The sequence below is a fragment of the Rhizobium sp. SRDI943 genome (genome assembly GCF_057653695.1).
The window spans coordinates 2,283,052-2,730,232 of record NZ_CM172787.1; the positions used below are offsets into that span (position 1 = coordinate 2,283,052).

Genomic DNA, 447,181 nt, shown 5'->3' on the forward strand with positions numbered 1-447,181 from the left:
CCGTGCCGATGAAGGCGGTGACGAAGACGACGCTGGTCAGCCCTGAGAACGGCAGCTCCGAAAAGGTGCGGCCGGACACGAGGATCGCTTCGCCGAGGCAGATGATCACGAAGAGTGCACAGCGCTCCGCCATGTGCGCGCCGGAAACGTCCCAGTCCCGCGCTGTCGAACGCCCAAGCCCCGGCACGGCAAAGCCCGCGGCGGGCCCGGCATATTCGATCGCAAGCGCTATCACCCAGGCGATCAGCCGGGCTTCATGCTCGAGCAGCCCGCCGGCGATCCAGAAGACGCCTGCTGCCACGAGCCAGGCGGTGATGCGGACGAAATTCAGCGTATTGGCGCGGTCGACGCGCGTCATCGCATAGGTCGTAAACAGCGAGCGCCCGACCTGCATCGCCACATAGGCGCCGGCAAACAGCAGGCCCTTGTCGCCGAAAGCCTCGGGGATGGAGGCAGACAGCAGCAGGCCGAGCATCATCAGCGCCACCAACATCCCGCGCACCGGCATCTTGTCAGGATCGAGCCAGTTCGTCACCCAGGCGGTGAAGATCCACACCCACCAGACGGCGAAGGTCATCAGCGCTGCTTCGGCTGCACCGAGCGGCGTGTAGTGGGCGGCGAGCGCATGCGAGAGCTGCGAGATCGAAAAGACGAAGACCAGGTCGAAGAACAGTTCGAGGAAGGTCACCTTGTTGCTGCTGGCGCTGCCCTTGGCGCGCAGCCAGTTCTTTCCGTTCGTTTTCGCCATATGGCCCCCCGATGGCTGGATTATGCATGGATTGAAAGTGATAGCGGCTCAGGTGAGCGTCAGCGCGGCTTCTCCGCCGTGTCGCGGTTCATGCCCTTTTCGCTCAGCTCGGCTTCGTAGGCCGAAAACAGCTCAGGTCCCTGTTCGCCGAGCTCGCGTAGATAGGTCCAGGTGTAGATGCCGGTATCGTGCATGTCGTCGAAGCCGATCCGGACCGCGTAATTGCCGGTCGGCATCATCGAGATGATCGCGACATTGCGTTTGCCCGGCACCGTCACCTTCTGCCCCGGCCCATGGCCCTGCACCTCGGCCGAGGGCGACAGCACGCGCAAGAGCTCGGCCGACAGGTCGAAGCTCTGGCCGTCGTTGAAGGTTACCACCAGCCGCTGCCTGTCTTTCGATACGCGAAGTTCGCTCGGCCAGATATCGCTCATCATTTTGTCCTCTTCTCATGCGAGGAGTAGGCGTTGATCTTTTTCGGCGCAAGCTGAAATTGGCATGCTCGCGCGGGCAGTTTCCCTTGACGCGACAACAGCATATGCCCACATTGACGAGAGTACGGAGATGCAGGTGAATACTAGAGTTGGAACGATAGGCAATGCATCGCCGCTGGCGGCAGGTGCGGACCCGATGATCGACCCCTTCGGGCGGGCGGTCACCTATCTCCGCGTCTCCGTCACCGACCGCTGCGATTTCCGCTGCACCTATTGCATGGCGGAGAATATGACCTTCCTGCCGAAGAAGGATCTGCTGACGCTGGAAGAGCTCGACCGGCTCTGTTCCGCCTTCATCGCCAAGGGTGTCAGCAAGATCAGGCTGACCGGCGGCGAGCCTTTGGTGCGCAAGAACATCATGTATCTGGTTCGCCAACTCGGCCGGAAGATCGGCGCCGGCCTCGACGAATTGACGCTGACCACCAACGGCTCACAGCTTTCTCGCCACGCCGAGGAGCTTTATGATTGCGGCGTGCGCCGGATCAACGTTTCGCTGGATACGCTCGACCCCGACAAGTTCCGCAAGATCACCCGCTGGGGCGATTTCGCCAAGGTCATGGAAGGCATCGACGCAGCTCAAAAGGCAGGGTTGAAGATCAAGCTCAACGCCGTGGCGCTGAAGGATTTCAACGATGCCGAGATGCCGGAGCTGCTGCGCTTCGCCCACGGCCGCGGCATGGATTTGACCGTCATCGAAACCATGCCGATGGGCGAGATCGAAGAAGACCGCACCGATCAGTACCTGCCGCTGTCGAAACTGCGCGCCGATCTCGAGGACCAGTTCACCCTTGCTGACATCGATTACCAGACCGGCGGCCCGGCGCGTTACGTCAGGGTCGAAGAAACCGGCGGCCGCCTCGGCTTCATCACGCCGATGACGCATAATTTCTGCGAGAGCTGCAACCGCGTGCGCCTCACCTGCACCGGCACGCTCTACATGTGCCTCGGCCAGAACGACGCCGCCGATCTGCGCGCCGCACTCCGCGCCACCGACGACGACGCCCTCCTCCACGCCGCCATCGACGAGGCCATCACCCGCAAACCCAAAGGCCACGACTTCATCATCGACCGCACGCATAACCGTCCAGCGGTAGCGCGGCATATGAGTGTTACTGGTGGGTGAAAAATAGGGCCGTACGCCTACCCGCACCACCCTCATTCCTGTGCACGTCACAGGAATGAGGGAGGCTGGGTTGATCCTCGCGCTAGATTTTCTGCCGTAGGTAGATGGAACGTCGCCTGCTGCAGGGCCGACCGTCCCCAAGCGCCAACCCATCACTCAGGCTTACGCGCACAAATCGCAAACCGGTCCTGCACCATGCGCTCGAGCCCGCGCAGAAACGGCATCTTGCGCGCCTGCGCCCAATGGATATCGGCGAGTTTGCGGTCGACGACAATATCCGTAAAGCCGGCTTGGCGCAGAAGATCGACGACTGCTTCAGCAGGCATCTGGCTGGAGAAATGCACGCGTGAGCGGATCTTCTGGTGCCGCGCCATCATCTCCGGCGACATGTGGCTCGCCGGCGGCTTGCCGGTCACCTTCGTCCAGAGCTTCTGCAGGCCCTTGACCCAGGTTTCCTTGCCCATATTGCCGTCGAGGATCAGCACCTTGCCGCCCGGCTTCAATACCGAGAACCATTCCTTGAAGGCCGAAGCCGGGTCCACCAGCGTCCAGACGAGATGGCGGTTGGTGATGACGTCGTAGCTGTCCTTGGGCTCCATCGTGTTCTCGGCATCGCCGGACACGAAGCGGATATCGGTGCCGCGCTTCTTCGCCTTGGCACGTGCCTGCGCCAGCATCGCATCCGACCAGTCGAGGCCGGTGACCGCAAAGCCGACATCATGCATCAGATGCGAGATGACGGCGGTGCCGCAGGCGAGATCGAGCGCCGCGCGCGCCTGCCCCTCGCCCAGATGTTTTCTGATCAGCCGCTGCCAGCCTTTCCGCTCCGCTTCCGAAAAGATTTCATGGCCGACGCTCTGGTCGAAGGTCGCCGCCCGTTCCGACCAGAAGTCGCGGATTTCGTCGCGGATCGAGTAGTTCGTATTCATGGAATTCATTTGAGGCACCCCGGCATCGGATCAGTTTGGAAACGCTCTAAAACATAGAACTTGATTCAGAAAGTCATATTTCTTATGCCTGCGGACATTATTCAGACCTCGGGGGAATTTCCAGATGAATTTCGTGAAAATACTCGCAGTCTCTGCGGCTGCGATGGCGAGCCTGATGCCGCTTTCGGCCTGGGCGCAATCCTTCACCGTCAAGGATGTGGCCGGCCGTGAAGTGACCTTCGACAAGCCGGTCGAGCGTGTGATCCTTGGGGAAGGCCGCATGCTCTACGCCGTCGCGCCGATCGAGAAGGAAGATCCCTTCGCCAAGATCGTCGGCTGGCGCAACGATCTCTGGACCACCGACAAGGACGGCTTCAACGCCTATGTCGAGAAGTTTCCGAAGGGCAAGGACCTGCCCTTCCTCGGCAACCTGACCGACGGCACGCTGCAGACCGAAACGGTTGTCAAGCTTCATCCCGATGTGCTGCTGCTGCCGATCGGCAACAAGGCGGCCGCTGACGAGGTGAAGCTTGAGGACATGCTGAACGGCATCGGCGTAAAGATCGTCTATATCGATTTCCGCGAGCACATCCTTGCCAACACCGAGCCGAGCCTGAAGATCCTCGGCCAGATTTTCGGCCATGAAGACCGCGCCGAAGCCGTCGCCGCCTTCTGGAAAGAGCAGCTGGCCCGCGTGACCGACAAGCTCAAGGCCGCCAATCCGCCGAAGCCGAATGTCTTCATGTACCGCGCCGCCGGCTTGGTGGAGTGCTGCGGCACCTTCGGTCCTGACAATTTCGGCCTGATGGTCGATTGGGCCGGCGGCCACAATCTCGGCTCCGATTTCCTGCCTGGCTATACCGGCTCGATTAATGCCGAACAGGTTGTCGCCTCCAATCCTGACGTCATCGTCGTCACCGGCTCCAACTGGAGCCAGACCAAGAATGCCAAGGACTTTGTGAATGTCGGCCCGAATGCAGCAGCCACCTTCGACGACGGCCGCAAGGCGCTGAACACGCTGATGGAAAACCCTGCCTTCACCGGCTCCCGGGCGGTTGCCGGCGGCAATGTCCACGCGATCTGGCACCAGTTCTATACCAGCCCCTACCAGTTCGTCGCCGTGCAGCAGCTGGCCAAGTGGTTCCATCCGAACCTCTTTGCCGATCTCGATCCCGATGCCACCTTCAAGGAATTCCACGAAAAATTCCTGCCGGTCGCCTACCAGCCGGGTTACTGGGTCGACGCCAAGGCGGGTCAGTAATCCGACATGGCCGAGATCGCCGCCATATCGATCGAAGCCGAAGCCGGGAGGGAGCGCTACCGCGCCCTCGCCCGGCGCAAGCTGCTGATCCTTGCCGCCATGACGGCTGCGCTTTGCCTGTCCTTTGCGGTCGATCTCGCCTGGGGCCCGGCCCGCTACAACCTCAGTGAGGTCGTCGCCGCCCTTCTCGACCCCTCCTCCGTTTCGGATCAGGTGCGGGCCGTCGTCTGGGACATCCGCATGCCGGTTGCCGTGATGGCGATCGTCGTCGGCGCGTCGCTTTCCGTCGCCGGCGCGCAGATGCAGACGATCCTCGCCAATCCGCTCGCCAGCCCCTTCACGCTCGGCATATCGGCCGCGGCAAGTTTCGGTGCCGCCCTTGCGATCGTCACCAGCGTTCCGCTTCTGCCTGTTGCAGCCGGCCTGCTGGTGCCGGTCAATGCCTTCATCATGGCGTTGATCGCCACGCTCTTCATCCATTTCGTCTCGCAGGCCCGCGGCGTCTCGGTGCAGACCGTTGTGCTGCTCGGCATCGCGCTGGTCTTCACCTTCAATGCGTTGCTCGCCTTCCTGCAATATCTCGCCTCAGAACAGGCGCTGTCGGCTGTCGTCTTCTGGACGATGGGCAGCCTCACCAAGGCGACCTGGCCGAAGATCTGGGTAACGCTTGCCGTTCTGCTGATCGCCCTGCCGCTCTTTGCCCGCAATGCCTGGGCGTTGACGGCGATCCGCCTTGGCGAGGACAAGGCTGCAAGCTTTGGCGTTAATGTCCGCCGCATCCGGCTGGAAACTATGCTTGTGGTCTCGCTGCTCGCCGCAGTCCCCGTCAGCTTCGTCGGCACGATCGGTTTCGTCGGACTCGTCGGGCCGCATATTGCGCGCATGATCCTCGGCGAGGATCAGCGCTTCTTCCTGCCGGGCTCGATCCTGTCAGGCGCACTGCTGCTGTCGCTGACCTCGATCGTCTCGAAGTCGATCATACCAGGTGTCGTCTTTCCGATCGGCATCATCACCGCGCTGGTCGGCGTGCCCTTCTTCTTCTCGCTCATCCTCTCGAACAGGAGCCGGTCGTGGTAGCGCTTCAGTTGCAATCGGTCGGCGCCTATCACGGCCGCAAGCTCTTCGTCGAAGACGTGACGACGCCGGTGATGACATCGGGTGAGGTCGTGGCGGTAATCGGCCCGAACGCCGCCGGCAAGTCGACGCTCTTCAAGCGCATCACCGGCCTGCTCAAGGGGCCGGGCCATGTCGTCGTCGAAGGCTCGAAGGCGAAAAACGCCATCGGCTACATGCCGCAGGATACCTCGGCAAATGCGGTGCTGACGGTCTACGAATCCATCCTGCTTGCCCGCAAGCAGGGCCAGTCCTGGGCCGTCAGCGACAGCGACCTGCGCTTCATCGACGAAATCATGAAAGCGCTCGATATCACCGCCATCGCCTTCCGCGATCTCGGCGCTCTCTCCGGCGGCCAACGCCAGCTCGTCTCGATCGCCCAGGCCCTGGTCCGCGAGCCGGAGATCATGCTGATGGACGAGCCGACCAGCGCGCTCGATCTTCACCGCCAGGTCGAGGTCCTCGATTTCATGCGCCGCCAGGCCCGCACCAAAGGCATGATCGTGCTGATCGCCATCCACGACCTCAACCAGGCGCTTCGCTTCGCCGACAAAGTCCTCGTCATCGCCAACGGCCGCATGCACGCCTGCGGCACCCCAAGGGATGTCGTCACCACCGAAATGCTGCGGGAGATCTACCGGGTCGAAGCCCGGGTGGAGAAATGCTCGATGGAGTACGACCACGTGATCGTGGATGGGACAGCGCATTGAGGATGGCAACCGCCAGCCTCATCAGTTGATCAATCGCTGCGCGGTAAACTTGTCCGTAACAAGCATGTCGATGACCCCCACACGGAGCGCGCCTGCAATCGCGTCAGTCTTTTTGGACCCGCCGGCAAGAGCAATGACCCGGTCCACCCGTTCGAGATCCTCGAGTGGAAGCCCTATGACTCGGTCGTCCAGAGGTGTCTTGACCGGCTTGCCGTTTTTATCGAAGAAGCGAAGCGAGATATCGCCGACGGCTCCCGCTTCCGCGAGATCAGAGAGTTCGCGAGACGAAAAGATGTTGCCGGACCGTGCGAGAAGTTCGGACGGTTCGACTGCTCCGATTCCGACGATCGCAAGCGTTATGCTGCCGAACAAGTCCATCGTCTCCCGAACGTATGGATCGGCCTGCATAAGAAATTTTGCCTCTCTGGACGTCGTAACGCCCTGCACAGCGAGCAGTTTTGGCTCAGCGCCAGTCAGCCGAGCAAGCCGCGTCGTAAGCTGCGTCGCATGCGTCTGCACTGAAGGATCGCCCATGCCTCCAAGGGTTTGGACGACGTATTTCGCCTGAGCGCTCTTCAGGGGATGAATGTTCTCGACCATCTTGGAGATGGTCTGGCTCCAACTCGAAACGCCGATGATCTCCCCTGGCGCTAGCGTTACCTCCAAGAGATGAGCCGCTGCCTCTCCGATACGGGCCATGATGGCTCCGTCCCGATCTTCCGTACACTCAACGACGATCGCCTCCGGCAAATCATATTTCTCGCGAAGTGCGCTCTCAAGCTCGCTGTAGGTGCCAACGGGAGGGGTCACGCTGGTTCGCACAATATCTTCGGCCTCGGCACGCTTGAGCATGCGCGACACCGTCGCCTGCGACAGGCGAAGGTGCTCTGCGATCTCCGCCTGTCGCCGTCCCTCTAAGTGGTACATTTGGGCGACCCGTGAGATGAGGCGGAGTTCATTGAGGCGAGTCATCGCTAATCCTAGGGTGAATTTTTATTCATCATTAGCCGTTGTTTCGCGTGCCGTCGAGCGGGCAAGTGCATCATTCCAAGTATCCAGAAGCACCACTCGATCCACGGGTTCCGGGTCAATGATATGTGAGCTGCGGGGCAGCTCTGCGATAACCTGAAGATCGCTCCACAGGCCAAGTGAGAGACCCGCGAGATATGCGGCCCCCAAAGCCGACGCCTCGGGTGCTTCGCATTGGATCACGGGATGTTCGATGAGGTTCGAGACACATTGCATCAGGAAGCGGTTTTGGCTCGGTCCGCCGTCTACATAGAGCGCCCCGAGCTCGCCGCCGCTTTGTGCTCGCATGGCGGCGATCACGTCGTGCACCTGGAGGGCGATCGAGTCGGTGACCGACCGCGCCATTTGTGCACGTGTCGTATTGAAGTTGATCTGGGAAAACAGGGCACGGGCGTCGGAATTCCAATAGGGTGCGCCCAGTCCCACGAATGCTGGCACGAAGCCCGGTCCGCCCGGTTCGGCGCTCGCCGCAAGTTCGACAAGGGCCGCCACGTCCGAAAGGCCGAGAATGCCTGCCATCCAGGGGAGACTGGCGGCGCAAACGAGAATATTGCCTTCGAAAGCGAAAGTCGGCTTTCCATGGAGGCGCCATGCGACGGTCGTTGTGACGCCATTGCGTGGAGGAATAAATCGCGAAAGCGTCGTCATCACAGACGAGCCGGTTCCGAAGGTTACCTTGCCATCACCCGGCTTGAATGCTCCATGACCGAACAGCGCAGCATGACTGTCTCCGATCACGGCCATGATCGGAGTTCCATCCGGCACGCCTGGCAACCCTTGCGTCCTGCCGAAGTCGGCAGAGCTGTCGAGTACCTCGGGGAGGAGCGCGATATCCACGCCGAAAATCTCGCCAAGTTCCTCGCTCCATCTCTGCTCCAGGAGATCGAACAACTGGCTCCTGGCGGCATTCGAAGCGTCGCAAACATGCCGGCGCCCGCCGGTCAGGCAGTGGACGAGCCAACTGTCGACCGTTCCCAGCCGCACCGATCGCCCGGCCGGAATACGGTCGAGCAGCCATCGGAATTTCGAACCCGGGAACATCGGATCCAGCGGCAGGCCCGTGAGCGCCTGCACACGGTCAAGGTGGCCTTCGGCAATGAGACGTTCGCAATCCTGTGCCGTTCGACGGCACTGCCAGCTTACCACCGGCCCAAGTGCTTCTCCCGTTTCGGCGTCCCAAGCAGTGACTGACTCGCGCTGATTGGAAATCGCCACGGCCTCGACAGCCACGTCGGGGGTGGCCTTCAGGCAGGCGTCGATCGCCTCGCAGACGGATGCGTAGAGCCGGTGCGGATCTTGTTCGACCCAGCCGGGTTTCGGATAGGTGATGCCGACTGGAGCCGAACCTCTGCCAACAATTTCTCCCTTTTCGGAAACCAGAACTGCCTTTGAATTGGTGGTTCCCTGGTCAATTGCCAGAATTGCCCGCATTCTATCCTCCCCAGATCAGACGGCAGCCGGGACGACAAAAAGCGTCCGGGCTGATCACGTCATCCCACTTACTTGCGCCTGATCAGCGACTGCGCGGCGTCGGCGATTGCGGACGGCGCCATCCCGAATTCGTCGAGCAGGAACTCTGCCGAACCGGTCGGAGCGTAGACGCCGGGAACGCCGAGACGTTTCATCGGGACCGGAGCATTGTCGACCACCACTTCGGCGACCGCGGAACCGAGCCCGCCAAAAATCGAATGCTCTTCGGCTGTGACGATCGCTCCGGTTTCCTTCGCCGCGGCGATGATGGCCTCCTCGTCGATCGGACGAACCGTTGCAAGGTTGAGCACTCTGGCGTTGATGCCGCGTTCTGCGAGGATCTCGGCGGCCTTTAAGATTCGATGAGTCAAAGTGCCGTTTGCGATAAGGGTGACGTCGGAACCCTGGCGAAGGAGGTTTGCCTTGCCAAGTTCGAACTTGTGACCCTCCGGAAGGAGATCAGGCACACCTACGCGAGACAGACGCAGGAAACAGGGGCCGTTATAGGCCGCGGCCCACTCAACCGCAGCAGCTGTTTCGATGCGGTCACAAGGCGCAATGACCGGAAGATTAGGCAGAACCCGCGTCCAGGCGAAGTCTTCGATCGAGTGATGGGTCGGGCCGAGTTCGCCATACGCCATTCCGGAAGAAATGCCGACCAGCTTGACGTTGGCATTCGAATACGAAATATCGGCCTTGATCTGCTCCAGCGACCGTCCCGTTAGAAACGGAGCGGCGGCGCACACGAACGGAAGGCGTCCGCCATTGGCGAGGCCTGCTGCAACCCCCACCATGTTCTGCTCGGCGATGCCGACATTGACGAGGCGCTCTCCAAATTTCGCCTTGAAGCCGCCGAGCTTGGAGGAGCCCACGGAGTCGTTGCAGACGGCAACGATCGTTTCGTTTTCGGCTGCCAGCCGCTCAAGCGTGGTGGCGAATGCGTCGCGGCAATCGTAGAGCTTGGATGCGTTTATTGACGCGTTCATTACACTGCCTCCGACAATTCTGCCAATGCGATTTCGTATTGTTCCTTGCTCGGTACCTTGTGGTGCCAGTCGACTCGGTCTTGCATGAACGAGATTCCATGCCCCTTGTTGGTGTGGGCCACGATGCAATGCGGTCTCGATCCCCGGTGTTCGAGGGCTGAAACGACTTCGCTCATATTGTTCCCATTGATCTCGGTGACTTCCCAATCGAAAGCTTCAAGCTTCGGACGAAGCGGGGCGAGATCGTTGGTTTCCGCCAGGGCGGCGCCCTGCTGGAACCTGTTGTGGTCGATCACCAGCGTCAGGTTATCGAGCTTGAACTGCGCGGCCGCCATGATCGCTTCCCAGTTGGAACCCTCCTGCATCTCACCGTCGCCGGTGACGACATAGGTGTGATATTTCGCGCCTGAGAGCTTGGCGGCTTTTGCCATTCCTATTGCGACTGGAAGACCGTGGCCGAGCGGCCCGGTATTCGTTTCGACGCCAGGAACCTTGTTGCAATTTGGATGCCCGTTCAGCCTCGAATGCGGCTGCAAGAAGGTGGAAATCTCTTCCTCCGGGATGAAGCCGCGTTTTGCGAGCGTCACATACAGAGCGCATGCAGTATGTCCCTTCGAAAGAACGAACCTGTCGCGACCGGGGTGCTTCGGCTGATCGGGCCAGACATTCAGCACACGAAAATAGAGGGCAGTCAAAATGTCGATGACCGACATTTCCCCGCCAATATGGCCGGCGCCCGCTTCAAAGACCGCCTGGAGATCGCGCAATCGGATCTCGCGAGCGACCCGCTCGAGTTCTGTCGTATTCATGGATTCCTCTCATGCATAAATATTCAATTATCAATATTTTTGCACAAGACACCGATTAGTCAAGTCCTTTAAGTGCTACACCAACAGTTGCAAGTCTAGAAATCCTGTTGACAGCCGGAAAGCAACTTGTTAATGAATTTTCCAGCATCAGTGAATATTTATTCGTAGAATGAATTAGCAATCAGCCTAGGCATAGGGAGGAACAATGGTGGCGCTCGATATCAATGAACACGGGCTTTCGTCCGGCGCCTGGTTGAGCAAGCTCAAGGGAGCCACCGGCCCGCTCGTGGGGCTGCTCTTGCTTTGCGTCTTCCTGAGCCTCAGCACCGACACGTTTCTTTCGGTTCGGAACGGTCTCAACATCCTCGATCAGATCACTGTCCTCGGCATCATGGCTGTCGGAATGACCTTTGTCATTCTGATCGGCGGCATCGATCTTTCCGTCGGCTCGGCACTCGCTCTTGCGATGATGGTCATGGGCTGGACTGCGAATGTCGCCAGCCTACCGCTGCCGGTCGGGATCGTTTTTGCTCTGGTCGCATCGGGCATTTCGGGCCTGATCGTCGGACTTCTGGTGACGCAGTTCAGGGTTCCAGCCTTTATTGCCACTCTTGCGATGATGTCCGCGGCTCGCGGCGTCGCAAATATGATCACGGACGGCCAGCAGATCGTCGGATTCCCCGACTGGTTCATGATGCTGGCAATCGATCGCCATTTCGGCGTGTTGACAGCCACTGTGTTTCTCATGCTTGCGGTTGTTCTTGCGGCCTGGCTTTTCCTGCACTTCCGGTCCGAAGGTCGCATGCTCTACGCGGTGGGAGGAAATCCGGAAGTCGCGCGCCTTGCGGGTATCAACGTTCCGCTCGTGACGATTGGCGTCTACGTCGCAAGTTCAGTCCTTGCGGGGCTCGCAGGCATCGTACTCGCCGCCAGGCTGGATTCCGTCCAGCCGTCCAGCGGTCTGGGCTATGAATTGGACACCATCGCAGCAGTCGTCATCGGCGGGACTTCGCTTTCGGGGGGGGCGGGCGGTATCGGAGGAACACTGATCGGCGTTCTTATCATCGGCGTCCTTCGCAACGGGCTCAATCTTCTCAACGTCTCGCCGTTCCTGCAGCAAGTGATCATCGGCATCGTCATCGTGCTCGCGGTCGGCGCGGAGACTATTCGTCGGCGTCGCGCCTGACGAGCGGGGTCCGCCGCGTCGGCGGACCAGGAATTCCGCTCCAAGGGTTTGGGGCGGATCAATACCCCGAGGGGGAGGACATACCCGAGGGTTCCATCAAACAACGGAGGAAATACAATGAAAATAGCGCGCACCATGCTCGCGTCTGCCGCCCTGCTCGGTCTCATGCTCGGCCCAGTACACGCGGCGGAACTGAAGAAGCTCGGCTTGGCGGTTGCCAACCTTCAGGCAAACTTCTTCAACCAGATCAAACAATCCGTCGAAGCCGAAGCCAAGAAGCGCGGCATCGAAGTCATCACGGTCGACGCAAAGGGCGACGGGCCGACGCAGGTCAACCAGATCCAGGACCTCCTGACCCAGAAGATCGACGCGCTGATCTACATTCCGGCAGGTGCGGCGGCTGCGACCGTTCCGGTCAAGCTCGCGAAGAGCGCTGGTATTCCGGTCGTGAACGTTGACCGCAACGCCGAGGGAGCACCGGGCGATACCTTCCTTGCAACGGATTCCGTCGCGTCTGCCAAGGCCGTGTGCGACTACATTCTGAAGGAAGGCGGCGGCAAGGGGAAGATGGTCATCATCCACGGCCAGAAGGGCACAACGCCGGAAGTCGATCGTTCGAAGGGTTGCGCTGAATCTCTCAAGGCATATCCGGACGTCAAGGTTGTCGCCGAGCAGTTCTCGAACATCTGGAGCCAGGACGAAGGTTTCCAGATCATGCAGAATATGCTGCAGGCAAATCCGGACGTTTCGATCGTGTTCGCCCAGGCCGACGGCCTTGCCCTTGGCGCCGCGCAGGCGATCAAGGTCGCCAATCCTTCCCAGAAGATCGTGGTTGGCGGCTTCGATGGTGACACCGCAGCTCTCGAAGCGCTCAGCAAGGGTGTCTTCAACGTAACGGCGACCCAGCAGACGCAGAAGATGGGCCGCGACGCGGTTGAAAACGCCGCCAAGCTTGTCGCCGGAGAAAAGGTGCCGCCGGTCCAGCTCCTGGATGCCACGCTGACAACCAAGGAAAACGTCGCAGGCTTCATCGCCAACCATCCGTAATGAAGTTGATGTCTTGAGGAGGTGTGCCGTGACTGATCCAGTTCTTTCCCTGAGGGGCATATCCAAATGGTATGGGCCGCTCCAGGTTCTGAAGAATGTCAGCTTGGACGTTTATCCCGGCGAAGTGGTTGCACTTCTCGGTGAAAACGGCGCAGGCAAGTCAACGCTATCGGGCATTATCGCCGGGTCACGCACGCCGTCCGAAGGATCAATGACATGGCTGGGGCAGCCTTATGCCCCGGCCACCCCAAGGGAAGCGATCGACAAGGGCGTTGTCCTGATCCATCAGGAGCTGCAGCTTCTGCCGCAGCTGTCGATCGCGGAAAACGTCTTCATCGGACGTTGGCCGATGAAGAACGGCGTCGTCGACCGCGCCCAGATGGTTCGCCGGGCCCAGGACCAGCTCGCTCGCTTGAACCTTCACATCCCTGCAACGCGGACGGTCGCCGGCCTTTCCACGGCAAATCAGCAACTCATCGAGATCGCCAAGGCGCTGGCTCTCAATGCAAAGCTCCTGATCCTCGATGAGCCGACGGCCGCCCTTGGCGGCGCGGAGACGGAAGCTCTTTTCGAACAGGTTCGGAAGCTTCGCTCAGAAGGTGTCGGCATCGTCTACATTTCCCACCGCATGGAAGAGATCAAGCGAATAACCGATCGGATCGTCGTTCTTCGCGATGGCGAGCGCGTGCAGGAATTCTCCGACAGCGCGACACCGGTGCGAACGATCGTCGAGAGCATGGTCGGACGCCCGCTTGACCGCTTGTTCCCTGCCCTGCCGGTTCCGACAGAGCATCCAGTACTCCAGGTGTCGGGGCTGTGCTCGCCGGACAACTCATTCCGCGACGTTACCTTCGATGTGCGCGCCGGGGAAATTCTCGGAATCGCCGGACTGGTCGGCGCCGGCCGCACGGAACTTGTCCGCGCCATTTCGGGCGCGGACCCAATCAGTGCAGGTTCGATCAAGCTGGAAGGCGAAGAACTCAGGCTGCGCGATCCGGCGGACGCGATCGCCAAGGGCATCGTGATGGTTCCGGAAGACCGCAAGGAGCAAGGCCTCGTTGTCGGGCACCGGATCGGCGAGAACATTATCTACGCCAATCTCGACAAGCTGGGCGGGCGTTGGATTACGCCGAGCGTCAAGCGCTCGTTTGCGGAGAAGGCAGTGGCCAAGTTCGGCGTGAAGGGCCGTGCGGAGCAATATGCCTCGGACCTGTCCGGCGGCAACCAGCAGAAGGTGGTCATCGCGAAATGGCTGATGCGCGATCCTAAGGTCGTCGTGCTCGACGAACCGACGAGAGGCATCGACGTCGGCGCCCGAGCCGGTATCTACGACATCATCGTCAATCTTGCCAAACGGGGCGTGGCGGTCATCGTCGTAAGCTCGGACCTCGAGGAAGTTCTCGGAGTCTCCAATCGCATTCTCGTGCTTGCGCAAGGCAAACAGGCAGGCATTCTCAATCGTGACCAGGCAAATGACGTTTCGGTCATGGAGCTAGCCACCATCTAAACAGACAGAAAGGAAGAGCGGTGTCCGACATCACTCTGAACGCCCCGAAGCTTTTCGATCTCAGCGGCCAGGTTGCCATCGTTACAGGAGCCGGGAGCGGCATTGGGCAGCGCATTGCCATCGGCCTTGCGCAATGCGGCGCCGACGTGGCGCTGCTCGACCGCCGAACCGACGACGGGCTGGCCAAGACGGCTGAACATATTCGCGCCGCCGGCCGCCGCTCGATCCAGATCGCGGCGGATGTCACCAGCAAATCTTCCCTTGGAGAGGCAATAGCACGGACCGAAGCCGATCTCGGCACGCTGACGCTTGCAGTCAACGCGGCAGGCATCGCTAACGCGAACGCCGCGGAAGAGATGGCGGAGGACCAATATCAGACGTTGATGGATATCAACCTGAAAGGTGTCTTTCTTTCCTGCCAGGCCGAGGCCCGCGCCATGCTCAAGAATGGACGCGGCTCCATCGTCAACATCGCTTCCATGTCCGGCGTGATCGTAAATCGCGGGCTGAGCCAAGCGCACTATAACGCCTCCAAGGCGGGCGTCATCCATATGTCGAAGTCCATGGCGATGGAATGGGTCGACCGCGGCATTCGCGTCAACACCATCTCCCCCGGATACACGGCAACGCCCATGAACACCCGTCCGGAGATGGTCCACCAGACCAAGCTCTTCGAAGAGCAGACGCCGATGCAGCGCATGGCAGCGGTGGACGAGATGGTAGGCCCGGCGGTGTTTCTGCTGTCGAATGCAGCAAGTTTCGTGACCGGCGTCGATCTTCTCGTCGACGGCGGTTTCTGCTGCTGGTGATGAGAAAGCTCATTGCCGCTGCTGGAAAGTGACCGATCTCGCTTCCTCCCTGGCTGAGATCGAGGCGCTGAAGGGACCAACGGGCAAGACGGCGTGCGATATCGCCGTCTTGCCCGCCCTTCACGCTGATCGAACGGGTTGTCGAACGGACCGAGGGCTCGGATCGTCATCGGCGCTCTAGACTGCCTGAATTCGCGACAACCGTTTGATCTCCAATAATGATCGCATGGTAGGTCGCACCCAGATTTGCTGTTTATCGACGGACAAGGAAAGAGCATGAAACGCTTTGAGCAGAAGACTGTCGTCATTACCGGGGGTAGCCGCGGCATCGGAGCGGCGATCGCCAAACGCTTCGCGAAAGAAGGCGCCAATCTCGTCGTCTCGGCCAATGAGGACCTGGTCCACGGCGTCGCCGAACAGATCCGGGCCGAAGGCGGCAAGGCGATCTCCTTCATCGGCGATGTCACCGACAAGGCAAGCGTCACCGCCCTCTACGATGCCGCCGAGAAGGAATTCGGCTCGGTCGACGTTTCGATCCAGAATGCTGGCGTCATCACCATCGCCCGCGTCGAGGACCTGACCGAAAACGAGTGGGACAAGGTCATGGCCGTCAACACCAAGGGCGTCTTCCTCTGCGCCCAGGAGGCAATATCACGAATGCGCAAGCACAAGCGCGGCGGCCGCATCATCAACACCGCTTCCGGCCAGGCGCGCGACGGCTTCATCTACACCCCGCATTATGCCGCCTCGAAAATGGGGGTCGTCGGCATCACCCAGAGCCTGGCCAAGGAAGTCGCGACCGAGAAGATCACCGTCAACGCCTTCTGCCCCGGCATCATCGAGACCGACATGTGGGCCTATAACGACCAGGCCTGGGGCAAGCTGCTCGGCAACTACGCCCCCGGCGAGCTGATGAAGGAATGGGTCGAGGGCATCCCGATGAAACGGGCCGGCTCTGGGGAAGATGTCGCAGGCCTGGTGACCTTCCTCGCCAGCGATGACGCCGCCTATATCACCGGCCAGACGATCAATGTCGACGGCGGCCTGATCATGTCCTGATGCAGGCGCCCAAAATTGCGTAGCGGTTTTGGGACAACGACATGCATCGAACAAAGAGCAAACCACCAGCGAAGTGCGGAAGGCGACACGGTCGTCGCCTCCGTGTGAACAGTGTGTCCATCGGCGTCAGGGCAGCTTTGCATTTTTGCCTGGTCGAGTGACCTTGCCATCCGCCTGTTTTTGATCCTATCTTTGAAGTGTTCTCAGGGCGGGGTGTAATTCCCCACCGGCGGTATCAGGAGCAATCCTGGAGCCCGCGAGCGCTTCCGGCACCTCCTGTCGGAAGGTCAGCAGATCCGGTGAGATGCCGGAGCCGACGGTATAGTCCGGATGGAAGAGGACAACACGGGCAGTCGCACTCCATCCCGGAGTCGGCCGACGTTTGTTCGCCCAAGGGCAGAAGGCTCGCTCACGGACTGAGCCGAGCAGACCATGTCAGTCAGCTGACATAACCCTTGAAAGGCCAGACAGCATGACTATCGCAACAATCGAAGATGCCATATCAGCCATTGCCAGCGGCAAGATGGTCGTCGTCGTCGACGACCAGAACCGGGAAAATGAAGGTGATATCGTGGTCGCGGCCGATGCCGTCACCCCTGAGGCAATCGCCTTCATGATGACCCACGCCCGTGGACTCGTCTGCATCGCCATGGAAGGCGAGCGTCTCGATGCGCTCGATATTCCGCTCATGGTGCCCAACAACACGGAATCGCACAAAACCGCCTTCACGGTCTCGGTCGATTATCTCAAGGGCACGACGACCGGTATCTCGGCTGCCGACCGCGCCGCCACCGTCCGCGCCCTGGTCGACGATCGCGCAAAGCCCGCCGAATTCGCCCGCCCCGGCCATATCTTCCCGCTGCGCTCCAACCCCCGCGGCGTGCTCGGCCGCCCCGGCCACACCGAAGCCGCCGTCGATCTCGCCCGCCTCGCCGGACGGATCCCCGCCGGCGTCATCTGCGAAGTCGCCAACGACGACGGAACCATGTCCCGCCTGCCCGAACTCACGCTCTTCGCCGAACGCCACAACCTCCCCCTCGTCACCATCGAGGACCTGGTCGCCTATCTCGACCGCCAGGCGGCAAAAGACATACGCGAAGTCGCCTGATCTGCGCAAAGCGGCCAGCCCCGTCCTTCGAGGCCCCTGCGGGGCACCTCAGGATGAGGCTGGAGAGAGGTTGCGACCTGGTTCAACGGGAAGCGCAGCGGCATGGCACACGGACCAGCCCTCATCCTGAGGCACGCAGGCCGCAGGCCGCAGCCTCGAAGGACGAGGGCGGGTGGCTGGGTCCCAGACGCGCACGGCTGGTTGCCACAGCACACCCTATTTCCTGCCCCTATGTTCGGCTGATCGAAACCCCACCATCTGCCAGCATCGCCGTGCCGGTCACGAAGCTCGACATGTCGGAGGCGAGGAAAAGCGCCGCATTGGCGATCTCGTCGGGTTGCGCCATGCGTTTCAGCGCATGCAGCCCCTCCACGAAGGCGAGCACCTCCGGCGTGGCATCAGGCGCGTTGGTGATACTGGCGGGCGTGTCGGTGCCGCCGGGAAGCAGCGCGTTGACGCGGATCTTCTGCGCTCCGAGTTCGGCGGCGAGCACCTGCACGAAGCCGATCAGCCCCGCCTTGCTCGCCGCATAGGCGGCCATGCCAGGCATGCCGACGGTGTGGCCGACAAAGGTCGAGGTGAAGATCAGCGATCCGCCGCCTTTCCCCATCGCCGCCGACTGGTGTTTGGCGCCGAGGAAGGCGGCGGTGAGATTGGTCTCGATCGTCTCGCGCCAGCCCTCCACCGACAGCCCGGCGACCGGCCCCATCTCACCGATGATGCCGGCATTGTTGAAGGCGATGTCGAGCCGGCCGAAACGCGAGACTGCCGTTTCGACAAGCCTTTCCTGGAGCGCCTCGTCCCTGACATCGCCTGATATGGCGACGGCCTGCCCACCCTCCGCCTCAATTTCCGCGATGACGGCGTCGAGCGCGTCTTGTCGCCGGCCGGTGACCACGAGCTTGGCACCTTGCCGTGCAAAGAGTTTCGCCGCTGCGCGGCCGATGCCTGAGCTTGCGCCGGTGATGATGGCGATCTTGTCGTTGAGAAGTGTCATATCGGTCTCTCCTGGTTTGTTGCCAGATTTGACATGCTCAAACATCATGCGATGCAGCCACCCGTTTCCCGCGCAGGACGAGAAAAACGCCTATGGCCGAACCGGCAGCGCGACGGCGCGTCCTCATCGACGCCTTGATCACGGCGTCGGAAACATCGGAATTCGCCTTATAAAACCGAGATTTGCCGAGACCTTCATCCACACGCCTGCATTGAGGTCAGTGCCGTTGTGCACCGCATCATCGATTTATGCCTGGTGTGGCATTCATCCGATTCCCTTCATGCGTCTTCGCGATTAAAAGGAGCGCACAGGTAACGGGAATCTCTTCATGCCGCGGTCACGCAATACTGAGGGCGCCATCTATATGAGCATGGCGATGGCCGGCTTTTCCGCAAGCGACGCTCTATCCAAATCGGTGATCGCCTATATGAACGCCGGCGAGATCATGTTCCTGCGCGGCCTCTTCACCAGCCTGCTCGTCTATCTGATCGCCTGGAAAATGGGCGCGCTGCGCTCCTGGCGCATCATGCTGCAGCCGATGATCATCTTCAGGATCATCTGTGAGACGCTCTCCGCCGTCACCTATATCACCGCGCTCGGCATGATGCCGATCGCCAATGCCTCGGCGATCCTGCAGTCGCTGCCGCTGGTCGTCACCTTCGGCGCTGCCCTCTTCTTCGGCGAGCCGGTCGGCTGGCGGCGCTGGTCGGCGATCCTTGTCGGCCTCGTCGGCGTGATGATCATTATCCGTCCCGGCCCTGAGGGATTCACCGCCGCCGCCCTCCTCTGCGTCGCTGCGGTGCTGACGACGGCCGGCCGCGATCTCGCCACCCGGAGCATCAGTCCGGAAATCCCCTCGCTGATGATCACCGTCATCACCGCCATATCAGCCTCCTTCTTCGGCGCGCTGCTCATCCCGGTGCTCGGCGGCTGGCAGCCGGTCAGCGCCGCTGCCCTTGGGCATCTCGCACTCGCATCGGTGCTGGTGCTCGTCGGCTACCAGTCGGTCATCCTCGCCATGCGCACCGGCGAAATCTCTTTCGTCGCGCCGTTTCGCTATACCAGCCTGATCTTCTCTTCTGTGCTCGGCTTCTTTTTCTTCGCGGAAGTGCCTGACAGCTGGACGCTCGTCGGGGCTGCGATCGTCATCGCCTCCGGCCTCTATACGTTCTATCGTGAGGCCAAGCGCCGTGTGTCGCCGATTGCGCAGGAATCCGCGCCGCGTGCGCCGGTTTGAGGAAGGATGATGGCTCAATTCTCGTTGGATAAATCTCATATAGCGGGCGTCGTATTGGCCGGCGGCCGTTCGCAGCGCATGGGCCGCGACAAGGCAGGCATGATGCTTGGGGCCGAGAGCCTGCTCCGCCATGTGCTGACCCGCCTCTCGCAGCAAACTTTCCACGTTGCCGTCAATGCCGATGCCGCCGCCGAGGGTGTGCCTGTCATTCCCGACCGTTTTCCCGGCAAGGCCGGGCCGATGGCCGGTATCCATGCCGCCATGGTCTATGCCGCCGGTCTGCCCTCGATCACCCATGTCGTCACCGTCTCGGTGGATTGCCCGTTCTTCCCGGCCGATCTCGTCGCCCGGCTGGCGGCCGCGGTCGAGCACGCGTCACAGATCGCAATTGCCACCTCCGAAGGCCGTAGCCATCCGGTCTTCGGGCTCTGGCCGGTGACGCTGGCCGCCGATCTCGAAGCCTGGATCGCCACCGACGAGAAGCGCCGTGTGCGCGACTTCCTGTTGCGGCATGACGTTACGGAAGTGGCGTTTCCGCTGCATCCGACCCGCGCCAGCCTGCTCGATCCCTTCTTCAACATCAACACGCCCGACGATCTCGTCGAGGCGGAACGCTGGCTGGAGGCCCTTCGCGTATGACTGCACCGAAAATCTTCGGCATCGCCGGCTGGAAGAACTCGGGCAAGACGGGTCTCGCCGTCCGGCTAGTGACGGAGTTCACCCGCCGCGGTTACAGGATCTCGACGATCAAACACGCCCATCATGATTTCGACATCGACAAGGTCGGGGCCGACAGCTACCGCCATCGCCAGGCCGGCGCCCACGAGGTCACCATCGTCTCCGGCACCCGCTACGCCATCATGCACGAGCTGCGCGGCGCCCCCGAACCTGAGTTCGAAGAGATCCTCGCCCGCCTCGCCCCCTGCGATCTCGTGCTGATCGAAGGTTACAAGCGCGAGCCGATCCCGAAGATCGAGGCCCGCCGCCTGGAAGCGGCAAATCGCGAACCGTTGGCGCCGAGCGATCCCCATATCTGCGCCATCGCCGCCGATCATGCCGTCACCTATACGGCCCTGCCGGTCTTCGATCTAGACGACACAGGCGCCATCGCCGATTTCATCGCTGACATCGTTGGCCTTGGACAGGCGAGGCTTTGAACCACCTGCGTTGCCGCCGGACCTCAGAAGCGGAACCGTTTCGCTTGCCATCGCCTTGGCGATTTCCTTGGCGAGCTGAGCCTGATCATAGGGCTTTGCTAATCTCGGAAGATCGATATCGGTGCCGGCAGGAAGATCGGCGTAACCTGTCGCCAGCACGATCGGTAACCCCGGATGAATGTCCCGCGCGGCCTGGGCAAGCTGTGCGCCGGTCATGCCAGGCATCGAATAATCGGTGATGACAAGGTCGAAATGCTGGCCGCTGCTGATCAGTTCCAGTGCCTGCGAGCCGGAATTTGCTTCGACGACCTCGTGGCCGAGATCTTCAAGCATGTCGACCGAACTCATGGCGATCAAGGCATCGTCGTCGACCAGAAGTATCTTCAGTCTGGACGCAGCTTGCGGAACGGGCAATTCCGCTTCGATCGCCCGCTCGGGGCGCCGTTCCGTCGCCGGAAGCCACAGCTCGGCGGTCGTTCCCACTCCAAGCTCGCTGGTCAGACGAAGTGCACCATTGAGCTGAACGGCCAGTCCGTGGATCATCGATAAGCCTAGGCCCGTGCCCTTTCCGAGTTCCTTGGTCGAGAAAAACGGATCGATCGCCTTCTTCAGCGTCTCCGCATCCATGCCGGTGCCACTGTCGGCCACCGCCAGCACCAGATAGGCCCCCTCGCCGAGAGCGCCGTCATCGCCGGGCACCTGCTCCTCGCGCAGCGATATGGACAGGGTCCCGCCATCCGGCATCGCATCGCGGGCATTGACCGCGAGGTTGAGCAGCGCCAACTCGAGTTGGTTCGCGTCGATCAGCGCCGGTGGCAGCGTCGCCGGCAGGATGGTTTCGATGCTGATCGAGGATCCGACCGAGCGCCGCAACAGGTCGTTCATGCCGGAGACCAGCTCGGCCAGATCGATGGGCTTGACCTGCAGATCCTGCTGTCTGGCAAAAGCCAGCAGCCGCTGCGTCAGCGCCGCCCCGCGCCGCGCGCCCTGGATCGCCCCGTCGACCAGACGCGTCGCTTTGGCATCTCCGCCAACGTGCTTGCCGAGCAGCTCCAGATTTCCGAGAACGACCATCAGCAGATTGTTGAAATCGTGGGCGACGCCGCCGGTCAGTTGGCCGATCGCCTCCATCTTTTGCGATTGGCGAAGCTGCTCCTCGGCTCTTTCACGCTGGGCGACTTCCTCAAGCAGGGTCTGGTGAGCGGCGTTGACCTCTTTGGTCCGTTCCCTCACGCGCTCTTCGAGGTTTTCATTGAGCCGCCTCAGATTTTCCTCGATGGTCTTGCGGACGGTAGTATCGGAGCAGACGCCGACGAGCTTCCTGGCGGAACCATATCTGTCGGAATAAAGCTGCGCATGGACCTCGGTCCAATGCAGTGATCCATCCGGCCAGATCGTCCTGTGCTCGATCGAATAGTCGCGTCCGGTATCGATCGTCTGGCGCAGGCGTGCCAGCACAAGGTCCCGGTCGTCGGGGTGAATGCTTGCGATCAGATCGTCGCGCGTGACATCATCATCCGGCTTTCGGCCGAAGACCGCTTTGCAGGTCGCCGAGGCCGACAAGGCCATCGAGGACAGCTCCAGCTCCCACGCCCCGAGACGACCGGCGGCAAGCGCCGTCTGCAACCGTCGCTCTCCTTCGCCCAGAGCCTCGAGCCGGGCTCGCGCTTCATATTGGCGCAGGCGCCCCTTCAATGCGGTCCGGGCAACGCTGATGAAGGAGGTCGCATGGAACGGCCTTTCCAGGAAAGTGACGTTGCCAAGAACCTCGGAAAGCCTGGCAGCGGCCGGATTTCGTTCAGGTCCCCCGCCGCGTTGGGTGAGAACGATGAACGGCAGGTCCGACCAGCTCGGCTGTGCTGAAACCCAGGCGGCGATCGGTTTGAGATCGCTCGAGCGAACGGCCTCTTCCGTCAAGACGCCAAGCGCAACGTCGTCGCTGAGCGATGACGCGAACATAGACAGGTCGGTGGCAGCAATCGATGCCAATCCGGCCTCATCGACCAACGATCTCGCCACCCAGGCATCACGACCGGCGGGGGTGTAGATCAATGCTTTCGGTTTTCCGGAATTAGGAATTGCCGCTGTCCCCGCCATCGGTCTTTAGGAGCGGCGTTGAGGTCGCGATAAATTCGGGAACGCCGCGAAGCACGCCCTGGAACCCGACGAGAGGATCTCCAAACCTCAACCCGGAGGCGTCGATACGATACTCGCGGATGGTATCCTCGTGAAAGCCGGTCCTCTTCTTGATCACCGAGACTGCCCGCCGCACCTTTCCCGCAGCCTCGAAGTAACGCAGCAGAATGACGGTATCTGCGAGATAGGTGACGTCGACAGGGGCTTTCATGTCACCGACCAGCCCGTGCTGGGCAACGGTGAGAAAGGTGTTGGCGCCTTGCCTGTTCAAATATTGCAGCAGCTCATGCATATGAAGGATCAGCGAATTCTCATCCGGCATCGAAGCCTGATAACCATTGATACTGTCGATGATAACGGTTTTCGCATCCGACTTGTCGACGCAGCTGCGCACGCGGTGGGCAAATTCGCCCGGCGACAGTTCGGCGGCATCGAGCTGTTCGATGTGGATATGACCGGCGTCCCGCATTGCTTCGAGATCTATTCCGAGCGCCTTCAGCCGCGTGAAGAGCAGGCCCAGCTCCTCGTCAAAAATGAAGGCCGCCACTTTCTCGCCGCGCGCGACCGCAGCCACCAGGAATTGAAACGAGAAAGTGCTTTTGCCGGTGCCGGCAGGACCAAGGATGAGTGTGCTGGAACCTCGCTCGAGGCCACCTCCCAGAAGAAGGTCCAGTTCCGCAATATTGCAGGAAATCTGATCGCGGGTGTAGCTCGACCTGTGTTCGGCGGCGACGAGCCGCGGAAAGACGATAACGCCGCCAGTCTGGATGATGAAATCGTGATAACCGCCTCGGAAGGCCTGACCGCGATATTTTATGACCCTTAGACGTCGGCGTTCGGAGCCGTAGTTCGGCGCCATCTCTTCGAGATGGATCACGCCGTGAACAACGCTGTGCACCGTCTTGTCGAGCACGTCGGAGGTCAGATCATCGAGCAGAAGGACTGTCGCGCCCTGCCGGGCAAAATAGTGCTTGAGCGCGAGGATCTGCCGGCGGTAGCGTAGTGAGCTTTGTGCGAGCAGCCTGATCTCCGACAGACTGTCGAGAACCACGCGACGTGGCTTGACCCGCTCGAAAGCGGCAAAGATTTCCTTTGTCGTCTCTCCGAGTTCAAGATCTGATGAATAAAGCAGGCTTTGCTGCTGGTCGGCATCCAGCAGGCTTTCCGGAGGCACGACCTCGAAGATCTCGATATTGCCATCGATCACCATGCCATGCGATGCGGCCCCGGCTCGGAGTTCGCTCTCGGTCTCTGAAAGGGTTATGTAGAGCCCCTGCTCGCCGAGCCGTGCACCTTCGATCAGAAACTGCAGCGCGATCGTCGTCTTCCCCGCTCCCGGGTTTCCTTCCAGGAGAAACACGTGGCCCGGCGAAAGGCCCCCCGCCAGAACTGTATCCAAACCGGACACGCCGGTCCGAGCTTTCGTGGCAGGTGCCGCAGTATTCATTCACTGTTTCCTTCGATTTCAAGTGTGAATTAGCGGCGAGTGATGGAATGTCAAATCACTGGCAGGCATGATTTCGCTTCCGACAAGAGCCGGTCACTGGTGGCTGCCTGTCCGGGCGACTCGAAACGGTGGGCGTTATGGTCGATAGCGAAGTGCATCGACGAGCAGAGCAAATGCCGGCGACGTATGCCGGCGGCTCGGATAGTAGAGATGGTAACCGGAAAACGGCAGGCACCAATCCTCGAGGACGCGCACCAGCCGTCCATCGGCTAGATGCGCGTCGACCAAGTTCTCCGGCATGTATGCCAGCCCCAGACCTGCCAGTACTGCGTTCAGCCGCAGCGCTATATTGTTGAATACCAATTGCCCTTCGACCCGAACCCTGAGTTCGCGCCCATCCTTCTCGAACTCCCATGCATAAACGCTGCCATAGGTCGGTAGGCGCAGATTGATGCAATTGTGATCCGTAAGCTCCTGTGGCGTCAGTGGTTTCGGCCTGGTGCCGAAATAGGCGGGAGAACCGACCACGGCCATGCGCATGTCGGGGCCAATGCGCACCGCGATCATGTCTTTCGCCACCTGTTCGCCAAGCCGCACCCCAGCATCGTAACGCTCGGCGACGATGTCGGTCAGACCGTAGTCGACAATGATCTCGACATTGATATCGGGATAATCGGGCAAGAGCTTTTGCAAGGCGGGCCAGAGGACGACATCGGCCGCATGCTCGCCGGCATTGATGCGGATGGTGCCTGCCGGCTTCTCCCGGAACGCACTCAAGGCCGCCAGCTCGCTCTCGATCTCGTCGAGCCGCGGTCCGATGGAGACGAGCAGGCGTTCGCCCACCTCTGTCGGCGCGACGCTGCGGGTCGTGCGTGTCAGCAATCGCAGTCCAAGCCGCTCCTCGAGCCCGCGGATGGTGTGGCTGAGCGCCGATTGCGACACACCCAGCTTGCCCGCCGCCTTTGTGAAGCTCTGTGCGCGTGCAACGGCGAGGAAGGCGATGAGGTCGTTGACGGCGGGGCGCGGCATTGATGAAACTTTCTCATGGGTTCTTGCCGTTTATACCATCTAATCGCGACCCGGCGCACGCCCTAAATACCTTGCTACTCGAGTGGACACGTCCACCCCGGCATCGAAAGGAAGAAGATAAAGATGGATATCAAGCGAAGCGGTTCGCAGCCTTCGGCCAAAGGACCAGCCGATTGGTTTACCGGCAGCGTGCGTGTCGACCCGCTGTTTGCCGTGACCAGCCCCGCACGCGCGGCTGGCGCCAGCGTCACCTTCGAGCCCGGCGCCCGCACCGCCTGGCACACCCATCCGCTCGGCCAGACGCTGATCGTCACATCGGGCTTCGGTCGCGTGCAGCGCGAAGGCGGTCCCGTCGAGGAGATCCGCGCCGGCGACGTCGTCTGGTTCGCGCCGGGTGAACGCCATTGGCACGGCGCATCGCCGACGACGGCGGTGACCCATATCGCCATCCAGGAACAGCTCGACGGCAAGGTCGTCGACTGGATGGAGCATGTCACCGACACGCAATACCAAGGTTAGAAAAGGAATTTCTATGCAGAAGCGTGAACTTGGAAAGAGTGGACTTCAAGTCTCGGCCATCGGTCTCGGCTGCATGGGGCTGAGTTACGGCTATGGCCCGGCGACAGATATTCAGGAAGCGACCGTACTGATCCGGCGGGCATTTGAACGCGGCGTGACCTTCTTCGATACGGCCGAGGCCTACGGCCCCTATAAGAACGAAGAGCTTCTGGGAGAGGCCCTCGCCCCCTTCCGCGAGGAGGTGGTGATCGCCACGAAATTCGGTTTCAACTTCGATGCCAATGGCGGCCAGAGCGGCATGAACAGCCGGCCCGAGCAGATACGCGCGGTGGCCGACCAGGCGCTGAAGCGTTTGAAGACCGATGTCATCGATCTCTTCTACCAGCATCGCGTCGATCCCGATGTTCCGATCGAGGATGTCGCCGGCACGGTCAAGGCGCTGATCGCGGAAGGCAAGGTCAGACATTTCGGCCTCTCGGAAGCGGGCGCCCAGACGATCCGCCGCGCCCATGCCGTCCAGCCGGTGGCGGCGTTGCAGAGCGAATATTCGCTGTGGTGGCGCGAGCCCGAACAGGAAATCCTGCCGACGCTGGAAGAACTCGGCATCGGTTTCGTGCCGTTCAGCCCGCTCGGCAAGGGCTTCCTGACTGGCGCGATCAGCGAAACGACCACCTTCGATAGCAAGGATTTCCGCAACGTCGTGCCGCGCTTTTCTCAGGAGGCGCGAAAGGCCAACCAGGCGCTCGTCGATCGTCTCGGAGAAATCGCCGCCCGCAAAAAGGCAACCTCCGCCCAAGTGGCTCTCGCATGGCTGCTGGCGCAGAAGCCCTGGATCGTGCCGATTCCCGGCACCACCAAGCTGCATCGCCTCGAGGAGAACATCCAGTCCTCCGAGATCGAACTGACGGCCGAGGATCTCCGTAGCATCGAAAGCGCGCTCGCCACGATCAAGGTGGAAGGCGATCGTTATCCCGCGCATCTGCAGGCAAGGGTCAACCGCTAAAAGCGACCGACGGGCCATGAAGGTGACGTCTTATCGCCAAGGCTAGAACACCAGAAGAGAATCGGCCGCAGTCACTTGCGGCCGATTCTTCATAGATTGGATCATTGTCTCGGGGCCGGTGCGTTCTCCTGGAAAGCCGGTATCGCCTCCAGTCTGGCGACAATCTTCGCGATATTCGGCCAGCGGGCGAGATCGAAGCCGAGGCGCCGAGCGCTGATCGCCTGCGGGAAGAGAAAGATCTCGGCAATACCAGGCTGATCCGCAACAGCGAAAGCCCCCTGCCTGTGGCCGGCGATCATCGCCTCGACCGCGGCCATTCCTTCACCGACCCAATGACGATTCCAGGCAGTAATGGCATCGGCATCCGCCTGGAAGACCTTGCCGAGATGCAGACCGATCCGCGGCGGCAGCAGCGCGTGGATCTCGGCTGCGATCGCAAGCGCGATCGACCGCGCCTGCGCCCGGCCTTCCGCGGTGTCAGGCAATAGCGGCGGTTCAGGCTTTATCTCATCGAGATATTCGACGATCGCCAGCGACTGGGTAATGAGGACACCACTATCCGTCAGCAAGGCGGGCACGAGCCCCTGCGGATTGATACTGCGATATCCGGCCTGCCGGCTCTCGGAATTTTCGCCGAGGATGGTGACCGGCAGCGCTTCGGCCATCAATCCTTTCAGGGCAAGTGCGATGCGGACTCGAGATGTCGCCGAGGAAATTTCGTTCTGATAGAGTTTCACTGTCTTTCTCCCTGGTGATCTAAAAGAACAGCTGGAGCGGCAGTCGCTCCCCTGAGGATGAAGCTGCGGATGCCGCCGTCACCAGGCCGGCAAGCGGCGACGGCTCCTGTGACGTTACATCGTAGATGCAGGGCGCTGCGAAAATCGTCGCCCCCAGAATGCAGATGATCATCAGTCTCATTGGTTCCTCCATCGACGAGGCCCGACTGGCCTCGTCATGTTTCCTTTTGGCGATCGATCCCATCTGTCAGGCAATGCTCAATTCGACATTGATATTGCCGCGGGTTGCTTTCGAATAGGGGCAGGTCCGGTGCGCTTCATCCACAAGCGCCCTTGCCAGATCCGCTTCGATGCCCGGAAGGCTGACCTTGAGGCGAGCCTGCAGGAAATAGTCGCCGTCGGTCGCCCCGAGATCGACCTCGGCGTTGACGGCGGCATCTGCAGGAAGCTTGACCTTCAGCTTGCCGGCAGCAATGCCGATCGCGCCGATGAAGCAGGCAGACCAGCCGGCGGCGAAAAGCTGTTCGGGATTGGTGCCGGCACGGTTGCTGCCCGGAGGCGAAAGCTTGATATCAAGCTGCCCGTCGTCGCTATGCGACGCGCCGTCGCGCCCGCCCGTCGTGTGGGTCTTGCCGGTATAGAGAACCTTGTCGATCTTTGTCATGGAACACTCCTTTGTTGCGTCGCTAAAGGCGACTGGCCGCGGTGCGCGGCCGGGTTGACGGAGTGTGGTTTGACCGACGGATATATCCGCCATGTTTCCGAAATCGCCCGAAATGTCACAAAACGTAGCATCCGATATCGAAGACATCTTTACATACAAACATCTCGAATTTTGTGGTGACTGCCGATGTCAGCGGATGGTGACTTCCGCAGCCAGCCCGCCGCCGGCGCGATTGTAGAGCCGGAGCGACCCGCCGATCTTGGCCGTCAGTTGCTGGGCGATCGCAAGACCGAGACCGGTGCCGCCGGTCTCCCGGTTGCGGGATTGCTCCAGCCGGAAGAAAGGCTGCATGGCGGCTTCCAGCATATCGTCCGGAATTCCAGGCCCGCGGTCCATGACTGATATGACGATATCGTTCTCGGCGCTACGCTCGACGCTGATCTCGGCAGCACCGGCAAACTTCAGCGCATTGTCGATGAAATTCGACAGGATGCGGCGAAGAGCATGCGGCTTGGTAATGGCGGCGCCCTGAACCAGGCCGACGACCGTGACGGCCTTTCCGGTATCCTGGTAGTCGTAGGCTATGCTGTCGATGAACGAGGCGAGATCGATGCGGGCACTCTTCTCGCCATTGCCATGCGCACTGCGTGCATAGGCAATGCCGTCCTGAACGAGGCGCTGGATCTCGGCGAGATCGTGCACCAGCTTGTTCTTCTCAGGCGAATCCTCCGCCATGTCGGCACGCAGCCGCATGCGGGTGATCGGCGTCTGCAGATCATGCGAGATTGCCGCCAGGATCTGGACACGCTCTTCGAGGTAATGGGCGATCCTCTCCCGCATCGCATTGAAAGCCCGTGCCGCATGCGCGACCTCGCTCGGGCCTGCCTCACTCAAAGCCGGGCCGTCCTTGTTCGGGTCGAGCGCATCGGCGGCGGCAGCAAGCTCGCCGAGCGGCCGGATTGCCTGGCGAACAGCAAACCAGGTACAGAGGATGAGCAGCGCCATCTGGATAACGAAGACGTAGGGCAGCCATGCGGCGATCGGCATGACGCCCTTCGGCGTTACGTCGATCGTCAAGGGGCTTCCGTCGCTCAGCGTCAAATGCGCCTGCAATCGGTTCACATCGCCAGGAATTCGTTCGATACGGATCGGAAAGCGATGCCCGATGGCCTCCTCGATTTTTCCTGAGATTTCTGCCCCTTTGCTTGACGTATCAGGCACGCCGGGAAGACCGGGTCCGAGCACGAAACGGTAATTGCCGCGGCTCAGCCGGTCGAGCAGCTCGCCGCGTTCGCTTGGCGGAAGCCGATCGAGAACAGCAATCGATGTTGCCACGTCATTTTCCAGCGTGCCGAGCATCACCGCCTTGGCCGACATGTACCGCTCCATATAGAGCACACTGAAGGACAGACCGTAGGCGAGGGCCAGTCCGATCAGCAGGATCAGGAAGATCCGCGACCGCAACGTGCTCGGCCACGTCAGCCCCGAACGCAAGGGGATTGCCGCCTTCATCGGCGCGGCTCCGATATTTCGACCGGAACCGAAAACACATAGCCTTCGCTGCGCACCGTCTTGATATAGGTCGGTTCGCGCGCATCGTCGCCCAGCCGTTGACGCAGGCGACTGACCAGAAGATCGATCGAGCGATCGAAGAGATCGGCGTCGCGCCCCTGCGTCAGGCTCAAAAGCTGGTCGCGATTGAGCACTCGCTGCGGATGGTCGATGAAGACGCGAAGCAGACGGTATTCGGCGCCGCTCAGCGCAATCGCGGTCCCCTCCTTGTCGAGAAGGTGCCGGGCCACCGTATCGAGCCGCCAGTCGCCGAAAGTCAGCAATTGCCCGGCTTCGCTGATCTGCAGGTTGGGCGGCAGCATCCGCGTGCGTCGCAGCACCGCCTTGATGCGGGCGAGCAGCTCACGCGCAGCAAAGGGCTTGGGAAGATAGTCGTCGGCGCCCATCTCCAGCCCGAGGATCCTGTCCATTTCGTCGGTGCGGGCCGTCAGCATCAGGATCGGGATCGCCTTGTGCCGGCCGGCGCGCAGTTCGCGGCACAGCACCAGCCCGTCATCGCCGGGCATCATCACATCTAGCACGATCAGGTCGACTGCATTGGCTTCGACAAAACTGCGCATCTGCCGTCCGTCGGCGGCAACGCTCGTGCGCAGGCCGTTCTTCTGCAGATAGCCCGATACCAACTCGCGGATTTCGCGATCGTCATCGACGATCAGGATGTGATCGACATGATCCATATTTCCCTGTTCCTTATCGATAGAAGCGGCCGCGCCGGTCGCTTCGTTCCCGACCGAAGCGACAGACGCGACCTACGCATATTCCGCTGGCCGGAGCAACGAGGCGCTGCAACCGGCATTGTCGACCTAGAAACGATCGACGTCTATGACCGCCTGCGCGAAGGCCTGCGGCGCTTCCTGAGGCAGGTTGTGGCCAATGCCGCCGCCGATCGTGCGATGCTCGTATTTACCGGAGAATTTTCCGGCATAAGCGGAAGGCTGCGGATGCGGCGCACCGTTTGCATCGCCCTCCATGGTGATGGTCGGCACCGAAATGACGGGCGTTGCGGCGAGCGTCGTCTCGTAGGCATCGTACTTGGCCTCGCCTTCGACAAGCCCCAGGCGCCAGCGATAATTGTGAATGACGATCGCGACGTGGTCGGGATTGTCGAAGGCAGCGGCCGACCTGTCGAATGTCGCATCGTCGAAGTTCCACTTCGGCGATGCCATCTGCCAAATTAGCTTTGCGAAATCATGCGTGTTGGTCTCGTATCCCTGACGACCGCGTTCGGTGGCGAAATAGAACTGGTACCACCAGGCGAGTTCGGCTTTGGGCGGAAGCGGCTTCTTGTTGGCCTCCTGGCTACCGATCAGGTAGCCGCTTACAGATACCATCGCCTTACAGCGCTCGGGCCAGAGCGCCGCCATAATGTTGGCGGTCCGCCCGCCCCAGTCGTATCCGGCAATGACGGCCTTCTCGATATCCAGCGCATCGAGCAGCGCGATCATATCGGCGGCGAGCGCTGACGGCTGGCCGTTGCGCGGCGTCTGATCGTCCAGGAAGCGGGTCGTCCCGTAACCGCGTAGATAAGGCACAATCACCCTGTAGCCCGCCGCGGCAAGCAGGGGCGCGACATCGACGAAACTATAGATGTCATAGGGCCAGCCATGCAGCAGCAATACGACAGGGGCATCCGCCTTTCCCGCCTCGGCATAACCGATGTCGAGCACGCCTGCCTTGACCTGCTTCAGCGCTTCGAAGGACGTGTTGGTTCCGGGCTTTACAGCTGGCACCGAAGCGGCCGTCGCAGACGACTGGGCGGCGGCCCTGCCTGCCACGCCGAATTCGACGGCCGCAAGGGCGATTGCCGTCATGCCGAAGAAACGGCGGCGGTGATGGTTGATTTGCTCTGACATCGGTCTCTCCTGTCGAATGGATCACGGTCGCGAAAAGGCGCTCTACTTGTATCCCCGATATGTCGTAAGCAACCGTTTTTTGAATGCGGATGTAGCTTCCGGCCGCCTGGATACATTCCGATACAATCGCGCTGCCTCAGCAAGTGGTCGCATTGGCCGCAGCCGTTTCCTCGCCACCGCGGCAGTTTGTATCGCTTTGTATCGCCGCCCCCTACCCCGACACTTCGGTACATTTTCCCGCAAAGCCGGACACATCGAGGATACTTCACACCGGCCATATCCCCGCCGTTGCTGGTTCAGGCCCCATCGCCGCCCAGAGCCCGATCAATCGGTTTCAAAGGAAACGATGATGACACTTCTGATCATTGCCTATCTCGGAGGCGCGCTGACGATCCTCAGCCCGTGTATCCTCCCCATCCTGCCCTTTGTCTTCGCACGCGCCGGACAGCCCTTCGTCAGAAGCACGCTGCCGATGCTGGCGGGCATGGCCGCCACTTTCGCGCTGGTCGCCACGCTTGCTGCAGTCGGTGGCAGCTGGGCCATTCGCGCCAATGAATATGGCCGCCTTGCCGCCATCGTCCTGCTTGCCCTCTTCGGCGCGAGCCTGCTTTCGCCGCGTTTCGCAAGCACGCTTGCCCGGCCGGTCGTCGACCTTGGCAACAATCTTGTGAACGCCACCGGCGGCGGGCGCGGCACCACGACAGTGAAGAGCGCGCTTCTTCTCGGCGTCGCCACCGGACTGCTCTGGGCGCCTTGCGCCGGTCCGATTCTCGGCCTTGTGCTGACCGGAGCCGCATTGCAGGGCGCTAATCTGCAAACGACCTTCCTGCTGACCGCCTATGCCGCTGGTGCTGCAAGTTCGCTTGCCGTCGCCCTGCTTGTCGGCGGCAAGCTCTTCGCCGCCATGAAGCGCTCCCTCGGCCTTGGCGACCGGATTCGCCAGGTGCTCGGCGCTGCCGTGCTGGCGGGTGTCGCCGTCATCGCGCTCGGCCTCGACACCAGCCTGCTCGCCCGGCTCTCCTATGCCAGCACCGCATCGCTGGAACAGGCCGTGCTCGACAGGCTGCATGCAAAGCCGCTCAGTGGCGCATCTTCCGAGCTGGCGAGCAACGAGGTGATGATCGCCGCAGCCGATGCGAACAAACCCTTCCGTAGCGACTTGCCCGTCGAAGGCCACGCCCCTTCGCTCGACGGCGCGGTCGAATGGCTGAACTCTGAGCCTCTCACCACAGAACGGCTGCGCGGCAAGGTCGTCCTCGTCGACTTCTGGACCTATTCCTGCATCAACTGCATTCGTACCATCCCCTATGTCAGGGCTTGGGCCGAAAAATATGCGGACCAGGGTCTGGTCGTCATCGGCGTCCACGCCCCGGAATTTGCCTTCGAGAAGAAGATCGACAACGTCAAGAAGGCGATCGGCGACTTCCAGATCGGCTATCCCGTTGCGATCGACAATGATTATAGCATCTGGCGCGCCTTCGAAAACAGCTACTGGCCTGCCGCTTATCTGATCGATGCCAAGGGCCAGATCCGCTACCACCATTTCGGCGAAGGCAATTACAGCAGGACCGAAAAAGCCATCCAGGACCTGCTGCGCGAAGCCGGCAGCCAAACGACGGCGAGTGCGCCGGTCGTACCGGATGCCAAGGGTGTGGAAGCAGGTCCTGATCTCGGCAATATCGGCTCGGGCGAAACCTATCTCGGCTACGAACAGGCGGCGAACTTCGCCTCTCCCGAAGGGCTGCAGGCCGATACGGCGAAAAACTATTCGATCGCCGAACCCGGCCTCAATGGCTGGGGCCTGTCCGGAACCTGGATCGTCGGCCGGGATCAGGCGACGCTTGATCAGCCGGGCGGTGGCATCACCTATCGCTTCAGCGCCCGCGACTTGCATCTCGTTCTTGGGCCTGGTGCCGGCGACAAGCCGATCCGCTTCCAGGTGAAGATCGACGGCAAGGCGCCAGGGCCCGACCACGGCTCAGACATCGATGCCGATGGCAATGGCACGGTGACCGCGACGAGGCTTTATCAACTTGTCCGCCAATCCGGCACGGTCGCCGCCCGCAACTTCGAAATCCGCTTCCTCGACCCCGGCGTGCAGGCTTACGCCTTCACATTCGGCTGAACCTGAAACGCGTCAATATCCCGATCATCAACAATGACCAAAGGAGTGATAGTCATGAACAAACGTCTTCTTTTCACTGCAGCGCTTGCATTTGCCACCACCGCCATCGCGTTCGCAGCAGAGGCTGCCGCGGTAAAGAACATCGTGATCGTCCACGGCGCGCTGGCCGATGGCTCGGGATGGCGCAAGGCGACGGACATTCTCGAGAAGCGCGGCTTCAACGTCACCATCGTCCAGCAGCCCATTACCTCGCTCGACGACGATGTGGCGGCGACCAAGCGCGTTCTCGACCTTCAGGACGGACCGGTCCTGCTCGTCGGCCACAGCTATGGCGGCATGGTCATCACCGAAGCCGGCAACGATCCCGCGGTCGCGGGCCTGGTCTATGTCGCGGCATTCCAGCCCGACAAGGGCGAAAGCCTGCTCAGCCTCGCCAGCTCGAAGCCCGCCGGCAGCATGGATATAAAGGAAACGAAGGACGGCAAATATCTCTATCTCGATCCGGGCGCCTTCGCCGCGGATTTCGCAGCCGACCTTCCGCAAGCCGAAGCCGATTTCATGGCAAAGTCACAGGTCTTCGCCGCAAAGCAGGCATTCTCCGCCAAGATCACTCAGCCGGCATGGCGGACGAAGAAAAGCTGGTCGATCGTCGCCACCGAGGATCGCTCCATCAACCCCGAGCTTGAACGCGACATGGCAAAACGTGCCGGAAGCGACGTGACTGAAATAAAGGCAAGCCACGCCGTCTTCGCATCCCAACCGGAAAAGGTTGCCGATGCGATCGAAACGGCAGCAAGGAAAGCCGGCGAGTAGCGCGCGCAGCCAGGAATGTCCTCAGCAGCCGCGAGGATGAAGCCTCTGGTCGGAAGGCCACCCCGTCCAGAGGCGTGACCAACTCGCCCCTGCCGGCCGAGAATGTCGATCTCGTCGTCACCCGCTTCCCCGCAGCCGAGGTGATGCGCCATCTATGCAGTTTTGTGACTATTCCATCACAAAAATGGAAGATTGGTCACAAATTCTCATTTCAAATTGCGGGGTTTCCCTGTAAAATTGTGACGATATGCCATGTTGCGCGCAACTGGCTGGTGCAGAAGCTGTAGCTCGGCGCAAATGCCGAATCGTAGCTCGAGGGACATACAAGATGAGAATGGCAGTCCCTTGTTAAATTTTGATCAGAACACTATTCCAGCTGTAAACGATAAGGGAGAGATGCGATATGGATAGTCGCAAGGGCCGGCGCATCGCAGTCTTATCCGAGGCCCTTTCACAACATCGCATTCTGCACATCAAGAATGCTGCGGAGATCCTGGGCGTCTCAGAGATGACGGTTCGGCGTGATGTCAGCGCCAATACAGACCAATTCGCGTTTCTCGGCGGTCATATCGTTGCAGCTGTCGAAGCGGAAAACGATCCCTATGAAATTTCCAAGGCAGCCGACAGTCATGCCGCTGCAAAACGGCAAGTTTGCACACAAGCCATTGATTACATTCACCATGATGATACGGTGTTTTTCGATTGCGGCACCACCTTACCCTATCTGGTCGATCTCCTCCCAGACCAGATTCATATAACGGCGATCTGTTACGCCATGAATGTCGCTGATCGTCTGACGCGAAAACCCAACGTTCGCCTTGTTATGCTCGGTGGTCTTTACCACCCAGCATCGGCCAGCTTTTCCGGTGCCACGGGGCTGGAAATGCTCGATCAGCTTGTGATCAACGTGGCATTTCTATCAGCAGCCGGTGTCGATGCCCGACGTGGCGCAACCTGCGCGCATTTTCACGAAGCGGAGATCAAGAAAAAGGCGATGTCACGGGCACGAAAGAATATTCTTCTCGCCGACAGCAGCAAAATCGGCAAGCTCAAGCCAGCCTTTTTCAGCGACATGAAGTCGTTCGACGTGGTCATCACCGAAAACGGCATGAACGATTTCGATTGAGAAATCCCGCATTTTTTCCGCCTCTGCCGAAATCTAAACTTGACGCAGCGGCGCGGTGATGCAAACTTCACAATCAGTGAAAAAAAAATCACATTTGTGCCAGTCGTGAAGCTTCCTCTGCGTGCCTCTGCATTGATGGCAACAGGGTCTTCACGTTCGGATCGGGAGGATTCTAGTTGGAAACCGTTGCTGTTCACAATGCGGCAAACGCGGCGCATCATGGAGGCCCTTCGCGATTGCCGGGCGGCACCCATAACCGGCCACGCAATACCGGTATGGAACTCGATTTGTCGTGGGTGCTTGATACCCGGGTCAACCTGTCTGCCACCGAGCGCCGCGTAGCCTCGCTTCCCGGACGCCGCACCGTCAAAAAGGACGCACAGGCTGCTTGGCTCCTGAAGGCGGTGACCTGCATCGACCTGACGACGTTGAACGGCGACGATACCCCCGAACGCGTCAAGCGGTTGTGCGCGAAGGCGATGAATCCGATACGCGCCGACATTCTGGATTCTCTCGGCATGAGCGGCCGTTCGATCACCACCGGCGCCATCTGCGTCTACCATCGTTTTGTTGCAACGGCCGTCGAGGCGCTCGGAGATTCCGGCATTCCGGTCGCCGCGGTTTCGACCGGTTTCCCTGCCGGCCTCAGCCCGCACCACCTCAAGGTCAAGGAAATCGAGGCGTCAGTTGCCGATGGCGCGAAGGAAATTGACATCGTCATCACCCGCGAGCATGTGCTGACCGGCAACTGGACAGCACTCTACGAGGAAATGAAAGAATATCGCGCCGCCTGCGGTGATGCGCATGTCAAAGCCATTCTGGCGACCGGCGACCTGAAGACGCTCCGCAATGTCACCAGGGCCTCGCTGGTCTGCATGATGGCGGGAGCCGATTTCATCAAGACCTCGACCGGCAAAGAAGGCGTCAATGCGACGCTGGCCGTGACATTGACCATGCTGCGGGCGATCCGCGCCTATCAGGAGCGCACCGGTGTCAAGATCGGCTACAAGCCGGCCGGAGGCATTTCCGCGGCGAAGGACGTGTTGAACTACCAGTTCCTGATGAAGGACGAACTGGGGCGCGAGTGGCTGGAGTCCGATCTCTTCCGCATCGGTGCATCAAGCTTGCTTGCGGATATCGAGCGGCAGTTGGAGCATCACGTCACCGGTGCCTATTCGGCCCTCAACAGACACCCGATTGGATGATCCAGATGACTGTTGCAAAGTATTTCGACGAAATGTCATACGGCCCCGCCCCTGAATCCGATATCGAAGCTCGCGACTGGCTGGCGCGCCACGCTTCCGGTTTCGGTCACTTCATCAATGGCGCATTCGTGCCCTCCGCGTCGGGCAAGAACTTCGACACGTTCGAGCCAGCCACCGGCAAGGTCCTGGCGAAGCTCGCGAACGGCGGCGCGGCGGATGTGGACAACGCGGTTGCTGCGGCCCGCAAGGCACAGGCCTCATGGGCGCGACTGCCGGGCCATGCGCGGGCGCGCCATCTCTATGCACTTGCCCGGATGATCCAGCGCCATGCGCGTCTGATTGCTGTGGTCGAGGCAATCGACAACGGCAAGCCGATCCGCGAAACCCGCGATCTCGACGTGCCCCTGGCGGCCCGTCATTTCTATCATCACGCCGGATGGGCGCAAATCCAGGACACGGAATTTGCCGATCATGTGCCGGTCGGCGTCGTCGGCCAGATCATCCCGTGGAATTTCCCATTCCTGATGCTGGCCTGGAAAGTGGCGCCGGCTTTGGCGCTCGGCAACGCCGTCATCCTGAAGCCTGCCGAATTCACGTCGCTGACGGCGCTTCTCTTTGCCGAACTGGCATCCGCGGCGGGCCTTCCGCCGGGCGTACTCAATATCGTGACCGGAGAAGGCGAAACAGGCGCGCTGCTCGTCGGGCATGAGGATATCGACAAAATTGCCTTTACCGGATCGACCGAAGTCGGGCGCGTTATTCGCGAGCGTACCGCGGGCAGCGGCAAATCGCTGACGCTGGAACTCGGCGGCAAGTCCCCTTTCGTCGTTTTTGACGACGCCGATATTGACGGCGCCGTGGAAGGCGTGGTCGACGCGATCTGGTTCAACCAGGGACAGGTCTGCTGCGCCGGTTCGCGGCTTCTGGTCCAGGAAGGCATTGCCGATCTTTTCCACGAGCGGCTGAAGCGCCGGATGGAGACATTGCGGGTCGGTCAGCCCTTGGACAAGTGCATCGATATGGGTGCGATCATAGCGCCCGTGCAATTGACGCGTATTGAAGCGCTGGTGAAAAAGGGAGTTTCAGAAGGCGCGACACTGCATCAGGCCAAGATCGACCTGCCGAAGGGCGGCAGCTTCTACCCGCCGACGCTTCTGAGCGGCGTGCAGCCGACATCGATCGTCGCGACCGAGGAAATCTTCGGGCCGGTTGCGGTCTCCATGACTTTCCGCACACCGGAAGAGGCTATCCAGCTTGCAAATCACACCCGCTACGGCCTCGCCGCCAGCGTCTGGAGCGAGACGATCGGCTTGGCGCTGAACGTTGCGGCAAAGCTTGCAGCCGGCGTGGTCTGGGTGAATGCCACCAATCTTTTCGATGCCGCCGTCGGTTTTGGCGGCAAGCGCGAATCCGGATTCGGCCGCGAAGGCGGACGCGAAGGTTGCTACGAATATCTGAAGCCGAAGGCTTGGGTCGGTCGCAAGGCGCGCGCAGCAATGCCCGCACTTTCGCAAGTAAAGCCGGTTGCCGGCGATTTTACCCTGCCAAGCATCGACCGGACGGCAAAGCTCTTCATCGGCGGCAAGCAGGCACGCCCGGACGGCAATTATTCCCGTGTCATCGCCTCACCCAAGGGCAAGGCGATCGGGGAGGTCGGCGAAGGCAACCGCAAGGACATCCGCAATGCGGTGGTTGCCGCACAGGCCGCCTCCGCCTGGTCGAATGCGACCACGCATAACCGCGCCCAGATTCTCTATTACATCGCCGAAAACCTCAGTGGCCGCGCCGACGAGTTCGCCTCGCGGATAACAGCGATGACCGGAGCTTCCGCAGCCAATGCAAACGCCGAGGTCGACGCCGCGATTTCCCGTCTCTTCACCTACGCAGCCTGGGCGGACAAATATGAAGGCGGCATTCATCAGCCGCCGCTTCGCGGCGTTGCCCTGGCCATGCCGGAAGCCATCGGCGTCGTTGGCGTCATTTGCCCGCCGGAAGCGCCACTGCTCGGCTTTATCAGTCTGATTGCGCCGTTGATTGCCACCGGCAATCGTGTCGTCGCCGTGCCGAGTGAGGCCTTCCCGCTTTCGGCCACGGATTTCTATTCCGTTCTGGAAACGTCGGATCTGCCTGCCGGTGTGGTTAATATCGTCACCGGGTCGGCGATCGAATTGGCAAAGATCCTTGCCGCGCACAATGACGTTGATGCGTTGTGGGCCTTCGGCTCGGCGGAACTTTCGACGACGGTGGAGAAGCTGTCTTCGGGCAATCTCAAGCGAAGCTTCGTGGACAATGGCAAGGCGACGGACTGGATGGACAGAGCCGCTGCCGAAGGCGCGCTATACCTTCGCCGCGCTGTCGATGTGAAGAATATCTGGATCCCCTACGGAGAATAGGGCTCCAACTCTGGTCATCCGGGCGGGAGGAGAACCGCACCGGCGGCGAGAACAACGGAATTTGAGGGAATCGCAGAACTGTAACGGAGCTGCGGTTATTGGGCTCTGTTTTGCGGCACGAGGTGCTGCGAAATGGTGCAACTAAGGGAGGATTTTCATGCTGAAGAATATCGATCGGGCTCTGAATGCGGACGTGCTGCACGCGCTCCGGTCCATGGGGCATGGCGACACGGTCGTCGTTTCCGACACCAATTTTCCTTCGGATTCCATTGCCCGGCAAACGGTGCTCGGCAAGCTGCTGCGCATAGACAATGTGTCTGCTGCCCGCGCCATCGAAGCTATTCTTTCGGTAATGCCGCTGGATACGCCGCTGCAGCCGTCCGCCGGACGAATGGAGATCATGGGCGCGCCGGACGAGATCCCTCCAGTGCAGCAGGAAGTCCAGGCCGCTATCGACGGCGCCGAGGGCAAGCCGGCGCCGATGTACGGCATCGAGCGTTTCGCCTTCTATGAGGAAGCTAAAAAGGCCTATTGCGTCATCACCACGGGAGAAAACCGCTTCTACGGCTGCTTCCTTTTCACCAAAGGCGTGATTCCGCCGGAAGCCGTTTGAGGGGAAACGATAATGAAGGTGGGTGTTTCGATCCTCGGGATTTTCGTCGCCGACACGGCCTATCTGGCCAAGCGCATGCCAAACGTTGGCGAGACCATCACCGGGACCGGTTTTGCAGTAGGCCCGGGCGGCAAGGGATCCAACCAGGCTGTCGCTGCTGCCCGCGCCGGTGGAACAGTCTCCTTCATCTCGAAGATCGGCCGCGACACCTTCGGCGATATGGCGCTGAAGACCTATGCGGAAGCAGGCGTGACGCCGAAGGTTGTACAGATGGACGATATGCCGACCGGCGCTGCCTTCATCTACGTCAATGATGGTAACGGCGACAATGCGATTATCGTCTATCCAGGTGCCGCAGGCACCATCGGCGTTGATGATGTTGAGGCGGCACGCGAAACCATCGAGCAATCGGCTGTTTTCGTGACCCAGCTCGAACAACCGGCCGAAGCGGCGCAGCGCGCCCTCGAAATCGCCCATGCGGCCGGCGTCACCACTGTTTTCAATCCTGCGCCGGCCGAGCCGTTTCCAGACACGATCTATCCGCTCTGCGACTATATCGTGCCGAACGAAACCGAAGCAGCGGCCATCGTCGGTTTTCCGCTCGACACGCTCGACGACGCCAGACGGGCTGGCGACGCCTTTCTCGCCAAGGGCGTGAAAGCCGCGCTGATCACCCTGGGTGGTCGCGGTGTGCTCTATCATACGGCCGGGCAATCGGTTCATGTTCCGGCGGTCTCGTCGGGAGCAGTCATCGATACCACCGGCGCCGGCGACGCATTTGTCGGTGGCTTCTCGGCAGCGCTCTCGCGGGGCGCTAGTCCGGTCGAGGCCGTACGTTTCGGCTGCGCAACCGCCGGTATTGCGGTGACGCGGCGGGGTACCGCGCCCGCAATGCCGACGATCGAGGAAATCCAAGCGCTTCTCCAGAAAGGAGGCGCAGCGTGACCCGCAACGACCCGATCAAACACTTCTTCATCTGGCCGGCGTTGCTGATCGTGCTGGTGATCTCGATCTTCCCGCTGATCTACTCGCTGACCACCAGCTTCATGAGCCTGCGGCTCGTGCCACCGATCCCCGCGCGTTTCGTCGGCTTCGGCAACTATACGGAACTGCTTCAAAATCCGCGCTTCTGGAGTGTCACCTGGACGACGACGATCATCGCTTTTATCGCGGTGACGCTGCAATATGTCATCGGTTTCTCCGTGGCGCTGGCGCTCAGCCGTCGGGTGCCCGGCGAAGGTTTGTTCCGGGTCAGCTTCCTGGTGCCGATGCTGGTGGCGCCCGTTGCCGTTGCACTGATTGCCCGCCAGATCCTCAATCCCACGATGGGCCCGCTCAATGAGCTGATGACCGTCTTCGGTTTTCCCAACCTGCCGTTTCTGACGCAGACCAGATGGGCCATCGGCGCCATCATTTCCGTCGAAGTGTGGCAGTGGACACCCTTCGTCATCCTGATGCTTCTTGCCCGGCTGCAAACCCTGCCGGAGGACGTCTACGAGGCTGCCGCGCTTGAAAATGCCAGCCCCTGGCAGCAGTTCTGGGGGATCACTTTCCCGATGATGCTGCCGATTTCGGTGGCTGTGGTCTTCATCCGCCTCATCGAGAGCTACAAGATCATCGACACGGTGTTCGTCATGACAGGCGGAGGACCCGGCATTTCGACCGAAACGCTCACCTTGTTCGCGTATCAGGAGGGCTTCAAGAAGTTCAACCTCGGCTACACCTCCGCCCTCTCCTTCCTGTTCATGATCGTCATTACCGTGATCGGGCTCGTCTATCTCGCCATCCTGAAGCCCTATCTGGAGAAGCACAAATGAGCGTGCGTGACCTCAAAGGATCCGGCCGCTGGTGGGCACTCGCAGGCTGCCTGCTCTGGCTGGCCTTCACCTTCTTTCCGCTTTACTGGGTGGCGATCACGTCGTTCAAGTCGCCGCTCGGCGTCGTCGGCGGGCCGACCTATATTCCATTTGTCGACTTCGACCCGACGCTGACAGCCTGGAGCGAGCTTCTGTCGGGCGCGCGCGGCCAGTTCTACAACACCTTCATCGCCTCGACGATCATCGGGCTTTCCGCGTCGGTGCTGGCCACCTTCATCGGATCGATGGCAGCCTATGCGCTGGTGCGCTTCACCTTCGAGGTCAAGCTGCTATCCGGGGTGATTTTCGTCGTTGTTGCCTTCGGCGGATATCTGCTTGGCCGTCATGTTCTGGGCTACGGACAGGCTATTTCGCTGATCTACGCCTTTGTCGCCGCGCTTGCGCTCGCCATCGGCTCCAGCCGTATCAGGCTTCCGGGGCCGCTCCTCGGCAATGATGATATCGTCTTCTGGTTTGTCAGCCAGCGCATGTTTCCGCCGATCGTCGCCGCCTTTGCCTTGTTCCTGATGTACACGGAAATGGGCAAGTTGGGGTTCAAGCTGGTGGACACCTATACAGGCCTCACCTTCGCCTATGTCGCCTTCTCGCTGCCGATCGTGATCTGGCTGATGCGCGATTTCTTTGCGGCACTACCGGTTGAAGTCGAAGAGGCGGCGATGGTCGACAATGTGCCATCGTGGAGAATTTTCTTCGGTATCGTCCTGCCCATGTCCAAGCCGGGCCTGATCGCGACATTCATGATCACGCTCGCCTTCGTCTGGAACGAGTTCCTGTTCGCACTCTTCCTGACCAGTTCCAAATGGCAGACCCTTCCCATTCTCGTCGCAGGGCAAAACAGCCAGCGCGGCGACGAGTGGTGGTCGATATCGGCAGCCGCTCTGGTCGCGATCATACCCATGGTCGTCATGGCGGGCATTTTGAGCAGGCTGATGCGGTCTGGCCTGCTTTTAGGAGCAATAAAGTGACCGTTCGACAAGCCTAGTCATTGTTCAATTCCGGGGAGGAAAACATGAGAAGATTGCTATTGAGTTCAACGGCCGCAGGACTACTTGCGGCGGCGGGCGTCACATCCGCGCTCGCGTGCGAACCGGACTACACCGGTGTCACGCTCACCGCCACGACGCAGACAGGCCCCTATATCGCCTCTGCGCTGCAACTCGCGGCCAAGGGCTGGGAAGAAAAGACCTGCGGCAAGGTGAATGTCGTCGAATTTCCGTGGTCGGAACTCTATCCGAAAATCGTAACCTCGTTGACCTCCGGCGAAGACACGTTCGACGTGGTCGCCTTTGCGCCGGCCTGGGCACCGGACTTCACAGATTTTCTCTCGGAAATGCCCAAGGCGATGCAATCAGGTGCCGACTGGGACGACATCGCGCCGGTTTACCGCGAGCAACTGATGGTCTGGAACGGCAAGGTCCTGTCGCAGACCATGGACGGTGATGCCCATACTTATACCTACCGCATTGATCTGTTTGAAAACGCGGAAAACCAGAGCGCCTTCAAGGCGAAGTATGGCTACGATCTGGCCCCGCCGAAGACATGGAAGCAGTATCTCGACATCGCCGAATTCTTCCAGCAGCCGGACAAGGGCCTCTGGGGCACGGCGGAAGCCTTCCGCCGTGGTGGCCAGCAATTCTGGTTCCTGTTCAGTCACGTGGCGGGATACACCAGCCATCCCGACAATCCCGGCGGCATGTTCTTCGATCCGGATACGATGGATGCACAGGTCAACAATCCGGGCTGGGTACGCGGCCTGGAGGAATATATTCGCGCTTCGAAACTGGCGCCGCCAAATGCGCTGAACTTCTCGTTCGGCGAAGTGAACGCGGCCTTTGCCGGTGGCCAGGTCGCGGAATCGATCGGTTGGGGCGATACCGGCGTCATCGCCGCCGACCCGAAGCAGTCGAAGGTTGCTGGTAGCGTCGGCTCGGCATCCCTGCCGGGATCCGACGAGATCTGGAACTACAAGACCAAAAAGTGGGACAAGCAGCCCGAGGTCGTCCAGACTTCCTTCATGGCCTTCGGCGGTTGGCAGGCGGCTGTTCCGTCGTCCTCCAAGAACCAGGAGGCCGCTTGGAACTATATCCAGTTCCTGACGAGCCCGGCGGTTTCCGGCCAGGCGGCCATCACCGGCGGCACAGGCGTCAATCCTTACCGTCTTTCGCACACGACAAATACGGCGTTGTGGTCGAAGATCTTTTCCGAGCGTGAGGCCAAGGAATATCTTGGAAGCCAGAAGGACGCGGTGACCGCCAAGAACACGGCGCTCGACATGCGCCTGCCGGGCTATTTCTCCTATACGGAAATTCTCGAAATCGAGCTTTCCAAGGCATTGGCTGGAGAAGTGACGCCGCAGCAGGCGCTGGATACCGTGGCTGCCGGATGGAACAAGCTGACGGACGAGTTCGGCCGCGACAAGCAACTGGCAGCCTATCGTTCGTCGATGGGCCTGCCTGCGAAGTAAGCCCATCCTCAACATCTCATCCCGGCGGTGCCGGGATGAGATCAGACATCGTGGAAAGAAGAAGCAAACCATCGCCGCTTAGAGTGCCGTGCGTCCTTTCGGACGAAGGACGCTCTAACTCTTTCAATCCTCGCATCGTGCTTTCCGAAAATCGATTCCGATTTTCGGGCCTATGCGCTGGGCCAGGCGCTGGAATTCTCATGAAAAGGTTACAGCATGTCCCAGGTGCGTTTGGATCAGGTCACCAAATCCTTTGGTAGCGTTGAGGTCATTCCTCCGCTCGATTTGGCAATTGCCGACAAGGAATTCGTGGTTCTTGTCGGGCCTTCCGGCTGCGGGAAGACAACCACCCTGCGGATGATCGCGGGGCTGGAACAGACGACATCAGGGGAAATCCGTATCGGCGAGCGGGACGTTACTGCGCTGCGCCCGGGTCTGCGCAATTGCTCGATGGTGTTTCAGAATTACGCGCTCTATCCGCATATGACAGTTGCCGAAAACATCGGCTACGGCATGAAGGTGCGCGGAACGCCGAAGCAGGACATCGATGCCGCCGTTGCAAATGCGGCGCGCATTCTCAATCTCGGTGCCTATTTGACACGCAAGCCGAACGCGCTCTCAGGTGGCCAACGCCAACGCGTGGCGATTGGCCGGGCGATCGTTCGCCAGCCGGATGTGTTCCTGTTCGACGAACCATTGTCCAACCTCGACGCTAAATTGCGCATTGAAATGCGAACCGAAATCAAGCTGTTACACCGCAGGCTCAAAACCACGATCGTGTACGTTACACATGATCAGGTAGAGGCGATGACGATGGCAGATCGGGTCGTGGTTATGAATCAAGGGCGGATCGAACAGGCCGCTGATCCGATCACCCTTTATGAATCTCCCAAGAATCTCTTTGTTGCTGCTTTCATCGGCTCGCCAAGCATGAACTTCATCGAGGGGCAACTTGTGCAAAACGCCGGTGGAATTGCCTTCCAAGCCGAGGGTGGGGTCGACATTCCGGTTCCTACACAAAGAGCCGAGCGGCTTTCGGCGGTAGTGGGACAGTCAGTGGTTCTCGGAATCCGACCGGAACATACTATGGTTGGGGATTCCAACGTTTCGACTGTGAGCCTTCATGTCGCCGATATCGAGCCCCTCGGTCCATACACACTGGCGATCGGCAAGGTCGGGTCAGCGGCCTTTACTGCCCAGATCCACGCGTCATCGCGCGTTGGCCCGGATGACCGGATTAGCGTTCCAATTGATACTCAAAAGATGCACTTTTTCCTTAAAAGCACCGGAGACACGGTGGGCTAAAAAGCACCGGGAACTATACGGCAATCCACCAAGAGGACATCGCGATCTGCGCCGTATGAATTCAAAGATACGGGGCGTCGATAGGCGCTAAAGGAGGGAGTGAGCCGCACGTCTCAATCACCCTTCAAGCAACTTGGAAAGAAGAAGCAAGACCGAAATGCCCCTCCCCGGAAATGGGGAGGGGCAACATCATTACTTGTTGGCAGCGACCGGGCGGACCAGCGCCGTGACACGGCGGATGGTGACGCGGCGGTTTTCCTGCTCAGGGGCCGACGTGTTGACCTTCAGGTAGTTCTCACCATAGCCCTGTGTCGCCAGGTTCTCCGGCGCGATGCCGTAGACGTCGGAGAGCACGTTGGCGACCGATTCCGCCCGCTGGTCGGAGAGGATCAGGTTGCTCTGGTCTGAGCCGACAGCATCGGTATGACCCTCGATCAGGAAGGTTTCGCTCGGATCCTTCTCGAGCACCTGGCTGATTGCGTCGGCGACCTTGCGCAAGGTGCGCGCCTGGGTCATCGGGATATCGGCGCTGCCGGTCGCGAAGGTGATCGTGTCGAGGTCGATGCGACGCACCTTGTCGCGGATACGAGCAGAATACTTCACCTCATCCAGCGAATAGACGCGCTCGACCGGCTCGACCGGCGGCTCGCTCAGGAACTCGTAATAGTCCCGGTTCGGGTCGCTGCGAGTATCGATGATGTAGTCGCTGAGCGGCACGCGCAGCCGCATCGGCGGCAGGTCGGCGCCCGGATCCTCGAAATAGTCGCGGTCCGGATCGTCATAGAGATCCTGCGAATAATAGAGCACGTTCTCGCGTCCGCGGGCATCGACGCGCGACCGCTGGATGATGTCCCCGTAACGGTTGCGGATCGTCACGATGCGATAGCCTTCCGGCCGCGTGATCGTCTCGCGGTAGCGGTCGCCGGAGAGCTCTTCGTAGCTCGGCCGTTCGCCGTCGCGCAGGAAGCGCCTGTCGTCGTCGCCGCGCACGATCGTCCGGTTATCGTACTGGATGATCACACGGCTGTCGTCGCTCCCACGGTCGTCGAAGCGCGCGCCGTCGGGACGGACGAATCGTGGCCGTTCATCGAGCTTCCTGCCCTTCTCGCGGGTCACAGCCTCGAGCTTGACCGGCGCCGGCGCCTTGCCGCCGGTGGCGGCCTGTGCATCGGCATCCGAGGTCGGCACCTTCACCTCCTGGCTGTCGGCGCGCTGCCTGTCGCGGTCGCGGCGGCCTTCCCGGCCCTTGCTGCGGTCGGCATCCTTGTCGCTGTCGAGCACGGCCGCACCGTTCTCCACCGGCAGCACGACGGTCTCGCTGCTCTTGGCCGGATCTGCGGCGATCTTCTTGCGGCGTTCCAGCTCCTCGGGCGAAGCCTTTTCCGGCGCCGGAATAGCCTGCTCCGCCTGCTGGCCGCCGCTGGCATCCGGCAGCGGCTGGGCAGTGTCAGTTGCGGGCGCGGTCGGCTGTGCGCCGGCGGGCTGTTCACCGGCAGGCTTCGCTGCCGTGCCATCCTTGGGCTTTTCGGCGGGTGCGGCTTCCGGTGCCGCCGCCTTGTCCTCGGTCGCCTTGCCTTCGGTTGCCTTGCCTTCGGTTGCCTTGTCTGTGGGTGCCTTGTCTGCGGGGGCTGCAGTCTCGCCCTTTGCCGGCTTTTTCTCGGCCGGCGCCTCGGCGGCGGGTTTTGCCTCAGGCGTGGCTTCGGGTTTGGCCGATTCCGCAGTCGGCTTCACGGCTTCGGGAGCGGTAGGCTGAGCTTCTTTTTCAGCCTTGCCCTTGCCTTTATCCCGGCCCTGGGCCTTGTCCTGTCCTTTATCCCGTTTGCCGCCTTCCGGCTTGGCTTCGGGCTGTGCCTGCTCCGCTTCCGGCTGAGCTTCCTTTGCTGCCGGCTGCTGTTCGGGTTCGGCCTGTTGCGCCTCCGTCTTCTTCGGCTCTTTCGGCTTTTCCTGGGTTACCGGCTGCTCGGCCTCCGGTTTTGCCTCAGGCTGGGCTTCCGATTTGGCTTTCCGCGCGGGCTTGCTTTCCGGCTGCGAAGCAGGCTCCTCTTTCGGCGCCGCTTCGGCCTTGGGCGGTTCCGGCTCTGCCTTGGGTTCGGGCGCCGGAGCCTTGCGCTCAGCCTTCGGCTTCTCCGCGGGCGCCTCCTGCTGCGCCGGCTTTTCGGCCGGGGCTTCCTCCTGCTGCTTGCGCTTCTTCTTCAGCAGTTCCTCCTCGGAAGGTGCATCCTGCGCCACCTCGAAGCTGCCTTGCTCGGCCTGCCGCACGGCCGAGGCCTGCGTCGCGACGTCGCGCACGGCCGCCATCGCCGTTGCCGGCTGCAACGCCAGCGAAAGAGAAAGAGAAAGCAACGGAAAAGCCGCGCTCGCGAACAATCTTGATTTCATGCCCATCGGGTTTCCTCGATCCTGTTTGAGCTTCTTGAGGCCGTCAGGCCCTGGTTCCGCCCCTAGCTTCGCATTGAGGCGAAACGGCGGAATGGCAATCGCCAGGCCGCCGATTTGTTCCGGTTCTAGGAAGTCGGGGATTAACCTCGCGTGAATGTTGCAGTCTGCCGGCGTTCATCTCGCCTGCTATTTGCACCGCACAATTGCGATGGGATTTGTGTTGCAATTCCCTGAAAAAAAGTCTGATTATCGCCGCAAGGCGGTCTCAGCACCGTTGAACTGCGGCCGTCAGCCCAACAGAAAAAGGAGCGACGGCTACCAACAGAGAGGATCCTCATGCTTAATTCTACCCGTATTTTTGCGGCAGCCTCGATCGCGGCGATGTCGCTCTTTGCCGGCTCGGCCATGGCCGATGGCGAGAAATATGTGATCGGCACCGATTCGACCTATCCGCCCTTCGAATTCGTCGATGCCAGCGGCACGATCCAGGGCTTCGACATCGACATCACCAAGGCGCTCTGTGCTGAAATGAAGGCCGAATGCTCCTTCGTCAGCACCGACTGGGACGGCATCATCCCGGCGCTCAACGCCAAGAAGTTCGACATGATCGTCTCCTCCATGTCGATCACACCGGAGCGTCTGAAGCTCGTCGATTTCTCGAACAAGTACTACAACACCCCGCCGGCCATTGCCGTGCCGAAGGATTCGACGATATCAGACGTCGCCGGCCTCAAGGGCAAGGTGATCGGCGCGCAGACCTCCACGACGCACGCCAACTATGCCGAGAAGCATCTCGCAGACACCGAGCTGAAGCTCTATCCTACCGCTGACGAATACAAGCTCGACGTTGCCAGCGGCCGTGTCGACGCCGTCATCGACGACGTCGTCGTTCTCTCCGAATGGGTCAAGTCCGACGCCGGCGCCTGCTGCAAGATCCTGACGACCCTGCCGGTCGACAAGGAAATCAACGGCAACGGCGCAGGCATTGCCATCCGCAAGGGCGACCCATTGAAGGAAAAGCTGAACACGGCGATCGCTGCGATCCGTGCCAGCGGTGAATACAAGAAAATCCAGGACAAGTACTTCGACTTCGACGTTTACGGCGAATAAGAAATTCGTTATCTGGCCGGTGAAGGTAATGGCGGGAGGCTTGCTCTTCCGCCATTTTTGTTTGACAAAGATAGCAAGATTAAAACGGCAAAAGCCGTGAGGGGAATTCTCGCATGGGCGGATTATTTTCCGCGCTGGGCTCCTTCTGGAGCTGGATTGTGCACATTTTCGATCCGCTGTGCGGGCCCGTTGGCATCTTTACCTGGTTAGGTCAGTCGACGATCCTTGCCTGTGGCGATACCGGCTGGGGCGACGAGATTGCGCTTGGCCTGCAGGTCACCGTTTCGGTGGCGATCGTCACCCTGCCGATCGGCCTCGCCATCGGCTTCCTGGTGGCGCTTGGCCAGCAGTCGGAGGAAAAGCCGCTGCGGCTGGCTGCCGGCATCTACACGACGATCTTCCGCGGCCTGCCGGAGCTTTTGACGCTCTTCATCATCTATTACGGCATGCAGATGCTGATCCAGTCTCTGCTGACCTTCGTCGGTTATGACGGGCCGCCGATCGAGATCAACGCCTTCCTCGCCGGCGTCATCGCGCTTTCGGTCGTCTTCTCCGCCTACTGTTCGGAAGTGCTGCTCTCGGCGTTCCACGCCATTCCCAAAGGACAATATGAGGCGGGCGACGCGCTTGGGCTGCATCGCGGCCGCACGCTGCGCCTGATCATCCTGCCGCAACTCGTGCGCATCGCGCTGCCGGGCCTGACGAACCTCTGGATGGTGCTCCTGAAGGACACCTCTTACGTCTCGATCATCAGCCTTGCCGATATCCTGCGCCAGACAAGTGTTGCCGTGCGCGTGACCAAGGAACCCTTCTTCTTTTATGGTGTGGCCTGCTGTCTCTATCTGGTGCTTGCCATCCTCTCCTCCTTTCTGCTCGTCTATGTCGAGCGTTGGGCAAAGCGTTCGGAGGTCCGTCGATGAGCTACGCCGAAACGCTGATCCCGCCGCAGCCAGCACCCCGCGAGGTGATAAAGCCGATGACGCCGGCGCGCATGGCCGGCTATATTCTCGTCGCCATCTGGGCTGTGCTCGCGGCCCTTCTTGTCATTTCCGTCATCAATGGCTGGGATCCGGAAAAATTCATTCGCTACGGGCCACGTTACCTCCATGGTCTCTGGATAACGCTGAGCCTCGTTTTCATTTCCGTTATCTGCGGCGCCATCCTGTCGTTGCCGCTTGCCATGGCGCGCATGTCAAACAATCGCGTGTTGAATGCGCTGGCCTACGGCTACATCTATTTCTTCCGCGGCACGCCGCTGCTTGCCCAGCTGTTCCTGGTCTATTACGGCCTCGGCGTATTCCGGCCGCAGCTTGAGGCCGTCGGCATCTGGTGGTTCTTCCGCGAAGCCTGGTATTGCGGCCTTTTTGCCATGACCATCAATACCGCGGCCTACCAGGCGGAAATCCTGCGCGGCGCGATCGAAAGCGTGCCGCACGGCCAGCGCGAGGCGGCCGCGGCACTTGGCATCCATAACAGCATCGCCTTCCGCAAGATCATCATGCCGCAGGCCTTCATCGTCGCACTTCGCCCTTACGGCAACGAGATCATCCTTCTGATCAAGGGCTCGGCGGTCGTTGCCATCATCACCGTGCTCGACCTGATGGGCGAAACCCGCTACGCCTTCTCCCGCACATTCGACTACCAGACCTATCTCTGGGCGGCGATCTTCTACCTCACCATGGTTGAGGCCTTGCGCCATCTCTGGGCCTGGTTCGAGCGCCGCCTGACCCGGCACCTCAAGCGCTGATGCGCGACGCCCAAAACTGTGTCGCGGCTTTGGGATTAACGGCATTCATCAAACAAAAGCCAGTTTGGCAGCACTCTCAGGACGATGCTGCCAAACCATTGATATTAAAAATAAATTGTCCTTTTACGAAGTATCTGTAAAGCTTCCGTTAACCACTCGCATGCTTCCATATCATGTAGCGCTAATAAGCGCGCGAGTGGGAACAAGAAGAAGCGGAATACGATGCACAAGGACATGGAAAAACAACTGAAGGGCTATGGTCTGACGACCGCCCAGATCCTCTACCGCCTGCCGGACCACCCGGTGATCCTACAGACCTATGTCTGGCAGGATTACGACCTCGCCCCCGACTTTCCCGAAATGCGCGGCTTCCTGAAATTCTGGGAAGAGAAGCTGGACGGGCCACTGCATTCGGTGCGCTACATCCACCGCAAGCTGATCTCGGCAACCGAGTGGCGAGCACTGAAGGGCGAGTTCATCCTGCACTGATCGGCTCCGCAGCATGATGCCGAAAAGTGTGAACGGCTCGGGCGATATGTTCTGACCGCGTCAGACATGCGCCTCGCCATGGCCGAATTCGCCTTCGTCGCGATCCGGGCGAAGCGCGAAACCGAGCATGCCGACATAGAAGGCGATGACGATTGCAATGACCGCAAGGCCGGGAACCGGCCCGAGCACGGCATTGTCGATGACATAGGCCCATGACTGCGCCTGCAGCGCCGGCATGCCCTCCGTCTGCAGTTTTGGCGTCGAGATCTTCAGGCACCAGGCGAGCAACAGAATGAAATACATCCAGCCGTAATTGCGTTTGAGCCGGCGGTGCATCGCCTCTTGATAGCTGAGCAGGAAGCGCGGCCTGCGCAGGCTGCTGGCGACCACCACCGCCCATTCGCTGCCGGCATTGGCGTCAGGCGCCAGGATTTGCGCGAAATAGCAGCGCTCGATCTGGCGAATGCGGGCGCGATAGATATCGAAGAAGCGGTAGCGCCGCGCCTCGATCATCAGAAGCAGCGTCACCAGCATCATCCCGAACAGCAGCACCCCGTGATGCGAGGTCGGCGTCGACAGCGACACCGAGAGGAGTGCGGCGACGACGGTGATCGCCCAGTTGGACGTCCGGTCGATGCGGTCGCGCCAGCTCGTCATCCGCCCGAGTTCACCGCGGTAATAATGGCTGAGCGTGTTGGTGACCTCGTTTGGTGTCGTAGGTAGCAGTAATGCCCGGCCGGCCTCTCCTTCCCTCGCCGATGATGTCGTCTCTGGCTCCGTTTTCATGGCCTTTCCTCCCTTGGTCTTCTTTTCGGCCATTCTGCGCCCGCAATCGCGCCATTGCAAAACATCGAAAGCCGCCTTAGACGCATGCCTGAAACAAAAGGACGATGGACTACGATGGCAAAGAAGATCGACGAAGAAGCCCTTGGCGAGGCCTATAACCGCGCGCTGGCGCTGGAAAAGGCCGGCGATGTCGACGCCGCCGTTGCAGCCTATGAGGAAGTCCTGGCACTCGATCCCGACGATCACGGCGGTGCGGCCGTGCGCATTGCCGCGATGGGCCGCGGCGAAACGCCGGTCAAGGCGCCCGACGCCTATGTCGAGACCTTGTTCGATCAGCATGCTGAAGTTTTCGAGGACGTGCTCGTCGAGCAACTCGGCTATCACGTGCCGATGCTGGTGCGCCAGCGCCTGCAGGCGCTGAAGCTCGGACCGTTCAAGCGGCTGCTCGATCTCGGCTGCGGCACGGGCCTCACCGGCGGCGCGCTGCGCGACCTCTGCGCTGATATGACCGGCATCGATATATCGGAGAAGATGGTCGAGATCGCCCATGAGAAGGATCTCTACGAGACGCTCTTCGTCGCCGAGGTCGAGGATTTCCTCGACGACAACGACGAGGAAGCCTTCGACATCATCGCCGCCACCGATGTGCTGCCCTATCTCGGCGCACTCGAACCGCTGTTCTTCGGCGCCGCCGAGAACCTGACGCCGGGCGGCCTGTTCATCTTCTCCTCGGAAACCCTGCCCGAGGAAATACTCGCCGGCCGCGCCTACATAGTCGGCCCGCACCAGCGTTTCGCTCATGCCGACGCCTATGTCAGAGAACGCCTGACGGCCACCGGTTTCGACCTCCTCGAGATATCGGATATCAACGTGCGCATGGAAAACGGCCAGCCGACACCAGGCCATCTAGTGATCGCACGGTATAATGGCTGACGCCAACACCTGGTAGATCGGCTGACGGAATACTTGCACAGTTGGCGAAGTATCTGTTGCGAAATGTGTCACGACCTGATAGTTAGTCGATCGGTAAAGTTTACCGCAACGATAGGAAAGGTCGCCGCATGTCGCTCGTGCTCTATGGGCATCCGCTCGCCTCTTTCTGCCACAAAGTGCTGATCGCGCTTTATGAAAACGGCACTCCCTTCGAGAATCGCATCGTCGATCTTTCCGACGAAAGCTCGCGCGCCGATCTCTTTCGCTTCTGGCCGATCGGCAAGATGCCGCTGTTGCGGGACGAGGCGCGCGACAGCACCATTCCCGAGACATCGATCATCATCGAATATCTCGAGCAATATTATCCCGGCCCCGTTCGCCTGCTGCCGCTGGAGATCGACCGGGCGCTGCAAGTTCGCCTCTGGGACCGCTTTTTCGACCACTATGTCCAGGCGCCGATGCAGACCATCGTCAGCAATCGCCGGCGCCCCGACGAAACGGCGGACGAGATCGAGGTGGCCGCCGCCAAGGCGACACTCGCCACCGCCTATGCGATGATCGAAAAGCAGCTCGCCGACAAGCAATGGATATCAGGCGACGGCTTCACCATGGCCGATTGCGCCGCCGCCCCCGCCCTTTTCTATGCCGAAACGCTGGTTCCGTTTTCATCGGAACACCCGAACCTTCGCGGCTACTACGATCGGCTGCTGGCGCGCCCGTCCTTTGCAAGGGCGCTGGAAGAGGCCCGCCCCTTCTTCAAGTTCTACCCCTACAAAGAGAGGCTGCCTGCCCGCTTCCGGGATGCGGCGGGATGATCGAAAGCCAGGCGAATCTCGACCGTATGTTCCATGCGCTTTCCGATCGCAGCCGCCGCGGCATGATCGATCGCCTCGGCCGCGGCCCGGCCTCCGTCACCGAGCTGGCCGCGCCGCTCGCGGTTGCCCTGCCGACGGTGATGAAACATCTGCAGGTGCTGGAGGAGAGCGGTCTCGTTCTCTCCGAAAAATCAGGCCGGGTGCGAACCTACCGCCTGCAGCAGGACGCGTTTGCCGCCGTCGAGCGCTGGGTGGAACAGCGGAAGATCCAATGGACGACCACCTTCGACAGGCTGGACCACTTTCTCGCCAATGAAACAGAGATCCTTCCCAAATGACGACACGATCCGCCGAACACGCCACTCTCGTCATCGAACGCCACCTCAAGGCGCCGATTTCTCGCGCTTTCCGCGCCTGGTCAACACCGGAATCCAAACGGCAATGGTTCGCATGCCATGGCGAGTGGGTGCCGCTGGACTACGGGCTCGATTTCCGCCCCGGCGGCACGGAAAGGAACTACGTCGCCGATACTGAAGGCCTCCTGCACGCCTATGACGCCCATTATATCGATATCGTGCCCGATGCCCGCATCATCTATGCCTATGAGATGAAGCTTGGGGAAAGCCGCATCTCCGCGTCTCTCACAACCGTTGCCTTCGAAGCCGCACCCGGCGGCACGAAAATGGTCTTCACCGAACAGGTGGTCTTCCTCGACGGCTACGCCGATAACGGCGCCCGCCTCCAGGGCACCGAGATCGGCCTCGACAATCTGGAACTCTTCCTCGAACGCGAGGAAAGCCCGATCCACTGATACATGTCGCCAAATCAAGTTCGATGCGACGCGTTTCAGGCGATGTTGCCAAGCCTCAAGCGCTGCTTGGTTTCTTCCGCGAGCCGGCAGGACGAGCGGCGGCCCACTTTGAAGTGTTGAGTGCGACTGCACCGCGAATGAGCGCCTTCAACGCCTGCTCGTCGATCTCGTCGCCTTCGTGGAAATCGATGGCGCGCCTGGTATTGCCGTCAAGGCTGGAATTGAAGAGGCCTGAAGGGTCCTCCAGCGAGGCGCCCTTGGCGAAGGTCAGTTTCACAACGCTCTTATAAGTCTCGCCGGTGCAGATGATCCCGGCGTGCTCCCACACCGGAACGCCTCTCCACTTCCATTCCTCGACCACGTCGGGCTCGGCCTGCCTGATGAGAGTTCGGACTCGAGCGAGCATCTCGCCGCGCCAATCGCTCAACTCCTCGATTCTCGCATCGATCAAACGAGAAGGAGAGTCTCCGTCCTTCTCTTCGCTGGAGCCGCTCTTTTTCGCGGTTGCCGTGGCTTTCTTCATCGATATCTCCGCTCCATCCCTTAAGTGCTGATAGCCTGGAGCGCCGTGCGTTCTATCGGACGCACAAAGGCGCTCTGACTCTTTCAATCCTCGCGTCCGCTCACATTCGTTCGCCGGGCAATTGGCTGGCCTGTTCCACCCAGGCGGCGAGCCGAGCCTCGTCGAGTTGGTCTTCCTCATGAATGTGGAAGTAACGCACTTCCTTTTGTTTGGACTCGCCGGGCGGGATGGGGGTGAGCGACGTGCCGCGGAAGAAAGCAACCTTGATATATTTCGCGAAGCAATGCACACCGAGGAACCAGCCCTGCCCTTCGATGCCGTAGAGCGGCGAGTTCCATTTCACGGCCTTATATACCCCGGGCACCGTGCGGGTGATGAGCGCATCGAGGCGATGCCCGGCGTCGCTCTTCCAGCCGGGCATGGCGGCGATGTAGGCTTGCACGGGAGCGTCGCCGTAACCCTTGGCGATCTGAGGGTTGCCGCCCGAGAGAAGGACCGGCTCCGCGGTATCAGGCTTGGCGGCTGTCTTCTTCGTGACCTTTGCCGCGGTCTTGGATGTCTTCCCGGACATTGCCTTCACTCCTACCCTCCGCTGCGTCCCGCGCCACGCCACTTGGTGGCATATGGCAGCGCGAACAAGTAGAGACCGGTGAGCAGCAGCAAGGTCAGCGGCATCAGCGCCATGAGGCCCACCCAGACCGACGATTTCTCCTGCACCATCGCGATGATATTAATTATGACGGCCAGCGTAAAGGCAATGGACAGCCAGCGGTGGATTTGCCGAAGCCAGTTATTCCAATTCAAGGGAACCTCCTGCGAAAACGAGCCGAAGCGGATGGCGTGATCCGTTTGGCCGCGACCTCACTCTATCCGCGTCAGCACCTGCTCCAGCTTTGCGAAGAACTGCTGCCAACCGCTTTTGGCGCCCCCGTAAGCCTGCCGCTGATCCGGCCGGAAGCCCGACTGCTCCATGCGCAGCTGCGTGCCCGCGCCCGTGGGCGTGAGAGTCCAGGTGACGACACTTTCGAGATCATAGGCAGCCCAGGTGTAAGACAGGGTTTTGTTCGGCTCGACTTCCAGGACCTGGCAGTCGACGGAGCCCCAATCCGCGCTCAGCTTGAAACGGTGATCCACCACCGGCACGAAGTCGTTCTTCATTAGCCAGTCCGCAATCAGATGCGGTTGGGTGAGCGCGCGCCAGATCTTTTCCGGCGGAAAAGGGATCTCGCGTTCGACGATGACGGAACGGGTTTCGTTTGAAATTTCGGTCATTGGTCCATCCTTTTCAATAGATCTTCCAGCTGGTCGAACCGATTTTGCCAAAAGCCCGCCATCTCACTTGTCCAGTCGACCAGCGGCGCCAGCGCACCGAGCTGGGCGCTATAGTGGGTCTGGCGACCTTCGTGACGGTCGCGCACCAATCCGGCCTGCTTCAGGATTCCGAGATGTTTCGAGACGACCGGTTGCGAGACCCCGGCCCGAGCCGTCAGAGCCCCGACCGTCTTCTCTCCTTCGCGGCACAGTCGTTCGAAAAGAGCCCTCCGGGTCGGATCGGCGAGCGTTCTGAAGAGCACGTCCTGGGTGTCCGACATCTACAATCCATACCCCGTTGGCTATGGATTTACGTATAGCCATGGAGGTATGAGTGAGTCAAGCTGGACGTAAAACAACTCGAGAAAATATTGCTGCATCTAGTGCGCGTGGCAGCGCGCTGGCAGAGGCAAGTGAATTTCACATACCCAAGCGGCTATACATTTTCGCCATTGGACATGCATGCTCGCGCCGACACGCCTCGCCTATGCCAAGGTCATGCAGCGTCGCGAATAGCCTGGGATCAATGGCCGCCGTCGGTGCCGAGAATCGCGGCCAGCAGCCGGCCTTCCAGCTCGGCGAGACCAGGATGGCCGTGGCGGCGCGGACGCGGATAGGGAATGGGAAGATCGAGTGCGATCCGCCCCTCATCGAGCACGATGACCCGATCGGCGAGATGCACCGCCTCGCTGACATCATGGGTGACGAGCACGGCGGTGAAGCCGAGTTCGCGCCAGACACGGTTGATGAGTTCCTGCATGCTGATCCGCGTCAGCGCATCGAGTGCGCCGAGCGGTTCGTCGAGCGCCAGCACGCCTGGCCGGCTGACCAGCGCCCGCGCCAGCGCCACGCGCTGCCGCTGCCCACCGGAAAGCCGCGCCGGCCATTCCCCGGTCTTTTCGCCAAGCTGGACTTCGGCAAGCACGGCTTCAGCCGCCTTGGCCGCAGCCCGGCTGTCGATGCCGTCTCCAAGCCCGACGACGACATTGTCAGCGACGCTGAGCCAGGGCAGCAGCCGCGGCTCCTGAAAGACAATGCGCGCATTCGGGCTCGCCTGCGCGCCGTCGGCATCTTCGAAATGCAGCTCGCCGGCGCTCGGTTCGTCGAGGCCCATCAGGATGCGCAGCAGCGTGCTCTTGCCGCAGCCGCTCTTGCCGATCACGGCGACGAATTGGCCGGCCGGAATATGCAGGTTGATGCCGCGCAGCACACGGTTGCCCCCAAAACTCTTTTCAAGTCCGGTCAAGCTGATCGCCGCGGGCGCACTGCGGCTCACTGCCGGCGCGTTTTCGCGCGTATAGGCTGGCTCTTTGGCGACGGCGTGAAAACGCTCATGTGCGATCGATGTCATGGCGTTTCTCCTATTTCTGATAGACCGGGTTCCAGGCGAGCAGCCGCCTCTCCAGCACCCGGGCGATGACATCGGCAAGCTTGCCGAGCACGGCATAAATGACGAGGGCGAGCACGACGACGTCAGTCATCATGAATTCGCGGGCATTGTTGGCCATGTGGCCGATGCCAGACGATGCAGCAATCGATTCCGATACGATCAGCGTCAGCCACATGATACCGAGCGCATATCTGAGGCCGACGAAGATCGACGGCAACGCACCTGGAAAGATCACCTTGCGAAAAAGCGTCCAGTTGCCCATGCCATAGACCTTGCCCATCTCGATCAGATCGCGATCGACATTGCGCACCCCGTGATAGGTGTTGAGATAAACCGGGAAGAGCACGCCGAGCGAGGTCAGAAACAGCTTCGATTCCTCGCCGATCCCGAACCACAGGATGACAAGCGGGATCATCGCCAGATGCGGAATGGTGCGCAGCATCTGCAGCGTCGTATCGGTCAGCTGTTCGGAGATGCGCGACACGCCATTGGCGATACCAAGCAGGAAGCCGATCGAACCGCCGACGAGAAGGCCGGCAAAGGCGCGGCCGGCGCTCACCAGCACGTCGTTCGGCAACTGGCCGGAAACCGTCGTCGACCAGAAGGCGAGGCCGACATCGGCCGGCGACGGCATGATGCGCGATGAGATCCAGCCGGCCGAGGAGGCAAGCTGCCACAACGCCACGATCGCCATCGGCACCAGATAGGGGGTCAGCTTCTCCAGGCCGGGCAGCGGCAGGCGCGAACCCACCTTCCCGGCTTTTTCGGAAGCGACCGACCGTACGAATGGAGTATCGAAAGTCGACATGCATTGTCCTCGCGCTTATCGGGAGCAGGATGCCGCAAGCCCTAAGCGACTTGCGGCGGTGCCACGCTCTGCGTCTTCGTTCGAGTTCAGGAGCCGGAGACGACTTTCAGATTGCCGCCATGGCTGCCGCCTGCGAAGACCTGCTTGCGGCCGAACTCGTTGTTGAAGCCCAGGCGCTGCTGCTCGCGGGTGATGCCGAGTTCGGGGAAAAGCAGTTCGGCGACGCGATAGGCCTCTTCGAGATGCGGATAGCCGGAGCCGATCACCGTATCGATGCCGATCTCCTGATACTCGCGAAGGCGCGCGGCCACCGTCTTCGGCGATCCCACAAGCGCCGTGCCCGCACCGGCGCGCACCAGGCCGACGCCGGCCCAGAGGTTCGGCGAGACTTCGAGCCTGTCGCGCCGGCCGCCGTGAAGGGCGGCCATGCGCTTCTGGCCGACCGAGTCGGACTCATGAACGAAGCGCTCCTGCGCCTCGCGGATCGTATCGTCGTCGAGATGGCGGATCAGTCGCTCGGCCGCCTCCCATGCTTCATCATCGGTTTCGCGCACGATGAAGTGCAGACGAATGCCGAAGCTCACCTCGCGGCCGCGTTCGCCGGCAGCCTTGCGCACCTTGGTGACCTTCTCGGCAACCTGTGCCGGCGGCTCGCCCCAGGTCAGGTACTTGTCGACACGGCCGACGGAGAAATCGATGCCGGCATCCGACGAGCCGCCGAAATAGAGCGGCGGGCGCGGGTTCTGCACCGAGGGAAAGCCGAGGCGCGCATTGGTCGCCTTGATGTATTTGCCGTCGAAGCTTGCCGTTCCCTTTTCCAGCAGTTCCTCGAAGATGGTGAAGAACTCTTCGGCATGGGCATAGCGCTCGTCATGCTCGAGATGGATGCCATCGCCGGCTAGCTCCGCCGGGCTACCGCCGACGACGATGTTGAGCAGCAGGCGGCCGTTGGAGATGCGGTCGAGCGTCGTCGCAAGACGCGCGTAATAGGCAGGCGATGCGGTGCCGGGACGGATCGCCACCAGGAACTGCAGCTTCTCGGTTTTGGCGGCAAGGGCTGCCGCCGTCACGAAGGATTCTTCGCAGGCAACCCCGGTCGGCAGCAGCACGCCGGAATAGCCGAGCCGGTCGACGGCCTGAGCGATCTGCGTGAGATAGCCGATCTCGGGCGCGCGGTTGAGATCAGAGGAGCCGAGATAGGTGCCGTCGCCCGATGTCGGGATGAACCAGAGGAAATTGATGGGCTCGGATGTGCCTGTATGGGAGGTGGTCATTGGAAGACGGTCCTTTAGCTGCGGAATTCGAAAATCAACTCGCGTGGTCGAGATAGCTCTCTGTCTGCCTTGCGTAGCGCCGCCGCCGCACAGATGCTTGGGAGGATCGTAGTGGGCGGGGCGGCAAGAAGGCCGGCTGTCTGTCTATGCGCGAGCATCTGAAATATCCCTGTCGATCGGATGGCAGCAGGCAGATGCCTTTCGGTGTCCGCTCGATCGCGAGGATAGTGACATAGACTATCAATTAGATCGACAATATCAATTTGCTATTCTAATCCGTTTTGGAGAATATTTTTCCGGTTCAGCGGCATGGAGGCCCTCTCCATGCCGCCTCGCGGAAATCTTGGCTCGGCCGGAAAATCAGCTTGCCTTGGGACGCCAGACGATATCGCCGGTCGTAAGCTTCTTCGGCAGGATGCCGAGCCCGTGGAACTCGTCGGCGAGCGCCTGCTGATAGGCGGCGGCGGCATCGGTGATGGTCGAGACGCTGCCGAGATCGGCGCCCTTTCGCGTCAAGGTCACGCGCGTCACGTCAACCGGCACGCCGGTGATCTCGGAAAGTTCCTTCACCGTCTCGTCGAGATTGCTCTGGGCCGACGTGCCGACCTTGGCAAGCTCATCGATCACGTCGACGACCACCTGCCCATTGGCATCGGTGAAATCGCGATTGGCGAGGAAGAAACTGTAGGAGTCGACGATGCCTTCGGCGGTCGTCAGGATACGTGTCTCCGGATCGGCTTCGGCAATCGCCAGATAGGGGTCCCAGATCGACCAGGCGTCGATGCTGCCATTCTTGAACGCGGCGGCGGCATCCGGCGGCGAAAGGTCGAGCTGCTCGACATCTTCGGGCTTCAAGCCCGCCTGGCGCAGAACCTTGACGGTTACGTTATGCGCGCTGGAGCCGCGCTTGAAGGCAACCTTTTTGCCCTTGAGGTCTTCAAGCGTCTTGATGGGCGAATCCTTGCGCACGAGAATGGCCGAGGCTGCCGGGCTGCCCTTGTAGAGACCGACATAATAGAGCTGCCCGCCGGCCGCCTGGGCAAAGAGCGGCGGCACATCGCCGGTCGCACCGAAATCGAGAGCGCCGGCGCCCAGCGCTTCGAGAAGCGGTGGACCGGAGGTGAACTCCGACCAGCTGACGGTAATGCCGCGATCGGCAAGCCGCTTCTCAAGCGCGCCGCGCCGCTTGGCGAGCGCCAGCACGCCATTCTTCTGCCAGCCGATGCGGAATTCGCTGGCGGCAGCGCGTGCCGGCCGGACAGCCGGCAGGATTGCCGCGGCCACAGCAGCTCCGAAAAGCCCGAGCGTTTGTCGACGTGAAATCATGACTTTTCCCCTTTTTGATGATGCCAAGCCAGTTTTCGGCTGGTCGACCTGTCAGTGATGAATGTCATGATGATGAAATCTATATTTTAGATCGACAATTTTATTTGCAACATTTGGCCTTTGCTGAAATTTTGCGGCCCGGAAATCGACCTCAAGCGGAATTTTTTTCACGCGTCCCTCACTCCCGACCTTCGGCGGCCAGGCGCTCACGGATGAAGGTGGGGCCGCCGGCAAGACGCTTCGCAAGCAGGCTTGCGGGATCGACCATGCGCCAATAGGGCGTAACCGTCGAAACCGGCTCGCCCTTCTCCAGCGCGCCGAATGACAACTCGGCGATCGCACGCAAATGCCGCTGCACGGTCACCGGACAACAGGCGTCCGCCCCGTATTGAGCGGCGAGGCGGCGGCGGAGAGTGCCGACTTCGGTGAGGACACCTTCCGGTGCCGATCGAATCTGCTCTACGACCATCTGCTGCGATGGAATAAGCATCGCCTGCATTCCGCTACGGCCTTTGCGCCGCGGCTTGATCGTCGGAATTTCGCTCATGTCACCCCCGGAACATAATGCCTTCCCTCCAATCTAGGGCTCGGCCGAACGGTAGCCAGCCTCATATGCGTCAATCGGAAGGAAGTCCGTATTCACGGGCTTTTCTGCTCCCGCCGTTTCGGTTAATCCTCGGCCTGCACTTGAGGAAAAGGATAGGACATATGGCAAAAGTCGCGTTCATCGGTCTCGGCGTCATGGGTTTCCCTATGGCGGGACATCTGAAGACGAAAGGCGGCCACGATGTCACCGTCTATAACCGCACGCCGGCAAAAGCCGCCGCCTGGGCCGCGAAATTTTCAGGCCACGCCGCCCCCACCCCGGCCGAGGCCGCCACTGGGGCCGATTTCGTCTTCGTCTGCGTCGGCAATGACGAAGATCTCCGCTCGGTGACATTAGGCGAGAACGGCGCTTTACACGGCATGAAGCCCGGTTCGGTGCTGATCGACAACACCACAGCCAGCGCTGAAGTCGCCCGCGAACTTTATGCCGCGGCAAAGGAAAAAGGTGTCGATTTCATCGACGCTCCCGTCTCCGGCGGCCAGGCCGGCGCCGAAAACGGTGTCCTGACCGTCATGTGCGGCGGCGACGAGGCCGTCTTCGAACGCGCCAGGCCTGTCATCGACGCCTATGCCCGCATGGTTGGCCTGATGGGGCCGGCAGGCTCGGGCCAGCTGACCAAGATGGTCAACCAGATCTGCATCGCCGGCCTCGTCCAGGGACTTGCCGAAGCGCTGCATTTCGGCAAGCGCGCCGGCCTGGATATTGAAAAGGTCGTCGAGGTGATTTCCAAGGGTGCGGCCGGTTCCTGGCAGATGGAAAACCGCCACAAGACCATGAACGCAGGCAAATATGACTTCGGCTTTGCGGTCGACTGGATGCGCAAGGATCTCGGCATCGTGCTCACCGAAGCCCGCCGCAATGGCGCCAAGCTACCGGTCACCGCCGTCGTCGACCAGTTCTACGGCGACGTGCAGGCAATGGGCGGCAATCGCTGGGACACATCCTCGCTGCTTGCCCGCCTCGAAAAATGATCGACCCCTCCTCCGATGCGGCCGAACTGATCGCGCATCTCGAAACCCTGCGTTCGGAGGAGAATGTCGCCGCCATGGCGCGCTTCGGCATCGTTACCGATCACGCCCTCGGTATCTCCAATCCCGATATCAGGGCGGTCGCCAGACTGGCGAAGAAGGATCACCTCAGGGCAATGCAGCTCTGGCGAAGCGATATCCGCGAAGCCCGCCTGCTTGCCCTCTACACAGCCGAGCCGAAGCGGTTGACGTCTGAAGAAGCCCGAAATTGGGCCGCTGATTTCAACTCCTGGGAGATCGTCGATTGCGCCGCCGATCTCTTCGTTGAAGCCCGGCTGGATGAACTCATCTCAGACTTCGCCGCCGACGAGCGTGAATTTATCAGGCGCACCGCCTTCGCCATGATTGCCGGTGCCGCGGTTCACTTGAAGAAGGAACCTGATGCGACCATCCTCGCTTGGTTGCCGCTGATCGAGGCCCATGCCGACGACCCGCGAAACTTCGTGCGCAAGGCCGTGAATTGGGCCCTGCGCAGTATCGGCAAGCGCAATCTCGCCTGCCATGCGCCGGCCCTGGCACTCGCAAGGATCCTGGCGGAAAGCCCTGATAAAACCGCCCACTGGATCGGCAAGGATGCCGCCAGGGAACTGGCCGACGAAAAGCTGTTGGCACGGTTGAGATGAGGCGGGATGCCGGCTCGAATAACTAGAGCCTTTCCGGGTTAGATTGAAGCATTCTGTTGGCTCAAACGGAGTCGGATGGTTGGCCGGCCGGCGCGCGTCGTAGCCAAGCTCTACGGCCAAGCCGGCCGGTCGATCAGCCGGCCCGTTTCAGCCAACCCGAAGGGCCGGGCATCTTTCCGCCAGGACAAAGGCGATCGGCTCGGACGTACCCTGGGGTATGCCCGTCGCCAATCGCCTTTGCCCTGACGAAAACCTGCTCCGGCAGAATGCTTCAATCTAACCCGGAAAGGCTCTAAATCAATGCTGCCTGGATTTTTCGACCAGGAAATCGATCAGGACCCGCACCGCCGGCGGCATGCCCTTCGCTGTCGTGAAGACGATGTAGAACTGGCTCTCCTCCGACTGCCATTCCGGCAGCACCCGCACCAGCTTGCCGGCCTGGAGATCGGCCTCGCAGGCACTTTCGAGCAAAAGCCCGAAGCCGAGGCCGGCACGGGCTGCGTCGAGGATGGCGGTCATACTGCGGCAGGTGAGCCGCGGCTGATGCCGAATCACCTGCTTGGCGTCATTCGGACCGACCAGTTCCCAGGTGTGGAACGACACCCATGACGTCATCGCCAGCGTCGGCAGGTCCGCGAGTTCGTCCACACAATGCAAGTTGCCGGTACGTTCGACGAGCGACGGACTTGCGACCAGGATACGCCTGATACGGTCGAGCTTACGCATCGTCAGGCTCGTCTGCGTCTCCGGCTCGTTGGTCGCCCTCACCTCGAGGTCGATCCGTTCGTTGATGAGATCGGCGCGCCGCTCGGAGCCGATGATCTGCAGCTTGATCTTCGGATAACGTTCCAGGAATTCGGGCAGGATCCCCCCGACCGATATGTCGACGAGACCGAGCGGGCAGCCCATACGCACCACACCTTGCGGGTCGGACTGAGCCTCGCTGACGATCGATTTGGCGCGATCGGCCTCCTGCAGGATGGTCTGGCATCTTTCGTAGAAAGCCTGGCCGATCTCAGTCACCCGGAAGTGGCGAGTCGAGCGTTCTATGAGCCTTGCGCCAAGCCCTTCCTCAAGCCGGCTGACCCGCCTGCTGAGCTTCGAACGTGGTATTTTTAGATCGCGACTTGCAGAAGCGAAACCGCCGCTGGAGACGACAGCGGCGAAATAATAGTAGTCGTTGAGATCGTCCATAAGAACAAGCTATCCGAGAGTAGGAATGAATGCCGGCCCCCAGCAAGGGTTGTATCCTCTCTCCCAAAAAGCTGTGATCACATTGTCGGCATTGGATTTTCTTTTCGCGACCTATTGCGGCAAAGCCAGCCGACGCCGCATAGGCAGACAGACCAACAGCCGTCCGCACGATAATTCTATCGGTGGATCCAGCTCGTTTGAAAGATTGAAAAACGGAGTGCCTCGAGAGGCGAGGCTGGCAGATGCCGACGTGCGATACGCAACGTACCTGTTGGGTTCACCTCAAAAGGCGATTCTGAAAAACGGCATTGAAGACGGCGCTTCAAAAACGCTGCAAGGACGGTCCGGCAGGGAAGACCGGACCCGTCCCCGTAGCTGATCGGAGGTCACTCGGATCAGAAACTGATTTAAGTGCTCCCGGTCCGAAGACCGGGAGCATCCACTAAGTGGATTAGAACGAACGCTGCAGACGGAAGTAGCCCGTCGTGGAGTCGTCACCATCATCCGGATCGAGGTACTGAACCGAAGCCTTGGCGTAGAAGTTGTCGACGATCTGGTAATCAACCGTCAGACCGACCTTCCAGGCATCGCCGAGACCGTCGAAGTCATCCGGAACGGCCTTGTCGCCGCCGAAGTAGTTGCCGTAGTACTGAACGGCCGGCGTGATCTTCAGCTTGTCAGTTGCCTTGATTGCGTATTCGGCAGCAACAGCCCATTCAGCCGAAGAGTAGTAGGAGTTCGGGCCGGAAGAGTATACGCCGGCGAGGCCGAGCGTACCGGGACCGATGTCAACCGTGCCCATTGCACGGACAGCACCGTCTTCGTTGTCGACGTCATAGCCACCGGTGATCTGGTAGCTGAACGCACCGGCAGTGCCACCAACGCCGAAGGCAACGCCAACGTTGTTGGCTTCTTCGTCGGCCTTGTAGACGCCGTCTTCCAGTTCGTCGACGCTGAGGCCAGCGTAGAAGGTGCCGCTTTCATACTGATAACGGATGGAGTTGTGCAGCGTTACAACCGAGCCGATGTCGTCGGTTTCGCCGGAGAGACCATCGTCCCACCAGCTGTAGAACAGACCGGCGCGGAAGCCCGCGACGTCGAGGTAAGCGGAGTCGAGAATGGCGTCCTGATCGGTGGCGTTGTCAGCATTGAACTGCATGACGATGACGCCGGTCAGCGGACCATACTCGGTGTCGCTCTTGGCCGTGAACTGAACCTGACCGCGGGTGACGGCATCCCAGTCCGAATCGCCGCCGACATCTTCGCCAACGTTAACCTGGAAACGGATGTAGCCTTCGATCTTGAGGCAGGTTTCGGTGCCCGGGATGTAGAAGTAGCCGGTGCCGTAAGCGTCGCAGACGCGAACATATTCAACCGGTTCCGGCTCAGCAGCAACAATAGCGTCAGCTGCAAGAACCGGCGTCGATGCAGCAAATGCTGCTGCTGATGCAAGCAAAACCATTCTGATGTTCATTTACCAATCCATTCCTTTGTCGATCGGGGCTGGCTTCAGATCGGGTAGTCGATTTGAAGCCGGCCCAGTTTGAACAGCCATCTCGGCGTGCGGATCGATCGAACCGCCAAACCGTCATCACATACAAGGACCTATCAAGCAATTCTCGATACACGCCAGGTGGGCTCCTTCGAGCAACTTTCCTCGGTGACGTGATTTTTATACAACAACTTCAAATATTTAGGCGAAAAACACGACAAACGGCTCCGCGACGGAAATCCTCCATCGCAAGCCGCAAAACGCTACACCCCATCTGTCAAATTCTCCACCGCTCGACCCCCGTCGAACATACTGGTGAAGCGCATAAACTCTACCGCCGGCTAACAAGCACAAACAAGGCAGCGGTTTAGAACATGGTGTTCTGAATTCGATACCAATGAGACGAAATTATGACATATCGCCCCGTGGTTTCATCAACCATAACCCCGGAATCCTTACCAGGCTATTCACTTTTCCAGGAATTTGGGTCGATTTGAGCGTTTTTTTGCTATTTTTGAGGCTTTTTTGCAATCGCCGACCGCACTGGCCAAAACTTGGTTTTGCGGAACCGGCATTCCCGCTTGCGGCCAGAACACACCCAATAGGTATATCCCCGGTCAGACTCACGCGTGGTCCCAGTCTTCGGATTTGGCATTATCGCGTGCGGTCATGACCGCACGCTTGACCTCAATCCTCGTTGGATTTGGCATTGTCGAGAATCATGTAGTCGAGCGGCAGCTGCGTCGAATACTTGATCTGCTCCATCGCAAAGGCGGAGGAAACGTCGCGAATCTCAATCTTGGCGATCATCCGCTTATAAAAAGCGTCATAGGCGGCAATATCAGGCACGACGACTCGCAGGAGATAATCGACATCGCCGCTCATCCGGTAGAATTCGACCACTTCGGGGAATTCGGCGACCACCTCGGAAAAGCGGCGCAGCCATTCAATCGAATGGGTGGCGGTGCGAATCGACACGAAGACGGTGACCTTGGTGTTGACCTTCTCCGGATCAAGGATGGCGACTCGGCGCTTGATGACGCCGTCTTCTTCCATTTTCTGGATGCGCCGCCAGCATGGCGTCGTCGAAAGCCCCACTTTCTTGGCGAGATCGGCAACGGCAAGCGTCGAATCTTCTTGCAGAAGACGCAGTATTTTTCGGTCGAGGCGGTCCATGCGCACAACAGTCCTTTCGAATTATTTTCTTTGTATAACTCGATTCCGTGCAACTAAAAGAATTTTGTTTCAGGAAAGCAGCATTTTCGTCCGTTCCTGCAAGACCGGGAGCAATTCTTCCTCGAACCAAGGATTGCGCTTCAGCCAGCCGCTGTTGCGCCAGCTCGGGTGCGGCAGCGGCAGCACCGCCGGCGATCGGTTGGACAGAAAACAGTCACGCCATGCCCGCACCGTCTCGGTCATATTGTCCCGCCTTTCACCGGCCATATGCCAGGCCTGCGCATATTGGCCGATGACCAGCACCAGTTCGATCTGCGGCATGGCCGAGATCACCCTTTGCCGCCAGAACGGCGCGCATTCACGCCGCGGCGGCAGATCCGCGCCCTTGTCGTCGTAGCCGGGAAAGCAGAAGCCCATCGGCACGATAGCGAATCGGTCGCGGTCGTAGAAGCTTGCCCTGTCAACACCGAGCCATGATCGCAGGCGGTCTCCCGATGCATCGTCGAACGGCAGGCCGCTCTCATGCACCCGAAGCCCGGGCGCCTGCCCGGCGATCAGGATGCGCGCGTTCGATGAGATCACCACCACTGGCCGCGGCTCGTGCGGCAGCCGGTGTTCGAGGCCTTTTCCCGGTGCGTCTCGACAGATGCGACAGGAGCCGATCTCCTGCCGCAGCATCTCCAGCATGGCTTCGTCGCTCATGACTTTACTCCCATCCGACAGCCTGCCCGATAAAGCGCAGGACGCCGTCGAAACCGGAACTCTGGCGCGCATGGTCGCGCACATCGCGTGGCCGCTCGAAAGTCCCGGCCCAGAGGCCCGCCTTCTGGCCCTTTGCCTCGGCCTCCTCTTTGCCATAATCGCCATAAGAAATGGCCATGCCCCGGCGCACCATGGCGGCATTGATGTCGCCGCCCGCCCCGCTCCGGCAGACGACGAGCAGCCTGTCGTAGCGGTCGCGCCGGCTGCCCTGACAAACAGTTCCCGATGCCAGCACCATATCCTGCAGCGCCTCGCGCGCCGCGCGCCCGCAGGCCCAGGCCTTCCCCGCCCGCTCGCAGCTTTGGTTGAGCTCCGGCGCATCGATGCCTTCGAGGCGCAACCGTTCGCCTCCCAACGCCAGACTGTCACCGTCGGCAGCATGAAAGGCGCCGGCATGCTCGATTTTTGCTGCATCGTTGAGCTTGGCGGCGATCAGCGCCACGAGCACCAGCAGGGCAAAAGCGGTCACGCCGTCGCGAATCAGGCGCAGACCCCGTGTCACGCTTTCGCCTCCTTAAAAAACAAATCCTTGGCAAAGATGGCAAACATCTTCTTAAGAATTGTCGGTTAAGCTCTTATCCACCCTGGGATGAAGTTTCAACGTGCACATGAGTACCGGCGTAAGCACATCGACCGACAAGATCATCGTCGACAGGTCGCGCAGCCACCGCAACAAGGCCGTTTCCAAGGCCGTGCGGCAGACGCGCGAACGTCTTCAGTCCGGTCATGCGTCAAATTCCTCCTTCGATCGTGACGTGCTCAACATGTATGTGGCATCGGTGCTGCAGAGCGCGTCGCTCATGCCGCTCTTCGTCGTCATCATCACCGCGCTTGGCGTCTATTTCACCCAGAACACCCAATTGCTCTTCTGGGCGCTGCTGACGCTCACCTGTCATACCGGCAATATCCTGCTGGCGCGCCGCGCCCGCCGGCAGGAAATCACCTCCGAGAACGCCCGCAAATGGCGCCGCCTGCTGCTCTCCGGCCAGTTCCTGCTCGGCTGCTGCTGGGCCGTCTTCGCGCTGCAGGGCTGCGACACCTGCGAGCCATCGAGTTTCATTCTCTATAAGGGCGCGACGCTGCTGATCGCGCTCTCCGTCACGGCGATGTCGAACTTCATGCTGACGCCTGCCGTGCTCGCCGCCTTCTCACCGGCGGTCCTGGCGCTCGCCGCCAAGAGCGGCCTGTCGCGCGACCTGCTCGAAATCAGCCTGACGGTGGCCTTCACCACCACTCTTGTCTTCTTCAATTATATCAGCGACCGGCTCTTCAAGTCGAACCTCAGGATTCTCTCATATCAGTCGGAGAAGGACGACCTGATCGCAGAGCTGGAAGTGGCGAAATCGATGTCGGACGAGGCTCGCCGCCGCGCCGAAGAGGCGAACCTCGCCAAGTCGCGCTTCCTTGCCTCCATGTCGCACGAGCTTCGAACGCCTCTCAACGCCATCCTCGGCTTTTCCGAGGTGATGTCGGCCGAAGTCATGGGGCCGCTCGCCAATCCGACCTACAAGGAATATGCCGGCGATATCCACCGCTCCGGCCAGCATCTGCTCGATCTCATCAACGAGATCCTCGACCTGTCGCGCATCGAGGCCGGCAAATACGAGCTGAGCGAGGAGGCGATTTCGCTTCTCGATATCACCGAAGATTGCATCGGCATGGTCCAGCTGCGCGCCCGCGCCAAGAACATTGCCATTTCGGACCAGTTCGAGCGGCAGCTGCCGGCCATCTGGGCCGACGAGAAGTCGATGCGCCAGGTGGTGCTCAACCTTCTCTCCAATGCGGTCAAGTTCACGCCGCAGGGCGGCGAGATCCACGTTAAGGTCGGCTGGACAGCTGGCGGCGGCCAGTACATCTCGATCAAGGACAACGGCCCCGGCATTCCGGAAGAAGAGATTCCCGTCGTCCTGTCGGCCTTTGGCCAGGGCTCGATCGCCATCAAGAGCGCCGAACAGGGTACCGGCCTCGGCCTGCCGATCGTCCAGGCGATCCTTGCCAAACATGACGGACAGTTCCTGCTGAAATCGAAACTGCGCGAGGGCACCGAGGTCATCGCCATCCTGCCCGCCAAGCGTGTGCTCCAGAGCCTGCCGGCCGTCGAGGAGGCTCACGCCGTTGCGCGCAAGCGCAAGAGTTTTGCCTGAATCAGCTAAAGAACAGCTGCTTTCCGAGGACGAAGCCGAGATAGAGGCAGCAGGCGGCAATCATGCAGGTTACCGCGAAGGAGCCGAGATCCTTGGCATGTTTGCCGACAATCGAAATCTCCGGCGAAATCCGGTCGATCACCTCTTCAACGGCCGTATTCATCGCCTCCATCGAAAAGAGCCCGAGAAACAGAAGCACCGCGACGACGATCTCGCCCGCAGTGGCTCCCACCAGCGCCAGCGCCGCGATCGAAGCGATGAAAAAACCGAGTTCCTGACGGAAGGCCGCCTCTTTCAGCACCCGCAGAAAGCCTGCCCAGGAATAGCTGGCGGCGGCGATGAAATGCCGAAGTCCGGTCTCTTTCGTCACCGCAGGCTTCATCAAGATGCCCTTCCTCTTCCTGTTGCATCAAACCGGGGAGCCTCCCCATCAATGAGCGAATACGCAAATACCGAATCCATTTGGGCGGCGCAAGCGAACGCGCGCGGATCGACGGCGCCCACTGCGGCCTTAATGCTTATTCGACACACCCGCCTGGGCGAAGGTCGCCATGCCGGAATGACAGGCGGCGGCCGCCTTGACGATACCGGCGGCAAGTGCGGCACCGGTGCCTTCGCCGAGCCGCATGCCAAGCGCCAGAAGCGGCGTCTTGCCGAGCATCTCGATTGCGCGAAGATGTCCGGGCTCGCCGGAGACATGGCCGATCAGGCAATGATCGAGCGCGGACGGATTGGCGGCCTTCAGGATCGCCGCCGCGGCGGTCGCGACATAACCGTCGATCAGCACCGGGATGCGCTCCATGCGGGCCGCAAGAATGGCGCCGGCCATCGCAGCGATCTCGCGGCCGCCGAGCCGGCGCATGATCTCCAGCGGATCGTCGAGATGGTCGCCATGCAGCGCCACCGCCTTTTCCACTGCCGCGATCTTGCGCTCCAGCATCTCGCCTTCCGAACCGGTGCCGGGTCCCACCCAGTCGCGCGCCGAACCGCCGTAAAGCGCATAGTTGATCGCCGCCGCAATCGTCGTATTGCCGATGCCCATCTCGCCGATGCAGAGCAGGTCGGTGCCGCCGGCGATCGCCTCCATGCCGAAGGCCATGGTCGCGGCGCAATCGCGCTCGGAAAGTGCTGCCTCCTCGGTGATGTCGCCGGTGGGATAATCGAGCGCCAGATCGAAGACTTTCAATCCGAGATCATAGGCGACACAGATCTGGTTGATCGCCGCACCGCCGGCTGCAAAGTTCTCGACCATCTGTTGCGTCACCGTTGGCGGAAAAGGTGTGATCCCCTGCCTGGTGACGCCGTGATTGCCGGCAAAGATCGCCACCAGCGGCCGGTTGACGGCAGGTGTGCGGCCCGTCCAAGCGGCAAGCCAGAAGGCGATCTCTTCGAGCCGTCCGAGCGCACCCGGCGGCTTGGTCAGCTGCGCGTCACGTTCGCGCGCCGCCACCAGCGCGCGGGCGTCCGGCCCCGGCAGGTCGCGGAGCAGGGTACGGAAATCGTCGAACGGCAGGCCTGAAACGCTCATCTGTGCGGTTTTCCTATAAATCCGGGTATTCTTGTTTTTTCCCCGCAAATCAGCTTCTTTGCGGATGGAAACTCTCTTAAAGCGGGCGGACGAGGCGAACAACTCCAAAAGCGCAGCCGAGACCATAAGCCGAGACCTCCGGCAGAACGAAACAGAATGAAGATCAAGGACTATGCGGTCGATACCGCCCGCGCCGTCGCCTTCCTCAGCCGCATTCCCATGCGGCAATCGCTGTTCAAAGGTTATGACGGCAGGCTCGGTCCGCTGGTGCGCTCCTTTCCCTTTGCCGGCATCGTCATCGGCTTCATCCCCGCACTCGCCCTCTTCCTCCTTTTGGGGCTGCGCGCCGATCCGCTGATGGCAGCCCTGATCGCGCTTTCCGTCCAGGTCCTCGTCACCGGCGCGCTGCACGAGGACGGTCTGGCCGATACGGCCGACGGCATCGGCGGCGGCAAGAGCCGCGAACAGAGCCTGCTCATCATGAAGGATAGCCGGATCGGCACCTATGGCGCGATAGCCCTGATCCTCTCCTTCGCGATCCGCGCAGCCGCACTTGCCGCCATCGCCCGCCATTCCTCGCCGCTCACTGCTGCCCTCGCCATTCCCGCCGTCGCGGCTCTCAGCCGTGGCGCCATCGCCTGGCACTGGCAGCGGTTGGCACCGGCAAAGGCCGATGGCGTGGCCGCCTCGACCGGCCAGCCGGACGAGGCGGCGATGCAGTTTGCGCTCGCCTCGGCCGGCCTCGTCGCAGCGCTTCTGATCTGGCCGGCATTCGGCCTGCGGCCGCTGGTCGCAAGCCTGCTCGCCACCGGCATCGCAGGGTTTGCCTTCACCGCCTTCATCCGCCGCAAGCTTGCCGGCCACACCGGCGATACGCTGGGCGCGACGCAGCAAATTTGCGAGATCGCCACTCTTTGCGCCCTTGCCACGGCCCTTTGAAACTCCGATATATCGCTCATGCAAACACCCTGCATTCACGTCTGCTCGCTGGAACCCGCCACCGGATTTTGCGCCGGATGCGGCCGGACTCTTCAGGAAATCGGCAGCTGGATGAGTTATTCCGACACCGAGCGAAGACGGATCATGGCGCTGCTGCCGGCAAGGCTCGCAGGCGCCGCCACGCCGTCGAACCGTATGAAAACGAGCCTCGCCGGTGGGCCGGAGCGGCCTTTATGATCCGTTTGACCGTCTTCCTCGTCGTGATCGGCATCGGCCTTGCCGTGCTGATTGTCAACAATGACAGCAGCCGCATCCTTGGTCTGCAGAGCGATGACTTCGGCCGCGTCGTCTATCTGCTGCCGATCGCGCTGATGTTGTCGGCCGGCATCTGGGCGAGCCGGCGCAGCATCGGCGAAACGATGCGCCAGATGATGATCTGGCTGGTCATCATCCTGGCGCTCGTGACCGTCTACCTCTATCGCCAGGAAGCGCTCGGCGTCGGCAACAGGCTGCTCGCCGGCCTCGTTCCCGGCCGCGCCGTCGTCGTCACCACAAGCGAGGGCGGCCAGGAGATCATCCTGCACAAGCTGCTGAACGGCCATTTCCAAGCCGATGTCGCAGTCAACGGCCAGACGATCGAGATGCTTGTCGATACCGGCGCCAGCATGGTGGCGCTGTCGCGCGAAGATGCCGAACGCATCGGCATCGACCTCTCCCGCCTCACCTATTCCATGACGGTCATGACCGCCAACGGCCGCGGCCGCGCAGCACCCGTCACGCTCGACCAGGTAGCGATCGGCCCGATCGTCCGCAACAATGTCGCAGCCAGCGTCTCCGAGGATGGCCGGCTCGACCAGAGCCTGCTCGGTATGAGCTTCCTGGAAACGCTGGGCTCGCTGCAGATGCAGACCGACGAACTCCGCATGCGCAACTAATTGCGGCTCCACCGCTTTACGGCGACGAGCGGATCTGGCAGCTTGAGCGCAAGAACAACAAGACGACAAAGAACAATAAGAAACTCCTGCCGCATAATTCCTTAAATCGGAATCGATTTAAGGAATTATGCAACAATTCAAAGTGCTACAGCGTCCTTTGCGCGTCTGAAAAGACGCGCGGCGCTGTAGTCTGGTGGCACCGCATGTTCGACCGGCCTTCGCCCGCGGCGAGGCCTTGACCCATGGGTGCGACAGGAGCTTCGCAATGAATTCACTCTGGCCGATCGTCATCGGCGGCGCTCTGCCGGCCCTGTTCTGGGGCATTACCGCCATCTTCCAGAAGCAGAGCGCCACATCAGCCACCGGCTCCGCTGTCTACCTGATCGCCTTCGGCGCCGCCTGTGCGTTGGCTGGGCTAATTGCCGCCCTGATTTGGCGCCCTGCCCCCTGGACCGCCGAAGGTCTCGGCTTTGCCGCCACCGCAGGCGCCTGCTTTGCCGTCGGCACCGGCCTGATCAGCTTTGCGCTTTTCACTTACGGTGTTCCCGTCTCGAAACTCGCGCCGATCTGGAGCTGCAACGTACTGGTGACGCTGGCGATCGGCGCCGTCTTTCTCGGCGAAGCCTCCGAGCTCGACGTAATGAAGCTCGTCGCCGGCACCCTCCTCATCATCTCGGGCGCCCTTCTCGTCAGCAGCGCTTGACGGGGACTGGTGCGCCGCCACATGCTCCTGCGTTGCAGCGCCTTCTGCTTTGTTGATATCCTGCGTCCAGGCGCCTCTGCGCGCCGTACCGGAGCTCGACATGAACCCACGACAATTGAAGACATTCCTTGCGGTGATCCGGCACGAAAATCTCACGCGCGCCGCTGCCGAGGTCAATCTCGCTCAGTCAAGCCTCAGCGACCAGATACAGGCGCTGGAAGAGGAACTGGGCGCAGAACTCTTCCTCCGCTCCCGGCAGGGCGTCGTCCCGACAGCGGCAGGTTCGGTCCTCAAGGCTTACGCCGAAGAGATACTGGCGCTGAACGACGAAGCGAATGCCGCCGTCAGCGCCGCAGCCGGCAGTGCGGAGCAGTCCGTCACCTTGGGCACGCTCGAAACCATCGCCGCCGAAAGACTGGCGCCGTGGCTGTCACTCTTTCGCAAGAAGAACCCAGACGTCGGCCTCAAGCTCAAGGTCGGCGGCAGCGGCGAATTACTTGCGCAATTGCAGCACGGCTCGATCGACGTCGCCTTCACCTTCGATCGCGGGCAGCAGGATGAGCGCTTCCTGACGCGCCGCATCTGCAGCGAACCGCTGGTGCTGATTGGCGGTCGCGATTCGCAAGCTCGGCTACCTGCAAGCCTCGCGGCACTGAGCACCGCCCCCTTCGTCGCCACCGAAACCGGCTGCGTCTACCGTCACCTGTTCGACACTGCCTTTGCCGAAGCGCAGATTGCAGCACCATCAATCGTCACCGAAGCCGGCAGCATCGCGACGATCATCCGGCTCGTCGCATCCGGCACCGGTTATGGCCTCGTACCGCGCCTTGCGGTCGGCCCGGCCGCAACACGGGGCGACGTCGTCGAACTGCCATGGCCGGGCAATCCACCTGCCGCTTCACTGGTGATGATGTGGCGGCGCAGGCGCGTGCAGCCGCCGGCGCTTACCCTCTTGCTGCAATCGGCAAGCGAAGAACTCTCGCCGCTCAGACCAGCCGATGCCCGCCTTCGACATGCAGGATAGTGCCTGTCGTGAAGCCGTTGCCGATCAGGAAGCGGATCGCATCGGCAATATCATCGGGCCGTCCAACGCGTCCGGCCGGCAGGCGCTGTGCCATCGCATCAAGCGTTGCCTGCTTGGCCTCGCCGGCGACGAAGCTCCAGATCGGCGTGTCCACCCATCCGGGCGACACCGCGTTGATCCGGATCGGCGCCAGTTCAACAGCAAGCGCCCTGACCATGCCTTCGAGCGCCGCATTGACGGCTGCGACCACCGATCCACGCGCCGCCGGCCGGTAGGCCGCGACACCTGACGTATAGGTGATCGATCCTGACGGCGGCAAATGGGCGGCACCATATTTTGCCAGCAGCAGCGGCCCGTAGATTTTGCTTTCGACCACCCTTTGCGCCGCCGCAAGCTCGATCGAAGGCAGCAACTGATAGGCGCCTTCGATATCGGCCGCCGTGCTGACGATGTGATCGACCGGCCCACTATTGCGGAACAGCGCCGCGACCTCTTCCTCGCGCGATATATCGACGGCAACCGTCGCCAATCCAGGATGCTCGCCGAGATCGCGGCGAGCCGCCATGAGCTTACCTTCGCTGCGTCCTGCGATCGTCACCGCCGCCCCTTCCCCGAGCAACCGCGCCGCAAGCGCCAGCCCCATTCCGGAACTGCCGCCAACAATAATGATCCTCGCGCCTTCGATCCTGATATCCGTCATCTGCCATCTCCTTCTCGGCTGATGCAGCAGATGCCTCGGATCAGAGCGAAAGAAAAACGGAAGAAACCGATGGCGTCATCGGGTTTTCCGATGGCGCGTGTTCGGGTGATTGATCAGTTCCGCAGCCGGTAGTCGGTCTTGAAGATCCAGGCGAGCGTTCCCAGGCAGATCACCAGGAACACCGTGATCATCGCCAGGCTGATCGCCGGGTTGACGTCGGCGATCCCGTAAAAACTCCAGCGGAAGCCGCTGAAGATAGGGCACCGGGTTGAAGTGGCTGGCGGCACGACTCGGCGAAGCCTCCGAGCTCGACATAATGAAGCTCGTCGCCGGCACCCTCCTCATCATCTCGGGCGCCCTTCTCGTCAGCAGCGCCTGACGGAAAACTGGCGCAATGCGCTCAGTACGAGATGAGGACTTCACCGATCCTCGGGCGTTGCCTTGCAACCAGCAGAGTCGTGACACCAGAGTCAGCCTCACCGGACAAAATATCGACGGTAGCACGCCGACCGAAGAACTCGATCCGTGATCGCAAATTCCGGAAGGAACAAGAATTGGGTGAGCAATAGATGCTCAATTCACCATGCGCCTCTGAGCCCGAAAACACTGTAATTGCAAGATTAATGCCGAGATCGTCATGCTTGGCGAGACTGCATGTGTCGTCGGGAAGGCATGACACCTCGGCAGAGAAAGGCTCCTTTCCCTCGACCACCACAGCAAAGGTAACCTTGACGGGATGGGCGGCCTCCTGCGATGGGCCTTGCTGCGGTGCTAGGTAATAGATGGATGCGATTGCGAGGCATCCAAGCACATTGCTGCTGACCATCAGATTGCCCCATGACCGATGACCTCTTGCTGAGCAATCTTTCATGTTGAAATTGCGGCACTTCCTGAGGGCCGGATCAGTTGCGCAGCCGGTAACCGGTCTTGAAGATCCAGGCGAGTGTTCCCAGGCAGATCACCAGAAACATCGTGATCATCGCCAGGCTGATCGCCGGATTGACATCGGCGATCCCGTAAAAACTCCAGCGGAAGCCGCTGACGAGATAGAGCACCGGGTTGAGGTGGCTGACCGCCTGCCAGAAGGGCGGCAGCATGCTGACCGAATAGAAGCTGCCGCCGAGAAAGGTCAGCGGCGGCACGACCAGCATGGGAATGAGGTTCAGCTGTTCGAAATTGCCGGCCCAGATGCCGATCATGAAGCCGAACAGGCTGAAGGTAATCGCCGTCAGCAGGAAGAACAGGATCATCATGAAGGGATGCTCGATCCTGACGTCGACGAAGAGATTGGCAGTCAGGAGAATGATGAAGCCGATCAGCATCCCCTTGGTCGCCGCCGCCCCGACATAACCGAGCAGGATCTCCGTCATCGCCACCGGCGCGGAAAGTACCTCGTAGATCGTGCCGGTGAATTTCGGGAAATAGATGCCGAAGGAGCCATTGCTGATGCACTGGCCAAGCAGCGTCAGCATGATCAGGCCGGGCGTGATGAAGGCGCCGTAGGACACGCCCTCTACCTCCTGAATGCGTGATCCCACAGCGGCGCCGAAGACGATGAAATAGAGCGAGGTCGAGATCACGGGCGAGATGACGCTCTGCAGCAGCGTGCGGCGCGTGCGCGCCATCTCAAAGAAATAGATCGATTTGACGGCCTCGATGTTCATTTTTCCGCTCCCACCAGCGCCACGAAGATGTCCTCGAGCGAGCTTTGCCGCGTCGAGAGATCCTTGAAATGGATATTGTTCTCACCGAGCCGGGTCAGCAGGGCCGCGATGCTTTCCTGTTCGTTGCCAGCGTCGAAATCATAAGTCAGCCGGTTGCCGTCTGCTTCCAGCGTCAGCCCATTGCCGGCAAAACAATCCGGCAGGCGGCTGAGCGGTTCGGTGAGATCGAGGATGAGTTGCTTGCGGCCGAGCTTGGCCATCAGCGCCGCCTTGTCCTCGACGAGCAGCAACTTGCCGCCATTGATGACGCCGACACGGTCAGCGATTTCCTCGGCCTCTTCGATATAGTGGGTAGTCAGAATGATGGTGACGCCGGAGGCCCGAAGCTCTTCAACGACATGCCACATGTCCTTGCGCAACGTCACGTCGACGCCGGCGGTCGGCTCGTCGAGGAAAAGAATTTCCGGCTCATGGGAAAGCGCCTTGGCGATCAGCACCCGCCGCTTCATGCCGCCGGAGAGCTGGCGCAGCATATTGTCCTTCTTGTCCCACAACGAGAGCGCGCGCAGCACCTTCTCGATATGGGCAGGATTGGCCTTCTTGCCGTGCAGTCCACGCGAAAAGCTCACCGTATTGAACACCGTCTCGAACTGATCGGTGGTCAGCTCCTGCGGCACCAGCCCGATCATCCCGCGGGTGGCGCGGAAATCCTTCACGACGTCGTGGCCAGCAACCAGCACCCGGCCGCGGCTCGGATTGGCGATGCCGCAGATGATCGAGATCAGCGTCGTCTTGCCCGCACCGTTCGGCCCGAGCAGCGCCAGGATCTCGCCCTTCTCAACGTCGAGATTGATGCCTTTCAGGGCCTCGAACCCATTGCCGTAGGTCTTGGTGAGGTTCTGAACGGAAATGATGGGGGTCATGCAGGACTCTTGTGGATTCTCGAGGTCTTTCGGCCCGCTATATAGTTCCTTCATGACGCTTTGACATCCTTGGGAACGTGAACACTGCATTCGCTCCAGGCCAACACACAGTTGGCCTGCTGGCGCAAGCGGCCCTCTGGCGCAGGCGAAGTAGCCGGCATCGGGTCTTTGCGATACGAAGGCAGCTCGCCGGTGAAAGAAAGGCGGCAGTCGGTTTCAGATGTCATCATCCGGTGATGTTCGTGCCCGATAAGAGGGCCGAGGCCAGCACCGGCATCCGCCCCGCCGCCCACCCTTTGCGGAGCCGTCCGGGTGTTCTCCATGCGCCCATTTTTCGCTGTCTCGGCATGTAGTCAAAGTTATTGTTCAGTCACGAAATGCTTGGAACCGGCCAGTATCCCCTGTCCAGCCGCGTTCCGTCTTAGCCGGCCCTGCGCCGGCTTTCTTTTTATGTGCCTCTTCTCCGCCCCTCGCTCTTTCCATGATCCACTGTGGATGAAAGCGACTAAGGGTGCACCCTTCACAACTCATCGTAATTGAACCAGTCAAAATCCGCGGCCTTCGCCCGGCCCGACGTATCGAAGGCAAACACGCCGGCGAAAGCGCCGGTGAAGGAGCCGTGTTCGCCGCGGCCGCCTTCGTCGGAAATCACGCCGGCGTCGAGGACCGGGCCGATCGGCTGCCAGGCGCCCTTGCCTTCGGTCTGCCAGAAGAATTGCAGGTCGTTCTCGCGGATTTCCATGGCAAGCTGGACGCGGCCATCGGCGGCAATCGAAACCCCGCTGTCGGCGGGAAAGCTCAGCCGGCCGTTCGGGTAGTCGCCGTTGCAGGAGAGGATCGTCACGCAGCGGCCGAGTGTTTCGTGCAACGTCACCGCGACGGCGTGGAATTTGTGGCGGTTGTAGTAATGCGTCAGCCCCGCAACCTGCTGATAGGTGTCGGGCGAGAAGTCGATCACGGTCTCGGCGCGGAAACTGTGATGCTCCTGGCGGCGGGCAACCAGCGACTGTTCGAACCAGGAGCCGATGCTTTCGCGCGCAATCAGGCGCAGATGGCCGGGACGATCCGTCAGGTTGAAGATGCGCGCGGGCTCTGGCGTGCGCAGCCATTGGAAATCGGCGGGCAACGTGCCGCCATCGAAGCTGTATTCGCTGCGCATCGGCTTTTCCACCGGCGCCGCGCCAAAGAGGCCTGGCACATCGACATCGGGCACCGAGGTGCCGTTTTCAAGATAGAGCCAGTCATCGTCGCGCCAGACGCATTTCTGCAAGGATGTCTCGCGCCCCAGCGTGCAACGTCGTTTCGGCGGTAGCGGCCGGCCGCAAAGATGGGTGTGATAGGCCTCGCCCTCCGGCGTTTCGACATATTGGCCATGACCTGCCCGCTGTAATACCGCGCCTGGATGATCCTTGGAGGTGATGAGATGCATGTTCGGATGCATCTCATAGGGCCCGTCGATATTACGCGACCGCGCCATGGTGACGGCATGGTCGTAGCCGGTGCCGCCCTCGGCGGTGGTCAGATAGTACCAGCCATTGCGCTTGAAGAGATGCGGGCCTTCGACGAGGCCGAGCGGGCTGCCGGCGAAGATGTTCTTGATCGGCCCCTTCAGCGCCTTTGCCACCGGATCCCATTCCTGCAGCAGGATGCCGTCGAAGGCCGGCGATTTCGGCGAGCCGCCATAGCTTTCGGTGCGGTGGTTCCACTGCATGTTGACGAACCACTTGCGGCCGTCATCGTCGTGGAAGAGCGAGGGATCGAAGCCGGAGGAATTCACATAGACCGGCTCGGACCAATCGGCCTCGATCGTAGGTGCCGTGACGATGTAGTTCGGCGCATCCTTGAAATTGCCGTCGTAGCGCTTGACGTCGGTATAGACCAGCCAGAACTGCCCGTCGGCATAGGACAGGCACGGCGCCCAGATGCCGCAGCTATCGGGATTGCCGCGCATGTCGAGCTGCGATCTGCGCTCCAGCGGCCGGCGCACCAGCGTCCAGTTCACCAAGTCGCGCGAATGGTGGATCTGCACGCCGGGATACCATTCGAAGGTCGAGGTGGCGATGTAATAATCCGCGCCGACGCGGCAGATCGACGGATCGGGATTGAACCCGGGCAGGATGGGATTGCGGATCATGACAGGGTCTCCTCCGACCGGCGGTGCTTTGCTGTACGTACATCAGATTATAGCAGAAAAAGGCCCGGAAGACTTGCCTCCGGGCCTGAGATGACTATTCGCGTTCGGCGGACTTGGCCCAGAGGTTGATGTCGGCCTCGCGGGCATAGACGTCGATCTCAGCCAGTTCCTCGACGGTGAATTCGAGATTGTCGAGCGCCTTGACGCAATCGACGATCTGCGACGAGCGGCTGGCGCCGATCAGAGCCGAGGTCACACGGCCGCCGCGCAGTACCCAGGCGATCGCCATCTGCGCCAGCGTCTGGCCGCGCCTTTCGGCGATCTCGTTGAGCTTGCGGATATTGTCGATAATTGAAGGGCGGATGTAGTCGCGCTTGAGAAAGTGGTTCTGCGCCGCTCGGCTGTCTTCGGGAATGCCGCCGAGATATTTCGTCGTCAGCATGCCTTGGGCGAGTGGCGAGAAGACGATCGAGCCCATGCCGACCTCATCCAGCGTATCGAGCAGCCTGTCGTCCTCGACCCAGCGGTTGAGCATCGAATAGCTCGGCTGGTGGATCAGGCACGGCGTGCCGAGATCCTTCAGGATCTTTGCAGCTTCGCGCGAGCGCTGCGAATTATAGGAGGAAATGCCGACATAGAGTGCCCGGCCGGAACGGACGATATGGTCGAGCGCGCTACAGGTCTCTTCCAATGGCGTTTCCGGGTCGAAGCGGTGCGAATAGAAGATGTCGACATAGTCGAGGCCCATGCGCTTCAGGCTCTGGTCGCAGGAGGCGATCAGATACTTGCGGCTGCCCCATTCGCCGTAAGGGCCGGGCCACATGTCGTAGCCGGCCTTGGAGGAGATGATCAGCTCGTCGCGAAGCCCGACAAATTCGGTGCGCATGATTTCGCCGAAGGCGGTCTCGGCGCTGCCGGGAGGCGGGCCGTAATTGTTGGCGAGGTCGAAATGGGTGATGCCGAGGTCGAAGGCCGTGCGGCACATGTCGATTTTGCGGTCATGCGGCGTGTCGCCGCCGAAATTGTGCCAAAGGCCGAGCGAGACCGCCGGCAGCTTCAGGCCGGAACGGCCCGTGCGGTTATATTTCATTTTCGAATAGCGGTCTGCGGCTGGTTGCCAGCTCATCTGAATGTCTCCTTGATAAAATAGCTATATGGTCGTCATGCGACATTATCGGCCCAAGAGATTGCCGACACCTGCCTCTCATCCGGCTGCCGCCACCTTTGCCTGGGTCGAGCCACGTGTCCCGACCCGCCCTTCGGACCCCCGTAAACGGGGCGAAGGGACATGCCGCGCCGTCTTCCTCAACCTCGACGCTGCGTTTGGCACGTCCCCTCTCCCCGTTTTTTTTACGGGGAGAGGGTTAGGGTGAGGGGCAGCCATCGGCGCGAACCGCACAGCCGTGGGACAGGCCCGAGGTTGACGAAACTATTGTAACAAGCGCGCCGATACGGCAAGCCCAAGGCGCGCGTGCTCTCTACTTCAGAAGCGCCTGCGCTTCTTCGATGCCGAGAGCCGCCGGCTGCGTGCAGGTCGTGGTCAGGTCGATGAACCGGCCCTCCTCGCCCGATTTCAGGATCGAGGTCATGACGTCGACGCCGTGCAGCGTGCGGTCGAGCGAGCAGCGCGCGTCGCGTCCCTCGATCAGCGACATCGCCATGTCGGCAAGGCCGGCGGTGCGGTAGTTGGCGCGCGATCCGTTCGGGCTTTCCTGGTTGATCTTGCCGAACGGATGCTCCCAGGCATCGAGCGGCTTGATGTCCTTGTCGCGGCCGCTTGCCTCAACGGTGCCGCCGAAGAAGTTCGGGTCCGGCACGTAGAGCGAGCCGTCGGTGCCGTAGAGCTCCATATTGGCATGCCGATGCGACCACACGTCCCAACTCGCCGTCAGCGTCACGGTGGCGCCGTTGACGAATTCGAGCAGCGCCTGGATCGTCGTCGGCGTCTTGACCGGGATGATCTCGCCGTTGCGCGGCTGGCTGGTGATGGTGCGGGTGGGCGACGCCATCGAGGTCATGCCGCCGACACGTTTGACCGGGCCGATCAGGTTGATCAGGTTGGCGATGTAATAAGGGCCGAGATCGAGGATCGGGCCGCCGCCCGGCAGAAAGAAAAAGTCCGGGTTCGGATGCCACATTTCCATACCAGGGCTCATCACGTAACAGGCGCCCGAGGTCACCCGGCCGATGCCGCCGTCATCGATGAACTTGCGGGCGAGCTGATGGGCGCCGCCGAGGAAAGTGTCGGGCGCGCAGCCGACGGCAAGGTTCTTTTCTTTGGCAATGCAGCGAAGCTCCTCGCCCTCTTCCACTGAGAGCACCAGCGGCTTTTCGGAATAGACGTGTTTTCCGGCCTCGAGGATCGCCTTCGATACCCGGAAATGCGCATCCGGGATCGTCAGATTGACGACGACGTCGATCTCGTCATTGACGAGAAGCTCGTCGATCGTCTGCGCTTTGACGCCATATTCCTTGGCGCGCGCCTCGGCCGCCTGCGCGTTGATATCGGCGCAAGCCAGCACCTTAAGCCCCTTGAAGAGCGGTGCCAGCGAGAAGTAGGTGGTGGAGATGTTGCCGCATCCGATGATGCCGACGCCAAGTTCCCTGGTCATGATGAAGCCTCAGTAGGTCTGGAAGGATGCGATCGAGCGGCTGATATTGCGGTCGATGTCATTCGGGTTATCGTGTTCGACGACGTAGTGCTTGGCCTTGGTGGCGCGCAACGCTGTCATCAGCCTGGCCCACTCGACCTTGCCGTGACCGACATCAGCCCATCCGCTCTCATCCGTCGCTTCGCCGGCCGGTGCGATGTCCTTGACATGCACGGCGGTGATGCGCGGTCCGAGCTTCTCGATCCAGGCGAAGGGATCGGCGCCGCCGCGGATGACCCAGGCGATATCGGCTTCCCAGGAAATGTCGGGCGCGCCTTCGAAGATGTGCTCGATCGGCCGCGAGCCGTCCTGCAGCTTGAAGAATTCGAAATCATGATTGTGCCAGCCGAATTCGTAGCCGGCAGCCTTGTAAGGCTTGCTGATTTCCTGCAGGCGCTTGCCGAAGGCGGCCCAGCCGGCAGCGTCGGATGGCCGTTCCTCGGCCGCCAGATGCGGCGCATAGATCGAATCCATGCCGAGGATCTTGGCAATGTTCAGCGACTTCTGAACTTCCTTCTCCAGGAAATCGGGGCTGAAATGGCCGCTCGCCATGACCAGGCCATTCTTGTCGAGTTCAGCACGAAGGCTCTTCAGCCCGGCATCGTCGAGATCGGCATAGATACCGCCGAAGCCCTCGACTTCGGCATAACCTGATTTGCCGAGCTTTTCGAAGATCGCCGAATAGGGCTGGAAGTTGCGGGCGCTATAGAGCTGGTAGCTGAGTTTCGTCATCATGTTCTCCTTGGGCCTCGTGCCCATTCTTGCAAGATCAATCCGCCGACTGGCAGGAATACAGGTCGTAGAACCGGAACTCCGGAAGCGCGCCACGATCAAGCGGCCGTGCCGGGGTAAAGGTGATGCGGCGGCTCTCGCCGGCCGCAAGATCGAAGGCGTTGTCGGAATATTTGCCGTCGGTCTCGGTTTCGATCATCACGAAAAGCGCAAGTCCCCTAGCGGTGACGTTTATGTCGACGGAGCCATTCTCCTCGACATAGTCGTGGGTGACTGTCAGCCCCGCAGGTTCCAGCTCCAGCGCCTTGTAGGTACCGTTGACATGGTGCCCCTCGCCGCCTGTGCCGTTCGACGCGGTGAAACGCCAGGCAAGCAACGTTCCCTCGGGAATATCGGAAACGTTGATGCTCGTGGCAGTGACGGCCGCATCCGGCGAACATATGGCCTGTACGTCTCTCAGGTGTCGGCGCTCGCCCTTCGTCGTCAGCAGCGAGATCGAAAGGTCGACACTGACATCGGCAAGCGTGTCGTTGACGAGCGAGAAGCGGATCGTCTTTCCGTCGTCGGAAGGAATGGCAGCGACCGCGACCGGCTGGAAGAAGCGCTTGACGAGGTAGTGCATCGCCTTCCAGCGGCCGCCATAGTCGAGGCTCGACCAGGAGGCGACCGGCCAGGTGTCGTTGAGCTGCCAGTAGATCGTGCCCATGCAATGGGGTTTGAGCGACCGCCAGTATTCCACCGCCGTCTTGATCGCCAGCCCCTGCTGGATCTGGGAGAGATAGACGAAGTTCGGAAAATCCTTGGGGAAGCGGAAATAACGGAACATCGTGCCGGCGATGCGCTCGTTGCCGCCGGCATTCTTCTGGTGCAGCTCCATGACCGGGGAAGCGATGTTCATGTCTTTCGCCTCGGCATAGGTCTTGATCACAGGCAGCGACGTATAGGACTGGAAGCCGAATTCCGAGCAGAAGCGTGGACGCACCGAGCGGTAGTTGTCGAACGACTTGTTCTCGTGCCAGACCGACCAGTAATGCATGTCGCCGGATCCGTCCGCATGCCAGGCATCGCCGAAATCGAGATAACCGGAAGCCGGGCTCGAAGGCCACCAGAGCGCGCCGGGCAGCGCCTTTTTCACTGCCTGCTCGATCGTGCGGTTGAGGCGATCATAGGAGACGAGATAGCGGTCGCGGTCTTTACGGGATTCCTCGAACCAGGTCAGTGCTCCGACCAGCTCATTGTCGCCGCACCAGAGCACGATCGACGGATGCGAGGAGAGCCGGCGCACCTGGAAATCCACCTCGATCGTCACATTGTCGAGAAAGTCCTCGGTCGAGGGATAAAGGTTGCAGGCGAACATGAAGTCCTGCCAGACCATAAGGCCCAGCCGGTCGCAGAGATCATAGAAATGATCCTGCTCATAGAAGCCGCCGCCCCAGACGCGGATCATGTTCATGTTGGCGGCTTTGGCCGATTGCAGCAGGTCTTCGGTCTTCTCGGGCGAAGACAGCGAAAACAGCGCGTCGGCCGGTATCCAGTTGGCGCCGCGGCAGAAGATCTCGCGGCCATTGACCTCGAAGGCGAAGCGACTGCCTGATGCATCCGGCGTGGTGATCAGCTCGATGGTGCGAAGACCGATCTGCTTGGTCACCTCATCAGTCGGCAATTCGACGGAAAGCCTGTAGAGCGCCTGCTCGCCACTGCCGGAGGGCCACCAGAGGCGCGGATTGTCGATATGGAAGAGGTGGTTGACATGCGTCTCGCCGTTGACGCCGACATCCAGGCGCACCCGCTCGCCGTCGAGGTCGAAATAGACCTGGGCAATGTCTGGCCCCTTTGAAAACAGCGTTGCCGTCACTTTGAGGTCCACCGAGCCGTCGTTATTGTGGGTCTGGCGGGTGACCACATGTTCGATGCGCGCGGTTTCGAGCTTCTTCAGCGCGATCGTCCCGTAGAGGCCGAGCGGGGCAATGGCAATGTTCCAGTCCCAGCCGAAATGGCATTGCGGCTTGCGCAGCATGTTGCCGTCGGGGATCGGCGAGTTGCCCGTGCTGTAGGGGATGTAGAAGGGCTGCTGCTTCTGTCGCGCAGCGCCGACAGCGACGTTGGAGGCGAAGACGATGCGGATGCTGTTGTCGCCTGATTTCAGCATGCTGGAAACGTCAGGACGATAGCGGCGGAAGCTGTTGTCGGCTTCGAGCGCCAGAAAACCGTTGACGTGGACGCTGGCAACCGTGTCGAGATAATCGATATCGAGATACCAGTCGCCTTCGACCTCAGGAAGCGTGAAGCTGCGCTCGACCGCCCATTCGCGCTCGGCGACCCACTGCACCTTTTCCTCGTTGCGGCCGAAATAGGGATCGGGGATCAGGCTTGCGCGGTGGAGCGCGGTGTGCACGTCGCCCGGCAAGATGATCGCAGTTCGGATCTCGCCATCCACGGAGGCAAGCTGCCACGAACCGGAAAGGTCGATGTTGAAACCGTTCTTCGGCAAGGATGTCATAGTCGTATCCCGATCGGGCCGCTCCTGGGATCGCCGGACAAGCCGGACCGCGGCCGAATTTGGCTGGCCTGATGGCCGATTGGAGGTCGGGCGGCGCCATTTCGGCCCCGCCCGCAGAGTTCTCTAGAGACGCAGCTCGCTTTCGGCATCGAAGACCGAGGCGACCGTCATGTCGAAGCTGAGCTTCACCTTGGCTCCGACGTTGAAGCGGCGTGCGCCGTTGACACGTACCGACATCGTGTGACCGGCATGTTTCAGCCACAGCAGATTGTCCGCGCCCATCGGCTCCTCGATATCGACGGTGGCGTCATGTTCTTCGCCGCCGGTATTCTCGTTGACCTTGATGTGTTCTGGACGAACGCCGAGCACCACCTTGCGGCCGGGCTGCAGCGTCTCGCTGGCGTCGTAGTCAGCGAGCGAGAAAATGACGCCATTGGCTGAAAAAGCAATGCCGTCGCCTGATTTGACCAGCTCGCCGTGCAGGAAATTCATCGACGGCGAGCCGATGAAACCGGCAACGAACAGATTGCGCGGCCTGTTGTAAATCGTCGTCGGATCGTCGAGCTGCTGGATGATGCCGCTCTTCATGATGGCGATGCGGTCGGCAAGCGTCAGCGCCTCGATCTGATCATGGGTGACGTAGATCATCGTGTTCTTCAGCGACTGGTGCAGGCGCTTGATCTCGACACGCAGCTCCGAGCGGAGTTTGGCGTCGAGATTGGACAGCGGCTCGTCGAACAGGAAGACGTCGACATCGCGCACCAGTGCCCGGCCGATCGCCACGCGCTGGCGCTGGCCGCCGGATAGCTCAGCCGGCTTGCGCTTCAGCAGCGGCTGAATCTGCAGGATTTCGGAGGCACGCGCCACCCGCTTGTCGATCTCTGCCTGCGGCACCTTGGCGACGCGAAGACCGAAGGACAGGTTCTTCTCGACGGTCATCTGCGGATAGAGCGCATAGGACTGGAACACCATGCCGATGCCGCGGTCCTTCGGCTCTTCCCAGGTAACGTTCTTGCCCTTGATGAAGATCTGCCCTTCCGAGGCATCGAGCAGGCCGGCGATGCAATTCAGCAAGGTCGACTTGCCGCAGCCGGACGAGCCGAGGAGCACGAGGAATTCGCCGTCATTGATGTCGAGGTTGAGGTCCTTCAGTACGCTGACCGCACCGAAGTTCAGGGACAGATCCTTGATGGAGACGCTTGCATTCATATTCATGAGATCAACCCTTCACTGCGCCGGCGGCGATGCCGCGGACGAAAAGCCGCCCCGACACGAAGTAGACGATGAGCGGCACCAGACCCGTCAGGATCGTTGCCGCCATGTTGACGTTGTATTCCTTCACGCCCTGGACGGAATTGACGATGTTGTTGAGCTGTACTGTCATCGGATAGGTATCCGGCCGGGTGAAGACCACGCCGAACAGGAAGTCGTTCCAGATGCCGGTCACCTGCAGGATCATCGCGACCACGAAGATCGGCAGCGACATCGGCAGCATGATCCGCAGGAAGATCTGCCAGAAGCCCGCCCCGTCGACACGCGCCGCCTTGAACAGTTCCTCCGGCAGCGACACGAAATAATTGCGGAAGAGCAGCGTCAGGATCGGCATGCCGAAGATCGAATGCACGATGACGAGGCCGGTCAGCGTGCCGTAGATGCCGATTTCGCGCAGGATGATGACGATCGGATAGATCATTACCTGGTAGGGAATGAACGCGCCGACGATGAGGATCGAGAAGAAAAGCTCGGATCCTCTGAAGCGCCAGTTTGCCAGCGCATAACCGTTCACCGAGGCGATCGCGATCGAGATGATCACCGACGGCACCGTGATGCGCACCGAATTCCAGAAACCGCGCGACAGGCCATCGCAGTTGAGCCCGGTGCAGGCCTGCGCCCAGGCTTTCACCCAGGGTTCGAAGGTGATCTCCATCGGCGGCGAAAAGATGTTGCCGAGCCGGATTTCCGGCATGCCCTTCAGCGAAGTCACGACCATCACATAGAGCGGCAACAGATAGTAGAGCGCTGCGATGATCAGCGTGCCGTAGAGCATGATGTTACGCGCCGACACCGCCGGGCGCGGCCTGGGGCCGCTAGGGCCATCGCCGAGTTTAGGCGCCACGGCGTCGATGCCGGCGGCGGTGGTGTTCAGAGTTCCTACATCAGCCACGCTTGCGCCCTCCGCCGAATTCCAGATAGGCCCACGGAACGATAATGATCGCGACTGTGACGAGCATCATGGTCGAGGCAGCAAAGCCCTGCCCCAGGTTTTGCGCCTGGAACATGTAATCGTAGACATATTTCGCCGGCACTTCCGAGGAAATGCCCGGTCCGCCCGATGTCTGGGCGACCACGAGGTCGTAGACCTTGACGATGCCGGAGGCGATGATGACGATCGTGGTGATGAAGACCGGCCGCATCATCGGGATGACGATGAAGAGGTAGGTCCTCCACATCGGAATCCCGTCCACGCGCGCCGCTTTCCAGATATCCTCGTCGATCCCACGCAGGCCGGCGAGCATCAGGCACATGACGAGACCCGTTCCCTGCCAGAGTGCCGCGATCAGAATGCCGTAGATGACGATTTCAGGCGTATAGAGCGGATTGAAGGTGAAGCTCGTCCACCCGATCGAGCGCACCACCGCCTGAATGCCGAAATCAGGGTTCAGAACCCATTGCCAGACGAGGCCCGTCACGATGAAGGACAGCGCGAAGGGATAAAGAAAGATGGTGCGGAAGGTGTTTTCGAAGCGGATTTTCTGGTCCATCAGCGCGGCGAGCATGAAACCGATGACCAGGCTGAAGATCAGCGAGAGGATGCCGTAGACTGCCAGATTCTCGATCGCCGTCACCCAGCGGGGTGCCGCCCAGAGGCGCTGGTACTGATCGAATCCGACAAAGCTCAACCGCGGAAGGAGCTTGGAATTAGTGAAAGAATAAAAGATCGTCCAAAACGTGCCGCCGACAAAGATCACCAGCGCTGTGAGGATCATCGGGATAGACGCAATCTTGGCATTCAGATTGCGCAGTAACTTGTTTGGCCGGCCTGCTCGCGCTTGACCCGTCATAAACACTTCTCCTCAATCGCCACTGCGACAAGTAACAGAACGGCAAAACGCCGCCTGTCGTCTCCACCTCCGAAACCTGCTGAAGGTACCAGAGAGACGCCGCCGCGCGCCGGACCATCACCGATCGTCCGGAACGATCCGGCCCCCATGGGAGCCGGACCGCAAGGGCAGCAAATCTGCCGATCAGTCAGCAGAAGCGATGATCCCGGCGAAACGCTTCTGAGCGTCTTCCGGCGTCATCGATGGGTTGGCGAAGAATTCGGAGAAGAGGTCTTCCTTCTGCTTCTGGCTGTCGGCCGAAAGCAGCTGGTCGGTACCTTGGATCACGTTGCCCTTGGCCAGGATTTCGAGACCCTTCTTCATGCAATCGTTGGCGGCGGCGAGATCGACGTCGCCGCGAACCGGCAGAGAACCCTTCTTCAGGTTGAAGGCAACCTGGGTCTTGGGATCGAGCAGGGTCTTGGCAAGCACGGCCTGCGCCTTGGACTTTTCCTCGTCCTTCAGCAGCGGGAAGTAGAAGGCGTCGCCGCCAGTCGAGATGATCTCGTTCACGCCGAGGCCCGGCAGGCAGGTATAGTCGGTACCGGCCTTCTGACCGGCGAGCGCGAACTCACCCTGCGCCCAGTCGCCCATGATCTGGCCGCCGGCCTTGCCTGTGATGACAAGGTTGGTGGCTTGGTTCCAATCCTGGACGTTGCTGCCTTTGGCCATGCGCCGAGCGTCGTCGGCCGCCTTGAACACCTTGGCGATTTCGGGACCGGCGGCAACTTCCGCATCCTTGTCCTTGAAGACCTTGTTGAAGGTATCCTTGCCGGCAACCGCAACCATCAGTACGTCGAAGGCGCCAGTCGCCTGCCACGGCTGACCGCCGACGGCGAGCGGAATGATGCCGGCCTTTTCGAGCGCCGGAGCGGCGGCGACGAACTCGTCCCAGTTCTTCGGAACTTCGACGCCGGCCTTCTTGAAGGCGGCGTTCGACAGCCACAACCACTGCCAGGAGTGGATGTTGACGGGAGCGCAATAGATCTTGCCGTCGATGGTGCAGGAATCGAGCAGGCTCGACGGACGAACGATGTCCTTCCAGTGCTCGGCAGTCGCCACATCCGTCAGATCGCGCATCAGCCCGGCCTGAACGAGTTCCTCGGCCTGGCGGCCATGGTTGAACTGGGTGGCGCCCATTGGGTCGCCGCCGGTGATGCGGCTGATCATGATCGGACGGGCAGTGCCGCCGGAACCGGCGATAGCACCGTCGACCCAGTGGTTGCCGGTAGCGTCGAATGCCTTTGCCAGTTCGGCGACGGCAGCTGATTCGCCGCCCGAAGTCCACCAATGCGTGACTTCGAGATCGGTGGCATTTGCGGCGCCGAACGGAAGCGCGACCGAAGCGGCAAGTACGGCCGCCAATATACGGATTTTCATGAGTTCTCCTCCCTCACTGAAACGTTGCCGGAAAAACTTAGATCAATCGATTTCTCCACGCAACTGCCCGCAGGCAAATTTTTCCGTGATAACCGGAATTGCTACTTCTGCCTGTTTACATCAGGAGCACTGCATCCCCTTGAAACTATACAGGGCTGGGCGTTCTCGCACATGCGTTGCCTATTTATCAATTTGAATTTGCGTCATAATTTTACACAAGAAATTTAGTCTTCCAATTCAGTCTCTTCGCAATCGCAATAAAACAGAGCATGGATTGCCGATTCAACCTATACGTACAATGTTGCAATGCACACAACAAAAAGCACTCGACATTTCTACTGTATCGTTACAGATTGCATTCCTCAGGAGGTGCGATTTTGGCATGCGGCGGGCTTACGACGCTGGAAAAAGCCTCTATAAGCGACACCAATTCGCGCAGGACGGCCTAAAGGGATGGAAAACAAGGGAAATTTCGGGAACGCGGCATCGACGCCGGCAGCGCGCGAGCGCCCGACGTTGAAGACGATCGCCTTCATGACGGGCCTTGGCGTGACGACGGTGTCGCGCGCGCTGAAGGATGCGCCGGATATCGGGGCCGAAACCAAGGAGCGCGTGCGCATGGTCGCCCGCCAGCTCGGCTACCAGCCGAACAGGGCGGGTGTGCGCCTCCGTACCGGCAAGACCAACGTCATCGCCCTCGTCCTCAGCATCGACGAGGAAATCATGGGCTTCTCGAGCCAGATGGTCTTCGGCATCTCCGAGGTGCTATCCGGCACGCCCTATCATATCGTCATCACGCCGCATTCGCACAGCAAGGACCCAATGCTGCCGGTGCGCTATATCCTTGATACCGGCTCGGCCGACGGCGTCATCATCTCACGCATCGAGCCGGACGATCCGCGCGTAAGGCTGCTGAGCGAGCGCGGCATGCCCTTTGCCACGCATGGGCGCACCGATGCGGGTCTCACGCATCCCTTCCACGATTTCGACAACGAGGCCTTCGCCCATAAGGCGGTGGAAAAGCTGGTCAAGCGCGGCCGGCGCCGCATCGCCCTGCTGCAGCCGCCGAGCAAGCTCACTTACTACGCCCATATCCGCATCGGCTTCCAGACCGGCCTGCATGATTACGGCGCCGAGGAAGTGCCGCTGCGCATCAACACCGACGCCCCGCTCGCCGATATCCGCGACGTCGTCGAGGTGATGATGCGCTCGGCCAACGCCCCCGACGGCATCGTCTGTTCGGCCGGCAGTGCTGCAATCGCCGTCAATGCCGGCATCGAAGCCGCCGGCAAGGCGCTCGGCCGCGATCTCGACATGGTCTCCAAGCAATCGGTACCGATCCTGAACTGGATCCGCCCCGAGATCATCACCGCCCAGGAAGACGTCCGCCACGCCGGCCGCGAAATGGCCAAAGCCGTCATCGCCCGCATCGACGGCGTCGAACCAGAACTGTTGCAGAGCATTAGTCAGCCGACCTGGCCGGAGAGTGGCAGGTAGGCGGTCGGTTGAAGGAACGGACCGTCGGGCTCAAATCCGACGATCCGCTTTGGATCTTCACAGGTCTTCGACGACGAAATTCACCAGTCGCCCCGGGACCAGAATTTCCTTGACCACCGTTTTGCCGTCGAGCAAGGCCATGACGGAAGGTTCGGATCGCGCCGCTGCAAGCAGCGCCTCGCCGAGGTCGGCAGCGGCTTCGAAGCGGTGGCGAACCTTGCCGTTGACCTGCACGACATATTCGCGGGTCTCCATCTCGATCATTGCAGGATCGAAGGTGGGCCAGGAAACCCATGTCAGTGTTTCCCCGTGACCAAGCTTGCTCCATAACTCCTCCGCGATGTGAGGCGCAAAGGGTGCGAGCAACAGCACGAATGTCTCCACCACTTCGCGCGGACGCACTGCTTCCGCCGTCAGTGCGTTGGCCAGTTCCATCAGCCGGGAAACCGCGGTATTGAACCGAATTGCTTCGATATCCGCCGTCACGGCCTTCACGGTCTGGTGGCGCAAGCGCAGAAGCTGCGGGCTCGAGGCCGCCTCCAGCACCGCTGCGGAGAGTCCGTCGCTCTCGTCGCAGACAATACGCCAGGCACGCTCCAGAAATCGACGCACGCCGATCACGCCAGCGGTCTGCCAGGGTTTTGCCGCGTCCAGAGGCCCCATGAACATCTCGTACAGGCGCAAGGCGTCGGCCCCGAACTGATGGACGACATCGTCGGGATTGACAACGTTCAGCCGCGACTTCGACATCTTCTCGACGGCGCGCTGCATTTCGACCGACCCAGCCAACCATCTGCCCTCCTCTTCGACGACGGAAGACGGCGCGTAATACCGGCCCGCCGCATCGCGGTAGGAATGAGCAAGGATCATGCCTTGGTTGAACAGCCGCTGGAACGGCTCTTCCGTCGAAACGACGCCGATGTCGTAGAGCACCTTATGCCAGAAGCGGGCATAGAGCAGATGCAGGACCGCGTGCTCGGCACCACCGACATAGAGATCGACCGGCATCCAATAGCGCTCGGCCTCGCGCCCGACGGGTTCGCTGGCGTTCTCCGGATCGAGGAATCTGAGATAGTACCAGCAGGAGCCCGCCCATTGCGGCATCGTGTTGGTCTCCCGCCGTGCCGGAATATCGGTGCCCGGCACGATCGTTTCGACCCAGGCCTGCGCACGGGCAAGCGGCGGTTCGCCATCCGGCGCCGGAGCGTAGTCGTCCAGTTCAGGCGGCAGCAGCGGCAGGCATTCTTCAGGCAGCGGCATCACCGAGCCATCCGCCAGATGCAGCACCGGGATCGGCTCACCCCAGTAGCGCTGGCGGGAAAACAGCCAGTCGCGCAGGCGGTACATGACCTTCGGCCAGCCCGCGCCGTTCGCCTGCAGCCAGGCGATGATGGCGGATCTCGCCTCCGGCGAGCCCAGGCCATCCAGGAAGCCGGAGTTGACCATCGCCCCCTCGCCCTCATAAGCCGCCTTTTCGATATCGTCCTCGCTGTCGATCACGCGAACGATCGGCAGCTCGTGCGCATGGGCAAAAGCGTAGTCGCGCGCGTCATGATCCGGTACCGCCATCAGGGCGCCGGTGCCGTAGCCAGCTAGCACGTAATCGGCCACCCAAACCGACAGCCGGGCTCCGTTGGCAGGGTTGATCGCATAGGCGCCGGTGAAGACGCCCGTCTTCTCGCGTCCGGCATCGGCCCGCACCGTCTCTTCCAATCCTTCGGCCTCGGCAATATAGGCGGCCACCGCCTCGCGCATTTCCGGCTCGACGATGGCGGCAACTGCAGGATGCTCCGGCGCGAGCAGGATATAGCTCGCTCCGAACAGGGTCTCGGGGCGCGTCGTGAAGACGGTGATGACCTCTTTGCCATGCTCTAGCGGAAACCGGATTTCGGCGCCCTCGGAGCGTCCGATCCAATTGCGCTGCATGGTTTTCAGGTTTTCGGGCCAGTCGAGGCCGTCCAGTCCCTGCAGCAGCCGATCGGCATAGGCCGTGATGCGCAGCATCCACTGGCGCATCCTGCGGCGAATGACGGGATCACCGGTCTCGACGTAACGCCCGTCCTTGACCTCCTCGTCGGCAAGCACTGCGTTCTGGGCCGGGCACCAGTTGACCGCGATCTCCGCCTGATAGGCAAGGCCCTTCTCGAACAGCTTCAGGAAGATCCACTGCGTCCAGCGCACATAGGCGGGATCGGTGGTGGCCAACTCGCGGCTCCAGTCATAGGAGAAACCCAACCTCTGCACCTGTCCGCGAAACGTCTCGATATTGCGCTTCGTCGTGATATCGGGATGCACACCAGTCCGCATCGCGTGGCGCTCCGCCGGCAGGCCGAAACTGTCCCATCCCATCGGATGCAGGACGTTGAAGCCGCGCATGCGTTTGTAGCGGCACGTTATATCAGTGGCCGTATAGCCGAGGGGATGGCCGACATGCAGGCCCGCACCGGAAGGATATGGGAACATGTCGAGTGCGTAGAATTTCGGTCTGGCCGGATCGATTTCCGCTCGGAAAGTATGGTGGTCGGCCCAATAGGCCTGCCACTTCGGTTCGATCGTCTTGGGATCATAAGGCATGCATCACTCCTGGCGCCGGCCGGCTCTGCGGCGGCGTGTCCTGAAAAATGGAGGCGTTCTTTGGCTCAGGAGCAGCTACGGCTGCCGGTGCTCCGGTGACGTCCGGCAGCCGCGGCTAAGTCGAAGCGCGCGCGGAGTTGCAGCGCAGGACGTCTGCGCGACGCTACGGACGAAAAAAGCGCGATGTGGCTTTGGAAACGATCTGGTGTCCATGGACGGTGGCTCAAGGCAAATAAGGGGAAAGCAAACGACAGTGTTAACCGGCTCCGATCAGGAGGCCGTGGTGGTAAGTCGTGCGTCGCGTGCGCGAACGTCTGCTGCTTGAGTTGCCGTAATCATGAACCAAGAGTGCCCGATATGATCGCTCCTGCCAAGAGTGCATTCGCGCGAAAATCAGGATCTGTTCAAATCCCGCGGCGCGCTCTTTACCAGTTGATCGAGCACCGCCGCGACCTTCGGGTTACGCACCTCGCCGCGCCGGATAATCGCATGGACGCCACGGCAAACGGATGGCACCAAGGGTTTGACGACCAGCGCTCCGCCGAAATCTCTGAGCGCCAGGCCGGGCATCACCGAAATCGAGCACCCGGCCTCCACCAGTGCGAACACCACTTCGAAACTGTCGCTGAAGCCGTTGATGACGGGCTCGAAACCGATGTCGCGGCAGGCCTGGCGGATGGCCATGGAATAGGCGCTGGAGGCGACGTCGAGCGCCCAATGATCATCTCTCAGCTGTGCGAGTTCTATGACGGGCTCGCTCTCCAGCCTGTGGCCAGCGGGCAGAAGCACGAAAAGCTGGTCGCGGCAGAGAAACAGCGTGTCGGCCGTGTCCTCCAGCGTATGCGGATCGAACGATATGTCGTCGGCAATGACGATATCGGCCTGCCAGGCCCGGAGCGCTGCTACGCCTTCGGCAGGCCCCATCGTCGTCATGACGATGTTGAGATGCGGATGGTCGATCGCCAGTTGACGCATCGCGGCGGGGATGAAGGACGACGCCGCCGAGGGTTGGGCGGCGATCCGGAGGTCGCCGGCGACGATGTTCTGTAGCTCGGCAATATCGGTTTTGGCTTCCTCGACGATGCCGAAGATCCGGTCGGCATGCAGGACGAGCCGCTGGCCGGCCGGTGTCAGCATCACCCCTCGCCCGCGCCGCTCGACGAGCGGGATTCCAACTTCGCCCTCCAACTGAGCGATCTGCTGAGAAACCGCCGACGACGAAATGCCGATAGCGTCGGCCACCGCCGCCATCGTCTCGCGGCGCGAGAGTTCGCGAAGCGTGCGCAATCGGAAAAAATCCAAATCGGGTTCCTTCAGCTGATCAATAGGCCATAATTTCTAATCTATATCCCTATTTTAATTAAGTAGACCTACGGAAAAACGCACCCTACCGTCGGATTCGTCAGCGTGCATCGGTTCGAAAAAAGCCAAGATTGCCCGCCATCTCAACAGACGAGTCACGGGGATATCGACAGGATGCAGCAGAGCGGCGTGCCCTATTTCAGCCAATGGGAAACACCCGGCATGACACTGCCGGTGCTTGCCGAGGGATCGCAGGCCTTGCTCGGCGATCCACTCTGGCGCCATTCGGGAGCCGCGACGATCGAGGAATATGCGCGCTGGGCGGTCAATGTCTGCGGCATGGCCTGCCTGAAGATGATCCTTGCCGCGCGCGGCGAGATCCATCCAACCCTCGAGCTTGCCCGCGCCTGCACCGCCTATGGCGGTTATGTCGTCAACGAGATCGACGCCTCGATCAAGGGGCTAATCTACGCACCCTTCGTCCGTTTCGCCGCCGAGCGTTTCGGCCTCGGCGCCGAGACGGCGACGGGCGTCGAGACATCGGCCATTCCCGAGCATCTCGCGAAGCGCCGGTTCTTCATCGCCTCGGTGAACTCGGGCATCCGCTGGCCGGAGCGCGAGCCGCCCTCGAAAGGCGGACACCTGGTGCTGGTGACGGCAGCCTCGCCGGAGATGATTCGATTTCACAACCCGTCCGGTCATGACGAAGCGAGCCAGGCCGATGTGACTCTGCCGCTTGCCGTCTTCGACCGTTTCTTCGCCAATCGCGGCATATCGGTCGACGCCTGACCTTTTTCAACACCAGATCGTTTCGGAGCCTTTCATGACCCCATCCCCAAACAGGCTGCGCATTGCCGTGCTCTTCGGCGGCCGCTCGGCCGAGCATGAGGTTTCCGTGCTCTCGGCAACCAATGTCATGGGTGCACTCAAGCCCGAGAAATACGACGCCGTCCCTGTCTTCATCACGCGCGAGGGGCAATGGCTGCTGAGCAATTTCGAGGACGGTATACTGGCGACGCCTTCATCGGGCACGGAAATCTGCCTGGTGCCGGGTGGGCACGGCCGGATGCTGGCGATGCCGGCTCATGGCGCGCCGCATGAGCTGGCGAGGATCGACATCCTGTTTCCCGTGCTGCACGGCCCGCATGGCGAGGACGGATCGGTGCAGGGCGCTACGGAGGTGGCCCGCGTCCCACTCGCCGGTTGCGGCATCCTCGGTTCGGCCGCAGCGCTCGACAAGGACATCGCCAAACGCCTGCTGAGGGCAGCGGGCCTGCCGGTGGCGCGCGCGGTGACGATCCATGAGGGTGCCGCCCCTTCACTGGCAGCCTTGGAAGGTGAGCTCGGCCTGCCGCTCTTCATCAAGCCTGCGCGCCAGGGATCGTCGGTCGGCGTTGCCAAGGTCCATGCCAGCCAGGAATTCGCGCCGGCCCTTACTGAGGCCTTCCGCCACGATCGCACGCTGCTCGCCGAGGAATTCGTGCGCGGCCGTGAGATCGAATTCAGCGTCTTGGAAGATACGGCAGGAGAACTCTTCGTCTCCCGGCCGGGCGAGATCGTGCCGGCCGAAATCCACGGTTTCTATAGCTACGATGCCAAATATATCGACGAGAAAGGTGCCGCGTTGAAAGTGCCGGCTGAACTGCCGCAGGAGGTGGAGGCTGCCATGCGCCACGTGGCCGCAAGAGCCTTCAGGGCGGTCGGTTGCGACGGCATGGCCCGCATCGACTTCTTCCTGACGGATGACATGCGGTTCCTCGTCAATGAAATCAACACCATCCCCGGCTTTACCGATATCAGCATGTATTCCAAGGCGATGGCGGCAAGCGGCGTCACCTACGCCGAAATCATCGACCGACTGGTGGACCACGGCCTGGCGCGCGCCCGCCGGACCACCTGAGACGGGAGCTTGATCATGAACAGGCTGGTCTTGATTTCCGGATGTTCCGGCGGCGGAAAATCGACACTGATTGCGGAATTTGCCGCCCGCGGTCATGCCACCGTCGAAGAGCCCGGCCGACGGATCGTCAAGCAGGAACTCGAAGGCGACGGTGCAGCCCTGCCCTGGGTCGACATGGCAGCCTTTGCCCGCCGCGCAATCGAGATGGCGATGGCTGACCACAAGGCGGCGCGTGAGCAGGCGGGCTGGACGTTTTTCGACCGTGGGCTGATCGATGAGGCGGCGGCGCACCAACACCTCACCGGAGAACCGATCCTGGAAAAATTGGGCGTCGCCCACCGCTATCACCAGAGAGTTTTTCTCACGCCGCCATGGCCCGAAATCTACACGACCGACCCCGAGCGGCGCCATGGCTTCGACGAGGCGGTCGCCGAATATGATCGACTTGCCGCCGTCTATCCGACGCTCGGCTACGACGTCGTCACGCTGCCGAAAATCGTGGTCGCCGACCGGGCGGATTTCATCCTCGACTGCCTCTCTCCGGAAACGAGGCAGCAGTAGACGAGATCGTTAGGGTCTCTCTCGGCCGCCTTCTCGAAGGGGCTCAGCGCCTCCGAAAAACGCACCACTGGAACGACTGCCGGCCGCCACCCGGTGTCGTGTGTTCCTCCCGCCAGTCATGCTGAAGCGCGAAGGTGGACGAGAATTCGGTCGCAAGCGCCACCGCGTCGTAACGCTGGACCGGCAAGCCGCTGCACCGTTCCGGCCCGTCCGGCGCGAAGGTCGCGATGATCACGACGCTGCCCGGCGCCGTGCCGGTTTCGAGTGCTCGACGATAGGCCAGCCGCTGCTCTGGCTCGGTGAGGAAGTGAAAGACGGCACGGTCGTGCCACACATCGTAATGGCGGTCGGGCTGCCATGACGTGACGTCGGCAACCACCCAGGCGATGCGGGCGGCTTCATCCCGCAGCCGCGCCTTGGCGACTTCGAGCGCCGGCGCGGCGATGTCGAGGACGGTGAGGTCGGACCACCCGCGTTCGACAAGACGGTCGACAAGGCTCGATGCGCCGCCGCCCACATCGATCAGCGAGGCCGTGGCCGGCAGTTGCAGCTCGTCAAGCGCCCGCAAGGAAGGCCCGGGCGTCGGCTGATACCAGCTGACGCTGTCGGCAGATTTCGTCCGATAGACCTCGTCCCAGTGTTCCCGCTTCTCGCCTGTCATCCGATATCCCCATCTCTTGCAGAGCCCGATTCCCTAACCGATCAACATGTAGGGACTGAGACGTCTGCAACCAGTCGCAGTGTACCCAGGACCATGTTCTCCGTTCAGGAAGCGAAGTGACGATAAACCAGATCCTTAGGGTCATCTCTGGGTGCAGCAGGATCGAGGCGTGCGCCCAGCCGTTCGGCAACGGCAGCGGATGCAGCATTGCCGGGAGCAATATAGCTGACCAGCGACGGCAGCTTGAGCGTCGCGAAGGCCCAGTTGCGCAGCGCCAAGGCCGCTTCGGTCGCATAGCCTCTGCCCTCGTATTCCTCGTAGACGAACCAGCCCAATTCCTTTTCGGGAAAGAGCGGTCCGTGATTGATCCCCACCTGACCGACGCATTCGCCGGTTTCGCCAAGCTCGATCGTCAGCGCTCCGTGCCCGAAAAGCTGCCACAGAGCGACGTCGTGACAGAACATCCCCCACGCCGCGCGCAGATCGAACGGACCACCCATTCCGATCGATCGCGGCGACGCCATGATCTGCGCATAGGCGGCGAAATCGCCGATCTCCGGCATGCGGAGCTTGAGACGCTCGGTTCGAATGGCTATCGCGCCCGCTTCGGACATGTCGTCGCCTTCTCTGTCAGGTTGGGTTTGGAGTTTCGGCCGTTGAACGAAATATTCTAGCTTTCAAATGCCGGGGCGAATTGCAACGTCCCGCTTGGCGGGGATCCGCGAAAAACAATCCTCTGCACGAGCCGCGTATCGAGGTCGAGATACTCCAGTTGTCCATCGCTGCTGAAACCGACACGGCTGTAGATCTCGGGATTGCCGATCAGGGCGCATCCGCTGGCGCCCATCTCGTTCAACAATTCGAGACCCCGTGCAATCATCGCCTTGCCGATGCCCTGCCGCTGTCTCTCCGGCTTGACCGATATCGGCCCCAGCCCGAACCAGCCGTCATGCGCGCCGTTGATCGTCACCGGCGAAAACGCCACATGCCCGAGAATCTCGCCGCCCTGCTCGGCCACCAGCGATATCTTGAGATCGCCCGCCGCACGAAGTCTTCGGACAATCTCCGCTTCCGTACCGTCGCTGTAGGGCATCGGCTTGAAGGCGGTCGAGGTCAGATCATTAATCGCATCGATATCATCAGGCGTTTCGTCTCGGATAAGCATCTCTGTCAATTCCTCAAGCGCGTTGTCGTCAGGGCTGCCCGTACAAACAATGTCTTATCCCATTGAAACGAAGTGTCGTAGATCCCACGAAAATCTCGCGGAGATTCCGCTACCCCCTCTTCCGAAGAGGATTCCGAGGCTATAGACCTAAGCTCGTGGGCACCGTCCTGCTGATCGAAACATCGGAGCGTACCATCTCTGTCGGCACCGTCCGGAAGGTGGTTTGCGTCTTCGCAATCAGAGGTTCTGCGATGAATGATATCGCCGATCACGGTGTTCGTTTCGGACGAATTGCCGCCATGCTGCCGGTCAAGGACATGACCAAGGCCTATGATTTTTACGCCAATATCCTCGGCTTCAAGAAAACATTCGAGAACGGCAATCCTATCGGCTTCATGATCCTGAAGCGCGATCAGGGTGAAGTGCATCTCACCTTGCAGCCGAACCACAAGGCTGCGGACTTCAATGTTGCCCACCTGATGGTCGACAATGTCGATGCCCTGCACACGGTTTGCCAGCAATATGGGCTGAGAATCATCAAGAGCCTTCAGGACAAGGACTACGGATTGCGGGCCTTCGTGTTTGAAGACCCCGACGGCAACCGTATTGACGTTGGCCAACCGATCTAAGCCAGCCATGAGAAGTGGATGGGGATACTGTCCCCATCCAAGTTTATTCCCGGATTTCGCAGTGCTCGTCATTTGAGTCGAGCACCTGCATCTTGTCCATCACAGGGAAAGTCGAAGACCAGCAAGCCGGGCTCCTCCAGCGGCAGTTGCGCCACGACCTGCCCTTCCTGGTTCAGCACCGCCGTCGGCCCCCAGGCGATGCGCCCGTCGTGCTCGCCCGTCACGTCGGACGATATCAGCCACAAGCCTGTCTCGCGGCATCTTTCACCTCGAACGGCATTATGCAGCGGCTTGAATATTTCCGCCTTTTCCCGTGGCATCATGTTGTTGGACAGGCATAGGATCAGCGACGCGCCAGACGCGGCGACCTTTGCGGCCGCTTCCGGAAAATTGGTGTCGTAGCAGATGTTGATCCCGTAGCGTAGGGCACCGATCGCAAAGAGCGGACTGTCTTTTCCTGCCTCGAAAGCCCGTTCGCCACGCAACAGGTGGGCCTTCCGGTAGCGGCCGAGGAGAACGCCGCGCTCGACGACGACGGCGGTGTTGAACAATCGCCCGTCATCGATCTCGATCAGCCCCATGACCAGCACCGGTCCCGACTTCGGCAACCGATCCAGGACCGCCGCGAACTCGGCCGATGCGAGATCGAAGGCAACACGCCGCGCCGATCGTTCATCGGTCAGGTAGCCCTGCAGAAAACCTTCTGGAAAGACCAGCAGGACCACGCCATCAGCCTCGGCGAGCGCCGCGACCCTAACCGCATAATCCAAGGCCGCTCCGACATTCTCCCGAAATTCCGGCGTCTGCGCGGCGGCTATCCGAATGCTCGTCACTTAGATCTCCGGGTTCTCGGCCGCGGCATCTCGGCAAAAGGCCCGGCACTGTGGCCGGGCCTCTCCTTGAAAAATCGGAAAACCTCAGAAGGTCGAGGCACCGCTGCCCCAGGGGCCGTGGTGGAAATCCCTACCATCAAGGCGGTCGAAGCCGTGGGCGCCGAAGAAGTCGCGCTGTGCCTGGATGAGGTTTGCCGTTCCCCTGCCCTGGCGATAGGCGTCGAAATAGGTCAGCGCCGAGGTCAGCGCCGGCACCGGCAGGCCGGCGGCAATCGCGGCACCGACGACACGGCGCAGCGCCGGGACCGATTCCTTGACCATGTCGGAGAAGGCTGGCGTGACGATGAGGTTTGCAGCATCAGGCGCCTTGGTAAAGGCCGAGGTGATCTCGTCGAGGAACTGCGAGCGGATGATGCAGCCGGCACGCCAGATCCTGGCAATCGTCGGCATCGGCAGTGACCAGTTGAACTCGCGCGACGCTTCCGCCATCACCGCGAAGCCCTGCGCATAGGCGCCGATCTTGGCGGCAAACAGCGCCAGTTCGAGATCCTTGTTGAGCTCGGGGCCGTAAGCGATCGGGAAGGACACGGCCTGCGTCCCGAAGATCTTTTCGGCGGCTTCGCGCTGCGATTTCATCGAGGAGAGGCTGCGGGCGGCGACCGCGGCTTCGATCGCCGTTGCCGGAATGCCCATGTTCTGCGCCTCGATCGCCGACCACTTGCCGGTACCCTTCTGGCCGGCCTTGTCGAGGATCATATCGACCATCGGCCCGCCGGAAACCGGATCGGTTGCGGCAAGCACCTTCTCGGAGATTTCGATCAGGTAGGAGTTCAGCCGGCCCTTGTTCCATTCGCCGAAGATGCCGGAGATTTCGGAGGCACTCTTGCCGAGGCCGTCGCGCAGGATGCCGTAGATTTCGGCGATCATCTGCATGTCGGCATATTCGATGCCGTTGTGGATGGTCTTGACGAAATGGCCGGCGCCGTCATTGCCGAGCCAGGCGACGCAGGGCTCGTCATTGTAACGGGCGGCAATCGAGGTCAGCACCTTCTCGACGCGCTTCCAGGACTCTTCAGTGCCGCCGACCATGATCGACGGGCCATGGCGCGCACCTTCTTCGCCGCCGGAAACACCCATGCCGATGAAGGTCAGATCGGTATTCTTCAGCCGGTCGAAGCGGGCGACGGTGTCGCGGAAATTGGCGTTGCCGGCATCGATCATGATGTCGCCCTTGGAGAGATGCGGGCGCAGCAGCTCCATCTGCTGGTCGACGGGCTCGCCCGCCTTGATCATGATGATGATCGGACGCGGCGGCCGGATCGCATCGACGAACTCTTCGATCGTCTTGCAGGGAACAATCTGCTTCTTCAGATCGCCGGCGCTTTCGTAGAATTCGTCGGTTTTCTCCGGCGTGCGGTTGAATACCGCGATTTTATTGCCTTTCTCCGCGATGTTGAGCGCCAGGTTGGAGCCCATGACCGCAAGGCCGATCAGTCCGATTTCTGCCTTTTCCACGACAAACCTCCGATGTGTCATTTGGACCGGTGTTGTGGCACTGTCTCGGTCAAACGGCAAGTCTCGCAAGGGTCTAATCGGTTCGCAAAAGCCAATGAAATGAAGCTTGCAATATCGCCGCTTGTCCGACAACCCGCCGGCTGACGCCCAGTCCGGAAGCCCTGAGTTTTTCGTGCGCCCTGCCCGCAATGCCCTATCTCATGTTCTCATCAGGGCATCGGGAGATATCGCATTGGCATCGAGAAGACGAAAAGATACGGCTCTCCTGGCGGCCCGCGCCGGCCAGTACCGCGAGTCTATGCCGCCGCCGGCGCTGCGACGCCATTTCAGCCGCCTCTGGTCGCATGCGCTGCATGACGGACCGCCGGCAATGGTGGCGATCGTGCCGGACGGCTATTGCGACCTACTCTGGATCGACGGCCGGCTGGTCGTCGCCGGCCCTGACCGGACAGCGGCCTTTCCCGTCATCCAGCCGGGCGCGACTGTCATCGGCGCACGTTATGCGCCCGGCACCGCAGCACCCTGGCTGAAGACGCCGCTCTCGGCACTGGTCGGCTGCTCGGTGCCTCTCGCTGACATCGGCCGGAAGGACACCGCCGAATTCGAAGCGCGGCTTGCGGATTGTCCCGACCCCTCGGCCGCCACGGCGCTGTTTAGCCGCCTGCTCGAAGGGACCGCGCGCGATGCGGAGGAACCCGCCCGCGACGCCGCCATGATCTTCGCCGCCGCCGACAATGCTCGCCCGGTGTCCGGCCTGCTCGACCGCCTCGGCATGAGTGAAAGGCAGCTGCGCCGCCGCTGCCACCACCATTTCGGCTACGGCGCAAAGACGCTGGAACGGATTCGCCGGTTCCAGCGTTTCCTCGACCTCTGCCGCAGGTCGGGCGCTATGCCGCTTGCCCGCCTTGCGCTCGAAGCGGGCTTTGCCGACCAGCCCCACATGACACGCGAGGTCGGCGAGCTCTCGACGCTGACACCTGCCGTCATTCTCGGCCAGCTCAGCATACGGCAAAGAGCCGATTGACCGTTTTGTTCAAGACGCTGCTGGCCGGTCTGTTATTCTGACGAAACCAAATGCCAGGGACCTGCAAGCCATGTCGACAATGCCCGCGAAAATCCTACACCTGTCGATAGAGCGCGACTGGCGCGACGTCTATGACTTCGCCGGCAAGCCAGAGAACATGCCGCTCTGGGCCTCCGGCCTTGCGACCGGCTTAGAGGCTCACGGCGCCGACTGGATCGCCCACGGCGCTCTCGGCAGCGTCAAGGTGAGCTTCGTTCCTGCCAATGAATTCGGCGTGATCGACCATACGGTGACGATCGAATCCGGCCTCAGGGTTTATAATGCTCTGCGCATCGTGCCGAACGGCGATGGCTGCGAGGTCATGTTCACGCTGCTGCGCCTACCCGGCATGACCGACACACAGTTTTCCGCCGATGCCGCCCATGTCGAGAAGGATCTCGCCATGCTGAAAGCCCTGATGGAGAGATAGATGGCCGAGAAGACAGAAAACCACGACCGCCGCATCGACTATGTCGAATTCAACGTCGCCGACATCGCCGCCGCCAAAGCCTTTTACGGCTCGGCCTTCGGCTGGCGCTTCACCGATTACGGCCCCAATTATTGCGAATTCGACGATGGCCGGTTGAAGGGCGGCTTTTCCGATTTCGGACCGGTGCGGCCGGGCGGCGGCCCGCTCGTCGTCGTCTATGCCAGTGATCTGGAAGAAGTGCTGACCTCAGTCGAAAGAGCCGGCGGCACGATCTGCCGGCCGATCACCGATTTTCCCGGCGGCCGTCGCTTCCACTTCCTCGACCGCGATGGTTACGAGCTCGCCGTCTGGGCGGCTGCTTGGCCAGACTGCCCGAGGCAGCCGAGTTGGTCAGGCTGCCTAAGGCTGCCGACCTAGATCAGGCAGCCTTAGGCAGCCGATCGAGATCTTCCATGACGAGCAGGGCGCCGATCACCGTACCGCCCGCATCGCGCAGCGGCGACATGCGACAGCGCACCTGCCGCGATTTGCCGCTGCCCGCCGAGCGCTCATAGGAATAGTCGATCTGTTCGCCGGCAAAACAGGCGTCGAGCTTATGCTTGGCGCATTCGGCAAACCGCTCCTCGCCGATGAATTCGGAAAGGTGACGGCCGATGAGCTCCATCGGCTTCCTGTTGAGATGGGCGCTGTTGGCTGGATTGGAATAGAGGTAGCGATAGTCCCTTGTCAGCACCGCCACGCGATCCGGCAGGCTTTCCAGGATTACCGCGTTGAGGAACTGGCCATTGTCGGTATCAGGCACATAGGCTGGCGGCGGCTCGATGCGCACATCCTGCGGCGAAGGCACGCGCCAGTCCGGCCCATGTGCCCCGAAATAGCGGTCGAGCAGGTAGGAAAGCACCGACGTGTGCTCCGTGACGCTGGCGCTGTCGTCGGCATCCTGGCTGATCAGATGGCTCACAAACTGTAGCTGCATGTAGACTTCGAGCAGATTGACTGCCCGGTAGGCGAGGATTGCCTCGACCAGCGGCTCGACATGGCGGTCGAGCGCCGTGACACGTTGATCGTCGCCCAGGCGTATGGCTTCCTCGATTTGCACGCAACGCAAGGAAAAAGCTCGAAAAAGCTCCAGCAAGACGCCTCCACTCCCATTGTCCCAAGAGACGAGTCCGAAACCTCACATGGCTGCATTTCCCAAAAATGCGCCTTCCGGTAGACATTATTCGCGTCTTGGTGGTGACGGGTAACATGAAGTGCCCTCAGATTCAATCCGAGAGCACCTGCCGCTTTTCACCGCTGATAAATGGGGGTGGACCTTTTTTAGAGTATGATGCCGAAAAGTGTCAGCGGTTTTCGGGCGACATCATGCTCCAACTATTATTCTGGAGCATCCTATTCTAAGGCGCGAGCGTCTGCTTGATCTGCCAGCGGTCGTGATACCAGAGCCACTGTTCCGGATATTCCCGCACCCAGCTTTCCACCTTGTCGTTGAGCAGCTGGGCGGCGGCCGGCAGGTCGAGGTTGCCCTTGGCATCGCGCGGCATGTCCAGCCGCGGCTCGATTTCCAGCCGGTAGCGATTTCCCGGCAGCCGGATGCAGCGCGCTGGATAGACTTCGCAGTCGAACTGACGCACCAGCTTCGGCAGCAGCGGATTGGTCTTGACGTCGCGCCCGAAGAAGGTGCCCTTCAGCCCCTTGCGGAATTTCTGATCGACCAGCACGCCCACGCCCTGACCTGCTTCCAACTGACGGGCGAGCGCGAAAGACGAGCCTGCGTGCGAGGGCACCAGCTTGCCCATGCGGGCGCTCCGGAAGTCGAACACCTTCTTGGCGACATAAGGATTATTCGGCGGCCGAAAGAGCACGGTCACGGTGAGCCCGAAGGCGGCTCCCGCCACCGGCAGCAGCTCGAAATTGGCGGTATGTCCGGTAAAGACGATGAAGGGGCGCGGATTGTCACGCAGGTCGAGGAAGATCGGGACGCCCGACACCTCCACCCTGCCCGGCTCCGACTTTTCAGGATCATAGTCGAACAACTGGTCGAGGAAGACGTATTCCGCAGCAAGCCGGCCCATATTGCCCCAGCTGGCGAGCGCGATCTCCTCGATCTCGGCCTCGCGCTTCTCGGGAAAGGCGTTGCGCAGATTGGTCAGCATCAATCTGTGGCGGCCGGTCAGCCGGCCGAGGCGTCGCATCATCCTGTCGGCAAAGCGGATCGCGCCATCGGCCGGAAACAGCTTCAGGAAATTCATGAAGCCGAACATCAGCTGAGCCACCAGCCATTGCTGGAAATTCCTGAGCGCCAGAACGATCCGGGTGATGAAAAGCTTCACGCGGTCAATCCATCTTCAGGATGATCTTGCCGAAGATCTGGCGCGATTCCATCCGCTCCAGCGCCCGGTCGATATCGCTGAAGCTGACCTCGGTATCGATGACGGGATGGACGAGCCCGCGGCCCATCTTCTGCATCGCATTCGCCATGTTCTCCATGCGGCAGCCGAAGGAACCGAAGAGCTTGAGTTGTTGCTGGAACAGCATCATCAGGTTCATCTCAGTGGAAACACCCGAGGTCGAGCCGCAGGTGACGAGGCGCCCGCCGCGCTTCATGCAGAGCATCGAGCCTGCCCAGGTGTCCTTGCCTACATGTTCGAAAACGACGTCGACGCCCTTCTTCTTGGTGAGCTTGCGCACCACGCCTTCGAAACGGTCGGTGCGGTAGTTGATAACGTGATCGGCGCCGAGCGCCTTGGCCTTCTCGATCTTGTCGTCCGAACCGACCGTGGTGATGACGGTGCAGCCGATCTTCTTGGCAAGCTGGATCGCCGCCGTGCCGATGCCGGAGCCGCCGGCATGGACGAGGATCGTCTCGCCCGGCTCAAGCTTGGCATTGTCGAACAGCATGTGCTCGACCGTGCCGAAAGTGACCGGAGCAAGCGCCGCGCCGATCGCGTCGACGCCGGGAGGGGCTGGCACCAGCAGGCGCGCCGGCAGGTTGACCTTCTCCTGGGCGAAGCCGTCGAGATGGAAGCCGTGCACGCCGGAGACATGTTCGCAGAGATTGTCGCGGCCTTCGCGGCAGGGGCGGCAGAGGCCGCAGGTGCGCGCGCCGTAGATGGAGACGAGCTGGCCCGGCAGCACGTTGGCAACGCCCGGCCCGATCGCCTCGACGACGCCAGAAGCTTCGGCACCGATAACCAGCGGCATCTTGCGCTTGGCGAATGCCATGCCGCGCCAGCCCCAGACGTCGATATGGTTGAGCGCCACCGCCTTGACGCGCAGCGTCACCTCGCCGGCACCAGGAGCGTCCGGTTCCGGCAGGTCGGTGATCTCAAGCTTGCGGTCATCGATCAGTTGCAAAGCGCGCATGGCAAAATCCCTCGCCTTCAAGACGGTCTTCTTGTTTTGAAATTGTCGCGAACCGCTTAAGCCGGTTCGAGCGCCATGACAAGGCTGGCATTCTGCCCGCCGAAGCCGAAGGAGTTGGAAAGCACGGCTGAAACCTGGGCTTCCCGCTTCTTGGTCGGCACGACATCGAGAACGATCGACGGATCGGGGTTGTTGTAGTTGATCGTCGGCGGCAGCGTTCCAGTCAACATCGTCTGCAGCGAGAACACCGCCTCGACGGCACCCGCCGCTGTCAGCGTATGGCCGATCATCGACTTGTTCGACGAAACCGGAATGCCGACAAGCCGATCGCCGAACACGGCCGACATCGCGCCATACTCCATCTTGTCGTTCTCCGGCGTCGAGGTGCCGTGCGCATTAATGTAGCCGATGCCGCTCTCGTCGATGCCGGCATCGGCAAGGGCCGCGCGGATCGTCGCGATTGCCGGGCCGCCATCGGGCGACGACCGGGTGCGGTGGAAGCTGTCGGCCTTGTCGCCAGCGCCCTTCATGATGCCGAGCACCTTGGCGCCGCGGGCGACCGCTGATTCCAGCGATTCCAGCACCAGCGTCGCCGCGCCTTCGGCGATGACGAAGCCGTCGCGATCCTTGCTGAACGGCTTGGAAGCCTTGGTCGGCGGATCGTTCTGTGTCGAAAGAGCTGACAGCAACGAGAAGCGGATCAGCGCTTCGGCACTCAGCGATCCATCGGTCGCGACCGTCAGTGCGCGATCGGTGCGGCCTTGGCGGATCGCCTCGATGCCGAGCTGGATCGCCGTGACGCCGGAGGCGCAGGCGGTCGACAGCGTGACGGGAAGGCCGCGGGTGCCGAACCGGTCGGCAAGGCGCTCGGAAATCGCACCGAACAGGGCCGCCTCATGGAAGGCCGGATCCGGACGCTGGCGCAGCGCCGTCAGGAAGCGCTCATAGGCATCCCCCGGATGGTCGGAAGCCGGCGAACGGTCGGCAAGCTCGAAGCGCGCACTCCACTCCGGCTCGATCGGCGGGGCGGCGAGGAATAGCGGGCCGTTGAAATCGCCGGAAAGGCCGGCGTCGGCGAGCGCCTCGATCGTCGTTTCGCGGGCGAAGGCATAGGAGCGCTCGACGGCGTTCGGCACCGGAATGCCGATGAAATCGACGGTGCCGGCGATCCGCGTCGACAGGCCCTCGGTCGGGAAGCGGTTGATCTCGTGGATGCCCGATGTGCCGGAGGTAAGGGCTGCCCAGTTGTCACTGAGGCCCTGGCCGAGCGAAGTGATGATGCCCATGCCGGTTACGGCGACGATCGGACGGCCGAGATGATCCTGGTAAGCGGAAGCTGTCATATCTCTCACTCCTCACGCATCTGCGGAAAGAACGGCAACGCCCTCGCCGCGCTGGTGTCCGACCATGGTCACGACGGCGGCGGTGACCCCTGCCCGCATCGGCGCCTCATGGGCGGCGTCGAATGGCGGAACCTTGGCCTTGCCGTCGACGGCAAGGGCGGCGAGCGCAAGACCCAGCGTAAACTGCGTCTCGATCGTATGGCCGGTGACGCCGCCGAAGCCGCGGATCGCAACGTCCGGCAATTGATGCTCGAGCACCGCCCGCTCGCGGGCGGCAAGATCGTGCATGCCGGTCGATCCGGAAAAGATCGCCGTGCTTTCAGTGGCAAGCCCGGCAGCCGGCGCCAAAAGCCGCTCCAGCCGGACTTCGAGATTGCCGGAATTGCGATTGCCGCGGTCGCCCTCGACTGCATCGATGACGGCATAGATATGGGCGCCGCGGGCTTCGGCGTGTTTGCGCGATTCCAGCACCAGGAAGGCGCCTGCCGAACCGGTGATCATGCCGCCGCCGTCGCTCGGCCTGCGCGACCAGAGCGGCACCCAGTCGCCGCGCGCATGAGCGCCGATCGCCTCGGTGAGCAGGATCATGTCGGGCCGTTCGGCCGCGAAGGCGCCTCCAACAAGTGCATGTGAGGATTCGCCTGATTTGATGCGGTAGAAGGCGGTCTCGACGGCGGATATGCCGGCTGCTTCCTCGCCCATGAAGGTACGCGACGAGCCGGTGACCTTGTGCACGATCGAGATATTGCCGGCGAGCAGGTTGGAAAGCTGGGCGAGGAACAGCGTCGGCCTCAGCTCGGTCGTCAGCTTCTCGTTGAGCAGCAACTCGCGGTCATTGCGCTTCAGCGCCTCGTCGACGATCAGCGTGTCGACATTGATGTCGCGCTCGCCGCCGCCGGCCGCCACGATCATGTCCATCGTGCCGCAGGCCTCGATATCGTCCTTGAAACCGGCATCGTCGAGCGCAAGGCCGGCGGCGAAGACGCCGATGCGCTGCCAGTTCTCCATCTGGCGTTGATCGCCGCGCTTGGCGATCTGCTGCGACCAGTCGATCTCGGGCAGCGGATGCACCGGATAGGGCTTGAACTTTTCGGTCTCGACGATCGCTTTGGGCGCACTGGCGGCCGAAAGCAGCGCGATATGCGCATCCTTGCCAACGCCCTGACAGGTGACGATGCCGATGCCCGAGATGACGACGTCGTTTGCAGCCTTGCTCATCCAATCACTCCCTGCGCCGCGATCGCCTCGAGAAGCCCGATCTCGCCGGCACGTTTCTTCACGATATCGCCGAGCGGCACCTCGGAAAACGGCATGGTGCGCAGTTTCAGCTGCGCATCGCAGACCTTCTTGCCGCCGCTGGTGATTCTAGCCTTGGTGACCGCGAAACCCGAACCGTCATGCTCGAGCACCGCCTCGATGTCGAGCACGGCTTCCGGTTCGACGAAGGTGCGCATCTTGGCGCCGTCGACCGTCATCAGGAAGGGCATGGCGGCAAAATTGGTGACGGCAAGCACCAGCATGCCGGAGGCCTGGGCCATGGTCTCGATCAGCAGCACGCCGGGAACGAGCGGCATGCCGGGAAAATGACCCTCGAAGACGGGGCTCTTCGCCGGCACGACGGATCGCGCCTTAAGCGTGCCCTTCTTCAGGTCCACCGCTTCGACGCGGTCAATCATCTGGAAATATTCCAGCAGCATTCGGATCCTCCGGCCCGACAGGCCAGATCCGCCCGCCGGTGACGCCTAAAGCGCGTCTGGTTCGCACTTTAGGTCTTTGTTTTATGCATGCCGTTGTCCCAAAACCGCTGCGCACTTTTGGCCGGCATGCACTAGTTAGGAACGAAACCGCCCGGCCGCCATATTCACGGCGGCAGGGCGTTCAAAAAAGACTGTTATATCGCTCAGGCCTTGGCTGCTTTGAGCTCGTCGATCTTGGCGCAGAGGTTCTTCAGCACGAAGTATTCTTCGGTGGAAACCTTGCCTTCGTTGACTTCCTGCGTCCACTTTTCGAGCGGGATCTTGATGCCGAATTCCTTGTCGATCGCAAAGACGATGTCGAGGAAATCGAGGCTGTCGATACCGAGGTCGTCGATCGTATGGCTCTCCGGCGTGATCGTCGCGCGGTCGATCTCGCTGGTTTCTGCAATAATGTCGGCAACTTTATCGAATGTAGCGGTCACGCGCTGTACCTCATGAAATGACGATTTAAACCCCCTCATAGGCAAATCCATTTCAAAAGCCAATGCTTTCGTCCCGGCGTTGCGGCAATTTGCCGGCTGGGTGTTGCCTAAACAGCAATGGAATGCCGGCCTTTGCCGTCACCCAGGGCGCGAGGCGACGCTGCTGCAGAAAACCCGTCTCGCCGGCGAGGGCGAAGAAGCCGTCCGAATCAAACCCGCGGACGGCCTCGTCTCGACGCCGCACTTCCAATAACAGCCAGGGCACGCAAACTTTGATCTGGATCAAATCGCGATCCGGCCAAAATTGATAATCATCAAGCCGCGCTGGAAGAAATCGGGATAGCCGAACCCGCAATCGCGGCGTAATCGTCTAGGGTATGCCCGGCATGCGCAGCCACACCCGGCACACGCGGATTTCGAAGGGATCAGGACATGGACGTCGCACGCAGTGAGGTTTCCGACGCCGGCACTCTCGCCGCCTGCCGTTCCTGCCAGGCGCGGCACGGCGTCGTCTGCGGCGCGCTGTCGAGCAGCCAGCTCCGGGAGCTTGGCCGCCACTCGCTGCGCCGCAAGGTCGATGCCGGCAGCGAGATCATCGCTCAAGGCTCGGAAAGCTCCTTCTATTCGAACATCATGCGCGGGGTGGTAAAGCTCTGCAAGGTGATGCCGGACGGGCGCCAGCAGATCGTCGGCCTGCAATTCGCCCCCGATTTCGTCGGCAGGCCATTCGTGCGTGAAAGCACGCTGTCGGCCGAGGCTGCGACCGATTCCGAAATCTGCGTCTTCCCGCGCAACCTGCTCGACCGCATGATATCGGCGACGCCGGAACTACAGCGCAGCCTGCACGATCAGGCGCTGAAGGAGTTGGATGCCGCGCGCGAATGGATGCTGACGCTCGGCCGACGCACCGCCGAAGAGAAGGTCGCAAGCCTGCTCCACCTCATCGCCACCCATGCCGAACCGCAAACGGCCACAAGCACCGCCTTCGACCTGCCGCTATCCCGCGCCGAGATCGCCGATTTCCTCGGTCTGACGATCGAAACCGTCAGCCGCCAGATGACCAGGCTGCGCAAGAGCGGCGTCATTCGCATCGAGAACTTCCGACGTATCATCGTCCCCGACATGGATGAGCTGGAGAGGATGATCAGCGCGTAAACTGGGATCAGCTGCCGATTTCGGGTCAGGCGCTGATCTGAGATCAGCGCATAAAAGGGATCAGCTGTCGATTTGCTGATCCGAGATCAGCGCGTAATGACCACGCGGGTATTGGCAAGGCCGGCCTGCCGCGTCAGCGAGAAGAATTGGGCGGCATTGTCGGGATGCAGGCGAACACAGCCATGCGAGGCCGGCCGGCCCAGGCGCTTCAGGTCGAAAGTGGCGTGAACGGCGTAACCGCCGTTGAAGAACACGGCGTACGGCATCGGCGCATTGTCGTATTTGCGCGAGCGGTGATCGCGTGACAGCCACTTGGCACGCCACGAACCGGTCGGCGTGACATAGCCGTTGCGCGCGGTCGAAACCTTCCAGCGATACTTGACGAAGCCGTTCTCGGAAACAGTCATCGTCTGCTTGCCGATGCTGATATTGGCGACCAGCGTTGCTGCCTGAGCGACAACAGGAGAAAACTGCAGCAATAAACTTGCGGCCGCAGCCGCCAAAATCGTCTTCATCATAGCCCCTCTTCGAACTCGCGCAGCTTAATTGCGCCCTCACGAAAGAGAGACTACGGCAATACTTATTAGATTGCTTTAATCCGAATGGTAATCACAATTTTAACGGCGCATGGCAGCAAGCGGATGCGCCGCAGGCCTATTGGAGCTTGCGCTTCGCCCCAGCCTGATTGAGCCCTTGGTAGGCCTTGTTCATCTTCTCGCGGATCGAGGCCATGGTGCCGAGATTATGGCCGCAGGCGGCACAGGTGATGATGTCGGTCTCCCGGATCTCGGGACGCTCGAACTTCATCTTGGTGCTCTTGCACTTCGGGCACGGTAATTCAACCTGAACTGTCATCACTCTGCTTCCGGTCTGGTGGAGGTAGGAGGCGTTTCGCATAAACGTTTGAGTGGGAGCTGTCTACCGAGGCGTGATCGTACCCTGCCGCCTCTACAGAAAACACAAGAAAAGCCCGAACGTCACACCGGCGAGCACCATGCAGCTGGCATAAAACACCGATACGCCGTCCTCGATGTCGCCCGAGGTCGCCACGTCGCGGCCGGCGTCGTTGATCATCGGTTCACGCACGATGACGCCGCCATAGATGCGCGGGCCGGCGAGCTGGACGTTCAGCGCGCCTGCCATGGCCGCCTCCGGCCTGCCGGAGTTCGGCGAACGGTGCAAGGCCCCGTCGCGCATCGCCACGCGGATCGCCTCACGGCCGGCGCTTGTTCCCCGCCGGATCCAGGCGCCGGCGGCAATCAGCAGGATGGAGAGGCGCGCGGCCGGCCAGTTGGCGACATCGTCGAGCCGAGCGGCCGCCCAGCCGAAGTCGATGTATTTTTCCGACTTATGGCCGATCATCGAATCCGCCGTGTTCAGCATCTTGTAGGCGAAAAGCCCCGGCAGGCCGAAGACTGCATACCAGAGCGCCGGCGCCACGACGCCGTCGGAGAAATTCTCGGCAAGGCTTTCGATCGCCGCGCGGCAGACGGCAGGCTCGTCCAGCGTCTCGGGATCGCGCCCGACGATGCGGGAAACGGCGGTCCGCCCGCCGGCAAGCCCCTCGTCGCGTAGCGCGACGGCGACGGCCGCGACGTGATCGGCAAGGCTTTTCTGCGCCAGGAAGATCGCCACCAGCCCGGTCTCCAGCAAGATGCCGACAAGGCCGAACAGCGCGAAGAACCGGTTGAACACGAAGCCTGCGGCCACCGCCAAAAGAAGCAGCGCCAGGATGGCAGCGACGCCGTTCATCCGGCGTTGCGACCCCGTGAGGCTTGCGGGATTGAGCTGCCGGTCGGCATAGGAGATCGCCGCGCCGAACATGACGACGGGATGCGGCACCCGCAACCACAGCCATTGCGGATCGCCGGCGATCCGGTCGAGCAGCAGCGCCAGAAGCAGCACGAGAAGGTTTTGGTCGATCGTCATCGCTTAAATCTCTGAAGGGCTTCGCCAAGCCGCCTGTCCGCCGCCGGATCGGGAGCAAGCCCGAAACGCAACCAATCCGGCGCATTATCGAACTTGCGGACGAGAATATGATGCTGGCAGAGATATGTGTAAATGTCGCTCGCCCTGGCGTCATTGACAAGGGTAAACAGCGCCGTGCCCCCTGCTATCCGCAACCCGGCACCATCCAGCGCCGTATGCAGGCCGATGCTGCGCTCCTCGATGCGGCTGTGGATCGGAGAAACGTCCGAACGCAGCAGCGAAGCGGCCAGCGAAAGCGCCGGGCCGGAGACGGCCCAGGGGCCGAGCCAATCCTCGAAGCGTTCGAGAATATTCTCCCCCGCAATCGCAAAGCCGAGCCGCAGGCCGGCAAGCCCGAAGAACTTGCCGAAGGAGCGAAAGATCACCAGATTGGAAAGCTGCGGCGCACGGGATGCAAGGCTCAGCGCCGGATTTGTATCACCGAAGGCCTCATCGACGACAAGAAACCCGTTTGCAGCCTTTATCCTGTCGTGCAGGGCGACCAGCGTTTCGGCCGGCCATATCCGCCCATCCGGATTGTTCGGATTGACGACGACGGCCAGCCGATGCGCGGCTCCGATCGCGGCAACATCGTTGACCGCATCGACGGCAAAACCGGCCGAGGTGAAGGCACGCGCATATTCACCGTAAGTCGGCGACACCACGGCGATCCTATCGTCCGTCACGGCGATGCGTTCATCCGCGCCGACCAACCGCGGCAAAAGCTGAATGACCGATTGCGTACCGGGCACGGGCAGCGGCAGAATCTCGCCGCTGCCGTAATGGTCGCGCGCTGCAAACCTTGCCGCGTCGACCAAATGCCTGTCCGGCAGGCGGTGCCAAGCCCGTGCAGGAATCTCCGGCAGGGCGACGGGGCACGGATTGATGCCGGTGGAAAGATCGAGCCAATCTTCCGGCCTGCCGCCGAAAGCGGTGGCAGCGGCGGTGATGCCGCCGCCATGGACGATCGGTGCGCTCATGCAGCCGTTGCTCCGGCCAGATCGATCAGATGCATGTAGGACCCCGCCACCTGCCCGCACCGGAGCCCGGCTGCACCCAGATCGGTCCCGAGCGCATCCTGCACCTGAAAAAGCCGCTTGCCCTCGCCCTCGGAGACTACGCTGGAATAGTGGAATTCATGGGCCGTCATCATCCGCGCGAAGAAGGCGCCGTCGAGCGGCACGACACGGCGATAGCCGAGATGGCGCGTTCGCTCGGCATAGCTGGTAACGACCGGCAGCAGGCCGAGCATCTGATGGCGCTTGCCCTCCGCATCGATCAGCCCGTCGCCGAGCACCATATAGCCGCCGCACTCGCCGTAAATCCTGACGCCGCGCGCCGTCGCGTCGAGCATGCCGGCGCGGAAATTCTGCGCCTCTGCGAGCCGTCCGGCGTGCAACTCAGGATAACCGCCAGGCAGATAGATCGCATCGGCGTCGTTAGCTGGTGCCTCGTCGGCAAGCGGCGAGAAGAAGGAGATCGCAGCACCCCGGCGACGCCAGCCGAGCAGCATATGCTCGTAGGAAAAGGCAAAGGCGACATCGCGCGCCACGGCGATGCGTGCGCCCAGCGGCGGCAACCGGTCGATATTGGCGGCCGACGGCCGGTTGAGCCCTTGCTTCGCAATGCGTAGCAGAAATTCGAAATTGCATTCCTCGGAGACCGCATCCGCTGCATGGTCGATGAAATTGTCGAGCGTCGCATGTTCGCCGGCCTGGACGAGGCCGAGATGGCGTTCCGGCAGGGAAAGCGCCTTGTCGTTGCCGATGACGGCGATGACAGGCATGCGGATAGCCTCCAGCGCCTGTCGCAGCATAGCTTCATGCCGGTCACTGCCGACCTTGTTGAGGATGACACCGGCAACGCGGACATCGGCGCGGAAGCCGGCAAAACCGGCAACCAGCGGCGCCACCGACTGCGACATGCGCGAGGCGTCGACGACGAGCACCACGGAAAGCCCGAGCTGAGCGGCGAGATCGGCCGCCGTTCCCTTTCCGTCGACCGCGCCGTCGAAAAGCCCCATCATTGCCTCGATGACAAGGATACGGTCGCCGGAGCGGTGAAGGGCGCCATTGGCCGAGATTAGCTCCGGGCGCATCGCCCAGGGATCGAAATTCAGGCAGAGCGTGCCGCTTGCGGCCGCATGAAAGGCGGGGTCGATATAGTCGGGGCCAGCCTTGCCGGGCGCGACCGCGACGCCGCGCCGGCGCAGCGCACGGAGCAGCCCGAGCGTCACCGTCGTCTTGCCGGCGCCGGAGGAAGGGGCTGCGATCAGGAGGCCGCTCATGCCCGCACCTTGCCGGACCGGCGGAATGGATCGGGTTGCAGGCGCCGCCCCGCGAGCGCACCAAGCCAGTCGAGTGAAGCTCGGAGCCGGACCACCTCACCGACGACGACCACCGCCGGCGGCTCCAGCCCGGAGACAGCGACGGCCTCAGTCGCCTCCCCGAGCGTCGTTTCCAGCACCTGCTGCCGGCCAGTGGCAGCATTGCAGACGAAGGCAACGGGCTCCGACGGCAGCCGGCCTGCGGCGATCAGCCGGGCGCTGATCTCGCCGATATGCTTCATCGCCATGTACATGACGATGACGGGCGAGCCCTGGCCAATCGCCTCCCAGTTGATCCTGTCGGGCACGATGCCGGACGAATCATGGCCTGTAAGGAAGGTCACGGCATGGTTGATGTCGCGATGCGTCACCGGGATGCCGGCATAGGCGAGTCCGCCGATACCGGCGGTGATGCCGGGCACGATGCGGAAGGGAATGTTGTGTTCGGCCAGCGTCAACGCCTCCTCACCGCCGCGCCCGAACACGAAGGGATCGCCGCCCTTCAGCCGCAGCACCCGCTTGCCGGCGCGCGCCAGCTCCACCAGCCGCAACGAAATGTCGCGCTGTTTCGCCGAAGGCTTACCGCCGCGCTTGCCGGCATATTCCACCAGCGTTTCCGGCCGCGCCAGCGCCAGGCATTCCTCGTTGACCAGCGCGTCGTGGACGATGACGTCGGCCTCGAAAAGCCCCTTGGCGGCGAGCAGCGTCAAAAGCCCGGGATCGCCGGGACCGGCGCCGACGAGCCAGACGCTGCCCGGCTCAAGCACCGGAAGATGGGAGAATGCGGCATCGATCATCCTGCTGATCTAGGCCCCGCAAAGGGCAAGGTCAACGCCGCGCCCATCACCTCACTTGAAGTTGCTAAGACGACCATGACTCACTTTGCAAAGAGGCGGATTCGAATTCTCGAAAAACCGGCACAACAATATGAATATATTATCATATATCGAAAGCCGGCGCGATGCGCCGGCTCACCCATCCCTCAGGCTGCAAGCAGCGTGTTGCGGATGAGGTCGAGGACCTTCTCCGATTCAATACCGGTGCAGACGACCTGGCTCGGCAGGCCATCCCAAGCGCCGTCAGGCGGAAAACGCCGCCCATCCGGCCTGACGATCGTCTGACCATCGGCGATGCCGCCGCAGACGACGCGCACCGCCCCCGATATCGACGAGAACAGCTCCGGCACCACGACATAGACGCAGGCGCAACTGTCATGCACCATCATGCCGTCTTCGACCGCGTGCTTGTAGAAATCGATGTAGGACTGCGAGAGTGCGTCGAGCTGCTTCACCGCCTTGTCACCCCTAGCCGCCATCTCGCCGAGATAGCTGCGGCTCATCGTGGTGATCGCGGTGACGTCGAGGCCGATGACGGCGACCTTCCAGGGCGCGGTCATGACGATGTCGGCAGCTTCGGGATCACCGTGGATATTGGCCTCGGCGACCGGCGAGACATTGCCCGGCACATAGAAATTGCCGCCCATGATGACGACGTCCTTGGCCAGCGTCGCAATCTCGGGATCTTCCTTCAGCGCCAGCGCCAGATTGGTCATTCGGCCAACGGCGACGAGTCGCACTTCGCCCGGATGAGCGCGCACCGTGTCGATGATAAAGCGATGCGCCGGGCGCGGATCGAGCGGCAGGTCGATCGTCTCGGGCACATCGATATCGCCGAGGCCGTTCTCGCCATGCACCATGGCCGGCCACGGCCGCTCCGCGCGCGCGGAATCGATGGTGACGCTGGCGCCTTTGGAAACGGGTGCCGCAATATTCCATTCGCGCTTGAGGAAGAGCGCATTGCGCGTCGTCGTCTCGACCGAGGCGTTGCCGAAGACCGTGGTGATGCCGAGGAGGTCGATTTCGGGATGACGATGCAGAAACAGAAGCGCCATGGCGTCATCGACGCCAGGGTCAGTGTCGTAGATGACCTTGTGCATGAGATATCCTCTAGATGTGAACCGTGAAGCTGCCGAACGGCGCTGCGAATTGGCGCCACCATAACGTCCACTAGGCTTTCTGCAACCCGCTGCGGGCAACTGCCGCCGTCGCATGTGCAGATTTGATCTTGGCGACAGCAAGCTCGGCATCCGGCCCCGCAGCCGCCAGCGCAGCTGCCTCGGAGACCCCATGGCAGCCGACGCGGGCAAAGACGATCGCAGAAGGATTCGCCAGTCGCGGCGTCTCCTCCTCGAGCCGCAGCGCGCCGAAAAACACGGCGGGCACGGAAAAATGCGCGGCAACGGCAAGGATCGCGGGCTCCAGTCTTCGGCTGTCGATCGAGGCAATGGCTGTGAGTTCCGCCGCGCTTATAGCGACTGCGTCGAGCGCCTCGATCGCAAGCGCCAGCATCTCGGCAGGCGGCGTGCCGCGCTCGCAGCCGAGCCCGAGCACGTGGCGCCTCGCCGTATCGAAAGAGATATCGCTCATGGAAACCGTCAAATACGCCCTGCCCATGTCTTTGCAGCCATTGCAGCTTGGGGCGGCAAATGCAACAAGGCCGTTCGAAATCCCTGCCCGGAAAACCACCTTGCCCGATATCGCCTTCCATCTGCTTCTGCTGCTCTGCGCCGTGGCTTTCTTTGCCGGGTTGGTCGATTCCATTGCCGGCGGCGGCGGCCTCATCACCGTCCCCATCATGCTGATCGCGGGCATTCCGCCGCTCCAGACCCTCGGCACCAACAAGGTGCAGTCCCCATTCGGCGCGGCCTCGGCCACGATCACCTATACCCGCAAGGGCCATGTGCAGCTTGCGGAACAACTGCCGATGGCGCTGATGGCTGTCATGGGCGGTTCGACCATCTTCCATTACCTCTGGCGTAATTGATAGGGTGCATCGCCTTCCCGCATGATCGGACTGCCTGGAACTGACGGGCGATCAAAAGGAGATGACCCGATGAACGACGCAAACACCAACGCAGAGCGCTATCTCGCCATCTGGAACGAGACGGATGCCGCTCGCCGTCGCGCTCTCATCGCCGAGAGCTGGAGCAAAGCCGCCACCTATATCGACCCACTGATGCGCGGCGAAGGCCATGAGCAGATCAATTCGCTGGTCGAGGCGGTACAAAGCCGCTTCCCCGGCTTCCGCTTCGCCCTGATCGGCGCGGCCGACGGCTACGGCGACAACCTGCGCTTCTCCTGGGGCCTCGGCCCGGAAAACGGCGATGCGCTAATCAAGGGCACGGATTTCGCCGAACTCGAAGGCGGCAAGCTGAAATCCGTCCGCGGTTTCATAGATTTGCTGCCGGAAGCCGCCTGATGACGCCGACCGCCCGCTCCCTTGGAGACCATCTGCGCGAATGGCGCCAGCGCCGCCGCATGAGCCAGCTCAACCTCGCGCTGGAGGCGGAGATCTCGCAGCGGCATCTGAGCTTCATCGAGAGCGGGCGCTCGACACCGAGCCGCGACATGCTGCTGCATCTTGCCGAACGGCTCGACGTACCCCTTCGCGATCGGAACCCGCTGCTGCTCGCGGCGGGTTTCGCTCCTGTTTTTGCCGAACGCGCACTCGACGATCCCGCATTGGAACCGGCTCGTCGCGCCATCGACATGGTGTTGAAAGGGCACGAGCCCTTCCCAGCAATCGCTGTCGACCGCCATTGGACACTCATCGCGGCCAATGCGGCCATCGCTCCGCTGCTCTCAGCCGTTTCCGACCAGTCTCTGCTCACGCCACCCGTCAACGTACTGCGCCTCAGCCTGCATCCACAAGGATTGGCGCCCCATATCAAAAACCTTTCCGAGTGGCGCGCCCACCTTATCGGCAGGCTGCGCCAGCAGTTCTCGGCTTCGGGCGATCCAATGTTGGACAAGCTTTTAAAGGAGTTGCTGTCCTATCCGGCGCCTAAAACTGCTGGCGAGGTCCACACCGACTACGCCGGCATCGCCGTTCCCCTTCAGCTTTCGAGCAAGGCCGGCTTGCTTTCCCTGATCTCGACGACGACTGTGTTCGGCACGCCCGTCGAAATCACTTTGTCGGAACTCGCGGTCGAATCCTTCTTCCCGGCGGATGAGGAAACGGCTGCCATCCTGCGCAGCCTCGCGCTCAACTGACCGCCTCAGAACTCCACGCCCGGTTGACCCTTGATGCCGGAGCGGAAGGGGTGTTTGACGAGTTCCATCTCGGTCACCAGATCGGCGATTTCGATCAATTCTTCCTTGGCGTTGCGCCCCGTCAGCACGACATGCGTCATATGGGGCTTCTCGCTCTTCAGAAAAGCGACGACTTCGTTGATGTCGAGATAGTCGTAGCGCAACGCTATGTTGATTTCGTCGAGCAACACCATGGAGTTGCTTTCATCGCGGATCAGTTCCTTGGCCTTTTCCCAGGCGGCCGACGCTGCCGCGACATCGCGGGCGCGGTCCTGCGTCTCCCAGGTGAAGCCCTCGCCCATCGTGTGGAACTGGCAGAGATCGGAGAAATGCTTCTCGATCAGGTCGCGCTCGCCGGTCCACATCGCGCCCTTGATGAACTGCACGACAGCCGACGGCTTGCCATGGGCGATGTGGCGGAAGATCATCCCAAAGGCAGACGAGGACTTGCCCTTGCCCTTGCCGGTATGGACGATGATCAAGCCCTTGCCGTCCGTCTTGGTCGCCATGATCTTGTCGCGCGCGGCCTTCTTCTTCGCCATCTTCTCGGCATGGCGCGCGCCGTCCTTGCCAACTCCGCCTTCTGCGATCTCGCTATCAGGGGTCTCGTCGCTCATTGGGTCACCTCATTCTGTTGTGTAGCAGCCAGGTCAAACCGGGCCGAATTGCTGCGCGGCGTCCAGAGGCTGCGATCGATCGCCTCCAGCAGCCGCTCTCTCATCTCGTCGAATGCTGCCGGGTTCTTCTCGATCATGAAGCCGGCGACGGCGGGATCGGCGACGAAGGCCTGATAGACGGCCTCGAAGTGATGTTCGCCGACCGCCCCCGTCGTCGCCGAAAAGGCGAAGAGATAATCGACGGTGGCGGCGATCTCGGCAGCGCCCTTGTAGCCGTGGCGCATGACGCCTGATATCCATTTCGGATTGACGACGCGCCCGCGCACGACGCGGCCGATCTCCTCTTCCAGCGAGCGGATCAACGGCTTTTCCGGCCTGGAATGATCGTTGTGATAGATCGAGGGGCGCGCGCCTGCGAGCTGTTCGGCCGCCGCCGCCATACCGCCCTCGAACTGGTAATAGTCGTCGCTGTCGAGCAGGTCGTGCTCGCGATTGTCCTGGTTCTGAATCACAGCTTGCACCGAGCGCAGCCGCTCCTCGAACAAGCCGCGTTCGGCCTTGCCCTCTTCGCCAGCACCATAGGCATAGCTGCCCCAGACGAGATAGGCCTCGGCGAGATCGGCGCGCCGCTCCCAGCCCTTCTCGTCGATCAGCGCCTGCAGGCCGGCGCCGTAAGCGCCAGGTTTCGAGCCGAACACACGGTAGCCCGCCCGGCGTTTTGCCGAGACTTCGTCCAGGCCGGCGGCACCAAGCCTTGCCGCCTCGCCGCGCATGCGCGTTGCGATCGGATTGTCGGCCTCGTCCTCTTCAAGCGCTCCGACGGCGCGGATCGCCTTGTCGAACAGCGCGATCTGCTCGGGAAAGGCATCGCGGAAGAAGCCGGAAATGCGGAGGGTCACGTCAACACGCGGCCGCCCGAGCATCGCCGGCGGAATGATCTCGTAGCCGGTGACGCGGCGCGAACTCATGTCCCACAGCGGCTTGACGCCGATCAGCGCCAGCGCCTGGGCGATATCGTCGCCGCCGGTCCGCATGTTTGACGTGCCCCAAGCCGTCAGCCCGAAGGAAACAGGCCACTCGCCGTGATCCTGCACATAGCGGCGCACCAGCAGTTCCGCGGATTTCTTGCCGAGTTCGTAGGCCGCCGGCGTCGGCACGGCGCGGCTGTCGACCGAATAGAAATTGCGGCCCGTCGGCAAGACGTCAGGCCGCCCGCGTGTAGGTGCGCCAGAGGGGCCGGGCGCGACGAAGTGGCCGTCGAGCCCGTTGAGTAGACCGTGAATTTCGGCGGGGCCGCAGGCGAGGATGGAGGGCTTGAGGCGGGTTTCGATCTCGGAGAGGACTGGATGCGTCGCCTTCCAGTCTCCGGGGCATTCGATTTCACCGGACACGAATTTCGCCGCCAGCAGTTCGATACGCTCGACGGTGTCTCCGTTGGTTCGCCAGGGGGCATCGAGAATATCTGCGAGAATATCAGAACGCGGGCCGGTCCAGACGGCGGCCATGTCACAATCGAGAGGGTCGAAGATGGAGGCGCCCCCCTCTGTCCTGCCGGACATCTCCCCCACAAGGGAGGAGATCGAGGATGAGAGGCCTCGCTCAATCTCATGCGTCGAATGTACGGCATCTTCAAACGGTTCTTTTTCGGGAAACCCAAGCGACTTGCCGATCTCCCCCCTTGTGGGGGAGATGTCCGGCAGGACAGAGGGGGGTATCCCCCGCACGCCGCCACCCAATCCAGCATCCGCCGCAATCGCCCGCTGCAAACTCGCATCCCCGCCCTCGCCGAGCCCGCGCGGCACCCGCGCCAGAGCCACGGTGAGGTCGGTCAGCAACCGCCCCTCGGGCGAAACGCCGAACACATGCAGTCCATCTCGGATCTGCATTTCCTTAAGGTCGCAGAGGTAGGCGTCGAGCTTCTTCAGCGCCTCGCCCTCGCTTTCGCCCTTCGCAATCCCGGCATCCCGGTCGAGGCCGATATCGGTCACGAGATCGAGGATCTGCCGGCTGAGCAGACGGATACGGCGGGGATCGCTGCCCGAGGCTTCGTAATATTCGTCGACCAGCGCCTCCAGATCCTTGAGCGGTCCGTAGCTCTCGGCCCGCGTCAAGGGCGGCGTCAGGTGGTCGATGATGACGGCGGCAGTGCGGCGCTTGGCCTGCGTGCCCTCGCCCGGATCGTTGACGATAAAGGGATAGAGATGCGGCAGCGGCCCGAGGATCGCCTCGGGATAACAGCTTTCAGACAACGCCAGCGCCTTGCCGGGCAGCCATTCGAGATTGCCGTGTTTGCCCATATGGATGACGGCATGGGCACCGAACTCGCGGCGCAGGAAAGCATAGAAGGCGAGATAACCGTGCGGCGGCACGAGATCCGGCGAATGATAACTTTCCTTCGGATCGATATTATAGCCGCGCGCCGGCTGGATGCCGACAAGCACCTCGTCGAAACGGGCAAAAGGCAGGGCGAAGACGCCCTCGCGAAAATACGGATCGTCTTGCGGATTGCCCCAGCGGGCTCTCACCTCATCTTGAATCTTATCGGGAAGAGATTCCAGGAAGCTGTTGTACAGACTCAGAGAAAGCGTCTCGCGGATGATCTTTCCGTCATGACCGGAATTGGTCGGCCCTTCCATCAGGTGGCGGATCAGCGCGTCGCCGTCGGCGGGAATATCGGCGACCGGGTATCCCGCCAATCGCATGGCGCGAAGCACCTCGATGGTGCCGGCCGGCGTATCCAAGCCGACGCCGTTGCCAAGTCGGCCGTCCCGGTTCGGGTAGTTCGCCATGACGAGCGCGATGCGCCGGTCGCGCGCCGATGTCTTCCGCAGCCGCGCCCAATTGGCGGCAAGCTCCGCCGTATAGCGCACCCGGCCGGCATCGGCCTGGCTGGCGACGATATTCGTCTCGACCAGCGCATCGTAGCGCGCCGCCGTCTTGAAGGAGACCGCCCGCGCCAGCACCCGGCCATCCACCTCGGGAAGCGCCACGTTCATGCCGAGATCGCGCGCCGACAGGCCTTGCGAGGACGCCGCCCATGCCTCCCTCGACGAGGCCGACAGGATCGCCTGCAGCACGATCGCCTCACTCGCCTCCAGCACCGTCGCCTGCCGGTCCGCACCCGGTGCGGAGACGGCAAAACCCGTCGTATTGATGACGACATCAGGTTTCAGTGCCGAAAACACGCTTTCGAGAATGCCTGTCGAGACAGGATCCTTGAGGCTGTAGGCAAAGACCGGCAGCGGCCGGAGGCCGAGTGTCATCAGCGCTTCGATCAGAGCTTCGATCGGCCCGGTCTCGCCGCTTTGGACGAGCGCGCGGTAGAAGCTGATGGCGACGATGGGTTGCGATCCTGCGTCTGCCGCCGAGTTCGGGATACCCCCCTCAGTCCTGCCTGACATCTCCCCCACAAGGGGGGAGATCAGGGATGAGAGGCCTCGCTCCATCCCATGCGCCGAAGGTGTTGCGGCATTTTCAAACGGTTCTTTTGCGGGAAGCCCGTGCGACTTACCGATCTCCGCCCTTGTGGGGGAGATGTCCGGCAGGACAGAGGGGGGTGCCACATCCAAAGACATCTCTAAAGGCGACGCAGCAACCCGCCGCCACTCCTCGACCCCGATCAACCCCCGCCCCGGCCACCAAATACCCGCCTTCATCAAAGGCACTGCCGGCGCCGGCTTCTCGGCTCCCGACAGCATCGCCCCGGCATAGTCGAGAAATGCCCGCGCATTGGCATCGCCACCCTCGATCAGATAGGCCCACAACGCGTTGAGATCATCGAGACCGACATTGGAAAACGGCACCAGCCCCGCATCTGGCCTGGCATCGCCCGGCAGCACCGCGATCAGCGCAGCGGCGCGCGCTGCCGCTGCATGCAGCGCCTCCAGCGCATAGTGGAAATAGCTGGCGCCGCCGAGCGCACGCACGATGATCAGCTTCGCATGCCGCACCGTGCGCTCGACATAGGTATCGACAGACATCGGGTGCTTGAGGCTCATCAGGCTTGCGAGCCGGAGCGAAGGCCCCGCCCCGCGATCGCGATGGGCGGCCGCGATCGCGGCAAGCTCGCTGTCCGCCGCCGACAGGAACAGGATATCGCCCGGCGTCTGCCCGAGGTCGATTGCCTCCTCGCCGTCGCTGATCGTTCCCTGCTGGGCCAGAAGCAGATGCATCGGTCTATGCCAGCGCTGCGATCGCTGCCCTCACCGCACCCTGGTCCATTTCGTGCAGGCCGATAACGACAAGGCGCGTAGCGCGCTTTTCGCTCGCGCCCCAGGCGCGGTCGAAATAATGGTCGATCCGGCTGCCGACGGCCTGGAGCTGCAGGCGCATCGGCTTGCCCGAGACATCGACAAAACCCTTGAGGCGCAGCACGTCATGGGCAGCAATGATGCTCTTCAGCGCTTCGACGAAGCCGGCGGGATCGGCAATGGGTCCGAGATCGACGACGAAGCTGTCGAATTCATCATGGTCGTGCGGCGCACCGTCTTCATGCTCCAGCTCGTGATGCGACTTGCGATTGGCGACATCGTCCTCCGTGCCGACGCCGAGGCCGAGCAGGATGCCGGCCGACACCTCGCCGTTCCTCGCCTCGATCATCACGGGCTTGCGCACCGTGCGGGAGGCGACCTCGTCTCGCACCCTGATAAGCCCTGCAGCATCGATCAGGTCGGTCTTGTTGAGCACGATGAGGTCGGCACAGGTCAGTTGATCCTCGAACAGCTCCTCGATCGGGCTTTCGTGATCGAGCGATTCATCCTCGGCGCGGCGCGCATCGACGGCATCATGGTCGTCGGCGAAGCGGCCGGCGGCAACAGCGGCGCTGTCGACCACCGTGATCACACCGTCGACGGTCACCTGGGTACGAATGTCGGGCCAGTTGAAGGCGGCGACCAGCGGCTGCGGCAGGGCAAGGCCAGAAGTCTCGATGACGATATGGTCGGGCCGCTGTTCGCGCTCGAGCAGCTTGGTCATCGTCGGAATGAAATCGTCCGCAACGGTGCAGCAGATGCAGCCGTTGGTCAGCTCGATGATGTCGTCCTCGGTGCAATTCTCCGCACCGCAGCCCTTCAGCACGTCGCCGTCGACGCCGAGATCGCCGAATTCGTTGATGATCAACGCAATCTTCTTACCGCCGGCATTGGTGAGCAGGTTGCGGATCATCGTGGTCTTGCCGGCGCCGAGAAAGCCGGTGATGACGGTTGCGGGAATCTTCTGCTGGTTCATGGACTTAACCCTTCATTTTCAGCGACAGACCTGCCGCGATGAAATAAACTTCGGCGGCCTTCGCCGCGATCGATTGGTGCAAGCGGCCGGCATGATCGCGAAAATCCCGCGCCATGCGATTGTCGGGCACGATGCCGAGACCGACCTCGTTGGAAACGAAAACGAGCCGCGCCTTCGCGCCGAGCAGAAAATCGGCAAGTGCGGCAAATTCCGCCGCCATGTTCCGCTCCTCCATCATCAGATTGGTGACCCAGAGCGTCAGGCAATCGATCAACACGATGCGCCCTTCGCCATCGATGGCGGCGAGCTTGCCGACGAGGTCGAGCGGCTCTTCATGCGTCGTCCAGGACGGACCGCGATCGGCCTTGTGTTGCGTGATGCGCGCCTGCATCTCCTCGTCCCAGGCACGGCCGGTGGCAAGGTAGTGGCGATCGAGGCCACTTGCCGTCACGAGGTCTTCGGCGAAGCGGGATTTGCCGGAACGTGCGCCGCCGAGGATGAAGGTGGCAGTCATGCTCAAACGCCTCTCAGGGAGAGTGCGTAGCCGTGGCTTGTTCCGAGTGCACCTTTCTCGGCTACTGAGGGTGTGACACCCCCCTCTGTCCTGCCGGACATCTCCCCCACAAGGGGAGAGATTGAATCGCCGAGAGCTTTTCTCCAAACAATTGATGTGGGACGACGGTCGTGCTGCTTGCCGATCTCCCTCCTTGTGGGGGAGATGTCCGGCAGGACAGAGGGGGGGATCCAGCATTCGACATAAACGGCCGAAAGCACACCTCTTGCAGCACTGCTTGGAGGCGTCGCGCGCGCTGCACCAGGCCGCGCCGAATTCAATCGTTCAGCCAAGACAACCTCCGTGCTGGCAACGGGCATAGTGCCCAGGTGTGGGCTTCTCGCCCGGCACGCATGGCAGGTCTCCTGGCTCGCGGTTATCGGCCGCGATCGGGGCAGACCGGAAACCGGTCGCCCTGATCGTGCCAGCGGATCATCCTCGCCTTCCCGGCTGCATCAGTGAAAAGGTGGACGATTCGTAGACTTGAGAGGCGTCCGACCCCGGTTGATCACCATGCATATCCAGTGGCTTTCCCGGCATGTCGCCCATCCCGCCCGCCCGCACGATTGCAGGCTCCGAGCCGGAAGGGCTTGATGCCGGATGGAAGACCCTGACCGCTCTACAGTCGCGGGGTCGGCTGTGATGAAGGCGCCCGGCTTGGGTCCGCCCCGTCACATTCCCTTTTCATCCGGAAGGGCGTAACACCGATCCGGAACCATCCGTTATGTCAGGATGGTCAGTCGACCATCCGTTATCGGGATGGTTAGGCAAGCGCAGGGGTGAAGTCAACCGGCCTTGGCGGCCGCTCGATCACCGGCTACGAGGCGTTGCCACGCCAACACGACTTACTCTACCTAAAATATCGTCTTTTATCAGAGACTTACGTCATAAATATTTATCCCGCGCGCCGGCTTTTCGCCGCAATTGCGTCGCAAGCGGAGTGCCCGACCATCTCCGCCCTTGACCGGGCCTCTCCCCGCCTAGTTGTCTAGCCATGCTTATGAAATTGGATCGGCGCCGTTTCCGCGCGCTGCGTGTTTTCTTCGATCCGGGACGCCTGCGGGCGCTGACCCGGCGTAGCGAGGTCGGCCTGTCGCTAGCGGGCGCCGTTGTCGGCATCATCTCGGGTCTTGCCGTCACCGGCATGAGCTACGTCTCCAATGAGCTGCATCAACTGGTCTTCGGCATCGCCGACAGCGAACGACTGAGCTCGTCCGAGATCGAGAATAAGATGCTGCTGCTCACCGCCCCCGTCATCGGCGGCGCCCTGCTTGGCCTGTTGCTCCTGGTGCTGGCGAAACGGCGCAAGAAACCGATGGTCGACCCGATCGAGGCCAATGCGCTGCATGGCGGCCGCCTGTCCCTGACCGACAGCATCATCGTTGCCGTGCAGAACCTGATCTCCAACGGTTTCGGCGCCTCGGTCGGCCTGGAGGCCGGCTATACCCAGCTTGCCGCCGGCCTCGCCTCGAAATTCGGCCTGAAGCTGCAGCTTCGCCGCTCGGACCTGCGCACCCTCGTTGGCTGCGGCGCGGCGGGTGCCATCGCCGCCGCCTTCAACGCGCCGCTGACCGGTGCTTTCTATGCCTTCGAGCTGATCATCGGCACCTATACGATCGTCTCGCTGACGCCTGTCGTCGTCTCCGCCCTTGTCTCCACCCTGATCGCAAGGCTGCTTGCCGGCAGCGATTTCACCATCGATATCGGCAGCTTCGGCTCGGTCGTGCCGGCCGACTATATCCCGGCGCTGCTGCTCGGTGCTTTCTGCGCTGGCGTCGGCATCCTGATCATGCAGGGCGTCGCCTTTGTCGAAGAACTGGCGCGCAAGAGTTCGATCGCCCCACCCTTCCGCCCGGCACTCGGTGGCATCATCGTCGGGCTCTTGGCGATGATCTCGCCGCAGGTGCTCTCGGCCGGCCACGGCGCGCTGCATCTCAACCTTTCCCGTGAGGTGGCAATCCCGACACTGATCGGCCTCTTCCTGTTGAAATCCTTCGCCTCGGCGATCTCGATCGGCTCCGGCTTCAGGGGCGGCCTGTTTTTCGCCTCTCTGTTCATGGGCGCCCTGCTCGGCAAACTCTTCGCCTATTGCGGCCCCTATTTCGCCGATGCGACGCTGACGCCTGTCATCTACGCCGTGGTCGGCATGAGTTCGCTTGCCGTCGCCGTCATCGGCGGTCCATTGACCATGACGTTCCTGGCGCTCGAAATCACCGGCGATTTCCCGATCACGGCGCTGGTGCTCGCTGCCGTCATCACCTCCTCGCTCGTCGTGCGCTCGACCTTCGGCTACTCCTTCGCCACATGGCGATTCCATCTGCGCGGCGAAAGCATCCGCAGCGCCCATGATGTCGGCTGGATCCGCAACCTGACGGTCGACAAGCTGATGCGCGCCGACGTCAAGACGGCAAGGGCCGGCATCTCGCTGGAGGAATTCAAGCAGGCCTTCCCGATCGGCTCGACCCAGCGCGTCATCCTCGTCGAGGAGAGCGACAAATATGCGGGCCTCGTGCTGGTGCCGGAGATCTATGCCAACCCGACCGACGCCCAGGACGAGGGCAAGACGCTTGCCGATTTCATCCACTACCGCAACGATTTCCTGCAGCCGCAGATGAATGCCAGGCAGGCGGCGGCGATCTTCGACAAGAGCGAAAGCGAAGCGCTCGCCGTCGTCAACAACCTGATCGAACGCAAGGTGATCGGCCAGCTCAGCGAAAGCTATACGCTGCGCCGCTACAGCGAAGAACTCGACCGCCGCCGCCGCGAGGTCTCAGGCGAGATCTGATCCGTCGTCGCGCCATCGGATCGACGCTTCAGGATACGGCGTCGGCGAGCTTGAACACGTTTACCGCTTTCGAAACCCCGCGCAACTCGAAGGATCCCAGACATTCGTTGGCGACGGCGCAGGTGACGGCGAAGCTTTCCGACATCAGAAGGTGATGTCCGAGCGTGCTGCAGAGTTTTTCGAGGCGCGAAGCCTCGTTGACGGCGCTGCCGATCACCGTGAAATCAAGCCTGCCGCGTGCGCCGATATTTCCGTAGAAGACCTCGCCGAGATGCAGCACGACATCGACGCCGATGTCAGGACCTCCATCATTCCTCCGCTGACCATTCAGCACCTTGTTGGCTTCCAGAATATTCTTTGCGGAAGCCAGTGCAGCCATGCAGGCCTTTTGCGGATCTTCAGCATCGGTCGGAAAGATCGCCAGCACGCTATCGCCCATGAACTTGAGTATCTCGCCCGAATTTTCCTCGACATGCCAGCCGATCAGCTCGAAATGTTCATTCAGAAACCCGGCGATTTCGCCCGGCTGATAAACCTCGGTCAGCGCCGTGAAGTTTCTCAGGTCCGCAAGCAGGATCGCAGCATTGATCGCCCCTCCCTTTCCCCTCTGAATATCGCCTGCAAGGATGCGTGCACTTGTCTTGGCGCCTGTATAGACGGCGAGGATATCCGATGCGGTTTTCGTTGCCGCGATACGATAACAAGCCAGCCCCAGCGCCGGGAAGAGCTTCGCGACGATCGCCAGTTGATCATCAGAAAATCCGCCCGGCCTGTCGCTTGTGAGAGACAGACTGACTCCGCGTAGCGCAGCCTCCTTCGAGAACTCCAGCAGGCTGACCAGATGATCCGTGCCGCCGCTATGCGCGAATTCCGCAAGCTGCGGGTAGTCATCGACACCCTCACCCTTGGCGATGTTCCAGCGACCTGACGTTTCGCCACGGCCCAAAAGAAAATAGATCGGGGTCTTCTCGAAATTCAGCACTCCCGCAGTGCCATATTCGGCATTCTCGATCGTGGTCGCACCGCCGCGCACGAAATTGGCCGAGACGCCGCCATACATGGGATGAATTGACGGCATTGAAATGCTTCCCCGCCAAATCGGAAAGCCATCCGCGATCAACCGATCGCACAATCCGGCTATCAGCTCGGCGATATGCTCAGCTGTGATTCCATGTTCTATAAGCCACTGAATATGATTGCTAATTTTTAAACCTCCACATGAGCCGCCACAATCTTATGATGGCAAATCGGGCAAATGGGCGGCAATCCGAACCGGGTCGCCACGACATCCAGTGATAGCCCGGCCAAACCGATGTTTCTAGCCATCGAGCTCGGCCACCACAACCGCGGGGCAGATGGCAGAGAGATTGATACCGTTATCGACGCATTGCGAGGTTTTACGCCCGATGCGGACGCCCACCACGAGACGCTAGCGGAACCTGCTCCAGTCTGCATCCTGGGAGGCGACGAAGGGTATTTCGCCCCTCGACAAGGCAATGTCTTTCAGCATGTGATCTGGCAAGGCGCCAAGCTGATTTGCCGCCGATCGCCTGCGTCGCCAGACGACAAGGGCGCGCAGCGGAGAGGTAAGCAGCGCCATCACTTTGCGCAGTCGCAGCTCGACCGCGCTGGACAAGAGCTTCTCGTTCATTGTGATCCCCATGAATTTGCGCGTGCCGATGGCAAGATCGCAACCCGGAGAACCGGTCGGCGACTCGTTCGCCGGCCGGTTCCGACATCCTAGCGCGCCGAATGTGGGGCGATGAGCGTCGTGATCTCCGTCACCCGGTCCGCCGGAAAGCCACCCTTTTCCGCGTGCCGATAGACCGCTTCCGCGCTCTCGGCCTCATGAACGCAGTACATCTTGTCCCCGGTCACATAGCTGGTGATCCAGGTATAGGGTTCGCCGAGGGACGCTACGACGGCGTTGGATTTCGCCGAGATCTCGCGCAGAGTTTCCTTGTCCATGTCCCCGAGACCTGGAATGTTTCGTTCGACAACGAATTGCGGCATTGTTTTATCCTTTCATGATGTTTTGAGTGAGCTGGAGCTTCATCAACCGTGCGCATGCCGGCAGCTGACGTCAGGGTTCATGTCGGCGAACGGTCCCCTCGGATTGTTCTTCCATGCCCAGACGTGCAGCTCGTAGAAAGCCGGAAGGCCGTAGCGGTTCGGTGCGTTCGTGAAACTGAACAGCTGGCCGCCGAGATTGGCGGGACCTTTCGTCGTGATGTATTCGACAGCGACGAGTTTCATCTTGCCGTGTTCGTCAGGCTCGTACATCACGGCCTCCGGTCTGGAGAGATCAATGGCCTCATCCTTGATGAGGTCGGCACTGACATAGTGGATACCCATCGCACCTCCATCTATGCCGCTGGTGCACGGGATCGGCGAATAGCCTTCCTTGACGGCCTGGTTGACGTCCCGGAAGCGCGCATTGGCCTCCCGGACCTGTTCCGGCAGGCCGCCGCCGCCGAGCGCTGCAGCCGGAAGAGCTGCCATAATGAGAAGCGCCGCGATCGGCGCTTTTGTCGCTTTCATGAAGATTGCCCTCCAATTTCTGGTTGTCCAAGCCGATTGGATTCCGGCCGGCAGTGCGTTGTAAAAAATCCGCGCGATGAAACATCTCCCGCATGGGGGATGAAATCTTCCGCAAATCCCGGAAATGAAGGCGCCGTGGCCGGCGACAATTGACCGGGCTGGCCGGGCTGATGCAGGATTGTGATCATGGAACAGCAGCTGTCGGAAATTATTGGCGCTATTTATGATTGCGTGGCCCGGGAGGATGCCTGGCCAAACGCTCTTCGTCTGATCAATGGTCAGGTGAACGGTTTTCTAACCACGCTTGCCGTCTTCGACACCACCACGCGTTCCGCACGGCTGGCCCAGATCGCCTGCGACGACGGAGAGGCCATCCGCACCCTCGTCGCGCATGCGAAGGACGTCCCGTTCTTCCACCTTCTCCACCGAATGGAGATCGATCAGCCGGATACGCTGGAGCGGATGTTTTCCCTCTATGGACCCGATGGCGAAGCCGTCTGGAAAAGCGGTGCGCTACACCAGAACTTTCATGCCAGGTATGGGGTTCTAAACTCGATCGACATGGCCGTGCTGAAGCGCCCGACCCGTGTCGGGACGATCAACATTTCGGTGCAATACGAACCGAGCGAGCGACGTGTCTTCGACATCATCGGGCTGCTCGGTCCGCATATCCGCCGTGCCGTGACGATCCACGACATGTTCGAGATGGAGCGCGCCGAAGCCGCCGTCCTCAGGGAGGTCATCGACGCCCTCGATCATGCGGTCTTCATCGTTGCAGAAGACATGACAATCCTCTTCGCCAATGAAGCCGCCGAAGCGCGGCTGCGCGAGCAGCACGTGGTCCACTCGCTTTCAGGCCGTCTGGCCGCTCGCTATAGTTATGCAGGCGCCGCCCTTTCCAACGCAGTGGCGCTTGGCGCGCGCGACGAAATCAGTCTCGCAGCCGCTGGGATCGATGTTCCCCTTGCCTCGGCGGAGCGCCCCGCCGTCGCCCACGTTCTGCCGTTGCAGCGGCGCACCGAAAGGGGACGCTTCGAAAGCCGGGCGGCGGCGGCGATCTTTCTCGCCGCGGCTGGAACGGTGGTCCAGTCTGCCGTCGAAGCCGTTGCCGCCCTTTTTGCTCTCACGCCTGCCGAACGGCGCGTGGTCGGCTACGTGTCCGAAGGTATGACGCGATCCGAGATTGCAAATGCGCAGGGCGTTGCCGACGGCACCGTGAAATCGCAACTGGCCGCCATCTACGACAAGACGGGAGCGGAAGACCAGCGCAGCCTGCAGCAGCTCGTACGCGAACTCAGCCCACCTGTCAGGCGCGCCTAAGAAGTCGACATCAAACTTCGGTCGATTGGGCGGATTACGCGAAAAGGCACGCCGGCGCCACGGCAGTTGCGGGCTCCGCTCACATCCTGACCGTCATACCGCCGTCGACCGTCAGCACATGGCCGTTGACGAAGGAAGCGGCGGCGCTTGCCAGAAACAGCGCCGCGCCGGCGATCTCGTCCGGCCGTCCCCAGCGCTGGACCGGGATGCGCTGGCGCACGAAGGGCATGAATTCCTCGTTCGCAGCCATCGCCGCGTTCGTCTCGGTGGCAAACCAGCCGGGCGCAATTGCGTTGCTGGTGATGCCGTGCGGGCCGAATTCGACTGCCATGCCGCGCATCAGTCCGGTCAGGCCCTGCTTGGCTGCCGGATAGACGCAGTCGCCGGGCATGACGACATGGCCGCTGATCGAGGTCACCGCGATCAGGCGGCCGTGATTGCACCGCTTCATCAACACGGCAGCGTCGCGCGAAAGCGTCATCGCCGCCGCCAGGTCGGTGCGCAGCAGCTCGATGATCGCATCATCGTCGAATTCGGCCAGAGGCCGCCTGTCGCGGGCGCCGACATTGTTGATCAAAATATCGAGACGGCCATGGTTCTTGTCGACATCGGCCATCGCAGCACGCTGTGCCTCGCGATCGGCGACGTCGAATGCGGCGACCTCCGCCGTGCCGCCCGCGGCCCGGATGGTCGATACGGCGTTTTCCAGCGTCGCCGCCGTACGTCCGTTGACGATGACATGCGCGCCGGCTTCGGCAAGGGCGCGCGCCATCTCGAAGCCCAGACCACGGCCACCGCCGGTCACCAGCGCCACCTGCCCTGCCAGCGAAAATCTGTCCAATATGCTCATGGTTTTCGTCGCTCTCAACCGGGTCCGCCGCGACAATTAATGGACTCAGTCAACTAATTTGGCAATAGCCGAACGACGAGACCGGATGATGGTGAGGCAGCCCCGTCCGGTACACATCCGACCTAACCAAGCAGCCCGGCCAGCCAGCGTGGATCGAGATGACGTTCCAATTCCCCGGCGACGTCGTCGAGCGCCTGCTCGACGCTCTCGCGGTAATTCCTCCGCTCGCCTGATAGGCCGAAACTTTGGAGCAGTCGAGCGCGGTAAGTGTCGCTGCCGAAGAGCCCATGCAGATAGGTGCCCATGATCCGGCCGTCGGACGAAAGCGCCCCGTCGGGTGCTCCATCGATGATTGCCGAAGGCCGATTGCAATCCGGGCCGCGGGTGATGCCGAGATGGATCTGGTAGCCGTCAAGCGGCGCGTCATATTCGGTCGAGCGGGCATGGCTGTTGCGCACGGTCTTTTCCGGCGCCATCTCGGTCTCGACATCGAGAAGCGCAAGCCCCGGTGTCTCCAGCGTCCCGCCCTCGATGCCGAGCGGATCGTGCACCGTCCGGCCGAGCATCTGGTAACCGCCGCAGATGCCGATCACCCGGCCGCCGCGCCTGACATGCGCCTGGAGATCGCGGTCCCAGCCCTGCGCCCCGAAGTCGGCGAGATCCGATATTGTCGATTTCGAGCCGGGAAGCACAACGAGGCTCGCATCGGCTGGCATCCGCTCGCCGGCGCGAACGAAGACCAACTCAACATCCGGCTCGGTCCTCAGTGGATCAAGATCGTCGAAATTGGCGATACGTGGCAGCACCGGCACGGCGATCTTCAGCGCGCCCGCCCCGCCCCTCGCCAACCGTTCGAGCACGGCCGAATCTTCGGCCGGCAGGCGCGCAGCACCCCTCAGCCAGGGCACGACGCCGAAACACGGCCAGCCGGTAAAGCCTTCGATGGCGCGGATGCCGTCGTCAAACAGCGAGACGTCGCCGCGGAACTTGTTGATGATATAGCCCGCAATCATCGCCCGGTCGCCCTCGTCGAGGATCGCATGCGTGCCGACCAGCGAGGCGATGACACCGCCGCGGTCGATATCGCCGACGAGCACGACAGGCACGCCGGCCCGCGTCGCAAAGCCCATATTGGCGATGTCGCCAGCCCTGAGATTGATCTCGGCCGGCGATCCGGCGCCCTCGACTATAACGAGGTCGGTCCCCGCAGCCACTTTTTCAAAACTCTCGAGCACGGCGCCGAGCAGCTCAGGCTTCAGCCGCTGATAGTCGCGTCCCTTTGCCTGTCCGAACACCCTGCCCTGGACGATGATCTGGCTGCCATTGTCCGATTGCGGCTTGAGCAGCACCGGGTTCATGTGGACCGAGGATGGCGTGCGCGCGGCCAGCGACTGCAGCCACTGCGCCCGGCCGATCTCGCCGCCGTCATCGGCGACCGCCGCATTGTTCGACATGTTCTGTGGCTTGAACGGACGGACCGTCAGCCCGCGATTGGCCGCCAGTCGGCAGAGCCCTGCGACCAGCACCGTCTTGCCGACATCGGAGCCGGTTCCCTGCAGCATGATCGCTCTTGCCATGATGGCCCGCATTCGCCTCTCGTTCAGGCGAGGCCTACAATGGGCGGCAACCTCGGGTCAAGCTTGGCCCGGCGTAAGACTTAGCTTGGGACAAGTACCCACGCAAACGCGAAAACCGCGCATGGCCTTGGCTCTGCGCGGTTTGCCGAAAAACTCAGGCGTCTTCGCCCTTACACGGCGAAGCTCGCTTTCTCCGGTACGCACTACCTGAACCGGAGAAGCGGCGGTCATTGCTGCCACGCCCCAACTGATAACGGCACATTCTTACCGGAGAGTTATTGAAGGCTTACGCAAATGTTAATTTTGATCTTTTTTGACATTCTCGTCGAAATTTCTGCCGAAGATCCGCCGAAAATCACCAAGGGCGTGCATTTCGCGCAAGGGCGCCATTTTGAAGATGCCGACATAAATTCTTCGAATTCAATAATTTAGTCACGCAACCATGAGCAGAAGATAGTTGATTTCTGCGAGCGAACGCGTAGGCTCCGTCATAACACGCCATTGTTGAACATGGCTTGCCTATGAACCGGAAAGCCTGTTGCGGTATCGCCCCGGCATTCGGGTGCTCGGAGAGATTTGTCGGTGAATTTCAGAGCCTGCTGCACGTCCACCTAAGAAGAATTCGGGGAATGACGATGAAGACGTTTCTGATTCCGGCCGTCTTTGCCGCGGCTCTTTCTATCGTCGCGCCGGCTGAAGCCGCCGAATGCGGCAGCGTTTCGATCGCCGAAATGAAATGGGCCTCCGCAGGCATTGCGGCGAGCTTCGATAAGATCATCATGGAAAAGGGATACGGCTGTTCCGTCACCATTGTCGATGGCGACACTCTGCCGACCTTCGCCTCGATGAATGAGAAAGGCACCCCCGACATCGCCTCGGAATACTGGATCAATTCCGTCAGGGCCCTGCTCGATCAAGCCGTCAACAGCGGCCGGTTGGTGCAGGGGGCCGAAATCCTTGCCGACGGCGCCGTCGAGGGTTGGTGGATACCGAAATTCATCGCCGACGCCCACCCCGACATCCGCTCGGTCGAAGGCGCGCTGAAACATCCCGAACTCTTCCCCGCCGAGGACGACCCGTCGAAGGGCGCAGTTTACAACTGTCCCGCCGACTGGAGCTGCCAGATATCAACCGCCAACCTGTTCAAGGCGCTTGCCGCCGACAAGAAGAGCTTCGAGCTTGTCGAGACCGGCAGCCCCGAACGGCTCGATGCCTCGATTGCCCGTGCCTTCGACAACAAGATCGGCTGGCTCGGTTATTACTGGGCGCCGACTGCCATCCTCGGCAAATACGACATGACGCGCCTTAGCTTCGGCGTCGGCCACAACAAGAGCGAATGGGACCGCTGTACCGCGGTTGCCGGCTGTGTCAGGCCCGAGCTCAATTCCTACCCAGTCTCGCGCGCCTTCACACTGATGACCAGATCTTTCGCCAGCCGCGCCGGACCTGTCACGACCTATCTCAAGACCCGCAAATGGGACAATGCGACGATCAACCAGGTGCTCGCCTGGCAGGACGAAAACCGCGCAAGCAACGAGGATGCCGCGATCTATTTCCTTCGCAATTACGAGAGCCTGTGGACGAAATGGGTGCCACTCGATGTAGCCGAGAAGGTTAAGGCGAGCTTATAACGGCCAAAACACGATCAAGCATGGACGATTAGATGACAGGCAATGTTCCCTTTCCCGACCGCGATACCGTTGCGGAAAAGCTCGCCTCGCTGTCGGAGGCCGACAAGTCATACCTGGCGCTGCTCATGGAAAACGCCGCCCAGGACGACAACCTACTCGACGGCCTGCGCCGCCATCTCGATCTCGCCGCCGGATCGCGTTTCCTGAACTCGCTGAAGCTCGAAAATCTGGGAATCTGGCTCGGAAGTCATGCACCGGACCGGCTGCAGATCCGGCTGATGGAAACCGCCCGCTCCAGCCAACATCCCGCCTACCAGGCCTTCCGGACCGGTCTCGACCGATCCGGCGGGCTGGAAAAGCTTTATCCCCCGGTCATCCGTTAGGATGATCCGGACGCGGCCGATAGTTGATCCCCTGGGTCAGCACCTGATCCGGCGATTCTAGCAGCGATCTGAACGGTCGTTACTTCTTCGCGGCGCGGTCGACTGAGCGGCCGGCGTCCTGCGTGGCGTTCACGGTATTTGCCGTATCTTTTCCGATGCCGCGGATCGTATTACCGCAGGAGGAAAGGGCAAGAAGAACCATAAAAGCTGCGGCAATTTTGGCCGTTGTCGTCATCTCGGATATCCTTGTTTGAAATCAACCCCGAACGGCGACAATTGCCGTCCCGCGCCAATAACGCACGACAAACCAAAAGGTTCACTGGCTATAAATATACCCGCTAGAGACACGCGTCCCATAGGACGCGCTATCGCTTTCGATCGGCGCATAATCTGTCCGATACAGCTAGGCAGCGACCGCCTTGGCTCTCTCAGCAAAAGCGCCGCGAATGCTGTCAGCCACCGTCTCGATCGGCCCCGACACCTGCGAGGCGGTCAGCAGGCGGATATCGAAGGCGCCGAGCTCCGGCAGCCCTTCCTGGGGCCCGAGGATCGCCATGTCTTCATTAACATAGGACAGCGGCAGCGGCGCGATGGCGAGATCGGAAAGCACGGCGGCGCGCTGCGCCATCGTGTGGCCACTGAGATAGGCGACGCGATAATGCCGCTTGTTGCGTTCGAGCTGGGAGAGCGCCTCCTGGCGCCAGATGCAGCCATCCTCCCAGATCGAGATCGGCAGCGGATCGCGGCGATGCGCCGAACCGCACTTGGCGCCGGCCCAGACCAGCCGCTCGCGGAACACCACCTCTCCGCCCGTCGGGAACGGCCGTGTCGCACAGTTGATCAAGGCCAGGTCGAGCCGCTGCTCCTCCATGCGCTTCTTCAGCCCAATGCTCATGTCGATCGTCACATCGACCATGATGCCGGGATAGCTTTCGGCAAAACTCTTCAGGATGCTCGGCAGCAGCCGTTCGCCGATATCCTCCGGCGCACCGAGCCGCACGACGCCGCTGAGCTCCGGCATGATGAAGCGCGACACCGCCTCGTTCGATAGCGCCAGGATGTTGCGGGCATAGGACAGCAACATCTCGCCGTGGCGCGTCAGCGATACCGAGCGGGCGTCGCGCAGAAAGAGCGTCGCCCCCAGCTGTTCTTCAAGCTTCTTGATCTGCATCGATACCGCCGACGGCGTGCGGAAGACCGCCTCTGCGGCGGTCGAAAAATTGCCTGTCTCGGCGATCGCCACGAAGGTACGCAGCACTTCGTTGTCAAGCAGCGGAATGGGACGGCGAAATGGAATGCTCATCGTCGCATCTTTCAATTTTTCTGATTTATAACCCCATATCATTTTGTTTGATTGAATGTCAATTGACCACCATATTCCGGGTGTCGGCAGCTAAATGCAGCAAAGGAGGCCCGACATGTCTCAAACAAGCATCTGGAATATCGTACAGGCCCTTTCCGCATTCAAGTCGCAGAGGCGCAGGGATGCGAACCATGAGCATGCGCTCCGGGAGCTAAGGCGTTTTCCGCCACATCTGCTGGCAGATTGTCAGCGCGAGCTAGAGTTGACCGTCCCGGAGCGCCGCGCGTGCGATGGGACGCGGTAGAGACGCTTGATCGCTTTGAATCCGCTCACGATCTGCTCAGATCGATGCCGGGCCACTTGCAACGTCCGCTCGACCTGCGCCGCACCGGCTGACCGACAGCCGAACGGCGATCACGTCCCGCCCAGCAATTTGAAGGCGATGATCCACATCGTGAAAGCGACGAGCGTTTCCAGCACGCGCCAGGATGAGGGTTTCGAGAAGATCGGCCGCAGCCGTGTAGCGCCATATCCGAGCGAAAAGAAGAACAGGAAGGAACCCGTCACCGCCCCTGCCCCAAAAGAAGCCTGCTCTCCCGGATATCGGGTCGATATCGTGCCGAGCAGCACGACCGTGTCGAGATAAACGTGCGGATTGAGCCAGGTGAGCGCGAGGCAAGTCGTGAGCGTCTGCCGGAAGCTCGACGTTTTGGCTTCCCCAGCCGTGAGAGCGGCGGACGACCGCAAGGCGGAATAGAGGCTTTTTGCCCCGTACCAGACCAGAAATACGGCTCCGCCGTAGCGCATGACCGGATCGAGCCAGGGCATGAACCTGGCTATTTGCTGCAGGCTGGTCACGCCAAGCACGATCAGCGCGGCATCCGATACCGCGCATGCGAGGCAGACGGCGAAGACATGTTCGTTGCGCAAGCCCTGGCGGAGGATGAAGGCGTTCTGCGCGCCGATGGCGACAATCAGGCTGAGGCCCATCATCAGGCCGGTTCCATAGATCGAAAAATTCATCGCTTCGGCCAACGCCCCTCATTTCGGTGAGGTTGCGCTATCGTTATTTCAAGAATTAGGCTAATTAATCCAGCTTACCCAGAATAAGTGAAACTAATCCATGCTCGACTATCCCGCTCTTCGCGCAGTTGCAACCATTGTCCAGACAGGCAGCTTCGAAAGAGCTGCGACCGTGCTGAACGTCACGCCTTCGGCCATTTCCCAGCGCGTGAAGCAACTCGAGGAGCGTCTAGGCGTCGTCCTCATCGTCAGAGGCACGCCGTGCACGGCGACCGAAAAGGGAGAATGGCTCTGCCGCCATATGGAAAATGTCGGCATGCTCGAAGCAGAACTCTTCGGGCAGCTGCCGGCCCTCGTCGATCCCAACGAACCACGCCAAAGGGTCACGCTTCAAATCGCGACGAATGCCGATAGCCTCGGGACATGGTTCGTCGAGGCCATGTCGAATTTTGCCAAAAGCTCTTCCTATCTGCTGAATATCGCCGTCGACGATCAGGACCACACCGCCGAATGGCTGCAGCGCGGGCGGGTGATCGCCGCCGTCACCAGCCTGGAAAAGCCGGTCCGCGGATGCAGGCGTTTTGCCCTTGGGGTTCTGCGTTACCACGCCACGGCAACGCCCGATTTCGTCGCGCGCCATTTTCCACAGGGCGTGACATCAGAGGCGATCCGCAACGCTCCGGCGCTCACCTTCAATCAGAAGGACAGGCTGCAGAGCAGTTGGATCAGGCGAACGTTCGGACGCGATCTCGATTATCCCACCCACTGGCTGCCGTCGCCGCAGAGCTTCGTCGAGGCGAGCCTTTCGGGCATGGGATGGGGAATGAACCCGACACAGCTGACCCGCGAGCACCTCGCATCCGGACGGCTAGTCGAGCTGGTGCCCGACACTCCGCTCGATGTCTCGCTCTACTGGCAGATAAATCGCCTCGCCGCCGACCGCCTGGCGGATCTGACGCGCGAAGTCGTCACCGTGGCCCAGCGCCGTCTTTGATGCATCACTCAAAAATGCGGCATCATCCCGGTGACCGGGTCGCTTTTATCAGACGTAAGCCGTGCGGCTGCCGAACTCGCTGGTCTCGTCAAAATTCGTCGTGCCGATACGCTCGCTTTCGCCGGAAAGTTCTTTCGGAACGTCACCGGCAGGCTTCGATGCAGCAGACGCCTGAGTTTGGCTGCTCTCGCTCGCTTCGAGCTTGGCGATCTTCGCCTCCAGCGTATCGATAGATTTTTCGATCGTGGCCTTCTCTTGCTCGTCCTGCGTTTCCGACAGGGCTGCCTGCTTTTCGGCAAGCTGCGCCTCGAGAGAGGCAAGTTGGTCTGACGAACTGGTAGACGAGGTTGAAGCGGCTGAACTCAAAATGGTGGATGCAGAACTGGAAATTGCGCTGACCATGAGCATGACTTTCGATGATGGAATGTCATCGTTCTAGCCACAGATGGTAAATGTTCGATAAATAAAGTACCGTATGGTACCAAAATAATGAGAGGGCTACGCGAATAGCGCTCTCCTACGCGATGGCGATGATCTCCAGTTCCTGGCCGCCTGTCTCCACCATATCGCCGACAGCCTTGCCCATCAAAAGCCGTGCGACTGGCGAGACATAGGAAATCGATCCGGCCTTCGGATCAGCCTCGTCCTCTCCGACGATGCGATAGGTCTGCACCCGCCCGTCGTCACGACGGAAAGTCACCGTGCTGCCGAAGGCGACAGTATCGATTGACGTAGGGGAAGGCATGAGCTGAGCGGTGCGAAGTCTTGCCGTTAAGTAGCGAAGATCACGCAAAGGACTGGCCGCCTGCCGCCGCCTTTCGTTCACGTCTTCGATTGGGCTCGCAGCATCATAGGCCTCGCGAGCCTGCTGGAACTGTAATTCCAGAGCCTTCAACCCCGCTTCCGTGACAAGGTTCGGATGAGCCGAAATCGGACGATCGGGCAGCAGGGTTTCCGAAGCGGTTTCGAAACTCTCTTCCTTGGTAAAAGCGACGGCCAATCTCGAACTCCATTTTAGCGCGATGCGCTCTTCTAGCTGATGGGCAATTGCCTCGAAACGATCGTCGGAACCATACACCGACCGCGGACGAACCGCCAATCTTGCTTCATAGGCAGCCATCGCCGGCGGCAGAGGCAACCGCTTTCAAGGTCACGGCCCCTTAGCTGTTAAGCGCGGGAACGTCCTGTAACGCATGGCGGTGCTCGGCACCCCTATTTCGAGACGTGCTGGGGTTTGCCCTTCCTCTTGGTCGATGCAAATTCCTCAAGCTGTTTCTCGCTCATGGATTCCACCATCTGTTTCGAGGCGCCTTTGAGTTCGCTCTTCGGCGTCTCGCCACGCTTGGCCGAAAGTGCGGCGCCTGCCGCCTTCTGCTGGGCCTTGGACTTGGCTGGCATATCGATCTCCTTTTGCTCGAACAGAACGGCCGCCGGCGTCAAAGCTTCTTGAGTTCCTCAGGCTTGTGTGCCGCGCGCTTTCCCGATTTGTCGCTCTCGATATTGCGGCTCGGCCTTCGATGCCTTCACGCTGTGGCCTTTGATCTTCGTCGGACTGCTCTGCTTTTTGACCACCCTGCCCTCGGTCTTTCCCTGGCTAGTATTCCAGCTTACCTCATCGCCCCTCTTCAATTGCTTCGACATTGGCGGGCTCCTTTTGCCGAAAAGAGTGAGTAGTTTTTGGACGACATCGTGCTCTGATCATCCTGTTCCAAGGAGGCTGCGGCCCGCAAGCCGCAGCCGACCGGCTGTCAGTTGATGGTGGCCCACTGGCTTCGAACATCCCTGGCGTTCTTCGACAGATGGACGTGAGCATCCACGTGATCGACCCAATCGATCGGGATCAAGTGGTGCTTGCCGTCCTCCGAATCGAGCTTCGTCAGCTTGATGCGCGTGGGGCCGTCGAGGTGATCGACTGTGCCGACATGGGTGCCGTCGGCAGCCCGCACTTCCATATGTTCACGGATCTGCTCTGCGGAAATCATCGTTTCCTCCTTTGCAACATTGTCAGGTACGAAGCGGCAACGAGGTGGAGCAGACTTGGTTCCAAACACGCGCACCGTGTTCAATCGGCAGTCACGTCCCAATTGTCACCCGGATTGAAGGTCCTGACGCCAGCAGCTATTTTTTCGGTCTCCCGGCCGAGATCGGCCTGGTAGACCGTGCCGTTCGCGTTCACGACGAAGGTGTGCACGCCGGTTTCGCCATATCGGATCGGCCAGGCGATAAGGGCAAATCCTGCGATCATGTTGCCGTTGATCACATAATCGAACTCTCCGCCCGCGATGTTCGGCCCCTGGCTGTCGATGATCCTGTAGCGATAGCCGTAATAGCCCTCGCCGGCCTTGGCCTTATCAAGCGCCGCATTGTCTTCGAGGGCATTGCCCGCCGGGCTATCACCCTCGCCGAGATCAGGCGACCAATAGAGACCATCGGTTTTGCCGTCGCTGCTGATCAGTTTCTGGGCATACTCCAGGACGCCGTCATCATCGTGGTCGGCGGAAGAATATTCCTTTTGGGCGTCGACATAGGCCTGCATCGTGTCGATAGTCTGCAATTCGTTCTCGCCGACGCGACGATTTATGATCTCCTCGAACCCGGCATAGGTGTCGAAACCCCATTTGCCATCGTCGCCCTTCACGATCGGAAATGGCAGAGGCCATAATTTGTCGCCGATCTCGATGATCTTGCGGTTATCGACGTCCTTGACGACGATCTTCTTGCTTGTGCCGTCCCGGATCTGTGCGTAGGTGTCCATCACCCCTTCGCCTGCTTTCGCTTTCGCTGCATCGATGCCCAGCAGCGCCGTAAACTTATCGAAATCATCAGCCGCCAAGGCCGCCTTGAAAGCGTCGATGGCCTGTTCCGGCGTCTCGAATACGGGCGGATCGCTCTGCGCGGCGAAGCCCGAGATGACGGTCGCATCGGATGGCTCCGCTGCAGATGTGGAAACCGGATTGGTGGCGAGAACCGCAAAAGCGAACACCGAACCCAGAAGCATGTTTCTGACTGATCTGGTCATGACTTTCCTCCTTCTTCCGGTTATCGACGACGGCCGCCGCCACCACCGCCGCGGCGGATTTCTCCACGACCGCCACCGCGATTGCCGCCGGCCATGGCCTGTCTGCCGCGGTTGGACTGCATCTCAGCGCGCCTGCCGCTATCGACCTGGCCGAGTGCCGACGGCTTTCTCGGCCGGCTGTCGACCCGGGCCGCGGGCTTCGGCTTTGCGACCGGGCGTTTGGCGTTGACCCCGGGCCTTGCGTTTTCGGCAGCCCTGTTCGGCGTCCTTGCCTCGGGCCTGCGGGTCTGCGCAGCCTGCGCTCCCTTCCCGCCCCCGGAGACCACTCCCGAATTGCCTGCCTTGTTGCGAGCAGCATTGACCCTGTCCGCATCGATCTTGCTCTTGCGGACATCGTTGACGCTGACTTTGCGTGGCTGGTCGCGGACCGTGTTCGCACGGTCGTTGCCTCTTGCTCCGACCCTGTTGTTGCCGTTCGCCTCGATACTGGTCCGGAAGGAGCTGCGGTCGATCTTGTTGAACTGCGCACTGTCGAACCCGATCTTGCTGCGGTCGACGTTTTTCCAGTCGACGTCGTTGATATTCACTTTGCCGTTGATGTTGTTGAAGCAGTTGTTGCAGTCGATATCAACGTTGCCGTTCCAGCGCCCGCCCCATACACCCCAACGGTTCCAGTCGACGGCAGCCGCCCACACTGCTCCCGTCACCACGCCGGCAAAAAAGGTGGCGGTCGGATAGTAGTAGTTCGGATACGGCTCGGAATAGTAGCCGATCGGCGCGGCCACATAGTTCGGTTCATACAGCATCTCCGGCGCATACTGCGGAACGTAGATCTTGTCGGGACTGGCGGAGACGATCACCACATTGTCGTTCTCCTGGCTGACCTTGATCTTGTCGTCGCTCTTGATGATGCCGTCGGCGACCGCTTTGTCGCGCAGTTGCTGTATGGCGATCAGAACGTCCTTCTGCTGGTAGGAGAGCGCCTCTCCGAGAGACTGCGTCCAGTCCAGATCCTCGCTCATCATCGTGACGATCTGAGGATAGTTCAGCAGCGATACGATGCTGCCGTCCCACGTCGTCTTCGGCTTGAGCTCGGGCTGCTTCTTCAAGGTTTCGAGAAACCGGGCTGCTTCCACGACCTGCAGAGGATAGAGCGACGCCGATGTGACGAGCGCGACCAGTTCGTCCGGATAAAGTGCAATCCGCGCTACCAGGATTTCGAGTTCGTCCTCGCTCAGCGGCGCCGGCGCGTCGTCTTCCGCCGCGACGGGACTGGAAGCGGCAGGCTCCTGCGCGGCGGCGATCGGCATCGGATGTGGCGAAAACGGCAACCCTGCAAAAGGCAGGAACAGGCCCGTGGCGATTAACAATGCATGAGGTCTAGCCATCTCAAATCCTCCTTGCGGTCAGACATGGTGTGTAGGCTGCCGGCTTTAGTATATTCACATATACTTACATTCATTCCAGTGGCGAGGAAATGTCATGCCGATATCCTCTTCGTTTCCCTCGTCCGCGGCCACAGGATGACGGCAAACAGCAGCGCGTAGATCAAGGCCGCTGCGACATAGACGATGCGGGTCGCGAAGGATTCTGCAGCACTCCCCGGCAGAGGCGAGACCCCGAGGCCGAACAGGATCAGGAAGGTTGTCAGGGCGCCGGCAAAAACCGGGGCGTCCTTCGAGCGACCAGCCGCGCGCCCTCCGATGAGGAGGACGACGACGAGAACGATGAGGAAGATCGAGAAAAGATTGGGGCGCAGCGATAGCGCGGCATAGGCAACGGAGGCGAGCACTCCGCCGAACAGGTTGACGACCACGAGCCCGATCGCCACTCGCGCACTCGCGGCAACGTCGAGCTGCCCGAGCAGCGAAGCAACAGTGATCGGAATGACCGCCGCAGCGGTCAGGTTGTCGCTCGTCAGGCAGATCACGACGGAGCCCAAAAGGATGACCGTGTTTGCCAGCGCCCGAAGCAAGGCCGGCGGCCGCTCGTCGATCGCCACCGCCTCAACCTCCGGGGAGAACGGCTCGGGAAAGACCGCATGGGCGAACCACATCAGAGCCGTGCCGGACAACACCCCGGCGACCAGGATGGACAGGATAGAATTGGCGAGCTCCTTGTTCAGGATGCCGAGCAGAGGCACGATGATCGAAACGACGAGCACGAGAAAGACGGCCGGTCCTCCCTTTCCCGTCGACTGTGCGGCGAAGCACGCAAAATAGGTCAGCCCCAGGATCAGCAGAAATGGCGCCGGACGGTCGCCGAGCACCTTGGTCAGAACCATCATCGCCATCCCGGCGATCAGGATGATCATCGCCGCGCCGATGGTCTTGCCGAGCGGCATCGGCCGCGAACTTCCGAGCAGAAACTGGGCGGCAAAGAGCGGACCGAGGAAGGGCACAATGGCCCCCGCATAGACTGCGAGCGTGAAGCCGATCGAGACCGCGAACGCAACCCGCAGCCCCTTGCGTTTCTGCTCCTCGACCGCGAGGCTCCTCTCAGCGGACATAGGTCAGCACCGACATGATGCGGATCCAGAGCGATCCCCAGGCATTGGTGACCGGGTTGTCGCCGGTGTAGATGACGACGGTCGCCTGCGAGCCGTAGCGTACGCCGCCCTTGGGCCGCTGCGCCTCCTCGATGATGAGGCGGACCGGAAACCGCTGCGGCTCCTGGACCCAGCCGCTATCGCTCCGGATCGTCGGCAATCCGGTGTTCGGGTCCGTGCTCCCTTGCGATACACCGAAACCAACGCTCTCGACCTGCGCCGGAAACACCCGACCGGGAAGCGCGTCGAAAAGAACTTCCGCCCGGTTGCCGACGGCTACCTTCTCGAGGCTGTTCTCCTTGAAGGCGGCGGTGATCCAGATCGTGCCGACATCGATAAAGGTCATGGCTGACTGTCCAGCCGACACAACCTTACCCGTTGTAAGTTGGAGGTTGGTCACGACCCCGGCCGAAGGTGCCTGAACGGTGGTCCGCAGCAGATCGAGTCGTGCCTTTTCGAGCGCAGCCAGAGCTGCCCGGAGCTGCGGATTGTCATTTCCGCTCGGCCCGAGCTGCTCCTTGGCCTTGGCCAACTCAGCCTCAGCACCGGTGACGGCCGCCTCTGACTGACCGAAAGCCGATTTGGTTGAATCAGCCCGCGCTTTGGAATACACGCCCCTCTTTTGCAGCTCTGCGGCGCGCGCAGCTTGTTCGCGAAGATTGTCCCGATCGACTTGGGCCGTTACGAGCTTTGCCTGCGCCGCATCGACAGCAGCCGTTGAGGCGCCCATTGACTGGCCGACACTTGCAAGGCTCGCCTCGGCCTCACTGACCGCGAGTTCATAGCGCTCGGGATCGATACGAAAGAGAATCTGATTGGCCTCGACGCGCGAGTTGTCGGCGACGCCGACTTCCACCACCCGGCCGGTAACTTCGGGCGCGATGCCGACGATATAGGCTTGGACCTGAGCCTGCGAGGTCGACGGCGTGCGCCGCTCCATGAAGATGGAGAGGACGAACAGGACGAGCGCAAGGAGGAGGACGATGAGTGCTATCCTGCGGAGTGGATTCCGAGGCGTTGGGGAAATGGCAGGCTCGTCCAAGTTTTCGGAAACCACGGCAATATCCTTCGGAGGCGTTTCGTTTCGTGGAAGCGCAAAGTTTCAGCGCCGGACATTTGTCGCGATGGTCGTTGCCGGGCGATGGAACGCAAGTAGGTAACCGTAACATACGCCTCGCGATGGCTTGCCGCGTGCGTAGTCTCGCCTCGTCAGCGAGCGGTTGGCGGTACCGAGGCGTCAAGCGCGCCCTCTATCTCCTTGGAGAGTTCGGCGATCAGTTCCTGGTATTCGACGACGCGCTCCTCGCGTTTCGGATCGGTTGAGACGTTCCATTTTTGCAGCGCCGATTGGGCGTCGGCAAAGTCCCTGCAGATTTCCCGAAAATCCTCACTGCGGGCAGAGAGATCGTCGATCGCCTTGATCCTGGCTGGAAACTGCCGACGGACTGCGGTCACGTCTTCGTCCATGGTCCACTCCTTACCGGCATTCGAGACGTCGCCACTGCAACGTGTGCCAGATCCCGATCTTCATGGACGACGATCGGTTCGTGGAGTATGTTACCGTAACATACGGTCTGGCAGCGATGTGACTCCACGGGGGATTGGGGACAGACATGCAGACATCGATACCAGCAGAGGGGTCTGCTGCACCCATTTCTTCAAGGCCGGCGCCTCAAGCCGACGATATCAGCGAGCAACTGGAACGTGTCGTCTCCAGCCCTGAATTTCCGGGCGTCGGTCGCGCGGCAGCGTTTCTCCGCTATGTCGTCTCGGAAACCCTCGAGGGTCGGGGCAACCGGATCAAAGCCTATTCGATCGCGATCGAGGTGTTCGGCCGGGATCCCGGCTTCACCCAGGACGATCCGGTGGTCAGGATCGAGGCCGGACGGCTGCGGCGGTCGCTCGAGCGCTATTATCTCGTCGCCGGGCAGCATGACCCTGTCAGGATCGACATCCCCAAAGGCGGATATGTTCCAACCTTCGCCTGGTCCTGTCCGGAGTCAGCCGAAATTGGAGACGAAGACGCTGGCGAAACATCGCCCTCTGAGGTCCGCCCCGGAGGCTGGTGGCGCGCAAGGCGGGTGTTGTTGCCGGGTGCTGCTGCGCTCGCTGCGGTGACTATTTCGCTCTATTGGATCGGGACGCGATCTCCCGCTCCGTCGCTCGAACGCGTTGCAAGCCTGTCGCCCGATCGTCCGGCCCTCGTGGTCGCTCCCTTTGCCAATCTCGGCGAAGGGCCGGAGGCACAGCTCTACACGGCTGGCCTGACCGAGGAACTGATGACCATCCTGCCACGGTTCAAGGAGATCAAGGTCTTCGGCCGCGAAACGTCCAAGTCCCTCCCCGCGGATGTGGACGCATCGGAGATTCGGGCCGAATTCGGCGCACGCTACCTCCTTGCCGGCGGGGTACGCACGTCGGGCAAGCGTCTTCGTGTGACGGCGAGACTGCTCGATACCTCGGACGGCGAGATCCTCTGGTCGGAGAACTATGACAATGATCTCGCATCGGGAGACCTGTTTGCGATCCAGACGGATGTCGCCAGAAAGGTCGCGACCGCCATCGCCCAACCCTACGGGGTCATGGCACAGATCGACTCCGCCGGTCCGCCGCCGGACGACCTCGGCGCGTATGAGTGCACGTTGCGCTTCTATGCCTATCGTTCGGAACTGAGCGCCGAAGCGCATGCGCGCGTCCGGGATTGCCTAGAAGCTGCGGTCGCGCGGTTTCCGAGCTATGCGACCGCCTGGGCAATGCTGTCGATCGTCTATCTCGATGAGGACCGGTACAAGTTCAATCCGACACCAGGCCAGGATTCAGCTATACAGCGTGCACTCGATGCCGCCAGGCGCGCAACCCAGATCGATCCGAACAATACGCGCGGACTTCAAGCACTGATGACGGCGCTGTTCTTCGACAGGCAGCTGGCTGAATCACTTCGTGTGGGCGAGCAGGCGCTCGCCACCAATCCCAATGACACCGAACTGATGGGCGAGTTCGGAACGCGGCTTGCGATCGCTGGCCAGTGGCAACGTGGAGCAAGCCTGCTGGACCAGGCCATCGCGCTCAATCCAGGCAGCGGCGGCTTCTACCACGGAACGCGAGCCCTGGCCGCCTACATGCTCCGCGACAACCACACCGCCGTGCTGGAGATCAGGCAGGCGAACATGCAGAAGTTCCCTCTCTTCCATGTTGTTGCCGCCATCATCTACGCAGAAGCTGGCATGATGGACGACGCCCGCCGGGAAGGACAGGTGTTCGTCGGCATGCGACCAGACTTCCTGCCGAACATTGTAACGGAACTCGCAATGCGCAACATGCAGCCCGAAGATCGCGATCGTCTGATCGAAGGACTTCGCAAAGCGGGGATGACGGTGCCCGATCCCGACGCAATTGCGTCGACTGCCGCCACCTCGGACCTGCAACCTCGCTGATACTGTCTCCCCGACCGTAACATACCCGATCATACGGGCACGCCATCTCGTCTTCGCATAGTCTGACCTCAGTGCCGACTTCGACCGCCGCGGCGTGCGGCGTCGAGGCCCGTACAAACTTGACAGGGCTATGAGGAACGCCAGTGAGCACAGCAAAATGTCGTGACGGCCGAATTCAACCAAGCCCTTCCCTAGCGCAATTCCAGCAAAAGTGCGCAGCGGTTTTGCGTCCGGAATTGCGTGAAAACAAAAAGACAGAGCATTTCCGTGGCTCGGAGAAACTAGGTAATGCTCTGGGTTTGAAATGGATATCGGCTCTGCTGCTGCTCTGCGCATTGGCCGGATGCGGAGGCCACCCGAAGAACGTGCTCATCCCGGTTGCCGATAGCGCGCCGAACGCCACCAAGGTCGCCATGCTCGTGACCACGACGCGCAGCCGCTCCACGATCCAAGGCGAAATGTTCACGGGCGAACGCGCACTCGCCCCGGCCTTTGCCGACATCACCGTATCCATCCCGCCTGCGAACGTCCGCAAGATCGGCGAAGTCGCCTGGCCGAAAAGGCTTCCATCCAATCCGGCAACGGACTTCGCAACCTTGAAAGCCGAGGAGATCACGCGCGACGACGCCAAGAAATGGCTGAGCGCCTCTGTCAGGAAGAGCCGCGACCGCAGCGTGCTGGTGTTCATCCATGGCTTCAACAACCGTTTCGAAGATTCCGTCTATCGCTTCGCTCAGATCGTCAAGGATTCTGGCGTCCACAGTGCGCCCGTGCTGGTGACGTGGCCGTCGCGCGGAAGTCTGCTCGCATATGGCTATGACAGGGAGAGCACCAACTACACGCGCAACGCATTGGAGATGCTCTTCCAGTATCTCGCGAAGGATCCAGAGGTGAAGGAAGTCTCGATCCTGGCGCATTCGATGGGGAACTGGCTGGCGCTGGAAGCGCTTCGGCAGATGGCGATCCGCAACGGCCGCCTCCCTGCCAAATTCGAGAATGTCATGCTGGCCTCGCCCGACGTGGATGTCGATGTCTTCCGCCAGCAGATCGTCGACATGGGCAAGCAGCATCCGAAGTTCACCTTGTTCGTTTCGCGAGACGATCGCGCGCTCGCGGTATCGCGCAGGGTATGGGGCGACGTCGCCAGACTCGGCGCCATCGATCCCGAGCAGGCCCCCTTCAAGAAGGAACTGGCCGACAGCCAGATCACAGTCATCGACCTCACCAAGGTCAAGGCGGGCGACAGGCTGAACCACGGAAAATTTGCGGAATCGCCGGAGGTCGTTCAGCTCATCGGCGCGCGGATTTCCGACGGCCAGACGCTGACCGACAGCAAGGTCGGGCTCGGGGATAAGATCCTCGCCGCGACGACGAGCACGGCGGCGGCGGCGGGCAGTGCAGCCGGCCTGATCCTGGCCGCCCCGGTCGCGGTCGTCGATGCGGATACCAGAGATAATTACGCCGGCCAGGTCAGCGGCCTCACGGGTCCCGTGGGTAGGCAGCCGAAGGCATCCGAGTGCACTGCCGCAGGTCGATCGAAGGAGACATGCAGGCAATAGCGCGTCAGCAACCGGCAGACGGAACAGCTTCATCGAGATCAGGATAGACGATGCTACCACTTTCCAAGATCCGCATGGTTAGACCGCTTCTCGCCGGGGCCATCCTGGCGTCCATTCTCCTTTGTGCCTCCAGTGCCGTGGCGCAGAGCGCCACGCCTGCGAGCCCACAGCCTGAAAGTGTCCAGCGCTTTATCGGCATGTTTTCTGATCCTGACGTCCAGCGCTTCCTGCAGCAGCAATCGGAAGCAGCAAAGGCAGTAACGGAACCACCCGTCGCAACGCCGAACGCCGAGCCCTCATTCTCGGAATTCACGATGCGGTTCCGTGTCCACGCTTCCAACCTTCTCGGGGCTATCCAGTCCTTTCCTTCGGAGATGATGCGTGGTGCGGCCATACTCGACCAGGACGTCCAGGCGAACGGCGGGACGCGGCCGATCTTCCTGGTCGCGGCCTTCGTCGCCGTCGGGCTGGCCGCGCAATGGCTGTTCTGGTGGATCAGCGCCGGCTGGCGCTCATGGATGGCACGTGCACCCTATGCGACGGTTCTGGAAAGAGTGACCGCATTGACTGCGAGGCTTCTGTGGGCGGCATGTTACGTCCTTTCGTTCGGTCTCGGCAGCATTGGCTTCTTCCTGCTGTTCCAATGGCCGCCAGTCATCAGGGAGATCGTCGTCGGGTACCTCTTCGCAATTGTCGTCTTCCGTCTGGCGAGCGCGCTTTTCGACGTGTTCCTGGCGCCGCGGGCGGAGGAAGGGGGTGGATTTCGTGTCGTCCCGATCACAAGCGATACCGCCGGCCACTGGGCAAAACGCCTGGGCTATCTCGTCGGCTGGTATGCCTTTGGCTGGGTGAGCATCCGCCTGCTCGGTACTCTCGGCTTTTCGGTCCCGGCCCGACAGCTCGCCGCCTATTCTCTCGGCCTCGTGCTGCTTTTCATCGGTATCGAAGCCGTCTGGAGACGGCCGTTTCAATTGGCTGCCGGTCAAGCGAGCCGGATCGGCCTGCGGACGCGGAACTGGCTCTGGACAGTCTATTTCGTTGCCGTCTGGCTGTTGTGGGTGGTCGGCGCCATGAGACTGTTCTGGATCGCCGTGGTCTGCGCCGCCCTGCCCGGTGCCATCGCCCTCACCAAGGCGTCGGTCAACAATATTCTGCGCTCTTCCACGGACGAAGAGGACGGCCACAAGAAAGGCACCGTCGTCTCGGTGATCGTCGAGCGCGGCATCAGGGCGGCGCTGATCGTCGGCGCCATCATCCTGCTTGCCGATGCGCTCGATATCAGGCTGACGCAAATGACGATGCAGGATTCGCCGCTTCTACGCCTCGTGCGTGGCCTCCTCAGCGCCGGGATCATTCTTCTGGTCGTCGATCTTGCCTGGAGCGTCGTGAAAGTGCTGATCGATCGCAAGCTCGGCGACACCGAGGCCGTCCTGGAAGTCGGTAGCGAACGAGAGCGGCGGCGCACGCGTCTCAGAACACTCCTACCGATCCTTCGCAATTTCCTGATGATCCTCTTCAGTGCCGTCGCAATCATGATGGCACTGTCATCGCTGGGGGTCGAAATCGGTCCGCTGATCGCAGGCGCCGGCGTGGTTGGCGTCGCGATCGGCTTCGGGGCGCAGACTGTTGTCAAGGACGTGATCAGCGGGATGTTCTACCTGCTCGATGACGCCTTCAGAGTGGGAGAGTATATCCAAAGCGGCAGCTACAAGGGCACCGTCGAGTCCTTCAGCCTGCGATCCATCAAGCTCCGGCACCAGCGCGGCGCGGTCTACATCGTGCCCTTCAGCGAGCTTGGAGCAGTCCAGAACATGAGCCGCGACTGGGCGATCGAGAAGATGACGATCACCATCACTTACGATTCCGACATCGAGAAGGCCCGCAAGATCATCAAGAAGATCGGCCTGGAACTGTTCGAGGATCCGGAGTTCAAACCGACGACGATCGAGCCGTTGAAGATGCAGGGGATAGACAGCCTCGGCGACTCAGGCCTGCTCCTGCGGATGAAGGTCATGACGCTTCCGGGCCAGCAGTTCACGCTGAAGCGGCGGGCCCTGCGGATGATCCATGAGGCGTTCAACGAAAACGGCATTAAGCTCGCCGTGCCGACTGTCCAGGTCTCGGGCGGCAGGGACGACGCTATTGCAGCCGCTGCCCAGCAGACGCTCGCCGCTCACAACGCGGCCACCGCTGCGGGCCCGGCCTGAGGCCGGCGCTTTTAGGCAATGAAACGAAACACGAGAGCAATGGGAGGAAATGAAATGAAGATCCTGGTCATCCTATCGCACATGCTTGCGACACTTGCCGTCATGATGACGGTCAGCGCGCCCGTCCTCGTTCCCGCAACGGCCGAAGCCGCCCGTCGTGGCGTGGCGGCATGTGGTCCGAGAGGCTGCGGCGCTGCAGCCTGCGGACCACGCGGATGCGCTGCGGTCGGACGCCGAACCGCTCCCGTCGTTCGCCCGCCCGTCCGGCGCGGTGTCGTGGTCGTCACCCCTCGCCGCTACTGGCGTCCGGGGACCGCCATCGCCGCAGGTGCTGCCATCGGCTTCGTCGCCGGAGCTGCGGCCGTTTCACTGGCAGGCACGCCGCCGCAATCCGGTCAATGCTGGTATTACACCTCGCCCGCCAAGACGACGGGCTTCTGGGACGTATGCCCGCGCTGAGTGCTCGCAGAAAAACTGGCGAGTTCGTTTGGTTCTCTTCGTCACTATCCTCCCCCGGGCGGGGAGGGTCTCGATTTCCGCGTCACAAATTTAGAGGGCACGTTCCATGGATTTCACAGTCATCGATGCCGCACTCGTCGGAAAACTTCTGCTGCTGCTTCTGATCGGCATGGGGCCGAAGATTGCCCTGGTGCCGTTTCTGGAAAAGACCCACGCCTTCGATACCGAAACCAAAGTGCGCATCGGCCGCCAGATGGTTATGATCGCCGTTGTCACGGCACTGATCCTTTTTGCCACCGGCGCTCTGCTGATGCGGCTTCTCCACATCACGGGCGGCGCCGTCGCCGTCGCCGGCGGTATCATCCTCGCGCTGATCGCCATCAAGATGGCATCAGGACCGACAGAAAAGCCGCATGACGACATTGCGGCGCCAGTCGATCCGGACAAGCTGGCCGTATTTCCGCTTGCGGTCCCATACCTGCTCAATCCTGTCGGCATTACGGTCATCATCATCGCGTCGGGCGAAGTCGTCTCGATCGCCAGCGCGATACTCGTCATCGGCCTGATCCTGATCGTCGGCGCGTTGGACTATCTGGTGTTCACCAACATCGACAAGCTCGCCAAGCGTATGAAGCCAGTTACCATGATCGTCTCGGAGGTCGTCTTCGGCATTCTGCTGACCGCAGTCGCAGTCCAGCTGATCGTCGTCGGGCTTGGCAATCTCGGGATCATCACCCCGGCCGCTGCACACTAGATCCGACAATTTTAGGCCGGACCGGCCTAAAGTTTGAACCGGGATTCTAAATCAAAGAAATAGAGCGTGATGTCGTCCGAAACCTCTCACGCATTTCGGCATCATATTTAGCTGCAGATTTGCGATCCCCCTGCACGGAAAGCCGGGGGATTAAGCTCGATGCCAGGCTGCAAAGGTGCCACAGACGGCCGGCGGGCACGCAACGATCATTCAATATCTCTGATGTTATCCATAAGATCTATTCGTTTGAATGATGAGTTTTCAAGGCCCATATTAGGATCATGGACATGGACGAACCTCCCATTGACGACCATGCCCCAGACCCTAGAAAGGAACCGGAAAATGACCACTCTCACCTATCGCGGTGGTGGTAAGTCCCTCACCTCCAGCGAAAGCCGCTTCGACCTGGCACATTATGCCCGCAAGCTTGTGCTCGCCTGGACGCGCTGGCAGACGGCCCGTGAAATCGAAGCCATGCCCTTCGACATTCGCAAGGACATCGGCTGGCCGAGCACGGACGACAACAAACACCGGACCATGTAATGAATGCGACATTCCTCCCAAGATAAGGGCGGCGCCTGCCTCGTGCAACGCCGCCTTTTTCGTGGCCTGATCGTCCATTCCTAAGCCATTTTCAACATTGAATTTCAGTCGCCTATGAGCCTCTCTTTTGCATTGCCCGCAGCCGTTCCCACGGTTTGATCGGCCAAATCGCCGGCGATGTCGCATATTTGCTCTTCCCGGCCGCATTTTTCCATGCCAGTGTCGCTTTCAGGACATCGGCGCGACGCATTCCGCGCAACGAATGTGTCATCGCCCCTCGAGCATGGATTTCGCTATGAACAGGATGCAGATCAAGAAGCGTTCGGTAGTCTTCTTTATGGTACCGCAATTCACCATGCTGCCCTTTTCGGCGGCCGTGGACACCTTGCGCATCGCCAATCGCATGCTCGGCTATCAGGCCTATACCTGGCGGCTGACCTCCGTCGATGGAGAAAAGGTCTATTCCTCCTGCGGCATCGGCGTCGAGGCAAATTCCTCGCTTGCCGAGGAGCGCCGTCATCTCGGCGGCGAAAACCGGCCGGGCATGGTGCTTGTCTGTTCCGGCATCGATGTCGAGCAGTTCAACAACAAGTCGGTCAATGCCTGGCTGCGTGAATGCTACAATCGCGGCGTCGCCGTCGGCAGCCTCTGTACGGGCGCGCATGTGCTTGCCCAGGCCGGCCTCCTGAACGGCAAGCGCTGCGCCATCCACTGGGAAAACCTGCCGGGCTTTTCGGAAGCCTTCCCGCAGGCGGAAGTCTATGCAGATCTCTACGAGATCGACGGCAATCTCTACACCTGCGCCGGCGGCACCGCCTCGCTCGACATGATGCTGAACCTCGTCGGCGAGGACTTTGGCGAAAGCCTTGTTAACCGCATCTGCGAGCAGCACCTGACCGACCGCGTGCGCAACCCGCACGACCGCCAGCGTCTGCCGCTGCGCGCCCGTCTCGGTGTGCAGAATGCCAAGGTGCTGTCGATCATCGAGCTGATGGAAGGCAATCTCGCCGAGCCGCTCTCGTTGATCGAGATCGCCGACGGCGCCGGCCTCTCGCGCCGCCAGATCGAACGGCTGTTCCGCCAGGAGATGGGCCGTTCGCCGGCCCGCTACTATCTGGAAATCCGCCTCGACCGCGCGCGCCACCTTCTGGTGCAGTCGTCGATGCCCGTCGTCGAGGTCGCCGTCGCCTGCGGCTTCGTCTCGGCCTCGCACTTCTCCAAGTGTTATCGCGAACTCTACCATCGCTCACCGCAGCAGGAGCGCGCCGAGCGCAAGATGACGATGGCGACCGCTCGCCAGGCCGTTGCCGCTTGAGACAATAAGACGGCCCGTCGCCGCTTGAGACATTAAAAGCTGATCTCACCTGATGCGAAAGGATCGTCGCCGCCTGAGATTAAGGGCGGCGGCTTGGCCTCGCCCCAGAGGCGCTATTGCGCCGCCTCTTCCGTCATCTTGGCGTCGGAATAGACCTGGTTGCGGCCCCTGTGTTTGGCCATGTAGAGAAACTGATCGGCGGCGTTGAGGTAGTTCTCGAAGGTTTCGTAACCGGCGATTTCGGCGATGCCGATCGAAATCGTGACGCCGAGTTCCTCGTCGTCGGCCGTGACCTTCAGCCGCGAAATGTCCGAGCGGATCTCGTCGCAGAGCTTGGTTGCGGCTGCAGAATCCATCTGCGGGAAGAGGATGGCGAATTCCTCACCCCCGAGCCGCGAGAGAAGATTGTCGCTTCCCTCGAAGATCGTAAACAGCCTGTTTGCGACAGCCTTCAGCACCTTGTCGCCGATCTCGTGGCCATAGGTATCGTTCAGCCGCTTGAAATGGTCGATATCGAGAATGGCGACCGAGCTCGGCACCTTCAGCCGCAGGCACTCGTTCACCAGCTTCGGGCCGTTGTCGTAGAAATAGCGGCGGTTATAGAGACCGGTCAGATAGTCGCAGGCCGCCGCTGCCCTCAGCTGCCGCATCTGCGCCAGCGTTTCGGCATTGTTGGCGATGCGGCATTGCAGCTCCTCGGCGACGAAGGGCCGGTAGACGAAATCGCTGGCGCCGGCCTTGAGGAAACTCGCCGAAAGCATGCGGTCGTTGGAGGAGGAAACGCCGATGACACGCAGCCTGTCCGAACCGAAACGATGGCGGATGCGCCGCGTCAGCTCGTAGCCGCTCATATCGGGCATGTGATGGTCGGTGACGACGAGCTCGATATCGCTGTAGGCCTCGAGCGCCGCCAGCGCCTCGAGCCCCGAATTTGCCTCGACGACGAGATATTGCTGTGCCTTCAGGAGATCGACGAGCACTTGGCGCGCCGAGACGACATCGTCAACGACGAGCACCCGTGTCTTGCGGTTGGAGATCGCCCGCCGGACGGTGGCGACCAGATTGTCGAGCGCGAATTCATTGTCCTTCAGCACGTAATCGATGACATTGCGCTCCATGATCTTGTTGCGCGTGTTGAGATCGAATGTCGCGGTGAAGACGATCGCCGGGATATCGTGCTCGATCGTGCAGTCGAGCGCTTCGCCATAGGGCGAATCCGGCAGGTTGAGATCGACGACGGCCATGGTGTACCCGTGAGCGTCGTCGGCAAGTTCCTTGCGAAGAGCCTTCAGCGACGGGCAGGATTTGACGGCAAGGCCGAGCTCCGTCTGGAACCGGTGACAGAGCACCGCGGAAAACATCCGGGAATCTTCAACCAGAAGTATTTTGAGCCCGCCGGAGCGTAACCCGATGCCATCCCGCAGAAAATCCGCTTGAAAAGCCACAGCCGCTATTCCCCCATGCGCCTGACGGGCACGACTCGGCCCTCTCCCCGGTGGGGACGATAACCGAGAGACCTGTGCGCGTGAAGGGGACAAATAATGGCGCTGTTACTTGTAATTGCAAAAATTCGACGACTGTCCCCGACCGTCATTTCCGCCCCCCTGGCGACACCGATACTGGAAGGGCCGTCAGGCAACCGCCCGTTCCTTGCGCATCGATTGAATTTGCAGCAACGTATCGAGGTTCTGGTTGACGCGGCAGTAGAACTCCTCGTCGATGAAAGGACGCAGCATGAAATCATTGCCGCCGGCCTTCAGGAATCGCGCCGAAAGCAGCCGGTTCGAGGAGGAGGAAACGCCGATGATGCGCAGCTCGTGCGAGCCGATACTGGCGCGGATGCGCCGCGTCAGTTCGAAGCCATCGATGTCGGGCATGTTGTAGTCGGTGATGACAAGGCCGATATCGCGGTTGGCCTTCAGGATCTCCAGCGCCTTGCCGCCACTCTCGGCGACGCTGACACGGAAATTGTAGCGCTTCAGCCGGCTCGACAGCAGGGCGCGCGCAGTCGCGCTATCGTCGACGATCAGCACGTGGTGGCGATGATTGGTGAGGAAGCGGCATATCGATTCCGCCAGCAGGTCGACGGCGAAGATATTGTCCTTGAGGATATAGTCGACGATATCCTTGGCCATCAGCTTGTCGCGCATGTTTTCATGGAATGTGCCGGTGAAGACGATGGTCGGGATGGAGAGATCGACCAGATATTCGAGCGCTTCGCCGTTTTCGGCGCCGGGCAGGTTGATATTCGAGATCGCCAGCGTGATCGGATCGGAAGACTTGTCGTAGGAAACCTGCAGATCCTCGAAGTTGCGGCAGATCTCGACATCGATGTCGAACAGCTCCTTCAGGCGTTTGCTGATCATCGAGGTGAATACGTTGGAATCTTCCGCGACAATAATGCGCGCACCCGCAAACATTTCCCCGGAATATTGCATCCCCGAAATACCTAGAAACGCCATAGCAAACCTTTGATGTAAAATCTGTCCCCGGATCAAACTGATACATCAATTGATTTGAGTAATTATTAATCGGCGCGCCTGGATATAAATGAAGAGGCGGCCCGATCGAGCCGCCTCCGACTTCTTTGCGGATATGATTAAGAAATCGGGCGCGAAGCGCCGCATTCTCGGCATCGAAAAGGCTTTCGCCGACAACCGTCGCATTATAGGTCGAACCGAGGTTTTGATCTTCAGCTTCGTGCCTTCCTTGGCGTAAGCCGGCCGCCGACGAGCCCACCCGGCTGGCACCGCTCGGCCGAAGCGATTATAAACGAGCCATCGACCCCGACCCGCCGACAGGTTCGCCCATGATCCAATCCGACACGGTGATCGAATGGCTTCTCGACTCCGACCCGTCGATCCGATGGCAGGTGATGCGCGACCTGCTCGATGCTCCGGAGCGGGAGTGGATGACTGAGCGGGCCAAAGTCGAGACCGAGGGCTGGGGCGCCAGGCTGCTCTCCTGCCAGGATGAGGACGGGCAATGGGCAGGCGGCGCCTTCCTGCCCGCCGGTTTCGACCCGCGCGAGTGGAAGCAGCGTGGCCAGCCGTGGACGGCCACGACCTTCTCGCTGTCGCAATTGCGCGAGTTCGGTCTCGATCCCGCCTGCGATTGCGCCAGGCGCGCCGTCAAATTGATCGGCGCCAACGCCCGTTGGGAAGAAGGCGGCCAGCCCTACTGGGAAGGCGAGGTAGAGGAGTGCATCAACGGCCGCACCGTTGCCGATGGCGCCTATTTGGGGATCGACGTCTCGCCCATCGTCGACAGGCTGGCCGGCGAGCGTCTCGACGACGGTGGCTGGAACTGCGAGCGGATCAATGGCTCCGTCCGCTCGTCTTTCGCCAGCACCATCAATGTGCTGGAAGGTTTGCTGGAATACCAGAGATCGACCGGCGGCACGCATCGGTCTCGAGAGGCGCGCAGGACGGGTGAGGAGTTTCTGCTGGCCCGCAACCTCTTCCGCCGCCTTGGCACCGGCGAGCCGGCCGACGAACGCTTCCTGCACTTCCTACATCCGAACCGGTGGCGCTACGACATTTTGCGCGCGCTCGACTATTTCCGCGCCAGCGCAATCCTGACCGGCGCCGACCCCGATCCGCGCCTCGGTGAGGCAATCGACCACCTTCGGTCCAGACGCTTGCAGGACGGCAGCTGGCCGCTCGACAACAGCCCTGCCGGTCGAGTGTGGTTCGAGGTCGATGACGGGCAAGGCAAGCCCTCGCGGTGGATCACGCTCCGGGCGATGCGGGTGCTCAGATGGTGGGATGCCCAGCTCTCAATCAATGCCTGACGGCAATCCCAGCCCACGTAGGAAATGCCCCTCAAGCCCCCGCAGCAATTCGGCGCGGGCCGCGGGCGTCTCACCGATGCCGGGCTGATTGACCACACCGTGCAGGGCGTTGAACAGAAACACCGCCGTAAAGCGGGGATCACTGACCGACCAGGCATTCTCGCCAGCACCAGCGGCAAGCAATTCGTTCAGATGGTCGATCAGGATGTTGCGCGAAAGCCCCTCCCGCGTTGCAGGAGGAGCCGCCACGAAGGCGAGATGATGCAGCCCAGCCGCGTCGAGATAGCCAGTGGCGCATGCCGTCGACCAGGCCGCCAGCTTCCCGCGCCAATCCTCATACCGCAGTCCTTCGACCGCCGCGACGATGCCATCCAGCACGCTCTGCAAGAAGCGGGCGCGCAGCGCCTGGAGAACATCGGCCTTCGAGGAAAAGTGCAGGTAGAAGGTGCCCTTGGCGACCCCCGCCCCGGTCGTGATCTCCTCGATCGTGGTCTGCTCCAGGCCCTTTTCCAGAAACAGCCGCTCAGCCGCGGTCATCAGCTCGTCGCGCCGTTCTTCGGGTGGCTTGGTTCTCGGTTTTGAAACAGGATTGGCCGGCGGCAAGACTGGTCCACTCTCATTGACGGCGCGCGGGATCGGTCCTGTGCAGGTAGCCGGTAAACACGTCGCGCATTGCGGTGCTCTCGATATCAGGCAGCAGGCGACCGACTTCACCGCGATGATAGCCGGCATGCGTCACCACATGGGCCAGCATCTCCTCGCGGGACATGCGCCCGCGTCCGCCATCGGTGAAGGTGAAGTCGACGACCTCCTCCATTTCCTCGGGCGTTATACGCGAGGTATAATCGATATACCAACGATCCGTATCCCGGATATCGGAGGACAACTGTGCCAAGGGCGGCGCTTCGCTGCTCCAGCTCGCCGCATAGGAGTGATCCAGCCGTTGAAGATTGGCGGTGAAGATGCGATCGACGAGATGGGCGTGATTGAACACGCGAAGGGCCGATCGGAACTCATCGGATCGCGCCTCCACGCCGAGCGCGTTCAAGGCATCGAGTAGCTCGTCGTCGACGCTGGCTTTGTATTGGAACAGAGAGTTCAACAGGGTCTGCGCGCTCATGGCAATCTCCGGGCATGAAACGGGTGGCGCCGGCATCAAACCGGCAGCCTCCATCTACATAACTGACTGGTGGTCAGTCAATACGATCCCGATCTCTCTGCCACCTGCCCTGCCGCGCGTTCTTATGTGTCGTTACGCGCAGCAGCCGCTCGCTGCCGCTTGCGGCCCACAGCAGGCCGCCGCCTTGCTGTTCTCCTCTGCCAGCCATCGGTCGCGCGGCTTGCAGCTTGACGGCCGCGGCGAAAGCGCAACATGGACGGCGCCGGCACGGAGAACCGGCATCGCTGCGCAATAAAGCTGCATTGGCCGCACGCCGTCGCTGACTTCGAAGGTCAGCTTCGCCGAACCATCCAGTTGCACATGATCGGAAACCTTGCGGATGATTGCATGGAACTTGCCGGCCGGCATATGCGTGCGGTCGCCTTCCTCGATATCCCAGAGCTGGATGAAGATTTCCGCCCACGCTTCAGGATTGGCGCCGCAATCCAACGCCGAGAATTGGCCCGCCTTGACCTCGGTGACATGATAGCCAGGCTTTACCGCCTTGCCGTCGTAATAGAAAATCAGCGGAGAATCCTTGGCGCCGGTAAGCACACTGAGCAGCAGGCCGAGATCGATTTCGTTCTCTTGAATTTTGCTGTTGTCGATGACGTTCATTTGCGCTAATCCTCGTTTCAATGATTCAAGGATTATTGAAATATGGATCAACGTCAAGCCCTCATCGCATTCGGCGCGCTCTCGCAGGAAACCCGCCTTCACATCGTCCGCATGCTCGTGGTTTCGGGTCCCGACGGCATGGCGGCAGGCGCGATCGCTGAGAAGGCGGAGGTCTCGCCCTCTAATATCTCCTTCCATCTGAAAGAGCTGGAACGGTCGGGGTTGATCGCGCAACAGCGTGAATCCCGATCGATCATTTACACCGCGAACTACGAGGCACTTGGTGGCTTGGTTCGCTTTCTGATGGAAGATTGCTGTTCCGGGCATCCGGAAATCTGCGCACCTGCCGCGGAGGTCGCGGCCTGCTGCGCCCCTAAAATGAAGGAGAAATTGCAATGACCCCTGACCGCATTTACAATGTGCTCTTTCTCTGCACGGGCAATTCTGCCCGCTCGATCTTGGCTGAATCCATCCTTGAGACCGAAGGCAAGGGTCGATTCAAGGCCTATTCGGCCGGCAGCCAGCCGAAGGGTGAAGTCAATCCCTATGCGCTGAAGGAGCTTGCGGCGCAGGGCTACCCAACAGTCGGCCTCCGTTCAAAGAGCTGGGACGAATTCGCCGAGCCGGGCGCTCCGGAGATGGACTTCATCTTTACGGTTTGCGACAGCGCTGCCGGCGAGGCTTGTCCCGTCTGGATCGGTCATCCGATGACCGCCCATTGGGGCGTCGAGGACCCGGCTGTCGTCGAGGGCAGCGAAGTCGACAAAGGCCGCGCTTTCGCGCAGGCCGCCCGCTTCCTCAAGAACCGGATCAGCGCCTTTTTGAGCCTGCCTCTTTCCTCGATCGACAAGCTCGCCCTGGAATCGCACCTGCGCCAGATCGGCACCATGGAAGGCGCCAGCATTAAACAGCCCAAGGCGAGCTGATGGGTTTCGATTTGAACCAGCAGGCCTTGGAAGGGCACGACGACAGACTTCGCGGCGCGCTCGCAGGCGCCGGGCTTCCGGTCGATGACCTCACAGACGCCGGCCGAAGCTTCTATCGGTTTTCACGTGGCGGCGAGACGGTCGGCTTCGGCGGGCTGGAACTCTATGGCGAGACTGTACTCCTGCGTTCCATTGTCGTGCTGTCCGATCAGCAAGGCTTTGGCTTCGGCCATGCGATCACCCTTAGCCTGCTCGATCAGGCACAAAGGAAAGGCGCCACTGCCGCCTACTGTTGACAGAAACAGCCGCCTCCTTCTTTCAATCGCTCGGCTTTCGTCCGATCGCCCGCGATGAAGCGCCGGCCGAGATCCTGACGACGCGGCAGGCCGCAAGCCTGTGCCCGGCATCGGCCGCCCTGATGGTCCGGAGCCTGCCGGCATGAGCGCGCCGATGTTTCCCCCGTCTCGACGACTGGTCGCCGAAGCGCTCGGCACGCTGCTGCTCGTAGCAACCGTCGTCGGCTCGGGCATCATGGCGGATAGCCTGACGGACGATACGGCGCTTGCGCTGCTCGGCAATACGCTGGCAACGGGGGCAATCCTCGTCGTCCTGATTACGATCTTAGGCCCGATTTCCGGGGCTCATTTCAATCCGGTCGTGTCGCTGGTGTTTGCGCTCCGGCGCGAACTGCCTGCCTCCTCCGTTCCCCCCTATATCGCCGCGCAGATCGTCGGCGGCATTGCCGGAACGATGCTCGCTCATGCGATGTTCGCCCTTCCCGTGCTGCAGGCCTCGGAAACCGTGCGCACCGGCGGCGCGCAATGGCTCTCTGAAGTGACGGCAACCTTCGGCCTCGTCTTCGTCATCTTAGCCGGTGTGCGCTTTCGCGCCGATGCCGTGGCATGGCTGGTCGGCCTTTATATCACCGCCGCCTACTGGTTCACCGCCTCCACGTCCTTTGCCAATCCCGCCGTCGCGATTGCTCGATCGCTGACGCACACCTTTTCCGGCATCCGCCCGATCGATCTACCGGGGTTTATCGCCGCTGAAGTCCTCGGCGCCTTGCTGGCGCTGATGCTTGCGGGATGGCTGCTGATGGAAGCCCGCGATCCTGAAACTCTCACCAAGACGGAATCCGCCTCATGACCATAGATGTTACGATCTATCACAACCCCGAATGCGGCACCTCGCGCAACACGCTTGCGATGATCCAGAACGCCGGCATTGAGCCCAACGTTATCGAATATCTGAAAAACTCGCCGTCGCGCGACCAGCTAATCAAGGTGATTGCGGATGCCGGTTTGAGCGTTCGCGAGGCGATCCGCGAAAAGGGCACGCCCTATGCGGAGCTCGGCCTCGACAACCCTGATCTTACCGACGAGCAATTGCTGGACGCGATGCTGAAAAACCCGATCCTGATCAACCGGCCCTTCGTCATCACGCCGCTCGGCACGCGTCTGTCGCGGCCCTCGGAACTTGTTCTCGAAATCCTGCCGGAAACGCATCAGGGCGCCTTCACCAAGGAAGACGGCGAGAAGGTGCTCGATGCCGGAGGCAAGCGCATTGTCTGATTTACCTGCCATATCACCGATGCATCTGCGTCAACCGGATATGGACGCGCTCAGGCCGGCGTTCTCGACGCACAAGCCGCGCATCCTGATCCTTTATGGCTCGTTGCGAGCAGTGTCCTACAGCCGCTTCCTCGCACAGGAGGCCGCGCGGCTGCTCGAATATTTCGGCTGCGAAGTGCGCATCTTCAATCCGGAAGGTCTGCCGCTGCCTGATGCGGCGCCGGCGAGCCACCCGAAAGTTCAGGAGTTGCGCGAATGGTCGGCATGGTCTGAAGGCCAGGTGTGGGTCAGCCCCGAACGTCATGGCGCGATGACCGGCATCATGAAAGCGCAGATCGACTGGATTCCATTGTCGGTCGGCTCTGTTCGGCCGACGCAAGGCAAGACGCTGGCGGTGATGCAGGTCTCTGGCGGCTCCCAGTCCTTCAATGCGGTAAGCCAGCTCCGCATCCTTGGACGATGGATGCGGATGATCGCAATTCCCAATCAGTCCTCGGTTGCAAAAGCTTTCCAAGAATTCGACGCGGACGGCCGTATGAAACCCTCGTCCTATTACGACCGCGTCGTCGACGTCTGCGAGGAACTGGTGAAGTTCACGCTGCTGACCCGTGATGCCTCGAACTATCTGACCGACCGCTACAGCGAGAGGAAGGAAGAAGCCGAAAAGCTCGAACAGCGCGTGAGCCTCAGATCCCTATGACAATCAGCACCGAACGACCACCGGTAGCGGCCATTGCCGCGCTCGGGCTGACGCAGATCATCGGTTATGGATCGCTCTATTACAGCTTCAGCATCCTCGCCCCCGACATGGCCCGTGATTTGGGCTGGTCATCTGAATGGATCTTCGGCGCGCTCTCTGTGGCCCTTCTGATCGGCGGTCTGGCCGCACCTCTCATGGGCACGTGGATTGATCGCTTCGGCGCAGGCAGGATCATGACGTCGGGCTCGGCGATTGCCGCCGCCGCCCTCGTCGCCTGCGCCTTCGCGCCGGGAAAGATCGCTTTCGTCGCGGCATTGATCGGCATCGAGATCGCCTCGAACCTGGTGCAATATGGCGCAGCCTTCGCCCTGCTCGTGCAGATCAGGCCGCAGGTCGCCCAGCGCAGCATCACCTATCTGACCCTAATCGCCGGCTTCGCCTCAACCATTTTCTGGCCGATCACCACGGCGCTGCATGCGCATCTCTCATGGCAGAACGTCTATCTGATTTTCGCCGCGCTCAATCTCGTTGTCTGCCTTCCCATTCATGCCTGGCTCTCCCGTGGCATCAGCCAAACCAGGGGACGGACCGGAGAGGAGGCCGCAAAACGCGCCGAGCCGAGCCTTCCGCCGTCGGTGCGCAGGCTGGCCTTTATCCTGATGGTGACAGGCTTTGCTTTGGAAAGCTTCGTGAACTCGGCGCTTCTGGTTCACATGGTGCCTGTGATGTCGGCCCTCGGCCTCGGCGCCATGGCAGTGGTGGTCGGAACGCTCTTCGGCCCGTCACAGGTGCTGAGCCGCCTCATCAACATGGTCTTTGGCGAGAGCTTGTCGCAAGTGATGCTCGCGATCATCTGCGCCATCTTGCTGCCGACAGCCCTTGTCATCCTCATCGCCACCGCACCCTCGGTGCCTGGTGCGCTGGTCTTCGCCGTCGTCTTCGGCCTCGGCTCGGGGCTTAACAGCATCGTCTACGGAACCTTGCCGCTCGCGCTCTTCGGAAGCGATGGCTACGGCCGGCGGCAAGGACAAATCATGTCGGTTCGTCTCGTCGTCTCCTCGATGGCGCCGTTCGCGCTTGCCTTCCTGATGGGCTATCTCGGCGTATCATGGTCACTATCGATCGCTGCATTGCTCAGCACCGTCGCCGTTGCCGCATTCTTCGCCATCACGCGGCTGACGCGCCCGGTTGTTGCCCGGCCGGAACCTGTTCCCAATCCCGGAGAAGCTTGAGCGGGTTAATCAGGACAGGCGCTACTTGACGACGGCCGAGCCCTTGACGATGTCGATCGTCTCGCCGCCGTCGAGCCCGATGCGGTCGCCGTCGGGCGTCGTCATGAAGCAGCCGGAAGCACAGAGGTTTTCCGAAGCGCCGGCATCGACCACAACCTCGACGCGCTGGCCGCTCTCGGTGATGACGAGCACGACGGCGGCTGGATCGGTGTTGGTGATGGATGCCGCTTCAGCCGCGGGTGCGGCAAGCAGCGGGACAAGCAGAACGGCGGCAAATCTTGCCATCATGTGCGGCGGCGCTGGCGCGCCCTCCCCTCGAACGATCGGTGCTGCCCCCGGCAGCGATCCCGATAGTGGAGATCATGCACATATAGCTGTGAATGATGGCTGAATGACCCGTTCAGCCTTTCCGATTGCCGTCTGCCGTCTTGCTGCGCAATTGCCGCACCGGCTGCTCTTCCTCCTCCATGGGCGTGTCGGCCGAGTTTTCCTGCTCGTTGGGTTGATCCCTGCCCGCATCGGCAAGCGCGGGACGAGCCTCTCGATGGATGGTAAGATCGGTCTGTGGCAGCGGGATCTCGATGCCCTCGGCCTTGAAGCGCTTAAGGATCTCGATCCTGAGATTGTTGCGCACCGCCATGCCGTCACCCATATCGGCGAGGAAGAAACGCAGCTCGAAATCCAGCGAATAGGGCCCAAAGCGCAGGAATTCGACATGCGGCTCCGGATTGCGCATGACGAGCGGTATCTTGGCCGTCAGTTCCAGCAGGATGTCCATCACCTGCTGCGGATCGGCGTTGTAGGCGACGGAAACCGGAATTTCCGAGCGACCGATCTTGTTGCGGTGTGTCCAGTTACCGACGAGGCCGTTGATCAACTCCGAATTCGGCACGATGATCGACTGCTTGCGGAAGGTCTCGATCTCCGTGGCGCGCACCGAAATGCGTTTGACGATGCCTTCGGCCGTGCCGGAAACGACATGGTCGCCGACCTTGAACGGCCGTTCGACGAGCAGGATCAGGCCGGAGACGAAGTTGGAGACGATGTTCTGCAGGCCGAAACCGATACCGACCGAAAGTGCGGAGGCGACGAGCGCGAAGCTCGACAGATCGATGCCGGCCGCCGAAACGCCGATGATCGCCGCGATGCCGACGCCGAGATAGCCGATGCCCGTCTTGACCGAATTGCGCACGCCGAGATCGACATGGCTTCTGGCCATCACATTGCCATCGAGCCAGCGCTGCAGCCAGCGCGTCAGCAGGTAGACGCCGGCAAACAAGAGGATGCCGGTGCAGATGCCGAGCAGCGAGATGCTGATACCGCCGAGCCTGACCTCGGTGAATAGCCTATAGGCAAGAATCTGCAGGTCCTGCACATGGAAGCCCCACATCAGCAGGATCAGCGGGATGCCGACGAGAAGCGCCACCGCATAGATGGCAAGACCGACAAGCAGGCCGGCCTGGTCGATCGCCACCGGCCCGAGCTTGAAACGGCGTGTCAGGAAGCTTGCGAAGAAGGTGTCGCCGAAGCTTTCCTGCCTGGATATCGCCTTGCCGGAGAGCAGGCCGACATACATGGTGACGACGACGGCGCCGGTGATGATGAGCTGTGTGGCGACGAAGCGCGCGAGCCCGACATAACCGGTCAGCGCGGTGAGGATGAGGCCGGCGCCGACCACCCGCAGGATGATCGCCATGCCGCGCGGCCAATGCCTTCCCGGCGCATCGGGATCGCCGTTCCTGGCCAGCATCGGCTTGCCGAAGGAGACCGCGATCAGGATCAGACCGATGATCAGCGCGGCGATCAGGCTTCTGACCACGGTCAGCACCAGCGGCGAGCCCATCGCCTCGCCGATCGTGCCAAACAGATAATCAAGCGCGTTGACGATCGCCATCGCCAGCAGGCAGTAGCCGATCGAGCGCGCGCCGAGATTGGAAAGCCGAACGAGGCGCCAGCGCGGTTCGTGCGGTGCGAAGATGGCATTGACGAAGCGGCCGACGAAATAGACGAGCCCGATCGCCCCGAACAGCGCGCCGATGACAGGTGCGATGTCGGGCCTCAGCACATTGAACCCGTTAAGGAAAAAGAACGAGGTGACGAGCAGCACCGAGAGCGCCAGGGTGCGGATCAACGTCGACCAGAAGGCGATCGACAGCCGGCCGATATAGGACGGGTTCTCGACAGCCTCGTCGCGCTGCAGGTAGGAGCCGAACAGCCGGTAGCTGCCGGAGAGCAGGATCAGCGCCGCGGCAAGCGACAGGAAGATCGCGGCAAACATCGGGAAACGCTTGAATTTCCAGACGAAGGTGGCCCAGCTCGACAGCGCCTGCGAGAATTCGCTGGCCTCGTGCACAAAGGCGCTGCCGGCATCGTCGAGCACCGAGACCGAAATCTCGGTGCGCCTGAGCAGCGTATCGGCAAACAGCCGCCGCCGCATCTCGGTGATCTCGTTGACGAGCTTCGTCACCGTGATCGAGAGGTTTTCGGCATCGCCCGTCAGCGCGTTGATCTGCGCGCGTTCGGCGGCGAGCGCGTTGCGCTCCTGGGTGACGACCTCGGCTTCCGGCGGCTGTCCGTCCTTCGGCGGATCGCCGATCTCGGCAAGCCGGTTCTTGATCTGGTCGAAACGCGGCCTAAGATTGACCGATATGGTGATGACGGCGCGGCTGAGCTCGTCGGCCTTGGTCGCAAGCCCGACCAGGGCATCGTCGTTGTCGGCATTCTGCTTGACGCCGTCCTGAAGCGCCGTCAGTTGGACCTTCGCCTTGTCGATCTCCTTTGTCGCCTGGTCGAACGGCGTATCGGCGAGCGGCGCCTGCACGGCCGTCGGTGCCTGCGGCTCCTGTGCGAAAGCCGCAACACCCTTGAAATGCGCGCCCGCGACCGCCAGCGTCAGCAGAAGAATGGTGCGAAGCAGGATCGGTCTCAGCCGCAAAAGCGCCTCCGGGAAAGGTTGTCGTCGGAATAGAATGCCAGCTTGTCTTAGTAAAGAAAGGCGACAGAAAGGCGGAAGCTCCCTGGAAACCCTTAGAAACCGGCATCGGGCCGGGTGAGATAGTCGCATTCCTCAGCCGTGGACTCCCGCCCGAGCATGACATTGCGGTGCGGAAAACGGCCGTAGGTGGCGATCACGTCGCGGTGGCGGATCGCATAATCGAGATATTCGGCATCGCCGAGCGCGCCGAACAGTTCCACCGATCGCTCCTGCTCGCCAAGGTCCTCGGCATGTTCGAACGGCATGTAGAAAAAGGTCCGGCATGCGGGTTCGACCGCCTGATCGGCGCCCGACGCAAGCGCGACTTTGGCTTCCCGAAGCGCCAGCCCATCGGTCGCAACGGCAAGCGCCGTGCCGCGATAGATGTTGCGGGGAAACTGGTCGAGCACGATGACAGCCGCCAGCCGGCTCTCCGCATCCGCCCGCCATTCGGCGTCAACACCCGCGGCAAGGGCCTGATGGGTATCGCGAAAAACCGTGCTGATCTCCGCGTCGAGGTCAGGCGTCGCGCGGAACCACAGCTCCCGGCCGCATCTGACGAACCAGAAATCATAGACTTCCTTCGGTGTGCGAATCGTCGTCATGTCTCCTCCCCTAGCGTCATGTTCCTTGCTGTGATGTCGGTAAACTATTGTAGAGATGGGACAAACGGCCTGTTGTATAGCGGCGAACGAGAGAAACATCGTCGAGTCCAGCGTCAAACGCTACTTCACCTCGTGCAACGAAAACACCAGCGTCGCCTTGGTTCCGTCGTGGCCGGGGTCATAGGCGAAATCCGATTTCAAGCTGGCGGCCATCGCCGTCAAAATGCGTGTACCAAGGCCGGTTCCCCTGGCCGGGCTCGATGGGTCGAAACCGGCGCCGTCATCCTCGACGATGACACGCAATGCCTCGTCCGTCTGGTCGACGATGACGCGGATCTCGCCCGGCACGCTGTCCGGATAGGCATATTTGAAGGCATTGGTGACGAGCTCGCTGACGATCAGCCCGAGCGTGATCACCTTGTCTGTCGCCAGATTGACCGGCTGCGCGGTGAGCACGATCCGGTGCGGTCGCTTGTCGTCGCGCATCGAGGTTTCGAGTTCGGTGAGCAAGCTGTTCAGATATTCGTCGACCTGCACCGAGCCGACCTGGCGGTTGGTATAGAGCCGGCGGTGCACGCTGGCGATGGCATTGATGCGCATCTGCGTTTCGTGCAGCGCGTCGATCGCCACTTGATCCGTGGTCATCGAGGATTGCATACGGATCAGCGCGCCGACGAGGCCGAGGCTGTTGGCGATGCGGTGATTGACTTCGGTAAGCAGCATTTCGGCAAGGTCGCGCTGCTGGCGGATCACCTCCTGCGCCTGCGCCGTCTCGCGGCGAAAACGCGCCCGCTCCAGCGCCTGTTCGAGGGCGGCGGCGAGCAGGTCGAAATAATCGGCTGAGATCCCCTTCAGCATGTAATCGTCGGCGCCGGCCTTCAGCGCCGCGACCGCGATGCTGGTATCGTCCGAACCCGTCGCATAGATCACCGGCGGATGATCCGGCATCGCCGTGATGCAGGGCAGAATGTCGAGGCCGGTCTCGCCGGCCAGGATATGATCGAGCAAGACGGCGTCGATACCGCCTTCGCCGAGTCTCGCAAGGCCGGCCGCGCCGCTCTCGGCCCGCTCGACCGAAAAGCCACGCCCACGCAGGTTTTTCTGCATCAGTAGGGCAAGCCCCTCGTCGTCGTCGATATAGAGGATGTGGATCAGGGCATCCGCATCGCCGCTAGAATTGCTCATTCGGTCTCCCGGCGTTCTCTCGCAGCGACGACCGCCCGCAAGCGTCCGAGTCGTCCGCATGGCAATGTCGTATTGTATTGGCCGCCCGGGGTAAACAGCGGTTATCCCTCGCTCTTGTTGCAGGCGGCGCGGAAGAAGGATGTCGGGAATCCGGCATTTTCAGAACATGACCCTGGCCTGGGGAGGATCCCATGGAAGCCGTTGAAGGAGATGGGGAAACGAAGAACCTGAAATGAGATGCATAAACGCCGAGCGGCCCGATTGGTTCCGCAGCAAGCTAACTTTTCTGGAATTTCCGATGGCCGGATACTTCGGCCCCCGCCTCCGCCGGCAATTGCAGGAAGCGCAGCGACGAGACGACGCCGATCGCGCCGACCACGACGAAAGCCCAGCGGAAATCGGCAAGAACCGGATTGTCGGCGCCCCTGAGAGCCGAGCCGATGTTGAGCACGGCCGCCGCCACCGCCACGCCGAGCAGCATCGATACCTGCTGCAGCATGCTCGACAGCGTCGAGGCCGAGCTTCGCTGCGCCGGGCCGATATCGGCGAAGGCCAACGTGTTCAAAGCGGTGAATTCCATCGAGCGCGACAGGCCGGCAAGGAAAAGCAGCGCGTGGATGAAAAATGGCGGCGTCTGCGGCGAGAGGAAACCGCAGCCGACGATCGAAAGCGCGGCGATCAGCCCGTTGACCCCAAGCACTGTGCGAAAGCCGAAGAAGCGCAGCAGCGGCGTCGTCACCGCCTTCATGCTGAAATTGCCGAGGAAATAGACGAGCAGATAGGTGCCGGCGGCAATCGAGCTGAGGCCGAAGCCGAGCTGGAACAGCAGAGGCAGCAGGAACGGCGTCGCATTGATGGCCATCCGGCAGGCCGTGCCCGCCGACAGCGTCGACATCGAGAAGGTCTGGATGCGGAAGGCAGAAAGGTCGAGCAGCGGATTGTCGACGGCAAGGAAATGCCGCGTCGCCATGACAGACAGTACGATGCCCGCCGCCAGCATTGATATGACGGGCAAAAGCCCGCCGTCCCATTTGACCGAGAGTTCGAGCGCGGCGAGCAGAAAGGTCAGTCCCGCAGCGCTGAGGACGAAGCCCAGGAGATCCAGCCGGCCCGGATTGGTCTCGCGCTGCTCCGGCACGAAACGCAGCACCAGCGCGATGCCGAGAATGCCGATCGGGATGTTGATGAGGAAGTTCCAGTGCCAGCTGGCATAGGTGGTGATGAAGCCGCCGAGCACCGGGCCGATCACCGGCGCCGTCAGTGCCGGCCAGGTGATCAGCGCGATCGCCTGGACGAGTTCCGACTTGCGGGCATTTTTCAGTACGATGATGCGCCCGACCGGCGTCATCAGCGCACTGCCCGCCCCCTGGACGGCGCGCCACAGCACAAATTCCGCAAGGCTGCCGGACAGCCCGCAAAACAGCGAGGCGCCGGTAAAGACAGCGATCGACATCAGGAAGATGCGGCGTGCGCCGAACCGATCGCCAAGCCAGCCGGACAGCGGAATGAAAGCGGCCATCGTCAGCATGTAAACGGTGATGCCGATGCTCATCGACACCGGCTGCACGCCGAAACTTGCCGCCATCTGCGGCAACGAGGTGGTAACGATCGTGCCGTCGAGGATCTGCATGAAGAAGGAAACGGCAACGACCAGCGCCACGATCTTCGCCTGGCGGCCGCTCGCCGCCTCTTGCCCATTCTCGCTCGTCTCTGCCGTGGTCATCGATCTGCCAATAAAAATTCCGGATGACGCGGCAGGGAAACGGGAAGGAAGCCGATCGAAGATCTGACGCGCGGAGGTGCGCGGACATGGAAAGCCGCGCACTGGCTGAATACGCCCGTTGCATCCGGCCGGAAAGGCTAAATCTCGCACTACGCAGGAATATTCCCGATGCAGCCGGATAGCTGGCCACTATCGATCCCAAGAAAGGATTCAAGAAAAAGGCCCCGCCGAAGCGAGGCCAAGCTTGATCCGCTCCGGGGAAAAACAGGAGCGGCGCGCAGTCCATACCGTGTGATCCATGTCGCAGCGAGGCCAGATGTCGCTGCATCGGTACGCTCGCCAAAGAATTTTTCGCGATCTGCCGAAAAACGATCGGCCCCAAAACTATCCGCCGATGTGGCGCGACACCTGTCGCATTGCAGCAACGATTGGCGCTTGCAATGTTTATAAAAATAGATATCACTAAACATATTGCTAAACATGATGATTGAGGAGTTCATGTGAGCATTCTCTGAAGTGGGTGAACATGCGACGCCGGCGGGGAGCCGGCCCTTGGTTCTGGGAGGAACTTATGCAGAAAACATCGAAAGCCCTTTTCGGGCTGGCCACGGCATTCGTCATGTCGTCGGCATTGCCCAATCTCGCCAAAGCCGATGAACTGACGCTGTGCTGGGCCGCATGGGACCCCGCCAATGCGCTGGTCGAGCTCTCGAAGGATTTCACCGCCAAGACCGGCACGCAGATGAAGTTCGAATTCGTTCCCTGGACGAGTTATGCCGATCGCTTCCTCAACGAGCTGAATTCGCACGGCAAGCTCTGCGACCTGATCATCGGCGACAGCCAGTGGATCGGCGGCTCGGCAGAGAACGGCCATTACGTCAAGCTCAACGACTTCTTCGACAAGGAAGGCATCAAGATGGATGACTTCGTGCCGGCGACGGTCGTCGGCTACTCGGAATGGCCGAAGAACACCCCGAACTACTGGGCGCTGCCCGCCATGGGCGACGTCGTCGGCTGGACCTACCGCAAGGACTGGTTCGAGAAGCCGGAACTGCAGAAGGAATTCAAGGAGAAATACGGCCACGATCTCGCAGCGCCGAAGACCTACGACGAACTGAAGCAGATCGCCGAGTTTTTCCAGAAGCGTGAGATCGACGGCAAGACCGTTTACGGCGCCTCGATCTATACCGAGCGCGGCTCCGAAGGCATCACCATGGGCGTCACCAACGTGCTCTACGACTGGGGCTTCCAGTACGAGAACCCGAAGAAGCCCTATGACATGGAAGGCTTCGTCAACTCGGCCGACGCGGTCAAGGGCCTCGAATTCTACAAGTCGCTCTATGATTGCTGCACCCCGCCCGGCAGCTCCAACGTCTACATGGTCGAATCCGCCGACGCCTTCAAATCCGGCCAGGTCGCCATGCAGATGAACTTCGCCTTCACTTGGCCCGGCCTTTACAAGGACGAGAAGGTCGGCGGCGACAGGATCGGCTTCTTCCCCAATCCGGCTGAAAAGGCGCATTTCGCCCAGCTCGGCGGCCAGGGCATCTCGGTGGTCTCCTATTCCGACAAACGCGATGCCGCCCTGCAATACATCAAGTGGTTCGCACAGCCCGATGTACAGGCCAAATGGTGGGAACTCGGCGGTTTTTCCTGCCTGAACTCCGTCGTCAATGCGCCAGGCTTTGCCAAGAGCCAGCCCTATGCCCAGGCCTTCCTGGACTCGATGGCGATCGTCAAGGATTTCTGGGCCGAGCCGAGCTACGCCTCGCTGCTGCAGGCCATGCAGAAGCGCGTCCATAATTACGTGGTCGCCGGCAACGGCACTGCCAAGGAAGCGCTCGACGGTCTGGTGAAAGACTGGAGCGACGTCTTCAAGGACGACGGCAAGATCTGACGCGTGTCATCCCTGATGCGTGCCATCCTCGTCAGGATGGCGGCCCGGATCGGCAGACGAGCCGGGCCGCCAGATCTCTCATATCCTAATAGACCCCGTACCCCAAAAATACCAGGTGAAGACTTGACCATTTCCCATTCCTCCATCGTCGAGAAGGCAGCCGATGCGACTGCGAGGGCAACGCCCTCCTCGGTCGCCCGGCGCGTCCGCGGCCTCTCCGACAGGGCGATCGCCTGGCTATTCATTGCGCCTGCCATCACTCTGCTGTTAGCGATCAACATCTTTCCGCTGCTTTGGGCGGTCTATCTCTCCTTCACCAATTACCGCGCCAACCGGCCGAATGCGCCGGTCCTGGGTGTCGGCTTCGGAAATTACCAGCGCGTCCTCAACGATCCGGATATCTGGCAGGCGATGCAGACCACCGCGCATTTCGTCTTCTGGACGATCGTGCTGCAGACGGTGATCGGCTTCACGCTCGCCTATCTGATCGACCGCAAGTTTCGCGGCCATGCCTTCTGGACGACAATCATCCTCATCCCGATGATGCTGTCGCCGGCCGTGGTCGGCAATTTCTGGCGCTTTCTTTACGAGCCGCAGATCGGCCTCTTCGCCTACGCCGTGTCGATGGTATCCGGCATTCCGACATCAGATATCCAGATGCTCGGCAACGTGACACTGGCGCCCTGGGCGATCATCATCGTCGATACCTGGATGTGGACGCCCTATGTGATGCTGATCTGCCTGGCAGGCCTGCGCTCGATCCCAGACTATATCTACGAGGCGGCCGAAGTCGACCGCGCCTCGCCATGGCGCCAGTTCTGGTCGATCACCGTGCCGATGGCCCTGCCCTTCATCATGCTCGCCGTGCTTTTCCGCGGCATCGAGAATTTCAAGATGTTCGACATGGTGACGCTGCTGACCGGCGGCGGTCCGGGCTCCGTCACCGAGGTCGCCTCGATCACGTTGAAGCGCGCTGCCTTTGAAAGCTGGGCGACCGGCCGGGCCTCGGCCTTCGCCATCATCCTCTTCGTCGCGGTGTTCGGCCTCGCCAACATCTACGTCAAGGCATTGAACAAGGTGAAGCAACGATGAGCGCCGCCAACTCAGCCCATTCGGTCGTCGAACCGAGCCTGTCCAGCAAGCGCATCGCCGGCACGATCGTCGTCCTCTATGCGCTGATCACCCTCATCCCGCTCGTCTGGATCTTCCTGACCAGCATCAAGTCGCCGCCGGATTCGATCAGCTATCCCCCGAAGATCGTCTTTTCGCCGTCGCTCGAAGGCTATTGTAACCTGTTCACGACGCGCACGCGACAGACCCCTGATTATATCGCCTCGCTGCCGGCGCCGGTCGGCACCTGCGATGAGGTGACGCGCAAGCGCAATATGGTGATCGCCGGCCCGTCGAATTTCCTGCCGCGCTTCGTCAATTCGCTGGTGATCGCCTTCGGCTCCACCTTCCTCGCGGTCTTCCTCGGCACGCTCGCCGCCTACGGTTTTTCCCGCTTCAAGATACCGCTCGCCGACGACCTGATGTTCTTCATCCTGTCGACGCGGATGATGCCGCCGATCGCCGTCGCCATTCCGATCTACCTGATGTACCGCGAGCTCGGCCTGTCGGACACGGCCTTGGGCATGATCCTGCTCTATACCGCCGTCAATGTCTCGCTCGCCGTCTGGCTGCTCAAGGGTTTCATCGACGAAATCCCGCGCGAATATGAAGAAGCGGCGATGATCGACGGCTATACGAGGCTGCAGGCCTTCCGCAAGGTCGTGCTGCCGCAGGCAACGACCGGCATTGCCGCCACCGCGATCTTCTGCCTGATCTTCGCCTGGAATGAATATGCCTTCGCCGCGCTTCTGACCTCGGGCGAGGCCCAGACCGCGCCACCCTTCATCCCGACGATCATCGGCGAAGGCGGCCAGGACTGGCCGGCGGTCGCTGCAGGAACGACGATCTTCCTGATCCCGATCCTCGTCTTCACCATTCTCCTGCGTAAGCAGCTGCTGCGCGGCATCACCTTCGGAGCCGTCCGCAAATGAGCCACCTGATCGAAACACGCACCCCTGCCCGTCCGAAGCGGCCGTTCTTCCTGCGCCGCGGCCCGATGGAGACCATCGCCACCGTGCTGATCGGGCTCGGCTTCCTGATGCTGTTCCAGCCCTTCCTGCTGGTGCTCTACACCTATTCGCTGGTGACCCTGCTCGCAGGCACCGTCATGTTCATCATCGTCTCGAAATTCCCGGAGTGAACCATGGCGGATATCCGGATCGAAAATCTCCGCAAGGAATTCGGCAGCTTCGTCGCCGTCGAGGATTCGAGCTTCACCGTCCATGACGGCGAGTTCCTGGCACTGCTCGGTCCATCAGGCTGCGGCAAGACGACGACGCTTCGCATGATTGCCGGCCTCGAGCTGCCGTCGAGCGGCAAGATCTATCTCGACGGCGAGGATGTCACCTTCAACCGCGCCAGCGCCCGCGACATCGCCTTCGTCTTCCAACTCTTCGCGCTCTACCCGCATATGAACGTGCGTAAGAATATCGGCTTCCCGCTGCTGTCGCAGGGCATGCCCAAAGCCGAAATCCGTCAACGCGTCGAAGAGACCGCCCGCCTGCTGCAGATCGACCATATTCTCAACCGCTCGGTCTCGGGCCTTGCCGGCGGCGACCGGCAGCGCGTGGCGCTCGGCCGCGCCATCGTCCGGCGCCCGAAATGCTTCCTGATGGACGAGCCGCTCGGCACGCTCGATGCCGAGTTCCGCGAGATCATGGTCCACGAGCTGCGAGAACTGCACAACCGCATCCATGCCACCACCGTCTACGTCACCCACGACCAGCACGAGGCGATGGCGATGGCCGACAAGATCGCCGTCATGAACCATGGCGTCATCGAGCAGTTCGGCACGCCGCAGGAGATCTATGCCAAGCCGGCGACCATGTATGTCGCCGATTTCATCGGCTCGCCGCCGATGAACTTCATGCGCTTCACCTCGGGCCTGAAAAGCGGCGACAAGTCGATCCTGCTCGACGGCGTCGATGTCGCCGTTCCTGAGATCCACCAAGACATGGCCGAAAGCCAACTGGCGCTCGGCGTCCGGCCGGAGCATATCCGCTTCAGCGACGCCTCGGCGCTGCGCGGTGCCGTCTATGGCAGCGAATATCTCGGCACTAACCAGGTCGTGGCTGTGGAAACCCAGGGCGGCCTGATCAAGGCCCGCGTTCCCGCCAATCGCAGCTTCCAGATCGGCGAAAGGGTCGGCCTCGAATTCAACCCGGCGAAACTCGCGCTCTTCGACTGCACATCGGGCCGTGCCGTACCGTCCTCGCTCTATCAGGAGACCCGGCATGGCTAATGTCGTCCTCAGGAACCTCGCCAAGCGCTTCGGCGACACCCAGGCTTTGGCCGACCTCGATCTTTCGATCCGCGACGGCGAGTTCGTCGTGCTGCTCGGTCCCACAGGCGCCGGCAAGACCACGACGCTGCGGCTGATCGCCGGCCTCGAAAAGCCCGACAGCGGTGGCATCGAGATCGGCGGCCGCAATGTCGCCGCCGAAGCGCCCGCCGAACGCGACGTCGCCTTCGTCTTCCAGCAATATTCGCTCTATCCGCATATGACGGTTTACGAGAACCTCGCCTTCCCGCTGAAGGCGCCGGTCCGCAAACTCAGCACTGCGGAGATCGACCGGCGCGTGCGCGAAGTCGCGCGCATGGTCCGGATCGACCACAAGCTGGAGAACCGCTCTACCAGGCTTTCCGGCGGCGAGATGCAGCGTGTCGCGATCGGCCGGGCGCTGGTGCGCCGGCCGGCGATCTACCTGATGGACGAGCCGCTGTCCTCGCTCGACGCCAAGCTGCGCGCCGAACTGCGCCTGGAGCTCAAGCGTATCCAGAAGGAACTGGGCTCGACTTTACTCTATGTCACCCACGACCAGGTGGAAGCCATGACCATGGCCGACCGCATCGGCATCGTCGCCGAGGGACGGCTGATGCAAGTGGGAACGCCGCGCGAAATCTACGGCAATCCCGCCAACCTGCATGTCGCCGCCCGCCTCGGCCAGCCGCATATCAACCTTCTGCCGGCGGACCTGCTCCCGGGCGGTCAGCCGCCGGCCGGCACGAAAACCGTCGGCGCCCGCACCGAACATCTTGATATCGTCGTCGGCAAAGATGCCAACGCCGAGATCGACTGGATCGAACATCTGGGCGACCAGAACCATCTGCACATCAGGGTCCGCGATCCCAGGCAGGCCGCGCGGGAACACAAGCTCGTCACACTTGCGGATCCATATCTGGCGATTGCGCCGGGCGACCGGATCAGCCTGACGCTACGTGATCCGCTTTATTTCGATGTGGCTGGACAGCGCCTGTCCTGACCGGCAAACAGACTTGATGATGGCATGAAAAACAAACAGACGGGTCTCAATCGATGAAACACTTCTTCAACCGCAGGGAAAACATCGTCACCGAAGCCTTGGACGGTCTGCTTCTGACGAGCAGCAAGGGTCGTCTTGCCCGCCTCGACAGCTTTCCCGACATCAAGGTGATCCTGCGCGCGGACTGGGACAAGTCGAAGGTGGCGATCATATCCGGCGGCGGCGCCGGCCATGAGCCCTCCCATGCCGGCTTCGTCGGTAAGGGCATGCTGACGGCTGCCGTATCCGGCGAGATTTTCGCCTCGCCGAGCGTCGATGCCGTGCTGACGGCGATCCGCGCCGTGACCGGCGAAAAGGGCGCCCTGCTGATCGTCAAGAACTACACTGGCGACCGGCTGAATTTCGGCCTCGCCGCCGAAAAGGCGCGCACCGAAGGTTTCGACGTTGAAATGGTCATCGTCGCCGACGACATCGCCATCCCCGAGATCAACCAGCCCCGCGGTGTCGCCGGCACGCTCTTCGTCCACAAGATCGCTGGCTATCATGCCGAAAGGGGCGAGGACCTGAAGACGGTCGCAGCCCATGCCGCCGCGGCAGCCGGCGACATCGCCTCGCTCGGTATGTCGCTTTCCACCTGCAGCGTACCCGGTCAGGCGCATGAGGACCGTCTCGGCGAGAACGAGGGCGAACTCGGCCTTGGCATCCATGGCGAGCCCGGCGTCGAACGCATCACTTTGCAGCCGGTCGCCGATATCGTCGCCACCATGGTGGCGCGCCTGTCGCCTGCGCCGCGCGAAGGGGCAAGCCACGCCCTCCTCATCAACAATCTCGGCGCCGTGCCGCCACTTGAAATGACCGTCATTGCCAATGCCGTGCTGTCCTCGCCGCTTGGCCGCCGCGTCCGGCTGATCATTGGCCCGGCGCCGATGATGACCGCGCTCAACATGAACGGCTTCTCGCTGTCGCTGATCCGGCTGGACGCCGTGCGTGAGGCCGCGCTAACGGCAGCGGTCGAACCGCATGCCTGGATGCCGGCCGTCGAACGCCACGAGATCCAGATCATCGCCGCACCGAGAACATCAGCCGGATTGAACGGCGCGAACGGCGCAGCTGGAGATGACGCCCACAACCGGCGCCTGATCACGGCACTCTGCGAACATCTGATCTCGCAGGAAAGCGAACTCAACCGGCTGGATGGCCGCGTCGGCGACGGTGATACCGGCTCGACGGTGGCGACGGGCGCCCGCAGCGTGCTGGCCCGCCTCGACACACTGCCGCTCGACCGGCCGGCCGCAACCCTTGCCTCGCTTGGCGATATCCTCGGCACCAGCATGGGCGGATCGAGTGGCGTGCTGCTATCGATCTTCTTCACCGCCGCAGCAAAGGCGATGGCTGACAAGGCCGATATATCAGCAGCCCTTCTTGCCGGGCTCGACAGGATGACGTTCTATGGCGGAGCCGGAGTCGGCGACCGGACGATGGTCGATGCGTTGTCGCCTGCCCTGCAGGCGCTCGCATCCGGCGATGTCGCCGCCGCGGCAAAGGCTGCGGCAGCGGGGGCGGAGTCGACGAAGGCGATGACGAAGGCGAAAGCCGGACGCGCCTCCTATGTCGGCGAAAGGGATCTGGCGGGCGTTGCCGATCCCGGCGCCGTCGCGGTTGCCGGCGCGTTCGGTGTGGCGGCAAGCCTCGCCTGACCGATGTGACGTTTGAAAGCCCGCGGGAGGCGCGGCGACTAGGAGGATGGCAGTGCAGGCGGAACCGGTGCTTGTGGCAGGATTGATCGAGGTGTGCCGCGCGACGATCGCGGCAAACAGCGATCACCTCTGCGCGCTCGATCGCGCCATCGGCGATGGTGATCACGGAACCAACATGCGGCGCGGCTGTGAGGCAGTGAGCGCCGAAGGCGAAAGCCTGTCCAGCCTGCCCTTCCCCGACGCCATGGAAAAGATCGGCCTGACGCTGGTGATGAATGTCGGCGGTGCCGCCGGGCCACTCTACGGCACGCTGCTGATGGAGATCGGCCGCGAGCTTCGCAAAAGCAACGAGAAAGCCGATTTTTCCCTCGTGCTGAAACAGGCAATCGACGCCGTCGCAAGGCGCGGGCGGGCGCATGCCGGCGACAAGACGCTGCTCGACGTGCTCTATCCCGTGCATGCCGCGCTGGAGAAGCGGTCTCCACTCGGTGACGTCGCCCGCAAGGCCGAACGTTCTGCCAGCCGCACGGCTGACATGAAGGCGATGCGCGGGCGCGCGGCCTATCTCGGCGACCGCTCGATCGGCCATGTCGATCCCGGCGCGTCGAGCTGCGCGCTGCTGACCACGGCGATCTGCCGCTATCTCGGGGAGCATCGTCCGCAATGAATGGAAAGACCGCAAATGTGGGTATCGTGATCGTCTCCCACTCGCCGCTGGTGGCAAGGGGGATCGCCGATATGGTGCGACAGATGGTGGGCGACAGCGTGCCGCTCGCCTGGTCGGGCGGCAATGTCCATGGCGAACTCGGCACCGATGCCGGCGGTATCCTCAGGGCGATCGAGGCCGCTTGGTCCGATGCCGGCGTCGCCGTCTTCGTCGATCTCGGCGGTGCTGAAACGAACAGCGAGATGGCGATCGAAATGCTGGGCCTTCCCCGCGCAGCCCTCGTCTCCATCTGCAACGCGCCTTTGGTTGAAGGCGCCGTCATCGCCGCCGCCGAGGCGTCGGGGGGCGCTTCGCTGGCCAAGGTCGTCGCCACAGCCGAGGAACTGTCCCCCTGATGACAACAGGATTGCGTAGTGAAAAACAGGAGCCCGATCCATTGCATGTGAATTGCCAGACGGAGGTAGAAGTCAAGCACGGCGTCGGGCTGCATGCCCGCCCCTCCGTCACCTTCACGCGGCTTGCCAAGTCCTTCCCCTGTTCGATCGAGATCGCCGTCAACGGCAGCGATGTCTGGCTGAACGGCAAGAGCATCATCAAGATCATGGGCGCGCGAATCCGAAAAGGGTCGATCCTTAGAATACGGGCCGACGGCATTCTCGCCGAAGAGGCGATCCGCGCCCTGAAGGAACTCATCGAGCGCAACTTCGATGAGGAAAAGAAACATGGCCGAACCGCTTAGACTGCAAGCCAAGAGCGCATCCCCGGGCATCGCATCCGGCCCGGCCTTTCTCGCGGAGGAGCCGAAGGCTCCTTCCGCTGCCGAGCAGCCCGACACCGCCCCTGCGTCCCGAGCCGTCGGGGGATACGGTGCGCTGGAGAAGGCGATCGACATCTCGATCAGCGAACTCGAGCACCTTGCCGATGGAGCCGACGCCGAAAGCCGGGATATCATCGATTTCCAGATCGAGGTGCTGCGCGATCCCTCGATCGCGGAAGCGACCGGCGCACGCCTGGAAGCCGACGAGAATGTCGTCTTTGCCTGGGTCGCCACCCTCGACGCCTATATCGGCGAACTCGAAGCGGCCGACGAGGAGCAGATGCGGGCACGCGCCGTCGATATTCTCGACATCAAGAACCGCGTGCTCGGCGCGCTCGCCGGCACCCCGATTGCCGATTTCCCGCCCGGCTCGGTCTTCGTCGGCAAGGACATGGAGCCGAGCCGCTTTCTCGCCCATGACTGGTCGAAAGGCGGCGGCATCGCGCTGTTCGCAGGCAGCACCGCCGGCCATGTCGCCCTGCTCGCCCGGGCGAAATCGGTGCCGATGGTGATCGGCACAGGCCGCTTTTCAGCCGCAGACGGAGATCCTGTCAGCGTGGATGGCAACGCCGGTGCGGTCATCCTGCAGGCGGGCAGCATGCTGATCCCACCGCTCGTGCCTGCACAAGAACCCGCCGGCGACACGCAAACCACCGGCGGCGAGTTGCGCACGGCGGACGGCGTGCCGATCCTGTTCTCGATCAACATCAACGATCCCGCCGAGATCGATGCGCTCGATCCGGCAACGGCAGGCGTCGGCCTGATGCGCTCGGAATTTTCGATAACCTCAGTGGCCGATGCCGCCAATGAGGAACAGCAGTTGGCGATCTATCGCCGCGTGCTGGAGCAGGCAGGCGACAGGCCGGTAACGATCCGCATGCTCGATATCGGCGGCGACAAGCCGCTCCCCGGCCTGGAAGATCTGCCGGCTCTTGCCTCGGGCCTACGCGGCATCCGACTGCTGCTTGCCCGGCCGGAAATCGCCCGCGTCCAAGCCCGCGCCCTGCTGCGCGCCGCCGTCTTCGGTAGGCTGTCCGTAATGCTGCCGATGGTGACCTTTCCCGACGAAATCGACAGGATGCGCGACATCTTCCGGGAGGAAGCCGAAAAGCTCGGCCGCCGCGCCCTGCACCACCGAATGCCGCCGATCGGCATGATGGTGGAGGTACCGGCTGCCGCTTTGATGCTCGACACCTTCGGATCTGCGGCGTTCTTCTCGTTCGGAACCAACGATCTTACCCAGTATCTCGCCGCCTCCGCCCGCGACGATATCGATGCCGATACCGGCAAGGCAGCACCCGCCGTGCTCCGGCTGCTTGCCCAGGCGGTGAAGCTGACCGCCGGCAAGCCAGTCAGCATCTGCGGCGACATGGCCGGCAATCCGCACTATCTGCCCGGCCTGCTCGCCGCCGGTCTTAGGCATTTTTCCGTGGCGCCGGCCCGGCGTCCCGCGATAAGATCGGCGATCATCGGCCTCAACGCCGATGGCACAAGGGCAGCCGGAGAGTAGAATGGCGCGCGAAGACACCGAAGACGCCATTATCGCCTACAAGTCCATTCTGGCGCAGATCATCGACAACAGGCCATCCGGCACGCGCCAGCGCCTGGCGACGGCGCTTGGAAAACATCGCAGCTTCGTCACCCAAATCACCAGCCCGACCTATGCGACGCCGCTGCCGGCGCGCCATCTCGCCACGATCGTCCGCGTCTGCCATTTCAGCGCCGCCGAACAGGAGCGCTTTCTCGAAGCCTATCAGGCCGCCCATCCCGGCAAGCTGCCGGACCTCGGCCATTCCGAGAAATTGCGGCACCTTTCGCTGATGGTGCCCGACTTCGGCGATGACAGGAAAAACCGCCTATTGGAAGAGGCGATCTCCGATCTGGTGCAGAAGATCGTCGCGATTTCAGGGGCGAGTGAGCAGTGAGTAGTGAGCGGGTTGACGTGACGTAATGCTTTTGGCCTTGGGAGGGGCTTGATGAAGAAATTCATGAACACTGCGGAAACCATGGTCGCCGAAAGCGTCGAAGGCTTCGTGCGCGCCCATGAGGCCTTCGTAGTGTTCGGCCCCGAGCGCAGGTTCATCCGCCGTCGCCATCTCACGCCTGAAAAGGTGGCGCTTATATCAGGCGGCGGCGCCGGTCATGAGCCGATGCATATCGGCTTCGTCGGCCACGGCATGTTGGATGCCGCCTGCGTCGGCCATATCTTCACCTCTCCCACACCGAGCCAGATCATCGCCGCCATCGAAGAGGCCGATACCGGCGCCGGCTGCCTGCTCGTGGTCAAGAATTACGACGGCGATCTGATGAATTTCGAAATGGCGATCGAGATGGCCGGCGACCGCCACAACATCGACATGGTCGTCGTCAGCGACGATATCGAGACATCAAGGTCCGGCGAAGGCAATGGCCGGCGCGGCGTTGCCGGAACGCTGATCGTCGAAAAGCTCCTGGGTGCTGCGGCCGAACGCGGCATGTCGCTTGCCGAATTGAAGCAGCTTGGCGAAGGATTGAACACCCGCATCCGCTCGATGGGTGTCGCGCTGAACGGCGTGACGGTGCCGCAGACCGAGCGCACGACATTTTCGCTTGGGCCGGGCGACATGGAAATGGGCGTCGGCATCCATGGCGAGCCCGGCCATGCCAGGCAGCCCTTCGCCGCCTCCGACGCCATCATCGGCCATCTCTGCGAAACCATCGCCGGCGATATCGCGGTGGCGCCGGGTACCCGCGCACTGCTCTTCGTCAACGGCCTCGGCGGCACGCCGCCGGCTGAACTCTACCTCGCCTATAATGGCGCCCGCCGCTTCATCGAGGAAAGAGGCATCCCGATCGAGCGCTCACTTGTGGGAACCTACGTCACCTCGCTCGACATGCAGGGACTGTCGGTCACCCTTGCCTTGCTGACCGACGAGGAGATCGCGCTCTGGGACGCGCCGGTTGCGACGGCGGCTTTGCGTTGGCCGTGACGGCATCCCGAGGGTGTCAGAGGTAAAGCGCTGCCATCTTTCGCCAGGCGCCGGCGCGGTGGGCGCGTCCGTCCCAGACATACAGCTGATGGCCGATATTCTTTTCGCCGAGCAGCCGGCTGAGATAGCGGTTGTTGCCGAGGAAAGGGTCGGCGTCGCCGATGGTGAGAACGATGTCGCGCTCACGCAGCCTGTCGAGCCGCCAGTCGCTGCCGAGCCCTGGAAGAAAATGCGCCGGCGTGTGGAAATAGACGCTGTCATCGTAATAGCCGTCGAACAGGTCGCCGAAGGATTCCACCTTCGTCGTCAGGTCGTAACGGCCGGAAAAGGCGACGAGCTTGCGAAAGAGATGCGGATGGCGAAAGAACAGGCTCGCCGCCTGGAAGGCCCCGAGGCTGCAGCCATGCACGATGGTGCAGTCATGTGGATTTTTCGTCGCCATCAGCGGCAGCACCTCGTTGAGAATGTAATCCTCAAGGGCACCATGCCGGCGGATGCGCTCGGCGGGGTGACGGTGAAAGCCATAGAAGGTCTCTGCCGCCAGGCCCTCGATGCAATAGAGCTGGAGATGGCCAGCTTCCAGCTTGTCGGCGAGACTCGCGACCAGGCCGAGCTGTTCATATTCGAAGAAACGCCCGTCTCGCGTCGGAAAGACCAGCACCTTGGCGCCGGCATGGCCGAACACCAGCATCTCCATGTCTCGATGCAGCCGCTGACTATACCAGCGCAGATATTCGCGGTTCATGGCACCCTGAAAAACTGTCTCACCTTGTCGCGGAGAACCGCCTCTTGCTCAGCGCTGCCAGGATAGTCGAAATGCCCCGCATCCAGGATGAAGATTTCATTAAATTTTGGTATCGCATTCGCGACAGCGAACTGGCAGGGTGGCGCGACGGCAGGATCGAAAAGGGCGACGGCCGTCAACATCGGCACCTTGATCCGGCTGGCGGCGGTCGCCGCATCGTAGAAGCGCAGCGTTTCCAGCACGTTTCCATGTTCAGCCTGATATTCCTGCACCGATTCCGCACTGCCGACGCTCGGCAGCATCAGCCGCAGCGGCTGATGCCCGAAACTCGGCAGCGCCAGATGGCCGCGATCGATGCGCTCGTCGTAGGCGATCGCCATTGCTCCGACACCGCCGCCAAAGCTGATGCCGCTATAGCCGATATACCCTGAAAGCCAGGGATAAAGTGCCGTAAGCGTCGAAACAGCGAGCCAGATATCCTCGACGCAGCCGCCGATAATATAGGCCTCCGGTGTGTCGATGTCGTGCAGCACATGCCAGGACGGGTTCTCGGAGATCGGCGGATGGGCGCTGAGCGACAGCCCGCGGCAGCAGGGAAATATGAGCGCCGTTTCTCTGACCGGTAGATCGAAATCAGGACCATCCCGCCCGCCGTAACCGTGCCCGACGACGAGGCCGCGCCGCACCTGCCCTTCCCGCGGCAGGAGCAGCCAGCCGCCGATCCGGAACTCGCCGGTCGAGAGATAGACGAGGTCGAGCACATGCCAGTCGGGATGGGTGATCCGGCTGCGGGAAAGCACCGGCTGCGGATCGACCGTCAGCGCCTCGAGATAACGCGCCTTCCAGAACACATCGAAACCCTCAGGGGCTTCGGGCGGCTCGACCGCAAGAAGCTCGTCAAGCTTCATGCCGTAGGTTGGATCGAAGGCGAAGGGATGTGTCGTCGGAATAGTCATCCAAGGCTTGTCTCGTGAAAAGGCCGGCGGCGCAAGACTCTGCCTTAGCCAGCCGATAAACCTTACCGACACTCGGACACCTTTACGCGGCGTCAGTCGCCTCGTATCGCCCGGATGTGACGAAGAGCCTGCGGCCAACGGCACGCGCAGCCTCCAGATGAGCGGTCGCATGGTCCGGTCCGGCTTCGAACAGCACCTCTGATGTCACGACCCGGGCGCCGCAATAGTCGAAGATCCCATGATCGATTTGCGTCTTCATCGCGCCGAAATAACCGTGCCGCGCATAGGTCCTGACATCAGCGCCGCCGAGGCCGACCAGATGCACCGGCAGTCGGCCAAGCCGCTTCACCAGCCTAGCATCCGCGCCGTAGTCGTAAGCCCAGCCATTGGTGAAGACCCGGTCGATCCATCCCTTGAGCAGCCCCGGCATCGACCACCAATAGACGGGATAGACGAGCACCAGCGCATCGGCGCGATCGATTCTTGCCTGCTCGGCGGCAACATCGGCGGGCAACACCCCTTCCCTGAGATGCAGGGCGATATCGGCAGCACTGAAGCGAGGATCGAAGGCCTCGGCCGCAAGATCGGCGATCTCGAAGGAATGGCCGGCATCGGAAAGAGTGATGCCCTCGGCGAGATGCGCAGCAACGCCATGGGTAAGCGACCGGGGATCGGGATGCGCGACGACGATGAGCGCGTGCATGCAGAAAACTCCCGTTGAATGATTGCGGACGGAAGTCGCGGGCTGTATACCTTTGGTAAGCTACTTTCAGTAAGTTACTTTTGGTATATAGCGATGTCAAGCGCCGAAACAACAGGTCAGCCGACCAATCCGCAACCGCGCCGCCGCCTGTCGCGGCAGGATCGGCATCGCCAGTTGCTCGACGTCGCTTGGCAGATCGTCCGTGACGAAGGAACGGAAGCGCTGACCCTCGGCCGGCTTTCAGAGCTGGCGGGCGTAACGAAACCCGTGGTCTATGATCATTTCGAAACCCGCCCCGGCCTGCTCGCAGCGCTCTACCGCGAATTCGACGCCCGCCAGACGGCTGTGATGGACGCAGCCCTTGCGGCAAGCCAGCCGTCGCTCGCCGACCGGGCCACAGTCATCGCCACCTCCTATGTCGACTGCGTGCTTCTTCAGGGCCGCGAAATCCCCGGTGTGATCGCAGCACTTGCCGGCTCGCCGGAACTCGAAAGGATCAAGCGCGAATACGAAGCGGCCTTCATCGAGAAATGCCGCATCGCGCTTTCGCCCTTTACCGGTGCCGGCACGATCGCCGCAGCCGGCCTCTGGGCCATGCTCGGCGCCGCCGAAGCCCTCTCTTATGCCGCCGCGTCGGGCGACATCACCGCCGTCGAGGCAAAGAACGAACTCTTCGAAACCATCGTCGCGATGGTGGCGAGAAGTATGGGCGGCGGCACGCATCCCGATCACCTGCGCAATACGGCCGGCCTCGCATCGAGATGATCCGGCGGGGATACCTGTATCGAATCCACCGCCCGCTTCGTCATGGAACTCGGTTATTTCGCGACCCTGGCGAGCGACGCGACGGCCGCCTTCTCGCACCTAATGATGCATGCTGCGCACAAGCCGAACGGCCCGACCTACGCCCATGCTATTCTGACGACGGCCGAACTCATCGAAGTCTTGCCCAAGGCGTCTGCTTCAAAGGACAATGCCATGACCATGCTCTTCAAAATGCTCACAAGTGCCGGCTCGGAATCCCCGAACCGCGACCGGCGCAGGTTCCTGACCACCGCGGCGATCGGGATCGCCGCCGTGGGCGCGACCAGCCTGTTTCCGTCCTATCCGGCATCGGCTGCCACGGGAGATGCGATCCGCCCGTTTCGCGTCGACACTCCCGAGGCGGACCTCCTCGACCTTCGCCGGCGCGTGCTGGCAACACGCTGGCCCGAACGCGAGACGGTCGACGACCAGACGCAGGGCATACAGCTCGAAAAGATCAAGCCGCTCGTCGATTATTGGGGCACCGGCTACGACTGGCGAAAGGCGGAAGCGAAGCTGAACGCGCTGCCGCAATTCATCACCGAGATCGACGGCCTAGACATCCACTTCATTCACGTCCACTCGAAACATCCGAATGCCCTGCCCGTCATCATCACCCATGGCTGGCCGGGATCGGTATTCGAGAACCTCAAGATCATCGGCCCGCTCACCGATCCGACCGCTCATGGCGGACGCGCCGAAGATGCGTTCGACGTGGTCATTCCGTCGATGCCGGGCTACGGCTTCTCCGGCAAGCCGACCGGCACCGGTTGGGGGCCGGACCGCATCGCGCGGGCCTGGGCAGAACTGATGAAGCGCCTCGCTTACAGCAGCTACGTCGCCCAGGGCGGCGACTGGGGCTCGCCGGTCTCCGGCGCGATGGCACGGCTCGCGCCACAAGGTCTGCTCGGCATCCACATCAACCTGCCGGCTGTCGTGCCGCCCGAAGTTGCCGCGGTGCTCGCCGCTGACGGGCCAGCGCCGCAGCGACTCTCCACCGAGGAACGCGCGGCGTTCGATGCCCTCAGCGCCGCAGCCAAGATGGGGAACAGGTCCTATGCCACGATGATGGGCACGAGACCGCAGACGATCGGCTACGCCATATCGGATTCCCCGGCCGGCCTTGCGGCATGGACGCTCGGTCATCCAGGCTTCACGCACTGGACCTACGACAGCAGCGATCCCGAAAAGTCTCCCGACGAGGTGCTCGACGACATCACGCTTTACTGGTTGACCAACAGCGCCGCTTCCTCGGCCCGGATCTACTGGGAATATGGCGGCGGGCGCAGTCCCGTCCTTGCGGCCGGGGAGAAGACCTCCAAGATCGCGCTTCCGGTCGCCATCACCGTCTTTCCTGGGGAGAGCTATCAGGCCCCGGAGACATGGGCCCGTCGCGCCTATCGCAACCTTATCTATTTCCACAAGGTCGACAAGGGCGGCCACTTCGCCGCCTGGGAGCAGCCCGAGCTCTTCTCCGCCGAGCTTCGAGCAGCGTTCAGGCCGCTGCGCCGGTGACCAGCCGGCGAACGGCCCTGCCGCTTTCCGGCCTCGGCATCAGTCCGTATTCTGCCCCGCCGCCGTGAGGATCAGCTTTGTGATCTCGTCCGGGTGGGAGATCAACGACAGATGGCTGGCCTGGATTTCAATGGTCTTCGCCCCCATGCGCTTGGCCATGAAGCGTTCGAGATCGGGATTTATCGTCCGATCCTCGGTCGAAACGGCATACCAGCTCGGCTTCGAACGCCAGGCAGCCTGTGTCGTCTTGCCGGTCAGCAGCGCCTTTTGAAATGGCTGCTGCACGGCATAAAGCACTTTGGCCTTCGCCTCCGGCAGGTCGCCGGCAAAATCACGCAGGAATGCTTCCTCGCCCAGCCGACCTTCGTCGGCGTCGAAGACGATGCCGGCGGACGCCGGCGGCGTCGGGAAGGTTTTGGCGAGAGCGGTATAATCCTCACCTGCATCCGGCGCCCGCGCCGCGACATAGACGAGCGCCGAAACGTCAGGGTGCACGCCGGCCTCGGTGACCATCATGCCGGAAAACGAATGCCCGACCAGAACCGTCGGGCCATCCTGTCGGTCGAGCACCCGCTTCACGGCAGCGACGGCCTCGGGCAACGTCGTCAGCGGGTTCTGCACCGCCGTGGCGTTGAGCCCGGCCGCCTGCAGGCGGGCGATCACCTCGGTCCAGCACGAGCCGTCGGCAAACAGCCCGTGCGCCAGCACGACGTTGCGCGCCTTAACGGCAGAGGGTGTCGCGGCCATGCCGCGGGTGGCAAGCAGAGAAGCGGCGGCGCCGGCAACAAGGGCAGCCGAGAAAGTCCGTCTGTTCATCATCATGATCTGGTTCCTTGTGCGTCCAGGAATTGAAGGATCGAAAGCATGTCGGCTCGGGACCGAAGAACCGAAGCCAAGTCAAAATCGGTTGGTCTGTGATGCCGTGTCGGAACAGTTCGCTTTGCCCGGCGCGATGCGCTGGCCTTCGTCGCGTTGCGGTTCCCGTCGTATTCAAATCGGTATTGGAAGCGGCTTCGTGTATGCAGAAGCCTGCTTGCTGGAGATTTATGTATTCCCATCTGATATAAAGTCAATTATTGAATACGTAACACCTTCGTGATGCTATCAGTGTATACGCCTAGCGGCACGTCAATCGCATTTGCATACACAATCGATCGAGCCGTCGATGCTGAAACAGATCGGAGATAACGGAAATGGCGAGTGGTTTCGAAACCGAGGATGACGGCGATGATCGCGGGTTGCTCTCCGACCGCATTCGCAACGCCCTGACGGACGAGATCGCCACCGGCACGCTGGCGGCGGGCGCAGCGTTGGACGAACAGCAGCTTGCCGATCGCTTCGGCGCCTCCCGCACGCCGGTTCGCGAAGCGCTGCGTCAGCTGGCGGCGGGCGGCCTCGTCGAGCTTCGCGCCCGGCGCGGCGGCGTCGTTGCCCGTATGACACCGGAGCGCATCATGGAGATGTTCGAGACGGTGGCCGAGATCGAGGCCATTTGCGTCAGGCTCGCCACCTACCGCATGACACCGCTGGAACGCAGCCATCTGATCGAACTGCACGACCTCTCAGAGTCGATCGTCGAGACCGGCGATTTCGATGCCTATGACAGCTTCAACCGCCAATTCCATGAAGCCATCTATCACGCCACCCACAATAGCTTCCTTGCCGAACAGGCGATCGCCGTGCGCAACCGCCTGAATGCCTTTCGGCGCACGCAGCTGCGCCAGGGCGAACGGCTCCGCCGATCCCGGGACGAACACGAGGCAATCATGCAGGCGATCGCCGAAGGCGACGGCGAGATGGCATCCCGGCGCATGCGCGCCCACATGCTGAACGCCGCCACCTCGCTCAGCCGTTTCATCGAAACCAACAAGCCGGGGGGAGTTTGACGTTCCTACGGCACGGGGCAGCGGTATTTATAGGCGATCAACGTCGTCATCAGCTCGTCGCCGGTGGCCTCGCGAATGCCGGGATTCTCTTCCAGGAATGTACACAACGTATTGCCGATTGCTTCCGCGGTCGTTCCAACCGGCACACAGACGTTTACCCCAACGGAGTTGGCAAAATACGCCGAGTTCACCATTGCTTTCGGCGCAGGAACGACTTCAGTGAAAATACGGCGGGCCAGATACTCGTCCCGGTTCCACTTGTCCAACCAACCCGCGACATATCCGACGACAAACTGCCGGGAGCCGCCGCAATCAGAATAAAGCAGGTCACCGCTGGAAAATCCGGCAGGAATCTTTGCTGAAACCGTTGCCAACAGGGTGGCGATAAGAATGCCCGACATCACATCTCCAAAGCTCGCGATGGCGGAGCTTTGATCGGGAAAGTGTCGGAAATTAGCTTCAAACGTGTCATCTTTTTTGCTGCAACTAAAAACAAAATGGCCGCTAATCTCACGTCAGCCTCAATCGAACCGACTGACCTCAAGCCCGCTGCCGACCGGCAGCAGCACGCTTGATATCCCTGGCTTGGCACGGACAGCCTCACCATAGCGTTTGAGATCATCGCCTCCCGGGCGCAGCATGTTGTCGGCGACAATGATCGCGCCTGGATTGAGCTTGGGGTAGAAGGCTTCGAGGCAGGGAACGTAGAGATCCTTCCACAGATCCACCAGCACGAAGTCGATGCCGGAGGAAAGCGCGCCGATCATCTGGACGGCATCGCCGACCTTGAATTCCACATGCTCGGCGAGCCCTGCCTTGACGGCCATGTCTCGTGCGTAGCCAGACTTGTAGTCGTGCATTTCCATGGTGATCAGCCGCCCGCCGGAAGCGCGCGCGGCTTCCGCCAGCCATATCCCGGAATAACCGAAGGAGGTGCCGAGTTCGAGAATGGTCGGGCTCTTGAGGCTCTTGGCGAGGATATTGATGAACTGCCCGGTCGCGGGCCCGACCGCGCGCAGCCGCTGATCCTGTCCTCCATCGCGGCCGCCCGGAGGCAGCTCGCGCGGGCTGTTATGCTCCGTCTCGATCATCGCGTGATAGATGTCGAGCACGTCCTGGATTCGGCTGTCCATTGTCTTCTCCATAACCGCTGATCGGCCGATCATTGCCCAACCGGAACGGCACCGGAAAGTTAAACTTTGGCAATCATCGCCATTGCTGGCTCCCTTGCTGTTGCACATGCCGCCGCCGTCGGCTACATCATGCCGTCAATGGTCGGGTCACCCGGCCACGTAAGCGTTAACGTCACTCAACGCGTATGATCGAACGGCTTTGCGGCTTCGATCTGCGCGACTGTGTCCTGCGGATCGAGTTTCAGAAGCCCCGGAAGGACACATGGATAACAATCAATTCAAAGATCAAGCTTCATCGACCCCTGGCATCGAGCGGATTCGCCACGACACGCGGCGGCGCTTACTGACAGTCGAAAGCGTCGTCGATATCACTCCGAGCATGCGCCGGGTCGTATTGGCAGGTGACGATCTCGCCGATTTCATCAGTCTCGGTGCTGACGACCACATCAAGATCTTCATTCCCACTGCCGATGGTGGAGAAGAGCGCCGTGACTACACGCCGCGCCGCTATGACAATGCCGAGCGGAGATTGACCATCGACTTTGCCTTGCATGAGGCAGGTCCGGTGACGAAATGGGCGATCGACGCCAACCCGGGCGACAGGCTCGAGATCGGCGGACCAAGAGGCTCCGCCGTAGTCTCGAAGACCGTAAAACGATGGCTGCTGATCGGCGACGAAACAGCACTGCCGGCGATCGGCCGCCGGATCGAGGAAATCGGCGCCGGAACCGTCGTCACCACAATCGCAGCCGTCACCGGCCCGTTGGAAGAGCAGACCTTCGAGACATCGGCCGAGCTGCACCTCCACTGGGTGCACCGGCCGCTTTCGCAGGCAACCGATGCCGCAGCACTGCTGAAACTGTTGAGTACGGTCGATGTCCAGCCGGAGACCTTCATCTGGGTCGCGGCGGAAGCCTCGGTGACACGCGATATCCGCGCCTACCTGCTGGAACGAGGTTGCCCGCTCGGCTGGATCAAGGCTTCCGGCTACTGGGTCTTCGGCAAGGCCGATACGACCGAGAAATTCGGCTAGGACCAACCTCGCATTCCGGATTCCATTTGGTGATGAGCTCTGACTCCCTTCGTTCCGGATTTTATGATCCGGAACGATCAGATGGATGTGAAGAGGTATGAATTGAGCGAAGTCTCGGCAGCCTCTGCCGGAACGCTGCGGCAGGTGGAAGAGCGTCAGCAACTGTAGGCACCGGGCGCCAGCCACCGACTTATTGAAAGAGGAGATCGACCACGCGGCGGGCAGAGCCCAATGCAAGCGTCCAACCCAGCATGCCGTGACCGGCATTGATGTAGAGACCTTTGATGTGTCGGGAGGCGGCGATAATGGGTTTGGAGGTCGGCGTCATCGGCCTCTCGCCCGACCATCTCATCAGTTCGTCCGAACGCTCGAAAAGGTCGGGCAGCACAACAGACGCGGCCAGCCTCAGCGTCTCGAAACGTCCGGCATCAAAGCCGGCCCCAGAACGCTCGATATCTGCCAGTCCGGCGACACGAAAACGGTCGCCGATGGCTGCAAAGGCAAGCTTTCGCTTGACGTCTGTCAGGCTGATACTTGGTGCAAGGCCAGTTCTTGGAACGGTGAGCGAGTAGCCTCTGATGGGGCGTATGTCTCGGGCCTCGGGCAAATCGGATATGAGGGAACGGATCTGCGGTCCTGCGGCGACGATGGCTGCATCGACGTGAAGCTCATCGCGGTCTTCGAACCTCAGCCCCGTCAGCACGCCTCCCGCTTGGACGAAGCTCGAGACCCTCCTGCCGAAAAGCACCGACACCTGCCGGCGCTCGATCATCCAGGCGGTCAGCTGGCGGCAAAATCCGGCCGCATCGCCGAGGGCATCACCGGGAGTGTAAACGGCCCCGGCAATCTCTCCCTGATACGCGGCGAGCGCAGGCTCGATGTTTTCCGCCTCCACTCGCGTCAGCAGGCGCTGTTCGAAGCCGAGGGCATTCTTGCGCGCGACACTGGAATCGGCGGCAGAAAAACTTTGCCGATCGGCATAGAGGTGCAGTTTTCCGGCGACACGATAGTCGAATTCGATATCGGTTTCCTTAAGCAGGATTGCGAGCTCGTGACGGGATTGCTCGGCAAGGCGCAGGATCTCCTCTGTATTGTTCCACCAACGCCTGAACGGTGTATTGGCAAGGAATTTCAGCCCCCAGCAGAGAAAGTCCCGATCGAGTTGCCAGTGGATCCGGAAGGCTGGATCGCGGCCCATCGCAATGGCTGGCAGATGCTTCAGCAGGGCTGGTGATGCCATTGCGTCACCGTAGGCCCAGGACAGCTGCGCGGCGTTGCCGGCACTCGCCCCCATGCCGGGCTCGCTTGCCGCATCGATAAGTGTCAAATCATGCCCCGCCCGGGCCAGAAGATAGGCCGACGATACGCCGATGACGCCGGCGCCGATCACCGCAACGCGCGCCATCTCAAGCCTCGTCGCCGACGACGGCCGTCAACTCGACTTCAACAGGAACCCCGCGCGGCAGGGATGTTACGCCGATTGCGATGCGGGCATGCGCCCATCGATCCGGGAAGAGCTCTCGGAGCAATTCGGAAGCCCCATCGATGACGGCGCCGTGGCGCTCGAAAGCAGCATCCGCCGCGACATAGCCCGCGAGCCGGACGAAGCCCAGGATGTTGTCAAAGCCGCCCGCAGCCCCTTCCAGCTGCGCAAGCGCATTGAGAAGCGCCCAGCGCGCGCATTCTCGCCCCTCTTCGATGGAGACGGATGCTCCGAGATGTCCCGTCCGCAGCACCACACCATCCTTCAGCGGCACCTGACCGGAAACGGTGATGATGCTGCCGGTCCGCACAGCCCCGGAAAATGCGCCTGGCGGCGAGGATGCTTCCGGCAGAGCAAGCTCGAGCTGTGCCAGCCGTTCGCGTACGCGATTGCTTCCAGCCGATGAAGCATCGTGTGCCTTGCGGACTGCTGCTTCTGCGCTGCGGTCGACGAAGGCCCTCATGATATTCCTGTCGAGTTCGCTCAGCCGGTATTCGGGGTGCCACTGGATGCCCAGGCAAAAGCCGTCCGTGTCCCCTTCGAATGCTTCGATGGTTCCGTCCGGCGCCCGCGCGGCGACACGGAAGCGTCCTCGGCCGGCCAAAGCATGCCGGTGCAGGCTGTTGACGCGTGCCGGCCCCTTCCCCACCCAATCGGTCAGCACGCTGCCTTCCTCGACGATGATCTCGTGCGCCAAAACGTCGGGGATATCTTGCGGGATGTGGGATACGGCCGCGGCCGGCAGCTCGGTTTGAAATTCGCCTCCAAGGCATTCGCCGATCAGTTGCATCCCGTGGCATATGCCGAGAAGCGGCTTGCCCGTTTTCAAGGCCTGCTCGACCAGCTGAGTTTCGAACTGTCTGCGCGCGCCTGTCACCTCAGTCCCCGGCCGCGCACCGGTGAGGACGATGCCATCGGCGAGCGCCAACGCAGATGCCAGGTTCCGGGTGTTATAAGGTAGGATCAACGGAATTCCCCCGGCCTCGGCTATGGCGTCCGCATAGTTGGCACGCACCACATACTCCGTTTCGGTCGGCGCATCGGGCGCCTCGCTAACGTCGGGTGTCATGAGGATCACCGGCCAGCGAGGTTCATGCGATTGCGTTGCATGCCGACGTGCGTTGCCCGTGGCAACGGTCGTTTCAATGGTCATGGTCTTGGCCTTGTGATGACGAGTTAGCGGGCGGCCGAAAGGGCTAGCCGGCGCGAGAGGACCGAGAAAGGCCAGGCTATCGCGAAATAGCAGAGGCCGACGGCAATGTAGATTTGCAAGGGCAGGAAATACTCGGTCGCCATGGACCGCCCGGTGAGGACCAGTTCGTTGACGGTAATCAGCGAAGCGAGAGAAGAATCCTTGAGCAGCGAGACGAAGGTGATGATCATCGGCGCCAGAATGACACGGGCGACCTGCGGCAGGATTATCAGGACGAAGCTCTGGGCCGGGGTAAAGCCCGCGGCCAACGCGGCTTCGCTCTGCCCGGCCGGTATAGCCTTCAGGCCGGCGCGGAAAAGCTCTGCGACCTGGGCCGCGAAACACAACGCCAGGCCCGCAATCGCCGCGCCGAAAGCATCAAGGACAATCCCGACACCCGGCAAGCCGAAATAAATCAGAAACAGAACCGCCAGCAGCGGCACGCCACGCACGATCGTCACATAGAGAGCCGCAAAATACCGCAGCGCTGCGAAACTGGATTTCTGGCAGAGCGAAAGCAGCAGGCCGAAAACGAATGCCAGGGCAAACGCACAAACGGAAAGCAGGGCCGTATTCACCATCGCCCGCAGCAGCAGAGGCAGCCATTCGGCACCATAATCGCCATAGGGCGCCAGGAAAGCACTCATCCTTTCAATCTCCCGTAACGTCTTTCGAGGAACTGCGTTGCCTGCATCAATGGCAGGCTCAGCAACAGGTAGAGTGCCGCCGCCGTCGCATAGATCATTGTTGTCTGGAAGGACGACGTCACCATTGAACGGGCGAAGAACATGATTTCCGGCGCCGCAATGGCCGAGACGACGGATGTATCCTTGAGAAGCTGCACCGCGTAGTTTCCGAGCCCCGGAAGCGCTATCCGCATGGCCTGCGGCGTCAGGATCTCAAAGATGGTCTGGAGTGGGGTCAGCCCTGCAGCAAGCGCCGCCTCCGCCTGCCCGCCAGGCAGCGCGGCGAAACCGGCGCGAAAGATTGCGCAGGTGATCGCCGCCCCGATGAGCCCGAGGCCCAGGATGGCCGCCGTGATCGACGTCAATTTCACGCCGAGGCTGGCAAGCCCGAAGTAGAGGATAAACAGATGCGTCAAGGCCGGCACATTGCAGAGAATCTCGCAGCAGGCATCGATCGCGAGATTGATGAACCTGATCCCGGCAAATTGCCTGAGCAGAGCGAGAAGGAACCCGAAAGCGGCTGCGAACACGAGCGAGGCGATCGTGACGAAAACGGTTACGCCAAGCCCGGCGACGAGCCCCTGGACGACCGAGAAGAATACGGAAAATCCAATCATGACACGCCTAGTGCCGGATCTTGTTGAGAAACGCTTGCGTGCGCGCTTCCCGAGGAGCGGTTATGACCTGGCGTGCCGGGCCGGATTCCACGATCGTGCCGCCGTCGAGAAACAGAACGCGGTCGGCAATCTCGCGTGCAAACGCGATCTCGTGCGTGACGATCAGCATCGTGCGCCCTTCGTCTGCCAGCTCCTCCATCACTTTCAGAACCTCCTGGACCAGTTCGGGATCGAGTGCCGATGTCGGCTCGTCGAACAGCATGAGCTTTGGCTTCTGGGCAAGCGCCCGCGCAATCGCGACGCGCTGTTGCTGGCCGCCGGACAGCTCGAGTGGTGAGGCTTCGGCGCGGTGCGTCATATGGACTTTGGCCAGCATCTCCAAAGCCAGTTCGCGTGCCTCGGCGGCAGGCAGACCGCGCACCTTGCGCGCCGCGATCGCCACGTTTTCCGTCACCGACAGATGCGGCCAGAGATTGAAGAGCTGGAAGACCATGCCCATCTCGGCGCGCTGCGGTGCAAGTTGCCGGTCGCTCATGATACGGCCATTGCGCGTACCGATCCGCTCGCCATCGAGGCGGATCTCGCCGGCACTGGGCTTTTCCAGAAAATTCATGCAGCGCAGACAGGTGGATTTCCCGGAGCCGGAAGGGCCGATCAGGGCAATCTTCTCACCTGGCGCGACGTCGAAATCGATACCTTTGAGAACTTCGATAGGACCATAGCCCTTGCGCAGGCCTGCAACGCTCAGAAGCGCATTCATCGCCGTTTCCTTATGCGATTATATCTACAGCGCCGCGCGTCTTTTCAGACGCGCCAAGGACGCTGTAGCACTTTGAATTGCTGCATAATTTTCTCCTGAAATCGATTCCGATTTAAGGAATTATGCAGTAGGCGAAGAGGGTGGACGAAAGCTGCCGACTGCTGCTTCCGTCCACACGGCCGTTCAGCCGCCAGCTGCGCAGGACGGCAGCTTGTAATCTGCGGGGCGATCGACACCGGCGCGGAAGTTTTGACCCGCAGGCTTGAACCAGACATCCGACGACAATCCGTAGCGGGCGCCGATTTCCTTCATCTCGCAAGTCTTCCACATGTCGGCGATGATGGCGTCCATCTTCTGGCGCAGATCGTCGTTCTTCTGGTTGAGGCCATAAACGACCTGGCCGAGACCGGTCAGCAGCGGAAAATCCGGACTGTTATCGGTGAAGGCGAGGAAGTGCATATTCCAATCGGGGTTCTGCTTGATGGCGTAGGAGATCACCGGCGGATCGCCGATGACAGCGTCGATGCGCCCGGCGATAAGATCGCGCACGGCCGCATCGGAAGTGTCGTAGAGCGAAAGCTGGAGATCTTTGATGCTCTTCAGTTCAGGGACGAACGAAAAGCCGGTGATCGTGCCGATCTTCTTGCCTTCCAGATCGGAAAGCTTGTCCCAGCTCGTCTTCGTCGATTGCATGATGCCGTTCTTGAAGTAGTGGATCGGCTCGGACAGCGTCATGATCTTCGTGCGTTTTTCGGTCCAGCCCATGGTGCCGAGCATGACGTCGACGCGGCCCGACTGAACGGAGGCGATCGTACCCGACCATTCCATGAGGGCAGGCTGAATCTTGAGGCCGAGCTTCTCGGCAATGCGTTGCATGATTTCACCGTCATAGCCTACCAGCTTCCCGTCCTGCCAGCCGGAGCCGGGCATGTCGCCGGTGAAGGCAACCGTCAGCTTGCCCTGCTCGGCAAGTTCGAAAGCATTGGCGATAGATGAAAGGGACATGAAGCTGCCTGCCAGCAGAGCGCACGTCACCATCCTTCTCGAAAGAGAAAGTGCCATTGTTCTGATCCTTGATTTGTTGGTTCCCCGGTCCGGTGGTTTCTGTCCCCGGAAGTCGTGTTCGACGAGAGGAAACTTGACACTGAAGGCTGCGGCTGAATTTTATAAATCGGACATTTTCTTTGAAAAAAGGACATGATGACTCTATCATCGCCACACGCCATGATCACATCCGAGGAACCTTCCGAAATATCTGCCAACGAGCCGGACTATGTGCGCTGGCTCGACGATCTTTGGGCCGAGCGGCTTCTGCTCGCACGCGACCGAAAGGCCGATCTCTCTGTCGGCATTCTCCTCTGGCCGACTTTCCCGATGATGTCGCTGACGGGTATCGTCGAGCCTCTCAGGCATGCGGCGGACTTTGCTGACAATTCCCGTCCATTGCATTGTCGCTGGTCGATCATGGGGGCTCCCGGCCATGCAGCGGTCGCCAGCTGCGGCATCCGGGTTCACGCCGATGCGCCCTACATTAACCCGACCGACTTCGACTACGTCGTCGTTATCGGCGGCCTCCTGCCACATCTGCGCGCCGCACCTAGCAAGCATCGCGACTATCTCAGGGTGGCGGCATCGGCGGGTGTCCCGGTCATTGGCGTTTGTACGGGCGCCTTCATATTGGCGCAGGAGGGACTGCTCGCCGGACGCAAGGCGTGCGTTCATCCCTTTCACGCGGAAGATTTCCGGATTGCCTTCCCGCGTCTTGTCTTCTCCACGCGCGATGACTTCCTGATCGAAAACGGCCGCATTACCGTGCCTGGCGGCGTATCGATCCTGTCGCTGATGACTGAACTCATCCGCACGCATTGCGGACCGGATCGGGCGGCCAAGGCCGTGCACCAGCTTTCGCTCTCGGAGCAGAAGCACATGAGCGCCTTCGATCACGGCCGCGCCACAACATTTCGCCGCACGGAAGATTCGCGCATACAGCGAGCCGTCGTTCTTATCGAGAGTCGGAAAGGCCGCGACGTCTCACCGGAACAGGTGGCCTCTCTGGTCGGCCTGTCACCACGCCAGTTCGCGCGTCTGTTCCAGGACAATATCGGCATGACCCCGAAGCGTTTTATCGTCGAGACGAGATTGCGCTATGGCCGGTTTCTGGTCGAAAATAGCACGCTGCCCATGACGGCGATCGCCTTTGAAATCGGATTCTCCGACTCCGCTCATTTCGCGACCGCTTTTCGCAAGAAGTATGGGAAGCCTCCCAGGAGTTTCCGCTGATCTTTGTCACCACAAACGGCAGGATCGAAAACCGACTTCGACACTATTGCGATTTAATCGGATGCGATTTATATAGATGTCATCGTCAGAAAGCTTGGACAGGATGGACCGATGCCGACATCTAAAGCAGCTAAGGGGCTGGATATGCCTGCGCCCGCCTCCCCGCCAGCAGGCCAGGACGGCAGGAAACTTTCGAATTTCCTGTGCTTCGCGGTCTATTCGGCAAATCTCGCCTTCGGCCGCGCCTATAAGCCGATCCTGGACGAGCTTGGCCTGACCTACACCCAATATATTGCCATGGTGGCTCTCTCCGAAGAGGATGACCAGACCGTCGGCGTGTTGGGGGAAAAGATGTTCCTCGAATCCAACACGCTGACGCCCATCCTCAAGAAGCTGGAGTCGAATGGTTTTATCACCCGTCACCGCGATCCCGCCGACGAACGGCAGGTGCGGGTCAGCCTGACGCCGGCAGGACGCCAACTGGTTGAAACCGATCCCGGCAACGCGCTGCTTGGCGCCATCGGCCTCGGCGACGACTTTCCCGTCGTGCAGAAATCGGTGACGACGCTGCGCGACAACCTGCTGCGGTCAACGCAGGGCGAACCGGGGAAATCGTGATCGCGGCCTCAGTCGCCTGATCCCGCCTGGGTCTACTGCCGCAACGGCCGGAACGCCGTCCTGAGCTCGGCAGTGAAAGCCATCGGCTGTTCCCAGGCGGCGAAGTGACCGCCCTTCGGCAGCCGGTTGTAGTGGATGAGCTTCGGATAGGCCTTCTCCGCCCAGCTCTGCGGCGCCTGGTAGATCTCATCAGGAAAAGCACTGACCGCCACAGGGATCTTGATGCCCCTGGGGTCGAAGAACCCGCCCGACGGATGGTGCGCATTGTCCCAATAGAGGCGTGCCGAGGAGATTGCTGTGTTCGTCAGCCAGTAGAGCGTGACGTTGTCGAGGATATCGTCCTTCGTCAGCCCCTCGGGCTCTCCGTCGAAAACGCGGGCGATCATCCGGTAACTGCGGATGTCGTGATCGAGCATCCACGACGCAAGCCCGACCGGCGAGTCGACGATCCCGTAGAGCGTCTGCGGCCGGTTGTTCATCTCGATGGCATAGCCCAGTCCGTTCTTGTAGAAATCGTCGAGCTGATCGAAGGCGCGCCTTTCGTCCGGCGACAGGTCGGCTGGCGGCATGCCGCCGGCGGCAAGAGCCTTGGCGATGTCAGCAGGAACCGTGGCCGCCATGTTCGTGTGGATGCCGAGCAATCCCGGCGGCTCCTGCACCGCCATCAATTCGGTCACCGCGTTGCCCCAGTCGCCACCCTGCGCCACGAACTTCGTGTAGCCGAGACGTTGCATCAGCGTGACCCAGGCGTGCGCGATGCGCGGCGGGTTCCAGTTCCCCGACCCCGTCGGTTTCCCGGAAAAGCCGTAGCCCGGCAAAGACGGGATCACCACGTCAAATGCGTCCTCTTCGCTCCCGCCATGCGCTGTCGGATCGGTGAGCGGTTCGATGATCTTCAACTGCTCGATGATCGAGCCAGGCCATCCATGTGTGACGATCAACGGCAGCGCATTTTTATGCTGGGAGCGCACGTGAATGAAGTGGATATCCAGCCCGTCGATCTCGGTGATGAACTGCGGCAGCGCATTGAGCCGCGCCTCCATCTTGCGCCAGTCGTAATCCGTCGCCCAATGCTTCGCGAGTTTCTGGATCGTTGCGAGCTGCACGCCCTGCGTATCATCCGCAACTGTCTCCTTGTCAGGCCAACGGGTGGCCGCGACGCGCCGGCGCAGATCGTCAAGCTGATCCTCGGGGAAATTGACGCTGAAGGGGCTAACCCCGTCGCCGTTTGCCTGAGCGCTACGCGTCCCGGCAAGCATGCTCATGGCTCCGGCGGCGACCGTGGCCGCAAGCAGTTCGCGCCGCGTGGGCGTTGATAGGGATGTGGGTGGCATGACGCTCTCCTCTCCGTTTGATCTGTTCGGAAACGCACGAAGATCGACTGACCGACCTCGTTCGCATCAGCAGGTCATTCGCGTCTGTCCGGGGACTATGCTCCCGGGCAACGTCGGGGGTCAACTTACCCTGTCAGGCTATGCCTCGACTGTCTCAATGGACGACTGGTCATTGCAAAGAGCCGTGGCTGCGGGCAGCATCGGCGCGAGTTCGATAAGGACAGGAGAATGCATGCCCGACATCGCGATGGGCGTCTTGAGCCGGAACGGAACCGTTCTTCTGGCCAGGCGCAGTTCCGAGCGCAAGGTGCACCCGGACCGCTGGAGCCTCCCGGGCGGCCATATCGAAGAGGGCGAAGACGCCGAGACGGCAATGTGCCGGGAATTGATGGAAGAAATAGGCGTGACGCCGGAGTTCTGGCAGTTTGCAGGACGGTTCGGATCGGAAGGCCCGCCCGAAGCACCCGTCACCTTCCATGTCTATCACATCGATAGATGGCGCGGCCGGCCGCGACTTATCGGTGATGAACACACCGAGCTCAGATGGTTCACCGCCGCCGCGATAGAAAAAGAAGCCGAATTGGCGTTGCCTCAGTTCACTGAGATGCTAGCAAACCTGGCCATGCGGGAAACAGGCACGCCCGCTTAGGTCTCTTGGCGGTCACGACATCTCGCCGAACGGGTCTTCAGCGCGCATGATGCTGGACGTCGCCATGCGCACCGGCCTCCATCATCTCGGCCGCCCTGGCATAACCGCCGCCCAATCCGTCGAGGAAATGCAGGTGCGAATCCGGCCTGTCCGATGGTACGAGACAAGTCATCAGCGCATGCGACTGGCGGTGCAGTCCGAAGTTGATCTCGCCGCGCGCCCTTGCCGAAACGAGGATCGCTTCGACCTTGTCGATCTGTTCCGGCGTGCAGTCCAGCGTCAGGCGCAAACCGTCGTCGAACTTGCGGAAATCCGAGCTGGCGGCGACCTCCGACCAGCCTTTCGCATCGAGCTGCTTCCCGCCGTCTCCTGACAAGGGAACACCGGCGGGAAGCGGATGAGATTGGCGCGGCGCGGCATCGAAAACCGCAAGCACACGCTTCGTCAGCGCCGCAAAGACCTCGGAACTGATATGGTCACTTGGCTCGACCAGCAGCGACAGGATCTCGCCTCGCTGGCTTGGGAATGGGGTCCAGTCACAGCTCAGTCCAGTCAGATCAGGCTTCGTCGCGTAGCGGCCCGGCTTGACCAGATACCGGCCATTCCTAATCTGCTGCTCCGCCCATTTGAGCCCTCCCCCTGTAAACATCGCATAGGTCGCGTTCTCGGAGGCGGCATAGCGGGCAATTCTGACGTCGCGCCCACCGGCCCGGATTTCACGCACGGTGAGCAGCCCGATCCGAAGGTTGAGGTCGAGATCGGTGCTGGCAAAGCTTGCGACCTGCCGCAATGCCGAGGTCGCGGCCATGATGCCCTGCGGCGGCAAGGCGAATGCCGCCCCATCCCCACGAAACACGAAGGGGAAATCGAACGAACCCCAGGCATTGCCGAGCGCCGCGATAACAGATGCGCCGGCATAGTTGACGTCTTCATAGCGCCCCGACCGGATCGCAGCGGTCGAGCTGACGACGTCGGTGATGCCGATCAGCCAGTCATCGGGCAATGGCTCATAGACATCAGGGTCGAGCACGAGTGAAAACTCGTCATAGGCCTGGTGCGGCTGGGCGTGGCTATTGATCATGGCATATTCTCCAGATCGGCAAGGTTTCCGGTGCCTGCTACCTCAGGAAGGGGTCTGCCAGCCGATCGGCAGGCCCTCCGCATCAAATCCTCCGGCGATGAGGTTTGCCCTCGCCCGCTCAGACAAGCTTGGTCTCGACGTCGATATTGCCGTGTGTCGCCTTGGAATAAGGGCAGATGCCATGGGCTGCCTCGATCAACTCCTCAGCAACGTCGCGATCGATGCCGGGCAGGCTGACATTGAGGCGCGCCCTGAGGAAGAAGGAGCCGTTATCGACGTTGAGATCGATCTCCGCGTCGACCTCGGGACCATCAGGCAGCGTGATCTTCCGCTGCGAGGCGGCGAACTCGATGGCGCCGATATAACAGGCCGACCAGGCGATGCCGAACAGGTTTTCGGCAGCCGGATGCGGTTGCAGCAGCTTGATGTCGATCGTGCCGTCGCTGCTGCGTGCAGAGCCGTTGCGGCCGCCAGAGATGTGGGTCTTGCCGGTAAAGAGAAGCTTCTCGGTCATGGTGATATCCTTTCGGTTTGGGATTTGTACGTATCCGATTAAATCGAATGCGCTCTAATACGCCACACGAAAACTGATGTCAACACCATTCCGATTTAATCGGATACGATTTATTTTTCACAACCAGACTCGTGGCGCCAAGGCAATCCCTCAACGGCAGCTATGCGAACAGGCTCGGCTCGCCCACGAAAGTCAGGTCTTGTCCGGGGGCTGAGCTCTCTATAGTTTTCTATGGACAAGCTCGAGGCGGCGCCTGTGAAGAAGCCCAGAGAGATGCCATGTCCTCCATAACAGCAGACAATGCGGGACAGTATGGCGACGGCCGGAAGCTCGCCGCGCGGGCTCGACTGCATAGCCAATACACCATCGCCGAGACGGCCTGGTTTCCATGGGTTGCAACGCAGTTGTCCCTGAAGCCAGGCGATCGTGTCCTCGACGTCGGCTGCGGACCGGCCTGGTTCTGGGCAGCAACGGTAGGTCTGCTGCCGGAGAATCTTGACCTGACGCTTGCCGACCTTTCACAAGGCATGGTCGACGAGGCGGTGGCGCGTTGCAGCACCCTGCCATTCGGCTCCGTCCGGGGCTGCCAGGCCGACGCAGCCGCGCTCCCCTTCGAAGATGACGCCTTCGATGCCGTGGTCGCGATGCATATGCTCTATCATCTGCCCGACCCGGCCGCAGGCATCGCGGATATGTCAAGAGTGCTGAGGCCGGGCGGCTTGCTCGCGGTCACAACCAACGGCGCCGGCAATATGCGCGAGATCTACGCGCTGACGACCGTATTCGGCAGTGCTCCATCCGACCCGGCTGCCGAAGCCTTTGGATATGACGCTGCCGAACGATCGATGCGGTCGCAGTTTGGAAACGTGAGCATGTCGCAGCATCCGGCAAGCCTGCGGATCACCGAGCCCGAGGATGTATTCCTGGCGCTCACCTCCTATCCGCCCGGCGATGGCGCCGGCGAAACTCAACTCACCAGGTTCCGTCAAGCCATTGCCGATGCGTTCAGCCAACGCAATGGCGTGCTAGAGGTCAGCAAAGAGACTGCGCTGTTCCTGAGCAGAAAGACGGCCTGATCGGTGTCGTGGGGCGGTCAGACCTTCTCTTTCTTCCTGATTTTTTCCTTAGGCTCCACCGGTGCATCGGGCGTCGGCGCTAAAAGCTTGCGCAGTGACGAGATCTTGTCCTTCACCAGCGGCCGGAACCGCGTGGCGCGATAGGGCATGTCGGCCGCGCCATAACCTTCCGGCCCGTCATCATTGCCGCGGTTGATCTCCGCGAGTTTCACCCCGATGAACGTGCCGTCGATATAATGGGTATATTCGCCCACCCAGCGGATCGTATAGATCTCGCCCTTGCGGATCAGTTGGTCGATGCTGACATGCTTGAAGGTATCGTTGATGCAGACGACCTTCTGGCCGACGTGGAAATCATAGCTCATGGATCAAACTCTCGAAACGGCAATCCGTCTGGCCGATCTATAGCGTGCCCTGCGGCGGGGATGAACCGTTTTCTGCCAGCCCGGCCCAATTGCGGCCACAACATCGGCACCCGCCGCATGGTTTTGGAGGACATGCATCAGTCGCAATAGGCCTTGCCGCTCTTGCGGGAGCGAAGATCGAAGTGGAAGTGGTTCCAATGCTCCGGGTTGCTGCCGGGGCCGAGCACGGTGTTGAAATAGCGGCAGCTGTCGCTGCGCACCGCCTTCAGCAGCCGCCCCTCACGCAGCGAGAACAGGCCCTTCTTGCGCACGTCGATCTCGTGGCCGTTCTTCAGCACGAACTTGCCGACGTCGATGGCGTTGCCGCGGGCGTGTTCCGACATCGGATTGTATTTCTGCCGGCTGTTGTTCATGCGCCGGCAGGAATAGCCGCCGAGCGGCTGGATCGTCTTGATGCCGGACCAGTAACGATAGCGGGCGGACGGCGCCAGTTCGTTTTTCACCCATTTGGCGAAGGCAAGCGTCACCTGACAGTTCAGCGTTACGGCCGGGCGGACGCCGATATTGCCGGAAAGCCCCTTCAACGACACGGGATAGGGCACCTGGCAGGCCGGCCCATTCGAGATCGGTGGCTTGTCGTCGAAGAGCACGCCCATGCGCTTCAGCTCGCGCCGGCAGGCAAGCTCGGAGGACGGCATGACGCTGGGATCGACGGGTGCTGCCGGCTCGCTCATCATCGGATTATTCGGCCGCAGCATCGCGACCTCTTCGCTCTCGTCCTCTTCGGGAACACGTGATGGCGCCACCACAGGGCTGCCGTCGTTCCAGGCGGGCGCCCGGCTCATCTGTGCCTCGGCCGCCGGCTGCGGCATCGCCTGCGGTACGGGCTGGCGCATCGGCTGGTTGAGTTGCGTTGGATTGTCGGTGCCGATGCCGTCGACAACAGGCTCGGTGGCATTGCCCTCGGCGATCTGCTGCTGTTGTTCCTGTGCCAGCCCGACGACCGGCTCCGCCCCGAGATCGTCATCCATGTTGACGCCGCCGGACGGGATCGCAAGATCTTGCGTGCCGCCCCAGTTCTGGTTCTGCTGCGCCAGCGCCTCGTTGCTGTCGATCATCGGCAGCTTACGTCCCGGTGCGGTTTGCGGCGGAGCGGCTCGTGCCGCGTGGCCGGTGCCGGCGAGGTTTGGCGTGTCGAGGTAATCGACGGAGCCCTGGCTATTGCCGACGGGCGCGCTGGAAACCGGATAGGAGGCCTGGCTTTCCACCGGCGCCATTCGGACCGAAGGCGCCATGCGCGCCGCTGGTGCCCGCGCGGGCGAGATCGAACTGACCCTGGTGCCGTTGTCGACATTGGCGGGCGGCACCAGTCCGTCGCTGATCGAACAGGTCGTCAGCGCCGCCGAGAGGATAACGGGCAAAAGGGTTCGCCGAGGAAAGGAAACAAACGCCATACTCTTATCGCTTCCGCAGGCTGGCTGGGCAGTGACCGAAAAAACTCACTCCAATTTTAATTAAAAACGGTGAATGAAAACTTACCGGCACAATCTGAACGCGACGGAATTGAAAAAGGCCGGTTTCCCGGCCTTTCATCTCTCCGCTTCCTCACGCTGCCCGTGTGTATCGGGTCACCGCCGACTGCTCGGCGCGCAGGCGGAAATTCGAAAGCAGCGTCTTCAACTGAGTGCTCTCGTCGGCGAGCGTGCGGCTTGCCGCCGTCGTCTCCTCGACCATCGCAGCATTCTGCTGGGTCATCTGGTCCATGTGATTGACGGAGCCGTTGATCTCGTTCAGCCCCGTCGACTGCTCGCGCGCCGCCGTCGCGATTGATGCGACGTGATCGTTGACCTGGTTGACCAGCGCCTCGATCTCCAGCAGTGCCTCACCCGTCGAGCGCACCAGCGCCACCCCACCCTCGACCTCCGTTGCCGACCGGCTGATCAGTTCCTTGATCTCCTTGGCCGCATTGGCGGAACGCTGGGCGAGTTCGCGCACTTCCTGGGCGACGACGGCAAAGCCGCGGCCCGCCTCGCCCGCCCGCGCAGCCTCGACGCCGGCATTCAGCGCCAGAAGGTTCGTCTGGAAGGCGATCTCGTCGATGACCGAGATGATCTGACCGATGCGGTTGGAGGAATCCTCGATCCGGCCCATCGCGGTGACCGCATTGCGGACGATCTCGCCGGATTTTCCGGCGCTTGCCTTGGTCTCGGCCACCATCTCTCGCGCCTCGTTCGCCCGTTCGGATGCCGTCTTGACCGTCGCGGTGATCTCGTCGAGCGCTGCCGCCGTCTCTTCGAGTGCGGCGGCCTGCTGCTCCGTGCGCTTTGACAGGTTGCCGGTTGCCTCGCTGATGTCGGAAGCGCTTTCGTTGACGACATGGCTCGATTCGGCGATCGCATGGATGACGCCGTTCAGCGCGTCGACGGCGGCGTTGAAATCGCCCCTCAGCTTGGCGTAATCCTCGCCGATATCGCCGATCGCAACCGTGAGGTCGCCGCCCGCCAACTTCTCAAGGCCGACGCCGAGCGCCTGCATCGCTTGGGTTTGCCGCTCGGATGCTGAACGCAGGCTTGCCTCGTTGCCGCGGCGCTCTTCCTCGATCTGCTGCTGTCTTTCGTCTTCCCGCCCGCGCAACGCGCTGCGCTCGTCGACGGAATCGCGCAGCACCAGCAGCGCCTTGGCCATCTGGCCGATCTCGTCGCGACGGTCACTGCCTGATATCTCCACCGATGCTTCTTCGGCCGCAATCGCGTTCATCGCCGCCTTCAGCCGGGCGATCGGCACAGTCACGCTGCGCACGATGGCATAGGCGATGGCAATCGTCGCGGCGGCGCCAAGCAGGCAGAGCAGCGCGGCCCACATCGCGTTCTGGCGATAGAGCGCGGCAAGATCATCCGCATAGACACCGGTGCCGACGATCCAGCCCCAGGGCTCGAAACCGGCGACATAGGAATATTTCAGCACTGGCTGGTCGGCGCCCGGCTTCGGCCAGAGATAATCGACGAAGCCCTTGCCGTCCTTCTTCACCTTGTTGACGAACTCGACGAACAGGAACTTGCCCGTCGGATCCTTCATCTGGGAGATATCGGTGCCGTTCAGCTGCGGCTTGATCGGGTGCATCACCATGGTGGGACGCATGTCGTTGATCCAGAAATAACCGTCGGCGCCGTAGCGCATCGCGCCGATCACGTCCTTGGCGGCCACCTGCGCCTGTTCGCGGGTCATCGTGCCCGCCTGCTCCATCTTGTAATATTTGTCAAAGATGCCGAGCGCCGTCGCATCCATCTGCGCCAGCCCCGCCTTCCGTTCCGCTTCCAGCTCGGAATAGGAATAATTCAGAAAGAAGACCATCGTCGCCGCCAGTACGGCAAGCGTGAATCCGACGAGGCAGTAAAGACGGGTGGAAATCTTGACGTTGCGCATGAGGTTCCCGGCGATTCTTGTATTTGAGATCGATCGCATTCTGAATTGTTGGAATTACTGGAGCGTAAAGCTTAATTAGAAGACGATTAAATAACGTAAGGTCAGGTCAAAGCTGTAAAACTCAACCATTTGAAATCGAATGAAATTTCAATCGGCAACGGCGGCAACATTTTTCCCGTCGGCCGTCCGTAGCGCTTGGCCCTGCCGTCTTTTACAGCCCACAGCCTTTGCACTAGGGTGCTCCCCAGTGAATCGCCGGCCCATGGCCCGCACCAGATGGAGAAGACTTGATGACCGATGCCGCCAAGCCGAGAGGCGAACTGACGCTCAGGACGCTTGCCATGCCGGGCGATGCCAATCCAGCTGGCGATATCTTCGGCGGCTGGGTCATGGCGCAGATGGACCTTGCCTCAGGCATCCGCGCCGCAGAGCGTGCCAAGGGCCGCGTCGTCACCGCCGCGGTCAAGGAGATGGCCTTCGAGCTGCCGGTCAAGATCGGTGATACGCTTTCCGTCTATACCGATATCGACCGCGTCGGCCGCACCTCGATCACGCTGATCGTCGAAGCCTGGGCGCATCGTTCGCGCTACAACCAGCAGGAAAAGGTCACCGCCGGCACCTTCATCATGGTGGCACTCGACGAAGAGGGCAAACCGAAGCAAGTCCCCGAGGAGTGATAGACCAAGGATTGAAAGTATGGAAACGGTCAGCTCGCCGGAGGTCTTCCTTCACATCAAGGTGGTGATGGGCATGGTCATCAGCCTTTCGCTCGCCAGGGTGCTGACCGGCCTTGCCGGCATCGTCCAGCATCCAGGCAAGGCCAAGGTCTATCCCATCCATCTCGGCTGGGCACTGTCGATGTTCCTGTTCATCATCCATATCTGGTGGTGGGAATATCGCCTGCAGGCCGTGCCGGCCATCGGCTTTGGCATCTATCTCTTCCTGATCTGCTTCTGCAGCCTGTTCTTCCTGCTCTGCGCCCTGCTCTTCCCTGCTACACTCGACGAATATGGCGGCTACGAGGAATATTTCATTTCCCGGCGCAAATGGTTCTTCGGCATCCTCGGCCTGACCTACGCCGTCGATATTCTCGACACGGCGCTCAAGGGCCATGAACGCATCCTCTCTCTCGGCTGGGAATACCCAGCCCGCAACATCATCTACATCCTCCTCTGCGCCATCGCCGCCTGGACTCCCAACCGCCGCTTCCACGCCGCCTTCGTCATCGCCAACCTGATCTACCAAATCAGCTTCATCTTCCGCCTCTATGATGTGCTGGGGTGAGTTGCGGTCGGGCGCAGCCCGGGCAATCGATCCGGTGAATCGATTGCAGCAACGAACGCCCTGAGCCAAGCGAAGGGCCGGGCAGCCACAAACTCCATCCCTCACAAAAACGCAGCGAACATCACTCGCTGGCTTTTAGGCAGCAACCATCTGAAGATCGTAATTGTAAATTCCGTTTGGATCCTGCCGAGAAAGATAAGATTTAGCGGCAGACATAGCCTCTTCTGGCGTCCTGGCGTTGATGAAATTGAGGTGCCAAGGCGTTGCAAGGTGGTGGTGGTTGGCAACTCTAAAGCTTCGGCCTCCAAGATATCTGCAACTGAAAAGACGTGGGGTCGGAGTGGCGTCTGATCAAGTCCTCACATATTCACAACGCCTGCATACGGGGTACCAAGCTATCGACATTTTCGCGGCACTCGGTAATCTCGCCGTAAAGTGGGGGATGGGCTAATGCGGGTATCGACGGTTGTCTATTGTTGTGCATCTCTTGCGGCCTGCACGCCTGCGACCAATGGTGAATGGCACCGCGCCTCATCAACAGAGCAATCGCAGCTTGAGCGCGCGAAGGCAATTTGTAATGGTCGAGCTTCTCAGACGCAGGTTTCGGCCGGCCGTTTGTGGATCGCTGGGGCGGTTGCGTCGGATAACGTCTTCAAGGCGTGTATGGCCGAGTTGGGATATGTGAAGTAGCCGTCGCCCAAAAGCCATGGATGGCCTGTGGTTCGAGAGTGCCCTTCAGGCCTCGTCACAATGAGGGCTGGTCGGTGTGCCACGCCTCCCCGCCCTCCGTACAGTGCTGTCACAAAAGGCGGTGCGCCGCACGCCCCCATCGAAGCCAGACGGCCGCATAGTGCGCAGCGCACGCACACGTCCCGAGAATCGCGAGGTGATGCAGGAAGAACCCGATGGTGGACTCCTGAAAATCCCAGAAATCGATCGATGGCCGAGCAATCAGCCGGTCTCCGATTCCCATGACGAATAGGCTGTGGATGCCCCACGCCACTATTGCGCCTGCGGCAGCGCGAAGGGATGCAGTCCTGATCGCGTTTGGAGCACCGACCCGTAAAAGCCCGCCTATGACGGCCATGATCATCGACCAGTGAAGGCCGAGATGCACGGCTGCGAGAATGAATGCCCAATATGCCGCAAGGATGTGAATTTCGCGCGCCGTCGGCCCGCCGCTCACGGGAAGGAAAGCAAACACCGAGCGGGAAATCAGCACGCTGGTCACCAGCAAAGCTGATATCGCCAGGGCGATCGAGATATTCGACGCGATTGTCAGAAGGTTTGGCCGGCCGCGCGCCGCCTTTGGAAGCCTCGTCCACCACCGCCGGTTGAAGACGTTGTGGGATAGGAGAAGGATGAACATGCCGGTGCCGATCAGCTCGTGCGAGGTGTTGTCGAGCCACCAGTAGGCGAGCGCGGCCAGAAGCAGCCCGGCCGCGGTGAAGTCGAGTACAAGGCGGATCACGAAAAAAGGACTCACGATGCGACGCCCTCGCCGGAGATTCGATCCGGCCTATTCAACGACGGCTCCGTCGAATTCCTTGAGTTCGTCAAGGGTGTAGAGGAAGCCTTCGTCGGCTCTGGACGAATGACAGGACTGACACCGCACCGTGTTCTCGGCCATGTTGATCGTGCCATCCGACTTGAACCATTGGAACTGCCAATCGCCGGTGCGGCGGTCCTCGTCATAGTCCGCTCCCCAGCCGCGGCCCTTTTCCATGACGAAATAGCGAAAGACTGCGCCTTCGCGGTAATCCACCAGGACGAAGTGCGTGCCGTCGGGAACCGGCTGTCCGGTCTTCACCGCCTGGATGGCTTCGTTTGTCGTCATGATATGCTCAGTCACGTTCCCCCGTCTGACGGTCGTGTAATGAACGAGGCCTGCCAATTCGGGCAGCGTCGTCCGGTTCGGCTCCGCGTCGACTTGCCAGCCGACAAGAACGACGGCGCTGGCCAAGGCGAGAAGGATGGGAACACGTTTGAAGAGATCACGCATGGATATGTTTCCCTTAGTCTGCAGATCGTTTGGGCTCTGAGCAGGATACAAACGGGATCGCTGCCTGCACGACAGCCGAGCAGCGCCGCGCCGCGTCCGAGGCGGATCAGTCGAGCTTCTTCTCGCTAAGGAAAGCCGAGACCAGGTCGGCGATCTCTACGTTGTTCAGGTCGGAGAACGCGAAGTGGGTGTTGCCGCGGATGCCGATCTCGGGAAGGTGCACGACGGTGACATCACCGCCATGCTTGTTCACCGTATCGCGCCACAGGCGGGCCATTGCCAGGCGTACCCGCCAGCTGTCCTGCGCCGGCATCGTCGTCGGCTGGTCTGGGATGTTGTCGCCGTAATAGATGACGATCGGGATCTTCGTCAGTTTGATAAAGTCATCCATCGGTACCGGCACGCCCTTCAGCGTGTCGAAGGCGCTCGGCATATCGGCGGGAACCTCGCCTGCCGGGAACACGAAGCTGCTGCCGGGTTCGAAGGCGACGACGGCTTTGACCTTGTCGCTCTTGATGGCCGTCAGCCAGCCCGGTCCGCCGCCCTGCGAATGGGTGAAAAGAATGCCGGGACCGATTTTCTCGAACAGCTTTGCCACCGCATTCGACACAACGTCCATATCGAACGGCCCGATGTTCGGCGTCATCGCACGGAAGTACTGGTTCAGCGCTTCCGGATCGCGGGAGAATTGCACGCCGTCGAAATAGGTCGGCCAGGTGCCGACGCGAAACTGGTTGAACCAGAGCTGCTCGTCCGCTGTCGGCTTCACCACCGTCTCGGCCATGCTCCGCCCGGCGCCGCCCCGGCGCGGCTGGTCGACGAGATAGGTGGAGAAACCTCGACGCAGGAAGATGTTCTGGAAGCCCTCGCGGCCGTCGGGCGTCGTCTCCCAGGTCTTGGAGAATTGTCCGGCACCGTGCCACATCACGATCGGATACTGACGCGGGTTTGCCGGCACCTGATAGAAGGCAAAGGCATGATCGCCGTGATAGGTCTGCCCTGAGGGATCGAGAGGTTTCAGCGGATCGAAGGTTCCGGGCGCCGTCGTACTGGTTCCCCCGACGGCAAAGCTGCCCTGCTCCTGGATGACCAATGGCTCGGGCTTTGCCGCATCGGCAGCCGTCGCCAATGGCGCGGCAAGCTGCGCTGAGGCAAGCAGCAATGCGGCCAGGGTGTTGGACAATCCATATCGCATGTCGGCTTCTCGCTTCGTTTCAGATGGCGAGAAGGTAACGGCATCGGACCGAAAGGATTAGACGCCTCGGACAGCTAGGGTCTATTAGGTAGACTAATTAATCACAAGCTGTTGATAAGCCGTGATGGAATAAAATCGGCATTACTTTCCTCTATAGCGGAGCGCATCGACGAACAGGGTGAAGGCGGGAGATGCATGCCGCCTGTTCGGATAGTAGAGATGGTATCCTGGAAAGGGCTGGCACCAGTCCTCCAGAATCCGGATCAGCCGCCCGTCTTCAATGTAGGACTGAACCTGGTCCTCAGGCATGTAGGCCAGCCCCAGTCCGTCCAGCACGGCGCCGATCCGCATGGCGATGTTGTTGAACACCGTCTGGCCCTCGACACGGACGCGCAGTTCACGTCCATCCTTCTCGAATTCCCAGGGATATATCGTTCCGTGTGTCGGCAGCCGCATATTGATGCAGTTGTGAGCCGTCAGATCCTGCGGGATATCCGGGCGCGGATGGTGCTCGAAATAGGAGGGCGCTCCAACAACTGCCATGCATATTTCAGGACCGATCCGGACCGCGATCATGTCCTTTGCCAAATGCTCGCCGAGCCTGATGCCGGCGTCGTAGCGCTCGGCGACGATGTCGGTCAGGCCGTAGTCGACGATCACCTCGACATTGATATCCGGATGATCAGGAAGAAACCGCGCCAATGCTGGGGCAAGGACGGAAATCGCAGGATGCTCGCCTGCCGTGATGCGAATCGTGCCAGCCGGCCGCTCACGCATTTCGCTCAAGGCGGCGATCTCGAACTGGATCTCCTCGAATCTGGGTCCGACCCGCTCCAACAGACGTTCTCCTGCCTGTGTCGGCGACACGCTTCTGGTCGTGCGGGTCAAAAGGCGCAGCCCGAGCTTCTCTTCGAGACCGCGTACCGTCTGGCTCAACGCCGACTGCGACACGCCGAGCTTCGCGGCCGCCCGGGTAAAACTCCGTTCCCGGGCGACGGTCAGAAAGGCCACGAGTTCGTTGAAATTGTTGTCCAGGGGCATTCATTAGTCCGTCTTATAGGTCCATGCGCATTACAGCATCTAATCGAAAGCTGACACGAGGACTAAGTTCGCGTCAACCCGACGGCAAGCCCGGCTGCTCCCGCACCGCGGAACGGACTGCCCGAGCCCATGCAAAACCAGGAACGGATACGACCATGAAAAGACGCAATATCGGCGGCCTCGAAGTCTCGGCACTTGGTCTCGGCTGCATGAGCATGAGTGCCGCTTACGGCCCGCCCGCCGACGAGGGCGACATGATCAAATTGACGCACCGCCCATCAGCAGGGCGTCACCTTGTTCGACACGGCCGAAGCCTATGGCCCTTTCGTCAATGAAGAGCTTGTCGGCAAAGCGCTCGCACCGATCCGCGACCAGGTGGTCATCGCCACCAAATTCGGCTTTGATATCGATCAGCAAACAGGTGAACGCCGCGGCGGCACCAACAGCCGCCCCGAACATGTCAAGGCGGTTGCCGATGCCTGCCTGCGCCGTCTGAAGACGGACCACATCGACCTGTTCTACCAGCACCGCGTCGATCCCGACGTGCCGATCGAAGACGTGGCCGGTGCCGTCAAGGACCTGATCGCAGCCGGCAAGGTCAAACATTTCGGTCTTTCCGAAGCCGGCGTCCAGACGATCCGCCGCGCCCATGCCGTTCAAAAAGTCACCGCCGTCCAGAGTGAATATTCGCTCTTCTGGCGCGGCCCCGAGGCGGAACTGCTGCCCACCCTTGAGGAACTCGGCATCGGCTTCGTGCCCTTCAGCCCACTCGGCGCAGGCTTCCTGACCGGCAAGATCGACGAGAACACCAAGTTCGATCCAAGCGATTTCCGCAACAGCGTGCCGCGTTTTTCGCTCGAGGCGCGCAAGGCCAATTTTGCACTCGTCGACCTGATCAGGCGTATCGGCGACCGCAAGGGCGCAACGCCCGCGCAAATCGCCCTCTCCTGGCTGCTGGCCCAAAAGCCATGGATCGTCCCGATCCCGGGTACAACGAAGCAGCACCGGCTGGAAGAAAATCTCGGGGCGATAGACGTCGACCTGCTGCCCGAGGACCTCGCCGAAATCGATGCCGCCCTCTCCGGCATCGAGGTTCACGGCGAGCGGCTTCCCGAGGCAGCGCTCAAGATGACCGGCCGATAGCGCCTGTCGCCGATGCCGCCCGGCCCTTCGCTTGGGCTCAGGGCGTTCGGCCCTGCGATCGATTCACTGGATCGATCGCTCCCGCTTTGCGGGACCGTGCCTCACCCACGCAGAAACTGCGACCCTTTGTCGAACCCCAGCCCCGGAAAGATCTTCCCGGTCAAATCATCGGCGCTTACATCGAACTGCCGGTAGAGCATTGCCGCGGCGAGCTCGCGCACGTCGGCGGTCGGCATCAGGTCGCGGTCGTCGAGCAGTTGGCCGTCGCCGATGCCCGGCCAACGGCCGAGGATGCGGCCGCCGTTGATGGTGCCGCCTGATAGCAGCGCGCAGCCGCCGGTGCCGTGGTCGGTGCCGGCTGAGCCGTTCTGACGCACAGTGCGGCCGAACTCGGTCATGGCAAGCACCACCGTCTTTGCCCAGATCTCAGGCCCGAGCGTGGTCTTCAACGTATTGATCGCCTGCGAAAGGTCCTGCACCGGCCGCTTGAACTGGCCGGCCTGGCCGATATGCGTGTCCCAGCCTGATATCGAGAAGCTGGCGATGCGGTAATCGCCCTTCAGCATGTTGGCCGCGAGCGCCGCCACATCGGCGATCTTTGCGCCGCGCTGGCCCTCCGGCTCGATGATCATCGAGGCGCTATTGGCCCGCGTCGCCTCGGCAAGCGCCTCGGCGAACGGCGGATCGCCGGCATAGAGCCGCGCCAGGAACTGCATCTCGTCACGCGCCGGCGCCAGATTGGAATCCGACGCCCAGACATCGACATTGTTGGGTCCGGAGAGGATCAGCTCCGTCGAAGTGTTGATGTCGATCGCCTTGCGCGCATCCGAGCGCGGAATGACGGCGAGCGCCCGGTTCAGCCAGCCGGTCTTTTCCTCGGCGACATGCTCGCCGCCGGATTCCAGCATGTCCTGCCCGTCGAAATGGCTGCGCTGGTCGCGGTAGGGCGTCGACACCGCGTGCACGAAGGCAAGCTCGCGGCTCTTCCACAGCGGCATCAGCTCTGCGGCAGCCGGATTGAGGCCGAAATGGCCATCTAGATCGAGAAGTCCGGTATCGGGCGTCAGCGCCAGTGTCGGCCTAAGCGCCGCAAAGCCGGCATCGCCATAGGGCTGCACCAGATCCAGCCCGTCCATCGCGCCGCGCAGCACGATGGTGACGAAACGCTTGTCACCCGGCATCGCCGCGAAAGTGACCGGCGTGAAGGCGGGGGCAGCGGCAAGACAGCAGGCAGAGGTCAGAAAGCCGCGGCGGGACAGCGAAATCCGGTTCATGGGCAGCGTCATTGGCGGGCCTCCTAAGCAGGTTCCGGAAAAGTGTCCGACGGTTTTCCAGCCAGAACCTGCGACAAAACAAAGGAGCTAAGCAGACGAAGCGTTGGCTTGCCAACGAAAGTCTGCTCAGCGGCGATTGAATTCGGGCGATGCCAGCACCAGCGTCAACCCGCTGATCTTGTTCGGCGCCTGCGACACCACGCGGATCGTCTCGTCTCGGGCGGCATCGGCAAGCGTCGACTTCAGGAATTCGCGCGGATCCTCATCCCGGCCGAACTGGGCTGCGGCCCGCCTTGCCCAGGCCAGCCGCTCGGCGAGCTGGCTGCCGGTGATCCAGGCGGAGAAGCCTTCCTCGAAACCGGCCGGACTCGGCGGCAGCCAGGTCGGCTGGCCCATGCGCCTGAGTGCCCCCTGCCCCAGCGCCCGCGCCGTCTGGAAGGCTTTGAGGCGCTTCTCCCTTGCCTCGCCGGCGGGATCGGTCGTCACCGGCGATCCAGCCATGCCAGGCGTATTCGCCGCCATGTCGCCCTCGTCCGTGCCCTGCTGGTTGGCCGCCAGGAAACTGCCGACAACGCCGTTGACCGGTCCCGCATTCAACGCCCTCAGGCCGGTGACGACATAGTCGAAAGGCTGGCGCGCCTTGGCGCCCTCGTCGCGCCAGGCGGCGGGATGGTCGAGCATGGCGGTGTAGACGGCGGTCAGGTCGCCATCCGTTTTCTTCCAGGCTTCGGCCATGTCGGACACCATCCCCTCATCGGGCTGGTCGGCGATGAAATGCACCGCCAGCTTGCGGCTGATATGCGCCGCCGTCTTCGGATGGAGGGCGAGATCGTCGAGCATGTCGAGATAATCGTCGCGCGAGCGCCTGCGCCCGCCATAACTGACGCCGAGCACCTCATGTGTCCCGGGCTCCGAAATATTCGGCCGGAACGCGATGTCCATCTCCTTGCGGTCGATGGTGAGCCCCGTCAGCACCATGGCTGCCGCCGTGACGTCCGCTTGACTATAGCCGCTGCCGGCGCCGAGCGTGTGCAGTTCCAGCAGTTCGCGGCCGAGATTTTCATTGAGCCCCTTGTTGCGCTTGATGCCGCCGGCCGAATCCGGCCCGAGCGAATCCGCCTGATCGAGATAGATCAGCATGGCCGGATGGGCGGTGGCATTGCGCAAGAGATCGCCGAACGTGCCTGATATGAACGGCCGGATCGCCTCGGCCTCGTAGAGCGGCACGATGAGGCGCATCGGCAGGCTCTTGTTGGCGCTGGTGGAGAAATGATTGGTCCAGAAGGTCGAAAGCCTCTCGTAGAAGCCGTACGGCGACAACACGGCCTGCATCAGCCGCAGGTTCGCATCGTGCTGGAATTGCTGCTGCGCCTGACGCTGCACCCCTTTGCGCATCTCGCGCTGCGTCGTATCGTCGGTCACCGTCTTGGCGTCTTGTCGGATCTGCTGCAACTGCTCCTGCAGGCTGAGGATCGCCTGGTGGCGCATGTTGGGGCCGCCGAGGGGAAAGTCCGGCGTCGCCGCCGCCCCCTTGCGCAGCTGGTCGATGAGCTCGTCCTTGCTGCTCGGCGGCGCCTCGCCCGGCCGGAAACCATAGCCGAACCGGATCGCCGCCATGGTCGGGAAAGACAGGCTCATGGCCGTTCACCTCATGATCACCGCTAAAGCAATTCCAGCAAAAGCGCGTCGCGGTTTTGCGTCCGGAATTGCGTCAAACAAACGTCAGAGCATTTCCGCGACCCGGAAATGCTTGAACTGACAGGCTGCCAGCCGATTGCGACGCCAATCTGTAGGAAATGTGGCGATATCTAGACATGGACAATTTGTAATCTATTGAAAAGGCTAAAGTTTATGCACGAAAGATGAAAGATGCCCCGATTGCGATCAGGGCGAAGCCGATCGCATGGTTCCAGGTCAGGTTCTCGCCGAGCCAGAAGATCGAGAAGCCGGCAAAGACGATCAGCGTGATCACCTCCTGCATCGTCTTCAGCTGTGCTGTCGTATAGACCGCCGAACCGATACGGTTGGCCGGCACCGCCAGGCAATATTCGAAAAAGGCGATGCCCCAGCTGACGATGATGGCGAGGAAGATGGCGCTGTTCTTGTGCTTGAGATGCCCGTACCAGGCAAATGTCATGAAGATGTTGGAGGCAAACAGCATGACGACGGGCCAGAGGGCGGCGGGAGAAAATGACATGGAAAAACTCGGGGCTGCGGAGGGGAAGGATTCATCCGGCAGCAGGAGATCGATGCCGGCAGCCCTTACCTAGCATGGCGGCGTTCGGCGACAAGCCCCACAACGCTCGAGGACGGTCGGCATATCGTCACGCCATCGAGGCGATGCGGATGGCCGGCAGGTCGCGCGGCGGCTCGCCTTCCAGGCCCAGAAATCGCCCCAGAACTGGACTCGCAAGAGCATGATACCTCTGTGATAAGATCATGCATTTTTGCTACTTCATGTTGAAACGAATCAACGTGTTGGATCAGGTAGCGTGGACATTGGGGGCGACATGGACACTACACCGCAGATGCCGCCTCTGCCTTCCCGCCACTTCTGGCGACGCTTCGCTGCCTATACCGTCGACATCATCATCTTTCAGGCTGCCATCCTCATAGCCGTCTACTACTTTTCAACGATTTCTCCCTTGGACTTCCTTTTGCACGGCCGGACTTCCATGGAATGCAGCGAGGCGGTGCCCGATCAACTTGCACAGCGAATTGACGCGGGATGGCCGTTGAGAGCCATGGAAATTCGCACCAGTGAGATTTGCGAGGTAAGTCAAATCGATTGGCGAAAACAGAAATATTTGCAAATAAATGTTGCAATCGAGCCTTGGGACTACGTGACACCGGCGCAGGTGCTAACCATCCCTATCGACGCAAACAACTATCCACTGACCAAAACCATACCTGCATATTCCAGCTTGATGTCAGGCATAGCCAACACCGCACTGATAGCCTTGGCTTTCGCCTGTTTTTCTGCCAATAGCCGCCGCACATTCGGAAAGGCGGTTTTCTTCCTGAGAGTCCAATCCGTCGATGGAAAAAATCCCGACTTCGGCACCGCGTTTAAACGCGAGATCCTGAAATTCAGCCCGAATCTTCTTTTCAGCGCCGCCGTTTTCGCAATCTCGCTGCTCCCGGTCTATCCCACGGAAGACTTCGACGCGTTGCTTGGAATGTTCCGCAGCGGATACACGCCTGAGGACCATGGCACCGCCAAATCGTACTTTATCTGGACTATAGCGGTCGTGGCTTGGTGGGTATGGCCGTTCATCGTCTGGAAGGGACAGACATTTTACGATCGCATCTGCGCCTGCAAGGTGGTGAGTGCCTGAAAGGCATCCGGGATCGGGCAACAGGGCACAAAGAAAGGCCGGCGACAACTGCCGCCGGCCTTCGTAACCGCAGGCAGCGCTAGATTCGCATCGCGCCATGCGGTTCCTCGGCCTCCTCCGTGCCGAAGCGGACATCCTTCTTCTCGTAGCCGAAGCCGGCAAGGGCCGCGACGATGAGCGCCACCACGGCCGCAACGATCAGGAGCGCATAGGCATAGTCGCCGTCCCAGCGGGCGGCCAGCCCCGCCTGCAGCGTAGCATTGCCAGAGGCCAGCAGGTTGCCGAGCTGGTAGGCGAAGCCAGGAAAGGTGCCGCGCACCTCGTCGGGTGACAGTTCGTTCAGATGCACCGGCACGATGCCCCAAGCGCCCTGGACGAAGAACTGCATCAGGAAAGCGCCGATGGCGAGCAGCACCGGCCCCGGCGCATAGGCCCAGAGCGGCGCGACGGGCACGGCGATCAGTGCGGCGATGACGATGGCCTTCTTCCGGCCGATCCGCTGCGACAGTGCCCCGAAAAACAGCCCGCCGCAGATCGCCCCGATATTGTAGACGATGGCGATCGCGCCGACCGTATAGCTCGAATAGTTGCGCTGGGTCTCGAGGAAGGTCGGGTAGATATCCTGCGTGCCGTGGCTGAAGAAGTTGAAGGCCGTCATCAGGAGCACCGCCCAGATGAACAGCGGAATGTTTTCGCGCAAGACCGTCAGGAACGGCCGGCGCCCCTCGGCCTTCCGCTTCAGGAAGGCTGGGCTCTCCTCGACATTGCGTCTGATGTAGAGCACCAGCAGCGCCGGCACCGCGCCAACAAAAAACATGCCACGCCAGCCGATGACCGGGAAGAGCAGGAAGAACGCGATCGAGGCGATCAGATAGCCCGAGGGATAGCCGGCCTGCAGGATGCCGGAAACGATACCGCGGCTTTCCTCCGGCACCGTCTCCATAACAAGCGAGGCGCCGACGCCCCATTCACCACCCATGGCGATGCCGTAGAGCGCTCGGAGCACGAGAAACATCGTGAGCCCCGTGGAGAAGCCGGTCAGGAATTCGAACAGCGAATAAAGCAGCACGTCGGCCATCAGCGTGATGCGCCGCCCGTAACGGTCGGCCGCCAGCCCGAAGATCAGCGCGCCGAGCGCCCGCATGGCTAGCGTCAGGAAGATCGCAACCGAGACGGCAGGAACGTCGGTGTGGAATTCCTCGGCGATATATTTGAGAACGAAGACGAGAATGAAGAAATCGAAGGCATCGAGCGTCCAGCCGAGATAGCTGGCGATGACGGTGTTGCGCTGCTGCGGCGTCAGCCGGCGCAGGCTTTCCAAAGCGGACATCTGATATTCCTCCGTCCGAAAGCGGCGGCGAGGCGGGCAATTCCGGATGCCGTCGGAAGGGGTGCCCGAAACGGGCGGGTGATGCTGTTGCGGCTGCGTTTGCAGTCGGCGACAGCGGGCAATAACGTCAGCAATGCTGCCCGTGTTCCATCACGATTGCCGTGATCGGGTGACGTCCCACGCGGCTCCTTGTCGCAGGCATACGACCGTGCTGCGCCCTGCCCTTGGGCGCGGCATCCTCCAACATCCCTCATCCTGAGACGCGGAGCCCGTAGGGCGGAGCCTCGAAGGACACGCCGCAACGCTGCTCCGTGTGTCCATTTGACGCCGGCGCGCCCGCGCCGCCCTTCGAGGCCCCTTCGGGGCGCCTCAGGATGAGGCTCTCTTGGACGTGGCGCAAACTCTCTGTCTATCAACCGTCGCCGGCATCACACACCGCTATCCACCGCCCGGCACCCTGCCCCGGCACGCCCACGCCACCGACGCGAACGACCGCGGCCCATTCGGCTCCCCAGCCTCATAAGCGGCCCTGACGGCGGCATCGACGGCCTTTCGCTTCGCCGGGTCCAGACCGGCAACATATTTGCCGAGCGGTCCCTCGCCGGAGGCGATCGGATCCCAGTAATCCTCGAAGGAAAGATATTCCATCCGGATCAACAGCGAGGTCTCCTCGACATCGGCTAGGCCCTGCGCGATGAAGCTCTCCTTCATTTCCCCCCGCCGCATCATCGGCTGGAAACAATATCTGCGGCGCATCGCCAGCGCGTTCTCGTCGAGCATCGCCACCGTATCCCACATCATCCGCATGCCGGACATGCCGCCATAATGGTCCCAGACGGCGGCGGAAACCACGCCGCCCGGGCGCACCACACGGCGCATCTCGGATACCGCCTTTCCCGCCTCCGGCACGAAATGCAGTACAAGCAGCGACATCGCCCTGTCGAAGCGGCCGTCCTCGAACGGCAGCGCGCAGGCATCGGCCTGCTGGATGGATATGCGCGGGTCGGTATTGCGCCGCCTGGCCGCTTCGACGAAGACGGGCGAATAGTCGATAGCGACGATCTCCTCCAGGCCGGGCGTTTCCGCCAAAGTGAACGCCAGGCTGCCGGTGCCGCAGCCGACATCGAGCACGCGATCGCCATCCGCGAGACCGGCGAAATCGACCAGCATCGGCGCCAGCCTCCTGCTCCAGCGCCCCATCAGCCGCTCATAACCATCCGCACTTTCGACATTGAAACTCGACGGCATTGAAGTCTCCCCCTTCAAGGACGATGGTCCGCCGCCGGACAATAGGATTCCCCAGCAACCCTAGCAAGCGGAACAGCCGTTCTCACCCGATCTTCGCGTCCGACCAGTAGCGCTTCGGTGCGCGCCCGAAGACACGCTTGAACGCGTTTCCGAAGGCGCTTTCGGAGGAATATCCGAGTGCCGCGGCAAGGCCGGCGACCGAGACATCCTCTCGGCGCAGGGCTTCGCGGGCGCGATGCATGCGCCAGCGCGTGACATAGTCGAGCGGCGCAACGCCGACCAGTTCCTTGAAGCGTTGCGCAAAGGCGGAGCGCGACATGCCGATCCGGGTCGCCAGCGCCTCGACCGTCCAGCGATGGCCGGGGCTGTTGTGGATCAGGCTGATCGCCGCGCCGATCTGCGGATTTGTCAGCGCGCCGATCCATCCCGTTTCGGCAGCACCCTTCCGGCCGACATAGGCCCGCAGCGCCTGCACGAGCAGGATGTCGCCCATGCGCCGCGTCATCAGCGTCGAGCCCATCTGCCCGGCCTCGAGTTCGTCGTCGAGGGTTGCGAGCGTAGTGCTGAGCAGCGCGGCGGCGCGGTCGCTGGCCGGGATATGAATGAACGGCGGCAGCGCGTCGAGCAGCAGCCGGGCGTTGCCGCCTCCGATGACGAAGGTGCCGCCGATCAGCGCGGTCTCGTCACTGCCGTGCCGGGCGATGTCGGAATGCTCCCAGTCGAAGAAGGCGATCCCGTCCTCCGGCTCCCGATCGAGATCGTTGGCGATCACATAGGCGGGCGCATTGGCAAGCAGAAGGTGTCGCCCGCGACAAGCGAAAATGGCGGCTCACCCGGCAGAACGATCGAACACGCGCCGCGGAGGACAGCAACGAATTTGAGCGCGGGCTTGGCTGGAAAACGAAACGCCCATTGCCCGCCGACCTCGAAACGTGTGCAGCGCGCACTCTCTATGTCGAGCAGCGAAAAGACATCGGACAAGGGATCGATCATGGGTTCTGGACGATCTAGACGAAATCATGGAGCAACTAGCATAGATTCTCCAGGCAGCACCTGCAATCCTCAAAGGCACAAAGGAGAACGAAGATGTCTGATATCAAGGACAAGGTTATTGCAATCACGGGCGCCAGCAGCGGCATCGGCGAAGCCACGGCGCTGCTGCTGGCCGAGCGCGGCGCAAAGCTCGTGCTTGGAGCCCGCCGCGCCGACCGACTGCAGGCCCTGGCACGACGCATCGCCGAAAAAGGCGGCGAGGCCATCTGCCTCGCCATGGACGTGAAAAAGCGCGAGGACCTCACAGCTCTCGTGGCGCTTGCCTGCAACAGGTATGGCAGGATCGACGTAATGATCAACAATGCCGGCATCGGGCCCATCTCCCTTCTTGATGAACTGCGGGTCGAGGATTGGGAGGAGATGATCGACGTCAACATCAAGGGCCCGCTCTATGGCATCGCCGCAGCCTTGCCGGTGTTCCGCCGGCAGGGTTCCGGCCACTTCGTCAACACGCTCTCGACCGCCGGCCTCATCATCAAGCCGACCATGGCCGTCTATGCCGGCACGAAAAACGCCATGCGCACCATCGCCGAGGGCCTGCGGCTGGAGGCCGGCCCGCATCTGCGCGTCACCAACATCTCGCCGGGGTTTATAAGAACCGATTTCGCCGGCTCCATGACCAGCCCAGAGATCAAGGCCGAGATGGCAAAGCGCATGGACGAGATGGCGATTTCACCCGATGCCATCGCCCGCGCCATCGCCTTCGCCATCGAGCAACCCGCCGATGTCGATATCAGCGACATCGTTGTTAGGCCCACCGCTCAGGCGTGAGGTATCGTTGGCAGCGGCGGCTCCTGTCTATCTTGAACAGCAGGACAATCGCCATGCGGCGTGGAAGCGATCGATCTGCCGGTCCAGCGCTCTTCAATTCTGCGATGTAGAGTTCGGACATGCCCCCTGCTCTCCGTCATGCCCGGGCTTGACCCGAGCATCCACGCGGCACCCGTAAGCGGCCGTGGCATGGATCCTCGGCTCAAATGTAGAGCCCGAGGATGATGGAGAGTGTGGCGAAGGCCATCAAGGCATCACCTGTCGGTGACACCGGTCAGATCACCGGTGTCACAGCGAATTCACCCAGCCGCCACACTCCAATCGAACCCCTTCGCCCAGTCGGCGTAGCTGTGCCAGCCGACCTCAGGAAAATCGCGGCGCAGGGCGGCAAGATCGACGTCGTAACCGGTACGGTCGAACCATTCGAACATCAGCGCCGTATCCTCGCTCTGCTGCCGTATCGCCGCGATCGGCAATTCCCGGTAAGTGATTGGGCGGCCGAACACCTCGGACAAGATCTTCGCCTGCTGCTCGCCCGACAATTCGTCGCCCGCGATGTCGAAACGTTTGCCGAACACTTGCTCGCGCCTCTCGGCCAACGTCGCGACGAAAGCGCCGATGTCATCGATGGTGACCTGTTGCAGCACACGGGCGGGCGGCAGCGCTGCGGCATAGACGCCCTGGCGCAGCCCGTCGATCGCCCAGGGCGCCACGGTGTTCTCCATGAAGGCGACGGGTGCGCTGATCGTGTAAGGGATGCCGAGGCCTGCAATGTGCTTCTCGACGAGATACTTGCTGTCGAAATGCGGAATGCCGGTCGTCTTGTGGGCATCGGCGACGGAGGAATAGATCAGGTGGCCGATGCCGGCGGCCTTTGCCGCATCGGCGGCGGCAATGCCCTGACGGGTTTCCGCCTCCGTTCCGGCTTCGTAGCTGTTGCCCATCAGGAACACCGCGTCGACGCCCTCTGCTGCTGCCGCCACGGATGCCGCGTCGTCAAGATCGCCGGCGACGACCTGGACTCCTGCCGCGGTCAGCCGCTTCGCGCCGTCGCTCTCGGGCCGGCGGGTGATCGCCTTGACGCGGTGTCCCCGCGTCATCAACGCGCGTACAACCGCGCCGCCTTGCTGGCCGGTGGCGCCTGTGACCAGTACGCTTCGTGTGTTGCTCATCTGCCTGCTCCTTGTTGTGACTGATGCAGCAAAGTTAGGGCCTGTCGCATTGAACCATAATGGCATATAATTGGAAAACATCGTGCCATTCAAGGATACAATGCTCGATCTCAACGATATCATGATCTTCGCCCGCGTCGTCGAAGCGGGCAGCTTCACCGCCGCCGCGCGCTTGCTCGGCATGCCGAAGACGACGGTCAGCCGCCGCATCGCCGCGCTGGAACGCGAACTCGGCGTGCGGCTGCTGCAGCGCACGACCCGCAGCCTCAACCTGACGGCTTCGGGGCGTCTCTACTACGAAGAAAGCAGCCAGGCGCTGCGCACGATCGAGGGAGCCAACCAGCGGCTTGCGGAAGCGCGTGCGGAGCCTGCCGGCACGATCCGCATATCGGCACCAGTCGGCTTCGGCGGCCACTTCCTCCAGGATGCGATCTTCGAATTTCTTTCGACCTGCCCGAAGGCGAGGGTCGAACTGCGCCTGACCGACGACAGGCTGAACCTCGTCGAAAGCGGTATAGACCTCGCCTTCCGCACCGGCATCCTCGAAGATTCTACCTTGGTCGCCCGCAAACTCGGCTCGTTGCACCGCCTTCTCTGCGCAAGCCCGGATTATCTCGCCCGCCGCGGCCCGCCCGCTGCACCTGAAGATCTGGTCCGCCACGACTGCGTCATCGCCGGCCAGGCTGCCCATGCGCAATGGTTGTTGGAAGGTCCGCACGGTCAGGAAACGGTCGCGGTTTCGGGCCGCTTCGCCGCCAACGAGATGCAGGCGGTGATGGCCGCCGCGATCGCCGGCCATGGCATCGCCCAATTGCCGCACCGATTCGCCGAAGCCTGCATCAAGGACGGGCGGCTGCGCCGTGTTCTCGACGGCTATACGACCCCGGCCGGCGGCTTGCATGTCGTCTATCCCAGCAGCCGACACCTGCCGCCTTTGGTCAAGGCATTCATTGAACTGGCCGTCAGACGGCTGAACGCCACAGGAACCGGCGGGGGCGATGATTTCGCAATCGTCTCGCGCTAGAACAGGAAGATTTTAGGCCGGGTCGGCCCAAAAATTTGAATCCTGTTCTACATTATATAGTCAGAACATGATGTCGTCCGAAAACCGCTCACAATTTTCGGCATCATGCTCGAGGAAATCCGCCCTCGCTCGCGCCGTCACACCTCTTTCAGCACCACCTTGCTGTCGAGGCTCCCGATCAAGGTCGCGCTCGCCTGGTTGAGGCCGACGACCTCCACCGCAATGCCATGCGCCCCGAACCGTTGGACGACCTTGTCGAGTGCGGCAACGGCGGTGATGTCCCAGAAATGCGCTTCGGACACGTCGATCAGCACGGACCTACCGATCGCGTCCTGAACGTCGAAGGCTTCGACGAAGACGTCGGCGGAGGCAAAGAACACCTGGCCAGACACGCGGTAGGTCAGTCGCCCGGTCGTTGTGTCGGGCGCGACGTCCACCCGCAGCAGGCTGGCAACCTTGAAGGTGAAGAACACGCCGCTGAGCAGCACGCCGACCGTCACCCCGAGCGCCAGGTTGGCGGTGAAGACGGTGACGATGACGGTCGCCACCATCACGGCGCTCGACATCCGAGGATGAACCACAACGGATCTAAGCGACGACCAGTCGAACGTGTCGATCGATACCATGACCATGATCGCCACCAGCACGGCGACGGGAACCTCGGACACCCACGGCTTCAGGAGCACCATCAGGATCAGCAGGAACGCGCCGGCAAACAGCGTCGAGAGCCGGCCGCGCCCGCCATATTTCACGTTGCTGACTGTCTGGCCGATCATGCCGCAGCCGGCAATGCCGCCGAACAGGCTCGCGGCCGCGTTGGCGAGACCGAGACCGGTGCATTCGCGGTTCTTCGAACTCGGCGTATCCGTGAGATCGTCGACGACACTCGCCGTCATCATCGATTCCAGCAGCCCGACCATGGCGATGGCAAATGCGGGTCCGGCGATGATCCGAAGCGTTTCCAGCGTCAGCGGCACCGCCGGCCAGCCGAAAAAAGGCAGCGAATCCGGCAGCTTGCCGAGGTCGGCAACGGTGAGGACGGGAAGCCCGAGCGCCAGCGAAGCGACGGTCAGGATCAGGATGCAGATCAGCGGCGACGGGATCGCCGTGGTGATCCGCGGCGTCAGGTAAATGATGACGAGCCCGGCAACCAGCACGGCATATTCCATCCAGCCGGCGCCGACAATATGCGGCATCTGCGCGGCAAAGATCAGAATGGCCAGCGCATTGACGAAGCCGGTGCGGACCGATTTCGACACGAAGCGCATCAGCACGCCTAGCCGCAGCAGGCCGAAGACGATCTGGATTAACCCCGCCAGCAGCCCGGCCGCAAAAAGATAGGGCAAGCCGTGAGCATGCACCAGCGGTGCCGCGACCAGTGCCACCGACCCGGCCGCCGCCGAAATCATCGCCGGGCGTCCACCGGTAAAGGCAATGACGATGCTGATCACGAAAGAGGCGAACAGACCAACCTCGGGATCGACCCCCGCCACGAAGGAAAAGGCGATCACCTCGGGGATGAGGGCGAAGGTCGCCACCGCTCCGGCAAGCATTTCGCGCATGGGATTGGCGGACCAATCACGACGGATGGAGGAAAGCAACATAGGAAGGATTCTCGCAAAGCATAGCCGGCCCCACTCTTTCGAGCGGTCGCGTGATGGCATGCAGGTTTTGCGTTGTCTGGCGGATCGGCGGCCAGAAGAGCCACCCGGGATCTCACCGGGTCCGTGGTGAATGCCTGCGGTATAGACGAGATCTTTACTGCAGCGCAACATTCAATTGCCAAGGACGAAAGCGAAAACGCGAGCCGTCATCCTCTCACCGGACGGCACTCTGCTCACCCCTTCGCTTGGACGCCGAGGAACCGGAAGTCCTCACTGCCAGAGGAAGTCCGGCCCGGTGCTCTGTGAGGTCAGCTTCAGCGTCCCGTCCGGCTGGACGACATAGGTCTCGAACACACGGTAACCGAAATCGCCAAGAAAGGTATTCTTGACCACCGTTCCCGGACGGTAAGGCGAACGGAGAACCTTTCCGCCATAGGTGAGGCTGCCGGGAAGAGGTTGCGGATCCCCGGCGCTGGCGCAGGCCGAGAGAGCGAAGAGAACGGCAATGAGCGCGTATTTCATTCGGACTTCTCCTCGGGCAGGCGCAGCGGCCTGAGCGACGTCGATTTCCTCTTATAACACGCAGCCTTGATGCTGTTCAGAACGCAGCCTTGCTGCTGTCGAAGTTTTTGCGTCGCTCCTCCGCCCGCGAGAGCGCGCTGGCGATCCTCTCATCGGTGAAGGGCTTGGAGATCACATCGAGCGCGCCTTCGATACCGTGGCCGACATTCTCGGGACTGCCGGTCACGAAGATCACGTCAACCCCATGGCGGTCGATCAGCCGCCGCGCGAGCTGGGAGCCGCTCAGCCCATCGGAGAGACTGAGATCGACGAGCGCGACATCGCTTCTTTTTGCGTGGGCGAGAGCCTGCTCCACCGTCGATACCGGCCCGATAGTCTGGTGTCCTGCCTCTTGCGCAATGCGTTCGAGCTCCAGAGCGATAAAATTCTCATCTTCGACGATCATTACCTTCATGAATAAGCCTCCTCCTAGACGGGATGTCGGTCGCACTGCCGGTAGCGGGTAAAACGCAACCGACCCCGGAATGTTTCCACCTTGAGAAGAATATGTTGGCAACCGGCAAAGTATTAATTTGACTTCGGGATGTCAGGTGCTCCATGGCCCTTCGGCCATGCGGACAGCCACTTTTCATACTCTTCGACGGACAAGGCCATCGTCCCCAAAGCGAAGGACCGCCTTTCGAAATCACCCGCGTGGAATGGTTGAGGTTCAAGGGCCATCCTGACCAGCGACATTACTCCGCCCGCGCAAACAACTCCCGGTCCCGGGCGCGGATGGGGTCGGTCCAGTCGCGTTCGAACCAGGGCGTGCCGCCGGGCTGAGGCGGGTGTTTGAGCTCCAGCGGACGGGCCGGGCCGTTGCTCGCTTCGGAGGCGACGCGGAAGATATAGTGGTCGTACATCCTGAGCGCCTCGATCATGTAGCTGGTCGCAACCGTTCGGTCGCGCACGACGACGAGGTTCTCGCCGTTCTCATCATCGGCGGGTTCGGAGAAATTGTAGGAGCCGAGATAGACCCGCGCCGTCGGCTTGTCGAAGTCGAGCACGACGAACTTGTGATGCATCCGCGTGCCGCGCTGTTTGCCGTCGATGCCTGACAGGCCCGAGGGTTCGGTCACGAAGGGCGGCGGCACGTTGCCCGTCAACGCCGCCGACCGTACCACCCGCCGACGGTTGTCAGGAGTGAGCACGGTCAGGCCCAGATTGCCGGCCCGCACCTCGGCATCGGCAATGCCCATCACATGCATATCGGGGCGCTCCAGGGCGCGCCCCAATGCCGGGCCGATCGCCCCCTTGGTCATCTGGCCGAGAAAGGCGAGCGAGAAGAACACGCTGGACCGCGCGGTATCGATATCTGCGCCGATCTCGTCCAGCCGGCCATTGGCGTCGCTGTGCGGAGAGAAAGCGACCTTGGCGTCGACGCCGTCAAGGCCGAGATCGATCCAGCCGGCAGAACTTGGCGAGGCGCGGAAATGGTCGGCGCGCTTGGCGGTAAAATAGCTCTCGAAGGCGGTGAAATAATCCTCGATCGCCTTGTCGCTGTGGACGGCCAGGCTGTTGTTCGACTGTACATAGAGCCCGCGCCAGCTGAGATTGGTCGAACCGTAAAGCACGGTCGAGATGCCGCCGCCGCTGACCGCGATCGATTTCTGATGCTGCAGGTTGGCCATATGCTGGCGCTTGACGTTGGCAGCACCCGCCGAGGCGATCAGCCGCTCCGCCGCCCTTGTCTCCGGCGAATTCGGGCGACCATGGCCCTTGGTGCTGGCGCTGTCGTCGATGATGATCTTGAGCTTCGGCCCCAGCGCTTCCAGCCGGGTGACCACCTCGGGCAGGTTGAGGTCATAGGCGATGGCGCGCACTTCGGCGCCGGCAGCGTGCGCCCTGTCGAGCAGATCGAGCGTTTCGGCCCGCGCCTCGAAGCCCATCCAGGCGAGCGCCCGCTCGGCATCGGCATGGGTCGGCACGAAGTCCAGTCCCTGGTCGCCATCCGGTGGCACCAGCGTGATGATGGGTCCGCCGGCGGCAAAATTGCGCACGAAGGCCTGCGACGAGACGAAGCCACGGGTGAAGGCGACGTTGAGCTTGCCGGGAATGGTCTCTCGCATCAGCGCCAGTTCCGCCTCCTGCGCCTCGCCCGATGTCAGCGCGCCCGCGGCATCCATGAACTTTGGCGTGACGCGGTAGGTGAACTTGCCGGGCAGATCGGCATTGAAGGGAAAATGCACCCATCGGAACTTCTGGATCGGCGCTTCCGTGGTGCGGATGCCATCTTCGGGAACCAGTTGGCCGGGAAAGCCGATGCGGTTATGCACCGTCTTGAAGAAATCAGTATCCGGCTCACGATACTGGATGGCGAAACCAACGAAATCGGCAGGCGGCCGGCCATTCTTCCAGTCCATGCCGATCAGCACCATGCCGTCGCCGCGATGGATGGTCAGCGCAAAAAGCGCAGCCGCATTCCCGCCGGTCACACGAAAATCCGTATCCATGCCCGCCTCCCCTGGAAATCGGGCGAAATCTAGCACGGTTCCGTGACAGTAAGGAGATATGTCGGTGAAATTTTGCGCGCAGAAGGTGCAGGGAAGAGGCGGTATGGCGCAAGCGCGTTCGGGGACGTTGCCCCTGTCGCACAGTCGTCAATCGTTGGCTCGATCGTCGACGACCGGCGCTGCCTTGAAAGGAAATCTGCGGTTCGCCAGACTTTCATGCGGACCGCCGTATCCTCCTGCCGCGAGGACGGAGGATCCGGCCGAACCGACCCTACGGTTTCTCGTTTGCGCTCTCGGCCCGGAACGCCGCCTCGCCGGCATCGGAGACCTCGACCCATTTCTTGTCGGGCTCGGCGTCCGGCACATAGCTGTCGTGCCAGTTCCACCACTTGTAGGTCGGGGTCTGCGGATAGCCCGCGGGCGATTCCTCCCAGATTTCCTGGCGGCCGAGCGGCGTGATGTCGAGGTAGTTCCAGGTGCCGCCCATCTGCTCGTCGCCGCGGTTGTTGATGAAATAGGTGCGGAAGATGCGCTCGCCGTCGCGGTAGAATACGTTGGTGCCGTGCCACTCGTCGACGCCGAAGTCCTTGTCGAAGCTGTCGGTGATCGTGACCCACGGCATCGTCCAGCCCATCCGCGCCTTCAGCCGTGCAATGTCGGCCTGCGGCGCACGCGAGGCAAAGACCAGCGTCGTGTCGCGGGCGTTGAGATGGGCGACATGGGCGACCTGATCGGCCACCATCGAGCAGCCGCGGCAGGCATGGTCGGGCCAGCCGAACACGCCAGGCTCGTAAAACGCGCGGTAGAGGATGAGCTGATGTCTGTTATCGAACAGGTCGAGCAGACTGACTTTGCCCTGAGGCCCCTCAAACGCATAGGCCTTCTCCACCGCCATCCACGGCATGCGTCGGCGCTCGGCGGCGAGTGCGTCGCGGGCGCGGGTCTCAGCCTTTTCCTTGACGAGCAACTGCGCGCGGGCCGCCTCCCAGGTCTGCGGCGACACGACCGGCGGTTTGCGCATGGCTTGTCCGCTTTTCCCATTCTCGGCTGAAGCAGTCATGGCTTTCAATCTCCTCATTGGGGCGATTTCCCAGGCTTGGAAGCCCGGTTCATCGCGCATTGGTCTGAGATAGTTTCGCATCGGAAATCGAACAGGGGGAGTAACAAGTGTGACCGTATTCCCTGGAACCCGCCGGTCGCAGCCTTGGTGCGCGAGTGGTCTTGGCCGGGAGCGCGTCCATTAGCGTAATCTTGTTTACGAATTGCACACGTGCTACAACACCACAAAACGGCGCATACGAACCCTGATCAAACCGAGATCGTGCCCGTGAATGTTTTTATCGCGACTGTTGCTGCGCTTGTCATTGGCGTCATCCCATCGTGGGCAGGTCCTTTGCACGAAGCGGCCAAGGATGGCGATATCGCCCGCGTCACACAGTTGCTGGACCACGGCTCCGATCTGTCTTATCATGCGCGAAAATCCGGAAAGCGAATGGGCGTGGCTGTTGGCGCTGCGGTCATGCTGCTTTCCTTGCTTCAGCCTGCGGGGGCCGAGGAACTCGTCAATACCGGCTATTTCGGCGATGTCGCGATCAAGGGTTACGACCCGGTCGCCTATTTCACTGAAAACCAGGCCGTCGAAGGATCCGAGACATATTCCCACCACTGGCTTGGCGCGACTTGGTATTTCGCCAGCGCTAGAAATCGCGACCTCTTCAAGGGCGATCCGTCCAAATATGCGCCGCAATATGGCGGCTATTGCGCCGACGGCGTGTCTTTCGGGACAGTGACCATCAATATCGATCCGAAAGCCTGGCGGATCATCGATGGCAAACTGTACCTGAGCTATGACCCCGGCGCGGCCGAAGGCATGGAGAAAAATCCGACCAAGGTGACCGACTCGAAGAAGCATTGGTCCGAAGTTCAGCAGACGCTGATTTCGGAGAAGATGCACACCGTCTGGCAGCAGCCGGATACGAAATGAAGCCGCAACGCCCGACCCGTCAGGGTGTGGGTGAAAAGAACGTCAAGGCGCGCGGCGTGACATGGACGTATGGCCTGTCGCGCTGTTCACCTGACGTGTTGCGGTAAACATATCCGCACACCATCCGGTCGAGAAAATAGCCGTCGAATTTTTCGCAGAGACTGTCGCCTCGCACCTCGGCGATACCGGTGATGTTGGTATTGGCACTGCGATAGGCAGTGTTTCCAGCCTTGTCGAAAAACTGGGTGAAATCCGTGCCGTTCTTGTGCTTGCCGGTCCAGCTCTTGCCGTCGACGAGATTGCGCAGGTCTGCCTCGCCGAGCCTGTCGGCTTGATTGCCTGTAAAACCGAAGGGCCATTCGGGAATGCCGGCCTTGCGCAATGCGGCCAGATGGCGCTGCAGATCGCCGTCCCGCCAGTAGTCATAGAGATAGCCGTAATAGGTGAGATTGCTTTCCGGGAAGAGCTCCAGCAGCTTTGCCGTCTCCGCTGCAGCCTTGGTTTCATTGCCCTGGTCGGCATAGGCCGCCGCCAGGTATTCGCGTGCCGGCTCGACCTTCGGCAGGCTGTCGAGCGTCGGCTCTATCAGCGAGATCGCGCGCTGATCATCGCCCGCGGTATAAAACACGATCCCCGCCAGCAGTTGAAAGCTCGACGCCGGCGAAGGGTCGAGCCGCAAAGCCTTTTCCATCTCCGTGATCGCCTGCCCGCTGCTTCCGGTGTGGACCAGAATGAGAGCGAGATTGGCGGCGGCCTCCGCATCGTTCGGCTCCATCGCAACCGCCATGTTGGCGGAATTTTTGGCCTCCGTCTCGCGTCCATCCACCCATTGCAGCAGGGCAAGCACCGTGTGCGCCCTGGCATTGTTGGGATCCAGCTTGAGAGCTTGCCCGGCGGCGTCATAGGCGATCTTGCGGGCGACGGCGGCCGACCAGAGGTAATTATAGTCGTTGCGCCAGACATCGACGGCGACGCGGGCGATTCCCGCATGGGCATTGGCAAAGCCCGGATCGAGATCGATCGCCTTTTGGTAGAAGGACAGCGTCCGGCGATAGGTGTCGACATCCCTCAAGATGAAGCCTTCCTGCTCGGCCCGCATGTAATAATCGTAGGCTTCGAGATTTTCGGTCGGGATCCGGGCCAGTTGGTCGCGCTCGCGCGCGCTGAGCTTGACCGACAGGGCCGAGATGATCTTGCCGATCACATCGTCCTGAACGGCAAAGAGGTCGGCATATTGGCGATCGTAGCGCTCGGCCCAAAGCGACAGGCCGGTGACTGCGTCGATCAGCTTGACATTGATCCGCAGCCGCGGCCCGGCGCGCTGCAAGGTTCCTTCGAGCACATATTTCACGCCGAGTTCGGCGGCCACGTCCTGGATCTTGCCGACGGAGCCCTGGATGGCGAAGACCGAGTGGCGGGCGATGACGAAGAGGCCTGATACTTTGGACAATTCGGTGATCAGATCGTCCGTCAAACCCTCTGCGAGATGGTCGTGCTCGCTGTCGCCGCTGACATTGATGAATGGCAGAACCGCGACAGAGGGCCTGTCCGGCAACGGATAGGCGAAACGTTCGGCAGGCCCCGGCGGTTCTGCCGGCATCCACGGCTGCCACCAGAGTCCTGCGCCCGCAAGAGCAAGGACAACGGCCGCTGCGATGCCTGCAACGAGGCGGCGTCTCGGCAGGCGCCTCCGGCTTGTGAGGGTTTTACCGGCAGAAGTGGGGTCAAGCAGGACGCGATAGACCCGGACCGGTTCGGTGATGCTCTTCAACCGCTGTTCGCCAAGCGAAGCAAAACCGACCGGGACTTTCGATTTCACCTGGTCGTATGTCGTGCCCGATATGGCGATGCCGCCCGGTTCGGCCAGCGCCTGTATTCGATCGGCGACATTGACGCCGTCGCCCTGGATGTCTTCGCCCTCGACGATGATATCGCCGAGATTGATGCCGATCCGGAACTCGAGCCGATGCTCCGGCAGTGCCGCGGCACTCTGCGTCGCTTTCAGTTGCTGAACCTCCACCGCGCAGCGCAAGGCATCGACGACACTCTGAAATTCGACCAGCAGACCATCGCCCATGGTTTTGACCAGCCGGCCATGGTGACGCGCAATCGCCGGCTCGAAGACATCGTTCTGGTCCGCCTGAAAACGCGCACGGGTGCCCTCTTCGTCGATCTGGCTCAATCGACTGTAACCGACGACATCAGCGATCAGGATTGCTGCAAGACGGCGCTCCATCCCCGGTCTTTCCTGGAGAGCGAATGTATTACTAAAAATATTCTACAGTATGTCCTGCCGCGATGCTATCGTCGGCGCTCGCGATATTCAACTTAGCGATGCTGTCGATCACACAGATAAAGCAGACGTCTGCCGCCTGCCACGGCGGTGTGATCGATACTGGCGAATTCATCCGCCTTTTCCCGATCCCGGTCGGTTTCGGGCCCGAGCGGGCACAGAATTACTGCACGCCGAGGCTGTTCAATTCACCCTTCGCGCCGTCATATTCCATGTATGTCGTGGGGCAGGAGGACAAGGCGGCCTCGAAACGTCGGCGCGCCTCCTGGGTGTTGCCGCCCAACAGATACCATTCGCCATTGTAAAATGTGGCCTCGCAACGCTGGTTGCTATCGGCCGCCTTCGCCATCAGTTCATCTGGTTTCAAATCGCCGAGAAAGAGACTGAAAACGGGATAGGGCCATGTTCCCTGGTCGGTTTTACTGGCCGCGATCTTGAGATCGGCGATTGCCTTTGTATCATTGCCCCGGCTTTGAGCCATAAAGCGCCAGAGATGATAATAGGGAGCCGTCGGGGGATTCTCGGTTGTCCTAATGGCGAACCCTGTCGCGGCTTGCTCGTACTTTCCTGCGAAATAGTTCGCCATGGGGTCATTGACGATGAATTGACGTGTATTGCTGATCGGCCAAAGCGATGCCGCCGCTATAATAACGAACAGAGTGCTGAAGGCTGTCGCCGCCGCGCCGAAACGAGGCGTCGGGCGTTCTCTCGGCCAGAAAGCCAACAGCAGCGACGATAGCGCGGCCCCGATCAAGGCGCCGCCGAAATGTCCGGCATAATCGATGTTCTCACCGCCTCTTGCTGCCGAAAGGAATGGCAGCAGGGAGGGAATGAGAATTTGAGCTGCCCCGATCCGCAGGGTATCTGCAATCGGCCCTGAGCGGAAACGGAAGCTGGCAGCGATCACGGCTGCAAAAAGACCGACAATCCCGCCGGAGGCGCCGACCCCGATCGTGTTCGGCGCATTGATCCACACCGATGCGACAGACCCGCCAAGCGCGCTTGCGAAAAAAATCGCTGCAAACCAGCGCCAGCCGATCAGCCGTTCAAAGAGCCCTCCTGCGAACCATAAGGAAACGCAATTGAACGCGAGATGGAGGATACCTCCATGCATGAAGGGTGCGGTAAACAGCCGCCACCATTGACCATGCTCGACAATGCTTTGACGAAACGTCCCACCGAGGACGAAGAGAGTCCAATTGGTGGGAGTGCCGGCGACGGGCGGCTCGAGACCGAAGGTTAGTTCGCCGGCATAGACCGCAATCAGAGTGGCGAGAAGAATGTAGGTGAATATAGGATGCCCGCCGCTGTTGAGAGCGGGTTCCAACGCTTCGTCTTCATCATCCGGGGCGGTCGAGCCATCTTCCTGCATGGTTTGGCGTTCGGCTTCGTAAGCTTCGGACAGCAATTCGACGAACTCATCGAATATCCTGTCCGAATTGCCCCGCAAGAGCTTCAGAGCAACGCCGACCTTGGCGCGTGAACCAACAAACCATTCCGGCAGCCGGCTCGTCAGCCCCCGTCTGACCAAGGTCCTGGCGGCAGTGGGATCAAGGTGAAGAATGATGTTATCCGCATATTTGGTCTGGACTCTGCCAATGCTTTGAATGGCAGACCACGGCAGTATCTGGCCGGGGAAATTCGGCAAACGGATTCCGGCCGTCGACATGACGAGTCCCGGCTCCACGGAGAATAGCTTGGGCAGCAGCAGCAATGCTAGGATGCCAAAAAACGCTGCACCCGGCACCACGAAGAACCAAGCCACACGAGGGTCCTTATCCCCAGGTGGATGGAAGCCTAGCCAAATGATTCCTGCCGTGATGGCAACTATAACCAGGAAGATCAGGAGCAATTTACGTTTGTTGTAGGCATATTCCGATCTGCGCAATTCTTCAGACGTCATCCAAACTTCTCGCTAAAAAAGTATCGACTGCACCTTGTAGACAAGGCGATGACACTGGATCGAATTTATCTACCGGGAATAGCATTTTGCAAGATGGGTTTCGACATCCTCAACAAAATGAACGCATCATAATTCGATATGAAATACTTCAGGTCATCGTCACCCCAGACCATCAGCAGAGTTGCAAAAAGCAGGCGAGTATCGGAAGCTTATTTCTTGGTTATCAGGCGATGGATTGCGCGACATGACGACAGCCTCATCGAGTGAGCCAACCAGGCACGGCAGCGCCAGGATTTGTCGCGGCTGCTGGGACCAGATGCATGTGCCGATCCCGATCGGCGGTCCGCTTGCCCTGCCCTTCCGCGCCCTCGGCATCACGCGCAGCAAGATGAACCCGGATATCTGCACGATCTGCGAACGCTCCTTCCAGTACGTCAAGAAGCAGCGCCAGATCACCGTTGACGCCACCATCCTCTTTGCCGATATCAGGGGCTTCACGGATCTTTCGGAGCGCATCGAGGCGGTGCAGCTGAGCGAGATCGTCAGCCTGTTTCAGGATCGTTGCGCGCAAGCGATCTGGGCGCATGACGGCATCGTCAACAAGCAGATGGGCGACGGCCTGATGGCGATCTTCAATTTTCCGATCGTCAGAAAGGATCACGCCGGCGCCGCGATCCTGGCCGCGCAGGAGATCCAGCGAAACTGCGCCGCCGCGCTAAGCGGTCTGGTGCTCGAGGCATTACCCGGCCGCACCCTCGGCGTCGGCGTCGGCATCCATTCCGGTGAGGTCCAGATCGGCGAATTCTCAAGCTTTCGCAGCGATTTCACCGCCATCGGCGGCGTTGTCAATCAGGCCGCAAGGCTCGAATCCCAGGCCGCCGCCGGCGAGATCCTGATCTCCTCCGAAACAGCCGCGAAGGCCGCCGACCTTGCGGCAGGCGCCGAAACCCGCATGCTTGTGCTCAAGGGGATCGAGCAGCCGGTGCAGGCACGAGTGCTGGCCAAGCGCTGAGCTGCCAACCTCTTCCCAGCGTCTATCTGTCCTCAACGTGGCAGCCGCTGTTTCTCACGCTGTGGTTGCCGAACTCGTCAAATTGCAAGCCAATTAATCTTCCGGAAACGAACATGGCTTATCTCTATGCCATTGCTCCGCCCTGCAGGCTGCGCACCGCAGGATGAAGAAGGCTGGAGGTGCCGCCCCCCAACGCCGCCGTCGCGCCGCCGCTCAACAAAGCCTTGAACGACGACGCGGCCGGAACCTTCGCCCTGCGTCAGGTCTTCATGCCGGTCAGCTCAGGAAACGGGTAGTAGCGCAGCCGCTTGTCGCGGCAGCGATCGTCATTCACCGTCGCCCCTAATATTTTGCCATCCGTGAAGGAGACACCGAGGTAGGCCCAGTCTCCCCAGCCGCGCTTGGCCACCAAACGCACGCAGTAAGCATAGATCTTTTTCTCAGGTTCAAGCACCACCACGCTGGAAATGCGGGCCCATACGACTTCTCCTGCTTCGTGCCTGTAGCTTCTCTTGAACACGATGTTGATGAAATTCTGCCGGACGTCACTCGAGGGAGGACGCTGGGAATCCGCAACGGATTGCGACACCGGCGCATTGCAGCCGGCGAGAGCCAGCAGCGCGACGCAAACAAGGACTTTCATTTTCATTCAGCTGAATCCCTAAAAGAATCGGAGCGCAAATAAACGCTGCGTATTCCTACAAACACAGCGAGAATAATATTTGCAATACTTCATAGGAATATTGTTGCGACTGCAGGATGCCGGCCGCGTGACGTGGATATATCAGTGTCGGCACACCTACACTGAAGGGTTCACAACAGAGCTTCCGGCCCCGTCTTCATCTTCATCATCATTGATCGTAACGCCGGCTTCCAACGCGGCCAGGATGAAAGCCTGCCGCACCGTCTCGGCCGGCATCCGCCCGGCAAGCCAGGCGCGGCAAAAATCGATCGCCCTTTGCTGGTGGACGCCGCCATTGACCGGCCAGTCGGAGACGAGTGCATAAAGCGCATCCTGCGGTGAGCGCAGAACCAGCCGCTCGCCGGTATCAAGGTCGATCGAGATGGGGGTTTCCCAGAAGGCAGAATGGTCGCTAATGGCAGTTGCACCTAGAAGTGAAGTGACTGGGAAACTAACTGCGGGAGACCGATCTCGGTTCCAGTATTGGGCCGAATGATCGCCGCCGGACATCACGGGCGCCGGTAATCCATTCCAGGCTAAAGCAATGGCTGCCAGCAGCCACGCTGCGGCGCGTGCTTCGAGGCTTCGCCCTGGGGGCTGCGCACCTCAGCATGAGGGGCGTTGGAGCATGCCGTAGCCGATAGCCGGCGCTGGAGGATGCCGCGCCAACGCTCAAGAGAGCCTCACCCTGAGGCGCCCCGCAAGGGGCCTCGAAGGGCGGGGCGGGTGCGTCGGCTCGCAGCGCCATAAGTTTGTAAACTATTCCATCTTCCGAACACACAGTTCGTTTCCCTTTGGTACTCTTTCCCTCTTCCCTCCGCGCTGACTCTCCATATTCCCGCCATGGCCAGATCTCCGAAGAAATCCCCCGCCCAGAATGGCTTCGAGGAGGCCCCTCAATCGTCTTTTGAGGGCGCGCCGCTTTCCGGCTCGGTTTGCCGGCTTCGTAAGCGACCGTAACCAAATCGTCCTCAGCCTGTGTCAAGTCAGTCCGACCGGTGGTCCTGAGCTTCGCCACCTTTGCGACTGCGGCAGTGGCGCTAGTGGAGGTCCGCTCTTGACCACGAGCGACGACGGACGCCCGGCGGTCGTCGGAATTCACCTGGGCAATGGCGAACAAGGGAAACGCGCTTTCAGTGGAGATATCATCCGTCAGAGCGCGGCAGTCAAAGCTGCGGTCTTCCCACAATTGATATCCGGAGTTTGCACGATAGCCGGCACGCCTACCGCCCCGTTAGTTTCCGCGCTTGACCTCCGCGCACGGCCTCTACCTAAAAGCCCGACTGCTATGCAAAGGAGGCTCCGGTGTCGGTACCCATTGAGGACTACGCCCTCATCGGCGATTGCGAAACCGCCGCACTCGTCTCGAAGAACGGCTCGATCGACTGGCTCTGTTTTCCGCGCTTCGATTCCCCCGCCTGTTTTGCCGCCCTGCTCGGCGCCGAGGATAACGGCTTCTGGTCGCTGTCACCGTCAGGTGAAAATGTCCGCGTCACGCGCCGCTACCGCAACGACACGCTCATTCTCGAAACCGAGTTTCAGACCGAGACCGGCACCGCCGTTCTCATCGACTTCATGCCGCTTCGCGATGGCACGAGCGATCTGATGCGCATCGTCGAGGGCAAGAGCGGCACTGTCGCCTTCGATATGGAGCTCAACCTTCGCTTCGATTACGGCCGAACCGTTCCCTGGGTCACGCATGGCGAGGATGGCGGCATCACCGCCATTGCCGGCCCGGACAGGCTAACCATGAATTGCGCCGTCCCGCTCGAAGGCCGCGGCCTGAGCACGGTCGGCTCCTTCCAGGTTGCCGCTGGCGAGAGCCAGATCTTCACCCTGACCTGGTCCCCCTCGCATATGCCGCAGCCGGCTCAGCGGCAGGTGGAATATGCGCTGCCGGACACGGAGGAATTCTGGCAATCCTTTGCCGCGAAATGCCCGAAAGTGGGCCGGTGGACGGAACAGGTCAAACGCTCGCTCATCACGCTCAAGGCACTGACCTACATGCCGACGGGCGGCATCGTCGCCGCGGCGACAACCTCCCTGCCGGAAAAGATCGGCGGGCCACGCAACTGGGACTACCGCTATTGCTGGCTGCGCGACGCGACGCTGACCCTGCTCGCCCTGATGAAACTCGGCTATTACGAGGAAGCCAGTGCCTGGCGCAGCTGGCTGCTGCGCGCGGTCGCCGGCGCCCCGGCGCAGATGCAGATCATGTATGGCGTCGCCGGCGAGCGCAATCTGCTGGAATGGCAGGTTCCCTGGCTGAGTGGCTACGAGGGCTCGACACCCGTACGCATCGGCAATGCCGCTGCCGAACAGGTGCAGCTCGATGTCTATGGCGAGGTGGCCGACGCCCTGCTGCAGGCCCGCAAGGGCGGGCTTCCGCCGCATCACCGCGGACGCGAACTGGCGGCGGCCATTCTGCCCTTTCTCGAAAAAATCTGGATGGAGCCCGATGAAGGCATCTGGGAGGTGCGCGGCCAGCGCCAGCATTTCACCTATTCGAAGGTCATGGCCTGGGTGGCCTTCGACCGCGCCGTCCAGATTGCCGAGGCGGACGGCGAGCCCGAGGCCGCCGTACGTTGGCGCACGCTCGCAGATCACATCCATGCCGAGGTTTGCGAGAAGGCTTTCGATCCCGAACTCGGCTGTTTCGTGCAGGCCTACGGCTCCAAGGCGCTTGATGCCAGCCTGCTGCATCTCGGCATGGTCGGCTTCATCCCGCCTGATGATCCGCGCTATGTCGCGACAGTCGAGGCGATCGAGCGCAGGCTGCTGCGCGATGGCCTGCTGCTGCGCTACGAGACGCAGGAGGTGGACGACGGCCTGCCGCCAGGCGAAGGCGCGTTCCTCGCCTGCAGCTTCTGGCTCGTCGACGCCCTCGGCATGATCGGCCGCCGCGACGATGCGCTGCGCCTGTTCGAGCGGCTGCTTTCTATCTGCAACGATGTCGGGCTTCTGGCGGAAGAATATGATCCCGCCGCCCGCCGCATGCTCGGCAACTTCCCGCAGGCCTTCAGCCATGTCGGGTTGATCAACAGTGCGTTGAACCTCGCGCGGCTGGAGGGGCCGGCGGACCAGCGTTCGGCTTGATTATATGCTCGGCTTGGTTATTGGGAGACCGGCGGGAGAACACCCACCGCTGCCCAAGGCGAGGTTAGCGCCCTTAAGCGACACCACCCCACTATTCAAAAATCCGAACGATTCATTCGTTTCCCTTTTGTACTCTTTCCCTCTTCACTTTCGCGCTGACTCTCTCCATATTCCCGCCATGGCCAGATCTCCGAAGAAATCCCCCGCCCCGAATGGCTTCGAGGAAGCCCCTCAATCGTCTTTTGAGGGAGCCCCCCTCTCAGGCTCGGTTGCCGACTGGGTCAAGCAGCTGGAGGCCGATGCCGAAACCTCGGGCGTCGAGACCCAGCGCCAGATTGCCTCCAAGGCCGGCAAGCACCGCAAGAAGGTGGAAATCGCCGCCAGGACGAAAACCAGCGACGGCGGCGTCAGCGCCTCGAAATCGGCGCGCGGCACCTCCATGGGCGGCTCGACCGACCCGAAGACGCGCGCGGCTGCCGGTCTCAATCCCGTCTCCGGCATGGATACGACGCTGGAAGAAGCCTCGTCGCTGCAGGCCGGCACCGCCGTCACCGCCACGGTCGAAGCGCTGTCGGCGCTGATCGAGAGCGGCAATCCGCTGCACAAGAACGGCAAGATCTGGACGCCGCACCGCCCTGCCCGCCCCGACAAATCCGAAGGCGGCATCGCCATCCGCATGCAGTCGGATTACGAGCCGGCCGGCGACCAGCCGACCGCCATCCGCGATCTCGTCGAGGGGCTGGAGAATGGCGACCGCAGCCAGGTGCTGCTCGGGGTCACCGGCTCCGGCAAGACCTTCACCATGGCCAAGGTGATCGAGGCGACGCAGCGCCCGGCCGTCATCCTGGCGCCGAACAAGACGCTGGCCGCCCAGCTCTATTCCGAATTCAAGAACTTCTTCCCCGACAATGCGGTGGAATACTTCGTTTCCTACTATGATTATTACCAGCCGGAAGCCTATGTGCCGCGCTCCGACACCTATATCGAGAAGGAAAGCTCGATCAACGAGCAGATCGACCGCATGCGCCACTCGGCGACGCGTTCTCTGCTCGAACGCGACGACTGCATCATCGTCGCCTCGGTCTCCTGCATCTACGGTATCGGCTCCGTTGAGACCTATACGGCGATGACCTTCCAGATGTCGGTCGGCGACCGGCTGGACCAGCGCCAGTTGCTGGCCGACCTCGTCGCCCAGCAATACAAGCGCCGCGACATGGATTTCACCCGTGGCTCCTTCCGCGTGCGCGGCGACACGATCGAGCTCTTCCCCGCCCACTTGGAAGATGCCGCCTGGCGCATCTCGATGTTCGGCGACGAGATCGACGCCATCACCGAGTTCGACCCGCTCACCGGCCAGAAGGTCGGCGATCTGAAATCGGTGAAGATCTACGCCAATTCGCACTATGTCACCCCGCGCCCGACGCTGAACGGCGCCATCAAGTCGATCAAGGAGGAGCTCAGGCTTCGCCTCGCCGAGTTGGAGAAGGCCGGCCGCCTGCTGGAGGCCCAGCGCCTGGAGCAGCGCACCCGCTACGATATCGAAATGCTCGAGGCGACCGGCTCCTGCCAGGGCATCGAGAACTATTCGCGTTATCTCACCGGCCGCGACCCCGGCGACCCCCCGCCGACGCTGTTCGAATATATCCCCGACAACGCCCTCGTCTTCATCGACGAAAGCCACGTCACCGTGCCGCAGATCGGCGGCATGTACCGGGGCGACTTCAGGCGCAAGGCGACGCTGGCCGAATACGGTTTCCGCCTGCCCTCCTGCATGGACAACCGGCCGCTGCGCTTCGAGGAATGGGACGCCATGCGCCCCGACACCATCGCCGTCTCGGCCACCCCCGGCGGCTGGGAGATGGAGCAATCAGGCGGCGTCTTCGCCGAACAGGTGATCCGCCCGACCGGCCTGATCGACCCGCCGGTTGAGGTCCGCTCGGCGCGCAGCCAGGTGGACGACGTTCTCGGCGAGATCCGCGAGACCGCGGCCAAGGGCTACCGCACCCTCTGCACGGTGCTGACCAAGCGCATGGCCGAGGACCTGACCGAATATTTGCATGAGCAGGGCGTGCGCGTGCGCTACATGCACTCCGACATCGACACGCTGGAGCGCATTGAGATCCTTCGCGATCTTCGCCTCGGCGCCTTCGACGTGCTCGTCGGCATCAACCTTTTGCGCGAGGGCCTCGACATTCCCGAATGCGGTTTCGTCGCCATTCTCGACGCCGACAAGGAAGGCTTCCTGCGCTCGGAGACCTCGCTGATCCAGACGATCGGCCGCGCGGCGCGCAACGTCGACGGCAAGGTCATCCTCTATGCCGACCAGGTCACCGGCTCGATGAAGCGGGCGATGGAGGAAACCAGCCGCCGCCGCGAAAAGCAGATGATCTATAACCAGGAACACGGCATCACGCCGGAATCGGTCAAGGCCAGGATCAACGACATCCTCGACAGCGTCTATGAGCGCGACCACGTCCGCGCCGATATCTCGGGCGCCTCGGGCAAGGGCTTCGCCGATGGCGGCAACCTCGTCGGCAACAACCTGCAGACCCATCTCAACGCGCTCGAAAAGAGCATGCGCGACGCCGCCGCCGACCTAGACTTCGAAAAAGCCGCCCGCCTCCGCGACGAAATCAAACGCCTCAAAGCCGCCGAGCTGGCGGTCATGGACGATCCCATGGCCAGAGAAGAGTCAAAGGCAATGGAAGGCGTCAGACGGAACGCCAAAGCGACCCGCGAGTCCCTTCTCCCAGCCGGCGAGAAGGTGCCCGGCAGGGCGGATGAGGGGCCCACCCCCTCCTACTTCGCCAAACCCTCGATCGACGACATGGGCCCAGGCACCGACACCACCACCCCCCTCTTCCGCAAACCCGCTCTGGATGAGATGGGCCGCGACATTGCCGAGCCCACAAAGAAGACCCTCTTCCGCAAGAACGACCTCGATGAAATGACGGTCGGCCGAACCGAAAAGCCGGTCACCGGCGCACTGCCGGAAAAGCCGGATGCCGCCAAAAGCACGAAGCGGTTTTCACCGCTGCTCGAAGGCCAGCCGGAGCGTGATGACGTGCGGCCGGTCGTGCGTGGGAAGACGGGCGTGGGGAGCTATGAGGACCCGGGCGAGCAGAAGCGCAAGGGGCGGACGAAGGGGAAGACTGGGCGGCCGGGGCGGTAACGACAAACCGGCCAACCAGGCGGCCTGGTTTAAGATGGTTTGTGTGTCGCTGGGTCAGCCGCGCCTTTCGTAATCGGCGCGGTTGACGAATCTCGGATGCTAACACCATGGGTGCGTGTCTAGGCAATCGCTTTGGAGACACCATGGGCGATTTTATGGATCAGCCTTTCTGGCTTGCAGCGTGTCCACAGACGGAATTCCCCATGCCAGAAATTTGCATCGACCCCTTCCCCTCCGCCGCCGAACTGAACGCGCTCTTTTCCGCCGCCTGGGGCAGCCCGCACAACCGCGATTTCACCCCCATCCTCTCCCGCAGCCTCGCCCATATCGGCGCCTATCAGGACGACCGGCTCGTCGGCTTCGTCAATGTCGCCTGGGATGGCGGCATCCATGCCTTCATCCTCGACACCTCGGTTCACCCTGACATGCGCCGGCAGGGGATCGCGACGCGGCTGGTCAGGGAAGCGACGCGGGTTGCGGGGGAGCGCGGCGCCGAGTGGCTGCATGTCGATTTCGAACCGCATCTGACCAGCTTCTACCGCGCCTGTGGATTCAGGCCGACGAAGGCAGGACTCATCAAGCTCGTGTAGTTCTTCCGCGCGGGAAGTCTGAACAAGTCGAAGCCAAACACCAACCTGCGATAGTGACGCGAATGGTCGCGCGGCGCAGCGCTACCGACAAACCCGCTGAAAACACAATTTTCGCGAGAGCATCCCGCCCGAAAATGAAAGATAATACTATTTACGAAACCAAACCATGACTTTGAGTTCTCAAATTAAAATTCGTTTCCCCAGTATTTCATCCTTAGTTTTTCATTAAAAAAGCAATGAAAAGACACAATTTTGCATTGAAAACTTAATCGAGGATCGGCATAGATCCCCGAGGGGTTGTCGTCCGCTGAGCAATAAAACAGTTCTTTCGGGGATGTCTCATATTGCCGAGTACAAAGCATCTTTTGGGGAAAGATATATATGGCCTTGAATATTCTGGACACGAACGGCGCCACAGTTACCAAGACCGGCGCTGAGTTCGAAGCTTACGATGTTATCCGTAACTCTGAAACCAGCCCTTCCGCACCTGTCTCCCTCACTGTTTCCGATTCGTCCGTGGCGGATCTGGCCGACGAGTTGGGCTCCGTCTCTGCAAACGTGACTGGCTCCTACTACGGCAGTGTGATCACGACGGGCGCGGGCAACGATACCATCAATGGCGGTGACGGTGCAGACACGCTGAACGGCGGCGCCGGAGAGGATCTGATCTATGGTGGAGCTGGCAATGACACGCTGAGTGGCGGCAACGGAGAGGATCTGATCCGCGGTGGAGCTGGCAATGACACGCTGAATGGCGGCGACGCCAATGACCGGCTCTACGGCGAAGCCGGAAATGACGTCATCAGGGGCGGCGCGGGCAACGACACGATCTCCGATGGCGAGCAATTCGGCTTTGCCTCTGAGGTCTTCGACCTAAATGCGGGCGACGGCGATGATGCCATAACCGTCGCGACACTCGCTTCATTCAATTCCGGAACGATCGACGGCGGTGCCGGGATTGATAGTCTCGAAGCTCCGTCGCTTCGGGGCCTGACGATCAAGAACATAGAGATCCTTGAAACGGCGGGATGGCCGGTTGCCGGTTCGAGCGCGCAGTTCGAAAGCTTTGACAAGATCGTCTATTCGACCGATCCGACCTTGAATTATAAAGCCGACTTGGTGTTGACGGACAGCGCCCACCTCGATCTTTCTGACGAGCTCGGAAATCGGGGCGCTTTCATTGCCGGCTACGCCTCCGGCATTGACGTCAAGACCGGCAGCGGCAACGACGAGTTTACCGGCACTGACGGCAACGACATTTTCGACGGCAGCGCCGGCAACGACATCATCAATGGCAACGCCGGCAATGACAAATTGACCGGTGGTGCCGGCGACGACACCATCAATGGCGGCGACGGCATCGATACGGCAATCTTCTCCGGCAATTTCGCCAATTATTCCTTCGCAATGAACAACGGCGATCACATCCTGACGAGCGCTGGGGAAGGGACGGATACGCTGACAGACGTCGAGTTCGCCCGCTTTGCCGATGGCGTCTACGATTTCGCCACGGAAAAGTTCACGCTCGACGGCAGCAATAGCGCGCCGACCAATATCCAGCTCTCGAAAACCGCCTTGTCCGAAGATACGCCGATCTGGACCACGGTCGGCCTGCTCAGCGCCAAGGACGCGGATGGCGACGCGCTCACCTATACGCTGATTGACGGGGCGAACGATCACTTCCGGATAAAGGGCAACCGCATCGTCACCTCGAAGGCGCTGGATTACGAGACGGACAAGTCGCACACGATCAAGGTGGCTGTTTCGGACGGCAAGGTCACCGTCCAGAAGGACATCACGATCAACGTCCTCGACGTCAACGAAACCCCTGTCAACCAGGCGCCAACCAAGCTCGCCTTCTCGCGCAGCTCGGTCTCCGAGAATATCGCGATCGGCACCTCGGTCGGCCTGCTGACGGCGGTCGATCCGGAAGGCGGCGCCGTGAAATGGCGGCTGACGGACGATGCCGACGGCATCTTCAAGCTCGTCGGCAACAAGATCCAGACGAAGGCTGCAATCGACTACGAAAGCACACACAGCCTGACCTTCACTGCCGAAGCCTACGACGCGGCCGGAAACGTCACCAGCCACGATTTCAGGCTTGCCGTGAAGGACGTCTTCGAGGCGTCGGTTTCGAGCTTCTCGCATGAGGCGTTGATCTAGCCGCAACACCGCCGCTCGAAGCAGACCTGCCTCCCGCAATGGCTCGTAAAAATTGAGCGCGCCGGCAGAAAGCGTCGGGCGCCCGCTTAAATGAGCGCCACCGGGAATGGAAGAAAAGACACCACCCGTTCTGGCAGAGCGCAATGCATCTTCTGGAAAGTTAAAATATGACTTTGAATATTCTGAACGTGTACGGCGGGCCTGTTACCAAGACTGGCGCTGAATTCGAAGCGTATGACGTCATCCGCTACTCCGCCACTAGTCCCCTCGCAAGGATCACTCTGTCAGTCTCCGACTCCAGCACGGCAGACCTTGCTGACGAGTTGGGTTCGGTCTCGGCGGACGTGTTCGGCTCGGACGATGCCAATACGATCACAACAGGCGGCGGCAACGACGCCATTTCCGGTCGTGCCGGCGCAGACACTCTGAGTGGTGGAGCCGGAGACGATTTGATCGACGGTGGCGATGGAAATGACGACCTTTTTGGTGGCGAGGGTAGCGACCTACTCTTTGGCCGCCTTGGAGATGATATCATCCGTGGTGGCGCAGGCGACGACACGATTGAGGATGGTTTTTATTTTTCGACTTTCGCTGAGAACTTCGACATTGACGCGGGCGTTGGCAATGACACCGTGAGTTTATCAAACAGTATGAACGTCAGCGTATCCGGAATCATTGACGGTGGTGACGGCACCGACATCCTGCAAGCCAGCTTTTTGACTGATCTGACGATCAAGAATTTCGAGATCCTCGAGTCTGGGGACCTCGGTGTTACCGGATCGGCCGCGCAGTTTGAAAGCTTCGACAAGATCATCCAGCAGAATGGCTATTCTGATATCGTCTTGAGGTTATCGGACAGCGCGCACGCCGATCTTTCCGGCAAATTAACCACCGGCGGAGTCCACATCTATGCGGCGGTTCCCAGTATCGACGTGACGACAGGTGGGGGCAATGACCAATTAGAGGGAACCGACGGCAACGATATTTTCGACGCCCGCGCCGGTGACGACGTCCTGAATGGCTATGGTGGAGATGACGCGCTGACCGGCGGTGACGGTAACGACCAAATCAACGGCGGCTTCGGGCAGGATGTCATCAAGGGTGGAGCAGGCGACGATTCGATCTTCGATGGTGAATCTTTCGGCGTTTACCCGGAAGTCTTAGACATCGATGCGGGCGAGGGTAACGACGCCATAATCGTGCAGACATCCGGTGGCGTGCTGTCCGGAGCGATTGATGGCGGTACCGGGATTGATATCCTGCGTGCTCCTACTATAACGGGCCTCGCGATCAGGAACGTTGAAATCTTTGAAACATATGGCTACGTGATCGCCGGTTCGTCCGCCCAGTTCGAAAGCTTCGACAAGATCGTCTTCGCGAACAATTCCACCGACAACTATGCCGTCTTGTTGTCATTAACGGACGGCGCCCACCTCGATCTTTCCGACGAACTGGGGGATCTCGGTGCTGTTATTGTCGGCGATGTCTCTGGCATTGACGTCAAGACCGGCGGCGGAGACGACGAGTTTACGAGCACCCGCGGCAACGACATTTTCGACGGCGGCGCGGGCCTCGACATGGCAGTTTTCTCCGGCGATTTCGCCAGCTATTCCTTCGCGATCGACAATGGCAGCCATGTCCTGACCAGCGCCCTGGAAGGCAAGGATACGTTGATCGACGTCGAATCTGCCCGTTTTGCCGATGGCGTCTATGATTTCGCTACGGAAACCTTCACGCCCGCCAATAAAGCGCCGACCAATATTCAGCTTTCGAAAACTGCGGTCTCCGAAGACACGCCGATCTGGACCACGGTCGGCCTGCTCAGTGCGCGCGACGCCGACGGCGACGCCCTCACCTACACGCTGCTCGACAGTGCCGACGATCATTTCCGGCTGAAGGGCAATCGCATCGTCACCTCGAAGGCCTTGGACTACGAGACGACGACGTCGCACACGATTAGGGTCGCCGTCTCCGACGGCAAGGTCACCGTCCAGAAGGACATCACGATCAACGTCCTCGACGTCAACGAAGCCCCTGTCAACAAGGCGCCGATCAATCTCGCCTTCTCGCGCAGCTCGGTCTCCGAGAATATCGCGATCGGCACCTCGGTCGGCCTGCTGACGGCGGTCGATCCGGAAGGCGGCGCCGTGAAATGGCGGCTGACGGACGATGCTGATGGCATCTTCAAGCTGGTCGGCAACAAGATCCAGACAAAGGCTGCGATCGACTACGAAAGCACCCACAGCCTGACCTTTACCGCCGAAGCCTACGACGCGGCCGGAAACGTCACCAGCCACGATTTCACGCTTGCCGTGAAGGACGTCTTCGAGCCGTCGTTTGCGGTGTCGCATGAGGTATTGATCTAGGCCACGGCTGGATTGCCTGCGACGCAGAGCTGCTCGGAACAAGGCGCCGCCACGAATCTCTTCTCCCCAGTGGGGAGAAGACGGAGTTCGGGCTGACCGTCCGGTCCAAATTGCCGCTCCACCTCCGCACCCAATTCGGCTATAACTCCTGCCGATCCGAGGAGAGCCCGCATGCGCCTGCCCACATTCATCCTCGCCCTCGTCGTCTCGGCGCTCGCAGCCTTGCCTGCATCGGCAGCGACCTACAAGACGCCGAAGGCGCTGCTCAAGGCGCTCTATAGCTACGACACCGACAACAGCGACGCCGAGGCGCCCTCGCCCTATTCCGCCTTCTTCTCCGACCACCTGAACAAGCTCCTCCAGACCGATCTCGACAACACGGCAGAGGGCGATGTCGGTGCGATCGACTTCGATCCCGTCATCGCTGGCCAGGATGGCACCGCCAGCGACGTCAGGATCGGCCAGCCGATCCTGCTGGATGACAAGGCCGAGGTGGAGGTGGAGTTCGAAAACGGCGAAGAGGTGACGCTCTTCTATACGCTGGTACGCGAACACGGCGGCTGGAAGGTCGACGACATCGCCAATCAGAAGGGGGATAATCCCTGGAGCCTGAGCGGGTTGCTGGGGGATGCGCAGTAGGCTGGCAGCCCAGCCACCCGCCCTCCCGGTCGAGGCGACCCTGCGTTTGTCACGGGCAATCAATTCACTGGATCGATTGCTCCGCTCCTCACCCTCACCATGAGACTGATCGGCGTGCCTGCCGCCCCGCCCACGAACAAAAAACCTGCCCGGCTATCGAATCTGCCGCTCATCCCGTTTCGGCACGGAATCCCGATATGGCACAGCCGTGCAAGAATCCGTTAACCCATCGTCAAGTATCTGAATCTTCGGCATTTCCCGACATCGATGCGGGCATGGCACAATAATCCCGCTTGCTTTTTGCCCGAAATGCTGGCACGAATTGACTTACTCGGGCATTTGCATGCCGGTGACTGGACTGATGTGGTAATCCCTTCCGTTTGGAAGGCGGCGCGGGACTACCCGCCTACGTAGACGTTCTTTCCCCGTACGTGACTTCTCCGACTGACCCTTCGTCCCAATCGATCGGGGCGAAAGCTAAAGCCGTCCGCTTCCTCTCGGGGGCGCGGATACTACACAGACTAAGGGAAAAGGACGATCCCAATGGCCACCAAGGGCACCGTAAAATTCTTCAACCAGGACAAGGGTTTTGGTTTCATCACGCCGGACGGCGGCGCAAAGGACGTTTTCGTCCATATCTCTGCGCTGCAGGCTTCTGGCATCCAGTCGCTGCGCGAAGGCCAGCAGGTTACCTTCGACACCGAGCCGGACCGCATGGGCAAGGGCCCGAAGGCTGTCAACATCTCGGCTTCGTAAGTCAGACATCGCTTCGGCGGCATGAACGGCGCTCCGCAAGGGGCGCCGTTTCTGTTTGTGGTGATCGGCGGTCATTTGTCGATCACATTGGCAAGTGTTATATGCGCCCTTTATAGATGCCCGCCCCTGCGGCGGGGGCACCGCACTGCGGCGCGGTAACAAGGAACAGTGGAACGTCGATGACGCAGAAGAGGCCGATATTTGCGGTCGCCCCGATGATCGACTGGACGGATCGGCATTGCCGCTATTTCCACCGCCAGATCAGCCGCGAGGCGCTGCTCTATACCGAGATGGTGGTGGCCGATGCGATCATCCACGGCCCGCGCGATCGGCTGCTTGGTCATGACGCCGCCGAGCACCCGCTGGCGCTGCAGCTCGGCGGATCGGAGCCGGCAAAGCTTGCCGAGGCGGTGAAGATCGCCGAGCCCTACGGTTACGATGAGATCAACCTCAATGTCGGCTGCCCTTCCGACCGCGTGCAGTCGGGCACCTTCGGCGCCTGCCTGATGCTGACGCCGGAGACGGTGGCCGCATGCGTCGCTGCGATGAAGGCAGTCGCGACCGCGCCGGTGACGGTGAAATGCCGGATCGGCGTCGACGAGCAGGACCCGGAACGGGCGCTGCCCGAGTTGATCAGCCGCGTTCTCGATGCCGGCGCCGACGCGATCTGGATCCATGCCCGCAAGGCATGGCTGAAGGGCCTGAGCCCCAAAGAGAACCGCGAGATCCCACCGCTCGACTACGAGATCGTCTACCGGATGAAGCAGCGCTGGCCCGACGTCTTCATCGGCATCAACGGCGGCATCCCCACGCTCGACGAAGCCGCAGCCCACCTCGACCATGTCGACGGCGTCATGCTCGGCCGCGCCGCCTATCAGAATGCCGCGATCCTTGCCGACATCGACCAGCGCTTCTTCGGCGCGCCGGCGAGCGCGCCGGACTGGGAGGCGTTGCGTGACCGGATGATGACCTATGCCGAACGCCACATCGCCAGCGGCGGCCGGCTACAGCACGTGGCCCGCCACATGGTCGGCCTCTTCACCGGCCTGCCGGGCGCCCGCCGCTACCGCCAGATCCTCTCGACCGACGCGGCGAAAAGCGGCGCCGGGCCGGAGGTATTGGCGGCAGCCTTTGCGGCAGTGGATTTTTCGGGGACCGAGCAGGAGGCGGTCAGCGCCTGACGTAAGTGACGTCTTGTCACGGCGCCGAAGCGCGGCGTCAGGACCGCGCCATCGGCAGCAAGATCTTCTTCTCGATCCGGCCCGCCACCGAGAACACCAGGATTTCCGTATCCCTGCCGATCCTGCTGCCATCCATCAATCGGACGATATCATCGACGCCGCCGACCGGGCTGCCATCGATGGCGAGAATATAATCGCCCTCCTGCAGCCCTCCCTTTGCCGCCGGCCCGTCGGCTTCGACGCGCCGGATGCGAACCGAGGTCGTCTGCACCGTGCCTGCGGCAAGCGCCACCCGGCGCGGCAGCACGATCGTATCGCCTGCTATGCCGATGAAGGCGCGCCTGACCTGGCCATAGCGAAGAATCTCCGAAACCACGAAATTGGCCGTATTCGACGCCACGGCAAAGGCGATGCTCTGCGCGCCCTGGATGACGGCGGTGTTGACGCCAATGACCTCCCCGCCCGAAGACACCAGTGGCCCGCCCGAGTTGCCGGGATTGAGCGCCGCATCGGTCTGGATGACATCTTCCATCGGCCGGCCGCTGGCCGCCCGCATCGACCGGCCGAGCGCCGAGACGATACCGGCCGTAACCGTCCATTCGAAGCCGAGCGGGTTTCCGATCGCGATCGCGATATGGCCCCTGCGCAGACGCTGGGAATCTCCGAGCTTCGCCCAGGCGCCGGTGCTTGTATTGGCGCGAATGAGGGCGATATCGGTATCCACATCCCGGCCAAGCACGCGGCCCTCGGTAACGAAACCGTCAGGCGTGGTGATGCGAACGACCTTGGCATCGTCAACGACATGGTTGTTGGTGATGATCAGGCCATCAGGCGAGACCGCGAAGCCGGACCCGTGCCCCTGCCGGCCTCCCACCCTCTCGATCCGGCTGACTGCTGGCCCGACCGTATCGACTGCTGCTGCGATCGATTGCGAATAGGCATCAATCAGCGCCCCATCATTCTGAGGCGCTATGTCCTTATCCATGTAACCCATGATTTGATCCTCAGGCGGCAATAACGGCCGTCCCGCCGCCGGCGAAGCCGTCGCGGTTGCGACGGTCCGCCATGGCGCTGTTGTATGAGGATTAGATGGTTGGGCGATGAACCGCGTTCAAGTGAGCGCCAGCAGCGGCATGCACGCGGCGGCAGAATGGGAACACACCTACCCCGGACAGATATATTGAACTACCCGGACGGATATATTGAACGAATAATAAAAAAATGGCTCATTGCAGACGTTCGTCTCGCCCGTGACGAACTAGCCTGAGGTGGCCGACAGCCGAGATACAGTGGATTAAAACAATGTTCGCAGCGCAAAGCAGCCAGGCGAGGATCACCCGGGCCCCCGCGCGTCATGCGAAATGGGCGGGTGCCATACCCATCTCGCGTAGACATACAAACTTCTGTCATATCAATAGAATAGAAAGATGAACTCAATAAGCACATCAATATATTCGGGTTGATCAGGCGCGACCTTCTTGCCCCTAGCCTCCGGCCCAACGGCGCTCGTGGCCTTGTCAATTCTGCAGGCAACAGCGCAAACTTCTGACCGCATTAATCCAACCAACCCCAACCAACGGAGCCAAAAGATGAGCACGGTTACCACCAAGGACGGCGTCGAAATCTTCTACAAGGATTGGGGGCCGAAGAGCGCTCAGCCGATCATGTTTCATCACGGCTGGCCGCTCTGCTCCGACGACTGGGATGCCCAGATGCTGTTCTTCCTTGAGAAGGGCTACCGGGTCGTCGCCCATGATCGGCGCGGCCACGGCCGCTCGACCCAGGTGGGCGACGGTCACGACATGGATCACTACGCCGCCGATGCCGCAGCCGTCGTCGAGCATCTCGATCTCAGGAACACCGTCCATGTCGGCCACTCCACCGGCGGCGGCGAAGCGACCCATTATGTCGCCCGGCACGGCCAGCCGCAGGGCCGCGTCGCAAAGCTGGTGATCATCGGCGCCGTGCCGCCCCTCATGGTGAAAACGGATGCCAATCCCGGCGGCCTGCCGATCGAAGTCTTCGACGACCTGCGCAAGCAGCTCGCCGCCAACCGCTCGCAATTCTATCGCGATCTGCCGGCCGGCCCGTTCTACAGCTTCAACCGGCCGGGCGCGAAGGTCCTGGAACCGGTCATCAACAATTGGTGGCGCCAGGGCATGATCGGCGGCGCCAAGGCGCATTACGATGGCATCAAGGCCTTTTCGGAAACTGACTTCACCGAAGACCTGAAGATCATCACCGTGCCGACCTTCGTCATGCACGGCGACGACGACCAGATCGTGCCGATCGCCGACTCGGCCCTGCTCTCATCCAAGCTCCTGCAGAACGCCACGCTGAAGGTCTACGAGAAATTCCCGCACGGCATGTGCACCACCCATGCCGACATCATAAACCCCGACATCCTCGCCTTCATCAAAGGCTGATCCGTGATGTTGCCGGGCGCCGATGAGTCGCCCGGTTGCCACGATGGCTTGCCATCCTGCACGCCGGCGTTCTGGCCACGTCGATCGATTGACGGCCAGAGACTCATTTTCCCATGAAACCGTTTTCGTCGATTTGCGTTTAGCGGCCATGAAAAGAGAACGTGAACCCTCATCAAAGGCTTACCGGCAGGATCGTTTCGAAAACACCGAGCGCGCCGCCAAGGAAACCATCGAGGCGGAGCAGCGGGCCCGCCTCGAAAAAACCAAGCGGCTGAAAGAGCTGCGCCTGTCGCAGCAAGACGCCAAAGGCCCCGCAACCAAGTAGATCTCACGCCCACACTATCCGGTCGACAAGCCTATCGGTCTCATATCCATGCCCTGCCGCCCTCACTCGCATCTTCCCGTGCGTGCCCCGAATTGTTTTTGAATTTCGGACCTTCGCCCATCTTGCAGAGCAAAGATCGCGAAATTATCTTTTTTCACGAAAGCGATTCACGGCATCCAAAAAAGGGCAGATTGCGATGTCAGACAAGCTGTTCAGCACGCGTGACGAACCGCTCGCCTCCGAGGACCTCGATGTGTGCAGGCGTGTCCACGAAGCTCTCTGTAGCGGGCTAAAGATCGACAGATCGAGCAAGGAGGCCGACCGTCTGGGCGCCCTCATCATCGAGCTTTACCGCCAGGGTGTGCATGACGAAAGCCAGCTTCGGTTGCTGGCCGGCGGAAGGTGAGCCTGATAGCGCGAGACGTCAAGTTATCTGCAGCTTCTCCATTTCCCTTGGCGTCAAGCCTGCCCTCATCCGCCACCATCGCGGGATTGGGTGCATGCCTTCCGGACAGCTTTGGTGTGATAGATGACGGTGGAGCGCCCAGTGACGACTTGGTCGAAAGGCTCACGAGCCCACGGCTCCCACCTGATCGGGCAGGCCAGTCTCGACGCGGCGGCGTCTGGGGTTGAACCGACTGCGGACGGAAGGACCGGTGGCCTGTCGCCTTGGCCTATTATTACCTACGTTAGTGATCGCGCACATACCTTGCCTCATTCCATCCCAAAATGAAACCTATTCCCTTCCCCCGCGTTACCCCCTCGATACATCCGTTTACCCAAGGTGAGTGAAATGAACAGAATCGCCATCATTGCCCTGTCGATAGCGACGGCCTTCTCCGGAATGCCCGCCTCGGCAGGCCTGGCTTTTGTGCCGAGCCCGGTGCAATCGGCGCAGCCGACGTCTCAAAGCACCGATGCCCGCATCACGACCGTCGGCTGCAATAACTTCACGAACTGCCCGGGTCAGTTCGGCAATAATCGCAGGTGGTATCGCAACCGCAATCACTATCGTGACCGGAATTACGAGCGCGACGACCGTTATGGCTGGGATCGTCGCTATGATCGCCGGTATCGCCGCCATGACAATACCGGTGCCATTATCGGCGGTCTGGCGGCCGGCGCCCTCCTCGGCGGTATCATCGCTTCGCAGCCGCGCACGCGTGCCTACAGTTCTGGTTCGCATGCGGAGTATTGCTATAGCCGTTATCGGTCCTATCGCGCCTATGACAATACCTACCAGCCGAACTACGGCCCACGCCGCCAGTGCCGCTAGCCGGCCCGTTCCATTGGAGCAAGCCTCGCATGAAGATGCGGGGCTTTTTGATACCCGAATGCCCGTTACGCGGCTCTCCCGGGGACACCGTAGACTGTCACGCCGTCCAGCAAATCGCCTTGCCCCCTATCGACCAGCTCTATATGTATGAAAGCACGGTACGTTAGCAGATACGCACATACATAATCCCTCCCGATCCCAAAATGAAACCTATTCCCTTCCCCCGCGTTATCCCCCAATACATCCGTTGACCCAAGGTGAGTGAAATGAACAAATTCGGCATCATTGCCCTGTCGATAGCGACGGCCTTCTCGGGAATGCCGGCCTCGGCGGCCCCGGCCTTCGTGGCGAGCCCGATGCAATCGGCCCAGCCGGCGCCTCAAAGTATCGATGCCCGGATCATGACAGTCGCCTGCAACCCTTACTCCATCGTCTGCTCGGGCAACGGCGATAACCGCAGATCCTACCGCAACCGCGACCGCGACAACGATCGAGACCGCGACCGCCGCAGCTACCGCGATCGCCGCTACGACCGCGACGACCGTTATGGCTGGGATCGCCGTCACGATCGCCGGTATCGCCGATATGATAACCGATATGACAATAACGGCGCCATCATCGGCGGCCTGGCAGCAGGCGCCCTCCTCGGCGGCATCATTGCTTCGCAGCCGCGCGCACGTGCCTATGGTTCTTCGCATGCTGAATACTGCTATAGCCGCTATCGGTCATACCGCGCCTACGACAATACCTATCAGCCGAATTATGGCCCGCGCCGCCAGTGCCGGTAATCCGGCCCACGCATCAGAGCAAGCCTCGCATGAAGATGCGGGGCTTTTTTGATGATCGGAAGCCCGCTACACGGCTTCCGATCGCCGGTCGGCCGTGCTGGTCTGCGCGGTCATGGTCGACTCGCTCAGTTGGGCGACACCAACCTAAAGCATGTCGCGCAATAGTGCGCAGCCGTTTTGCGATAACGACATGCGTTGGATAGAAAGATGCGTCAGGAGCGAATCTAAAAGATCGCGACGTGCTTTAGGTGCGGAATGACATCCGGAGAGACAACAAAGCCCGCCGGGCCCGTCATCCTGCTGCCGCCGGATATGGAAAACCTGTCGGGCTTCGAAGCGGCGCTCGCCGCCGGCTGGTCTCCCGATCCGCGCCGCGCAGGCGACGAAACCTATGTTCGCGGTGAACTTCAGCGGCTGCGCCAGGACCGGGCGAAGTTCCCCGACGATCTCATTCGTGATGGCAAACCGCACGCCGGGTCCGGATCGCCGCCTCTCACCACCCGTCTGTTCTGGATCTGGGACGGCGAATTCTGCGGCAGCATCAGCCTGCGTTTTCAAGCGGGCATAGAGGAGCTGCCGCCCGAGGTGTCGGGTCATGTCGGGTATTCCGTCGTGCCGTGGAAACAGCGCAACGGCCACGCGACCGCTGCGTTGAGACTGCTGTTGGCACTGGCATCGAAGGAAGGCCTCGACCGCCTCGTCATCCTCTGCAACGAGGATAACGATGCCTCGCGGGGCGTGATCGAGCGCAATGGCGGCGAATTGTTCATGCGCGGCCCGCACCTCTCCGACAGGCCCGATCAGATCAAACTGTATTTCTGGCTGAGGCCCGGAATCGCCGGCTGACGTGCAGCCGACGGATTTTCAGACGGACGGAGCACGGGCCTTGCCCGCCCTTGCTCCGTCCGTCCCGTCAGCCTGGGGTGGGGCTGAGTGCTGGTCGCGCAGCAGCTCGCGGCGTCGCTGCGTATTGTCTCTCAATAGGTCGCGGCCGGTTTCGGCTTCTTCTCGGTCCACTGCGGCGGCGCGCCGTATTTGGCGGCCACGGCGCCCATCAGTCCGGGCGGCCGGCCGAAGGCGTCGCAGGCGGCGTATTTCGGTTTGCCGCCGAGCCAGGATTTCATCCGATGCCCTGAGGGCAGCGAGATATCCAATCCCTTAGGCTCCTTGCCCTTGATCAGCATGCGGGAAAACTCGCTGCTGAATTTCGAAGCCAGGCTATAGGCATCGCCGACTTCGGAAACGCGGGGGTTGTTCTGCAGCGAGTTTGCCCCGCGCGACCAGACGATTGCCGCCCGCTGCACACCACCGCTGTCGACGGCCTCCGCCTCGACCGCCAGTCCGCCAAGGCCGGCCGGCAGCCGGGGCACGCTGACGGGCAGTACGAAACCGGTGCCGACGGTCACGACGGTCGAAACGCCCGCCATCGCCTTGTTGGTCGGCACAATGTCGGTGACGACCGAGCGGATAGTCAGATCTGCCGGCTGGCCGGCAGAGACCAGCTGGTATTTGTCACTGAGCGAAATGCAGAGCGCCCGGTCCAGAGCGTTCGCCACCATCACGCGGTCGGCGTTCGATTTGACGCGGGTCGCGGCGTTGAAAGCGAAGGTCGTCGGCACGATGCTGACCGTCTTTGCCGGACTAAGGCGCGTCCCATCGACATAGACGCGCGATTTCGACAGCTTGCCCTTCGGCGCGCCGAGATTGCCGTAGGAGGAGAGCGTGCCGGCCTCCTTTAGCGGCACCGAGCTGCACCCGGCCGCGGCCATGGCGAGCGCCACCGGCAGAGCGAGGGACAAGCCTCTCGACGCCACGGGGAGGGAAAATGGAAATGGATTGCTGCGCACGCTGTCTGGCCTCCGTCGCCGATAGCGCATAACCCCGAAAATCGAGATCGATTTTCGGAAAGGATTATGCGCAGGTTTAAAACGCTAGAGCGTCCTTGGCGCGTCCTGTCGGACGCGCGGCGCTCTAGTGTCGGGCGAAAGTGGCGGTCGACAATTGCCGCAACATTACAGATCCAGAGCCTTTCCTGATCAGAACCAGGAAAGGCTCGGGGGGCGGATACTGCTCAAGCAGGCCCGACCTTTATACGAGTTCGATCGTCACCCGCGTCCCTGCAGCACTGCTCTCGATGCTAACCTCGCCGCCATGATTTGCGACGATCTGCTTGACGAGGCTGAGGCCGAGACCGGCGCCCTTGCTCTTCGGGGTGACGCGATAGAAGGGCTCGAAAACCAACTCCCGGTGTTCAGCCGGAATGCCCGGCCCTTCGTCGGTGACCGTGATCCGCTCGCCGCCGGAAGGTGAACCCGACACAGAAACCGCGATCATACCGCTGTTGCCTCCGTGGTCGATGGCATTGCGTACGAGGTTGCTCACCGCCCTCGGTAGCGCCGACGGGCTGCCTTTGCGTTCGAGCCTCTCGACCTCGCTTTGAAACGAAATTTGGTAGCCGGCGACAATCGCCAGCGGCGCGAGATCGGCAACCGTCATTCGGGCGATCTCGACGAGATCGACCGGTTCGTCGAGGTCAGCCGCCTGATCGTTGCGCTCGAAATCGAGCAGTTGCTCGGCCGCCTGCCCAAGCCGCGCCACGTCATCGAGCAGCCGCTGCCGCTCGCGCCCGTCTGGCATGCCGTCGATCCGCGTCTGCATGATGGCGATCGGGGTCCGGAGCTCATGCGCCGCGTCGAGCAGGAAGCGCTGACGTTTCTTAAACTCGTTCTCAAGCCGCTCAAGCGTTCCGTTAAAAGCAATCACCAATGGTGCGATTTCCGTGGGAATACCATCCACCGGCAATCGGGCTCCTTGCCGGCGGGGTTCGATTTCCGATGCCTTGCTCGCTATATCCTTCACGCCGGCCAAAGCGCGCGCTACGACGCGGGGGATCGTTAGAAAAACCCCGGGCAAAGCGATGGCCAAAAGTGGTGTGTAAATGAGGTAGGTTTTGCCGAGTATTGCCAGAAATGCGGAGCTTCTGCTGGCGTTTCCGCCGTACATCACTCTGTACTCGCCTTCTGCCGTGTCGACACGGTCGATGGAGGCGACCTCGGTCGTACCAGACGCCCCTCGTATGTCGGCGTCTTTGATGAGGTAAACGTACCGGGCTAGGTCCGCATAGGGCGCCGGTATTACGCCATAGGAGGCCGTTTCTCCACTGGGTGTTGCGACGAAAAACCAGAGCCTGTTGTTCTCAGCCTTGAACGACCTGAGACGCGGGCTATCAGCTATGACGATCCTGCCCCGCGAGTCACGCGTAAGAGCTTCCTCGAGGGCTGCAGTCAGCTGAACCTGCATTCCTTCATTGGGTGAGAGGATGCTGGTGGCGTAAATGCAAAGCCCGATGATGACAGTCGCAACAACAGCCACGAAAACGATACTGAGCTGCCAGCTGAGCGTCCACCAGAGTGAAAGGTTCGACTTGGTCGCCTCGCGCATCATTCTTCCTTCATGAGATAGCCGACGCCGCGGATATTATGGATCGCTACGCCGGCGCCGGCATCGATCAGCCGCTTGCGCAACCGCGATATATGCGCGTCGAGCGCATTCGACTGGATTTCCTCCTCGTAATTATAAACCGCCGCCTCCAGCGTCGAACGCAGCACGGTCTTCTCGTTGCGCCTAGCCAGTGCGGCCAGCACCAAAAGTTCGCGTCGGGGCAGGTCCAGCGGCACGGCATCGACGGTGACGCTCAGATGCAGCGGGTCGATCACCATTCGTCCGGCCGTGATCTTGAGTTCCGCCAGTTCAGGCGATCGCCGCAGCACGGCCCTGAGCCGCGCCATCAGCTCCTCCACCAGGAACGGCTTACCGAGATAGTCGTCGGCCCCGAGGTCGAGGCCTTCGATCCGCTCCTTCGGTTCGTTCAGCGCCGTCAGCACGATGATCGGCGTATCTTTCCCCGTCCGCCTGAGCTCCGGAATGAAGCTCAGCCCCTCGCCGTCGGGCAGGCGCCGGTCGAGCAGGATCGCATCGTAGAGGTTCTGCCGCGTCAGCTCGACGGCGTCTGCCAGATGCATCGTGTGGTCGGTGACGATCCCATGTTTGCCGAGTGCGGCCGACAGCGCCTCGGCCAGCTCCCTCTCATCCTCTATCAGCAGTATCCGCATCGCCCGTCCATTGTCTCGCTCACCCCTTCTGTCTGCCACAAGGGTTGCGGCAGCATTGCGGAGCTTGCAAGGCAGCCGGTCATGCTGCTGCAATTGTTGAGGTCCAGCACAAAGACTATCCGCAGCAGCTGGAGATCAAGATGAACCGACCTATCCTCCGTCTCCTGACGAGACACTTTCTCTCCGCCTTCATCCTTGCCGCGCTGCTCGCAGCCCCACTCGTCATTCTGCACACGCTTCACGAAAAGACGGCATTCGAGAACGGCCTGCTGATGGACGTCCGATGATGCAGCGAGCGAACCCTCAGGCGGTCTTACTGTCTGCCATGCAATAGGCCGAGAATGCCTGAAGATAGGCCTGCACCTTGAAACGGTTCTCCGCTGCCTCAATGGTGTTGAACACCTCGGCCGGCTCCAGCTTCATCAAAGGAAGCCTGAGGAAAATATCGCCCGCGAACCGGTCGGTAATGGTCGCAAGAACGGTGCGAAGACCCGCCAGCATGTCGTCGCCGCGATGTGATGCGTGCAGCAGGGCGATCGGCTTATGGACGATCTGCTCTCCTGACACGAGCCAATCGATCGCGTTCTTGAGGCCGCCCGGGATGGATCGGACATATTCCGGGCTGGCAATGATCACCCCGTCACTCTGAGCGATCACATCGATGAGATCCCGCACCGCCTCCGGCAGATGCTCTCCCTCGAGATCGGGCGAGAATACCGGCAACCGCCCCACACCGTCGAAGATCGAAATCTCGATCTCATTTGGCGCAACGGCGCGAACAGCCTGCAGCATGGCGGTATTGGTGGAATTGCGCCGGGCGCTGCCGGATATTGCGAGAATCTTCATGACCCTAACAGGAATCGATTGATCATGGCTGTCAACGCAAAAGGCTAGGCTAGGCGCGATTGAGTAGCGCCCCAAAAGCGACTTTAGCTTGAACTGACCGAGCCCCGCGTTAGCTTGGGTGCTGCTGCCGAATCGGCTGGAATTACCCCTTGAGGAAATACACATGTCGGCTTTGATCGAGGCGCGGGGCGTCAGCAAACGCTTCCGGCAGCACAAGAGATTTCCGGGCCTGATGGGCGCGCTGAAGACGTTGGTGACCAACGAATATACGGAAGTCCTGGCCGTTTCCGACATCGGTTTCGACATCGCGGCAGGCGAAGCCGTTGGCTATCTCGGCCCGAATGGCGCCGGCAAATCGACGATGATCAAGATGATGACCGGCATCCTGGTGCCGAGCGACGGCACGCTCTCGGTGCTCGGCCGGACGCCACATCTGAAGCGGATGGACAATGCCCGCGAGATCGGCGTCGTTTTTGGCCAACGCAGCCAGCTGTGGTGGGACCTGCCGCTGGTCGACAGTTTTACCTTGCACCAGCGTATCTACGACATCCCCGCCGCCCGCTATGCGGATAATCTCCGACGCTTCAGCGAGTTGCTCGACTTGACGCCCTTTCTCGACCGCGCAGTGCGCCAACTCAGCCTCGGCCAGCGCATGCGCGCCGAGATCGTGATGTCGCTGCTGCACGATCCCAAGATCCTCTTTCTGGACGAACCGACCATCGGTCTTGATGTGGTCGCCAAGGATGCCGTGCGGCGTTTTCTCGCCGAGATCAACCGTGAGCGCGGCGTCACCATCATTCTCACCACCCATGATCTGCAAGACATCGAGACCATCTGCCCGCGGCTGATCATGGTCGATCATAGCAGGCTCATCTTCGACGGTGAGTTGAAAAGCCTGCGCGCGGCATTGGGCTCGGCTCGGCGACTGACACTCGAATTTGCCAGCGACCCTGGACCGCTGCCGTTGCGTACCGCTGCACTCGTCAGCGACGAGGGCTTGCGCAAGAACTATCTCATCGAGCGTGAAGACATCTCGCTGGTCGCAATCCTGTCGGAGGTGGGCAACGGGCGCGGCCTCAAGGATGTGGCGCTGCACGAGCCCGACATCGAAGAGGTCATCCGTACCTTCTACCAGCGGCGCAATGCCAAGGCTCTGGCATCATGAGCGCCTATTTCGCCTTCGCGCGCAGTTCCTTCCATTCGCAGCTCGCCTACCGCAACGAAGTATGGGCCAATATCTTCGGCAAACTCGTGCAGGTCTTCGCGCGTGTCGCCATCTGGCAGGCGGCCTATGCCGGCATCGGCGGCATCGTGGTCGACGGCGTTTCCCTGCAGCAGATGGTGACCTATGCCCTGCTCGGCGGCGCGGTGATGGGCGCAACCCGCCCTGAAAGGATCATCGGCGAAATCGGCCGGTCGCTCAAGACAGGCGATATCGCGGTATGGCTGCTCAAGCCCTTGTCCTATCCGCTCTATCTCTTCGCCAACGAATGCGGCAGCTTCGGTTATCGCCTGATGACCCAGGTCATTCCGACCATCGCCTTTACTGCGTTGTTTTACGGCATGCTGCCGCCGGCAAGCCTGTTCGATGGCCTGATGTTCATCGCCTTCTGGGCGCTGTCCTTTACGCTGCTGTTCCTGATGTCGGCGCTCTTCGGCCTCGTCGCCTTCTGGCTGATGACGAGCTTCTCGCTGGACTGGATCCTGGGCGCCCTGCTGCAATTGTTCTCGGGCCTGCTGATACCGTTCTGGTTCTTCCCCGAACCGCTGGCCACGATTGCCCGCCACCTGCCCTTCGCCTGGGTGGTCTATTATCCCAATGCCGTCTATCTCGGCAGGCTTTCCACTGCCGATGTCTGGCTCCATTTCGGCCTGGGCCTTGCCTGGGCCGCGTTGTTCCTGGCCGGCGTCCTTTGGCTGTGGCGCTGCGCCTCCGGCCGCATCACGGTGCAGGGAGGTTGATCATGCTCATGCACCACCTGCGCGTCCTTCCGCTGCTGGTGCGGATGCACGTCCGCTCCAAGATGGAATATCGCGGCGCTTTCTGGCTCGACCGCCTTGCGCAGATCCTTTCCTATGGCAGCGTCTTCGCCACCATCGGAATCCTGCTTGCCCGCTTCGACACGCTCGGCGGCTGGACCTGGCCGGAGCTTGCGCTGCTGTTCAGCTTCCAGCTGCTGGCTTATTCGCTCGGCGCTGCGATGAGCTTCGTGCAGCTGCGCGAGCTCGAAGAACTGGTGCGGCTCGGCACTTACGACACGCTGTTGGTCAAGCCTTTCAGCCCCTGGGCCTATCTGGTCTTTTCCGGCCTTAATATCGGCTATGCCGGCCACGTCATCCTCGCAGTGGCGCTGATGGCTTGGGCAGTTCTGTCCGTCGACTTCACCTGGTCGGTCTGGTCCGCGTCATTCTTAATTGCTGCGCTTATCAGCGCGACGCTGCTGACGGGGGCACTCATCACCATGATCGGCGCCACAGCGCTGATCTGGGTGCGGTCCAACCACCTGTTCTCGATCTTCTTCGGCTTTTGGGAATTGACGCGCTACCCGCTCAATATTTTTCCGGGCGGCATCCAGACCATCCTCATCACCGCGGTTCCGCTGGCCCTCACCAGCTCGGTCCCTGTCGGCGCCCTGCTAGGCAAACCCATCCCGATCCTCGGGGACTGGGCCGGGCCGGCGTCTCTTGTGGCCGGGCCGATCTGGGTCTTGATATCAATCGCCTACTGGCGGTACGCCACCGGCAAATACCAGGGTGCCGGCGGCTGATCGAGCCGACCGACCTTCCTCGATATCAGGATGCCTGCGACAACGATCTCGCGCGAACCTCGAGGAATGCCGCAGTCAGCTTCACCAGCACCGGTGAGGTGCATGTACCGTTGGCGCCGCCGATCGGGTCGGCGATGTGGATCTGCCGGAGATCCTCCATAAACTCGTCCCAAAGCGGCGGTCCGCCTTCTTCGAGAAGCTGTGCGCGGATGCTCAGCTCCTCGCTCACAGGCAGATGCCGCCGTCCCCAGGCGCCGATCATGGCAAAGACCGGCACGAGCTGAATCGCTGGCTCCAGGAGGCTGTAGATCGCTTTCTGACTGTGGCTCGGATCGTCCCGCCTGCTGATGAATCCGAGCGAGAGCAGACGCTTCAGCCTGGCGGCCAGAATATTGGAGGCAATCCCCTCCTCCGAATGGGTCAGAAGATCGCGGAAATGGCGGCGGTTGCCAAACATGATGTCCCGGATGATGATGAGGCTCCACCGGTCGCCCAGCACTTCCATCGTCAGGTTGATCGGGCAGCCCGACCGCAGTTCAATATCCACCAATTCTCTCCTCGAAAAACTGGTTGCAATATAGGATCACTTATGCAACAACGCAACTAGTTTCAAATCGCAATCAGATGGAGGAGAGTAGCATGTCCAAGGTGCGTGTCGCAGCATTTTCCCTTTCCGTGGATGGTTTCGGCGCCGGGCCGGAGCAAAGCATGACCGATCCGCTGGGCAAGCGGGGGACGGAGATGTTCGAATGGTTTTTCCGTACCCGCACCTTCCGCGCGATGATCGGAAAGGACGGCGGTTCTGAAGGCGTCGACGAGGGTTATGCGGCCCGCGGCATGGCCAATTTCGGCGCCTTCATTCTCGGACGCAACATGTTCGGCCCCATGCGCGGCGATTGGCCGGATGATGCCTGGAAGGGCTGGTGGGGACCGAACCCGCCCTATCACGCGCCGACCTATATCCTGACGCATTATCCCCGCGAACCGATCGTCATGGAGGGCGGCACGACGTTTCACTTCGTCACCGGCGGCGTCGCGGAAGCGCTTGACAAGGCGAAGACTGCGGCCGGCGGCAAGGATGTGAAAATCGGCGGCGGCGTCAGCACCGTCCGTCAATATCTGCAGGCCGGCCTGATCGACGAACTGCATTTCGCCGTCTCGCCGGTCGTGCTCGGCAAGGGCGAGGCGATGTTCACAGGCATCGACCTCCCGGCCCTCGGCTTCCGCGTCGCCGAGCATGTCGCAACCGAACACGCCACGCATATCGTGCTGGCGAAATAAACGAGTCGAAGCAATCCTGGCAGGTGCCGCCCTGACGGCCGCCTGTCGGGATCGTTCGGCTGTCACCAAGCCGTGTCAAAATGGCCGTGGTATTGCTGCGGAATGAGCGTAGAGTAAACGCCATCGGATCATCGACGCGACCGCTTGAGAGACATAGGTGCTCTTGCCGCTTCATGGAAGATACGAAGATGCTCCTGTCGCTCATCTCGCTCAACGATGATGAAATAACCATCGTCACCGATGCCGTTCGGCAATGGTGCTGCGAGAGGAAGCTCGACATCGACAGCATAGAAGGACGCCACGCCATCACCGTCGCCGTCGATCTCGTCCAGATGAACACTAACCACGACGGGCTTTTTGCCGAGCTGTCGAAGCAACTGGACCACCAGTAGAACCCTCTCCCTCCATCTAAGCACCATAGCATTCTGCGATGACAGGCGCTGGGATGCAGCACTTTCGCTTACCGCTCCCTCGCGCCGCCGCCCCGGAACACCAGCATCCAGGAACACCAGGCCCAACAGATCGCAGCCGGAACATCATGCCCCGTCCCGGCCAGCCCTAAGCTGTTCGAGGTAGGCACAGAACATATCGGCCATGGCGTCGGCATAGGCTTCGATCTCCGCATCGCTCCGGGGTGCCTCCGAGAACTGCTTTCCCACTGTGCCGAGGGTCGTGGTGATCAGGTCGCCGGCGAGCACCCGTGTCGCCTCCGGCGCAGAAGGCAGCACTTCCTGCATGAACAGTTCGACGATGCGGTCGCCCGATGCCCTCGCCGCCTGCGCCTCCGGTGCATCGCGATAAAGAGGTGCTGCGTCATGGAGCGCCACGCGCATCGCCGCCTCCTCGCACTCCGAGCGGAGGAAGGCATGGACGAGGCGGCGCAGCCGTTCGAGCGGCGGCCTTTGCGCATCGGCGAGGATGCCGCCGAGCATGTCCGTCGTCTGCCGCCATTCGTCACTCTGCAGCCGGAAGAGGATCGCCGCCTTGTTGGGGAAATACTGGTAGAGCGATCCGATGCTGACGCCCGCCCTTTCGGCCACCCGCGCCGTGGTGAAGCGCTGGGCGCCTTCCCGCGCCAAAACCTGAGCAGCGGCATCCAGGACCGCCGCCACGAGCTCGCTCGATCGGGCCTGTTTGGGCTGTTTTCGTGAGGAAATCCGGGCTCTTGGACGATCGGTCATGGCAGCGCTCCGCAATGCGAATAGCAGATGCGACGAATTACTCGTATTTTTCGCCCCACACAAGAAGCGGTCATCCAGGAGATTTTGCATGACGACACTGACCACCGCCCCGCTGGCGCCCCTGCTCAACGGTCTATTCGAAGAAGCCGCTGCGGCGACGAGCCCGGCAATGTCAGGCTTATCAGGTGATGAGCGAATGCGCCTGATCGGCAGCAAGACCGAATATCTCGACCTTTACGGGCGCCTAAAGGATCTCTGGCTTCCCGTCTCCAGGGAGGCCGGCGTGCTGCTCTACATGCTGACGCGAAGCAGCCGCGCACGAACGATCGTCGAATTCGGCACATCCTTCGGCATCTCGACCCTCCATCTCGCAGCCGCGCTGCGCGACAATGGCGGCGGTCGGCTGATCACCAGCGAGTTCGAGCCGTCGAAGCTGGTCCGCGCCCGCGCCAACCTGACGGCCGGCGGCCTCATCGACCTCGTCGAGATCCGCGAAGGCGATGCCCTTGAGACCCTGAGCACGGACCTCCCGGAAACGATCGACCTGCTGTTCCTCGATGGCGCCAAGGCGCTCTATCGCGATATTCTGGAACTGGTGGAAGACCGCCTGAGGCGTGGCGCCCTCATCATCGCCGACAATGCCGACCTCTGCCCGGAATACCTTGCCCGCGTACGCTCGCCTGCAGCCGGCTACCTCTCGACGCCATTCGAAGAGGATATCGAGCTGTCGATGCGGACCTGAAGCCAAGTTCGTTGCCCGGCCGAGCGCGCGTGCCGGCCGGGCAATGGCGTGTTTCATTGTCGGGGCGTCACCGCTGTACAGCGCCGTAGCGCAGCCCGTCGACCAGCAGGGACACCATGCGCCGGGCATGTTCGGACCCTTGGGCGTAGGCGTGCATGCTAAGGCTTGCGGCCGCATTCAAAAGATCCTCGGCGGCGATATCGGTGCGGACCTCGCCGGCGGCAGCGGCGGCGTCGAGAAGCGAGCGAAGGGCCGGCTGCAGCCGCTGCTGGAAGTAGGCGGGCAAGGCATCGAAGGCTGGGTTGCCGGAGTGCAGGGCCGCCGCAAGCCCGCGCTTGGCCGCGATGAAATCCGCGAAACGCTGCATCCATTTGGCCAGCGCTTCGCCCGGCGCATGTTTGGCGGCAAGGATCGGCGCAGCGTCAGCACAGGCGTCGATTTCGCGGCGGAAGACGGCGACGACGAGGTCGGAACGCTCGGGAAAATGCCGGTAGACGGTGCCGATGCCGACGCCGGCCTTTTCCGCGATCTCACGCACCGGGGCATCGACACCGGAGGTCGCAAACACCGTCAATGCCGCCTGAAGCAGCCCGTCGAGATTTCGCTTGGCGTCGGCGCGCACGCGCCTGTCCGCCCTTTCCCCGGGCTTCAGCCCGTCTTCCTGCTCTTTGCTCTCGTCGCCGCCCATCATTCACCCGCTTGCAAAACGGAACATTGTTCCGTATATAAACGGAATACGGTTCCGTTTATGCAAATTAACACAGCGCGACGGTGTTGGCCACATCGATGCGCACGAAGTCCGCCTCCCCAATAAAAGGAACAGACCATGCAATACCGCACGCTTGGAAGAACTGGCATCAAGGTCAGCCCCTATTGCCTCGGCGCGATGATGTTCGGCGCCGCCGGCAATCCTGACCACGAGGATTCGATCCGGATCATCCACAAGGCTCTCGATGCCGGTATAAACTTCATCGACACCGCCGATATCTACAGCCGCGGCGAATCCGAGGAGATCGTCGGCAAGGCGCTCAAGGGCCGGCGCGACGACGTCGTGCTCGCCACCAAGGCACATCTGCCGATGGGCGACGCCCCAAACCGACAGGGCAATTCGCGCCGCTGGCTGATCCGCGCAGTCGAGGATTCGCTCCGTCGCCTGCAGACCGACCATATCGATCTCTACCTGATCCACCGGCCGGCACCCGATACCGACATCGAGGAGACGCTATCGGCCCTCACCGACCTGATACAGGCGGGCAAGGTGCGTGCCGTGGGATCGTCGACCTTCCCCGTCTCGGAAATCGTCGAGGCGCAATGGGTTTCCGAGCGCCGCGGGCTGGCACGTTTCCGCGCCGAGCAGCCACCCTATTCGATCCTCAATCGTAGCATCGAACGCGAAGTGCTGCCCGCCTGCGAGCGCTATGGAATGGGAGCGATGGTGTGGAGCCCGCTCGCGATGGGCATGCTCACCGGCAAATACCGCAAGGGCGCGCCGCAGCCCGACAGCGCCCGCGCCAAACGCTTCCCCAGGCAGATGAACGACGAGCGCCGGCTGGACGCGGTCGAACGGCTCATCCCGCTCGCCCAACAGGCAGGGCTTGCACTGGCCCACATGGCGATGGCCTTCACCATCGCCCATCCCGCCGTCACCTCGGCCATCATCGGCCCGCGCACGATGGAGCACTTCGACGATCTGCTTGCCGGCGCCGGGGTGAGTTTGACGGACGAAATCCTCGACCGGATCGACGCGGTCGTCCCGCCCGGCACCGACACCGGCCCGTTGGAGGCGGCCTATAACCCGCCTGCGGTAACGCAGCCGAACCTGCGCCGCCGCCCGATAGCGGAGCGCTTCGCCGCCTGACTGGCAGGGAGTGAGGCCCGGCCCTGCGAAGCAGGAGCGATCTATCCAGTGAATCGATCGCAGGGCCGAACGCCCTGAGCCATGCGAAGGGCCGGGCAGCGGCGCCTCCCCTAATTCGGGCAGCGCAATGCGAGCGTCACTTAAAGGCGTTTCTCAAAGAACGTGTCCGGGTATGGATCGTCATTGAAACGGTCGATCTCACTCCAGCCGGTTCCACGATAAAGCTGCGTTGCCTCGGGCAGCGCGCTATTCGTATCCAGACGCAGGAGCTTGATGGATAGCTCGCGGGCGATGTTCTCGGCGGCCGTCATAAGGCGCGTTGCGAGCCCAAGACCACGCGCAGACGGGGCGACCCAGAGCCTTTTGATCTCCGCGACCTCGCCGCCATTGCCCTTCAGCCCGACACAGCCGATCGGCAGGCCATCCGACATGGCCACCAGGAATGCACCGTGCGGACGGATCATATCCTTGGCGTCGGGATCGCGAGAAAGCGATACATCGAAACCCTTCTCGAAGCGGCGTGCGAGTTCGCCGTAATATTCGTTCAGACAATAGCTGGCGTCCTCGTGCCGAGGATCTTTCTCCTCGAGCAAGATCTGCTCGCGTCTCAGCGAGGAAGCAACGATATCCATGGCGCGCAGCAGTTCGTCCGGGCGCCGATGGCGCGCCAGAAATGTTTTCGCCTGCGCATTGGAAAGCGCTTCATAAGCCTGAAACTCGGAACGGCCGGTTTCGGTCAATCGGGCAACGCGGCGACGCGCGTCCTGAGGGTTCGGTAGCGTCTCGATCAGACCCTCCTCTTCCAGACTGCGCAGCAGACGGCTCATCAAGCCGGAGTCGAGACCGAGATAATCGCGGATTACCGCAACATCCGATTGCCCCCGGCCGATTGAATTGAGGACGCGGGCAGCACCCAGCGGACGGCCGCGTCCGAGGAAAGACGTATCGAGAGCGCCGACTTCGGAGGTGACGGCACGGTTGAAGCGACGGACACGAGCGACAGGATCGTAAGTCATATTATCTGACTTTAGTCAGCTAATTCCTCCTGTCAATTCTGAGCACTCAAAGGAAGGGCATAAATGAGCTGCGCACTTCCCCGCCATCCGCCTTGCGCAGCAGCATCGCCTCGCCTATGGGATGGCAACGTTCCGAAGGCCTTCCCGTGTTCCGTTTTGCCCTTCACGCCCTGATCGTTCTCATCCTGACGCTGCTGACCCAGATCGGCGGCATCGCCTATCTCGCGGCGCTGGCCGCCTCACGCGCCTCGGGCTTACGGCGGTTTCTGGCAAAGCTTGCGATCTTCCTGCTTTGCTATGCCGGCGCCACCTTTGTCGCGAGCCTCGCCGCGCCGATCTTCGGGCGAGTTCCCATCTCCTGCGTCGCCAACGCCGCGGACAGGCTGGTGGTCCGCTCCCCGATCTATTGCCTGCTGAACCGCAACTACGTCACACCCGAGGTACGCGATCTGGCAAAGGCGCTTGCCGCCCACATGGACAAGGAATTTCCCGGAACCATTACCGTCGCGCTGGATGCGAATTTCCCCTTTGTGAACGGCTTTCCGCTGCTGCCGCACCTGTCGCATGCCGACGGGAAAAAGCTCGACTTCGCCTATTATTACAAGGATGTGGACGGTGCCTTCCTGAATGGCGCCACCCGCTCCCCAATCGGCTATTTCGCCTTCGAGCAACCCGTCCCCGGCGACGAACTGCCATGCGAAGGGCGCAACGACTGGCTCACCACCCGCTGGAACTTCGATGCGCTGCAGTCTCTGTTTCCGGCCTATCGGATCGAGGAGCAGCGTACGTCGGCCGCGATCGGCTGGTTGACGAGCGAAGGTGTGACGCGCTTCGGCCTGCAGAAGATCTTCATCGAGCCGCATCTGAAGAACGCGCTTGGGATCACCGATGGCCATATCCGCTTTCAAGGCTGCCGCGCCGCCCGCCACGACGACCATATTCATATCCAGGTCGACTAGTGGCCGCATCTGAGGAACGTAGCCGTGCCATATAGATCGCCGTCGTCATGTTGCATTCGACGCATCCGTCAAATCGGGATGCGGCTATGGCTTCCAAGGCATCGAGCAACAATTCAAAGTGCGACAGCCAAGGCCCTGTTGCACCCGGCATCTCAAGAATGACTGATTTCGGCAAGCAGCCAATCACGAAATGCCTTCACCTTGCGCTGGTGAATTGCGCGCGGCGGATAGACCACGAAATACTGCGACGCGGATGTCAGTGCCTGCCTGAAGGGTCTGACCAGCCGACCCGCGGCAAGGTCGGCAGCCACTAGCATCGTGCGCCCCAGGACCACGCCTTCCCCCTGCACGGCGGATTCGACGGCGAAGGTGGCAGAGTCGAAGGTCAGGCCGCTCTTCGGATCGACATCCCTGACATCGGCACTGCGCAGCCAGGTCGCCCAGTCGATGGGGAATCCATCGTGAATGAGGGTGTGATGCTTCAGATCGCCAGGTGCTCGCAGGGGGTGTGCGCCCTCCAGAAGCCTTGGGCTGCAGACGGGAAAGACCTCTTCGCCGGTCAGAAATTCCGATGTGAGCCCAGGATATTCGCCTCCGCCATAGCGGATTGCGATGTCGATGCCGTCGGCGAGGAAGGTCGTCAGCCGGCCTGTCGTCGATATCCGCACATCGATGTCGCGGTTGGCCTGATGGAAACGATAGAGCCGCGGCACCAGCCACCGGCCGGCAAATCCGTCTGACGTGCTGACATTGAGCGTCTTGTCCAAATGGCGGGCCGATGCGGATTTCGTCGCCGCCGCCAACAGATCGAGCGCTTCGCGGACCGACTGCGCATAAGGCTCTCCAATGGCGGTCAGACGGACCGACCGCGTTCCCCTTTCGAACAGTTGCACGTCGAGTTGCTCCTCGAGGTGCTTGATCGCCCTGCTGATCGCGCCATGCGTCACGTTCAGTTCGTCGGCGGCCCGGGAAAAGCTCAGATGCGCGCGGCCGCCTCAAAGCTCGGCAGGGCGTTCAGCGGCGGCAATCGTCTCAGCATAGCTCGGCTCATTTGTGAGTTTTGATCACAGATCATTGCCGAAATCTGGTTTGTCGTCCAGCCATGCGCTTCATATGTTCTGGATGAGCGCCGCGTCTCGTTACGAGACGACATCGGCGCCAACGAGACGATCTGTGATTTCCTATCACCTATATCCGATGTTGCGGAGCAACCGACCATGGCAACGATTTTCCCCTTCCTCTGGTTCAACACCCAGGCTGAAGAAGCCCGCGATTTTTATCTCTCTGTCTTCAGAAACGCGAAGAAACTCGGCTCCACGGAGGTGCCGGACTGGGTCTCAGGAACGAACCGCACTGTGCCAATCGCCACCTACGATTTCGCGCTCGAAGACCTCAGGCTCAGGACATTCAACGCAGGCCCCGGCGACGGCTTCAACGACGCCGTCTCGTTCTTCATCGAAACCAGGGATCAGGCCGAGACCGACTATTACTGGGAAGCGTTGACATCGCGCGGTGGCTCGGAGCGGGCCTGCGGCTGGCTGCGGGACAAATTCGGCGTCAATTGGCAGGTCTGCCCGGAGATCACGCTCCGCCTTATCGGCGATCCCGACCGCAAGAAAGCGGAGCAGACGCTCCAGGCCATGTACAAAATGCAGAAGATCATCATCGCCGATCTCGAAGCAGCCTATGCCGGCTAGATGCCGTCCACGCTCCGAACCTCATCAGCAAACGAGAGCAGCCATGACCTCTCACAGGAAAAACCATTATTATTTTCGGCGGTAGTTCTGGCATCGGCCTCGGCGTTGCCGCGGCCACTCTCGAACGCGGCGCCAATGTCGTCATCGCCGGGCGCTCCGAGGAAAAACTGCCGGCTGCGGAAGAAGAGCTCGGCGGGCCTCCCCGCCTGCGAAGCTTTGCCGCCGATCTCGAGCGGGAGGCCGATCTCACTCGCCTCTTCGAGACGGTTGGAGTTCGACCACCTCGTTACCACGGCCGGCACGCCGCCGCCGGGCGAACCGATCGAAGCCCTCGACCTCGACGTCATCAGGCGCTTCGTCGACAACAAGCTGATCGGCACCATCGCCCTCGCCAAGCATGCATCGCCATATCTCAAGCGTGGCGGGTCGATGACGATTACCTCGGGGATCAACAAGGATCGGCCGCCCGTACCGGGCGGAGCGGTCGTGGCGGCGATCGCCGGATCATTCAGCTACTTCGCCCACGGCCTGGCCCTCGAACTTGCGCCTTCGCGGGTCAACGTCGTCTCCCCCGGCTGGGTGGATACCCCAATGTGGGATGTACTCGTCGGAAGCGCCAAGTCCGGCTATCTCAAGGACATGGCCGGGCGCCTGCCCGCAGGCCGCATCGCCACCCTCGCCGATGTCGTCAGCGCCTACATCTACCTCATGGAGAGCGATTTCACGACCGGCGAGACGATCCATGTGGATGGCGGTCAAAGACTGATCTAGCCGGGATGAACAGCTCTCATCTCTATGCGATCGTCTAGGGAGCGCGGTAAACGGCAATCGGTCTCGAACCCCGTCATCCCTCTCCTTCGGTCTTGGCAAGCAGCCGGGCCAGCTCTTCGAGCTCGCCGGCCGAAAGGTACCGGAGTTCCGCTGGCGGGCGATAATGCTCCGCCAACAGCTCGTCCTTGGTAGCTGAGCCCTTGCCGGTCAGGCGTACCAGCTTGATGCGGCGATCGCGTTCCGGCGTCACGCGTTCGGCAAGGCCCGCCCGCTGCAGCCGATCGACCAGCCACGTCGCGGTCGAGGCGTCGCACCCCCATTGGCGGGCAAGCGCGCTGATCGGCTCTCCCTCGTCGTGCAAAGTGAACAGAGCCCTGGAATCGTTTGGCGTCAGCCCCCTCGCCTGAAGGCTTTCCAGCCGCTGCGGCGCCGATTTCATCAAAAGGTCGAACATCGTCCGCCACGCCGAGGCGGCGGCTCTGGCATGACGATCGGCGGCGGAAGGCATCTAATATCCTCACAACATACTTGAAAAATAGTTTTATTGCTCAAATTATCGCATCAATCAAATCTTATTGGCGACTTCCCCGGAAGCCCATTGGGCGTCCACCTTGCCAAGGAGCCATGCCATGCGTTCAGCCGTCGCGATCCTCTTCCTGATCGAAACTTGTCTTTATGCCATTGCCTCGCTCACCCATGCTGGGTTCATCCTCGAAGGCCACGAACACCGGCAGGCGATGATTGCCGAAGCGGTGATATCAGCCGTACTCCTCCTCGGCCTGATCTCGCTCGGCCTTGACCGATCGTGCAGCCGAACAGCTGCGATCTTCGCCCAGTCCTTCGCCCTCCTCGGCACCCTCGTCGGCGCCTTCACCATCGCCGTCGGCGTCGGCCCGCAAACCACGCTCGATTACATCACCCATGCCGTGATGATCCTGCTCCTGGTCACAGGCCTGGTCTGGCTGGCGAGGAGCCGGAGCACCTCTTCTCTCGGATAAGGATCAAGCCACGACGCCTATCTCAACGGCAGCTCGAAGCTTCGCTTCAGCGTTTCCATCGGCACGTCGGTCTTGACGCTGAGGACGCTCGGAATGCGTGTCAGGTGATCGGCCTGAAAACGCCAGTAGCTATGCAGATCGGCGGTCACGATCCGAAGCACGGCATCACATTCCCCTGTCGTTAGGTAGCATTCCATCACCTCGGGAAACCGCCTGACGGCTTGAGCGAACTGAAGCGTGACCTCGGCGTCCTGGGTTTTGAACCAGACGCGGGCAAAGACAGTCAGCCCCGCGCCGACCTTTGCAGGGTCCAGCACGGCAACGTAGCGATCGATGATCCCGGCCTCTTCCAAGAGCCGGACGCGACGCAGGCATGGTGACGGCGATAGCCCTACTTCCCTCGCCAGATCGACATTCGAAATACGCCCGTCGCGCTGAAGTACGCGCAGGATTTGGCGGTCGATCCGGTCCAGAATGACTGGCATTTCATAGCTCCCATTCATGCTCCAATGACATGATATGCCAAACTTTCGCAATTTTACGGATGTTTCGCAAGCTCATTGCGCAGGGCTTGGCCTATCGTTTCAGCATTATGATGGAGATGGGCTGATGACGAAGATAGAGAAAATTGTGCTTTCTTATTCGGGTGGGCTGGATACCTCGATCATCCTCAAATGGCTGCAGGAGACCTACGGATGCGAGGTGGTGACGTTCACCGCCGATCTCGGCCAGGGCGAGGAGCTCGAGCCGGCGCGGGCCAATGCGGAGATGGTGGGAGTCAAGGACATCCGCATCGTCGATCTGCGCGAGGAGTTCGTCAGCGACTTCGTCTTTCCGATGCTGCGGGCGAACGCGCTCTATGAGGGGCAATATCTGCTGGGCACTTCCATCGCACGGCCGCTGATTGCCAGGCATCTGGTTGGCATAGCCCGGGAGGTCGGCGCCGATGCCGTTGCCCACGGCGCGACCGGCAAGGGCAATGATCAGATCCGGTTCGAACTGGCGGTCAATGCGCTCGACCCGTCGATCAAGGTCATTGCTCCCTGGCGCCAATGGAACATCCGCTCCCGCATGCAGCTTCTGGAATATGCCGAAAAGCATCGGATCCCGGTGCTGAGCGACAAGCGCGGCGAGGCGCCGTTCTCGATCGACGCCAACCTGCTGCACACCTCGACCGAAGGCAAGAGTCTCGAAAATCCGGCGGAGGTCGCGCCCGATCATGTCTATCAGCGCACGGTCGATCCCGTCGACGCGCCCGACACACCCGAGATCATCACCATTGGTTTCGAGAGGGGCGATCCGGTTTCGGTGAACGGCAAGGCCATGACGCCGGCCGGATTGCTGACCGAACTCAATGGGCTGGGCGGCCGGCATGGCGTCGGGCGGCTCGATCTCGTTGAAAACCGCTTCATCGGCATGAAGTCGAGGGGAATTTAAGAAACGCCGGGAGGCACGATCCTGCTCGCAGCCCATCGCGGCATTGAATCGATCACGCTCGACCGCGCCGCCGCCCATCTGAAGGATGAAATCATGCCCCGCTACGCCGAGCTGATCTACAACGGCTTCTGGTTCGCGCCCGAGCGGGAAATGCTGCAAGCCCTGATCGACCACAGCCAGGCTTTCGTCAGCGGCGAAGTGACGCTCAGGCTATACAAGGGAAGCGCCTCGGTTATCTCCCGCGCCTCCCCCTGCTCCCTCTACTCCGCCGACCTCGTCACCTTTGAAGAAAGCACCATCGCCTTCGATCATCACGACGCGGAAGGTTTCATCAGGCTCAACGGCTTGCGGCTCAGGAGCTGGGCCGTCCGCGGCGGCCGATGACCGCCCGGATCTTACGTCAGCCAGCGCACTCAACGCTCACGACGCTCCAAACGCCTTCACTTCGACCTGCGGGAACCGGACGAAACGGGCCGGTTCGGATCCCATAAGCTGCAAGGGTCAATGGCCGGATAGGTCAATGATCACATTGACGGCATTCCCTCGCGGCTGGCCGAAGCAGTCAAGGCATCCATGGAGAAGCCCCGAATCCCAATTTCAAACGATTTTTAAAATAGCCCCTCCGAAAGCTAATCGATTTTAATTTTATCGTTAAAATTTTCTTGTTGCAGCGCAAAAGAATTTAGACATTAATTTGTGCAGATGCTCAGTTTATTCGTTGGAGAACTCGCATGACTGTGACATTTCCGCTAACCGAAAAGCGCGACGCCGAGACATTGCTGAAACACTTGACGTCGCACAACCTCAGCTTTCCGGGAAACTGCGTCGTGTCGCTCAAGGCGCACGTCGCCCAGGTCTCATCCTCTCATACGACCGCACTCGGCACCGCCCGTACCGCCTGGTAGCGATTGAATGGCCTGGCATCGCCGTCGACAATAGGATCGAGCAATCTCGGCTGGATCGCCCATGCGGAGATGGATGAAGCCGAGCGCCTCGAGAGCTTATCTCGTGGCAGGCAGCCCCATGCCAGCGAGCTTCAGGATATCCTCGACCTTCGCGTCGGGATCGGCGCCGGGTTCGACTTGGCCGTCTATTATCAGCAAGGCGAGGCCATGCGTCAGTGACCAGAGAAAGAGCCCGGCGTTCTGCACGTCTCCCGGCGTCAGGCGCTTTTCCAGGTCGTCCTTCATCTGCCGGTAGACCTGCATCCGCAGGGCGCGTATCGCTTCGTTTCCCTTGGAATAGGCCTGAAAACCCTCCCCGAACATCAGCCGGTAGAGACCGGGATTCGCGCGGGCAAAGGCGACATAGGCGATGCCGCCGGCGAGCAGATTGCGTCGAAGACCGGTTAGCGCGGCATCGATGCTTTTGCTGAGTTCGACAAACCCTTGTTCGGCGAGTGCTGCCGAGATGGCGTCCAGGCTGCTAAAATAGTGGTATGCCGCCGGAGCCGAGACGCCGGCGCGGCGGCCGATCTCCCGCATGCTCAGCGCCGCCGGGCCTCCCTCCTCCAGCAGCGCCCTCGCCACGGACAGCAGGGTGGGGCGCAAATTTCCGTGATGATAGCGGGTCGATCCGTCGTGCGTAGCCATGTCTCGATCTAATCTTTACAGCGTTAAAATCGTGCTCTAGTTTGCTGCTGGTGACAAGGGCCTGATGAGACAGCATCGTGATCAGGGGCGGCATTCTCCAACTTCCTTCATCCTGAGGTGCGATTCGGAGGATCGCCTCGAAGGACACGCGCAACGCTGCTTCTTGCATGTCAGACGCCTGCACGCCCGCCTCGCCCTTCGAGGCCCCTGCGGGGGCACCTCAGGGGTGAGGCTCTCTTGGGCTCCGGCGCAGCGAGAGCGATGGCGCAACGGAAGTCGGAACGAAACTGCGACATCTCCAACGCCTAACCGCGTCCGGGCACTGCAAAACGCTTACAGAGAAAGAGGCTTTCATGCGAGCATCCGAACCAAGCCGCACCGCGATCGGCGCGGCAGCCTATCGAGCAGCGCACCAGAGCGTGGATGGCGGCGCCATCTTCTTAGACCCCTATGCCCGCCGCATCCTCGGCGAGGAGGCGAGCGCCGAGGCCGATCTGAAAGCCCAGGACCCCGCCACGCGATCCTTTCGCCTCTTCATGGCAGCGCGAAGCCGATACGCCGAAGACTGCCTTGCCCTCTCCGTCGCAACAAGAGGCGTGAGACAAGCCGTCATCCTCGGCGCCGGGCTCGACACCTTTGCACTGCGCAATCCCCATGCCGGCCTGAAAGTATTCGAAGTCGATCATCCCGCGACGCAGAGCTGGAAGCAGATGCGGCTCGGCGAGACCGGACTGACGCAGAGCCTGCCGACATTCGTTCCCGTCGATTTCGAACATGAGGATTTGAAAACGCGTCTCACCGATTCCGGCTTCGAGCCCGAAACGCCGTCCTTCTTTATCTGGCTTGGCGTCGTGCCGTATCTCAGTGAGGCGTCAGTCTTTACGCTGTTGCGCTTCGTCGCCGGCCTGCCGAGTGCATCCATCGTCTTCGACTACAGCGAACCCCTCGAAAACTATTCGCCCGAACGCCGCGCTCGCGCCGCGGAAATGGGCGCGCGCACGGCCGCAGCCGGCGAGCCATGGCTGACGCACTTCGATCCCGAGGATCTTGCGAACCAATTGCTGAGCCTGGGGTTCCCATCTCTGGAGGATATCGGCCCGACCGAAATGGCAAGACGCTTCTTCGGCCTGCCCCGGGATGCGGCGGACCGCGGCGCCGGTCCCCACGTCATATTCGCCGGGAAATAGGGAAATCCCCGAGACGTCGAGTTGCGGCAATCGAGCTGGCCTCAGCTATCGTAGACGACAGCAATCTTGTTTCCGGCGGGGTCACGCACGTAAGCGGAATACCAGTTCGGCCCGTAGTGCGGACGTAAACCAGGCGCGCCCTCATCCGTTCCGCCGTTGGCCATGGCAGCATCGTAAAAAGCATCCACCTCGGCGCGGGACTTGGCCATGAAAGCGACCATCGAGCCATTTCCGGCGCTCGCCGGTTCGCCGTTGAACGGTTCGCAAACCCATAGAACGAAACCTTCACCCTTCCCGCCTTCGGAATATGCGCTCCATCCGGGAAATTCCCGATGTTTGCTCCAACCGATCGTTGCCAGGGTCGCATCATAAAAACCATTCGATTTGACGGAATCGACTGCACCGACGGTTGCGTAGACACTCATGATCTTCCCTTTCCCCGCTGCAGGATCTGCGGAATTCATATCGCGCCGATACGAACATAATAAGAACGACGAGTTGCGGTTTTCGCGATAAATCAGCGGATACCAATCACGCTGTGAACCAGCGATACCGGAGCCGGCAACTCCGGCATGCATCGCTGGAGCAGTCATTGATCGCAATGGTCGGTCGGCGTTTCCAATCGAACATCCTATCGATCTTCAGCCAACTTCTTGTCCCGTCGATGTGATCGGAGAATTTGTTCAGCCTTTTCAACAGATGGAAGTGGACGCTCTGTTCTAATGATATGAAATGCTCCGCAATTGTCATCGGGGCACCCGCAAGACACCGCGTCAACGTGATACCTGGTTTGCCCAGTTCGCTTTTGCAGAGCGTTCGTTCTCTCTTCGCTCTTTCTCGTGTCAATGATTGCACCGCGCTTTAGAAACTTCCCAACCATCGCTTCTGCCTCGTGTCGTCTTGTCAGCCTTATAATACAGCATCGTCGAGCGTCGCAACGAGCCGGAAGCCCCGCCGCATCAAACTATTGCAATCTCACAATTAAACGCTTCATTGGCGATATGAACGAGAGGCCCCGGCAACCATGACCTATCTGAAACACGGAGTGCTCGCCGCCGCCATGATGCTGGCGGCAATAATGACATCCCAGCATCAGGCGCATGCGCAACCATGCGAACAGGAAAGCTTCGAAGAGGCAAAATACATCGTTTGTACGCTGGAACCAGGCAAAGCCGACCTGCGATTGTTCTGGAAAAACGCCGAAGGCGCGCCGTACCGCACTTTTTCGAGCCTGGCCGAAGCCGTTCGCGCCGAGGGGCGAACACTGACTTTCGCCGTCAACGCCGGGATGTACCGGGCCGACTTTTCGCCGATGGGACTTTATGTCGAGAACGGCAGGGAATTGAAACCCGCCAATACGACAAAGGCCGAAAGCTCCGCCGGTCAGGTGCCGAATTTCTATAAGAAGCCGAACGGCGTGTTCTTTCTGGGTGAAGCAGGTGCTGCGATACTGCCGACGGATGAATTTCTGAAGCGTCGGCCCAAGGTGCGGTTCGCCACGCAATCCGGCCCGATGCTTGTCATCGCCAACAAGCTGAACCCGATCTTCATCGTCGGCTCGACAGACCGAACCCGCCGCAACGGTGTCGGCGTCTGCGAGGGTGGCGCGGTTCGTTTCGCGATCAGCGAAGACGGAGTGAATTTCCACGATTTCGCAGGGCTCTTCCGCGACCATCTGAAATGCCCCGACGCCTTGTTTCTCGATGGCGGACGGGGTGTCGGACTTTACAATCCCGAAATGGGCCGCAACGACCGGTCTTGGCACGGCGGCTACGGCCCTATCTTCGGGCTCGTCGAATAGCGCACTCGCATTTGGCCAAAGGCACCCTGCCCCGGTTCCCTTGCCAGCAATAGGCAGGACGGTCGCCGCCGATCGTCAAGAGGTGCGGCGACGGATAAGGTGCCGATCCCGTACGCGGATGCATCACGCCTGGGAGAACGAGCCTTTCAAAAACCGCCTGCTTCGCATAGGCTCCCGGACTGCAAAGTAGGAAGGCCGGATGGAATATATCGATTCACTCGCATTGCTCGTCAGCGTCTACATCGTCTCCCTCGTCAGCCCCGGCCCGAATTTCATCATCGTCACCAACACAAGCATGACGGTATCACGCGCAGCCGGGCTCTTTGCGGGTCTCGGACTTGCCATCGCATCCCTGACCTGGGCCATCATGGCGATGGCGGGGCTTGGCTTTCTGCTGACGCATTTCGATTGGCTGCATATAACATTGCAGGTGGTCGGCGCCCTGTATCTGATCTGGCTGGGCCTGAAGATGATCCGCGGCGCGGCCAAACCCTTAAGCACGACCGGGCCGACCGAAGTCACATGGCGCTCCGCGATGCGCCGCGCCTACATCGTCAGCATGACCAATCCGAAATCAGTGGCTTTCTTCGGAAGTATCTTTGCGCTTGTCATCCCTGCACATGCGCCGGTCGGGCTCTATTGCGTCATCGCCCTGACCTGCTTCCTTCTTTCGGCCCTCTGGTATTGCGGCCTGGCCTTTTTCTTTTCGAACCCGCGCGTTTCCGCCAGCTTCCTGCGGTTCAAGGCCGGCATCGAGCGCGTGATGGGCGCCGCCCTGATCCTCATCGGCAGTCGCCTGCTCCTAGTCCGCTGATGTTATCCCGGTTTACGTGAGGACCAGCCACTCAGGTCGCAGGCGAGGTCGGCAAGGGTTCGTCGATATCTTCGGGAATGAAACCGCCGGTCTGGCGTTTCCATAGGCGCGCGAACAAGCCGTCTTGTTCGACCAGTTCGTCCGGCCTGCCCTCCTCCACGATGCGCCCGTGATCGAGCACGACGATCCGGTCCATCCTGGCAATGGTCGACAGACGGTGGGCGATGGCGATCACCGTCTTTCCCTCCATGACGAGGTTGAGCCTTTCCTGGATGGCGGCTTCGGATTCGCTGTCGAGGGCGGAGGTCGCCTCGTCGAGCACCAGGATCGGCGCGTCCTTCAGGAGAACGCGGGCGATGGCTACGCGCTGGCGCTGGCCGCCTGACAGTTTGATGCCGCGGTCGCCGACGAAGGCCTCGTAGCCCTTGCGGCCTTCGCCGTCGGAAAGATCGGCGATGAAGACATCGGCACTCGCAATCTTCGCCACCGCTTCGATCTCGTCCTTCGTCGCCTCCGGCCGGCCGTAACGGATATTGTCGCCGACCGAACGGTGCAGCAGCGCGACGTCCTGCGCGATGACCCCGATGGAGCGGCGCAGGCTCGCCTGGGTGACGGCGCGGATATCCTGCCCGTCGATGAAGATCGCACCATCCTCTATGTCGTAAAAACGCAGCAGCAGGCTCACCAGCGTCGTCTTGCCGGCACCGGAGAGGCCGACGAGCCCTACCTTTTCGCCGGGCCGAACCGTCAGCGACAGGTCATCGATAACAGGCTTGCCGGACTTGTAGGCGAAGCGGACATTTTCGAAACGGATTTCACCACGCTCGACCACGAGGTTCTTCGCATCCGTCCGGTCGGTGATAGTGGGCGGTGTCGTCATAACAGGCATGGCATCCTTGATCGTGCCGATCGCCTGGAAGATCTGTTGGCCCATTTGCAGGAAGGTGAAGGTGTGGCCGGACAGCCGTTGGAGGACATAGACGGCGCCGGTAAATTCGCCGATCGTCACGAACCCCTCGACGAGGCCGGTAAAGCCGATCGACAGAATGGACAGCCAGTGCAGCACGTTGAGGACGACGACCGTCAGCTCGGCTGTGCGATAAATGCGTTGTTCGCTTTGCTGCGTCTCGATCGACTTGCCGATAATACCGCGGATGGTGCCCGCCTCGCTGTCTTCAGCGGCGAACTGCTTGACCATCTGCATGTTGGTGTAGAGATCGGTGATGGCGCCGGCGATCAGGCTGCGCCGCTTGGCGGAGCGGCGAGCGCGCTCGGTAAAGATCGGTGCCAGCCTGACGGCGAGCAGGACGTTGAGCGTGATCCAGATGACGGTCGGCACGGCGAGTTGCCAGGACAAGGCGCTGAGTAGGATCACGGAGCCCACCATCTGCATCAGGAAGCGTGGAATGGACTGGAAGGCGGAAATGAGCTGCTGCTGGACAGCAGAGGCCACCTGCTGCAGGCGCGAGGCGACCTGGCCGGCGTAGAGATCATGGAAGAAGCCGAGATCCTGCCGCTCCACCGCCTTGTGGCCCTGCCACTGGATGGCGGCCGGCATGCCGATGCCGAGCGTATGCGAAGTCAGCGTGTTGACGAGGAACGAGGCGATCGGCATGGCCGGAAAGAGCAGCAGGCCGAGGAAGGTCAGCAGCGGCCATTCACTCGCCAGGAAAGCGGATGCACCCTGTTGCGTAACACCGTCGACGATGACCGACAGCCCCCAGACAATGCTTAGATTCATGGCCTCGTTCGCCATGGTGCAAAGCGTCACCACAATCAGCACGCCGCGAAACATCGAGATGAAATGCAGGAGCACTGCCACCGGCCCCTTGGACGGCAGTGGCCGGTAGGGAATATCGAGCGGCCGGATCAGGCTTTCGAAAGGACGATAGATCGCATCTGAAATCGACATGGGCCACTCGGATTAAAATCGGGAGGAGGCGTGGACTCAGCTACGCAAGGTCGCAGAAAACCATCTCCAGACTGCAATCTCAATTATAAATTTCAGAAAATCTATGAAAGGGGCGTTGCCGCGAGAGCCCGGTCCACGGCAAGTCGATCGTTTTCAAATCCGGACGGACATCATTCGGCTCGGGCCAGGGCTGCGGCCTGTTCCAGCGAGATCTTCCTAACCAGGGGGTCGGCATGACGGTGGGCGAGCCGCCAATCTGATCCATGTCGGCGATAGACCTGAGTGACGCGCAGCGACCAGTTCTGGTCCGGCAGGCCGCCTACCTCACCATGCTGGCGCTCGATCATCACCAGTACGATCAGGTCGCCGCTGACATAGGACTTTTCCACCTCCCGGGTTCCGCCGCCATTGCGGAAGAACCGGGCGAGCTCAGCCAGATGCTCGGGACTGTCGTCGAAGCCATGGCTGGCGGAACCACCGAAAGGCTGCATCAGGGTGAAATCGTCATCGAGCCGGATGAGGCTCGCCCACCGTGTCATGTCGCCGGCCATAAAAGCCGTCGCCTGTTGTTCTGTGCGGCGGATGATGCCAAGCAATGCCGCATCGGATGCCGGAGCGGCCTGTGCGACGCGCCCTGTTGCGGCGACCGCCATTGCCAGGGTGGCTCGCCGGGAAAGGGTTGCGGCCTCGTGCACGGACTTGTCGCCGCGCGCCGTTTTGTTTTTGAAAGGGGACATCCTGTCGGTGGCCAGCAATGGCAAGTGATTGTGTTTCCCACTTTTCAGGGTAATGAATCCAATGATATGATTTCAGCAATATGCTGAACCAAATTGATCTATCCAGAATCGACCTCAACCTGCTCGTGCTGTTCGAGACTGTCATGGAGGAACGCCATGTCGGGCGTTCGGGGCAGCAGTTGAACCTCTCGCCTTCGGCGATCAGTCACGGCCTTGGCCGGCTGCGCATGCTGCTGGGTGACCCGCTTTTTCTCAAAACACCGAAGGGCGTCGTTCCGACAGACCGGGCCGAGGAACTTGCAGCACCCATCGCCGATATATTGGCGCGTGTTCGCAGCGTGGTGGCGACAGCGGAGCCATTCGATCCAGCGCGCTCTCAGCGACGATTTACAATCGGCGCGCCCGATGGTGTTTCGTCTGTGTTTCTGCCGCCGTTGCTCGACCTGTTGGCCAAGTCCGCTCCCGGCATCGCAATCAGCATACGGCAATTGCTGCCCAGACAGGGCGAGCCATCGCCTGATCTGGCTTGGCGCGATGCGTTAGCCGCGTTGGAAGCCCGTGACATGGACATCGCCATCATTCCTCAGGCCGAGTTTCCAGTCCGCTTTGCAAGCCTGCTGCTCTACGAGGAGGATTTTGTCATCGCGGCCCGTCAGGGCCATCCTTTGCTGACAGATCCGACACTGGCCAACTACTGCGCCGCGCACCACCTTGTGGTCTCGCATCTGGGCGATACACATGGCTTTGTCGACAATGTGCTGGCCAGCCATGGATGCTCCAGGCGGGTGGCGCTGACGGTGCCGAACTTCATGTTCGCGCTCGCCGTGCTTGCGGAAACCGACTTTATCTCGGCCTTGCCACGCCGTTTCGTCGAGATGCATGCCACGCGGTTCGGCGTCGTCAGCGTCAATCCTCCCCTGCCACTCGGACGCTTCGCCATAAGCGCGACTGTGCCGAAGGCGGCAATGCGTGACGAAGGCGTGGCCTGGCTCGTAAGGCTCCTGCAGGCATCGCTCGCAGCGGACGTCGGCCCGCGAAAGGTGGCGCTTGAGCCGCCGATAGCGTAAGTCCCGGCGCCTGGATCGGCCAATTGCGGTCATCGCGCGATTGAGGCAGGATGCCGTCCTTGAATAGCAAACAGGATCGAACCGACGCTCATGCTGACGGGCTCATGTCATTGCGGCAAGGCAAGCTGGACACTCGAAGGTGATCCGGGCTCGATCACCGCCTGCAACTGCACGCTCTGCCGACGCTACGGAACGCTGTGGGCCTATGATTACGAAGGTGAGCGCATCGCCCTCACCGGTGAGACCGCCTCCTACACCCGCGGCGACAGCGACGAGCCGTCTCTCGAAATATTGTTCTGCCCATCCTGCGCCTGTGTCTTGAGCTGGCGCGGCCTGCGGCTTCCAAGGGATGGCCGTAGGCGCATGGCCGTCAACATGCGGCTTGCGCCGCCGGATCTCGTTCAGCATCTGCCCATCGATCATTTCGACGGCCTGGACACATTTGAAGACCTTCCATCCAAGGGGCGCTGCGTGCGCGATCTCTGGTTCTGAGCCGACTGCGAAGATCGCCACACGGCCGGATCGCGCCAGATGCGAGCCCTGGTAAAAGATCGTTCTGCGCAAGGCTACCTCAGCCGCGCCTGGCGGCCTCGATCGCCGCAATGTCGATCTTCCTCATGGTCATCATCGCGTCAAAAGCACGCTTTGCCTGGCCACCACCTGCCGAAAGGGCTTCGGAGAGGACGCGCGGCGTAATCTGCCAGGACACACCCCACTTGTCTTTGCACCAGCCGCACTCACTTTCCTGGCCACCATTGCCGACGATCGCGTTCCAATAGCGATCGGTTTCTTCCTGAGTGTCCGTTGCGATCTGAAATGAGAAGGCTTCGTTGTGTTTGAACGCAGGACCGCCGTTCAGGCCGATGCAAGGAATACCCGCAACGGTGAATTCAACGACGAGGACGTCTCCCTGCTTGCCGTCTGGATAATCTCCCGGTGCACGAATGACGGCACCCACGGCGCTGTCGGGAAAAGTCGCGGCATAGAAGCGGGCGGCAGCCTCAGCGTCTTTGTCGTACCATATGCAGATCGTGTTCTTTGCCATTGCGTGATCCTTTCGCTCTTCGTTTCAATTCCCAACTGAAATAAGAGGCAAGCCGTCTTTCTCCAGCCCAGTCCGCACGATTTCACGCGGACGATGGCGAGACGAGAATCGACTATAATCGCAAAGAGCAAGGGATAAGCGTGACCATCACCACTGAACAATTTCTAGCCCGCATTCGGCTTAATCCGGTCAACCATCTGCTCCTGGAGAAATTGCCGGCTCTGGGCCTGCCGCAATGTATGCTGACGGCTGGCTGCCTCTTTCAGACGGTATGGAACTTGAAGACCGGAAATGATCCAGAGCACGGCATCAAAGATTATGACATTTTTTATTTTGACGACCACGATCTCTCATGGGAAGCCGAGGACAAAGTGATCCGTCGTGGCAAGGCTTGATGGGAGACCTCGCAGACAAAGTTGACATAAAGAACCAGGCTCGCGTCCACCTCTGGTATGGCGAGAAGTTTGGCAAAGGGCGGGTAGCTCAGCTAATTGTTTCATCAATTCATTTAGGACAACGCCAGTGATTTACCTGCTTCGCCATGGCGAGACCATTTGGAACACCTTAGGTCGGTTCCAAGGCCAAAAAGATTCACCGCTAACAGAGCGCGGCATCGTACAGGCCGAACAGATGGCGAAGCTTCTGAAGAAGGAAATGGCAGCGAGCGAACAATCTTTCCAACTCCATGTCAGCCCTCTCGGCAGAACGCAGGAGACCGCGGCTCGCATCGAACGTGTATTGCCGCTGACGGCTCGTCCGGAATCGCGGCTAATGGAGGTGACCGTCGGTTCTTGGGACGGCATGACCAAGTTCGAGATCGACAACGAGTTTCCAGGAATGCTGGACGGGTCCAACGCTTTTGATTGGTATTTCAAATCTCCAGACGGGGAGAGCTTCGATGCTGCCTGTGCGCGAGCAAAGGACTGGATCGTAGGCATACATGGACCGACAGTTGCGATTTCTCACGGGCTGTTTGGCAGATTGGTGCGTGGAGTATATGCCGGCCTTTCAAAGCAGGAAATGCTGGAATTGCCGGTTCCCCAAGACGGGTTTTATTGTCTTTGCGACGGTGAGTTCAGTTTGGTAAGCGGTTCGGCTGATATGATATCCGACGTGGTCGCTGAGGAAGGGTTCCTCCCTGAGTGCCAGCCCGGCCGCCAATGCTGACTATAACGCGGCTCAATGCCATCGGTTGACGCCTCGACTTGCGAACATCGACCTTCAGGCCCCTTAGAGTGAGGCTCTTTTGGTGCTGCATCACCGCTGGAGTCGAGCCACAGGTGATAAAACTTAACTGAGCTAGCCACTGGAAAATCACTGGGCAAGCGCGTCGCATGGATGAGGTTCGACGCGGCTCTAAAACATATCCCGCCCGTCGCTGCGCGGGTCGCCGGCCACGCGGTGCGGCTCGTAGAGGCCGCTCAGCGCTTTGCGCCGCCACGGCCGGGCAATATCGCCGTGATTGTCGTCGATATCGGCGAGCGATATCGCGGCCGTTCCATCCGCAGGGCATTGCGCCGCCCACCGGCCACCGGGAGCGACAATCCCGGAAGAGGCCGGATCGGCTAAACCGGGATGTGCCAGTATGGAGAAACTCACCCAGTACCTGTTGCTCGCCGCATACCCCTGCACCTCGGCGGCGAAGGAGGTATCATTGGCCGACGTCCCCCCAGTGGACGAAAACAGCACGCAGTGGACATCGAGCCGCTCGTATTCGGTGAAAATTTGAGGAAAGTTGCACTCCATGCCGAGCGCACAGCCGAAGCGGATGCCGTCGACCTCGAAGGTCACGGGGATCGAACCCGGCGTGTACATGAAGGAGATCTTGGTGTTGGACAGCAGCCGCTCGTCGTAGCGCGTCACCAGTTCGCCGCGATCGGAGACGACATAAAGGCTGTTGTGCGGCCGGTGCGGCGGCGTCAGCGGATGCACCGAGCCGATGATCGCCCAGAGGCCGAGTTCGTGCGCCAGTTTGCGCGTTGTATCCAGCTCCTCACGCAACACGGCCCATTCGAACCGCCGCCAATCGGACGGCCCGATCTCTCTTGGCCCGATTTCCGACATGATGCGCTTGTTCGGCGATGATGTCGTTCCTTCGGGAAAGTGAATAAGCCGCGCCCCTGCCTCTCGCGCCTGCCGCATCAGCAGGCGCATCTCCTGTCCGCTCTGGCGAAGCTTGTCGGCATCGCGGGGATCGTCGGCATGGGTGGTCTGGGCCACGGCAAGACGCAAGCGCCTTGCGTCAGGCAGTGCATCGTTCGCCGACCTGGGAAGAACATGCATGCGGGCGGCGGTGTAGGATTCACCCGTCTTGGCGGCGCGCGCACGCACCCGCCGCTTGAAATTTCCATTCTCAGTCATATCAGGGCCTCTCACGTTCCGGACATCGTTCCCCAGCAACAGGCCCGAAACATCAGGACCAAGGATCACGACCCGAGACGAAAGTCCCTTTGCCTCCGGTTGAAGACCCTGCTGGGGAAGGTCCTGGGAGGTTCGGCGTTAGGCCACGCCGACACAAAGATGCCGAGGCGACCGCGATTCGTCAATTCGGGGAATGGCCGGGATAGGCCGGCGCCGAGGCTGCCTACTTCGGGCGGTCCACCTTATCCACGCGCCACGGCGGATCGGTGCGGTTCGATCCGGCGAAATAAAGGATGATGCGGTTACCGCCGGGGTCGAAAAGCTCCGCCTCGCGCCAGAGCCAGCTCTTATCCACCGGTCCGGTGACGAAACGAAGACCGGCCTCGCTGAGACTGCCGACCGTCTCGTCCAGCTTCTCGCACTCGAAATACACCGTGGTGCCGCCACCGCCGCCTTCGCCCTGATGCAGGGAGAAGGTGCTGTCCCCGTCCGGGCAGACGAAGCGCGCATAGCGAGGACGGGCGTCGACGACGGGCTTGAGACCGAGAGCGCAGTAGAAGTTCCAGCCCGCATCGAGGTCAGGCATCGTAACGGTTACTTGATTCAGGCGCATGATCTATCTCCTCGGCTGAGTTCGCCCAAAACGGTGCGGCGGCTTGGCACCACGACATTCATAAAAACAAAGACCTGAAGCCGTCGCATGAATCAAATTCTAAGCGAGCAGTTTTAGTGTCATCGACACAAAACTCGTGTCAGACTGTGCAAGCCACGCACACGCCGGCGCACCGATCGAGAGGGCCGAAGCCATGCACAAGTTCACCGTAACAATCATTCGGGAAATCGAGGCCGACACTGCCGAGGAGGCCGCCTTGCTCCTGTATCAGGAACTATCAAGGGGACCGATCCCCGACCGCTACTCGGTCACCGACGAGACGAAGGCTGCCACGGAGGTGAAGCTGGACCGGCAAAAGGCAGACGACTTCGCCAGCATCGATCACACCGCCGACCCCGGCAACTGGTAAGCACCTGACGACCAGAAGAGATCCCTGCTTTGCGCCGGGAGCGCAAGTGCGGTAGTTGCAGATCCCGTTCGCCGGCGTAATGACGATGCAAACAGCCGTCCGTCGGGAATATCGCCAGCCAAGGAAAGTCCGTGACCTCACCAATCAAAATAGCCGTCGCCGGCGCGAATGGCCGCATGGGTCGTGCCATCCTGCCGCTGCTGGCGGCCGATCCGGATTTTGCGTTCGTCGGCGGCATCGGCCGCGAGGGCTCCGCAGGCGCCGGGCTGATTGACCGTTCGTCCGCGATTAAGGCCGCCGACGTGATCCTGGATTTCACGACGGGACGTGCTGCCGCCGAACTTGCCGGCCTGTGCGCTTCCGCCGGCGGACCTGCCCTGGTGATCGGGGCGACGGGTTTCGAGCCGGATGAGCTCGAACGGATCGCAGAGGCCGCCCGCGCGATTCCGATCCTGCGCTCCGGTAATTTCTCCATCGGCGTCAACATGCTGGTCGGCCTCGTCGCCCAGGCCGCCCGCGCCCTTCCCGCGAATGGCTGGGATATCGAAATCCTCGAAGCCCATCACAACAGGAAGATCGACGCGCCGTCGGGTACGGCGCTGATGCTTGGCGAAGCCGCCGCCGAGGGCCGTGGCGTTTCCCTCGCATCCGTCGAGCGGCGCGGGCGTGACGGCATCACCGGCGAGCGGCCGCCCGGTGAAATCGGCTTTGCCGTCTTGCGGGCCGGCGGGCTCGTCGGAGAACACAGCGTGCTCTTTGCCGCCGCCGAAGAAGTCGTGACGCTCTCGCATTCGGCTCTCGATCGCGGCATGTTCGCCCGCGGCGCGCTTGCCGCCGCCCGCTGGATCGTAGGGCGCGCACCCGGCGAATACGCCATGGGGGATGTGTTGGGTCTGGCGTGAATAAGGAAAACAGGCTCACAGCATATCGAGGATTGCCGAGGCGACGACGACTTCGGTTCCAGCCAAGCCGACGGAGCAAAACAGCGTCGTATCGCCAGGCGATCCTCGCCCCACCGCCTTCCCGGCCATGATATCCGCAAGGTCGGCAATGCGGTGCTCATTGCCGGAGCCGGCCAGGAAAAAGGGCGAAGCATAGGCGCGCGTCTGTTCGGGAGAGTCCGTCGCGATCACGGCGGCGGCATCGGCGATATCCAGGCCGAGTTCGTATCCCTCATACGTTTTCGGGCCGACGGTGTTGACGTGCACGCCGGGCTTCAAATCCCTGGCATGAATGACGGGCGTTCGGCTCGCCGTCGCGCAGATGACGATGTCGGCGTCATCGACGGCTTCGGAGGCGCTGCCGGCAGGCTCCACTTCAATACCCAAGGTGTGCTGCATCTCGTCTGCAAAGGCGGCGCGATTTTTCTCGTCGCGGCTATAGACGCGGGCGCGGTCCAGTTTTCGAACGGCGGCGGCCGCGGCAAGCTGGGTTCGCGCTTGCGCTCCGCTGCCGAGGATCCCGACGATGCTGGCGTCAGGCGCGCTGAGATGCCGGATGGCGAGCCCTCCGATCGCACCGGTTCTGAGGTTGCCGAGACGCTCTCCGAGAATAATGCCCTTGAGCTTCGCGTCGTCGGCCGACCACACAGCGACGATCTGCGAATGCTCAGCCCCGTCGAATGTTTCATAGACCCGGAAGCCCGCAAGCGGTTTCTCGCCGAGGATGCCGCCGATGGTGAGGACGAGATCGCCTCGATCGGGAAACGAGACATGGTGCCGGGGTGGAGAGATCAGTCGATTGCCGGCCCTCGCGAGAAAAGCGGTCTCGAGCGCATCGATTGCGACCACCATCAGCGCGCTGCCGACCAGATCCTCGTCTTTCAGAATTTTCGTCACGGCCAAACCTCCAGCCCATGCCGGCATGCTGCAACCCCAACCCCGCTTCAGGTCAATAGGTCAGGCAAACCGATATGCGCTGAAACATCGGCGTGAGACCTAACCGACCAGACGGCGAGCCATCATGACGTCGTCGATCTCCCTGCCCTCCTCCAGAACCCCGCCGGGAATCCTGCCGATCTCGGAGAAGCCTTCCCGCTGATAGAAGCGTACTGCCGCCGGGTTTTCTGCGCTGACGAAGAGTTCCAGCTGCAAGATGCCGATATCGCGCGCGTGATCGGCTACCGCGCCGAGCAGCTTGCCGGCAAGGCCCGTTCCGCGCAGGCTCCTTCTGACGTAAACCATGATGATCGTCGCGCGATGGGCCATCTTGCTCGACCGCTGCCGAACTAGGCCGGTTATGCCGACGGGTTCCCATCCTGAAAGGCGATGAAAACCGGCTCGTTCATGCGATTGCGCCACTCCTCGAGAGAAAGAGCCTCCCAGTCCTCGTAGCGGCTTGCAAAGAGAGACGGTTCGGTGCGAAGCGCTTCCAGACGGATGCGCCGGAAAGCCTCCACTTCGTCTGCCCTGACATGCCTGATCGTCGTGCCACTTCCATCCATCGGGACCTCCTGCGAGATGAGAGGTACTGTCAATACAGATGGCCTCAGCCGATGCAACCGGTGTCAGGAAGCTTCGTAGTTCAGCATATGCTCGAAGTGACGAGATCGAACGGAAATCCGTGGTCTCAGGCGCCGGTCACTGCGCCGGGCTCCCCAGCCGGCCACCCTTCCGGACGACCGGTTCGCCGGGCGGGCCGACCACCGATTGATCGGTCGGCCTCGCTGCCGGTTCGCCAGTTGGCCCGACCAGCGGTTCACGGGCTGGCCCGTCGACCGGCTGGCCGGTGGATCGGACGACCAGGGGATCGGCTGGCTGGACGGCGGATTGATCGGTTGTTGGCCCGGGCACCGGCTTGCCGGTTCCCGCGTTCAGGGGCTCACCGGTTGGTCGGGCCGCTGATTGCTCGGTTGGCCCGGCAACTGGCTCATCAATTGAGTCGGCCACCGATTGATCGGCTGGCTTGTCGATCGTGAACGGTACAACTTCACGGATGATGAAGAGAAGAACTATCCCGACCAACGTGCACGTCAGCGCGTAGAGAAGGAAATATTTCAGTGCATATCCCTCGCTGATTGGCAGCACCAACTTGACAATGGTGCAAATGATATTTCCGCATCATTGAACGATACTTGAAGCGAAGGCAATCATTTTCAACAAGAGCCCCGAAATTTCAAAAATGCACAGAACGGGATAAGGTAGTTATTGTAGATATTTAGGAAGCACCTCCCCGATGCTCACTTTGTCTTGAGGTCTCGGCAAGCCCAGGGAAGGCCTCGGAACCCAGATCCGAGATCTGTCAGGCGAAGACAGCCTCGGCGATATGGGCTAGATTGCGTGTGCCGGCAGCCTGCTTTCGAGGGTGAGGCCCTCCAGGATCGGTAGCGGCAGGGGGATCCGCATGACGGCAATTGCATCTCTGTTTCAGGAAGCAGCCCGCCTTGCGGCAGGATTCCGGCAGGCAGCGCCCGCCCGCCATATGCCCACCCACGACTACGCAGCCTCGCTTGCCTGTTTCGAAGAGCCGCTGCCGGCGGCCGGTTCCGATATGCTTGATGTCATCAGGCGTCTCTCGGACGGCGCCGAACCCGGGCTGCATGCAACCACTGGGCCGCGCTTTTTCGGCTGGGTCATCGGCGGCTCCCATCCGGTCGGCGTCGCGGCCGATTTCCTCACCAGCGCCTGGGGCCAGAATGCCGGAAACCATGCCGCCGCCCCGGCCGCGGCAGCCGTCGAGACCGTCGCGGCGAGATGGCTTCTCGATCTCCTGAAGCTGCCGGCCGAAAGCTCGGTCGGCTTCGTCACCGGCGCAACGGTGGCGAACTTCACCTGCCTTGCCGCCGCCCGCGGCGAGGTGCTGCGCCAGGTGGGCTGGGATGCCGATGCAAAGGGCCTGTTCGGAGCGCCTGAGATTACCGTGCTGATCGGCGACGATGCCCACACGACCGTCTTCTCCGCGCTTCAGTTCCTCGGCCTCGGGCATGATCGCGTGCTGCGCCTGCCCACCGACGCGATGGGACGGATAGACCCGGCCGCGCTGGTGGGCACGCTCGATACCGTCTCTGGACCCGTCATCGCCGTTCTCCAGGCGGGGCAGATCAATACTGGCGCCTTCGACGATTTCGCCGCCATCATCCCGCTGTTGAAGGCGAAAGGCGCCTGGGTGCATATCGATGGCGCCTTTGGCCTCTGGGCGCAGGCATCAGTGAAGACCAGCCACCTCAGCCTCGGCATCGAAGCGGCCGACAGCTGGGCGACCGACGGCCACAAGTGGCTGCAGACGCCCTATGATTGCGGGTATGCGATCGTCCGCAACGAGCTCGCCCATCGCCGCGCCATGACGATCGCCGCGAGCTACCTTCCGCTCGCCGGCGAAGGCGAACGCGATCCCTCGCACTACGTGCCCGAGCTTTCGAGACGGGCGCGCGGCTTTGCCACCTGGGCGATGCTGAAACATCTCGGCCGCGACGGCATCGCCGCCTTGATCGACCAGTGCTGCACCTCGGCGCGGCTGGTGGCCGATCTCCTGTCGCGACAACCGGGCATCGCCATCCTGAATGAGGTGGCGCTGAACCAGCTTGTCATCCGCTTCGGAGCGGACCTGCCCTCCGAAGAAGGCGACGCGTTGACCCGAAAGACGATCGAAAAGATCCAAGCGGACGGCATCATCTTCGCCGGCGGCGCCAAGTGGCGCGGCCGCGACGTGCTGCGCCTTTCCGTCACCAATTTCCAGACGACATCAGATGAGGCGCAACGCGCCGCACAAAGCATCATCGCCGCGTTCAAGAGTGTGAACCTACGGTGACGCATCAACTCCCATAGCGCGCCCGGACACGGAATTGTGCTATCGCGGGCGTCGCTCACTCCAAGAGAGATCGAAACGTGAAAAACGTCCTGTTCGTCTGCAGTCAGAACAAACTTCGCAGCCCGACGGCCGAACAGGTCTTTGCAGGCTGGCCGGAGATCGAGGTCTCCTCGGCCGGCACCAATAACGATGCCGAAAACCCACTATCGAACGAGCTGATCGAATGGGCCGATATCGTCTTCGTCATGGAGAAGGCTCACCGCACGAAAGTCCAGAGCCGGTACCGCTCAGCTCTCAAGCGCAAGCGGTTGATATGCCTTGATATTCCTGACGATTACGATTTCATGGACCCTGCGCTCGTGCAGCTACTGAAGGTCAAGGTACCCCGGCATCTCTAAGCTCGGTCACGCGACCGCAAAATCGCCGCTCGCGCAAGGTCGGCAAATTCTTCCGTCCGTTGCGCTCTGCGCCAGTAGTGGCAACTTGCGCCAATCTGCGGGGCCGACAGTCAAACTTGTTGAGAGACATATTCCGGAAACTCGGCCGCACCGCGACTTAGGGCTTTCACCATCAGCAGGCCGTCGTCGAAGTAGCCATTTCTCGCGTAGAACTGGTGCGTACGCTCCCTTCCCAGAACCATGGCGATACGGACCACCGCGCATTCAGTCCGCTCCGCCTCCGCCTCGATCCACGCCATCATCTTGCCGCCGATGCCCTGACTGCGCACGGCGCTGTCTACCACCACATTGTCCGCCTCGATATACTTACCGCACCACAACTGAGTGCCCGTCCAGAAACCCGACGCACCCACCATCCGTTCGTCGATGTATGCTGCTATGCAGCGGTAGTTGTTCTGTGCGAACATGGCTGAAAGTCGTTGGCAAACCACGGCCTCACTCAGGCGACTAACCTGGCTGTACAGCGGGAAAATTGCCATCGTCTGATCGAGGCCGACCAGCTCGCGGATGATCACTTCGTCGGACACAGCAGCCCCTACCTCTCGATCACATGATAGTGCACGCGAACTTGGTCATGATCCATGGGCGTGAACCACTTACAGTAGACTGCCTGTCTTCCCATTGTAATCCGCTGCGCTTATAGCTCCCCGCCCGTTCCGATCGCACAAGGAGGAGAGCCATGAACGCCAATGATGTCGCCGCCCATTGGGAGAGCAATGCCGAGACCTGGACGATCTATAGCCGCGCCGGCTACGACAAATATCGCGACGCGCTGAACACACCGGCCTTTCTGAAGATGCTGCCGCCGGTGGCAGGCCTTGCCGGGCTTGATCTCGGCTGCGGCGAAGGTTCCAACACCCGCGCCGTCGCCCGCCTCGGCGCCCGGATGATCGGTCTCGACATCGCCCCGACCTTCATTCGTTATGCCCGCGAGACCGAGACGCAAGCGCCGCTCGGCATCGATTACGTGCTCGGCGACGGCCAGGGAATCGATTTCCCGGAGGCGAGTTTCGATTTCGTCACCGCCTTCATGTCGATGATGGACATGGCCGATCAGCGCCAGGTGCTGAAGGGCATCCACCGCGTCCTGAAGCCGGGCGGCTTCCTGCAGTTTTCGATCCTGCACCCCTGCTTTGTGCCGCCGACGCGCCGCAATATCCGTGATGCATCAGGCAAGCCCGTCGCCGTTGAGATCGCCGATTATTTCGACGAGAGCGACGGCCGGGTCGAGCGCTGGATCTTTTCCTCCATCCCCAAGGAAGAACGGGCGACGCTGACGCCGTTCGCCGTTCCGCGTTTTCACCGGACGCTGTCGACCTGGGTGTCGATGATCGTCGAAGCGGGGCTGACGATCGACGCTTTCGGCGAGCCCATGGCGTCAGTCGAGGTGGCGCTCGCCGAGCCATTGGTCGCCGATACCCGCATCGCGCCGATCTTCCTCCACATCAGGGCGCGCAAGGCGTAAGGCCTGTTTTCCCGCCGCCACCGAGGTTTGGAAGGAGGGTGAGTTCTCACCCGGGTTCTCACCCAACATCATCGTCGCACGGCGACCACCGAGCTGGCGCGATAGCGCGAGAGCTGGACTCGATTGGATTGGTTGCCGCCGAACAGGTAGACGTACTGCCGGCGCTGGTCGATGTGATCGAACAGGCTGACATGAAAGCGCCGACCGGTGCGGATCACCACGACATCCCCTCGCCTGGCGGAGCGGACGCCGACCGGCTTGCCGAACTTCCTCCAGGACGCCGCCATGTTGGGGTTGGGCGGCGGTTGCCGCGAAGATCGCTTGGCGACAAAGGCCAGGAATGCGCCGCACCACGATACCCTGCGCGGATTGATGCTGAGGAAGGAGATGGAGCGTTCGTGCATGCTCTTGTACTTGGACGCCGTGCCGAGCATGTCCGCCTCACAGGGCACGGCAAGCGCCGTGAGGACGATGACGAGAATAACCTTCATAGTTACCCACCATTGTTTGTATAATGTTGAAATTCCGAAATGTGGCGAAGAATAAAACAGGCGCGGCAACGTAGATGCGAATTATGGCGTGATTTAGAAACAACTAATACTGGCATTTTGGAGGCGGAAATTTGTCCGAAGCGAGGCGCAGAGCACCGTGGGCGAGCCTCCCCTTGCGGCCGGAGACCGCCATCACAAACCCCGCAATACATATGTTTTGCTAGGCCGAAAGGCTGGAGTCTCGCCATCGCAACCAGGTCCATTCAAAGGAGATGGACTGTGTCCGCAATGCTTGAGCAGCAAAACCATTCGCCAAGAGTTGACGACAGCGCGCGGAATTAACCCCTCACCTATACGAGCTATATTTCCGATGACCGCCAATAATACTTCGGCGCGATAGGAAATACATTGAGTTCGCCAAATTCACCAGCGAAAGCCGGAGGTTGCCCCTCCGGTTGCGGACGTGAACGAGCTTACGACAGCGCAGGCCGGCGTGGCGGGTCAACCGTGTGGTTGCGCCGGTTCGGGTTGGCCTGTGACCGGTGCAGGATCGGCAGCAAGTGCCCTGGTGACCAGCAGTGCTGCGGCGAGAACAGGGACGACCGCCCAGTACGAAAAGCGGATGCCGAAGTGTTCGGCAACGAAACCGAGTAGTGGCGGCCCAGCGAAAAACACAAGGAACGTCGTCTGCCCGAGCGCTGCAACGTTGACGGGTGCGGGTCGATCGGTGCGTCGGGCCGCAGCCGAGATGGCAAGCGGATAGACTGAAGAGCAGCCGATACCTGTCAGGCCAAAGCCTGCGAGCGCGATAGCAGGGTGTGTCGCCGTCGCAACCATGACAACACCGATGGTCGCGATCCCAAGGAGAGTGATGGCGACCGGCCGCGGAGTGAAGCGGTCGATGACAGGGTCCATGCCGAGCCGTCCGATGGCGATGAACGAGGAGAAAATGGTCACGCTGAGCCCGCCGACGAAGGGTTCGACCGCGAACACGTCGCGCATATAGATCGCCGACCAATCGACGCTTGCGCCTTCGGCAAGAAGCGGAGCTGCGGCGACAAGGCAAAGCGGGAGCAGTCCGATCGTGGGAAAAGCGATGATCGGCGTATCTCCGGGGTGAGCGTCCTGCCGCCGGGGCGCATTCTCGATCCCGGAGAAAACGATCGACCCAGCAATCAAGACCGTCACCAGGACGATGAAGCTATGCAGTTCGATGGAGACGGCAGCCTGCCGCATGCCGGCGGCAACGAGGGCGGTGATGCAGAAGCCGAGGCTCCACATGCCGTGAGCCCGGCTCATGATGCGGTAGCCAAGCAGCGCCTCATGGCGATCGGTTTCGATATTGGCGTTGATCTCGAATGCTCCGGTGAAAACGCCGGCAATGAAGAACAATGGCACCGCTAGAAGAGCTGAAGGCATCCAGGGGATCAGCGCGAAAAACAGCGCCGCACCGAAGACGGTGACGAAGGCCGTGGTGCGCGCACCGAGCCTCTCGATCAACCTCACCGAGAACGTCAATCCGCAGAGAACCCCGGAGGACATGACAGCGAGCAAAAGGCCCAGCTCTCCCTCGGTCAGGCTGAACTTGACCTGAAGATCGGGCAACCGCGACACAAACGCGCCTAAGGAAAGGGCCACGGCAAACTGAATGAAGAAAATGCGGTGATGCGGCTTCATCTCGGGGACGCTGCTCCGATTGGCGCGGGATATCGGCGGCATAACCGGACATTCCGTCGAAATGGCGACCGGCTGAGAAACCCGCGATCTCAGGATTATCGACCACCGCTGCTGACATCCCCTGTCAGCATGATGCCGCCGCCGGTGATTTCACAATTCAATGCCGAGCAGCCGCTCCAATTGAAGGCTGCAAATAAGTCGGGCCGAAGGGCCACCTTGTCAACGGTACCCACAGAGAGCGCGACAAGGAGGTTCGAGGTTGCCCGCTCTCCGAATTGAACAGACCACGCTAAACCGGCTGAAGGAGGACGTGTCGCTTCTTGCCGACCGAGAGCCGGATCACCCCGTCCTGGACGTCGGAGTCGCCAAGCCGCATTGTCTCGTCTTTGACGCTGCCGCCGTTCACCCGCACACCGCCGCCGCCGATCAACCGACGTGCTTCGCTTTTCGACTTGGCGAGTCCGGCAACGACCATGGCGTCGACAAGCGGAAAATCACCGCGAAGGCTATCGGGGAGCTTCACCGTCGGAAGACCCGCCGGCACCTCGCCCGCTTCGAAGATGCGCCAGGAAGTTTCGGAAGCTTGTACTGCCGCTTCGGCCCCATGGCACAGGCGCGTGATCTGGTCGGCAAGGATCTTTTTCGCTTCGTTGATCTCGCAATCCCGAAGCACTTCGCGGCGTGCAATTTCGCCTAAGGGTAACTCGGTGAACAGTCTGAGGAACCGCCCCACATCGGCATCCCCGGTGTTTCTCCAGAATTGCCAGAACTCATAAGGCGACAGCCGGTCGGCGTTTAGCCAAACTGCCCCCGAAACGCTCTTGCCCATCTTCGCACCCGAAGACGTCGTCAGCAGCGGGGCAGTCAATCCAAACAGCGTGCGTCCACCGATCCGCCGTCCAAATTCGACGCCGCTGACAATATTGCCCCACTGGTCGGAGCCACCCAGTTGAAGCAGGCAGCCGCGGCTTTCTGCGAGGACATGAAAGTCGTAGGCCTGCATGACCATGTAGTTGAATTCCAGCAATGACAGTGATTGCTCCCATTCCAACCGTTGGCGCACGCTCTCCGATGTGAGCATCCGGTTGACTGAAAAATGCGGTCCGATATCGCGCAGGAAATCGAGATAGTTGAGCCCGCCCAACCAGTCGGCATTATTGACCATGACAGCATCGGTCGGGCCGTCCCCGAAAGCGAGGAAGCGCTCGAAGACCCGCCGGATGCCGATCAGGTTTTTCATGATCTGCTCTTGACTGAGAAAAGGACGCGACGTGTCGCGGAAGCTCGGATCGCCCAGGCGGCTTGTAGCACCGCCGAGCAACGCAACGGGTTTGTTACCCGTCTTCTGGAACCACCGCAGCATCATGATCGGAATGAGATGCCCGACATGCAGGCTGTCGGCGGTGAGATCAAAGCCGTTATAGGCGGTGCCTGCTCCTGAACAAAGCCAGCTGTCGAGTGCTCCTAAGTCGGTGCATTGATGCAGGAAGCCGCGCTCGCTCAAAGTGCGAAGAAAGTCGGATCTAGGTCCGGTAGGCTGAGAGGATAGTATCATGAGGGTCTCCATTTGGGCCGATGAGGCCGGAGACCTTCTGTTGACACACGTGCCGCCGACCGTGCGGCGTCTCGAGTGTCAGGAATATGACCTTGCGCCGCTCTATGGGAGCAGCGTGTAATACAAGCTCGAAAGGTTCAGGGCGCAGGTCATGTATTCTTTTTATCATGCGACAGCGCAATCACTAGGGGATGCGAACTGGCGATATTTGAACGGATCGCAACGCCCCTCCCATCTCCGCATCTGTCCCTCACAAAAAATTCGCACCCGCATCAATTTGCTTGCCGTTCTGCAATGCGGCATATGTTTGTTCTCATAGGCAAGTGGCATGAGCGGGGAACCATGACGTCGACGCATATGGATAAGACGGGGGATGGCGCCGGCGGGAAGGGCTTTGTCGGACTGGTCATCGGCGCGGTCGGCGTCGTCTATGGCGATATCGGCACCAGCCCGCTCTATGCCTTTCGCGAGGCGCTGAGGCCGTTTGCCGCCGATGGCGTGCATGAGGCCGAGGTCATCGGTCTGATTTCGCTGATGGTCTGGACGCTGACGATCATCGTGACCTTCAAATATGTGCTCTTCCTTCTCAGGGCAGACAATGACGGCGAAGGCGGCGCGCTTTCGCTCCTCGCCCTCCTGATGAAGAAGATGGGACGAAACGTGCCGGTGCTCTTTTTCGCCGGCCTGATCGGCGCCGCCCTCTTCATCGGCGATGCGATGATCACGCCTGCCTTGTCGGTGATGTCGGCGCTCGAAGGCCTGAAACTGATCACACCCGCCTTTGCCGAATACGTCCCGCTTGCATCGGCGGCAATCATGATCGTTCTGTTTGCCGTCCAGTCGAGGGGAACGGCCGCCGTTTCCAAGCTTTTCGGGCCGATCACGGTGTTGTGGTTTCTAGCCATGGCGGCCGGCGGCCTGATCCATATCGGCGACGACTGGAGGATCCTGGCCGCGCTCAATCCGGCCAATGCATTCCTGTTCCTCACCCATGCCGGCAGCGTCGGCCTCATCGTGCTCGGTGCCGTTTTTCTGACGGTGACGGGTGCCGAGGCGCTCTATGCCGATCTCGGGCATTTCGGACGCCGCCCGATCCAAATGGCATGGTTCGTGCTTGTCTTTCCCGCATTGCTGCTGAATTACCTCGGGCAAGGCGCGCTGGTTCTCGCCCATCCCGAAACGGCCGGCAACCCGTTCTTTCTGATGTATCCCGACTGGGCCTTGCCGCCGATGGTTCTCCTGGCGACGATGGCAACGATCATCGCCAGCCAGGCGGTGATCACAGGCGCATTTTCGCTGTCCCGCTCGGCGGTTCACCTCGGCTTCCTGCCGAGGCTCAGGATCAAGTTCACGTCGGAGACCAACACCGGCCAGATCTACGTGCCGGCCGTCAATCTTCTCCTGCTGGTCGGCGTGCTGATGCTGATCTTTTCCTTCGGCGACTCCGAGTCGCTGGCGACCGCCTACGGCATCTCCGTGACTGGAACCATGGTCATCTCGACCATGCTGGTCTTCCAGTTCCTTCGGGTCGTCTGGGGCTATTCCCTCGTGCTCGCCGCCGCCTGGCTGCTGCCGCTCTTCACCATCGAAGTCATGTTCCTGGCGGCCAACCTGCTGAAGATCTACGATGGCGGCTGGGTTCCGGTCGCCCTTGCGCTGGCGATCATGATCCTGATGTGGACATGGACCCGAGGCCAGGCCTATCTGAAGAGACTGCGGGCCAACAACGAGATCCCGCTCGATTCCTTCATCAGGTCGATCGAGCGAAAGTCGGACCATTCGCCGGTCACCGTTCCGGGAACGGCAGTCTTCCTGACCAGCGTTCCGGACCGGACGCCGAACGTTCTGCTCCACAATCTCAAGCACAACCACGTGCTCCACGAACAGAACGTCATCCTGACCGTCTGGACCGAGGACGAACCTTATGTTCCCGACAGCCGCCGCATCAAGATCAGCCAACTCTCGCCGCGTTTCGTCCGCCTCGACATCACCTTCGGCTTCATGGACGACCCTGACGTCACCAGGGCATTGGCTCTTTGCCGGGAGGGCGGCTTCAAGTTCGAGATCATGAGGACCTCCTTCTATCTCGGCCGCCGGAACCTCGTCAGGACGCCGAACACCGGGTTGCCCGCCTGGCAGGAGCGCATATTCATGGCGCTGGAAGGCTTGGCGATTGACCCTTCCGACTATTTCAACCTGCCCTCCAACCGCGTCGTCGAACTCGGCGAACAAATCGCCATTTAGGGTAGGCGACATCAGGATCGCGCAGGTATCAGCCTAGATATCGCAATGCGTTGACGATGAAGCCGAAGGCGCAAAGCGCTGAACCTCACGCCTTGGCCGAGATCGCGCTCAGTTCCTCGAGATCGAGATCCCGTTCCAGCTCGTCTAATGTTTCGTCGTCGATGTCGCCGGCGCGATGGAGGCGAATAAGCTCCCGGCGTCCCGTGGCAACTGCTTCGAGAACGACGTCGAAATGAGCATGGAGCACCGGTACGTAATGCTCCGTTCTCTCGGCATAGTCGACGATCGCTGTGGCCCTGCGCTGATAGCGCTCCAGCAATTGCGGATGGATGAGCGTTCCCTCTGCGTCATATGCCAGGTTCTTGACGATCCCGAGTTGCACCTGTGCCATGGCGGCTTCGGCCTGGCTCATGGTGAGGCGCGCTCTTTCCGTCTCCGGTGCCAGCCGCGCCCAGGCAATCACCCGCCCCAATGTCGTGCCCTGCACCAGCACGGTTCCGAGAATGACGGCGAAGGATGTGGCAAGGATGAAGTCACGGCCCGGGAACCCCTCGGGCAGGCTGAGCGCCAGGGCGAGTGTGATCACGCCGCGCACACCTGCCCAGCTGAGAACCGTCGCGCCGCCGACGCCGAGCGGCTGAGCTCGCGTCAACCCCCAGGGCCGCACAGAACTTGATGATGAGATCGGAGGCGAAAACCCAGGCAAACCGCGCCACCACCAGCGTGAGGAGGATCGCCAGCATCGGTAGTCCCATCGTCGCGATCACGGTGGTTAAGCCGCCGCCGCGTTCGACGACATCCCGCAGCGACAACCCGATCAACGTGAAGACTGAAGCCTCCATCAGGAAGATCATCACGGTCCAGAACGACGTGCCGCGCATGCGCGTTGCGGCCGAAAATACGGTGTGCTGGTGCCAGGACGCGATCAGGCCGGTGGTGACGGTGGCGATGACGCCGGAAACATGCAGCAACTCTCCGAGCAGATAGGAAATCCAGGCAAGCAGCACCGTGGCTGCGATGATCAGATATTCGTCGCCGAGACGCCGGACGAGCTTGACCCATGCCGTTCCCACAACGACGCCGACGACGGCGCCGCCGAGCGCTAGCACGAAGAAGCTGCCGACCGCCTCCCCCGCGCGGAAGGCTCCGGTTGCGACGGCGGCAACGGCAAAACGGAAAAGAACAAGGCCGCTCGCATCGTTGAGCAGGCTCTCGCCTTCCAATAGAATCTGCAGCCGCCGCGGCAGCCTGACGCGCTCGAGCACGGCGCGCGCCGAGACCGCGTCCGGCGGTGCAACGATCGCGCCAAGGGCCGCGCAGGCGGCCCAGGGAAGCGATGGAAAGATAAGATGGGCCACAACGGCCACCACCGCACAGGTGAACAACACAGCGCCGACGGCCAGCGAGGCGATGCCGATCATATGGCGCCGCAACCGCGCCAGCGCGATGGCCCAAGCGCCGTCCATGAGGAGCGGCGGCAGGAAGATGACGAGCACCAGCTCCGGATCGACTGATATCGCCGGCAACCCCGGCACAAACGCCAGCAAGGCGCCGCCGGTCAGCAGCGCGACGGACGGCGGCAGTCCGAGCCGGTGGGCGGCATAATGCAGCGCGATGATCGCAAGAAACATCGCGATGACGAGCTCGAACAAGTGTGTTGGTTCCATATGCCTCTGCCCCGGCTCAGAAACGAATTTTGGATGCCTACTGCATATTTCAAAGCGGAATCGATTCAAGGACAAAATTATCCAGCAATTCAACGCGTTACAGCAGTCTTTGCGCGATTGAATCGACGAGACGCCTTTGAGCAACCGTCCACTTGCTAACATCGGCAGAATACGCTTTCTCGTCAATACGTTGCGCGAACTGGAATGGCCACTTCGAACCCAGCTACCGGCTCTGCGGGCATCTGATGCCGATGATCTCGTTGGCGCCGATCATTGCCTGGATTTAATTGGAATTTTCCGCGCATCCTCCTTAAATCCTGCGTCTTGAGGCAAAGGAAGACAGATGAAGAGGCGAACCCTTGTGCTTGGAGGTGCGGCCATTGTCGCATCATCGGTGACTGCGACGGCAATCTGGCCCCGACATATCACTGTTGCCGCCGGGACATTCGACTGGAAGGGAACGGATTTCGTAAGCGGCGGCACTAAGTCGATCGCCGTGGAGAAGCTGCCCGCGCCGCTCTTTCGCACCCGTCCGAATTGTGTCGTGACCGTCGCCCAGACCCTTGGCCCTTGCCATGTCAACAATGTCCCGGTCCGTCAGGACGTTTCGGAAGGAAAGGCCGGGCTGCCTTTGCGGTTGGCCGTTCGGATCGTCCACGCGGCAGATTGCCAGCCGGTCGAAAATGCCGATATCGAAATCTGGCATACCGATCACCGCGGCCTCTATTCCGGCCGCGAGGCTGCGGAGATGTGCACCTTCGGCGATGCCGAGGCGATCAGCGGGCTCGCCTTTCGGGGCCGCCAGCTGACGAATGCCAAGGGGCAGGCAAGCTTTTTGACGGCCTATCCCGGATGGTACAAGGGCCGCACGCCGCATGTTCATTGCCGCATTCTCGTCGAGGGCAAGGAGCTTCTCGTCAGCCAGATCTATTTCGACGATGTGCTGAGCGATATCATCTATGGCGAGCATCCGGACTATATTGGACGCCCTGCCCGCGATACGCGCAACGACGAGGACGGCCTCATCCCGGAGGATGCGGCCGACCACATGTTCGATTTCGAAAAACTCGATAGCGGCGTGCTGTCCGCCACCATCACCATCGGCCTCTCTGCCTGAGCGGGGCAGCGACGAGGTTCCACATCCTCGATCACGAGGACCTCTCCGGCCGTGGAACCCGACACGAGGAAAGCGTCAAGGTCGGCATGTCGGTCGGGGATTATATGCCCGCATACCATTCATAACCGCGATCCTCCCAGAAGCCGCCATTTCCGCCGTAAAGCTGGCCGAGATCGGCGACGGCTTCGATGCCGGTCAGGTATTTTGCCTGCTTGTAACCGAGCTGGCGCTCGACGCGGAGCCGGAGCGGCGCGCCATGGGCGACTTCGAGATCGCGGCCGTTCATGGTGTGGGCGAGGATCGTCTGGGGGTGGGACGCATCGACGAGATCGATGCTTTCGTAATACCAGCCGCTGCCGTCGAGCGTCTTTTCATATTCGTCGGCGCAGTGGAAAACGATGTAGCGGGCTTCGGGTTTCAGACCGGCCGCCTGCAGCAGCGCGCCGAGCGGCACGCCGGTCCATTTGCCGATCGCGCTCCAACCTTCGACGCAGTCATGCCTGGTGATCTGCGTGCGGGCCGGCAGGGCTTTCAGCTCCGACAGCGACAATTGCATCGGCCTGTCGACCAGCCCGCCGACGTCGAGCTTCCAACTCGAAAATTGCTGGTCCATCCAGTCGATATAGCGGGCATTATCAGGCATGCTCGTGCCGTTGGCCCGGAAGGTCGGCGAGATATCGGCTTCCGTGAATTCGCGGGCGAGCGCGTCGTCACCGAGCAAGAAGCGTTGCGTCTTCATACTGAAGCCTTCGGCGATCTTCAGCACCGATTTCGTCCGATCGCTTTCGACGAGCGCATCGCAGCCGGCGAGCCCCAGCGCCGATGCCGTCATGGTCGCGCCGATCAGGAAGCGACGCCTGGTGATGATGCGGCTCATGACTTTCCTCCCTGCTCGATATCGTAGTAACCGGTGATCATCGAGCGCAGATTGTTGAACACGCCCGAAACCAGCACCATCGCCACATGCACGGCGACGAAGGCGACGAGCGAAAAAGCGGTCAGGAAATGCAGCGTGCGGGCCGATTGCCGGCCGCCGAACAGATCGAGCAGCCAAGGCGCAACCGCATTGAAGCCCGGCGACATGGTAAGCCCCGTCCCGATCATCAGCGGCAGCAGAACGAAGATCACGGCGACATAGGCGAGTTTCTGCAGCGTATTATAATGGCGTGCCTCGGCCCCCTTGGGAAAGCGCAGCCGGGCGTGACTGACGATCTCATGGCCGAGATGCGAAGGCTTCAGTTCTACGGCCGCCGGCAGCAGATCGCGGCGGAAATGCCGGCTGATAAAACCATAGGCGAGATAGATGAAGCCGTTGATGACGAACAGCCAGGCAAAGAAGAAATGCCAGCGCCGGCCCGATGCCAGATCCTGGTAGCTCGGCAAGGTCAGCCAGTTCGGAAAACCACGTACCGCAGCCTCGCCGTCGACATTCGAAACCCCGAGTATGCCCGTCGTGTCGAAGCTCAATCCGCCGATGCGCGTCACGCCCTTCAGCGCATCGCCTTCCTGTTCCGCTTCCATGGAAATAAAGGACGGATCGTTGTCGGCGCCGTACTGGCCCCAATAGAGCGCCGGATGGGCGTTGAATATCTGCAGGCCGCTGTACAGCAGCACCGTCATGCACAGCACGTTTACCCAGTGCGACAGGCGCACCAGCAGGCCATGGCGGTAGAAGAGCGTGCCTCCGCTCGCCATGCCGGCATCAGTCGTGGCCATGGTAATTCCTCCGGATCGATATGAAAGGTCTTCGCGAGAAAAGGACGCGGCCGCCGGCCAAATAGTTTCAGCGGCCGCGCCCAAAGCTTACTTCATCGCGTCGCAGGCCTTCGTCATCGTGTCCTTCTTCATCGTGTCCTTCTCCATGCCGGCGTTGTGCATGCAGTCGGCCTTGGTGCTGCCGGTCGCCATGGTGTCCTTCTTCATTGCGTCCTTCGACATTGCATCCTTGGACATCGCATCCTTCGACATCGTGTCGGTCTTCATGCTGTCTTTCTTCATGGCATCGCTGCTCTGGGCGCTGGCAGCACCGGCAAGCGACAGGCCGATGACGAAGCTGCAGGCGGCAAGGCTGGAAAGGATCTTGGTCATGAGGGTCTCCTCGGATCGATTGACATGTCCGCCGGCACCCGCCGACGGCTCACAGTCCTGAATTCGATCCCCTTGCGAAGACGGTTACAGCCTCACGCTTATGTGATAGCGCTAGAGCGCCGCGCGTCTTTTCGAAACGCGCAAAGGACGCTGTACACTTTGAATTGCCGCCGGAAGATTTTTGAACCCGCCTGTAACCAAAGCGTCATCCACCCGAATGATATTGCAGACGACATGACGAGCGCCCATTCGGAACAAGCACTGAAGATGTTGATGCTTCTTTCCCTAGACGGAGACGAGGCAGCCTATCGGCGTCTGCTCGTGACGTTGCGAACCCTGCTCGTCGGTTATTATGGCGGGCGGATCGGCACTACCGCGAAATCCGACACGGAAGATCTCGTGCAGGAGACGTTGCTGGCGCTGCATTCGCGCCGGGCGACCTATGACAGGGAGCGGCCGTTCACCGCGTGGTTCTTCTCGATTGCCCGCTACAAGCTGATCGACCACCACCGAAAGCATGGCGGCCGGTACAAGGCGGAAATGGAATTGGACGAGGAGATCGAAGACGACTTCAGGGAGGATGCGATTGCAGCGCGCATGGATGTCGAACGGTTGTTGAACGGCCTGCCGCAGCACCAGCAGGAACTGATCCGTCAGATCAAGCTCGAGGGGCAGTCGGTGGCCGATACGGCAAGCCGCACCGGACAGTCGGAATCGGCGGTCAAGGTTGGCGTACACAGAGGTATCAAGGCGCTGGCGGCAAGATTGCGAGGTGGGTTGTGAGAGAGACTGAGGACGTGATCGACAGCCTTGTCCGGGATCTGAAGCCGGTGCCGAGACATGCGCTCGAACGCCGCTTCGCGCTCGCCATCCTGCCGGCCTTAGCAGTCTCGCTGCTGCTGATGCTTATCGTCCTCGGCCTTCGCACCGACATGGCGCAGGCGCTGATGCTGCCGGTCTTCTGGATTAAGTCCGCCTACAATGCCCTGCTTGCAATCGCCGCCTTCGCAGCCGTTTACCGCCTGTCCCGGCCGGATGGCTCGGAGGGGCGCTTTTTCGGGATTGCCGCGGCCATCATACTCGCCCTCGCCGTCATGGCGGCCGTCCAGCTCGCTTTGTCGCCGGCCGCAAGCTATCCCGTGCTGGTGCTTGGCTCCTCCGCCCTGCATTGCCCGCTGCTGATCTTTGCCTTTGCCATGCCGATCCTGATCGCAAATACCTGGGTTCTCCGTGGCGGCGCCCCGAGCAACCTCGGCATCGCAGGCTTCATCGCCGGCATTGCCGCCGGCGCATCCGGCGCCTGGGTCTATTCCTGGTTCTGCACGGAAAACGGCCTGCCCTTCGTCACCCTCTGGTATTCGCTTGGCATCCTTTTGACCGGCGCAATCGGCGCGCTGCTCGGCCCCCGCCTCCTGCGCTGGTAGCACCGGCTGTTTGCGGCACTGCGCCACTAATCCTTCATCCGGCATGAAACCAGATGCAGCATTCCTGCGTACTAGTCGGGGGATGAGTATTGCGTACCCCCTTGGATCGGAAAACACACGCAGCAAGGAATGACGGCATGGTCAGGAACGAAGGCGTAGCCCACCTCACCCGGCAGTCCGCGGAACAGGGGCTGGCCAGGCTGATGATGAGGCTGCCTGCGACGCGGGCAACGATCAGAGCAGTTGCGGCGAGCCAGCCCCATTTTTATGAATTGTGCGGCGCCTACGGCGAAGCCTGCACCGTCCTCGATCGCATGCGCCGGGATAGATCGGCCGATCCCGCAGTCATCACCGAATACGAGATCATCTGCGCGGAAATCGAAGTCGACGTCATCAGGATCCTGCTCGGCGATCAATGAGACTTCGCAAGGGCTGGGCGGACTGCCGCCGCGATGATGCAAGCCGTTTGCTGCCGGCGTCCCTATCAGATCAGCAGGTCATCGACATGGATGGAGATGCTCAGTGTATCCGTGTCGAAATGTAGCGAAGTCCCATCGGAGATCTTGTAGTGGAAGGTGTCGCTCACCTCTCCGCGAAGCCCGGCGAGCTTCGCCGCGTCGACCGTATAGCTATAGTCGCCATCACCGTCGACATGGATGGTGCCGTATTGGCCGGTCAGCGTCACGCCGTCCTTGTTGACGAACTCGCCCTCGAAGCGGCGAAGCAGCAGGGTTCCATTGGCCGAGCTGTCGTTTTCGAGGAGATTGCCGTAATGGGCGGCGTCCAGGTCGGAGGTGATTTTCAGGCTGTCATGGGTTGCGACAAGCGCAGGCGCCGTGTCCGTGTGCGTCACATCGCCGACCGCGAGACTATCGCTGCTCGCAAGCATCGTCGCCTGGGCCTCGTTGAGCGTCGTGTTGTTGCTGACGGGAAAGGTGTTCGCGGCGATGATGGCAGGCGATATGCTGTAGGGCGTGACATCGCTGGCGATGACATTGTCGTGGAAGGAGCCGGATGCCGGTCTGTCGACCTTCAGCGCCGCTGAGGACAGGTCATCGAAAACGTTGCCGTAGATATTGATATCTACGCGAACGTAACTGGTCGTGCCGGCGGCACTGATCGCCACGCCCCATACGCCGTCATGGATGTAATTGCCCGATATATCATAGTCCCGCGTATTGCCCTGATCGCCGAGACCGATGGCATAGGACCAGCTGTAGCCGCCATAACCTGAAATATCGTTGTCGTGAATAGCGACGTTGGTGCCGGCTTGCGCGCCGATCCCAAATCCGCCACCGATGATCGCGTTGTCCTCGACCAAGGCATTTACGGGCCGAACGAGCGCGATTACGCCCTTCGGCGTAGCTGCGCCCGTCTGGTCAAGGTAATTGCCGCTGATCACAATATTGCTGCTGTCGTTCATCTGGACGGCATCTGCCGCGGTGCCGTGGGCATTGGTGACGGTGTTGTTGAGAAAATTGACGCCGTTGACTTTTTCGATCCAGACGCCATCGCCGTTGACGTCGTTGATCGTGCTGTTTTCGATGGTGATGTTCGAGCCGGTCCGGAAGGTGATCGATCCTGACTTGCCCGCCAGTCCGGTGTGATCGACCTCGACATTGCGGACCGTCCAGTTCGAAACAGAGCCGCCATAGATGGCCGCACCGCCGGTGTCGGAGATCTTGATGTTCTCGATGACGATGTTCGATGCATAGAGGCTGTGGATGCCGTCGTTGGGGCTATGGATGACCGGCGCATCGCCGACCCCGTAGCTGCCGATGGTGATCGGGGCATTCACTGTGCCGGAATATTTCAGGTCGAGCTGGTCGTTGAACACGCTTCCGGCGGCGAGCAGCACGCTGTCGCCCGGCTGCAGCTTCAGGTTTTCCACCGCCCAGAACGATGCAAACGGCGTGTCCTCGCTCGTTCCACTGTTGCCGTTGGAGCCTATTGCCGGATTCACATAATAGATTGCCATATCGCCTTGTTCTCGAATTGCCGCGCAGCCGTCTGGATCGGCTGCGACGCGTGGATCGGATGCGGTCGGGGCTAAAGGCCATGTTCAAGAAGGTCTTCGATATTGCCTTCACGGCGGTTGGCAGACCCTGTGGGCCTGCCTTGGTCCCGAGAAGCGCCTGGCGGTGGCTGCATCCTCGAGACTACAACTTATACGTAAACAATCTACACAACAACGACCGAAAGGTGAACGAACGGTATCGTACGCCTCGGCGACGAATGGTCGTGGGAGGAGCAGCGTCCTGTTTCAGGTCAGTCGCAAGCCAGAAAGGTTGAGGCCGTGTGGCATGCCCCTTACCCTCACCCGGCGGCAGCCGGATGAGAATCTGTGTTGGTTGTCAAGGGGGATTTGGGGTCCAGAGGCGATCCTGAGATAGAAGGCAGTTTGCCAGAACGAGCAATTTACGCATGACGGCGACCAAGATGACCTTCGCTGGTTTTCCTGCGGCTTTGAGTGTGTCTGCGAAACGAGCAAGGGTGGGATTGTAGCGACAGGCAGACAAGGCGGCCATGTAGAGCGCGCGCCGGGGTGCGGGCCTGCCGGCGCGGATGGAACGACGTCCGGTTCGGGCACCGCTGTCGTTAGCGATTGGGGCAAGCCCTGCCAGCATGGCGGCCTGCTTGCCCGAACAACTGCCCAACTCGTCCATGCCGGCCATCAATGCCAGGGCCGTGACGCGGCCGATGCCGGGAATGGAGGTGAGGATCTCGGCCTTGCGGTAGAGCTGCGGATCCTCGCCGACACGTCGCTCGATCTCTTTGTCGAGACGTTCGACATGCTGTTCCAGCCGACGCACGAGGCGGTTGAGTTCGCCGCGCAGAAGGGCGGTGGTGGCAGTCTTGCTGCGGTTCTGCAGGGCGGTGATGTCGCATTTGGCTGCCGATCGTGCATTGACCAGCTCCTGCAAGGCCTCAACGTGAGGACTTGGCGGCGTGTCGGCCGGCGGGCGCAGGCTCTCGGCCAGGAGCGCCAGGAAACGGGCATCGAGACGGTCGGTCTTGGCGAGATAGCCGCAGGCACGGGCAAACATGCGGGCGCGCAGCGGATCGACCACGGCGACGGCAAAGCCATCGAGCCAAAGCGAGCGATGGGCGGGGCGATGGAACTTGCCGGTTGCCTCCATCACGATGCTTTTGGGCCGATGCCTGGCCAGCAGCCGTTTCAGCTGGCGGATGCCGGTCTTGTCATTGCTAAACCGCCGGCTTTCGCCCAGCGGATGCAGATGAATATCGAGCCACTCTTTACTCACGTCCACACCGGCATAAACTACCGGCATCGCGTCTTCTTGGAACGAAACCTTGCCTTGCATGCGGGACTTGCTCCCCATCATCTGTTCAGGACAAACGCGAGGACGGCCGGACCAATCTCATCCCCGGTTCAAGCCAAGGGGCCTGCGGTCCCGGCCGTCCGCACTCCGGCGGATGGCCATCCGCCGGAGTGCGCACCAATCATCCAACAATCAGTGCAAATTGAACATGCAAGGGGCGCTGGGGAGCCATTTGGTGGCAGGAGCAACGCTTCCCCAGGGAGTCTTACCCGGAAGCAACGCCTCCCCGGCGTAGTGCCGAGGCACGCTCACCTCAGCTCAGCAAACCATCCAGGTGGATGAAGACGGTCAGCGTGTCCCCGTCGCTGTGATGCGAGGTTCCATCGTTGATCCCGTAGCTGAACGACTCGCTCACATGTCCGCTATGGTCAGGGAGCTTCGTTTCATCGAGCGTGTAGGCATAGTTACCTTCCCGGTCCACGTGGATGTCACCGTATTCCCCGGTCAGCGTCAGGCCGTGCTTGCCGACGGTTTCGTCCCCGAAGCGACGAAGCACCAGGGTGTCATTGTCCGAGCTGTCGTTTTCGAGGAGATTGCCGTGATGGGCAGCACCCGTATCGGTCCGGATCTTCAAATTGTCATGGACAGCGACAACCGCCGGATCCACGACCGCCTCCGTCGCTGCGGCAGTCTTGGCAACTGGGCTCGCCAGCGCCGTCTCGACATTGGCGATCGTATGGTTGTTGCTGACGGAGAAGGTGTGCGCGTCGACGATGGAAGGGGATATGCTGGTGGCCTTGGTGCCGGTCTCGATCGTATTGTTGGAAAAGGAGCCGGATGCCGGCCTGTCGACCTTTAACGCCGCCTGTGAGAGGTCGTCGAAGACATTGTCGTGGACCTTGATATTCGTGCGGACATAGCTCGGGCTGCCAGCGGCGCTGATGACCACGCCCCAAGCGCCGTCATGGATGTGGTTGCCCGCGATATCGTAGTCTCGCGTATTGCCCGTGTCGCCGAGACCGACGGCGAAGGACCAGCTGTAGCCGTGAAATCCCGATATGTCGTTGTCGCGGATGGCGACGTTCTTGCCCGCCTGGGCGCTGACGCCGAAGCCGCCGCCCGTGATCACATTGTCCTCGACCACGGCATTCACCGGCCTGACGAGCGCGATGACGCCCTTCGGGCTATCGGCATGCGTCTGGTCGAGATGATTGCCCTTGATCAGAATGTTGCTGCTGTCGTTCACCTGCACGCCATCGGCCGTCGCGCCATGGGCGTTGGTGACGGTGTTGTTGAGAATCTTGATGCCGTTGACCTTCTCGATCCAGAAGCCGTCGCCTTTGACGCCCGATATCGTGCTGTCTTCGACCGTGACGTTCTTGCTGCTCCGGAAGGTGACGGCACCTGCGTTTTCCGACAATCCCGTCTTGGCGATCTCGACGTCGCGGACCGTCCAGTTCGTGACACTGCCGCCATAAATGCCCGCACCCCCGGTATTCGATATCTTCACGTTCTCGATGACGATGTTCGAGGCATAGAGACTGTGGATGCCGTCGCCGCTGCTGTGGATGACGGGTGCCGCACCCGTCCCGTAACTGCCGATCTTGATCGGCGCACTCTCGGTGCCGGAATATTTGATATCGAACTGCTCGTTGAACACGCTCCCCTTGGCAAGAAGCACGCTGTCGCCCGGTTTCAGCTTCAAGGATTCCACTTTGGACAAAGTCGCAAAAGCCGATGTCTGGCCCGTTCCGCTGTTGCGGTCGGAGCCACTCGCTGAGTTCACATAGTAGACTGTCATATCGCCATGTTGCCCTGTTCGTCGGATCGCTATGTCGCCGCCGGGATCGTCCAGGATCGGCCGATCGGATGCGGCGGGGGGCAACCGGCCACGGCAAGAAGGCGATAAGATGTTGTCAATGGGGCAGCGGGCGGGTTCGCGAGCCTCATTCCACAGGCAATTGCCTGGTGTGACGAAAGTTACAACTTGGGCCGAGAAATCGGCGACTTCGAGGTGAATAAATCGCGGCGTGTTTGCGCGAGGCGCACGTCGCCTTCGGTCTGTACGCCATGTGATTCTTGCCTTCGCTTGCGCTCAAGGCGTGAGGAGCGCCAGCGACGAACGCCTTGAGCGTAAGCGAAAGGCGCACTCCAAGGTGAAACCCTAACCCCCTCACCCTCAAAGCCGAGGTCAGCGGCAACCATGTCGCAGCGATGGGGAGACCTCAGGCCCTACAGCGCCGCGCGTCTTTTCAGACGCGCGGCGCTGTAGCACTTTGAATTACTGCATAATTTTATCCTTAAATCGATCCCGATTTAGGAATTATGCAGTAGCCGCTTCGGCCTTGATCTTCGGCTTCAGCAGGATGATGAGAAGCAAGCCGGCAATGATGAGTGCCGCGCCTTCGAGGTGATAGCGTTGCAACTGCTCGCCGAGGATCAGATAGGCGAGCACGGCGATGAAGATGGTCTGAATGTAGAGGAGGACACCCGCCCGAGCCGCTCCCAGGGCCTCGATACTACGATTGAAGAGGTAGTACATGACCGCCCCGCCGGGGATCGCGACATAGGCGAGCGCGATGAGCCCGCTGCCGTTGAGCGTCGAGCGCTCGTCTGAGAATAGCTCGAACAGGTAGAAGGGCAGCGCCGTCAGCACCGCCGCGCCGAGCAGCAGCACCAGGAGCGCAAGGCGATTCATGTCGAATTTCGCCCGGCGGAGCAGGACGGTATAGAGACTGAAACAGAACGCGCCGGCGACGATCCACAGTTCACCCGAGTTGAAGTCGAGCCGCATCAGCGCGGCCGGACTGCCCTTGATGATGATGACCACGATCCCGAGAAAGGCCAAGATCGATCCGATCACCTGCCAGCGTCCCATAGGCTCGGCCAGCATCAAACGGGCAAGGATCATGGTGATGATCGGGATCAGGGCGATAATGATGCCGGCAGTGGTGGCATCGGCATGTTCGAGGCCGACGAAAATCATGCCCTGGCAGATCGCCAGTCCCACACCGCCAATCGCAAGCAGTTCGAGGGCGCGAGCCCGCACCAGCGCGACCATGTCGCCGAAATGCCGGCGCACGATCGGCATCAGGATCGCGAAGGCGATCAGCACGCGCCAGAAGCAGAGCGCCCAGGGCGGCATCTCAGTAGAAACCCATTTCGCCGCGATATAGACGCCGGCCGACAGCAGCCAGCAGAGAACGCCCACGGAATAGGCGGCGGCAAGCGAATTGCCTGCCGCCTGTTCCGTCCCGACCGTGTCGCGATGGACCGCCAAGACATTCATTGCCATGGCTCAGTTATGCCACAGTTTCCGTGGGCTGCACAGATGGGCGGCGGCGCTCCGCCTGTTGTGAGAACAACACCCCCTGGATGCCGTTCACCTTGGTCCGGAGTCCTCGCCACCGTCGTGCAAGGACAAGCGCGGTTGCCGTGTCGCGGCAAGCGCCAGCAGGACACCGCCGAGGATGGCGAGGCCGAGCAGGCCGGCGGTCGGGGCGGCGTCGGCTTCGCGCCAGAAGCAGGCATCTAGGTAAAGCCACCGCTCAGTTGATGCGTTGCTGCGAAGACGATTGAGGGATAGCATTGTTCAAAACGTTGAGGCTTGAGCACATCCGGATATGACACTCCTCTCCCTGCAGCCTTCGCCTGACATTGTCCTTTCAAGCGCCGGAAGAGCGTGGAGCGGGCTCGATGCCGCTCTCCTGCGTGTTCCGCGTGGGCTGTCACGCGTTCGGGACGGTGAACTGCACAGTCTGGGGATCCACGTCGGCCCTCCCGTCAGGGCGGATTGCTCCTGTGGCGGCAAACGGATGCGGCGCTTGCAGAGGCATGGCGACATCGATTTCGTTCCAGCGGGAATGGACGGCTCCTGGGAGGACGATGCGGACTGCCAGATTCTGCGGTTGAGCCTTCGCCCATCGCTCCTGGACCAGGTTGCCGAGGATCTTGGAAGAGATGCCGCCATGGTCGATCTGATCCCCCGGCTTCAACTTCGCGACGCCCGCATCGAAGCGATCGGTTGGGCCATAAAGGCGGATCTCGAGGCCGATACGCCATCTGATCCGCTCTACATCGATCATCTCGCGAACGCATTGGCGGTCCGGCTGATTGAAACCGCCGATGGCGGCCGGCAGCACTCGGAACGCTCCGGCGCAGCAAAAATGTCGACGCGCCAGCTGCGAATGCTGACCGATTTTATCGAGACGAACCTTGATCGGAAACTTCATCTTGCCGATCTGGCGACGGTCGCAGGTGTCAGCATGACTCGTCTCAAAACACTGTTTCGAAACAGCACCGGAACGCCAGTGCATCAATATGTGATCCGTCGCCGCATTGAATATGCACGCGCGCTGATCGCCACGACGACGATGCCGGCAAGCGAGGTCGCTCTTGCCGCCGGTTTTGCCCATCAGAGCCATATGGCCTCGACGATGCGCCGTATCCTCGGCCAGACGCCGGGCGAGATCGCTCGCCAGGCAAGCGAAATCCGACCGAAATTGCAAAGAACCGCCTGAATCTGTGCGACGGATTGCGAACGGCTCCCTACTCCTTGCCCGTCTTCAGCAGGGAAAGGAGTTCAGGGAATGTCATCAAGTCTTGCACACACCGAATCCGGGACATCGCAGCCCGTCCAGCTCGTCAAGGAATTCTTCGACGCGACCGTGGCGACGCCGGACGGTTTCTGGAATTCGTTCGACGCATACTTCACCGAGGCGACCGTCTGGGAGAATGTCGGCGTCGCCACCACAGTCGGGCCTGTCGAAGCCCGGAATTTCGCGCGCGCGTTTCCGGTAAAATTCGACCATTTGCGGGTCGAGGATCTCGTCCTTTCCGGCGCCGGCGATCGGGTCTGAACGGCTCGATCATTTCTGCCGGCCGGACGGCTCGATCATTCTTACGGTCCGGGCGCTCGGGGTCTTGGAGATCGAGGGCAAAAAGATCGCACGTTGGCGCGATTACTTCGACACCGCCGGCTTTGCTGCAGCTTTAGGGGCGCAGCCTGATTAGGCCACGGCGCTCAAATCATGCCGAACGACCGCCGACCCCTTGGTCGTTTCTCACCATAACCAGGACATCAAATATGTTTGCAATTGTCGGAGCCGCCGGAAAGGTGGGCTATTCAACATCATTGGCACTGCGCAAGGCGGGCCTGCCGGTCAGAGCGATTCTGCGCGACGAGGCAAAGGCAGCGCCGCTCAGCGAAATCGGCTGCGAGATTGCGCTCGCCGACCTGCGGGATCCCGCAGCGCTCGCCAGGTCGATTGCCGGTGCGGATGCCGTCCAGGTCATCCTCCCACCCCCGCTACGGGCCGAGGACGCGGTCGGCGAAATGCGGCAATCGATCGAAGGCCTTGCCGAGGCGCTCGGGCAAGCGCGCCCGAAACGGGTGCTGGCAATTTCCGACTACGGCGCTCATATCGCCGAAGACGTCGGAATGCCCACTATGTTCCGGGTGTTCGAGGAGCGGCTTCGCCAACTCGATGCCCACAAGATCTTCCTGCGATCGGCCGAACATATGGAAGGATGGGGCCTCGTCATTCCGGTCGCCATTGCGTCAGCTACCCTGCCGAGCTTTCACGACCCGGTCGACATGAAGTTCCCAACGATTTCGGCGGCAGACCTCGGCTTGATTGCCGCGGGCTTGCTGCTGCAGCCCGCCACCGAGGAAAACCCGCAGGTTGTTCATGCCGAAGGACCGCGCCGGTACAGCGCCAATGATGTGGCGGCGGCGCTGAGCCAGCTGCTTGGCCGAACAGTTGAAGCACAGGCCGTGCCCCGCTCGCAATGGAAGGAGAGCTTTGAGCGCGCCTTGAGCCCGAGCGCCACCGAACTGCTGATCAACCTCTACGACGCTCACAACAAAGGCGGGCTGATCGACATCGAACCACAGACAGGCGAAGTTCGCCATGGCGCGACCGAACTGATCGACGCGCTCCGGCCGCTTCTTCCGCCGCAGTGACGTCGAAACCTGGCTCTTGCAGTCGAGCGGACTGCAAGAGCAATCCGCTGTTCGCAGTGATGATTTCACCCGCCAGGCAGGTTTAAGCAGCAAGCCTCTACCCTCTCGCCCGCAAAGCCGAGGTCAGCGACAGCCGTGTCGCCGCAAGTGCCGGCAACGCGCCGCCGATTATGCCGATGGCAAGTCCCAGCAGTCCGGCGGTGAGCGCGACGTCGGCGCTGACGTCGAGCTGGAAGGCCATCTTGGTATTGTCAGCGCCCATCGTACTGGCCTGCCAGCCGTTGAAGGCGAGCCATGAGGCGAGGATGCCGAGGGCGACGCCTGCGACTGAGAGAAGCACGGCCTCGACCCAGGTGGCAGTGAAGGCCGGCAGGCGGCCGAAGCCGAGCAGGCGCAGCGTGGCGATTTCGACCGTGCGGTCGGAGACCGAACTCATCATCGTGTTCAGCGCGCCAGCGGTGGCGCCGACCGCCATCAACAGCGCCAGCGGCCAGCCGAACAGGCGGATGAGGCTCGCGGTACGCTCAGATTGCGCGGCATAAAGATCGGCCTCGGAGACGGCGGTGAGCGGCGCACCGGGAAATACGGAGAGATGCTCCTGCAACACAGGCAACCCGCCTGCCCCCGCAAGCCGCACGCGCAGGCTCTGCACCTGCCCCTGCCGATCGAAGGCCGATTGCACCGCCTCCAGATCCGCCCAGATCTCGGATTCGAAGGCGCTGCCGCCTGACGTGAAATGCCCGACGACCGTCCAGTCGACCGCGCCGAGTCGCACCTTGTCGCCGACGGCGAAGCCGGAGAATTCATCGGCGATGCGGGCGCCAACGACGATATCGCGGGCGCCTGGTGAAAACAGCCTGCCCGCCGACAGCGTGGCGCGGTCGCGCAAGCCGGGGCCGGCCAGATCCATGCCCCGCAGCGACAGCGTCTGATCGGCGCCGTCGCTTGCCCTAGTGACATCGACGGCAACGACGATCTCGCGCGACAGCGCCAGGCCGCCCGCGGCATTCCGCGCCACGCCGATCCCGCCGGTTGCGGCGGTCAGGCTGCGGATCGCTTCGGCCGGCACATCCGAGCCGGTCTCCTGGTTGGTGCCGCCGCCGAGAATGACGGCGATGCCGGTCGAACCCGCGCCTTGAAGGGCTGCCTCAAAGCCCCTGGCCATGGCGAGAAAACCCGCAAGCACCGCCACCACGAGCGCCACCGAGAGTACCATCGACAGCGAGATCCACAGCCGCCGCGGCAGGCTGCCGAGATTGACTCTGATCATGAGAAAGATCTGCTTGAGCGTTGATGACATTCGACTATCTCGTTCTGAAAGCGTTGACGATGGGCAGGCGCATGGCATTGGCGGCAGGCAGCAATCCAGTCAGGAGGCCGAGACCGGCGATGATGGCGACGGATTTCAGCAGCACGGACGAGGTGAAGGCGAGGCCGAATTCCGGCCCGGCAAACAGCGTCGCGAGCTTGGCGAGAACGAGCCCACCCGCCCCGCCGACGGCGAAGACGAACAGTGTCTCGCCGAGGATCAACGCAATGATCCGCCCCCTGGAAAAGCCGAGCACCTTCATGACGCCGATCTCGAAGCTGCGCTCCCTCACGGCAAAGAGCATGGTGTTGACCACGATCATCAGGATCGTCACGAAGGCGGCGCCGACGACGAGGCTGACGATCAGGCCGATATCGGCGAACTGCCGCAAGAAAGCCTCGAGGAACTGCTTTTCTGATTGAGTGCGCGTCGGTGCCGCCGAATTGGCAAACAGCGCGTCGATTCTTGCCGCCAGCACGGCGGATGAAACGCCCGATCGCGGTCGCACCACGAAGCCATCGACTGTATCCTTGCCGCGGGCGCGCGCCGCATTGACGGCATCATAGCGGGCGATCATGAAATAGGTGTCGGTGCTGGCGTCGGCCCCCTCGAAGATGCCGGAGATCTCAAAACTCCAGTTGCGGCTGCCGTCTTCCCTTGTCAGGTGGCTGGTGACGCCGATGCGCTGGCCGACCGACCAGCCCTGCGCCTCCGCCAGCGCCCGGCCGACCAGCACCCGGTCACGGCCCTCTTCCAGCGCTGATATCAGCTGCGGCGTCAGCCTGAGCTCGTCGCCATTGGCCGCGGCGATCAATCGTGGATCGACCGCGCTCGTCATCACGACATTCTTCTCGACATCGACGAAGCCCCGCATGCGCGTCATGTAGGCGACGGCGGCGACATCGCTATCGGCGGCGATCCTGTTGAGATAGCCAAGCGGCAGCGGCTGCGCCCGCCCCGATCTGTTGAAGACGCCGAGCAGCGTATCGCTCGCCCCGGCCGCCCCTTGCGAGCCGCTGAGAAAGCTCGCCGTCAGCCCATAGATCAGGAAGGCGACGCCGACCGAGAACATCAGAAGCGTGGCCCTGAGCGGCTTGCGCCAAGCATTGCGGCGCATCAGCTGGAAGAAGGTCATTGGGCCAACCTTTCCTGCTCAACGAATTCGCCCTTATTGAGATGCAGCGTGCGCCGGGCAAAGGAAGCCGCCTCGGGATCATGCGTCACCATAATGATGGTCTTCCGCAGTTCTCGATTAAGAAAGCCGAGCATCTCAAGGATATCATTCGCCGATTTCCGATCCAGATCCCCGGTCGGCTCGTCGCAGAGAAGCAGATCAGGATCGCTGACGATGGCGCGGGCGATGCCGACACGCTGCTGCTGCCCGCCGGACATGCTGGATGGAAACTGCCGCTGCCGCCCGGAGAGCCCGACCAGATCCATCACGGTTTCGACGCGCGCCCGCCGCTCCTTGCGCTTGAGCGGTTTCAACAGCAGCGGCAGCTCGATATTCTCGCCCGCATTCAGCATCGGCAGCAGATTGTAGAACTGGAAGACGATGCCCATGCTGTGTGCCCGCCATGCGGCTCTGGCGCCCTCGCCCATCTGCTCGAGATGGCTGCGGCCGATCCTGATCTCCCCTCCGTCGGGGCTGTCGATACCGCCTAGCATATTGAGCAGTGTCGATTTCCCCGAGCCCGACGGCCCCATGACGGCGACGAAATCGCCGCGTGCTATGGAAAGGTCGAGCCCGGAAAAGATCGGGATCGTCTCCGCGCCGATCCTGAATGCCTTCCTGACGCCGCGAAGCGCGATATAAGGTTCTTGAGTGTCGGTCATCGCTCTGCTCCTTGCTTCTGGTCTCTGGTATCCCCGGCCTGCGGCCGAAAGGTCGTAGGTCCGCCCGTGTGTGCGCCGGTGCCCGGGGGATTAGAGGCTGTGGGAACAGAGGTTGCGGCCTCACCCACCACAAGGCGGATGCGCGCGGCCATGGCGGGGCGCACGTCTGGCGGCGGCGAGGAGAGCGACAGGCGAAGCGTCACCGTCCCCTTCTCGCGCGAAATCATCGGCGCGATCTTCGATACTTCGACCGCAAAGGGCCGGTCGGGAAAGCCGTCGAGCACCGCCTCACCGCGCAAGCCTGGCCGCATCAACGCGATATTCGCCTCGGCCACATCGGCATCGATGACCATGTTCGCCATGTCCACAATCGCAAGCAGGCTTTCATTCTCCCGCACGCTGTCCTCGCGCGACAGCACGGTGTCGCCGACACGCGCGGTAAGCCGCATCACGGTGCCCGATATCGGCGCCCGGACGGCCAGTGCCTCCACCTGCTCGCGCGCCCTGTCGATATCGAGATCGGCCTTGGCCACATCCTGCCGTGCCCGCAGCACGGCATTTTCGGCAGTGTCGAACGCCGTCTTCGCCTCCTCCAGCGTCTGCGCCGACATCGCATCGCGCCCGGCCAGCCGCTCTGTGCGCGTGAGGGAAGACCGCGCCTGCGCCAATTCAATAGTCTTCGCCGCCAGCGCCAGCTCCGCCGATTGCCGGGCGATCTCGGCGCCTTGAAGCGCAAAGCGGGAGCCGGCATCATCGAGCCGCACCAGCACCTGGCCCGTTACGACCCTGTCCCCCGCCTCAACCTCGACGGCAACGATCCGACCTTCATATTTGGAGAAGATGGTGGCGATATCGGGGGCCACGACGTAGCCGGAGCCGGTGACTTCCCGTGCTGGCAGGGCCGGGTTTGCTGCTTCATCGGCAGGCAACGCCCGCCCGCGCTCGGCAGCAGCGCCGCCCTCGGCCGGCGCCTCCGGTTCACGAACAGATATCGCAGGGTCGCTGTTTGCAAAGCCCGCAAGCATGGTCTCGATGCGTTCCAGGGTTTCGGGCCGATAGAGAAGCACTACCGCCAGCGATGCCGTCGCAACAAGGGCCAGCATTGCTCCAGGAATCACCCGCCGCCGGACATGGGGCTCCGGCGGTGCCGTCTTGAAGGCCGCGGGCTCGATCGAAAGCGATCTCAGCTTGGCGGCAAGGTCTCGGTCATGTTCTGATGTCGTGTTCATGCCGCCAGAATGACCAACGGCAGCAAAACAGCGACCTCGAACGCGTTTCTGACAGTCCTCGATCGCGATTGTGTACGTGGCGCGGCAATCATCCCACAGCTTCGACCAGCGCTCATCCTGAGACTGGAGGGAGATGGCGGCTTGGAATGCGGGTGCAGGAAGTCGACGCACAGCTAACCGCAAGATTGCGGCGAGGTACATCGATCGCTCTGTGCGGCAAGGCACCCCGGGTCAGCCCTCATGGTGAGGAGGCCCGAAGGGCCGTCTCGAACCACGAGGGCGGCTGATTGCGTGGGTGCAGACTGGCTGGATGAAGCGCCGGTGGCCAGCCCCGTCCTTCGGGGTCCCTACGGGGCGCCTCAGGATCAGGCTGGAGAGAGGATAGGCGTCACTTCAGGGCGAAGCCGAAGAGACGCCGGATCCTCCCTTCCTCTCACGCCAGGCAACCGGCGTCATATCCGTAACCCGGCGGAACTCGCGGTTGAAGTTGGACTTGGTCTGGAAGCCGACCTCGAACATCACCTCGGTCACCGATTTCTGGGTCGCGGCAAGCAGCCGGCAGGCCTCGCCGATCCTGTAGTCATTGACATATTGCGAGACGTTCTTGTCCATCGCCCGGTTGATCGCCGTCGAGATTTGGCGGGCGGGAATACCGGCCTTGCGGGCCAGCCGGTCGAGATTGAGATTGGCATCACGATAGAGTTTTTTTGCCTCCATCAGCGCATCGACCGTGGCGATCGTCTCCTTGTCCTCGGTCGTTTCGGACTTCAGCACCGCCTCCACCGTCTCGGCCGGCGCCCGGCTTCGGCTGGCGGCGGCTGCCGCAATGCCGAGGATGACGAGGACGGCGAGATTGCTGACGCTGATCAGCGTCAGTGCATGCTCGCCATGCGCCCATGTGAAATCGAGAAAGACGAAGATATCGACAGAAGCCGACAGACACAGCGCCACCGCCGCGAAGATGATTGCCCGATAGGCCGGCACCGCTCCCTCGAAGGGCGCAAGCCGAAGCGCATCGGCGCCCGGCCGCATCAGAAGCAGGATCGCCAGGGCATAACCGACGAAAACAAGCACCAGCGCAATATCGATCACATCCCGCCGGAGCACCATCAACAAGAGGATGACGGCGGCAGGCACGGCATGCAGCGCAATCCGCGCCGCCAGCGGCTGCCGGCTCGTCCTCACCAGCCTGGAAACCCCGGCATAGGCAAGCGGCGGCACCATCGCCGCGGTGACGGGCGCAATCACGCCCACCGCCTGCACCCCATACCCCCAGCGCAGACCGGAGAGGACGGATTGCAGCACGGCGAGCAGGATCAGTGCCAGAAACGGCCGATTGGGCTGCGCCTCCTCGTCGCGCCTGAGGACGGTGACGAAGAGGACGAGCAGCAGAAGGGCAACGACGAAGGGAAGCGGAATGAACAGCATGGCCTGATAGGATCGGAGGGGCGAGTGGATGGCCATCATTGCCGAGATCCTCAGCCGGCGCGACCTCCATCATGTTTTAGGACGCGTTTTAGGCTGGGACTTTTGTGAGCGGCATGCCGTGATACCCTCGTTCGACCCTTCGATCACCGGCCACAAGTCTCAATCCGCGTTGAGGTCGATATGGTTGTTTTCCAGCCAACCCGACAGGCTGTCGAAATCGGCGACATCGCAAGTCCGGTAATCAGCGCAGGCACGACCGTCTGCGTCGTCTCTTTCGGAAAGTTGTTCTACGAGAGCCTGCCTAGCCGAGAGCGCTTTGTGCCGCGCAAATCCGATCGACCAAAGCATCAAGATCGCCCCTTGGCGGGCGGTTCTTGGCCAGGCGCTGCTTGAGATGCATGATCGGCTCCGCCAGAATTTCATCAAGGCTCTCGGCGCAGGTGAAGTCGCCCGCCACGCTTTTGACCTTTGAATTGTCAAAGATCGCCGACCATGCCTTGTCGCCACGCAGCGGCCCAACCCAATCCGGATTGTACCGGACCAGGGTGTCCGTCGGCACGTGTACGATCTTGGCCTCGACGCCCAACAATCTGGCGATCGTCTTTTGAATATCGTCCCAGATGTGAGCGCGATCGGAGGTGATGTGGAAGATCTCGTTCAACGCCGCCGGCTTGCCGAAAAGCCCGACAAAGGGCACCGCAAAATCAACCGAACGTGTCAGTGTCCAAGGCGTGTGGCCATCGCCCGCCACGATGGTGGGCTCGCCATCCAGCATGCGTCTTGCCATGACATCGCTGTCGCCCATCATGATGGGAAGGCCGGTGCGAACAGTGTGACTGGGACGGACGATGGTCCAGGCGAGATTCTGTGAATTTTTGAGCAGCGTCTCACAGGCAATCTTGTCCTGGCTATAGCGCCAGTAGGGGTTGATCGCCGGTGTCTGCTCGGTAATCACATAGTGGCGCGGCGGCTTTTCATAGACCGAAGCCGAAGAGATGAATATGTACTGGCCGCAGTGGCCAGCAAACACATCGATGTCACGCGCGACTTGATCGGGCGTAAAGGCAATGAACTGGCACACGACGTCATAATTGGCCTTGGCCAAGTCCGCATAGGCGGGTGCCGCGAGATCGCCGATGATCGAGGTAACTCCCGCAGGTAATGGGTCGCCTCTCAAACTGCGGTTATAGACGCTGACATGGTGACCCTGAGCCACAGCGCGCGCGACGCACGGATATGAAATCTGGCCGGTACCGCCAACAAAAAGGATTTTCAAAGACATGTGAAGAACCTCGGTGTCGGATGTGGCGGGATATGCGGTCAGTCTTCATAGCGCGAATGAAATTGGTCGTCTCCTGCAAAATCAGGCGCACCGGGTTACATCTTTTGATCGAACTGTCCCCTACCAACGTTGTGATACTCCGCATAGGTCGATCGATCGGCGTGAGGTTCGGCCGCAGCCAACCATTGCCGATAACGCAATGATCTCTATCTCAAGCGAATGACGGAGCTTATGTTTGATATCAGCAGAAGACCGCTCTCTTGACGGATTATCTGCGCTATGCAGCGGGGGCGCTGGCAGGTTTGCTGGTCGCCTTCCTCATGTCTGGCCTGTTGGCGCTGACGGAGACACCGCAGCTCGTGCTTTTTGCATTGCTGCCGGCAGTCGGCGGCGCGATCGCTGAACGCGTTTGCCATCGCCGGCACAACAATTCTTGAAGAGATCCATGGCAAGGCTGAAAGAAATCGTCATTGATTGCGACATTCCCTCGCGTGTCGCCCGGTTCTGGGCGGAGGCGCTCGATGGCTATGACGTGATGCCATATGACGACGAAGAACTGGCCCGCCTTGCCGCTCTCGGATTGACGCCCGAAACTGACCCGACCGTGATGGTCGCAGGTCCCGGAATCCGCCTTTGCTTCCACCTTCGCCAGGGGGAACGTCCTGCCCGCAACCGGCTTCATCTCGATATTGCCGCCCCCGATCGGGCCAGGGAGGTGGAACGGCTTTTATCCCTCGGAGCGAGCTTCGTCCGGGAGGCGGATGGCTACACGGTCTTGAATGATCCCGAAGGCAACAATTTCTGCGTGACGTCCGAATAGTCCGCTCCGGGCCGGAATGTCTGGATCAGACGCGATTCAGGAACTCGACCACGCGGAGGGTGAGCAGCGCGGTCGCATCCGCATCATAGGACGGCAGCGAGCTGTCGGCGAAGTAATGCTGATCGCCTGGGTACAGGAAAAGCTCCGCGTCCTCGACCTTCTCCACGATCTCGCGGGCGGCGTCGATGTCGCCCTCGCCGACAAAAATCGGATCGTTGTCCATGCCGTGGATCTGCACAGCGACGCCGTCCGGCCAGGGCCCGAAGGCCCACTCGCCGCTGATCGGCAGGCAGGAGTAGAAGAGCAGAGCCCCGCGGGCGCCGGGCCGCGTCTGCGCCAGCTTCTGCGCCGGCAGCACTCCGAACGAGAACCCGGCATAGATGAGCGTGGGCGGCAATTCGTCGGCGACGCGCACGCCGCGCTCCCGCATGGCGTCGAATCCGATCTCGCCAATATAGGCGATCCCCGCTTCGATGCTTGGGAATGTGCGCCCGTCAAACAGATCAGGCGTGTGCACGATGTGACCGGCTGCCCTGATATCGCCGGCAAACGAGCGCACACCGGGGGTCAGCCCCTGTGCGTGATGGAACAACAGGATCTCAGCCATAAGGAGCCTCCGGGCGGGACGGTCGGGCGCATCGCCACTCTACAGCGTCGCCACCTTGCCGGGAAGAGTGCGGACACGTTGCCGAAGCAACATCTGCAAACCCGCCGAAAACCGATAGGCGGGAAACCTCCTGACGCTCTACCGGACTGATAAGGTTGAAGAACCTTTCCGAGACCTGAACATCGATTGCTCCATTCATAGTTTCAGGCTTTGCCGAACCACCGCGATGCGGCCTGCGCGGCTTCCTCATTGTCAGGCACAGCCTCACCAGCCCACGCCACGAAGCCGTCGGGGCGCACGAGCAGCGCGCTCAACCCCAGCCGATCCCTGGCGTCAACGGCGACATAGGTGATCCCATTCCAGCGGCTTGCCAGCGCTTGCAGCGGTGCACCGGCGTCAAAGTCCAAAAGCAGGCCTTTGCCCTGCCTGAGGCGATCGCCGAGCTTCGTGCCGTCGGCCAGCTCGAAATCGGGAGCGCTGCGGCCGACCAGCGGGTGACTGCTGCCAAGATCGTAGCGGAGAGAAACACCCCAGACGCGCTCGGCAAAGTATGTCGCACCGTCACGCGTGTCGATCAGATCGCGGATGATGGCTTCGAGCGCGCGCGAACTCCGGCTCGGCCGCATCAGTGCGACCTGGGCGCGCGACCAGTCGAGAATCTGCGCTCCCACTGGATGCCGTTCGCAGAAATAGCTGTCGAGCAGGCCCTCCGGCGCATCGCCGCGGGTCGTCGCTGCAAGCTTCCATCCAAGATTCATCGCGTCGCCGAGCCCGAGGTTCAGGCCCTGGCCGCCCAAGGGGGAATGGATGTGCGCAGCGTCGCCCGCAAGCAGCACCTTGCCCTTGCGGTAAGCCGTCGCCTGGTAGGCGCGATCCGTCCAGGTGGTGGCAAGCTCAAGGCCCGTCACCGTGACATCGGCGCCGGAAATATGCCGCAACACCGATTGCACATGCTCGGGCGTGATCGGTTGCGTTCGGTGAAACGCGCCCCCATCGAAATCGACCATCGCGATGGTGCCGGGCTTTTGGTAGGTATACATGCCTGTCGGCGTGTAATGGCGGCCTGGGACGAGCTTCTCCGGATCGGCCATCTCGACTTGAACGGAATAGCCGGTGAACTCGGGATCGGTGCCAACGAATTCAAACCCGCCTGCCCTGCGCACGGTGCTGCGCCCGCCGTCACAACCGATGAGCCAGCCTCCGCGAAAGATCTCGCCACCCGCACGAACGGTCACGCCTTCACCCGACTGGTCGAAGCCATCGACACCGAGCCCGCGCCGGATCTCGACACCCATGGCGCTTGCGCGGGCGGCCAGGACGAATTCGAGATGCTCCATCTCGACCGCCATGCTGGTGCCGGCCGGACCTGGCAGGCGATAGGGCCACGTCGAGGTGTCGATGGTGTCGTGAAAGAACTGAATGCCGGCAAAATGGCCGCCCGGGCGACGCGGCTGCTGCATCCAATGCGCTGAAGTCCATTGATCTTTTTCGCGCTGCGGAGCCATGATGTCATCCAGCAGCCCGCGACGATAGAAGGCTTCGATGGTCGGCGCGGAAAGGCCGCGCATGCCGAACGGCAGCCGCTTCAACGAAGAATGTGGGTCTTCGGCCTGCTCCAGCACCAACACCGAGAGGCCGGCCAGCCGCAGCTCGCAGGCCAGAAACAGACCGACCGGGCCTGCACCTGAAATCACAACATCATGAATCACAAGAAAATCGGGCATGAACTACTCCTTTACGGTCGTTCGACCGGAGCAGTTCGTCGTTTCGAGAACCACACGGACGAACAGTGGGACGCTTGAGCAGCGTCCGTGTTCGTCGTGGAGAACTCATGCACGAGGCAAGGAACAGAGCTTTCGTTTCCGAAAGGACTTGGGCCAACCACACCAAATCATGCCTTTTCCGACAACGGCAACATAGCCGCCGGGCGATCGATCGGCAACAGAAGATATTCTCTTCTGAAGGCCTGACCTGACGGGGAAGGCCCTTCCGGGCGGGGTAATGCCGCTTATGCCATGTCTGACGACGTGTACAAGATTTCTTCCGCAGATGGAGGGAGCTGCGCTGATCTGCCAGTCGGCCAATTTCATCGCAGCAGCCCGGCAGAGCTGACGCTCTCCCGACTTGCCGTGTGAGACATCGGCGAACGCGAGTGCACCCTTGGGGCAGCCCCTGCGCGTGATGAAACAACAAGACCCAGCCATAAGGAGCCTACGGGGTGGGCTGGGACAGCCGGGCACACATTTTCTACAGCGCCCTCGCCTCGCCGGGAAGACGTCAGGTACGGGCTAGGCCGTCAATCGCCCTCGCTAGCTTCACGAGATCTGCGGCGTAGAACCCGGCGGCATTGAGACAGTTCGTCTCGAGCAGCTTCAGTCCCTCTTCGGTCCGACAGATATCGATGACGTAAGCTTGGGAGTAGCCGGGATTGATGTCGATCATACGCTGCCCGAAGTCCAGCGCGTCGTAATCGATCTCATGGCGGTGGACGACACGCGATCCGTCCTTGTAGAGCGAATAGGTGACGATCCGGCCGTCGACGACCCAGAGACGCCATTCGCTGAGGATGCGAACAGGCTCGGTGAGCATCAGCAGCGTGTCGTGACGAAGCGATCCGTTCGGGATTTCATCTTCGTCGAGCGTCAGCACCGTCTCCGCCATGCGGATGATCTCGCCGGTCGATTTGACGTTGCCCGGCTCCTCCTTGCTGTCGTCGACCGGGCGCAAAAACCAGTCCCTGCCGTCATCCGCCAGACGCTCGGGCACGTCTCGCAGAGTCATGAACAGCGCATCGGCGCCGTTGAGGAGGTAAGGATGCCACGCCTGTTCGTGAACGAAAGGACGCAGCTTGAAGACACCCGGCCGGTAACCGTTCGCCTCGGCGTTCTTCCACAGCGTGTAGGAGCCGAACATAACCACTGAACCCGGATCCCCAACGACCGGCTCGGGGATGAGCTCGCCGACGAACGGTACGACCTTGTGCCATGTGTAGGAGATTCCGAGCTGGTCGAGCGCCTCGGCCAGCTTGTTGGTATCTTCGAACTGCTGGAGAAGCCACTGCATTCTGTTGGATGCCTTTTAACGACTCGTTGGACGACCAGGAATCTATTTAGAGGTCATCGCATCCGATGCCTACGGCCCCGCCCCAAAGAACGCCACCCGCGTGAAGATCGTGTAGTCCGCTTCCGATACCATCAGCGCCACGAAAACCAGCACCAGCAGCGGCGGCAGCAGGATGGCGTAGACCAGCGCCAGCCGTTCCCAGGCCATGTGCATGAAGACGGCGACGATCAGCCCGGCCTTCAGCATCATGAACACGAGGATCAGCGTCCACCTCAAGTAGCTCTGGACGCCGAGATAATCGACCATGTAGGACGCCGCGCTGAGCACGAAGAGCAGGCCCCAGACGAGAAAATAGAGCCGGAGCGGATGTTGCTGTCCGGTGTGTGCCTGTACATGCGCCGTTTGCACTTGTGCATGCGCCGTTGTCTCGCTCATGACGACCTCACCACAGATAGAAAAACGCGAAGATGAAGACCCAGACCAGGTCGACGAAGTGCCAGTAGAGGCCCATGATTTCGACGGCCTCGTAGCGGCCTTTCCGGCTGGTGAAAAAGCCGCGCCGTTCCACGTCGAAATCGCCCCGCCAGACCTTGCGGGCGACGATGAGAAGGAAGATGACGCCGATCGTCACGTGGGTGCCGTGAAAGCCGGTGATCATGAAGAAGGTCGATCCGAATTGTGCCGCCCCCCACGGGTTTTCCCAGGGGCGAACGCCTTCGGTGATCAGCTTCGTCCATTCGAACGCCTGCATGCCGACGAAGCATGCTCCGAGAAGCGCCGTCAGCAGCATCAGGATCGCCGTCGTGCGGCGGTCTCGGCGATAGCCGAAATTGACTGCCATCGCCATGGTGCCGCTGCTCGAGATCAGCACGAAGGTCATGATCGCGATCAGGATCAGCGGCACGTCCTGGCCGCCGATATGGAGCGCGAAGACCTCGCTCGGATTGGGCCACGGAACGGGCGTCGACATGCGGGCGGTCATATAGGCGATCAGGAAACAGCCGAAGACGAAGGTGTCGCTGAGCAGGAAGATCCACATCATCGCCTTGCCCCAAGAGGCGGTCTTGAAGGCGCGCTGATCCGAGCTGAAATCGGACGCGACACCGCGCAGGCCTGCCGGTCTGAGGTCTGCCCCGCTGTGTGTCTCGATAGTCTGTGCCATCTGCAAACCCCTTAGTTCAGTAGTGTGCGGCAGAGATCGACGAAATCATTCGCCCAGCCGGCAAAGAGCGCGAACAGCAGCAGCCAGACGGCGAGCATGAAATGCGAATAGATGGCGGAAAGATCGATGCTGAGGCGCAGCCTCTCCGGCGCAACGTCGGTTGAAAATGCCCTGACCGTCGTGTGCGCGAGCACGGCAAGCCCGCCGAGAATATGCAGGCCGTGCAGGCCGGTCAGCATATAGAAGAAGCTGTTGGAAGGGTTATCGGCCAGCACGTAGCCTGCTGACACCAGCTCCCGCCACGCCTGGACCTGTCCGACGAGAAAAGAGACGGCAAGGACAAACGCGGCGGCAAGCGCTGGCCGCAGGTTTTCCATGCGGCCCTGCCCCGCTTCTCGTTTGGCCCATTGCAGCGCCGCGCTGCTCAAGGCGAGTGCTGCAGTGTTCACCCACAGCAGCCGGGGAACCGGCATTGCCCACCAGTCGGTCGACGCCATGCGCATGAAATAGGCGCTGACGGCAAGACTGAAGACGGCGCCGACGACACCGAGAAACACGAAAAGGCCGATTTTCACCGCCGGCGCGGGCGACTGTTGCCGGTCGACGCCGTCATGAGCCGGCAGCTGTACTGACCCGGTTTCCAGCCAGGGCTTCGAGGTCAGCCGCTGCCCTGCCAGCCACCAGATGATGATGGCGCCGATGGCGGCAAGGAAGACCAGGATGACGTTCATGCGTGGACCTCCCGGGTTACGCCGCCGCCTGACGGCACATTCTGCGGAATGAAATCCTCGGCCGCCCCCGGCACGCTGTAATCATAGGCCCAGCGGTAGACGATAGGCAGATCCTTGCCCCAGTTGCCGTGCGCCGGCGGCGTCTGCGGCGTCTGCCATTCGAGCGTGGTTGCCCGCCATGGATTGCCGCCCGACTCCCTGCCCCGGAAAAGACTCCAGATCAGATTGAACAGGAAGACCATCTGTCCGGCCCCGACGATCAGCGCCATGACGGTGATGAAGATATTCAGCGTATGGGCCGAAGGCGGAACGAAGGCCGTCTCTCCCATCTCGAAGTAGCGGCGCGGCACGCCGAGCAGGCCGAGATAGTGCATCGGAAAGAAGATCGCATAGGTGCCGAGGAAGGTGATCCAGAAGTGGATATGGCCGAGCACGTCGTTCAGCATGCGTCCCGTCACCTTCGGATACCAGTGATAGATCGCCCCGAAGATGACGAGGATCGGCGCCACTCCCATGACCATATGGAAATGCGCGACGACGAACATCGTGTCCGACAGCGGCACGTCGACGACGACGTTGCCGAGGAACAGGCCCGTCAACCCGCCATTGACAAAGGTGACGATGAAGGCGAGCGCAAAGAGCATGGGCAGTGTCAGGTGGATGTCGCCGCGCCACAGCGTCAGCACCCAGTTGTAGACCTTGATCGCCGTCGGGACGGCGATGATCAGCGTCGTGGTGGCGAAGAAGAAGCCGAAGGCCGGGTTCATGCCGCTGACATACATGTGGTGCGCCCAGACGACGAAGCTGAGCGCGCCGATGATGACGATTGCCCAGACCATCATGCGGTAGCCGAAGATGTTCTTGCGCGCATGCGTGCTGATCAGATCCGAAACGATGCCGAAGGCAGGCAGCGCGACGATATAGACCTCCGGATGGCCGAAGAACCAGAAGAGGTGCTGGAAGAGGATCGGGCTGCCGCCGCCGTGCTGCAGCTGCGTGCCCATTTCGACGATGGCGGGCATGAAGAAGCTGGTGCCGAGCAGGCGATCGAACATCATCATGACGCAGGCGACGAAGAGGGCGGGAAAGGCGAGCAGTGCCATCACGGTGGCGGTGAAGATGCCCCAGACGGTGAGCGGCATGCGCATCAGCGTCATTCCGCGCGCCCGCCCCTGCAGCACGGTCACCACATAGTTCAGCCCGCCCATGGTGAAGCCGATGATGAAGACGATCAGCGACGAAAGCATCAGCAGGATGCCCCAGTCCTTGCCGCCTGGTGTGCCTGACAGAACCGATTGCGGCGGATAAAGCGTCCAGCCCGCCCCCGTCGGGCCGCCGGGGGCGAAGAAGCCCGCAGCGAGGATCAGCACCGCGAGCAGATAAATCCAGTAGCTCAGCATGTTGGCGTAGGGAAACACCATATCGCGCGCGCCGACCATCAGCGGAATGAGGTAATTGCCGAAGCCGCCGAGGAAGAGCGCGGTCAGTAGATAGATCACCATGATCATGCCGTGCATGGTGATGAACTGGTAATAGTGATCGGCATCGATGAAGGCGAAATAGCCGGGAAAGGCGAGCTGAATCCGCATCAGCCAGGAGAGCACCAGCGCCACCAGGCCGATTGCGATCGCCGTCAGCGAATATTGCACGGCGATGATCTTGGCATCCTGGCTGAACACATATTTGGTCCACCAGCTGTGTGGATGATAAAGCTCGACATCCTCGACTTCGGCAGAGGGGATGGCGCCTGCGCTGTCGGATGGAATCTCGACCATGATCTCTCTTCCCTTCCCGCCGGTCCTTGAACCGGCACGCGGCCTCCGGCCGGTTCAGTTTGCCGGCGGTAGCTCTCCCGATGACGCCGTCAACTGGGTGAATGTCTGCTGCTGCCCGAGCCAGGTCTGGTAGTCCGCATCCTCGTCAACGACGACGGTGCCGCGCATTTGCGGATGGCCGACGCCGCAGAGTTCGGCGCAGAGAATCTCGAAGGTCCCTGTCCGCGTCGGCGTGAACCAGAAATAGGTGATCATGCCGGGGATCATGTCCATCTTGGCGCGGAATTCCGGCACGTAGAAATCGTGGAGCACATCGACCGAGCGCAGCAATATGTGCACCGGCTTGCCGATCGGCAGATGCAGCTCGCCGCCCTCGATGATGACGTCGTCGAGGCCGCTTGCGTCGTTTTTATCAAGGCCGAGCGGGTTTTCGGGGGTGACGTCGCGCGTCTCGGCGCGGCCGAGCTTTCCGTCGGCTCCGGGCAGTCGGAAGCTCCACAGCCATTGCTGGCTGACGACCTCGACCGACGCGGCATCGGCAGGCACCGTGATGAACTGGTTCCAGACGATCAGGCCGGGCGCCAGCATCGCCGCAACGCCGACCGCCGTTCCCCCTCCCAGCAGCAATTCCAGCCTGCGGTTCTCAGGCTCGTAATGCGCCTTGTTGCCCGGCTTGTGCCGGAAGCGGAACACGCAGTAGGCCATGAACAAAACCACCGCCACGAAGACGACGCCGGTGATCCAGAAGGTGATGACGAGGGTGCTGTCGATATAGGTCCAGTTGGACGCGATCGGCGTCCACCACCACGGGCTCAGCACATGGAACAGCACGGAGCCGACGACAATCAGGACGAGGATCAGCACGACAGCCATGTCCGCTCCTCCTCGAGCAGGTCGACCCGTGAAACCGCATTCCGCAAAAAAGTCCGTGTTTATTATCGCACAGATAGAAAATATCGGCAATTACGGCAATTTAGGCATGCGCCACCGATCAAAGGCCTGCCATTTGGAGTATTGCCAGTCACTGGGAATATTGCTTGAGATAGGCGATGAGATCGGTGATCTCCTGGTCGTCCTTCACGCCGACGAAGGCCATCTTCGTGCCCTTCACCTTCGCCTTCGGATTGTGCAGATAATCGCGCAGCACCGTCTCGTCCCAGACGAGACCACCCTCGCCGGCCGCCTTCATCCCGGCCGAGTAGGCGAAATTAGGATGCGTTCCGGCCTTCCGGCCGAACAGCCCGTTCAGCGACGGGCCGACCTTGTTCGTATCGGAATCGGCGACATGACAGGTCGCGCATTTCTTGAAAACAGTGGCACCCACCGTCGCATCGCCCTCCTGCGCTCCGGCGTTACCAGAGGAAAGAGCAATGACGGATGTGGCGATCAGCAGAACAATACGGTAATCCATGGCAAACCTCATCCTCCTCAAGGTTGCCAGCCACTTGCACCCTCCGCAATCTCTCGCGTGGGAGTAGTGGTTGTTATGGGATGAAGCTTAGTCCTTCGCGGCAGCAAGTCAATCGGCTCCAAAATTGGGGCCAGTTGAACGCCATCTGATGTCCGGTGGCCTAGGGATAACCGCCTTGATATCGAAAATCCGGCCAGCTATCCTCGGCTGCCGCCATTTGACCTACCCCCGGATCGAAAGCGCCTCTTTTACCGCCAGCTCGGCCATGGCAAGCGCCGCCTCGCGGGTCCCGGCTGCGGCGATGAAGCGGCCGTTGTGGCAGAAGCTCGCGCCCTCTATGCCGCAAACCGCCTCCAGTGCGCCATTGGTGAGCCCGGCCCAGGCCCCCGGCAGGTCTGCCCTGAGTTCGAACCCCTCCTCGCCGCGGCGAATGCCGGTCACGCACCAGTCCTTTTCGCGCGGGTGAACGACGAACAGCAGGTGATCGGCGCCCGCCTTGAGGATGGCGGGACGGAAGGGCATGCCCCTCGGCAATTCCAGAACACGCCCCTGCCCCGCAGCCTCGATTGCCCGATGCACGATCGCCTCGGCCCGCAATTTCGCGGCACTCTGGGCGATCCTGGCCTCGACGAAACTGCGGGCAATGGCGAGGGCCGCGTGGAAGGCGCGGTTATCGGCCTCGGGGTCCGCTTCGTCGAAAACTGGTTTCAGGGTTTCCAGCAGCGCCGGCAGCGTCAGCCCGGCCAACGGCCCCGAGGGGCTGAGCGCGCCATTATCAGTCAGATCGACCGGCAGCACGAAGCTGGCGTCGAAAGAGCCATGCAGCGTCTCGATATGCGCTTCGGGAAGCCCGAAGGCTATGAGATAATCACGGCCGTAATGCTTCCAGATCAGGCCGAACGAGCTGTAGGGCTGGCCATCATCGCGCAACGGCGCGCCGCGTTGATGGTGATCGAATATCCCGACAGTAGGATTATAGGCTCCGCCGACATCATAAATGATCCGGTCTTCGCCCGGCGTGATCCACTCCGGCGCCCGGCTGCGGACGATACGCGCCTGCGGGAAAAGCCGGGTCACGATGACGCTCGACAGCAATTCGTCGGCATGAAAGCCACCGGAATGGGTGACGAGGAAATCGGGGATCATGGGAGTTATGCGCCTTGTCGTTCGCGGAGAGTCCGCTTGCAGGTCGGCACCAAATAACCGTTGCCGGCTGCTATCTCAACCCATACCTTAATCGGAATCGATTTAAGAATAAAATGATCCAGCAATTCAATGTGTTACAGCGCCCTTTCGCACGTCGCCAAGATACCGGCCTCTAGCTGGATTCATCGAAACCCCTGAGGGGTGCATCAGGAGTAAGAGGCAGTCCGTGGAGATCCCTCAGCACTTTCACGTTGTCGAGACGGCCGGATGGCTTGTGAACCACCGCATGAACTCCACCCTTCCCGGTTACCTCATGATCAGTTCCAAGACCGACACCAACGATCTGTCGGATCTGCCCGAAGACGCTTTGGCCGAATTCGGCCCATTGCTCGCAAGGGCTCAGAGTACGCTGAAACGGCAATTGAATGCTCAGCGCGTCTATATCGGCCGGTATGGACACACGCCCGGTTATCCGATCCATTTCCATGTGATCCCGATATATGACTGGGTGGAGGAGTTGTTTTGGAAGGACGCTCGCTATCGTCTGCTCGAGAATTTCGCAGAAGGACCGGGGGAAACAGCAACGGATGGCGCGGAACTGACGCTGTTTGTCTGGCGCGAGTTCTGCGAACGCGCAGAGCCACCGCCGATCAGAGGGCCTTCGGTCTCAGAGGCTATTGAGTTGCTGCGGGAGGCAATGCGGTTTCCGCCGCTCTAGATCTTTGAGCTCATGCATGTCGCCGAAAATGCCCGGTGGTTTTGGCAAGACGGCATGCGCCAAGAGAAGGGCCCAAGACAACGCCTGCCTCGTGAACCTGGCGATCCTATGGCCGAAAGCGAGGTCGAAGGTCTCCGACCGTCTCGACCAATAATCGCGGATTGCCTCCTTGAGATCGAAATTCCCGGCCGTCCGTCAATCCATGACGTATTGGATATGATGCCGGCCGTGCACGGCCGATTTCTGGACATGGGCGCGAACGCCGAAGACCCGGCCGATCATATCCTCCGTCAGCACTTCCTCCGGCGCGCCGGAGGCGACGACCTCGCCTTTCTGAAGCACCGCCAGCCTGTCGCAGAACATCGCCGCCAGGTTGAGATCGTGGAGCGCGACGATGCAGGTGATGCCGAGCTTCGAGATCAGCGAGAGAATGTCGAGCTGATGCTGGATATCGAGATGGTTGGTCGGCTCGTCGAGCAGCAGTTCGCTCGGCGCCTGCGCCAGCGATCTGGCAATATGGACGCGCTGGCGCTCGCCGCCCGACAGCGTCTGCCAGAGCTGGCCCGCTCTCTCCTGCATGCCCGTCCGCGACAGGGCCTCGTCGACGGCGGCATCGTCTCCTTCGCCCCAGGACGACAACAGCCCGCGATGCGGCGTGCGGCCGAGCCGCACCACGTCGCGCACGGTCAATTGCGTATCGGTCGTCGACTGCTGCTCGACGAAGGCGACGCGACGCGCAAGGGCTGCGCGCGGCAGCGATGAAATGTCGTCGTCACCCAACCTGATGATGCCGCTGCGAACCTTGCGCAGCCGGCAGATCAATCTGAGAAGGCTCGATTTGCCGGAACCGTTCGGCCCGAGCAGGCCGAGCACCTTGCCCTTTTCCACCGTAAGGCTGACGCCGTTGACGATGACAGTGTCACCGGCGGCAAAGCTCACCGCGTCGATGCTGATGCTCATGCCTTCCCCCGCACGCGATAGAGGATGACGGCAAAGGCCGGTGCGCCGAAGAGCGCGGTGACGACCCCGATCGGCAGGATCTGCTGCGGGATGATGATGCGCGAAATGATGTCGGCGCCGACCATGTAGATCGCGCCGCCGAGCGCCGTTGCCGGCAGCAGCCGCCTATGAACCGGCCCGACGAGGAAGCGGGCGGCATGGGGGATGACGAGGCCGACGAAGCCGATCGAACCCACCATGCTGACGACGCTTGCCGTCATCGCCGCCGTCATGGCGAACAGCACGATCTGGACGCGGCGTACGGCAATGCCGAGCGAGGCGGCGGCATCCGTGCCGAAGGCGAAGGCGTCGAGCGCCCGCACATGGGCCATGCAGATGACGAAGCCGGCAAGCGCGATCGGCACCGACAGATAGACATCGGGCCAGCGCACGCCGCTGAGCGAACCCAGCAGCCAGAACAGGATGCCGCGCGCCTGCTCGGCATTCGCCGATGTCGTCACGATGTAGGAGGTCAGTGCATTGAAGAGCTGCGAACCGGCGACGCCGCATAGGATGATGCGCTCACCGGTTCCCGCCGCACCCGTCGCCAGGATGCCGACCAGCAAAAAGGCAATGACCGCACCGATGAAGGCGCCGCTCGACAGGCCGAGAACACCGTAGCCGAAACCGAGGATCATCACGCAGACGGCCCCCGTCGAGGCACCGGCGGAGATGCCGAGCACGTAGGGTTCGGCCAGCGGATTGCGCAGCAGCGCCTGCAGGATCGCGCCAGAAAGCGAGAGCGATGCGCCGGCGCTGGCCGCGACGAGCGCGCGGCTCAGACGATAATCCCAGACGATGCCCTGGTGGATGCGGCTGAGCTCGAAATCCGTTCCGAACAGACGGTTCGAAACCGCCTCCGCCGTCGTCGCAAGCGGGATGGCGATCTCGCCGATCGAAACGGCAAGGCTGATCATCATCCCGAGCAGGAGAAATGCCGCAATGGTGAGCGCGGCAAGCGCCCACCATCCCTGTTGCCTGACCGACACTGCCTTCACTGCGCCAGACCGAAGGACTTGATGCCGCTCGCCAATGTCTCGATACCGTCGATCGTGCGGATCGTCGGGTTCATCGACTGCGCGTCCATCATCACGAAGTGCTTGTTTTTGACCGCGTCCAGCTCCTTGGTCACAGGATCGTTCTCGAGGAAATCGACCTTGACCTTGGGATCGTCAGCGGCGTAACGGCGGCGGTCCATGGTCGCCAGAACGATCACGGCAGGGTTCGCCTGGGCGATGGTTTCCCAGCCGACCAGCGGCCATTCCTCTTCCGTCGTGACGACGTTCTTCGCGCCAATCGTCTTCAGAATATAGGCGGGCGCGCTGTTCTTGCCGGCGATGAAGGCGTCGCCATTGACCTCCTTGCGGAGAACCAGAAGGCGACGGGCAGGTTCTTGCCCGAAGCGCCTGATATCGAAGCGACGGCATCCGCCTCGCGCTTCTTCAGCTCCGAAATCAGCGCATCGCCGCGCTCCTTCACATCGAAAATCTCCGAGAGCTCGGTAATTTCCCGGTAGATCAGGTCCATCGTAAACAGCTCCTTGCGCACGCCGTCGCCGCCATCGGTGTTGACCTTGGCGACGCAATCGGCCGGCGCGAGATAGGTATTGATCCCGAGATCCTTGAACTGCTCCCGCTTGCCGACCGAGCCCTGTGCGCCGACATGCCATTCGAACTCGGCCGTCACCAGGTCGGGCTCCTGCCCGACGACAGATTCGAAGCTCGGATCATTGTCGGCGAGCCGTTTTATCTTGCTGTTGGCCTCGGCATATTGCGGCAGGACGGGACCGACCCAGACGGCCGTTCCGGCGATCTTGTCGGCAAGGCCGAGCGAGAAGAGCACTTCGGTCATGCCCTGACCGATCGAAACCACTTTGGATGGCGCCTTTTCGAAGGTCACCTGCTGGCCGCAATTGGTGATGGTCAAGGGATATCGGGTCGCGGCAAGGCTTGGTGCCGCAAGGCCGGCGAGCCCGAAGGCGAATGTCATGGTGGCGAGAATCTGGCGCATGGAAAACCTCGATGAAGGGAAAAATCACGGCCGTTCCGCGCATATGCGCGGACCGAAAGCACGCTTAGGCGCGCACTAGCCGCAGGAGGCCCAATCGAGACGGATGCATGCCGGAATTCGGCGAAGGTTCAGCAGGTCAATCATATCTGTTCCTTGTCCGGGCATCCCCGCCCGGTTGATTGGATCGTGATTGACGGCAGGTCTCCTGGCTTGCGGATATCCGTCGTTTCATCCTCCTTCCCGCGATATCTCGCAGTGGCAGGGCTATGAGCCCTTCAGAGATGGCCAGTCGCTGGCCACTCCTGAGATGATCGACAATCCGCTTACAGTTGCGGGGGCAGCCACGGTCTCGGTCCCTACTGGGTCGTCCTCACCGTGTTCCCTATTAATCCCCTTGGAGTCATCTTCAGGGAACCGTCGCACCCAGTTACGTCGCCTGCACGCGCGCCGTCAATGCATATTCCGAAGGCGCCATGCCGCCAGCGGATAAATATATCGCGCACATAGCTTCACGCCGCCGTTCGGTGCACGAACTGCCGGTCGCGGTCAGTCTCGGATATGACCCCGGAAAGCGCCTCCTTGCGACAGGTACAGTCCCCGCGCCATTCTTGACCTTCGAAAATTACCCATTGATACGGTCCAGTGAATGGTCTAATTTTCTGGAGGAAACCAGGCTGCACTGGTCCTGGGGAGTGCGAACGATGCGAGTGTCTGTGACGGATGCCAAGGGGCAATTGACCGAGTTGGTCCGGCGTGCCGAGGCGGGTGACGAGGTCATCCTCACCCGGCACGGTCATGCTGCCGTGAAACTGGTTCCGGTGAGGGCAGCGCCCGATCGGAAATCCCGCCGGACGCTGATGGAAGCGGTGCGGGCCTCCGCCATAGCCAAAGCCGCCGACGGGCCGCCGGCCGCACGCAGCCAGGATTTCCTCTACGCCGACGACGGCCTGCCCGAATGATCGCCGTCGACACATCCGCCCTGATGGCGATCGTGCTTGGCGAACCACAAGCCGATGCCCTGATTGCCGCCCTCGAAGCCGAAGACGATCTCCTGATCTCCGCCGGCACGGTCGCCGAAGCCTTGATCGTCTCGGCCCGTCGCAACGTCGGCGATGAAATGGAACAACTGATCGACGGCCTCGGCTTCGAAATCGTGGCCGTCACCCCCGCCTCCGCCCGCCGCATCGCCGAAGCCTACCGCACCTGGGGCAAAGGCGCCCATCCTGCAAGTCTGAACTTCGGCGACTGCTTCGCCTACGAGGTGGCTAGGGAACATGGGTGCCGGCTGCTATTTGTGGGGGATGATTTCGTTAGGACCGATATAGAAAACGCGCTGTGAACGATGCGGCGATTGCCAGCGCCGGCCGGCCCTACAATGCATCCAGCGGTATCTTCAGATACCGCCTGCCATTCCCCTCCGGCTCGGGCAGCCGCCCGCCGCGGATATTCACCTGCAGCGCGTGCAGCATCAGCTTGGGCTTGGGCAGCGTGCGATCGCGCGCCTGGCGCAGCGCCACGAAGCCGGCCTCGTCGATGCCTGCAATATGCGGATTGGCGCGCTTCTGTGCCTCCACCGTGCTTTCCCAGCGCGGGTGCCGGCCGCCGGGCTGGTAATCGTGGCCGGAAAAGAGACGGGTCTCCTCGGGCAGCGACAGGATGGCCTGGATCGAGTGCCAGAGGGCGGCAGCGCTGCCGCCCGGGAAATCCGTGCGCGCCGTGCCGGAATCCGGCGTGAACACCGTGTCGTGCACAAAGGCGGCGTCACCGATCACATAGGTGATCGAGGCGAGTGTGTGCCCGGGCGAAAAAATCACGCGGGCTTTAAGCGCACCGATCTCGAACGTGTCGCCATCGGCAAACAGCCGGTCCCATTGCGAGCCGTCGGTCGCGAGCCCCGGCCAGTTGTAGATCTCCTTCCAGAGCGTCTGCACGTCGATGACATGGGCGCCGATCGCCGTCGGCGCGCCGGTCTTCTCATGCAGATAATGCGCGGCGGAGAAATGATCGGCATGCGGATGCGTGTCGAGGATCCACTCGACCGTCAGCCCTTCGCTTTCGATATGAGCGAGGATGGCATCTGCATTGGCCGTTCCCGTCGCCCCCGACATCTCGTCGAAATCGAGCACCGGGTCGATGATGGCGCAGCGTTTCGTTGCCGGGTCGGAAACGACATATTGCACACTGCAGGTGCGGGGCTCGAAGAAGGCCTTCACATCAGCCACCTGCCCTGACCGCTTTTCCAGCCAGCGTCGCGCGCCGGCAAGATCAAAACCGAGGTTTTGACCGAAGGCCTCGACATCTCCGGGCTTCATCCGCCCGTCGAGCACCTCGCCCAGCGCATAAAGCGTCAACGCCCGCGTGCCGCTCTTGCAATGGGCGACGACCGGTCCCTTGGCTTCGGCCATCGCCGTCTGGAAGGCGCGGATATCGGCCTCGGTGATTTCGGTCCCCTTCACCGGCACGAAGCTGTAGGCGAGCCCGGCGGCAGCGGCGGAAGCCTTTTCCGCCGTATTGCCCGGCTGCCCCGGCTCCTCGCCATCCGGTCGGGCATTGATGGCGGCGACAAAACCATCAGCCGCGAAGGCGGCAAAACCTGCGGCGTCGGGCTGCCCCGCCACCGATATCAGCTCATTGACCCTCACGGATGTCATCGAAGCCCCCGCGCTGCCCGCACCAGGCATTGTCGCACGTATATCGATACAATCTCACAAGTATATTGCCGAACGCAAGAATAGGCGCTTGGTATTCCTCCGTGCCTGTCGCCGGCCTGAAAAGCCTGAGGACGCCAGCGGGAGACGCCGCCCAAACTCCCCCTCGGCCGAGCCGTGTACCGTCAAAACGACAGCGTTGCCGCACCTTCCTTGATCTCGGCATGCATGGCGCTGGCGCCGACGATGACGATCCCGTCGAGTAAGTCTTCCTGCGTATAACCGCGCGAGGTCACGCAGGGCGGGCAAGCCCAGATCGTGCCGCCGCGCTGCTGGAAATTCTCGATCAGGCTCGACAGCGGATCGAGCGGTGGCACATGCGTCATCCGCTGCCCGCCCTTGCGCACCAGGTCGATCCCAGTGCTGGTGAGGAACACCGAGACCTTCAGCCCGGCGGTGATACCGCCATTGGCAATGGTGAAGGCAACGGAGGACAGTTCAGATTCGATGCCCTTGGTCACGAGCACCACCAGTTTGTCGCTTTGAGTTTGCATAGTATTCTCCTTCAGTGGTTTGAACGCACTGATGATAGGAGGACGCGCGGCGCGCGTATTTGGCCGGAATGCGTGAAGCCTTGTCTGAAAATCCAGACGCTGCGGGTGTGGCGCGCGACGACGTGCTATCGGCGCTGCTATCGACGATCCGCCTTTCCGGATCGCTGCAGTTCTGCTTCATGCCGACGGGCGACTGGCAGACCGATGCCACGCCGTCGCTGGCAGGCCTTTCGGCCAAGGCCTCGGGCACGATGCCGTTTCACATCGTTGTGGAGGGCCGCTGCTGGCTGAAGACGGAAGGCGAAGAGACCGAGCTGGAGGCCGGCGACGTACTGGTCTTCCCCTTCGGCACCGGCCATCAGCTCGGCGCAGGCAGAGACGGCATGCTGGTGCTGCCGACCCGCGATCTGCCGCAGAAGCCATGGCGTGAGATTCCCGTGCTGCGTTACGGCGACGAGACACAAGGGGTGCGCCTGCTCTGCGGCTATCTGCAGTGGGACGGGCTGAGCTTCCCACCGCTTCGGCAGGCCCTGCCCAGACTGATCCATGTCAGGACGCGGGCCGCCAATGACGGTGACTGGCTGCGCGCCACCATCCGCCAGATGGTCGAGGAGGTCGACAGGCCGCGTGCCGGTGGCGTCTCGATGCTACCGCGGCTGACGGAAATCATCTTCATCGAAATTCTGCGCCACCAGATCATGATGGCAGAGCCAAGCTCGGTCGGCTGGCTGGCAGCCCTCGCCGATCCGGCGCTGTCGCGCTGCCTCTCCCTCATCCACGACGACCCCAAATGCGACTGGTCGCTGGAGCAACTGGCTGCGGCATCGGGAATGTCGCGCAGCGCGCTGGCCGAACGCTTCCAGGCGATGCTTTCGACATCGCCGATCCGCTATGTCAGGGACTGGCGGCTTTATCTCGCAAGCGTAGCGCTCGCCACCTCAGGCCAGCCGATCGCGGCGATCGCCTATGAAGCCGGCTATGCCACCGAAGCCGCCTTCAACCGCGCTTTCTCCCGCGCCTTCGCCACCCCACCAGCCGCCTGGCGGGCGACGGCGCAGGCGTAGAGGGTGATCGGCTCAATAAGCGCCAATGCTCAAGAGAGGTTGGCAGGAAGAAGCCGCGACACTCATGGGTGGAAAGAATCAAAGGATGCGCTAATTAGATCCACCATCAAAATCTGGAGCGCGCCTTGGATTCCCAATCCCCTCAGCCACTCACAGCTCGCTTTCCTGTCGGTGGCGGGGAAATTGGCCGACTGATCCAGACCCGCGACTGGAGCAAGACGCCGCTCGGTCCTCTCGAACTCTGGCCGCAAAGCCTGAAGACGGCCACCAACATGCTCCTGCTTTCACCCGTGCCGATCGTTCTTCTCTGGGGCGAAGATGGCGTGATGATCTACAACGACGCCTATTCCGTCTTCGCGGGCAGCCGCCATCCGGATCTTCTCGGTTCCAAGGTCCGTGAGGGCTGGAGCGAAATTGCCGATTTCAACGACAATGTGATGAAAGTCGGACTGGCGGGGAAAACGCTCGCCTACGAGAACCAGGAGCTGACGCTCTTGCGCCACGGCAGCCCGGCTCCCGTCTGGATGAACCTCGACTATTCGCCCGTCCTCGACGAAAGCGGCAAACCCGCCGGCGTCATCGCGATCGTCGTCGAAACGACGAAAAGCGTCCTTGCCCAGCGCCGGCTGCGCGAGAGCGAAGAGAGGTTCAGGGCGTTCACGACCGCGACGACCGACATCGTCTACCGTATGAGCGCCGACTGGCAGGAGATGCAGCAGCTCGACGGACGCAACGTTCTCGCCGACACGGCCAATCCGACTGTCGCGTGGCAGGAGGTCTATTTGTTTCCCGAGGACATTCCGGCGATCCAGGCGGTGATCGACGAGGCCATATCAAGCAAGGGTGTTTTCGAATGCGAGCATCGCGTCCGCCGCGCCGACGGCAGCACCGGGTGGGTGCTGTCACGGGCTGTTCCACTCTTGAACGACCCAGGCGCCATTGTCGAATGGTTTGGGGCCGCGACCGATATCACCGAGCGGCGACGCAAGCAGCAACAGCTGGAACTTGTCGTTCATGAACTCAACCATCGCGTTAAGAACAATCTGGCGATGGTGCAGGCTTTCGCATTCCGCACCTTCCGGGATGCCGAAGACATCCCTCGTGCCCTGGACAGTTTCACGGCGCGGCTGGTGTCGCTCGGCCGTGCCAATGATCTGTTAACAGGCGAATTGTGGAGCAGTGCCTCCTTGAAACAGACACTCGACCAAGCGACCGTTCCGCATCGGCCGGACGGCGGGCGGTGGGAGTTGACCGGAGACGAAATCCGGGTCTCCGCAAAGACGGCGCTGGCGCTGACCATGGCCTTTCACGAACTCGGCACGAATGCCGTCCGCCATGGCGCATGGTCGAATGATGGCGGCGCCGTCAGCGTCAAATGTTCCCTCCAAATCATCGACGGAAAGCAACGCTACCGCATAGACTGGAACGAACATGGCGGACCGCCTGTCGAACAACCTAAGCGGAAGGGCTTCGGCACGGTCCTCATACAGCGTGGCCTTGCCGCGGAGACGGGAGGCAATGTGGAGATTTCGTTTGCCGAAAGGGGTTTTTCCTTCAGCCTCGACGCTCCGGCAGACCGTCTTCGGAACGAATGACATGGCCAAGCGTGTTCTTGTCGTCGAAGATGAAATGACCATCGCCATGATGATCGAGGATATGCTCGTGGACCTCGGTCACGAGGTCGTCGCGACAGCCGCGCGTTTGCCCTCGGCGCTGGAGGTTGCGGCCGATGGAAATCTTGATTTCGTCATTCTCGATGTGAACCTGGCCGGGCATCAGTCATTCCCGGTGGCGGCAGTCCTTCAGCAGCGCGGTATCCCGTTTGCCTTCGCAACCGGATATGGGCCAGCGGGTATCGATCCCGCCTTTGCCGGCCGGCCAGTGTTGACCAAGCCGTTCACAACTGCCGACCTTGCCGCTGTCATCGAAAGTGTCGGCTGAGACCCAAGAGGGCCGACGCCCAAGTCCAAGAGCCGCCCCAATGAGACGTGTTGTGGCGGGCGATGGCGCAGGGCTGAGGATCCGATCGACACCCTGATGGACGATCAGCGCGGTTGCGGGCCTGTCAATCCGAGGGCCAGCGTGATGTCGTTGATGATCCCCAGTCGCGCTTCGATCACCGCGATTTTCTCAGGTGTATCGGCACCAAAAGCCTCGATATCGATGAACATTTGCTCGCAGCCGCCTGGCGTGACCGTGCCGAACATCTGGCCGGGTTCCTCGCCTATGTTTCGCCAGCTGTGCGGTACATGTGGCGGCAGAACGACGACGGTTCCCACGGGCGCGTCGAACGCCTCGTCGCCGCATTGGAATCGATAGAGACCGCGGATGACCCGAAAGACTTCGATCTCCCGCGTATGCGTGTGCGGGGCCGGACCATGACCGTGCGGCGTGAAGGTTTCCCACATCCCGAACGCGCCGCCGGTCTCGGCGGCTGTGGCATGGATGACGATCCTCGCGCCGAAGGGCGTCTTCGCCACGCGCTCCTTGCCGGGCAAAGAGACAACGGCATTCCTGAAACTCGACATATCCACCTCCCCCTTGATTACGGGCTTTCGGCCACGCTCACGTCGTCACCCTTGCGGCGCAGGCACGTCGATCATGGCTTCGATATTGTATCCGTCGGGATCGAGAACGAAGCAGGCAAAGTATTTCTCGCTATATTGCGGCCGCGGACCGGGCCCCCCATTGTCCCCAGCGCCGGCTTCGAGCGCGGCCCGATAAAACGCCTCCACTTCCGCTCTGCTTTGGACCCGGAAGGCAACGTGCAAACGCGTCAGAGGCGGCTTGTCGTCGGTGTGCTGGATCTCGAACAGGCTGCCGCCGACGTCGAAGGCCCAGAATACACCCTCCTTTCCGAAGGAGAGGCGATAACCCAGAGGTTCGAAAGCGCGTTCATAGAACAATTTGCTCTTCTGCAGGTCACTCACTGCGATGGTGATATGATCGATCATGCCGTGCCCTCCCTATCGTTCCGCGTCCCATCATAGTTGAATCCCGGCAGCGGAAAAGCCGACAAAGCCCACCCGATACCCTGCCAACGCCGCCCGCCATGAACTCTTTCCGGCCGCTCGACATCGGCATCAATATCAGCCTAAGGTCCCGGGCGGGGATGGACGGGAGGGGATAACCGATGTCCCTCAGCTGGTCGGGCGTCAGGTCTGCCAATGCCTCCGTCTTGCGACGCTCCGCTGCCACTGCCGGAGTAGCTGCCGCTTCAGCGGCTTCTTCGGAACGAAGGGGGCATGCCGGGCTATTACCGCCCCCTTTCGGCTAATTGCGAAACGATGCTGCTTCGTGCGAAAATGCCACGCGATGGATCACACGGGCGAAGTTCTCATTCTCACCGGGCCGCCGGGCTCGGGAAAAACCACGACGGCCGAGGCGCTCGCCCGCGAGCCCGGCTCGCCGAAGGTCCATCTTCATTCCGACGATTTCTGGCATTTCATCAAGAACGGCGTGATCCCGCCCTATCTGCCGGAGGCGCATGAACAGAATATCGTTGTCGTCGACGTGTTGACGAAGGCGGCGGCAGGCTATGCCAGCGGCGGCTACTTCGTCGTCGTCGACGGCATCGTCGGGCCGTGGTTCCTGGAACCGTTCCGGAAAATCGCGGCACCCCTCCACTACGTGATTCTGCGTCCGCCGCTCGATGTCGCCATCCGGCGCTGCCGGGAGCGTGGCGGCGACGCGCTGACCGATCCCGCCCCTATTGCGGCGCTCCATCAGCAATTCTCATCACTTGGCCCGTTCGAGCAACATGTCGTCTCGACGGAGGGGCACGACAGGGAAGACACGTTGCGCAAGGTGATCGAGGCTATGCGCAGCGGCATGTTTCGCCTGGCGTCATAACGCAAGCCCCTCAGCTTTCGGCGCAAGCTGCAGACATTGCCGGGATTCTCTTACCCGATCCCGGTTCGAGCGAGTCGGGAAATTCATGAGCGGACCTCATGAGTTCATGCCGATATCTCCGGCTAATCGCCGCCGGGCTTTGCCCTATCTTGGGATCAAACCTGGGAAGGAGGACTTGAAATGATCAAGCGCAAGCTCGGCCAAAGAGGCCCTGACGTATCGGCGATCGGCTTCGGCTGCATGGGGCTGAACTATCATCGCGGGACGGCGATGGAGCGCGGTGATGCCGTCGCGCTCCTGCGGGCGGCCCACGACCGGGGTGTCACCTTCTTTGACACTGCCGAAGCCTACGGGCCGTTCACCAACGAGGAACTCGTCGGCGAGGCGCTGGCGCCGATCCGTGATGAGGTGGTGATCGCGACGAAATTCGGCTTTAGGGATGGCCGGCCGGAAGTTGGTCTGGATAGCCGGCCGGAACGCATCCGTGTGGTCGTCGAAGAAGCCCTCAAGCGGCTGCGCACCGATCGCATCGATATCTTCTACCAGCATCGGGTCGACCCGGCCGTACCGATCGAAGAGGTGGCAGGCACGGTGAAGGATCTGATCGGCGCCGGCAAAGTGCTGCATTTCGGCCTGTCAGAAGCGGGCGTCGAAGCAATCCGCCGCGCCCATGCCGTCCAGCCGATCACCGTGTTGCAAAGCGAATATTCGCTGTGGTGGCGCAACCCGGAACAGGAAATCCTGCCCGTCGTCGAAGAGCTCGGCATTGGCTTCGTGCCCTATAGCCCGCTCGGCCGCGGCTTCCTCACCGGCAAGATGGACGAGAACACCAGTTTCGAAGGCGGCAACGACCACCGCAAGACCAATCCGCGCCTCTCGGCCGAAAACCGCAAGGCAAACCAGCCGGTGGTCGATGCGATCGAGGTCATCGCCGCTCGCAGAAACGCGACCGCGGCCCAGATCGCCATTGCTTGGCTGATGGCCCGCAAGCCTTGGATCGTCCCCATTCCCGGCACCACCAAGCTGCACCGGCTGGAAGAGAATATCGCTGCCGCCGACATCACCTTCACATCGGAGGAACTGGCCGAGATCGACGCGGTCTTCTCAGGCATCGAGATCCACGGCGACCGCTACTCCGCAACATCGGCAGCCCGCGTCACGCGGTGAGCCGACGACACTGATCGTTCGATGCGACAGCACGAACGTTCTTGTCTGGTGCGCCGGCGTTGGATGGATGCAAGGAGCAGCGTTGCGGCGTGTCCTTCGAGGCTCCGCCCTATGGGCTGCGCGCCTCAGGATGAGGGCCGTTGGAGGCTGCCGCATACCCAACAACAGGCGTGAGTGGACGCGGCAACCCCTCTTCCGTCATGCTCGGGCTTGTCCCGAGCATCTGCAATCGGTGCAGCAGAGCCTCGGCACAAGGCTGACATGACGGAGAGCGAGGCGGCGTTCGCGCCAAACTGAAACCGCCCGCGAGAAAACGCGGGCGGCGGCATCATCGTGTGGCATCCGCCTCGAGCGCAGATGATCAGTCCTGGCCCTGCAGGCGGTCCATCACTTGCAGCAACAGATCGGCGCAGACCTTCATCGGTTCGTCCTCGGCGCACTTCAGGTCGATCCGGGTGTTCCCATCCTCGATCCGGAAATGCGCTGCCTTGGACGGCGGCGGCGGCGGGCGATGACCACGGAAACCACGGAAGCCCATGTCGCCTCTCCGACCATGCCAGCGGTATTCGGGGCGATCTCCCGGCCGCGCATCCGGCCGGTCCGTCATCTGCTCATCGTCGTCAGAGGCAGACGGGTTCGGTGGCGGAGGCGGCGGTGACGCCGGATCGCCCGCCACGGGCGGAGTGCCGGCGGTTGGCGGAGCGGGCGGCTGTTGGGCGAAGGCGGTGCCGGCGAGTGCGGCAAGGGCAAGGCCTGATAGAAGAAGTCGTTGCATGGAAGCGTTCCTTTCGGAGTTGTGAGGCGTGTCTGTAAACACCGCAGCGCGGCTTTGGTTCACGCCCGTCAGGGCCTGTGATCGAAATCCGCAAATCGTCTGTGCGGCGGACCTTTCGGCGGACGCAGCGCTTCGGTTCGTCCATCCTGGCGAACGAGGTAGCTCGCATGCACGAAGCCGTCGTCGAAGCGTCCCTGGACGGTGACGGCTTCATCCTTCGTGACAAGATCCCCGTCCTCGCCGGCCCGGCCGGTTTCAACAAGCGCCTTGCCGCTCTCGTCCTGCAACACGAACTTGTTGCCGTAGATCTCGGCAACCTTGCCCTTGATGGTAACGAGGCTGGTGGCCGGCATGGCCGAAATCGCCACCGGCGTCAGCGGCGCCATTTCGGGCATGGGACGCATCATCTTCACGGCGCTCGCGCCCCCGGCAGCGCCGATAACAAGCGCCACGGCGGCAGCGATCACCGGGATCGCCAGCCGGCGCCGGCGGTGTTCTGGCGGCACGGGCGTGGCGGCACCTTCGGGATGCCCGTTGTCCTGGTCTTCGTTCGGCATATATCTGCTCCTTGCTTCAGTAATGGCTGCAATCTAGCCGCCCCACCCCCTCGCCTGCCTGAACCTCTCCGTTCAGATTGAGTTAAGCTCGGCCCGATAGTTTTGGCCCGTTCCCTGAGACGCCCTGCGATGAAAGCCCTGCCCCATGCGCGTACTGCTCGTCGAAGATGACGAAGACCTGAGCGGCCGGATCGCCGCCGTGCTGCGATCGGAAAACTTCGTCGTCGATATCGCGCGCAACGGCGAGGACGCTCTCCATGCGGGCCTCACCGAACTCTTCGATGTTGCGATCCTCGACCTCGGCCTGCCGAAGATCGATGGCGTCAGCGTGCTGAAGGGCTGGCGCGAGGGCGACCGCAACCTGCCGGTTCTGGTGCTGACGGCGCGCGACGGCTGGCCGGACAAGGTCTCGAGCTTCAAGGCCGGCGCCGACGATTTCCTTGCCAAACCGTTCAAGGTGGAGGAACTGGTGCTGCGCCTGCGCGCGCTCGTGCGCCGGGCGTCCGGTCACGCCGCCTCGCGGCTCGTCTGCGGCGCGTTGGTCTTTGATGCCCAGCTCGGCACCTTCGAGCTCGACGGCCTGCCGCTGAAGCTGACAGCGCTGGAATGGCGAGTGCTCTCCTGCCTGATGCTGCGCAAGGAGATGATCGTCGACCGGCGCGAACTCACCGAGCGCGTCTATGACGGCGATGCCGAAGTCGACTCCAATTCCATCGAAGTCATCATCGCCCGCCTGCGCAAGAAGCTCGGGGGTGAACGCATCGAGACGATGCGTGGCCGTATCGAGACGGTGCGCGGCCGCGGCTATATGCTGACGGCAGCAGCGGCACCATGAAGGCCGCCTCCCTCAAACCGAAATCGATTGCCGGTCGGCTGCTGATGTTCTCCGGCATCTTCGTGACGCTAGCGCTGGTCGTTGCTGCCATCGTGCTGTGGCTGGCGCTGAAGACGGTGGTGCGCGAGCAGGTCGATCAGCGTTTGGACACCCAGATCGGCGCCTTGGCCGCTGCTGTGACGCGCGACGCTCAAGGGAAGATTGTCCTTTCCGCGCCGCTCGATGCGCCGCCCTTCGATCGCCCCTCATCCGGCTGGTACTGGCAGATCGACGACGGGCAACAGCGCCTGACCTCCCGCTCCCTGATGAACGGCACGATAGACGCGCCGCCGCCCCGGCAGGATCTGCGCCATGTGCTGATGGGCATGCCGACATCAGGCAGGGGCGGTGATCGCGGCAGTGGACCGCTTTATCTTCGCCAGGCCATCCGCAGCATCGACGGCATGACGCTGACGATCACCGCGACGGCGCCGATGATCGCCCTCGTCGGTCCGACGCTCCGCGCGCTCTTGTGGCTGGTGCCCTGCATGCTGCTATTAGGGCTCCTGCTGATGGCGGGCACGTTCTGGCAGATCCGCTTTGGTCTCAGGCCGCTGAAATCCATGGCGGCCAATATCGATGCCATCAACCGCGGAGAACGCGCCCGCCTGCCCGATGAGGCCACAGCCGAGCTTGCCCCGCTCGCGCTGAAAACCAATGCGTTGCTGGCGGCCAACGAGGAGCGGCTCACGGCAACCCGCATGCAATTCGCCAATCTCGCCCACGGCCTCAAGACGCCGGTGGCGAGCCTGCTGCTGGCGCTCGACGAGAAAAACGATCCGCAAGGCGCAATGCGCAACCTCGCGGCCCGCATCGACAACCGGATCAAACACCACCTCGCCGCCGCCCGCCGCGTGATGGCCTCGTCGGACAATGTCGCCAGCACCGACCTCGCGGCATCCGTCGCCGATCTCCACCGGGCAATCAGCCAGATCCATGCCGAGCGCAAGATCGCCTTCGACACCGATATCGCCCCGGGCCTGCGCGTCGCCTGCGACGAAAGCGATGTCGAGGAAATGCTCGGAAACCTGATCGACAACGCCTTCAAATGGGCGTCCTCGCGCGTCACCGTCCGCGGCCACCGCGACGGCCCAACCGCCCGGATCACCATCGAGGACGACGGCCCTGGCATCCCCCCGGACCGCCTCGCCGCCGTCCTCCTGCCCGGCGTCCGAGAAGACGAACACGTCCCCGGCAACGGGTTTGGGCTGAGCATCGTGAATGAGCTGGCGGGGTTGTATGGCGGGTCGTTGGTGCTGGAGGCGAATGGGACGATGGGGTTGCGGTGTGTGTTGTGTTTGCCGGTGACGGTGCCGGCCAGCTCGCTCGCCGGAAAGAAACCTCTCAACTAAGCCCGCTCCTTAAGCACCGCCAGCGCCCTTCCTACCAGTTCCCTGATCTTCGCCGCATCCACGGCTGTCGCCGGATTGTACACCACCATGCAAAAATCTGGCAGGCCACGTCGTCGTGGCATATTGAAACGCGTAACCGTCTCTCCTCCAGATGTGACGCCAAGCTCCCATATCTCAACAGAGTTTGTCTCGCAGAATACTGTGGAATAGCTACTACTTGGCCTTGAAAAACGGCGAAGACACCACCAGTATATCGGTCATGTCCATGGTTGCCATGGCGTCGGACGTGAAGCTGGACCTGTCCATGCGGATCGCGCGCCAAGGGGACCACGCCAAGGTGGCACTTGCTGCCGAGGTGTCTGTCGTCGCGGATCTGCCGTGGGCAGTGGATGGGCTGAACCTGACCGTTGGTCTTGAAGCTGCGAATACGCCGTCTTCGGATGGTCCCCAAGCAGCAGATAGCCAATTTAAGCGGCGGGCGTGGCCGGGGCGGGAAGCGCTTGACATTGCCAAAAACCTGCTAAGGTGGAAGGTGACGAAATGTGTGAACTTGCCTCGAAACCGGCCCGCCTGGGTCTGGTAACCGGCTTGTGCGTCCTCGCACTTGCCGCAGCGTCCATGGTTGCCATGGCGTCGGACGTGAAGCTGGACCTGTCCATGCGGATCGCGCGCCAAGGGGACCACGCCAAGGTGGCACTTGCTGCCTAGGTGTCTGTCGTCGCGGATCTGCCGTGGGCAGTGGATGGGTGCCTGTCAACGGTCGGGATGGTATGTACGGGGACCCGAGCGGAGAATAGATGGCAACACTGATTCAGGATGTCAGGTCAGAGCACAACATCTTTTCGGCATGGCGGCACGTGAAACGGAGTGCACTATCGTCTCAGAACGATGAGATCCGTGGGGCTGCATCAGAGTTCGAACATGCCCATCAACGACACTTGCGTCGTATCATCACGCAGCTCCGCGAGAACCGCTTTACATTTGATCCAGTCAAAGGGGTTTTGAAGGACGCCCGGAAGCGAATAGCCGCGGGAAAAGACCCGCGTCCGATCGCGATCGCAACCCTCAAGAACCGTGTCGTCCAACGGGCAATTTTGCAAGTTCTACAGCCTCGTGTCGCCTTGGACTTAAAAGAACAAGACACCCGATACGAAACAAAGCGCGACGAGCGGCTCGGAAAGATAAATGACGTGAACCAGTCTCGGTTTGGCGTCGGAGGTCTCATCTATCCCTACGGAGGCGTGTCACCAGCGATTAAGCTCATCCGCGAAGGAATAGATGCGGGCGCGAAGTATTATTATCAATCTGACATCAAGGCTTTCTTTACGAAAATACCAACCGCGCGAGTTGTGGACTTCGTACGGACCGAAACCAGAGATGATGCGTTGGCTGACCTTTTTGAGAAAGGATTGGCCATCCATCTGGCAAACAAGGACGAGCTACAGGGATATGCCGAGCTTTTCCCTCAAGGCGGCATCGGCGTTGCACAGGGATCTTCTCTCTCCGCATTTGCTGGGAATGTCTTGCTGTATGAAATGGACCACGAGTTGAATGATATGGGCGTTACTGCCGTACGCTATATTGACGACATACTTATGGTTGCGAGCGCCGAGACGCTTCTTGATTCAGCGATCAAGCATGCGGAGGCGGCGCTAACGTCTTTTGGCTTCGGCCTCTATACTCCTGTTCAAGGCAGCGACAAGGCAGCTAGAGGCGAGTGCAGCAATGCTATCAATTTTCTTGGTTGCACAATTCAGCCCAAACGTTGTGTGCCCAGCGCTGCATCCATTACGCGCCTTAAAGAAGGTGTTACGAAATCGCTCTCAGATTCCAAATCGGCCATCAAGGAAGCGCTCCGAACCAAGAAGTCGCTCCATCAGAAGCTGTCTCGAACCGGTACGCTGGATTCGATAGGCAAGAAAATCTACGGATGGCAAAAAGCATTTGCCTTCTGCACAGACGACCAGCCTTTCGAACAACTTGACGATTTCGTTGGCAAACAAATCTCAGATTATGAAGCAATTCTGGGCCGTATGCTTGGCACGGCCGATCGAACCACTCGAATGATGGTGGTCGGTATTCCATCGATGCAAGCGATGTTTCTTGATGAGAGAAAGCCACGGACCGCGTAGGCAATATTGCCCAATAGTGTAATCCGATCTTACGTCCGCTCTTGGCACAACCGTACGCTTTCTGAGGAAAACGCGCGCCGCCAATACTCGAAGAGTTCGTCAGTAAAGATTATTGCGCCGGACCCCACCGTTCTTTTCCTGTTGCCGGGCGCCCAGCTCCGCGCGGGTTGCGCAGACCCGAGACGGCGATGATGGCGAGACATCGCCCCAGTCGGCCTGCAGCCTGGGGAAGAGATTGCGCTTGTCATCGACCAGAGGCGGCGGCGAGATTCCCATGCGCCGCATCGCAACGAACATATCGCTCAGTCTGTCGTAGCCGAGATTGGGCTTTGCCCAGAGCGCGAGCAGAAGAGGTTCGGCGACCGCACGCCCTGATGAGCCGACCCGACACAGACCTTCAATGCCCGCGCCATTAACCGAAGGCAGAGATGCGCGCGGATTGGCGAGGTAGGGCAAGGCGCCGGGGCCGAGATCGCCGAGCCGGCGCAACAGCGGCTCCGCCTCCCAAAGCCAGTGGTCATTGTCAGCACTCGCATAGACCGACAGAAGGCGGGGGCCGAGTTCCACGAATTTGTCCGGCGGCAGGGCGGCTGCCAGGCGGGCAAGGATACGGCCGCTCGCGCGCGCCGAAGACCGCAAGCGCCCCGTCATTGCGGCTGCCCGCTCGATGCCGGTCATGATCGCGTCGGCACGGGAAGTGAGCGCATCGGTGCGATTGGCGAGGACATCGATCTGCCATTCGGTGACCTTGGCGGTCGGATCGGCGATCATGGCGTCGACATTGGCAATCTGGCGCGCCAGGGTCGCCTCCTCTGTCGCGGCGATCTTCGCCAGGATCACAGCGCTATCGCTTCCCACCCGGTTCTCGACCGCCACGGGCTTGAGGCCGAGAGCCCGGGCGAGCGCGGTGGAATCGCCCTTGTATGGGGTGTTGCTCGAGATGATGGGGGTGAATCCGTTTCGCGAGAATCCCGCGCTGCAGTCCCAACTCGCCGCTCCGGAGTTGAGAAAGCATCCGATGATCGGCATGGGTATCCAGCTGAGCGGTGCAGCCGTACCTCCGAGGAGCTGGAAACGTCGACCGTCCGGCATGGTGATCGTCGTCGTGGTCCGTATCAGCGGCAGGCTTTTCTCGAAATCCTTCGTCTCCTCCTGACTGACGGTGACGATGGGTAACTCAGGCTTTTCCGGCATGGATAGATTGCAGAAACGCTTTTCCGTGCGCCTGTCGTCGAGTGCTTCACCGTCAGCGAAATCGAACGTGTGCACGAAGGCCAACTGCAGCGCGCGCGTCTCGCGGACTTTGGCGCAGACCGCGCTGTCGATCATCCGATTGGACAGATATCCCTCTGGAAAGTTGGGACTGACGGAGTAAGTGACCGGTAGGGCGAAATTCTGGGTCAGCCACGCCCCATCCCACGCCCCGCCTTTCGCGAAGACCAGCGCCTGGCGAGCGGGATCAAATCCGGTCACGACCTGCGCATTGGCGGCATTCGTGCGGCTGGCGAGATCACGCAAGGCGAAATGATCGAGCGCCGCAGCGGTCCAGTATCCCCCGTAAAAGACGAGCGGCAGCAGAAGCCACAGGCGCGACACGCGCCCGACAATCGCCTCAATGGCCACCCCGATCATGCTGGCATTAACGAGCACGATCGACCAGACCATGGCAAACGCGAACATCAGAAAGATGCCTGTGAACGGTATGGCCTGAAGCGCGAAGACGACCGCCGTCACGATAAGGCCGAGGAGCGAGATCGGGAAATATCGACGCATCTGTTCTCCACTCATCATGTCCGGGATACCGCCGCTTCCCGTAGCTGGTCGGTGGAGAAGCCCTATCAGAGACTCACGCCTGGACCGTGAACGGCAAGACTCAAATTTTCAGTATCCCCTGAGCGCGTATTCCTTGAAACATTGGGGGAAACGGTCGACGCGGGAAATTCGGAGGCTAATCATGCAAAGAGGCATCGAGCGGAACGAGTGGCCGAGACTGGAAGCGATGCCGATCATCACCCTCTCGCCGAGACGTCTTTCGCCTCGCCTCTGCCTTGTTGCTCGCGTATCCTGACGCCCGATTCGCCGTCCGCAAACGAGGGTGGGCATGAACGAAGCATCAAAGGAGAGCGCGATGACGGACGCCAAGGGCGGCATTTCTGGACTACGGCCGCATATTACAGTCATCGGCGTCGGCGGCGGTGGTGGCAATGCGATCAACAATATGATCGCGGAAAAGCTGGCGGGCGTCGAATTCGTCGCTGCGAACACGGATGCTCAGGTGCTGGCCACCTCCAAGGCGACGCGCCGCATCCAGCTTGGCGCGAATGTGACGGAAGGTCTCGGCGCCGGTTCGTTGCCGGAGGTCGGCCATGCGGCTGCCGAAGAGTCGCTCGATGAGATCATGGATCACCTGGCCGGCTCGCACATGTGCTTCGTCACCGCCGGCATGGGCGGTGGAACGGGCACGGGTGCTGCACCTGTTATCGCCCGCGCTGCGCGTGCCGCCGGCATCCTGACGGTCGGCGTGGTCACCAAGCCCTTTACCTTCGAAGGCAACCGCCGCATGCGGATGGCGGAAATCGGCATCGAGGCGCTTCGCCAGGCGGCCGATACGGTCATCGTCATTCCCAATCAGAACCTTTTCCGCATCGCCGATGCGAAAACCACCTTCGCCGATGCCTTCATGACGGCCGACCGCGTGCTCTATGCCGGCGTCGGCTGCATAACCGATCTGATCGTCAAGGAAGGCTTGATCAACCTCGATTTTGCCGACGTGAAGTCGGTCATGCAAGGTATGGGCCGCGCCATGATGGGCACTGGCGAAGCCTCTGGTGAAAGCCGCGCGATGAAGGCGGCGGAAGCGGCGATTGCCAACCCGCTTCTCGACGATATCTCGATGCGGGGCGCCAGGGGGGTGCTGATCTCGATTTCCGGCGGTTCGGATATGACGCTGTTCGAAGTGGACGAGGCGGCAAGCCGCATTCGTGACGAAGTGCAGGAAGACGCCGATATCGTCGTCGGCGCGATCTTCGACCGCAGCCTCGACGGCAAGTTCCGTGTCTCGGTGGTGGCGACCGGCCTCGAAGGCAGCCCGCTGCCCGCATCCGCGCCTCACGCCGCCGAGCAGGTTCAGACGCGCACGCTGCAGTAAGCGCAGCGGCGCAACATATCCGAGCACGGCAGCCTGCCGCGTCTTTTCAGACGCGCGGCGCTGTCGTGCTTCAATGTCCTGCGCTCCGGGGAATCGCCGCGATCATCGGTCGTTGATTCGCGATTACCTGTCGTTGATCGTGGGAAGGTGCGTTACGACCTCTACGCGGCGCTTGTCATCCAGCGGCTCAATGTACTTCTGCCAGAAGGCCTCGGCCTCCGGCGTGTCATCCTCCCAGTGGCGGATTTTAACGATATTGTCATCGATCTTGGCCAGCCGTTTGCCACCGAGCCGCAGGTATTCCTCCGCCAGTTCTTTCGATCGGGTCGTTTGCATGTCGTGTTCCTCCATAGGCGAACCGAAAGGCCGATCGTCGTTACCGGGTTGGCCGGCAATCGGCATCCCCGTTATCGGCGCTTCCGCGCCTTCCAGTTAAACAGTACGGCGGGATCATGGTTCCAGATCATCGGCCGAAACCGGTCCACCTGGCCGACTGAAGGCGTCGGCCGCCATCCATGTTCCGCACGGCCCGCCGCTCTTGCTGCCGGGAAAGCCGGAGACACCTCGTGCTGGCTGGAGAGAGCGGCCTTGTCCGGAACGGCAAGACTGCATACGTCGGGCGATCTCGACCGCAGCCTCGACGGCAAGTTCCGCGTTTCGGTGGTGGCGACCGGCCTGGAAGGCAGCCCTCTGCCTGCATCCGCGCCTCACGCGGCCGAATAGATCCAGACGCGCACGCTGCAGTAAGTGGCCACTGTTATGCTGCTCTGTTCACCACGGCGCTGAGTGGATAAACGCCGCCACGCCCTGTGGAAAACGGGCGGGGCGGCGTTGGCATTCGGCTTGCAAAGACCGTCAGGCGAAGAGTATGTCCGAGATATTGTGGACCACGGAGATTTCGTCGATCCCGGTGTTGGTGATGTAGAGATTATCCGCCGCTGAGTCATAGACCACGTTGGTGATCAAGTCGTCTCCCGGTATGGCGATGTTGACGTCGACCGTTGTCTTGACCCCGGTTTCGAAGTCGAATGCCGTGCCGATATGCTCGCTGCTGGAGGAATCGCCGAAGAAGAACGTGCCGTCGACGGCAAAGCCGTATCCGAGTCCGCCCGCCGCGAAGGTCTTGGATTCGATCGGGCTCAGCGTTTCGGGATCGATCTTCGAGACCTGCCAAGTGGAATCATCGATGCGGCCGACGACGTAAATGCCGGTCGAATCCTGCATCGTATTGACGGCCGTGAATCCACCCCAGTCGAACGTACCCGCCCCATTCTCGCCGATAAGGCCCGGGATTGGGTCCCCCCGCTGATCGAGCGATCCGTCTGCTGCATCCCACTTTGCGAGATAGGTCTGATCGGGGAAAGGGTCCTCCTCGCCTCTCGCCTCGTTGGTTCGGCCGATGATCTCGCCGCCGCGGACCGAAAAATAGGTTCCGCCGATGTCATATTCGCCCTTGTCATAGTCGCCGAGAGAGATGGCGCCGCTGGCATGGTCGGCTTCGAATGCCGCGGCGTTGTCGTAAATGCTCACCATGGAATCATCTGGGAAACCATGGCCGGAGCTGACATAATATTTGCCGGTCAATGGATCGATCGCGACCCCCTGGAGTTCGTAATGGTCCAGGAAGGGGCGCACCACATCCGCCTGGGCCTCGACATGATTGGTGTTCAACGACTTTCCGTCCGTCACGCCGTCGACGGTAACGGTGATCACGCCGGCATCCGCGTGACCGGCGCCGTCGGAGACCTTGTAATATTGGAGTTTCTCGGTGACATGCTCGCCATCGTCGAGGCCCGCCTTGACGGCCGGGTCGAGATCGTAGGTGAAGCTTCCATCGCCTGCGAAATGGAAGGTGCCGAATTCACCCGCCACGTCGGTCGTCTGCCCTTGCCCCTGACCGGCAGGAATGCTGGTGCCCTCGACCGAGCGCAGGAAGAGCGTGCCCGCCTCTCCCGCATGATCATTGGCGAGCACGTTGCGCGCCATCTCGCTTCCTTCGTGGAAGGAGAAGGCGTCGTCGACCGCGACCGGCGGGCTCGTGACCCCGTGAATGTCGAGCGTGAAATGGCCGACATCGGTATTGCCGGCGCCGTCGGAGATCTTGTAACCGATCGTCTCCGTCAGCGTCATTTCCTGGAGGAAACCCGCCTTGGCGGTCTCGTTCAGCGTATAGGTATAGGAGCCGTCGGCCTTGACGTGGAACGTGCCGTATTCACCCTCGATATTGGTGACCTGCCCGGCCGTCTTGGCAAGAACTCGCTCGCCATCGAAGAAGTTGAGGAACATGTTGCCGGAGCCCCCGGCCAGATCATTGTCCAGCAGATTGCCCGAGATCACGTCATTCTCGGATGCGCTGCTGACATCGCCGACCGCCACAGGTTTTGCAAGCTCTGTCATGGATATCTCCTTCAAGATCCATTCGCCTTGGTCTATCGGGAGGAAAGCAGCTGAGATCGCCTCGGTCAATGAATTTTCTAGCAGGGGTAGTATTTTAGAATTTCACAGCTTTGTCATGCTTGGAGGCGTCGCCCAGGCGGATACCTCCGACCCAGACAGCACCATCAAGACCGAAGCGGCGACCAAAGCCGCAGCACGATATGAATTCATTGAACTCTCCATCCGCACGGCTCAAATCTTGCGCGCGTTGATGCACAGCATCACTGGAGATTTGTCGGGATTGAGGCGATGACGAACGCTATGTAATCGACTGAAATTGCGACTGCCGACCGTTTGCAAAGCAGCCGCGATCGTCGCGATACGTCTTTTCACAGTCTGCACCTCAACAATTGCTGGAAAAGGAACAAGGCTCAATCCGAAGGCTGTACTCTGCTTGACTCCCCGAAAAATTAAATGTTTGTTCAAGCAAAAATTGAGGGTTTACAGTGAAAAGTACTTTTTCTTATTTAATTGCAGCGGCGATGATTGCACTTTGTGGCTGCACCACAACCTCCGACAGCTTCCAGCAGAAGTCCGTATCCAAAACGGTGCTCAGCGGTGAGAAGACGAAGTTGGGCCAGACCTGGCATGTCAACAAAGACTGCAGCTTTGTCGGTTATCTGCCTACTCACGTCATCGAACAACCCAAGCACGGGCGTTTCCAGCTCGTCCGCGAGCCGGTCTTTCCCTACGAAAAGGGAGAGCTTGCGAAATGCCGAACGGTCAAGGTGCAAGGCGAGGTTGGCTACTATATTTCGGAACCAGGCTACATCGGCAGCGACAAGATCGTTGTCAGATCTCCCTCCGGAAATGGGAGGGTCGACGAGACCATCATGAATGTGAATGTCGTCAAGTAGCGGGCCCCGCCCGGCGGTCCAACATTCAGCCGCCGGGCACGCCGCTTTTCACACGAGCTTCAGCGCCCATTCTTGGCCGTCCTTCGGCCCCTAAATTGCGATCGTCGACCGCTTGCAGATCAGCCGCGTAGGTCTTTTCACAGACTGCACCTCAATAATTCCTGGAAGCGAAACAGGGTTCAATCCAGAGCCTGCACTCTGCTTGACTTCCCGAAAAATTCAATGTTTGTTCAATCAAAAGTTGAGGGTTTACAGTGAAAAGCATTTTTACATATTCGATATTGGCAGTCGCGACAATTTCTCTTTCGAACTGCACGACGACGTCAAATATCAGACACGATTCTCACCGGATGACAGCACGCAGCGGCGAAAGGACGTCGGTGCTGCAGAACGTTCACCTCAATGGCGACTGCAAGTTTATTGACTATCCTCGTGTAGACATCGTGGAGCAGCCCAAGCATGGGCGCGTCGAGATTGTCCACCAGCCGGTTACCGCTGATTCAGGCGGCAAGAAGATGAAATGCGACAAAGTCAAAGCGGATGGCGTTGCTGTCTATTACATATCGCAGCCAGGCTACGTCGGCAGTGACAGGTTCATTCTCAGGACTCCCGAAGAATCTGGCCGCATCGAAGATGGGCGTGGCGAACGTGAGGGTCGTCAAGTAGGATAACCTGGCCGGTGCCGGCGGTCGAACATCGCGCCGCCGGACACCGCGATTTTCATGAGAGGTTCGGCGCCTACTCTTGACCGTCCTTCGGCCCCTTCGCATAGTCACAGATCGACGTAGAATAGAGTGTCTTCCCCGCAAATTCGGTCTTCGACAATCCGAATTCGTAAATGCCGAATTTGTCGCTGTGGTAGTAAAACTCAGCGTTGAGGAAATCCCCCAGACGCCCGCAGTCCCCGATGCCGGCGCCTGTATAGACCGATAGAGTCTTCCCCTTGAACGTCCCCTTCAGCACCTTGTCGACCTCAAAGTCGCCGCGCGTCAGCCGTGGCACCTCGCCTTCGGATCGAGGATCTGGAATCTCGACGCCGAAAGTCACCAGCTTCATACGGCCTTTCACGACCAAATCAGCTTCTGCAAACTTGTCCTTCGCGGACGACCGTCCGCAACTGCAGGCGGATGCTGCTGACGCCGACAGCACCATCAAGACCGACGCGGCGACCAAGACCGCGGCACGACATGAATTCATTGAAATCCCCATCCGCGCAGCATCAATCTTGCGCGCGTCGATGCACAGCATGACGGCAGATTTGTCCGGATTGAGGCGATGACCAGCGCTATATCATCGATCGACCAACCGCCCTCGCCTCAGCCCACCAACCCCTTGATCTTCGCCGCATCCTCCGCCGTCGCCGGGTTGTAGACCACCATGCTGAGATCCGGCCGCCCATCCACCTGGAAGGCGGAATATTCGAAAGCGAGTGGGCCGAGGATGGGGTGTTTGATGTGCTTGGCGCCCTCACCATAGGTGCGCACGTCGTTGTCGCGCCACATCGCCAGGAATTCGGGGCTCTTGCGGCAGAGTTCGTCGACAAGGGGCTCGACCTCGGCCGCAGCACCCGCGCGGGCCGCATCCACGCGGAAGGCGGCGACGACGAAGCGGGCGACACTTTCCCAGTCGTATTGGGCGGCGCGTACGCGCGGATCGAGGAAGATGAAGCGCAGCACGTTGCGCTCTTCCGGCGGCAGCGCGCCGTAATCGGTTAGAAGTACAGTCGCCGCCCTGTTCCAGGCAATCACGTCCCAGATGGCGTTGCGGATCAGCGCCGGGCTCGGGTCGAGCGCATCGAGCACGCCCTGCAACCTCGGCGTCACACCCTCTTGCCTGTGGTAGCGCACCTCGGGCGGCCGGCCGAGACCAATGAGGAAGAGATGTTCGCGCTCGACATCAGTCAGCATCAGCGCGCGAGAGATCCGGTCGAGCACGTCGGCAGACGGCGCCCCGCCACGCCCCTGCTCCAGCCAGGTGTACCAGGTCGGGCTGATGTTGGCCCGGCCCGCCACCTCCTCGCGCCGCAGACCAGGCGTTCGCCGCCGCTCCCCCGCAAAGCCGAGGGCGGCGGGATCGAGCCTCACGCGGCGGTCCCTCAGATAGGTGCCGAGCCGATTGTCCGAGGTGACGAATTCACCCATCCTGTTAGCCTTTATACTATGATAATGTCACTACTTTACCATGATACAGGCAAGGCAGATATGTGTCTCCAGCAAAACTGGAGATATCACATGCGCGTATTCGTCACTGGAGCCACCGGTTGGGTCGGCTCGGCCGTCGTCGATGAACTGATCGCTGCCGGGCACAAGGTGTTGGGCCTCACCCGCTCTGACAAAGGAGCGGATCAACTGGCGGCTGCTGGTGCCGCAGTCCATCACGGCACGCTCGATGATCTCGAAAGCCTGAAGAGCGGTGCGGCTGATGCAGACGCCGTGATCCATACGGCCTTCAACCACGATTTCTCGAAATTCGCCGAGAACTGCGCCGGCGACCGACGCGCCATCGAGGCGCTCGGCGAGGCCCTCCAAGGTTCCGATCGTCCGCTGCTGGTCACGGCCGGCCTCGGCTTTGCCCCCGGCCGCGTCGGCACTGAGAAGGATCCGCCCATGCCGACGTCGGAGACTTACCCTCGCGCCTCCGAAATCACCGCGGTATCGCTTGTCGCGCGTGGCGTGCGCGCCTCCACCGTCCGGCTCCCACCCTCGGTGCATGGCCATGGCGATCACGGCTTCGTGCCGATCCTGATCGATTTGGCCAGACGCAAAGGCGTCTCGGCCTACATCGGCGAAGGGCAGAACCGCTGGCCGGCTGTGCACCGGCTCGATGCCGCCCGGGTTTATCGCCTGGCGATCGAGCGTGGCGCCGTCGGCGGCCCGTTCCTGGCGGTCGCGGAAGAGGGAGTTGCCTTCAGGCACATCGCCGAGGTCATCGGCCGGCGGCTCGATGTGCCCGCCGTCTCGCTGTCGCGGGAAGAGGCGGCAGAGCATTTCGGCTGGTTCGCCATGTTCGCCGGCTTCGATGTGCCCACATCGAGCGAGCACACTCGCACGCTTCTTGGTTGGCAGCCGCAGGAACCCGGCCTGCTCGCCGATATCGACCACCCGGCCTATTTTTAAGAGAGCCCTATCCTTGCTGGGGCGCCCAGGGCCTCGAAGGACGAGCCGGGTGCGCCGACACTCCAAGGAATGCAAGGAGCAGCGTTGGAGCGCGTCCTTCGAGGCTCCGCCCTGTGGGCTGCGCGCCTCAGGATGAGGGCCGTAGCGGATGCCGCTTTCAATACCGAGCGTTGGAGGATGCCCGGCCGCCAGAAAATATGGAACAGTGTCGTCCGCCATCGGTTGACCATTGGTCCACCTCAAACATGGAGCCGAAAATGAGCAAGACCAACGTTCGTGAACTTCAGAAACGCGCCGAACAGCAGGTCAAGAACACCAGCGCCGGCGGCCATCTCGGCGGCACATATTTCGGGCAGCAACCGGACGGAAAAACCGCCTCGTCGACCAGCAACGACAGCCCCAAGGCGCGGCCGAACGACGGAACCAAATAAGCGCCGCAGGCCTCACCTCACCGAAGTAAAGAATTCTCCTGCGCCCAGGGATCTGGGCGCCTCCCCTGCTCACGCCATCGACCTCGCTATTGATCGGCGACGCCTCAGCGCTAGCTTCTGCTCGCGGCCGACCGGGCGCGGGGGATACAATCTTTGGGCGAAGGTGGAGGGGCGACGTGGCATCCTATTCGATTGACGATGCGATCCGGGAACTTGCGCCAGCTCTCGGCAAAGCGCCGGCGGGCGCGGTCAGCGGCGAATGGACAGCCACCACGATGCAGGCGGGGCATTCCTCCCGGACGGGCGGCTACCGCGATGCCGAGGGAAATTATGTCCCGGAGGCCTCCAGGCATCCGCTCGATATCATCTCGGATGTCATCGAAAAGCTGGGGGAATCAGGGGTGCCCCGCTTTAACAAGGTAGTAATCCAGTGGAAGAAGCCGAAGTTTCCCTTCATGCGGGGAGAGATCACGCTCGAAACGAGCTATGACCGGACGATCGTGCCGCGAGGGCCTGACGACCCGATCTACGAAACCACCGCCGCTGTCCGGCGCGCCTTCTGGCAGAGCCGCGGTACAGTGCAGGAGGACTTTGCCGCTGAGCGCGGAACGGCCAACATTCACGCCCAGACAAAATGGTTCGGCCCGCATCGCCGCATCCTCGCCATCCATGCGCCGGGAAGGCTGACACTTGCTACCGACGGGCTGTCGACCCCCTGGGCCGGCATATCCGAGCCGGAGAACGGCGTCGAATGCGAGCTTTTCATGGAATTCGACGCCGCGACGTTGGAGGCGGCCGGGATCGAAAACTGGGCGAACCTGTTGATCAACATCGGCGACCTCGTGGCAGACGGTTATCGCGTCGCCCGTGACGTCGAGAAGCACGGCTGCATTCTGTTCTGCCGGCTGACCGAGGATTACCGCCCCATGACCCGCATCATGCTCAGCCGCGACCCCGGGCGCATCGACGGCCTGCCTTTCGGCCCCGTACCGCTGATCCGTGCAACGCCGATCGCCGAAACCGAAATCGACGGGCAGGACCTTTCCGACGACTGGGGCGCTGCGGCCGCCCGCAACGCCCTGGCCAAACGCGGCATGAGGATTGATTGATGTCGCCAATGTCGGGCACCAATGCCGCGCGCCAAATGCCCAGCGCTTGTCGCCCGGCCGGCGCAATCTTGTGCTATTCCTGGATGTCTGGTTCGACGACCTTGGCGAGGTTTCGCAGCGACTCCTGCCAGCCGAGATAACAAGCCTCGGGCGGAATGACATCAGGCACGCCTGCCTGCACGATATCCACCTCGGTGCCGACCGAAACCTTTTTCAGCGTCACGGTGACTTCCATTTCGCCGGGCAGGTTGGGGTCCTCGAATTTGTCGGTGTAGCGCAGACGTTCGCCGGGGACGAGCTCGAGATATTCGCCGCCGAAGGCATGGCTATTGCCCGTCGTGAAATTGCGGAAGGACATTCTGAACGTGCCGCCGACAACCGGCTCCGAATGATGCACGGTGCAGAGGAAGCCGTTCGGCGGAAGCCACTTGGCAAGCGCGTCCGGCTCCAGGAACGCGCGATAGACTTTCTCCGGGCTGGTCGCCAGAACGCGGTGCAGGCGTATGGTACTCGGCATGGTCATGATCCTTTTGAATGGATGGAATGGACGAACCTAGGACGGGTGAGGCTTGGCCGATCCGACACCGGATCGAACTTTTCTCCAAGAAAAATTGCTTAAAGCATGTCGCGCAAAACTGTGCTGCCGTTTTGCGATAACGATATGCGTGGAAACAAGACCTAAAGCGCAAGGAGCGAATCTGAAAGATTGCGACGCGCTTTAGGAGTATCGCGGCTCAACCGGGCATGCCATCGAACTGCGGAAGATCGAGCGGCCTTGCCCAGGCGAGCCGCCGCCTGGTGAACATTTCGACCCCCGGCTTGATCAGTTCCGGCCGGTCCAGGCTGCCGAGCGTCACGAAGACGAGGCCGGGGAAGCTCTCGAGGTTGCTGCTGAACAATCGGGCGCCGCAATCGGGGCAAAAGTTGCGGTCGAGCCCCTTGCCTGAATCGGCGACGTAATGAAACGCCTTCGGGCTGCCGCTGATCACGGTGAAATCTTCCTGCGGCACGGCGAAGAAAGTGGCGGCCTCGCCGCCCGTCGCCCTCTTGCAGTCCAGGCAATGGCAATTGGCGACAAAGTTCGGGTCGGTGTCGAAGGCAAATCTCACTGCGCCGCAGGCGCATTGCCCCGTATATTTCCTGCTCATGTCACGTGCCTCTCATCCCGTGTTCGAACGTCGGGCGATTGGCTCTGCCTCGCCGTCGTGCAGCAGACGTCGTCGAGACGCGCCTGCGGCCGGGTTGGCACAAGCCGAATGAGGAAATCTCGGCCTCCCCGGGCAGCAATCGTTCCCAAGGGCTGAAGCGCTTAAGCCGCGGCCTGCTTTCTCAAGGCATCAAGCAGCGTCCGGGCGCCCTGTTTTGACGAGGCCGGGTTTTGGCCGGTGATCAGCAGGCCATCCTGGACGACATGCACGCCCCAATCCGCCGTCTTCGAAAACTTTGCACCCTGCTCTTTCAGCACATCCTCGAGCAGGTAGGGAACGACTTCGACCAGGTGCATGGCCTCTTCTTCGGAATCGGTGAACCCCGTGACTGCCCGGCCCTTGGCGATAGGCTTTCCATCCGGCGCCTTGACATTCGTCAGGATTCCCGGTGCGTGGCAAACGAGCGCCACAGGTTTTCCCGCCGCGAGCATATCCTCGATGAGCGACAGCGCATTGCGGTCGTTCGTCAGGTCCCAAAGTGGGCCGTGCCCACCGGGGAAAAACACGCTGTCGTAGTCCGCCTGCTTGATTTCGGACAGCCTCAGTGTGTTGGCGAGCGCAGCCGTTGCCGCCTGGTCGCGCTCGAACCGTCGCGTGTCTTCCGTCTGGAATGCTGGCTCGTTGCTCTTCGGATCGAGCGGAGGATGGCCGCCCTTCGGCGAAGCGAGCGTGATCTCGACCCCGGCGCCACGGAAAACAAAGTAAGGAGCGGCGAGCTCCTCAAGCCAGAAGCCCGTCTTCCTGCCGGTGTTTCCCAGTTGATCATGCGATGTGAGAACCATGAGAATTTTCATTGCTCAGCTCCTTCAAGCCGGCCGACGGGCAACGCCGTCGGCACCCGGATTTACGGTGAAATACTGCCTGCAGATCTCATGCTGAAACGGGCAAGGAGATAGAGCGGCTGCGCTGCGAAACAAGCTCTCCCGCGCGGTGTTTGCTAGAATTGCTTTCACCGAAGCCTAACCAGACAAACGGAGGTCGCCCGCGACATCCGGTCCCTGGGCTGGCCGGCAGACGTCTCAAGGGCATTTGAAAAGCCTGACCGGCTTTCCCGGCCCGCGCTGGATGATGCGCTTGGCTTCCAGATCCAGTTGAACGGCCTTCAACCACCATCCGGCCTTAGCACCGTTGGGGAACTCGACCTCGGAGAGGTGCGGCAGGATGGCGATATTTGCCTCCGCCACAGTAAGTCCGGGCGCTTGTTCAGGTAGTGCAGCCAGCAGAGCGTGACGCATTGCCATGTATTTGGCCTTGTTGACCCGCTCCGTATGGTGCGGCGAGGTTATGCTTTCAATGAGGATTTTTTCGTCATCAGGCATCGATCGCTCCTTTGACAGTGAGTTTGGGTACTTTGAAACCCATCGCAATCCACGCGGTGAGAAGTCTGCCATAGAAGCCGGCCGTCGCCAGTGCGCCGGAAGGCACGTCATCGGGCACACTCGCGCGATCGGCCACATTCTGGGTCATCGTGCGCAATTGGAGGGGTGGAAGCTCGTCCTGCTTCCAGAGATTGCCGTAGAGGCTAAGCCAGTGGCCGCCCTTGAACTCCAGAAAAATGGGCGTGTTGCAGCAGGACGCCAGGACACGTCGCGTTGAAGCATTGGGGCCGAGGCGGAACTCCTGCAGGTTTTCGGTTCCGGCCAAAAGGCTGATCCGATCCTTGCGATAAAGCACGTAGCGCGTACCGCCATGGATCGTCCGGATCGCCTCCGGCAAGGGAAGCATCTCCAGCCTTCCGGCCGCGTCACCGCAGCTCTTGCAGTGGCATTCCGCGCTGATGATCGGGGCGCCGTGCACTTCGAGGTGAAAGGTTCCGCAGGCACACGTCAGATGGGTTGTCTTGTTGTTCATGACATCGCTCGCTGTTGAGGATCGCTGGATAGTCGCAAAATCAAACTAGACCGTTTAGTTCCGTTATAAGAACTAGACGGTTCAGTTTGATCGTGTCAAGTAGGGTTGGAGCGGAGATCGAAAATGTTGATACCGGGTATGGAAGCCGACTTGGCCCGTGGGCGGGCCGGCACTCGTTCGGAGCGCAAACAGGCGGCGATCGTCGGTGCCGCGGCCGAAGTGTTTCTGAGCACCGGTTATGCCGGAGCCAGCATGGACGAAATCGCCAGCCGGTCCGGCGTGTCCAAGCAGACGGTCTACAAGCACTTCTCCAGCAAGGAGGCGCTGTTCGTCGCGGTGCTCACCCAGATGATGGGAGAGGCAGATACCGCCGTTCACACGGGCCTCCCCAAGGTGGAGAACCGCGCTCAGCTGGAAGCCTATCTCCTTGACTACGCCGTCCGCCAGCTCACCATCGTCCTGACACCCGGGCTGATGCAATTGCGCCGGCTCGTGATTGCGGAGGCGCAACGCTTCCCGGAACTCGCCAAGCTGCTTTACTCGCGCGGCCCTGCGCGGGCGCTTGAGGTCATGGGCAGCGCTTTCGAACAATTGGCCGGCAAGAAGCTGCTGCAGTTCTCCGATGCCACGGTCGCCGCATCACAGTTCAACTGGCTGGTGATGGCCGACCCCGTCAACCGGGTCATGATGCTGGGCGATGCGGCCATTCCGACCAAGCAGCAGATTCACCGCCACGCCGAGGCGGCCGTCGCCACGTTCCTGGCGGCATTTCTGCATCCAGAGAAGCGTTGAACGCCATCGAAAGTCCGGGTACCACAGCGGCAATGACTTGAATTTTCCGCACGTGCCAACAGGCCGGCGGTCACAAAGCCGCCGCTCAATCGTCAGCAAATCGCCCCGTTACCGCCGCACCGTGCCCTCTTAAAGGTTCCATCGTCGCGACCTCGCCCGGCCTTTGAGGGGCTGAGCGATCGACCGAGGCGGTCTTGCTGCCGATAAAATCATGCACTTGAAGAGGAATGAATATGATCACTCGTTACACATCTGTCGCAGCCTTGAGCGCGGCAGTCTTCAGTCTGCTTGCTTTCAGCCCGGCATCCGCTGTCGACATGGCCCAGGCGCAACAGCAGCCGGCACAGGCGCAACCGCCAGCGCAAGGCCAGACACCGATGCAGGGACAGCCCGGCGGCAACGGTACGGCCGCCCCCGTCAGCGATCAGAAAATCGAGGCCTTCGCCGTTGCTTATCTGCAGGTCGACAAGGTGAGACAGGAATATTCGGCCAAGATCGGCGCGACGAAGGACGAGGCTGCCAAGCAACAGCTGCAGGAAGAGGCCAAGAAGCAGATGGTCGATACCGTCCAAGCCTCTCCCGACATCTCTGTCGAGGAATATTCGTCGATCCTGACGGCCGCGCAGAGCGACCCGGCTCTGGCCAAGAAGGTTCTGGAAAAGATAGGCACGCCGCCGCCGGGCCAGGAGCAGCCGCAGCAGGGGCAGCAGCAGCCGCAGCAATAGGCAGTGTAGCGCTTAAGTCGCCATGAACAGGCTGCGAATGTCTTGCCGTTCGCGCCGGCAGCAGAGCCCGCCAATTGCCGGGCTCTGCTTTCCATCTCGGCAGTCGACGAAGAGATCGGCTAGAATAGGACGTCGTCCGAAAACCGCTTACACTTTTCGGCATCGTGCTCTGGTTCAGTATTGCGACCCGCTCTTATTGTTCAGGTCGTGCCGTTCGGTGCCTGTCAGCGGCGGGTTGAAAATGCTGACGAGAACGAGATCCTGATCCTTGCCGCCGCGCAGATAATGCCGGTCGTGCTTGTCGAGCACGTAGATATCGCCGGCGCGGATCGGAAAGACGTTGCCGTCCATATCCTCCACCTCGCCCTCGCCCTTGATGCAATAGCAGGCCTCCAGGTGATTGCGGTATTGAAGCAAGGCCTCACTATTGGCGCGAACGACGGTATGGCACACGGTAAAGCCCATGCCGTCGTCTTTGGTCAGCAGCCGGTGGCTCGTGCCGTTGCCCCAGTCGACGAAACGCTCGGTGAGCTCCACCTCTTTCAGATTTCTAACGAACATCGCCGGTTCCCGTGATAAATAATTGAAGATATGGCGATGATTCATTTTCATCGCCGGCAACATTTAGCTATTGAAATGGCTGGCATTTTCAAATGATGATTTCTGCATCATCTGTGAGGAAATTTTACAAATGCAATTGCCGCCGTTAAACGCATTGCGTGCTTTCGAAGCCACGGCTCGGTTGATGAGCCTTTCGAAAGCCGGCGACGAGCTGCACGTTACCCACGCGGCGATCAGCCATCAGATAAAGCATCTGGAAACCTGGCTCGGCCGCAAGCTGCTGCAGAAAGCGGGCCGCGGTATTACGCTGAGCGCAGCCGGCGGCGAATATTACCGGGCCGTCTCCGGATCGCTGGCGGCGATCGCGCATGCGACCGGCAATATGCGGCGCGATCACGACATGCGCGCCATCACCGTCGGCTGCATTCCCTCAATCGCATCGCGCTGGCTCGTCCCCGCCCTGCCCTCCTTCCAGGAAAGCGACCCCGATCTCGACGTCAGGATCGTCTATGCCCGCGCCGAAGAACGCCTCGACGACGAGAGCCTCGACGTACTGATCACCATGGGCGAGGATCTGAGCGGCGGCAGGGAAAGCCGCCTGCTCTTCTCGCGCCGCAACCAGCCCGTCGCCAGCGGCCATTACCTTGCCAAACGCAACTGGACGATCGATGACGTCTCGCTCGCCGGCGCCGATCTGCTGCACGACGAATCCGTCGATGGCTGGAAGGAGTGGTTCCGCAAGGCCGGCCAGAAAGCGCCAGGGCCGCTTCGAGGCCCGATATTCCAGGATTTCAACATGCTGGCGACGGCCGTAATCGCCGGCCACGGTGTGGCGCTCTGCCCCGTCGAGGTGTTCCGCCGCGAGATCGAACGCGGCGATCTGCTGGTGCTTTCCGGCGTCGCGACGGCAGAAAACCACGGCTATTATGTCATATCGAACAGCTGGGCGAAAAAGCCGGTGCGCCGCTTTATCGACTGGTTCATGACGGAGTGCAGATCGGGCGCGTAGATCCCGCGTCCGCAGCCCATCGAAGGGTCGACGCCGAGACAATGGGTGCAAATGGGTCGCTGTAATAAAGGCGTGGCATAAGCCCGTCTGTGCGCGAATTGGGCAGAAGTTGGGGATTGTTAATCAGAAATGCCTAATGTAAATCTTGGCGTGCACAAGTTGTGTTGGAGCTGATTTGCTACGATATCTGGTTATGACATGCGACTAGGGAGAGCCTCGGACATGCGGAAAATTCGTGCGGCCCGCTCGGCCCTCGGACAAACGGAGGCAAAAGCTTCGAGCTCGATCGACCGGCTTTTGTTCTTTGACCGCGACTTCAATCCCGTCGAGAATTTGTTGGGCAATGAGCTGCCTGCCTCTGTCAAACCAGCAGCGTCGTTTTGGGAGCATTTTCCGGAATTGGACAAATCGGCGATCACGCTCGCCCTCCGTTCATTGGGCGACAGTGCCCAGCCTTTGCGAATATCGGGTGATCTTGGCACGCCAGCGTCGCACGGACTGACGATCTATCGGATCGGAGATCTGTTTGCCGTGGTTCGGTCCGAGGAGACTATCGACGATGAGCGCGCAACCCTTTTGCATCTGGCCACCCACGATCCGCTCACTGGACTGCCGAACCGACGCCAGTTCAGTGAGGATCTCGCTGTGTCCTTACAGGAGACGGAGGGCTCGGATGAAGCTCTATCTCTGATGCAACTCGACCTTGATGATTTCAAGCCTGTGAACGACACGCTTGGGCATCCGGCTGGCGACAAGCTTCTTCAGCTCGCTGCAAGCCGCATTCAAGCGTGCCTTTCCAGCGATGACAGAGCCTATCGACTGGCCGGCGACGAATTCACGGTCATTTCCATGGGCCCGGGACATCCCGCCAAAGGGCATCAGCTAGCAGAAGTCTTGGTTGATGCTTTCAAAAAGCCCTTCACGATAGATGGCATCGCACTGTTTGTCGGTGCCAGCATCGGCATATCTGCTTCTCCTCCGGACGGTACAAGCCCGGAGCAGCTAATGAAGGCGTCGGACGTCGCACTCTATGCCGCGAAGAAGGAAGGACGCGGCCGCGCGAAACCGTTTGATCCCTCGATGCTTGAATTGCTGGAACAACGCGAACTGCTGCGCCGCAGCCTTCGCATGGCGTTGGTCCAACAGCAATTCTCTGTCGAGTACCAACCCATCGCCGAGGGTGGCTGCATAGTCGGCTTCGAAGCATTGCTCAGATGGCACCACCCTCTCCTTGGAAAAATCCCACCAGCGGCATTTATTCCGATGGCCGAGGCCGATGGAATGATGCCGGAAATAGGCGCATGGGTTTTGGAGCAGGCATGTCGCGAGGCGATGAAGTGGCCGCAAAACTACATCGTCGCTGTCAATCTGTCCGCGGCGGAATTCTTGACGAGCGGCCTCACTGATCGGGTATCCCAGACGCTGGACTTGATCGGGTTGCCGCCCGACCGTCTGGAGCTTGAGATAACCGAAAGCGTGCTGCTTGAGCGGACCGTCAACAATATCGACACACTGAATACGCTCAACGTGCTAGGGATACGAATCTCGCTTGATGATTTCGGGACCGAATATTCTTCGCTCAGCTATCTGAAGACATTCCCTTTCGACACGATCAAAATCGACAAATACTTTATCACCGACCTCGAAAGCGATCTGAAAAGCCAGGCAATCGTCCGCTGCATCATTAACCTCGCACATGACCTCGACATGCGGGTGACAGCCGAAGGAGTTGAAACGCCAGGTCAGGCGGAATGGTTGCGCAGTGTAGGCTGCGACAGACTTCAAGGCTATTTGATCAGCAGGCCGCTTCCGGTCCAGGCGATTGGCGAATTCATCACCCGGGCGGAAACAGCCGTAAGCCCGGCGCTACCACAGTGAACAACCGATTTTCGCCGTGCCTTTAGCTACGCATGCATCAACCTGACGCCCCAGGCAACAGAAGGGAGGGTGTATTGGAACAGGAAGCAGCAGCTAGCTTCGATGACCATGCATTTGCGCCGATGGTATCGCTGGAACTGAACGTTGCGATGTTCAAATCCCGATGGCAGTTTTGCGACAAGATTACGGAATATCTCTCAGACATTCTCGGCCAAGGTCACAGCGATCCCGCTCGATATTCCAATTTTCTTTCCGTCGCGACGAACGAGCTCATCGAACTTGCTTTCCGTTCGACGAGCGAGTTGGGAAGGATCAGTTTCAGTCTCTACCGGAATTCCACATTCAATCGGCTGAGAATTACGTTTCCGTGCGAGGAAGCATCTAGCCCAGAGCACACGAGTGCAAGAGCAAGCGAACACCAGCCTGTCCCCCGCGCCGGCTCTGCATACGTGGTGATGAAATCCGACGGGACGGTTTTGCTTAGTGATTTGGCAGCAATATTCCGCGCCACGATCCGAATTGAGAAAGACGGCAGACAAGGGATTCAAATCATTGCGGATTTCCCCTCGACCGAGGACTTCCAATGACCCTGCTTCCCCTACCCTTCACTGTTCATTTTGATCCGACAAATCAAGAGCTGTTGCTGTCTGGCAAGATGCGCCCCGAAAGCGCCGCTGAAATCACCGACGCCCTCAGGCTGGTGCAGCAAAGTTTAGAAAAATACAGCGGGGTCGTTTACGTCAATGTCAAACGTCTGACACACATCAACATGACTGCCTTCGCGGCCCTGGCCGATACACTCGCGGCAAGTTGCCGGATCAGACCGGAACGGAAGATCGTCATCATTACGTCGAGCGTGGTGGCATGGTCGACCTCGTTATTCCAAACGCTGTCGGCATCACAACCAAGCCTATCGGTCGAAGTCTACGATTCGGCGTTTTATCCGGGCCAGAGCTTTGTCGAGGATGAGACTTTCATTCCCATTCTGCGCACCCAGACGAAAATGACATGGAGGCACGAACGCGAACTGTTGCCTCGCCACGGCCTGCGCAGCGGTCTTGTCATCGCGGATATCTGTTGCGGAATTGGTGATTTCGCCGCCCTGGTTCAACGGGAATTTAGACCGGCACGCCTTGTCGCGCTGGATCATTCCGTGCGCAGCCTCGAATATGCTCGCAGGGTCGCGGCCGACTTCGATCTGCAGGGAATCGAGTACACCTATGGCGACGCTTCCCAAATGCTACTGCGAGACAATCAATTTGACTTTGTGACCTGCCGACATTCGCTGCAGATTTTCGACCGGCCCGAGATGCTGCTCAGGGAGCTTTACCGCATCTGCAAGCCTGGCGGCCGTGTCTACATCACCAACGAAAAAAACTCGCATTGTCTGGGCGAGCCACATGCTGAATCCATAAAATGGACTTACGAAGAAGTCGCCAAACTGTTCAAGCACTTCGACATGGATGTCGAGATGGGGCCGAAAAGCCGCCACCTCCTCGCCGACGCGGGCTTCGATAACATCAAGGTCGATTCCTTTATGGTCACGAATCTTGATGGGGATCCCCAAGACTTCGCAGACATCATCGAAGCATGGGAAAATGTCTACGCGGGTGAGATGGCCGTTCGACGGGGCGACTCATCAGATTTCATTCGCAGGTTCCGGCAAGGATTCAAAGATCATGTCTTTGCTGCTCTTCATCCCAAGGGTTATGCAGGCTGGCCGATCTGGGCAGCTTCCGGCCGAAAGCCGCTGTGATGGACCAGAGTTCGTCGAAGAGACCGGCAAGATTAGGCTCATTTCGGGCAAAGTTCATCTTGGTCGTCGGTGGAGCTGTCCTCTTTGATCTGCTGGTCAGCGGTGGACTGGCGCTTTGGAATGTTCAGAGGCTGTCGCGCGACGCCACGCTCGAAGTCGGACAGGGTCTTGAAGCAGCAAGCCAGGAATACATCCGCACATACGCCGATTCCACCGCAGCACAGGTGAGTTTGCTCCTGCGGCAGGTTCACAACGACGTCAGCACCTTGGCGGGTGTACTCCAGGCGCAGATCGACGATCCCGAGCGTAATTCCGATGTCGGCGCGGCGATCGCCCGCACGTCTCCCGGCAGCGTCAGCCTGTCCTACGATCAAAAGGCAAACTGGTCTCAGAACGCTCCGGGCTCAGTCTCAGTTGTCAGCGTCTGGAGTTACTTGCTCGGAGAAGACCACAACCCGAGACCCGACGTTCAGACCGATATCCAGACCAGCGCGGTTCTGGACCTTGTCGCACCGAGCTTGCTGCAGCACGGGGCCTCAAAGCTGCAGATGTATTACATCGGATCGAAAGAACGACCAATCTTCAGAACGGCGCCTTATACCGACCAGGCTCAGACCTTCGACCGCCTTTATCCTGGTCATAACGAGGCCAATTTCTGGGACTTCTTTTTTCCCGGACTTTATGAGTCCTGGCAGGGCTGGGCCAAGGATATGAAAACGCGACCGGTCGCGGACGATATAACCCAGACAGCGCCCTATACGGACGCCATTACCGGGAAACTGATCGTTTCTTTCTTTCAACCACTATGGACAGCCGACAGGAAGAATGTCGCCGGGACGGCTGGCGCGGACATCACACTCGACCAGCTCGCGCAGACTGTTGAAAATGTGAAAGTGGCTCAGTCCGGCTTTGGATTTCTCGCAATGTCCGACGGAAACGTTGTGGCGATCAACCGCACAGGCGAAAAAACGCTCGGTCTGCGTTCTGCGAGCGATGCGAGCGGAAGCGGAGTGACCGGACTGGAGCGCTCCCTGAAGGGAAGCTCCCAGCCTGCGATTGCAAAACTGGCCCTTGATCGCGAACTGGGCATCCAACATTTGTTGTTGCGGCAGGAGGGTAACGAGGTCCCCTATATCGTTATCGTCAAGAAACTCCCCGCGACCAATCTTTGGTCCAGCGGCCCGGTTCGGCAAGAGGCGATGTCTCTTGGAGTGGTTGTGCCTGAACGAGAAATCCAGGCCTCCCTTTATGCGGCCCAAGCCAAAATTTCGGAAGCTACCAACCGGATCGTGATCTACCAAATCCTGGCGATCCTAATGTCACTGCTTGTTGTGGCTATAGCAGTAATTGCGGCTTCGAAACGAATAACGAGCGGAATTAGTGCACTTGCAGATGCCGCCAAACGGATTCAGGCGAAGGATTATTCGGTCAGGGTGGCCATAACAAGCAAAGATGAGGTCGGCGAGGCTGGTGAAGCATTCAACCGGATGGCCGAACAGATCAGCTATCACACGGAAAATCTCGAGCAGCTTGTCGAAGAGCGAACAGCTCAAATCGAAGATGCAAAGGAAGAGATTTCGACGCTGAACGCACAGCTCCAGCGAGAAAATAGACGTCTCGGAACAGAGCTGGCCGTCGCCGAGAGGATCCAACTCATGGTTCTTCCGCTGCACCAGGAGCTTGAGGAGTTTCAGGCCCTTGAGATCGCAGCCTATATGAGACCTGCAGAAGAAGTCGGCGGCGATTATTACGACGTATTGAAGAGCGGAAATCGGTTGAAGATTGGCATCGGCGACGTCACCGGACACGGGCTCGAAAGCGGCGTGCTGATGTTGATGGTTCAGTCCGTCGCCCGCGCCCTGCAGGAAGCAGGAAACACCGATGCCGTCAAATTTCTCACAGACCTGAACAGCGCCCTGTTCAAAAACATAGTGAGAACCAAAATCGACAAGCATCTCACTCTGGCGTTTCTTGACTATGACGGCAAAGAGATGATCCTGTCGGGACAACACGAGGAAGTTGTCGTCGTGCGGGCGAACGGCGAGGTCGAGCGCATAGACACCATGGATCTGGGTATACCGATCGGGCTGGAAGCCGATATTTCTGCCTTTATTAAAACCCGCGAAATAACCTTCGAGACGGGCGACCTCATACTCCTGCATACGGACGGCGTAACAGAAGCCGAAAACGACGCTGGAGAACTCTTTGGCATAGAACGTCTGTGCCGCGAAGCACTGCGCTTGAAGGACCAGAGCGCTGAGAAAGTCGTTGCCGGAATTATAGCGACATTAATGCTCTTCATTGGATCGCAGAAGATTTACGACGACATCACGCTTCTCGCAGTGCGACATAGGTGAGACATGACGCCAACGGTATATGGTATCGAATCTCTGGCGGGCATAAGCCTGGATTCAAGCACTCGCCTCAAGTTAAGCGACGGACCGCTTCAGCTTGGTTGGAAGCACTCCGGAATGACTTCGGACTTTATAGCGGAAGTCATGGCTCTGCGGTATTCACGTTCAAGGAAAGACTACGTGCAGGCGCATCATGACATCGGATATCTCAGCAATGAGTTGATCGAAAATGCCGTCAAGTTTCGACAGCCTGGGGAGATCCTCATTGAAGCCGGCATATTCGACGGTACTTTTTTAATAAGGGTGAAAAACACGATCGATGGCGTGACATCCTCTCGCTTTCAGCAACTGCTGCATCGCCTTCAATCGAGGGACCCCGGGGAACTTCTTATTGAGCAAATCGAAACCAATGCCATATCGGCAGAAAGCGGTTCGGGCTTGGGGTTGTTGACCCTTCTGAGCGATTACGATGCAAAAATGGCATGGGCATTCGAAGGGAAAGATAACCAGCGTATCATACTGACGACGACTGCAGCCGTGGCGATGCCGCCCTCCTCCAATCTGTGAGCGAAGAATGGAAATCAGCGACGAAAACTTCCGCGTATGGGCTGAGAAAAACGAGGTCTATTTCGATGGCGTATTCCGGCTGGCAGGACCGGACGCCTATGCCCCCATTTACTCGTTGATATCAGGCCTGCTCCATGAGGGGCACAAGCAGGTGACGTTCAACCTGACGGGTCTCGAGTTCCTCAATTCCTCCGGCATAAATCTCCTGGCCAAGCTGACGATTGAAGCCAGAAAGATGGGCGACCTCCTGCTCGTCGTCAAAGGCACCAGCCAATATCCTTGGCAAGCGAAATCGCTGCCGAATCTCAAGAAGTTACACCCGCTTCTCGATTTGCGCTTGGCGTGATTCTCTATCCAATGCCGTTCGACGCTCTCGTGAAACTCAGCGAGGCGTCCTGCATCAAGCCGACATGTTTTCGATAACGGACCTGCGGCTCCTGCACAAATCCTTAAATGGGAATTGATTGAGAACCGGATCGGCGAGCTGCTTCCAGTTATGCCAAGGTGTGGCCGAGATACCGCCTATCCGTTCGTCAACAGTTCGTGCCACGACGGCCCGACTCAAAGCCGCACGGAAGCGCTCAAGGTTTACCTGAAGTGCAATGAGGGGGACCTGGACTGCCCGGTCCCGGGGGCAAATTAACATCCAGAATATCGAAATTGCGCCAGAGAGCCTCGGGTCCGACCGGACTAAACACCTAGGGAGAATTTCGCCCCGGTTCCTCGGTCTCCCGCCTTCCCGTTCCGTCGGCCGTTCCGACCAGGAATCGTTAAGTATATGAAGCCGTGTAGGACCATTGCCGGGAGCGGCATCGGACCTCGGTCCGATGTGCAACGCGCGATCGCCGTCTAACCTCTCGTATCTGTTCAAGCCGTGCATCTGCACGGCGCTTGATCCGACTTGGAGGAAAACAATGCGGATAGCAACCTTAGCGTCCTTGGCCGCGCTTTCGCTGGCTCTTGCAGCAAGCCCGGCAACGATTGCCGGAATCGACATGACCGCACAGGCAAAGAGCGGTGGAAACGGTGGCGGCAACGGTGGGGGCAATGGCGGCGGTCACGGCGGCAGTGGAAACAGCGGCAACCATGGCAGCAGCAGCCAGGGTAGCGGTTCAACCCATGGCAACTCCAAATCTCAAGGCGTGAAAGGCAAATCCACCGAGGCGGCAAGCAAGTCCAAGTCCGTCAAGGCAGACGAGACCAAAGTCAGCACCAAACAAAAGAACCTGTCGGCGCAACTTGCGGGCCTGAACTCCTTGAAGCGAAACTACAAGGCGTTGATGCATACGTCGGACCCACGCATGACGGCCATCGCGGCCTATGCCGTGGCTTATGCCCAGTATGAACTCGACAATGGAATCGAGCCCGCAGCCGATGACCCTCTGTTGGGAGATCAGGCGCTGGAGGACGCATTGGCTTCTGCCACGAAAACCGGTGAAGTCAGTCCGGCGGTTCTGAGCCAGGCCAAAACCATCTTGGGGGTTGGCGACGCAAACGGGAAGATCGATCAAATCCGCACCTCTCTGGAGAACGATGCGCCGGCGACATCAGACGAATAGCCGATAAATCAGTTGCGAGCGGTGTGGAGCCGACACGTATGGCTCCACACTAAACTACGAAGAGCATTTCCGTTTTGTTTGAGTACGGAGATGCTCTTTTTTTATCAATTTCAGACGCAGAACCCTTTGCTCGAATTGCTCCAAGATGGCGGTCGATCACCCACCACCTCAAAGTCCCTGTGTCGTGATGAGCCTTCGAGCGTTCGGATAATTCGTTTCAGGTCTGCGGTCACGTTTTTCGTGTCTCGACAACGTCATCGCCGTCGACCGATCCCGTTTTCGGGCGATGGTGTCGCTGTATTGAGAACCATCTGTCGTTCGCGAACCCGCCTTGATCGGACAGAGGCCGGCCTGCGGCCCCTGCCTTGTACGTGAAAGCCGCCTCACTCAGCGAGCTCGATGATCGCGCAGCCGTAGCCTTCGAGATCAAGCCTACCGGCAACGGGCTTTTCGTCATCGAGGAGATCACGGCCAGTGGGAACGCCGCCGATGGCGGCCGGCTGGTCGGTGTAGTTCTGGATGAACAGCAGCCGGCGGTCGTCATTCATCCGCATGGTCACCTCGACGCCCTCGGGAAGCTCGCCGATCAGCGGCTCGATGCCGACGGGTGCAAATAGCCGCTCGGCAAATGCTGCCGTCAGATCCGGGGTGAGATAGGTACCGACATAGACCACCTGCCCCTTGCCGAGCTTGCGCGACGTCGCCATCGGCTGACCCTCGGCATAGCGATTGGACCAGGCCGCGACCACGTCGACATCACTTGCGATCGCCAGGTTTTCATAGAAATAGCCGCCGACCAGTTCGCGGTTGCCGATCTTGAAGCGGCGTTCGCGCCGATGTGATTCCGCCGGCTTGTTCGGCGGAATGACAAGCCCGCCCGAACGCTCCATCACATCGAAGAGCCCGTTGGCGCCGGGAGCGGCGAGACGGCCGAAATCCTCGACACGTACGCCCGTGAGCTGCGACAGCGAGGTGCCGGGAGCGGTCTCGCGGATGACGTGGTTGTCTTCGTTGCGGGTACCGGTGCGCGCGCCGATGACTACGGTGCCGCCCTGCTCGGCGAAAGATTTCAGCCTTTCGGTCCATTCGTCCTTCCACATCACCCAATGGGGCACATAGAGCAGCTTCAGCTTGGAAAGATCGTCCTCGGGATGAATGAAACCGCAGGCAATGCCGCGGTCGTAGCAATATTGGTGCAGCAGGATCGCATCGTCCTGCGGGCTCGGCAGGCCGATCGGATAGGTCTTGTGGGCTTCCTGATTATCGAAGTCGGAGCCGGCAATGCCGACATCCATGCGCACATAAGTGCCGAGGATCTTGGGCGCCAACGCGGTCATCTCGGAGGCGAAGCGTTTCGCCTCGTCATACCGATGGCGGGCGACGTCGTCGTGGTCGATGATGCCCATCCAGTAAATCTCCGCGCCGAAATGGGCCGGGCGCCAGCGGAAGAACATCAACCCGTCAGCGCCATGGGCGACCGAGGAAAGTGCCATGCGGCGCAGTTCGCCCGGCTCCGGCGTCAGCGTGCAGAAACCCGGCTGGCTGCCGAAGCCCGATTGCTGCTCGGGAACGATATAGTTGCCGGAAAAACCGCGGCAGATATCGAGATGCAGCGCCTGGACCTTGGCGTGGTTTCCGAGCCGCTGGAACTCGTCGTAGAGCATCGGGTAGATGTCGTAGCCGACGAAATCGAGATCGGTGGTGAACTGGCCGCGAAAGTCGATATCCCTGAGACCGCCGAGATTGTGGAAGACGAACCAGGAGGATTTGACGGCGCGCAGGATCTCCACTTGGTCGTGCTGAAAGCGCGCCGTCGAGAAGGCAAGGAAACGGTGATAATCCTGCAGATGGCCGGGGCTGGGGAAGGTCGGGCCAAACTCGATCGGCAGCACCACCTGGTCGAAGCTGTCATAGGCCGTCGCCCAGAAATCGCCACCCCACGCCGTGTTGAGCTTGCTGATCTCGTCATATCTGCCGGCAAGGAAGGCCTGGAATTCGGTGAGCGTCGCCTTGGAAAAGCTCTCCGGCATGCTGGTGTTCAGCTCGTTGTCGGTCTGCCAGCCGACGACAAACGGATTGTCGCGATAGTGCTCGGCCATCGCTTTGGTGATACGCCGGCTGTGCTCGCGAAAGACCGGGCTTGCCGTGTCGCAATGCTGGCGCGAGCCATGGCTCATTGGTCGGCCCTTGCCGTCGACCCTTAAGATCTCCGGATGCGCCACGGTCAGCCAGCGCGGCGGCGTTGCCGTCGGCGTGCACATGATCGTGTCGATGCCGTAGCGCCCGAGCATGGCGATGGCGCGGTCGAACAGATCGAAATCGAAGGTGCCGAGCTTCGGCTCGAGGATATGCCAGGCGAATTCGGCCATTCTGACCACGTTGAAGCCGGCCTTCGCCATGCGCTCGGCATCGCGCTGCCAGTAGCTTTCATCGACATGTTCGGGATAGTGCGGCGCGCCGACGAGAAAGCGGTCGGTCTTGACGGGGTTCCATACGGAGAGGGTCTTGTCGGACACTGTGGTCTTTCCTGTGTTTATCTGTCGAGGGTGGTCTTGCGGGTGCTGATCGTGCGTCCGCCGTCGGAAGAAAAGAGATAGAGTTCGCTGGCATCGAGCTTCAGCGCCACGTTCTGGTCGGCGGCAAAAGGCGCGACGTAGCTCAGCTGCACCGTTATGTTGCCGGTACCGCTTTCCGAGGCGATGGTCCTGAGATTGCCGGCATCGACATAGAGAATGGTTTCGCGCCCGAGATGTTCGACCAGTCGGACCTGACCGCTGATCGCTCCGCCCTGCACTCCGTCGGCGACCATCGATATGTTTTCCGGTCTGACACCGAGCGTCAGGCTGGCGCCCTTCGCCAGCACCGTCGTCTCCGCCAGTTCCACCGTCACCGGCACGAGGCCCGGCGCCGAAACCGTGACATTGCGGTCGGACACTTCGTCGACGGTAACGCCGAGGAAGTTCATCCGCGGGGCGCCGAGAAAGCCCGCGACGAAGAGATTGTCAGGGTTGCGGTAGAGTTCGAGCGGTGAGCCGACCTGCTCGATTATCCCCTGGTTCAAGACGACGATCCGGCTCGCCATGGTCATGGCCTCGACCTGGTCGTGGGTGACGTAGACCATGGTGGCGCCGAGCTCGGCATGCAGGCTGCTGAGCTCGACACGCATCTGGGTTCGAAGTGCCGCATCGAGGTTCGACAGCGGCTCGTCGAAGAGGAAGACGTCGGGCGAACGGGTGATGGCCCGGCCGATCGCCACGCGCTGCCGCTGCCCGCCGGAGAGCTGCTTCGGCCGCTTCTCCAGCTGGTCGGTGATCCTCAGGATCTTGGCGGCGCGCGCTACCGCCGCCTCGATCTCGGCCTTCGGGCGCTTGGCCATGCGCAAACCGAAGCCCATGTTCTCCGCCACCGTCATATGCGGATAGAGCGCGTAGGACTGGAAGACCATGGCGATGCCGCGGTCCCCCGGCTCCTGTTTGCTGACGTCGCGGCCGTTGATCAGGATCTGGCCGGAGGAGATCTCCTCCAGGCCGGCGATCGTTTTCAAAAGCGTGGACTTGCCGCAGCCGGAGGGGCCGACCATGACGATGAACTCGCCTTGCGCTACGGAAAGATCGATGCCGCGCAGCGCGTGATAAGCGCCGTAATTCTTGTTGATCTGTCGGAGTTCGAGACTGGTCATGCGTCCTGGCTCTCTGCTGTTGAAACTTGGAGGTTGAGGAGATCGCTCATCCCTTCACCGCGCCCATCGTCAGGCCGGCGATGAAGTGCCGCTGCATCAGGAAGAACATGACGACGGGCGGCACGGCGACAACGATCGTGCCGGCTGAAATCAGGTTCCAGGCCGAGACCCACTCGCCGCGAAGATTGGCAAGGCCGGCGGTCACAGGCTTGACGGAGTCGCTGACGGTCAGCACCACGGCCCAGAAGTAATCGTTCCAGATGAAGGTGAAGATCAGGATGGCGAGTGCGGCAAGCGCCGGTCGCACCAGCGGGATCGCCACATGCCATAGGGTCTGGAAGGGAGACGCCCCCTCGGCTCGCGCCGCCTGGAACAGTTCATCGGGCAGTGCGGCGATGAAATTGCGCATGAACAGCGTCGCAAAGCCGGTCTGGAAGGCCACATGGAAGATGATCAGCGCCGCCGTCGTATCGATCAAATCGAGCCGGACCATCAGGTCGCGCACCGGGATCATCATGATTTGGTGCGGCAGGAAATTGCCGCCGACGAACAGCGCGAAGATCAGCATGTTGCCGGGAAAGCGGTAGCGCGACAGCACATAGCCGGCGAGCGTGGAGAGCACCAGCACGCCGATCACCGAGGGAATGGTGATCGTCAGGCTGTTAAGGAAGTAGCGGGCCATCGGCGTCTGCGTGAAGACATCAGCATAGTTGTCGATGACGCCGATCCCGGTCGGCCATCCCCATAGATTGCCGCCCATCACATCCTCGGTCGAGCGGAACGAAGTGAGGATGATCGCAAACAGCGGGCAGAGCCAGAGCAGGAGGACGATGACGACGGCGAGCACGTAGAGACGGCGCTGCCAGATGGCGACATCGGGAATGGGACGAGGATACATCAGCCTCCCCTTTCTTCGGTATGGATGATGCGGCTGAGGTACCAGACGATGAAGGCGGCCATGATCACGAACAGCACCGAGGCGATTGCCGCGCCGTAGCCGAAGCGGTAGGAGAAGATTGACTGTTCGAACATCTGGTAGGCGAGAACCGAGGACGAACCGAACGGGCCGCCGTTTGTCATCACCGACACCATGTCGAAGGAGCGAAGCGCCCCGACGACGGTGACGGCAATGGCGATGAAGGTGACCTGGGTCAGTTGCGGCAGCACGATGTGCCACAACATGTTCCAGCCCCGCGCCCCGTCGACGCGCCCGGCACCGATCAGCTCTTCGCTCAAATTGTTGAGACCGGCGAGATAAAGCACCATGCAGAAGGTGATCTGCGGCCAGAGTGCTGCAATCACGATGGCGAAAGTGACGAAATGCTCGTCGGAGAGAACCGCCGGCGCCGTCGCCCCGAACGCCCTGAAGATCAGTGCGAGCAACCCGAACTCCGGCGTATAGACCCATGTGAAGACGACGCCGACCGTCACCGAGGCAAGCACCAGCGGAATGAAGAACAGCGACTTCAGGAAGCGCATGCCGCGGATTTTCTGGTTGACCAGCAGCGCGATGGCGAGCCCGAGAGGTGGTGCCGCCATGAACATCACCAGCCAGATCAAGTTGTTTTTCAGCGACACGTAGAATTGCGGATCGTTATAAAGTTCGACGTAATTGCCGAAGCCGATCCACACCATCGGGCCGAAGCCATCCCAGTCGTGCAGGCTGATCCAGAGGCTCCTGACCGCCGACAGCAGGATGACCGTGAAGAACAGCACGATCGCGGGCGCGATGAGCAAAGTCGGGGTGAGCCACCAACGCTGGCGGCGCCATAACATCAACATCTCAAGAACCTCATTAATACAGGAGCAGACTCATGCGTGCTCCGGGAGCAGAGGCGCACCTCCCCCAAGGGGTGGAGGCATACAGCCTCCACCCCTTGGAAGCAGCGGTTCGCCGCCGCCCCTGGGAGAGCTGCTAGATCTTGTAGATGCGCTTGCGCGTGCCCTCGAGGCGCGTCAGGATGGCCTTGCGCCGGTCGGGTTTGGCCATGAACTCCTGGAAGCCGACGAGGCCGGCCTGCGCCATATCGGGATCGCTGTCGCGGTCGTAATATTGCGACGTGCCCTGCACCGTCTTCATCGTCTCGACAGCGACGTTGACCAGCGGGTCCTTGCTTGGCGGCAGGTCGTGGCGCGGCGGCACATTGCCGCCCGGCTCCAGATAGGCCGCCAGATTCTCCGGCTTGTAGAAATAGGCGAGGAATTCGCGCGCGCCCTGCTTGTTCTTGGCCTTGGCGGGAATGTGGATCGAGTTGACCGAGAATTCCTCGTAGTGGCCGACCTTGGCGTCTAGCACCGGGAAGGTCGCGTAAGAGAGCTGTGGCAGATCTTCGGCGGTGAAAGCCGAGCGCAGGAAAGCGCCGAGGTTCATCATGCCGGCTTTCTTCTGCGCCAGCAGCGCTGCAGCCTCCTGCCAGCCGAAGGACGTATGGTTCTCCGTGAAGAACCCCTTCGAAATCATCGCCTCCCACTGGTCGAAAACCGCTTTCAGCGAGGGATCGAGATAGCTCATCTCGCCGTTCATCAGCGCCATATGCTTGTCGAGGCCGTTGATGCGAAGATTCATCTGGTCGAACCAGCCGGCCGCCGGCCATAATTCCTTGGTGCCGATCGCGACCGGCGTGATGCCCGCGGCCTTGCACTTGTCGCCATAGGCCATGAACTCTTCGGCCGTCTTCGGCACGGTCAGGCCATGCTGCTCGAACACATCCTTGCGATAGAACATGCCCCAGAGCGTGCCGCCGGTGGGGAGGCCGTACTGCTTGCCGTCTTCGGTGACGGCCCCTGCCGTCGCGCCGAGCACGTCCTTATATTTCTCTTTCTCGAAAAGGTCGGAGATATCGTCGAAGAGGCCGCGCTTGACGAAGGCGCGCATGCGGTTGCCCGAAAACCAGGAGCAGACGTCGGGCGCGCCGGCGACGAGATAGTTGCGAATGGCCGTCTTGTGGGCCTCGTGGTCCATATTGTTGATGACGACGTTGACGCCGGCTTCCTTGCTGAAGCCCGCGGCAATCGCCTTCAGCGCATCGAGTGCGGCACCATTGTTTTCGGCGGAGATCATCGTGACCTCCTGGGCCTGCGCGATCGCCGGGATCGGAAAGCTGCCGGTGACCGCTGCGGCGGAAACCAGCCCCGCGCCTTTCAGGAAGCGTCTGCGGGTGGTCGACGGAAATTGCTTCAAAAATGTCATTGAATTCCTCCCAGTTGATCGATCAACATCTCCCGACCGTCGCCTCCTCCATGAAACGACCGACCAGGCATTCAACGCTACGATCCGCTCGGCGATTCCAGCGATAATCCGCTTGGCTGAGTTGATCCGCGGCCGAACTTATGCATAGATCTTTGCAGCTCGCAATAATTAATTTACAAAATTAAGGAATGCATCGTGAAGTTAAAAGGCGACCAGACCACGGCGAGAGCCATGAACCGACGCCTCATCCTCAATCTTCTCCGGCGCGAGGGGCCAAGGAGCCGTGCCGACATCGCGACGGTGATCGGTTTAAGTCCTGCCGCCGTCACCTTCGTCGTCGCCGACCTTCTGGAGGAAGGCATCGTCATCGAAGGGAAGACCGTGCCCGGCCTCACCGGCCGCCGCCCGATCCCGGTGGACATCAACTACGAGCACGCGCTCGCCGTCGGCTTCAAGCTGATGGTCGATTCGGTGGAGTGCGTGGCAACCGACCTCGCCACCAACCCCGTCGCCGCCATGCGGGTAAGCCTCGGCGGCCACGATCCTGACAAGGTTGCCGACCTGCTGGCGAGCACCGTGCCCGAACTGGTGAAGCTCGCCGGCCGGCCGAACGCGAAACTCGCCGGCATCGGCATCTCCATGCCCGGCGTCATCAACCACGAACAGACGGCCTGCGTGCGCAGCTACCGCTTCAAGTGGGACAATGTCCCCCTCGCCTCGCTGGTCGCCAGCCGCGTCCATGTCCCGGTCTGGCTGGAGGACGACACCAACGCTTATGCCATCGCGCAGCAGCTCTTCGGGCTCGGCCGCCAGCATCGCAACATGGCGGTTCTCGCCGTCGGCGTCGGCATCAGCTGCGCACTCGTCATCGACGGCAAGCTCTACCGCGGCGCAAACGGCGCGGCCGGCAAGTTCGGCCACACGCTCTACGAGGAGAATGGCCGGCTCTGCGAATGCGGCAAGCGCGGCTGTCTGATGGCCTATCACTCCGAAATCTCAATGCTCCGGCGCTGGCGGGAAGCGACCGGCCGCGAGGAACTGGGACTGCCGGAATTGTCGGCTGCGCTCGCATCAGGCGATACCACCGCCCTCGCCCTCGTCGCCGATTCCGGCCGCGGCATCGGCACCGCCCTTGCCAATCTCGTCAACATTACCGATCCCGAAGTCATCGTCGCCGGTGGCGAAGCCGTCTCCCTCGGCGACCCTTTCCTGACACCGCTGCGCGAAGCGCTTTCCGCCCGGACCTTCCGGACTGCGCCTCCCCTCCTGCCCGATTGGGAGGACAATTCCTGGGCCCGGGGCGCCGCCGCCCTTGTCACTCAGAAAATATTCGACTTCGAATCCTCCGGCGGCATTACGGACATCGCCAGTCTCGTCGGCGTCAGAACCGCGGGCTCATCATCGGCGGCCTAATTCAGTCAATGGCGTCACTCACGTTTCCTCACTCCTGTGCTTGTCACAGGAACCCAGCCACGGCGCGTCCGCGCCGTGATTGACGCTGCAAGAAAAACTTCCCACGCCCAGGGACCTGAGCATACTGGATCTCTGTGACGAGCACAGAGATGAGGGAGATTGGGTTGGCGGTCTCGCCAACCCCGCGCCGCCCTCCAAATAGGCGTGCCGCAGATACACTGGCTTACAAAAATGCGAGTTTGCCGACACATCTCTGGTTCAATGATCGACTTAAATCCCGATACGGCCAACCGGTCGGAAATGGTCAATTCAGGAAGGATGACGACATGAAAATGATCCAGGCTATCGCGCTCGCCCTTGTTCTCGGCGGCGCAGCCGCAGCACACGCAGAACAGCCGCTGCAGCGCACCGATCTCATCAAGAACGATATCGATGTGCCCGGCCACGAGGCCGTCCAGGTTCGCGTCGATTTCGCGCCGGGCGTTCTCGCACCCAATCATTCGCATCCCGGCGAGGAGATCGCCTTCGTCATCGAGGGAACGCTGGAATACCAGCTCGAAGGCAGCCAGCCGGTTACCCTTAAGGCCGGCCAATCACTGTTCATTCCGTCGGGCGTCGTTCACTCGGCGAAGAACATCGGCAGCGGCAAGGCGTCGGAGCTGGCAACCTACATCGTCCGCAAAGGGGCGCCGCTCGTCGTGCCTGCCAAGTGAACACTTCGTAGAACCCCTCGCCGGATCGGGAGCAGCCCGCTGCAAGAAGCGCTGCCCCCGAACCTTCATCGCGGCTCGCTGCGGCGTACCTGTCGCACTTGCCCAACAACACCAATAACCGGCCGGCGGCATTGTCGGATGGAAGCTATAGCCATTTCGGCACCTCGACGCGCGTATAGCTGCGCAGCTTGTCGATCAGGGCGCTCGCATCCGTGTCGACAGAGATCGAGTGCCTGTGCGCGGCCGGCAGGAACCTCGTCTCGACCATATGGTCGATGAAGCCGAGGAAGGCGTCGAAGAAACCGGCGGAGTTGAGCAGCCCCACGGGTTTGTCGATCTCCGAGAGCTGGTTCATGGTCCAGACCTCCATCAATTCCTCGATCGTGCCGATGCCGCCCGGCAGCGCGATGAAGGCATCGGAAAGCTCGACCATGCGTTCCTTGCGGCTGCGCAGCGTCTCGACGATCTCATGCCTGGTCAGGCCGGCATGCGATTGGCCGCGCTGATGCAGGCTTTCGGTAATGACGCCATGCACGCTGCCGCCGGCTTCCAGGGCGGCGTCGGCGACGACGCCCATCAGGCCCTTGACCGTTCCGCCATAGATGATGGTTATCCCCGCCTCCCCCAGCGCCCCGCCGAGGGCGCGGGCACCGTCGGCAAAGGCCTCCGAAGCGCCGAAATTGGAGCCGCAGAACACTGCGACGGACTTGATTGAACGTATCGTCATCTGAGCCTTCTATCTCCTCACAAGCATTTGCATACACCTAGTCGATTCCGAGCTACGAGTGAGCGTAAAGCGAAGAAAAATGCTCCTCCAGCGCGCGATGTGTGCCGATCCTGGTTTCCGCAGTGGCATGGGAGCCGGCGCCTGTCCCCTGCACCGAGAAGAAGATCAGGTCATGCAGCCCGATCGTGGCGGGATGGCTTTCAAATAAGGCGTCAGGAAATCCGGCTGGCGGGCGCGCTCCCCGGAAAACCGCCCGCCCGAGGCGATCGCGATAAAGACGGGGCGGTCGCGTAGCGTGCCTACCTTTCCGGCCGGGCCGATCGTGAAGGTTCGCCGCGCCCGCACGACATGATCGATCCAGGCCTTCAGCGCCGAGGGGACGGTCAGATTGTGCATCGGCGTTCCGATGACCACGAAGTCCGCAGCCTCCAGCTCGCGGATCAGCTCTTCGGACAGGGCCATCGAGCCCTCGCGCGAGACATCCGCCGCCGATGCCTGGGAGATCGCATAGGCCGCGTCGACATGGGCGATCGTGCCATTGCCGATCACCCTCTCGACGACGGTCGCCCCCGGCTCCCTCCGCAGGAGGAAGCCGATAATCGCTTGGGAGAGCCTGTAGCTCTCGGCCGTCTGCCCGCGCGGACTGCAGCACACATGTAGGATTGTCTTCATTGACCTACTCCGAAGTTCTGTCCAAATCCTTTCGCCGCGTTGAAAGAGCGCGATCCGATTTGAAGCGTGGAAGTGGCAATGGTTTTACGAATCTTATGGTCCATCCCAAAGATCCATGAAGGAAGCTTACAGCTGGGCCATGATTGCCCTGGCCGAACCGTCATGCCATCATCACCTGCCCATCCATATAAAAAGGTTGACGAGCCATGACCGGCGCAAGGCCTGGCAATATCCCGCCGCTCGATCCAGCGGCGGCCACGCCGTTTTACCGGCAGATCTACGATCGCTTCCGCGGCGCCATCGCCAGCGGTGTGCTGAAGCCGGGCGACCGGATACCATCGGCACGAGCGCTGACCAAGGAGTTGGGTCTCGCCCGGGGCACCATCGAGGCCGCCCGGTTCCCTGCTTGCCGCCGAGGGTTATATCCAGGCCAGCGGCCAGGCCGGAACCATCGTCACGCCGGATCTCAAACCGCAAATGCCGGTGTCGAAACCCATCCTGTCGGCCGAGAGCAGCGGCATCGTGCCGACGAGTTTCCGTCCCGACTCGAGCCTGCCCTTCCAGATGGGCCTGCCCGCACTCGATACCTTTCCCCGCAAGATCTGGGCGCGGCTCGGCGCGCGTTGCGTACGGGCCATGCTGCCGGCTGACATGGTTCACCCTGCCGTTTCCGGCCTGCCGGCCCTTCGCGCCGAGATCGCCGCATATCTCCAGGTCTCGCGCGGCATCGACTGTTCGCCATCCCAGGTGTTCGTCACCTCAGGTTATCGCCACACCATCGCGCTGATCGTGCATACCTTGCTGAAGGCTGGCGATCGGGTCTGGCTTGAAAACCCGGGATATCCGCCGACCCGGGAGCTGTTCCGGCATATGCAGATCGAGAGCATTCCCGTGCCGGTCGATCGCGACGGTCTAGTCGTCTCCGACGGCATCAGGCAGGCGCCTGACGCGCGTGCGGCGGTCGTCACGCCCGCACACCAGAGCCCGCTCTGCGTCTCGCTCTCCCTGCCCCGGCGCCAGGCGTTGCTGGACTGGGCTGCGGGAAACGAGGCATGGATCATCGAGGATGATTACGACGGCGAATACCGCTATGTCAGCCGTCCCCTGCCGGCCTTGAAGAGCCTGGATCGAGAGGGCCGCGTGCTCTATGCCGGCACCTTCAGCAAGGTGCTGTTTCCAAGCCTCCGGCTTGCCTATCTGATCGTGCCGAAAGCCGAGGTGGCGCGGTTCGAAGAGATGACCGAGGCGATGGCCGCCGGCAGTCCCGAGCTGACGCAGGCAGTCGTCACCGCCTTCATCACCGAGGGCCAATTCGCCAGGCATATCCAGCGCATGCGCAGGCTCTATGCCGAGCGCCGCGAGATGACGGGGGCAGGCCTGGAAAGCGTGCTCGCCGGCCATGTCAGCATCGATTCACAGCCCGGCGGCATGCACCTGATCCTGCGGCTGTTAGGCGAGCGTTCGGACCGCGAGCTCGTGGCCCTTATGCGCAGAGAAGGCCTCTATGCGGAAGCACTGACCGACTGGATGATCGAGGGCGAAGCCGCCCCGGCCCTGCTTCTCAACTTCACCAATATCGACTCTCAGCGCACAGCCGAAACACTGGCAAGGCGGATTTTAAAACTGCTGTGACCCGATGTCATGGCCTAATGCAGAATGCCATTCATGGACCTTCTGATATAGGCCAAGATGCACGACGATGAAGTCCTTCAATCAGAAAGGAACAATCGTCATGAGCAACCGCATCGACTACGCAAAGGCTTCTCCCGAGGGATACCGGGCTTTCGGCGGCGTCTACGTCGCCATCCAGAAAAGCGGCCTGCCGAAGGAACTGGTCGATCTCGCCTATCTCCGGGTGTCTGAGATCAACGGCTGCGCCTTCTGCATCGACATGCACTCCCGCGATCTGCTGAAATCAGGCCTGACGGTGGAGAAGCTGGTATTGGTCGCGGTCTGGCGCGATGCCGGCAACCTGTTCAGCCCCCGCGAACGCGCAGCCCTTGCCTGGGCGGAAACGGTCACGCGCGTCGCCGAAACCGGTATTCCCGATGCGGATTATGCCGCCGCTGCCGCCGAATTCGACGACAAGGAACTTGCCGATCTCACCTATGCGATCGGCCTGATGAACGCCTTCAACCGCTTCGGCATCGCCTTCCGCTCGACACCGGCGGCTGTCGCCAAGGCCTGAAGCTGTCAGGCGGGCGCTCACATATGCGGGCGCCTGCTCCCCTCAGAATAAAGCTCGCCGGCCGCAAGGTTCGGCCCATCAAGGGATTCACAACTATGGCTTGGGCGCTCCTCGGCATCGCCGGCATCCTCGAAATCGGATTCGCCTTCTTCATGAAGTCATCGCTAGGCTTTACCCGGCTGATCCCCACTTTGCTGACCGTCGTAACCGGCCTGTCGAGCGTCTTTCTCCTGTCGATGTCGCTCCGCACGCTGCCTGTCGGCACCGGCTACGCGGTCTGGACCGGCATCGGCGCGGCCGGCACCGCGATCCTCGGCATGGTCGCGCTGGGCGACGCCGCTTCACCGATGCGACTCTTCTGCATCGCTCTCATCCTGGCTGGCGTGATCGGCCTCAGGCTGGTTTCGGGCAGCTGATCGTCGTGCCGGGTCGAAACCGATCCGAGCGGGCGCGATATCGTTTAGGGACCGCCGTCGCAAGCTTTAGCTCTTGCTGCATCATCGAAGATGTAGCTTCCGGACGTTTGGTCCGAGCAGTGGTCGATTTGGTCGTTTGCGATGAACCCCGACCACACGATGAGGCCGAGACCGGCGACAAAGACCAGTCCTGCCGCAATTCCAAGCGCCTTGAGAACCCGTCGTTCCATCCCGCCTGACACTTTGGCTCACTCTTCCACCGTCCCGACCCGCCAGGCGTCGGTAGCGGCCCTTGCCTTGTTCTTGCGGCTTGCGCTGGTCAATGTCAATTCGCCGCCGGCACCGGGCAGTTCCTGTCGCAGGGTGCCACCTACGACAGCACTGCACTTGCCGCCTCGGCCAAAGTCCCGTCATTTGCATAGTCAGGCTGGTTGGATAAACTCCACGCTCGGGACCACTATCCAGGAGGGACAGTTCGTGATTTGGCTGATCGTGTTGCCCTTCGCAGGAGTCTTTATCGCCGCCTTGATCATGAAGCGAGGGATCAGACTTTGGATATCCATCGCAATCGCGAGCTTAGCAATATTGGTTGGGGCGACCTGCCTACACACCTTCGCCGTCGAGCCTAGCTCTCGGATTGATGAACAGGAGTGTGTGGGAGCGACGGCGATTGCGTGGCTCATAGCCTTTATTTGGAGTGCTCAATGTGTTGGATTCCTCCTTAAGCTTATCGGCCAAATTCGTGAGGGTAACGTCGACGATGAAGACCGCCATCATATTCGACTGTGAATTTCTTTGCCTGGAAGGCTCGCAACGCAGATTTTGGTGCGCGGCCCACGATCCCGATCCTATCATTGCGCAGATCGGAGCCGTCAAGCTTGGCCTCGAGGGCGAGTTTCCGATCCTCGATACGTATAAATCCTATGTTCGGCCCATCGATCGTTTCGGCAAGCGGTATCCGCTCGGTCCCTATTTCACCAATCTGACCGGCATCACCGAAGAGGATATCGACACCCATGGCGTGGTCTTGGAGGATGCCCTTTCCGGCGTCGACAGCTTCTCGGGCGGCGCCCGGTTTTGGTCGTGGGGCAAGGACGAGCTGAACATGTTGGCCATTAGCTGCTATGTCGCAGGCATTCAGCCCTCCATCCCGGCTCGCCGCTTCGACAACGCCGTCAAGCTTCTCGTCGCTGCGGGCATGCCGATCGAGGATTTGGCAAAGACGCCCAGCAACAAGCTGGCCGACTATTACCAGGTCGAACATCCTCCATTGCGGGGACATGACGGGCTCGACGACGCTCTGTCGATATCATACGCGCTGCAGCATCTGATGAAGATTGGAAAATTGCAGCCCGAGGTTCTCGATCAAATCTGAGGACAGAGAGAGCGTCATGATCCTCCCTACCGCGCAAACTTGCGAGCGCCGGCGACGCAGAGGATGACGGCAACGGTCACTGCGAGCATTGCCCAGGTCACGGGCTCGTGCAGCAGGGTTGCGGCGAGCGCCAGGCCGAAGAACGGCTGGAGCAGCTGCAGTTGTCCGACGGCGGCGATGCCGCCCTGCGACAGGCCGCGATACCAGAAGATGAAGCCGATCAGCATGGAAAACAGCGAGACATAGGCAAGGCCGAGCAGCGCCGGCGCTTCAATGCCCGAGAAGGTCTCCGGCCGATGAAAAAGCGCGACTGCGACCGTCACCGGCAGCGACAACACGAGCGCCCAGGAAATCACCTGCCACCCGCCGAGCGTGCGCGAAAGCCTGCCGCCTTCGGCATAGCCGAGGCCGCAAACGATGACCGCCGCCAGCATCAGCAGATCGCCGACCGGCGAGGCCGTCAGGCCCTGTGTCAATGCGAATCCCGCCACCAGCGCGCTGCCGAGAACGGAAAAGGCCCAGAATGCCGGCTTCGGCCGTTCTCCGCCACGGATCACGCCGAAGATCGCGGTTGCGAGCGGCAGCAGGCCGATGAAGACGATCGAATGGGCTGAGGTGACATGCTGCAGCGCCAACGCCGTCAGCAGGGGGAAACCGACCACGACGCCGAGCGCGACGACGGCCAGGGAGAGAATATCACCTCGGCTCGGCCGCTTCTCTCTGAAAGCGATCAGCAGGCCGAGGGCGAGGAAGCCGGCGATCGCCGCGCGCGCCACGGTGAGGAAGACGGGATCGAACTGCATCACCGCCACGCGTGTCGCCGGCAGCGATCCGCTGAAGATCACCACCCCGATAAAACCATTGATCCATCCCGATGCCATGCGGTCCATGATGCGCTGCACTCCTTCATTCTCTCACTCTTATCGGCCAACACGGATGGCCATGACAGTGACAGTCTGATACGATTTTGCGAAACTGTAATGGTTCAGAAAGCAATACAGATGAGCGAAGGACGCACACGCGTAGAGATGGTCGTCGCGACGATCAGGCAGCGCATCGCCGGGCGCAGCCTGACGCCGGGCGCAAGGCTACCTTCCGTCCGAGGGCTGGCTGCGACGTTGAAGCTCTCGACTTCGACCGTCGTCGACGCTTACGAACGCTTGATCGCCGAAGGCGCGATCCTGGCGAGACCAGGCTCGGGATTCTACGTCGCCAACCAGGTAGCGCCCTTTGCGCTTGCCGAGGCCGGGCCGAAGCTCGACCGCGCGGTCGACCCGTTCTGGATATCGCGGCAATCGCTGGAGGCCGGCGAAGCCGACCTGAAGCCCGGCTGCGGCTGGCTGCCGCCCTCCTGGCTGCCGGGGGACGGCATGCGCCGCGGGCTCAGAACACTTTCGCGCGCTGACGGGCCGGCGCTTGCCGACTACGGCTCGCCGCTCGGCCTGCCGCAACTGCGCCAGCTGATTTCCCGCCGCATGGGCGAACGGGGGATCGAAGCCTCCCCGGATCAAATCATGCTGGCCGATTCCGGCACGCAGGCAATCGATCTGCTCTGCCGTTTTCTGTTGGAACCCGGCGACACGGTGCTGGTCGACGATCCCTGCTATTTCAATTTCCATGCATTGCTGCGCGCCCATCGGGCAAAGATCGTCAGCGTGCCCTACACCGCGTCCGGTCCCGACATCGAGCTGTTTGCGCAAGTCGTCGCCGATGAGCGTCCGCGGCTCTACATCACCAACTCCGCCATCCACAATCCGACCGGCGCAACCTTGTCTCCTGTTACGGCTCACCGGGTTCTAAAACTCGCCGACCAGTTCGACCTGACCATCATCGAGGACGATATCTTTGCCGATTTCGAGCACACGCCAGCACCCCGCCTCGCTGCCTTCGACGGGCTCGAGCGCGTCATCCACATCGGCAGCTTCTCGAAAACCCTGTCGGCCTCGGCCCGCTGCGGTTTCGTCGTGGCGAAACCGGAATGGATCGACGGCCTGACAGACCTGAAGATCGCCACCTCCTTCGGCGGCGGCCGGCTGACAGCGGAACTGGTGCTGAACGTCTTGAGCGACGGCAGCTATCGCAAACACATGGAGACGCTCAGACACCGGCTCTCCCGAGCGATGAGCGAGGTCTCGGCCAAGCTGAGGAGCTTAGGGATAACGCCCTGGCTGGAGCCCCAGGCTGGAATGTTCCTCTGGTGCTTGCTGCCCGACGGCATCGATGCGGCTGATGTGGCACGGGCCGCATTGGAAAAGAGGATCGTTCTGGCTCCTGGAAACGCATTCAGCCTGTCGCAATCGGCAACGAATTTCATGCGCTTCAACGTGTCACAAACGCTCGATCCGCGCGTCTTCGAGGCGCTGAGCCATGTGCTGGCAAGAAGAGGATAATGGAACGGGACCGGATCGCCCTTATCTCGCAGCGCACAGGCTCTTATTGATAGGCAGGACATCCTCCAACGCTTGACTGGCGCGGCATTGACCAACGTCCCTCATCCTGAGGCGCGTAGCCCGGAGGGCGAAGCCTCGAAGGACACGCCGCAACGCTCCTCCTTGCATGCATCAACGCCAGCGCACCCGCCTCGCCCTTCGAGGCCCCTGCGGGGCGCCTCAGGATGAGGCTCTCTTGGGCGCCGCCCAACAACCATCAAAACGACCGATGGACCGCCTTGTCGTTGGCAAGGCGCGTCACGCAGCCTTCGAGTTTGGCGAGCAGCAGATCGAAGTCGAGCGGCTTCGTCAGATAGTCCGCCGCTCCGCCGCGCAGGCCGGCTAGCGTGTTTTCCCGGTCGGTCAGTGCCGTCAGCAGGATGAAGGGGATGTTGGAAAGCTCGGGGTGGTTGATCTGAATTTCCGCCAGAAGCTGGTGCCCATCCATCACAGGCATCGAAATGTCGCTGATGACGATATCGGGCCACTTCGACAGGATCATTTCCAGTCCCTCGGCGCCGTTCGATGCCTCGAGCGTCTTGTAGCCGGCTTCGCTCAATTCTTCGACGAGGAGGTTCCGGATCTCGACTTCGTCTTCTATGCACAGGACTGTAACCATGAGCTCTTCCTTAAGCTGCGACTTGTTGATCCGACAATAGAAACTCTATTGGCAGAAGAATGGTGAATGTTGTGCCTTTGCCGAGCTCGCTCGTCACCTCGACGGTGCCGCCATGCAGTTCGACGACCTGCTTGACGACGTTGAGGCCGATGCCGGTTCCGGCAATGCCCGTCGCGCTGCGGGCGCGATAATAGGGCTGGAAAAGCTTCGGCAGATCCTCCGCATCCATGCCGATACCACTGTCGGAGATGGCGATCTCCACCGTTTTCTCGTCGGCCCGGGCGCGAACATGAATGTCAGGCGCGTTGGGCGAATATTTGACGGCGTTCGAAATCAGGTTGGTGAAGACCTGTTCCATGGCGCTGCGGTCGAACGTCAATATGTCAGGTATGGGCTCGAGATCGAGATGGAACACATGCGAGCGGCTGAGGTGGCGCTGCCTGTCGCAGCAGCTGACGAGCAGGGCTTTCAGATCGCCTTCGCTGCGCTTTAGTGTGATCTGTCCGGTTTCGAGCCGGCCGCTGGCGAGAATACTCTCCATCAGATCCACCATGCGCACGACCGCACTGCGGATCACGCCGGCTTTTTCGTGAACGTAATCACCGCTGACGTTGGTCGTCGAGCGGCAGAGCCGCTGGGCAGCGGCGTCGATGATGGCGAGCGGCGTGCGAAACTCGTGCGAGGCCATGGCGACGAACTGCCGCTGAAGCGCATTCACCTGCCGTTCGTGCACCAGCAGGCGGTCCAGTTCCTCTCTCTGCCTTTCGATCTCGGCCGTTCGATCGGCCACCATCTCTTCCAGATGGTCGCGGTGGTGGGTGAGCTGCGCCTGGCTGTCCAGCAGGGTCAGCGAGGTGCGATGCAGACCTCGTCCGAGCCAGAACACGACGGTGATCAGCAGCCCCAGGCAGCCGAGCCCCGCCGGCGCGATCTGCTGCAGCAGCATGAAGCCGGGCCGGATAGGCGGCCACACGAAATAGCCGATCGTGCCGCCGTCATGGGACGACACAGGCACTTGCGCCCGCTCGTCCTCACCTTTCGAAGGCGCGAAATTCAAGCCTTCGAGCAGCGCATGATGCGCGATACTTTCGGCGGTCTTTCCATCGATGAACTTGACCGAGATGGCGATGAATTCCTGGCCCGCCTCGATCTGCATCCTGGCCGAGCTCGGCAGAATGGGACGCGCGCTTGTTATCGCCGGCCTGTTGCCGATCATGATCGTCCGAACCGTGGCCAGTTGACCAAGCGCTTCGGCGCCCGGTTTTACAGCCCGCTCGACGAGAGCGGCGCGCATCTCTCCGGCAAGAGCGGTCATTTCATGGCCGTCGTCGTCACCGAGCCGCGGCGGCATGGCATCCGCGCCGTCGCGGAACGCAAACATCAGGCGATTGGTATCGTCGAAGATATAGGTTCTGTCGTGCCCGAAATACTGGCTCGTCCACCGACCGACATTGTCGAGCAGCCATTCATGGTTCCGCTGCTTGGCATAGAGGAAGGCGTCATCCCATTTGGTGACGCTTTCCTGTTCCCGGGGAAGTGCCGCGATCTGCTCTTCCAATCCTTGGCGGACGAAGTCGGCCTGCCGGCGCAACGAGAGATCATCGACCTTCACCGCGGCGAGCCACGCAAATCCGCACAGCAACGCAGCCGCCGCGCAGGTGAGCGTCACCAAGACGAATGTGATGTGGGATGTGAGCCCGACCTTCAATATCTGCAACCTTTTGATGGCGCCTGCTGCCGAGAAATTGACACGCAAAGGTTGACGGACCATGAATTATGCGCTCCCGTGAAGGTCTGCGGCAGGTCCCCATAGGCATCGCAATCGTTGAAGGAGAAGCACGTGGATGCAGCAGCATCGTCGGACACCTCAGGCATCAGGATCGAGCCGATCGCTACCGCCCATATCGACAGCTTTCATCATGCGCTCGACGTTGTCGCGCGGGAGAAAAAATACCTGTCCATGCTGGAAGCGACTCCGCTGCCGCAGACGCGTGAATTCGTGATGGGCATGATTGCGAAACGCAATCCGCAATTCGTTGCCACCGCTCAAGACAAGGTCGTCGGTTGGTGCGATATCAGCCGGCATTTCTTCCCGTCGCACGCCCATCGCGGAAACCTCGGAATGGGAATCCTCCCAGCTTATCGGGGCAAAGGTCTCGGACGCATGTTGATCGAGACCACATTGAGAGCGGCGCAGAAAAGCGGGTTTGCCAGGGTTGAACTCGATGTTTATGAAGACAACGCCCGTGCTATCGCTCTCTACGAAAAGATGGGATTTGCCCGCGAAGGCATCGTCCGACATGCGGCACGCATCGACGGTCAGTTCATCGATGCGATCAGCATGGCGCTTTAGTTCGACGAGCGCGGCGCGGCATAGATCCAGGTATCGCCGAGAATTTTTGAACGAGTCCAGCTGACTCCCGTGCCCCGGATGTTCATCATTTTCACCGGGAGTTGGAACAAATGCTCTTTCACGCGATTAGTCCCATGCGAATGCGCCGCCATGCATCGGGCTCAGCGAGGAGGCAGCCATACACTTCACCCGCCGGCAATTTGCAGCGCTTGCAGCCGTAGTTTTCCTACCAGGGATGCCACGCGCAGCAGACGAGGAGAACGCCCTCTTCTGGCGCGCCAAATCCCCCGCGAATGACCATGTACTTTTTGGCTACGTGCGCATCCGCGCCGACGCTTTTCCTGACATCGTTACCGAGGGAAAACGCCTGATCGATCAATCGAAGAAGGTGCTGATCGACGTCAATCCCAGCCTTATCCTGTCTACTACCAAGTTCAAGAACAGCGATATCACGCCGGTCTTGTCAGGTTTGACGCCATCCGGTCAGGACGAGTTCAAGACAATCCTTTCGACATCCCCGGCAAAGGGAGCGATCGCAAAGCTTTCCGGTTTCGAGGCGAGCCTGCTCCTCATCGGCGAAGGACAACATGCCTTCGCCCCAGACGCGCCGAGCATCGGCCTGGCGCTTGCGAAGTATGGCGCATCGATCGGGCGCGATGTGGAGACGCTTGCCGCCGACGGGGAAATGCAGGCCATGCAGAAGCCATTGACGCTCGAAACGGTCAATTCGGTCGGCCCCGCCTCGATCATCTACCTTCTCGAGCTGCGCCGCCGGATCGGACCGATCGGCGCCTATTTCGACGAGCTGTACAAGGCTCGAAAAAGTGGTGAGATTGCAAGCATCGGAGAGGAAATCACCGCCAGAGGCATCGTGACGCCCACCGACCTCATCGATGCGGACAAGTTGCGCGCGCTTCTGATCGAGCGGATCACAAATCTGCCGGCAGGCACCAACGCTTTCGTCATCCTGCCGATAGGCCTTTTGAACGGTCCTTACAGCATTCTCAGCGAACTCCGCTCCCGCGGAGCAGAGGTGTCAGCAATCGGCTGAACCCGGTCTTGAGCAATTCCGGGGATCGCGACATGAATGCCCAGGCTCCTTTCGCCCGGCCACTCTCCTATCGGGCGAAAGCCTCGAACGGATTGTCGTGTGTCAGGCGCACCAGGGTGTCGTCGTCTATGCCCCGCCGTTTCAACTCGGGCAGCAAAACCGTGGAAAGATGCGTATACGGTTTGGGTATCCCGCCCATCGGCTGCGCCGGATCGAACCAGCCGCGGTCATGGCTCAACAACAAGCGATCGCCGCAGCCCGCCTCCAGCGCCTTGATCACCAGCTCCGCCACCTCGTTGTCCCCGCTCCGGCCGACATGGTCATATTCGATCCAGGCGCCTCGCTCAGCGACGGCGACATTAAGGGCGAAGTCCGCTTCTTCCTGCGTGTGGATGGAGATGAACCTGTCGGCCTTGTAGCCTTCCGCCTCGATGACATCGAGTTGGTCCATGACGACTCGTCCCCTGATCGTATGACTGCCGATGACGGCGTCCGTCTGGGCCGCGGCGCGTGCGGCTGCCCGCAGGATTTTCGTCTCAAGCGCCGTCATGCCGTCATCGCCGGCGCTGAGCTTGATCCAGCCCGCCTGGAACCCGGTTTCGTCGATCTGCTCCGTCAGCTCGCGAAGCATCCACGCCTCCAGCTCTTTCTCGGAAGCCTGGCGGACCCATTCGGGAATCCAGGGTTCACGGTAATTGCCGGTGGGCACGACGATCGGAAAATCCGTCGCGAGCGACACGGCAAGATCGATATCCGCACGGCGTCCAACGCCGCCCGTCGAGCATTCGACCAGTGCCGTCACCCCGAGCTTCTTGATCCGCTCGATTTCGGGGGCCATCAGACGGACGACGTCGTCGATGTCTGCCTCGGCATAACCGGGCTGGTCCGGCGTCCTGAGGTCGACGAAAACGTGCTCGTGCGGGAGGATCATCCCAAGTTCGGATTTGCTCTTAGGCCCGAGCGTGGTGCGCAGATATTTCAAAATCTCTCCCCCGCGATCATACCGGCTTTGCGTAAAGACCTCGACCGACACTGCCGCGAAAGTAGCTCGTCACGTACCGAAATCAATCTCCCACTCGGTTAAAATTCCAACAACTTGACCCCTTGATATCGACTTCCAACTTGACGCCCGAATTGCTGGCGAGCTGACTGTCGCCCGGGAGAGATATGTCGTATCGGCCTCTTCGGCGTCGCATCGGCTACTTCCCTTTCCCCTCCTTGCCCTGCGCCGGCCGGCTGATCGCGCGGATCTTGCCGCTGCCGCCGCCACCGCAGAAGAAGCAGTCGCCGCCGTCGGATTCGAGGCCGGAGACGCCGGTACCCTCGGGCATATCAAGCCGCTCCAGCACCTCCCCGGTTTCAGGATCGATGCGCCTGACGTCGCTGTCATCGCCCTCCCAGGTGCCGTGCCAGAGCTGGCCGTCGACCCAGGTGACGCCTGTCACGACGCGGTTGGATTCGATGGTGCGGAGGATCTTGCCGGTTTCCGGGTCGATCTGGTGTATCCTGCGGCCGCGGTGCTGGCCGACCCAGAGCGAGCCTTCGGCCCAAGCAAGGCCGGAATCGCCGCCATTGCCGGGCGCCGGGATGGTGGAAAGGATGCGGCCGGTCTTCGGATCGATCTTGTGAATGACATCCTCGGCGATCTGATAGAGGAACTCGCCGTCGAAAGCCGTTCCGGCATGGGACGCAACCTCGATCGAGCGCACCACCTCGCCGCTTGCGGGATCGAGCGCGTTCAGCCTGTCGCCCGAGGCGAACCAGACGTGCTCACCATCGAAGGTGACGCCGTTGACGCGCTCGGCGCCGGGAAAGGGTCCATATTCACGGATGATCGTCGCTGCCGATTTTTTCATCTCTTCCATCCTGTTCGCCCGTCGGGCCATCTTCATCAGTCAGGCCATACTAATCGCTTGGCAAAGGTCCCGGGAGTAACAAGACCGTCGGGAAACCGGGCAGCGGCGGGCTCATCCAACGCCGCGCCCGCCCGCGCCCGAAGGATTGCACCTTGCCCTCCCCGGCAAGCGAATCCAGCGCCCGCTGCACGGTGCGCGGGCTGGCGCCGAGCGCGATCGCCAGCGCCGAGCTCGACCAGGCCTCGCCATCGGCGAGAAAGGCAAGCACCGCCCCATGCTGGCCTTCGACGAGCGGCGCCAGCACGGCAGTCTCGCCGGCGCGCCGCGGCGAAAGCGCAAAGCCGCGTTTCGTCGCCGAGACCTCCGCCAGTCCCCGCAGTTCGGCACGCAGCCGGCCGATCTCGACGCGCAGCCGGGCACGATGCGATTCATCGGCATGTTTGCCGCGGAAGGCGCGCGCGATGAGCGTGCCGCGTGCCACATCCGCCGGCCAAGCTTCGGCAAGCGTCCGGGCGAGCGTGAAGAGCACCGGCCGCGTTGCCAGCGACACCGAAAGCTGATCGTCGCGCACGACATGGCGGCAGGCATCGACAACGAGCGTGCCCGAACCCAGCAGCTTTTCCACCTCCTCGAGCAGCAGCGGGCTTTCCCGCCAGCGCGAGATCAACCGCGCCACCGGCGCGCTGAGCACCTGGGCGGCATTTTCCACCTCCGCCGTCAATACCGGCATACCGGCCTCGCGCGCCGCCTGCCTCGCCCGGTCAAGCGCCGCACGCGCCGCTTTCGTCTGCAGGCGCCGGATCGCGATGCCCGTGACCACCAGCTCATGAGCGGCCCTTGCCGCCGGCGGCAGTGGCGTCGGGTCGAGTGTTTCGAGCGCCCGCTCGGCCTCGTCGAGCCGGCCGATCAGCACCAGCCGGCGAAGCTCGACATTCCTGGCATGGGCGGCATTGACCCTGTCGCCATGCGCTTCGAGCACCTTGCGCGCCGCCTCCAGCGCTTTGGGCGGCCAGGTGAGATCACGCGAGACCAGTGCGATCTCGGCCTCGGCGACCACGCAGCGGGCTCGCGCCACCGCCTCCCGCGGGCCGAAAGCACGCGCCGCACTCTTCAGCAGCGCCTTGGCGCGGACGAGATCGCCGAGCTGCGCCATCGCAATGCCGCGCAGCGCCAGCGCCGGCGCATCGTCGCGCAGCGCCACCCGCTTCAGCGCGCCGAGCGCGTCTCCCACTGCCAGCGCCCGCGCAGCTGCCGTGATCAGCGAGTCCATTCAAATCCCGTCACACTTGTCACTCCCACCATTTCCCCACCCGGCCTTAGATTTGTCGTCGACCGGCAAGCAAGCCTGCGCCGGATGCTACGACGAGAGACGGGCAAAGGAGAAGACCCATGACGACAGAGCTGAACGCAACACGGCAGCAATGGCTGGCGGCTCGCCTCGATCTGCTCGAAGAGGAAAAGGAACTGACCCGGCAGAGCGACGTGCTGGCGATCAAGCGCCAGCAATTGCCGCGTGTGAGGATCGACAAACAATATCGCTTCGACACCGACGGCGGCAACATCTCGCTGAAAGACCTCTTCGGCGGGCGCTCGCAGCTGCTCGTTTATCACTTCATGTTCGGGCCGGATTATACCGCGGGATGCCCGTCCTGCTCCTCGATCGCCGATGGCTTCAACGGCTTCTTCGTTCACCTGGAAAACCACGACGTCGCCTTTTGGGCGGTCTCGCGCGCGCCGCTCGCAAAGCTCGAAGCATTCAAGCGACGGATGGACTGGAGCTTTCCCTGGGCCTCCTCCTTCGGCAGCGATTTCAACGGCGATTTCAGCGTCTGGTTCTCTGCCGAGCAGCAGCACCAGGGCGAGGTAGACTATAATTACCGCCGTGAACCGCCCGCCCCCGAACCGCTCACAGGCAGGACTGTCCAGGAATGGCAGCCGGGCGACAGCGAGGCGCCGATCACTCAGATCGCCGCCATGACCGGCACCGATGTCCCAACCTATACCCGCGACCGGCCGGGTGTCAGCGCCTTCGAGCTCATCGATGGCGCCGTCTACCACAGCTATTCCAGCTATGCGCGCGGGCTGGACGGGTTATGGGGCATGTACCAATGGCTCGACCGCACCCCCAAGGGTCGCAACGAAACCGGCATCTGGTGGCGCCACCACGACCGATACGGCAAGGAGTGACGCCGATGCTGCTTTCCGCCCACACTCCAAAGAGAGCCGACGGCAACGCCGCTCTCAACGCCGCCGAATGGCTCTCGCTGGCCGCCGCAGCAGACGGATCAGTTGCTAAGCCGAGCCGTCGCATGGCTAGCCCAGGCGACCAAATCGCCGGCCGCGTAGCCGATTGGCTGTCGCTCGCAGCCGCTCCGACATTCGCGATCATGGCGGTGCTGACAGCCACGACCGGCAGCGCCGACATGATCTGCATGACGACGCCGGATGCCTTCCCGATCGGCGGAATGCTGCCCATGTACCTGCTGATGAGCGGCTTCCACCTGGCGCCCTGGCTGCGGCTCGCCGCCGGCTGGCGAGGCCTGAGTCGTTAGTGACGTGCTAAATGCCGCCACATCTCTCCTCCGTCATTCCTGTGCCCGTCACAGGAATGACGGAGATTGGGATGGCATTCTCGCCAAACTTTCTGCTGACGAGTCATGGCGGGGCGATAGCTTCCCCGCTAAGCAGCACTCCGCTCAGCCTCCGGTATTATCTCCCTGCCGACACGCCCAAGTTCACGCCCTCACCTCGATAAAGTCGATCGGCCCACCGGCAATTTCGTCATCGAACACCGCGCAGGAAAGCTTGCCGCCGAAGACGCAGCCGCTGTCGATGTTGGTGCGGTTTCCAGTTGTCACCGGGTTGGACAGCGACGGCGTATGGCCGTGGACCAGGTGCTTGCCCCAATAGATGCTTGACTCACCGGGAGGGAACCGTAGCCAGAGAAGATCGCGCTTGGTCTGCCGTTCCAGCGGAAATTCCGGAACAACGCCGGCATGGACAAAGATGCGATATCGATCGACATGCATGAGGGGACGATCGGCAGCCCATTGCAAATGCTGAGGCAGAACCCTGCCGTCATAGGACATTTCGGTTTCGAGTCCGCCGTTGCTGATCCACACGTCTCTGCTGTCGCTGTCGGCATAGGCAGCGATCATCATGTCCTCATGATTGCCTTTCAGGCAAATCCATCGCCACGGGTCCGATGGACCGGCGATGATCCGGTCGAGGACACTTTTGCTGTCAGGCCCGCGATCGACATAGTCGCCAACGAAGACGACGGTCCCTTCAGACGCATAAGTCTCGATCCGATCGATCATCCTGTTCAGCGGATCGATACAGCCGTGGATATCACCTATGGCGAATGTGTAGCGCATGTTTCAAGCTTCTCGGTTGCAATGCGACGGCCCGCAGCCAAGGATGAGAAGACGCGCCAGGACTTTGTGCGGAGGCTCACGCCGCTCGCCGTCCGCCGCATCATAGCAAACGAAAGCCCGCCGCCATCGCGAAAACCGACTCGTTCTCCAGCATTTATGGCCATTGGCTCTCCTTCCGCTTGAATTCGGATATGATCATCGCACCAACCATCGAAGATGCCGATCCGCAGAGGGGTGCGACCTTGCATTGCGCGATCGCCAACGGCTATGCCTTCATCCCATGAAAAAATACGGACGAACCTATCACCTACCGATTTCGCCCGGAGCGACAAGCGACGACAAGGTCATGACGAAGCTTGACGGGCTGATGATCGCCGATCTTGTCATCACCGTGAAAATGGATGGTTAGAACACGACCATTCATCGGGGTGGGTCTCACGCCCGCAGTCCCGACAGCCGTTATCATTCGTCGCGTGATTGGCTTAAAGCCTTTGCCGCCGGCATCAGCCCGCAACTGGTACATGGCGAACGCATCGTCGGCGAGAACCTCTATGCCCAGCACTCGATCGGCTATGATGACCTGCCGTCGTACTTCCTCGGCTTTGCATGGATTAGCGACGATGAGGTCCAATCCTGGGATCTGACTCTGGCCCGATTCGAAGAACTGGGCATCGATCCGGTGTCGACACTATATCGGGGACCATACAAAGCCGGTCTGTTCGAGGATATTGCGGCCTCGCTGGATAGGACCAAGCAGGAGGGTTTTGTCGTTCGTATCACTGATGGATTCCTGGAAGCCGAAATGCCGGTTCGGATGGGCAAGTATGTGCGGGACAACCACATTCAGAGTGAAACGCATTGGATGCAGTCGGAACTCATCCCCAATCGCTTGGCAAATTCCTGACGGACGAGAGCTGTGCATTCAAAGCCAACTCGGTCTGCCATTCCGTCTGATCCGATCCCATGCAGATCCGCCGTGCCCTTCCGGTTCCGATTGTCTTCCGGCCCAAAACTGTGCGATGACCCATCGACCCCAGACACAACGGATCAAGGTGCGGCATCGGTATGAAGAAGATCGGTTTCCTCTCGTTCGGGCACTGGACGCCCTCACCCCAATCGCAGACGCGCTCGGCCGGCGACGCGCTGCTGCAGTCGATCGACCTTGCCGTCGCGGCCGAGGAACTCGGCGCCGACGGAGCGTATTTTCGCGTTCATCATTTTGCCCGCCAGCTGGCCGCACCCTTCCCGCTGCTATCAGCGGTCGGCGCGAGAACCAATCGGATCGAGATCGGCACTGCCGTCATCGACATGCGCTACGAAAACCCGCTTTATATGGCCGAGGATGCCGGCGCGGCCGACCTCATTGCCGGCGGCCGCCTGCAGCTCGGCATCAGCCGCGGTTCGCCCGAACAGGTGATCGATGGCTGGCGGCATTTCGGCTATGCCCCGCCCGAAGGCCAGAGCGAGGCCGACATGGCCCGCCACCATGCCGAAGTCTTCCTCGAAGTGCTGCGCGGTGAAGGGTTTGCCAAGCCGAACCCGCGGCCGATGTTTCCCAATCCGCCCGGCCTGCTGCGCCTCGAGCCACATTCCGAGGGCCTGCGCGAGCGGATATGGTGGGGCGCGAGCTCGAATGCCACCGCCGTCTGGGCAGCCAAGCTCGGCATGAACCTGCAGAGTTCGACGCTGAAGGACGATGAGACGGGAGAGCCCTTCCACGTCCAGCAGGCCGACCAGATCCGGGCATACCGCGAGGCCTGGAAAGAAGCGGGCCACACGCGCCAGCCACGCATCTCGGTCAGCCGCAGCATCTTCGCGCTGGTCGACGACCGCGACCGCGCCTATTTCGGCTACGGCAACGACGAGGGCGACAAGATCGGCTTCATCGATGAGAAGACCCGGGCGATCTTCGGTCGGAGCTATGCGGCCGAACCCGATGCCCTGATCAAGCAACTCGCCGAAGACGAGGCGATCGCCGAGGCTGACACGCTGCTGCTCACCGTGCCCAACCAGCTCGGCGTCGAATATAACGCCCACGTCATCGAAGCGATCCTGACCCACGTCGCGCCGGCGATGGGTTGGCGCTGACGCGCTGTCATTGCTGCCGGGCTCTCAAACCCGCGGATATCTCGCACGGAATTCGCGAGGACTGCAGCCCTCACGTTCGTGAAAGACCCGCGAAAAATAAAACGGGTCATCCAAGCCGATCATCGCGGCCACCGTTTCGATCTTTTCGTCGGTGGTTGCCAATAGCTGTTTGGCATGATCCATGCGCGCCCGAAGCTGAAATGCTTTGGGAGGCAGTCCAGTTTCGAGCGTGAACCGCCTGCGCAGCGTGGCCGGAGACATGCCATGCTCGGCGGCAAAGGCTGCAAGGTCCAACGGTTGCATCGCCCGCCGCCGTAGCGTTTCCACGATGTCGGCCATATCTAGCCTTTCCTGGCGTCGATCGGCCGCGCCGCTTGCCTGTCTGGCGGCGGATATGACGATGCGATGCAGCATCAATGCCGCCGAGGCCTGCCCGAGGTTGGTGTCGTCAAGCAGATCGGCATGAAGTTTGCCGAAAAGCCGCATCACCTCGTCGAGATGATGCAGGGCGACGACCGGATGTCGCTCGGTCATGATCCTCAGCCTCACGAAGTCTCGCGTGAACGACCCTTCGAAAAGCGCCCAGCGCTCGTCCCAGCCGCCTTCGTCGGGGCCATAGGAATGCACGCGGTTCGGAAACAGCCAGAACAATGCAGGTCCGGTCAGGCTCATGCGGCCGGTGGCGGCCGTTTCCAGCCAGCCCTGCCCTCGCTCCACCAGCACGACGGCGAAACTCGGCAGTTTCCGGTCCGTCACCGCACGCCGGGCATGCTGCCTGCCGCTGCCGGTGACTGCCAGTCCGCCGGCTGCGCCGAGCGGCGTTCTATAGATGGCTTCGGCGTCTCTCATGGTGAGCGAAAAGTCCAGCTATCAATTTCCTCTATGTCGGTTGGTATGCCGGATCAGGTAATTGATGGCAAGTCAACTCAAGCGACGGAGGAGTGAAATGTCAATTGCTGCGGAGGTCATACAAGCTCGCAAGATGGATTTGCCTCTTGCCGCAAACGGCAGAACCTTGCCCGTTGAGCGGATCGGTTGGCTCGCGCCGACCGATCCCGGCATCGGCATCGACGCCATCCGCCGCCGCTACCAGGACGATGGCTATGTCTGGCTGAAAGGCCTTCTCCCGCGGGCCGATGTGATCGATTTTCGCCGCTGGGTTTTCGAACATCTCGCCGAAACCGGGCTGGTCGATCCCGGCAGCGATTTTTCTCTGGGCATCGCGTCTGCCGGCGGCTTCGACAGGAGCCTTGGGGACAGGCGCCTGATGTCCCTCGTCCGCTCAGCCGCCTATGAAGGTTTCTGTGCGCAACCGCCGCTCGCCCGCTTCATGGACGATTTCCTGCAGGGCATCTCCTATCTCCACAAGCGCAAGCTCATGCGTTTCATCCAGCCGGGAACGCCGACGGCCACGCCGGCCCACTATGATCTCGTCTATCTCCGCGGCGGCACCAGCCGCCTGGTGACGGCCTGGATTCCGATCGGCGACATCCCCGCCGAGATGGGCGGCCTGGTCTATCTCGAAGGCTCGCACGCGCTGGGCGTCAAGATGGAGGCCGAGTTCCAGGCAGCAAGCGGCGATCTTTCTGCAGAAGAGCGGATCAGTGCCTATAACCGCCACATGGCGGAAGGCGGCTGGATCTCGAAGGATCTACCCGATATGGCGGAGCGCTTCGACACCCGCTGGCTCGCCGCCGATTATGAGGCCGGCGACGTGGTGCTTCACTCGCCCTACATGATCCACGCCTCGACCACCAACCAGGACCGCACCCGGCGGCTGCGCCTCTCCACCGACATCAGATATCAGAATGTCGACGACGAGATCGACGTCCGATGGAACAACCATTGGAGTCTCGGCGATATGCTGTAGCTTAGTTCGACTGCCTCATTCGGCACAACCCCGGCTCTGGCTGCATGTCATCCGGTATAGGCGACCGCGCAACTGACGCGGAAAGCGAGGCGCAAAACGCCGGCCGCCGACACAGAAGCGAAGTGCTCGGACCTTACTGCCGTGTTGGACGTTGATGCTCCGAACCTTGAATCGGTCGCATGACTGACCGAGTTATGCCGTAGCCGAACCGCTCGAGTTGCCTGATGCCGCGTACGAACCTGAACGATATCCTGATCTTCATGGCCGTCGTCGATGCCGGAAGCTTTATCGCCGGCGGCCAAGCCCTGGGCCTGTCGCGTTCAGCGGCAGGCAAGGCTGTCATCCGCCTGGAAGACCGGCTCGGCGCGCGTCTGCTCAACCGCACGACGAGAACGTTGAACCTGACCGACGAAGGCCGGATGTTTTACGAGCGCGGGCTGCAGATCCTTGCATTGGTCGACGAGGCGGAGGCGAGCGTTGCGGGGCAGAACAGCACGCCGCGAGGCGTTCTCCGGCTGACCGTTCCCGATGCCTTCGGGCGGCTTGTCGTGCTGCCTTTGCTTGAAAAATATCTTCAGGCCTGGCCCGACATCCAGGTCGAAGTGAGCTTCACCGATCGCCTGGCCGACATCGTCGAGGAAGGCTTCGATCTGGCGATCCGGATCGGCGCGACGGCGACGGACACCCGCCTGGTCTCACGCGTGATCGCCACCTATAAGGCGCGGCTCTGCGCCTCGTCGGCCTACCTTGCCGAGCGCGGCGAGCCCCGCGATATCGACGATCTCGCGGTCCATGACTGCCTGATCTTCGCCGGCCGCAATCAAAGGCAGGGCTGGCGCTTTCGCGGGGAAGGCGGTTCCTGGATCAAGGCGCAGGACCGCAGCCGCTTGAGGCTCGACAGCGCAGAGGCGATCCGCGACGCCGCCCTGGCGGGACTGGGCATCGCGCTGCTTCCCGATTTTCTCGTCGCCGACGATCTCGTCACCGGCCGCCTCCGGCAGATCCTGCCCGACCTCGAAACCGACGACGTAAAGATCGTCACGCTCTATCCCGACAAGCGCCTGCTGGAACCGCGTGTCCGACGCTTCATCGATCTGATGGTCGAGGAGCTTGGAGACCAGAGCGAGGCACGCAACCGCGACGCTAGGTCTGGGTGATAGGCTTGTCGAAGCCGCGGAAGCTCTTCAGCGCCAGGGGAAAGAGGGTTGCGGCGAGATAGGCGAGCCCGGTGAGCGAGAGCGCCGCGGCGAGGCCGATCGTGCTGATCAGGGCGCCGCCGACGAGGCCGCCGAAGGGGATGAGCGCGAAGCAGAGGGCGGCGTTCATCGCAGTGACGCGGCCGGTCAGCGGCTTGGGGATGCGCTCGAAGATCACCGCCGACAGGATCGGATTGAGGAAGCCCGAGGCAAATCCTGCGATTGCCAGGGTGAGGAAGATGATGGGGAGTGACGCATCCAGCGCAATAACGAGAAAGCGCGGAAATCCGGTCAGCAGGAAGGCGACGGTATAAACCATCAGGCGCGGCATCCGCTCGCCGATCGCAGCGGCAATCGCAGCACCCGCGATCGAGGCGCCGGTGAAGGCCGAAAACATCGCCCCCAGCAATTCCGGGCCATGGCCTGAGCTCCGCGTCCAGACGGGCAGCAGCACCGCGTGATAAGCCTGGTCCAGCAGGTTAGTGGTCGCCACCATGATGACAATGCTGACGAGCACCGCGTCGCCGCGCAGAAAGCGCCAGCCTTCCCTGAGATCGCCGAGATAGGAGGACATCCCGCCCGGCCGGGCCTCGGGCATGCAGCGCAGCTCGGGGACGCGCCGCAATCCGGGGATGCCTACTCCCACAATCAGCGCAGCGGCGGCGAAGGTGACGGCATTGACCACCAGCGCTTGGCCCGGGCCGATCAGGCCGATCAGCGCGCCGGCGCCGGCCGCACCCGCCGTCGAGGCCAGCCGCTCGATGGCACCAACGAGGCCTGTCACCCGCTCGAGCGGCACCGCCGCCAATTCGGCAATATCAGGCACCATCGCCTGTTTGGCAGCATCGGATGGACCGCGCAGCACACCCATGGCAAAGACGACAGGCAGCAGCAGCGACATATCAAGCAGGCCGAGCCAATCGAGCAGCGGCACCAGCATCACCACGGCCACCGAGGCGGTGTCGCAGACGACAGCGATGCGTTTCGGGCCGACGCGGTCGATCAGCGGCCCACTGAGCGCCTTGGCGGCGACATAGGGGAGCATCTCCATCATCGCTGTCAGCCCGGTTAAAACGGGGCTGCCCGTCGCGCTCAGCACCAACCAGGGAATAGCGATGGTCGACAGCCGCGTGCCGGAAAGCGAAAGCGTCTCGGCCGCGGCAAGCGCCAGGAATGGCCCACCCTTCCTCATGACCCATCATCTTCCTCGCGATGCGGGAGCCGGCCCGGATAGGGAAAGGCGTGCAGCATGATCGAGAAGGGAACCATATCCGGGGGTGCCAGCTCCCCCAAAGGCGGAGCCACCCGCATCGCTTCGAGAATGGTATCGGTCAACTTGGTCAGGGCTTCGGCCTGTTCCGCCGTCATCGGGATGATGATGTCGCTGGCCGTGCTCGCCTTGCGCCATTCCACCGGCAGCTCGGCATATTCCTCCAGCGCCTGCTGCATCTGGCCGACCTGCAGAGAGAGTATCGCCTGGTTGAAGGCGAGATCGAGATCCAGCGCTTCGCCCTCAACCTCGCTTGCCGGCACCGAGGTGAGCTCGTGGCTGGCACGCCACCAGCGGTCGCGCCGCGAAGCATGCGGCGCTTCCTCGATGAAGCCGTACTGGGCGAGCTGACGCAGGTGATAGCTGGTTGCGCCGCTATTCAGTCCGAGCCGCACTGCCAGCTGCGTCGCCGTGGCGGGTCCATCGACCCTGAGCATGCCGAGCATGCGCAGCCGGACAGGATGCGTCAGCGCCTTCAGCGCGGTGGGATGGGGCACGACGCGGCTGAGGGTGCGGGGTGCGGTGACGGATTGAGCAGGCTGCGGGCGCGGATTTTTCATTCCGGAAGCCTACTATTGCAAAGACATCTTTGCAAAGCTTTCTTTGCGTAAATGCAAGTGCCCTGTCCGCAGCTCAATCCGCAGGCAGGGCGAAGACCGCGCAAGGGTCGGCGATGCCGCGCAAGGTGTGCTCGCCGAGCGGCATCAGCGCCGTCGCCGTATTCGCCGCCACCGCGCCCGAGATCAACACGCTTCGGCCGAGCGGCTTGCACAGCCCTTCCAGCCGGCTGACCAGATTGACGGCGGAGCCGATAGCGGTGAAGTCCAGCCGGTCGGCAGCACCAATATTCCCCCACAGGATCTCGCCGAAGTGCAGTGCTGCGCCGAAGGGCAGCGGCGCTAGCCCCTGCGCCTGGCGAACCTGATCGAGATGGGCCATGCCGGCGCGGCTGGCGGCGACTGCGCGAAGCGCTGCCTCGCAGGCCTCGCGATCCCCTCGGGCGGCGTCGCCCTCGCTCGACGTAGCCGTGACAGGAAAGATCGCCAGCACGCCGTCGCCGATGAACTTCAGCACCTCGCCCCCGAAGGCATGCACGGCGCCTGCGACACGGTCGAACCAGGCGTCCAGTGCTGATATCATCACATGAGGCTCGGTCACTTCGGAGAGCGCGGTGAAGTCGCGCAGATCGGCGCAGAGAAGGGCTGCGCGGATGGTTTCGCCGGTGCCTCGGGCAAGGGCGCCGGCCTGCACCCGAGCGGCGCTGCGCCTGCCGAGATAGGCTTCAAGCAGCGCGGCCCGCGCCTCCCGCGCCGCCAAAGCGGCGAGCGGGGCTACGGAAAAACGCGCGACTTCGCGCAGCAGGCCAGCCTCGGTCGGGCCGAATGCGCTGCCCCCTGCCCCGTTGGCGATACCCGCCCAGCCGAGTATCGGACTATCCTGCGAAGGCCCGATTCTCTCCTCCCATACCGGTCCGAGCCCAGCCAGCCACTCGCGCCCAGCCTCGCTCTGCGGCGCCGCGGCAAAGGCCAAAGCCTCGATGACAGCATCGGTCTCGGCTCGCCACAGCCAGGTGCGCCGCGCGATGATCGGATGCGGCACCGAAAGTGTCAGCGCGCCGCCGGAAATCGGCAGGCCATCGGCCAGCAACCGGCGCCCGAGCTCGGCCAGAAACCGTTCGGGACCAGGCGAGGCCCCGGCCTCGTCAACCAGCCAGGCAAGGGGAGATGGCAGATCCATGGCTTAACATCGCACGCTCGCCGGGACGTCCGCAAGGATATCCCTCGGGGTGACCGCTGGCGGTCATCCCTGGGTGCGACAAGCCGACGTTCGCACGTCCATCAGGACACCCCGCGGGTGTCCGTGAAGACATTCCCATAGACTCAACCTGTCGCCCCAAAGGACGTCCACTCCCCTGTCGAAAACCCTTCGCCGCGGTGGAAAACAAAAAATAAACACTTTAAACTTGCGCGACTTTGATTCCATTATAGGGCCGTTCGTCATCGTGTGATTGAGGGGTACGATGGGCACGATATTCTGGCCGAAAGATCCGCTGGATGGGAATGACATGACGCTGCTGACGTCGATCCTTCGGCGATGGTGCGAAAGGTATCAGGTCGAGCTGACGGCGGAAGAGAGCAGCCGCAAGGCAAAGGAACTCGTCGAATGGTTCGAATTCGGCGTCAAGGATCCCGTCGAGCTCGAGGAATTGATCGACGACAAGCACTGGCTCGTCAGCAGGATCTGACCCTCTCGGGCAGATCGGGAGAACGCTGGCTGTCAGCGTCGGCGACGCTTTTTCATGAGAAAAGGCCGGGCGAAAATCGCTCCGGCCTTCGTCCATTTACATCTGAGCGAGACTTTTAGTCATTATCCCGCCAACGCCGGTCGCGATCCCAGCGCCGCTCATGGCGCCAGCGCGGGCCATCCCAATCGCGGTGACGCCGCTCCCAGCCCCAGCGGGGCGGACCACCGTAGAAAGCTACCGGCGGCGGGCGTCTCCAGCTTCGCCGGCATTCGCCCCAGCGCGTCAGATGCCAGCCGCGACCGCAGGCGTAGTCGACCTTTGTGACACTGCTCTGGACATTGATTGTCCCCATCGGCATTGCCTCCGCGGTACCGATCGAGAGGCTGCCGGCAAGCAAGGCAGCCGCGATAGAAAGTGCCTTCATCGTGAACTCCATTTTCAATCCAGCCGTCCCAACTTTATGGCCGCTAAATTGAACTGGAGATGAACTGCGCGTTCATGTTTGCGGGAGAAAAAGCAGCGCTTCCGTACGGCCGGTTTGAGCGCCCGCCGACCGCTGTTGTCGCTGCGGCAAGCGCTTCAGAGACGCCCCGCGCCCGCAAAAATTGTTCATGTCCGGCCGTAAAAAGCGTCGGGACCCGGATCACGCCCGGCGGCGACTTCTGTCAGGCGCCCGAGGTAATGCGCCCAGCCTTCCGCATGGCCGGCGCATTGATCGGCGCTGGGCAGGCCGCTATGGGTGAGCCGCAGCAGCGTTCCGCTCCCCTGTTCGATCAGGTCGATCTCGACCAGGCTCGACCCCGGCGGCACCACTTCACTGCCATCCCAGCCGAAACTGTAGGCAAGGCGATGAACCGGCACCACCTCGCGAAACGAGCCGCGCGCAAAGCGGGCGCCGGTAACGTTGACGAGATAGAGCCCGCCGGGCTGCGGCTCGACCTGCGCTTCCGTTCCCATCCAGCGCAGGATCTTCTCCGGATCGGTCATCAGCGCGAATACCGCGGCCGGCGGCGCCGCGATATGCGCCTCGCGGTGGACGACGAAAGATTCTGGCATCACTCTCTCCCATGGTTGTCACGGCCCCGCCCAGGCGGAGACAGCGCGTCCTGTCTTGTCGTGCTTCTGACGTGGATGTCCTCACCGAGAGAATGTAGGCGCAGGCTCCTCCTCCGCAAGAGGTATTGCCCGTCGCCATCGACGAACGAGCGGAATCGCCGCTTGGGGAGCCCTGATCCAGCTCCGGCCGCGAAAGCATTTCAACCTATTGCCAGCCCGCCACCTTACCCCTATTGTTCGCGCCGTTCTCAGGGCGGGGTGAAAGTCCCTACCGGCGGTATGCAATTTTGGTTGCGAGCCCGCGAGCGCCTTCTCAGGAAGGGTCAGCAGATCAGGTGAGATGCCTGAGCCGACGGTCATAGTCCGGATGAAAGAGAACGTGCGCTCCTGCCGCCCTTGCGGCTGTCGGGAACGTTCGTGATCGCCTTGGGTGATGTGTCTGTTCGCCAAAGGAGATTGCCGTGACACCCACCCGCTATGCCTTCGTCAAAGCCAGTTGGCACGCCGACATCGTCGACCGCGCCCTTGATGGCTTCCATCAGCTTATTCCGCCCGAGCAGGTCAACGTGTTCGATGTTCCCGGCGCATTCGAGATGCCGCTGCTGTCACGCGATCTTGCTGCAACCGGACGCTATGCCGCTGTCGTTGCCGCCGCCTTCGTCGTCGACGGCGGAATCTACCGCCACGAATTCGTCGCCCAGGCCGTCGTCGATGGCCTGATGCGCGCCGGCATGGATACCGGTGTGCCGGTGCTGTCGGTGTCGCTGACGCCGCATCAGTATCAGGAAACCGAACACCACAAGCAGATCTACCGGGCGCATTTCGTCGAGAAAGGACGCGAGGCAGCAAAGGCGGCTCTGACGATCGGCAAGACCCGCGCTGCTCCCGCCGCGTGAAAGCGGCTCGACGAGCAGAAGAACAACAGGCGATGAAGACGGCGGGGCAATCCCGCCGTCGACCACATCAGATCGACTTCACCTCGCCGCCATCTATGCGTAGCGTCGAGCCGGTCATCCAGCGGGCACCCGGCGACACCAGGAAGGCCATCAGTTCGGCGATTTCCTCCGGCTCGCCGTAGCGGGCAATGCCTGCCTGTTCGGGGAAATGCGCGGTCGCCTCCTCCACGCTCACACCGTGCAACGGTGCCCAGTGCTCGAGATAGGAACGGCGCCGGCCGGTCATGACGGGGCCGGGCAGCACGCTGTTGACCTGGACGCTATCGGCGATGCCGCGATCGGCAAAGGCCTTGGCGAGCGCCACGATCGCCGCATTGATCGTGCCGACCGCCGCATAAGGCGCCTTTGGAAACACCGCCGAATTGCCCGACATCAGGACGACGGAGCCGTTGGTCTCCTTCAGTGCCGGCCAGGCGGCAATCGTCAGGCGCCGCGCACCGTGCAGCTTCAGCGCCAGTCCACCTTCCCACTGCGCGTCGGTCATCTCGAAAAGATCGATCTGCGGCACGGCGCCGGCGATATTGAGCAGCGCATCGATGCGGCCGAAGGCACCGAGCGCCTGATCGACCACGGCCTGCGCCGCCGCCGGCTCAGCAAGGTCGGCGCCGATGACGAGGGCCTGCGCGCCGACCGCCCTCACCGCCTGCGCGGTCTCCTCCAGATTGGCGCGGTTGCGCGCGACCAGCACCAGCGCGGAAAAATCGCGCGCGAGGCGCAGCGCCGTCGCCTGGCCGATGCCCTGGCTGGCGCCGGTGATGATGGCAACTGTATCAGACATGTCGTCTCTCCTGTTGGCTTGGGCGACCGCCCGCCCCTTCCGGCGGGCAGCGCCTGGTTCTGCTCTCAGCGGGCCAGAAAATCGCGGATCGCAGCCGCGATCTCTGCGGCATGCGTTTCCAGCGCGAAGTGGCCGGTGTCGAGGAAGCGGACGACCGCATTGGGATTATCGCGCTTGAACGCCTCGGCGCCGGGCGGCAGGAAGAACGGATCGTTCTTGCCCCACACGGCCAGGAACGGCGGCTTGTGGGTGCGGAAATAATCCTGAAAGGCAGGATAGAGCGCGACATTGCTCTTGTAGTCGCCGAAGAGGTCGAGCTGTATGTCCTCGACGCCGGGCCGCGCCAGATAGAAATTGTCGAGCGAATAGCCGTCGGGCGAAACCGTCGTCGGATCGGCAACCCCATGCGTATATTGCCAGACCGTCGTTTCCGGCTGCAGCATCGCCTTCAGCGCATTGCGGTTCTCCTCGGACGCATCCTCCCAATAGGCCCGGATCGGGTTCCAGCCCTCGCTCAGGCCCTCGACATAGGCGTTGCCGTTCTGCGAGATGATCGCCATGATCCGGTCAGGATGTTTCACGGCCAGCCGGAAGCCGGTCGGCGCGCCGTAGTCGAACACATAGACGGCGTAACGATCGAAGCCGACGACTTCGGTGAAACGATCGATGGTCGTGGCGATCCCGTCGAAAGTGGCGCCGCGTGCCGGCAGGTCGGATCGTCCGAAGCCCGGAAGATCGGGCGCGACGATGTGGAAGCGATCGGAGAGCAGCGGCATCAGGTCGCGGAACATGTGGCCGGCGCTCGGAAAGCCGTGCAGCAGGAGCAGCTTCGGAGCATCCGGCGAACCGGCCTCGCGATAGAAGATGTTGAAGCCGTCGACGTCGGCGGTGCGGTATCTGATGGTGGACATGACAGTCTCCTTTGCTGTGATAACTTGATTGGTATTTCCGGTCTGGTTATTCCGCCTGCCCTTGCTGGCGGCTGTTGAAGATCTCCGGCTGGAGATAGAGAACGAGGGCGCAGCAGATCAGGAAGAAGCCGAGGAGCGGTACGAAGGGAGCAACGAGCCCCGCCACGGCAAAGATCGCCAGGCCGATGAGCGTCCGCCGGCGCGCCAGGCGGCGGGCGGGTTCCGGCATGGCGCCCGCCTCGGCTTGCGCGAATATCTCGCGCTCGAACATCAGATAGGCAGCATTGACCAGCACGAAGACCGCGGCATAGACGGCAACCGGCATCGGCGCGAGGCCGGTCCTCGCCATCCAGGCCGTCGTGAACGGCAGCAGCGACACCAGGAAGAGGTGCACGAAGTTGATCCAGATCAGCCGGGTAGAGGCAAAGCGCACCAGCCGCAGCAGGTGATGATGGTTGATCCAGATGATCGCGATGAACAGGTAGCTCAGCGCATAGCTGACCAGGATCGGCCAGAGCGAAAGCACGGCTGATATGTCGGGAACCTTGGGCGCCTTGAGCTCCAGCACCATGATGGTGATGATCACCGCGATCATGGCGTCTGAAAAGGCGCTCACCCGCTCGGTCGTCATCTTCTCTCCGTGCATCTCGATTTCCTCCTCATCCCTTGTTTTGACAGTTGAATTCAGGCTGCCACCGCGGCGGCCGCCTCCCTGACGATGTCGAGCACGGCGGCAGGCGCCGTAACGATTGGCGTGTGATCGGCGGCGTGTGAGCGCACCCGCGCCTGCATGCGCTCGGCCATGAAGCGCTGATTGTCGGCAACGATCATCCGGTCCTGTTCCGCGATCAGGAACCAGGCCGGACGGTCCTTCCAGAGCGGGCGCGGCACGGGAACAGTGATGCAGGCCGGCGAGATCGGCCGCTGTACGGCGGCAAGCACCGCCTGCTCACCCGCCTCGGCATTCTGCGCGAATGCGGTGCTAAAAGCCTCTTGCGGCAGATAGATCAGGCCATGACTGTCGGGCGCGAGCTTCGGCGCCTTGGGTGCGGCTCGCCGCGATAGAAGATATCGGCGACCGTCTCGCCTTCATCGGGTGCCAGGGCGGCGATATAGACCAGCGCCTTGACCTTCTCGTCCCGGGTCGCAGCGATCACCGCGCCGGCATAGGCATGGCCGACGAGAACCACCGGCCCGGTCACCCGCTCCAGCGTGTGCTCAAGGGCTGCGACATCGTCGCTGAAGGAGGTCAGCGGCAGCGGCACCGCGAACACGCTCAAGCCTTCGGCGGTGAGCGGCAGAATGATTTTTGTCCAGCTCGAACCATCCGCCCATGCGCCGTGGACAAATACGACATTCACACTGTTCGCGAGATTCACATTCTCGGGGGACATCAGCGTTCTCCTTGCTCTGCTAAAGTAACCTATCTGATGTATTTATGACGGTTACTCCCAGAGCGCATAACTTGTCAAGCGCCTTTTAAGAGGTTACATATCACTCATGTCTTCGAGAGACCGCCAGCGGTGCACATCGTGGCGACCGGAACAGGAGTTATGATGGACAACCGCTCACCTGCCCTTTTCGTCGGCGATGCGCTGGGACTGGATTTTTTGAATTCGATCGCCACTCCGGTCGATACGCCAGTCGACTGGATCGATGATGGCAAAGGCCTGCTGCGCTGGCTGGAGCAGGCGGGGCTCGTCCCCCATGCGACGCTGGAGGCAATGCGAGCGCAGGCGCTGCCGGGCGAACTCGACAAGGTCGCAGACCAGGCAAGGAGCCTGCGCGAATGGTTCCGGGATTTCGTCCGCAGCCACAAGGGCCACCCTCTTCCGGCAAATGCCCTGGAGGAGTTGGAGCCGCTGAACCGCCTACTCGAACGTAACGAGGGCTTCAGCCGCATCATCGCAGGACATGCCGATGCCACACTCGCACTTCAACCAATGCGCAAATGGCGCGCGCCCGATGCGCTGCTGCTGCCGGTCGGCGAGGCGCTGGCGCAATTCGTCTGCACCGAGGATTTCTCCACGGTGAAGGCCTGCGAAGGGCCGGCCTGCACGCTGCTCTTCGCCGACCACACCCGAGGCCACCGGCGGCGCTGGTGCAGTATGGCGATGTGCGGCAACCGCGCAAAACAGGCAGCTCACCGGCATCGGCTGAAGGCGGATCATGAGTGACGCGCCGTCTGCGGGATCTTCGCATGGCCAGGCCGGGATCTGCCTTCAACAGGAATGGGCGTGGAATCCGCCAATGCCAGCCAAATTAGACAGAATAATTGATTCGACGGCCTCACAGCGCTGTGGTCCACTGGCCGGTGACATGTATCGCCATTCTTAACGCATCCAAAACGCCAAGGAGCTGAAGATGAGCAATGCCATGCGCAGTGAAACCCCCATTGAGACCCCGAGAACACAGCCCGTCGACACCAAGCTCGAGGTCGTCGTCATCCCTGTTTCCGATGTCGACCGCGCCAAGCGTTTTTACGACGGCCTGGGTTGGCGGCTCGACGCCGACTTCGCCAATGATGCCGATTTCCGTGTGATCCAGTTTACCCCGCCCGGCTCCGGCTGCGCGATCATCTTCGGCAAGAACGTCACCGCCGCGCCACCCGGCTCGGCCCAAGGCCTTTACCTTATCGTCTCCGACGTCGAGGCCGCCCGCCGTGATCTGATCGCCCGCAGCGTCGAGGTGAGCGAAGTGTTCCATGACGCGGCCGGCGTCTATGCCGGCAAGGACGAACCATACCTGTTCGGGCGGCTCCGCATTGCCGGCCGCGATCCCGATCACCGCAGCTATCGCTCCTTTGCCTCCTTCAAGGATCCCGATGGCAACGGCTGGCTGTTCCAGGAAGTCACCACGCGCCTGCCGGGACGCATCGACGCCGACGGGACGACATTCACGACCTCGACCGATCTCGCGTCAGCCATGCGCCGTGCGGCGACCGCGCACGGCGAACACGAGAAGCGAAACGGCGGCAAACACGACGACAACTGGCCGGACTGGTACGCCGAATACATGGTCAGCGAACAGGCCGGCAAGCAGCTACCTCTATAGGCGGTGACATCCTCTGAGAAGTAAGGGAACTTCGGTATGGCGCGCGCCATACCGAAACGCTTTATCGTGTCTTCGCCACCAATCTCACCGGTCTCCTTGCCGACGTCAGGATGTCCCCCACCCTCTCGCTGTTGCAGTCAACCGATTATCCCGTCGGCTATATCGGCCCGGACGTCGGATATGAGTCCGCCTCGCGCATTGCGGCTTCGCGCCGGCCCCATCCGCGGGGCGCAGACCGAAGTCGGATATTGGGGTGCGCCGGAAGCCTTCATTGAGATGCGGGAGACTTCTGCGACGTTATCCAATCGGAAAATGCAAGCATGGCTGCTGTTGGCGGCCTCGATTGCAGCCGGGTAAGCCAATAGCTCCCCAATGATATGGTCGTCGGAAAAGGTTGTCTAACAGCCCCCGAGGATAGATGTCTGGAAAACATCGACGGCGGTGCCAGAGCGATCCCCAGTCCTTGCAGGGCCGCTTCCATCATGGCGAGGGAAGAGTCGAAAACGATACCGGCGTTTATCTGTGCCGCCGGAGGGACGTCCGCTGCGGTAAACCACGTGCTCCACTCGTCCGCCCTATAGCTCCGCAAAAGCGTCGCCTCGACCAGATCTGCAGGCGACTTTAAACGCTCGGCCAATTTGGGTGTGCACAGAGGAGAGAGCGGAGCGTCGAACAGACGCAGCGCCTCTGTGCCGTGCCAGGAGCCGCTGCCGAAGCGAATGGCAAAGTCCAGTCCCTCGGCCGCCATATCGACGCGATTATTGTTAGTCGAAACGCGCACATCAATGAACGGATGCTGCTGTTGAAAATCCGAAAGCCTTGGCAACAGCCAGCCGACGGCAAACGTCCCGACCACGCCCAGGAACAGCAATTCCCGAACCTGCCCGGCTTCAATCCGGTCCAGCATGATCGCCATCTGATCGAAGGAATTGGTCAAGGTCGGCAAAAGAGCTTCGCCTTCTGCGGTGATTTTCAAGCCCCTCGGGAGACGCTGAAAAAGGGCAGCCCCCAATCGCTTCTCCAGGCTTTTGACCTGCTGGCTGACAGCGGCCTGGGTAACACAAAGCTCGATCGCGGCGCGGGTGAAGCTGAGATGTCTCGCCGATGCTTCGAAGGCCCTCAAGCCATTTAAGGGGAGGAATTGCCGAACCATCTTAGCCCTAGATTTTCTTGGATCTCCTCCGAGATATCATCATTTGCTGCCGCAAAACAGTGCCATTAAATGCCGTCCTCATGCGCCTTTGCGCTGATGAAAAGCTGCCTGCGGAGGATGAAAATGAATCGTAATTGGATAAAAATTCTATCGGCCGCATTGGTCTCGACATGCATTTCCACAAGTGGCCTTGCGGCTGACGCGCTGAAACTGAAAGCCATCTCGGACGCCGCGATAAGACCAATCATGGATAAATACGGCATTCCGGGCATGGCCGTTGCCATCGCCGTTGACGGGCAGAACCACATCTTCAACTACGGCGTCGAGTCGAAGGACACGAACAGGCCCGTCAGCCCGGCGACCATGTTCGAACTGGGATCGATCAGCAAAACCTTTACAGTCACCCTCACCTCCTACGCAGACGTGACCGGCCGACTTTCGCTGTCGGACAAGGCAAACAAATATCTGCCGGCGATGAAGGGAAGGCCGTTCGGCGATGTCGTCCTGACGGATTTGGGCACCCATACGGCTGGTGGATTTCCGCTTCAAGTTCCCGATGAAGTCAAAACCGAGAAGCAACTGATGGAGTATCTCGCAACCTGGAAACCCTCATATGCCGCCGGAACGCACCGGACATACGCCAATCCAAGCATCGGGATGCTTGGATATATAACGGCGAAAAGCATGAATGACGGCTTCGTCGCTTTGATGGAAGGCAAATTGTTTCCCTCCCTTGGATTGAAAAGCACGTTTATTGATGTGCCGAAATCGCGGATGGCGAATTATGCCCAAGGCTACAAGCGGAACGGCGAGCCTGCCCGGATGACACCTGCCATTCTTTCGTCCGAGGCCTATGGCGTGAAATCCACAGCAAGCGACATGATCCGGTTCATCGACGCGAACATGGGACTGGTCGAACTGGGCGATAAGCTCCAGCAGGCGATCAATAACACGCATAGGGGATACTTCGATGTCGGCGCGATGACCCAAGACCTTATTTGGGAGCAGTATTCCTATCCGGCGACGCTGACGACGTTGTTGGACAACAATTCCAGCGCGATGCTGAAGACCATTCCCGTCAAGCAACTGACGCCCGCAATGGAACCGCGCGAGGATGTCTGGATCAATAAAACCGGCTCAACGAATGGTTTCGGCGCATATGTCGCGTTCATCCCGAAGGAGCGGCTCGGCATCGTCATTCTGGCCAACAAAAACTATCCCAACGAGGATCGCGTCTCTGCCGCTTACCGGATACTGACTGATATAACGTCGGCGCGCTGACCCGGTAGAGCATGATGCCGAAAAGTGTACGCGGTTTTCGGACAACATCATGCTCTAACTATCTAATTCAGAACAGGATTGAGATTTTAGGCCGCCCCGGCCTAAAATCATCCTGTTCTGGTATCAACGGTCGAAGATGTCGCGCCATTGCTTCTCACCGATCAGGCAGTCGGCGCCCGTCTCGACGCCGGCTGTTTTCTGCACCGTCGCCGGCGGGGATAGGCCACTGATCTCCAGCACCAGCTTGCGGCGCACGGCAACGGCGAAATCCTCGATTTTGCGGACCGGCAGCACGAAGGCGCCGGGACCGCCGATCACACAATCCGCATAATATTTGTCGAGCCCGTTGGGTGCATCGGAGGGCCGCAGCATGATGGCGAGACCATTGATGATCATGCCGGCTTCTACCGCCTTGTCGCGGGCGGGGGTGACGGGATTGCCGGAATTGTTCGGCCCATCGCCGGAGACATCGATCACCTGGCGCCTGGACTGAAAGGGACTGGAAACGATCATGCTGGCGCCCTGGGCGATCGCGGTGGAGATCGATGTGCGCCGCTGCGTGGCAATCGGCCGGGCTTCGAGTTTATCGGCAAAAGCGATCGCATCCTCCTCCGTCTCGATCACCTGCCAGTCGATGACGGAATCCTGAACGACATAGCCAGCCCATTCGAAATAGCTGATGGCGATGCGGCCGGTCAGCCCGTCCTTCACCGCGTCGATGAATTCCTTGTGCTTGAGCGCTTCGACATAACCCTCGCGCTGGATGCCGATCTCCTCGAAGTCCATCGACCGCGAGGTGTCGACGGCAAGCACGAGGGTCACATCGACCTCGCTTCCCCCCGTCTGCGCGATGGGGACGAGGCCGGAAAGACCCATAAGCACCGCAAGTGTCGTCAGCATTGGCAATCCAATCCCTGCGCCATCCAAGCGGGAGAACTCTAACACAGCTTGGCGGACGCTGGACGCTCGCCCGCGCGTGCAGCTTCAATTTTCAGTGATGGAATCGAAAGCCCTCAATGCAAGGGAAGCCACAAGGGGGTCTTCCATGCCTTCAGCGCCTCGAGAAAGACCTGCAATCGGGAGGGCAGGAAGCGGCGTGTGGGATAGACGGCGTGCACGAAAATTTCCTCGGACGACCAGTCCGGCAACAGGCGGATGAGTTCGCCTTTTCTGATCTGCTCCTCGCAATAGGTCGAAGGCAGCAGGCCGATGCCGTGCCCGCGATAGGTGAAGGCGCTTACCGCGTCGAAATCCCGGCTCGATATCGGCCCCGACACATGCAGGCGAACCGATTTGCGACCGCTCACCAGATGCCATTCCGCCTCGCCGTTGCGGCCATTCAAGAGCACGCACTGATGGTCCTTCAGCTCTTCGGGCTTCAAGGGAAGCACCCTGCCCTTCAGATAGTCCGGTGCGGCGACCAGATAACGCACGCTCTTGCCGAGCCGCTGCGCGACGATGGTTGAATCCTTGAGGTCGCCGAAGCGGATGGCGAGATCGATGTTCTCCGCGATCAGATCGAGGAACAGGTTGGTGACGAAGAGGTCAACCTGGATCTTCGGATAGGTCTTCTGGAAAGCCGAGACGAATTCGTAGAAGACCTCCTGTCCGAAGATGACTGGCACGGAGATCTTCAGCAGACCTTCCGGTTTTCTCTGTGTCTCGGTGAGCGCGTGCTCGGCGTCGAGAAGATGGGCGAGCGGTTCGCTGCACCTGTCGTAATAGGCCCGGCCTTGCGCGGTCAGGCTCAGTTTGCGGGTCGTGCGCTGTATAAGCGTCACGCCGAGCTGCTCCTCCAGCGACGTCACCTTCCGGCTGACGGTCGATACCGGCATGCCGAGGGAATGGGCAGCACGGCTGAAGCTACCGTACTGCGCCACTTTCACGAAAACCGCGATGTCGTTCAGATCAGCCATGTTCTGATTTTTGCATGGATGCAAAAGAGAATCCAGATATTTCCATCTAATCGAGTAATGGAGTTTTCGCCATATTCACCTTGCGAAAACAAGACAACCCGATGGAGGCGCGTTCGCAGCAGCCCCATCTCGAGCGACCCGGCCTTTGCAACCGCAAGGCCCGCGTTGCCCGAACCAGATTATGGAGATCAGCATGACTACGAGAAAAACAGTCATCGTGACGGGCGCCTCCCAGGGTATCGGAGCGGGCCTCGTCAACGCTTTCATCCAGCGCGGCTACAATGTCGTTGGTACCTCGCGCCAGGTCAGCGCCTCGGAGGCTTTCCAAGCCTCGGACAGACTGGCGCTTGTCGATGGCGACATCGGCGATGCCGAAACCGCAGCGCGGGTGGCAAGGACAGCAATCGACCGGTTCGGCTCGATCGACGCACTCGTCAACAATGCCGGCATTTTTCTAGCCAAGCCGTTCGTCGAGTTCACAATGGCCGACTTCCAGAAATTGTCCTCGACCAATCTCGAGGGCTTCATCCATCTGACCCAACTGGTCGTCGGACAGATGCTCGCGCAGAAAACGGGCGGTAGCGTCGTCAGCATCACTACGCCATTGACCGATCATCCGATCGCCGGCTTCTCTGCTTCAGTCTCGATGATGACAAAGGGCGGCATCAACGCCATCTCCAAGAACCTGGCGATGGAATATGCGAACGAGGGAATTCGCTTCAACATTGTCGCTCCTGGCGTGGTGGACACGCCGCTGCACAAGGACAATCCGAAGGATTTTCTGAAGACGCTGTCGCCGATGGCAGGCATATCAAACGTCGAGGAGATCGTCGACGCCGTCATCTTCCTCACCGAAGCGCCGCGTGTAACCGGGGAGGTGCTGCACGTCGACGGCGGCGCACATCTGGGCAGATGGTAGACCATGCGAAAGCGCAGGCAGCCGGCGCGGAACGACGGCTGCAGGAACTCGGCATAACACTTCCCCCGCCGCCGACGCCCTTTGGGGCCTATGTCGAAGCGATAAGGACCGGCAACCTGGTCTTCTTCAGCGGGATGCTGCCGGTCGTCGGCCACGAGCCGCGGTATATAGGCCGCGTCGGCGGCGCGCTGACGGCCGAAGACGGCCGGCAGGCGGCTGAAACGGCAACGCTGAGCGCGCTCGCAGCCGCCAGGGACTATCTCGGCTCGCTGGACAGGGTCGTCAGGGTCGTCAAGCTCGGCATCTATATCGCGACCGAAGGCGATTTCCGCGACCATCCGAAGGTCGCGGACGGCGCATCCGAAATGCTGCTTGCGGTCTTCGGCGAGGAGAAGCTCTCCGGCCGCGTCGTGCTCGGCGTCGCTAGCCTGCCTTTAGGTGTGCCGATCGAACTTGAACTTGTCCTTGAGGTCGAGGGCTGAATGGGGGCGGTACCGGCGCGGCATCGTCCGAGGTCCCTTATCCTGAGGCGCGTAGCCCGCAGGGTGAAGCCTCGAAGGACACGCTCCGGCACTGCTCCTTGCATCTACCGACCGCCGGCGCACCCGCCTCGTCCTTCGAGGCCACCGCGGGGCGCCTCAGGATGAGGCTCTCGTGAGCGCGGGCGCGGCTGACCGATAAGCTCAAAGCATCACACCCTCACACCGCCACCAACAGCAGCACATAGGCGATCACGCTCACCATCAGCCCGCGGAACGCGAAGGTGACGCAGCGGTATTTGCTGCGGGCGATAGCAGAGAGGATGTTGGCGTTTTCGAGATATTGGTCGAAGAGGTAGCGCTCGTCGCGCCGCAGTGCCGCCTCGAAGAACAGGTCGCGATGGTTCTGCCAGGCGCCCCAGAACAGCGAGGTAGATGTGTCCAAACGGCGCGGCAGCACGACGAGGATCGCCGATAGGATGGAGAAGACCGAGGCGGCGGCAAGCAAGCCCGAGAACAGCATGCTCCCTGGCGCCCCGGTCGCGTAACGCGCCAGGCTGAAGACCGCCCTCACCTCGCTGGAACTCACCAGGAATGCCAGCATGAAGGTAAAGATATAAGCGGCTTTCTGGTCTGAGATCTTGATCTGATCGTAGAATATGTCGTTGATTTTCTTGATGTGGTCAAAATACCCGGCACCAATGTCACCTGTCGACGGTTCGCTTGGCATAAGTTCAGTTGCACTCTCGAATTCGCTCACATGAATACTCCACCCAACAAGTGTTTCCCTGATATTACACTTCACGGGGAATTCAAGAACACGTGTGCAATGTGCTTGACTTTTCTTTTCTACATAGACAAAGGGGAAGCGGGAGTTGGGGTTGGGTCATGCTGGGTCGCTGGAAAAACATCTGTCGCGCCGGGGTGGCTCTTGCGCTTGTCTTGCCGGGCTTTTCGCCGGCGGTGGCTGACCCGGTGGAGCGTGCAACACCGGTGGCCGGTTCCGTCATTGCCCGCAAGACCGGCGAAGAAGTCCGCTTCATCGACGTGTCGAACTGGCGCGTCGTCGACATCCATCAGGATCTCCTGACCGGCGACGTGCTGCGCACCAACGCCAACGGCCAGCTCGCCATTGTCTTTTCCGATCACACCCAGGTTCGCCTCGGCCGCAATTCCTCGCTCCAGGTCAAGAAGATGGCCGCGAGCGGCGACACGACGCTGGAGCTGCAATCGGGAACGATCTGGGCGCGCGCCGAGCGCGGCGGCCAGGGCCTGACGGTGGAAACGCCGGCCGCCGCGGCCGCAATCCGCGGCACCGACTGGACGATGACGGTCGAGGGCAACAAGACTTCGATGATTGTGCTCGAGGGCCGCGTCGCGCTCAGCAACCCGCAGGGCAGCGTCGAGGTGAACGAGGGCGAAGGGGCTGTGGCGACCATCGGCCAGGCGCCGAGCAAGATCATCAGCGTCAATCCTGACGACCGAGAACAGATGCTCTTCTATCTGGACCTGCGCGACGGCTTCGACCTGATGCCGACTTCGCCGCTACGGGCCGACCGCATGGCGACCGAACGCCGCCGCCTGTTGGCGCTGCCACCGGAGCGCCGCACCACCGAAGACTGGCTGGCACTTGCCGAAGTTCAGAGCGCCTTCGACGGACGCCAGGCCGCAGCCGCAACGCTGACGAATATCCGCGACCGCAAACTGACGGCAGCCCAGCAGGCGCGCGTCGACCTGATCGACGCCACCATCGCCGGCTCGGAAAAGCGTTATGGCGATGCCGCCAAGCTCTTCCAGAAGGCCCTGCCGCATCTCGACCCGACACGCCGCAACATGGCGCAATATGGCGGCTATTTCGCCCGCTCGCTGGCCGATCCCGCCCATGCCGAACAGCCGCCCGCGAATACCACCGGCCCCTATGGCGCGATCATGCAGGCCTATACGACAGGCTTCCTAAAAAACCCACGCGCAGCGCTCGAGATCATAAAGAAAGCGGAGCAACGCTATCCCGATGATCCGACCCTGCCGGCGGTCCGCGCCCAGTTGGCGGAGCTCACCGACGACCGTGAGCAGATGAAGGATGCGATAGAACGCTCGCTGTCGCTCGACCCTGACCATCCGATGGCGCTCTCCGCCCGCGCGAGTTACAAGGCGGTCTATCAGAGCGACATCAACGGCGCGCTTGCCGATCTGAACCGAGCCATCGAACTTGCCCCGGGCGGTTCAGGCACGCTGAATTCGCTCGGCCTGCTGCAGAGTTCGCGCGATGCTAATGGCGAAGCGGAAAAGGCCTTCAAGAAGGCGATCGAGCTCGATCCGCAGGACCCCTTGCTGCGCGCGAATCTCGCAATCCTCTATCTCGATCAGGGGCGCATGAAGGAAGCCAAGCACGAGATCGACACGGCAATTGCGCTCGATCCATCCTTCGATATCGCCCTGCTCGCCCGCGGCCGATACTACCTGCAAACTGGCGAGCGCGATAAGGCGCTGCAAGATTTGCTCGCCGCCAGCACCGCCAACCCGGCGCATTCGCAATCACAGCTGATGCTCGCCGCCGCCCATTACGAAAAAGGCGACCGCATTCCTTCCCAGCAGGCGCTCGACAATGCCGACCGGCTCGACAAGAACGACCCGGTTATCTCGGCCTTCCGCACCGCCGTCGATATCGACGATTACGACGCCGACGGCGCGATCCGCAACGCGCAGGAATTCCTGCGCCGCTCGCGCGCCCGCGGCGGCGATTACAGCTCGCTCGGCGCCAATGCGAGTGCTGGTTCTACGCTCAACAACGCCTTCCGCCTGCAGGGCCTAGATGCCTGGGGCCGCTATTACGGCGATGCCGTCTTCGATCCCTTCAGCGGCACCGGTTATATCGATCAAACGATCAAGGGTAGCATCTTTCCTTTCGTCAACGCGACCAGCTTCAGCGACGACAATATCATCCAAAACCGCGGCAACGCGTCGAGCTACTCATCCTTCATCCAGGGCCTGTTGCTTTCGCCGCACATGCTTTCCGGCCGCTCGCGCTCGGCAACGCTGTTCGATGTCCCCTTCATCGAAGGCTCGCTCGGCGGCGGCATCAACAGCGTCGACGGCCACACGAGACGCATCGGCGAGGCCGATATCCAAGGTTATTCGAACGCGACGATCCCAATCAGCTTCTATGGCAACCTGACCTGGGAAGAGCTGGCGCTCGACCGCGACTACCAGGATTTCGGCGGTGTCCAGACGGATAACAAGCTGCTAAGCGCCAACGGTTATCTGACGGCAACGGTCACACCTGATGATCGCGTGGTAGCCTTCGTCAACCACGGCAAGAATGATGGAGCGCTGAGCGCCTTGTCGTCAAACACCGGGTTCATGGAACTCGTGTTCCGTGTCCCTATCCCTCTGCCTCTCTACACGACAGAGGAGACTGTACGAGAAAGCACATATGCCGGCATCGGCTGGAGCCACACTTTTGCGTATGAAAACGTGTTGAATGGAGCGCTGCTTTATTCAGGAAGCAAATCGAATACCAGCAGCGTGCTTGATGTCGACCTGGACCCAGTGTTTATCGGCAGAGGGGTTCCCTTCATCATTCCCTTTGCCAACGTCACTCAGGAAAGCGAATCCCAAACGTATATCGGCGCTTTGAGCCATTCCATAGGTGCCGGGCCTTTGACATTTCGCTACGGCATCGAAGGCGGCTGGATGGATGCCAGCAGCACCGTCGATACGACGCTTCTGGGCTTGACGGCGCCCCTCGATCACAATGAGAACACCATCGATATCGGCCGCGGCTATGTCGATGTGCTACATGAGATCACGCCGGATCTTAAGGGCGAATACGCCTTGTTTGCCACGCGCCTGGAGGGCGACGGCATCGATATCACCCGGCTGGAGCCGCGCTTCGGCCTCGCCTGGGCGCCGGTTCCAAACCACTGGCTGCGTGCTGCCTTCATGCGTCAGAGCTTTGATATTGGGATTCCGACCCTTGCCCCCATCGGCGTTCTCGGGCTGCAAGCCAACCAGTTTTCCACCAATCCGCGAGGTTACACGGATACGGTCGCCCTGCAGTGGGATGCCGAATGGACCGACCGCTTCTTCACCTCGGTCGAGTACCAGCACCAGGAGCTGCATGATTTCTCGATCGATTTTCCGCTGATCTCGCTTCCCTCGGATAGCAGCCTGCCGATCTCGCGCGGCAGCATCGATCGGGCTGCCGTCACAGCAAACGTCGTGCTCGGCCATGGTTTCGGCCTTTCGGCTACCTATGCCTACATGGATTCGGAAAACCGGGATCCACTTGAGCCGATCTATGGCGGCCCTCTTCCCTTCATACCGCAGAATTCAGGGCAGATTGCGCTGACCTGGGTCAACGAAGCCAAGGTCAAGGCGACGGTCGCCGCCAACTATATCGGCGAGCGCGACGGCGATCGGTTCGGCACCAAGCTCGACGATTACTGGAGCCTCGACGCCCACCTGATCTGGGAACCGTTCGACAAGCGCATCGAGCTGGAGGCGGCCGCCTATAACCTGCTCGACGAGGACTTCGAGATCACCCCCGGTGTGCCCGGCTGGGGCCGCGCCTTCAAGGGCACGCTCAAAGTCCGCTTCTGATGCGGCTGCGGGACAAACCTCGGCAGGCCAGTCACACCAGGGGCCGCCATCTCAGGCTGCTCGTGCTGTCGCTGACGACGCTGATCGCCATCTCGCTGCTGTCGCGCCTGCCCGCCTGGTCACTGCTCGAGCTCAGAAGCTTCGACTATCTCTCGACCGTCGACGATCCCCGTCCGCCACCCGGCGGACCCGTCATCGTCGCGATCGACGAACCCTCGCTTGCCGATATCAACGCGCAATGGCCCTGGCCGCGCAGTCTTCATGCCCAGCTCGTCACCCAGTTGCGCGCCGCCGGCGCCCGCGTCATCGGCTTCGACATCATCCTGGCCGAACCCTCGACGCCGGAGAACGACAACGCGATCACTAACGCCGTCGGCCCGGATGTCGTCCTTGCCGGCGACGAGACGTTGATCGAGACGCCGCAGGCCTCGCAACTGATCCGTGCGACACCGCTGCCGCAGTTGACCGAGGCAGGTGCCGTGACTGGCATCGCCTCCGTCGAACTCAGTGGCGACGGCACCTTCCGGCGTATTCCGGGCTATGAGGACGGCTTTGCCGCCATGCTGGCCAAGGTCGCCGGCGTGGCCCCCGAGACTCTGCCCGCCGGCCGGCTCATCCAGTCCTTCGGCCCCGCCCGCAGCTATCCCACCGTCTCCTACTACCAGGCGCTCGACCCGAAGAAGCTGCTGCCGCCGGATTATTTCAAGGACCGTGTCGTGCTGGTCGGCCTCAGCCTGCAGAATGCGCCGGCGATCGACAAAGGTGGCGTCGATGCCTTTGCGACGCCCTACACCGTTCATACCGGCAAGCTCGTCTCCGGCGTCGAGATCCAGGCGACGATCTACGACAATATCCGCAGCGGCCTGTCGATCGCGGAAGCCCGGCTGCCGACGGTCGCTGCCTGCATCCTGATATCGGTGCTGCTGGCCGCCACCACCGTCTGGCGCTCGACGGGATGGCTGACGATCGTAACGAGCGCGGCGGCGCTGCTCGCCTTCGCCGCCGTCAGTGCCGCCGGTATGCGGCTAGCCCATGTCTTCGTCTCGCCGCTTGGGCCGACGGTCGCCTATATCTCTGTCGTCTTCGGCCAGGCCGCCTTCGATTTTGCCGAGGAGCGCCGCAACAAGCGCCAAATCACCCGCGCCTTTGCCCAATATATCTCGCCCGATCTAGTCAGGCGCCTGTCGAGCGATCCCTCGCAGCTGAAGCTCGGCGGCGAGCGGCGCACCCTCTCGGTGCTTTTCTCAGACGTACGCGGCTTCACCACCATCGCCGAGACGCTGAAGGACGACCCAGAGCAGCTGACGGGCCTGATCAACCGGCTGCTGACGCCGCTTTCCGACGTGGTGATGGACCATGGCGGGACGATCGACAAATATATGGGCGATTGCATCATGGCCTTCTGGAACGCGCCGCTCGACGATCCCGATCATGCCCTGCACGCCGTCAAAGCCTCGCTTGCCATGCAGGCGGCGATATCGAGCCTTAACCGCGAGCTCGAGCAAGAGGCGGCGATGCGGGGCGGCAGGCCGCATGTGTTGAAGATGGGCGTCGGCATCAACACCGGCGAATGCATCGTCGGCAATATGGGCTCGACCCGCCGCTTCGACTATTCCTGCCTCGGCGACAGCGTCAACCTCGCCTCCCGCCTCGAAGGCGCCTCGAAGAATTATGGCGTGGCCCTGCTACTCGGCGAGGAGACCGCAAGGCTGGTCGCCAGCATCTACACCGTCGTCGAGCTCGACCGCATCATCGTCAAGGGCCGCACCGCGCCCTCGCCTGTCTATACCGTCGTGCACAAGGCCGAAGCCGAAGCCCTCGCCGCCCATCGGGCTTTTCTCGAGGCGAAATACACCGGCACGCTTGCGCCATCCGACCCCGCTTTCGACAGGCTGGCCGCCGATATCCCAGGGCTTTCCGGCTACTACGCGATCATGCGGGATGCGTTGGCCGGATCCGGTGAGGAATGACCATCACTTTCGGGGGGCGAATGCCACCGGCAGCTCTGCGTCCTAAGGGCGGCAAATCAGCTCGCCAAGGTCAGGCAGCCGTAACGACTGACTTCATTTTCGATTTCTGCGACCAGAGTATCGAGCGCAGGATTTCGCGCCTTACGGGCCCGACGCACCACATAGGCCAGGGCGGGAGGCGTGGGCAGCCGGTTGGTGATGATATCCATCGCGGGACGCAGGTGGCGCCCGTTCAGAAGCGCCACACCCAGGCCTGAGGTGACTGCCGAGACGATTCCGGCGGCGCTGGTGCACTCAAACACCGTCTCGAAAAGGGTGTCGTCATCTTGGCCGATATCGAGTGCCCATTGGCGATAGAAGCATTCGTCGTCGAAAGACAGGAATGGAATCGGACCACTCGGTGGCAGAGCCAGGTCGGAATGTTTCACCCAGTAGAGCTGCTCCCGGAAAAGCACGATATCGGTCGGGCGAACCTCATGGGCAAAGATCTGCACGATCGCAGCGTCGAGCTCTCCTTGCTCCAGCATCGCCCGTAGAACCAAACTCATCCTGACCTTGGTGCGCACGGCGACATCAGGATGGAGGCGGCGAAACCGGCCCAATATGCGGGCGAGATCGGTACACGTGGTGTCCTCGGTCAGCCCGAGGGCGATGCGTCCTGCGAGCGGCGTTTTCGTCAGGCTGAGAAGCGCTTCGTCATGAAGACCGAGAATGCGTTCGGCGTAAACCAGCAAATCCTCGCCGGCGGCTGTGAACACAGGCGCTCCCGGCTTGCGGCTGAGAAGATCACAATCGAGGCTGATTTCAAGCCGCTTGATCTTGTGGCTGACGGCCGATTGCGACAAACCCAGCGCCTCGGCAGCGCGAGTGATGCCGCCATGACGGCGAACGGACCACAGGACCCGCAGCGCGTCTATTTCCAATCGTCGGCTGTTGAGTTCGGTCAAGGCAGGCACTCTCCGATGACTATGTTGCAAAGCCTATGCATGGAGGTGGTGACGCTGGCAAGCCATCATCGACAAATCAATCATCCTGTCATGTCGTGATCGAAATTTGTCATGTGCGAGGTCAATCTCTTCAGCCTATGGCTGAGCAGGACGAAATCAAAATGAGTATTCCATGACGGATGAAGTTCTCGCTCGGCCTGCGCCGCAGCACCGCTTCCTATGGCCCGTGCTGGCGACGCTTCTGGTGATCAGCTGGAGTTCCGGTTTCGTCGGCATCCGCTACGCCAGCGAGGAGGCGAGCGTCATCCTGGTCTTGTTCTGGCGCACCTTTCTGTCGGGACTGATACTGCTGCCCTTCGCGCTGACCATTGGGCCGAGGATGCATCTGTGCAGTGTGCTGGGCCAGATGCTGCTCGGCGTGATGTCAGTCTTCCTCTATCTCGGCGGATTCGCTCTCGCCATCGAGCAGCGCGTGCCGACGGGGCTGGTCGCACTGATTTCCGACCTCTTGCCGCTGGCGATTGCCTGCCTTTCGCAACCCCTCCTGGGCGAGCGACTGACGCGGCGGCAATGGCTGGGAACGGCAATCGCGGTGGCAGGCGTTCTGCTCGTTTCGCTCGAAAGCCTGAGCTTCGGCGAGGCCCCGCTCTGGGCCTACGGCCTGACGGGCGGCTCGATGCTGGTTTTCGCCTTCGCCTCCGTTCTCTACAGACGGCGGCGCGAGGAGCATATGCCTGTCCACCAGAGCCTTTGCATCCAGACCCTGACCGGCTCGGCCTTGTTTTCGTTCTGCGCCTTCATGCAGGGCAACATGATCCCGCCGATGACCGTCGATCTCGCCATCGGCATGACATGGCTCGTGCTGATTGCGACCTTTACCGCCTATTCGGTCTACTACACCAGCCTTCAACTGTTCCCCGTGACGCAGGTCAGCGCCGCGATCTACCTCAGCCCGCCTGTCACCATGTTATGGGCCTGGGCTCTATTTTCCGAGCCGCTGACGGCAACGATGTTCATCGGGCTGGCGGTGACACTGGTGGGCGTCTGGATGACCTCCCGAGCGTGAACGCTTGTGCGGATGCGATCGGCGTTGCCACTTAAGCCCGGAAACTGCCGGTGGCGTACATGTTGGTCGGCGCGCCGTGCAACATCACCTCGCGCTCGAAGATGAAATCACATTTTTCGAGAATGCGTTTCGAAGCGGCGTTGGCGGTGCGAACCAAGCCGACTACCCGCTCTGTCTGCAGATCATTAAAGGCAAACGCCAGGGTTTCCCTGACCAATTCCGTGGCATATCCCTGTCCCCAGCTTTCGGGTTGCAGATGATAGGAAAGATTGAGGCCATCAAACTCCTGGGAAACGGTCACGCCGCCGAAACCGATCAGCACACCGTTCGCCTCAACTGCCCAACGCCCGAACCCGTGATCTTTCCAATGCCCGATGTCGCGCGCAAGCCGCGCTGCGCTTTCCGCCGGCGTATCAGGCCGGGGCACCGGTCGGTGTGCGACCAATTCCGGCCGCGAAAAAAGTCGGGTCAGGAAATCGATATCCCCTTCCACGGGGATTCTGAGGCGCAATCTGGCGGTACGCCTTGCTGCCGGCTGCAAGGCGCCCTTGAATTCGTGCTCAAGCATCTTCCATCCAATTTTCAAAATGCGGCAACGTCACTGATACCAAATTATTCCAGGCGGCGCGCTTCCAGCGGCGCGTCCTGCCTGAATCCGTCGAAATAGCGACCACCATGCAGGGCAAGCTCCCGATCGGCCAAAGCCAGGAACCGGGCGCCGTCACCCGCGGCCGCCAGACTGAACGCCGCGTCGAATTCGGCCGCCAATTGCGCGTCGAACTCCCTCATCAGGCGGGGCGCCCACTTTCCCCGGCCAGCCCACGCGCCACGTCCGAGAAGCATCAGGTCGGCGAGCTTCTGATAGAGCAGCGCCGCGATGGCGGCGACCTCCTCGGGCGGGCGGGTGCCGCGCAGATCATCGGCCAAATCGGTGACCTGGTAGCGCAGCATGTCGTAGTCTGCCCCGGCAAGAGGTTTCGGTCCTGCGGCCAGCATACTTGCCGCCTTTGCCTGGATGACGCGCGCGCTGTCGATATCCGATCCCACTATACAGCCCGTCGCGACCATGTTGGCCATGATGGGACAGCCGCTCTCTGCATCCTGATGGAGATAATGCGCCAGCGTCTGCGGATCATGGACGAAGGCCTCGACCGGAAACCCATCCGCGGTGAACGATTCCCGCCAGGCTCTTTCGAGCGACGGAAACACCACGACCAGATCGATATCCGAAAAGGCGGTGCCTTCGCCGCGCATGATGGAGCCGGCGACATAGGCGAATGCGGCCCCGGCATAACGGCTGGCGATGCAGTGGCGGGCGGCGGCCAGCGCCCGCTCCGCAAGAACATGTTTCTGGATATCGTCCACGATCTCGTCCTCGAATACGGGAGACGAGCGGCAACAAAAAACCCGCTCGTTTCCGGCGGGTTGGTTTCAGCAGCAATGAACGGAATTCAGTTCACGCGTCTACCACCCACCGCGGCGCGGTGGTCGTAGACGTCATCGAAACTGCAAAAATCCTGCTCATGGCGGTAACGATACCGCTGGATAGTGACAGCGTCAATGCACCAGGCGCCGGCCAAGGACGCTTCCCCGGCGCGGCGATTTCCGTCTAAGATGACCCGCAAAGCAAGACTCGAAACAGGAAGAGCCCGCCAATGTCCGATCCCGCCACCGTCATCCCGCTTCCGCAACCGGTGTTGTTGCCGGTCGAAAGCAGCGCCGAGTGTTTTCCGGTGCGTCGCGTCTATTGCGTCGGGCGCAACTATGCCGACCATGCGATCGAGATGGGCCATGATCCCAGCCGCGAGCCGCCCTTCTTCTTCCAGAAGAATGCCGACAACCTGGTGCCGGCGGGCAAGGCCTTTCCCTATCCGCCGCTGTCGAACGATGTGCATTACGAGGTCGAATGCGTGCTGGCGCTGAAATCGGGGGGCGCGAACATCAAGGCCGCGGACGCGCTCGACTGCGTCTACGGCTATGCCGTCGGCATCGATTTCACCCGCCGCGATCTGCAGGGCGAGGCAAAGAAGCTTGGTCGTCCCTGGGAGATCGGCAAGGCCTTCGAACATTCCGCCCCTATCTCGCCGATCGTTCCGGCAAGCCGCCTCGGCCACCCCGCGCAGGCGAAGATCTGGCTGGAACAGAACGGCAAGCGCGTGCAGGACGGCGATCTCAACCAGATGATCTGGAAGGTGCCGGAGATCATCGCCGAACTGTCGAAGCTCTTCACTCTTGCAGCCGGCGATATCATCATGACCGGCACGCCCGCCGGCGTCGGCGCGGTGGCCAGGGGTGATCGCATCAATTGCGGCATCGACGGCGTCGCCACCCTATCGGTCGAGGTCGTCTGAGGAGAAAGCGATGCCCGTCTACGCACTTGGCGGATCGACGCCGAAACTGCCCGCCGCCGGCCTCTATTGGATCGCACCGGACGCCAATATCATCGGCCAGATCGAGCTCGGCGAGAATGTCGGCATCTGGTTCGGCGCCGTGCTGCGCGGCGACAACGAGAAGATCACCGTCGGCGAAGGCACCAACATCCAGGAAGGCGTGATGGCCCATACCGACATGGGCTTCCCGCTGACGATAGGCAAAGACTGCACCATCGGCCATCACGCCATCCTCCACGGCTGCACCATCGGCGACAACACGCTGATCGGCATGGGTGCGACCATCCTGAACGGTGCGAAGATCGGTGACAACTGCCTCGTCGGCGCCAATGCGCTGGTCACCGAGGGCAAGCAATTCCCCGACAACTCCCTGATCGTCGGAGCACCCGCCCGGCTCGTGCGTGTGCTGGACGAGAAGGCTGTCGAGAGCATCCGCCGCTCGGCGGAAAACTACGTGGCGAATTGGCAGCGGTTTGCGCGGGATCTCCGGCAAATCAGTTGATCGGGCAACGCGACCGGTGGCCAGCCCCGTCCTTCGAGGCCCCTGCGGGGCACCTCAGGATGAGGCTGGAGAGAGGGCACGGGTGAGAGAAGAGCAACAGATGACGGTCGCGAATTCATCAGCCTGCAGACACATCCATAGCCTTCCAACGACACGGCACACCGATCAGCCCTCATCCTTGTACGTTGCCGTTGCTGTATAAAGGGGCTGTGCGGCGGGGATGCGTGTCATCCTTGGGTCTTGAACTCGTACCTCAGCAAGCATCTCCGTCGCCATGTCTTCGCTCGAACGGTTGGTTGGGCTTCGAGCCCGCGTTGCAAGGAGGAGCAGTCATGCATATCCAGCAATCTTTCATGGTCGGTATCGATGTCTCGAAGGCCCATCTCGACGTTGCCGTTGAGGGCAAACGCGCCGTTGTCCGCTTCGACAACAATGCGCCAGGCTGTGCCGCACTCACTGCGGCAGTGGCCGGCGCAGAGCTTGTCGTCGTCGAGGCGACCGGCGGTTACGAGATGGCAATCGTCAGAACGCTTATGGCCGCCGGTATTGCCGTCGCCGTCGTCAATCCCCGCCAGGTGCGCGACTTCGCCAGGGCCAGCGGTCGTTTGGCCAAGACCGATCAGGTCGACGCCCGCGTCACGCTCCACTTCGCCAGAGCGATGCGGCCGGCACAGATCCCCCATATCGACGACGGCCGCATCGCGCTTGCTGCGCTTGTCACCCGCCGTCGCCAACTCATCGACATGGCGGTCGCCGAGAAGAACCGCCTCGAGCATGCGCCTGAGGCCGTCGCAGCGCTGATTGGCGAGACCCTCGCCGCCCTCAAGGCTCAGCTCGCCCGCGTCGATGCCGCCATCGCGCTCGCCATCGAGGCCGAGCCCGACATGGCCGCACGCCGCAATCTGCTGCTGACCGTGCCGGGCATTGGCGAGGTCAGTGCCGCCGTGCTCATCGCCGAACTGCCCGAACTCGGCGCCATCGACGACAAGAAGCTCGCAGCCCTCGTCGGCGTCGTCCCCATCGCTCACGACAGCGGCACATGGCGTGGACAACGCCATATCGCCGGCGGACGCGCCACCGTCCGATGCGCCCTCTATATGGCTACGCTCTCGGCCATCCGTTGCAACCCGGCCATCAAGACCTTCCACAAAAGGCTGCGCGACGCGGGCAAACCGCCCAAGGTCGCCATCGTCGCCGCCATGCGAAAGCTCATCATCATGATCAACACTATTCTTAAAAGACGAACCCCATGGAACCAGCCCCAACAACACGGTTGCTGAGGTGCGCAGGCCAAGGGCCGGAGCCTCGAAGGACGGGGGCGGGTGATTAGGCCCCTCTCCGCCCGCCAAAGCGCTCACCACACGCCCGGAATCCAACGCCACCGCACGCGCGCCATATACTCCTCGTACCCCTCGAGCCCCTTGCGCAATTCTGCCTCCTCCCCCAGCGTCCGGCCGAAGAGGACGATGATGAGCAGGCCGGCGGGAACCAGCGCGTAGAGCGATCCAAGCGACAGCGCCATGCCGACGCTGAGCACGATGGCGGTTGCGTATCCGGGATGGCGGATTACGGCGTAGGGTCCGCTGTCGATCACTTTGTGGTCACGGTCGGTCTGAATGCGCACCGTCGGCTCGAAATGCCGGTTGACCGATTGCGCCCAGGTCAGGCCGAGATAACCTGATGTCATCAGCAGATAGCCGATGAGGACGACCCAATCGGGCTGCGGCGCCCAGTGGAACCGTCCGTCGTCGAATGCACCGACCGGAAAAATGGCGGCAAAGAGAATGATCGTCAGCGTCGCCACCACGGCGTCCCAGGGTTTGGTACCCTTCTGGTATCGGCTGCGCGCCGCAAACAGCTCCGGATTCGTCCGCCGGATCCAGATGAGCGCGACACATGTCAGCACAAGGTACAGGCCGAGAAAAATCCACCCGCGCGGCCAGTCGAGCGTGCCCGCCGGCCAGAACAGCGCGGCAAACATGACGGCAATGGTGATGGCGAGCGATCCGAAAGATGGCGCCGCGGCGAATGAGTGACCGGGCCGAGTGTCCCGCTGCGTCATGATCGCTCTCCATACCATGACAGCGCCGCGCGTCCTTTTAGACGCGCAGAAGGACGCTGAACATGGCGGATTTCGTTGAGAAAATCACGTTACTCGGCGGCTTCGAGAAACAGGCTGTTTCGTGAAGATGAGGCAAGTGCCTGAACCCTGGCTTCCGCCTTGGCGATCAGTTGATAGAATTCGTCCTGCGCTTCGACGTCCAATTGAATGACGGCATTGACGTCGTCGGGCGTATCGCAAACGCAGGCGACCGCAGAAATCGGACAGATACCGCCGGGATAGCGTCTGCCGGTGCCCGTATAGGCGCGACGTCCCCAACGCTCGGAATAAACCGTCTCTTCCCGCTCAAGCTGCAGAATCGTTCCCTTGCAGGCGGTCACGATAGCCGCCTTGCCGTAGGCGAACCAGTGATAGTTCAGCCTCCGGAGTATATATTTGCCGGTGATATCTTCGCCAGCCAGTTCGGCAGGGTTTTCAATCATTCTAATCATGACGGCTTCCTCAACGTTTAAACAATATCCGTCATGTCTTCGCGCGCAGCAAGTCAAAAAACGCTGCTTTTGGAGACACTTAGTCACAAAGTGTTTCCGATTCTTACATTAACCACGCGCCGATCACCCCTTGTGCACACAATTCTTCGTCGAATTTCCCGCTACCTGCTACCGATTTCGTCATTCCGAGGTGGCAGTCACGTCGATGTCCCCTTGTGTTTTTCGGCGCGGGCTCGATATGTCTCCCTGATTGGTCCGAAGAACGCACCGTTTTTCATCCCAAGAAGCGGCCGACTGCTTCGCTAGTTGGTCACCGCAGGAGAGTTTCATGGTCGACGCGATCAACCCCATCTCCGCCACCGCCGCGCCCGAACCCGCCAAGGTCGGCACCAGCACCTCGATCGACTCCGAACCAGACAACGCCTGGGTCGCCGCCCGCCAGTCGCAGATCACCGCCGATCAGTTGGCAGCAAAGAGGGCCGTGGAGAAGGAAGCCGCAGCTGATCTCATTCCGCACGCGGATCTGATCGTCGACGACGAGGAGCATCCGCAAAAGCGGCACCGGCATGCGGCATCGGAAGAAGGGGAAGAGGCCGGCGAACAGGCGGAACAGCCGGCCTTGTCAGGCGAAAGCGATCGGATCGGCACCCGCAATTTCGACGACGACACGCCCTTCGGCGAGCGCGTCGCCATCATCTGATCAAAAGCGCACCAAAATCGCGCCTCCACATCACATTGATGGCATTCATCTTCAACTTGGCCCCGAGCAGACGATCAGCAACAGCGCTGCCGGAAGCTATGAATGCAAGCGCCGAAGCGCTTCACATGCCAACTCGTCGACCCCTTCCAACTGGTCCGCCTTGCTCGGTTGATCCGCCAGCTTCCGGAGGTCGCCCTCAAGCGCTTCAACAACCTCCATCGACAGCTTTTCGACGATCAGTTGAAAGCTGAAATATTTTTGAGGGGAGTCATCTCCTCGGAGAACGCGCGACACCGGGTCAACAATTGGCATTCCGAGTGAGACGAGAAAACGAGCCAGAGGTGGAGCAATAGGCCAGTTGCCGTCTGCCGTCCACGCCAGCAAGTCATCCAGGATCGGAGCGATCGCAGGATAACCAGCGCTCTCGATACCAGAAAGAGCGGCAACGTCGTGCTTGTCACGAGGGACGAGGCTCCTTGCATCGAACACGCCAATCACTCCATCTTGTTGGGCCTCTCCCCACCCCGAAGCTGGGCTTCGATTGCCACTTTGTCGATGGCCGACCAGACCTCG

Annotated in this window: 455 protein-coding genes, 15 pseudogenes, 4 riboswitches and 1 other annotated feature (2 of these 475 running past the window's edge); of the genes and pseudogenes, 218 read left to right on the plus strand and 252 right to left on the minus strand. The window is 61.3% G+C overall.

What is annotated here, in order from left to right:
• Positions 1-748 carry the 5' portion of a low temperature requirement protein A gene (locus AC245Y_RS11805; protein WP_017994280.1) on the minus strand. Its footprint begins 443 nt before the window's first position, so only the first 748 of its 1,191 coding nucleotides appear in the window; its start codon is at positions 746-748; its stop codon lies beyond the left edge, outside the window.
• 59 nt (positions 749-807) lie between these two features.
• Positions 808-1,182 carry a gamma-butyrobetaine hydroxylase family protein gene (locus AC245Y_RS11810; RefSeq protein ID WP_032996649.1) on the minus strand — a complete coding sequence of 125 codons (375 nt, stop codon included), beginning with the start codon at positions 1,180-1,182 and terminating at the stop codon, positions 808-810.
• Positions 1,183-1,318: 136 nt separating this feature from the next.
• Between AC245Y_RS11810 and moaA the strand changes: the two genes are divergently transcribed.
• Entirely contained in the window at positions 1,319-2,365 is a 1,047-nt protein-coding gene (gene moaA, locus AC245Y_RS11815; RefSeq protein ID WP_026157377.1) for a GTP 3',8-cyclase MoaA, read from the plus strand.
• Between the two features lie 152 nt (positions 2,366-2,517).
• Here moaA and AC245Y_RS11820 read toward each other — a convergent pair whose 3' ends face one another.
• The gene (locus AC245Y_RS11820) at positions 2,518-3,303 is read right to left on the minus strand and encodes a class I SAM-dependent methyltransferase (protein WP_026157378.1); all 786 of its coding nucleotides are present in this window, start codon (positions 3,301-3,303) and stop codon (positions 2,518-2,520) included.
• Positions 3,304-3,418: 115 nt separating this feature from the next.
• Here AC245Y_RS11820 and AC245Y_RS11825 point away from each other — a divergent pair, with 115 nt between their 5' ends.
• Genes AC245Y_RS11825 through AC245Y_RS11835 form a run of 3 tightly spaced genes read left to right on the plus strand, consistent with a single transcriptional unit; the run spans position 3,419 to position 6,378 of the window.
• Entirely contained in the window at positions 3,419-4,555 is a 1,137-nt protein-coding gene (locus AC245Y_RS11825) for an ABC transporter substrate-binding protein (RefSeq protein WP_017994283.1), read from the plus strand.
• Between the two features lie 6 nt (positions 4,556-4,561).
• Positions 4,562-5,632 carry a FecCD family ABC transporter permease gene (locus AC245Y_RS11830; RefSeq protein WP_017994284.1) on the plus strand — a complete coding sequence of 357 codons (1,071 nt, stop codon included), beginning with the start codon at positions 4,562-4,564 and terminating at the stop codon, positions 5,630-5,632.
• A complete protein-coding gene (locus AC245Y_RS11835; protein WP_017994285.1) occupies positions 5,626-6,378 on the plus strand; it encodes an ABC transporter ATP-binding protein in 753 nt (250 codons plus the stop codon). The genes AC245Y_RS11830 and AC245Y_RS11835 overlap by 7 nt, the downstream gene beginning before the upstream one ends.
• Positions 6,379-6,399: 21 nt before the next feature.
• On the opposite strand, the gene AC245Y_RS11840 is transcribed toward AC245Y_RS11835, so the two are convergent.
• From AC245Y_RS11840 to AC245Y_RS11855, 4 genes are all read right to left on the minus strand, one after another.
• Positions 6,400-7,350, minus strand: coding sequence for a sugar-binding transcriptional regulator (locus AC245Y_RS11840; protein ID WP_017994286.1), 951 nt, complete (start codon positions 7,348-7,350; stop codon positions 6,400-6,402).
• A gap of 21 nt (positions 7,351-7,371) precedes the next feature.
• Positions 7,372-8,838 carry an FGGY family carbohydrate kinase gene (locus tag AC245Y_RS11845; RefSeq protein ID WP_017994287.1) on the minus strand — a complete coding sequence of 489 codons (1,467 nt, stop codon included), beginning with the start codon at positions 8,836-8,838 and terminating at the stop codon, positions 7,372-7,374.
• Between the two features lie 68 nt (positions 8,839-8,906).
• The gene (locus AC245Y_RS11850) at positions 8,907-9,863 is read right to left on the minus strand and encodes a transketolase family protein (protein ID WP_017994288.1); all 957 of its coding nucleotides are present in this window, start codon (positions 9,861-9,863) and stop codon (positions 8,907-8,909) included.
• Positions 9,863-10,672: a transketolase gene (locus AC245Y_RS11855; protein ID WP_017994289.1), complete on the minus strand. Its 810-nt coding sequence runs from the start codon at positions 10,670-10,672 to the stop codon at positions 9,863-9,865. Before AC245Y_RS11855 ends, AC245Y_RS11850 begins: the two co-directional genes overlap by 1 nt.
• A gap of 205 nt (positions 10,673-10,877) precedes the next feature.
• Between AC245Y_RS11855 and AC245Y_RS11860 the strand changes: the two genes are divergently transcribed.
• The 6 genes from AC245Y_RS11860 (at position 10,878) to ribB (ending at position 17,388) form a co-directional block, all read left to right on the plus strand.
• Entirely contained in the window at positions 10,878-11,858 is a 981-nt protein-coding gene (locus AC245Y_RS11860) for an ABC transporter permease (protein WP_017994290.1), read from the plus strand.
• Positions 11,859-11,975: 117 nt separating this feature from the next.
• Positions 11,976-12,905, plus strand: a complete 930-nt coding sequence (locus AC245Y_RS11865; RefSeq protein WP_017994291.1) for a sugar ABC transporter substrate-binding protein — start codon at positions 11,976-11,978, stop codon at positions 12,903-12,905.
• Positions 12,906-12,933: 28 nt separating this feature from the next.
• A complete protein-coding gene (locus AC245Y_RS11870; protein ID WP_020486983.1) occupies positions 12,934-14,412 on the plus strand; it encodes a sugar ABC transporter ATP-binding protein in 1,479 nt (492 codons plus the stop codon).
• Positions 14,413-14,432: 20 nt separating this feature from the next.
• The gene (locus AC245Y_RS11875) at positions 14,433-15,221 is read left to right on the plus strand and encodes an SDR family oxidoreductase (protein ID WP_017994293.1); all 789 of its coding nucleotides are present in this window, start codon (positions 14,433-14,435) and stop codon (positions 15,219-15,221) included.
• 276 nt (positions 15,222-15,497) lie between these two features.
• The gene (locus AC245Y_RS11880; RefSeq protein WP_017994294.1) at positions 15,498-16,280 is read left to right on the plus strand and encodes a glucose 1-dehydrogenase; all 783 of its coding nucleotides are present in this window, start codon (positions 15,498-15,500) and stop codon (positions 16,278-16,280) included.
• A gap of 195 nt (positions 16,281-16,475) precedes the next feature.
• Positions 16,476-16,626, plus strand: a riboswitch (FMN riboswitch).
• Positions 16,627-16,752: 126 nt separating this feature from the next.
• Positions 16,753-17,388, plus strand: coding sequence for a 3,4-dihydroxy-2-butanone-4-phosphate synthase (ribB, locus tag AC245Y_RS11885; RefSeq protein WP_012757739.1), 636 nt, complete (start codon positions 16,753-16,755; stop codon positions 17,386-17,388).
• A gap of 229 nt (positions 17,389-17,617) precedes the next feature.
• Here ribB and AC245Y_RS11890 read toward each other — a convergent pair whose 3' ends face one another.
• Positions 17,618-18,385 (minus strand): SDR family oxidoreductase, encoded by a 768-nt coding sequence (locus AC245Y_RS11890; RefSeq protein ID WP_026157379.1) that lies wholly within the window; start codon positions 18,383-18,385, stop codon positions 17,618-17,620.
• Between the two features lie 328 nt (positions 18,386-18,713).
• On the opposite strand from AC245Y_RS11890, the gene AC245Y_RS11895 reads away from it, so the two are divergent.
• The 3 genes from AC245Y_RS11895 to mobB are packed head-to-tail and all read left to right on the plus strand — an operon-like array spanning position 18,714 to position 20,779.
• Entirely contained in the window at positions 18,714-19,622 is a 909-nt protein-coding gene (locus tag AC245Y_RS11895; protein ID WP_017994296.1) for a DMT family transporter, read from the plus strand.
• A gap of 9 nt (positions 19,623-19,631) precedes the next feature.
• Positions 19,632-20,261: a molybdenum cofactor guanylyltransferase MobA gene (gene mobA / locus AC245Y_RS11900; protein WP_020486984.1), complete on the plus strand. Its 630-nt coding sequence runs from the start codon at positions 19,632-19,634 to the stop codon at positions 20,259-20,261.
• The gene (mobB, locus tag AC245Y_RS11905) at positions 20,258-20,779 is read left to right on the plus strand and encodes a molybdopterin-guanine dinucleotide biosynthesis protein B (RefSeq protein WP_017994298.1); all 522 of its coding nucleotides are present in this window, start codon (positions 20,258-20,260) and stop codon (positions 20,777-20,779) included. The genes mobA and mobB overlap by 4 nt, the downstream gene beginning before the upstream one ends.
• Here the strand turns inward: mobB and AC245Y_RS11910 are convergent.
• The 3 genes from AC245Y_RS11910 to AC245Y_RS11920 all read right to left on the minus strand — a co-directional run bounded on the left by AC245Y_RS11910 (position 20,711) and on the right by AC245Y_RS11920 (position 25,391).
• Positions 20,711-22,876, minus strand: a complete 2,166-nt coding sequence (locus AC245Y_RS11910) for an ATP-binding protein (protein ID WP_017994299.1) — start codon at positions 22,874-22,876, stop codon at positions 20,711-20,713. The two genes, mobB and AC245Y_RS11910, sit on opposite strands and share 69 nt — an antisense overlap.
• Entirely contained in the window at positions 22,851-24,362 is a 1,512-nt protein-coding gene (locus tag AC245Y_RS11915; RefSeq protein WP_012757745.1) for an ATPase domain-containing protein, read from the minus strand. The genes AC245Y_RS11910 and AC245Y_RS11915 overlap by 26 nt, the downstream gene beginning before the upstream one ends.
• A gap of 135 nt (positions 24,363-24,497) precedes the next feature.
• Positions 24,498-25,391, minus strand: a complete 894-nt coding sequence (locus tag AC245Y_RS11920; RefSeq protein ID WP_017994300.1) for a LysR family transcriptional regulator — start codon at positions 25,389-25,391, stop codon at positions 24,498-24,500.
• Positions 25,392-25,514: 123 nt separating this feature from the next.
• Between AC245Y_RS11920 and AC245Y_RS11925 the strand changes: the two genes are divergently transcribed.
• Together AC245Y_RS11925 and AC245Y_RS11930 are read left to right on the plus strand one after the other, a co-directional pair.
• On the plus strand, positions 25,515-25,910 hold the full coding sequence (locus AC245Y_RS11925; RefSeq protein ID WP_017994301.1) for a (R)-mandelonitrile lyase: 396 nt from the start codon (positions 25,515-25,517) through the stop codon (positions 25,908-25,910).
• 13 nt (positions 25,911-25,923) lie between these two features.
• Positions 25,924-26,913 carry an aldo/keto reductase gene (locus tag AC245Y_RS11930; protein WP_017994302.1) on the plus strand — a complete coding sequence of 330 codons (990 nt, stop codon included), beginning with the start codon at positions 25,924-25,926 and terminating at the stop codon, positions 26,911-26,913.
• A 101-nt stretch (positions 26,914-27,014) separates the two neighbouring features.
• Here the strand turns inward: AC245Y_RS11930 and maiA are convergent, their stop codons facing one another.
• The 6 genes from maiA to AC245Y_RS11960 all read right to left on the minus strand — a co-directional run bounded on the left by maiA (position 27,015) and on the right by AC245Y_RS11960 (position 31,739).
• The gene (gene maiA, locus AC245Y_RS11935) at positions 27,015-27,650 is read right to left on the minus strand and encodes a maleylacetoacetate isomerase (RefSeq protein WP_017994303.1); all 636 of its coding nucleotides are present in this window, start codon (positions 27,648-27,650) and stop codon (positions 27,015-27,017) included.
• Positions 27,651-27,669: 19 nt separating this feature from the next.
• Positions 27,670-27,831 (minus strand): hypothetical protein, encoded by a 162-nt coding sequence (locus tag AC245Y_RS11940; RefSeq protein ID WP_017994304.1) that lies wholly within the window; start codon positions 27,829-27,831, stop codon positions 27,670-27,672.
• A gap of 66 nt (positions 27,832-27,897) precedes the next feature.
• Positions 27,898-28,314 (minus strand): organic hydroperoxide resistance protein, encoded by a 417-nt coding sequence (locus tag AC245Y_RS11945; protein WP_011652269.1) that lies wholly within the window; start codon positions 28,312-28,314, stop codon positions 27,898-27,900.
• A gap of 189 nt (positions 28,315-28,503) precedes the next feature.
• Positions 28,504-29,826, minus strand: coding sequence for an ATP-binding protein (locus tag AC245Y_RS11950; protein ID WP_017994305.1), 1,323 nt, complete (start codon positions 29,824-29,826; stop codon positions 28,504-28,506).
• Positions 29,823-30,563 (minus strand): response regulator, encoded by a 741-nt coding sequence (locus AC245Y_RS11955; RefSeq protein WP_017994306.1) that lies wholly within the window; start codon positions 30,561-30,563, stop codon positions 29,823-29,825. The genes AC245Y_RS11950 and AC245Y_RS11955 overlap by 4 nt, the downstream gene beginning before the upstream one ends.
• Positions 30,564-30,689: 126 nt before the next feature.
• Complete coding sequence (locus AC245Y_RS11960) at positions 30,690-31,739, minus strand: alpha/beta fold hydrolase (protein ID WP_017994307.1); 1,050 nt, start codon at positions 31,737-31,739, stop codon at positions 30,690-30,692.
• A gap of 349 nt (positions 31,740-32,088) precedes the next feature.
• Here AC245Y_RS11960 and AC245Y_RS11965 point away from each other — a divergent pair, with 349 nt between their 5' ends.
• The 11 genes from AC245Y_RS11965 to AC245Y_RS12015 all read left to right on the plus strand — a co-directional run bounded on the left by AC245Y_RS11965 (position 32,089) and on the right by AC245Y_RS12015 (position 45,660).
• Positions 32,089-33,864: a cytochrome c biogenesis protein DipZ gene (locus tag AC245Y_RS11965; protein WP_017994308.1), complete on the plus strand. Its 1,776-nt coding sequence runs from the start codon at positions 32,089-32,091 to the stop codon at positions 33,862-33,864.
• Positions 33,865-33,918: 54 nt separating this feature from the next.
• The gene (locus AC245Y_RS11970) at positions 33,919-34,677 is read left to right on the plus strand and encodes an alpha/beta fold hydrolase (protein WP_017994309.1); all 759 of its coding nucleotides are present in this window, start codon (positions 33,919-33,921) and stop codon (positions 34,675-34,677) included.
• A gap of 403 nt (positions 34,678-35,080) precedes the next feature.
• The gene (locus AC245Y_RS11975) at positions 35,081-35,803 is read left to right on the plus strand and encodes a DeoR family transcriptional regulator (RefSeq protein ID WP_017994310.1); all 723 of its coding nucleotides are present in this window, start codon (positions 35,081-35,083) and stop codon (positions 35,801-35,803) included.
• Positions 35,804-35,979: 176 nt separating this feature from the next.
• Positions 35,980-37,008, plus strand: coding sequence for a deoxyribose-phosphate aldolase (deoC, locus tag AC245Y_RS11980; protein ID WP_026157380.1), 1,029 nt, complete (start codon positions 35,980-35,982; stop codon positions 37,006-37,008).
• 5 nt (positions 37,009-37,013) lie between these two features.
• Positions 37,014-39,401 (plus strand): aldehyde dehydrogenase family protein, encoded by a 2,388-nt coding sequence (locus AC245Y_RS11985; RefSeq protein WP_017994312.1) that lies wholly within the window; start codon positions 37,014-37,016, stop codon positions 39,399-39,401.
• A 157-nt stretch (positions 39,402-39,558) separates the two neighbouring features.
• Complete coding sequence (locus tag AC245Y_RS11990; RefSeq protein ID WP_017994313.1) at positions 39,559-40,014, plus strand: RbsD/FucU family protein; 456 nt, start codon at positions 39,559-39,561, stop codon at positions 40,012-40,014.
• 12 nt (positions 40,015-40,026) lie between these two features.
• Positions 40,027-40,959, plus strand: coding sequence for a ribokinase (gene rbsK, locus AC245Y_RS11995; RefSeq protein ID WP_017994314.1), 933 nt, complete (start codon positions 40,027-40,029; stop codon positions 40,957-40,959).
• Positions 40,956-41,831: a carbohydrate ABC transporter permease gene (locus AC245Y_RS12000; RefSeq protein ID WP_017994315.1), complete on the plus strand. Its 876-nt coding sequence runs from the start codon at positions 40,956-40,958 to the stop codon at positions 41,829-41,831. The genes rbsK and AC245Y_RS12000 overlap by 4 nt, the downstream gene beginning before the upstream one ends.
• Positions 41,828-42,856 (plus strand): carbohydrate ABC transporter permease, encoded by a 1,029-nt coding sequence (locus AC245Y_RS12005; RefSeq protein WP_003540326.1) that lies wholly within the window; start codon positions 41,828-41,830, stop codon positions 42,854-42,856. The genes AC245Y_RS12000 and AC245Y_RS12005 overlap by 4 nt, the downstream gene beginning before the upstream one ends.
• Positions 42,857-42,900: 44 nt before the next feature.
• Entirely contained in the window at positions 42,901-44,355 is a 1,455-nt protein-coding gene (locus AC245Y_RS12010; RefSeq protein WP_003540328.1) for an extracellular solute-binding protein, read from the plus strand.
• 216 nt (positions 44,356-44,571) lie between these two features.
• Positions 44,572-45,660: an ABC transporter ATP-binding protein gene (locus AC245Y_RS12015; protein ID WP_017994316.1), complete on the plus strand. Its 1,089-nt coding sequence runs from the start codon at positions 44,572-44,574 to the stop codon at positions 45,658-45,660.
• Between the two features lie 192 nt (positions 45,661-45,852).
• Here the strand turns inward: AC245Y_RS12015 and AC245Y_RS12020 are convergent, their stop codons facing one another.
• Complete coding sequence (locus tag AC245Y_RS12020; protein WP_017994317.1) at positions 45,853-48,045, minus strand: OmpA family protein; 2,193 nt, start codon at positions 48,043-48,045, stop codon at positions 45,853-45,855.
• A 330-nt stretch (positions 48,046-48,375) separates the two neighbouring features.
• On the opposite strand from AC245Y_RS12020, the gene AC245Y_RS12025 reads away from it, so the two are divergent.
• The 4 genes from AC245Y_RS12025 (at position 48,376) to AC245Y_RS12040 (ending at position 51,385) form a co-directional block, all read left to right on the plus strand.
• Positions 48,376-49,149 carry a transporter substrate-binding domain-containing protein gene (locus AC245Y_RS12025; protein ID WP_011652285.1) on the plus strand — a complete coding sequence of 258 codons (774 nt, stop codon included), beginning with the start codon at positions 48,376-48,378 and terminating at the stop codon, positions 49,147-49,149.
• Positions 49,150-49,262: 113 nt separating this feature from the next.
• On the plus strand, positions 49,263-50,069 hold the full coding sequence (locus AC245Y_RS12030; RefSeq protein ID WP_003540341.1) for an ABC transporter permease: 807 nt from the start codon (positions 49,263-49,265) through the stop codon (positions 50,067-50,069).
• Positions 50,066-50,896 carry an ABC transporter permease gene (locus AC245Y_RS12035; RefSeq protein ID WP_017994318.1) on the plus strand — a complete coding sequence of 277 codons (831 nt, stop codon included), beginning with the start codon at positions 50,066-50,068 and terminating at the stop codon, positions 50,894-50,896. The genes AC245Y_RS12030 and AC245Y_RS12035 overlap by 4 nt, the downstream gene beginning before the upstream one ends.
• A gap of 222 nt (positions 50,897-51,118) precedes the next feature.
• On the plus strand, positions 51,119-51,385 hold the full coding sequence (locus AC245Y_RS12040; RefSeq protein WP_003540344.1) for an usg protein: 267 nt from the start codon (positions 51,119-51,121) through the stop codon (positions 51,383-51,385).
• Between the two features lie 60 nt (positions 51,386-51,445).
• Here AC245Y_RS12040 and AC245Y_RS12045 read toward each other — a convergent pair whose 3' ends face one another.
• Positions 51,446-52,171, minus strand: a complete 726-nt coding sequence (locus tag AC245Y_RS12045) for a DUF2270 domain-containing protein (RefSeq protein ID WP_026157381.1) — start codon at positions 52,169-52,171, stop codon at positions 51,446-51,448.
• Positions 52,172-52,285: 114 nt separating this feature from the next.
• Between AC245Y_RS12045 and AC245Y_RS12050 the strand changes: the two genes are divergently transcribed.
• The 4 genes from AC245Y_RS12050 to AC245Y_RS12065 all read left to right on the plus strand — a co-directional run bounded on the left by AC245Y_RS12050 (position 52,286) and on the right by AC245Y_RS12065 (position 54,730).
• Positions 52,286-53,104 carry a class I SAM-dependent DNA methyltransferase gene (locus AC245Y_RS12050; protein WP_032996393.1) on the plus strand — a complete coding sequence of 273 codons (819 nt, stop codon included), beginning with the start codon at positions 52,286-52,288 and terminating at the stop codon, positions 53,102-53,104.
• Positions 53,105-53,232: 128 nt separating this feature from the next.
• A complete protein-coding gene (locus AC245Y_RS12055; protein ID WP_017994321.1) occupies positions 53,233-53,919 on the plus strand; it encodes a glutathione S-transferase family protein in 687 nt (228 codons plus the stop codon).
• Positions 53,916-54,257, plus strand: a complete 342-nt coding sequence (locus tag AC245Y_RS12060) for an ArsR/SmtB family transcription factor (protein ID WP_017994322.1) — start codon at positions 53,916-53,918, stop codon at positions 54,255-54,257. Before AC245Y_RS12055 ends, AC245Y_RS12060 begins: the two co-directional genes overlap by 4 nt.
• Positions 54,254-54,730, plus strand: coding sequence for an SRPBCC family protein (locus tag AC245Y_RS12065; protein ID WP_017994323.1), 477 nt, complete (start codon positions 54,254-54,256; stop codon positions 54,728-54,730). Before AC245Y_RS12060 ends, AC245Y_RS12065 begins: the two co-directional genes overlap by 4 nt.
• Positions 54,731-54,785: 55 nt before the next feature.
• On the opposite strand, the gene AC245Y_RS12070 is transcribed toward AC245Y_RS12065, so the two are convergent.
• From AC245Y_RS12070 to AC245Y_RS12115, 10 genes are all read right to left on the minus strand, one after another.
• Positions 54,786-55,253, minus strand: a complete 468-nt coding sequence (locus AC245Y_RS12070) for a DUF1801 domain-containing protein (protein WP_017994324.1) — start codon at positions 55,251-55,253, stop codon at positions 54,786-54,788.
• A 100-nt stretch (positions 55,254-55,353) separates the two neighbouring features.
• Positions 55,354-55,824 (minus strand): DUF1801 domain-containing protein, encoded by a 471-nt coding sequence (locus tag AC245Y_RS12075; protein ID WP_017994325.1) that lies wholly within the window; start codon positions 55,822-55,824, stop codon positions 55,354-55,356.
• A gap of 11 nt (positions 55,825-55,835) precedes the next feature.
• The gene (locus AC245Y_RS12080) at positions 55,836-56,057 is read right to left on the minus strand and encodes a hypothetical protein (RefSeq protein WP_017994326.1); all 222 of its coding nucleotides are present in this window, start codon (positions 56,055-56,057) and stop codon (positions 55,836-55,838) included.
• A gap of 57 nt (positions 56,058-56,114) precedes the next feature.
• Entirely contained in the window at positions 56,115-56,525 is a 411-nt protein-coding gene (locus AC245Y_RS12085; protein WP_017994327.1) for an SRPBCC family protein, read from the minus strand.
• Entirely contained in the window at positions 56,522-56,845 is a 324-nt protein-coding gene (locus tag AC245Y_RS12090; protein WP_003540367.1) for an ArsR/SmtB family transcription factor, read from the minus strand. Before AC245Y_RS12090 ends, AC245Y_RS12085 begins: the two co-directional genes overlap by 4 nt.
• A gap of 242 nt (positions 56,846-57,087) precedes the next feature.
• Complete coding sequence (locus AC245Y_RS12095) at positions 57,088-57,915, minus strand: ATP-binding cassette domain-containing protein (RefSeq protein ID WP_017994328.1); 828 nt, start codon at positions 57,913-57,915, stop codon at positions 57,088-57,090.
• A 10-nt stretch (positions 57,916-57,925) separates the two neighbouring features.
• The gene (locus AC245Y_RS12100) at positions 57,926-58,762 is read right to left on the minus strand and encodes an ABC transporter permease subunit (RefSeq protein ID WP_017994329.1); all 837 of its coding nucleotides are present in this window, start codon (positions 58,760-58,762) and stop codon (positions 57,926-57,928) included.
• Positions 58,763-58,848: 86 nt separating this feature from the next.
• Positions 58,849-60,036, minus strand: a complete 1,188-nt coding sequence (ssuD, locus tag AC245Y_RS12105; RefSeq protein ID WP_017994330.1) for an FMNH2-dependent alkanesulfonate monooxygenase — start codon at positions 60,034-60,036, stop codon at positions 58,849-58,851.
• A 360-nt stretch (positions 60,037-60,396) separates the two neighbouring features.
• Positions 60,397-61,362 (minus strand): aliphatic sulfonate ABC transporter substrate-binding protein, encoded by a 966-nt coding sequence (locus AC245Y_RS12110; protein WP_017994331.1) that lies wholly within the window; start codon positions 61,360-61,362, stop codon positions 60,397-60,399.
• 178 nt (positions 61,363-61,540) lie between these two features.
• Entirely contained in the window at positions 61,541-61,909 is a 369-nt protein-coding gene (locus AC245Y_RS12115; RefSeq protein WP_003540380.1) for a hypothetical protein, read from the minus strand.
• A gap of 161 nt (positions 61,910-62,070) precedes the next feature.
• On the opposite strand from AC245Y_RS12115, the gene AC245Y_RS12120 reads away from it, so the two are divergent.
• Positions 62,071-62,940 (plus strand): NAD(P)-dependent oxidoreductase, encoded by an 870-nt coding sequence (locus AC245Y_RS12120; RefSeq protein WP_017994332.1) that lies wholly within the window; start codon positions 62,071-62,073, stop codon positions 62,938-62,940.
• Positions 62,937-63,620, plus strand: coding sequence for a DNA alkylation repair protein (locus AC245Y_RS12125; RefSeq protein ID WP_017994333.1), 684 nt, complete (start codon positions 62,937-62,939; stop codon positions 63,618-63,620). The genes AC245Y_RS12120 and AC245Y_RS12125 overlap by 4 nt, the downstream gene beginning before the upstream one ends.
• Positions 63,621-63,917: 297 nt before the next feature.
• Here AC245Y_RS12125 and AC245Y_RS12130 read toward each other — a convergent pair whose 3' ends face one another.
• Positions 63,918-64,814 (minus strand): LysR substrate-binding domain-containing protein, encoded by an 897-nt coding sequence (locus tag AC245Y_RS12130; protein ID WP_017994334.1) that lies wholly within the window; start codon positions 64,812-64,814, stop codon positions 63,918-63,920.
• Positions 64,815-64,839: 25 nt separating this feature from the next.
• Between AC245Y_RS12130 and AC245Y_RS12135 the strand changes: the two genes are divergently transcribed.
• A complete protein-coding gene (locus tag AC245Y_RS12135; protein ID WP_128408013.1) occupies positions 64,840-65,193 on the plus strand; it encodes a hypothetical protein in 354 nt (117 codons plus the stop codon).
• Between the two features lie 72 nt (positions 65,194-65,265).
• Here the strand turns inward: AC245Y_RS12135 and AC245Y_RS12140 are convergent, their stop codons facing one another.
• The 4 genes from AC245Y_RS12140 to AC245Y_RS12155 form a co-directional block, all read right to left on the minus strand.
• Positions 65,266-66,288 carry a porin gene (locus AC245Y_RS12140; RefSeq protein ID WP_012757785.1) on the minus strand — a complete coding sequence of 341 codons (1,023 nt, stop codon included), beginning with the start codon at positions 66,286-66,288 and terminating at the stop codon, positions 65,266-65,268.
• Between the two features lie 705 nt (positions 66,289-66,993).
• The gene (locus AC245Y_RS12145) at positions 66,994-67,482 is read right to left on the minus strand and encodes an Lrp/AsnC family transcriptional regulator (RefSeq protein WP_003540387.1); all 489 of its coding nucleotides are present in this window, start codon (positions 67,480-67,482) and stop codon (positions 66,994-66,996) included.
• A 69-nt stretch (positions 67,483-67,551) separates the two neighbouring features.
• A complete protein-coding gene (locus AC245Y_RS12150) occupies positions 67,552-68,184 on the minus strand; it encodes a uracil-DNA glycosylase family protein (RefSeq protein WP_012757786.1) in 633 nt (210 codons plus the stop codon).
• A gap of 4 nt (positions 68,185-68,188) precedes the next feature.
• The gene (locus tag AC245Y_RS12155; protein ID WP_012757787.1) at positions 68,189-68,746 is read right to left on the minus strand and encodes a thermonuclease family protein; all 558 of its coding nucleotides are present in this window, start codon (positions 68,744-68,746) and stop codon (positions 68,189-68,191) included.
• Between the two features lie 106 nt (positions 68,747-68,852).
• On the opposite strand from AC245Y_RS12155, the gene AC245Y_RS12160 reads away from it, so the two are divergent.
• Positions 68,853-70,388 (plus strand): sensor histidine kinase, encoded by a 1,536-nt coding sequence (locus tag AC245Y_RS12160; protein ID WP_012757788.1) that lies wholly within the window; start codon positions 68,853-68,855, stop codon positions 70,386-70,388.
• Between the two features lies 1 nt (position 70,389).
• Here AC245Y_RS12160 and AC245Y_RS12165 read toward each other — a convergent pair whose 3' ends face one another.
• Both AC245Y_RS12165 and cobT read right to left on the minus strand, forming a co-directional pair.
• The gene (locus AC245Y_RS12165) at positions 70,390-70,773 is read right to left on the minus strand and encodes a diacylglycerol kinase (protein ID WP_017994335.1); all 384 of its coding nucleotides are present in this window, start codon (positions 70,771-70,773) and stop codon (positions 70,390-70,392) included.
• A 126-nt stretch (positions 70,774-70,899) separates the two neighbouring features.
• Positions 70,900-71,916 carry a nicotinate-nucleotide--dimethylbenzimidazole phosphoribosyltransferase gene (gene cobT, locus AC245Y_RS12170; protein WP_017994336.1) on the minus strand — a complete coding sequence of 339 codons (1,017 nt, stop codon included), beginning with the start codon at positions 71,914-71,916 and terminating at the stop codon, positions 70,900-70,902.
• Between the two features lie 156 nt (positions 71,917-72,072).
• Between cobT and AC245Y_RS12175 the strand changes: the two genes are divergently transcribed.
• From AC245Y_RS12175 to AC245Y_RS12195, 5 genes are all read left to right on the plus strand, one after another.
• Positions 72,073-72,855 (plus strand): adenosylcobinamide-GDP ribazoletransferase, encoded by a 783-nt coding sequence (locus tag AC245Y_RS12175; RefSeq protein ID WP_012757791.1) that lies wholly within the window; start codon positions 72,073-72,075, stop codon positions 72,853-72,855.
• 18 nt (positions 72,856-72,873) lie between these two features.
• Complete coding sequence (locus tag AC245Y_RS12180) at positions 72,874-73,092, plus strand: DUF1289 domain-containing protein (RefSeq protein WP_017994337.1); 219 nt, start codon at positions 72,874-72,876, stop codon at positions 73,090-73,092.
• Positions 73,089-73,790, plus strand: coding sequence for a TIGR02281 family clan AA aspartic protease (locus tag AC245Y_RS12185; RefSeq protein ID WP_017994338.1), 702 nt, complete (start codon positions 73,089-73,091; stop codon positions 73,788-73,790). Before AC245Y_RS12180 ends, AC245Y_RS12185 begins: the two co-directional genes overlap by 4 nt.
• A gap of 265 nt (positions 73,791-74,055) precedes the next feature.
• Complete coding sequence (locus AC245Y_RS12190; protein WP_012757794.1) at positions 74,056-74,493, plus strand: EamA family transporter; 438 nt, start codon at positions 74,056-74,058, stop codon at positions 74,491-74,493.
• A 100-nt stretch (positions 74,494-74,593) separates the two neighbouring features.
• The gene (locus AC245Y_RS12195; protein ID WP_012757795.1) at positions 74,594-75,517 is read left to right on the plus strand and encodes a LysR family transcriptional regulator; all 924 of its coding nucleotides are present in this window, start codon (positions 74,594-74,596) and stop codon (positions 75,515-75,517) included.
• Here AC245Y_RS12195 and AC245Y_RS12200 read toward each other — a convergent pair.
• From AC245Y_RS12200 to AC245Y_RS12265, 14 genes and pseudogenes are all read right to left on the minus strand, one after another.
• Complete coding sequence (locus AC245Y_RS12200; RefSeq protein WP_017994339.1) at positions 75,480-76,217, minus strand: SDR family oxidoreductase; 738 nt, start codon at positions 76,215-76,217, stop codon at positions 75,480-75,482. The two genes, AC245Y_RS12195 and AC245Y_RS12200, sit on opposite strands and share 38 nt — an antisense overlap.
• Positions 76,218-76,330: 113 nt before the next feature.
• Positions 76,331-76,505, minus strand: a pseudogene (locus AC245Y_RS12205) (ABC transporter permease); the annotation flags it as partial.
• Positions 76,506-76,617: 112 nt separating this feature from the next.
• On the minus strand, positions 76,618-77,043 hold the full coding sequence (locus AC245Y_RS12210) for a hypothetical protein (RefSeq protein ID WP_017994341.1): 426 nt from the start codon (positions 77,041-77,043) through the stop codon (positions 76,618-76,620).
• Between the two features lie 76 nt (positions 77,044-77,119).
• Positions 77,120-77,881, minus strand: a complete 762-nt coding sequence (locus AC245Y_RS12215) for an ABC transporter permease (RefSeq protein WP_012757797.1) — start codon at positions 77,879-77,881, stop codon at positions 77,120-77,122.
• Positions 77,878-78,804 (minus strand): ABC transporter ATP-binding protein, encoded by a 927-nt coding sequence (locus tag AC245Y_RS12220; RefSeq protein ID WP_017994342.1) that lies wholly within the window; start codon positions 78,802-78,804, stop codon positions 77,878-77,880. Before AC245Y_RS12220 ends, AC245Y_RS12215 begins: the two co-directional genes overlap by 4 nt.
• 520 nt (positions 78,805-79,324) lie before the next feature.
• Positions 79,325-80,938 carry a glycoside hydrolase family 43 protein gene (locus AC245Y_RS12225; protein WP_017994343.1) on the minus strand — a complete coding sequence of 538 codons (1,614 nt, stop codon included), beginning with the start codon at positions 80,936-80,938 and terminating at the stop codon, positions 79,325-79,327.
• A 94-nt stretch (positions 80,939-81,032) separates the two neighbouring features.
• On the minus strand, positions 81,033-82,064 hold the full coding sequence (gene mgrA / locus AC245Y_RS12230) for an L-glyceraldehyde 3-phosphate reductase (protein ID WP_012757801.1): 1,032 nt from the start codon (positions 82,062-82,064) through the stop codon (positions 81,033-81,035).
• Between the two features lie 352 nt (positions 82,065-82,416).
• Positions 82,417-83,550 carry a Gfo/Idh/MocA family protein gene (locus tag AC245Y_RS12235; protein WP_017994344.1) on the minus strand — a complete coding sequence of 378 codons (1,134 nt, stop codon included), beginning with the start codon at positions 83,548-83,550 and terminating at the stop codon, positions 82,417-82,419.
• 9 nt (positions 83,551-83,559) lie between these two features.
• Positions 83,560-84,321: a sugar phosphate isomerase/epimerase family protein gene (locus AC245Y_RS12240; protein ID WP_017994345.1), complete on the minus strand. Its 762-nt coding sequence runs from the start codon at positions 84,319-84,321 to the stop codon at positions 83,560-83,562.
• A gap of 37 nt (positions 84,322-84,358) precedes the next feature.
• Positions 84,359-86,821 carry a beta-mannosidase gene (locus tag AC245Y_RS12245; protein ID WP_017994346.1) on the minus strand — a complete coding sequence of 821 codons (2,463 nt, stop codon included), beginning with the start codon at positions 86,819-86,821 and terminating at the stop codon, positions 84,359-84,361.
• Positions 86,822-86,944: 123 nt separating this feature from the next.
• Positions 86,945-88,036 carry an ABC transporter ATP-binding protein gene (locus tag AC245Y_RS12250; RefSeq protein WP_017994347.1) on the minus strand — a complete coding sequence of 364 codons (1,092 nt, stop codon included), beginning with the start codon at positions 88,034-88,036 and terminating at the stop codon, positions 86,945-86,947.
• A gap of 4 nt (positions 88,037-88,040) precedes the next feature.
• The gene (locus AC245Y_RS12255; RefSeq protein ID WP_012757806.1) at positions 88,041-88,985 is read right to left on the minus strand and encodes a carbohydrate ABC transporter permease; all 945 of its coding nucleotides are present in this window, start codon (positions 88,983-88,985) and stop codon (positions 88,041-88,043) included.
• Positions 88,978-89,883: a carbohydrate ABC transporter permease gene (locus tag AC245Y_RS12260; RefSeq protein WP_012757807.1), complete on the minus strand. Its 906-nt coding sequence runs from the start codon at positions 89,881-89,883 to the stop codon at positions 88,978-88,980. The genes AC245Y_RS12255 and AC245Y_RS12260 overlap by 8 nt, the downstream gene beginning before the upstream one ends.
• 183 nt (positions 89,884-90,066) lie before the next feature.
• Positions 90,067-91,302, minus strand: coding sequence for an ABC transporter substrate-binding protein (locus AC245Y_RS12265; protein ID WP_012757808.1), 1,236 nt, complete (start codon positions 91,300-91,302; stop codon positions 90,067-90,069).
• Positions 91,303-91,755: 453 nt separating this feature from the next.
• Here AC245Y_RS12265 and AC245Y_RS12270 point away from each other — a divergent pair, with 453 nt between their 5' ends.
• The gene (locus AC245Y_RS12270; RefSeq protein ID WP_012757809.1) at positions 91,756-92,799 is read left to right on the plus strand and encodes a LacI family transcriptional regulator; all 1,044 of its coding nucleotides are present in this window, start codon (positions 91,756-91,758) and stop codon (positions 92,797-92,799) included.
• A gap of 57 nt (positions 92,800-92,856) precedes the next feature.
• On the opposite strand, the gene leuS is transcribed toward AC245Y_RS12270, so the two are convergent.
• Positions 92,857-95,373, minus strand: coding sequence for a leucine--tRNA ligase (gene leuS / locus AC245Y_RS12275; RefSeq protein ID WP_017994348.1), 2,517 nt, complete (start codon positions 95,371-95,373; stop codon positions 92,857-92,859).
• 393 nt (positions 95,374-95,766) lie between these two features.
• Positions 95,767-96,675, minus strand: a complete 909-nt coding sequence (locus AC245Y_RS12280; protein ID WP_017994349.1) for a LysR family transcriptional regulator — start codon at positions 96,673-96,675, stop codon at positions 95,767-95,769.
• Between the two features lie 174 nt (positions 96,676-96,849).
• On the opposite strand from AC245Y_RS12280, the gene AC245Y_RS12285 reads away from it, so the two are divergent.
• The 3 genes from AC245Y_RS12285 to AC245Y_RS12295 are packed head-to-tail and all read left to right on the plus strand — an operon-like array spanning position 96,850 to position 99,136.
• Complete coding sequence (locus AC245Y_RS12285) at positions 96,850-97,464, plus strand: cysteine peptidase family C39 domain-containing protein (protein ID WP_017994350.1); 615 nt, start codon at positions 96,850-96,852, stop codon at positions 97,462-97,464.
• A 34-nt stretch (positions 97,465-97,498) separates the two neighbouring features.
• Positions 97,499-98,575: a D-alanine--D-alanine ligase family protein gene (locus tag AC245Y_RS12290; RefSeq protein ID WP_017994351.1), complete on the plus strand. Its 1,077-nt coding sequence runs from the start codon at positions 97,499-97,501 to the stop codon at positions 98,573-98,575.
• A gap of 15 nt (positions 98,576-98,590) precedes the next feature.
• Positions 98,591-99,136, plus strand: a complete 546-nt coding sequence (locus tag AC245Y_RS12295) for an AAA family ATPase (RefSeq protein WP_026157383.1) — start codon at positions 98,591-98,593, stop codon at positions 99,134-99,136.
• A gap of 43 nt (positions 99,137-99,179) precedes the next feature.
• Here the strand turns inward: AC245Y_RS12295 and AC245Y_RS12300 are convergent, their stop codons facing one another.
• The 3 genes from AC245Y_RS12300 to AC245Y_RS12310 form a co-directional block, all read right to left on the minus strand.
• Entirely contained in the window at positions 99,180-99,797 is a 618-nt protein-coding gene (locus AC245Y_RS12300) for a class I SAM-dependent methyltransferase (RefSeq protein ID WP_017994353.1), read from the minus strand.
• 104 nt (positions 99,798-99,901) lie between these two features.
• Positions 99,902-100,411 carry a GNAT family N-acetyltransferase gene (locus AC245Y_RS12305; RefSeq protein ID WP_017994354.1) on the minus strand — a complete coding sequence of 170 codons (510 nt, stop codon included), beginning with the start codon at positions 100,409-100,411 and terminating at the stop codon, positions 99,902-99,904.
• 56 nt (positions 100,412-100,467) lie between these two features.
• A complete protein-coding gene (locus tag AC245Y_RS12310; protein ID WP_017994355.1) occupies positions 100,468-100,962 on the minus strand; it encodes a GNAT family N-acetyltransferase in 495 nt (164 codons plus the stop codon).
• Between the two features lie 251 nt (positions 100,963-101,213).
• On the opposite strand from AC245Y_RS12310, the gene AC245Y_RS12315 reads away from it, so the two are divergent.
• Complete coding sequence (locus AC245Y_RS12315; protein ID WP_026157384.1) at positions 101,214-101,591, plus strand: VOC family protein; 378 nt, start codon at positions 101,214-101,216, stop codon at positions 101,589-101,591.
• Between the two features lie 68 nt (positions 101,592-101,659).
• Here the strand turns inward: AC245Y_RS12315 and AC245Y_RS12320 are convergent, their stop codons facing one another.
• The gene (locus AC245Y_RS12320; RefSeq protein WP_017994357.1) at positions 101,660-102,424 is read right to left on the minus strand and encodes a carbon-nitrogen hydrolase family protein; all 765 of its coding nucleotides are present in this window, start codon (positions 102,422-102,424) and stop codon (positions 101,660-101,662) included.
• Positions 102,425-102,508: 84 nt separating this feature from the next.
• On the minus strand, positions 102,509-103,960 hold the full coding sequence (gndA, locus tag AC245Y_RS12325) for an NADP-dependent phosphogluconate dehydrogenase (RefSeq protein WP_017994358.1): 1,452 nt from the start codon (positions 103,958-103,960) through the stop codon (positions 102,509-102,511).
• Between the two features lie 211 nt (positions 103,961-104,171).
• Here gndA and AC245Y_RS12330 point away from each other — a divergent pair, with 211 nt between their 5' ends.
• The 3 genes from AC245Y_RS12330 to AC245Y_RS12340 all read left to right on the plus strand — a co-directional run bounded on the left by AC245Y_RS12330 (position 104,172) and on the right by AC245Y_RS12340 (position 105,849).
• Positions 104,172-104,963, plus strand: a complete 792-nt coding sequence (locus AC245Y_RS12330) for an AraC family transcriptional regulator (protein ID WP_017994359.1) — start codon at positions 104,172-104,174, stop codon at positions 104,961-104,963.
• Positions 104,964-105,033: 70 nt separating this feature from the next.
• On the plus strand, positions 105,034-105,432 hold the full coding sequence (locus tag AC245Y_RS12335) for a polyketide cyclase (protein WP_017994360.1): 399 nt from the start codon (positions 105,034-105,036) through the stop codon (positions 105,430-105,432).
• Positions 105,433-105,849 (plus strand): VOC family protein, encoded by a 417-nt coding sequence (locus AC245Y_RS12340; RefSeq protein WP_017994361.1) that lies wholly within the window; start codon positions 105,433-105,435, stop codon positions 105,847-105,849.
• A 1-nt stretch (position 105,850) separates the two neighbouring features.
• On the opposite strand, the gene AC245Y_RS12345 is transcribed toward AC245Y_RS12340, so the two are convergent.
• The 8 genes from AC245Y_RS12345 to AC245Y_RS12380 all read right to left on the minus strand — a co-directional run bounded on the left by AC245Y_RS12345 (position 105,851) and on the right by AC245Y_RS12380 (position 112,606).
• A complete protein-coding gene (locus AC245Y_RS12345) occupies positions 105,851-106,567 on the minus strand; it encodes a PAS domain-containing protein (RefSeq protein WP_017994362.1) in 717 nt (238 codons plus the stop codon).
• A 262-nt stretch (positions 106,568-106,829) separates the two neighbouring features.
• Positions 106,830-107,765 (minus strand): lipid A biosynthesis lauroyl acyltransferase, encoded by a 936-nt coding sequence (locus tag AC245Y_RS12350; RefSeq protein WP_012757823.1) that lies wholly within the window; start codon positions 107,763-107,765, stop codon positions 106,830-106,832.
• A 4-nt stretch (positions 107,766-107,769) separates the two neighbouring features.
• Positions 107,770-108,798, minus strand: coding sequence for a zinc-binding dehydrogenase (locus tag AC245Y_RS12355; RefSeq protein ID WP_012757824.1), 1,029 nt, complete (start codon positions 108,796-108,798; stop codon positions 107,770-107,772).
• 56 nt (positions 108,799-108,854) lie between these two features.
• Positions 108,855-110,141, minus strand: coding sequence for a beta-ketoacyl-ACP synthase (locus AC245Y_RS12360; protein WP_017994365.1), 1,287 nt, complete (start codon positions 110,139-110,141; stop codon positions 108,855-108,857).
• Positions 110,142-110,153: 12 nt separating this feature from the next.
• Positions 110,154-111,359, minus strand: a complete 1,206-nt coding sequence (locus AC245Y_RS12365; RefSeq protein ID WP_017994366.1) for a beta-ketoacyl-ACP synthase — start codon at positions 111,357-111,359, stop codon at positions 110,154-110,156.
• Positions 111,356-111,838: a 3-hydroxyacyl-ACP dehydratase FabZ family protein gene (locus AC245Y_RS12370; protein ID WP_012757827.1), complete on the minus strand. Its 483-nt coding sequence runs from the start codon at positions 111,836-111,838 to the stop codon at positions 111,356-111,358. The genes AC245Y_RS12365 and AC245Y_RS12370 overlap by 4 nt, the downstream gene beginning before the upstream one ends.
• Before the next feature lie 203 nt (positions 111,839-112,041).
• A complete protein-coding gene (locus AC245Y_RS12375; protein ID WP_003540486.1) occupies positions 112,042-112,320 on the minus strand; it encodes an acyl carrier protein in 279 nt (92 codons plus the stop codon).
• A gap of 52 nt (positions 112,321-112,372) precedes the next feature.
• Positions 112,373-112,606: a hypothetical protein gene (locus tag AC245Y_RS12380; protein WP_017994367.1), complete on the minus strand. Its 234-nt coding sequence runs from the start codon at positions 112,604-112,606 to the stop codon at positions 112,373-112,375.
• Positions 112,607-112,752: 146 nt separating this feature from the next.
• Here AC245Y_RS12380 and AC245Y_RS12385 point away from each other — a divergent pair, with 146 nt between their 5' ends.
• A complete protein-coding gene (locus AC245Y_RS12385; protein WP_012757829.1) occupies positions 112,753-113,475 on the plus strand; it encodes a Crp/Fnr family transcriptional regulator in 723 nt (240 codons plus the stop codon).
• 86 nt (positions 113,476-113,561) lie between these two features.
• Here AC245Y_RS12385 and AC245Y_RS12390 read toward each other — a convergent pair whose 3' ends face one another.
• The 8 genes from AC245Y_RS12390 to AC245Y_RS12425 all read right to left on the minus strand — a co-directional run bounded on the left by AC245Y_RS12390 (position 113,562) and on the right by AC245Y_RS12425 (position 120,195).
• Positions 113,562-113,990: a L,D-transpeptidase gene (locus AC245Y_RS12390; protein WP_032996655.1), complete on the minus strand. Its 429-nt coding sequence runs from the start codon at positions 113,988-113,990 to the stop codon at positions 113,562-113,564.
• 139 nt (positions 113,991-114,129) lie between these two features.
• Positions 114,130-114,330: an ECs_2282 family putative zinc-binding protein gene (locus AC245Y_RS12395; protein ID WP_003540491.1), complete on the minus strand. Its 201-nt coding sequence runs from the start codon at positions 114,328-114,330 to the stop codon at positions 114,130-114,132.
• Between the two features lie 93 nt (positions 114,331-114,423).
• Positions 114,424-115,404, minus strand: a complete 981-nt coding sequence (gene cbiB, locus AC245Y_RS12400) for an adenosylcobinamide-phosphate synthase CbiB (protein ID WP_017994370.1) — start codon at positions 115,402-115,404, stop codon at positions 114,424-114,426.
• Positions 115,401-116,423, minus strand: a complete 1,023-nt coding sequence (cobD, locus tag AC245Y_RS12405; protein ID WP_012757833.1) for a threonine-phosphate decarboxylase CobD — start codon at positions 116,421-116,423, stop codon at positions 115,401-115,403. The genes cbiB and cobD overlap by 4 nt, the downstream gene beginning before the upstream one ends.
• Complete coding sequence (locus AC245Y_RS12410; RefSeq protein WP_017994371.1) at positions 116,420-117,730, minus strand: cobyrinic acid a,c-diamide synthase CobB; 1,311 nt, start codon at positions 117,728-117,730, stop codon at positions 116,420-116,422. Before AC245Y_RS12410 ends, cobD begins: the two co-directional genes overlap by 4 nt.
• The gene (gene cobA / locus AC245Y_RS12415; RefSeq protein WP_012757835.1) at positions 117,727-118,566 is read right to left on the minus strand and encodes a uroporphyrinogen-III C-methyltransferase; all 840 of its coding nucleotides are present in this window, start codon (positions 118,564-118,566) and stop codon (positions 117,727-117,729) included. The genes AC245Y_RS12410 and cobA overlap by 4 nt, the downstream gene beginning before the upstream one ends.
• Before the next feature lie 185 nt (positions 118,567-118,751).
• Positions 118,752-119,705: a nucleoside hydrolase gene (locus AC245Y_RS12420; RefSeq protein ID WP_012757836.1), complete on the minus strand. Its 954-nt coding sequence runs from the start codon at positions 119,703-119,705 to the stop codon at positions 118,752-118,754.
• 70 nt (positions 119,706-119,775) lie between these two features.
• Entirely contained in the window at positions 119,776-120,195 is a 420-nt protein-coding gene (locus AC245Y_RS12425) for a cobalamin biosynthesis protein (protein WP_026157385.1), read from the minus strand.
• Positions 120,196-120,295: 100 nt separating this feature from the next.
• Between AC245Y_RS12425 and AC245Y_RS12430 the strand changes: the two are divergent.
• The 3 genes and pseudogenes from AC245Y_RS12430 to AC245Y_RS12440 form a co-directional block, all read left to right on the plus strand.
• Positions 120,296-120,562 (plus strand): annotated as a pseudogene (locus tag AC245Y_RS12430) (TSUP family transporter); the annotation flags it as partial.
• A gap of 51 nt (positions 120,563-120,613) precedes the next feature.
• On the plus strand, positions 120,614-121,027 hold the full coding sequence (locus tag AC245Y_RS12435; RefSeq protein ID WP_017988609.1) for a nuclear transport factor 2 family protein: 414 nt from the start codon (positions 120,614-120,616) through the stop codon (positions 121,025-121,027).
• Positions 121,027-121,821 (plus strand): helix-turn-helix domain-containing protein, encoded by a 795-nt coding sequence (locus AC245Y_RS12440; RefSeq protein ID WP_017994374.1) that lies wholly within the window; start codon positions 121,027-121,029, stop codon positions 121,819-121,821. Before AC245Y_RS12435 ends, AC245Y_RS12440 begins: the two co-directional genes overlap by 1 nt.
• Before the next feature lie 5 nt (positions 121,822-121,826).
• Here AC245Y_RS12440 and cobO read toward each other — a convergent pair whose 3' ends face one another.
• The 4 genes from cobO to cobU are packed head-to-tail and all read right to left on the minus strand — an operon-like array spanning position 121,827 to position 128,217.
• On the minus strand, positions 121,827-122,477 hold the full coding sequence (gene cobO, locus AC245Y_RS12445; protein ID WP_017994375.1) for a cob(I)yrinic acid a,c-diamide adenosyltransferase: 651 nt from the start codon (positions 122,475-122,477) through the stop codon (positions 121,827-121,829).
• A complete protein-coding gene (gene cobN, locus AC245Y_RS12450; protein ID WP_017994376.1) occupies positions 122,474-126,649 on the minus strand; it encodes a cobaltochelatase subunit CobN in 4,176 nt (1,391 codons plus the stop codon). Before cobN ends, cobO begins: the two co-directional genes overlap by 4 nt.
• 4 nt (positions 126,650-126,653) lie before the next feature.
• Positions 126,654-127,703, minus strand: a complete 1,050-nt coding sequence (gene cobW / locus AC245Y_RS12455; protein ID WP_017994377.1) for a cobalamin biosynthesis protein CobW — start codon at positions 127,701-127,703, stop codon at positions 126,654-126,656.
• Between the two features lie 4 nt (positions 127,704-127,707).
• Positions 127,708-128,217, minus strand: a complete 510-nt coding sequence (gene cobU / locus AC245Y_RS12460) for a bifunctional adenosylcobinamide kinase/adenosylcobinamide-phosphate guanylyltransferase (protein ID WP_026157387.1) — start codon at positions 128,215-128,217, stop codon at positions 127,708-127,710.
• Positions 128,218-128,594: 377 nt separating this feature from the next.
• Positions 128,595-128,991: riboswitch (cobalamin riboswitch) on the minus strand.
• Positions 128,992-129,250: 259 nt separating this feature from the next.
• On the opposite strand from cobU, the gene AC245Y_RS12465 reads away from it, so the two are divergent.
• The gene (locus AC245Y_RS12465) at positions 129,251-131,041 is read left to right on the plus strand and encodes a chloride channel protein (protein WP_017994379.1); all 1,791 of its coding nucleotides are present in this window, start codon (positions 129,251-129,253) and stop codon (positions 131,039-131,041) included.
• A 28-nt stretch (positions 131,042-131,069) separates the two neighbouring features.
• Here AC245Y_RS12465 and AC245Y_RS12470 read toward each other — a convergent pair.
• The 4 genes and pseudogenes from AC245Y_RS12470 to AC245Y_RS12485 form a co-directional block, all read right to left on the minus strand.
• Positions 131,070-132,367, minus strand: a pseudogene (locus AC245Y_RS12470) (adenylate/guanylate cyclase domain-containing protein).
• A gap of 103 nt (positions 132,368-132,470) precedes the next feature.
• A complete protein-coding gene (locus AC245Y_RS12475) occupies positions 132,471-132,692 on the minus strand; it encodes a DUF1127 domain-containing protein (RefSeq protein ID WP_017994380.1) in 222 nt (73 codons plus the stop codon).
• An 89-nt stretch (positions 132,693-132,781) separates the two neighbouring features.
• The gene (locus tag AC245Y_RS12480; RefSeq protein WP_017994381.1) at positions 132,782-133,054 is read right to left on the minus strand and encodes a DUF4242 domain-containing protein; all 273 of its coding nucleotides are present in this window, start codon (positions 133,052-133,054) and stop codon (positions 132,782-132,784) included.
• A 42-nt stretch (positions 133,055-133,096) separates the two neighbouring features.
• Positions 133,097-133,582, minus strand: a complete 486-nt coding sequence (locus AC245Y_RS12485; RefSeq protein WP_012757845.1) for a hypothetical protein — start codon at positions 133,580-133,582, stop codon at positions 133,097-133,099.
• A gap of 186 nt (positions 133,583-133,768) precedes the next feature.
• Between AC245Y_RS12485 and AC245Y_RS12490 the strand changes: the two genes are divergently transcribed.
• Positions 133,769-134,902 carry a helix-turn-helix transcriptional regulator gene (locus AC245Y_RS12490; RefSeq protein WP_012757846.1) on the plus strand — a complete coding sequence of 378 codons (1,134 nt, stop codon included), beginning with the start codon at positions 133,769-133,771 and terminating at the stop codon, positions 134,900-134,902.
• Between the two features lie 79 nt (positions 134,903-134,981).
• Here the strand turns inward: AC245Y_RS12490 and AC245Y_RS12495 are convergent, their stop codons facing one another.
• The gene (locus AC245Y_RS12495; RefSeq protein ID WP_012757847.1) at positions 134,982-135,752 is read right to left on the minus strand and encodes an SDR family oxidoreductase; all 771 of its coding nucleotides are present in this window, start codon (positions 135,750-135,752) and stop codon (positions 134,982-134,984) included.
• Between the two features lie 122 nt (positions 135,753-135,874).
• A complete protein-coding gene (locus AC245Y_RS12500; RefSeq protein ID WP_026157389.1) occupies positions 135,875-137,329 on the minus strand; it encodes a cobyric acid synthase in 1,455 nt (484 codons plus the stop codon).
• A 629-nt stretch (positions 137,330-137,958) separates the two neighbouring features.
• Here AC245Y_RS12500 and AC245Y_RS12505 point away from each other — a divergent pair.
• Together AC245Y_RS12505 and AC245Y_RS12510 are read left to right on the plus strand one after the other, a co-directional pair.
• Entirely contained in the window at positions 137,959-138,960 is a 1,002-nt protein-coding gene (locus tag AC245Y_RS12505) for a glycine betaine ABC transporter substrate-binding protein (RefSeq protein ID WP_017994386.1), read from the plus strand.
• Between the two features lie 32 nt (positions 138,961-138,992).
• On the plus strand, positions 138,993-139,343 hold the full coding sequence (locus AC245Y_RS12510) for a hypothetical protein (protein WP_017994387.1): 351 nt from the start codon (positions 138,993-138,995) through the stop codon (positions 139,341-139,343).
• A 79-nt stretch (positions 139,344-139,422) separates the two neighbouring features.
• Here the strand turns inward: AC245Y_RS12510 and AC245Y_RS12515 are convergent, their stop codons facing one another.
• Together AC245Y_RS12515 and AC245Y_RS12520 are read right to left on the minus strand one after the other, a co-directional pair.
• A complete protein-coding gene (locus tag AC245Y_RS12515; protein WP_003560194.1) occupies positions 139,423-139,578 on the minus strand; it encodes an entericidin domain-containing protein in 156 nt (51 codons plus the stop codon).
• Between the two features lie 168 nt (positions 139,579-139,746).
• Complete coding sequence (locus tag AC245Y_RS12520; protein ID WP_017960848.1) at positions 139,747-140,688, minus strand: LysR family transcriptional regulator; 942 nt, start codon at positions 140,686-140,688, stop codon at positions 139,747-139,749.
• Between the two features lie 73 nt (positions 140,689-140,761).
• On the opposite strand from AC245Y_RS12520, the gene AC245Y_RS12525 reads away from it, so the two are divergent.
• Positions 140,762-140,950, plus strand: coding sequence for a hypothetical protein (locus AC245Y_RS12525; RefSeq protein ID WP_012757852.1), 189 nt, complete (start codon positions 140,762-140,764; stop codon positions 140,948-140,950).
• Between the two features lie 110 nt (positions 140,951-141,060).
• Here AC245Y_RS12525 and AC245Y_RS12530 read toward each other — a convergent pair whose 3' ends face one another.
• Positions 141,061-141,669, minus strand: coding sequence for a LysE/ArgO family amino acid transporter (locus AC245Y_RS12530; protein ID WP_032996659.1), 609 nt, complete (start codon positions 141,667-141,669; stop codon positions 141,061-141,063).
• Between the two features lie 100 nt (positions 141,670-141,769).
• Here AC245Y_RS12530 and AC245Y_RS12535 point away from each other — a divergent pair, with 100 nt between their 5' ends.
• Complete coding sequence (locus AC245Y_RS12535; protein WP_017994389.1) at positions 141,770-142,663, plus strand: LysR family transcriptional regulator ArgP; 894 nt, start codon at positions 141,770-141,772, stop codon at positions 142,661-142,663.
• 48 nt (positions 142,664-142,711) lie between these two features.
• Here AC245Y_RS12535 and AC245Y_RS12540 read toward each other — a convergent pair whose 3' ends face one another.
• The 10 genes and pseudogenes from AC245Y_RS12540 to AC245Y_RS12585 all read right to left on the minus strand — a co-directional run bounded on the left by AC245Y_RS12540 (position 142,712) and on the right by AC245Y_RS12585 (position 149,697).
• Positions 142,712-143,071: a hypothetical protein gene (locus AC245Y_RS12540; protein WP_017994390.1), complete on the minus strand. Its 360-nt coding sequence runs from the start codon at positions 143,069-143,071 to the stop codon at positions 142,712-142,714.
• Between the two features lie 109 nt (positions 143,072-143,180).
• Positions 143,181-143,663 (minus strand): transcription elongation factor GreA, encoded by a 483-nt coding sequence (greA, locus tag AC245Y_RS12545; RefSeq protein WP_012757856.1) that lies wholly within the window; start codon positions 143,661-143,663, stop codon positions 143,181-143,183.
• Between the two features lie 212 nt (positions 143,664-143,875).
• A complete protein-coding gene (locus AC245Y_RS12550) occupies positions 143,876-144,061 on the minus strand; it encodes a DUF3008 family protein (RefSeq protein ID WP_003560205.1) in 186 nt (61 codons plus the stop codon).
• A gap of 38 nt (positions 144,062-144,099) precedes the next feature.
• A pseudogene (locus tag AC245Y_RS12555) lies at positions 144,100-144,304 on the minus strand (hypervirulence associated TUDOR domain-containing protein).
• A gap of 107 nt (positions 144,305-144,411) precedes the next feature.
• Positions 144,412-144,645 (minus strand): DUF2171 domain-containing protein, encoded by a 234-nt coding sequence (locus AC245Y_RS12560; protein WP_012757858.1) that lies wholly within the window; start codon positions 144,643-144,645, stop codon positions 144,412-144,414.
• An 80-nt stretch (positions 144,646-144,725) separates the two neighbouring features.
• Complete coding sequence (locus tag AC245Y_RS12565; protein WP_017994393.1) at positions 144,726-145,682, minus strand: DUF2950 domain-containing protein; 957 nt, start codon at positions 145,680-145,682, stop codon at positions 144,726-144,728.
• A 20-nt stretch (positions 145,683-145,702) separates the two neighbouring features.
• Positions 145,703-147,070: a DUF3300 domain-containing protein gene (locus AC245Y_RS12570; protein ID WP_026157391.1), complete on the minus strand. Its 1,368-nt coding sequence runs from the start codon at positions 147,068-147,070 to the stop codon at positions 145,703-145,705.
• A 92-nt stretch (positions 147,071-147,162) separates the two neighbouring features.
• Positions 147,163-148,191: a DUF2955 domain-containing protein gene (locus AC245Y_RS12575; protein ID WP_017994395.1), complete on the minus strand. Its 1,029-nt coding sequence runs from the start codon at positions 148,189-148,191 to the stop codon at positions 147,163-147,165.
• Complete coding sequence (locus tag AC245Y_RS12580) at positions 148,181-149,287, minus strand: HlyD family secretion protein (protein ID WP_012757862.1); 1,107 nt, start codon at positions 149,285-149,287, stop codon at positions 148,181-148,183. Before AC245Y_RS12580 ends, AC245Y_RS12575 begins: the two co-directional genes overlap by 11 nt.
• 152 nt (positions 149,288-149,439) lie before the next feature.
• Positions 149,440-149,697 (minus strand): hypothetical protein, encoded by a 258-nt coding sequence (locus tag AC245Y_RS12585; RefSeq protein ID WP_012757863.1) that lies wholly within the window; start codon positions 149,695-149,697, stop codon positions 149,440-149,442.
• Between the two features lie 146 nt (positions 149,698-149,843).
• On the opposite strand from AC245Y_RS12585, the gene AC245Y_RS12590 reads away from it, so the two are divergent.
• From AC245Y_RS12590 to AC245Y_RS12620, 7 genes are all read left to right on the plus strand, one after another.
• Complete coding sequence (locus AC245Y_RS12590) at positions 149,844-151,664, plus strand: adenylate cyclase (RefSeq protein WP_017994396.1); 1,821 nt, start codon at positions 149,844-149,846, stop codon at positions 151,662-151,664.
• 143 nt (positions 151,665-151,807) lie between these two features.
• Entirely contained in the window at positions 151,808-153,223 is a 1,416-nt protein-coding gene (locus AC245Y_RS12595; protein WP_017994397.1) for an alpha/beta hydrolase, read from the plus strand.
• A 50-nt stretch (positions 153,224-153,273) separates the two neighbouring features.
• Positions 153,274-155,430: a mechanosensitive ion channel family protein gene (locus tag AC245Y_RS12600; RefSeq protein ID WP_017994398.1), complete on the plus strand. Its 2,157-nt coding sequence runs from the start codon at positions 153,274-153,276 to the stop codon at positions 155,428-155,430.
• A gap of 54 nt (positions 155,431-155,484) precedes the next feature.
• The gene (locus AC245Y_RS12605) at positions 155,485-155,889 is read left to right on the plus strand and encodes a hypothetical protein (RefSeq protein ID WP_017994399.1); all 405 of its coding nucleotides are present in this window, start codon (positions 155,485-155,487) and stop codon (positions 155,887-155,889) included.
• Between the two features lie 106 nt (positions 155,890-155,995).
• A complete protein-coding gene (locus AC245Y_RS12610; RefSeq protein WP_017994400.1) occupies positions 155,996-156,643 on the plus strand; it encodes a MarC family protein in 648 nt (215 codons plus the stop codon).
• Between the two features lie 342 nt (positions 156,644-156,985).
• A complete protein-coding gene (locus tag AC245Y_RS12615; protein WP_026157393.1) occupies positions 156,986-157,186 on the plus strand; it encodes a hypothetical protein in 201 nt (66 codons plus the stop codon).
• Between the two features lie 295 nt (positions 157,187-157,481).
• On the plus strand, positions 157,482-158,501 hold the full coding sequence (locus AC245Y_RS12620) for a GlxA family transcriptional regulator (protein WP_003540607.1): 1,020 nt from the start codon (positions 157,482-157,484) through the stop codon (positions 158,499-158,501).
• A gap of 113 nt (positions 158,502-158,614) precedes the next feature.
• Here AC245Y_RS12620 and AC245Y_RS12625 read toward each other — a convergent pair whose 3' ends face one another.
• Both AC245Y_RS12625 and AC245Y_RS12630 read right to left on the minus strand, forming a co-directional pair.
• Positions 158,615-159,946 carry a diguanylate cyclase gene (locus tag AC245Y_RS12625; protein WP_017994403.1) on the minus strand — a complete coding sequence of 444 codons (1,332 nt, stop codon included), beginning with the start codon at positions 159,944-159,946 and terminating at the stop codon, positions 158,615-158,617.
• A gap of 186 nt (positions 159,947-160,132) precedes the next feature.
• Complete coding sequence (locus tag AC245Y_RS12630; RefSeq protein ID WP_012757872.1) at positions 160,133-160,963, minus strand: response regulator; 831 nt, start codon at positions 160,961-160,963, stop codon at positions 160,133-160,135.
• Positions 160,964-161,310: 347 nt separating this feature from the next.
• Here AC245Y_RS12630 and AC245Y_RS12635 point away from each other — a divergent pair, with 347 nt between their 5' ends.
• Complete coding sequence (locus AC245Y_RS12635; RefSeq protein ID WP_017994406.1) at positions 161,311-162,294, plus strand: hypothetical protein; 984 nt, start codon at positions 161,311-161,313, stop codon at positions 162,292-162,294.
• Here AC245Y_RS12635 and AC245Y_RS12640 read toward each other — a convergent pair.
• The 3 genes from AC245Y_RS12640 to AC245Y_RS12650 form a co-directional block, all read right to left on the minus strand.
• A complete protein-coding gene (locus tag AC245Y_RS12640; protein WP_017994407.1) occupies positions 162,280-163,026 on the minus strand; it encodes a TetR/AcrR family transcriptional regulator in 747 nt (248 codons plus the stop codon). The genes AC245Y_RS12635 and AC245Y_RS12640 overlap by 15 nt on opposite strands.
• Complete coding sequence (locus AC245Y_RS12645) at positions 162,911-163,414, minus strand: DinB family protein (protein WP_017994408.1); 504 nt, start codon at positions 163,412-163,414, stop codon at positions 162,911-162,913. Before AC245Y_RS12645 ends, AC245Y_RS12640 begins: the two co-directional genes overlap by 116 nt.
• Before the next feature lie 132 nt (positions 163,415-163,546).
• The gene (locus AC245Y_RS12650; protein ID WP_017994409.1) at positions 163,547-164,071 is read right to left on the minus strand and encodes a DUF6428 family protein; all 525 of its coding nucleotides are present in this window, start codon (positions 164,069-164,071) and stop codon (positions 163,547-163,549) included.
• A gap of 42 nt (positions 164,072-164,113) precedes the next feature.
• On the opposite strand from AC245Y_RS12650, the gene AC245Y_RS12655 reads away from it, so the two are divergent.
• The 7 genes and pseudogenes from AC245Y_RS12655 to arsK all read left to right on the plus strand — a co-directional run bounded on the left by AC245Y_RS12655 (position 164,114) and on the right by arsK (position 168,500).
• Positions 164,114-164,470, plus strand: a complete 357-nt coding sequence (locus tag AC245Y_RS12655) for an ArsR/SmtB family transcription factor (protein ID WP_012757878.1) — start codon at positions 164,114-164,116, stop codon at positions 164,468-164,470.
• Positions 164,467-164,997: an arsenate reductase ArsC gene (locus AC245Y_RS12660; RefSeq protein WP_017994410.1), complete on the plus strand. Its 531-nt coding sequence runs from the start codon at positions 164,467-164,469 to the stop codon at positions 164,995-164,997. Before AC245Y_RS12655 ends, AC245Y_RS12660 begins: the two co-directional genes overlap by 4 nt.
• A pseudogene (gene arsN2, locus AC245Y_RS12665) lies at positions 164,997-165,439 on the plus strand (arsenic resistance N-acetyltransferase ArsN2). Before AC245Y_RS12660 ends, arsN2 begins: the two are co-directional and overlap by 1 nt.
• Entirely contained in the window at positions 165,436-166,143 is a 708-nt protein-coding gene (locus AC245Y_RS12670) for an aquaporin (RefSeq protein ID WP_012757880.1), read from the plus strand. The pseudogene arsN2 and the gene AC245Y_RS12670 overlap by 4 nt, the downstream one beginning before the upstream one ends.
• A complete protein-coding gene (gene arsC / locus AC245Y_RS12675; RefSeq protein WP_012757881.1) occupies positions 166,140-166,568 on the plus strand; it encodes an arsenate reductase (glutaredoxin) in 429 nt (142 codons plus the stop codon). The genes AC245Y_RS12670 and arsC overlap by 4 nt, the downstream gene beginning before the upstream one ends.
• Positions 166,543-167,268, plus strand: a complete 726-nt coding sequence (arsH, locus tag AC245Y_RS12680) for an arsenical resistance protein ArsH (RefSeq protein WP_012757882.1) — start codon at positions 166,543-166,545, stop codon at positions 167,266-167,268. Before arsC ends, arsH begins: the two co-directional genes overlap by 26 nt.
• Entirely contained in the window at positions 167,265-168,500 is a 1,236-nt protein-coding gene (gene arsK / locus AC245Y_RS12685) for an arsenite efflux MFS transporter ArsK (RefSeq protein WP_012757883.1), read from the plus strand. Before arsH ends, arsK begins: the two co-directional genes overlap by 4 nt.
• Before the next feature lie 21 nt (positions 168,501-168,521).
• Here the strand turns inward: arsK and AC245Y_RS12690 are convergent, their stop codons facing one another.
• The 6 genes from AC245Y_RS12690 to AC245Y_RS12715 form a co-directional block, all read right to left on the minus strand.
• Positions 168,522-168,788, minus strand: coding sequence for a hypothetical protein (locus AC245Y_RS12690; RefSeq protein ID WP_017994411.1), 267 nt, complete (start codon positions 168,786-168,788; stop codon positions 168,522-168,524).
• 112 nt (positions 168,789-168,900) lie between these two features.
• A complete protein-coding gene (locus AC245Y_RS12695) occupies positions 168,901-171,435 on the minus strand; it encodes a mechanosensitive ion channel family protein (RefSeq protein ID WP_017994412.1) in 2,535 nt (844 codons plus the stop codon).
• 92 nt (positions 171,436-171,527) lie between these two features.
• Positions 171,528-172,079, minus strand: coding sequence for a DUF924 family protein (locus tag AC245Y_RS12700; RefSeq protein WP_012757886.1), 552 nt, complete (start codon positions 172,077-172,079; stop codon positions 171,528-171,530).
• A gap of 120 nt (positions 172,080-172,199) precedes the next feature.
• Positions 172,200-173,264 (minus strand): sensor histidine kinase, encoded by a 1,065-nt coding sequence (locus AC245Y_RS12705; RefSeq protein ID WP_012757887.1) that lies wholly within the window; start codon positions 173,262-173,264, stop codon positions 172,200-172,202.
• A 277-nt stretch (positions 173,265-173,541) separates the two neighbouring features.
• Positions 173,542-174,987, minus strand: coding sequence for an MFS transporter (locus AC245Y_RS12710; protein WP_017994413.1), 1,446 nt, complete (start codon positions 174,985-174,987; stop codon positions 173,542-173,544).
• 149 nt (positions 174,988-175,136) lie between these two features.
• Positions 175,137-175,487 carry a hypothetical protein gene (locus AC245Y_RS12715; protein WP_245274017.1) on the minus strand — a complete coding sequence of 117 codons (351 nt, stop codon included), beginning with the start codon at positions 175,485-175,487 and terminating at the stop codon, positions 175,137-175,139.
• A 71-nt stretch (positions 175,488-175,558) separates the two neighbouring features.
• On the opposite strand from AC245Y_RS12715, the gene AC245Y_RS12720 reads away from it, so the two are divergent.
• The 13 genes from AC245Y_RS12720 to AC245Y_RS12780 all read left to right on the plus strand — a co-directional run bounded on the left by AC245Y_RS12720 (position 175,559) and on the right by AC245Y_RS12780 (position 187,407).
• The gene (locus AC245Y_RS12720) at positions 175,559-176,884 is read left to right on the plus strand and encodes an ABC transporter substrate-binding protein (protein ID WP_011652417.1); all 1,326 of its coding nucleotides are present in this window, start codon (positions 175,559-175,561) and stop codon (positions 176,882-176,884) included.
• Between the two features lie 123 nt (positions 176,885-177,007).
• A complete protein-coding gene (locus tag AC245Y_RS12725; protein WP_017994414.1) occupies positions 177,008-177,976 on the plus strand; it encodes a carbohydrate ABC transporter permease in 969 nt (322 codons plus the stop codon).
• A complete protein-coding gene (locus AC245Y_RS12730) occupies positions 177,973-178,926 on the plus strand; it encodes a carbohydrate ABC transporter permease (protein ID WP_017994415.1) in 954 nt (317 codons plus the stop codon). The genes AC245Y_RS12725 and AC245Y_RS12730 overlap by 4 nt, the downstream gene beginning before the upstream one ends.
• On the plus strand, positions 178,923-179,135 hold the full coding sequence (locus tag AC245Y_RS12735) for a hypothetical protein (protein WP_003560267.1): 213 nt from the start codon (positions 178,923-178,925) through the stop codon (positions 179,133-179,135). The genes AC245Y_RS12730 and AC245Y_RS12735 overlap by 4 nt, the downstream gene beginning before the upstream one ends.
• Before the next feature lie 3 nt (positions 179,136-179,138).
• The gene (locus tag AC245Y_RS12740) at positions 179,139-180,236 is read left to right on the plus strand and encodes an ABC transporter ATP-binding protein (protein ID WP_012757892.1); all 1,098 of its coding nucleotides are present in this window, start codon (positions 179,139-179,141) and stop codon (positions 180,234-180,236) included.
• Entirely contained in the window at positions 180,229-181,257 is a 1,029-nt protein-coding gene (locus AC245Y_RS12745) for an ABC transporter ATP-binding protein (protein WP_012757893.1), read from the plus strand. Before AC245Y_RS12740 ends, AC245Y_RS12745 begins: the two co-directional genes overlap by 8 nt.
• Positions 181,258-181,310: 53 nt before the next feature.
• The gene (locus AC245Y_RS12750; RefSeq protein ID WP_017994416.1) at positions 181,311-182,954 is read left to right on the plus strand and encodes a dihydroxyacetone kinase subunit DhaK; all 1,644 of its coding nucleotides are present in this window, start codon (positions 181,311-181,313) and stop codon (positions 182,952-182,954) included.
• A gap of 46 nt (positions 182,955-183,000) precedes the next feature.
• The gene (gene dhaL, locus AC245Y_RS12755; RefSeq protein WP_017994417.1) at positions 183,001-183,621 is read left to right on the plus strand and encodes a dihydroxyacetone kinase subunit DhaL; all 621 of its coding nucleotides are present in this window, start codon (positions 183,001-183,003) and stop codon (positions 183,619-183,621) included.
• Positions 183,618-184,016: a dihydroxyacetone kinase phosphoryl donor subunit DhaM gene (gene dhaM / locus AC245Y_RS12760; protein ID WP_003540653.1), complete on the plus strand. Its 399-nt coding sequence runs from the start codon at positions 183,618-183,620 to the stop codon at positions 184,014-184,016. Before dhaL ends, dhaM begins: the two co-directional genes overlap by 4 nt.
• On the plus strand, positions 184,016-184,360 hold the full coding sequence (locus tag AC245Y_RS12765; protein WP_017994418.1) for an HPr family phosphocarrier protein: 345 nt from the start codon (positions 184,016-184,018) through the stop codon (positions 184,358-184,360). Before dhaM ends, AC245Y_RS12765 begins: the two co-directional genes overlap by 1 nt.
• Positions 184,344-185,948, plus strand: coding sequence for a putative PEP-binding protein (locus tag AC245Y_RS12770; RefSeq protein ID WP_017994419.1), 1,605 nt, complete (start codon positions 184,344-184,346; stop codon positions 185,946-185,948). Before AC245Y_RS12765 ends, AC245Y_RS12770 begins: the two co-directional genes overlap by 17 nt.
• 1 nt (position 185,949) lies before the next feature.
• Positions 185,950-186,363, plus strand: a complete 414-nt coding sequence (locus tag AC245Y_RS12775; protein ID WP_011652427.1) for a hypothetical protein — start codon at positions 185,950-185,952, stop codon at positions 186,361-186,363.
• 51 nt (positions 186,364-186,414) lie between these two features.
• The gene (locus AC245Y_RS12780; RefSeq protein WP_012757897.1) at positions 186,415-187,407 is read left to right on the plus strand and encodes a dihydroxyacetone kinase subunit DhaK; all 993 of its coding nucleotides are present in this window, start codon (positions 186,415-186,417) and stop codon (positions 187,405-187,407) included.
• Between the two features lie 16 nt (positions 187,408-187,423).
• Here AC245Y_RS12780 and AC245Y_RS12785 read toward each other — a convergent pair whose 3' ends face one another.
• The 3 genes from AC245Y_RS12785 to AC245Y_RS12795 all read right to left on the minus strand — a co-directional run bounded on the left by AC245Y_RS12785 (position 187,424) and on the right by AC245Y_RS12795 (position 189,811).
• Positions 187,424-188,152 (minus strand): esterase family protein, encoded by a 729-nt coding sequence (locus AC245Y_RS12785; protein ID WP_012757898.1) that lies wholly within the window; start codon positions 188,150-188,152, stop codon positions 187,424-187,426.
• Positions 188,149-189,108: an acetylxylan esterase gene (locus tag AC245Y_RS12790; protein ID WP_012757899.1), complete on the minus strand. Its 960-nt coding sequence runs from the start codon at positions 189,106-189,108 to the stop codon at positions 188,149-188,151. Before AC245Y_RS12790 ends, AC245Y_RS12785 begins: the two co-directional genes overlap by 4 nt.
• An 82-nt stretch (positions 189,109-189,190) precedes the next feature.
• Positions 189,191-189,811 (minus strand): NAD(P)H-dependent oxidoreductase, encoded by a 621-nt coding sequence (locus AC245Y_RS12795; protein ID WP_012757900.1) that lies wholly within the window; start codon positions 189,809-189,811, stop codon positions 189,191-189,193.
• A gap of 93 nt (positions 189,812-189,904) precedes the next feature.
• Here AC245Y_RS12795 and AC245Y_RS12800 point away from each other — a divergent pair, with 93 nt between their 5' ends.
• Both AC245Y_RS12800 and AC245Y_RS12805 read left to right on the plus strand, forming a co-directional pair.
• A complete protein-coding gene (locus AC245Y_RS12800; RefSeq protein WP_012757901.1) occupies positions 189,905-190,576 on the plus strand; it encodes a TetR/AcrR family transcriptional regulator in 672 nt (223 codons plus the stop codon).
• A 42-nt stretch (positions 190,577-190,618) separates the two neighbouring features.
• Entirely contained in the window at positions 190,619-192,130 is a 1,512-nt protein-coding gene (locus AC245Y_RS12805; protein WP_017994420.1) for an epoxide hydrolase family protein, read from the plus strand.
• Between the two features lie 39 nt (positions 192,131-192,169).
• On the opposite strand, the gene AC245Y_RS12810 is transcribed toward AC245Y_RS12805, so the two are convergent.
• Positions 192,170-192,952 carry an alpha/beta fold hydrolase gene (locus AC245Y_RS12810; protein WP_012757903.1) on the minus strand — a complete coding sequence of 261 codons (783 nt, stop codon included), beginning with the start codon at positions 192,950-192,952 and terminating at the stop codon, positions 192,170-192,172.
• 371 nt (positions 192,953-193,323) lie between these two features.
• Between AC245Y_RS12810 and AC245Y_RS12815 the strand changes: the two genes are divergently transcribed.
• The gene (locus AC245Y_RS12815; RefSeq protein WP_012757904.1) at positions 193,324-194,016 is read left to right on the plus strand and encodes a GntR family transcriptional regulator; all 693 of its coding nucleotides are present in this window, start codon (positions 193,324-193,326) and stop codon (positions 194,014-194,016) included.
• 5 nt (positions 194,017-194,021) lie between these two features.
• Here the strand turns inward: AC245Y_RS12815 and AC245Y_RS12820 are convergent, their stop codons facing one another.
• Both AC245Y_RS12820 and AC245Y_RS12825 read right to left on the minus strand, forming a co-directional pair.
• Entirely contained in the window at positions 194,022-194,417 is a 396-nt protein-coding gene (locus AC245Y_RS12820) for a hypothetical protein (protein ID WP_003540671.1), read from the minus strand.
• A 120-nt stretch (positions 194,418-194,537) separates the two neighbouring features.
• Complete coding sequence (locus tag AC245Y_RS12825) at positions 194,538-195,149, minus strand: O-methyltransferase (RefSeq protein WP_012757905.1); 612 nt, start codon at positions 195,147-195,149, stop codon at positions 194,538-194,540.
• A 262-nt stretch (positions 195,150-195,411) separates the two neighbouring features.
• Between AC245Y_RS12825 and AC245Y_RS12830 the strand changes: the two genes are divergently transcribed.
• On the plus strand, positions 195,412-196,182 hold the full coding sequence (locus tag AC245Y_RS12830) for a siderophore-interacting protein (protein ID WP_017994422.1): 771 nt from the start codon (positions 195,412-195,414) through the stop codon (positions 196,180-196,182).
• Between the two features lie 190 nt (positions 196,183-196,372).
• Here AC245Y_RS12830 and AC245Y_RS12835 read toward each other — a convergent pair whose 3' ends face one another.
• The 6 genes from AC245Y_RS12835 to AC245Y_RS12860 form a co-directional block, all read right to left on the minus strand.
• Entirely contained in the window at positions 196,373-197,587 is a 1,215-nt protein-coding gene (locus AC245Y_RS12835) for an FAD-dependent oxidoreductase (RefSeq protein ID WP_017994423.1), read from the minus strand.
• A gap of 1 nt (position 197,588) precedes the next feature.
• Positions 197,589-198,818 (minus strand): Atu1372/SO_1960 family protein, encoded by a 1,230-nt coding sequence (locus AC245Y_RS12840; protein ID WP_012757908.1) that lies wholly within the window; start codon positions 198,816-198,818, stop codon positions 197,589-197,591.
• Positions 198,819-198,841: 23 nt separating this feature from the next.
• Positions 198,842-199,504: an amino acid ABC transporter permease gene (locus AC245Y_RS12845; protein ID WP_012757909.1), complete on the minus strand. Its 663-nt coding sequence runs from the start codon at positions 199,502-199,504 to the stop codon at positions 198,842-198,844.
• Positions 199,501-200,160 carry an amino acid ABC transporter permease gene (locus AC245Y_RS12850; RefSeq protein WP_017994424.1) on the minus strand — a complete coding sequence of 220 codons (660 nt, stop codon included), beginning with the start codon at positions 200,158-200,160 and terminating at the stop codon, positions 199,501-199,503. The genes AC245Y_RS12845 and AC245Y_RS12850 overlap by 4 nt, the downstream gene beginning before the upstream one ends.
• A gap of 7 nt (positions 200,161-200,167) precedes the next feature.
• Positions 200,168-200,920 carry an amino acid ABC transporter ATP-binding protein gene (locus tag AC245Y_RS12855; protein ID WP_017994425.1) on the minus strand — a complete coding sequence of 251 codons (753 nt, stop codon included), beginning with the start codon at positions 200,918-200,920 and terminating at the stop codon, positions 200,168-200,170.
• Positions 200,921-201,103: 183 nt separating this feature from the next.
• Positions 201,104-201,982, minus strand: coding sequence for an ABC transporter substrate-binding protein (locus tag AC245Y_RS12860; RefSeq protein WP_012757912.1), 879 nt, complete (start codon positions 201,980-201,982; stop codon positions 201,104-201,106).
• A 162-nt stretch (positions 201,983-202,144) separates the two neighbouring features.
• Here AC245Y_RS12860 and AC245Y_RS12865 point away from each other — a divergent pair, with 162 nt between their 5' ends.
• Positions 202,145-203,200 carry a GlxA family transcriptional regulator gene (locus AC245Y_RS12865; protein WP_017994426.1) on the plus strand — a complete coding sequence of 352 codons (1,056 nt, stop codon included), beginning with the start codon at positions 202,145-202,147 and terminating at the stop codon, positions 203,198-203,200.
• A gap of 111 nt (positions 203,201-203,311) precedes the next feature.
• Positions 203,312-203,818: a MarR family winged helix-turn-helix transcriptional regulator gene (locus tag AC245Y_RS12870; protein ID WP_026157396.1), complete on the plus strand. Its 507-nt coding sequence runs from the start codon at positions 203,312-203,314 to the stop codon at positions 203,816-203,818.
• A 32-nt stretch (positions 203,819-203,850) separates the two neighbouring features.
• Here AC245Y_RS12870 and AC245Y_RS12875 read toward each other — a convergent pair whose 3' ends face one another.
• On the minus strand, positions 203,851-205,152 hold the full coding sequence (locus AC245Y_RS12875; protein ID WP_017994428.1) for an epoxide hydrolase family protein: 1,302 nt from the start codon (positions 205,150-205,152) through the stop codon (positions 203,851-203,853).
• Positions 205,153-205,384: 232 nt separating this feature from the next.
• Here AC245Y_RS12875 and AC245Y_RS12880 point away from each other — a divergent pair, with 232 nt between their 5' ends.
• Positions 205,385-205,801 (plus strand): NUDIX hydrolase, encoded by a 417-nt coding sequence (locus AC245Y_RS12880; RefSeq protein ID WP_017994429.1) that lies wholly within the window; start codon positions 205,385-205,387, stop codon positions 205,799-205,801.
• A 37-nt stretch (positions 205,802-205,838) separates the two neighbouring features.
• On the opposite strand, the gene AC245Y_RS12885 is transcribed toward AC245Y_RS12880, so the two are convergent.
• The gene (locus AC245Y_RS12885; protein ID WP_017994430.1) at positions 205,839-206,882 is read right to left on the minus strand and encodes a DUF3095 family protein; all 1,044 of its coding nucleotides are present in this window, start codon (positions 206,880-206,882) and stop codon (positions 205,839-205,841) included.
• Positions 206,883-207,000: 118 nt separating this feature from the next.
• The gene (locus tag AC245Y_RS12890) at positions 207,001-207,396 is read right to left on the minus strand and encodes an Ohr family peroxiredoxin (protein WP_017994431.1); all 396 of its coding nucleotides are present in this window, start codon (positions 207,394-207,396) and stop codon (positions 207,001-207,003) included.
• Between the two features lie 278 nt (positions 207,397-207,674).
• On the opposite strand from AC245Y_RS12890, the gene AC245Y_RS12895 reads away from it, so the two are divergent.
• Entirely contained in the window at positions 207,675-208,472 is a 798-nt protein-coding gene (locus tag AC245Y_RS12895; RefSeq protein ID WP_017994432.1) for a class I SAM-dependent methyltransferase, read from the plus strand.
• A 17-nt stretch (positions 208,473-208,489) separates the two neighbouring features.
• Here AC245Y_RS12895 and AC245Y_RS12900 read toward each other — a convergent pair whose 3' ends face one another.
• From AC245Y_RS12900 to AC245Y_RS12910, 3 genes are all read right to left on the minus strand, one after another.
• Entirely contained in the window at positions 208,490-208,837 is a 348-nt protein-coding gene (locus tag AC245Y_RS12900) for a CAP-Gly domain-containing protein (RefSeq protein ID WP_012757920.1), read from the minus strand.
• A gap of 137 nt (positions 208,838-208,974) precedes the next feature.
• Positions 208,975-210,291, minus strand: a complete 1,317-nt coding sequence (locus tag AC245Y_RS12905; RefSeq protein ID WP_017994433.1) for an extensin-like domain-containing protein — start codon at positions 210,289-210,291, stop codon at positions 208,975-208,977.
• Between the two features lie 151 nt (positions 210,292-210,442).
• Positions 210,443-212,260 carry a methyl-accepting chemotaxis protein gene (locus AC245Y_RS12910; RefSeq protein WP_017994434.1) on the minus strand — a complete coding sequence of 606 codons (1,818 nt, stop codon included), beginning with the start codon at positions 212,258-212,260 and terminating at the stop codon, positions 210,443-210,445.
• Positions 212,261-212,550: 290 nt separating this feature from the next.
• On the opposite strand from AC245Y_RS12910, the gene AC245Y_RS12915 reads away from it, so the two are divergent.
• Positions 212,551-212,937, plus strand: a complete 387-nt coding sequence (locus AC245Y_RS12915; protein WP_012757923.1) for an acyl-CoA thioesterase — start codon at positions 212,551-212,553, stop codon at positions 212,935-212,937.
• 19 nt (positions 212,938-212,956) lie between these two features.
• Complete coding sequence (locus tag AC245Y_RS12920) at positions 212,957-213,544, plus strand: hypothetical protein (RefSeq protein WP_017994435.1); 588 nt, start codon at positions 212,957-212,959, stop codon at positions 213,542-213,544.
• A 799-nt stretch (positions 213,545-214,343) separates the two neighbouring features.
• Here AC245Y_RS12920 and AC245Y_RS12925 read toward each other — a convergent pair.
• The 4 genes from AC245Y_RS12925 to AC245Y_RS12940 form a co-directional block, all read right to left on the minus strand.
• Positions 214,344-215,030, minus strand: coding sequence for a DUF4405 domain-containing protein (locus AC245Y_RS12925; protein WP_017994436.1), 687 nt, complete (start codon positions 215,028-215,030; stop codon positions 214,344-214,346).
• Between the two features lie 33 nt (positions 215,031-215,063).
• Positions 215,064-215,546 (minus strand): cytochrome P460 family protein, encoded by a 483-nt coding sequence (locus tag AC245Y_RS12930; protein WP_017994437.1) that lies wholly within the window; start codon positions 215,544-215,546, stop codon positions 215,064-215,066.
• A 106-nt stretch (positions 215,547-215,652) separates the two neighbouring features.
• Entirely contained in the window at positions 215,653-216,741 is a 1,089-nt protein-coding gene (locus AC245Y_RS12935) for an alpha/beta hydrolase (protein ID WP_012757928.1), read from the minus strand.
• Between the two features lie 141 nt (positions 216,742-216,882).
• Positions 216,883-217,782, minus strand: a complete 900-nt coding sequence (locus tag AC245Y_RS12940; RefSeq protein ID WP_012757929.1) for a LysR family transcriptional regulator — start codon at positions 217,780-217,782, stop codon at positions 216,883-216,885.
• A gap of 155 nt (positions 217,783-217,937) precedes the next feature.
• Between AC245Y_RS12940 and AC245Y_RS12945 the strand changes: the two are divergent.
• Positions 217,938-218,925 (plus strand): annotated as a pseudogene (locus tag AC245Y_RS12945) (aldo/keto reductase).
• A gap of 101 nt (positions 218,926-219,026) precedes the next feature.
• Here the strand turns inward: AC245Y_RS12945 and AC245Y_RS12950 are convergent.
• From AC245Y_RS12950 to AC245Y_RS12960, 3 genes are all read right to left on the minus strand, one after another.
• A complete protein-coding gene (locus tag AC245Y_RS12950) occupies positions 219,027-220,211 on the minus strand; it encodes a DUF1501 domain-containing protein (RefSeq protein ID WP_012757931.1) in 1,185 nt (394 codons plus the stop codon).
• 114 nt (positions 220,212-220,325) lie between these two features.
• Positions 220,326-221,837, minus strand: a complete 1,512-nt coding sequence (locus AC245Y_RS12955; protein WP_012757932.1) for a DUF1800 domain-containing protein — start codon at positions 221,835-221,837, stop codon at positions 220,326-220,328.
• 211 nt (positions 221,838-222,048) lie between these two features.
• Entirely contained in the window at positions 222,049-222,396 is a 348-nt protein-coding gene (locus AC245Y_RS12960; protein ID WP_012757933.1) for a DMT family protein, read from the minus strand.
• A 313-nt stretch (positions 222,397-222,709) separates the two neighbouring features.
• Here AC245Y_RS12960 and AC245Y_RS12965 point away from each other — a divergent pair, with 313 nt between their 5' ends.
• Complete coding sequence (locus tag AC245Y_RS12965; protein WP_026157397.1) at positions 222,710-223,537, plus strand: RDD family protein; 828 nt, start codon at positions 222,710-222,712, stop codon at positions 223,535-223,537.
• A gap of 79 nt (positions 223,538-223,616) precedes the next feature.
• Here AC245Y_RS12965 and AC245Y_RS12970 read toward each other — a convergent pair whose 3' ends face one another.
• The 4 genes and pseudogenes from AC245Y_RS12970 to AC245Y_RS12985 all read right to left on the minus strand — a co-directional run.
• Positions 223,617-224,867: an MFS transporter gene (locus tag AC245Y_RS12970; protein WP_012757935.1), complete on the minus strand. Its 1,251-nt coding sequence runs from the start codon at positions 224,865-224,867 to the stop codon at positions 223,617-223,619.
• 438 nt (positions 224,868-225,305) lie between these two features.
• A complete protein-coding gene (locus AC245Y_RS12975; RefSeq protein WP_012757936.1) occupies positions 225,306-226,115 on the minus strand; it encodes a class I SAM-dependent methyltransferase in 810 nt (269 codons plus the stop codon).
• Positions 226,116-226,197: 82 nt separating this feature from the next.
• Positions 226,198-226,635, minus strand: coding sequence for a helix-turn-helix transcriptional regulator (locus tag AC245Y_RS12980; RefSeq protein ID WP_409566155.1), 438 nt, complete (start codon positions 226,633-226,635; stop codon positions 226,198-226,200).
• Positions 226,627-227,108, minus strand: a pseudogene (locus AC245Y_RS12985) (cupin domain-containing protein); the annotation flags it as partial. The pseudogene AC245Y_RS12985 and the gene AC245Y_RS12980, both read right to left, overlap by 9 nt.
• A 93-nt stretch (positions 227,109-227,201) precedes the next feature.
• On the opposite strand from AC245Y_RS12985, the gene AC245Y_RS12990 reads away from it, so the two are divergent.
• Positions 227,202-227,939 (plus strand): SDR family oxidoreductase, encoded by a 738-nt coding sequence (locus tag AC245Y_RS12990; RefSeq protein ID WP_017994440.1) that lies wholly within the window; start codon positions 227,202-227,204, stop codon positions 227,937-227,939.
• A gap of 299 nt (positions 227,940-228,238) precedes the next feature.
• Here the strand turns inward: AC245Y_RS12990 and AC245Y_RS12995 are convergent, their stop codons facing one another.
• Positions 228,239-229,111 carry an NmrA/HSCARG family protein gene (locus tag AC245Y_RS12995; RefSeq protein WP_017994441.1) on the minus strand — a complete coding sequence of 291 codons (873 nt, stop codon included), beginning with the start codon at positions 229,109-229,111 and terminating at the stop codon, positions 228,239-228,241.
• Between the two features lie 100 nt (positions 229,112-229,211).
• Here AC245Y_RS12995 and AC245Y_RS13000 point away from each other — a divergent pair, with 100 nt between their 5' ends.
• The gene (locus tag AC245Y_RS13000) at positions 229,212-230,135 is read left to right on the plus strand and encodes a LysR family transcriptional regulator (RefSeq protein WP_012757940.1); all 924 of its coding nucleotides are present in this window, start codon (positions 229,212-229,214) and stop codon (positions 230,133-230,135) included.
• A gap of 137 nt (positions 230,136-230,272) precedes the next feature.
• Here the strand turns inward: AC245Y_RS13000 and AC245Y_RS13005 are convergent, their stop codons facing one another.
• The 5 genes from AC245Y_RS13005 to AC245Y_RS13025 all read right to left on the minus strand — a co-directional run bounded on the left by AC245Y_RS13005 (position 230,273) and on the right by AC245Y_RS13025 (position 235,813).
• Complete coding sequence (locus AC245Y_RS13005; protein WP_017994442.1) at positions 230,273-231,739, minus strand: SulP family inorganic anion transporter; 1,467 nt, start codon at positions 231,737-231,739, stop codon at positions 230,273-230,275.
• Between the two features lie 70 nt (positions 231,740-231,809).
• Positions 231,810-231,865, minus strand: a sequence feature (sul1 is cis-regulatory element that is thought to sense ions involved in sulfur or methionine metabolism; They are found in Alphaproteobacteria).
• 144 nt (positions 231,866-232,009) lie between these two features.
• Complete coding sequence (locus AC245Y_RS13010; RefSeq protein ID WP_012757942.1) at positions 232,010-232,261, minus strand: hypothetical protein; 252 nt, start codon at positions 232,259-232,261, stop codon at positions 232,010-232,012.
• A gap of 76 nt (positions 232,262-232,337) precedes the next feature.
• Positions 232,338-232,715, minus strand: coding sequence for a response regulator (locus AC245Y_RS13015; protein ID WP_012757943.1), 378 nt, complete (start codon positions 232,713-232,715; stop codon positions 232,338-232,340).
• A 280-nt stretch (positions 232,716-232,995) separates the two neighbouring features.
• On the minus strand, positions 232,996-234,753 hold the full coding sequence (locus AC245Y_RS13020; protein WP_017994444.1) for a phospholipase D-like domain-containing protein: 1,758 nt from the start codon (positions 234,751-234,753) through the stop codon (positions 232,996-232,998).
• Positions 234,754-235,024: 271 nt separating this feature from the next.
• A complete protein-coding gene (locus tag AC245Y_RS13025) occupies positions 235,025-235,813 on the minus strand; it encodes a DUF899 domain-containing protein (protein ID WP_017994445.1) in 789 nt (262 codons plus the stop codon).
• A gap of 432 nt (positions 235,814-236,245) precedes the next feature.
• Between AC245Y_RS13025 and AC245Y_RS13030 the strand changes: the two genes are divergently transcribed.
• Positions 236,246-236,737 (plus strand): YHS domain-containing (seleno)protein, encoded by a 492-nt coding sequence (locus AC245Y_RS13030; protein ID WP_020486991.1) that lies wholly within the window; start codon positions 236,246-236,248, stop codon positions 236,735-236,737.
• Positions 236,738-236,756: 19 nt separating this feature from the next.
• On the opposite strand, the gene AC245Y_RS13035 is transcribed toward AC245Y_RS13030, so the two are convergent.
• Entirely contained in the window at positions 236,757-238,973 is a 2,217-nt protein-coding gene (locus AC245Y_RS13035; RefSeq protein ID WP_017994447.1) for an adenylate/guanylate cyclase domain-containing protein, read from the minus strand.
• 220 nt (positions 238,974-239,193) lie between these two features.
• Positions 239,194-240,933 carry a rhomboid family intramembrane serine protease gene (locus AC245Y_RS13040; protein ID WP_012757949.1) on the minus strand — a complete coding sequence of 580 codons (1,740 nt, stop codon included), beginning with the start codon at positions 240,931-240,933 and terminating at the stop codon, positions 239,194-239,196.
• A 244-nt stretch (positions 240,934-241,177) separates the two neighbouring features.
• Here AC245Y_RS13040 and AC245Y_RS13045 point away from each other — a divergent pair, with 244 nt between their 5' ends.
• Complete coding sequence (locus AC245Y_RS13045) at positions 241,178-241,945, plus strand: adenylate/guanylate cyclase domain-containing protein (RefSeq protein WP_026157398.1); 768 nt, start codon at positions 241,178-241,180, stop codon at positions 241,943-241,945.
• Between the two features lie 259 nt (positions 241,946-242,204).
• Here the strand turns inward: AC245Y_RS13045 and AC245Y_RS13050 are convergent, their stop codons facing one another.
• Together AC245Y_RS13050 and AC245Y_RS13055 are read right to left on the minus strand one after the other, a co-directional pair.
• Positions 242,205-242,594 carry a hypothetical protein gene (locus AC245Y_RS13050; protein WP_012757951.1) on the minus strand — a complete coding sequence of 130 codons (390 nt, stop codon included), beginning with the start codon at positions 242,592-242,594 and terminating at the stop codon, positions 242,205-242,207.
• Positions 242,595-242,744: 150 nt separating this feature from the next.
• Positions 242,745-243,137: a DUF982 domain-containing protein gene (locus tag AC245Y_RS13055; RefSeq protein WP_012757952.1), complete on the minus strand. Its 393-nt coding sequence runs from the start codon at positions 243,135-243,137 to the stop codon at positions 242,745-242,747.
• Between the two features lie 795 nt (positions 243,138-243,932).
• On the opposite strand from AC245Y_RS13055, the gene AC245Y_RS13060 reads away from it, so the two are divergent.
• From AC245Y_RS13060 to dusA, 8 genes are all read left to right on the plus strand, one after another.
• On the plus strand, positions 243,933-245,723 hold the full coding sequence (locus AC245Y_RS13060) for a glycoside hydrolase family 15 protein (protein ID WP_012757954.1): 1,791 nt from the start codon (positions 243,933-243,935) through the stop codon (positions 245,721-245,723).
• A 178-nt stretch (positions 245,724-245,901) separates the two neighbouring features.
• Positions 245,902-248,895, plus strand: a complete 2,994-nt coding sequence (gene uvrB, locus AC245Y_RS13065) for an excinuclease ABC subunit UvrB (RefSeq protein WP_017994451.1) — start codon at positions 245,902-245,904, stop codon at positions 248,893-248,895.
• A gap of 203 nt (positions 248,896-249,098) precedes the next feature.
• Positions 249,099-249,485 carry a GNAT family N-acetyltransferase gene (locus tag AC245Y_RS13070; RefSeq protein WP_026157400.1) on the plus strand — a complete coding sequence of 129 codons (387 nt, stop codon included), beginning with the start codon at positions 249,099-249,101 and terminating at the stop codon, positions 249,483-249,485.
• Between the two features lie 381 nt (positions 249,486-249,866).
• Complete coding sequence (locus AC245Y_RS13075; RefSeq protein WP_017994452.1) at positions 249,867-251,648, plus strand: cadherin domain-containing protein; 1,782 nt, start codon at positions 249,867-249,869, stop codon at positions 251,646-251,648.
• Positions 251,649-251,815: 167 nt separating this feature from the next.
• On the plus strand, positions 251,816-254,014 hold the full coding sequence (locus AC245Y_RS13080; protein WP_017994453.1) for a metal-binding protein: 2,199 nt from the start codon (positions 251,816-251,818) through the stop codon (positions 254,012-254,014).
• 171 nt (positions 254,015-254,185) lie between these two features.
• Entirely contained in the window at positions 254,186-254,653 is a 468-nt protein-coding gene (locus AC245Y_RS13085; protein ID WP_017994455.1) for a DUF3828 domain-containing protein, read from the plus strand.
• Between the two features lie 543 nt (positions 254,654-255,196).
• Complete coding sequence (locus AC245Y_RS13090; protein WP_003540801.1) at positions 255,197-255,409, plus strand: cold-shock protein; 213 nt, start codon at positions 255,197-255,199, stop codon at positions 255,407-255,409.
• Between the two features lie 179 nt (positions 255,410-255,588).
• Positions 255,589-256,590 carry a tRNA dihydrouridine(20/20a) synthase DusA gene (dusA, locus tag AC245Y_RS13095; protein WP_017994456.1) on the plus strand — a complete coding sequence of 334 codons (1,002 nt, stop codon included), beginning with the start codon at positions 255,589-255,591 and terminating at the stop codon, positions 256,588-256,590.
• Positions 256,591-256,627: 37 nt separating this feature from the next.
• Here the strand turns inward: dusA and AC245Y_RS13100 are convergent, their stop codons facing one another.
• Positions 256,628-257,584, minus strand: coding sequence for a S1C family serine protease (locus AC245Y_RS13100; RefSeq protein WP_017994457.1), 957 nt, complete (start codon positions 257,582-257,584; stop codon positions 256,628-256,630).
• Between the two features lie 595 nt (positions 257,585-258,179).
• On the opposite strand from AC245Y_RS13100, the gene AC245Y_RS13105 reads away from it, so the two are divergent.
• The 6 genes from AC245Y_RS13105 to AC245Y_RS13130 all read left to right on the plus strand — a co-directional run bounded on the left by AC245Y_RS13105 (position 258,180) and on the right by AC245Y_RS13130 (position 262,251).
• Positions 258,180-259,016: an alpha/beta fold hydrolase gene (locus AC245Y_RS13105; RefSeq protein ID WP_017994458.1), complete on the plus strand. Its 837-nt coding sequence runs from the start codon at positions 258,180-258,182 to the stop codon at positions 259,014-259,016.
• Between the two features lie 43 nt (positions 259,017-259,059).
• Positions 259,060-259,341 carry a hypothetical protein gene (locus AC245Y_RS13110; protein ID WP_020486993.1) on the plus strand — a complete coding sequence of 94 codons (282 nt, stop codon included), beginning with the start codon at positions 259,060-259,062 and terminating at the stop codon, positions 259,339-259,341.
• Positions 259,342-259,537: 196 nt separating this feature from the next.
• Positions 259,538-259,747, plus strand: coding sequence for a hypothetical protein (locus AC245Y_RS13115; protein WP_017994460.1), 210 nt, complete (start codon positions 259,538-259,540; stop codon positions 259,745-259,747).
• A 387-nt stretch (positions 259,748-260,134) separates the two neighbouring features.
• On the plus strand, positions 260,135-260,617 hold the full coding sequence (locus AC245Y_RS13120) for a BA14K family protein (protein ID WP_017994461.1): 483 nt from the start codon (positions 260,135-260,137) through the stop codon (positions 260,615-260,617).
• A 266-nt stretch (positions 260,618-260,883) separates the two neighbouring features.
• Positions 260,884-261,405: a BA14K family protein gene (locus AC245Y_RS13125; RefSeq protein ID WP_012757968.1), complete on the plus strand. Its 522-nt coding sequence runs from the start codon at positions 260,884-260,886 to the stop codon at positions 261,403-261,405.
• Positions 261,406-261,660: 255 nt separating this feature from the next.
• Complete coding sequence (locus tag AC245Y_RS13130) at positions 261,661-262,251, plus strand: GNAT family N-acetyltransferase (RefSeq protein ID WP_017994462.1); 591 nt, start codon at positions 261,661-261,663, stop codon at positions 262,249-262,251.
• 131 nt (positions 262,252-262,382) lie between these two features.
• Here AC245Y_RS13130 and AC245Y_RS13135 read toward each other — a convergent pair whose 3' ends face one another.
• The 3 genes from AC245Y_RS13135 to AC245Y_RS13145 all read right to left on the minus strand — a co-directional run bounded on the left by AC245Y_RS13135 (position 262,383) and on the right by AC245Y_RS13145 (position 265,517).
• On the minus strand, positions 262,383-263,282 hold the full coding sequence (locus AC245Y_RS13135; protein WP_017994463.1) for a DUF3313 domain-containing protein: 900 nt from the start codon (positions 263,280-263,282) through the stop codon (positions 262,383-262,385).
• A 211-nt stretch (positions 263,283-263,493) separates the two neighbouring features.
• Positions 263,494-264,846, minus strand: coding sequence for a sensor histidine kinase (locus tag AC245Y_RS13140; protein ID WP_017994464.1), 1,353 nt, complete (start codon positions 264,844-264,846; stop codon positions 263,494-263,496).
• Positions 264,846-265,517: a response regulator transcription factor gene (locus AC245Y_RS13145; RefSeq protein WP_017994465.1), complete on the minus strand. Its 672-nt coding sequence runs from the start codon at positions 265,515-265,517 to the stop codon at positions 264,846-264,848. Before AC245Y_RS13145 ends, AC245Y_RS13140 begins: the two co-directional genes overlap by 1 nt.
• A gap of 140 nt (positions 265,518-265,657) precedes the next feature.
• On the opposite strand from AC245Y_RS13145, the gene AC245Y_RS13150 reads away from it, so the two are divergent.
• Entirely contained in the window at positions 265,658-265,804 is a 147-nt protein-coding gene (locus AC245Y_RS13150; protein WP_017994466.1) for a hypothetical protein, read from the plus strand.
• Between the two features lie 16 nt (positions 265,805-265,820).
• On the opposite strand, the gene AC245Y_RS13155 is transcribed toward AC245Y_RS13150, so the two are convergent.
• The gene (locus AC245Y_RS13155; protein ID WP_017994467.1) at positions 265,821-266,363 is read right to left on the minus strand and encodes an NADPH-dependent FMN reductase; all 543 of its coding nucleotides are present in this window, start codon (positions 266,361-266,363) and stop codon (positions 265,821-265,823) included.
• A 163-nt stretch (positions 266,364-266,526) separates the two neighbouring features.
• On the opposite strand from AC245Y_RS13155, the gene AC245Y_RS13160 reads away from it, so the two are divergent.
• Genes AC245Y_RS13160 through AC245Y_RS13170 form a run of 3 tightly spaced genes read left to right on the plus strand, consistent with a single transcriptional unit; the run spans position 266,527 to position 269,131 of the window.
• Complete coding sequence (locus AC245Y_RS13160) at positions 266,527-267,528, plus strand: ABC transporter ATP-binding protein (RefSeq protein ID WP_017994468.1); 1,002 nt, start codon at positions 266,527-266,529, stop codon at positions 267,526-267,528.
• Positions 267,525-268,325 carry an ABC transporter permease gene (locus AC245Y_RS13165; RefSeq protein WP_012757976.1) on the plus strand — a complete coding sequence of 267 codons (801 nt, stop codon included), beginning with the start codon at positions 267,525-267,527 and terminating at the stop codon, positions 268,323-268,325. The genes AC245Y_RS13160 and AC245Y_RS13165 overlap by 4 nt, the downstream gene beginning before the upstream one ends.
• A 2-nt stretch (positions 268,326-268,327) precedes the next feature.
• Positions 268,328-269,131 (plus strand): ABC transporter permease, encoded by an 804-nt coding sequence (locus AC245Y_RS13170; RefSeq protein WP_026157401.1) that lies wholly within the window; start codon positions 268,328-268,330, stop codon positions 269,129-269,131.
• 25 nt (positions 269,132-269,156) lie between these two features.
• Here AC245Y_RS13170 and AC245Y_RS13175 read toward each other — a convergent pair whose 3' ends face one another.
• Positions 269,157-269,678, minus strand: a complete 522-nt coding sequence (locus AC245Y_RS13175; RefSeq protein ID WP_017994470.1) for a winged helix-turn-helix transcriptional regulator — start codon at positions 269,676-269,678, stop codon at positions 269,157-269,159.
• Between the two features lie 92 nt (positions 269,679-269,770).
• Here AC245Y_RS13175 and AC245Y_RS13180 point away from each other — a divergent pair, with 92 nt between their 5' ends.
• Both AC245Y_RS13180 and AC245Y_RS13185 read left to right on the plus strand, forming a co-directional pair.
• Positions 269,771-270,412 (plus strand): dihydrofolate reductase family protein, encoded by a 642-nt coding sequence (locus tag AC245Y_RS13180; RefSeq protein WP_017994471.1) that lies wholly within the window; start codon positions 269,771-269,773, stop codon positions 270,410-270,412.
• A 188-nt stretch (positions 270,413-270,600) separates the two neighbouring features.
• Entirely contained in the window at positions 270,601-270,804 is a 204-nt protein-coding gene (locus AC245Y_RS13185; RefSeq protein ID WP_026157402.1) for a hypothetical protein, read from the plus strand.
• Positions 270,805-270,948: 144 nt separating this feature from the next.
• Here the strand turns inward: AC245Y_RS13185 and AC245Y_RS13190 are convergent, their stop codons facing one another.
• Positions 270,949-271,593 carry a TetR/AcrR family transcriptional regulator gene (locus AC245Y_RS13190; RefSeq protein ID WP_017994473.1) on the minus strand — a complete coding sequence of 215 codons (645 nt, stop codon included), beginning with the start codon at positions 271,591-271,593 and terminating at the stop codon, positions 270,949-270,951.
• Between the two features lie 88 nt (positions 271,594-271,681).
• Between AC245Y_RS13190 and AC245Y_RS13195 the strand changes: the two genes are divergently transcribed.
• Positions 271,682-272,335 carry an O-methyltransferase gene (locus tag AC245Y_RS13195; protein WP_017994474.1) on the plus strand — a complete coding sequence of 218 codons (654 nt, stop codon included), beginning with the start codon at positions 271,682-271,684 and terminating at the stop codon, positions 272,333-272,335.
• 67 nt (positions 272,336-272,402) lie between these two features.
• Here the strand turns inward: AC245Y_RS13195 and AC245Y_RS13200 are convergent, their stop codons facing one another.
• Positions 272,403-273,023, minus strand: coding sequence for a TetR/AcrR family transcriptional regulator (locus tag AC245Y_RS13200; RefSeq protein ID WP_017994475.1), 621 nt, complete (start codon positions 273,021-273,023; stop codon positions 272,403-272,405).
• A gap of 138 nt (positions 273,024-273,161) precedes the next feature.
• Here AC245Y_RS13200 and AC245Y_RS13205 point away from each other — a divergent pair, with 138 nt between their 5' ends.
• Entirely contained in the window at positions 273,162-274,193 is a 1,032-nt protein-coding gene (locus AC245Y_RS13205) for an aldo/keto reductase (RefSeq protein WP_017994476.1), read from the plus strand.
• 140 nt (positions 274,194-274,333) lie between these two features.
• Here the strand turns inward: AC245Y_RS13205 and AC245Y_RS13210 are convergent, their stop codons facing one another.
• Entirely contained in the window at positions 274,334-275,209 is an 876-nt protein-coding gene (locus AC245Y_RS13210; protein ID WP_012757985.1) for a bifunctional helix-turn-helix transcriptional regulator/GNAT family N-acetyltransferase, read from the minus strand.
• A 146-nt stretch (positions 275,210-275,355) separates the two neighbouring features.
• On the opposite strand from AC245Y_RS13210, the gene AC245Y_RS13215 reads away from it, so the two are divergent.
• Positions 275,356-276,168 carry a hypothetical protein gene (locus AC245Y_RS13215; protein ID WP_026157403.1) on the plus strand — a complete coding sequence of 271 codons (813 nt, stop codon included), beginning with the start codon at positions 275,356-275,358 and terminating at the stop codon, positions 276,166-276,168.
• Positions 276,169-276,320: 152 nt separating this feature from the next.
• On the opposite strand, the pseudogene AC245Y_RS13220 reads toward AC245Y_RS13215, so the two are convergent.
• Positions 276,321-277,207: pseudogene (locus tag AC245Y_RS13220) on the minus strand (transcriptional regulator GcvA).
• A 178-nt stretch (positions 277,208-277,385) separates the two neighbouring features.
• On the opposite strand from AC245Y_RS13220, the gene AC245Y_RS13225 reads away from it, so the two are divergent.
• Entirely contained in the window at positions 277,386-277,865 is a 480-nt protein-coding gene (locus AC245Y_RS13225) for a VOC family protein (protein ID WP_017994479.1), read from the plus strand.
• Positions 277,866-277,957: 92 nt separating this feature from the next.
• Positions 277,958-278,636 (plus strand): annotated as a pseudogene (locus AC245Y_RS13230) (SDR family oxidoreductase).
• Positions 278,637-278,709: 73 nt separating this feature from the next.
• Here the strand turns inward: AC245Y_RS13230 and AC245Y_RS13235 are convergent.
• On the minus strand, positions 278,710-279,144 hold the full coding sequence (locus tag AC245Y_RS13235; RefSeq protein WP_017994482.1) for a MarR family winged helix-turn-helix transcriptional regulator: 435 nt from the start codon (positions 279,142-279,144) through the stop codon (positions 278,710-278,712).
• Between the two features lie 121 nt (positions 279,145-279,265).
• On the opposite strand from AC245Y_RS13235, the gene AC245Y_RS13240 reads away from it, so the two are divergent.
• The gene (locus AC245Y_RS13240) at positions 279,266-279,634 is read left to right on the plus strand and encodes a hypothetical protein (RefSeq protein WP_017994483.1); all 369 of its coding nucleotides are present in this window, start codon (positions 279,266-279,268) and stop codon (positions 279,632-279,634) included.
• A gap of 17 nt (positions 279,635-279,651) precedes the next feature.
• On the opposite strand, the gene AC245Y_RS13245 is transcribed toward AC245Y_RS13240, so the two are convergent.
• Positions 279,652-280,119, minus strand: a complete 468-nt coding sequence (locus AC245Y_RS13245; RefSeq protein ID WP_017994484.1) for an Lrp/AsnC family transcriptional regulator — start codon at positions 280,117-280,119, stop codon at positions 279,652-279,654.
• 124 nt (positions 280,120-280,243) lie between these two features.
• Here AC245Y_RS13245 and AC245Y_RS13250 point away from each other — a divergent pair.
• Together AC245Y_RS13250 and AC245Y_RS13255 are read left to right on the plus strand one after the other, a co-directional pair.
• A pseudogene (locus AC245Y_RS13250) lies at positions 280,244-281,455 on the plus strand (argininosuccinate synthase).
• A gap of 347 nt (positions 281,456-281,802) precedes the next feature.
• Positions 281,803-281,976, plus strand: a complete 174-nt coding sequence (locus tag AC245Y_RS13255) for a hypothetical protein (RefSeq protein WP_017994486.1) — start codon at positions 281,803-281,805, stop codon at positions 281,974-281,976.
• 96 nt (positions 281,977-282,072) lie between these two features.
• On the opposite strand, the gene AC245Y_RS13260 is transcribed toward AC245Y_RS13255, so the two are convergent.
• Positions 282,073-282,663 (minus strand): TetR/AcrR family transcriptional regulator, encoded by a 591-nt coding sequence (locus AC245Y_RS13260; protein WP_017994487.1) that lies wholly within the window; start codon positions 282,661-282,663, stop codon positions 282,073-282,075.
• Between the two features lie 353 nt (positions 282,664-283,016).
• Here AC245Y_RS13260 and AC245Y_RS13265 point away from each other — a divergent pair, with 353 nt between their 5' ends.
• Positions 283,017-283,850 carry a class I SAM-dependent methyltransferase gene (locus tag AC245Y_RS13265; RefSeq protein WP_017994488.1) on the plus strand — a complete coding sequence of 278 codons (834 nt, stop codon included), beginning with the start codon at positions 283,017-283,019 and terminating at the stop codon, positions 283,848-283,850.
• Between the two features lie 41 nt (positions 283,851-283,891).
• On the opposite strand, the gene AC245Y_RS13270 is transcribed toward AC245Y_RS13265, so the two are convergent.
• Positions 283,892-284,275, minus strand: coding sequence for a VOC family protein (locus tag AC245Y_RS13270; protein WP_017994489.1), 384 nt, complete (start codon positions 284,273-284,275; stop codon positions 283,892-283,894).
• Between the two features lie 599 nt (positions 284,276-284,874).
• Here AC245Y_RS13270 and AC245Y_RS13275 point away from each other — a divergent pair.
• Positions 284,875-285,651: a phosphodiester glycosidase family protein gene (locus AC245Y_RS13275; RefSeq protein WP_017994490.1), complete on the plus strand. Its 777-nt coding sequence runs from the start codon at positions 284,875-284,877 to the stop codon at positions 285,649-285,651.
• Between the two features lie 199 nt (positions 285,652-285,850).
• Positions 285,851-286,465, plus strand: a complete 615-nt coding sequence (locus AC245Y_RS13280; protein ID WP_017994491.1) for a LysE family translocator — start codon at positions 285,851-285,853, stop codon at positions 286,463-286,465.
• A 31-nt stretch (positions 286,466-286,496) separates the two neighbouring features.
• Here the strand turns inward: AC245Y_RS13280 and AC245Y_RS13285 are convergent, their stop codons facing one another.
• Together AC245Y_RS13285 and AC245Y_RS13290 are read right to left on the minus strand one after the other, a co-directional pair.
• A complete protein-coding gene (locus AC245Y_RS13285; protein ID WP_017994492.1) occupies positions 286,497-288,377 on the minus strand; it encodes an ABC transporter ATP-binding protein in 1,881 nt (626 codons plus the stop codon).
• Positions 288,378-288,547: 170 nt separating this feature from the next.
• Positions 288,548-289,132, minus strand: a complete 585-nt coding sequence (locus AC245Y_RS13290; protein ID WP_245274018.1) for a YybH family protein — start codon at positions 289,130-289,132, stop codon at positions 288,548-288,550.
• Between the two features lie 62 nt (positions 289,133-289,194).
• Between AC245Y_RS13290 and AC245Y_RS13295 the strand changes: the two genes are divergently transcribed.
• On the plus strand, positions 289,195-290,181 hold the full coding sequence (locus tag AC245Y_RS13295) for a LysR family transcriptional regulator (RefSeq protein WP_017994494.1): 987 nt from the start codon (positions 289,195-289,197) through the stop codon (positions 290,179-290,181).
• Between the two features lie 90 nt (positions 290,182-290,271).
• Positions 290,272-290,673 (plus strand): GFA family protein, encoded by a 402-nt coding sequence (locus tag AC245Y_RS13300; RefSeq protein WP_017994495.1) that lies wholly within the window; start codon positions 290,272-290,274, stop codon positions 290,671-290,673.
• A 79-nt stretch (positions 290,674-290,752) separates the two neighbouring features.
• On the opposite strand, the gene AC245Y_RS13305 is transcribed toward AC245Y_RS13300, so the two are convergent.
• Positions 290,753-291,226, minus strand: coding sequence for a VOC family protein (locus AC245Y_RS13305; RefSeq protein WP_017994496.1), 474 nt, complete (start codon positions 291,224-291,226; stop codon positions 290,753-290,755).
• A gap of 140 nt (positions 291,227-291,366) precedes the next feature.
• Between AC245Y_RS13305 and AC245Y_RS13310 the strand changes: the two genes are divergently transcribed.
• Together AC245Y_RS13310 and AC245Y_RS13315 are read left to right on the plus strand one after the other, a co-directional pair.
• A complete protein-coding gene (locus AC245Y_RS13310) occupies positions 291,367-291,621 on the plus strand; it encodes a nucleotidyltransferase family protein (protein ID WP_313903137.1) in 255 nt (84 codons plus the stop codon).
• Between the two features lie 127 nt (positions 291,622-291,748).
• Entirely contained in the window at positions 291,749-292,393 is a 645-nt protein-coding gene (locus AC245Y_RS13315; RefSeq protein ID WP_017994499.1) for a histidine phosphatase family protein, read from the plus strand.
• 189 nt (positions 292,394-292,582) lie between these two features.
• On the opposite strand, the gene AC245Y_RS13320 is transcribed toward AC245Y_RS13315, so the two are convergent.
• Both AC245Y_RS13320 and AC245Y_RS13325 read right to left on the minus strand, forming a co-directional pair.
• Positions 292,583-293,587, minus strand: a complete 1,005-nt coding sequence (locus AC245Y_RS13320; RefSeq protein WP_017994500.1) for a carbon-nitrogen hydrolase family protein — start codon at positions 293,585-293,587, stop codon at positions 292,583-292,585.
• Between the two features lie 223 nt (positions 293,588-293,810).
• Positions 293,811-294,200 (minus strand): VOC family protein, encoded by a 390-nt coding sequence (locus AC245Y_RS13325; protein ID WP_017994501.1) that lies wholly within the window; start codon positions 294,198-294,200, stop codon positions 293,811-293,813.
• A 193-nt stretch (positions 294,201-294,393) separates the two neighbouring features.
• Between AC245Y_RS13325 and AC245Y_RS13330 the strand changes: the two genes are divergently transcribed.
• Positions 294,394-294,609 carry a hypothetical protein gene (locus AC245Y_RS13330; protein WP_017994502.1) on the plus strand — a complete coding sequence of 72 codons (216 nt, stop codon included), beginning with the start codon at positions 294,394-294,396 and terminating at the stop codon, positions 294,607-294,609.
• Positions 294,610-294,740: 131 nt separating this feature from the next.
• On the plus strand, positions 294,741-295,511 hold the full coding sequence (dapB, locus tag AC245Y_RS13335) for a 4-hydroxy-tetrahydrodipicolinate reductase (protein ID WP_017994503.1): 771 nt from the start codon (positions 294,741-294,743) through the stop codon (positions 295,509-295,511).
• 15 nt (positions 295,512-295,526) lie between these two features.
• Here dapB and AC245Y_RS13340 read toward each other — a convergent pair whose 3' ends face one another.
• From AC245Y_RS13340 to AC245Y_RS13350, 3 genes and pseudogenes are all read right to left on the minus strand, one after another.
• Positions 295,527-296,447 (minus strand): ornithine cyclodeaminase family protein, encoded by a 921-nt coding sequence (locus AC245Y_RS13340; protein WP_026157404.1) that lies wholly within the window; start codon positions 296,445-296,447, stop codon positions 295,527-295,529.
• Positions 296,448-296,546: 99 nt separating this feature from the next.
• Positions 296,547-297,052: pseudogene (locus AC245Y_RS13345) on the minus strand (N-acetyltransferase family protein).
• Between the two features lie 136 nt (positions 297,053-297,188).
• Positions 297,189-297,638 carry a hypothetical protein gene (locus AC245Y_RS13350; RefSeq protein WP_017994505.1) on the minus strand — a complete coding sequence of 150 codons (450 nt, stop codon included), beginning with the start codon at positions 297,636-297,638 and terminating at the stop codon, positions 297,189-297,191.
• A gap of 313 nt (positions 297,639-297,951) precedes the next feature.
• Here AC245Y_RS13350 and AC245Y_RS13355 point away from each other — a divergent pair, with 313 nt between their 5' ends.
• Positions 297,952-299,355: a pyridoxal phosphate-dependent decarboxylase family protein gene (locus AC245Y_RS13355; RefSeq protein WP_017994506.1), complete on the plus strand. Its 1,404-nt coding sequence runs from the start codon at positions 297,952-297,954 to the stop codon at positions 299,353-299,355.
• Positions 299,356-299,432: 77 nt separating this feature from the next.
• Complete coding sequence (locus AC245Y_RS13360; protein ID WP_026157405.1) at positions 299,433-299,753, plus strand: low molecular weight protein tyrosine phosphatase family protein; 321 nt, start codon at positions 299,433-299,435, stop codon at positions 299,751-299,753.
• A gap of 110 nt (positions 299,754-299,863) precedes the next feature.
• Here AC245Y_RS13360 and AC245Y_RS13365 read toward each other — a convergent pair whose 3' ends face one another.
• Positions 299,864-300,340: a GNAT family N-acetyltransferase gene (locus AC245Y_RS13365; protein ID WP_017994507.1), complete on the minus strand. Its 477-nt coding sequence runs from the start codon at positions 300,338-300,340 to the stop codon at positions 299,864-299,866.
• Between the two features lie 152 nt (positions 300,341-300,492).
• On the opposite strand from AC245Y_RS13365, the gene AC245Y_RS13370 reads away from it, so the two are divergent.
• Complete coding sequence (locus tag AC245Y_RS13370; protein WP_017994508.1) at positions 300,493-301,278, plus strand: class I SAM-dependent methyltransferase; 786 nt, start codon at positions 300,493-300,495, stop codon at positions 301,276-301,278.
• 68 nt (positions 301,279-301,346) lie between these two features.
• Here AC245Y_RS13370 and AC245Y_RS13375 read toward each other — a convergent pair whose 3' ends face one another.
• The 3 genes from AC245Y_RS13375 to tyrS form a co-directional block, all read right to left on the minus strand.
• Positions 301,347-301,769, minus strand: coding sequence for a TIGR02594 family protein (locus AC245Y_RS13375; RefSeq protein WP_012758016.1), 423 nt, complete (start codon positions 301,767-301,769; stop codon positions 301,347-301,349).
• 501 nt (positions 301,770-302,270) lie between these two features.
• Complete coding sequence (locus AC245Y_RS13380) at positions 302,271-303,446, minus strand: MFS transporter (protein ID WP_026157406.1); 1,176 nt, start codon at positions 303,444-303,446, stop codon at positions 302,271-302,273.
• A 289-nt stretch (positions 303,447-303,735) separates the two neighbouring features.
• A complete protein-coding gene (gene tyrS / locus AC245Y_RS13385) occupies positions 303,736-305,001 on the minus strand; it encodes a tyrosine--tRNA ligase (protein WP_017994510.1) in 1,266 nt (421 codons plus the stop codon).
• Between tyrS and AC245Y_RS13390 the strand changes: the two genes are divergently transcribed.
• Both AC245Y_RS13390 and AC245Y_RS13395 read left to right on the plus strand, forming a co-directional pair.
• Positions 305,000-305,122, plus strand: coding sequence for a hypothetical protein (locus AC245Y_RS13390; RefSeq protein ID WP_017994511.1), 123 nt, complete (start codon positions 305,000-305,002; stop codon positions 305,120-305,122). The two genes, tyrS and AC245Y_RS13390, sit on opposite strands and share 2 nt — an antisense overlap.
• A gap of 221 nt (positions 305,123-305,343) precedes the next feature.
• A complete protein-coding gene (locus tag AC245Y_RS13395) occupies positions 305,344-307,245 on the plus strand; it encodes a potassium transporter Kup (protein WP_012758018.1) in 1,902 nt (633 codons plus the stop codon).
• A gap of 85 nt (positions 307,246-307,330) precedes the next feature.
• Here AC245Y_RS13395 and AC245Y_RS13400 read toward each other — a convergent pair.
• Positions 307,331-308,912 (minus strand): annotated as a pseudogene (locus tag AC245Y_RS13400) (Na+/H+ antiporter).
• Between the two features lie 343 nt (positions 308,913-309,255).
• Between AC245Y_RS13400 and AC245Y_RS13405 the strand changes: the two are divergent.
• Positions 309,256-310,029, plus strand: a complete 774-nt coding sequence (locus AC245Y_RS13405) for a dioxygenase family protein (RefSeq protein ID WP_017994513.1) — start codon at positions 309,256-309,258, stop codon at positions 310,027-310,029.
• A 100-nt stretch (positions 310,030-310,129) separates the two neighbouring features.
• Here AC245Y_RS13405 and AC245Y_RS13410 read toward each other — a convergent pair whose 3' ends face one another.
• From AC245Y_RS13410 to AC245Y_RS13420, 3 genes are all read right to left on the minus strand, one after another.
• A complete protein-coding gene (locus tag AC245Y_RS13410) occupies positions 310,130-310,906 on the minus strand; it encodes a molybdopterin-binding protein (protein WP_017994514.1) in 777 nt (258 codons plus the stop codon).
• Complete coding sequence (locus tag AC245Y_RS13415) at positions 310,903-311,745, minus strand: cytochrome b/b6 domain-containing protein (protein WP_012758022.1); 843 nt, start codon at positions 311,743-311,745, stop codon at positions 310,903-310,905. Before AC245Y_RS13415 ends, AC245Y_RS13410 begins: the two co-directional genes overlap by 4 nt.
• A gap of 87 nt (positions 311,746-311,832) precedes the next feature.
• Positions 311,833-312,117, minus strand: coding sequence for a pentapeptide MXKDX repeat protein (locus AC245Y_RS13420; RefSeq protein WP_012758023.1), 285 nt, complete (start codon positions 312,115-312,117; stop codon positions 311,833-311,835).
• A gap of 234 nt (positions 312,118-312,351) precedes the next feature.
• On the opposite strand from AC245Y_RS13420, the gene AC245Y_RS13425 reads away from it, so the two are divergent.
• The 3 genes from AC245Y_RS13425 to AC245Y_RS13435 all read left to right on the plus strand — a co-directional run bounded on the left by AC245Y_RS13425 (position 312,352) and on the right by AC245Y_RS13435 (position 313,960).
• Entirely contained in the window at positions 312,352-312,900 is a 549-nt protein-coding gene (locus AC245Y_RS13425; protein WP_017994515.1) for a sigma-70 family RNA polymerase sigma factor, read from the plus strand.
• On the plus strand, positions 312,897-313,541 hold the full coding sequence (locus tag AC245Y_RS13430) for an NrsF family protein (protein WP_012758025.1): 645 nt from the start codon (positions 312,897-312,899) through the stop codon (positions 313,539-313,541). Before AC245Y_RS13425 ends, AC245Y_RS13430 begins: the two co-directional genes overlap by 4 nt.
• Positions 313,542-313,678: 137 nt before the next feature.
• Positions 313,679-313,960: a hypothetical protein gene (locus AC245Y_RS13435; RefSeq protein ID WP_026157407.1), complete on the plus strand. Its 282-nt coding sequence runs from the start codon at positions 313,679-313,681 to the stop codon at positions 313,958-313,960.
• A 65-nt stretch (positions 313,961-314,025) separates the two neighbouring features.
• Here AC245Y_RS13435 and AC245Y_RS13440 read toward each other — a convergent pair whose 3' ends face one another.
• The 5 genes from AC245Y_RS13440 to AC245Y_RS13460 all read right to left on the minus strand — a co-directional run bounded on the left by AC245Y_RS13440 (position 314,026) and on the right by AC245Y_RS13460 (position 320,414).
• Positions 314,026-315,519, minus strand: coding sequence for a right-handed parallel beta-helix repeat-containing protein (locus AC245Y_RS13440; RefSeq protein ID WP_017994516.1), 1,494 nt, complete (start codon positions 315,517-315,519; stop codon positions 314,026-314,028).
• A 376-nt stretch (positions 315,520-315,895) separates the two neighbouring features.
• Positions 315,896-316,867 carry an IS110 family RNA-guided transposase gene (locus tag AC245Y_RS13445; RefSeq protein ID WP_017992870.1) on the minus strand — a complete coding sequence of 324 codons (972 nt, stop codon included), beginning with the start codon at positions 316,865-316,867 and terminating at the stop codon, positions 315,896-315,898.
• Positions 316,868-317,138: 271 nt separating this feature from the next.
• Positions 317,139-318,626 carry a right-handed parallel beta-helix repeat-containing protein gene (locus AC245Y_RS13450; RefSeq protein ID WP_017994517.1) on the minus strand — a complete coding sequence of 496 codons (1,488 nt, stop codon included), beginning with the start codon at positions 318,624-318,626 and terminating at the stop codon, positions 317,139-317,141.
• Positions 318,627-319,148: 522 nt separating this feature from the next.
• Complete coding sequence (locus tag AC245Y_RS13455; RefSeq protein ID WP_017994518.1) at positions 319,149-320,120, minus strand: DMT family transporter; 972 nt, start codon at positions 320,118-320,120, stop codon at positions 319,149-319,151.
• Positions 320,121-320,207: 87 nt separating this feature from the next.
• Complete coding sequence (locus tag AC245Y_RS13460; protein ID WP_017994519.1) at positions 320,208-320,414, minus strand: hypothetical protein; 207 nt, start codon at positions 320,412-320,414, stop codon at positions 320,208-320,210.
• Between the two features lie 34 nt (positions 320,415-320,448).
• Here AC245Y_RS13460 and AC245Y_RS13465 point away from each other — a divergent pair, with 34 nt between their 5' ends.
• The 4 genes from AC245Y_RS13465 (at position 320,449) to AC245Y_RS13480 (ending at position 322,790) form a co-directional block, all read left to right on the plus strand.
• Entirely contained in the window at positions 320,449-321,345 is an 897-nt protein-coding gene (locus AC245Y_RS13465; RefSeq protein WP_026157408.1) for a helix-turn-helix domain-containing protein, read from the plus strand.
• 69 nt (positions 321,346-321,414) lie between these two features.
• The gene (locus AC245Y_RS13470; RefSeq protein ID WP_017994521.1) at positions 321,415-321,684 is read left to right on the plus strand and encodes a nuclear transport factor 2 family protein; all 270 of its coding nucleotides are present in this window, start codon (positions 321,415-321,417) and stop codon (positions 321,682-321,684) included.
• A 37-nt stretch (positions 321,685-321,721) separates the two neighbouring features.
• Positions 321,722-321,838 carry a hypothetical protein gene (locus tag AC245Y_RS13475; RefSeq protein ID WP_409566178.1) on the plus strand — a complete coding sequence of 39 codons (117 nt, stop codon included), beginning with the start codon at positions 321,722-321,724 and terminating at the stop codon, positions 321,836-321,838.
• Between the two features lie 73 nt (positions 321,839-321,911).
• Positions 321,912-322,790 (plus strand): NmrA family NAD(P)-binding protein, encoded by an 879-nt coding sequence (locus AC245Y_RS13480; RefSeq protein ID WP_012758032.1) that lies wholly within the window; start codon positions 321,912-321,914, stop codon positions 322,788-322,790.
• Between the two features lie 97 nt (positions 322,791-322,887).
• Here the strand turns inward: AC245Y_RS13480 and AC245Y_RS13485 are convergent, their stop codons facing one another.
• The 6 genes from AC245Y_RS13485 to AC245Y_RS13510 form a co-directional block, all read right to left on the minus strand.
• Positions 322,888-324,090, minus strand: coding sequence for an ABC transporter permease (locus tag AC245Y_RS13485; RefSeq protein WP_017994522.1), 1,203 nt, complete (start codon positions 324,088-324,090; stop codon positions 322,888-322,890).
• Between the two features lie 4 nt (positions 324,091-324,094).
• Positions 324,095-325,234 carry an ABC transporter permease gene (locus AC245Y_RS13490; RefSeq protein WP_012758034.1) on the minus strand — a complete coding sequence of 380 codons (1,140 nt, stop codon included), beginning with the start codon at positions 325,232-325,234 and terminating at the stop codon, positions 324,095-324,097.
• Positions 325,231-325,935: an ABC transporter ATP-binding protein gene (locus AC245Y_RS13495; RefSeq protein WP_017994523.1), complete on the minus strand. Its 705-nt coding sequence runs from the start codon at positions 325,933-325,935 to the stop codon at positions 325,231-325,233. The genes AC245Y_RS13490 and AC245Y_RS13495 overlap by 4 nt, the downstream gene beginning before the upstream one ends.
• On the minus strand, positions 325,932-327,164 hold the full coding sequence (locus tag AC245Y_RS13500) for an efflux RND transporter periplasmic adaptor subunit (RefSeq protein ID WP_245274019.1): 1,233 nt from the start codon (positions 327,162-327,164) through the stop codon (positions 325,932-325,934). The genes AC245Y_RS13495 and AC245Y_RS13500 overlap by 4 nt, the downstream gene beginning before the upstream one ends.
• 393 nt (positions 327,165-327,557) lie before the next feature.
• Positions 327,558-328,631 carry a helix-turn-helix domain-containing protein gene (locus AC245Y_RS13505; protein WP_017994525.1) on the minus strand — a complete coding sequence of 358 codons (1,074 nt, stop codon included), beginning with the start codon at positions 328,629-328,631 and terminating at the stop codon, positions 327,558-327,560.
• 262 nt (positions 328,632-328,893) lie between these two features.
• Positions 328,894-329,874, minus strand: coding sequence for an SDR family oxidoreductase (locus AC245Y_RS13510; protein WP_017994526.1), 981 nt, complete (start codon positions 329,872-329,874; stop codon positions 328,894-328,896).
• Positions 329,875-330,134: 260 nt separating this feature from the next.
• Here AC245Y_RS13510 and AC245Y_RS13515 point away from each other — a divergent pair, with 260 nt between their 5' ends.
• Together AC245Y_RS13515 and AC245Y_RS13520 are read left to right on the plus strand one after the other, a co-directional pair.
• A complete protein-coding gene (locus AC245Y_RS13515; RefSeq protein WP_017994527.1) occupies positions 330,135-330,311 on the plus strand; it encodes a hypothetical protein in 177 nt (58 codons plus the stop codon).
• Positions 330,312-330,319: 8 nt separating this feature from the next.
• On the plus strand, positions 330,320-330,694 hold the full coding sequence (locus AC245Y_RS13520; RefSeq protein WP_017994528.1) for a VOC family protein: 375 nt from the start codon (positions 330,320-330,322) through the stop codon (positions 330,692-330,694).
• A 25-nt stretch (positions 330,695-330,719) separates the two neighbouring features.
• On the opposite strand, the gene AC245Y_RS13525 is transcribed toward AC245Y_RS13520, so the two are convergent.
• From AC245Y_RS13525 to AC245Y_RS13570, 10 genes are all read right to left on the minus strand, one after another.
• The gene (locus tag AC245Y_RS13525) at positions 330,720-331,301 is read right to left on the minus strand and encodes a dienelactone hydrolase family protein (RefSeq protein WP_017994529.1); all 582 of its coding nucleotides are present in this window, start codon (positions 331,299-331,301) and stop codon (positions 330,720-330,722) included.
• Positions 331,302-331,504: 203 nt separating this feature from the next.
• Complete coding sequence (locus AC245Y_RS13530; protein ID WP_017994530.1) at positions 331,505-333,025, minus strand: FAD-dependent monooxygenase; 1,521 nt, start codon at positions 333,023-333,025, stop codon at positions 331,505-331,507.
• Between the two features lie 553 nt (positions 333,026-333,578).
• Entirely contained in the window at positions 333,579-334,364 is a 786-nt protein-coding gene (locus AC245Y_RS13535; protein WP_017994531.1) for an ATP-grasp domain-containing protein, read from the minus strand.
• Positions 334,365-334,433: 69 nt separating this feature from the next.
• Positions 334,434-334,799: a cytochrome C oxidase subunit IV family protein gene (locus AC245Y_RS13540; RefSeq protein WP_017994532.1), complete on the minus strand. Its 366-nt coding sequence runs from the start codon at positions 334,797-334,799 to the stop codon at positions 334,434-334,436.
• A gap of 7 nt (positions 334,800-334,806) precedes the next feature.
• Positions 334,807-335,526 carry a heme-copper oxidase subunit III family protein gene (locus tag AC245Y_RS13545; protein WP_017994533.1) on the minus strand — a complete coding sequence of 240 codons (720 nt, stop codon included), beginning with the start codon at positions 335,524-335,526 and terminating at the stop codon, positions 334,807-334,809.
• Between the two features lie 11 nt (positions 335,527-335,537).
• Positions 335,538-336,257: a cytochrome c oxidase subunit 3 gene (locus AC245Y_RS13550; RefSeq protein ID WP_017994534.1), complete on the minus strand. Its 720-nt coding sequence runs from the start codon at positions 336,255-336,257 to the stop codon at positions 335,538-335,540.
• Positions 336,254-338,032: a cytochrome c oxidase subunit I gene (ctaD, locus tag AC245Y_RS13555; protein ID WP_017994535.1), complete on the minus strand. Its 1,779-nt coding sequence runs from the start codon at positions 338,030-338,032 to the stop codon at positions 336,254-336,256. The genes AC245Y_RS13550 and ctaD overlap by 4 nt, the downstream gene beginning before the upstream one ends.
• A gap of 54 nt (positions 338,033-338,086) precedes the next feature.
• Positions 338,087-338,905, minus strand: a complete 819-nt coding sequence (locus AC245Y_RS13560) for a cytochrome c oxidase subunit II (RefSeq protein ID WP_012758047.1) — start codon at positions 338,903-338,905, stop codon at positions 338,087-338,089.
• A gap of 148 nt (positions 338,906-339,053) precedes the next feature.
• Entirely contained in the window at positions 339,054-339,443 is a 390-nt protein-coding gene (locus AC245Y_RS13565) for a c-type cytochrome (RefSeq protein WP_017994536.1), read from the minus strand.
• 222 nt (positions 339,444-339,665) lie between these two features.
• Complete coding sequence (locus AC245Y_RS13570) at positions 339,666-340,589, minus strand: MYG1 family protein (RefSeq protein WP_017994537.1); 924 nt, start codon at positions 340,587-340,589, stop codon at positions 339,666-339,668.
• Positions 340,590-340,815: 226 nt separating this feature from the next.
• Between AC245Y_RS13570 and AC245Y_RS13575 the strand changes: the two genes are divergently transcribed.
• Positions 340,816-341,307: an HIT family protein gene (locus AC245Y_RS13575; RefSeq protein WP_017994538.1), complete on the plus strand. Its 492-nt coding sequence runs from the start codon at positions 340,816-340,818 to the stop codon at positions 341,305-341,307.
• Positions 341,308-341,502: 195 nt separating this feature from the next.
• Here AC245Y_RS13575 and AC245Y_RS13580 read toward each other — a convergent pair whose 3' ends face one another.
• The 3 genes and pseudogenes from AC245Y_RS13580 to AC245Y_RS13590 form a co-directional block, all read right to left on the minus strand.
• Positions 341,503-342,267, minus strand: coding sequence for an ABC transporter ATP-binding protein (locus AC245Y_RS13580; protein ID WP_017994539.1), 765 nt, complete (start codon positions 342,265-342,267; stop codon positions 341,503-341,505).
• Entirely contained in the window at positions 342,264-343,304 is a 1,041-nt protein-coding gene (locus tag AC245Y_RS13585) for a FecCD family ABC transporter permease (protein ID WP_017994540.1), read from the minus strand. Before AC245Y_RS13585 ends, AC245Y_RS13580 begins: the two co-directional genes overlap by 4 nt.
• Positions 343,301-344,316: pseudogene (locus AC245Y_RS13590) on the minus strand (ABC transporter substrate-binding protein). Before AC245Y_RS13590 ends, AC245Y_RS13585 begins: the two are co-directional and overlap by 4 nt.
• 178 nt (positions 344,317-344,494) lie before the next feature.
• Positions 344,495-344,750, minus strand: a riboswitch (cobalamin riboswitch).
• Between the two features lie 267 nt (positions 344,751-345,017).
• Here AC245Y_RS13590 and AC245Y_RS13595 point away from each other — a divergent pair.
• A complete protein-coding gene (locus tag AC245Y_RS13595; protein ID WP_012758054.1) occupies positions 345,018-345,275 on the plus strand; it encodes a type II toxin-antitoxin system Phd/YefM family antitoxin in 258 nt (85 codons plus the stop codon).
• Positions 345,272-345,655 carry a type II toxin-antitoxin system VapC family toxin gene (locus tag AC245Y_RS13600; RefSeq protein WP_017994541.1) on the plus strand — a complete coding sequence of 128 codons (384 nt, stop codon included), beginning with the start codon at positions 345,272-345,274 and terminating at the stop codon, positions 345,653-345,655. Before AC245Y_RS13595 ends, AC245Y_RS13600 begins: the two co-directional genes overlap by 4 nt.
• Positions 345,656-345,686: 31 nt before the next feature.
• Here AC245Y_RS13600 and blh read toward each other — a convergent pair whose 3' ends face one another.
• Both blh and AC245Y_RS13610 read right to left on the minus strand, forming a co-directional pair.
• Entirely contained in the window at positions 345,687-346,967 is a 1,281-nt protein-coding gene (gene blh / locus AC245Y_RS13605) for a bifunctional sulfur transferase/dioxygenase Blh (RefSeq protein WP_026157409.1), read from the minus strand.
• Positions 346,968-347,149: 182 nt separating this feature from the next.
• Complete coding sequence (locus AC245Y_RS13610; protein ID WP_017994543.1) at positions 347,150-347,518, minus strand: DsrE family protein; 369 nt, start codon at positions 347,516-347,518, stop codon at positions 347,150-347,152.
• A 68-nt stretch (positions 347,519-347,586) separates the two neighbouring features.
• On the opposite strand from AC245Y_RS13610, the gene AC245Y_RS13615 reads away from it, so the two are divergent.
• The 3 genes from AC245Y_RS13615 to AC245Y_RS13625 all read left to right on the plus strand — a co-directional run bounded on the left by AC245Y_RS13615 (position 347,587) and on the right by AC245Y_RS13625 (position 350,523).
• A complete protein-coding gene (locus tag AC245Y_RS13615; protein WP_017994544.1) occupies positions 347,587-348,582 on the plus strand; it encodes an AraC family transcriptional regulator in 996 nt (331 codons plus the stop codon).
• A 125-nt stretch (positions 348,583-348,707) separates the two neighbouring features.
• Entirely contained in the window at positions 348,708-350,177 is a 1,470-nt protein-coding gene (locus AC245Y_RS13620; RefSeq protein WP_017994545.1) for a sensor histidine kinase, read from the plus strand.
• Between the two features lies 1 nt (position 350,178).
• Complete coding sequence (locus AC245Y_RS13625; protein WP_012758060.1) at positions 350,179-350,523, plus strand: response regulator; 345 nt, start codon at positions 350,179-350,181, stop codon at positions 350,521-350,523.
• 104 nt (positions 350,524-350,627) lie between these two features.
• On the opposite strand, the gene AC245Y_RS13630 is transcribed toward AC245Y_RS13625, so the two are convergent.
• Both AC245Y_RS13630 and AC245Y_RS13635 read right to left on the minus strand, forming a co-directional pair.
• A complete protein-coding gene (locus tag AC245Y_RS13630) occupies positions 350,628-351,110 on the minus strand; it encodes a cupin domain-containing protein (protein WP_050563526.1) in 483 nt (160 codons plus the stop codon).
• A gap of 45 nt (positions 351,111-351,155) precedes the next feature.
• A complete protein-coding gene (locus tag AC245Y_RS13635) occupies positions 351,156-351,536 on the minus strand; it encodes a VOC family protein (RefSeq protein ID WP_017994547.1) in 381 nt (126 codons plus the stop codon).
• Between the two features lie 361 nt (positions 351,537-351,897).
• Between AC245Y_RS13635 and AC245Y_RS13640 the strand changes: the two genes are divergently transcribed.
• The gene (locus AC245Y_RS13640) at positions 351,898-352,434 is read left to right on the plus strand and encodes an ATP-binding protein (RefSeq protein WP_012758063.1); all 537 of its coding nucleotides are present in this window, start codon (positions 351,898-351,900) and stop codon (positions 352,432-352,434) included.
• A gap of 180 nt (positions 352,435-352,614) precedes the next feature.
• Complete coding sequence (locus AC245Y_RS13645; protein ID WP_012758064.1) at positions 352,615-353,601, plus strand: aldo/keto reductase; 987 nt, start codon at positions 352,615-352,617, stop codon at positions 353,599-353,601.
• Positions 353,602-353,962: 361 nt separating this feature from the next.
• Here AC245Y_RS13645 and AC245Y_RS13650 read toward each other — a convergent pair whose 3' ends face one another.
• Positions 353,963-354,376 carry a hypothetical protein gene (locus tag AC245Y_RS13650; RefSeq protein WP_017994548.1) on the minus strand — a complete coding sequence of 138 codons (414 nt, stop codon included), beginning with the start codon at positions 354,374-354,376 and terminating at the stop codon, positions 353,963-353,965.
• Between the two features lie 68 nt (positions 354,377-354,444).
• Positions 354,445-354,933 (minus strand): hypothetical protein, encoded by a 489-nt coding sequence (locus AC245Y_RS13655; protein WP_012758066.1) that lies wholly within the window; start codon positions 354,931-354,933, stop codon positions 354,445-354,447.
• 145 nt (positions 354,934-355,078) lie between these two features.
• On the opposite strand from AC245Y_RS13655, the gene AC245Y_RS13660 reads away from it, so the two are divergent.
• The 4 genes from AC245Y_RS13660 to AC245Y_RS13675 all read left to right on the plus strand — a co-directional run bounded on the left by AC245Y_RS13660 (position 355,079) and on the right by AC245Y_RS13675 (position 359,291).
• The gene (locus tag AC245Y_RS13660; RefSeq protein WP_012758067.1) at positions 355,079-355,768 is read left to right on the plus strand and encodes a response regulator transcription factor; all 690 of its coding nucleotides are present in this window, start codon (positions 355,079-355,081) and stop codon (positions 355,766-355,768) included.
• Positions 355,765-357,159, plus strand: coding sequence for a sensor histidine kinase (locus AC245Y_RS13665; protein WP_017994549.1), 1,395 nt, complete (start codon positions 355,765-355,767; stop codon positions 357,157-357,159). Before AC245Y_RS13660 ends, AC245Y_RS13665 begins: the two co-directional genes overlap by 4 nt.
• Before the next feature lie 217 nt (positions 357,160-357,376).
• The gene (locus AC245Y_RS13670; protein WP_020486999.1) at positions 357,377-357,742 is read left to right on the plus strand and encodes a hypothetical protein; all 366 of its coding nucleotides are present in this window, start codon (positions 357,377-357,379) and stop codon (positions 357,740-357,742) included.
• 214 nt (positions 357,743-357,956) lie between these two features.
• Complete coding sequence (locus AC245Y_RS13675) at positions 357,957-359,291, plus strand: reverse transcriptase domain-containing protein (RefSeq protein ID WP_017994552.1); 1,335 nt, start codon at positions 357,957-357,959, stop codon at positions 359,289-359,291.
• A 99-nt stretch (positions 359,292-359,390) separates the two neighbouring features.
• Here the strand turns inward: AC245Y_RS13675 and AC245Y_RS13680 are convergent, their stop codons facing one another.
• On the minus strand, positions 359,391-361,064 hold the full coding sequence (locus AC245Y_RS13680; RefSeq protein ID WP_017994553.1) for a hypothetical protein: 1,674 nt from the start codon (positions 361,062-361,064) through the stop codon (positions 359,391-359,393).
• Positions 361,065-361,419: 355 nt separating this feature from the next.
• On the opposite strand from AC245Y_RS13680, the gene ftsZ reads away from it, so the two are divergent.
• Positions 361,420-362,439, plus strand: coding sequence for a cell division protein FtsZ (gene ftsZ, locus AC245Y_RS13685; protein ID WP_020487000.1), 1,020 nt, complete (start codon positions 361,420-361,422; stop codon positions 362,437-362,439).
• Positions 362,440-362,562: 123 nt separating this feature from the next.
• Here ftsZ and AC245Y_RS13690 read toward each other — a convergent pair whose 3' ends face one another.
• Positions 362,563-362,775: a hypothetical protein gene (locus tag AC245Y_RS13690; protein ID WP_032996668.1), complete on the minus strand. Its 213-nt coding sequence runs from the start codon at positions 362,773-362,775 to the stop codon at positions 362,563-362,565.
• 252 nt (positions 362,776-363,027) lie between these two features.
• Between AC245Y_RS13690 and AC245Y_RS13695 the strand changes: the two genes are divergently transcribed.
• Complete coding sequence (locus AC245Y_RS13695) at positions 363,028-363,162, plus strand: hypothetical protein (RefSeq protein ID WP_017994556.1); 135 nt, start codon at positions 363,028-363,030, stop codon at positions 363,160-363,162.
• Between the two features lie 132 nt (positions 363,163-363,294).
• On the opposite strand, the gene AC245Y_RS13700 is transcribed toward AC245Y_RS13695, so the two are convergent.
• On the minus strand, positions 363,295-364,836 hold the full coding sequence (locus tag AC245Y_RS13700) for an Ig-like domain-containing protein (protein WP_017994557.1): 1,542 nt from the start codon (positions 364,834-364,836) through the stop codon (positions 363,295-363,297).
• On the opposite strand from AC245Y_RS13700, the gene AC245Y_RS13705 reads away from it, so the two are divergent.
• The 3 genes from AC245Y_RS13705 (at position 364,835) to AC245Y_RS13715 (ending at position 366,403) form a co-directional block, all read left to right on the plus strand.
• Entirely contained in the window at positions 364,835-365,128 is a 294-nt protein-coding gene (locus AC245Y_RS13705) for a hypothetical protein (protein WP_017994558.1), read from the plus strand. The genes AC245Y_RS13700 and AC245Y_RS13705 overlap by 2 nt on opposite strands.
• Positions 365,129-365,321: 193 nt before the next feature.
• On the plus strand, positions 365,322-365,732 hold the full coding sequence (locus tag AC245Y_RS13710; protein ID WP_026157410.1) for a hypothetical protein: 411 nt from the start codon (positions 365,322-365,324) through the stop codon (positions 365,730-365,732).
• A gap of 254 nt (positions 365,733-365,986) precedes the next feature.
• Positions 365,987-366,403, plus strand: coding sequence for a hypothetical protein (locus tag AC245Y_RS13715; RefSeq protein WP_245274020.1), 417 nt, complete (start codon positions 365,987-365,989; stop codon positions 366,401-366,403).
• A 67-nt stretch (positions 366,404-366,470) separates the two neighbouring features.
• Here the strand turns inward: AC245Y_RS13715 and AC245Y_RS13720 are convergent, their stop codons facing one another.
• Both AC245Y_RS13720 and AC245Y_RS13725 read right to left on the minus strand, forming a co-directional pair.
• Positions 366,471-366,980: a hypothetical protein gene (locus AC245Y_RS13720; RefSeq protein ID WP_245274021.1), complete on the minus strand. Its 510-nt coding sequence runs from the start codon at positions 366,978-366,980 to the stop codon at positions 366,471-366,473.
• 68 nt (positions 366,981-367,048) lie between these two features.
• On the minus strand, positions 367,049-367,873 hold the full coding sequence (locus AC245Y_RS13725; protein WP_017994562.1) for a helix-turn-helix transcriptional regulator: 825 nt from the start codon (positions 367,871-367,873) through the stop codon (positions 367,049-367,051).
• Between the two features lie 90 nt (positions 367,874-367,963).
• On the opposite strand from AC245Y_RS13725, the gene AC245Y_RS13730 reads away from it, so the two are divergent.
• From AC245Y_RS13730 to AC245Y_RS13740, 3 genes are all read left to right on the plus strand, one after another.
• Entirely contained in the window at positions 367,964-368,848 is an 885-nt protein-coding gene (locus AC245Y_RS13730; protein WP_017994563.1) for an SDR family oxidoreductase, read from the plus strand.
• Positions 368,849-369,105: 257 nt separating this feature from the next.
• Positions 369,106-369,279: a hypothetical protein gene (locus tag AC245Y_RS13735; protein ID WP_017994564.1), complete on the plus strand. Its 174-nt coding sequence runs from the start codon at positions 369,106-369,108 to the stop codon at positions 369,277-369,279.
• Between the two features lie 176 nt (positions 369,280-369,455).
• Positions 369,456-370,388: a hypothetical protein gene (locus AC245Y_RS13740; protein WP_017994565.1), complete on the plus strand. Its 933-nt coding sequence runs from the start codon at positions 369,456-369,458 to the stop codon at positions 370,386-370,388.
• Between the two features lie 73 nt (positions 370,389-370,461).
• Here the strand turns inward: AC245Y_RS13740 and AC245Y_RS13745 are convergent, their stop codons facing one another.
• From AC245Y_RS13745 to AC245Y_RS13765, 5 genes are all read right to left on the minus strand, one after another.
• Positions 370,462-370,905, minus strand: a complete 444-nt coding sequence (locus tag AC245Y_RS13745; protein WP_026157412.1) for an SRPBCC family protein — start codon at positions 370,903-370,905, stop codon at positions 370,462-370,464.
• Positions 370,906-371,122: 217 nt separating this feature from the next.
• Positions 371,123-371,536 carry a GFA family protein gene (locus AC245Y_RS13750; protein ID WP_017994567.1) on the minus strand — a complete coding sequence of 138 codons (414 nt, stop codon included), beginning with the start codon at positions 371,534-371,536 and terminating at the stop codon, positions 371,123-371,125.
• 161 nt (positions 371,537-371,697) lie between these two features.
• Positions 371,698-372,390, minus strand: a complete 693-nt coding sequence (locus AC245Y_RS13755; RefSeq protein WP_017994568.1) for a type 1 glutamine amidotransferase domain-containing protein — start codon at positions 372,388-372,390, stop codon at positions 371,698-371,700.
• Positions 372,391-372,615: 225 nt separating this feature from the next.
• Positions 372,616-372,915, minus strand: coding sequence for a DUF6958 family protein (locus AC245Y_RS13760; RefSeq protein WP_017994569.1), 300 nt, complete (start codon positions 372,913-372,915; stop codon positions 372,616-372,618).
• Positions 372,908-373,447 carry a GFA family protein gene (locus tag AC245Y_RS13765; protein ID WP_017994570.1) on the minus strand — a complete coding sequence of 180 codons (540 nt, stop codon included), beginning with the start codon at positions 373,445-373,447 and terminating at the stop codon, positions 372,908-372,910. Before AC245Y_RS13765 ends, AC245Y_RS13760 begins: the two co-directional genes overlap by 8 nt.
• A 123-nt stretch (positions 373,448-373,570) precedes the next feature.
• Here AC245Y_RS13765 and AC245Y_RS13770 point away from each other — a divergent pair, with 123 nt between their 5' ends.
• The gene (locus tag AC245Y_RS13770; RefSeq protein WP_017994571.1) at positions 373,571-374,239 is read left to right on the plus strand and encodes a TetR/AcrR family transcriptional regulator; all 669 of its coding nucleotides are present in this window, start codon (positions 373,571-373,573) and stop codon (positions 374,237-374,239) included.
• 227 nt (positions 374,240-374,466) lie between these two features.
• Complete coding sequence (locus AC245Y_RS13775; protein WP_017994572.1) at positions 374,467-374,964, plus strand: DUF4168 domain-containing protein; 498 nt, start codon at positions 374,467-374,469, stop codon at positions 374,962-374,964.
• Between the two features lie 174 nt (positions 374,965-375,138).
• On the opposite strand, the gene AC245Y_RS13780 is transcribed toward AC245Y_RS13775, so the two are convergent.
• A complete protein-coding gene (locus AC245Y_RS13780) occupies positions 375,139-375,525 on the minus strand; it encodes an ectoine synthase (RefSeq protein ID WP_003541014.1) in 387 nt (128 codons plus the stop codon).
• A 130-nt stretch (positions 375,526-375,655) separates the two neighbouring features.
• On the opposite strand from AC245Y_RS13780, the gene AC245Y_RS13785 reads away from it, so the two are divergent.
• From AC245Y_RS13785 to AC245Y_RS13820, 8 genes are all read left to right on the plus strand, one after another.
• Positions 375,656-376,534, plus strand: a complete 879-nt coding sequence (locus tag AC245Y_RS13785) for a LysR substrate-binding domain-containing protein (protein ID WP_017994574.1) — start codon at positions 375,656-375,658, stop codon at positions 376,532-376,534.
• Positions 376,535-376,756: 222 nt separating this feature from the next.
• A complete protein-coding gene (locus AC245Y_RS13790; protein WP_012758088.1) occupies positions 376,757-378,412 on the plus strand; it encodes a putative bifunctional diguanylate cyclase/phosphodiesterase in 1,656 nt (551 codons plus the stop codon).
• 74 nt (positions 378,413-378,486) lie between these two features.
• Positions 378,487-378,999, plus strand: coding sequence for a hypothetical protein (locus AC245Y_RS13795; RefSeq protein WP_012758089.1), 513 nt, complete (start codon positions 378,487-378,489; stop codon positions 378,997-378,999).
• Entirely contained in the window at positions 378,996-380,168 is a 1,173-nt protein-coding gene (locus tag AC245Y_RS13800) for a class I SAM-dependent methyltransferase (RefSeq protein ID WP_012758090.1), read from the plus strand. Before AC245Y_RS13795 ends, AC245Y_RS13800 begins: the two co-directional genes overlap by 4 nt.
• Positions 380,165-382,525 (plus strand): SpoIIE family protein phosphatase, encoded by a 2,361-nt coding sequence (locus tag AC245Y_RS13805; RefSeq protein ID WP_017994576.1) that lies wholly within the window; start codon positions 380,165-380,167, stop codon positions 382,523-382,525. Before AC245Y_RS13800 ends, AC245Y_RS13805 begins: the two co-directional genes overlap by 4 nt.
• Before the next feature lie 3 nt (positions 382,526-382,528).
• Positions 382,529-383,089, plus strand: a complete 561-nt coding sequence (locus tag AC245Y_RS13810; protein ID WP_012758092.1) for a slr1658 superfamily regulator — start codon at positions 382,529-382,531, stop codon at positions 383,087-383,089.
• 7 nt (positions 383,090-383,096) lie between these two features.
• Positions 383,097-383,435 carry a slr1659 superfamily regulator gene (locus AC245Y_RS13815; RefSeq protein ID WP_012758093.1) on the plus strand — a complete coding sequence of 113 codons (339 nt, stop codon included), beginning with the start codon at positions 383,097-383,099 and terminating at the stop codon, positions 383,433-383,435.
• A 568-nt stretch (positions 383,436-384,003) separates the two neighbouring features.
• Positions 384,004-384,648 (plus strand): hypothetical protein, encoded by a 645-nt coding sequence (locus AC245Y_RS13820; protein WP_017994577.1) that lies wholly within the window; start codon positions 384,004-384,006, stop codon positions 384,646-384,648.
• A 383-nt stretch (positions 384,649-385,031) separates the two neighbouring features.
• Here AC245Y_RS13820 and AC245Y_RS13825 read toward each other — a convergent pair whose 3' ends face one another.
• The 5 genes from AC245Y_RS13825 to AC245Y_RS13845 all read right to left on the minus strand — a co-directional run bounded on the left by AC245Y_RS13825 (position 385,032) and on the right by AC245Y_RS13845 (position 391,517).
• The gene (locus AC245Y_RS13825; protein ID WP_017994578.1) at positions 385,032-387,164 is read right to left on the minus strand and encodes a beta-galactosidase; all 2,133 of its coding nucleotides are present in this window, start codon (positions 387,162-387,164) and stop codon (positions 385,032-385,034) included.
• A gap of 17 nt (positions 387,165-387,181) precedes the next feature.
• Positions 387,182-388,327, minus strand: coding sequence for an ABC transporter ATP-binding protein (locus tag AC245Y_RS13830; protein WP_017994579.1), 1,146 nt, complete (start codon positions 388,325-388,327; stop codon positions 387,182-387,184).
• A gap of 46 nt (positions 388,328-388,373) precedes the next feature.
• Positions 388,374-389,225 (minus strand): carbohydrate ABC transporter permease, encoded by an 852-nt coding sequence (locus AC245Y_RS13835; RefSeq protein ID WP_017994580.1) that lies wholly within the window; start codon positions 389,223-389,225, stop codon positions 388,374-388,376.
• On the minus strand, positions 389,225-390,109 hold the full coding sequence (locus AC245Y_RS13840; RefSeq protein ID WP_012758098.1) for a carbohydrate ABC transporter permease: 885 nt from the start codon (positions 390,107-390,109) through the stop codon (positions 389,225-389,227). The genes AC245Y_RS13835 and AC245Y_RS13840 overlap by 1 nt, the downstream gene beginning before the upstream one ends.
• Before the next feature lie 133 nt (positions 390,110-390,242).
• Positions 390,243-391,517, minus strand: coding sequence for an ABC transporter substrate-binding protein (locus AC245Y_RS13845; RefSeq protein WP_012758099.1), 1,275 nt, complete (start codon positions 391,515-391,517; stop codon positions 390,243-390,245).
• Positions 391,518-391,712: 195 nt separating this feature from the next.
• Here AC245Y_RS13845 and AC245Y_RS13850 point away from each other — a divergent pair, with 195 nt between their 5' ends.
• Entirely contained in the window at positions 391,713-392,930 is a 1,218-nt protein-coding gene (locus AC245Y_RS13850; RefSeq protein ID WP_012758100.1) for an ROK family protein, read from the plus strand.
• 326 nt (positions 392,931-393,256) lie between these two features.
• The gene (locus tag AC245Y_RS13855) at positions 393,257-393,643 is read left to right on the plus strand and encodes a cupin domain-containing protein (protein ID WP_012758101.1); all 387 of its coding nucleotides are present in this window, start codon (positions 393,257-393,259) and stop codon (positions 393,641-393,643) included.
• A gap of 145 nt (positions 393,644-393,788) precedes the next feature.
• Here AC245Y_RS13855 and AC245Y_RS13860 read toward each other — a convergent pair whose 3' ends face one another.
• Both AC245Y_RS13860 and AC245Y_RS13865 read right to left on the minus strand, forming a co-directional pair.
• Complete coding sequence (locus tag AC245Y_RS13860; RefSeq protein WP_012758102.1) at positions 393,789-394,370, minus strand: LOG family protein; 582 nt, start codon at positions 394,368-394,370, stop codon at positions 393,789-393,791.
• 165 nt (positions 394,371-394,535) lie between these two features.
• The gene (locus AC245Y_RS13865) at positions 394,536-395,042 is read right to left on the minus strand and encodes an FMN-dependent NADH-azoreductase (protein WP_245274023.1); all 507 of its coding nucleotides are present in this window, start codon (positions 395,040-395,042) and stop codon (positions 394,536-394,538) included.
• Positions 395,043-395,248: 206 nt separating this feature from the next.
• Between AC245Y_RS13865 and AC245Y_RS13870 the strand changes: the two are divergent.
• From AC245Y_RS13870 to AC245Y_RS13895, 6 genes and pseudogenes are all read left to right on the plus strand, one after another.
• Positions 395,249-395,377: pseudogene (locus AC245Y_RS13870) on the plus strand (hypothetical protein); the annotation flags it as partial.
• 115 nt (positions 395,378-395,492) lie between these two features.
• Positions 395,493-396,674: a MocR-like pyridoxine biosynthesis transcription factor PdxR gene (gene pdxR / locus AC245Y_RS13875; protein ID WP_487762867.1), complete on the plus strand. Its 1,182-nt coding sequence runs from the start codon at positions 395,493-395,495 to the stop codon at positions 396,672-396,674.
• Between the two features lie 100 nt (positions 396,675-396,774).
• Positions 396,775-397,230: a carboxymuconolactone decarboxylase family protein gene (locus tag AC245Y_RS13880; protein ID WP_026157414.1), complete on the plus strand. Its 456-nt coding sequence runs from the start codon at positions 396,775-396,777 to the stop codon at positions 397,228-397,230.
• A 95-nt stretch (positions 397,231-397,325) separates the two neighbouring features.
• Positions 397,326-397,646, plus strand: coding sequence for a DMT family transporter (locus tag AC245Y_RS13885; protein ID WP_017994584.1), 321 nt, complete (start codon positions 397,326-397,328; stop codon positions 397,644-397,646).
• A gap of 477 nt (positions 397,647-398,123) precedes the next feature.
• Positions 398,124-398,435 carry a hypothetical protein gene (locus tag AC245Y_RS13890; protein ID WP_157628335.1) on the plus strand — a complete coding sequence of 104 codons (312 nt, stop codon included), beginning with the start codon at positions 398,124-398,126 and terminating at the stop codon, positions 398,433-398,435.
• A complete protein-coding gene (locus AC245Y_RS13895; RefSeq protein WP_012758107.1) occupies positions 398,407-399,021 on the plus strand; it encodes a 3'-5' exonuclease in 615 nt (204 codons plus the stop codon). Before AC245Y_RS13890 ends, AC245Y_RS13895 begins: the two co-directional genes overlap by 29 nt.
• Positions 399,022-399,047: 26 nt before the next feature.
• Here AC245Y_RS13895 and AC245Y_RS13900 read toward each other — a convergent pair whose 3' ends face one another.
• The gene (locus tag AC245Y_RS13900; RefSeq protein WP_012758108.1) at positions 399,048-399,911 is read right to left on the minus strand and encodes a DMT family transporter; all 864 of its coding nucleotides are present in this window, start codon (positions 399,909-399,911) and stop codon (positions 399,048-399,050) included.
• Between the two features lie 90 nt (positions 399,912-400,001).
• Between AC245Y_RS13900 and AC245Y_RS13905 the strand changes: the two genes are divergently transcribed.
• A complete protein-coding gene (locus AC245Y_RS13905; protein ID WP_017994587.1) occupies positions 400,002-401,411 on the plus strand; it encodes an aminotransferase-like domain-containing protein in 1,410 nt (469 codons plus the stop codon).
• A 256-nt stretch (positions 401,412-401,667) separates the two neighbouring features.
• Here the strand turns inward: AC245Y_RS13905 and AC245Y_RS13910 are convergent, their stop codons facing one another.
• A complete protein-coding gene (locus tag AC245Y_RS13910) occupies positions 401,668-402,069 on the minus strand; it encodes a response regulator (RefSeq protein ID WP_003560657.1) in 402 nt (133 codons plus the stop codon).
• Positions 402,070-402,079: 10 nt separating this feature from the next.
• A complete protein-coding gene (locus tag AC245Y_RS13915; RefSeq protein WP_050563538.1) occupies positions 402,080-403,825 on the minus strand; it encodes a sensor histidine kinase in 1,746 nt (581 codons plus the stop codon).
• 84 nt (positions 403,826-403,909) lie between these two features.
• Here AC245Y_RS13915 and AC245Y_RS13920 point away from each other — a divergent pair, with 84 nt between their 5' ends.
• Together AC245Y_RS13920 and AC245Y_RS13925 are read left to right on the plus strand one after the other, a co-directional pair.
• Positions 403,910-404,422, plus strand: a complete 513-nt coding sequence (locus AC245Y_RS13920; protein WP_026157416.1) for a GNAT family N-acetyltransferase — start codon at positions 403,910-403,912, stop codon at positions 404,420-404,422.
• Between the two features lie 178 nt (positions 404,423-404,600).
• Positions 404,601-405,473 (plus strand): hypothetical protein, encoded by an 873-nt coding sequence (locus AC245Y_RS13925; protein ID WP_026157417.1) that lies wholly within the window; start codon positions 404,601-404,603, stop codon positions 405,471-405,473.
• A 67-nt stretch (positions 405,474-405,540) separates the two neighbouring features.
• Here AC245Y_RS13925 and AC245Y_RS13930 read toward each other — a convergent pair whose 3' ends face one another.
• From AC245Y_RS13930 to AC245Y_RS13940, 3 genes are all read right to left on the minus strand, one after another.
• Positions 405,541-406,455 (minus strand): phosphotriesterase family protein, encoded by a 915-nt coding sequence (locus AC245Y_RS13930; protein WP_012758114.1) that lies wholly within the window; start codon positions 406,453-406,455, stop codon positions 405,541-405,543.
• Between the two features lie 217 nt (positions 406,456-406,672).
• On the minus strand, positions 406,673-407,329 hold the full coding sequence (locus tag AC245Y_RS13935; protein WP_026157418.1) for a Vgb family protein: 657 nt from the start codon (positions 407,327-407,329) through the stop codon (positions 406,673-406,675).
• Between the two features lie 49 nt (positions 407,330-407,378).
• Entirely contained in the window at positions 407,379-408,599 is a 1,221-nt protein-coding gene (locus AC245Y_RS13940; protein ID WP_017994591.1) for a hypothetical protein, read from the minus strand.
• Between the two features lie 119 nt (positions 408,600-408,718).
• On the opposite strand from AC245Y_RS13940, the gene AC245Y_RS13945 reads away from it, so the two are divergent.
• The gene (locus AC245Y_RS13945; RefSeq protein ID WP_017994592.1) at positions 408,719-409,516 is read left to right on the plus strand and encodes a DUF899 domain-containing protein; all 798 of its coding nucleotides are present in this window, start codon (positions 408,719-408,721) and stop codon (positions 409,514-409,516) included.
• Between the two features lie 5 nt (positions 409,517-409,521).
• Positions 409,522-409,881: a hypothetical protein gene (locus AC245Y_RS13950; protein WP_012758118.1), complete on the plus strand. Its 360-nt coding sequence runs from the start codon at positions 409,522-409,524 to the stop codon at positions 409,879-409,881.
• 183 nt (positions 409,882-410,064) lie between these two features.
• On the opposite strand, the gene AC245Y_RS13955 is transcribed toward AC245Y_RS13950, so the two are convergent.
• Positions 410,065-410,706 carry a metallophosphoesterase family protein gene (locus AC245Y_RS13955; RefSeq protein ID WP_017994593.1) on the minus strand — a complete coding sequence of 214 codons (642 nt, stop codon included), beginning with the start codon at positions 410,704-410,706 and terminating at the stop codon, positions 410,065-410,067.
• 418 nt (positions 410,707-411,124) lie between these two features.
• Between AC245Y_RS13955 and AC245Y_RS13960 the strand changes: the two genes are divergently transcribed.
• Both AC245Y_RS13960 and AC245Y_RS13965 read left to right on the plus strand, forming a co-directional pair.
• Positions 411,125-411,610, plus strand: a complete 486-nt coding sequence (locus AC245Y_RS13960) for an RNA ligase family protein (protein WP_348625834.1) — start codon at positions 411,125-411,127, stop codon at positions 411,608-411,610.
• Between the two features lie 161 nt (positions 411,611-411,771).
• The gene (locus AC245Y_RS13965) at positions 411,772-412,794 is read left to right on the plus strand and encodes an LLM class flavin-dependent oxidoreductase (protein WP_017994597.1); all 1,023 of its coding nucleotides are present in this window, start codon (positions 411,772-411,774) and stop codon (positions 412,792-412,794) included.
• Positions 412,795-412,818: 24 nt separating this feature from the next.
• On the opposite strand, the gene AC245Y_RS13970 is transcribed toward AC245Y_RS13965, so the two are convergent.
• The gene (locus AC245Y_RS13970) at positions 412,819-413,643 is read right to left on the minus strand and encodes a helix-turn-helix transcriptional regulator (protein ID WP_017994598.1); all 825 of its coding nucleotides are present in this window, start codon (positions 413,641-413,643) and stop codon (positions 412,819-412,821) included.
• 97 nt (positions 413,644-413,740) lie between these two features.
• Here AC245Y_RS13970 and AC245Y_RS13975 point away from each other — a divergent pair, with 97 nt between their 5' ends.
• Together AC245Y_RS13975 and AC245Y_RS13980 are read left to right on the plus strand one after the other, a co-directional pair.
• The gene (locus AC245Y_RS13975) at positions 413,741-414,664 is read left to right on the plus strand and encodes a phytanoyl-CoA dioxygenase family protein (RefSeq protein WP_017994599.1); all 924 of its coding nucleotides are present in this window, start codon (positions 413,741-413,743) and stop codon (positions 414,662-414,664) included.
• 224 nt (positions 414,665-414,888) lie between these two features.
• A complete protein-coding gene (locus AC245Y_RS13980; protein ID WP_017994600.1) occupies positions 414,889-415,821 on the plus strand; it encodes a LysR family transcriptional regulator in 933 nt (310 codons plus the stop codon).
• Here the strand turns inward: AC245Y_RS13980 and AC245Y_RS13985 are convergent.
• The 3 genes from AC245Y_RS13985 to AC245Y_RS13995 form a co-directional block, all read right to left on the minus strand.
• Entirely contained in the window at positions 415,808-417,052 is a 1,245-nt protein-coding gene (locus tag AC245Y_RS13985) for an MFS transporter (protein ID WP_017994601.1), read from the minus strand. The two genes, AC245Y_RS13980 and AC245Y_RS13985, sit on opposite strands and share 14 nt — an antisense overlap.
• The gene (locus tag AC245Y_RS13990; RefSeq protein ID WP_017994602.1) at positions 417,049-417,690 is read right to left on the minus strand and encodes a winged helix-turn-helix domain-containing protein; all 642 of its coding nucleotides are present in this window, start codon (positions 417,688-417,690) and stop codon (positions 417,049-417,051) included. The genes AC245Y_RS13985 and AC245Y_RS13990 overlap by 4 nt, the downstream gene beginning before the upstream one ends.
• Positions 417,691-417,763: 73 nt before the next feature.
• Positions 417,764-418,867 (minus strand): adenylate/guanylate cyclase domain-containing protein, encoded by a 1,104-nt coding sequence (locus AC245Y_RS13995; RefSeq protein WP_017994603.1) that lies wholly within the window; start codon positions 418,865-418,867, stop codon positions 417,764-417,766.
• A gap of 283 nt (positions 418,868-419,150) precedes the next feature.
• Here AC245Y_RS13995 and AC245Y_RS14000 point away from each other — a divergent pair, with 283 nt between their 5' ends.
• Positions 419,151-419,375 (plus strand): hypothetical protein, encoded by a 225-nt coding sequence (locus tag AC245Y_RS14000; protein WP_011652655.1) that lies wholly within the window; start codon positions 419,151-419,153, stop codon positions 419,373-419,375.
• 115 nt (positions 419,376-419,490) lie between these two features.
• Here AC245Y_RS14000 and AC245Y_RS14005 read toward each other — a convergent pair whose 3' ends face one another.
• Both AC245Y_RS14005 and AC245Y_RS14010 read right to left on the minus strand, forming a co-directional pair.
• Positions 419,491-419,799 carry a GCG_CRPN prefix-to-repeats domain-containing protein gene (locus AC245Y_RS14005; RefSeq protein WP_017994604.1) on the minus strand — a complete coding sequence of 103 codons (309 nt, stop codon included), beginning with the start codon at positions 419,797-419,799 and terminating at the stop codon, positions 419,491-419,493.
• 185 nt (positions 419,800-419,984) lie between these two features.
• Positions 419,985-420,431, minus strand: coding sequence for an SRPBCC family protein (locus AC245Y_RS14010; RefSeq protein ID WP_017994605.1), 447 nt, complete (start codon positions 420,429-420,431; stop codon positions 419,985-419,987).
• A 240-nt stretch (positions 420,432-420,671) separates the two neighbouring features.
• A riboswitch (FMN riboswitch) is annotated at positions 420,672-420,814 on the plus strand.
• Positions 420,815-420,892: 78 nt separating this feature from the next.
• Here AC245Y_RS14010 and AC245Y_RS14015 point away from each other — a divergent pair.
• Entirely contained in the window at positions 420,893-421,327 is a 435-nt protein-coding gene (locus AC245Y_RS14015; protein WP_017994606.1) for a 6,7-dimethyl-8-ribityllumazine synthase, read from the plus strand.
• A gap of 67 nt (positions 421,328-421,394) precedes the next feature.
• Here the strand turns inward: AC245Y_RS14015 and AC245Y_RS14020 are convergent, their stop codons facing one another.
• From AC245Y_RS14020 to AC245Y_RS14035, 4 genes and pseudogenes are all read right to left on the minus strand, one after another.
• On the minus strand, positions 421,395-422,165 hold the full coding sequence (locus AC245Y_RS14020; RefSeq protein ID WP_017994607.1) for an SDR family oxidoreductase: 771 nt from the start codon (positions 422,163-422,165) through the stop codon (positions 421,395-421,397).
• A 65-nt stretch (positions 422,166-422,230) separates the two neighbouring features.
• Entirely contained in the window at positions 422,231-423,076 is an 846-nt protein-coding gene (locus AC245Y_RS14025) for an alpha/beta fold hydrolase (RefSeq protein ID WP_012758133.1), read from the minus strand.
• Positions 423,077-423,122: 46 nt separating this feature from the next.
• On the minus strand, positions 423,123-423,722 hold the full coding sequence (locus tag AC245Y_RS14030) for a TMEM175 family protein (protein WP_017994608.1): 600 nt from the start codon (positions 423,720-423,722) through the stop codon (positions 423,123-423,125).
• Between the two features lie 38 nt (positions 423,723-423,760).
• Positions 423,761-424,470 (minus strand): annotated as a pseudogene (locus tag AC245Y_RS14035) (alpha/beta fold hydrolase).
• A 162-nt stretch (positions 424,471-424,632) separates the two neighbouring features.
• Between AC245Y_RS14035 and AC245Y_RS14040 the strand changes: the two are divergent.
• Together AC245Y_RS14040 and AC245Y_RS14045 are read left to right on the plus strand one after the other, a co-directional pair.
• A complete protein-coding gene (locus tag AC245Y_RS14040) occupies positions 424,633-425,253 on the plus strand; it encodes a CGNR zinc finger domain-containing protein (protein ID WP_012758136.1) in 621 nt (206 codons plus the stop codon).
• Between the two features lie 187 nt (positions 425,254-425,440).
• Entirely contained in the window at positions 425,441-426,130 is a 690-nt protein-coding gene (locus AC245Y_RS14045) for a VOC family protein (protein ID WP_017994610.1), read from the plus strand.
• A 268-nt stretch (positions 426,131-426,398) separates the two neighbouring features.
• On the opposite strand, the gene AC245Y_RS14050 is transcribed toward AC245Y_RS14045, so the two are convergent.
• Positions 426,399-427,283, minus strand: coding sequence for a LysR family transcriptional regulator (locus AC245Y_RS14050; RefSeq protein ID WP_017994611.1), 885 nt, complete (start codon positions 427,281-427,283; stop codon positions 426,399-426,401).
• A 123-nt stretch (positions 427,284-427,406) separates the two neighbouring features.
• Between AC245Y_RS14050 and ampC the strand changes: the two genes are divergently transcribed.
• Positions 427,407-428,564 carry a class C beta-lactamase gene (ampC, locus tag AC245Y_RS14055; protein WP_017994612.1) on the plus strand — a complete coding sequence of 386 codons (1,158 nt, stop codon included), beginning with the start codon at positions 427,407-427,409 and terminating at the stop codon, positions 428,562-428,564.
• A gap of 123 nt (positions 428,565-428,687) precedes the next feature.
• Here the strand turns inward: ampC and AC245Y_RS14060 are convergent, their stop codons facing one another.
• On the minus strand, positions 428,688-429,464 hold the full coding sequence (locus tag AC245Y_RS14060) for a DUF1194 domain-containing protein (RefSeq protein WP_017994613.1): 777 nt from the start codon (positions 429,462-429,464) through the stop codon (positions 428,688-428,690).
• A 113-nt stretch (positions 429,465-429,577) separates the two neighbouring features.
• Positions 429,578-430,480 (minus strand): LysR family transcriptional regulator, encoded by a 903-nt coding sequence (locus AC245Y_RS14065; RefSeq protein ID WP_012758141.1) that lies wholly within the window; start codon positions 430,478-430,480, stop codon positions 429,578-429,580.
• A 193-nt stretch (positions 430,481-430,673) separates the two neighbouring features.
• Between AC245Y_RS14065 and AC245Y_RS14070 the strand changes: the two genes are divergently transcribed.
• Both AC245Y_RS14070 and AC245Y_RS14075 read left to right on the plus strand, forming a co-directional pair.
• Positions 430,674-431,399 (plus strand): SDR family NAD(P)-dependent oxidoreductase, encoded by a 726-nt coding sequence (locus tag AC245Y_RS14070; protein WP_017994614.1) that lies wholly within the window; start codon positions 430,674-430,676, stop codon positions 431,397-431,399.
• The gene (locus AC245Y_RS14075; RefSeq protein ID WP_012758143.1) at positions 431,393-431,881 is read left to right on the plus strand and encodes a RidA family protein; all 489 of its coding nucleotides are present in this window, start codon (positions 431,393-431,395) and stop codon (positions 431,879-431,881) included. Before AC245Y_RS14070 ends, AC245Y_RS14075 begins: the two co-directional genes overlap by 7 nt.
• Positions 431,882-432,098: 217 nt before the next feature.
• Here AC245Y_RS14075 and AC245Y_RS14080 read toward each other — a convergent pair whose 3' ends face one another.
• Positions 432,099-432,638, minus strand: a complete 540-nt coding sequence (locus AC245Y_RS14080) for a Pycsar system effector family protein (RefSeq protein WP_017994615.1) — start codon at positions 432,636-432,638, stop codon at positions 432,099-432,101.
• Positions 432,639-432,766: 128 nt separating this feature from the next.
• Here AC245Y_RS14080 and AC245Y_RS14085 point away from each other — a divergent pair, with 128 nt between their 5' ends.
• Together AC245Y_RS14085 and AC245Y_RS14090 are read left to right on the plus strand one after the other, a co-directional pair.
• Positions 432,767-436,480, plus strand: coding sequence for a FecR domain-containing protein (locus tag AC245Y_RS14085; protein ID WP_017994616.1), 3,714 nt, complete (start codon positions 432,767-432,769; stop codon positions 436,478-436,480).
• The gene (locus AC245Y_RS14090; RefSeq protein ID WP_017994617.1) at positions 436,480-438,450 is read left to right on the plus strand and encodes a CHASE2 domain-containing protein; all 1,971 of its coding nucleotides are present in this window, start codon (positions 436,480-436,482) and stop codon (positions 438,448-438,450) included. Before AC245Y_RS14085 ends, AC245Y_RS14090 begins: the two co-directional genes overlap by 1 nt.
• A 56-nt stretch (positions 438,451-438,506) precedes the next feature.
• Here the strand turns inward: AC245Y_RS14090 and AC245Y_RS14095 are convergent, their stop codons facing one another.
• A complete protein-coding gene (locus AC245Y_RS14095) occupies positions 438,507-439,397 on the minus strand; it encodes a LysR family transcriptional regulator (protein ID WP_026157419.1) in 891 nt (296 codons plus the stop codon).
• A 172-nt stretch (positions 439,398-439,569) separates the two neighbouring features.
• Here AC245Y_RS14095 and AC245Y_RS14100 point away from each other — a divergent pair, with 172 nt between their 5' ends.
• The gene (locus AC245Y_RS14100) at positions 439,570-440,463 is read left to right on the plus strand and encodes a DMT family transporter (RefSeq protein WP_017994619.1); all 894 of its coding nucleotides are present in this window, start codon (positions 439,570-439,572) and stop codon (positions 440,461-440,463) included.
• Positions 440,464-440,494: 31 nt separating this feature from the next.
• On the opposite strand, the gene AC245Y_RS14105 is transcribed toward AC245Y_RS14100, so the two are convergent.
• Positions 440,495-441,031 (minus strand): GNAT family N-acetyltransferase, encoded by a 537-nt coding sequence (locus AC245Y_RS14105; RefSeq protein ID WP_017994620.1) that lies wholly within the window; start codon positions 441,029-441,031, stop codon positions 440,495-440,497.
• 44 nt (positions 441,032-441,075) lie between these two features.
• Complete coding sequence (locus tag AC245Y_RS14110; RefSeq protein ID WP_017994621.1) at positions 441,076-441,828, minus strand: nucleotidyltransferase domain-containing protein; 753 nt, start codon at positions 441,826-441,828, stop codon at positions 441,076-441,078.
• Positions 441,829-442,118: 290 nt separating this feature from the next.
• On the opposite strand from AC245Y_RS14110, the gene AC245Y_RS14115 reads away from it, so the two are divergent.
• The 3 genes from AC245Y_RS14115 (at position 442,119) to AC245Y_RS14125 (ending at position 444,635) form a co-directional block, all read left to right on the plus strand.
• On the plus strand, positions 442,119-442,814 hold the full coding sequence (locus AC245Y_RS14115; protein ID WP_017994622.1) for a fumarylacetoacetate hydrolase family protein: 696 nt from the start codon (positions 442,119-442,121) through the stop codon (positions 442,812-442,814).
• A 10-nt stretch (positions 442,815-442,824) separates the two neighbouring features.
• A complete protein-coding gene (locus AC245Y_RS14120) occupies positions 442,825-443,355 on the plus strand; it encodes a gamma carbonic anhydrase family protein (protein ID WP_017994623.1) in 531 nt (176 codons plus the stop codon).
• 332 nt (positions 443,356-443,687) lie between these two features.
• Positions 443,688-444,635, plus strand: a complete 948-nt coding sequence (locus AC245Y_RS14125) for an IS110 family RNA-guided transposase (RefSeq protein WP_017994624.1) — start codon at positions 443,688-443,690, stop codon at positions 444,633-444,635.
• Positions 444,636-444,709: 74 nt separating this feature from the next.
• Here AC245Y_RS14125 and AC245Y_RS14130 read toward each other — a convergent pair whose 3' ends face one another.
• Both AC245Y_RS14130 and AC245Y_RS14135 read right to left on the minus strand, forming a co-directional pair.
• Positions 444,710-445,417, minus strand: coding sequence for a methyltransferase family protein (locus AC245Y_RS14130; protein WP_210162544.1), 708 nt, complete (start codon positions 445,415-445,417; stop codon positions 444,710-444,712).
• 89 nt (positions 445,418-445,506) lie between these two features.
• Positions 445,507-445,908, minus strand: coding sequence for a hypothetical protein (locus AC245Y_RS14135; RefSeq protein ID WP_003560747.1), 402 nt, complete (start codon positions 445,906-445,908; stop codon positions 445,507-445,509).
• A gap of 328 nt (positions 445,909-446,236) precedes the next feature.
• On the opposite strand from AC245Y_RS14135, the gene AC245Y_RS14140 reads away from it, so the two are divergent.
• Positions 446,237-446,608, plus strand: a complete 372-nt coding sequence (locus AC245Y_RS14140) for a hypothetical protein (RefSeq protein WP_012758153.1) — start codon at positions 446,237-446,239, stop codon at positions 446,606-446,608.
• A 96-nt stretch (positions 446,609-446,704) separates the two neighbouring features.
• Here AC245Y_RS14140 and AC245Y_RS14145 read toward each other — a convergent pair whose 3' ends face one another.
• Positions 446,705-447,097, minus strand: a complete 393-nt coding sequence (locus AC245Y_RS14145) for a DUF5071 domain-containing protein (RefSeq protein ID WP_032996671.1) — start codon at positions 447,095-447,097, stop codon at positions 446,705-446,707.
• Positions 447,098-447,102: 5 nt separating this feature from the next.
• Positions 447,103-447,181, minus strand: the final stretch of a protein-coding gene (locus AC245Y_RS14150) for an ester cyclase (RefSeq protein WP_026157420.1). Its footprint extends 338 nt past the window's final position; 79 of the gene's 417 nt are visible here — the last part of the coding sequence; the start codon falls outside the window, past its right edge — the gene reads right to left on this strand; its stop codon occupies positions 447,103-447,105.

Coding starts and splice junctions, on each gene's coding strand:
- AC245Y_RS13280 (WP_017994491.1), top strand. CDS start 285,851: ATGGAATATATCGATTCACTCGCATTGCTCGTCAGCGTCTACATCGTC.
- AC245Y_RS12895 (WP_017994432.1), top strand. CDS start 207,675: ATGTCCTCCATAACAGCAGACAATGCGGGACAGTATGGCGACGGCCGG.
- AC245Y_RS13845 (WP_012758099.1), bottom strand. CDS start 391,517: ATGACATTTTTGAAGCAATTTCCGTCGACCACCCGCAGACGCTTCCTG.
- AC245Y_RS12075 (WP_017994325.1), bottom strand. CDS start 55,824: ATGTCCGGGAAGACATCCAAGACCGCGGCAAAGGTCACGAAGAAGACA.
- AC245Y_RS13900 (WP_012758108.1), bottom strand. CDS start 399,911: ATGGACCGCATGGCATCGGGATGGATCAATGGTTTTATCGGGGTGGTG.
- AC245Y_RS14105 (WP_017994620.1), bottom strand. CDS start 441,031: ATGCTTGAGCACGAATTCAAGGGCGCCTTGCAGCCGGCAGCAAGGCGT.
- AC245Y_RS13330 (WP_017994502.1), top strand. CDS start 294,394: ATGCACAAGTTCACCGTAACAATCATTCGGGAAATCGAGGCCGACACT.
- AC245Y_RS13570 (WP_017994537.1), bottom strand. CDS start 340,589: ATGATCCCCGATTTCCTCGTCACCCATTCCGGTGGCTTTCATGCCGAC.
- AC245Y_RS12510 (WP_017994387.1), top strand. CDS start 138,993: ATGACAGGCAATGTTCCCTTTCCCGACCGCGATACCGTTGCGGAAAAG.
- AC245Y_RS14050 (WP_017994611.1), bottom strand. CDS start 427,283: ATGGTTCGGCAATTCCTCCCCTTAAATGGCTTGAGGGCCTTCGAAGCA.
- AC245Y_RS12660 (WP_017994410.1), top strand. CDS start 164,467: ATGACCCCTGACCGCATTTACAATGTGCTCTTTCTCTGCACGGGCAAT.
- AC245Y_RS12950 (WP_012757931.1), bottom strand. CDS start 220,211: ATGACGCTGCCCATGAACCGGATTTCGCTGTCCCGCCGCGGCTTTCTG.
- AC245Y_RS13955 (WP_017994593.1), bottom strand. CDS start 410,706: ATGCGCTACACATTCGCCATAGGTGATATCCACGGCTGTATCGATCCG.
- AC245Y_RS12145 (WP_003540387.1), bottom strand. CDS start 67,482: ATGGACCGCCTCGACCGAAAAATACTGCGTCTTCTGCAAGAAGATTCG.
- AC245Y_RS12865 (WP_017994426.1), top strand. CDS start 202,145: ATGATCACATCCGAGGAACCTTCCGAAATATCTGCCAACGAGCCGGAC.
- AC245Y_RS13295 (WP_017994494.1), top strand. CDS start 289,195: ATGCTGAACCAAATTGATCTATCCAGAATCGACCTCAACCTGCTCGTG.
- AC245Y_RS13240 (WP_017994483.1), top strand. CDS start 279,266: ATGCGTTCAGCCGTCGCGATCCTCTTCCTGATCGAAACTTGTCTTTAT.
- AC245Y_RS13135 (WP_017994463.1), bottom strand. CDS start 263,282: ATGCGCTATCGGCGACGGAGGCCAGACAGCGTGCGCAGCAATCCATTT.
- AC245Y_RS13405 (WP_017994513.1), top strand. CDS start 309,256: ATGAAGAGGCGAACCCTTGTGCTTGGAGGTGCGGCCATTGTCGCATCA.
- AC245Y_RS13445 (WP_017992870.1), bottom strand. CDS start 316,867: ATGCAAGGCAAGGTTTCGTTCCAAGAAGACGCGATGCCGGTAGTTTAT.
- AC245Y_RS13665 (WP_017994549.1), top strand. CDS start 355,765: ATGAAGGCCGCCTCCCTCAAACCGAAATCGATTGCCGGTCGGCTGCTG.
- AC245Y_RS13560 (WP_012758047.1), bottom strand. CDS start 338,905: ATGGCTGTCGTGCTGATCCTCGTCCTGATTGTCGTCGGCTCCGTGCTG.
- AC245Y_RS13000 (WP_012757940.1), top strand. CDS start 229,212: ATGCTCGATCTCAACGATATCATGATCTTCGCCCGCGTCGTCGAAGCG.
- AC245Y_RS14020 (WP_017994607.1), bottom strand. CDS start 422,165: ATGTCTGATACAGTTGCCATCATCACCGGCGCCAGCCAGGGCATCGGC.
- AC245Y_RS13465 (WP_026157408.1), top strand. CDS start 320,449: ATGACACTCCTCTCCCTGCAGCCTTCGCCTGACATTGTCCTTTCAAGC.
- AC245Y_RS13415 (WP_012758022.1), bottom strand. CDS start 311,745: ATGGCCACGACTGATGCCGGCATGGCGAGCGGAGGCACGCTCTTCTAC.
- AC245Y_RS12085 (WP_017994327.1), bottom strand. CDS start 56,525: ATGACCGAAATTTCAAACGAAACCCGTTCCGTCATCGTCGAACGCGAG.
- AC245Y_RS12745 (WP_012757893.1), top strand. CDS start 180,229: ATGGCTAATGTCGTCCTCAGGAACCTCGCCAAGCGCTTCGGCGACACC.
- AC245Y_RS12265 (WP_012757808.1), bottom strand. CDS start 91,302: ATGAAAATCCGTATATTGGCGGCCGTACTTGCCGCTTCGGTCGCGCTT.
- AC245Y_RS12250 (WP_017994347.1), bottom strand. CDS start 88,036: ATGAATATGAATGCAAGCGTCTCCATCAAGGATCTGTCCCTGAACTTC.
- ampC (WP_017994612.1), top strand. CDS start 427,407: ATGAATCGTAATTGGATAAAAATTCTATCGGCCGCATTGGTCTCGACA.
- AC245Y_RS12440 (WP_017994374.1), top strand. CDS start 121,027: ATGACGCCGACCGCCCGCTCCCTTGGAGACCATCTGCGCGAATGGCGC.
- AC245Y_RS12100 (WP_017994329.1), bottom strand. CDS start 58,762: ATGTCGACTTTCGATACTCCATTCGTACGGTCGGTCGCTTCCGAAAAA.
- AC245Y_RS12495 (WP_012757847.1), bottom strand. CDS start 135,752: ATGAGCATATTGGACAGATTTTCGCTGGCAGGGCAGGTGGCGCTGGTG.
- AC245Y_RS13725 (WP_017994562.1), bottom strand. CDS start 367,873: ATGGGTGAATTCGTCACCTCGGACAATCGGCTCGGCACCTATCTGAGG.
- AC245Y_RS13100 (WP_017994457.1), bottom strand. CDS start 257,584: ATGGGTTACATGGATAAGGACATAGCGCCTCAGAATGATGGGGCGCTG.
- ctaD (WP_017994535.1), bottom strand. CDS start 338,032: ATGGTCGAGATTCCATCCGACAGCGCAGGCGCCATCCCCTCTGCCGAA.
- AC245Y_RS13045 (WP_026157398.1), top strand. CDS start 241,178: ATGACGACAGCCTCATCGAGTGAGCCAACCAGGCACGGCAGCGCCAGG.
- AC245Y_RS13860 (WP_012758102.1), bottom strand. CDS start 394,370: ATGACGATACGTTCAATCAAGTCCGTCGCAGTGTTCTGCGGCTCCAAT.
- AC245Y_RS12915 (WP_012757923.1), top strand. CDS start 212,551: ATGACCGATGCCGCCAAGCCGAGAGGCGAACTGACGCTCAGGACGCTT.
- AC245Y_RS13510 (WP_017994526.1), bottom strand. CDS start 329,874: ATGTCTTTGAAAATCCTTTTTGTTGGCGGTACCGGCCAGATTTCATAT.
- AC245Y_RS12815 (WP_012757904.1), top strand. CDS start 193,324: ATGGCGAGTGGTTTCGAAACCGAGGATGACGGCGATGATCGCGGGTTG.
- AC245Y_RS12475 (WP_017994380.1), bottom strand. CDS start 132,692: ATGAACGAGAAGCTCTTGTCCAGCGCGGTCGAGCTGCGACTGCGCAAA.
- AC245Y_RS12765 (WP_017994418.1), top strand. CDS start 184,016: ATGACAACAGGATTGCGTAGTGAAAAACAGGAGCCCGATCCATTGCAT.
- AC245Y_RS12965 (WP_026157397.1), top strand. CDS start 222,710: ATGGACACTACACCGCAGATGCCGCCTCTGCCTTCCCGCCACTTCTGG.
- AC245Y_RS13615 (WP_017994544.1), top strand. CDS start 347,587: ATGCGTGAAGCCTTGTCTGAAAATCCAGACGCTGCGGGTGTGGCGCGC.
- AC245Y_RS12435 (WP_017988609.1), top strand. CDS start 120,614: ATGATCGGACTGCCTGGAACTGACGGGCGATCAAAAGGAGATGACCCG.
- AC245Y_RS12630 (WP_012757872.1), bottom strand. CDS start 160,963: ATGGCGTTTCTAGGTATTTCGGGGATGCAATATTCCGGGGAAATGTTT.
- AC245Y_RS13425 (WP_017994515.1), top strand. CDS start 312,352: ATGACGAGCGCCCATTCGGAACAAGCACTGAAGATGTTGATGCTTCTT.
- AC245Y_RS13485 (WP_017994522.1), bottom strand. CDS start 324,090: ATGTCATCAACGCTCAAGCAGATCTTTCTCATGATCAGAGTCAATCTC.
- AC245Y_RS13840 (WP_012758098.1), bottom strand. CDS start 390,109: ATGTTGATGTTATGGCGCCGCCAGCGTTGGTGGCTCACCCCGACTTTG.
- AC245Y_RS13370 (WP_017994508.1), top strand. CDS start 300,493: ATGAACGCCAATGATGTCGCCGCCCATTGGGAGAGCAATGCCGAGACC.
- AC245Y_RS12855 (WP_017994425.1), bottom strand. CDS start 200,920: ATGAATGCGCTTCTGAGCGTTGCAGGCCTGCGCAAGGGCTATGGTCCT.
- AC245Y_RS12885 (WP_017994430.1), bottom strand. CDS start 206,882: ATGATCAATAGCCACGCCCAGCCGCACCAGGCCTATGACGAGTTTTCA.
- AC245Y_RS12235 (WP_017994344.1), bottom strand. CDS start 83,550: ATGACCAGGGAACTTGGCGTCGGCATCATCGGATGCGGCAACATCTCC.
- AC245Y_RS11960 (WP_017994307.1), bottom strand. CDS start 31,739: ATGTCAGAGCAAATCAACCATCACCGCCGCCGTTTCTTCGGCATGACG.
- AC245Y_RS12370 (WP_012757827.1), bottom strand. CDS start 111,838: ATGCTGCTGGAATATTTCCAGATGATTGACCGCGTCGAAGCGGTGGAC.
- AC245Y_RS13595 (WP_012758054.1), top strand. CDS start 345,018: ATGCGAGTGTCTGTGACGGATGCCAAGGGGCAATTGACCGAGTTGGTC.
- AC245Y_RS14135 (WP_003560747.1), bottom strand. CDS start 445,908: ATGATTAGAATGATTGAAAACCCTGCCGAACTGGCTGGCGAAGATATC.
- AC245Y_RS11895 (WP_017994296.1), top strand. CDS start 18,714: ATGCCGCGGTCACGCAATACTGAGGGCGCCATCTATATGAGCATGGCG.
- AC245Y_RS12775 (WP_011652427.1), top strand. CDS start 185,950: ATGGCGCGCGAAGACACCGAAGACGCCATTATCGCCTACAAGTCCATT.
- AC245Y_RS12935 (WP_012757928.1), bottom strand. CDS start 216,741: ATGCGATATGGATTGTCCAACACCCTGGCCGCATTGCTGCTTGCCTCA.
- AC245Y_RS12655 (WP_012757878.1), top strand. CDS start 164,114: ATGGATCAACGTCAAGCCCTCATCGCATTCGGCGCGCTCTCGCAGGAA.
- AC245Y_RS12920 (WP_017994435.1), top strand. CDS start 212,957: ATGGAAACGGTCAGCTCGCCGGAGGTCTTCCTTCACATCAAGGTGGTG.
- AC245Y_RS13895 (WP_012758107.1), top strand. CDS start 398,407: ATGAAGACCGCCATCATATTCGACTGTGAATTTCTTTGCCTGGAAGGC.
- AC245Y_RS13085 (WP_017994455.1), top strand. CDS start 254,186: ATGCGCCTGCCCACATTCATCCTCGCCCTCGTCGTCTCGGCGCTCGCA.
- AC245Y_RS13950 (WP_012758118.1), top strand. CDS start 409,522: ATGCTGCTTTCCGCCCACACTCCAAAGAGAGCCGACGGCAACGCCGCT.
- AC245Y_RS13325 (WP_017994501.1), bottom strand. CDS start 294,200: ATGCGCCTGAATCAAGTAACCGTTACGATGCCTGACCTCGATGCGGGC.
- AC245Y_RS12505 (WP_017994386.1), top strand. CDS start 137,959: ATGACGATGAAGACGTTTCTGATTCCGGCCGTCTTTGCCGCGGCTCTT.
- AC245Y_RS11820 (WP_026157378.1), bottom strand. CDS start 3,303: ATGAATTCCATGAATACGAACTACTCGATCCGCGACGAAATCCGCGAC.
- AC245Y_RS12045 (WP_026157381.1), bottom strand. CDS start 52,171: ATGAAAACGGAGCCAGAGACGACATCATCGGCGAGGGAAGGAGAGGCC.
- AC245Y_RS12780 (WP_012757897.1), top strand. CDS start 186,415: ATGAAGAAATTCATGAACACTGCGGAAACCATGGTCGCCGAAAGCGTC.
- AC245Y_RS12390 (WP_032996655.1), bottom strand. CDS start 113,990: ATGAAGACGATTTTGGCGGCTGCGGCCGCAAGTTTATTGCTGCAGTTT.
- AC245Y_RS12210 (WP_017994341.1), bottom strand. CDS start 77,043: ATGGTCAGCAGCAATGTGCTTGGATGCCTCGCAATCGCATCCATCTAT.
- AC245Y_RS12960 (WP_012757933.1), bottom strand. CDS start 222,396: ATGTCATTTTCTCCCGCCGCCCTCTGGCCCGTCGTCATGCTGTTTGCC.
- AC245Y_RS13075 (WP_017994452.1), top strand. CDS start 249,867: ATGGCCTTGAATATTCTGGACACGAACGGCGCCACAGTTACCAAGACC.
- AC245Y_RS13040 (WP_012757949.1), bottom strand. CDS start 240,933: ATGACGTCTGAAGAATTGCGCAGATCGGAATATGCCTACAACAAACGT.
- AC245Y_RS13050 (WP_012757951.1), bottom strand. CDS start 242,594: ATGAAAATGAAAGTCCTTGTTTGCGTCGCGCTGCTGGCTCTCGCCGGC.
- AC245Y_RS11950 (WP_017994305.1), bottom strand. CDS start 29,826: ATGAAGGCGGCAATCCCCTTGCGTTCGGGGCTGACGTGGCCGAGCACG.
- dhaL (WP_017994417.1), top strand. CDS start 183,001: ATGGCAGTGCAGGCGGAACCGGTGCTTGTGGCAGGATTGATCGAGGTG.
- AC245Y_RS12640 (WP_017994407.1), bottom strand. CDS start 163,026: ATGCCGGCTATCATCGCGGTGAAGTCGGTCGCCTGCTGCCTGATATCG.
- AC245Y_RS13525 (WP_017994529.1), bottom strand. CDS start 331,301: ATGGCTGAGATCCTGTTGTTCCATCACGCACAGGGGCTGACCCCCGGT.
- AC245Y_RS14060 (WP_017994613.1), bottom strand. CDS start 429,464: ATGCTGACGACACTTGCGGTGCTTATGGGTCTTTCCGGCCTCGTCCCC.
- AC245Y_RS12480 (WP_017994381.1), bottom strand. CDS start 133,054: ATGCCGCAATTCGTTGTCGAACGAAACATTCCAGGTCTCGGGGACATG.
- AC245Y_RS12140 (WP_012757785.1), bottom strand. CDS start 66,288: ATGAACATCAGAATGGTTTTGCTTGCATCAGCAGCAGCATTTGCTGCA.
- AC245Y_RS13520 (WP_017994528.1), top strand. CDS start 330,320: ATGGCAAGGCTGAAAGAAATCGTCATTGATTGCGACATTCCCTCGCGT.
- AC245Y_RS12730 (WP_017994415.1), top strand. CDS start 177,973: ATGAGCGCCGCCAACTCAGCCCATTCGGTCGTCGAACCGAGCCTGTCC.
- AC245Y_RS13880 (WP_026157414.1), top strand. CDS start 396,775: ATGAGCAACCGCATCGACTACGCAAAGGCTTCTCCCGAGGGATACCGG.
- AC245Y_RS12530 (WP_032996659.1), bottom strand. CDS start 141,669: ATGAATTTTTCGATCTATGGAACCGGCCTGATGATGGGCCTCAGCCTG.
- AC245Y_RS11840 (WP_017994286.1), bottom strand. CDS start 7,350: ATGACTCGCCTCAATGAACTCCGCCTCATCTCACGGGTCGCCCAAATG.
- AC245Y_RS12840 (WP_012757908.1), bottom strand. CDS start 198,818: ATGACCATTGAAACGACCGTTGCCACGGGCAACGCACGTCGGCATGCA.
- AC245Y_RS13945 (WP_017994592.1), top strand. CDS start 408,719: ATGACGACAGAGCTGAACGCAACACGGCAGCAATGGCTGGCGGCTCGC.
- AC245Y_RS13600 (WP_017994541.1), top strand. CDS start 345,272: ATGATCGCCGTCGACACATCCGCCCTGATGGCGATCGTGCTTGGCGAA.
- cobU (WP_026157387.1), bottom strand. CDS start 128,217: ATGACTGCCACCTTCATCCTCGGCGGCGCACGTTCCGGCAAATCCCGC.
- AC245Y_RS13905 (WP_017994587.1), top strand. CDS start 400,002: ATGGTTCAGAAAGCAATACAGATGAGCGAAGGACGCACACGCGTAGAG.
- AC245Y_RS14075 (WP_012758143.1), top strand. CDS start 431,393: ATGGTAGACCATGCGAAAGCGCAGGCAGCCGGCGCGGAACGACGGCTG.
- AC245Y_RS13355 (WP_017994506.1), top strand. CDS start 297,952: ATGACGGCAATTGCATCTCTGTTTCAGGAAGCAGCCCGCCTTGCGGCA.
- AC245Y_RS13380 (WP_026157406.1), bottom strand. CDS start 303,446: ATGAAGCCGCATCACCGCATTTTCTTCATTCAGTTTGCCGTGGCCCTT.
- AC245Y_RS11865 (WP_017994291.1), top strand. CDS start 11,976: ATGAAAATAGCGCGCACCATGCTCGCGTCTGCCGCCCTGCTCGGTCTC.
- AC245Y_RS13140 (WP_017994464.1), bottom strand. CDS start 264,846: ATGCGCGAGGCGACCAAGTCGAACCTTTCACTCTGGTGGACGCTCAGC.
- AC245Y_RS13470 (WP_017994521.1), top strand. CDS start 321,415: ATGTCATCAAGTCTTGCACACACCGAATCCGGGACATCGCAGCCCGTC.
- AC245Y_RS13530 (WP_017994530.1), bottom strand. CDS start 333,025: ATGCCCGATTTTCTTGTGATTCATGATGTTGTGATTTCAGGTGCAGGC.
- AC245Y_RS13155 (WP_017994467.1), bottom strand. CDS start 266,363: ATGAAGATTCTCGCAATATCCGGCAGCGCCCGGCGCAATTCCACCAAT.
- AC245Y_RS12060 (WP_017994322.1), top strand. CDS start 53,916: ATGATCGAAAGCCAGGCGAATCTCGACCGTATGTTCCATGCGCTTTCC.
- AC245Y_RS14040 (WP_012758136.1), top strand. CDS start 424,633: ATGGACAACCGCTCACCTGCCCTTTTCGTCGGCGATGCGCTGGGACTG.
- AC245Y_RS13935 (WP_026157418.1), bottom strand. CDS start 407,329: ATGAAAAAATCGGCAGCGACGATCATCCGTGAATATGGACCCTTTCCC.
- AC245Y_RS11855 (WP_017994289.1), bottom strand. CDS start 10,672: ATGAATACGACAGAACTCGAGCGGGTCGCTCGCGAGATCCGATTGCGC.
- AC245Y_RS13055 (WP_012757952.1), bottom strand. CDS start 243,137: ATGTCCGGCGGCGATCATTCGGCCCAATACTGGAACCGAGATCGGTCT.
- AC245Y_RS12645 (WP_017994408.1), bottom strand. CDS start 163,414: ATGAGCGCGCAGACCCTGTTGAACTCTCTGTTCCAATACAAAGCCAGC.
- cobN (WP_017994376.1), bottom strand. CDS start 126,649: ATGCATCTGCTTCTGGCCCAGCAGGGAACGATCAGCGACGGCGAGGAG.
- AC245Y_RS11860 (WP_017994290.1), top strand. CDS start 10,878: ATGGTGGCGCTCGATATCAATGAACACGGGCTTTCGTCCGGCGCCTGG.
- AC245Y_RS12220 (WP_017994342.1), bottom strand. CDS start 78,804: ATGACCCCCATCATTTCCGTTCAGAACCTCACCAAGACCTACGGCAAT.
- AC245Y_RS12980 (WP_409566155.1), bottom strand. CDS start 226,635: ATGGGCTCGACGCTGATGACGCGGCGCATGGGCGACATCCTGCTCGTG.
- AC245Y_RS13705 (WP_017994558.1), top strand. CDS start 364,835: ATGGATATCTCCTTCAAGATCCATTCGCCTTGGTCTATCGGGAGGAAA.
- AC245Y_RS11825 (WP_017994283.1), top strand. CDS start 3,419: ATGAATTTCGTGAAAATACTCGCAGTCTCTGCGGCTGCGATGGCGAGC.
- AC245Y_RS13090 (WP_003540801.1), top strand. CDS start 255,197: ATGGCCACCAAGGGCACCGTAAAATTCTTCAACCAGGACAAGGGTTTT.
- AC245Y_RS12305 (WP_017994354.1), bottom strand. CDS start 100,411: ATGTCCGAAGCGGGCGCGATAGCCATTCGAACCGAGCGTCTCAAGCTC.
- AC245Y_RS12970 (WP_012757935.1), bottom strand. CDS start 224,867: ATGTCCGCTTTGGAAAGCCTGCGCCGGCTGACGCCGCAGCAGCGCAAC.
- AC245Y_RS12420 (WP_012757836.1), bottom strand. CDS start 119,705: ATGCACAAGGTCATCTACGACACTGACCCTGGCGTCGATGACGCCATG.
- AC245Y_RS13275 (WP_017994490.1), top strand. CDS start 284,875: ATGACCTATCTGAAACACGGAGTGCTCGCCGCCGCCATGATGCTGGCG.
- AC245Y_RS12290 (WP_017994351.1), top strand. CDS start 97,499: ATGACCCCATCCCCAAACAGGCTGCGCATTGCCGTGCTCTTCGGCGGC.
- AC245Y_RS12040 (WP_003540344.1), top strand. CDS start 51,119: ATGCACAAGGACATGGAAAAACAACTGAAGGGCTATGGTCTGACGACC.
- AC245Y_RS13770 (WP_017994571.1), top strand. CDS start 373,571: ATGTTGATACCGGGTATGGAAGCCGACTTGGCCCGTGGGCGGGCCGGC.
- AC245Y_RS13800 (WP_012758090.1), top strand. CDS start 378,996: ATGACCCTGCTTCCCCTACCCTTCACTGTTCATTTTGATCCGACAAAT.
- AC245Y_RS13640 (WP_012758063.1), top strand. CDS start 351,898: ATGGATCACACGGGCGAAGTTCTCATTCTCACCGGGCCGCCGGGCTCG.
- AC245Y_RS13985 (WP_017994601.1), bottom strand. CDS start 417,052: ATGAGGAAGGGTGGGCCATTCCTGGCGCTTGCCGCGGCCGAGACGCTT.
- AC245Y_RS12015 (WP_017994316.1), top strand. CDS start 44,572: ATGTCCCAGGTGCGTTTGGATCAGGTCACCAAATCCTTTGGTAGCGTT.
- AC245Y_RS12715 (WP_245274017.1), bottom strand. CDS start 175,487: ATGAACTCCTCAATCATCATGTTTAGCAATATGTTTAGTGATATCTAT.
- AC245Y_RS13115 (WP_017994460.1), top strand. CDS start 259,538: ATGTCAGACAAGCTGTTCAGCACGCGTGACGAACCGCTCGCCTCCGAG.
- dhaM (WP_003540653.1), top strand. CDS start 183,618: ATGAATGGAAAGACCGCAAATGTGGGTATCGTGATCGTCTCCCACTCG.
- AC245Y_RS11985 (WP_017994312.1), top strand. CDS start 37,014: ATGACTGTTGCAAAGTATTTCGACGAAATGTCATACGGCCCCGCCCCT.
- AC245Y_RS13550 (WP_017994534.1), bottom strand. CDS start 336,257: ATGAACGTCATCCTGGTCTTCCTTGCCGCCATCGGCGCCATCATCATC.
- AC245Y_RS11890 (WP_026157379.1), bottom strand. CDS start 18,385: ATGACACTTCTCAACGACAAGATCGCCATCATCACCGGCGCAAGCTCA.
- AC245Y_RS12850 (WP_017994424.1), bottom strand. CDS start 200,160: ATGATTGGATTTTCCGTATTCTTCTCGGTCGTCCAGGGGCTCGTCGCC.
- AC245Y_RS12750 (WP_017994416.1), top strand. CDS start 181,311: ATGAAACACTTCTTCAACCGCAGGGAAAACATCGTCACCGAAGCCTTG.
- AC245Y_RS12585 (WP_012757863.1), bottom strand. CDS start 149,697: ATGGACGAAGACGTGACCGCAGTCCGTCGGCAGTTTCCAGCCAGGATC.
- AC245Y_RS11880 (WP_017994294.1), top strand. CDS start 15,498: ATGAAACGCTTTGAGCAGAAGACTGTCGTCATTACCGGGGGTAGCCGC.
- AC245Y_RS12410 (WP_017994371.1), bottom strand. CDS start 117,730: ATGAGCGGCCTCCTGATCGCAGCCCCTTCCTCCGGCGCCGGCAAGACG.
- cobT (WP_017994336.1), bottom strand. CDS start 71,916: ATGAGCGTTTCAGGCCTGCCGTTCGACGATTTCCGTACCCTGCTCCGC.
- AC245Y_RS12795 (WP_012757900.1), bottom strand. CDS start 189,811: ATGCACGCGCTCATCGTCGTCGCGCATCCCGATCCCCGGTCGCTTACC.
- AC245Y_RS12835 (WP_017994423.1), bottom strand. CDS start 197,587: ATGGCGCGCGTTGCGGTGATCGGCGCCGGCGTCATCGGCGTATCGTCG.
- arsC (WP_012757881.1), top strand. CDS start 166,140: ATGACCATAGATGTTACGATCTATCACAACCCCGAATGCGGCACCTCG.
- AC245Y_RS12120 (WP_017994332.1), top strand. CDS start 62,071: ATGGCAAAAGTCGCGTTCATCGGTCTCGGCGTCATGGGTTTCCCTATG.
- AC245Y_RS11910 (WP_017994299.1), bottom strand. CDS start 22,876: ATGGCGGGGACAGCGGCAATTCCTAATTCCGGAAAACCGAAAGCATTG.
- AC245Y_RS12185 (WP_017994338.1), top strand. CDS start 73,089: ATGATCCGTTTGACCGTCTTCCTCGTCGTGATCGGCATCGGCCTTGCC.
- AC245Y_RS13645 (WP_012758064.1), top strand. CDS start 352,615: ATGATCAAGCGCAAGCTCGGCCAAAGAGGCCCTGACGTATCGGCGATC.
- AC245Y_RS12810 (WP_012757903.1), bottom strand. CDS start 192,952: ATGATGATGAACAGACGGACTTTCTCGGCTGCCCTTGTTGCCGGCGCC.
- AC245Y_RS13110 (WP_020486993.1), top strand. CDS start 259,060: ATGGCTTGCCATCCTGCACGCCGGCGTTCTGGCCACGTCGATCGATTG.
- cobW (WP_017994377.1), bottom strand. CDS start 127,703: ATGAACCAGCAGAAGATTCCCGCAACCGTCATCACCGGCTTTCTCGGC.
- AC245Y_RS12270 (WP_012757809.1), top strand. CDS start 91,756: ATGGAAAACAAGGGAAATTTCGGGAACGCGGCATCGACGCCGGCAGCG.
- AC245Y_RS12740 (WP_012757892.1), top strand. CDS start 179,139: ATGGCGGATATCCGGATCGAAAATCTCCGCAAGGAATTCGGCAGCTTC.
- AC245Y_RS11975 (WP_017994310.1), top strand. CDS start 35,081: ATGGATAGTCGCAAGGGCCGGCGCATCGCAGTCTTATCCGAGGCCCTT.
- ftsZ (WP_020487000.1), top strand. CDS start 361,420: ATGACGGACGCCAAGGGCGGCATTTCTGGACTACGGCCGCATATTACA.
- AC245Y_RS12525 (WP_012757852.1), top strand. CDS start 140,762: ATGTCTCAAACAAGCATCTGGAATATCGTACAGGCCCTTTCCGCATTC.
- AC245Y_RS12285 (WP_017994350.1), top strand. CDS start 96,850: ATGCAGCAGAGCGGCGTGCCCTATTTCAGCCAATGGGAAACACCCGGC.
- AC245Y_RS12615 (WP_026157393.1), top strand. CDS start 156,986: ATGACCACTCTCACCTATCGCGGTGGTGGTAAGTCCCTCACCTCCAGC.
- AC245Y_RS13375 (WP_012758016.1), bottom strand. CDS start 301,769: ATGAAGGTTATTCTCGTCATCGTCCTCACGGCGCTTGCCGTGCCCTGT.
- AC245Y_RS13690 (WP_032996668.1), bottom strand. CDS start 362,775: ATGCAAACGACCCGATCGAAAGAACTGGCGGAGGAATACCTGCGGCTC.
- AC245Y_RS12310 (WP_017994355.1), bottom strand. CDS start 100,962: ATGCTTATCCGAGACGAAACGCCTGATGATATCGATGCGATTAATGAT.
- AC245Y_RS13790 (WP_012758088.1), top strand. CDS start 376,757: ATGCGGAAAATTCGTGCGGCCCGCTCGGCCCTCGGACAAACGGAGGCA.
- dusA (WP_017994456.1), top strand. CDS start 255,589: ATGACGCAGAAGAGGCCGATATTTGCGGTCGCCCCGATGATCGACTGG.
- AC245Y_RS12090 (WP_003540367.1), bottom strand. CDS start 56,845: ATGTCGGACACCCAGGACGTGCTCTTCAGAACGCTCGCCGATCCGACC.
- AC245Y_RS12125 (WP_017994333.1), top strand. CDS start 62,937: ATGATCGACCCCTCCTCCGATGCGGCCGAACTGATCGCGCATCTCGAA.
- AC245Y_RS12905 (WP_017994433.1), bottom strand. CDS start 210,291: ATGGCGTTTGTTTCCTTTCCTCGGCGAACCCTTTTGCCCGTTATCCTC.
- AC245Y_RS13775 (WP_017994572.1), top strand. CDS start 374,467: ATGAATATGATCACTCGTTACACATCTGTCGCAGCCTTGAGCGCGGCA.
- AC245Y_RS13190 (WP_017994473.1), bottom strand. CDS start 271,593: ATGACCGATCGTCCAAGAGCCCGGATTTCCTCACGAAAACAGCCCAAA.
- AC245Y_RS13245 (WP_017994484.1), bottom strand. CDS start 280,119: ATGCCAGTCATTCTGGACCGGATCGACCGCCAAATCCTGCGCGTACTT.
- AC245Y_RS13480 (WP_012758032.1), top strand. CDS start 321,912: ATGTTTGCAATTGTCGGAGCCGCCGGAAAGGTGGGCTATTCAACATCA.
- AC245Y_RS14025 (WP_012758133.1), bottom strand. CDS start 423,076: ATGTCCACCATCAGATACCGCACCGCCGACGTCGACGGCTTCAACATC.
- AC245Y_RS14010 (WP_017994605.1), bottom strand. CDS start 420,431: ATGCCAGAATCTTTCGTCGTCCACCGCGAGGCGCATATCGCGGCGCCG.
- AC245Y_RS13130 (WP_017994462.1), top strand. CDS start 261,661: ATGACATCCGGAGAGACAACAAAGCCCGCCGGGCCCGTCATCCTGCTG.
- AC245Y_RS11810 (WP_032996649.1), bottom strand. CDS start 1,182: ATGAGCGATATCTGGCCGAGCGAACTTCGCGTATCGAAAGACAGGCAG.
- AC245Y_RS12875 (WP_017994428.1), bottom strand. CDS start 205,152: ATGCCACCCACATCCCTATCAACGCCCACGCGGCGCGAACTGCTTGCG.
- uvrB (WP_017994451.1), top strand. CDS start 245,902: ATGGCCAGATCTCCGAAGAAATCCCCCGCCCCGAATGGCTTCGAGGAA.
- AC245Y_RS13700 (WP_017994557.1), bottom strand. CDS start 364,836: ATGACAGAGCTTGCAAAACCTGTGGCGGTCGGCGATGTCAGCAGCGCA.
- AC245Y_RS13765 (WP_017994570.1), bottom strand. CDS start 373,447: ATGAACAACAAGACAACCCATCTGACGTGTGCCTGCGGAACCTTTCAC.
- AC245Y_RS13185 (WP_026157402.1), top strand. CDS start 270,601: ATGCTCCTGTCGCTCATCTCGCTCAACGATGATGAAATAACCATCGTC.
- AC245Y_RS13720 (WP_245274021.1), bottom strand. CDS start 366,980: ATGCTGTGCATCGACGCGCGCAAGATTGATGCTGCGCGGATGGGGATT.
- AC245Y_RS13170 (WP_026157401.1), top strand. CDS start 268,328: ATGCTCATGCACCACCTGCGCGTCCTTCCGCTGCTGGTGCGGATGCAC.
- AC245Y_RS13145 (WP_017994465.1), bottom strand. CDS start 265,517: ATGCGGATACTGCTGATAGAGGATGAGAGGGAGCTGGCCGAGGCGCTG.
- AC245Y_RS12975 (WP_012757936.1), bottom strand. CDS start 226,115: ATGCCGTCGAGTTTCAATGTCGAAAGTGCGGATGGTTATGAGCGGCTG.
- AC245Y_RS12485 (WP_012757845.1), bottom strand. CDS start 133,582: ATGAAAGCGACAAAAGCGCCGATCGCGGCGCTTCTCATTATGGCAGCT.
- tyrS (WP_017994510.1), bottom strand. CDS start 305,001: ATGATACTATCCTCTCAGCCTACCGGACCTAGATCCGACTTTCTTCGC.
- AC245Y_RS12190 (WP_012757794.1), top strand. CDS start 74,056: ATGAATTCACTCTGGCCGATCGTCATCGGCGGCGCTCTGCCGGCCCTG.
- AC245Y_RS12490 (WP_012757846.1), top strand. CDS start 133,769: ATGGAACAGCAGCTGTCGGAAATTATTGGCGCTATTTATGATTGCGTG.
- AC245Y_RS12650 (WP_017994409.1), bottom strand. CDS start 164,071: ATGAACGTCATCGACAACAGCAAAATTCAAGAGAACGAAATCGATCTC.
- AC245Y_RS12560 (WP_012757858.1), bottom strand. CDS start 144,645: ATGATTTCCGCAGAGCAGATCCGTGAACATATGGAAGTGCGGGCTGCC.
- arsK (WP_012757883.1), top strand. CDS start 167,265: ATGACAATCAGCACCGAACGACCACCGGTAGCGGCCATTGCCGCGCTC.
- AC245Y_RS13285 (WP_017994492.1), bottom strand. CDS start 288,377: ATGTCGATTTCAGATGCGATCTATCGTCCTTTCGAAAGCCTGATCCGG.
- AC245Y_RS12295 (WP_026157383.1), top strand. CDS start 98,591: ATGAACAGGCTGGTCTTGATTTCCGGATGTTCCGGCGGCGGAAAATCG.
- AC245Y_RS13440 (WP_017994516.1), bottom strand. CDS start 315,519: ATGGCAATCTATTATGTGAATCCGGCAATAGGCTCCAACGGCAACAGT.
- AC245Y_RS13655 (WP_012758066.1), bottom strand. CDS start 354,933: ATGCCGAACGAAGACCAGGACAACGGGCATCCCGAAGGTGCCGCCACG.
- mgrA (WP_012757801.1), bottom strand. CDS start 82,064: ATGAGCTGGCAACCAGCCGCAGACCGCTATTCGAAAATGAAATATAAC.
- AC245Y_RS12590 (WP_017994396.1), top strand. CDS start 149,844: ATGCAGACATCGATACCAGCAGAGGGGTCTGCTGCACCCATTTCTTCA.
- AC245Y_RS12800 (WP_012757901.1), top strand. CDS start 189,905: ATGTCAAGCGCCGAAACAACAGGTCAGCCGACCAATCCGCAACCGCGC.
- AC245Y_RS12605 (WP_017994399.1), top strand. CDS start 155,485: ATGAAGATCCTGGTCATCCTATCGCACATGCTTGCGACACTTGCCGTC.
- AC245Y_RS12465 (WP_017994379.1), top strand. CDS start 129,251: ATGCTTATGAAATTGGATCGGCGCCGTTTCCGCGCGCTGCGTGTTTTC.
- AC245Y_RS14100 (WP_017994619.1), top strand. CDS start 439,570: ATGACGGATGAAGTTCTCGCTCGGCCTGCGCCGCAGCACCGCTTCCTA.
- AC245Y_RS13165 (WP_012757976.1), top strand. CDS start 267,525: ATGAGCGCCTATTTCGCCTTCGCGCGCAGTTCCTTCCATTCGCAGCTC.
- AC245Y_RS12180 (WP_017994337.1), top strand. CDS start 72,874: ATGCAAACACCCTGCATTCACGTCTGCTCGCTGGAACCCGCCACCGGA.
- AC245Y_RS12600 (WP_017994398.1), top strand. CDS start 153,274: ATGCTACCACTTTCCAAGATCCGCATGGTTAGACCGCTTCTCGCCGGG.
- AC245Y_RS11925 (WP_017994301.1), top strand. CDS start 25,515: ATGGATATCAAGCGAAGCGGTTCGCAGCCTTCGGCCAAAGGACCAGCC.
- AC245Y_RS12940 (WP_012757929.1), bottom strand. CDS start 217,782: ATGCCCCTGGACAACAATTTCAACGAACTCGTGGCCTTTCTGACCGTC.
- AC245Y_RS12735 (WP_003560267.1), top strand. CDS start 178,923: ATGAGCCACCTGATCGAAACACGCACCCCTGCCCGTCCGAAGCGGCCG.
- AC245Y_RS12860 (WP_012757912.1), bottom strand. CDS start 201,982: ATGGCACTTTCTCTTTCGAGAAGGATGGTGACGTGCGCTCTGCTGGCA.
- AC245Y_RS12930 (WP_017994437.1), bottom strand. CDS start 215,546: ATGCGTGATCTCTTCAAACGTGTTCCCATCCTTCTCGCCTTGGCCAGC.
- AC245Y_RS13005 (WP_017994442.1), bottom strand. CDS start 231,739: ATGTTGCTTTCCTCCATCCGTCGTGATTGGTCCGCCAATCCCATGCGC.
- AC245Y_RS13450 (WP_017994517.1), bottom strand. CDS start 318,626: ATGACAGTCTACTATGTGAACTCAGCGAGTGGCTCCGACCGCAACAGC.
- AC245Y_RS12195 (WP_012757795.1), top strand. CDS start 74,594: ATGAACCCACGACAATTGAAGACATTCCTTGCGGTGATCCGGCACGAA.
- AC245Y_RS13120 (WP_017994461.1), top strand. CDS start 260,135: ATGAACAGAATCGCCATCATTGCCCTGTCGATAGCGACGGCCTTCTCC.
- AC245Y_RS13865 (WP_245274023.1), bottom strand. CDS start 395,042: ATGAAGACAATCCTACATGTGTGCTGCAGTCCGCGCGGGCAGACGGCC.
- AC245Y_RS13300 (WP_017994495.1), top strand. CDS start 290,272: ATGCTGACGGGCTCATGTCATTGCGGCAAGGCAAGCTGGACACTCGAA.
- AC245Y_RS12890 (WP_017994431.1), bottom strand. CDS start 207,396: ATGACCGAGAAGCTTCTCTTTACCGGCAAGACCCACATCTCTGGCGGC.
- AC245Y_RS14065 (WP_012758141.1), bottom strand. CDS start 430,480: ATGGCTGATCTGAACGACATCGCGGTTTTCGTGAAAGTGGCGCAGTAC.
- AC245Y_RS13255 (WP_017994486.1), top strand. CDS start 281,803: ATGACTGTGACATTTCCGCTAACCGAAAAGCGCGACGCCGAGACATTG.
- AC245Y_RS12360 (WP_017994365.1), bottom strand. CDS start 110,141: ATGACAGCTTCCGCTTACCAGGATCATCTCGGCCGTCCGATCGTCGCC.
- AC245Y_RS13435 (WP_026157407.1), top strand. CDS start 313,679: ATGGTCAGGAACGAAGGCGTAGCCCACCTCACCCGGCAGTCCGCGGAA.
- AC245Y_RS13660 (WP_012758067.1), top strand. CDS start 355,079: ATGCGCGTACTGCTCGTCGAAGATGACGAAGACCTGAGCGGCCGGATC.
- AC245Y_RS13650 (WP_017994548.1), bottom strand. CDS start 354,376: ATGCAACGACTTCTTCTATCAGGCCTTGCCCTTGCCGCACTCGCCGGC.
- AC245Y_RS12005 (WP_003540326.1), top strand. CDS start 41,828: ATGAGCGTGCGTGACCTCAAAGGATCCGGCCGCTGGTGGGCACTCGCA.
- AC245Y_RS12500 (WP_026157389.1), bottom strand. CDS start 137,329: ATGGCAAGAGCGATCATGCTGCAGGGAACCGGCTCCGATGTCGGCAAG.
- AC245Y_RS12870 (WP_026157396.1), top strand. CDS start 203,312: ATGCCGACATCTAAAGCAGCTAAGGGGCTGGATATGCCTGCGCCCGCC.
- AC245Y_RS12770 (WP_017994419.1), top strand. CDS start 184,344: ATGGCCGAACCGCTTAGACTGCAAGCCAAGAGCGCATCCCCGGGCATC.
- AC245Y_RS13785 (WP_017994574.1), top strand. CDS start 375,656: ATGCAATTGCCGCCGTTAAACGCATTGCGTGCTTTCGAAGCCACGGCT.
- AC245Y_RS12010 (WP_003540328.1), top strand. CDS start 42,901: ATGAGAAGATTGCTATTGAGTTCAACGGCCGCAGGACTACTTGCGGCG.
- AC245Y_RS11955 (WP_017994306.1), bottom strand. CDS start 30,563: ATGGATCATGTCGATCACATCCTGATCGTCGATGACGATCGCGAAATC.
- AC245Y_RS13940 (WP_017994591.1), bottom strand. CDS start 408,599: ATGGACTCGCTGATCACGGCAGCTGCGCGGGCGCTGGCAGTGGGAGAC.
- AC245Y_RS13780 (WP_003541014.1), bottom strand. CDS start 375,525: ATGTTCGTTAGAAATCTGAAAGAGGTGGAGCTCACCGAGCGTTTCGTC.
- AC245Y_RS12710 (WP_017994413.1), bottom strand. CDS start 174,987: ATGACCACGGCAGAGACGAGCGAGAATGGGCAAGAGGCGGCGAGCGGC.
- AC245Y_RS14140 (WP_012758153.1), top strand. CDS start 446,237: ATGGTCGACGCGATCAACCCCATCTCCGCCACCGCCGCGCCCGAACCC.
- AC245Y_RS12720 (WP_011652417.1), top strand. CDS start 175,559: ATGCAGAAAACATCGAAAGCCCTTTTCGGGCTGGCCACGGCATTCGTC.
- AC245Y_RS13750 (WP_017994567.1), bottom strand. CDS start 371,536: ATGAGCAGGAAATATACGGGGCAATGCGCCTGCGGCGCAGTGAGATTT.
- AC245Y_RS11850 (WP_017994288.1), bottom strand. CDS start 9,863: ATGAACGCGTCAATAAACGCATCCAAGCTCTACGATTGCCGCGACGCA.
- AC245Y_RS12245 (WP_017994346.1), bottom strand. CDS start 86,821: ATGACATCCTTGCCGAAGAACGGTTTCAACATCGACCTTTCCGGTTCG.
- AC245Y_RS13015 (WP_012757943.1), bottom strand. CDS start 232,715: ATGAAGGTAATGATCGTCGAAGATGAGAATTTTATCGCTCTGGAGCTC.
- AC245Y_RS13390 (WP_017994511.1), top strand. CDS start 305,000: ATGAGGGTCTCCATTTGGGCCGATGAGGCCGGAGACCTTCTGTTGACA.
- AC245Y_RS12050 (WP_032996393.1), top strand. CDS start 52,286: ATGGCAAAGAAGATCGACGAAGAAGCCCTTGGCGAGGCCTATAACCGC.
- AC245Y_RS14070 (WP_017994614.1), top strand. CDS start 430,674: ATGACTACGAGAAAAACAGTCATCGTGACGGGCGCCTCCCAGGGTATC.
- AC245Y_RS14130 (WP_210162544.1), bottom strand. CDS start 445,417: ATGACGCAGCGGGACACTCGGCCCGGTCACTCATTCGCCGCGGCGCCA.
- AC245Y_RS12130 (WP_017994334.1), bottom strand. CDS start 64,814: ATGGACGATCTCAACGACTACTATTATTTCGCCGCTGTCGTCTCCAGC.
- AC245Y_RS13830 (WP_017994579.1), bottom strand. CDS start 388,327: ATGACCAGTCTCGAACTCCGACAGATCAACAAGAATTACGGCGCTTAT.
- AC245Y_RS12830 (WP_017994422.1), top strand. CDS start 195,412: ATGGATAACAATCAATTCAAAGATCAAGCTTCATCGACCCCTGGCATC.
- AC245Y_RS12700 (WP_012757886.1), bottom strand. CDS start 172,079: ATGACGACGATTCGCACACCGAAGGAAGTCTATGATTTCTGGTTCGTC.
- AC245Y_RS14030 (WP_017994608.1), bottom strand. CDS start 423,722: ATGCACGGAGAGAAGATGACGACCGAGCGGGTGAGCGCCTTTTCAGAC.
- AC245Y_RS13625 (WP_012758060.1), top strand. CDS start 350,179: ATGGCCAAGCGTGTTCTTGTCGTCGAAGATGAAATGACCATCGCCATG.
- AC245Y_RS13180 (WP_017994471.1), top strand. CDS start 269,771: ATGTCCAAGGTGCGTGTCGCAGCATTTTCCCTTTCCGTGGATGGTTTC.
- AC245Y_RS12020 (WP_017994317.1), bottom strand. CDS start 48,045: ATGGGCATGAAATCAAGATTGTTCGCGAGCGCGGCTTTTCCGTTGCTT.
- AC245Y_RS12055 (WP_017994321.1), top strand. CDS start 53,233: ATGTCGCTCGTGCTCTATGGGCATCCGCTCGCCTCTTTCTGCCACAAA.
- AC245Y_RS12200 (WP_017994339.1), bottom strand. CDS start 76,217: ATGACGGATATCAGGATCGAAGGCGCGAGGATCATTATTGTTGGCGGC.
- AC245Y_RS11915 (WP_012757745.1), bottom strand. CDS start 24,362: ATGAATACTGCGGCACCTGCCACGAAAGCTCGGACCGGCGTGTCCGGT.
- AC245Y_RS11830 (WP_017994284.1), top strand. CDS start 4,562: ATGGCCGAGATCGCCGCCATATCGATCGAAGCCGAAGCCGGGAGGGAG.
- AC245Y_RS13545 (WP_017994533.1), bottom strand. CDS start 335,526: ATGGCACAGACTATCGAGACACACAGCGGGGCAGACCTCAGACCGGCA.
- AC245Y_RS12175 (WP_012757791.1), top strand. CDS start 72,073: ATGAAGATCAAGGACTATGCGGTCGATACCGCCCGCGCCGTCGCCTTC.
- AC245Y_RS13210 (WP_012757985.1), bottom strand. CDS start 275,209: ATGACTTACGATCCTGTCGCTCGTGTCCGTCGCTTCAACCGTGCCGTC.
- AC245Y_RS11920 (WP_017994300.1), bottom strand. CDS start 25,391: ATGCCGCGCCCCGCCGTCAACGACCTCATCGCCTTCCTCGCCGTTGCA.
- AC245Y_RS11965 (WP_017994308.1), top strand. CDS start 32,089: ATGACACTTCTGATCATTGCCTATCTCGGAGGCGCGCTGACGATCCTC.
- AC245Y_RS13105 (WP_017994458.1), top strand. CDS start 258,180: ATGAGCACGGTTACCACCAAGGACGGCGTCGAAATCTTCTACAAGGAT.
- AC245Y_RS14085 (WP_017994616.1), top strand. CDS start 432,767: ATGCTGGGTCGCTGGAAAAACATCTGTCGCGCCGGGGTGGCTCTTGCG.
- AC245Y_RS12030 (WP_003540341.1), top strand. CDS start 49,263: ATGGGCGGATTATTTTCCGCGCTGGGCTCCTTCTGGAGCTGGATTGTG.
- AC245Y_RS13070 (WP_026157400.1), top strand. CDS start 249,099: ATGCCAGAAATTTGCATCGACCCCTTCCCCTCCGCCGCCGAACTGAAC.
- AC245Y_RS12385 (WP_012757829.1), top strand. CDS start 112,753: ATGGACGTCGCACGCAGTGAGGTTTCCGACGCCGGCACTCTCGCCGCC.
- AC245Y_RS12990 (WP_017994440.1), top strand. CDS start 227,202: ATGTCTGATATCAAGGACAAGGTTATTGCAATCACGGGCGCCAGCAGC.
- AC245Y_RS12335 (WP_017994360.1), top strand. CDS start 105,034: ATGTCGACAATGCCCGCGAAAATCCTACACCTGTCGATAGAGCGCGAC.
- AC245Y_RS13610 (WP_017994543.1), bottom strand. CDS start 347,518: ATGCAAACTCAAAGCGACAAACTGGTGGTGCTCGTGACCAAGGGCATC.
- AC245Y_RS12070 (WP_017994324.1), bottom strand. CDS start 55,253: ATGAAGAAAGCCACGGCAACCGCGAAAAAGAGCGGCTCCAGCGAAGAG.
- arsH (WP_012757882.1), top strand. CDS start 166,543: ATGCCGGAGGCAAGCGCATTGTCTGATTTACCTGCCATATCACCGATG.
- AC245Y_RS12670 (WP_012757880.1), top strand. CDS start 165,436: ATGAGCGCGCCGATGTTTCCCCCGTCTCGACGACTGGTCGCCGAAGCG.
- AC245Y_RS14045 (WP_017994610.1), top strand. CDS start 425,441: ATGAGCAATGCCATGCGCAGTGAAACCCCCATTGAGACCCCGAGAACA.
- AC245Y_RS12515 (WP_003560194.1), bottom strand. CDS start 139,578: ATGACGACAACGGCCAAAATTGCCGCAGCTTTTATGGTTCTTCTTGCC.
- AC245Y_RS12260 (WP_012757807.1), bottom strand. CDS start 89,883: ATGACGGGTCAAGCGCGAGCAGGCCGGCCAAACAAGTTACTGCGCAAT.
- AC245Y_RS12635 (WP_017994406.1), top strand. CDS start 161,311: ATGATCCAATCCGACACGGTGATCGAATGGCTTCTCGACTCCGACCCG.
- AC245Y_RS12690 (WP_017994411.1), bottom strand. CDS start 168,788: ATGATGGCAAGATTTGCCGCCGTTCTGCTTGTCCCGCTGCTTGCCGCA.
- AC245Y_RS12900 (WP_012757920.1), bottom strand. CDS start 208,837: ATGAGCTATGATTTCCACGTCGGCCAGAAGGTCGTCTGCATCAACGAT.
- AC245Y_RS13265 (WP_017994488.1), top strand. CDS start 283,017: ATGCGAGCATCCGAACCAAGCCGCACCGCGATCGGCGCGGCAGCCTAT.
- AC245Y_RS12340 (WP_017994361.1), top strand. CDS start 105,433: ATGGCCGAGAAGACAGAAAACCACGACCGCCGCATCGACTATGTCGAA.
- rbsK (WP_017994314.1), top strand. CDS start 40,027: ATGAAGGTGGGTGTTTCGATCCTCGGGATTTTCGTCGCCGACACGGCC.
- AC245Y_RS13835 (WP_017994580.1), bottom strand. CDS start 389,225: ATGTATCCTCGTCCCATTCCCGATGTCGCCATCTGGCAGCGCCGTCTC.
- AC245Y_RS11945 (WP_011652269.1), bottom strand. CDS start 28,314: ATGACAAAGATCGACAAGGTTCTCTATACCGGCAAGACCCACACGACG.
- AC245Y_RS12160 (WP_012757788.1), top strand. CDS start 68,853: ATGAGTACCGGCGTAAGCACATCGACCGACAAGATCATCGTCGACAGG.
- AC245Y_RS12880 (WP_017994429.1), top strand. CDS start 205,385: ATGCCCGACATCGCGATGGGCGTCTTGAGCCGGAACGGAACCGTTCTT.
- AC245Y_RS13745 (WP_026157412.1), bottom strand. CDS start 370,905: ATGCCGAGTACCATACGCCTGCACCGCGTTCTGGCGACCAGCCCGGAG.
- AC245Y_RS13490 (WP_012758034.1), bottom strand. CDS start 325,234: ATGACCTTCTTCCAGCTGATGCGCCGCAATGCTTGGCGCAAGCCGCTC.
- AC245Y_RS13965 (WP_017994597.1), top strand. CDS start 411,772: ATGAAGAAGATCGGTTTCCTCTCGTTCGGGCACTGGACGCCCTCACCC.
- AC245Y_RS14125 (WP_017994624.1), top strand. CDS start 443,688: ATGCATATCCAGCAATCTTTCATGGTCGGTATCGATGTCTCGAAGGCC.
- AC245Y_RS13320 (WP_017994500.1), bottom strand. CDS start 293,587: ATGACTGAGAATGGAAATTTCAAGCGGCGGGTGCGTGCGCGCGCCGCC.
- AC245Y_RS13025 (WP_017994445.1), bottom strand. CDS start 235,813: ATGACTGCTTCAGCCGAGAATGGGAAAAGCGGACAAGCCATGCGCAAA.
- AC245Y_RS13160 (WP_017994468.1), top strand. CDS start 266,527: ATGTCGGCTTTGATCGAGGCGCGGGGCGTCAGCAAACGCTTCCGGCAG.
- AC245Y_RS13225 (WP_017994479.1), top strand. CDS start 277,386: ATGGCAACGATTTTCCCCTTCCTCTGGTTCAACACCCAGGCTGAAGAA.
- AC245Y_RS12355 (WP_012757824.1), bottom strand. CDS start 108,798: ATGCGCGCTTTGCAACTGATCGATGACCGCAAGCTTGAGATCACCGAC.
- AC245Y_RS13760 (WP_017994569.1), bottom strand. CDS start 372,915: ATGCCTGATGACGAAAAAATCCTCATTGAAAGCATAACCTCGCCGCAC.
- AC245Y_RS12395 (WP_003540491.1), bottom strand. CDS start 114,330: ATGACAGTTCAGGTTGAATTACCGTGCCCGAAGTGCAAGAGCACCAAG.
- mobA (WP_020486984.1), top strand. CDS start 19,632: ATGGCTCAATTCTCGTTGGATAAATCTCATATAGCGGGCGTCGTATTG.
- AC245Y_RS13010 (WP_012757942.1), bottom strand. CDS start 232,261: ATGAAATACGCGCTCATTGCCGTTCTCTTCGCTCTCTCGGCCTGCGCC.
- AC245Y_RS13410 (WP_017994514.1), bottom strand. CDS start 310,906: ATGAGCCGCATCATCACCAGGCGTCGCTTCCTGATCGGCGCGACCATG.
- AC245Y_RS11970 (WP_017994309.1), top strand. CDS start 33,919: ATGAACAAACGTCTTCTTTTCACTGCAGCGCTTGCATTTGCCACCACC.
- AC245Y_RS12575 (WP_017994395.1), bottom strand. CDS start 148,191: ATGTCCGCTGAGAGGAGCCTCGCGGTCGAGGAGCAGAAACGCAAGGGG.
- AC245Y_RS12550 (WP_003560205.1), bottom strand. CDS start 144,061: ATGCCAGCCAAGTCCAAGGCCCAGCAGAAGGCGGCAGGCGCCGCACTT.
- AC245Y_RS12570 (WP_026157391.1), bottom strand. CDS start 147,070: ATGGCTAGACCTCATGCATTGTTAATCGCCACGGGCCTGTTCCTGCCT.
- AC245Y_RS12065 (WP_017994323.1), top strand. CDS start 54,254: ATGACGACACGATCCGCCGAACACGCCACTCTCGTCATCGAACGCCAC.
- AC245Y_RS13975 (WP_017994599.1), top strand. CDS start 413,741: ATGTCAATTGCTGCGGAGGTCATACAAGCTCGCAAGATGGATTTGCCT.
- AC245Y_RS13205 (WP_017994476.1), top strand. CDS start 273,162: ATGCAATACCGCACGCTTGGAAGAACTGGCATCAAGGTCAGCCCCTAT.
- AC245Y_RS11845 (WP_017994287.1), bottom strand. CDS start 8,838: ATGCGGGCAATTCTGGCAATTGACCAGGGAACCACCAATTCAAAGGCA.
- AC245Y_RS13030 (WP_020486991.1), top strand. CDS start 236,246: ATGGGCGTGGCTGTTGGCGCTGCGGTCATGCTGCTTTCCTTGCTTCAG.
- AC245Y_RS13565 (WP_017994536.1), bottom strand. CDS start 339,443: ATGGATTACCGTATTGTTCTGCTGATCGCCACATCCGTCATTGCTCTT.
- AC245Y_RS12215 (WP_012757797.1), bottom strand. CDS start 77,881: ATGAACATCGAGGCCGTCAAATCGATCTATTTCTTTGAGATGGCGCGC.
- AC245Y_RS13995 (WP_017994603.1), bottom strand. CDS start 418,867: ATGGATCTGCCATCTCCCCTTGCCTGGCTGGTTGACGAGGCCGGGGCC.
- AC245Y_RS12365 (WP_017994366.1), bottom strand. CDS start 111,359: ATGAGCAAGGCTGCAAACGACGTCGTCATCTCGGGCATCGGCATCGTC.
- AC245Y_RS13630 (WP_050563526.1), bottom strand. CDS start 351,110: ATGTCGAGTTTCAGGAATGCCGTTGTCTCTTTGCCCGGCAAGGAGCGC.
- AC245Y_RS13735 (WP_017994564.1), top strand. CDS start 369,106: ATGAGCAAGACCAACGTTCGTGAACTTCAGAAACGCGCCGAACAGCAG.
- AC245Y_RS12025 (WP_011652285.1), top strand. CDS start 48,376: ATGCTTAATTCTACCCGTATTTTTGCGGCAGCCTCGATCGCGGCGATG.
- gndA (WP_017994358.1), bottom strand. CDS start 103,960: ATGACACATCGGAGGTTTGTCGTGGAAAAGGCAGAAATCGGACTGATC.
- AC245Y_RS13635 (WP_017994547.1), bottom strand. CDS start 351,536: ATGATCGATCATATCACCATCGCAGTGAGTGACCTGCAGAAGAGCAAA.
- AC245Y_RS13855 (WP_012758101.1), top strand. CDS start 393,257: ATGAAAATGATCCAGGCTATCGCGCTCGCCCTTGTTCTCGGCGGCGCA.
- AC245Y_RS12035 (WP_017994318.1), top strand. CDS start 50,066: ATGAGCTACGCCGAAACGCTGATCCCGCCGCAGCCAGCACCCCGCGAG.
- AC245Y_RS13305 (WP_017994496.1), bottom strand. CDS start 291,226: ATGGCAAAGAACACGATCTGCATATGGTACGACAAAGACGCTGAGGCT.
- AC245Y_RS12240 (WP_017994345.1), bottom strand. CDS start 84,321: ATGACGAAACTCAGCTACCAGCTCTATAGCGCCCGCAACTTCCAGCCC.
- AC245Y_RS14115 (WP_017994622.1), top strand. CDS start 442,119: ATGTCCGATCCCGCCACCGTCATCCCGCTTCCGCAACCGGTGTTGTTG.
- AC245Y_RS13125 (WP_012757968.1), top strand. CDS start 260,884: ATGAACAAATTCGGCATCATTGCCCTGTCGATAGCGACGGCCTTCTCG.
- AC245Y_RS12785 (WP_012757898.1), bottom strand. CDS start 188,152: ATGAACCGCGAATATCTGCGCTGGTATAGTCAGCGGCTGCATCGAGAC.
- AC245Y_RS12565 (WP_017994393.1), bottom strand. CDS start 145,682: ATGACCAGATCAGTCAGAAACATGCTTCTGGGTTCGGTGTTCGCTTTT.
- AC245Y_RS13540 (WP_017994532.1), bottom strand. CDS start 334,799: ATGAGCGAGACAACGGCGCATGCACAAGTGCAAACGGCGCATGTACAG.
- AC245Y_RS12300 (WP_017994353.1), bottom strand. CDS start 99,797: ATGACAGGCGAGAAGCGGGAACACTGGGACGAGGTCTATCGGACGAAA.
- AC245Y_RS12115 (WP_003540380.1), bottom strand. CDS start 61,909: ATGAGCGAAATTCCGACGATCAAGCCGCGGCGCAAAGGCCGTAGCGGA.
- AC245Y_RS13970 (WP_017994598.1), bottom strand. CDS start 413,643: ATGAGAGACGCCGAAGCCATCTATAGAACGCCGCTCGGCGCAGCCGGC.
- AC245Y_RS13535 (WP_017994531.1), bottom strand. CDS start 334,364: ATGCAGTGGCTTCTCCAGCAGTTCGAAGATACCAACAAGCTGGCCGAG.
- AC245Y_RS12790 (WP_012757899.1), bottom strand. CDS start 189,108: ATGACTATTCCGACGACACATCCCTTCGCCTTCGATCCAACCTACGGC.
- blh (WP_026157409.1), bottom strand. CDS start 346,967: ATGACATCCGTGAGGGTCAATGAGCTGATATCGGTGGCGGGGCAGCCC.
- AC245Y_RS13580 (WP_017994539.1), bottom strand. CDS start 342,267: ATGAGCATCAGCATCGACGCGGTGAGCTTTGCCGCCGGTGACACTGTC.
- AC245Y_RS12535 (WP_017994389.1), top strand. CDS start 141,770: ATGCTCGACTATCCCGCTCTTCGCGCAGTTGCAACCATTGTCCAGACA.
- AC245Y_RS13680 (WP_017994553.1), bottom strand. CDS start 361,064: ATGCGTCGATATTTCCCGATCTCGCTCCTCGGCCTTATCGTGACGGCG.
- mobB (WP_017994298.1), top strand. CDS start 20,258: ATGACTGCACCGAAAATCTTCGGCATCGCCGGCTGGAAGAACTCGGGC.
- ribB (WP_012757739.1), top strand. CDS start 16,753: ATGACTATCGCAACAATCGAAGATGCCATATCAGCCATTGCCAGCGGC.
- AC245Y_RS13460 (WP_017994519.1), bottom strand. CDS start 320,414: ATGCTATCCCTCAATCGTCTTCGCAGCAACGCATCAACTGAGCGGTGG.
- AC245Y_RS13755 (WP_017994568.1), bottom strand. CDS start 372,390: ATGAAAATTCTCATGGTTCTCACATCGCATGATCAACTGGGAAACACC.
- AC245Y_RS13815 (WP_012758093.1), top strand. CDS start 383,097: ATGGAAATCAGCGACGAAAACTTCCGCGTATGGGCTGAGAAAAACGAG.
- AC245Y_RS13260 (WP_017994487.1), bottom strand. CDS start 282,663: ATGGCTACGCACGACGGATCGACCCGCTATCATCACGGAAATTTGCGC.
- AC245Y_RS14005 (WP_017994604.1), bottom strand. CDS start 419,799: ATGAAGGCACTTTCTATCGCGGCTGCCTTGCTTGCCGGCAGCCTCTCG.
- AC245Y_RS13200 (WP_017994475.1), bottom strand. CDS start 273,023: ATGGGCGGCGACGAGAGCAAAGAGCAGGAAGACGGGCTGAAGCCCGGG.
- AC245Y_RS12620 (WP_003540607.1), top strand. CDS start 157,482: ATGAACAGGATGCAGATCAAGAAGCGTTCGGTAGTCTTCTTTATGGTA.
- AC245Y_RS13455 (WP_017994518.1), bottom strand. CDS start 320,120: ATGGCAATGAATGTCTTGGCGGTCCATCGCGACACGGTCGGGACGGAA.
- AC245Y_RS13235 (WP_017994482.1), bottom strand. CDS start 279,144: ATGCCTTCCGCCGCCGATCGTCATGCCAGAGCCGCCGCCTCGGCGTGG.
- AC245Y_RS13505 (WP_017994525.1), bottom strand. CDS start 328,631: ATGATGGCCATCCACTCGCCCCTCCGATCCTATCAGGCCATGCTGTTC.
- AC245Y_RS13810 (WP_012758092.1), top strand. CDS start 382,529: ATGACGCCAACGGTATATGGTATCGAATCTCTGGCGGGCATAAGCCTG.
- AC245Y_RS12910 (WP_017994434.1), bottom strand. CDS start 212,260: ATGCGCAACGTCAAGATTTCCACCCGTCTTTACTGCCTCGTCGGATTC.
- AC245Y_RS14000 (WP_011652655.1), top strand. CDS start 419,151: ATGGGCACGATATTCTGGCCGAAAGATCCGCTGGATGGGAATGACATG.
- AC245Y_RS14090 (WP_017994617.1), top strand. CDS start 436,480: ATGCGGCTGCGGGACAAACCTCGGCAGGCCAGTCACACCAGGGGCCGC.
- AC245Y_RS12825 (WP_012757905.1), bottom strand. CDS start 195,149: ATGGACAGCCGAATCCAGGACGTGCTCGACATCTATCACGCGATGATC.
- AC245Y_RS13990 (WP_017994602.1), bottom strand. CDS start 417,690: ATGAAAAATCCGCGCCCGCAGCCTGCTCAATCCGTCACCGCACCCCGC.
- AC245Y_RS12150 (WP_012757786.1), bottom strand. CDS start 68,184: ATGAGCGACGAAGCCATGCTGGAGATGCTGCGGCAGGAGATCGGCTCC.
- AC245Y_RS12845 (WP_012757909.1), bottom strand. CDS start 199,504: ATGAGTGCTTTCCTGGCGCCCTATGGCGATTATGGTGCCGAATGGCTG.
- cbiB (WP_017994370.1), bottom strand. CDS start 115,404: ATGACGATCGACCAAAACCTTCTCGTGCTGCTTCTGGCGCTGCTGCTC.
- AC245Y_RS12095 (WP_017994328.1), bottom strand. CDS start 57,915: ATGACATCGATCGCACATGAGCGTTTTCACGCCGTCGCCAAAGAGCCA.
- AC245Y_RS12425 (WP_026157385.1), bottom strand. CDS start 120,195: ATGAGCGATATCTCTTTCGATACGGCGAGGCGCCACGTGCTCGGGCTC.
- AC245Y_RS13395 (WP_012758018.1), top strand. CDS start 305,344: ATGACGTCGACGCATATGGATAAGACGGGGGATGGCGCCGGCGGGAAG.
- AC245Y_RS12705 (WP_012757887.1), bottom strand. CDS start 173,264: ATGAGCAATTCTAGCGGCGATGCGGATGCCCTGATCCACATCCTCTAT.
- AC245Y_RS12955 (WP_012757932.1), bottom strand. CDS start 221,837: ATGAGCCTGTCTTTCCCGACCATGGCGGCGATCCGGTTCGGCTATGGT.
- AC245Y_RS12135 (WP_128408013.1), top strand. CDS start 64,840: ATGAATGCCGGCCCCCAGCAAGGGTTGTATCCTCTCTCCCAAAAAGCT.
- leuS (WP_017994348.1), bottom strand. CDS start 95,373: ATGCCTTATGATCCCAAGACGATCGAACCGAAGTGGCAGGCCTATTGG.
- AC245Y_RS12610 (WP_017994400.1), top strand. CDS start 155,996: ATGGATTTCACAGTCATCGATGCCGCACTCGTCGGAAAACTTCTGCTG.
- AC245Y_RS12540 (WP_017994390.1), bottom strand. CDS start 143,071: ATGCTCATGGTCAGCGCAATTTCCAGTTCTGCATCCACCATTTTGAGT.
- AC245Y_RS13495 (WP_017994523.1), bottom strand. CDS start 325,935: ATGACCGACACTCAAGAACCTTATATCGCGCTTCGCGGCGTCAGGAAG.
- AC245Y_RS13270 (WP_017994489.1), bottom strand. CDS start 284,275: ATGAGTGTCTACGCAACCGTCGGTGCAGTCGATTCCGTCAAATCGAAT.
- AC245Y_RS13150 (WP_017994466.1), top strand. CDS start 265,658: ATGAACCGACCTATCCTCCGTCTCCTGACGAGACACTTTCTCTCCGCC.
- AC245Y_RS13980 (WP_017994600.1), top strand. CDS start 414,889: ATGCCGCGTACGAACCTGAACGATATCCTGATCTTCATGGCCGTCGTC.
- AC245Y_RS12225 (WP_017994343.1), bottom strand. CDS start 80,938: ATGATCCGCAATCCCATCCTGCCCGGGTTCAATCCCGATCCGTCGATC.
- AC245Y_RS13195 (WP_017994474.1), top strand. CDS start 271,682: ATGACGACACTGACCACCGCCCCGCTGGCGCCCCTGCTCAACGGTCTA.
- AC245Y_RS12805 (WP_017994420.1), top strand. CDS start 190,619: ATGGAACTCGGTTATTTCGCGACCCTGGCGAGCGACGCGACGGCCGCC.
- AC245Y_RS13020 (WP_017994444.1), bottom strand. CDS start 234,753: ATGGATACGGATTTTCGTGTGACCGGCGGGAATGCGGCTGCGCTTTTT.
- AC245Y_RS13910 (WP_003560657.1), bottom strand. CDS start 402,069: ATGGTTACAGTCCTGTGCATAGAAGACGAAGTCGAGATCCGGAACCTC.
- AC245Y_RS12110 (WP_017994331.1), bottom strand. CDS start 61,362: ATGATTTCACGTCGACAAACGCTCGGGCTTTTCGGAGCTGCTGTGGCC.
- cobA (WP_012757835.1), bottom strand. CDS start 118,566: ATGATCGATGCCGCATTCTCCCATCTTCCGGTGCTTGAGCCGGGCAGC.
- AC245Y_RS13820 (WP_017994577.1), top strand. CDS start 384,004: ATGCGGATAGCAACCTTAGCGTCCTTGGCCGCGCTTTCGCTGGCTCTT.
- AC245Y_RS11990 (WP_017994313.1), top strand. CDS start 39,559: ATGCTGAAGAATATCGATCGGGCTCTGAATGCGGACGTGCTGCACGCG.
- AC245Y_RS14120 (WP_017994623.1), top strand. CDS start 442,825: ATGCCCGTCTACGCACTTGGCGGATCGACGCCGAAACTGCCCGCCGCC.
- AC245Y_RS13080 (WP_017994453.1), top strand. CDS start 251,816: ATGACTTTGAATATTCTGAACGTGTACGGCGGGCCTGTTACCAAGACT.
- AC245Y_RS13035 (WP_017994447.1), bottom strand. CDS start 238,973: ATGGAGCGCCGTCTTGCAGCAATCCTGATCGCTGATGTCGTCGGTTAC.
- ssuD (WP_017994330.1), bottom strand. CDS start 60,036: ATGACCACCTCCCATACAGGCACATCCGAGCCCATCAATTTCCTCTGG.
- cobD (WP_012757833.1), bottom strand. CDS start 116,423: ATGAGCGCACCGATCGTCCATGGCGGCGGCATCACCGCCGCTGCCACC.
- AC245Y_RS13730 (WP_017994563.1), top strand. CDS start 367,964: ATGCGCGTATTCGTCACTGGAGCCACCGGTTGGGTCGGCTCGGCCGTC.
- AC245Y_RS13420 (WP_012758023.1), bottom strand. CDS start 312,117: ATGACCAAGATCCTTTCCAGCCTTGCCGCCTGCAGCTTCGTCATCGGC.
- AC245Y_RS11930 (WP_017994302.1), top strand. CDS start 25,924: ATGCAGAAGCGTGAACTTGGAAAGAGTGGACTTCAAGTCTCGGCCATC.
- AC245Y_RS12820 (WP_003540671.1), bottom strand. CDS start 194,417: ATGTCGGGCATTCTTATCGCCACCCTGTTGGCAACGGTTTCAGCAAAG.
- AC245Y_RS13675 (WP_017994552.1), top strand. CDS start 357,957: ATGGCAACACTGATTCAGGATGTCAGGTCAGAGCACAACATCTTTTCG.
- AC245Y_RS13500 (WP_245274019.1), bottom strand. CDS start 327,164: ATGAACACGACATCAGAACATGACCGAGACCTTGCCGCCAAGCTGAGA.
- cobO (WP_017994375.1), bottom strand. CDS start 122,477: ATGAGCGACGAGACCCCTGATAGCGAGATCGCAGAAGGCGGAGTTGGC.
- AC245Y_RS13885 (WP_017994584.1), top strand. CDS start 397,326: ATGGCTTGGGCGCTCCTCGGCATCGCCGGCATCCTCGAAATCGGATTC.
- AC245Y_RS12315 (WP_026157384.1), top strand. CDS start 101,214: ATGAATGATATCGCCGATCACGGTGTTCGTTTCGGACGAATTGCCGCC.
- AC245Y_RS12995 (WP_017994441.1), bottom strand. CDS start 229,111: ATGAGCAACACACGAAGCGTACTGGTCACAGGCGCCACCGGCCAGCAA.
- AC245Y_RS12520 (WP_017960848.1), bottom strand. CDS start 140,688: ATGATATGGGGTTATAAATCAGAAAAATTGAAAGATGCGACGATGAGC.
- AC245Y_RS11940 (WP_017994304.1), bottom strand. CDS start 27,831: ATGAGACTGATGATCATCTGCATTCTGGGGGCGACGATTTTCGCAGCG.